This window comes from Janthinobacterium salmonicoloratum, assembly GCF_051380845.1.
Classification (GTDB): Bacteria; Pseudomonadota; Gammaproteobacteria; order Burkholderiales; family Burkholderiaceae_D; genus Janthinobacterium; species Janthinobacterium lividum_F.
In genome coordinates this window covers 1985789-2441114 of record NZ_JBNYXV010000001.1, presented here as the reverse complement: position 1 = coordinate 2441114, position 455326 = coordinate 1985789, and the positions used below count along the sequence as shown (strand labels likewise).

The window sequence follows — 455326 nt, the reverse complement described above, 5'->3', positions numbered from 1 at the left end:
GCATCGACTTGCAGGTACGCCAGGGCCAGCTGGTGGCGCTGGTGGGCGCGAATGGCGCCGGCAAGACCACCCTGTTGCGGGCGATTTCCGGCGTGCAGCCGATCAGCGCCGGCAGCATCGCCTTCGCTGGCCAGGATGTCAGCCGCATGAGCGCCGACAGGCGCGTGCGTGCCGGTATCTGCCAGGTGCCGGAAGGGCGGCAAGTGTTCGGCCCCATGACGGTGGAAGACAATCTGCGCCTGGGCGCCTTTACGCGCCCGGCACAGGACGTGGCGGGCGACATGGAACGCATGTACGGCCTGTTCCCAATTTTGAAGGAAAAGCGGCTGCTGCTGGCCGGGACCTTGTCGGGCGGGCAGCAGCAGATGCTGGCCATGGCGCGCGCGCTGATGGGCCGCCCGCAATTGCTGCTGCTCGACGAACCGAGCATGGGCCTGGCACCGCTCTTGATCGCGGAAATCTTCCGCATCGTGGCCGAACTGCGCGACCAGGGCATCACCATCTTCCTCGTCGAGCAGAACGCGCACGCCGCCCTGTCGATCGCGGACGTGGGCTACGTGATCGAGACGGGCGCCATCACGCTGTCCGGTCCCGGTCCTGAATTGCTGCGTAACGAGCAGGTACAAAGCGCCTATCTGGGCATGTAAGGAGTCTGTATGGTCAAAGTCTACGAAATCAACGGTGTCACCCCCGTCGTCCACCCCAGCGCCTATGTGCATCCATCGGCCGTGCTGATTGGCGACGTGATCGTCGGTCCGCGCTGCTACATCGGCCCGCTGGCCTCGATCCGCGGCGACTTCGGCCGATTGATCCTGGAAGAGGGCGCCAATCTGCAGGATACCTGCGTCATGCACGGCTTTCCCGGCTGCGACACGGTGGTCGAAGTCGACGGCCATATTGGCCATGGCGCCGTGCTGCATGGCTGCCGCATCGGTCGCAATGCGCTCGTCGGCATGAATGCGGTGGTGATGGACAACGCCATCGTCGGCGAGGAGTCCATCGTCGCGGCCATGAGTTTTGTGAAGGCGGGCATGATCGTCGCGCCGCGCAGCATGGTGGTGGGCACCCCCGCCAAGGTGATACGGACGCTCACCGACGATGAAATCAAATGGAAAAGTTCGGGCACGGGCCAGTACCACGAACTGGCCGTGCGCTCCATGCAGACGATGCGCGAAGTGGAAGCCCTGACGGAAGTCGAGGCCGGCCGCCAGCGCCTGAATTTCGAATCCGCCTTGCCGCTGCATTTGCACAAGAACGCCGCAGCGCAGTAAACCAACATAGGAGTAGTACACATGGCTCACATATCCACCCTGCAAAGCCTGATCGCCGGTCGCTGGCTGGGCGAAAGCGCCGCCGTGCCCCTGCACAGCGCCTTGAACAACCGCGTCATCTATCACACGCATGCGGAAAAGATCGATTTCGACGAAGCCGTTACGTATGCCCGCAAGACGGGCGTGCCGGGCCTGATGGCGCTGGACTTCCAGCAGCGCGCCGCGCGCCTGAAGGCGCTGGCCCTGTACCTGGTCGAGCGCAAGGAAGAGCTGTATGCGATCTCGCACCTGTCGGGCGCCACGCGCGCCGATAGCTGGGTCGACATCGAAGGCGGCACGGGCACCCTGTTCGCCTACGCCAGCATGGGCAGCAACGAGCTGCCGTCGTCGAACGTGCTGCATGAAGGCCCGGCCATCGCGCTGGGCAAGAAGGGCGGCTTCGCCGGCACGCACATCCTGGTGCCGCGCGGCGGCCTGGCCGTGCACATCAACGCCTTCAACTTCCCCATCTGGGGCTTGCTGGAAAAATTCGCGCCCAGCTTCCTGGCGGCCATGCCCTGCATCGCCAAGCCGGCCACGGCGACGAGCTACCTGACGCAGGCCGTCGTGCGCATGATGCATGAATCGGGCTTGCTGCCGGCCGGCAGCCTGCAGCTGGTGATCGGCTCCACGGGCGATTTGCTGGACCGCCTGAATGGCCAGGACTTCGTCACCTTTACGGGATCGGCCGCCACGGCAGCCAAGCTGCGTACGAATCCGAACCTGATCGCCCAGTCCGTACCCTTCAACGGTGAAGCCGATTCGCTCAACTGCGCCATCCTGGCGCCCGACGTCACGCCAGACGACGTGGAGTTCGACCTGTTCGTCAAGGAAGTCGTGCGCGAGATGACGGGCAAGTCGGGCCAGAAGTGCACGGCGATTCGCCGCATCATCGTGCCCGAGCACCTGATGGACGCCGTCGGCACGCGCCTGCGCGAACGCCTGGCCAAGGTGGTGGTGGGCGACCCGTCCATCGAAGGCGTGCGCATGGGCGCGCTGGCCTCGAAAGAACAGCAGAACGACGTGGCGGAGCGGGTCGCCACGCTCTCGCAAGGAAATGAAGTGGTGTTTGGCGCGGCCGACGGTTTTAGCCCCCTGGGAGATGGCGCCATTGATGGCAGCTTCTTCTCGCCGACCTTGCTGCTGTGCCGCGACGCCTTCGGCAACGACGCCGTGCATGACGTGGAAGCGTTCGGCCCCGTCAGCACCATGATGGGCTACAACGATATCGATGAAGCGCTGGCTCTGGCCGCGCGCGGCAAGGGCAGCCTGGTGAGCACCCTGGTGACGCGCGATCCGAAGATCGCCGCGCGCGTTGTGCCGCAAGTGGCGGCCACGCATGGCCGTGTACATGTGCTTGAACGCGTGGCCTCCGTCGATTCGACCGGTCATGGCTCGCCCTTGCCGCAACTGAAGCACGGCGGCCCTGGCCGCGCGGGCGGCGGCGAGGAATTGGGTGGCGTGCGCGCCGTGCGCCACTACCTGCAACGGGCGGCCGTGCAAGGCTCGCCAACCATGCTGGCGGCGATCACCGGCGAATACGTGCGCGGCGCGGACGTCAACGAAAGCCCGATCCACCCGTTCCGCAAGCACTTCGAAGACTTGAAGACGGGCGACTCGCTGCTTACGCATCGCCGCACCGTCAGCGAAGCGGACATTGTCGCCTTTGGCGGCATCTCGGGCGACTTCTTCTACATGCACTTCGACGAAATCGCGGCCAAGGAATCGCAGTTCGGCAAGCGCATCGCCCATGGCTACTTCGTGCTGTCGGCTGCTGCCGGCCTGTTCGTCTCGCCTGGCGTCGGTCCCGTGCTGGCCAACTATGGCCTGGACAACCTGCGCTTCGTCGCGCCGGTGGCGATTGGCGACACCATCCGCGCCCGTCTGACGTGCAAGCGCAAGGTCGACCGCAACCGCAAGGACGTCTTTGGCGTGGGCCAGGGCGTGGTCGCGTGGGACGTGCAGGTGACGAACCAGAACGAGGAACTGGTGGCCAGTTACGACATTCTGACCCTGGTGTCGAAGCGCGAGTAAGCGTCTCCGGCAGGACTGGTGTGAACGGCGCCACCCGCGATCTTTGCGTGGGTGGCGCTTTTTTTATCCAAGTTTCGTTCGTCTTGAATTATCCATAAGTGCATGAAAAATATCGTGAAAGTGTGGTTTTGCACGGCGTGCTATTTAGATAAATCCCTCTAGAACGCGTGCTTTTTTCGTGAAAAGCGGCGAATTTGCTCATTGCCTCAAGAAAACTTTCCAACGTAAAACTTTTTCTCTGTAGCATGGTTTTACTCACTGGTCACGCCGCCAAGCACGCTCCACGACGCGCTGGCGGCGCGAAAAAAACGGACCCGGCCTTTTACGGCCGGTGAGCCAACGACCTCGAGTCCACTCCATGTTCACCGCTACGGGTATTTAATTACTATGAATAAACACGTCCTGATTTTCCTGCTGGCCATGCCCCTGGCCATCAGCCAAGCTTATGCCGAAGAGGCCACCGGCCCTGCGGTCAAGATCAGCGGTTACGGCTCGGCCGCGCTGACCATGGCAGATACCGACAATGCGCAGTTTGCGCGCCCGAACCAGGCTGCCGGCGCTGGCCGCACTGCCCGCACCGGTGTCGATTCCAACCTGGGCCTGCAAGCCAATGTCACCGTCAATCCCTGGCTGTCGGCTACCGTGCAGGGCCTGGCGCGCAAGGATGGAGAGGATGATGTCGGCGCCGAACTGGCCTGGGCCTTTGCCAAGGCCAAGGTGTCGGACAGCTTCAGCGTGCGCGTCGGCCGCATGGGCCTGCCCGTCTTCATGATTTCCGATTACCGCAACGTGGGCTATGCCAACACCATGCTGCGTCCGCCCGGCGAAATGTATTCGCAGGTTCCCCTCAACAGCATCGACGGCATCGACGGCACCTACCAGTTCAGCGCTGGCGACACCAGCATCACCACGCAGCTGGCGCTGGGCCGCACCAAGGCCACCCTGGCCACGGGTCCCGCGTCGACCGTGCAGGTGGAAGGCAAGTCCATCGTCGCCCTCAATGTGGTGGCCGAACACGGCCCCGTCACCGTGCGCTTCGGCCGTGCCGAGACCAAGCTGACGATCAACGATTCGCCCAGCCTGAATACCTTGATGGGCAGCTTGCGCGCGGCCGGCAGCGGCTACAAGATCGCCCAGCTGGGCGCGCTGGCTGATGCGCTGGAAGTCAAGGACAAGAAGGCGTCATTCACGTCCGTGGGCCTGGGCCTGGACTGGAACAACGTGCTGGTGCAGTCTGAATATGCGAAGCGCAAGACGGACAGCTATGTCAGCGACAGTACCTCGTGGTACGTGATGGGCGGCTACCGCATCGGCGCCTTCCTGCCGTATTACAGCCACGCCAGCCTGAAGGCCGATGGCCGCGTGAACAACACCGTGCCGGCTGCCTGCCCTGCCGGCTATCCTGCCGCCTGCACGCCGACCCTGCGCGCCCTGTCGGCTGGTGTCGAGACCCTGGCCACCATGCGCAACCAGCTGGAGCAATCGACGGACAGCATCGGCGTGCGCTGGGACTTCCACCGTTCTGCCGCGCTGAAAGTGCAGATCGACCGTATCAAGCCGAAGAATGGCCCGGGCCTGTTCGTGCAAGCCAAGCCTGGCTTCCATGGTCCCGTCACGGTGGCCGCCGCCGCCATCGATTTCGTTTTCTAAGGAGCCCCGCATGAAACCATTGATCGTGAATGTGGCTGCCTTGCTGGCGCTGTCGACCGCTGTTCCCGCCATGGCCGAAGTGGTCGTGGTGGTCAATCCGAAGAGCGCCGCCGGCACCATGACGAACGAACAGGTAGCGCAATTTTTTCTCGGTAAATCGACGGCCATGACGCCGATCGACCAGCCGGAAAGCGCCCCCGTGCGCGCCGAGTTCTACAAGAAGGTGACGGACAAGGAGCCTTCGCAAGCCAAGGCCCTGTGGTCCAAGCTGGTCTTCACGGGCAAGGCGACCTTGCCGAAGGAGGTGGCCAATAGCGCCGACGTGAAGAAGGCTGTCGCGGCCGATCCGAAAGCCATCGGCTATATCGAAAAGAGTGCCGTCGACGGCACCGTCAAAGTGGTGCTGACGGCGCCATAAAGCCGGTTCGGGCCGCGCGCCATGCGGCGGCCCGATAATTCATCAACATCAGGAGACAGCAATGAGCATCAAACGCAAGATATGGGCGCTGCCTGTCGTCTCGGCCGTGATTTTCGGGTTGGGGCTGGCCGTCAGCGCCTATCTGTCCACGGCCACGCTCAATTCCATCCACGCTACCGAAAGCGCCGACTATCCCGTGCTCGACATGGCCAAGTCGCTGACCCTGGACGTGGCCGCCGTCGGCGACGCCCTGCGCGATGCCGTCAGCGAAGGCGACAAGGAGCGTATCGGGCAAGTCGGCGGCCAGGCAGTCAAGCTGCGCGCCAAGCTGGATGCCTTTGCGGCGATCCCCGGCCAGCGCGAGCAGGGCCAGCGTCTGGCCAAAGAATTCGATGCCTACTATGCGCCGGCGCTGAGCGCGGCGCGCATCATGCTGGAAATGGAAGAGGGCGACCCGCAAGCGACCGTGGCGCGCATGCAGGGCGCGCTGGCGGTGCTCAACACGGACCTGGAAAAGACCAACGAACAGGCGCAATTGCAATTCAAGCAGGGTATCGAACGCAGCGCGGCCAATGTGCGCAATGCGCTCAATACCAGCATCGCCGTGGCGCTGGCCGTCATCGTCTGCCTGGTGGCCGTGTCGCACTTCGTCGTGCGCGCCATCTGGCAGCAACTGGGCGGCGAACCCGAATATGCGCGCCAGATCGCGCGCGCCGTGGCCGATGGCGACCTCTCGATGGAGATATCCACCGAGGCCGGCGACCAGGCCAGCCTGCTGGCGGCGCTGAAGGACATGCGCGCCAAGCTCGGTGGCATGGTCTCCGACATCAAGGCGTCGGCTGAAACCATCCAGGTGGCCAGCGCTGAAATCGCGCAGGGCAATGCGGACCTGGCCGCGCGCACGGAATCGCAGGCGGGTAGCCTGGATCAGACGGCGCGCAGCATGGACAGCCTGACCTCCACCGTGCGCGACAACGCCGCCAATGCAGGGCAGGCGCATGAACTGGTGCTGTCGGCATCCTCGGTTGCCGTGAAGGGCGGGCAGGTGGTCAGCCAGGTGGTCACCACCATGGGCGAGATCAACGATTCATCCAGACGCATCGTCGACATCATCGGCGTCATCGACGGCATCGCCTTCCAGACGAACATCCTGGCCTTGAATGCGGCAGTAGAAGCAGCGCGCGCGGGGGAACAGGGACGCGGTTTTGCCGTGGTGGCATCCGAAGTGCGCAACCTGGCGCAGCGCAGCGCGGCAGCGGCGCGCGAAATCAAGCAATTGATCGGCGATTCGGTGGCCAAGGTCAACGTGGGTTCGAAGCTGGTCGACGAGGCGGGGCTGACCATGGGCCAGATCGTCGATTCCGTGAAAAAGGTGGCCGATATCATGGCCGAAATCAGCGCCGCCAGCCAGGCGCAGAGCGCCGGCATCGGCGATATCGGCGTGGCCATCGGCAGCATGGACCAGATGACGCAGCAAAACTCCGCGCTGGTGGAAGAGGCGTCGGCGGCGGCGGAATCGCTGCAGGAACAGGCCGTTCAGCTTGGCATGGCGCTGGCCGTGTTCAAGCTGGCGCAGGGCGGCGTGCCGGCGATTGCCACCGCACCGGCGGCACGGCGGCTGGCATTGGCGAGGGCGGCTTAGGCCTGCAGCCCGAACGGATCGTCGATGCTGTGCGCTGGCTCGGTGAACCAGCGCGGACCGTTTTCCGTCATGTAGAAATGGTCTTCGTGGCGGATACCGAATTCGCCGGGAATGCAGATCATCGGCTCGTTTGAGAAGCACATGCCCACGTCGAGCGGCGTCGTGTCATTGCCTACCAGGTAAGGCCACTCGTGGATATCGAGGCCGATGCCGTGGCCCGTGCGGTGCGGCAGGCCAGGCAGCTTGTAGCCGGGGCCAAAGCCGTCGGCTTCCAGTGAGACGCGCGCGGCGCGGTCCACGTCGCCGCAGGGCACGCCCAGCTGTGCGGCGGCGAATGCGGCGGCCTGCGCGGCCTTTTCGCTGTTCCACACGCTGCGCTGGCGCGCGCTGATGGTGCCAAACACATAGGTGCGCGTGATGTCGGAGATGTAGTTCATCACCTGGCAGCCCGTGTCGATCAGCACCGTGTCGCCCGCTTTCAAGGTCTGCACATAGTTCACGCCATGCGGGTAGGCCGTCGCTTCGCCGAACAGCACGATGCAGAAATACGAGCGCGGCGCCCCTACCTTGCGGTGTGCGCGCTGGATAAATTCTTCCACTTCCACCGTCGTGATGCCTTCGTACAGCATGCTGGCCGTGGCCACGTGCACGGCCAGGGTCATGTCCATCACGCGCTGCATCAGGGCGATTTCCGCCCGTGACTTGCGGCTGCGGCAATACGCCGTGACGGTGCGCGCATTTTCCAGCGCATAGCCGGGGGCCAGCGGCCGGATGCCGTCGTAGATGAAGAAGGCGGCGCTTTCGCAGATGCCCACGCGCGGCGGCTGGTGCGCGTCCTGTACCACGCCCATGCGTGCCAGTACGTCGACGAACAGCTGGTACGGGCTTTCATGCTCTTCCCAGCAATTGACCTTGCCCTCGATGAGCATGAAGCCCGTCAAGGTGCTTTCCTCGAAGGCGGGAGCGATGTATTCGATGTCGCCGCTGGCCGGCAGGATGGCGCCCACCATGCGTTCGCTGGCATACCATTTCGTGCCCGTGAAATAGGTGAGGTTGGCGCCCGCGTTCAGGTAGATCGCGGCGATGCCCTGCTCGCGCATGAAGGCTTGCGCCTTGGCGATGCGTTGCGCATGTTCGTCCTTGCCGATGGCGACCATGCCGCCCGTCATGTCCGACAACGATGCCAATGCCTGTTCGATGGAAGTGCCACCTATGCTCATGCCTGCTCCTTTGTTCGATGCTGAATATGGAATGCGGGCATGATATCAGTTTGCGCCTTTCGGCTTGAGTCCAGGCGCGCCGCCAGCGGCATCGGGCGGGGCCAATACCAGGTCGTGCGGATAGGTGAATTGCCAGTCCGCGTAGCGCTGCTTGCGGCGCAGGCTGACGTCTTCGTCGAGAAAATTGTCCTGTTTGATGGGGATCTGCGGCGACAGCGAATGGATGCCGACGATGCGTCCCTCTTGCCGCAGCAGGCCCCATTCTGCCTTGCCCGTGACGGGATCCGCATACAGGCGGCGCAAGTGCCGCCGGGCGTTGGCAAAGCGCGGGTCGCGCAGCAATTCCTGCAAGGTCAAGGGATAGCGGGGCCGTCCGTCGCCCGGCGTGCTGTCGTAGTAACGGCCCAGCGCATTGCGGAATTCATGGCCGATGAACAGCAGTTCTCGCTCCTTGTCGCGCCGTGCGGCTGTGGCAAACAACTCGCTGGCCAGCACCAGGCCCACGCCCATGAAGGCCACCAGCATCAGGGTCCAGATATACGCGAAGCCCCGTGCGCGGCGCCGGAAACTAGAGCTGCTCAAAGGGGATGCCCTCGCGCGTCTTGCCCTTGGCGCCGCTGCGCACGTCGGCCACGCCACCGATCTCGCCATTGGGCGAAGGGATCAGCTGCCAGGTGGTGGCGGACTCCGTGACAGGGTCCAGCGGCACGCTGCGGAAGTAATGGTGGGTCACCAGGTCGGCCAGCGCGGCCGGATACTCGCCCTTGTCGGCATAGTATTTATCCAGGCCGCTCCTGAGTACCTGCAGGTTTTCCTTCAGCGCGACTTCCTTGGATTTTTCCACCGAGCCGAAATAGCGGGGAATGGCGATCGTCAGCAGCAGCGAGATGATCGCCAGCACCACCAGCAGTTCGACCAAAGTAAAGCCGCGGCGTGAGATAGAAGAGGGCATCAAGTTCACCATTCCTTGTGCGGCACGCCGTTCAGGCCCACCTTGGTCGAGCGCGAGGCGACGTCGAATACGTCTTCGCCTTCGCTGGGATTGTCGGGCGGCGAGGCATAGGCGCGCTTGCTCCAGCTATCGGCCGCGCTGCCTTCTTCCCTGGGCTGGAACGGGTCGCGCGGCAGGCGGCGCAAAAAATAGAGGTTCTGCTTCGAGGGACTGCGCTGGTCGGGCACGCCCTCGACCAGCTCATCGAGTTTTTTCGGATAGCCGGATGCGCCCAGCGACAGCTTGATGCGGCCATTGTCCGAGGCGCGCTTGTAGGCATCGATGGCTTCCCGGATTTCGATCAGGGCGCTGCGCAATTGCTGTTCCTTCGCCCGTTGCAAGGCTACCTGCGCCATCGGCACGGCCACCGTGGCCAGGGTCGCCATGATGGCCAGAGTGATCATCAGCTCGATGAAAGTAAAGCCCTGCTGCTTCACTGGCCACCCTTGACGGTGGCCTTCTCGCCTGCCACCGGCGCCTCGTCGCCGCCCGTCATGGGCGAGCCGCTGCGCGGGGCGGCTTGCTCGGGCGTGGCGATAGCCTCAGGACTGCCGCCGACGCTGGCGCGGCCGCCCACGGATGCCTCGGTGCCGGAGTTGAATTCGGCCGTCATCAGGTCCGGGCGGCGGATGCTGCGCAGCAGGCGCGGCGTGATCGACAGCACGATCTCGCTGCGCATGGCGTCGTCCTTCTGGCTGCCGAACAGGCGGTTCAGCACGGGCAGTTCGCCCACGCCGGGCACCTTGTTGGCCGTGCCCCGGTCTTCGTCGCTGATCAAGCCTGCCAGCACCTGCGTCTCGCCATCCTTCAGTCGCAGCACGGTGGAAGCGCTACGCGTGCCGATCTGGTATGCTTGCGTGCCCGTCTTGCTGATCACTTCCTTGACGACGTTCGACACTTCCAGGTTGATCTTGATGGCCACCTCGTCGTCCAGGTAGACGTTCGGTTCGACGTCGAGCTTCAGGCCCACGTCGATGTAATTGACGCTGTCGGAACTGACGCCGTTATTCGTCGTGACGGTAATGACGGGTACGCGATCGCCGATGAGGATCTTGGCCTTTTCCTTGTTGCGCACGCGGATGCGCGGGTTGGCCAGGATATTGCTGTCGCTGTCCGTCTTGTTGGCGTTCAGGGTGACGCCGCCGATGCCCAGGTTGATATTGTCGCCATTGATGCGGTGCAGGTCCGCCACCTTCAGGCCGCCCAGGCCGCTGCCGATGCCGGCCAGTGTCAGGTTGGCCTGGTCGGGCCAGCGCACGCCCAGTTCCATCAGGCGCGTGCGCTTGACTTCCAGCACTTCCACTTCCAGCATCACTTCCGGGTCGGCCAGATCCTGCACGTTGATGATGCGCTCGGCCATGCGCACCATTTCCGGCGTATCGCGCAGCATGATGATGCCCAGGCGTTCATCGGTGACGACGTCCTTGGCCTTGAGCAGGGTCTTGATGGAAAACGCCACCGTCTTGACGTCCGCATTGGCGAGAAAGAAGGTGCGCACCACGAGCTGCTGGTAATCCTTCACTTTTTGCGGCGTGTTCGGGTAGATCGTGATCGACTTGTCGCTGGTGACGCTTTGCTCCAGCTGGTTGGCCCCCAGCAGCATGGCAATCGCCTCCTCGATGCTGGTGTCGCGCACCGAAATGGTGGCGCGCAGGGCGGGGTCGACTTCCTTGTCGAAGACGAAGTTCAGTCCAGATACCTTGCTGAGAAGATCGAACACGGAGCGCAGGGGCGCGTCGCGAAACTCGAGGGTGACTGGTTTCCTGTAGGCGGCGGCCAGCTTGCCGCCGGCCGGCAGGCTTTTCGACTGCGCCTCGCCGATGCGGCTTTTCAGGGCCAGCGCTTCGCGCTGCGCGGGGCGCTCCTGCAGCACCTGGCGCAAGGCTTCCTGCGCCTGCGCGATATTCGCTTCGCCGCCGCGCTGGTAGCTGGCCTGCGCTTCCTGCACCAGCTTGCGGTGCCGTTCATCCTGCGCCACGCCGGCCAGGCCCCGTTGCGCCACGTCGTTGCTGGCGTCCAGCGCCAGCGCCTGCTGGTACAGCGCTTGCGCTTCGGGCAGCTTGCCCTGCTGGCGCAACGCTTCGGCGCGGCCATTCAGGTTGTTCAGCGCGCGCATCCTGCCATTCGTGACGGCGATGCGGTACTTGGCGTTGGTCGGCTCGGCTTGCGCCGCTTGTTCCAGCAGGGCCAGGCCCTGTTCCGTGCGGCCCGCGCCCAGCATGGCCTGGCCATCGTTATAGGCCTGGTTGCCGGCGCAGGCGGCCAGCAGGGACAACATCGGGAGCAGGGTGAGGAGAGTACGAGACATACGTGCGGCGCGTCGTTTCAATTGAGGTCCCCTACGGCGAGTGTCTGTTTCAGGTTGAGCGGCAGATAGGTAAATTGCAGGGCGCCTTGCACCACGCCGTCGAAGCGGTAACGCTCTTCGAGCGTGTCGCCGGGGCGCGCCACCACGTTGCGATCACCCGCCTGCAGGAAGTAGGCTGCCTTGCCTTCATCGACAAAGCGGCCGAGGAATTGAAAGGGCAGCGGTGGCGGCGCGTTCGCATCCACGCGGGCTGCGGGGAGTGCCGCCTGGGCTGCCTGCTGGTCGAGCATGATCTTTTTCGGCGTCTCCGGCTGCCAGCTTTGCTTGGCGAACAGGGTGGCCGCTTCCTCGTCCTCCAGCGCCCGGCGCGGATGGATGGCCAGCGCGCGATCGGTTTGCGCAGCAACAGTGGCTGCAGCGAGAGGCGCGACCGCTACCCGCTCCACCTGGCGCGTGGTGGCCGTGGCCGGCCCCACGATGCTACCTTCATCCTCGGGGGCGAAGAGGGCGGCCAGCAAGGTCGCCACGGCGGCGCCTCCCAATACGGCTTTTTTCATGGGCGTACCTCCGCCTTTTTCACCAGCAAGATGAACTGGATGCGCGCGTCGATCTCGCCCGCCTCGATCTGCTCGCGCTTGAAGAGCACGGAGTCGAGGGTCAGGGTGGGCAGCTCCTGCAGGGCGCCGACAATAAAGGTTTGCAACTGCGCGTATTCGGCGCGTACGGGCAGGGTGATCTGGTAGCGCAAAAAGGTCGTGTTGCCATCCTCCTGCGGCTTGTAGTCCGCCTTGGCCAGGGTGACGCCGCTCTTCTGCGCCACTTCCAGCAAGGCCTTCAACTGTTCGGGAATGCTGTCATGCGCGGGCAGGTAGGCGTGAAAGGCGGCCAGGCTGTCCGCAGCGGCATCGAGCGTGACGGCCGCCGGCGGCAGCGCCGACTGTCTGGCCGCAGCGGCCAGTTGCGCCTCCAGTTGCCGCTGGCGTTCGGCCAGCGCATCGCCCTGCTGCATGGCGAAAGCGGCCAGTGCCAGGCATGCCGCCCCGATGGCGCAAGGCCAGCCCAGGCCACGCCACAGCCGTTGCACTTCCCACTGCAGGCGCGGCGGCATGCGCAGCTGCAGGCGTGGACGGGCCATGGGTGCGCTGGCTTTTAGTACGGGTTTTATTGCCGCCATTGCGCCTCCAGCTGAAAACGGTAAGGGTGTTCGGGGGTATTCGCATTCATCTCGTGCTTGAGCAAATACACGGAGCTGAACATGGGCTGCTGGTTCAGGAAGGCCAGGTAGTTGAGCATGTCCTGCGGCGTTTCCGCCTCGGCGGCGATTTTCAGGACGCTGGCACCATCCTGTCCCTGCTGCGCGTTCAGGTCCAGCCCCAGCAAGGCGATGCGCACGTCGCGTGGCGGCTGCACCGTCCTGACCAGGCGCGTGACGGGCAGGTTAAGCTGGCGCACGGCGGCGGCCACCTGTTTCAGTTCGAGGTCGCGTTCACGCTGCTGGCTTGCCGAGAGGGGCGCGCGCACGGGGCGCGCGGGCTGCAACTGCGTCAGTTGCGCCTCCAGGCGCCGCGTTTCCTGCGCCTGCACCAGCCAGTACACGGCCGCTGGCAACAGCATCAAGCCGCCCGCCAGGCACAGGGCCAGACGCCAGCCCTTGAAGGTCTGCTTTGCTCCGGGTGCCAGCAATTCCAGGCGGCTCAGGCCCATGCTGTCTCCCGCATCAGGTGGGCCGCGCCAGCCACGGGGAGGGGCTGGAAGCGCCCAGGCAGATCCTCCTGCGGCACGCCGCTCAGGTCGAGCAGCGCCACGTGTTCGATGGCGTCCAGCTGCGGCGCGCGCAAGTTCCAGCGCCGCCACGCCCGATCCAGTTCGTCGCCCCAAGCGGCGCCGCAAGACTGGCTGTGCAGCGCCGTGATGCGCCCGCCGCCCGTCGTTGCCAGCAGCAGCCGTCCCGCTTCCACCAGGGCGAAGGCGGCGGGTTTCTCGCCGGCGATGCTGCGCCAGGCCGGCCCGACGATGGGTTCGATGGACAGGCAGCGCCGGCCATGCGCGGCCGCCGCCTCCTGCACGCCCTGCAGCAAGGCCGCATCGATGCCGCAGGCCAGGCGCGGCTTGCCATAAGGTGCATCGTCGGCAGCCAGGCGCCAGGCGCGTGCACCATCGCCATACACAGCAGCGAACTGGCTATGCAGGAAGCGCTGTGCGCTGCTCCGGTCGAGCAGGGCGCCGCTCCACGGCACCATCAGCATGGCGCACCAGCGGCTGGCCAGGCTGACGGCCAGCGGCATTTTTCTGTCGCCATCCTGTTTCAGCCAGCCGCGCAAGCTGGCCAGCGCCACTTCCCAGCTGGCGTCGGGGTTCGGGATCGGCAGATGGAAGGCGCTGTCGGCCACGGGACGACCGGCGCGGCGCATCACGCCGTGCAGCCCGTGCGGTGCCAGGTGCAGGCACAGGGTGGCGCGGGTAATACGTTCAATAAGTGACACGATTGAGCTCCGCTAAAGTGGTTTCGCCGCGCCGCACCAGGTCCAGGCCCGCTTCGCGCGCCAAGCGAAAACCGTTGCGCGCCGCCTCTTCCTTCATCTGGCTCAGGGGCGCGCGCGTGCAGATCATTTCGCGCATGGCGTCGCTGAGCATCAAGACTTCGGCGACGGCCTTGCGGCCCTTGTAGCCGGTGCCGCGGCAGTGGCCGCAGCCCTTGCCGGCCATGAATTGCCAGTCCTGTACCTGGTGCAGGGCCAGGCCGCTGTCGCGCAGCTGCTGCGCATCGGCTAGCACCTCGGCGCTGGCATCGACGGCGCAATGGGCGCAATTGAGGCGCAGCAGGCGCTGCGCCACGATGCCGTTCAGGGCGGCTGCAAAGCTGTAGGCATCGACGCCCATGTGCAGGAAGCGGCCGACCACGTCAAAGACGTTGTTCGCGTGCACGGTGGTAAACACCAGGTGGCCCGTGAGCGCGGCCTGCACGGCGATCTGCGCCGTTTCGTCGTCGCGGATTTCGCCGATCATGATCTTGTCGGGATCGTGGCGCAGGATGGAACGCAGGCCGCGCGCGAACGTCAGTCCCTTCTTTTCGTTGACGGGGATCTGCAGCACGCGCGGCAAGCGGTATTCGACGGGGTCTTCGATGGTGACGATCTTGTCGCGTCCCGTATTGATTTCCGTAATGGCCGCGTACAGGGTGGTGGTCTTGCCGGAACCGGTGGGCCCTGTCACCAGCAGCATGCCGTGCGGCTTGGCGGCCAGGCGGCGTATCTGCTCGATGGCGTCCTCGTTCAAGCCCAGGCTTTCCAGCCGCAGCGCCTGCGCCGCCTCCGTCAGCGCGCGCCGGTCCAGCAGGCGCAGCACGGCGTCCTCGCCAAAGATATTGGGCATGATGGAGACGCGAAAATCGATCTCCGCGCCTTTGACTCGCACCTTGAAGCGGCCATCCTGCGGGATGCGGCGCTCGGCGATGTCCAGGTCGGCCATGACCTTGATGCGCGAGATGATTTGCTCGGCCATCGCCAATCCCTGCACCTGGCCCGCCTGCACCAGCACGCCGTCGACGCGGTACTTGATGACCAGGCTGGCCACGTCGCATTCGAGGTGGATGTCGCTGGCCTGGAATTTCAGGGCGTCGTAGATGGTGGAGTTCACCAGTTTCACCACCGGGCTGCTGTCTTCGCTGATGCGAATGAGCGAGATGTCTTCGATGCTCTGGTCGAGTCCCGGCACATCATCACCGTGTTGCATTTCCTGCATCGCCTGCTGCACGCTTTCCTGCTGCAGCAAATAGACGGCCAGGTCGTCCGGGTGCGCCAGCGCCACCGTGAAGGGCGTGGACAGGGCAAAGTCGGCCCATTGCAGCAGGTCTTCGGCAAACGGGTTGCCGATGATGAGCACGGGCGGCGCGCCGGGGGCGCCCGGTTGCAGCAGCACGCAGTCGCGCTGGGCGCAATCGGTGTAGGGCAGCAGGGCAAAGGCGGGCAAGGCGGCCTGCAGCTCGGCCATCGTCCATGCCGGGTAGCGGAACAGGGCGGCCAGCTGGCGCAAAAAGACTTCGGGCGGCAGGGCCGCCGTTTCCTGCAGCACGGCCATCTGCGGGCGGCCCTGTTCCAGCGCGCTGGCATGGGCCCGGCGCAGCATGGCCGCATCGAGGACGGTGCGTTCTTCGTCGCGCGCGTTCATGACATGAACTTCAAGATAAGCTCCCGGCCAGTTCAAAGATCGGCATGTACATCAGCACCACCACCCCGCCGATCACCACGCCGATGATGGTCATCAGGAGCGGCTCGAGCAGGCGCGAGGCCCAGTCCACCCAGCGGGCGAATTCCTCGTCATGGAACTTGGCCGAACGTTCCAGCATGTCGCCCAGGCGGCCCGTGTTTTCTCCCACTTTCAGCAGCGATTGCGCCACCGGCGTGGCCATGCTGGCGTGTTCCAGCGCGGTGGAAAACGGCATGCCTTCCTGCACCGCGCGGCGCGCCTGCGCCAACTGTTCCTGTTGCGCCGGCAGCAGCATGGGCGCCACCATGGCCAGTGCCTTGTGCAGGGGGATGCCCGCGTGCAGCAGCAGGCTCAGTGCGCGGTAGAAGCGGGCCAGGCGGAACTCCGCCGCCTTCCCGGCCAGCACGGGCAGGCGCAGCAGGCGCAAGACCATGGCCTGGCGCGCGCCGGCATTGGCGATGCCAAAGACCACGGCGGCCACCACGGCGGCCAGCGCGCCGGCGCACAGCAGCGGATGCGCGGCCAGGGTCTGGCCAAAGCCGAGCAGCATTTGCGACATCCAGGGAATCTCGCGGCCCGAGCTTTCGTAGACGACGCTGAACTTCGGCACCACGTAGCCGAGCAGGAACAGGGTCACCAGGCCGCCGACGACGAGCAGCATGCACGGGTAGATGGCGGCGGAAATGAGTTTTTTGCGGATGGCGTCGAATTGCAGCTGGTAGCCGACGAAGCGCGCCAGCGCCTCGGGCAGGTTGCCCGAGCGTTCGGCCGCATGCACGGTGGCGATGTAAATGTCGGGGAAGATGTCTGGGAAACCGGCCAGGGTGTCGGAAAAGCTCTGCCCCTGCTGCAGGGTGAGCACGATGGCGGCCAGGGTGGCCTTGGCGCCGGGGCGCGTTTCCTTGTTGTGCAGGGTGGCCATGGCCTCGCCCAGGTTCAGGCCCGCTTCGAGCAGGGCCAGCAGCTCCTGGCTGAATTGCAGCAGGGGCAGGCCTTGCTTGCCGGGACGCAGCGCGGCGCCCACCTCCTGCGCAGCGCCATCGTCGACGGCCAGCACGCGCCAGCCGCCGCGTACGGCCGCGCGGATCGCCTCGGCCTCGCTGGCGGCGTCGATGGCCAGCGCCTGGCTGCCCGCCGGGCCCTGCACCTGGAGGTGGAACTGCATCGTCGGCTCAGGCGAGCATGGTGGGGGCCAGGGGCGTGAAAATGGGGTGAGAGGAAGAGGGGAATGCGCGTGCGGACAAGGTCGAAGTAGGCATCGGTCAGGAACAATCCAAAAAAAAGTTCAATTCGTCGCGGGTACCGGCAGCAGGCAAGATGCAATCACTGCCTCAGGGTAGACTGGAATTGCCAGAAAATCAATCGTGTTGTGCGGGCAAGCCCTTAAATCGATGGCTTGCCCGCATATTCAGCCGCTTACTGGGTGACGAGGCTGACCTTGTCGATCACGAACGAGGTTTGCAGCGAGGCGTCCTCGGTCGCGGCAAACGAGATCTGCACGGTCTGACCCTTGTAGGCGATCAGGTCGAAGGTGCGGATCTGGTAGCCGGCCGCCTTGTTCACGTTCGAGTACGAGGCCAGGGTGCCCAGCACCGTACCGGCGCTGTTCTTCACGGTGACGACCAGCTTGTCGTACACGGTATTGCCCGTTTCAGCCGTGTCGATATGCAGCGCGAAGCTCAAGCTGGCCGAGGTGGCGGCGGCCGGAATGGCCACGCTTTGCGTCAGCGATTCGCTGGCCGTGGCGCCATTGCCGCCCAGCCAGGCGTACTGCGTGCCTTCGTACGCTGTTTGCCCCGTGAACGTGCCGATGGCACCCGTGGTGCCGCTCCAACCCGTGGCGCCTGACTCGAAGCCGCCGTTCGTCACGCGTTCGGTGGCGCTGCTCGTGCCCACCGTCAGCGTGGCGTTGTTCGACGTGGCCGTCACGGCGGGCGATGAGGCATCCGTCACCGTCGCCTTGAAGACGGCGCCGTTGTCGGCCGCCACAGTGGTGAAGCTGTAGGCTGGCGACGTGGCGCCGCTGATCACGGCGCCGTTACGGTACCACTTGTAGGTGTACGGCGCCGTGCCGCCGCCCGCGCCCACGGCGAACGAGGCGGTGGCGCCCGGTGCGACGGTGATGCTGGCCGGCTGGCTGGTGATGGTCACCGCGCCGCCCGTGGTCGATTCATCGACGTCGGCGCCCACGTTGATGGCCGCATACGCGCGCTTGACGGCGATAGCCTCGGCGCTGCCCACGCCATACAGTTCCTCGGCTGCCAGCAGCACTTTGTTGCGCGCGTCGGCGTAGTTGGTCGACGAGGTGAACTTGGTGGTGGCGGCCTTGAACCAGATGCGGTAAGCCTTGTCGCTGCCGATACCGGTCATGGCCAGCGGGCTCTTGTTCAGGTAGGAGCTGTAGTAGTCGCTGCTGGACGTGGAATTCGAGCCTTGCGACAGGAAGTAGAACATGCGGTTGTTCGGGCCGCTGCTGTAGTGGACGTCCAGGTTCTTGATGGTGCTGCTCCACGCGTTCGGGCTGCTGCCATCCTTGCTCGGCTTGTACAGCCAGCGCAGCGGCTGGCCATTCTTGGCGATCTCCTTGCCCGTCATCCAATCGTTGCCCGTGTTGGGAATCGTGGTACCCGTGCCGCCGGCGCGCGCATACGCTTCCACCATTTCGCCGGCGATGTCCGAGCTCGATTCGTTCAAGCCGCCCGACTCCTGCGAGTAGATCAGGCCCGAGGTGGCGTCCGTGATGCCGTGGCCCATTTCATGGCCGATCACGTCGATGGAACCGAGGTTGTTGAACGAGCTGCCGCCGTCGCCGATGTACATGCACTTGCAGCTGCTGTCGTAATAGGCGTTGTCGTAGGCCGTGTTGACGTGGGCGGCGATGTGGGTGGCCGTGTTGTTGCCGTCCAGGCTGGACCAGCCCAGCACATTCTTGTGCGTGTCGTAGGTGTTCATCAGGCCCCACATCGCGTTCACGGCCGCCGTCTGGCCGTTGGCGTTGGTGGTGCTGCCGCCGTTGATGTATTGCTGGCCGTCGCCCCAGGTATTGCTGGTGCTGCTGTACACGCTGCCCGAGGTGGTGCCGTGGTTGGCATTCGTGATGGCCATGCCGCCGAAGCTGCCGCCCGTGCCGCGGCTGGGGTCCTTCATGGTGTAGGTGCTGCCCGTGAGCGTGGTGTTGAGCGGTACCTGGCCGTTGTACTGGCTGTTGCCGATGCCGGCGACGGTTTTCAGGGCTTTCCATTGACGCAGGATGCGGCCATCTTTGGCGCTGACGACGGTGTCATAGTAAACGGGCTTGTTACCGCTGATCATGCGCGTCTGCACCAGGTAGGCCAGCTCGTAGTGGTCGACCACGTCCTGTACGTCGAGGGCGTTCAGCGCGGCTTCCGACTTGTTCTCCGCGCCGGCCACGCGCACCGTTTTCATCACGGGGTAGATCAGCAGTTGCGCATGCGGCGGCACGTGGTCGACGGCCGGCACGCCGATGCTTTTCACGGCGGCGGCGATGGCGGCGCCGGCGCTGATGGCCGGCGTGGTGTCGATATCGGTGGTGGCGCTGCGGGTGACGGAATTGACGCCGCCGCTACCGAGGCCGGAAGCGCGGTCCGACACGGATTCGCTGACGATGTCGCCGGCGCTGTTGCTGACCACTACTGTCTCCGAACCGAAGACGGGCAAGCCCTTGTAGGTGTGCTGTATGCGGCTCACGCGCGTGCCGCTGACGCCCGGATGCTGGGCGCCGACGGCAAAGCCATGTTCGGTATTCAGGCCACGGCTGCGCGCCTGCGCGGCCAGCTTGTTGACCAGGCTGGCGTTCTCTTGTGGAGATGCCAGGGTGACCGGGGCAGCCATCAAGGTCTGTGGCAGCGGCGTGGCGGCGTCTGCCGTGGTGGCCATCAGCGGCAGGGCGGCGATGGATGCGGCAACTATCGTCAAACGTAAATTCATTTCTGCTCCATGGTATCGGTTAAGGAAATGGTGAATGAGCTGGCCGCGATGCCTGATGGCCACCCCGGCGTGCCTGGCGGCGGGCGGATAGCCTGCCGTTTTGTGGTGGCATGACGCCGGGTAGGGGGACACTAAACTTGTCGAGATCGCCATGTCAAAAAATTCAAGAAATGGGTCACTACGCGAATTTTTGTTAAGAATTGAACATTTATCGGCGCTGCATCATTGGAAAGTTTGATCTATCACAAGCTGCAACTTTTGTTTTGGACTACTTCCCCTAATGGCGTGTTCTGTTGGAAAAACACTGTTGCCTTTTCTAAATGTTGCGATCTACACTAGCTCTTCGCGTTGTCCCCAGCGAATCACGCGAAGACAAAAAAGCGCACGCGGCAATGACCGCGTCCAGATACAGCGCATCGGGAAAAAAATCGGGAGTTTCACATGACGTCAGTTCTGTTTTCTGCTGTTGGTTTCAGCCATTTCCCCTCTGGAGCGGCCTTCATGCTGCATCCGCCTTCCTAGCCGCCGCTACCCGGCCCTTCCCCCGCGAGGGGATACTTTTCAGTGAGTCCGACCGCGCCGCCTGGCGTGGCCGATGGCGCAGCGCATCCTTTTTTCAGGAAGGGTTGCCGGCTCCTGGTGCGTGCACCGGAATCACCGGCCCGACGAACTATGCTTTCGATAGCGACCAAAGTGGAACAGATCGTGATGGAATCGGCCTTTCTCAGCGAGGGATTGGGCCGGGGCTTGCTTAACCTGTCGGAACTGGCGCGCCAGCTGCAGCCGCAATTACAGAGCGACTTATGGAAGCCAGTGGGACAGGCCGCCGTGGTGATGGCGCTGCGCCGACTGGCCGAACGGATGCCGCAGCAGAAAAGCGGCGAGATCGTGCTGGCGCACCGCGCGGGAGAATTGAGCACGCGCAGCGAGCTGATGATTTTTACCTATCGTTACTCCGACCAGACGTATACCTGCCAGCGTCAGTTGCTGGCGCTGGCCGCACCCCAGCGTGGTACCTTCATCACGGTCACGCGCGGCGTCAACGAGGTGATGGTGATCTGCAGCCGCAGCCTGCACGCGCTGGTGGAAGAGGTTTTTGGCAGCGAGCAGGAACTGGCGCGCCTGGAGCGGGTGACGGCCGTGACCTTGCACCTGTCGCCTGAAACCTGCTATACGCCGGGCGTGTATCACGCCATCCTCAAGCGTCTGGCCTGGGAGCGTATCAATTTGATCAACATCATCTGCACGTATACGGAGCTGACCCTGCTGCTGGAGGTGTCGCAGACGGGGGCCGCTTTTGCCGTGCTGTCGAAAATCGTCGCGCAATGAAAAGGCTCTGTCATCGGCAAGTAGGGGAAATGCCGGAATCTTCCCTTGGCAGTGCTGTCTGACTCTGCATACTCACCACCTAGGGAGCAGATCATGCAGCCAAATAAATGGCTCAGCTTTATTGCGCAGTTTGCTCAGTTGAACCGGCGCCAGCGGCAGGCAGGCATGGCCCTGCTGCGTGGCAACGCGCCACACGACGCGACCGTCGCGCTGCTGGAAAGTGTGGTGCAGCCGCGATTGGCCTGTCCCGCCTGCCACTCGCATCACCAGCACGGGCATGGTCATGCGCACGGCCTGCAGCGCTACCGTTGTGTACCTTGTGGGCGCACCTTCAATGCCTTGACGGGGACTCCCCTGGCGCACTTGCGCTATAAATCGTTGTGGATCGAGTATGCCGATTGCCTGCTCGGCTCCGCCTCGGTGCGCCAGGCGGCTAGCCAATTGGGCGTGCATCGCAACACCACGTTTCGCTGGCGGCACCGTTTTCTCAGCGTAGCCAAGACGGACCGGCCGCATGGCCTGCATGGCATCGCCGAGGCCGACGAGTTATACGTGCTGGAATCGGAAAAGGGAGCCAGGCAGATGACGCGTCCGGCCCGCCGCCGGGGCGGCCATGCGCACCAGCGCGGCATATCGAATGAACAGGTCTGCATCCTGGTGGTGCGCGATCGCACGGGCCAGACCCTCGATTTCGTCACGGGCAGAGGCGCGCTGACGAAGGCTCAGCTGCACCGCTGTTTGTTGCCCGTCATCGACCAGGATATCCTGCTCGTCACGGACGGCCATGCCGCCTATCGGGCTTTTGCGAGGGAAGCAGGCATCAGCCACCAGGCCGTCAACTTGCGCGCCGGCATCCGGGTATGGGGCGCCGCTCATGTGCAGAACGTCAACGCATATCACAGCCGCTTGCGCGAATGGCTACGGCCGTTTCACGGCGTGGCGACGCGCTACATGCCGAACTATCTGGGATGGCGCTGGATACTCGACGCCAGGCGCATTCGTTCACCAGAAACGTTATTGAAAGCCGCGCTGGGAGTATTCCCACACTTGACGGTGACATAGCCAATGAAAAACGCCCCGCTGCAGCGATGCGGCGGGGCGCTGGTGGGACAGAGCCCGTTTATTTTTCCAGCTGCGTACGCACGCGGGCGATCGCGGCGCGTACCTGGCGTGGCGCGGTGCCGCCCACGTGGTCACGCGCGGCAACGGAGCCTTCCAGGGTCAGCACCGCAAACACGTCTTCGCCCGTCAACGGGGAAAACGCGCGCAGCTGCTCGAGCGACAGGTCGGCCAGATCGCAACCGGCATCGACGCAGGCGCGCACGGCCAGGGCCACCGCTTCATGGGCGTCGCGGAACGGCAAGCCCTTCTTGACCAGGTAGTCGGCCAGGTCGGTCGCCGTGGCGTAGCCTTGCAGGGCTGCCGCGCGCATCGCTTCCGGTTTCACCGTGATGCCGCCGGCCATGTCGGCGAAGATGCGCAGGGTGTCGATGACGGTATCGACGGTGTCGAACAGCGGTTCCTTGTCTTCCTGGTTGTCCTTGTTGTAGGCCAGCGGCTGGCCTTTCATCAGGGTCAGCAAGCCGATCAGGTGGCCATACACGCGGCCCGTCTTGCCACGCGCCAGTTCCGGCACGTCCGGGTTCTTCTTTTGCGGCATGATCGACGAGCCGGTGCAGAAGCGGTCGGCGATGTCGATGAAGCCGATGCGTGGGCTCATCCAGATCACGAGTTCCTCGGCCATGCGCGACACGTGCATCATCAGCACGGCGGAGGCGGCGCAAAATTCGATGGCGAAGTCGCGGTCCGACACGGCGTCGAGCGAGTTGTGGCACACGTCGTCGAAGCCCAGGGTCTTGGCCACGCGCAGGCGGTCGATGGGGAAGGTGGTGCCGGCCAGGGCGGCGGCGCCCAGCGGCAGGCGGTTGACGCGCTTGCGGCAGTCGGCCATGCGCTCGGCGTCGCGGCCGAACATTTCAACATACGCCAGCATGTGGTGGCCGAAGGTGATCGGCTGGGCCACCTGCATGTGGGTAAAGCCCGGCATGATGGTGTCGGCATGCTGCTCGGCCAGGTCCGTCAGCGCGCTGCGGAACGTCGCCAGCAGGGCGGTGATGTCGTCGATGGCGGAGCGCACGTACAGGCGGATGTCGGTCGCCACCTGGTCGTTGCGCGAACGGCCCGTGTGCAAGCGCTTGCCCGCATCGCCTACCAGTTCGGTCAGGCGTTTTTCGATATTCAGGTGGACATCTTCCAGGTCCAGCAGCCATTCGAACTGACCAGCGGCGATTTCCTGCGAGATTTGCGCCATGCCGCGCTGGATTTCCGCGTGGTCGGCCGGGCTGATGATGGCTTGCGCATGCAGCATTTCCGCATGGGCCAGCGAACCTTCGATGTCGAACAGCGCCAGGCGCTTGTCAAAAAATACAGAAGCTGTGTAGCGCTTGACGAGGTCCGAGACCGGTTCGGAAAACCGGGCCGACCAGGCTTCGCCCTTTTTGGAGAATTGATCAGTCATGAAAGAAGTCCTTTAGTGTAGGGCGATTATAAACAAGGTTGGCCTGCGGTAGGACTTTTAGGGGCCTGCAGGGCGCTGAAATGGCCAGGAATGGGGCTGACAAGCCTCAAATGGCAGGCGCAGGCGGTATTGCGCGTTCCATCCGGGCTTTTTGTATTCTGTCCCGCGAATCGTGCGTTTGGTCGCAATCCGATGGCAGTTCGGGGGCGATAGGCCTACAGTTCAATCATCGCAGGACAAACAGCAACGCCCCTCAACCTCAAGGAAAATATCATGAACATCGCTAAAAACATGGAAGCCATCTTCGTTGCCATCATCGCCATCGCCGCAGCCACCAGCCTGGCCACCGCCGCCGTGCCGAAGTTCCGCGCCGCGCCGGCACCCATCCTTGCCAGTGCCGATCAAGCCACCATGCACACTGTGTATGTCAGCGCCAAGCGCCTGAGTGCCGAAGAAAAAGCCGCCCTGTAAGCGCGGCCAAGCAATGCAGGCAGTACGAAAGATATTCGCAGCAAACAGCAGTATCGCATCACGGACAGTCAGGACGGGTGGCGCCCCCGTTTCTTTCCAGCCCTGGTGACAGCCGCAGAAAAAAGACCGATGATCGTGTTTTCAACGATAGCAAGGCTTGCACAATGCCACCTTTGATGATCAGTACCGACAAGGCGGAACTCGACGTTCCCGCCATTCACCATTTTCTCAGCACGCAATCGGCATGGGCCATCGGCATCACGCAGGCCACCGTACAGCGCGCCATCGACCATTCGCTATGCTTCGGCGGCACGCTGGACGGCCGTCAAGTGGCGTTCGCCCGGGTGGTCAGCGACTACGCCACGTTTGCCTATCTGGTCGACGTGTATGTGCTGGAAGAGTGCCGCGGCCGCGGCTACAGCAAGCGCCTGATGGACGCCGTGATGGCACATCCCGACTTGCAGGGCTTGCGTCGTTTCATGCTGGCCACCAGCACGGCGCATGGCTTGTATGCGCGCCACGGTTTTACTGCGCCGCTCAGGCCGGAGGCGCTGATGGAGCGGTATTTCCCCGATATTTATCGGTGTTGAACAGCTGCCGCGGTTTGCGCGCGGCTTCGGTCTTGCCCTGATATCACCGTTTGCTTGATCAACAACGCGACAGCCACCTATCGGATCCTGACTCCATGACTTCTTCTTTTCTCTGGCCTCTCCTTGCCGTATCGTTCACGGCGACTGCCGTTCCCATGCCGGAGGCATTCAGCCCGGCGCCTTGTGAGACGGGCATTTTACGCCAGGACCAGACGGGTTTCGTCGCCGTTACCAAAGGGGGAAAAGGGTATGGCTATACCTTTAGCGACGGGACCGTTGGCAACATGCAGGATGCCGGGGCACTGGTCGCGTGCGGAAAGGACGCCGTGCTTGTCAGCGGCAAGGAGCGCTGGCCGAAAGTGGCAGTGGCCGAAGCCAATACGCGCTTTGAATCGCATGGCGTCATGCTCGCTGGCCGCTTGCTGGAAGCGCCGGGCGCAGGCAAGGACACGCCGCTGGTCGTGTATGCCCATGGTTCCGAAGGCAGCGGCTGGATCGACCGCGCGCGCGATCCTTATCAGATGGTTGGACGGGGCGTGTCCGTTTTCGTGTATGACAAGCGTGGCACGGGGCTGTCCGAAGGCGAATATACGCAGAATTTTCCGCGCCTGGCCGATGACCTGGTGGCCGCGTCGCGCGAAGCAAAACGGCTGGCGCAAGGCCGCTACGGCCGCTTCGGCCTGATGGGCGTGAGCCAGGGCGGCTGGATCGCCCCGCTGGCGCAGGCGCGCGCCAAGGCGGAATTTCTCGGCATCGGCTACGGCCTAGTGGCCGATATCACGGAGCAGGATGCGGCGCAGGTCGCCATGGAATTGCGGGACAAAGGCTATGGCGGCGACGTCATCGCCAAGGGCAGGATGGTGACGGATATCACGGCAAGAATCGTCAAATCCGGCTACAAGGATGGTCTTGACGACTTGTCGGCATTCCAGCAGCAGTTCGGCAAGGAAGCGTGGTTTGGCTTCATCAAGGGAGGCTACACGGGCGTGTTGCTGGGCATGCCGGTCGATGAGCTGCGCAAGCATGGCATACCGCGGTTCGACAAGCTCGATATCGACTGGTCGCTCGATCCCGTGCAGCTTGTGCGTCAAGTTAAGGTGCCGCAGTTATGGGCCTTGGCAGAGGACGACCGTCAGGCGCCGCCGGCTGTCACCGTGGAGCGCCTGACGGCATTGCGCGGCCAGGGCCAGGCCATCTCGGTCTACCTCTTCCCGCAGGCCGATCACGGCATGCGCAGCTACGCTCAGGCATCGGATGGAACGCGCAAGCCCACCGTCATCACGCCAGGGTTCTATGATCTGATGGCCGACTGGGCAAAGGGCAGCGTCGATGGCGCGTACGGACAGGCGTACCGAAAATAAGAACGCCACGGCGACTGTGCATCGCCGTGCTGTTGTTTTACTGCCAGTGCATCAGGCAGGGGGGAATCAGCAGCAGCAGCGCCAGCACCAGGTAAATCAGCTGCAGCGGGATCATCCACTTGGCCCACGTAATCCAGGGCACGCGCGCCAGCGCCAGCACGCCGACGGTAATGCCGGAAGTGGGGATCATCGGCGTGGTGAATTCACCGAACTGGAAGGCGAGGATGGCGGTCTGGCGCGTCACGCCCACCAGATCGGCCAGCGGCGCCATGATGGGCATGGTGAGAGCCGCCTGGCCGCTGCCGGAATGGATGAAGAAGTTGATCACCGACTGCATGAAGAACATCTTTTGCGCGGCGAAGACGGGACTCGACGAGGCCACCAGGGGCGTCAATGCATGCAGCATGGTGTCGATGATCTGCGCATCGCGCGCCAGGATCATGGTGCCGCGCGCCAGCGCGATGACCAGCGCCACGCTCACCATGTCACGCGCGCCCTGCACGAAAGACGCCACCAGGCTGTCCATGTCGAGCCGGCCGACCAGGCCGACGACGATGGCCATCACCAGGAACAGGGCGGCGATTTCATCGATGAACCAGTCATACTTGACGACGCCGACGACCATCGTCAGCAAGGTCGCCATGAAAATCCACAGCACGGCGCGGTGCGTGCGCGTCATGCCGGCAAAGCTGTCCAGGTCCATCGAGTGTTCACGGCGCTTTTCAATGTCGAGCAGATAGGTCGGGCTTTTTTCCGGATGGCGCTTGATGCGCGCCGCGTACCACATCAAAAACACGATGCTGACCGCCGTGGCGATGGCCCACACGATCAGGCGGTAGCCGATGCCGGAAAAGATCGGCACGCCGGCGATGCCCTGCGCGATGCCGACATTGAACGGGTTCAGGAACGCGGCGGAAAAGCCCACCTGCGAGCCGATGAAGGGGATCGACACGCCCGTGATGGTGTCGTAGCCCAGGGCCAGGGCCAGCGGCACGAAGATCAGGATGAAGGGAATCGCTTCCTCGTTCATGCCGAAAGTGGCGCCACCGAGCGAGAACATGGTGAAGAACACGGGGATGATGGCGGCGCGCACGAAGCGCGAACTGGTATGCGCCTTGGCGATGGCCTTGATCAGGGAATCGAAGGCTTCCGTTTTTTGCAGCACGGCGAAGGCGCCGCCGACGATCAGCACGAAGCCGATGATCAGGCTGGCGTCGACGAAGCCCTTGATGGGCGCCATCATCAGGGCGGCGAGTCCCTGCGGCTTGTTGTCGACATAGTGAAACGTGCCGGGGATGATCAGCTGCTTGCCGTTCACCAGTTGCGTGTCGAATTTCCCGCCGGGCACCAGCCAGGTGGCCAGGGCGATCATGGCCAGGATGCCGCACAGCAGGACGAAGGTATTGGGGAGCTTGAATTTTCTCATGGCGTCATTGGCTCAGCAGGCTGCCGCCGCGGAAGGCGACGGCGCCGGCGACCTTGCCGACGTTCATGCCGCGCAAGACGTGGCGGTGGGCGCTGCGTGCAAAAAAGACGCCGGCGACCGTGCAGCGCAAGGTCGTCGTCTCGCCGCTGACAGGATCGATCAGGTCGGCTATCGCGTCGCCGGCGGCCAGCACCTCGCCCATTTCACGCAGGTAGACCAGTACGCCGTGATGCGGCGCGAGGATCGGTTCCACGCCGGCCAGCGGCGTCGGCTCGCACTGCGGGGCGGGCAGGTCGTCGCCGGCGCCGTCGATCTCCAGCACGCCTTCGATGGCGAGAAAACGCAGCAGGGCGGTGGCATCGCGTTCGGCCAGGGCGTAGCTCACTTCCACTTCGCCGCGCAACTCGACGGTGGTCGACAGGCAGGCGGCAGGAATCGGATAGCGTCCCTTGAAGTGCGCGTCGAGATCCCACCACAATCGGCTGCAGGCTTCGTCGAACGGCTCTTCGCCGGCCGCCAGCTCCAGCAACACGGCGCGCGCGCCCAGCAGCGCGGACAGCGGTGCGATCTGCGCCGCCAGCGGCGTGCCTGTGTAAATGTGCAGGGCCGCCTCGTTATCGCAATGCAGGTCGAGCACGATGTCGGCATCGATGGCCATGCCCAGCAAGGTCTTTTTCAGCGTCTCCGCATCCGTGGACGGCCGCCAGGCGGCGACGGCGGCGCGCGCGTGCCGGCGTATCAGCGCCACGTTGGCTTGCGCATCCTGTCCCAGCTTGCCATCAAGCGTGGTTTTCAGTTCATCGGCCACATGGCGGTAGGCGCGGTTGAAGTTGATGCCGGTGGTCAGGTCGAAGCGGCCGAACGGCGCGCCATGAATGGCTTGCGCCAGGCCGATCGGGTTGGCGGCCGGCACCAGGATGATTTCGCCATGCACCTTGCCCGCCGCTTCCAGCGCCAGCAGTTCGCGGCGCAGAAATTGCGATACCAGCATGCCCGGCACTTCATCCGCATGCAGCGCCGCCTGGATGTAGACCTTCTTGCCGCTGCGGCTGTTGGCAGCCGCGGCGCCAAAGTGGAAGCTGCTCAACTGGCACGCTACGCTGGCGTGCGCGGTGGAAATGGGATGCTGTTGTACTTGCATGGTGAATTCGCCCCAAAACGGGGCACGGTTGATGGATTTCGGTCGATTATGTAGCATTATTTTCACGAAGTAAATCAATGAAAATCCTTTTACAAATATTTGTTGAGTTTTCTTTTTGATATGAGTACAGTAAGTTCCAGCGACCCGTTTTCGCCTTTTATTTTCGTCATCCGCCATGCACAAGAACACAGGCCGCCAGTGATATGAAATCATCCGCCAGTCCTGCACGCAGCAGTTCCCACACGCCACGGGTTAGCACGCTGTCGGCGCCCGATGCCGCGTTCGCGCAATCGCCGCTGGGGCAGGCGCTGATGCACGTGCTGGCCAGCGGCTCGGCGTCGCAGCGGCAAATCGCCGATTACCTGCTGCGCAACCAGATGCGGGTGACGGCGCTGGGCATCGAGGAACTGGCCGACAGCTGCCAGGTATCGACGGCCACCATCAGCCGCTTCGCGCGCGACATCGGCCAGAAGAATTACTCGGCCATGCGCGGCGCCATGGCCGAAACCCTGCAATCGCTGTTGCAGCCAGTCGACAAATTGCGCCGCACGATAGAGCGCCGCGCGCGCGCCACGTCGCCCGTCACGGAAAGCCTGGAATATGCGGCCGCGAACATCGCCGCCACATCCGATGCCCTGTCGCCGCACGCCATGCAGGCCGTGGTGCGCCGCCTGACGCGCGCCAAGGTGGTGTATGTGATGGGTTTCGGCCTGTCGGCCAACCTGGCCGGCATGCTGGTGCAGCATCTGCAGCCGTTTTGTCCGCATGTGGTGGAAGTGGTGGGCATCGGCGGCTCGGAAGTGGCGGCCGGCCATCTGGTTAACCTGACGGCGCAGGACGTGCTGGTGGTGATCTCGTTCCCCCGTTATACGCTCGACTGCATCGGCCTGGCCAGCTTCGCGCGCGACTGCGGCGCCTGCATCGTGGCGCTCACCGATTCGCCCGCGTCCCCCCTGGCCGAACTGGCCGATCACGCGCTGTATGCGCAAAGCACGCATCCCGTCCTGCCCAGCAGCGCCAGCACGGCGCTGGCCATGATCGAGGCGCTGGCCGTGGCGCTGATGGTATCGAACAAGAAGAACGTTGAAAAAGCGGCCCGCTTGAGCGAAGTCATCGCCGCCTATCTGTACGGCGGCGAACATGGTGTGCAGGGCACCCGGAAAACAGCAGCAAAGCAGCGCAAGGCAGTGCCGCAGTCATTATAAAAATCAGCAATAACACCATCGGGGAGATTTTGCATGCAAGCAGAAAAACAAGACGGCAGCTGCGTACGGCCACGTGAGTCGGCGCTGGCGCATGCTATGCGCCTGGCACTGGGGGCCTTGGGCGTGTCGGCGACGCTGGGCATGCTGGCCAGCGGCGCTCAGGCGCAAGCGCAGGAGCAGGATGGCGAGCCTGCGCCGAAAAAAATGCAGCGCGTGGAAATCACGGGGTCGGCCATCAAGCGGCTGGAGTCGGAGACGGCGCTGCCGGTGCAGATCATCACGCGCGCCGATATCGAAAAGGCGGGCGTGACGACGGCGGCCGAGCTGATGGCGCGCGTGTCGGCCAACGTGGGCGGCCTGACCGATGGCGCCAGCATCAATATCGGCGGCGACCAGCGCGGCTTCAACAGCGCCAACCTGCGCGGCGTGGGCACGTCATCGACCCTGGTGCTGCTCAATGGCCGGCGCATGGCCAACTTTGCCTCGCCCGGCGACGATGCGGGCGTGGACCTGAATAATATCCCTGCCGCCGCCCTGCAGCGCGTGGAAGTGCTGCTCGACGGCGCGTCGGCCCTGTACGGCACGGACGCCATCGGCGGCGTCATCAATTTTATTACGCGCAAGGATTATCAGGGCGTGGAGCTGAACGTTTACGGCAGCCGTACCGATGAAGGGGGCGCCGGCAAGCGCACGGCCAGCATCACGGCCGGTACGGGCGACCTGGCGACGGACGGCTACAATATCTTTTCCGTGGTCGACATGCAAAAGATGGACCGCCTCAGCTCCTCGCAGCGCAAGTTCATTCCGAACCTGCAGGTTCCGCAGCGCCTGGGGCATTTGCTGTCGAGTTTTACCAGCCCGGCGAATATCCGCCTGTCAGGGGAGCAGCGCGACTATTTGCAGGACAATGGCTTCCTGCTCAATGGCCGGCCGATTAGCAACCGCCAGATCAATCTGTCGATCCCGAACTGTTCGCCGCCGGCCAACCTGTACCTGCCGGCGGGAACGGGCGGCGTCGATGCCTGTACATACGATTACATGGGCGACACGGAGCTGTATCCGAAGACGGACAAGCAGAACTTGCTCACGCGCGGCGTACTGAAGCTGAACAACGACCACCAGCTGTACGCGGAAGTGGCGCTGAGCCGCTCGCGCAGCTATTACGTGGGTTCGTCGGCGCGTGTGATCGGCTATCTCGATTACAGCAAGGTGCCGCAGCTGGCCAATACCGGCCTCGATAGCATCGTCGACGAAGACGGCAATCCGACTGCGCGCGAATTGGAACTGCGCATGCGCCTGAACGAGGCAGGCATGCGCACCAGCCAGTTGACCAGCGAGAGCCAGCGCTTCGTGGTGGGCGCCAGCGGCACGCTCGCCGGCTGGGATTACGACGTGGGCTTCAACCACAGCGTCAACGTCGTGAAGGACCGCGATACGCATGGTTATGTCCTGTACGACAAGCTGTTGGAGGGCATTGCCTCTGGCGACATCAACCCGTTTGGCCCATCGGGCGCGAAGGGTAAGGCGCTGCTCGACAGCATCCAGGTCAATGACGAAGTACGCCATGCGCGCGGCACCATGGATGCGCTCGACTTCAAGGCATCGCGCGCGCTGATGGCGTTGGGTGGCGGCGACATGGCGCTGGCTGTGGGCGGGGAAGTGCGCCGCGAACGCACGGAGTTCCGTCCATCGGCGTTGCTGATGAGCGACAATATCAACAACGACGCAGCGCCCGAAGGCGGCGTGGCCACCAGCGACAGCCGCAAGGTGCAAGCCATCTACAGCGAATTGCTGCTGCCATTTACCAAGCAGTGGCAGGCGCAGTTGTCGGGCCGCTATGACCACTACCAGCAGGTAGGCGGCGCCCTCAGTCCCAAGATTGGCCTGACCTATATGCCCAGCAAACAGGTGCTGCTACGCGCTTCGGCCGGCAAGGGCTTCCGCGCGCCATCGATGTCTGACCTGCACCGTCCCACTGCCTACAGCAGCACGGCGACCTTGCCCGATCCCGTGTATTGCGCGAGCGAGAACAATGACTATTCCGTCTGCGCCGACAACTGGGATACGCGCCGCTACAGCAACGACAAGCTGAAACCCGAGCGCAGCCGCCAGTTCACGGCCGGCCTGGTGCTCGAACCGAGCCAGCACTGGACCTTCAGTTTTGATTACTGGAACATCAAGCGCACGGACCTGATCAGCGAAATCGGCGACGACATCATCCTCGGTAACCTGGCCAAGTATGGCGACCTGGTACACCGCAACAAGGACAATGAAATCGATTATATCGAGCTGCGCAAGGAAAACCGGGGTGCGCAAAAGGCTGCGGGCATCGACCTGACGGCCGACCTGCATGGCGTGCAAACGGCGTGGGGACGTTTCGGCGGCCATTTGAGCGGCACCTATGTGCTCGATTCGAAAATCCAGACCAGCCCTGGCGACGTCTTTATCAGCAACCTGAATACCTTCGTCACGGACGGCGTGGTGCAGCGCTGGCGCCATACAATCACGCTGGACTGGGACAATGGTCCGTATTCGGCCAGTCTGTCGAACACGTATTCGAGCGGCTACGATGACCAGAATTCGGCCATCAACACGGATGATGGCAGCGTGGTCAAGCCGAACCGGGTGAAGGCGTATACGCTGTGGGACATGTCCGGCGCGTACGCAGTCAGCAAGCAGTTCAAGCTGCGCGCGGGCATACAGAATCTGTTCAATACCAGTCCGCCGTACTCGAACCAGGCGTACTTTTTCCTCTCCGGCTATGACCCGACCTACACGGACCCGCGCGGCCGGCGCTTCTATGCCAGCGCCAATTACAGCTTCAAGTAAGCAGTTTTACATAGAAGCGTGGAGATACCGCAACAACGCTGTCATATGCAGCAAGTAGTATCGTAGTTCGAGGCAGTTGGGTTGCAAGCAGCAGTTTTGGCAGCAAGGGCGCGCGCCTGTAGCAACAAGTGTGCGCCACTTTCCTTGTATTCGAGAGGCACCATGAAATCATCCGCAAGCCTGTATCACACCTTCCGCGCCGCGCTGCTGTTCGCGCTGGCATTGTGCAGCTTCCATGCCGTGGCGGCGCCTGGCGGCAGTACCATCGGCAGTGCCCCGCAGGGCACCCTCGTCATCATTGGCGGCGGCCTGCGCGCCGACAATGCCGAAGTCTGGCAGCGCATCGTCAAGTTGTCGGGCGGGCCAGGTGCGCGCATCGCCGTGCTGGCTTCGGCCGCGATGAACCCGGAAAAATCGGGCGAAAGCATCATCAGGAAGCTGAACCAATATGGCGCCGACGCCTTTTTCGTGCCGCTGGCCGTCAAGCTGGCCAATCGCGACTACCGCAAGGCAGCCGAAGACCCGGCCATCGTCACGCAGATCAAGTCGGCCAGCGGTATCTATTTTGCCGGCGGCGACCAGGGACGCATCACGCAAGCCTTGCTGCGCCCGGACGGCAGTCGCACGGCCGCGCTGGAAGCCATCTGGTCGGTCTACCGCAATGGCGGCGTGATCGCCGGTTCCAGCGCCGGCGCGGCCATCATGAGTACCACCATGTTTTACGATGCCAAGCCCGTGCTCGACATGCTCAAGATGGGCGTCACGGACGGGCGCGAGATTGCGCCCGGCCTGGGCTTCATCGGCAGCGATGTCTTCGTGGACCAGCATCTGCTGGTGCGCGGGCGCTTTGCGCGCATGATTCCCGTGATGCTGAAAAAAGGCTATCACCTGGGACTGGGCATCGATGAAAACAGCGCCATGGTGGTCGACGCCATGCGCGACGTGGAAGTCATCGGCTATAGCGGCGCCTTGCTGATCGACCTGTCGGGCGCCATCAGCGACCGCGGTGTGAAAAATTTCAATATCAGTAACGCCGCCATCAGCTACCTGGACCGGGGTGACAAATTCAACCTCGTCACGCGCGTGTTTACGCCGTCGCCGGACAAGGCCGACAACAAGCTCGATCCGAACCAGCCCGACATGCGCGAGCCCGTGTTTACCAACGATATTCTCGGCAATAACGCGGTGCTCGACCTGATGGGCAACCTGATCGACAACGCGCAGCAGGAAGCCATCGGCATCGCCTTCGGCAATCCGCGCGATCCGTATCCGGACCTGGGCTTCGAGTTCCGCTTCAGTAAAACGGTCAACAGCGTCGGCTACAGCTCGACCGAGGCGGAAGCGTATTCGGTGCTGAAGCTGCGCCTCGACATCCGCCCCATCCAGCTGCGCCAGCCCCTGTACCGCTACAAGTAAGCGGCGTGCCGCCAGCGGGGCCACGCGGCGATCGTCAGTGCCCTGAGCAGCCATTCGACAGGGCCATACGCGTGGCCGCGCAGCCACCAGCGGCTCAGTGGCAGCTGCATGCAAAAGAGGATGATGGCCAGCGCCAGGGCGCCCAGCGGCGAGACGCTGCCCATCAGGCGCGCGCCATACGCGAGGAACAGCCAGGCGCAGATGGCCGACTGCAGCAGGTAGTTCGACAAGGCCATGCGGCCCGTGTCGGCCAGCAGGGAAAACAGCGTGCCGTCGCGCAGGTGCTCGAACAGGGCCAGCGCTAACGCCAGGTAAGCGCCCGCCAGCAGCGGCGCGCTTGCCAGGCCCACGGCCAGTCCCGCCACCTGCCATGCCTGGCTGTCCCCATACACGGAAGTCCACGCATAGATGGCAGCGCCGGGCAGCCCCACCAGCGCGCCGGCCCACAGCAGGCGGCGCCGCAGCGGCAGATAAGCGCTTGCGTGCAGCAGCATCTCGCGCTTGCCGGCGGCCAGGCCGCACAGGAACATGGCCAGCGCGCAGGGCGCTTGCACCAGCAGCAGGACGATCCAGATTTCACGCAGTTCGCGCAGATGCTGATTGACGACGGCGGCCGGCGTGGCGCGATAGGCGGCCAGCGCGCTTGCCGCCTTTTGCGCCATCGCCACGGCGTTGTCCGCGGTGTCGCCCGCCGGCTGCAGGCTTTGCAGCCAGGCCATGCCTGCCCAGAATGCCGCGCAGACGGCGACGAGCATCAGCGCCAGGAACAGTGCCTGGCGTTCGCCGCAGCGGTGCAGCGCCAGCAGCACGATGCCCAGCACGGCGTAGGTGGTGAGTATATCGCCATGAAACAGGAACACGGCATGCAGTGCGCCGATCAGCCACAGGCCCGCTTGCCGGCGCAGCATGCGCGGCACGAACGGCGCATTGGTGCGCGCAGCCGCCTGCATCTGCAAGGTGAAGCTGTAGCCGAACAGGAAGGAAAACAGCAGGTAGAACTTGGTCTCGAACAGCAGGGCGACGAGAAAATGCGTGGCGCGGTCCACGCCACCGTGAAAGGCGGGATCGGTCATGCCCAGGCCGAACCAGGGCGTGGCGAAGGCGCCGATATTGACGACCAAAATGCCGAACAGGGCGCAGCCGCGCAGGGCGTCGACGTCGGCGATGCGCGTCGATGGCGTGCTCAGTGAGCCGCTCATGGCGCCGCTCATGACAAGGCAGGGCGCAGGAAGCGCGCCAATAACAGATGCAGGCTGGCCCGCTGCGCCAGCGGCGCGTAATGGGGATCGACGGCGACCCGGTTGAAGATGCCGTCGATCAGTGCGGCGAGCCAGCTGGCCGTTTGCGCGGCGTCCAGCGCGGTGTCGATCTGGCTTCGCGCGCCCGCCTCTTCCAGCAAGATTTGCAGGCCGCCACGCAGGCTGGCGTCATTGCGCGCCACCCTGGCCGCGATATCCGTGTCGCGCATCGCCTCTGCGGAAATTTCCAGCGCCAGTGCCGCAAAGTCCGCGTCGGCCGCCAGCGCCAGCACCAGGTCCATGAAGTCGAGCAGGGCGCCGTACGCATCGGCGCTGCCTTGCGCGCTGGCGAAATAGGCGACCGTCTCGCCGCCTTCCTGGTCGACGATGGCAGCGATGATGGCTTGCTTGGTGGGGAAGTAATGAAACAGGTTACCGGGACTCATGCCCGCTTGCGCGCAGATGGCGGCGGTGCTGGTCTGGTGAAAGCCCTTGCGCGCAAAGCAGCTGCGCGCGGCGGCGAGGATGGCGTCGCGGCGCGCCGCGTGTTTGCCGGGATCGATGGTGCGCATGGCGGTTTGCTGTCCTTTTAATTAATCGATTAGTCAATCTAATATAAGCCGATTGAATGGCATGGTCAAGCGAATCGCGAGAAAAGGGTGCTTTGCACGCTCCTTTCCTGTCGCTACAATGTGCCGCAGCGGTTTTTCCCGCGCCTGCCGGCAGGCCCGCTGATTGTTTGGAAAACCGTTCCCTTCACCTGTTTTTCTACCGTTTTAGGAATGACATGCAGCAGACCCCGATTCGATCCTTCCTCTGCGCGCTGGCGCTGGCCGCCGGCATGCTCCCCGCCGCGCAGGCGGCCGATGCGCCGCTGCCGGCCACCATGCGCCTTGATTACCAGCACAGCGGCAATGCGCTGGGCGAGCATTATGCGGTCGAACGCGTGCTGATCGAGCCCCTGCCATGGCCGGGCAATCCGGCGCGCCCCATCGACGACAGCAACCGTGGCAACAACCTGCTGGAAGTAGTCGATATCAAGTCGGGCAAGGTGCTGTATTCGCGCGGTTTTTCCACCATCTTCGGCGAGTGGGCCAGCACCGATGAAGCGAAAACCACCACGCGCGCTTTCCAGGAATCCGTGCGCTTCCCGCAGCCCGAGCACCCCGTGCGCGTGCGCATCCTCAAGCGCGACGAGCGCGGCCTGTTTTCCATTGTGTGGAGCACCGATGTCGACCCGGCGGCGCAGGATGTGATCCGCAAGCAGCCACCGGCACCCGTCAAGCCGATCCCGATCCGCATCAGTGGCCCGTCGTCCGGCAAGGTCGACCTCCTGATCATGGGCGATGGCTATACGGCGGCCGAAATGGGCAAGTTCGAAGCGACGGCGCGAAAATTGGCCGAGCACCTGTTTACCGTCTCGCCATTTCGCGAGCGGGCCAATGACTTCAATGTGTGGGCCATGGCCGCGCCGACCCAGGAGTCGGGCGTGTCGCGTCCCTCGACGGGCGTGCATCACGCTTCGCCGTTGGGTACGCGTTACGATATCTTCGGCAGCGAGCGCTACGTGCTGACGACGGATAACCGCGCCCTGCGCGACCTGGCGCAGTATGCGCCGTATGAATTCATCGAAATCCTCGTCAACAACGATACCTACGGCGGCGGCGGCATCTTCGGCCAGTTCAGCACGGCGGCGGCGAACAACGACTGGGCCAATTACCTGTTCGTGCATGAATTCGGCCACCATTTTGCCGGCCTGGCCGACGAGTACTACACCTCGCCCGTGGCCTATCAATCCAACGGTGAACGCCAGGAGCCGTGGGAGCCGAACGCCACGGCGCTGCGCGATCCGGCCAAACTGAAATGGAAGAACCACGTCAAGGCGGGCACACCGCTGCCGACGCCATGGCCGAAGGAGGCGTACGACAGCCATGCGCGCGAGTACCAGAAGCAGCGCGCGGCCCTGCGTGCGCAAAACCGCCCGGAAAGCGAGATGAGCGACTTGTTCAAGGCCGACCTGGCGTACACGCAGCAACTGTTCTCGAAGGCGCCGCAGCGCCATGCGGTGGGCGCCTTTGAGGGCGCCAACTACGAGTCGTCCGGCTACTACCGGCCGGAGATGCAATGCATCATGTTCGACCGCAGCGAGACGTTCTGCTCCGTTTGCCAGGATGGCATCAGCACCATCATCGACCTGTATTCGCGTCCCGCCGCGGCGCCGGCAAAATAAGACCGTTCATCTCTGTCCTGTCATGCATGGTGGGCCATGCTGCAACGCAATAGCATGGCCCACTTTCTGCCTCTCCCCACCGTTTGCCTGTCTCCCCTGCCCAGCATCGCTTGCTTTTCAGGCAATACCAATTGTCGCTGGCGCACTCCCTTTTTTTCCCGCCAGCCCAGCGATGTTATTCAATAAACACGTCCGCACGCTTGCCTGAAAAATATTTCATTTAGATAATATTGCGGTAAAATTTGATTTACATCAATGTTGCATTGCCGCAATCGCACTTATAGTTGACCTAGCTCAAAAGCGTTATGCATGCGGACCGGACTCATCGCGAATCACGTATCTAAATGCTGTAGAGTAATTTTCGCCCCGTACCAGTTCCCCGAAAATGCACTGGTGCGTGCCTCGAATTTCAGTGACGGAAGCCGATTCATGAAGATGCAGACCCCCGCGCCTGACGCGTGCAGTACCTTACATCCCCACACTCCCATCGCCTTGCCGTATGCGCGTGCCGGCGGCGTCACCCTGGCCATGTGCGCCTCCGCCATGCGCGCCGGCGCGGTGCGATGCGTGCATGCGGCCACGCCGTGGCCCGCCCTGCGTCCGGTCCAGGCATGACGGCCGACTTGCGCCAGCACTTGCCTTTGCAGGGCAAGCGGGGCCTGGTGGTCGGCATCGCCAACACGCAAAGCATCGCCTGGGGCTGCGCCAGCGCACTGCGCGCGGCCGGCGCCGAACTGGCCGTGACCTGGCTCAATGACAAGGCCCGTCCACACGTGGAGCCGCTGGCGTTGCAACTGTCGGCGGCCATCATGGCGCCGCTCGACGTGGCCGTGCCGGGCCAGCTCGAAGCGCTGTTCGCGCAGATCGAACGGCAGTGGGGGCGGCTCGACTTCCTCGTCCATTCCATCGCTTACGCGCCGAAGCAGGACTTGCATGGCCGCGTGACGGACAGTTCCGCCGACGGTTTTGCGCAGGCGATGGATATTTCCTGCCACTCCTTCATGCGCATGGCGAAGCTGGCCGAACCGCTGATGCCGGACGGCGGCAGCTTGATGACCATGAGCTACCTGGGCGCGGAGGAAGTCATCGCCGACTATGGCCTGATGGGTCCCGTGAAGGCTGCGCTGGAAGCGTCGGTGCGCTACCTGGCCGCCGAACTGGGTCCGCAAGGCATCCGCGTCAACGCCATTTCGCCCGGTCCTTTGGAAACGCGTGCCGCTTCCGGCATCGCCCATTTCGACCGCCTGATGGCCGACGCCATCGAACGCTCGCCCATGCGGCGCCTGGCCACCATCGAGGATGTGGGCGCGCTGTGCGCCTTCCTCGCCGGTGACGGCGCGCGCGCCATCACGGGCGGCACCTTGTATGTCGATGGCGGCTACAACATTCTGAATTGACTGGAAGAAGATGATCATGGCTGTTTCCGTTTTGCCCTCCTGCACCCGAGTAGCGGCGCTGGCCGCCAGCCTGCTGCTGGCCGGCTGCGCCTCGATGGCGCCGCCGTATGCGCCACCGCCGCTGCCCGTGGCGGCGCAGTATCCGGAGACCGATCCGGCCGGCGCGCAGGCGCCCGACGTCGCCTGGCAAGCGTACTTTGCCGACGCGCGCCTGCAGGCGCTGATTGCACAGGCGCTGGCCAGCAACCGCGATATCCGCATCGCCGCCCTGCGCGTGGAAGAGGCGCGCGCCGCGTATGGCATCCAGCGCGCCGAACAATTTCCCACCATCGCGCTGGGCGCCTCCGGCAGCCGCGCGCGCGTGCCCGGTGACCTGAGCGTGACGGGCCGCCCCATGACGAGCGCGCAGTACCAGGCGGGCTTGAACGTGAGCGCCTGGGAACTCGATTTCTGGGGCCGCGTGCGCAGCTTGAAGGACAGCGCGCTGCAAACCCTGCTGGCCAGCGACGAGGCGCGCCGCGCCGTCGGCGTGGCCCTGGTGGCGCAGGTGGCCAATGGCTACCTGGGCTTGCGCGAACTCGATGAACGGGTGGCGCTGGCGCGCGCCACGGTCGACAGCCGCGCCGAATCGCTGCGCATCTTCACGCGCCGCTTCGAGGTGGGTTCGATTTCCAAGCTGGACCTGACGCAGGTGGAAACCTTGCTCAGCCAGGCCTTGTCGCTGTCGGCCCAGCTGGAACAGGCGCGCGCCGTGCAGGCGCACGCGCTGGCCCAACTGGTGGGCGGCCCCGTCGACCTGACTCCGGACACCCGTCGCTTCGACGACGCCAGCGTGCTGCAGCCGCTGCATGCGGGCCTGCCCTCGGCCTTGCTGGCGCAGCGTCCCGACCTGATCGCGGCCGAACATCAACTGCGTGCCGCGCAAGCCAATATCGGCGCCGCGCGCGCCGCCTTCTTCCCGACGATTTCGCTGACGGCGGCCTACGGCACGGCCAGCGCGGAATTGAACGGCCTGTTCGATTCTGGCAGCGGCGCCTGGAATCTCGCGCCGCGCCTGGTGCTGCCGATCTTTGACGCAGGCCGCCTGCGCGCCAATATGGACCTGGCCGAGGTACGCCGCGACGTGGCTGTGGCCAACTATGAAAAGAGCGTGCAGGGCGCCTTCCGCGAAGTGGACGACGCGCTGTCGAACCGGCGCTGGCTGGCGCTGCAGGTCGACATTGGCAAGACCACCCTGGCCGCGCAGAGCGAACGGGCGCGCCTGGCCAAGCTGCGCTACGACAATGGCGCCGCGCCCTACCTGGAAGTGCTCGATGCGCAGCGCGACCTGCTGACGGTGGAGCAGCAACTGGTGCAGACGCGCCGCGCGCTGCTATCGAGCCAGGTCAGCCTGTATGCGGCGCTGGGCGGCGGCGTACTTGCCAACACCTCCGCCACTTCCGCCGACGCTTCCACCCACTAATTTGATCGCCCCGATACCATGAATGCTCAACTGAAGAAAAAACTCATCCCCGCGGCGCTGGTCGTGGCCGTTCTCGTACTGGGCTATGTGGCCTGGCAAAAAATGCGTCCCACGGGACCTGGCGAAGGTTTTGTCAGCGGCAATGGTCGCATCGAAGCGACGGAAATCGATGTCGCCACCAAGCTGGCCGGCCGGGTCAAGGAGATCCTCGTGCGCGAGGGCGACTTCGTCAAGGCGGGCCAGCCGCTGGCCACCATGCAGGTTGATTCCCTGACGGCCCAGCGCGACGAGGCGCGCGCGCGCCAGCAGCAGGCGTCCGACGCCGTGGTCGGCGCGCAGGCGCAGGTGGCCGTGCGCGAGAGCGACAAGGCGGCCGCACTGGCCATGGTGGCGCAGCGCGAAAGCGAACTCGATGCGGCCAAGCGCCGCCTGGCCCGCTCCGAAACCCTGTCGAAAGAGGGCGCTTCCTCGGTGCAGGAACTCGATGACGACCGCGCCCGCGTGCGCAGCGTGGCCGCGGCCCTGAATGCGGCCAAGGCGCAGGTGACGGCGGCGCAGGCGGCCATCGACGCGGCCAAGGCGCAGGTGGTCGGCTCGCGTTCCGCCGTCGTCGCCGCTGAGGCGACCACGGCGCGCATCGATTCCGACCTGGCCGATGGCCAGCTGACGGCGCCGCGCGACGGCCGCGTGCAATACCTGGTGGCGCAGCAGGGCGAAGTGGTGGCGGGCGGCGGCAAGGTGCTCAACCTGGTCGATCTGTCGGACGTCTACATGACCTTTTTCCTGCCCGAGACGGCGGCCGGGAAGGTGGCGATGGGCGGCGAAGTGCGCATCATCCTCGACGCGGCGCCCAATTACGTGATTCCGGCAACGATCTCGTTTGTCGCCGCCAGCGCGCAGTTCACGCCGAAGACGGTGGAGACGGCCAGCGAGCGCCAGAAGCTGATGTTCCGCGTCAAGGCGCAGATCAGCCGCGAACTGCTGCAAAAGCACCTGGCCCTGGTGAAAGTGGGCTTGCCCGGCGTGGCGTGGGTGCGTCTCGATGCAAAGCAGGCATGGCCCGCTGAACTGACGACGAAGGTTCCGCAGTGACCATGGATGTGAACAATTTCGTCGTCAGCATCCGTGGCGTCAGCCAGCATTACGGCAAGACGGTGGCGCTAGCCGCCATCGACCTCGATGTGCCGGCCGGCCGCATGGTGGGCTTGATCGGGCCCGATGGCGTGGGCAAATCGAGCCTGCTGTCGCTGGTGGCCGGCGCGCGCGCAGTACAGGAAGGCAGCGTCATGGCGCTGGGCGGCGACATGCGCGATGCGCGCCACCGCGACGACGTCTGCCCCCGTATCGCCTACATGCCGCAAGGACTGGGCAAGAATCTGTATCCGACCCTGTCGGTCGAGGAAAACCTGCAGTTTTTCGCGCGCCTGTTCGGCCATGACGCGGCCGAACGCCGGCGCCGCATCGATCAGCTGACCCGCAGCACGGGTCTGCAGCCCTTCCTGGCGCGCCCGGCGGGCAAGCTGTCGGGCGGCATGAAGCAGAAACTGGGCCTGTGCTGCGCGCTGATCCACGATCCCGACCTGCTCATTCTCGATGAGCCCACCACCGGCGTCGATCCGCTGGCGCGCGCCCAGTTCTGGGACCTGATCGCCGGCATCCGCGTGCAACGTCCGCAAATGAGCGTGATGGTGGCCACCGCCTACATGGACGAGGCGCAGCGCTTCGACTGGCTGGTCGCCATGGATGATGGCAAGGTGCTCGATACGGGCACGCCGGCCGAACTGCTGGCGCGCACGGACAGCAGCAACCTGGAAGCGGCCTTCATCAAGCTGCTGCCCGAAGCCAAGCGCGCGGGGCACCAGCCCGTGGTGATTACGCCACTGGACGCAGCCAGCGCGCAGGACGTCGCCATCGAGGCGCAAGACCTGACCATGCGCTTCGGCGATTTCACGGCCGTCGACCATGTGAATTTCCGCATTGGCCGCGGCGAGATCTTCGGCTTTCTCGGCTCTAACGGTTGCGGCAAGTCGACCACCATGAAGATGCTCACGGGCCTGCTGCCGGCCACGGAAGGCAAGGCCTGGCTGTTCGGCAAGGAAGTCGATTCCAACGATATCGACACGCGCCGCAGGGTCGGCTACATGTCGCAGGCCTTCTCGCTGTACAGCGAGCTGACGGTGCGCCAGAATCTGGTGCTGCACGCGCGCCTGTTCCACGTGCCCGCCAGCGAAATCGACGCCCGCATCGACGAGATGGCGCAGCGCTTTGACTTGCGCGCAGTGATGGACGACTTGCCCGACAGCCTGCCGCTGGGCATACGCCAGCGCCTGTCGCTGGCCGTGGCCATGGTGCACAAGCCGGAAATGCTGATCCTCGACGAGCCGACGTCCGGCGTCGACCCCATCGCGCGCGACAATTTCTGGCGCCTGATGATCGAGCTGGCGCGGCGCGACCGCGTCACCATTTTCATTTCCACCCACTTCATGAACGAGGCCGAGCGCTGCGACCGCATCTCGCTGATGCATGCCGGTAAAGTGCTGGTCAGCGATGCGCCGGCCGAACTGGTGCGCAAGAAGGGCGCGCCATCGCTGGAAGCTGCCTTCATCGCCTATCTGGAAGAGGCGGGCGGCGGCACGGCGCCGGCGGCGCAGGAAAGCGAGGCGCCCCCACAGAAGGCGGATGCGACCGCGCCGCAGCAGGAACACCGGCAGCAGCGCAGCCGCTTCAGCCTGGGGCGCATGCTCAGCTACATGTGGCGCGAAACCCTGGAACTGCGGCGCGACCCCGTGCGCCTGACCCTGGCGCTGGGTGGCTCCGTGCTGCTGCTGTTCGTCATCGGCTTCGGCATCAGCCTGGACGTCGAAGACCTCAGTTATGCGGTGCTTGACCACGACCAGACGACCCTGAGCCAGAATTACACGAACAACCTGGCCGGTTCGCGCTACTTCGTCGAGCGCCCGCCGCTGCGTGACTATGCCGATATCGACCGGCGCATGCGCAGCGGCGAACTGTCGCTGGCCATCGAGATTCCGCCCGGCTTCGCGCGCGACGTGCAGCGCGGCGCGCCGGCCCAGGTGGGCGCGTGGATCGACGGCGCCATGCCGATGCGCGCCGAAACCGTGCAAGGCTACGTGCAGGGCATGCATCAGCTGTGGCTGGCCGACCAGGCCTTGCACCGCTATGGCATCACGATGAGCAACCCCGTCGCCATCCAGACGCGCTACCGCTACAACCCCGACGTGAAAAGCCTGCCCGCCATGGTGCCGGCCGTGATTCCCTTGCTGCTGCTGATGCTGCCGGCCATGCTGGCGGCGCTGTCCGTGGTGCGCGAAAAGGAACTGGGCTCCATCATCAACCTGTACGTGACGCCCGTCACGCGCCTGGAATTCTTGCTCGGCAAGCAGGTGCCGTACGTGCTGCTGGCCATGCTCAATTTCGTCCTCATGGCGCTGCTGGCGGTCACCGCCTTCGGCGTGCCGATCAAGGGCAGCTTGCCGACCCTGATCGGCGCCACCTTCATCTTCAATATCTGCGCCACCGGCATCGGCCTGTTCGCCTCGACGTTTACGCGCAGCCAGATCGCGGCCCTGTTCGTGACCATGATCGGCACCATGATCCCGGCCATCCAGTTTTCCGGCCTGCTCAATCCCGTCTCGTCGATGGAAGGCGTGGGCAAGGCCATCGGCCTGATGTACCCGGCCACGCACATGCTCAATATCAGCCGGGGCGTGTTCAACAAGGCGCTGGGCTTTGGCGACCTGCACGCCTCGTTCTGGCCCCTGCTCGTCGCCATTCCCGTGATCCTCGGCGTGACGGTGGCGCTGCTGAAGAAACAGGAGTCGTAAGCGTATGCGCCACCTTGAAAATATCTACCGCCTGGGCGTGAAGGAAATCTGGAGCCTGATCCGCGATCCCATGATGCTGATCCTGATTTTGTATACCTTTACGCTGGCCATCTACGTGGCCGCCACGGCCAAGCCGGAAACCCTGCACATGGCGTCGATCGCCATCGTCGACGAGGATGGTTCGCCCCTGTCCGGGCGCATCGCCTCGGCCTTCTTCCCGCCGCAGTTCACGCCGCCGGCCATGATCAACCAGAGCCAGGTCGATGCGGGCCTGGACGCGGGCCAGTACACCTTCGTGCTGACCATCCCGCCCAAGCTGCAGGCCGACGTGCTCGGTGGGCGCCAGGCGGAACTGCAGCTGAACGTCGACGCGACGCGCATGAGCCAAGCCTTCAGCGGCAGCGGCTACATCCAGCAGATCGTCGCCGGTGAGGTGTCCGAATTCGCCAGGCGCTACCGGGGTGCGAGCGTCTCGCCGGTGGAGCTGGTGATGCGCGCGCGCTTCAATCCATCGCTGAGCCAGGCGTGGTTTGGCTCGCTGATGGAAATCATCAACCAGGTGACGATGCTGTCGATCATCCTCACCGGCGCGGCCCTGATACGCGAGCGCGAACACGGCACCATCGAGCATTTGCTGGTGATGCCCGTGACGCCGGCCGAGATCATGCTGGGCAAGGTCTGGTCGATGGGCCTCGTGGTGCTGCTGGCCGCCGCCCTGTCGCTGAACCTGGTGGTGCGCGGCATGCTGCACGTGCCGATCGAAGGCTCGATCGCGCTATTCCTGTGCGGCGCCGCCCTGCACCTGTTTGCCACCACCTCGATGGGTATTTTCCTCGCCACCGTGGCGCGCAGCATGCCGCAGTTTGGCATGCTGCTGATCCTCGTGCTGCTGCCGCTGCAGATGCTTTCGGGCGGCAGCACGCCGCGCGAAAGCATGCCCGAACTGGTGCAGAACATCATGCTGATCGCGCCGACCACGCATTTTGTCGAATTGAGCCAGGCGATCCTGTACCGGGGCGCCGGCATCGACGTGGTGTGGAAACCGTTCCTGGCCCTGCTGGCTATCGGCACGGCCCTGTTTACCTTCGCTCTGGCGCGCTTTCGCAAGACCATCAGCCAGATGGCGTAGCCCCCGCGCCGGAATGGTCCGGCGTTTTTTTGCATGAAAAGGATAGCCATGAAGATCGAAGCTGCACCATTTTTTTCCACCGGCGGCTTGCCGTCGCTGGGCGTGCTGGGCGACTATGCGCGCGACTCGTGGCAGCGCATCGTGCTGTATGCGGACGTGATGCGCCGGCGCGGCAACCAGTACCAGGAGCATCTGGCCGAGGAAGTGCCGAACGTGCTGGACTTCCCCGCCGAGCTGGTGATGTCGGGCCTGGAGCTGGCGCGTCCCGTCAACTACGGCCTGGCGCGCATCTTGACGCCCGATGCGCCCGAACCTGATCCATCGAAGCGGCCATTCGTCGTCGTCGATCCGCGCGCGGGCCACGGTCCCGGCATCGGCGGCTTCAAGGCCGAGAGCGAGATCGGCGTGGCCCTGCGCGCTGGCCACCCGTGCTACTTCATCGGCTTCCTGCCCGATCCCGTGCCGGGACAGACGGTGGAAGACGTGATGCACGCCGAGGCGGCCTTCCTGGAAAAAGTCATCGCCCTGCATCCGCTCAGCGAGGGCAAGCCCGTCGTCATCGGCAATTGCCAGGCCGGCTGGCAAATCCTCATGACGGCCGCCATGCGCCCGGAGCTGTTCGGCCCCATCATCGTGGCCGGCGCGCCCGTCTCGTACTGGGCCGGCTGGCATGGCCGCAATCCGATGCGCTATGCGGGTGGCCTGATGGGCGGCAGCTGGGCCACGGCGCTGGCGGGCGACCTGGGCAACGGCCGTTTCGACGGCGCCAGCCTGGTGCAGAATTTCGAGAAGCTGAACCCGGCCAACACCCTATGGAGCAAGCAGTACAACCTGTACGCGAACATCGATACGGAAGCGCCCCGTTATCTGGAATTTGAAAAATACTGGGGTGGCCACGTGTTCCTCAACGACGTCGAGATGCAGTACATCGTCGACAATCTGTTCATCGGCAACCGCCTGGCCACGGCGGAGTTGATCACCTCCGACGGCGTGCGCCTGGATTTGCGCAATATCCGCTCGCCCATCGTCGTGTTCTGCTCGAACGGCGACAACATCACGCCGCCGCCGCAGGCCCTGGGCTGGATCACGGACCTGTACCGCGACGATAACGATGTGCTGATGCACGACCAGACCATCGTGTATGCCGTGCATGACAGCATCGGTCACCTGGGCATTTTCGTCTCGGCCAAGGTGGGACACAAGGAACACCAGAAATTCGCCAGCAATATCGACCTCATCAATCTGCTGCCGGCCGGCATCTACGAAGCGCGGATCGTCGACAAGACGCCCGATACGCCGAACGCCGACCTGGCCAGCGGCGACTACGTGCTGCAGGTCGAACACCGCGGCATCGAGGACGTGCGCGCCATCGTGCAGCCAAGCGTGGAAAACGACCGCAAATTCGCCGCTGCCGCGCGCGTATCCGAAGTGAACCTGGCCCTGTATCGCACGTTTGCGCAGCCGTGGGTGCGCGCCATGGTCACGCCGCAGGCGGCGCGCTTCCTGCAGCTCGCGCATCCGCTGCGCGTGTCGTACGAGCGCTGGACGGATCACAATCCGCTGGCCAGGCTGGTGGCCAAGGAGGCGGAAAAAGTGCGCGCCCAGCGCCAGCCGGTATCGCCCGACAACCCGCTGCTGGCCATGCAGGAAGCCATCTCCGGCGCCATCACGGCCGGCTTGAACAGCTGGCGCGACTGGCGCGATACGGTGCAGGAAACCACCTTCGACCTGGTGTACGGCTCGCCGCTGGTGCAGGCACTGACGGGACAAGCCATCGGCGACGCCACGCCGCCGCGCCCCCATCCCGGCATCTCGCCCGAGCATTGCGAATACGTGCGCTGCGAAACGCGCAAGATGGACGAGGACATGCAGCGCGGCGGCCTGGTGGAAGCGGCCGTGCGCGCGCTGTTCTACATCTACCGCTTCCGCATGATCGCCGACGAGCGCAGGGTCAATCTGGCCCTCAAATTGATCAAGCCGCAATACCGTCAGGATGTCAGCATGGAGGAATTCCGCGGCATCGTGCGCCAGCAGGCGCGTTTGATGCTGCATGATTTCGATGCGGCCATCGCCGCCTTGCCGTCCTTGCTGTCGCGCGCCGACCCGGACGATATCGGCGCGCTGGCCGAATGGCTGCAGCAAGTGTTGCAAGTGCCCGAAGCGCCGACGCCGGACGAGGAAGCGAGCCTGCAGCAGATGCTGGAGGTCTTCGACCGCGCAGTCAAGGAGCAGGCGAATGCGCTGCCGCCGGACACGCGCGCATCTCAGCCTGCTCCCCATAAGGGACCGAAAGACAAGCCGGCCAAACACATTACCCCTGCCTAGAAGACCACGATGATTACTACCCAAGACGATGATTTGAATATCGTGCGTAACCGCACCTTCGACCAGATCGCCATCGGCGACACCGCCAGCATTACGCGCACCCTGAGCATGGACGATATCGCCCTGTTCGCGGTGATGTCGGGCGATGACAACCCGCAGCACCTGGATACCGAATTTGCCGCCGCCACCCGCTACGAGGGCGTCATCGCCCACGGCATGTGGGGCGCGGCCCTTATTTCCGCAGTGCTGGGCACCCGTCTGCCCGGCGCCGGCACGGTTTACACGGGCCAGACCCTGCGCTTCCTGCAGCCCGTGCGCGTGGGCGATACGCTGGCCATCAGCGTTACCGTCACGGCCCTCGAGCCGCGCAGCCGCCACGTGACCCTGGCTTGCCGCTGCGTCAACCAGCATGGCGCCGTGGTGCTCGATGGCGAGGCGCAGGTGATCGCGCCCGCGGAGCAGATCGAACGCGAGCGCGCCACCCTGCCCGAAGTGCGCCTGCATAACGGCGACGGCACGCGGCGCCTGCTGGAACACGCGCGCACCCTGGGTCCGATCAGGGTGGCCGTGATCCACCCTTGCGATGAACTGAGCCTGTCGGGCGCGCTCGACGCGCATGCTGCCGGCCTGATCACGCCCGTGCTGGTGGCGCCGCGCGCGCGCCTGGAGGCGGTGGCCCTGGAAGCGGGCCTGAGCCTGGAAGGCATCGCCATCGAGGATGTCGAGCATAGCCATGCGGCCGCCGCGCGCGGCGCAGAACTGGCGGGCAAGGGCGAAGTCGAGGCGCTGATGAAGGGTAGCCTGCACACGGATGAACTGATGTCGGCCGTGCTGTCTGCTAGCGCCGGCCTGCGCACCAAGCGCCGCATCAGCCACTGCTTCCTGATGCAGACGCCTGCCTATCCGCGCCCCTTCATCATCACCGACGCGGCCATCAATATCGCGCCTAACCTGGCCATGAAGGCCGACATCGTGCGCAACGCCATCGATCTGGCGCACGTGATCGGCGTGGCCATGCCGCGCGTGGCCATCCTGGCCGCCGTGGAAACGGTGAACGCGGACATGCCCGCCACCCTGGACGCGGCCGCCCTGTGCAAGATGGCCGACCGTGGGCAAATCACCGGGGCGATCCTCGACGGCCCGCTGGCCTTCGACAACGCCGTCTCGATCGCCGCCGCCACCGTCAAGGGCATCGTCTCCGAGGTGGCGGGCCGCGCCGATATTTTGCTGGTGCCCGACCTGGAAAGCGGCAATATGCTGGCCAAGCAGCTTGAGTACATGGGCGACGCGGACAGCGCCGGCATCGTGCTGGGCGCGAAGGTCCCCGTCATTCTGACCAGCCGCGCCGATTCGCGCGCCAGCCGCATCGCCTCGTGCGCCATCGCCGTGATGCTGGCCAACCATTACCGGAGCACGCCGCCATGAACGCACCAGTCCAACATGCCGCCGATGGCGCCCTGATCCTGGTGCTCAATTGCGGCTCGTCGAGCATCAAGTTCGCCCTGTTCGAGCAAGCGGACGGCGTGCTGCCGCAGCAGGCGCAATGGAGCGGCAAGGTTGAAGGCATCGGCCGCGAAAACGCCACTTACCGCGCCGGCGGCCTGCCGGCAGTCGCCTTGCAGCTCGATGCAGAGCAGCCGCACCACGCGGCCCTCGAATACATCCGCGCGCAAGTCGTGGCGCAGCTGGACGGGCGTACGCTGCGCGCTGTGGCGCACCGCGTGGTGCATGGCGGCAGCAAGTATTTCGCCCCCATGCGCATCGATGCCAAGGTGCTGGCGGACCTGAAAAGTTTTGTGCCGCTGGCGCCCCTGCACCAGCCGTTCGCCCTGGAGGCGATCGAGGTGCTGCTGGAATCGCGCCCCGATATCGCCCAGGTGGCGTGTTTCGACACGGCCTTCCACCATACGGTGCCGCAGGTCGAGCAGATGCTGGCCCTGCCTTACGATGCGTGGGAGCGGGGTTTGCGCCGCTATGGCTTCCACGGCCTGTCGTATGAATACCAGTCGCTGGTGCTGGAGCAGCGTTTTGGTGCTGTCGCGCGCGGCAAGGTCATCGTGGCCCACCTGGGCAGCGGCGCCAGCCTGTGCGCCATGGAGAATTTGCACAGCGTGGCCACCACCATGGGCTTTTCCGCGCTCGATGGCCTGATGATGGGCACGCGCTGCGGTTCGCTCGATCCGGGCGCCGTCATCTATCTGATGGAGATCGAAAAACTGTCGCTGGAAAAGGTGGCGCATGTGCTGTACCACGAATCGGGCTTGCTGGGCGTGTCGGGCGTGTCGGCCGATCCGCCCGTTCTGCTGGCGCAGCAGGACCGGCAGGATGCCACGGGCGAGCGTATCCGCGCCGCGCTGGCTTTATATATCCGCCGCATCGTGCGCGAAATCGGCGCCCTGACGGCCGTGCTGGGTGGACTGGATATGCTGGTGTTTACGGCCGGTATCGGCGAGCACAGCGCCGAACTGCGTCAGCGCATCTGCGCCGAGCTGGGTTTTATTGGTCCCGTGCTTGATGCGGAGGCCAATGCGCGCAACGCCAGCCGCATTTCCAGCGATGCCAGCCGCATCGTGGTGGGCGTGGAGCCTGCCAATGAAGAGTGGGTGGCGGCCCGCCACGCGGCCCTGGCCGTGAGCGCATGAGGATTTGACAGCGCCATCGCACTCAATGGGAAATTTGCCGAATTGCACATATTTTCCGTTGAGTGCGCTAACGCACTGTGTGGTTTGCCAGTTATCTTTACTATGAAGTCATGCCATTGCGCTACATCAAGAAACAGCGTGATGCCTGGCAAATTTTGAACATTTTGCCCGCCTTTAGTAAAAATAACTCGAATCCATATTGAAAGGTCACATCATGAACAAATTACTCGCCGCACTGATCGCCACCCTGTTTGCTACTGCCGCCTTCGCTCAAACCGCACCGGCCACGGAAGCTGTCGTGAAAGCCCAGGCTTCCGCGCAAAAAGACGTCAACAAAGCTGCCGCTTCGGAAGCCAAGGTCGATGCCAAGGCTGACGCGAATGTCGCCAAGGCCGAAATGAAGGCCGACGAAAAGAAAGCCGACGCCCATCACAAGGCCAATAAAACCAAGGCCAAGGCCCACGACAAAGTCGTCAACGCCGATGCGGAAGACAAGCTGAAAGCGGAAGCCAAGGCGGATAAAACCGATGCAAAGGCCGATGCGAAAGCCACCAAGGCTGCAGTGAAAGCGAACGCCAAGGTCGCCAAGGAAAAAGTGGAAGCGAACGCCGACAAGGCTCTCGCCGCCACCAAGACGGAAGAAGCCAAGGCCAAGGCCGACGCTGAAGTCAAGGCCGCCGCCGCCAAGTAATTCCCCGTTTGCGGGCCACGGCCTGCAAGCACCAAAGACAGCTTCGGCTGTCTTTTTTTTCGTCTGCCACTTTCCTTTGGCACCGCTTGCCAGTCTTGATCTGGCACAAATGCTCCTCTTTTCGCCGTGCCATAGTGAACTGGCACACAGACGAAGGGAGACATCATGAGCACCGCTAAAACGAAAAAATCATCGGCGGCCGGTATGGCTGAGGGCACATCCGCCGTGCAGTCCATGCCGGTCGAAGGTGACATGCAGGCCGACGCTGATGCGGCCGGCGGCGATGCCATGCCTGGGCTGCGCCTGGGCGTGTCCTACGCGGACCAGGCTGCGCTCACCCAGGGCGCCGCCGCTGCGGATGCGGGCGCCATGCCGGGCGGCGGCATGCAGCAGGCATCGCAGGGCATGGCTGGCGCCAGTTGCATGCACGTGGGCGATGGCGGCGGCATGGGCGGCGACCGCGATAGTGGGGGCGGCGGAGGTGGCATGGGCGGCGACGGCGGTGGCCAGGGAGGGGGCACGCCGCAGACGCGCACCTGCGCCACGATGGATGTGCATCGCCGCCTGCTGACCGAAGATCCTTCCTATGCCAGTGTGCGCGCCGATATCGAAAACCTGGCCGGATTATACGAGGGCAACAGCGGCATTGCCGGACGTTCCGGCGTGACGCAGATACCGGTGGCCGTGCACGTGGTGTGGAATACGGCCGCGCAGAATATTTCGGATGCGCAGATCGCCAGCCAGCTCGATGTGCTCAATCGTGACTTCCGCCGCGTCAATCCGGATGTGAACGGCACGCCGGCGCCCTTCCTGCCGCTGACGGCCGATGCGCGCGTGGAGTTTGTGCTGGCCACGATCGATCCGCGTGGTGCGGCGACCAGCGGCATCGAGCGGCGCCAGACGACGGTGACCTCCTTTGGCGCGGACGATGCCGTCAAGTCGCAGGCGACGGGGGGCAGCGATGCCTGGCCGGCCGACAGTTACCTGAATATCTGGGTGTGCCAGCTGGGCGGCGGCTTGCTGGGCTACGCGCAGTTTCCCGGCGGCCCGGCCGCCACCGACGGCGTGGTGATCCTGCAATCGGCCTTTGGCACGACCGGCACGGCGGCGCCACCGTTCCACCTGGGGCGCACGGCCACGCATGAAATCGGTCACTGGCTGAACCTGAACCATATCTGGGGCGACGACGGCACAGGATGCTCGGGCACGGACAACGTGGCCGACACGCCGAACCAGGGCGGGCCGAACACGGGCCAGCCCTCGTTTCCCAAGGTGTCTTGCAGCAACGGGCCGAATGGCGACATGTTCATGAACTATATGGATTATGTCGACGATCCGGCCATGTTCATGTTCACGACAGGCCAGGTGGCGCGCATGCAGGCTTGCCTCGATGGCCCGCGTGCCAGCATCGGCACGGGGACGGGCGGCACGGGTGCCACGCCGCGCCAGAGCTCTTCTCCCGTCGTGGCCTGGGGCGCGAACCGCCTCGACGTCTTTGTGCTGGGCACGGACCGCGCGCTCAATCACAAGGCCTGGAATGGCACGGCCTGGGCGCCGTCCGTCACCGGCTATGAAGGCCAGGGCGGCATCTGTACCAGTGCGCCGCAGGTGGTGTCGTGGGGGCCGAACCGGCTCGACGTGTTCGTCACGGGCACCGACAGCGGCTTGTTCCACAAATGGTGGAACGGCACGGCCTGGGGACCGTCCCTGACCGGCTATGAAGCGATGGGCGGCTTGTGCGTGGGCGACCCGCGCGCCGTGGCCTGGGGCCCGAATCGCCTCGACGTGTTTGTCGTCGGCACGGACCGTGGCCTGTATCACAAGTGGTGGAATGGCGCGGCCTGGAGGCCGTCGCTGACGGGGTACGAAGCCATGGGCGGCATCTGCCTGGGCCAGCCGGAAGCCGTGGCGTGGGGACCGAACCGCCTCGATGTCTTCGTCATCGGCACGGACCGGGCCCTGTACCACAAGTGGTGGAACGGCACGGCCTGGGGCCCGTCGCTGACGGGCTATGAGCGCCTGGGCGGCATCTGCACCTCGTCGCCAAAAGCGGTGGCGTGGGGTCCGAACCGCCTCGACGTCTTTGTCACCGGCACCGATGGCGCGCTGTACCACAAGTGGTGGGATGGCGCGAAATGGGGCCCTTCCAACGACGGCTTCGAACGCCTGGGCGGCGTCTGCGTGGGCGAAGTGGAGGCTGTGTCGTGGGCGCCCAACCGGCTCGACCTGTTCGTCATCGGCACGGACAGCGCCCTGTACCACAAGGCGTGGAATGGCTCTGCCTGGTCGCCTTCCTTGACGGGGTTTGAAAACCTGGGAGGCGTGTGCACCTCGCGTCCGCGCGCTACGGCCTGGGCGCCGAACCGCCTCGACGTGTTTGTTACGGGCACGAACGGCGCCCTGTTCCACAAGGCGTGGAACGGCACGGCCTGGTCGCCCTCCGTGAGCGGCTATGAAAGCCTGGGCGGCGTGGTATCGTGTTTCTGACGTCAATGTATTAAACGGGAGGCGGCATGCACGGCATGACAACGGCACTGCCCAGCGGTAGCTGGACGCATTCCTTCGAGGAGGATGCAGACGGTATCGAGGTGTACCGGCCCACGGCCACGTTTGCCTTTCCTCCCAGCCGCAAGGGGCGCAAGGTGCTCGAGTTCGGCGCGCCCGCCGGCGCCATGGAGCAAGGGGAGGCGACATTGACGTCCATGGCGCCCGGCCCCGACGACCGCCCCCGCGCCGGCCACGTTACCCGGCTGCGTCCCCTGGGTATGGGGCGTTATGCGCTGGGCGATGCCGCCGGGGAGCAAGACGTGATCGACATCGTTGAAGCGACGCCTGACGTGCTGCGCCTGTCGCGGCCTTAAGGCGTGCCGCGCAGCTTGTGCGCGAGCGCCGTGCGGTTGCCCACGCCCAGCTTCTGGTAAATCGCATGCAGCTGGTTGCGCACGGTGGCCGGCGACTTGCCCAGTTCCCTGGCGATGCTTTTATACGGCAATCCTTCGGCCGCCATGGCCGCCACCAGCCGTTCAGCCGGGGTCAAGCGCTGCATGGCAGCCTGCCTGAAACGTTGTTTGTCATCCTTGCTCTCCTGTCCGTGGGCGGCGTGCCGGTGGCATGCCTGCAGGGATAACGGGAACGCGGGACATATCTGCAAAATTATTTGTAAAACTATCTTTGCTGCTGCCGCTGCGCGGCGACGGGCGAAAAAAAAGACAGGCGAACCTGTCTTTTCGTATGGCCGGGTGGCGATCAGCCGATGGCTGTCATGGACACCGGTTTCAGCTTGGCCGCCAGCGCCTTGCCCTTCTTCGCGCGCTTGCCGAAATGCTCGGCCAGTGCCGTGGCGCCCAGCGATGCATCCTGCGGTTTCGAGGCCCGGCCGATGCCCGAGACCACCACGCCGCGCTGGGTGATCGGCTGCACGGCCAGCAGCTTGTCCTTGGCATCGAGGTCGATCAGCTTGACGCCCGTGCCGCCCTTGGACAGGGTTTTCATTTCATCGAGGCCGAACACCAGCAGGCGCGCGCCTTCCGTCAGGCAGGCCAAGGCGCTGGCTGCCTCGGGGATGACTTTCGGCGCCAGAGGCACGTCGCCGTCGTCCAGGGTGATGAAGGCCTTGCCGCCTTTCAGGCGGCTCGTCATGTCGCCCGCCTTGGCGACGAAGCCGTAGCCGGCGCTCGTCGCCAGCAGCAAGCTGGTGGCGCCATTGCCCGCAAAGTAATGGAGGATGCGCACGGCGTTGCCCGGCGTGCCGCCACTCAGGTCGCACAAGGTCGTGATCGGCACGCCGTCGCCGCGCGCATTGGGCAGCGCCGAGACGGGAACCGAGTAAATCTTGCCGTTGTTGCCGAAGCCGAGCAGGGTGTCAACCGTGCGGCATTCGAAGGCGCCATGCAGGCTGTCGCCCGCCTTGAACGTGAACTGCGCCGCATCGTGGCCGATGCCGGTGCGTGCGCGCACCCAGCCTTTTTCCGAAATGATGACGGTGACCGGCTCATCGACGACCTTCTGTTCCGCCACGGCTTTTTGCGCTTCCTCGATCAGGGTGCGGCGCGCGTCGCCGAATTGCTTGGCGTCCGCTTCGATTTCGCGGATGATGGCGCGCTTCATCGACCCAGGGTTGTCGAGCAGGTCTTGCAGCGACTTTTCTTCCTTGCGCAGCTCGGCCAGCTCTTGCTGGATCTTGATCGTTTCCAGGCGCGCCAGCTGGCGCAAGCGGATTTCCAGGATGTCGTCGGCCTGGCGTTCGGACAGCTTGAACGCTTCGATCAGGGCAGCCTTCGGTTCATCCGAATTGCGGATGATCTGGATCACCTTGTCGATATTGAGCAGGATTGCTTCGCGTCCTTCCAGGATATGGATGCGGTCCTTGACCTTGCCCAGTTTGTGGCCGGTGCGGCGCGTGACGGTCTCGAAGCGGAAATCGATCCACTCGCGCAGGATGTCGCCCAGCCCTTTTTGGCGCGGACGACCATCGCCGCCGATCATCACCAGGTTGATCGAGGTCGACGATTCCAGCGAGGTGTGCGCCAGCAGCATCAGCATGAATTCCGTCTGGTCCTGGTTCTTCGACTTCGGTTCGAACACCAGGCGCACGGGTGCGGCGCGGCCCGATTCGTCGCGGATGGTGTCGAGCGAATTGAGGATCAGCGCCTTCAGGGCCACCTGGTCCGGCGACAGCGCCTTCTTGCCCAGCTTGATCTTCGGATTCGTCAGTTCCTCGATTTCTTCCAGCACCTTTTGCGACGAGGTGCCCGGCGGCAGTTCCGTCACAACGGCTTGCCACTGGCCGCGCGCCAGCTCTTCGATCTTCCAGCGCGCGCGCACCTTCATGCTGCCACGGCCGCTCGCATACATGTCCTGGATCTGCGAGGGCGGCGTGATGATCTGGCCGCCGCCGGGGAAGTCGGGGCCGGGAATGATGGCCATCAGCTCGGCGTGCGTCATCTTCGGATCGCGGATCATGGCGACAGCTGCTTTTGCCACTTCCGCCAGATTGTGCGACGGGATTTCCGTCGCCAGGCCCACGGCGATGCCGGAGGCGCCGTTCAGCAGCACCATCGGCAGGCGCGCCGGCAGCAGCTTCGGTTCTTCCGTCGAACCGTCGTAGTTGGGCTGGAAGTCCACCGTACCCATGCCGATTTCATCCATCAGCAGCTTGGCGATCGGTGTCAGACGCGCTTCCGTGTAACGCATGGCCGCCGCGCCATCGCCATCGCGCGAGCCGAAGTTGCCCTGGCCATCGATCAGCGGGTAGCGCAGCGAGAAATCCTGCGCCATGCGCACCAGCGCGTCGTACACGGACTGGTCGCCGTGCGGGTGCAATTTACCCAGCACGTCGCCGACCACGGCCGCCGATTTGCGGGGCTTCGCCGTGGAATTGAGTCCCAGCTCATTCATCGCATACAGGATGCGGCGCTGCACGGGCTTCTGGCCGTCGCAGACGTCGGGCAGGGCGCGGCCCTTGACGACGGAGATGGCGTAATCGAGATAGGCGCGCTCGGCGAAAGTGGAGAGGGTCAGCGCTTCGCCGTCGAATACCGGTTCATCCGGCTCGATCGGCTCAGGCTGGGCATCGTCAAATAAATTGGTTTGTGTGGACATGGCGCTTGTTTCGGTGTTAAGTGGTTGCGGTTGAATTCGTGGGGCTGATTATGACAGCCCGGGTTTGGCTGACGACAGCCGGTAAGTCAGATACATATAGCGCACGGTGAAATACAGCACGGCCAGGGCTACTTCGATGCTGTGATGCATGATGGGTTGCGCCCCCATTGCCGGGGCCAGGTTGGCCAGCACGACGCTGGCGATGGACGGCGCCAGCACCACCGGCCAGATCGTCTTCCATTTGAAATCGGTGGGGGAAAACAGCAAGCCCGCGCAGGACCAGGCATACAGCGCGGCACCGACGAGGGCGGCCGGCAGCTGCTGCACATACAGTAACGACAGCAAGCCCGCACAGCCGGTCAGCCATGCCACGCGCAGGCGCGGCAAGAGCGCCTCTGGCCAGTCGCAATCGCCATACAGGCCGGTGGCGCTGCGCAGGGCCAGCGCCGCCAGGCAAAATATCAAGGGCATGGCCTCGCCGACTGCCAGGGCCGATTGGCCTTTGCCGCTCATGAACATGGCGCCGAACAGCGACAGGCCGAGGACAAGGAGCAGCAGCGTGCCATGCAGCAGCTGGCGGTTCATCGCATAGGCGAGCAGGGCTGACGCGCACAAGCCGGCCGAGGTGACGAGGCGCATGGTCTCGCTGCGTTCGGGCAGGAACAGCAGCAAGGCCAGCACGAGGTAGGGCACGATCCAGCCAAGTTGCAGCAAACCGGGCCGCTTCCACAGCACGGGCAGGCGTTCCTGCAGCGACTCCTGCAGTGCTTCCAGGCGCATGAACAGCGGCTGCGGCCAGCGCAAGGCATGCATGGCCAGCAGCGCAAAGGCGAACGCCTGGAAGCCCAGCAGGCTGGCATAGGCAGCCGTGTCGCCGAGCTTGAAGCCGGCCGCATCGAGCACGCCCGCGAGCATGAAGTGCAGCACGAAACCCAGGCCGCCCGAAGCGAGCGCCGTCTGCTTGAAGTAGCGCTTCGCATGGACGGCCTGTTCCCATTGCTCGAACAGGTCCGTATCGAGCTTGCAGGCCAGCATCTCGGCGTGCTGCCAGCGTATCGCGTGCAGCAGTTCGCGCAGCTGAAGCGTGAATTTTTGGTCGAACAGCTGGCGCGCGTAGGCCGATGGCGGCTGCTGTGACATGATGCAGTCCAGGCCGGGATAGCTGTCGCGGTTGTCGCTGAAATGGGCAAACGAGCGGTCGGCCCGGTAGCGCTGCACGGCGCCGCGCACCAGGTCCGCATGGCTGCGCGCCAGGTAGGAAAAATCGCGGTCCCAGCCCAGTTGCTCGAATAGGGCCTGGCGCAGCGACAGGTCATAGCCGGCGCTGGCGCAATAGCGCAGCGCGCACAGGTCGAATTCCTCGCGCACGTCGAGGTTCAGCATGGCGTCGTCCTGCAGCATGTGGGCCAGCACATCGCCGGCATCGGCGTGCCGCGTCAGCGCCAGGCAGCCTTGCCACAGGTTGGACGCTTCCTGCGCCGGATCGATGACGACCAAGCCCCATTGTTCCTGCGGCGGTGCGGGCTCTTGGGCAATGACGCCCCACAATTCCGTGCTTGTGTCTTGCACGGCGTCGTCGATGACGCCCCACAGGTCGGCCGGTTCCATGGTGGGCGCTTCTGGCGCTTCTGCTTCGGCCGCCACCGCTTGTGGTTCCGGCAACTCCGCGGCAAACAGGTGCGCATGGCGCAGCGCGTACTCATACGCTTCGCGCAGTTCCTGGAAGGCGGCCGGATCGTCTTCGGGACGCGTCACCTTCAAGCGCTTCGCATACGCGCGCTTGAGGGCGCGCTCGTCGCCGGTCGGCTCCGTGCCCAGGATTGCCCACAGGCTGCGCTGTCCGCTGTGCATGCCGCCGTCCATTTACAGGAAGCTCTCGCTCTCGACCTGGCGCAACACGTCGTCGAGCGCCTGGCGCGCCTTGCGGATGGTGTTCGGGTCCTGCGTTTCCAGCGCGGCCTGGAAATTGGCCGTGTGCGCCGCCAGGTACTGGCGTACGTCGCCCAGCGACTGTTCGTACAGCCGGTCGGCGCGCGTGACCAGGGTGCGGTTTTCCATCTGCTCGCGCGGGTGGATCTTCAGGTCGGCCAATTCCGCAAAGCGCTGCTCGATCTGTTCCGGCGTCATCACGCCCGCGTTGTCGCTGATGATCATCTTGTGGCGTTCTTGCGTGGCCAGCACCGTTACTTCCGCTTCCAGCACGCCGCTGACGTCGTAGGTGAAGCGCACGTCGATGCCGATCTCGCCTGCTTTTTTCGCGGGTATCGGGAAGCTGATCTTGCCGAGGAAGACGTTGTCGGCCACCAGGCGCGATTCGCCCTGGAAGATCGCCACGTTGATTTCCTTCTGGTTGTCGTGGATGGTGGTGATGTTTTCCGTGCGCGAGACGGGCACCACGGAGTTGCGCTCGATGATGGGCAGGTAATGCCCGCCCTCATACTGGTTCGGGCCAATCTGGCGCGAAATCGAAATGCCCAGCGAATATGGCGCCACGTCCGTCATGACCACTTCGTCGAGGGCCGCATCGCGCATCTTGAGGCCCGCCTGCACGGCGGCGCCCAGCGCCACGGCTTCGTCCGGGTCCAGGTGGATGGCGGGGAAGCGGCCGAACATGCGCGACACGAGCTTGCGCACCAGCGGCATGCGCGTGGCGCCGCCGGCCAGCACCACTTCATCGAGTTCCGCGGCGCGGATGGTGGCGTCGCGCAGCGCCCGTTCCACGGGCAGGCGCAGGCGGGCCAGCAGGGGCTCGCACAGCTGCGCCAGTTTGTCTTCGCTGATCTCCCAGCTGTATTCCTTGTCCTGGTAGCGCGTGGCCATGCGTACGGATGGCTGGTCCGACAGCAGGCGTTTGACGCGCTCGGCCTCATCGCGCAGCAACTGCTGCTGGCGCGGATCGAACAGGCGGTTGCCGGCCGCGTCGCGCAAGCCGCTGCCTTCCAGGAAGGCGTCGACCAGCACCGTGACGAAGTCTTCGCCGCCGAGGAAATTGTCGCCGGCCGAGGCGCGCACTTCCATCACGCCTTCGAACAGTTCCAGGATCGACACGTCGAACGTGCCGCCGCCCAGGTCGAAGACGAGGAATTTGCTTTCCTGTTCCTTGTCGCGGATGCCGTAGGCCAGCGCGGCGGCCGTCGGTTCGTTCAGCAGCCGCTCCACGCGCAAGCCCGCCAGCTGGCCGGCGATGCGCGTGGCCTTGCGCTGGGCGTCGCTGAAATACGCGGGCACGGTGATGATGGCTTCCTCGACCTTCTGGCCCAGGAAGGCTTCGGCATCTTCCTTCAGCGCGCGCAGCACCATCGACGACAGTTCTTCCGGACGGAATTGCTGCGTGCCGAGGGTGATCTTCTTTTCGCTGCCCATGTAGCGCTTGAAGACGGCCGCCGTCAGTTGCGGGTGCGTCTGCAGGCGCTCGCGCGCGGCGCGGCCCACCAGTACGGTGCCGTCGTCATCGATGCTGACGCACGACGGCGTCAGGTGTTCACCGAGCGCATTCGGGATGATGGAAGCCTTGCCGTCGCGCCAGATGGCGACCAGGCTGTTGGTGGTGCCCAGGTCGATACCGATGATCATCAGATATCCGCCTCCGCCTCATTGCCGTGTTCCTCGATCCAGGCGCGGCGTCCTGCCGCTTCGCCTTTGCCCATCAACATATTGAAGCGGGAAGCCGAGGCCATGTGATCGACTTCACCGAGCGTGACGGGCAGCAGGCGGCGCGTGTCCGGGTTCATCGTCGTTTCCCACAGCTGCTCGGCGTTCATCTCGCCCAGGCCCTTGAAGCGCGAGATCGACCAGGCGCCCTGTTTCACGCCTTCCTTGCGCAGCTTGTCCTCGATGGCGACCAGTTCGCCGTCGTCGAGCGCGTAGATTTTCTGCATCGGCTTCTTGCCGCGTGCCGGCGCGTCCACGCGGTACAAAGGCGGGCGGGCGATGCAGATGTGGCCCTTGTTGATCAGGGCCGGGAAGTGCTTGAAGAAGAGCGTCAGCAGCAGTACCTGGATATGCGAGCCGTCCACGTCCGCGTCCGACAGGATGCAGATCTTGCCATAGCGCAGACCGGACAGGTCGGGCGAGTCGCCCACGCTGTGCGGGTCGACGCCGATGGCGACCGCAATGTCGTGGATCTCGTTATTGGCGAACAGGCGGTCGCGGTCCGTCTCCCACGAGTTCAAGACCTTGCCGCGCAGGGGCAAAATCGCCTGGAATTCCTTGTCGCGGCCCATCTTGGCCGAACCGCCCGCCGAGTCGCCCTCGACGAGGAACAGTTCATTGCGCGTGATGTCCGACGATTCGCAGTCGGTCAGCTTGCCCGGCAAGACGGCCACGCCCGAGGATTTTTTCTTTTCCACTTTTTGCAGCGAACGCTGGCGCGACTGCGCCTGCTTGATCACCAGCTCGGCCAGCTTCTTGCCGTAGTCGACGTGCTGGTTCAGCCACAGTTCCAGCGGCGGCTTGGTGAAGGTCGAAACGAGTCGCACGGCGTCGCGCGAGTTCAGGCGTTCCTTGATCTGGCCCTGGAATTGCGGGTCCAGCACTTTCGCCGACAGCACGAAGGAAGCGCGCGCGAACACGTCTTCCGGCAGCAGCTTCACGCCTTTCGGCAGCAGCGAGTGCATTTCGACGAAGTTTTTCACGGCGCCGAACAGGCCGTCGCGCAAGCCCGATTCGTGCGTGCCGCCATTCGAGGTGGGAATCAGGTTGACATACGATTCGCGCACGATGGCGCCTTCTTCCGTCCACGCCACCACCCAGGCCGCGCCTTCGCCTTCGGCAAAGCCTTCCGAGTCTGGGCCCGCGTACTGTGCGCCTTCGAACAGGGGAATCAGGGTTTCGCCATTCGATACCTGCGCCAGCGTTTCGGTCAGGTAACCGCGCAAGCCTTCCGCGTACTGCCAGGTCTGCGTGTCGCCGGTTTTCGCGTTGGTCAGGGTGACGGTCACGCCAGGCAGCAGCACGGCTTTCGAGCGCAGCAGGCGTTGCAGTTCGGTTTGCGAGATGTTGGGCGAATCAAAGTATTTTGCATCGGGCCAGGCCGTGACGCGCGTGCCCGACTTCTTGCCGTCGCGCGGAGCGGGGCGGGAATTCAGGGGCTCGATCACGTCGCCATTGGCAAACACCATGTGATGCAAGCCGTTGCCGTCGCTTTCCTTGCGCCAGACGGTGATTTCCAGGCGCGTCGACAGCGCATTGGTGACGGACACGCCGACGCCGTGCAAGCCGCCCGAGAACGCGTAGGCGCCGCCCGAGCCCTTGTCGAACTTGCCGCCCGCGTGCAGCCGTGTAAACACGATTTCCACCGTCGGCACGCCTTCTTCCGGGTGCAGGCCGACGGGAATGCCGCGGCCATTGTCTTCGACGGTGATGCTGCCATCCGTGTTTTGCGTCACGGCGATATGCGTGCAATGACCGCCCAGCGCCTCGTCGGAGGCATTGTCGATCACTTCCTGAATGATGTGCAGCGGATTTTCAGTGCGGGTGTACATCCCCGGGCGCTGCTTGACGGGTTCCAGTCCTTTCAGGACACGGATGGATGATTCGCTGTAGTCGGATGCTGGTTTTTTAGTGGCCATACGTGTTCAAGCTTAGTAAAGACAGTGGTTGGAACGCCAGGCCAGGGCACTGCGGGGCGCAATGACAGCGGCGGCGATAACTGTATGAATATACAGTATATCCCGTCCAGCGTCACTGGGGGAGGGCAGTGCGGCAGGCTTGGCGTCCTTGTGCGGACGCTCGCGCATTCTATCTTGTCCCGCGAGCAATAGCGCTACTCCAGGGCAATAACGGTGCGCTGTGCGTGGGGTTTTGCGCCCATTGTGAAGGATTTTATGCGGTAAAGCCCCCGTTTTTACATCTTGTTTACAGCTGCCTCCCCAGTCTTTACGAATTTTTTAGACCCTTTTGGCTAATCTGCTCACTATCAAAACAAACCTGTGTGAGGGTGGGAATGGATCTCGTGTATCTCGGCTTGATTGCCGTGTTTTTCGTCGTGGCGGCCGGCTTTGCCGTCGCCTGCGACAAATTAGGGAGCGTCAAATGAACGCGTTTTATGTGCTGGGCGCCGTGGTCTCGGCTGGCCTGCTCGTGTACCTGCTGGTGGCGCTGCTGAAGGCGGAGGAACTGTGATGACGACGCAATCGATACTGTTATTGGTGGCCTTCCTGGCCGTGCTGCTGGCCGCCGGCTATCCGCTGGGCCTGTACATGGCCAGGGTGGCTGGCGATGGCCCCGTGCGCGGCCTGGGCTGGCTGCAAAAGCTGGAAAACCTGCTGTACCGCTGGTCCGGCCTTCCCGCCGACAAGGCCATGGGCTGGAAAAGCTATGCCATCGCCCTGATCGTCTTCAATACCGTGGGCGCCGTCTTCGTGTACGGCCTGCAGCGCCTGCAAGGCTTCTTGCCCTTGAATCCCCAAGGTCTCGGCGCTGTCAGCCCCGATTCCTCGTTCAATACCACCGTCAGCTTCGTCGCCAATACCAACTGGCAGGGCTACGGCGGCGAACAGACCATGAGCTACCTGACCCAGATGCTGGGCCTGGCCTGCCAGAACTTCTTTTCGGCGGCCACCGGCATCGCCGTGATCTTTGCGCTGGTGCGCGGCTTCGCTTCGCGCTCGGGTAAATCGATCGGTAATTTCTGGGTCGACCTGGTGCGCTCGACCCTGTACATCCTGCTGCCGCTGTCCTTGGCCCTGTCCGTCGTCTTCATGGGCGAAGGCATGATCCAGAATTTTTCCGCCTACAAGGAAGTGTCCCTGCTCGATCACGTAGCGTATGAAACGCCGAAAGTGACGACTGACGGCCAGCCCGTGCTGGACGCCGCCGGTAAACCCGTGATGGAAGCGCAAGTGGCGACAACGCAGACGATCGCCATGGGCCCCGTCGCGTCGCAGGAATCGATCAAGCTGCTGGGTACGAATGGCGGCGGCTTCTTCAATGCCAATTCCTCGCACCCGTATGAAAATCCGACCGTGCTGTCGAACTTCCTGCAGATGCTGGCCATCTTCATCATTCCCGCCGGCCTGTGCTTCACGTTCGGCCGCATGGTGGGCGACATGCGCCAGGGTTGGGCCGTGCTGGCCGCCATGACCCTGATCTTTGTCGTCATGACGGCCGGCGTGATGAGCGCCGAGCAGCAAGCCAGCCCCGCCTTGCAAGCGCTGGGCGTGGACCAGCAAGCCAGCAGCCTGCAATCGGGCGGCAATATGGAAGGCAAGGAAACGCGCTTCGGCATCAGCTCCTCGACCCTGTTCGCGGCGGTGACGACGGCGGCATCGTGCGGCGCCGTCAATTCCATGCACGACTCTTACATGCCTTTGGGCGGCATGGTGCCGCTGCTGCTGATGCAGTTCGGCGAAGTGGTGTTCGGCGGCGTGGGCACGGGCTTGTACGGCATGCTGATGTTCGCCATCCTGGCCGTCTTCATCGCCGGCCTGATGATCGGCCGCACGCCTGAATACCTGGGCAAGAAAATCCAGGCCTACGAAATGAAAATGGTGTCGCTGGCCATCCTGGTCACGCCAGCCCTGGTCTTGACGGGCACGGCGATCGCCGTGATGGTCGAACCAGGTACGGTCGGCGTGGCCAATCCGGGCGCGCATGGTTTTTCTGAAATCCTGTACGCCTTCACGTCGGCCGCCAACAACAACGGCAGCGCGTTTGCCGGCCTGTCCGCCAATACGCCGTTCTATAACGTGATGCTGGCGATCGCCATGTGGTTCGGCCGCTTCGGCGTGATCGTGCCCGTGCTGGCGGTGGCCGGTTCGCTGGCGGCCAAGCAGCGCCTGTCGGCCAATGCCGGCACCATGCCCACGCACGGTCCCATGTTCATCGGCCTGCTGATCGGCGTCGTCGTGCTGGTCGGTGTATTGAATTACGTTCCCGCGCTGGCCCTGGGCCCGATCGTCGAACACCTGCAACTTTTTACAAAATAAGAGGCTACCATGTCACGCACAAGCCTGACCTTGTTCGATTCCGCACTGATCGGCCCCGCCATCGTCGATGCGTTCAAAAAACTCGACCCCCGCACGCAGTGGCGCAGCCCTGTGATGTTCGTCGTCTATGTCGGCAGCATCATCACGACCCTGCTGGCCATCCAGGCCCTGAACGGCCAGGGCGAAGCGCCATTCGGCTTCATCGTCGCCGTCGCCGTGTGGCTGTGGTTTACCGTGCTGTTCGCGAATTTCGCAGAAGCGCTGGCCGAGGGCCGCAGCAAGGCGCAGGCGGCCTCGCTGCGTGCTCTCAAGCAAACGGTGATGGCAAAGAAAATGCAAACGCCGAAGTACGGCACTTCCTGGTTGCCCACGCCGGCCACCGACCTGCGCAAGGGCATGACTGTGCTGGTCGAGGCGGGTGACGTGATTCCCGCCGACGGCGAAGTGACGGCCGGCGTGGCCTCCGTCGACGAAAGCGCCATCACGGGCGAATCGGCGCCCGTCATCCGCGAGTCGGGCGGCGACTTTTCCGCCGTCACGGGCGGCACCCGCGTGCTGTCGGACTGGCTGCTGGTGCGCGTCTCCGTCAACCCCGGCGAAGCCTTCATCGACCGCATGATCGCCATGGTCGAAGGCGCCAAGCGCCAGAAGACGCCGAACGAGATCGCCCTGACGATTTTGCTCGTCGCCCTGTCGATCGTGTTCCTGATCGTCACCGTGACCTTGCTGCCGTATTCCTTGTTCTCCGTGGCGGCGGCCGGCAGCGGCACGCCGGTGACGATTACCGTGCTGATCGCGCTACTTGTGTGTCTGATTCCGACCACCATCGGCGGTCTGTTGTCCGCTATCGGCGTGGCCGGCATGAGCCGCATGATGCAGGCCAATGTGATCGCCACCTCGGGCCGCGCGGTGGAAGCGGCCGGCGACGTGGACGTGCTGCTGCTCGATAAAACGGGCACCATCACCCTGGGAAACCGCCAGGCTTCCAGCTTTGTGCCGGCTCCCGGCGTGACGGAGCAGCAGCTGGCCGATGCGGCGCAACTGGCCTCCCTGGCCGATGAAACGCCGGAAGGGCGCAGCATCGTCGTGCTGGCCAAGCAGAAGTTCAATATCCGCGAACGCGAGATGGCCAGCCTGCACGCCACCTTCGTGCCCTTCACGGCGCAGACGCGCATGAGCGGCGTGGATATCCCGGGCGAGCAGCAGGTGCGCCAGCTGCGCAAGGGCGCGGCCGATTCCATGAAAAAGTACGTGGAAGCGCTGGGCCAGCCGTATCCGGCAGAAGTGGGACGCGCCGTCGACGACATCGCGCGCCGCGGCAGCACGCCGCTGGTGGTGGTCGATGACGGCCGCGTCATGGGCACCGTGGAGCTGAAAGATATCGTCAAGGGCGGCATCAAGGAGCGCTTCGCGGAATTGCGCCGCATGGGCATCAAGACCGTCATGATCACGGGTGACAACAAGCTGACGGCAGCGGCGATTGCCGCCGAAGCGGGCGTGGACGATTTCCTCGCCGAAGCGACGCCGGAAGACAAGCTGAAACTCATCCGCAGCTACCAGTCCGAAGGCCGCCTGGTGGCCATGACGGGCGACGGCACCAACGATGCGCCGGCGCTGGCCCAGGCCGACGTGGCCGTGGCCATGAATTCGGGCACGCAGGCGGCGAAAGAGGCGGGCAATATGGTCGACCTGGACTCGAACCCCACCAAGCTGCTGGAAATCGTTGAAATCGGCAAGCAGATGCTGATGACGCGCGGTTCGCTGACGACGTTCTCGATTTCGAACGACATCGCCAAGTACTTCGCCATCATCCCGGCCGCCTTCGTGGGTACCTATCCGCAATTGAAGGCGCTGGACATCATGCACCTGGCCAGTCCCGCCTCGGCCATCATGTCGGCCGTGATCTTCAATGCGCTGATCATCGTCGTGCTGATTCCGCTGGCGTTAAAAGGCGTGCAATACCGGGCCATCGGCGCGGCCAGCCTGTTGCGCCGCAACCTGCTGATCTACGGCCTGGGCGGCATCGTCCTGCCCTTCATCGGGATCAAGCTGATCGACATGCTGCTGTCCGTACTTAATTTAGTCTAAAGGAACCATCATGAGCACTATCGTACGTCCCGCCCTGGTCCTGTTTGCCGCGCTGACCGTGATCTGCGGCGTCGTCTATCCGTTTGCCACAGCCGGCATCGGGCAGCTGGCTTTCAACGATGAAGTCAACGGCAGCATCGTCGAGCGTGGCGGAAAGCCCGTCGGATCGACTTTGATCGGCCAGTCCTTCACCTCGCCCAAGTATTTCTGGGGCCGGCCATCGGCTACCGCGCCGATGGCGAATAACGGCGCCGGTTCGGGTGGCTCGAACCAGGGACCGACCAATCCGGCCCTGGTGGACGCCGTCAAGGCGCGCATCGCCGCCCTGAAGGAAGCTGACCCCGGCAACACGCGCGCCGTTCCCGTCGACCTGGTGACGGCGTCGAGCAGCGGCCTGGATCCGGAAATCAGCCTGGCGGGCGCCCTGTACCAGGCCCCGCGCGTGGCCCGTGTGCGCGCCGTACCGCTGGCGCAGGTGGAAAACGCCATCGCCAAGGTGCAGAAAACCGCGTATATCGGCTTTTTCGGCGAACCGCGTGTGAATGTGCTGGAACTGAATCTGGCGCTCGATGCGGCCGCGAAGTAAGATGATGCAGGGGCGGAGCCGCCGGTTTTGCCCCTGGTTTTGATATTAAAGATGCCTATGCTCCCCAACGACAGCCAACGCCCCGACCCTGATGCCCTGCTGGCGCAAGTGCAGGCGCAGGAAAAGAAAGCCGCGCGCGGCCGGCTGCGCATTTATTTCGGCGCTTCGGCCGGCGTCGGCAAGACCTACGCGATGCTGGCGGCCGCCCGCAAATTGCTGGCCGATGGCCAGGACTTGCTGGTGGGCGTGGTGGAGACGCATGGGCGCCAGGATACGGCGGCCCAGCTTGACGGCTTGCCCGTGCTTCCCCTGAAGGCCATCGAGTACCGGGGCAAGACGCTGTTCGAGTTCGACCTGGACGAAGCCTTGCGCCGCGCGCCGCCGCTGATACTGATGGATGAACTGGCCCATTCGAACGTGGCCGGCTCGCGCCATCCGAAGCGCTGGCAGGATGTCGAGGAATTGCTGGCGGCCGGCATTGACGTGCTCTCCACCGTCAATGTGCAGCACCTGGAAAGCCTGAATGATGTGGTGGGCGGGATCACGGGCGTGCGCGTGGCCGAGACCTTGCCTGACACGGTGTTCGACCGCGCCGATGAAGTGGTGCTGGTCGATATCCCCGCCGATGAACTGCTGCGCCGTCTGAAACAGGGCAAGGTGTATCAGCCGCTGCAGGCCGAGCGGGCGTCCCAGCATTTTTTCCGCAAGGGTAATCTGATCGCCTTGCGCGAACTGGCCTTGCGCCGCACGGCGGACCGGGTGCAGGACGACGTGCAAGCCTACCGCGTCGAAAAATCGATCAATCCCGTGTGGAAGACGGGCGCCGCGCTGCTGGCCTGCGTGGGACCATACGCGGGGGGCGAGCACGTGATCCGCAGCACGGCGCGCCTGGCCAGCCAGCTGAATGCGGAATGGCATGCGCTGTACGTGGAAACGCCCCGTTTGCAGCGCCTGCCGGCGCGCCAGCGCGAACGCATCCTGACAACCCTGAAACTGGCGCAGGACCTGGGCGCGCGCACGGCCATCGTGCCGTCCGCCGACATCGCCGGCGCCGTGGTCGAGTATGCGCGCAACGCGAATATCTCGAAAGTCATCGTGGGCCGTGGCCGCGCCAGTGCGCTGGCGCGCCTTTGGCACACGCCGCCAGCCGCGCGCATGGCCAGCCTGGCGCCCGATATCGATTTGATCGAGGTGGGCTTGCCGCCTGCCGATGCGGCGCCCCGGCGCGCGGCCGGCGAAGATGCGGAGGCGCCGCGCCGGCCCTCGCGCCATTGGCGCTACATCCTGGCCGCTGGCGCCAGTCTGGCCACGGCCCTCGCCTCGGTCCCCCTGCAACCCTACCTGGACCTGGCCAATATCGCCATGCTGTCCCTGCTGACGGTGGTGCTGGTGGCCGTGCGCCTGGGACGCGGGCCGGCGGCGCTGGCCAGCCTGGTGGGGGTGGCCTGCTTCGATTTCGTCTTCGTGCCGCCGCGTTTCTCGTTTGCCGTGGGCGATTTCCAGTATGTGATTACCTTTGGCGTGATGCTGGCCGTGGGCCTGATCACGGGCCACCTGACGGCCGGCCTGCGTTTCCAGGCGCGCGTGGCCTCGCACCGCGAAGCGCGCGCCCGCGCCCTGTACGAATTCTCGCGGGAGCTGTCCGGCGTGCTGCAGACGGAGCAGATTTTCGACATCACGAAAAGCGCCATCGAACGGGCTTTCCGCGCGCGCGCCACCTTGCTGTTGCCCGATGACGAGGGCAGCTTGCAGGCCCCGAATGGCGGCGAACCGCTCGATATCGGCATCGCGCAGTGGGCCTTCGACCATGCGCAGGCGGCGGGGACGGGCACGGATACCTTGCCCGCTTCGCCCATTTTCTACCTGCCGCTGATCGCACCGATGCGTACGCGTGGCGTGCTGGCGCTGCTGCCGCTCGAGGGCGCGCAGCGGGGGCGCTGGCTGCTGGTGCCGGAACAGCGCCAGCACCTCGATACCTTTGCCGCGCTGGCGGCCATCGCGCTTGAACGCGTGCATTACATCGATGTGGCGCAGGGCGCGCTGCTGCAGATGGAGTCCGAGCGGTTGCGCAATTCGCTGCTGGCGGCCCTGTCGCACGATTTGCGCACGCCATTGACGTCGCTGGTGGGACTGGCCGAGTCGCTGGCCCTGTCCCGGCCAGCCTTGTCGCCCGCGCAGCTGGACATGGCGCGCTCGCTGCAGTCCGAAACCGTGCGCATGAGCGCCCTGGTGGCGAACTTGCTGGACATGGCGCGCATCGAGAGCGGGCAGGTGCGCCTGAACCTGCAATGGCAGGCGCTGGAAGAAGTGGTGGGCAGCGCGCTGCGCGCCAGCGGCCCGCAATTGCAGCAGCATGCCCTGCAGACGCAGCTGGCGCCGGACTTGCCGCTGGTGCGCTACGACGCCGTGCTGATCGAGCGCGTGCTGTGCAACCTGCTGGAAAACGCGGCCAAATACACGCCGCCCGGCAGCACCATCACGGTCGCGGCCGGGGTGCACGGCCAGTTTCTGCAGGTGACGGTGTTTGACGATGGCCCGGGCTTGCCGCCCGGCCGCGAAGAAGCCATCTTTGAAAAATTTACGCGCGGCGAGCGCGAATCGAACAAGCCGGGCGTCGGGTTGGGGCTGGCCATTTGCCGCGCCATCGTCGAAGCGCACGGCGGCACCATCCACGCGCAGCCGCATACGCCGGGACAGGGCGCTGCCATTGTCTTCAGCCTGCCGCTGGGCACGCCCCCGGCGCCGCCGGAGATCGAGCTCGATGACGCCAACGACCATGAAACAGGAAAACCAACATGAACGAACCTTCCGCCACCGCCTTGCTGGTCGAGGATGAACCGCAGATCCGCCGCTTCGTGCGCGCCGCGCTGGAAGATGAGGGCTGGCAGATTTTTGAATCCGCCACCATGCAGCGGGGCCTGATCGATGCCGGCACGCGCCGGCCCGACCTGATCGTGCTGGACCTGGGGCTGCCCGACGGCGACGGCATCGATTTCATTGCCGACATCCGCAAATGGTCGGCCGTGCCCATCATCGTGCTGTCGGCGCGGGTCGACGAGCAGGACAAGATCCGCGCGCTCGACGCGGGCGCCGACGACTATCTCACCAAGCCGTTCGGCGTGGGCGAACTGCTGGCCCGCGTGCGCGCCACCCTGCGCCGCCAGCGCCAGCCCGCCGCCAGCGACGATGGCGTGGTGCAGTTTGGCGACGTACGCGTCGACCTGAAGGACCGCCTGGTGACGCGCAACAAGCAGCTGGTGCACATGACGCCGACGGAATTCCGCTTGTTGTCGGTGCTGGTGAAAAACGCGGGCAGGGTGGTCACCAATCCGCAACTGTTGCGTGAAGTGTGGGGGCCGTCGAACAGCGAAAATGGCCACTACCTGCGCATCTACATGGGCCATCTGCGCCAGAAGCTGGAAGCCGATCCGGCCCAGCCGCAGTACCTGCTGACGGAAACGGCCGTCGGCTACCGGCTGCTGCTGCCGCTCTAACTAACACCTGTTGTTTCCCCTGTTTGAAAACAGGCGCTGCGCGCGCCAGGGGGACGCTTTACCCCCAATTTTGCAGCGGCGGGCCAGCTGCGCCATGTTGGCAAAGGCCCATACCACCCATGAAGAAGAAAAAACCATGAATAAAATGTTACTTGCACTTGCCGTCGCGACCGCCTTTACGGGCAGCCTGGCCCACGCGGAAGAGGCCAAGCCCGATAATGACGTCAGCTTCAACGTGGCCGGCGTGTCCGACTACCGCTACCGCGGCATCTCGCAGACGCGCTTGAAACCCGCGCTGCAGGGTGGCGTCGATTATGTCAACAACCCGACGGGCCTGTATGCGGGCGTCTGGGCTTCCACCATCAAGTGGACCAAGGACGCGGGTGGCAGCGGCGACGTGGAAGTGGACCTGTATGCGGGCAAGCGCGGCCAGTTGACGGCCGATATCGGCTATGACGTGGGCGTGCTGGCGTATGTGTATGCGGACAACGGCTTGAAGCACATCGCCGGCCTGGCCGACGCGGACACGCAGGAAGTCTACGGCCAGCTGTCGTATGGCCCCGCCTACGTCAAATATTCGCACGCCGTCTCGAACCTGTTCGGCATCGTCAACAGCAAGAACAGCGGCTACCTGGACATCGGCGCGACTATCGACCTGACGAACGGCTGGACCGGCAACCTGCACGCGGGCCACCAGAAGGTGAAAAACAATGATGCTTCGAGCTATACGGACTGGAAAGTGGGCGTCACGCGCGATTTCGGTGTCGTGACAGGCGCGCTGGCCGTGATCGGCACGAACGCTGGCAAGTCGGCCTATGCCTCGCCGGTGAACGGTAAATTCATGGGCAAGACGGCGTTGCAGCTGACGGTCAGCAAAACGTTTTAATTGACGGAGATGAGAGGAGAGGCGGCGCATGCGCCGCCTTTTTTTTGCGTGCCCAGCCAGGCTAGGCAGGTAGGTTGAAAACGGCGCAATACAGCTGTCCCAGGTTGACCACGCGGGCGGCCGGAATCTGTGCGGCCAGGGCATGGGCCGGTGCCGCTTGTGTGTCTGTTGTCAGCAGGACGCGCAGGTCAGGATTGACGCTGCGCGCGTGCGCGATACGGCGCGCCAGGCATGCCTGCGCGGCGGCGTCGACGACACCGTCCAGCGGCACCACCAGCACGCGCGCGGCGATCAGGGCTGAACGGCTGCCCATGGAGTCGCGGCCTTCGCTGTCGATGACGATGTCGTGGTAGCAGTGCACCAGGTGCTCCAGTTCCGGTTGCAAGCCCTTGGCGCTGATGGCGCGCGCCATCAGGCGCGGCCGCGTCAGGCTGCCGTGCATGGCGCCGTCGTGCATATTCCTGGCCTGCGCCATGGCGCCCTGGCGTGGATCGGCATCGAGCAGCAATACCTTGCGTCCGGCCAGCGCGCGCGAGGCGGCCAGCCGTCCGGCCAGGATGGATTTCTCCATCCCCCCGCGTTCATCCGTGATGGCGATGATCATCTTGGCGCACGGCTGGCATGATGTTGGCAGGGGAGACCAGCTGCAGCAGACAGCCTTCGCGCGGCGCATCCCTGTCGCTGGCGGTCCACACGGGCAACTGCATCAATGGCTCCAGTGCTTCGGCCAGCATGTCCTGGCCGGCGCACGACATCGGCGTCATCGGCAGGCGCAATGCGTCGCGCACCTTGCCCTGCATGGCCAGCGCCGCTTTCACGGGAGCGGGATTCGGTTCGGCAAACAGCAGGCGGATGACGGGCAGCATGGTCTTGAACAGGGCGCCGGCGGCGCCGTGGCGGCCTTGCCTGACGAGGTGGTACAGCTGCGCGTACAGGTCGGGGCGTATCTGGGCGGCGGCCGACATGGCGCCGTGGCCGCCCATGGACAGGCTGGCCAGCAGCAGCGCATCGTCGCCGCACAGGACGTCCAGGCGCGTGTCGAGCAGCAGTTCGCCCAGTTGCTGCAGCTTGCCGCCCGCTTCCTTGATGGCGACGAAGTGCGAGTCGCGCGCCAGCAGGGCCGCCGTCTGCGGTTCGATGTTGACGCCCGTGCGCGCCGGCACGTTGTACAGCACGATGGACTGGTCGGTAGCGGCGGCGATGGCCTGGAAGTGGCGCACGATGCCGTCCTGCGACGGGCGTACATATGACGGCGCGGAAACCAGCAGGCCGGCCAGAGGATGATCGTTGTAGCGCTGCACCGTGGCGGTGACACTGCGCGTATCGCTGCCGCCGATCCCCATCACGACGGGGAAGCGGGGGCCGACGGCTTCCATTACGCTATCGAGCAGCATGGTCTGTTCCGCGGCGCTCAGCATGGCCGCTTCGCCCGTGGTGCCGCACACCACCAGGCCATCGATGCCGCTGGCGGCCAGTTCGCAAGCGAGTTGCTGGGCGGCGTCGAAGTCGATTTCGCCATCGCCATCGCGGAATGGCGTCACCATCGGTACCCAGATGCCCTGGAAGTGCGCGGTGATGCGCATTGAAGACATCGCGTGGTCGCGGGCATACTGGTTCATAGCGATTTCCCCTGGCTGATGCGGCCAAATTCCGCCGCCGGCAGCAGGCGCATGACGGCATCCATGGTCAGGCGCAGGGCCGGTTCCGTTACGCACAGCCAGACTTTCATGCGTTCGGCGTGGTCGACCGCCTCGACGCGCATGAATGACAGCATGCCGCCGCAGGTCCTGACGACCAACTGGCGCAGCTCGGCCAGGCAGGCTTTGTCGACCGTGATATGCATGAGGAAAGTGGGCAGGCGGGGATGGTGGTGGGGCAGCGCGTGATGTGTCGAAAGGCGTGAATGGGGTTCCATGGTGGCTTTGCAGCGGTGGTTGAGGTACGTTCAAGATTAGCAGCGGGGGCGTAAAGATTCTCTAAAAAGCGGGGCCGCCGGCGTAAACGGACTGTATGCGTAGGGCATGGGCGTGTTGCGCGAATGCGCCGCGCGTGGGCTTTTGTTACAAAATTGAATCGTGCTTTCCGGGGCAGGGGTTTATATTGAAAACGTCTCCGCTTTCAGTCAGCCTTGCCATGTCAGACGAAAAAGATCCCCAGCTTCCCCCTTCCGCCGATCCAGCGGCGCCTTCCAGGCCCGACCGGGTAGGCAGGGCGCCCGACGACGACCACCGTGCGCGCGATGCGGCGCCGCGCTACCTGAAGGATAACGACACGCCCCTGGCGCTGGCCTGGCGCGTGATCTCATCGCGCTACCGCTCCATGCGCGACAAGGCCAGCCGCGATTTCATGCGGCGCACCCTGCGCATCGGCATCTCGGCGCGCATTTTCCACCCCGAGCCGGGCGCCACTGGCCTGCGCAGCAAGAACCTGCAATACCTGGAAGAGTCGATCGCGCAGTGGGTCATGTCGCGCGACGTGCTGGTGTTCATGATCCCGACCGTCAATACCAGTGGCCAGCTACACCCGAGCAATATCACCTTGCGCCACTATGCGCGCCACCTGGACGGCCTGGTGCTGCAGGGCGGCGCCGACGTTTCGCCGCAGACGTATTCCGAGGCGGCCACGCGGCCCGAATGGAGCGGCGACCGCGCGCGCGACCTGTACGAACTGGAACTGCTGCATGAATTCGTCGACGCGGGCAAGCCCGTGCTGGGCATTTGCCGCGGTTGCCAGCTCATCAACGTGGGCTTTGGCGGCACCCTGTACCAGGACATCGCCTCGGACGTGGAAGGCGCCACCTCGCACGTCAACGACCTGTATGACCGCCACCGCCACAGCATCGTCTTCCCGAAAGGCTCGTCGCTGGCGGGCATGTTCCCGAAGGCGGGCGAGGCGCTCGTCAACTCCATTCACCACCAGTCGGTCAAGGACCTGGGGCGCGACGTCACCGTGGAAGCGTATTCGCAAGGGGACAATATCGTCGAAGCCATCCGCTACCAGCGGGCGCGCTTCGTCATGGGCCTGCAGTGGCACCCGGAATTTCATTCGGCGGGCGGCGTCGAGCTGCTCGATTGCACGCCCATTCTCGATAACTTTTTGCGCGCGGCGCGGGAGACGCGGTTTTGAGTACGCATCTGATCCGCCGGCGCACTGTGCTGGCCGGCCTGCTGGCGCTGCCCCTGGTCGGCTTGCGCGCGGCGCCGCACCCGCGTGATGGCGTGCTGCCGTTTGCGCTGACGTCCGCCGCGCGCGCCCGCACGCTCAAGACGCGGGTGGCGCCGGCCATTGCCGAACAGGTGGTCAAGGCGGCGCGCAAGGATGCGGCGCGGCCTGTGCACCTGATGGCCGAAGTGCGCACGGGCGGCTTGCTGAAGGGAGAAGGCGGACGCGAGACCAGCCAGCAGGCACAGGAAGACTGGCGCCAGGCGCGCTTGCAGGCGCTGGCCTGGAGATTATCGGGCGAGATGGCGCATTTCGAGGCGGCGCGCCAGTTGCTGCTGGCCTGGAGCGGTACTTATCAGCCATCGTTCAGTCCCGTCGACGAGACGGAGCTGGCCAGCCTGCTGATGGGTTTTGACCTGGTACAGGAGCGCCTGAACGGCGTGGAGCGCGAGCAGGTGCGGGTATTTTGCCGGACCCTGGCGCAGGGGTATCTGAGCGATCCCATCAAGGTGGGCGGTCCGTCCACGGCGCGCAACAACTGGCATAGCCACCGCATCAAGATCGGCACCGCCGCCGCGTATGTCACGGGCGACGCCTTGCTGATCGCGCGCGCGAAAGAGCGCTTCCTGGCGCACGTACCGCGCAATATCGGCGCCGGCGGCGTGCCCTTCGACTTCGAGCAGCGCGACGCCCTGCATTACACCACCTACAGCCTGGAGCCGCTGCTGACGACTGCCCTGATGGCGCAGGCGCATGGCGACGACTGGTATGGCGCGCCGGAAGCGCGGCGCCTGGCCGAGGCGCTGGCCTGGCTGGTGCCATACGCGCAGGGCAGAAAGACGCACGAGGAGTTCGCGAAAAGCGCCGTGCCCTTCGACCGCAAGCGCGTGGCGGCCGGTGAAAAGGGCTTTATGGGGAACTGGGAGCCGAAGGGCGCCGCCAATGTGTACCTGCTGGCGGCGCGCTTTGATCCTGCTTACCTGTCGCTGGCGCTGGAACTGCACCCGCCAGCCTGGGTGCTGGCGCTGTACGGTACTTAGTTAGAACTTCGCGTTAAAACTTCGTGCGCACGGTGAACATCACATTGCGCGGTTCGCCATAAAAGCCCGTCTGGAACAGGCCCAGTCCCGTGAAGTACTTCTTGTCCAGCAGGTTGTTCACGTTGACGCTGGCCGTGACGTTCTTGCTGATCTCGTAGCGGGCCATCAGGTTGACCAGCGCGTAGCCGCCCTGCTTGATGCGCGAATTGGCCTCGATGGTGGGATTCCAGATATTGCCGTAGTAGCTGCTTTGCCAATTGATGCCGCCACCGATGGTGACCTTGTCCAGGCTGGCCGGCAGGCGCCACGTGCCTTGCACGCGCACCAGGTGGGCAGGCTGCGTCGTTTGCAGCATGGTGGAAAATACATCCTTGCCATCCGCGTCGCGCACGTGGGTGTAGGTGTAGCCGGCGCTCAGCTTCACATCCTTGGCCACTTCGCCCGTCACTTCCATTTCCACGCCGCGGCTGGTGACGCCGTCGATGGCTTTATACGCTTCTTCGCCGTTGACTTCGCCCACGGAACTGGCCACGTTGCTTTGACGGATCTGGAACAGGGACGCGCTGGCATTGACCTTGCCATCGAGATACTCCGCCTTCACACCCGCTTCCACACCCTTGCCGCGCACGGGTGCGAGGAAGTTGCGCTTCACGTCGCGGTTGCTTTGCGGTGCAAAGATGCTGGTGAAGCTGCCGAACACGGAATAGGTCTTGTCGAGGTCATACACGACGCCCGCATACGGCGTGATGACGCCGCTTTCGTCCAAGCGCGTATGGCTGGGCGTGGCATTGTCGAATAAGCTGCGCTTCTGGTCCAGCGTGTAATTGCTGACGCGCGCGCCGACGATCACCGATAGCGCATCGCTCGGGCGCAGGCGCACGGCGCCATACAGGCCGCTCTGGCGCGTGCTGTCATTATCGTTGCCCTGGTGTTCGAACGCCGGCTCCGCATACTGGCCGCGCCAGTCGAAGTAGCTGCCGTCCAGGGTCGGATAGATCGATTTGTAGACGGGGCCGTCCTGCTTGGCGGTCGATGAAGAGTAGCCCAGCATGGCTTCATGCTGGCGGCCGAACAGGGTAAACGGGCCGCTGGCGTCCACGTTGACGGTGGTCTGGCGGCGGTCGCCCGCGTATTTCCCCATGTAGAAGCTGGCGCCTTCCCCTGTGACGGGGTTAGGATAGCCGCCGCTGACCGAGCTCAACACGCTGTCATGCTTGCTGCGCAGCTGGTTGGCGCTCAATGTCACTTTCCACGCGTTGGCGAAGCTGTGTTCCAACGACGTGAATAGGGTGGTGTTCTGCATGTCGCGGCGGCTCCAGTCCGTGGCCGGGTTCCACGAAGTGGGAAAGTTCGTGCGCGTACCGTCGGAAAACAGCAGGGGAAAGCCCGTCCAGGTGGAGCCGCGCGGCTTGTAATCCTGGTGCGTGAAGCCGGCCGTCAGCAGGGTGACGGGTGTCAGGTCCGCCTCGATGATGCCGTAGGCGACCGATTTTTGCTGCGTGTAGCGGTCCAGGTAGGAATGCTTGTCCTGGTAGGCGCCCACCAGGCGGCCGCGCACCGTGCGGCTGTCGTTCAGGGGGCCGGAAACATCGACTTCGCCGCGGTAGTTGTCCCACGATCCCGCGCCCAGGGTGGCCGAACCCTCGAATTCGGCGGTGGGGCGCTTGCGCACCATGTTGACGGTGGCCGACGGGTCGCCCGAACCGCTCATCAGGCCCGTCGCGCCTTTCAGCACTTCGATGCGGTCGTAGATGGCCATGTCACTGTTCGTCGTACCCCAGTCGTAGACGCCGTCATAGATGGCCGACACGCCGTCGTACTGGAAATTGGTGACGGCAAAGCCGCGCGCCTGGAAGCTCCAGCGGTCGCTGTCGTAGTTTTGCACGCTCACGCCATTGACGTTCTTCATGACGTCGGAGACGGCGTTGCTGTTCTGGTCATCCATCTGCTGGCGCGTGACGATGGTCAGCGACTGCGGCGTTTCGCGCTGCGTCAGGGCCAGGCCCGTGGCGCCGCTGGCGGGGCCGCCCGTATAGCTGCCCGTGCCGCTGGTGGCGGCGTTGCGCTCTGCCGCCGCTACCACCGTGACGCCGCTCATGACGGCCACGCCGCGGCTGTCCGCCGAGGGGGTGTTCGCGCTGGCGGGGATCTTTTGCAGCAGGTAGCCGCCATTCGATTGCGGCACCGCTTGCAGGCCGCTGCCCGCCAGCAGCACGCGGAAGCCTTCCTGCAAGCTGTAGCTGCCCTGCAGGCCGGCGCTGCGCAAGCCTTGCGTGGCATCGCTGGAGAACGACAGCAGGATGGCGCTGTCGCTGCCGAAGCGTGTCAGCACATCGCCCAAGGAACCTGCGGGGATGCTGTAGCTGCGTACTTGCCGGGTTTGTGCCTGGGCTAGCGCCGGCAGGGCCAGGGCCATGCCGATCTGCGACAGGGCGCAGGCCAGGACGGTGCGGGTAAGGAGGGAACGCGAAGCGTGGTGCATGGAATAAAACCTTTCGTGGATGCGCAAGATGGAGACTGCCTATCTACCAAGTCACGCGAGCACGGCGAAACAGCTCACTTTGCTGAAAATATTTTTCAGTGGGCCGCCAATTCGCTGCGCACCACCTGATGGCCCCAGAAGCGCGTGACGGTATTGCGCCGCAGCCGCAGGCTGGCGCTGACGGCGTCGAGGATGGCATTGACATCGGCCAGCGGGTAGGAGCCGGAGACGCGCAAGCCGGCGATTGCCGGCGCGCAGGCCAGCGGATGGTTGCTGTAGCGCGACAGCTCGGCGAGGAAATCGGCCAGGCGCATGTCGCGCGCCACCAGCATGCCATCGAGCCAGGCGCCGCCATAGGGCGTCAGCGCCTGGCGGTGCATACCCGCACCGTCGAAATGCGCGCCTTCGCCGGGACGCAGCACCAGGCGCTGTGCGCCATCGCCGGCCAGCACGGCGACGGCCCCTTCGAGCACGCCGGCGCTGGCGTATTGCTCGTGCAGGCGCACGGTGAACCGCGTGCCCAGCGCCTGCAGGCTGCCATGCGGCGTGTCGACGAAGAAGGGGCGTTGTAGCGCATCCTTGCCGGTAGCGATGAAGATTTCACCCGCCAGCAGTTCAATACGGCGCTGTGCGCCGTCGTAAGCGATATTGACGGCGCTGCTGGTGTTGAGCGTGAGTTGCGTGCCATCGTTCAAGGTCACCACGCGGCGTTGGTTGACGCCCGTGCGATAGTCGGCCGTCCAGCCGCGCCATGGGCTGCGGCGTTCAAACGCATATAGCGAGGTGCCGCAGGCCAGCAGCAGGGCCAGGGTTTTGACGGCATGGCGGCGCGGCGCGTTGGCTTGCACGCAGGCGCGCAGCAGGCTCGCGTGCGCCGTGGGCGGCAGATGCTCGTGCTGCGTTTGCAGCTGCTGCCACGCCTGCGTGGCGCTGCCGGCCCGCTGCAGATGGCGTTTCACCGTGGCCAGCGAGATGCCGAGCTGGCGCGCGATATCTTCCTGCGGCAGTTCGTCGAGCTGGCGTAGTAAAAAAGCCCTTTTGACGGGAGGCGGCAAGCCGTCGAGCATGCGGTCGAGTTCAAACACGGTGGCCAGCAGCATTGCCCGATCTTCCGGCGACGGTGTGTGCAGGGGCGGCAACTGCGCCAGCACGTCGAGGTAAGCCTGTTCCAGTTTCTGGCGGCGGTAATGGTTGAACAGCACGCGCTGCGCAACAGTGGCGAGCAAGGCGCGCGGCTCGCGCGCGGCGACGGCGTCTTCGCGGTCGAGCAGGCGCATAAAGGTGTCATGCGCCACATCGGCCGCGCAAGCTGTGCTGCCGAGTTTTTTACGCAGCCAGCCCTGCAGCCAGCCGTGGTGGTCGGCGTACAGTGTCGCGATGTCCTGGCGTTGTAGCGGCTCTGCCAGCGGCATCGCGTTCCCCTTGCATGGCCGGTCCGGCTGGACTGGTGTTTTTAAACAATAATAAGAATCATTCTCACTTATTGTAACAAGCGGGGGAGGATGCTGTAAATGACGGGGGAGATGGGGTGTGGTTTTTTGGGTTGCGTTGTCGGGGTAAAAATCACGATGACTGGCAAAACCGTCGCGAGCGGAAGGGAGAGGTGGCTAAGAAGCGCAACCGTACAAAGGTACGGTGAGCATCGCAGGCCGCCTATGCCGACGCGCAGCAGGTTTGGCCAGGCATCCTCAGTAATTCATCGGTTCACCACGGAAGCAGCGGATCGCCGAATCAACCATGCCCTCGGCACTGCCCTGCAGACTGTGCTGCTTGCGCAGGTATTGCGCATCGCTCCACTGCTTGGCCACGTCCGACAGGTGTTTCAGGGCCGGCGTGCTGCCCAGCGCCTCGGCGTGCGGTTCCATCTTGCGCAGGGTGGTCATGATGTCTTCGCGCAGCGACATCGTTTCGTAGGTTTTCGGATGCGTGATGGCGCCGTCGAGGCCGAAGCGGCAGGCCTGGAAGCGGTTGTAGTTATACACGAGGTAATCGTCTTCCACGGGCGGCGCTTCCTTGCGTTCAAGCAGGTAGCGGCATAGCGACTGCAGGTAGGCGGCCAGCGCGGCGGCCCGCTCCACCGTCAGAGGCGTGTCGCACACGCGCAGTTCGATGGTGCCGAACTCCGGCTTGGGACGGATATCCCAGTAAAAATCCTTCATGCTCTTGATGATGCCCGTGTTCTCCATTTTGGCGAAGTACTCGTTGGAGAACTGGTCCCAGCTCAGTGTAAACGGCGCGCGCCCGCTCATGGGGAAGGCGAACACGGAGTTCAGGCGCGCCGAGTCGAACAGGGTGTCGCGTCCCTGCACGTAGGGCGAGGAAGCCGACAGGGCGATGAAATGGGGGATGTAGCGGTTCAGCGAATGCAGCAGGAACATGGCGTCGTCGCCCGAGGCGCAGCCGATGTGCACGTGCTGGCCGAAGATGGTGAACTGCTTGGCCAGGTAGCCGTACAGTTCCGAAATTTCCTGGAAGCGGGGCTTGGAAAAAATCTTTTGCGACGACCATTGCTGGAACGGGTGCGTGCCGCCGCCCGCGATGCCGATATTGAGCTTGTCGCCGGCCGTGATCAAGGTGTCGCGGATTTCCTGCAACTGCTCCAGCAGGGGGCCGTGATGCGTGTGCACGCTCGAGTTAATCTCGATCATGCTCTCGGTGATTTCCGGCGTGACGTTGCCGGGGAACGGTTTCTTGTTCAGCAGATGCAGCAGGTCCGGGCTGGCGGCCGTCAAGTCATAGTCCGACAGGTTCACCAGTTGCAGTTCGAGTTCGACGCCGAAGGTCAGCGCGGCCGATTGGCCAAAGGGTTCCAGCGGCATTTAGCGCTCCTTGATTTCGTGGGTTTCTTTTGCCAGCATCAGCACGCGCTGCACCAGCACGGGCCCGACCAGTTCCAGGCCCAGGGTGACGGCGGCCAGGGCGTTCAATTCGTCGCCGAAGTTCACGCCGTGCTGGCGCGCGTGTTCCAGCAGCAGGATGATGAAGACGGAGACAGGCGTCAGCGCCACGCCCGTCAGCACGCCCTTGCGCCACGAAATGCCGCTGACATGCGAGAACGCGGCCACGCCGACGACTTTCGTCAGCAATCGTCCGCCGACGACGGCCAGGGCAAGGCCCGCGCCGGCTGTCACGCTGGCCCATTCCAGGGTCGAGGCGGCATACACGAACAGCAGCACCGTCAGCAGCTCGCCCAGCGCGCCGAAATTGCGCTGCGCCTGGCTGAAGGCGACACGGCGGTGGCGCGCCACCAGGCCGAAAGTGAGGGTGGCCAGCAGCGGGGACAGGCTGGTGGTGTAAGTGAGGGCGACGAGCAGCATCACCGACAGCGCGAACGCGACGGTGGCGTCCTGCGCCATGTTGCCCAGGCGGCGCAGCATGGCCGGCACGACGATGCCGAAGACGGTGCCGGCGGCTACGGAGGCGGCCAGCACGGCGGCGCTGCTGCTGCTCGCTTCGATCAGGTCGGTGGAGCTCTGGAACATCCAGAAGCCGACGATGATGTTGAACGTGAAGACGGCCAGTACGCAATTGAGGGCGGTGAGGTGGACGATGCGTTCCGTGACCTGACCCGAGCTGCGTTCCTCGTTGATGACGCGCATGATGGTGGCCGGCGAGGTGGACATGGCCAGGGACGCCAGCAGCAGCGCCGTCATCGAGGTGCTGCCGAATTCGATGCCGATGAAGTAGACGACGGCAAAGGTCAGCAGGGATTCGACCAGGCCCGTGACGGCGATCCACGGATTGTTCTTCAGCCAGCGCAGGTTGATGCGGTAGCCTACCTCGAACAGGATCAGGCCGAAGGCCACGTCGGCCAGCACCAGCATGGGGCCGGCGTCCGTCTGCGGCAGGATGCCCACCTGCGTCTGCGCGAGGACGAAACCGATCACGCCGTAAAAACTGATGCGCGGCAGGCCAGTCCAGCGGTGGCCGAATTCGCCCACCACCCAGGCCAGGGTAATGGCAAACGGCCAGGACAGGTCGGCGGCGATCGAGATCAGACTTTGCATGCTCATTCCTTTGAAAATGGCGCTGGCACCGGCCGGCAGCACGGGGGCTGGCGCGGTAATGTCGTGGTGCAGCGATGGTGCATAGTTTGCGCAGAGCGATGCGCCGATTCTACCGGAGCAGAAGGCGCGCACGATGTGCGCAATCGAACAGTGTCGCGGCCATGGCGGCCGCGCACAGGATGCAGCAGGTTGGGCAGGGCTGGTATCAGCGTATGGTACCCGCCCGCAGCGGAGATGCTCCGCACGGTAGTGCCGTGTCGCAGTGTACGGCATGGCGGCCCCCTGCCGCCATGGACTTTTTGTTGCGTGCTGTTATTTACTGAGCAGACGCATGCCCCGTTCCAGCCCGTCGATCGACAGGGGGAACATGCGGTTGTTCATCAGTTGCCGCATCACGCCGATCGACTGGCGGTACTGCCACAGGCCTTCTGCTTCCGGATTGAGCCAGATGAATTTCGGGAACGCCTGGGTAAAGCGCGCGAGCCACGTCGATCCCGCTTCTTCGTTGTTGTATTCGACGCTGCCGCCCGGCTGCAGGATTTCATAGGGGCTCATGGTGGCGTCGCCGACGAAAATCAGCTTGGTGTCGGGCGGGTACTTGCGCAGCACGTCCCAGGTGGGGAAACGCTCGGCGTTGCGGCGCCGGTTGTTCTTCCACAGGTAGTCGTAGACGCAGTTATGGAAGTAAAAGAACTCCATGTTCTTGAATTCCGTCTTCGCCGCCGAAAACAGTTCCTCGGTGCGCTCGATATGGTCGTCCATGCTGCCGCCCACGTCGAGCAGCATCAGCACCTTGATGCGGTTCTTGCGCTCGGGCCGCATCCTGATGTCCAGATAGCCCGCATTATTCGCCGTGGCGGCGATGGTGGCGTCGAGCGCCAGTTCATCTTCCGCGCCTTCGCGCGCGAACTTGCGCAGGCGGCGCAGCGCCACCTTGATGTTGCGCGTGCCCAGTTCGCGCTCGCCGTCGTAATCCTTGTAGCTGCGCGCTTCCCATACTTTCACGGCCGTGCGGTTGCCACCCTTGCCGCCGATGCGGATGCCTTCAGGGTTCGTGCCGCCATTGCCGAACGGCGACGTGCCGCCCGTGCCGATCCACTTGCTGCCGCCTTCGTGGCGCTCTTTCTGCTCCTTCAGCAGCTCGTTCAGGCGGTCCATCAGCTTGTCGTAGCCGAATTTTTCCAGCTGCGCCTTCTGTTCCTCGGACAGTTCGCGCTGCATGCGTTTCAGCAGCCAGTCGAGGGGAATCGCCGCGTTCGTCTCGAAGGCCGCGTTGACGCCCTTGAAGTACTGCGCAAAGGCGCGGTCGAACTTGTCGAAATGGGCTTCATCCTTGACCAGGGTCAGGCGCGCCAGATAGTAAAAATCGTCCATCGAAGCGTCGATGACGTTCTTTTGCAGCGCCTCAAGAAGCGTCAAAAACTCCTTGATCGAGACGGGAATTTTCGCATCCTTGAGCGTGAAGAAGAAATCGATCAGCATGGCGCCGGCTCTCCTGCGCGGGGCAGTGCGGCGATGGGATGCTGCGTCAGCTTGTAACGCAAATGGGCGGCGATTTCCGGCCACTCGCCGCGCGTGATGCTGTACATGACGGTGTCGCGCACGGTGCCGTCGCGGCGCAGCGCATGGTGGCGCAGCACGCCATCCTTTTTCGCGCCCAGGCGTTCGATGGCCGCCTGCGAGGCGTGGTTGAAGTTATCGGTGCGCAGGCCCACCAGCGCGCAGCCGAGGGTGTCGAAGGCGTGCGCCAGCAGCAGCAATTTGCAGGTGGTGTTGACGTGGCTGCGCTGGCAGCGCTTCGCGTACCAGGTATAGCCGATTTCCAGGCGGCCAATACTTGGTAGCACGTCGTGGTAGCTGGTGGTGCCGAGCACCTCGCCGCTGGCCGCGTCGACGACGGCAAAGGCGAAGCGCGAAGGGCGCATCTCGATGCCCTTGAAAATATACTGGTCCACCTGGTCCGGTTCGGGCACGGAGGTGACGCGCAGATTCCACAGCTCGCCATCCGCGGCTGCCGCGCGCAGGCCAGCCGCGTGGTGCGGCGCCAGCGCTTCGAGGCGGATGCCGTGCAGTTCCAGGGGGACGAAGACTTTGTCCGGGCTGATGTCGTTCACCGGCGCTCCTTAGCGGTTGGTGCGCGACATGAACATCAGGCGCTCGAACAGGTGCACGTCCTGCTCGTTTTTCAGCAGCGCACCGTGCAGCGGCGGCACGACAGTCTTGGTGTCCTTGCTGCGCAGCGCTTCGGCGGGGATGTCTTCGGCCAGCAGGAGTTTGAGCCAGTCGAGGAATTCCGACGTCGATGGTTTTTTCTTCAGGCCCGGCACGTCGCGCACTTCATAGAAGGTTTGCAGGGCCTGCGCCAGCAATTCCTGTTTCAGGTGCGGGTAGTGGACGGTGACGATCTGCTCCATCGTGTCCTTGTCCGGGAATTTGATGTAATGGAAGAAGCAGCGGCGCAAGAAGGCGTCCGGCAATTCCTTCTCGTTGTTCGAGGTGATGATGACGAGCGGACGGTGGCGCGCCGTGACCATTTCGCGCGTTTCATAGACATAGAATTCCATGCGGTCCAGCTCGCGCAGCAAGTCGTTCGGGAATTCGATGTCGGCCTTGTCGATCTCATCGATCAGCAGCACCACCGGCTCGGGCGCCGTGAACGCCTGCCACAGCACGCCCTTGACGATGTAGTTCTGGATGTCGCGCACGCGCTCGTCGCCCAGCTGCGAATCGCGCAGGCGCGACACGGCGTCATATTCGTACAGGCCCTGCTGCGCCTTGGTAGTCGATTTGATATGCCATTGCATCAGCGGCATGTTCAGCGCGGCGGCCACTTCCTCGGCCAGCATGGTCTTGCCCGTGCCCGGTTCGCCCTTGATCAGCAGCGGGCGCTGCAGGGTCAGCGCCGCATTCACGGCCAGTTTCAGGTCGGCGGTGGCGACGTAGCTGTCGGAACCTTCGAAGCGTTGGCCTTGCTGGGGGTGCTGTGCTTGCATGAGCGGTCTGCCAAAGTAGGGAAAGGGCAAGTATAAACAGAACTGTGGCGCACCGCCACGCGGGCGGCCTGTGTCCGCCTGCGACAGTGTATTTTTTGTGAGTGGACTTGCAAGAACATCTTGGTTAGAATCGGCAAGCAGCAGTTTAATTGTCTACATTTAAAGTCAACACATAAAATCAAAAAAAACCAGCTCTGGCGTTTCTCCGATTACCTTTGTTCACATTGCCACTATGAAAAAAATATTTGCACTTCTCGTGCTTGCCGGCATAGCAAATGCCGTCACAGCGGCTGACATTGTAGGAAACGCCAAGGCAGCGACTGCCAAGGTGGAAATGTGTATCGGTTGCCACGGCATTCCCGGCTACAAGGCAACCTTCCCCGAAGTGTTCCAGGTGCCGATGATCGGCGGCCAGCCGGCAAAATATATCGAGAATGCGCTGCAAGCCTACAAGAAGGGCGACCGCAAGCACCCCAGCATGAAGGGCATCGCCAGCAGTCTGTCGGACCAGGATATCGCCGACGTCGCCGCGTATTATGCGCAACAAGCCAAGCCGAACTGAGGACTAGCCAGATGAAAAAACTACTCGCCGCCCTCGTTTGCGCCACCGTCTCGTTCGGCGCCAGCGCCGCCGGCAATATCAACACGGGCAAAGCCCTGGCCGAAAAATACAGCTGCGCCACCTGCCACGGCAAGGACTACGGTTCGCCCATCGACCCGTCGTACCCGAAACTGGCGGGCCAGCACAAGGACTACCTGGAACACGCCTTGACGGCGTATAAGCGGGGCGACAAGGCCAACGGCCGCAACAACGCCATCATGACGGGCCAGGTGAAACCGCTGAGCAACCAGGACATCAAGGACCTGGCCGCCTACTTCCACAGCCTGCCTACCTCCCTGGTCATTCACCGCTGAGCGGTGTCGCCGGGTCAGGCTTTCAGCCCGACCCGGCGCGCCAGCTTGTGCAAGTTGCTGGCGTCGAGTCCTAATTGCCGCGCCGCGGCGGCCCAGTTATCCTGATGCAGGACCAGCGCTTGCCGGATGGCCTGGCGCTGGCTTGCTTCCACGATCTGATGCATGGACAGCAGCGGCGCCGGCGTGCCGCACGCGCCTGGCACTGGCGGCAGCGCATCCGTGCCGGCCGGCGCTTCCAGCGCATCGAGGTCGAGCATATCCGTTTCCAGGGTCACGATGTCCTTGCGGTTCGCGCCGCGGATCACGGCTTTCAGCGCGGCCCGGCTGATCACATGTTCCAGTTCGCGCACATTGCCGGGCCAGCGGTAATGGCATAAGGCGTTTTCCGCCGCGGCGGACAGGCGCAGGCTGCGCAAGCCAAGGCGCGCGCGGTTGAGCTCAAGAAAACCGCCGGCCAGCAGCAGTACATCATTGCCCCGCTCGCGCAGCGGCGGAATCGGCACGGGATACACGGATAAACGGTGATACAGGTCGGCGCGGAATGAGCCGTCGCGCACATGCTCGCGCAGGCTGCGGTTGGTGGCGGCGATCACGCGCACGTTGACCCGGCGCGGCCGGTCCGTGCCCAGGCGCTGGATTTCGCCATTTTGCAAGGTGCGCAGCAGCTTGGCCTGTATCGACAATGGCAATTCGCCCACTTCATCGAGAAACAGGGTGCCCCCTTCGGCCGCCTCGAAACGTCCGGGCCGGTCGCTGACGGCGCCGGAAAACGCGCCCCGTACATGACCAAACAATTCGCTTTCGGCCAGGGACTCGGGCAAGGCCGCGCAATTGACGTGGATCAGGGGCTTGCCCGCGCGGCGCGACAGCCGGTGCAGGCGGTGCGCGCACAGTTCCTTGCCCACGCCCGTCTCTCCCAGCAGCAGCACGGGCAGCTCGGAATCGGCGACCACCTGCAGCTCGTGCAGCAACTGCGTGATGGCGCTGCTCTGGCCGACGAATTCGTGTTCCTCGCGCGGCGCCTGCGCATCGGCCAGCATGGCGCCGCCCGACAGGCGCAGGGCGCGGATTTCCGTTTCAAGGCGGGTCACGCGCACGGCCGCCTCGATGGCACAGGCCAGTTCGCCCAGGTCGCGCTGCGCTTGCGCATCGAAGGTGCCCACCTGCAGCGCGTCGAGCGTGATCACGCCCCAACGTTCGCCTTCCAGGTCGAGCGCCATGCCCATGCAGTCGTGCACGGGCAGCGGTTCGCCTGCCCGCTCGGCGATCAGGCCATCATACGGATCGGGCAGGGAGCTGTCGTGATGGAAGCACAGCACGCCGCGCCGCTGCAGAATGGCGGCCAGGCGCGGATGGTCGGCGACGGCGAAGCGGCGTCCCAGCGCGTCGCTGGCCAGGCCGGCCATCGCCACGGGGCGCAAGTGTTCGCCGTCGAGCTTGAGCAAGGCCACGGCCTCGCAGCCGAAGTGCGCGCGCAGGCTGCCCACGAGGCGCTGCAGGCGCACGGCCACGGGCAGATCGGCGACCAGGTCGGTGAGTAACAGCAGGTGGATGGCAGTGGTGGTCATAAGTACCATGCAGGGTACAACGGACCATGCTTAAAAAGGGTCATACCGACCCTGCATTTTTCAAATCGTTGATTTAAAACAAGTTTTTCCTGGCACACGGTTTGCCTAGGTAAGAGTGCCGAACCGGCATACAAGACCAAGGAAAGCTTGATGAAAACGACTCCCTCCCTCCGCGCCATTGCCGCCGCCGTCTGCGTCCTGGCCATGCCCCTGTCCGTGCAAGCCCAGGCGAGCCTGCCGGCCAGCGCTGCCGCCACTGCGGCCGCTGCCAGCCACCCCTCCGCCGCCGCCACGCTCAAGCGCTATGAACTGCAAACCAATATCGTCGACGGCAAGATGGTGTTCATCGACGCCAAGGGCCAGGTCAACCCCGTGCTGGCGGCCAAGGTGGGCGACACGGTGGAACTCGTGCTGAAAAGCGGCGAAGGCGCCGAGCACGATTTGCTGATCCCGGAGCTTAACGTAGCGTCCGCCAAGTTCAGCGCCAATAGCGGCAGCACCAGCGTGCGTTTCAAGGTCACGCGCGCCGGCACGTTCACCTATTACTGCTCGATTCCCGGCCACCGCCAGATCGGCATGGAAGGCAAGCTGGAAGTGAGCGGCACGTCGCTGGCCGAAGCCGGAGCACCGAAGGCTGCTGGCGCCGGCAGCGCTGCCAACGAGTCCAGCCAGGCCGCCGCGCTGGCCCTGTACACACCCGCGCCGTCGCCGATGCGCGGCCCCGATCCCTCTGCCGTCAGCGTGGCGGCCAACCCGGCGCAGGTACCCGCCGCCATCGGTGCGCGCGCGCCGCAAACCCTGAAATACCGCATGGAGACGGTGGAACTGCCGGGCAAGCTCGATGACGGCACCAGCTTTACCTACTGGACCTTCAACCGGCAAGTACCGGGCCCCATGCTGCGCGCGAAGGTGGGCGACACGGTGGAACTGACCCTGTTCAACGCCAAGGACAGCAAGATGATCCACTCGATCGACCTGCACGCCGTGACGGGCGGCCATGGCGGCGGACAGCACACGCAGGTGGCGCCGGGGCAGGAAAAAACCGTCACCTTCAAGGCGCTCAATCCCGGCCTGTTTGTGTATCACTGCGCCACGCCCCTGGTGCCGCAGCATATCGCGGCCGGCATGTACGGCATGATCCTGGTCGAACCGGAAGGCGGCCTGTCGAAGGTGGACCGCGAGTATTACGTGATGCAGGGCGAGATGTACACGGGCCGTCCGCACGGCGCGCCCGTACACCAGGAACCGAACCTGGAAAAAATGGCCAACGAACTGCCCGACTACTACGTCTTTAACGGCGAAGTGGGCGCCCTGAGTAAGACGCACAAACTGCAGGCGAAAGTCGGCGAGACGGTGCGCATCTATTTCGGCGTCGGTGGCCCGAACAAGATTTCATCGTTCCACATCATCGGCGAGATCTTCGACAAGGTGTACAGCGAAGGCTCGATCAGCAGCCCGAAACACGACGTGCAAACCACCCTCGTGGCACCTGGCGGCGCGACCATCGTCGAACTCAAGGTACAGCACCCGGGTAGCTATCTGCTGGTCGACCATGCGCTGTCGCGCGCCGGCAAGGGCGCCGTGGGCGTGCTGGAAGTGACTGGCGAACCCGTGCCCGGCGTCTACCACGCGGGCGCGGTGCAATAAATCTACCTATTCATCCTCAAGGAACTGTTATGGAAATGATCGAGTTATCCCTGGGCCAGCTGGCCCGCCGCATCCCTGGCGCCACGCGCCTGTTCGATGCGCACCGCCTGGATTTCTGCTGCGGCGGCAACAAGACCCTGCGCGCGGCGGCCGAAGCGGCCGGCGTGGATACGGCGCCCATCGTCGCGGAACTGCGGCTGCTGGCAGAGCGCGCAGATACCAGCGGCGAGCGTGACTGGCAGGACGCCTCGGCCACCGAGCTGGTGGAACACCTGCTGGCGCGTTACCACGCCGTGCACCGCGAGCAGCTGCCCGAGCTGATACGCCTGGCACGCAAGGTCGAGCAGGTGCATGGCGACCGCGCCGACTGTCCGCACGGGCTGGCGGAACACCTGTCGGCCATGGCGCAGGAGCTGGAAAGCCATATGCGCAAGGAAGAAGACGTGCTGTTCCCGATGATCGTGCGCGGCCAGGGTCCCCGGGCCGGCGCGCCCATCAACGTGATGCGCATGGAGCACGACGACCATGGTGTGGCCTTGCGCGCCATGGAGGCAATGACGAACGATATCACCGCGCCGGCCGGCGCCTGCACCACCTGGCGCGCGCTGTACACGGGCTTGCGCACCTTCCGTGCAGACCTGATGGCGCACATCCATACTGAAAACAATATCCTGTTCGAGCGCTTTGCGCCGGCCGTGGTGCACTGACAAAGGAAAGACCCATGGGTCCCTACAAAAAACTCTGGTTCACCCTGATCGGTGTGCTGATCGTGACGTTTTCGCTACTCGGCTACTACGGCGTCGAAGTCTACCGGCAGGCGCCGCCCATTCCCGCACAAGTGCTGGCGCAGGATGGCCGGCAACTGTTCGACCGCGAGGGCATCCTCGATGGCCAGACGGCCTGGCAATCCGTCGGCGGCATGCAGCTGGGTTCCATCTGGGGCCACGGCGCCTACCAGGCGCCCGACTGGACGGCCGACTGGCTGCACCGCGAATTGACGGCCTGGCTGGAATTGGCCGCGCAAGAGCAGCATGGCAAGGCGTACGCGGCGCTTGACGGCCCCGCGCAGGCGGCGCTGCGCGAAGCGCTCAGGATGGAATACCGCGGCAACCGGGCCGATGAGGCGCAAGTGCTGCGCCTGTCGGCGCGCCGCGTGCAAGCCATCGCCAACACGGCGCACTATTACGACCAGCTGTTCTCCGACGCGCCTGCGCTGCACGCCAGCCGCGAGCATTTCGCCATGAAGGAAAACACCCTGCCCAGCGCCGAACGACGCGCGCAGATGACGCAGTTCTTCTTCTGGACGGCGTGGGCCGCCGCTACCGAGCGTCCAGGCCAGAAAGTGACCTATACGAACAACTGGCCGCATGAACCGCTGATCGGCAACCAGCCCAGCGGCGAGAACCTCGTCTGGTCGGTCGCCAGCGTAGTGGTGCTGCTGGCCGGCGTGGGCTTCCTCGTCTGGGGCTGGGCTTTTTTGCGCAACCACGACGAAGCGCTGCCGGCCGCCGGTCCGCGCGATCCGCTCACCACTTTCGCGCTGACGCCTTCGCAGCGGGGACTGGGAAAATATCTGTTCCTGGTGGTGGCGCTGTTTATCTTCCAGGTCTTCATCGGCGGCTTTACGGCGCACTACACGGTGGAAGGGCAGCAGTTCTACGGCGTTGACGTGTCGCGCTGGTTCCCGTATGCGCTCACGCGCACCTGGCATATCCAGGCCGCGCTGTTCTGGATCGCCACGGGCTTCCTGGCCGCCGGCCTGTTCCTCGCGCCCCTGATCAATGGCGGCAAGGACCCCAAGTGGCAGCGCCTGGGCGTCGATGTGCTGTTCTGGGCGCTCGTCGCCGTGGTGGTCGGCTCCTTCATCGGCAACTACCTGGCCATTGCGCAAGTGATGCCGCCCGAGTGGAATTTCTGGCTCGGCCACCAGGGTTATGAATATGTGGACCTGGGACGCTTGTGGCAAATCGGCAAATATATCGGCATCCTGCTGTGGCTGGTGTTGATGCTGCGCGGCGTGGTGCCGGCCTTGCGCCAGCCGGGCGGCGACAAGAACCTGCTGGCGCTGCTGACGGCATCCGTCGGCGCCATCGGCCTGTTCTATGGCGCCGGCCTGTTCTACGGCGAGCGCACGCACCTGTCGGTGATGGAATACTGGCGCTGGTGGGTGGTGCACCTGTGGGTGGAAGGCTTCTTTGAAGTGTTCGCCACCACGGCGCTGGCTTTCATCTTTTCGACCCTGGGCCTGGTGTCGGTGCGCATGGCCACGGCAGCCAGCCTGGCGTCGGCCTCGCTGTTCATGCTGGGCGGGATTCCCGGCACCTTCCACCACCTGTACTTTGCCGGCACCACCACACCCGTGATGGCCATCGGCGCGAGCTTCAGCGCGCTGGAAGTGGTGCCGCTGATCGTGCTGGGGCATGAAGCGTGGGAAAACTGGCGCCTGAAGGAGCGTGCGCCATGGATGGAGCAGTTGCGCTGGCCCATGATGTGCTTTGTCGCCGTCGCCTTCTGGAATATGCTGGGCGCAGGCGTGCTGGGCTTCATGATCAATCCGCCCGTGGCCTTGTACTACATCCAGGGCTTGAACACGACCCCCGTGCATGCACATGCGGCGCTATTCGGCGTGTACGGTTTCCTGGCGCTGGGCTTTACCTTGCTGGTGTTGCGCTATCTGTGGCCCGACTACCGTTTCAGCCCTGCCTTGATGAAGACGGCGTTTTGGGGCTTGAATGCGGGACTGGTGCTGATGATCTTTACCAGCTTGCTGCCGATAGGCATAATCCAGTTCCACGCCAGCGTGACGGAAGGCCTGTGGTATGCGCGTAGCGAGGAATTCATGCAGCAGCCGCTGCTGCAGAACCTGCGCTGGATACGCACCTTCGGCGACGTGGTCTTCATCGTCGGCGCCATCGCCATGGCGTTGCAGGTGGTGCTGGGGTTGTTGGACAAGGCGAAGGCACCCGCGCTGCCACAGGCGGTACGGCCAGCCTGATCGGTTGCTGCGCTGCCGAGTGTTGTTGATCGATCTCCCGAAGCCGTGCTAGCCACGGCTTTTTTCATATAGGGCCAGGAAGACGAGGCCGGCCACCAGCGGGATATTTTTCGTCAGCGGCCCGAAAGGGTGTATCAGGAATTCCGGCAGGAAGACGGCGATCACCAGTGTGTAGCAGGCCACCAGCGCGCACTGCGTCCACCATAGCAACGGCCTGGCATGGAGCAGCGAGGCGATGCCCATGGCCAGGTCGGCCAGGCAGGAGGCGGCAAACACGTGTTCCGTATGCAGCGTGATGCCGCTACGGCGCAGCCATGCGAGCGATTCGGCATGCGGATACAGATACCAGGACACAAACGCCGTCCATAGCCAGATAAAGGCCATGCCGAGGCGCATGGCCCAGTACAGCCCTTGCAGCTTGGCTGGCGTCATGGCGCGGGCTTGGCAACCATCAGCCAGTAGACCAGCATGAGCGCGGCAAATGCGGGCACGCCGAGCCAGAACCAGCAGCGCGCATAGAACCAGTACAGGCGCGGCAGCGGTGTGCCCGTGTCGTCAGCCAGGCGGGCCAGGCGGCGCATGCGGATCTGTAGCCATACCACGGGTAGCCAGCAGGCGCCGGCCAGCGCATACAGTAGCATCGAGGCGAGGACCCAGCCGGACAGGATCGGATAGCCGGCCAGGTGCGCCAGGGCCACTCCGGACAGCGGCTGGACAATGACGGCCGGGGTGGTGAACAGCCAGTCGGCCAGCACGGTCTTTTCGGCCGATAGGCGGATCGCACGCACCTCGCCGCCCCGGTCGTTGATCCACTTGAAGAAAGCGATGCCGATGCCGGTGCCAAACAGGATGGTGGCGCTGAGGATGTGCAGCCATTTGACGAACAGGTACCAGCTCATGCGGGTACCTCGGTCACGTCATGGTCTTGCAGCGCGGCCAGGTAATTTTCCACCGTGAGCAGGCCGACGCAGGGCATCGCGCCGCGCGGTAGCGGCGCGCCACCGCTGCTGGCGCTGGCCAACCGATTCGCCAGCGCGATCGACGCGCCGCACGGGATATGCGGGCCGTGGTTTTGCGCCGCCAGCAATTGCCAGGTCAGCGTCAGCGGCAGGCCATCGAGTCCCGTGCCTTGCAGCGTCACGAACATCGCGCCTTTGTCGCTGACCAGCGGTTCCACCCATTGGCTAATGGCGTGCAATGGCCTGACCAGCGGCAGCAGGCTGCGCAACAGGCCCAGGCGCACCAGTTGCGCGGCGGCCCAGACGAACAGATGGCCGGGCGCCCCGGCAAAACCGGCGTGAAAAGTGACGGTGTCGAGGCCCGGATAGCGTTGCGGGAACAGCGCCAGGTCGGGCACGTCGCAGCTGCCCAGCAAGCGCCGTCCCACGGGCGCGGCAAAGCGGTGGCGCTTCAGGTCGAGCCAGCCGTGCGTGGTCTGTTGGCTGCCGGCAACCAGGCGCTGGAACGGTTTGCCACAGTACGAGAAGATGCCGGCCATGGTGGCGATGCCTGGCGCGCGGGCGCCGGAGGCGATGCCGTGGCGGATCGATGTGAGCTGGCGAAAGCGCGGCAGGTAGCGGTCCACCACGGCCGAGGACAGCGCTGGCAGCGAGCTGGCGCCGCTGGTGATGAACACGCCGCGCTGGCGCGCCAGGTCGTCGAGGCTGGCGATGCCGGCGACAAAATCGCGGCCGTCGGCCAGGTCGATATAGTTGGCGCCAGCCTCGATCGCCGCACGGGCGACGCCGTAATCCTGGCCCTGGAACGGGCCGGCGGTATGGATCAGCGTATCGACGCCCAGTTCGGTCAGGCGCCGCGCCAGATCAGGTGCAACGGCATCGAGCGCCAGTGCCTGCTGCGGCGGCAAGCCCAATTGCGCCGCCAGTGCCCTGGCCCTGGCGGTGTCGCGCCCGGCCACCAGCAGATGGATATCCTGGTTGCCGGCTAGCGCCTGGCAAATGCGCGTGCCGAAAAAACCGTAACCGCCGAGTACGAGAATGGTGTGATGGGCCAAGATATCCTTCAGTGGCTGAGTTTCTTGGCAACATGATACTACCTGATCAGCGGCGCCGCACGCAGTCGATATACGCATCCGTATCGGGCGGCAAACCCGAGCGCTGCGAAGCCCAGATCATCTGGCCCAGGCATTCCATCACTTCGTGCTGGGCGGCATGGGCCGAATCGAGGCGCTGTGTCAGTTGCTGGACGGCCGGACGGATGCCGCGGGGCTGGTCCACCTGCACTTGCTCCGTGATCGACAGATGCATGGACAGGTGCAGGAAAGGATTGGCTTGTCCGCCTTCGACGGAGTAATCGCGCGCCAGCGCCGCTTCAACGTCGCTCAACTCGTTTTCATACTCGGGGTGTTCGAGGATCCAGTCGAGCGCGATGGCTTCCATCGGCGTGAGGATTTCATGGGCGCGATGCTTGCGCAATGTTTCACAAAAGAAACGGCGTACATCGTCGGAAGAAGGATTGAACATCGTTTTGGCACGGGGCTGAAAAGGGCAGGCGATATTGTAACGCGTAGCCGTAATAAGTTCTCAGGCCCGGTCGATCCTGCCCGCATAACAACCACGTTTGGCATTGTGCACGTGGATATAGCTGACAGCAGGGTTCTCAAACAGCCGCGCGATCACGCTTTCAATGGCCGTGCCTTCCACCACCTCGGCATCGACCATCATCCCACCGTTCGTATAGCCGCGCAGCGACAGCAGCCGGATGCGCATCGATTCCGGCACCTGGTCGACGGCGTCATAGGTTTGCGTGGCACCCTCGCGGATAAAGATGGCGTGCGAGGCGCGGTAGGGCGTGTCCGCATCCTGGCAGACATGGTTCAGCAGCAGCACCGTGTCGCCGATCGCCGCGTCGCGCAGTTCGATGCGGTCCGGGTAACCGGGTTGGCTGTCGACCACATGGCGGACAATGCCCAGCGCGGCCAGTTCGGCGTCGGGCAGGCCGAAACAGGCCAGGAAAGGGGCGGGCGACAGGCCGCGGATACGAAAAGACATGGTCAGGCTCCGGTGTGGTCAAAGCGTTATCAGACCATGATGGTTGCGGGCCCGCCATCCGTATCTTGCTCCGTGTTGCTCCGTGCATTCCTGCACCAACTGGATTTTTACCGCCTGGTTACTGCCAAATTAATACTCCACAGTAAGTGTTATCCACGATCCTGGCGGCCCGGCAAGGGCAAATAACGGTGATAAAATCGCTGTTCTTGATATTTGCTATAGACAATCACCGTGTTGTGCGTTTTGCCCCGCGCGAGGGCCAAAACAGCAGCGGCGCCGTGTTTTCCTTGTCCGCACCATCGCCACTCCATCGCTGCCGCAAGCTGCGGCGCGGCGGCGGCATGCATGCGTCATCACCATCGTTACCCCTTGATCCGGCCGTTCTTGCGCTGGAGGGATAGCCATTTTCCGATGATCTTGCGCTTGCCGCCCGGGTGGCCTGGAAGAACCAACCCTCAGTATTCATAACGGAGTTACCCATGCGTAAATCGCTATTACTTTTGATGTCGTGCCTGATCCTGGCGGCATGTGACAAGACCCCTCCGGCCTCGTCCGAAAAACCGGTCGACGTGCTGCTGATCGGCGCCGGCACCATGAGCGCCACCCTGGGCAGCATGCTCAAGGAACTCGATCCGTCGCTGACGATGGAAATGGTCGAGCGCCTCGATTCCGTGGCCGCCGAAAGCTCGGATGCGATGAACAATGCAGGCACGGGCCACTCGGCATTTGCCGAACTGAACTACACGCCGGAAGCGGCCGATGGCAGCATCGAGACCAAGAAAGCCGTTGCCATCAACGAGCAATTCGAAATTTCCAAGCAATTCTGGGCTTATCAGGTAGCCAACAAGCACCTGGGCGCACCGCAAACCTTCATCAACAACGTGCCGCACATGGCCTTTGTCTGGGGTGACGACAATATTGCCTTTTTGAAGAAGCGCTATGCCGCGCTGCAAAAGGAAAACCTGTTCAAGGGCATGCTGTACTCGGAAGACCTGGCGCAGATCGAACAGTGGGCACCGCTGGTCATGCAAGGGCGCGACAAAGGCCAGAAAGTGGCCGCGACACGCATGGAAATCGGTACCGACGTCAATTTCGGCAACCTCACGCGCGGCCTCGTGAAATACCTGACGGACAGCCACGGCATGGTACTGCACCTGCGCCACCAGGTGGAAGACATCCAGCGCGGCGCCGATGGCGTGTGGAACGTGACGGTGAAAGACTTGAACGCCGGCAAGGAAGAGACCATGCGCGCCAAGTTCGTCTTCATCGGCGCCGGTGGCGGTTCGCTGCCACTGCTGGAAAAATCGGGCATTCCTGAAGCCAAGGGCTACGGCGGCGTGCCGGTGGGCGGCCAATGGCTGGTCACCACCAATCCGGAACTGGTGGCGGCGCATGCGGCCAAGGTCTACGGCAAGGCATCCGTCGGTTCGCCGCCGATGTCCGTGCCGCATCTCGATACGCGCATCATCGATGGCAAGAAAGCCCTGCTGTTTGGCCCGTTTGCCACCTTCTCGACGAAGTTCCTGAAAAACGGTTCGTGGATCGACTTGCCTGCCTCGATCGGCACGGGCAATGTAAAACCGATGCTGCAAGCCGGCTACGACAATATTCCACTGACGAAATACCTGGTCGAGCAAGTCATGAACACGCCGGAAGATCGTTTGAAAACCCTGCGTGAATACTTGCCGAACGCCAAGATGGAAGACTGGACCCTGCAAAACGCTGGCCAGCGCGTGCAGATCGTCAAGGATGACCCTGTCAAAGGCGGCTTGCTGCAGTTCGGCACGGAAGTCGTCGGCGCCGCCGATGGCAGCATCGTTGCCCTGTTGGGTGCATCGCCAGGCGCCTCGACCGCGCCGCCGATCATGATCAAGGTGCTGCAAACGGCATTCAAGAGCCGCCTGGCCACGCCGGAATGGCAAGCGAAGATGGTGGAAATGGTGCCGTCGTACGGTCAAAAGCTGAACAACGACCCGGCCCTGGCCAACAAGATCCGCCACTACAGCAGCAATATCCTGGGCTTGAAAGCGATTACGCTGGACGTTCCCGCCGCTGCGCCAGCACCGGCAGCAAACTAAGTCAGTCTGACCGGCAGGGAAGTTTCCTGCCGACATGAAAAAAGGGGCAGCCTGTTCAGGCTGCCCCTTTTGCGTGGGAGAGTGCGTTTATTGCGGTGGACTACCCCTTGCCCGGCAAGATCAGCTCGGGCGTACACCCTTCGGCGGCAATGCCGTCGCAAGGCTTGGCCAGTGCCGCACCGTCCTGTGCCCGTGGCGCATGGGGCTGGCGCAGGTAGCGCGAGGTGTGGCGGTGCGCTTGCTGTGCGTTGCCATGCACGGGCCAGGTCAGGAAGCGGGACAGCTCCTGCAAGGCGCGCTGGTAGACATCGCGTTTAAATTCAATGACGACATCGAGCGGGACCCAGTACTCATGCCAGCGCCAGGCGTCGAACTCGGGATGGTCGGTCAGGCGCAGATTGACGTCGTTATCGCGCGCGCACATTCTCAGCAGAAACCAAATCTGCTTCTGGCCACGGTAATGGCCGCGAATCTCGCGCTTGATGAAGTGGTCTGGCACTTCATAGCGCAGCCAGTCGCGGGTGCGGCCGACAATTTTGACGTGTTCCTGTCTGAGTCCGATTTCCTCTTCAAGTTCGCGAAACATGGCTTGTTCCGGTGTTTCGCCATATTTGATACCGCCTTGCGGAAACTGCCATGAGTGCTCGCGCACCCGCTTGCCCCACCACACCTCGTTCTGGGCGTTTAGCAGGATGATGCCGACGTTGGGCCGAAACCCTTCACGGTCGAGCATAATGCACCTCAAACTTTCTGCGACAGTGCGTCCTTTTTTACATAATTACCCACAACTTCGCAAGCCGGCGACCTTTTCGGGGTGCGAAAAGCGCCGGAATCGCACCAATTGAGCGCATTTGTGTAAAGTATGGACGCATCAGCCAGCTAATCCTTTAAAATTAGGTTGATTATAACCCTCTCTTTTTAAAAAGAATTCACCGTTATGCGCGCCTCCCGTTTTTTTATTTCCACACTTAAAGATGCACCTTCTGACGCGGAAATCGTCAGCCACCAATTGATGATGCGTGCAGGCATGATCAAACGCCTCGGTTCCGGCATCTATACCTACATGCCGATGGGCTTGCGCGTGATCCGCAAGGTGGAAGCCATCATCCGTGACGAGATGAACAAAGCCGCTGGTATCGAACTGCTGATGCCGCTCGTGCAGCCGGCCGAACTGTGGCAGGAAACGGGCCGCTGGACCAAGATGGGCGACGAACTGATGCGCGTGAAAGACCGCCACGGCCGCGAATACGCGATCCAGCCGACATCGGAAGAAGTCATCACGGACGTCGTGCGCACGGAAATCAAGTCCTACCGCCAGTTGCCGTTGAACTTTTATCATATCCAGACCAAGTTCCGCGACGAGCGCCGCCCACGCTTCGGCCTGATGCGCGGCCGCGAATTCACCATGAAGGACGCTTACTCGTTCGACCGCGACCTAGCTGGCATGCAAGCGTCGTACAAGGTTATGTTTGACGCCTACACGCGCATCTTCACGCGTTTCGGCTTGCAATTCCGCGCCGTGGCTGCCGACAACGGCGCCATCGGCGGTTCCGGTTCGCATGAATTCCACGTCATCGCCCACACGGGTGAAGACGCGCTCGTGTACTGCCCGACGTCCGACTACGCCGCCAATATGGAAGCGGCCGAAGCGCTGCCGCCAGCGGGCGAGCGCCCAGCCGCAGCCCAGGCGCTGACGAAAACGGCCACGCCGGACACCGTCAAGTGCGAAACCGTGGCTGCCCTGCTGGGTATCGATCTGTCGCAAACCGTGAAAACCATCGCCCTGACGGTGGAAACGACGGGCAAGGACGAGAAAGTCACGAAACAGCATTTCATGCTGCTGCTGCGCGGCGACCATGAATTGAACGAGATCAAGGTTGGCAAGGTTGCCGGCCTGGCCGGTCATCGTTTCTCGACGGAAGCGGAAATCCTGGAAGTCTACGGCACGATTCCCGGCTACCTGGGCCCGATCGGCACGAAAGCACCGGTCACCGTGGTGGCGGACCGCACGGTCGCCCACATGAGCGACTTCGTCTGCGGCGCGAATGACGCCGGTTTCCACTACACGGGCGCCAACTGGGGCCGTGACGTGGCCGAGCCTGCCATCGTGGCCGACTTGCGCAATGTCGTTGCCGGCGACGCTTCGCCGGATGGCCAGGGCGCGTTGGCGATCGAACGCGGCATCGAAGTGGGCCACGTGTTCCAGCTGGGCACGGCGTACTCGGAAAGCATGAAAGCCACCTTCCTCGACGAAAACGGCAAGCCTGCGCCGCTGCAGATGGGTTGCTACGGCATTGGCGTGACGCGCATCCTGGGCGCCGCCATCGAACAGAACTTCGACGACAAGGGCATCATCTGGCCGGCGTCGATCGCGCCATTCGAGGTGGTGCTGTGCCCGATGGGCATGGACCGCAGCGAACTGGTCAAGGAAGAGACGGAGAAGCTGTATGCGGCCTTGCAAGGCGCTGGCGTCGATGTCATCGTCGACGACCGCGGCTTGCGTCCTGGCGCCATGTTTGCTGACTGGGAACTGATTGGCGTGCCGCACCGCATCGTCATCGGCGAACGGGGCTTGAAAGAAGGCAAGCTGGAATACCAGGGCCGCCGCGACACGGAAGCAACCGGCGTGGCGCCGGACGAGATCGTCCCCTTCATCCAGGGCAAAATGGCGCAGTGAAGCGCATCTCGGTAAGTAAAACGGCTGGCGCGCTCGCGCTGGCCGCCTGCCTGGCCTGCGCTCCCTTTGCGCAGGCCGGCAACCAGAAGGAGGAGGCGCTGGCCGACTCCGTCCGCCTGGCCCTGTCGCACGCGATCCGCGACGAACGCCCGCCGCAGCCCAAATTTGCCACGTCCGCCGACTTGCAGCGCTACCAGCAATGGCTGGCGCAAATGTCGCAACGCCTGCAGCGCAAGCTGCCGGACGCGCAGTTGCGCACGGAATTCCTGGAAACGGTCTGGTATGAAGCGCGCCGCGCGGGCCTGGAGCCGGCTCTGGTGCTGGGCCTGATCCAGGTGGAGTCGGCCTACCGCAAATATGCCGTCTCGCTGGCCGGCGCGCGCGGCTACATGCAGGTGATGCCGTTCTGGACGGGCGTCATCGGCGACAGCGACCGCAGCAAGCTGTTCCACATGCAGACAAACCTGCGCTACGGCTGCGCGATTTTGCGCATGTACCTGGATATGGAGCGAGGGGATTTATACCTGGCGCTGGGGCGGTATAACGGCAGCCGGGGACGGGCCGAGTATCCGAATGCGGTAAGGGCGGCGTGGAGTAATTGGGAATTCAAATGAGAGCCGGGGTCAGACCCCCTCGACCGTTAGCGCAAGCCCCTGAGTTGGCGGCATTGAGGGTCTGACCCCAAAAAAAATGCCCCGCTCGCAGTGATGCGGCGGGGCACTCGCTCGGTGTTAGCCGGCGCGTATCTGATTATTTCAAATGATCGGAGATCAGTTTCGTCATTTCAAACATGGAGACTTGGGCTTTGCCGCCGAAAACTGCTTTCAGCTTGTCGTCCGCATTGATCATGCGGCGGTTGGCCGGATCTTGCAGATCGAGTTTTTTGATGTAATCCCATACCTTTTTGGTCACTTCCGTGCGCGGCAGTGGTGCTGCGCCAACAACGGCGGCCAACTCTTTCGATGGCGTCATTGCTTTCATGAATGCTGCGTTTGGCTTGCGTGGTGTTGCCGGTGCTGCCGCTTTCTTCGCCGCTGCTGGTTTAGCTGCTGCTTTGGCTGCGGGTGCTGCTTTCTTGGCGGCTGCAGGCTTGGCTGCTGCTGCTTTGGCTGGCGCTGCTACTGGGGTTTTTTTGGCTGTTGCCATCTTCGAGCCTCCTTAACAAACACATGGGAAATTGCGCAATTAATCGCACGGCTAATATTGGTGTGGATTTACCTTGTATGCAAGTGTTTTTCACGTTTTCACGAGGAAAAAGCAGGGAAATGGCCATGCTGTCGCCCGGGCGCACCGCTTGAGAGCGCAGAACGGCGTTTTTGCCCGTAAATGGCATGGTTGCTGGCTATGCGGGGAGGGGTATTGCGGGGGAGGGAAGAAACGATGCCGGACGCATGAAAATGCAATCCGGCATGATTTTATAACAGTGTTTCTTGACTTGAACTACGTCTCACGCGGCGTAAAAAAGGCCTTCAAAATCACAGCGAGCGGGGATGATTTGTGGCCGAGAAGCGCAAGCGCACTCTAGTGCGCTGAGCATCGCCGGCCGCAAAGCGCCCCGCGCAGCGGATTTTGAAGCCTTCCACTACCTCATTCCAGGCATCATGCCCTTCATACTGCGCATCATCTTCATCATGCCGCCGCCCGACAATTTCTTCATCATCGTCTGCATTTGCTCGAATTGCGTCAGCATGCGGTTCACTTCCTGCACCTGCACGCCGGCGCCGGCGGCGATGCGGCGCTTGCGCGTGGCCTTGATCAGTTCAGGCTTGGCGCGTTCCTGCGGGGTCATCGAGTCGATGATGCCGCACATGCGGCGCACCTGTTTATCGGCTTGATCCATGTTCTTGCCGCCTGCCGCCTGCTGGAACTGGGCCGGCAGCTTGTCCATCAGGTTGGCCATGCCGCCCATTTTCTTCATCTGGCCAAGCTGCGCCTTGAAGTCGTTCATGTCGAACTTGCCGCCGACCTTGATTTTTTGCGCCAGGTCGGCCGCGGCCTTGCTGTCGACGCCCTTGCGCGCCTCTTCCACCAGCGCAAGGATGTCGCCCATGCCCAGGATACGGTTGGCCATGCGGGTCGGGTCGAATGCTTCCAGGCCGTCGAGTTTTTCCGAAACACCGGCAAACTTGATCGGCTTGCCCGTGATGTGGCGCACGGACAGGGCCGCACCGCCGCGCGCGTCACCGTCGAGCTTGGTCAGCACGATACCCGTCAGCGGCAGCGCATCGTTGAAGGCCTTGGCCGTGTTGATGGCGTCCTGGCCCAGCATGGCGTCGACGACAAACAGGGTTTCGATCGGTTTCACGGCGCCGTGGACGGCGGCGATTTCGCGCATCATCTCTTCGTCGATACCGAGGCGGCCCGCCGTATCGATGATCAGCACGTCGTGGTAATGCTTTTTCGCCCAGTCCAGCGCGGCCAGGGCGATATCGACCGGCTTGTCTGTGCTGGTGGACGGGAAGAAGTCGGCGCCCACCTGGGCGGTGACCGATTGCAGCTGGGCGATCGCGGCGGGACGGTATACGTCGGCCGAGACGGTCAGCACTTTCTTCTTCTTTTCTTCCTTCAGGTATTTCGCCAGCTTGCCGACGGTGGTGGTTTTACCCACACCCTGCAAACCGGCCATCAGGATGATGGCGGGCGGCTGCTGCGCAAAGCTGATCTGCGACGCTTCCGGTCCCAGGTCGGCGCCCATCAGGGCGGCCAGCTCGCGCTGCACCACGCCAACCAGGGCCTGGCCTGGCGTCAGCGAGGAAATGACATCCTCGCCCATGGCTTTTTCTTTGACTTTGGCGATGAATTCGCGCACGGCGGGCAGGGCGACGTCGGCTTCGAGCAGCGCCAGGCGCACTTCGCGCAGCATGTCGGCGGTGTTCGCTTCGGTCAGGCGCGCCTCGCCGCGCATGGTCTTGACGACTTTGGCAAGCCGTTGGGTGAGATTATCTAGCATGATGAACCTGCAATGAAAAGCTTGGGAGTGGGCGGCGCAAGCCGGACGATGGGCGTCATTTTACCTTATCGCGAGTCGCCGACGTTCTCCTGCTGTATCGCCTGGCGGTTGGCCTGCTTTTGAATTAGTTGGTATTTCTGCCAATGCCGCGATTGCATGAAAGGCATTGCACGGTTAAAATGAGAATAATTCTTATTTACATTCGCAGGCGCGTCGCGCTTGACCGGAAAGGGATGCCATGTCGGCCGCCGATTTTGCCCAGCAACAAGACCTGCACGCGCTCTACAGCAGCCATCACGGCTGGCTGAAGGGCTGGCTGCGGCATAAGCTGGGCAATGCGGGCGAAGCGGCGGACCTGGCGCAAGATACTTTCATCAGCGTGCTGACGGCCGATTCCGCGCCGCAGATTCGTGAAGCGCGACCTTTCCTCGCCACCATCGCGCGGCGGCTGGTGGCGCACCGCTACCGCCGGCAAGTGCTGGAAGACGCCTATCTGGAGGCGCTAGCTTGTCTGCCGCCCGAGGTGGCGCCCGCGCCCGAAGAACGGCTGCAGGCGCTGGAAGCCTTGCAGGAAATCGATGCGGCCCTCGACGGCTTGCCTGCGCCCGTGCGCACGGCGTTTTTGCTGGCGCAGCTCGAAGGTCTCAGCTATGCCGAGATCGCCGCACGCCTGAAGGTGTCGGCCAGCTCGGTCAAGCAATATCTGACGCGCGCCAACCGCCAGGTGTTTTTCTCCCTGCCAGCATGAGTACGGTGGCAGAACCCGCAGCCGCGGCAGCCATCCGCGAGGATGTGCAGCAGGACGCGGCCGAGTGGCTGACCGTGCTGATGTCGGATGAGGCAAGCGAAGCGGAACACGCCGCCTGGCAGCGCTGGCGCGCTCTGGACCCTGAGCATGAGCGGGCCTGGCAGCATATTGAAGCGGTGTCGCAGCGGTTCAACGGCATGCACCGCGGTGCGGCCGCGCAGGCGCTGGCCGGCACGCAGGAGCAAGCCGTCAATGGCAAGCGGCGCCAGTTGCTGGCGTGGCTGGGCGTGGCGGCCGGCGGCGGCATGCTGGCCGCGCAGACGGGCGCCTGGGATGGCGTGCGCGCCCTGCGCGCCGATTACCGCACGGCCACGGGCGAGCGGCGCGAGGTGGTGCTGGACGATGGCAGTGTGCTCAGCCTGAATACGGGATCGGCCGTGAACGTGCGTTTCGACGCCAGCCGCCGCCTGATCGAGCTGCTGGCCGGCGAGATCCTCGTCACCAGCGGTGACGGCATCGGCAGCGACGCGCCGCTGGAAGTGGCCACGCGCGAAGGCTGGGTGCGCGCGCTGGGCACGCGCTTTGCCGTGCGCCAGCAGGATGGCTACAGCACCGTGGACGTATTTGACAGCGCCGTTGAAATCCGCCCCCGCGACGGCATTGGTGCACCCTTGCTGCTGACGGCCGGGCGCGGCGCGGCATTTTCCCGCCATGCGCCGGACGCGCCGCACGCCATCGATGCGTATGCGGATGCCTGGTCACGCGGGCAGCTGATCGTCGACGACGTGACCCTGGGCGATTTCCTGGCCGACCTGGCCCGCTATCGCCCCGGCGTGATTCATTGCGTGCCGGAAGTGGCCCAGCTGCGCCTGTCGGGCGTGTTCCCGCTGGCCGATACCCAGCGTATTTTGAACATGCTGCCCAACTCGCTGCCGGTGCAGGTGCGCAGCCGCACGCGGTATTGGGTCAGCGTCGAACCGGCGCCATAGCACGCTGCGCAAAAATATTCAGCCATCCGGCTGCCCGTTTTTCGTTTTCGCGGCACCTACAGAGTAGGGCGCCTGTTTTTCACCGTCTCATGACGCCACCATCAGGAATTTTCATGTCGCACGCTTTGCATTTTGTCAGTTTGCCATCGTCTCACTCCGCACTGCGCCCGCTGGCGCAAGCGGCGGCCGCCTTGTGCCTGGCCGCCAGCCTGCCGGCACTGGCGCAGCAGGCCACGCCTGTCGCTCCCGCCACCGAGCAAACCATGCTCGGCGTGTCCGTCACGGCAGGGCGCGATGCGACAACGGAAGGCAGCGGCTCCTACACAACGGGCGTGAGCAATACGGCAACCAAGCTCAATCTGTCGCTGCGCGAGACGCCGCAGTCGGTCAGCGTGCTGACGCGCCAGCAGATTGACGACCTGGGCATCACGACCCTGGACGACGCCGTGCAATCGATCACGGGGTTGGTCATGCAAAAGGGCAACTTTACGGGCGATTCAGGCAGTTTCAGCGCACGCGGTTTTCCAGTCGAGAATATCCTGTTCGATGGCTTGCCTACCAGCCTGGGCGCGAACGGCACCTTCAATGGCGACAATGACGACCTGGCCATCTATGATCGCATCGAAGTGGTGCGCGGCGCCACGGGCTTGATGACGGGCAGCGGCACGCCCAGCGCGGCCATCAACATGGTGCGCAAGCGCCCGACGGCCACGCCGCAAGCGTCGTTCTCGGCCAGCATCGGCAGCTGGAGCAACTACCGCCTGGAAGCCGACGCGGCCAATGCGCTCAACGAAGCGAAGACCCTGCGCGGGCGCATCGTCGCGACGGTGCAGGACAAGAAGGATTTTGTCGACGTGCTGCATGGCCGCAATCACCAGCTGTACGGCATCATCGAAGCCGATTTGCGCCCCGACACGACATTGACCGTGGGCGCCCACTACCGCAAGACGGATAACGACGGTGTCACGACGGGCGTGGTGACGGCCGCCGACGGCACCTTTTTGAACTTGCCCCGCTCGACTTACCTGGGCACCGACTTCGATGGCTGGCGCCAGACGGATAAAACCATTTTCGCCGAACTGGAACACCGCTTCGGCAACGGCTGGAAGGCCAAGCTGGCCGCCACGCGCAAGACGCCCGAGATCGACACGACGTTTTCCGGCATCAGCCGCCGCGGCGACACCCTGCGCTTCAATTCGCAAAGCTACCGCGCCGAACTGGCCAACACCAGCTATGACGCCTATGCCAGCGGCAGCTACAGCCTGTTCGGCCGCGAGCACGAGCTGACCGTCGGCGCCAGCCACCGCCGTTCGTCGAAAAACAGCTATGGCGGCTGGGCGCCGTACAGCTGGAAAGAGAACGCGCCGGTGATAGACCCCTACCAGTGGGATGCGGGCAGCGTGGCGCGTCCCGTCATCAACTATGCGCAGTGGGGCACGGCCAGCATCACCGAACAAAGCGGCGTGTATGCGGGTACGCGCATGCGCCTGGCCGAGCCGCTGTCGCTGGTGCTGGGCGGGCGCGTGAGCTGGTACAAGGACGATGCCGGCTACTCGGTGGCGCGCGAATTCACGCCGTACGCCGGTGTCGTGTATGACCTCGACAAGCAGCATTCCGTGTACGCCAGCTGGACCGAGATATTCCAGCCGCAAGCGTCCACCGACGCCAACGGACAGCCCCTGAAGCCGATCAGCGGCACGAACTATGAAGCGGGCGTGAAGGGCGAATACTTCGGCGGCGCCCTCAATGCCAGCGCGGCCGTGTTCCAGATCCGCCAGCAAAACCGCGGCGTGGACGACCTGGCCGGCCCGAATCCCTGCCCGGGCAGCACCTGGGGCTTGTGCAAGCGCGCGTCGGGCGAAGTGCGCAGCGAAGGCGTGGAGCTGGACGTGGCGGGCGCCCTGACGCCCGACTGGCAGCTGTCGGCCGGTTTTACGTATGTGAAGGCGCAATTTACGCGCGACAGCGATCCGGCCAATATCGGCAAGGATTTCAATAGCCGCTATCCGCGCCAGCAGCTCAAGCTGGCCACCAGCTATCGCCTGTCCGGTGCGGCGCAAGGCTGGCGCGTCGGCGCCTCGGTGTACGGGCAGGGCGCGACCGAGTCGAAGGGCGACACCTACCATCTGCGCCAGGGCCGCTACGCGATCGTGGGCTTGAACGCGGCGTGGCAGATCGACAGCCGCGCCGAGCTGCGCCTGAACGTCAACAATGCGCTGGACAAGCGCTATTACCAGAGCATCTACTCCGATGTGTTAGGCAACTTGGTGGGCACGCCGCGCAACCTGATGCTGACATTGAACTACAAACTGTAAATAATCACTTTTGAATGATCTATCTTGATGAAGGATGCAAGGCTTATGGATGTGCAGTTGAATCTGGCCCACGCCAGCAATGGCGTGAGCCAGCGTGTGCCACAGGGAGCGCCGCGATGATGAAATCGGCCAACATGATGTTGTTCTCGCGCGTGCTCGCCGCCATCTTTGGCGGCTATGCGCTGACGTCCGGCGTGGCCGTGCTGCTGTCGGCCGTGCTGCCGCTGTCGCGCGCCGAAGCCGTGCTGACGGCCACCCTGAGCGCCTTCGTCGTCTACACCTGCGCCGTGATCTGGGTCTTTGCCGTGCAAGACCTGCGCCGCGTCTGGCTCGGCATGCTGCTGCCGGCCATCGTCTGCGGCGGCATCGGCATGCTGCTGTCGCGAGGTGCCGCATGAACGCCGTCAAGGTAGATAAAGTGGTCAAGACGCCACAGCAGGGCGGCTTGCGCCAGGCCATGGCTTGGCTGCATACGTGGAGCGGCCTGTGGATTTCCTGGCTGTTGTTCGCCATTTTCCTGACCGGCACCCTGGCCGTCTTCGACGACCCGATCGGCCACTGGATGACGCCTGAACACGCGCTGGAAGAGGCGGCGCACGCGAACGATCCGCCGCTGCCGAAGGTCACGGACCGCGCGCACCGCCTGGAACTGGCGCTCGACTTCATGGCGAAGGAGCACCCGAAGGCGGACATGTGGGAAATCTGGCCCGTGCAGCGTCCCGGCCACGGCCTGTCCGCTTACTGGTTCCAGCCCAGTGGCGGCTATGGCTCGGCGGATCTCGATCCGCTGACGGGCGCCGTCATCGAGCATGCGCGTGAGGCAACGGAACGCGAAACCATCGGCGGCCACCATTTCGTCGATTTCCACTACGAGCTGCACGCGGGACGCATCGGCGTGTGGATCGTCGCCATCACCACCATGATCATGCTGGTGGCGCTGGTGAGCGGCGTCATCACGCACAAGCGCATCTTCAAGGATTTCTTTACCTTCCGCCCGGCCAAGGGCCAGCGTTCGTGGCTCGACGCGCACAACGCGGTGGCCGTGCTGACGTTACCGTTCCAGTTCATGATCGCCTATACGGGCCTGGCATTTTTCAGCGATGACTATGTGCCGGCCCCCGTGGTGGCGCAGTACGGCATGGACAATGCCAAGAAGGCCTTCCTGGCCGACTGGAACGATGCGGGCAAGCCTGCGCGGTCGGGACAGCCGCTGGCCATTCCCGCACTGGAATCGTTCGCGCTGCGCGCCGAACAGGCCATCGGCCAGGAAATCCGCGCCGTGGTGCTGGACAATCCGAATGACGCCTCCATGCGCGTGTGCATGTATGGCTGGAACGAGGACGCGGATTTGCTGGAACGGATCAGCGCCAATTCGGGCAGGGCCTGCTATGCGCTGGCCACGGGCGAGCAGGTCGCCATGCGCCGGCCGGGCGAGTCGGACACGGGCGGCGCCGGCCTGACGCGCTCCGTCATGTCGAACCTGCACATGGTCGGCTTTGGCGGCACGCCGATGCGCTGGCTGTACTTCTTCTGCGGCCTGGCCGGTACGGCCATGATGGGCACGGGCGCCATCCTGTTCCTGGTCAAGCGGCGCCAGAAGTCCGGCGGCGAGTTCGGCGCCTACACGCAGCGCGTGTACCGCGTCATCGAATGCCTGAACGTGGCGGCGATTGCCGGCCTGGCCATCGCCTGCGTGGGCTTCCTGTGGGCCAACCGCCTGATCCCCGTCGGCCTTGAGCACCGCGCCGGCTGGGAAGTGCGCGCCTTCTTCGGCGTCTGGTTCCTGATGCTGGTGCACGCCTGTCTGCGCGCGGAAAAGCGCGCGTGGATCGAGCAACTGTGCCTTTTGGCCGCCCTGTGCCTGCTGCTGCCCCTCCTGAATGTGCTGAGCACGGGCGACAACCTGGTGGCGCAGGTCGCGCGCGGCGACTGGGAAAGCGCCGGCGTGGAACTGGGCAGCTTGGCCTTCGGCCTGCTGGCCGCCTGGGGTGCGTGGAAAGTCCACAAGCGCAAGGAAAAACCGCTGAAAAAAGCCGCCGCCAGGGAAACGTCCACGGCCAGCCTGCAAGTCAATACGGAAGGACAGTCATGATCAATACCATCCTGTGCGCGCTGGGCCTGTCGTATGCGGGCATGGCCAGCCTCTCGCTGGCGATGGACCGCCATCATGGCCAGGTCTGGGGCAGGGACGCGGCGCCGAACGTGCAGCGTGCGCTGCAACTGGCCGGCGCACTGTTGCTGGCGCTTGCCATCTGGCCCTGCGTGGCCGGCTGGAGCGCCACCGTCGGCGTCGTTGCCTGGCTGGGATTCATCGGGGCGGGAGCGCTGCTGGTGGCCTTGCTGTTGCCGTATGCCCCCCGATTGCTGTTGCGTAGTTCCCTGCTGGCAGCCGTCGCCGCGCTGGCAGGTCTTGTAACGTTCCTGCGGTGATGTTCACCGCCATTTTCAAGGATAGACCGATGTATTTTTTACGCCTGGCGACACCGTTTGACGTTTGTAATCTCGTTTTGACTTCATCCAAGGCGGCTTCCTGATGGCGGCCCGCCTGCCTTCCCGCCGCGCCCGCATCCTCGGCGGCGTGGTCTTGCTGGCGCTGTTTGGCGCCGGTGCCCTGTGGGCCACGCGCGGCCCGAGCACCGTGTTCGACACGGCGCCCGTCAAGCGCGGCAACATCGAGGCCAGCGTGACGGCCATCGGCACCCTGCAGCCGCAAACCTATGTCGACGTGGGCGCGCAGGTGTCGGGCCAGATCACGCGCCTGCACGTGCAGCCTGGCAGCGCCGTGGAAAAAGGCCAGTTGCTGGCCGAGATCGACCCCAGCGTGCAGCAAGCCACGGTCGACGCAGGCCGCGCCGCGCTGGCGGGCCTGCGCGCGCAACTGGCCGACCAGCAGGCGCAGCACCGCTTGGCGGGCCAGCAGCACGTGCGCCAGAAGCAGATGGCCAAGTTTGACTCGACGCCTTTGGCTGACCTGGAAACGGCCGAAGCCACCCTGGCCTCGGCCGGCGCCAAGATCGACCACCTGAAGGCGCAGATAGCCCAGACCCAGGCCAGCCTGAAGGCGGACGAGGCGCGCCTCGGCTATACGCGCATCTACGCGCCGATGGCCGGCAAGGTTGTGGGCCTGGACGCGAAAGAAGGGCAAACCCTGAACGCCACGTACCAGACGCCGAACATCCTGCGCATCGCCGATCTGTCGGCCATGACGGTGTGGACGGAAGTGTCGGAAGCGGACGTGCGCCGCGTGCGCCCGGACATGCCCGTGTACTTCACCACCCTGGGCGGCGACCAGCGGCGCTGGAGCGGCAAGGTGCGGCAAGTGCTGCCGGCCCCGCCGGTGCCCGGTGGTTCCGCCGCCGGCACGGCCCTGGCGCCGTCGACCAGCAAGGTGATCCTGTATACAGTACTGTTCGACGTGGATAACGCCGATGGCGAACTGATGCCGCAGATGACGGCGCAAGTGGTGTTTGTCACGGCCGCGGCAAACAATGTGCTGGCCGTGCCCTTGCCGGCGCTGAAGCCATCGACCGAGGAAGGCGCCAAGCCGGGGCAGTTCACAGCCCGCGTGATGGATGCGGACGGCAAGGTCGATACGCGCGCCGTCACCGTGGGCGTGCGCAACCGCCTCAGCGCGGAAGTGCTGCAAGGCTTGCGCGAAGGTGAATTGCTGGTCACGGGCGAGCAGCCGGCCAGCAGCGGCGCCAGCAGGTTCCAGTTATGAGTGCCATGAGCGAGGCCGCGTCGCTGGGGCAAGCCGGGCAGCCGGACCAGCCGCCTCTGATTGAACTGCAGGGCATTCGCAAGCGCTACGGCGGTCATGATGGCGCGCCGGCCGTGGAAGTGCTGCGCGGCCTGACCTTGTCGATTGGCGCCGGCGAATTCGTCGCCATCGTGGGGGCGTCCGGTTCCGGTAAATCGACCCTGATGCATCTGCTCGGGTGCCTTGACCGTCCCAGCGACGGCACCTATCGCTTCGCCGGCCAGGACGTGGCCAGCCTGAATCCCGATGAACTGGCGTGGCTGCGGCGCGAAGCGTTCGGCTTCGTCTTCCAGGGTTATCACCTGATCGCCACCGAATCGGCGCGCGAAAACGTGGAAGTGCCGGCCCTGTACGCGGGCATGCCGGCCGCCGCCCGCCACGCCCGCTCGGAAGCGCTGCTCAAGCGCCTGGGCCTGGGCGAGCGGCTCGACCACCGGCCGAATCAATTGTCGGGCGGGCAGCAGCAGCGCGTGTCGATCGCCCGCGCCCTGATGAATGGCGGGCGCATCATCCTCGCCGATGAACCGACGGGAGCCCTGGACAGCAGCAGCGGCGCCGAAGTCATGGCGCTCCTGGGCGAACTGGCCGACGCGGGCCACACCATCATCCTCATTACGCATGACCGCAAGGTGGCGGCCCAGGCGCGCCGCGTGATCGAGATCAGCGATGGCGAAATCATCGCAGACTCGGGCGCCATCGCCATCCCCGCCACGTCGACGGCCCTGCCACCGCTGGACATGTCGCGCGCCGCGCATGACACGGGGGCGTCGCTGGGCACGGAATTGCTCGACGCGGCGCGTGCCGCCTGGCGCGTGCTGTGGATCAACCGTTTCCGCACGGGCTTGACCTTGCTGGGCATCGTCATCGGCGTCGCCTCCGTGATCGTCATGCTGGCCATCGGCCTGGGCACGCGCCAGCAGGTGATGGCGCAGCTGGGCGCGTTCGGCTCGAACTTGCTGTACATGGCGTCGCGCGGCGAAAGCTCGCGCATCCCCGGGCGCAGCATCACCCTGGCCGACCTTGATGCCCTCAAGGACGTGCCGGGCATCACCCACGTGCTGCCGAATGTCACCGGCAACAAGGTGATACGCCACGGTAATCTCGATGTGCAGACCTATGTGCGGGGCACGGGGCCGGCCCTGCCTCAGATCCAGACCTGGCCTGTGGCCAAGGGCGGCTTCTTTACGGAGGAGGACGAGCGCGAGATGGCCACCGTGGCCGTGCTGGGCGCGCACCTGGCGGAAAAGCTGATGCCCGACGTGGCCAACCCTGTGGGGCAGAGCATCCTGATCGGCAATGTGCCGTTCCAGGTGATCGGCGTGATGAGCGCGAAGGGCGCGCTGACGGGCGAGAAGGATGAAGACGACGTGCTGCTGCTGCCGTTTTCCACGGCCGGCATCCGCGTCTTCGGCCAGCGCGAGCCGACGTACACGGTGATGGCGGTGGCCGACGTCAAGCGCGTGACCGAGGTGGAGGCGGCGGTCGACGCCACCATGTTCGAGCGCCACCGCATCCGTGACTATGGCATCAGCAACGCGGCCGCGTCGATCGCCGCCGAAGCCAAGACGCAGGACAACATGACCATGATGCTCAGCCTGATCGCCGCAGTCTCCCTGGTGGTGGGGGGCATCGGCGTCATGAACGTGATGCTGATGACGGTGCGCGAGCGCACGCGCGAAATCGGCATCCGCATGGCGACGGGCGCACGCCGGCGCGACATCCTGCGCCAGTTCCTCACCGAAGCCGTGCTGGTGTCGGTGGTGGGCGGCGTGGCCGGCATCGTGGTCGGTGTGACGGTGGCCGGCTTGCTGCTGGTATGGGACGTGCCGGTGATCTTTTCACTGAGCGCCATCGCCGGCGCGTTTGCCTGCGCCGTGGTGACGGGGCTGGTGTTTGGCTTCATGCCGGCGCGCAAGGCGTCGGGACTCGATCCTGTCGTGGCGCTGGCCGGGCAGTAAGCCGGCTGTTGTAACAATGCCGGCAGCGTGGCTGCCGGCAAAAAAATGTTGCCCTGGCTCTAACACGCGGTACTATCTCCCCATAATAAAAAAAGCTGTGTTTCGCGTAGTTTTGCCCTTGCGGGCACACACCAATCACCACAGGAGAACCCGATGCAGCAAAAATCAATCTTGAAGACCGGTATCGCCGCCGCCCTCATGCTGGCCTTCGGCATGGGCGCCGTCCAGGCACAGGCGCAGGAAGTCGTACGCTTGGGCAACTTGAAATTCGCCCATTACGGCGCCGTGTCGTACATCAAGGAAATCGCGCCCAAGTGCGGCATCAAGGTCGAAGAGCATATCTTCGCCAAGGGCCTCGACGTGATGCAGGCGATTATCGCGGGCGAGCTGGACGTGGGAGCAACGGCGTCCGAAGCGGCCATTTCCGGCCGCGCCGGCGGTGCGCCCATCTACGTGGTGGCCGGCTTTGCCAAGGGCGGTGCGCGCCTGGTGGCGGGCGCCGGGCAAAAGATTGCCAGCGTCAAGGAACTCAAGGGCAAGCGCGTGGGCGTGACGCGCGGCGGCATCCAGGAAGTGCTGCTGCTGGCTGAGCTGTCGCAGGCGGGCCTGACGTATTCCGAAACCAAGGGCAAGGATGTGCAGCTGGTGTTCCTGGCCTACGCCGACTTGAACCAGGCGCTGATGGGCAAGAATATCGACGCCATGATGCAGTCGGAACCGCAATCGTCGCAAGCCATCAACAAGGGCTTCGGCACCGAAGTCATCAAACCGTACGACACGCCGATCGGCGAACCCGTGCGGACCATGGTGATGACGGAAAAGTTCTACAAGGAACGCCGTCCCGTCGCGGAAAAATTCATGCGCTGCTTCGTCGAAGCCACCAAGGCCTTTATCGACAACAAGGCGACGGCGGAAAAGTATGTGCGCGAAGTCGTGTTCCGCGGCCAGATCACGAAGGATGACTTCGACGACGCGATCAGCAATTCGCCGTATTCGTATGACATCACGCCAGAGCATATCCAGGTGACCACGGACGTGATGGTGAAAACGGGCGTGGGCCGTATGACGAAACCGCCCGTGGCCAAGGACTGGGTCAAGACGGACTTGCTGGAGCAGGCGAAAAAGAGCCTGAATGTGAAGTAAATCAGGAAACCATGAAAAAAACCTCCGCGCCAGTGCTGGTGCGGAGTTTGTGGCGGGGCGGCCTTAGCGGGCGTTAAAACCCATCAAGCCCTTCTCCGTCTGCCGGAAACTCAGCGTGTAGATGCGGGTCAGCTCATCGCCTTTCTTGAGCTGGCGGTTGATGATGGCGCCGTAATTGTCTTGCACGATCTGGTCCGACCATTGCAGCAGGTTCTCGAAACGCTCGGCCGTCATCGCTGCCTGGCGGGCCAGCAGCGGCGCGGGAATCGCCTTCTTTTCCTGCTGTTGCGTCCAGAAGTCGCGGAAAACCTTGTTCTCGCCACCCATGCCGCGCGCCATCAGGCCCAGGCCCATGGTCATGCCCACGGAGCTGTCCGTCTTCGCCTCTGCTTCGAGCTTGTCGGCCACGTCGGCCAGCAATTCCAGGTAGCCCACCTTGGCGCGCAGGATGGCCGAGCCCTTGATTTCGTACTGTTCGTTCTCTTTCCAGCCATTGAGCTTTTCCAGCTTCGCGATGTCGAAGTACTGCTTGTACAGGTCATAGCTTTGGATCGACGTACGGAAGTACTCCTCGTACGTGGATTGGGAAGGCGTATCTTTCATGCAGCCGCTTAAGACCGTGCAGGCGGCCAGCAGGAGACAGGTCCAGGAAAATTTTCGAAAAGACATGGCGAGGGGGGCGGTGGCGTCAGGGTGGATAATATTGCTACGTGGACATAATTATAGGACTGGCTAATCAGGATGGCAACGTGCCTGCGGCGCGGCGACCGTGCGTCGCAAGAAAGATTGCCGAAATCTTGAGGGTGCGCCACCCCGTTGCGCCTCAGGCGCGATATCATGGCAGGCTTGCGGCATTGGATGGCGGCGTCGTGCCTGTCACCCGGGCTGTCGCCTGAATCGCGCTTGTCGGCTATGGTGTAAACTTAAACTATGCAGATCTATTTCTTTTTCATCGCCGCCCTGTTGTACGCGGTGTGCGCGGTGCTTCCCTCATCGCGTGCCCGGCTCATTGCCGGCCTGACCGGCGTCGCCTGGCTGGCCCACGCCGCCACCCTGTGGTTCGACCTGATGGCGCCGGGCACCTTGCGCTTTGGCTTTTCCGCCATGCTGTCGGCCGCGCTGTGGGTCTCGGTGGGGGCCTACTGGATAGAGAACCGCAATTTCAGCCTGGACGGACTGCGCCGCATGGTCATGCCCAGCGCCGTCATCGCCATCGGCCTGGCCTGGGCCTTTCCTGGCAGCCAGGTCAGCATGGAAGGCAAGTCGGCCGTCTTCGGCTGGCATATCGCGGTGGCCGTGCTCGCCTACAGCACCTTGACGATTGCCGCCTTTCACGCCGTGCTGATGGCGCTGCAGGAATCGCGCCTGCATACGCGCAGCGAAAGCCGCGGCTTCATCGGCACGGCGCTGGACCAGCTGCCAGCCCTGCTGACGATGGAAAAGCTGCTGTTCCGCATGATCGGCCTGGGCTTCATCCTGCTCAGCCTGACCGTGCTGTCGGGCATCGTGTTTTCCGAGCAATTATTTGGCAAGGCGCTCAACTGGGACCACAAATCCGTGTTTACCATGCTGTCGTGGCTATTGTTTGCCGCCCTGCTGGCAGGCCGCCGCTTTCGTGGCTGGCGCGGCAAGACGGCCCTGAGTTTTACCCTGGCCGGTTTCGCCACCTTGCTGCTGGCCTATGTCGGCAGCCGTTTTGTACTGGAAGTGGTTTTACACCGAGGATACGCATGACACGTGTTTTATTCTGGCTGGCACTGGTGTTCCTGGTGCTGTTTGCTATCCGCAGCAAAATCCGTGGCATGCAGCAACGGGCCCGCGCGCAACAGCAGCAGCGGCCGAACCCGTATGCGCCGCCGGTGCGGCCGCAGGAATTGCCGGATGCCGAGCTGATGCTGTGCTGCGCCCACTGCGGCGTGTACTACCCGGCCTCGGAAAACGTGCAGGCCAAGGGCCACGACTACTGCAGCCACGCGCACGCCACGCTGTAAGGGCAGGCCCGCGCACGTTGCTCATCCGTATCGTAACGTCCCCCGGCATCCGTCCGGCGTAGCATCTGCAGCAGGCGGTTCGCCACCGCCATTGCAGAAAGGCGCGTCCCATGTCCAGCCACAGCCTCAGCCCGCATACAGTGAACTCCGCCGGCATGCCGCCGGCGCCGCAACTGAGCGGCAACTCGCTGCCCATGCAGGCGCTGCGCGCGCAGATCGGCCGCATCGCCCGCTGTGGCGCGCCGGTGGCCATCCGCGGCGAATCGGGCACCGGCAAGGAACTGGCGGCGCGCGCCATCCATGCACAAGGCGCGCGCGCCAGCTTCCCGTTTATCGCCGTCAATTGCGGCGCCATTCCCGAAGCGCTGATGGAAGCGGAATTCTTCGGCTGCCGCCCGGGCGCCTATACGGGCGCGCTGCACGAGCGCCAGGGCTTGTTCCAGGCGGCACACGGCGGCAGTTTGCTGCTCGACGAAGTCGATGATCTGCCGCTGGCCATGCAGGTGAAGCTGTTGCGCGTGCTGCAGGAGCGCCGCGTGCGCAAGCTGGGCGGCAGTACTGACGAGGCCATCGACGTGCGCATCCTGTGCGCCAGCCAGCATGGCCTGGCGCGCGGCGTGGCGGCCGGCACGTTTCGCCAGGACCTGTTTTACCGCCTTAATGTGATCGAGCTGGCGCTGCCGCCGCTGCGCGAGCGGCGCGGCGATCTGCAGGTATTATGTGAGGTGATCCTCGCGCGCCTGTCGCCAGGCCGGGCCGTGAGCCTGGCGCCGCCGGTGCTGGCGGCCCTGGCCGCGTATGCGTTTCCCGGCAATGTGCGCGAACTGGAAAACGTGCTGGAGCGGGCGCTGGCCTTTGCCGACGGCGGCGTGATCGCGCCCGACGGGCTGGCCTTGCCGTCCGCTGCGGGCGCCATGCCGTTGCGGGCGGCGCCGCCACTGCCGGCCGTGCCGGAGCGGCAACTGTGCCTGCCCGGCATGGCGCCGCATGGCGTGGCCCACGTCCTGCCGCTGGACGTGTACTTGCGCCAGGCCGAGCGCGACATGATCATGCTGGCGCTGGTGCAGGCGCGCTACCACCGCGCGGGGGCGGCGCGCCAGCTGGGCCTCAGCGTGCGCCAGTTGCGTTACCGCATGCAGAAATTGACGATACAGGAAGCCTTACTTGATGAGCGCATGGACGATAGATGAAGACGGCTGGTGCGACGGCGCGCTGCGCTATGACTCGCCATACCAGGATGCGCGCCCTGACGGTGCGCAAGTCGATTTGCTGGTGATCCATAATATCAGCTTGCCGGGCGGCCACTTTGGCGGACCGCATGTGTCGGACTTGTTTACCGGCCGGGTAGATTATAATGCCGATCCTTCTTTCGCCGACCTGCGTGGCTTGCAGGTGTCGGCGCACTTTTTTGTGCGGCGCGATGGTGCGCTGTTGCAATATGTTTCTACTGATCAACGTGCCTGGCATGCGGGCGTGTCCACCTTCGAAGGACGCCCGCAGTGCAATGGCTATTCCATCGGTATCGAAATGGAAGGCGCGGACGATGTGCCCTTCCAGCGGCGGCAATACCATGTCCTAGCGGCGCTGACGGCGGCGCTGGTGACGCGCTACGGGCTGTCCCAGGTACGCGGCCACGAGCATATTGCGCCGGGGAGGAAGACGGATCCGGGGCCGTTTTTTGACTGGCATTTTTATCAAGTATGCTGGCAGGAAACCCTGCGCGGGCAAGCTGCGTTAGCGCTTACTTCGCGGGGATTGGGCTTTCCATCCATGCCCTGAAAAGTCAACCGAAATCGTATATGAAAATACAAAAAATTACGCTGACGGATGCCGGAAAACTATTGCATCGCCCTTCGATGGGCACTACAATTAGTGTGGAAGTTGGATGTAAAGACTATATGTAGTGCCATCACAGACGTTTTCAGAATTATTGTCAAAGCTACCCGGATTGCTGATAAAGCACTGGAACTGGCGGTTTATCACCCTTGATCGTGTTTCGCGCCAGCCGGGCAGTGCGGTGTGGCGATATGGATACTGACACTGTTTTATGCATTATAAATTCATTATTTAGCAACAAATACCTGAAGAAACCCTGACCATCGGGCGTTCTATTCAACAACACACGCGGCAGCAAAACTGCAGGCTGACTTTAGCTGACAACGGGAGCTTCAATGCAATCACCACAAGATATTTCCATCCATCCAACGCCAGTATCGCCAGCGCCAGGCGCGGCCAACAGCGTAGCGAGCACGGGCGCGGCATTGGGCGACTATCGCATCATCCGCCGCAACGGTGCGGTGGTGGCATTTGAGCCTTCGAAGATCGCCATCGCCATGACCAAGGCGTTTTTGGCCGTTAACGGCGGCCAGGGCGCAGCCTCGGCACGCATCCGCGAACTGGTGGAACAGCTGACCGACGGCGTTGTCGCCGCGCTGGTGCGTCGCCATCCGGGCGGCGGCACCTTCCATATCGAAGACGTGCAAGACCAGGTGGAACTGTCGCTGATGCGTTCGGGTGAGCACGACGTGGCGCGTGCCTACGTGCTGTACCGCGCCAAGCACATGGAAGAGCGCCGTCTGCAGAAGGAAGCGCAAGGCGCTTCCGCGCAAGTTTCCGCACCACAATTAAATGTCACCGACAACGGCGTGCGCCGCCTGCTGGACATGCAGGAAGTGCGCGACCTGATCAACGCCGCCTGCGCCGGCCTGGAAAAGCACGTCGATGCCGACGCCATCCTGGCTGAAACCGTGAAGAACCTGTATGACGGCGTGCCCGTCGAAGAGCTGCACAAGTCGGCCATCCTGGCGGCGCGCGCGCTGATGGAAAAAGACCCGGCCTACAGCCAGGTCACGGCCCGCATCCTGCTGCACACGGTGCGCAAGGAAGTGTTCGGCAAGGAAGTGCCGCAAGCGGCCGCTGCCGCCGAATACCTGACGTATTTCCCGCAATACATCGCCAAGGGCATCGCCAACGACCTGCTGAACCCGGTACTCGCCAGTTTCGACCTGGAGCGCCTGGCGAAAGCCATCGTGGCCGACCGCGACTTGCAATTTGGCTACATCGGCCTGCAAACCCTGTATGACCGCTACTTCCTGCACATCCATGACGTGCGCATCGAAATGCCGCAAGCGTTCTACATGCGCGTGGCCATGGGCCTGTCGCTGAACGAGGCGGACCGCGAAGCGCGCGCCATCGAGTTCTACAAGCTGCTGTCCTCGTTCGACTTCATGAGCTCGACGCCGACCCTGTTCAACTCGGGCACCCTGCGCTCGCAGCTGTCGTCGTGCTACCTGAGCACCGTCTCGGATGACCTGGAAGGCATCTACGACGCCATCAAGGACAACGCCTTGCTGGCCAAGTACGCCGGCGGCCTGGGCAACGACTGGACGCCAGTGCGCGCCCTGGGCGCCCACATCAAGGGCACCAACGGCAAGTCGCAAGGCGTGGTGCCGTTCCTGAAAGTGGTGAACGACACGGCCGTGGCAGTCAACCAGGGCGGCAAGCGCAAGGGCGCCGTCTGCGCCTACCTGGAAACCTGGCACATGGACATCGAGGAATTCCTCGACCTGCGCAAGAACACGGGCGACGACCGCCGCCGCACGCACGACATGAACACGGCGAACTGGATTCCCGACATGTTCATGAAGCGCGTCATGGAAAAAGGCGAGTGGACCCTGTTCTCGCCATCCGAAACGCCGGACTTGCACGACCTGGTCGGCAAGGCCTTTGAAAAGGCCTACCTGGGCTACGAAGCCAAGGCCGCCGCCGGCGAAATACGTTCGTTCAAGAAGATCGCCGCGCTGGACCTGTGGCGCAAGATGCTGTCGATGCTGTTTGAAACGGGCCACCCATGGATCACGTTCAAGGATCCTTGCAACATCCGCAGCCCGCAGTCGCACGTCGGCGTCGTCCACAGCTCGAACCTGTGCACGGAAATCACGCTGAACACGGGCCCTGATGAAATCGCCGTCTGCAACCTCGGTTCCGTGAACATGCCGGCGCACATGAAGGAAGGCAAGCTCGATCACGTCAAGCTGGCCAAGACCATCCGCACCGCCATGCGCATGCTCGACAACGTCATCGACATCAATTACTACGCCGTCGACAAGGCGCGCAATTCGAACATGCGCCACCGTCCGGTCGGCATGGGCGTGATGGGCTTCCAGGACTGCCTGCACATGATGCGCATCCCGTTCGCCTCGGACGCCGCCGTGTCGTTTGCCGACACCTCGATGGAAGCCGTGTGCTACTACGCCTACCTGGCGTCGACGGAACTGGCCGAAGAGCGCGGCCGCTATGAATCGTATGCCGGTTCGCTGTGGGACCGTGGCATCCTGCCACAGGACTCGGTCAAACTGCTGGCCGAAGAGCGTGGCGGCTACCTGGAAGTCGATTCCTCGTCGGCCATGGACTGGACTCCGGTGCGCGAACGCATCGCCAAGTTCGGCATGCGCAACTCGAACTGCGTGGCGATCGCCCCGACGGCGACGATTTCGAACATCATCGGCGTATCGGCCTGTATCGAGCCGACGTTCCAGAACCTGTACGTGAAATCGAACCTGTCGGGCGAATTCACCGAGATCAACGGCTACCTGGTGCGCGACCTGAAGGCACGCGACCTGTGGGATGAAGTCATGATCTCCGACCTGAAGTACTTCGACGGCTCGCTGGTGAAGATCGACCGTATCCCGCAAGACCTGCGCGAAATCTACGCGACCGCCTTTGAAGTGTCGCCAAGCTGGCTGGTGGAAGCGGCTTCGCGTCGCCAGAAGTGGATCGACCAGGCCCAGTCGCTGAACATCTACATGGCTGGCGCATCGGGCAAGAAACTGGACGAGACCTACAAGCTGGCATGGCTGCGCGGCCTGAAAACCACCTACTACCTGCGTACCATCGCCGCTACCCATATGGAGAAATCGACCTCCAAGACGGGCGCCCTGAACGCCGTGGCAGTCGATGGCGGCATGTCGGCCAGCGCGCAGAGCGCCCAGGCGGCGGTCGTGGCGGCAGCAGCAGTGGCCGTGGCGCCGGTAGTGGCAGCGGCAGCGGACGACGCCGATGGCGAAGCTTGCTACCTGCGTCCGGGTGATGATGGCTTTGAGGAATGCGAAGCCTGTCAGTAATATTTTAGTTGTCAGCCCAGCGCTGCTGGGCTGATTCAATGTTGTTAATGTCCGTATTGTCCGATTCAACGGGCCTGTTGCGGATCGCCGGCTCGCCGGCATGGAAAGGAAGAAGAATATGTCGTTGTCATGGGATGATGAAACCACGTCGGCAGCTGTGCCGCGTCCGGCGCAGCAAGCGCCACTGGGAAATACCGAATTGAACCTGCCGGCAGGTGCCGAGCCGTCCGAAGCGAACGCCGAGCAAGTGGCGCGCCGCGTGAATGCCGACGACAAGCGCATCATCAACGGCAAGACGGACGTCAACCAGCTGGTGCCGTTCAAGTATAAATGGGCGTGGGACAAATACCTGGCCGGCTGCGCCAACCACTGGATGCCGCAGGAAGTCAACATGCAGCGCGATATTGAGCTGTGGAAAAACCCGAATGGCCTGACGGACGACGAGCGCCGCCTGGTCAAACGCAACCTGGGCTTCTTCGTGACGGCCGACTCGCTGGCCGCCAACAACATCGTGCTGGGCACATATCGCCACATCACGGCGCCCGAGTGCCGCCAGTACCTGCTGCGCCAGGCGTTCGAGGAAGCGATCCATACGCACGCCTACCAGTACATCGTGGAATCGCTGGGCCTGGACGAAGGCGAAATCTTCAACGCCTACAACGAAGTCAAGTCGATCCGCGACAAGGATGAATTCCTGATTCCGTTCATCAACACGCTGACCGACCCTGCGTTTGTCACCGGCACGGTGGAAAACGACCAGAAGCTGTTGAAATCGCTGATCGTGTTTGCCTGCCTGATGGAAGGCCTGTTCTTCTACGTCGGCTTTACGCAGATCCTGGCGCTGGGCCGCCAGAACAAGATGATGGGCGCCGCCGAGCAGTACCAGTACATCCTGCGCGACGAATCGATGCACTGCAACTTCGGCATCGACTTGATCAACACGATCAAGATGGAAAACCCGCAGTTGTGGACGGCCGCCTTCCGCGAAGAGATCAAGGACCTGTTCATGAAGGCCGTGGAACTGGAATACGCCTACGCGGAAGACACCATGCCGCGCGGCGTGCTGGGTCTGAATGCGCCGATGTTCAAGGGCTACTTGCGCTTCATCGCCAACCGCCGCGCGCAGCAGATCGGCATCGAGCCGCTGTTCGCGCAGGAAGAAAACCCGTTCCCGTGGATGAGCGAGATGATCGACATGAAGAAGGAACGCAACTTCTTCGAGACGCGCGTGACCGAGTACCAGACCGGTGGTGCGCTGAACTGGGAATAAACCCCGAAGATGTACGTTGACTGCTTATCAAATGTTTTTGACGAGCAGTCAACGACTAAAGAATTTCACCGTGCAGAGAGGTGAGGTAGTGACTGTCCGCTCAGCAACTTTTGTGAGAGGAAAAGGAAAAACGCCCAGAGAGTTCCCGCTCAATGGACGTTTAGGCAAAAGAAAACTAACTTGGAGCCCTTGTTTTCTCTTGATGAACTACGTTGCTAATGGCTAGCCTCTGGGATTTTAATCTCCCAAAGGTGAGAACGCAAGGAATCAAGTATGTTTTTGGGCTCTATCACTTGATAGAGGCAACAAAAATGAAAAGTTTTTTTCGATGTAAATCGGTTCATGTGAACTCATATACACGTGTTCGTTTCGGTAGGTTTGAAACAGTATGTGCTCACTGGCGTTCTTCACCTAGCTAAAAAGGAAAAGCGGCCTACGGCCGCTTTTCCTTTTTTTGCCAGTTTAAATATGAAAAATTTGGTCTCGAATATTTTAACTGGTTACACCTCCGCCGGGTCAAGCGCAACCTGGGTTACTTCGTCACGGCCGACCCGTCGACCGCCAACAACATCGCGCCGGGCAGCACCCCTACGACGCCACATCACGGCGTCCGAGTGCCGCCAGTACCTGCTGCGCCAGGCGTTCGAGGAAGCGATCCATACGCACGCCTACCAGTACATCGTGGAATCGCTGGGCCTGGACGAAGGCGAAATCTTCAACGCCTACAACGAAGTCAAGTCGATCCGCGACAAGGATGAATTCCTGATTCCGTTCATCAACACGCTGACCGACCCTGCGTTTGTCACCGGCACGGTGGAAAACGACCAGAAGCTGTTGAAATCGCTGATCGTGTTTGCCTGCCTGATGGAAGGCCTGTTCTTCTATGTCGGCTTTACGCAGATCCTGGCGCTGGGCCGCCAGAACAAGATGATGGGCGCTGCCGAGCAGTACCAGTACATCCTGCGCGACGAATCGATGCACTGCAACTTTGGCATCGATTTGATCAACACGATCAAGATGGAAAACCCGCAGCTGTGGACGGCCGCCTTCCGCGAAGAGATCAAGGACCTGTTCATGAAGGCCGTGGAACTGGAATACGCCTACGCGGAAGACACCATGCCGCGCGGCGTGCTGGGTCTGAATGCGCCGATGTTCAAGGGCTACTTGCGCTTCATCGCCAACCGCCGCGCGCAACAGATCGGCATCGAGCCGCTGTTCGCGCAGGAAGAAAACCCATTCCCGTGGATGAGCGAGATGATCGACATGAAGAAGGAACGCAACTTCTTCGAGACGCGCGTGACCGAGTACCAAACCGGTGGTGCGCTGAACTGGGAATAAGCCTTTTTCAGTCAACGCCCAAAAGCGCCGTCATCGTGACGGCGCTTTTTTTTCGCGTGCATGGCGGCGGAAAAATGCGTGCATCATCCCGCCATGCGACGAGGCTTGCGCCAGGATTTTCGCATGCCGCGAATGGCCGTATCGCGCAGCCCAAAAATCATTTCCGGAGACGCTGGCGGCGGCATTTGCCGCGCGATTGTGCGATAGCACGCGTATCGTGCAAAAAAGCGGGCGAAAACGTGTCGTGCCGGTTGCGCATTGACAAGGTTTTCGTGTACTTTATGAGATTGCAAATGCGAGCGTTAGAATGCGGGGTTTTTTAACCAGCGCGGTAGCGAAAAAACCTCGCAAAACAGGGATACAGATTTACACGGATATGCACAAAACCACACCGTTTTCGTCTGCCGCCGTGCCCGAATTTTTTCAGGCATGGCGGTTTTTTATTTGACGCATGGGTGTTGTGGCGAGCGCGATGCGAGGAGCGAAAAAACGCACGGCATCGAAAACGAATGACCGAATTCAGACTTTGCCACCGGCTGCGAGATAAAGCAGGGTGGCACCGACGATGGCTGAAGTGCTGCAAACGTGAGGAGTTGCAGCAGTTCAGCTGGTGCCGAATTCATTAGCGCAAACGACCGTTTGTGCCGATGAATAATTCGCCTGGCCTATCCCTGTGGTGGGTCGGACGGGTTTAAATCTTGTAGCTTAAATTTCTCATCTCAGATGAAGGAGAGACAAATGGCAACAGCCGCTAAGAAATCAGAAGTAAAGAAACCAGCCGCCAAGGCTGCTCCTGCCGCGAAGAAGCCGGCAGCCGCAGCGAAGACGGTTGCCGCTAAACCAGCTGCCAAAGCCGCAGCAAAACCAGCCGCCAAACCAGTCGCCAAAGCCGCAGCCAAGCCTGCAGCAAAAGCGGCTGCCAAGCCAGTAGCGAAAGCCGCAGCAAAACCAGCGGCCAAGGCAGCAGCAAAACCGGCAGCCAAGCCGGCAGCGAAAGCCGCAGCGAAACCTGCAGCCAAGGCAGCAGCCAAGCCAGTAGCGAAAAAAGCCGTAGCCAAACCGGCCGCGAAGCCAGCAGCAAAAGCCGCAGCCAAACCTGTCGCCAAGGCAGCAGCCAAGCCTGCAGTGAAAAAAGCCGCAGCGAAACCTGCAGCCAAGGCAGCAGCGAAACCGGCCGCCAAGGCAGCAGCCAAGCCAGCAGCGAAAAAAGTCGTCGCCAAGGCAGCAGCGAAGCCAGCAGCAAAAGCTGCAGCCAAACCAGCGGCCAAGGCAGCAGCCAAGCCAGCAGTGAAAAAAGCCGCAGCGAAACCTGCAGCCAAGGCAGCAGCGAAACCGGCCGCCAAAGCGGCAGCCAAGCCAGCAGCGAAAAAAGTCGTCGCCAAGGCAGCAGCGAAGCCGGCCGCCAAAGCAGCAGCTAAGCCAGCAGCAAAAGCAGCAGCCAAGCCAGCGGCCAAGGTAGCAGCGAAGCCAGCAGCAAAAGCGGCAGCCAAGCCAGCGGCCAAGGTAGCAGCGAAGCCGGCAGCAAAAGCAGCAGCCAAGCCAGCGGCCAAGGTAGCAGCGAAGCCGGCAGCGAAAGTTGCCGCCAAGCCAGCAGCGAAAGTCGCAGCCAAGCCGGCAGCCAAAGCAGCAGCGAAACCTGCCGCCAAGGTTGCAGCGAAGCCAGCAGCCAAGCCAGCGGCCAAGGTAGCAGCGAAGCCAGCAGCAAAAGCTGCAGCCAAGCCAGCCGCCAAGGTAGCAGCGAAGCCGGCAGCGAAAGCAGCAGCGAAACCTGCCGCCAAGCCAGCCGTAGCGCCAGTCGTGGCAGCCGCACCAGCAGCAGCGCCGGCAGCAGCTCCAGCGGCACCAGCCGCCGTGGCCGCCAAGCCAGCCGCCAAGAAGGCCGCGCCTAAAAAGGCCGCACCGAAGAAGGCAGCTCCTGTCGCCAAACCATCGGCACCTATCGCACCTGTAGCAAAAACCGTGTTGGCACCGGCTGCAGCCTGGCCATTCCCAACCAGCACCCGCCCATCGTAATTCCAACGATACGGGTGCCTGGATGAGGCAACACGCCGCTGTGTGACTCAATCACACAGCGGTTTTTTTTTGGAGAATTAGTCGTGCTGATCGTTATCCTTACATTGATCGTTGATACCATCGCCACCTTGCTGGGCGGCGTGTTGCTGCTGCGCTTCTGGATGCAGGCGGTGCGCGTGCGGCCGCCCTCGTCGGTGGCGCAATTCACGTTTCAATTGTCCGACTGGCTGGTGCGCCCCCTGCGCCGCGTGGTGCCGGGCGTGGGCGGGTATGACTGGGCCAGCCTGATCGGCGCCTTCCTGATCGTGCTGCTGGCCAGTTCGGTGCTGTTTATTTCCGGCCATCCCGTCGAGGTCGTGCTGCTCAAGTCGCTGCAACGCTTCCTGCAATGGATACTCTACGGTTTCATGGCCTTGCTGATCATCGAAGCCATCTTCAGCTGGGTCAACCCGCATGCGCCGCTGGCGCCGTTTGTACGGGCCCTGAACGAGCCGCTGCTGCGTCCGATACGCAAGGTGGTGCCGCTGGTGGGCAGCCTGGACCTGTCGCTGCTGGTGGCGCTGATCTTGCTGCAGATCGCGCAAGTGCTGGTGGGGATGATTATTGTGGTGAGGTAAAGCGAGAAGGTCGGCCTGGCGCTTGGGCGCAAGCCGACCGGACTACATATTAATAGCGGTAGCCGAACGCCGCTTCGAACTGTTCGGCAATGCTTTCGGGCGTAAACACATGGTTTTGCGCGCCCTGGGTGGCGATCTTGATGGCGCCCAGCAGGCTGGCCAGGCGGCCGCTGGTTTCCCAGCCCAGGTCGTTGGTGATGCCGAACAGCAAGCCGGCACGGTAGGCGTCGCCGCAACCGGTCGGGTCCAGCACTTCCTTGGCGGCCACGACAGGAATGTCGATGCGCTTGCCGTCCGTATAGATTTCCGAACCTTTTTCGCCACGCGTGACGATCAGCGCTTCCAGGCGGCTGGCGATTTCCGGCAGGGTCAAGCCCGTACGCTCCATCAACATTTCCATTTCATAGTCGTTGGCCGACACATACGTGGCTTTGTTGATGAAATCGATCAACTGTTCGCCATTGAAACGTGGCAACTGTTGACCCGGGTCGAACATGAAGGGGATGCCCAGCTCGGCCAGGTCAGCGGCGTGCTTGAGCATGCCCTGGTCGCCGTCCGGCGAAATGATGGCGACCTTGGCCGGGCCAGCATTGGCGATCGGGTTTTCATGCGCAAACGACATGGCGCCCGGGTGGAAGGCATTGATCTGGTTATTGTCCGCATCGGCCGTGACGAAGCACTGCGCGTTATAGCTGCCGGCCTTGATCAGGATGTTGGCGGTGGAAATGCCCAGCTTTTGCAGGCGCTCCAGGTAGGCGGCGCTATCTTGCCCCATGACGCCGATGATGCGCGGGTCGCCGCCCAGCATTTTCAGGCTGTAGGCGATGTTGCCCGAGCAACCGCCGAACTCCGTGCGCATGGTGGGCACGAGGAAGGAGACGTTCACCTTGTGCAACTGGTCTGCCAGCAGGGATTCGCCGAAGCGGCCAGGGAATTGCATGATGGTGTCGGTGGCAAGCGAGCCGCAGATCAGCGATGTTTTGGTCATGATAGTGTCTCTTAAGGGTAAAAGATGGCGATATGGTAGCCAGACGCCGTGAGCTGGTCTAATGCAAAATACAGTTTGATGATTTGTTCCGAACGCGGCGCAAACCCTTTGCTCACGTCGACCGTGGCTGGCAGGTAGTCACGCGGAGCGATCACGCGGCGCAAGACCGGCTTGTCGTTGGCGTCGTTGAGTATCAGTTCGATGCTGGGCCAGGCTTGCACGCTGCGGCTCTGGTTGCGCAGCAGCGAGACGTAGGAGAAAGTTTGTTCCTTCAAGGTCTGCAACTCGCCTTGCTCGATGGCCAGCGCCTCGATCTGCGCCGGCAAGTCGACCTGGCAGTTACTGAGCTTGCACAGCGCGACCAGGGTCGGCTTCCACTGTGGAAACTGCGCCGCCAGCGGATTGCGGAAGGTGGTCATCACTTGCAGGAATAACAAAAGCAACAGCACTACCGAGCCGGCTGCCATGGCCACGCGCAAGGCCTTGCCGCTCTGTTCGCGGCGCCGGCCCTGGGTGACGAAGGCCGGCTCATCGTCGGCCGGCGGCAGGACTGGCTCGTCCTGATCGTCGGCTGGATCCGCTGCGATGGGGGCGGCCGGCTGCGGTGTGTCTGGCTGGTCGTCGAGCGTGGGTTCCCGGCGCGCGGGCGCAGGCTTGTCCAGGCTGACTTTTTCGGCTGGGGCTGCCGGGGCTGCCACCGTTTCCAGGTTCGGTTCGCGGCGGCTATCGCGCAAATACGTGGCGAAGGCGGGCGCGTCATCGACCTGGCGGCGCTTGAAGGGCGCCATCGGCTGGGGCAACGGTGATTCGGGCGCCTCTGGCGCAGTTGCTGCAGGCAGTTCGAGCGGTGCGTCGGCCGGTACATCGGCAGGCAGGCTGACGTCGAGGTCCAGCTCGATGTGTTCGCCATCGTCTGCATCGTCCTTGAGCTGCGCCGTTTCCGGCAAGATGCCGAACGGGTCGAACGAGGTGTCGAAATCGAGGGAGTAAATGGGTTCGTCGTCCGTGGTGGACGGCAGGCTGTTGTCGGCCGGGTAACTGGTCGGCAGGGGGGCGGCAGTGCCGGAAGGGGAGGTTAAAAACGGCGATGCCGCGGCCGGATCGACCAGCGCGGCATTGCCGTCAAACACTTCCCTGCACGTGCCACAGCGCACGATGCCCCCACGTAACTTCAATTGGTCAGCAGCGACCCGAAATATCGTGTTGCAATGGGGGCATTTGGTGGCGAGGGCCATTGCTGTGCTTATGCACCTTCCGCGCGGGGCGCAGGCGCTTGCGTGGTGCCCAGGCGGCCATGCAAGGCCACCCAGCCGTCTTGCTCGGCCCACACACCCAGCTGGATGAACGGAGCATAGGCAGCGGCCACTTCTTCCGCCTGGCGTGCCAGCACGCCGGACAGGATCAGCGCGCCGCCATCGGCGACACGGCCCGACAGCATTGGCGCCATCAGTTTCAATGGGCTCGACAGGATATTGGCGACGACGATGTCAAACTTGGCCGTGGCGTGTGCCGAGGTGGCAAACGTGTCTGGCAAGAAATATTCGATTTCGCACTGGTTGCGTTCGGCATTATCGCGCGCCGATTCGATCGCTTGCGGGTCGATATCGACGCCGGCGACCGTTTCCGCACCGAGTTTCTTGGCCACCATGGCCAGGATGCCGGAACCGCAACCGTAGTCGAGCACGGTCTTGCCAGGGGCGGGATTGGCTTCCAGCCATTCCATGCACAGGCGCGTGGTCGGATGGCTGCCCGTACCGAAGGCCAGGCCCGGATCCAGTTCCAGGATCAGGCCGTCAGGGTCCGGTGCCTCGTGCCAGCTGGGCACGACCCAGATATTCTTGCCGATGTGAATCGGTGCGAATTGCGACTGGGTCAGGCGCACCCAGTCCTGCTCTTCCACGGGGCGCATGGTAAAGGCGGGAACTTCCGCCATGCCGACAGCCTGGGCTGCGGCAGCCACGATGGCGGCCTGGTCGGCGTCGACGTCGGTCAGCGCCACCACGCGACTGCGTTCCCACGCCGCTTCCTTCGGCTCCATGCCAGGCTCGCCAAACAAGGGCTGCTCGGCATCCGTGCCTTCATCGGCGTCTTCCACCGAGACCGACAGGGCGCCCGCTTCCATCAACGCGTCGGACATGGCCTCGGCGTTGTCACGGGCTATTTCGATGACGATTTCCGTCCAGCTCATGCGCCCGCCTTGATTTCGGACTTCTTGGCGATGCTGGGACTGCCGCTATTCAGGTTCTTGCCCAGGTCCGGCATGTCGGCCAGTTTCTGTTCCAGATAGTGAATGTTGGTGCCGCCTTCGATGAAGCGCGCGTCGATCATCAGCTCGCGGTGCAGGGCGATGTTCGTGTTGATGCCTTCGACCACCATTTCGGACAGGGCGATCTGCATGCGGCGGATTGCTTGCTCGCGCGTGGCGCCGTAAGCGATCACTTTGCCGATCATCGAGTCGTAGTGCGGCGGCACGTAGTAGCCGGCGTAGGCGTGCGAGTCGACGCGGATGCCAGGGCCACCTGGCGCATGCCACGAGACGATCTTGCCTGGCGATGGCGTGAACTTGAACGGATCTTCGGCGTTGATGCGGCACTCGATGGCGTGGCCCGACAGCAAGACGTCGCGTTGGCGGAAACGCAGTTTTTCGCCGGCGGCGATGCGGATTTGCTCTTGCACGATGTCGATGCCGGTGATCATCTCGGTGACCGGATGTTCCACTTGCACGCGGGTATTCATTTCAATGAAATAGAATTCGCCGTTTTCGTACAGGAATTCAAACGTGCCGGCGCCGCGGTAGCCGATCTTGCGGCACGCTTCGGCGCAACGGTCGCCAATTTTCTCGATGAGTTTACGCGGGATGCCCGGCGCCGGTGCTTCTTCGATGACTTTCTGGTGGCGGCGCTGCATGGAGCAGTCGCGCTCGCCCAGCCAGACGGCGTTCTTGTGTTCGTCGGCGAGGATCTGGATTTCCACGTGCCGCGGATTTTCCAGGTACTTCTCCATATACACTTCAGGGTTGCCGAAAGCCGTGCCGGCTTCCGTCTTGGTCATCGCCACGGCGTTGATCAGGGCCGCTTCCGTGTGCACCACGCGCATGCCGCGTCCGCCACCGCCACCGGCAGCCTTGATGATGACCGGGTAGCCGATCTTGCGGGCAATTTGCACGATCGCTTTCGGATCGTCCGGCAACGCGCCTTCCGAGCCGGGTACGCACGGTACGCCAGCCTTGATCATGGTTTGCTTGGCCGACACTTTGTCGCCCATCAAACGGATCGATTCGGAGCGGGGGCCGATGAAGACGAAGCCCGATTTCTCGACGCGTTCGGCAAAGTCGGCATTTTCCGACAGGAAGCCGTAGCCTGGGTGAATCGCTTGCGCGTCCGTCACTTCAGCGGCGCTGATGATGGCGGGCATGTTCAGGTAGCTCAGGGACGACTGGGCCGGGCCGATACAAACGGATTCGTCGGCCAGCTTGACGTATTTCGCGTCCTTGTCGGCTTCGGAGTGGACTACAACCGTTTTAATGCCCATTTCGCGGCAGGCGCGCTGAATACGGAGGGCAATTTCACCACGGTTGGCAATCAGGATTTTTTCAAACATGGTAGGTTCGCGTATGTCTGTGAGAGCCGGCGAGCCGGCGAAACAACAAGTGTGAGGGGCTAAAACTGCAAACGGCCGTTGCCGGCCGTGTGGACTGGGTTTTAGCCGATCACAAACAAGGGTTGACCGAATTCGACCGGCTGGCCGTTTTCGACCAGGATCTGGGTCACGACACCGGCTTTATCGGAGTCGATTTCATTCAGGAGCTTCATCGCTTCGATGATGCACAGGGTATCACCTTCCTTAACGGTCGAGCCCACTTCAACATAGGCGGCGCTGCCAGGAGCGGAAGAGCGGTAGAAGGTACCGACCATCGGCGATTTGACCACATAGCCCGTTGGCTCGGCGGCGACCACGACGGCAGCTGCAGCGGGGGCGGCGGCTGGCGCGGCTGGCTGGTATTGGGCTTGCATGCCTTGCGGCTGCATCATGACCATCTGGTTTTGCGGCATGGCCGACGATTTGACGATGCGAACCTTGCTTTCGCCTTCGGTAACTTCCAGCTCTGCGATATCCGATTCGGCGACCAGGTCGATCAAGGTCTTGAGTTTTCGTAGATCCATGTAAAACCCCTAGGAATGTAGTTTGTTTTATGAGTGATGCGGTGATGTCCAGAACCTATCGCCGCGCTAAATGCGTGCAGATCGCGTAGATTAACGTTTTTTAAGCGCAAAGTCGATGGCAAACCGATATCCATCGATACCCAGGCCGCAGATCGTCCCCTGCGCGATCGCGCTGAGAAATGAGTGATGTCGAAACGTTTCGCGTTGATAAATATTCGAGATATGGACTTCCACGAACGGGATGGCGACCCCGGCCAGCGCATCGCGCAAGGCAACGCTGGTATGGGTCAGGCCGCCCGGATTGATGACGATGGCATCGATCCCTTCCGCTCGCGCGGCATGGATGCGGTCGATCAGCGCACCTTCATGGTTGCTTTGAAAGCAGACCAGGTCGGCACCGGCCGCCATGGCTTGCGCCATTGCTGCCTGCTCGATATCGGCCAAGGTGCTGGCGCCGTAGACCTCAGGCTCGCGCGTTCCCAGCAAATTCAGGTTGGGACCGTTGAGCAGAAGGAGGTTTTTTGCCATGTATGGAAGACCGTTTTAGCGAAAGTTCCGCATTTTGCCGCCAAAGATACGCATTGGCAAGAGAAAAAAGCACGCTCCGAATTTACAATTTATCCAGATCGGCGCGCAACTGATCAAATTTCAAGCGGCCCAGATAGGTCTTTTTGACTTCGCCATCGGCGCCGATCAGCACCGTAAAGGGCAAACCGCCCGTGGCATTGCCAAAATGACGCGACAGGTCAGTGCCGCTCATGCCGGACACATACACGGGATAGGCGATCTTAAACTTGCTGGCAAAGGTGGCAATATTGCTGGCCGAATCGATACCGATGCCGATGACCTGCAGGTTTTTCGCCGCATAGTGGCCTTGTACTTCGGATAACTCTGGCATTTCTTCCACGCAAGGTGGGCACCACGGCGCCCAGAAATTGACCAGCAAATTCTTGCCTTTCCATTGCGACAAGGCTTGCGTGGCGCCCGCCGCGTCTGGCAGGGACAGCGCGTACAGCTCGTTGACGGGACCCGTCGCGCCTGGCGCGATGGCGGTCGTCAGCGGTCCCGCTTCTTTCCCCGCTACTTTCGCTTTTTCCTTGCTCAAACCGACGTAAGCGCCCATGCCGCCAAACATCAGCGCCACGATGGCGCAGGCGATCCAATTCTTTTTTGTCATAACTTTATCTATATCAATGTTAGTCGGCAGCCGGCACGCCATCGGCGAGGCTGGCGGCCAGCAGGCTGCGCAGCCCGGCGATGTCGGTGCGCAGCACTTTTCCGTCCGCCTTGGCTTTCAGCGCGCCGCGCATATCATCGAGCTCATACATGGCCGCGTGCACGCCTTCGTTTTTCCACAAGAAACTGGCTGTCTCGACCGCATCATAACGCGCTCCCTTGAAATGTGGGCTTTCCGACATGTCGAGCACGACATTTTTATTCAGCAGGAAGATGTGGATTTCCTTGGCGCTCTCGGCAAACAGCTGCAAATAGATCTCGTCATGGGGACCGGCCGTGCCATTAAGCACGGGGCCGCTGAGCAGGGGATGAAATTGTTGCAACGCTTCCATCACCTGCAGCGCGATCGTGCGCAGCTGGAACAGCCGTGCCGGCTGGCTGTCGGCCAGGAACAGGGCATTGTATTGCCGTACCTGCTCTTCGATCATGTCGTTGTCAGGCAGTACATTGGGCAGGTTCGGCGCGTCGCCCAGGACTTGCCGCGCCGCCTTGCGCTTGGCGCTGCCATAGTCGGCGCCATCCTGCGCCACGAGGCGCGCGGCAGCGGCGGCGATTTCCAGGCGCAACTGCGCGCTATCGTCAAATGCATCGTTCGTCATGTGCGAGATGATACTCCGAAGCGGAAAAAGTCATGGCGTCAGGTAAAATCCTGCACTTGCACTTTTTTATCCCACCGTCTTACTTACTAACCGAGCACCTTTCGCACTGATCACATGCATATTCATATTCTCGGCATTTGCGGTACCTTCATGGGCGGCCTGGCTGTCCTGGCCAAGGAAGCCGGCCATAAAGTCACTGGTTGCGATGCCAACGTGTATCCGCCGATGAGCACCCAGCTGGAATCGCAGGGAATCGAACTGATCCAGGGCTTTGATCCGGAACAAACCAAGCTGAACCCGGATTTGTATGTGATTGGCAATGTTGTCTCGCGCGGCAACCCGCTGGTGGAAGAAATTCTCAACCGCAGCCTGCCGTATGTCTCCGGCCCGCAGTGGATCGGCGAACACATCTTGCGCAATCGGTGGGTGCTGGCCGTGGCTGGCACGCATGGCAAGACGACCACTTCGGCCATGCTGGCCTGGATACTCGAAGACGCGGGCTACGCGCCGGGCTTCCTGATCGGCGGCGTGCCGATGAACTTTGGCATTTCCGCCCGCCTCAGCGGCAAGATTGACGGCAAGAGCGCCGACTCGGACTTCTTCGTCATCGAAGCCGATGAATACGACACGGCCTTCTTCGACAAGCGCAGCAAGTTCGTGCATTACCACGCGAAGACGGCCGTCATGAATAACCTGGAATATGATCACGCCGACATCTTCCCCGATCTGCATGCGATCGAGACGCAATTCCACCATCTGGTGCGCACCGTGCCTGGCATCGGCCGCCTGGTGTTCAACGGCGACGAAGCGTCGCTGCAGCGCGTGCTGGCGCGCGGTTGCTGGAGTGAAAAGGAAAGTTTTGGCCAGGATGCCAACTGGCAACTGCAAGAGCAGGCCGATGGCAGCTTCGACGTGTATTTCAATGGCCAGCAGGAAGGTCATGTAGCGTGGGCGCTCACGGGCAAGCACAACCGCAGCAATGCGCTGGCGGCCGTCGCCGCCGCCCGCCACGTGGGCGTGCCCATTGCCCAGGCGTGCGCCGCTCTGGCCACGTTCGAGAGCGTCAAGCGCCGCATGGAAGTGCGCGGCGTGGTCAACAACATTACCGTGTATGACGATTTCGCGCATCACCCGACGGCCATTGCCACCACGGTGGGCGGGCTGCGCCAGAAAATGAGCCAAACCGTCGGCAGCAGCGCCCGCATCCTGGCCGTGCTGGAACCGCGTTCGAACACCATGAAGCTGGGCGCCATGAAAGATGCGCTGCCTGGCAGCCTCAAGGATGCCGACCTGGTCTTCGGTTTCGGCAGCCATGCCGCGCTGGGCTGGAGCCTGGGCGACGCGCTGGCGCCGCTGGGCAAGATTGCCAGCGCCTACGAAGACATCGATACCTTGGTGGCGGCCGTGGCCGCTGCCGCCCGTCCAAGCGACCAGATCGTGGTCATGAGCAACGGCGGCTTTGGCGGCGTGCACCAGAAATTGCTGGAGGCGCTAGGCCGATGATTTTGTACCTGCATGGATTTCGCTCGTCGCCCCTGTCGATGAAGTCGCGCCTGCTGGCCGCGCAAATGCAGGCGCTGGGCCGCGAGGCAGAGTGGCTGTGCCCGCAATTGCCAGCTTCGCCGAAACTGGCCATCGCACTGGCCTTGTCATTGGTCAAAGACGTGGCGCCAGCCGAATTGACGATTATCGGCTCCTCGCTGGGCGGCTATTACGCCACCTGGCTGGCCGAGCAGCTCGGTTGCCGCGCCGTGCTGCTGAACCCCGCCATCGTGCCCCTGATCGACCTGGAACAGCATGTGGGCGTGACGACCGAGTTCCATTCGGACAAGCCATTCGAGTTCAAGCGCGAATACATCGCCGAGCTGGGAACCTTTGCCGTAGAGAAAATTACTGAGCCGCAACGCTATTTCTTGATTGCCGCCACCGGCGATGAAGTACTCGACTACCGCGACATGGTGGCGCATTATCAAGGGGCGCAGCAGTGCGTCATCGAAGGCAGCGACCATGGCATCAGCGAATTTGCCGCATACCTGGCGCCCGTGCTGGCCTTTTGCGGCATCCCTGCGGACGCGGCCCAGTGAGGCCGGGGTCGCTGCGGCAGGCGCAATGGCATGCGCATGTGAATGCCGTCAATGCGCCGCCTGCCTTGCGCCACTGGCTTACGGGCGGCGGTTCGCTGACGGCCAAGCTGAAAGCGCATAGTCAGGCATTTCGCGTGCAATGTTTGCACCAGGAAACAGCGCGCTGTTTGAGCGACGAGGCCGCCATCATTGGTTTACACCGCGCAGGCCGGGTGTGGGAACGCGAAGTGTTGTTGCGTTGTGATAACAGACCGGCCGTGTTTGGCCATACCGTCGTGCCCATGCAGGCGACGGCCACGGACTGGCCCTTGTTTTCCGCGCTGGGCGAGCGTTCGCTGGGCACGACCCTGTTTGGCGACCGCATGGTACGCCGCGGTGAACTGGAATTTGCCCGCTTGCGCGCCGGACACCCGCTAGTGCAGCGGGCGCAGGCGGCGCTGGCACTGGAAGGGCGGCGCGCCGATGACAAGTCGCTGTTTTTTGCCCGCCGCTGCCTGTATCAGCGTCATCAGGGATTGCTGCTGGTAACAGAAGTATTTTTGCCGGCGGTGCTGGAGTTGACGTCCATCACTCGCACCGTTGCAACCGACACATTAATAAACAAAGCATAACAATGAATCTATTTTTTGAAGAATCCGGCGATTTCAAGGTCGGCACGGTCCTGTCGCAAGCGGGTGAAGCCTACCAGGTCGAAATGGCCAGCGGCAAGCGCACCAAGGTCAAGGTCAAGGACGTGCTGCTGCAGTATGAAAAGCCGGCCCCGGCCGAGCTGCTGGAGCAAGCCAAGGCTGTTGCTGCCGAGATCGATCTCGATTTCCTATGGGAAGTGGCGGGCGAAGACGAGTTCGGTTTTGCCGAGCTGGGCGCCGAGTATTTCGGCCACGCACCGTTGCCGCCGGAAGCGGCCGGCCTGATCCTTGCCTTGCATTCGGCGCCCGTATATTTCTACAAGAAAGGCCGTGGCCGTTACAAGGCGGCGCCGGAAGCGTCCCTGAAGGCGGCCCTGGCCGGCATCGAAAAGAAAAAACAGCAGGCGCTGGTGCAGGCCGCTTACGTGGAAGAGTTGAAACAGAACCGCTTGCCGGCATCGATGCAGCCCATGGTGCTGCAGCTGCTGTTCAAGCCGGACAAGAACACTATCGAATACAAGGCGCTGGAAGCGGCGTGCACGGAATTGCACACGACGCCGCCGCGCCTGATGCTGGCCGTCGGTGGTATTGCTTCGCCGAAAGACTTGCACCTGTCGAAGTTCCTCTTTGAAAATTTCCCCAAGGGTGCAGGCTTCCCGAGCGTGCCCGTACCCGTAGTGACGACCAAGCTGCCGCTGGCCGACGTGGCCGCCTTCTCCATCGACGACGTGACCACCACCGAGATCGACGATGCCTTCTCCGTGCAGCCCTTGCCGGACGGCACCGTGAAAGTAGGCATCCACATCGCCGCGCCGGGCCTGGGGATCCGCCCGGAAGACGTGATCGACAAGATGGCGCGCCAGCGCATGTCGACCGTCTACATGCCGGGCGACAAGATCACCATGCTGCCGGACGAAATCGTGAATGCTTTCACGCTCGCGGAAGGCACGACGTGCCCGGCTCTGTCGCTGTACGCGACCCTGGACCCGAAAGCGGACTGGGCCGTGGTCAGCACGCAGACGCGCGCCGAACTGGTGCCGATTGCCAGCAACTTGCGCCATAACCAGCTCGACGACGTGGTCAACGAGGAAACCCTCGCCAGCGGCGAAGGAGACTATCCGCACAAGGCCGATTTCGCCGTGCTGTGGCAATGGGCGCAGCAGCTGGAGCAGGGCCGCATGAAGAAGCGCGAAGCGTTCGGCCTGAAGCCGGAACAGAATAACCGTGTCGATTTCAATTTCTATGTGGAAAACGACATCGTCACCGTGGCGCGCCGCAAGCGTGGCGCGCCGCTGGACAAAATCGTCGCCGAATTAATGATTTTTGCCAACAGCACATGGGGCAAGATGCTGCACGACCATGGCGTGCCGGGCATCTACCGCAGCCAGGGCGGCGGCAGCGGTAATAGCTGGGCGGCAAAGATGCAGGTGCGCATGGTCACCCATGCGGCGCCGCACCAGGGCCTGGGCGTGGATCAATATGCGTGGAGCACTTCGCCCTTGCGCCGCTATACGGATCTGGTGAACCAGTGGCAAATCATCGCTTGCGCCGAGCATGGCGTGACGGCGCCGCTGGTAGCGCCCTTCAAGCCGCGTGACGCCAACCTGTTCGCCATCGTTTCGGCCTTCGACGCCGCCTATGCCGCGTATGGCGATTTCCAGTCGAACATGGAACGCTACTGGTGCTTGCGCTGGCTGCACCAGGAAAACGCGCGCCAGGTCGATGCCGTCGTGCTGAAAGATGAAATCCTGCGCCTGGTCGATATTCCTCTGGTCATCAAGCTGCCGGGCATGCCATCGGTGGCGCGCGGCGCCCAGGTGAAACTGGACTTGCTGCGCTGGGATGAAGTCGACCTGAGCATCGAAGCGCGCCTGCTGGAAATCGCCGCCGTGCCGGATGCGGCGGCCAATGCCGAGCTCGATTACGAGGAAGAATCGGGCGATGATTCCCCTGAAGATGGCGATGTGGCGCCTGAAGCATCGCCGGAAGCGGCGAACCAGGTCAGCGACGCCGATGCGGAAGTGGCGGAACTGGCCAGCGAAGATGTGGTCAGCGAACCCGAGGTCAAGTAAGGCGCCAGTGGGGCCACCAAGGCGGTGCTGAAAACTGTTGCCGGCACCGCCCTTTGACGTAGAATTCAGCCATCTTGTATCTTGTGCTTGTTGCGAACTGGGTTGCGCGTGAAGTCTTTCCGAGAGTATCGTTTCCTGATGATAGCCGTGGCGGTATCGCTGCTGGCGCACGGCGTCTTGCTGGCGATGCATTTTGTCGCCCCGGCTCCGCAGCGGGCCGTGGCCACCGATCCCGGCCTGGAAGTGATCTTGGTCAACGCCAAGCATGCGAACAAGCCGCTGAAGGCCGAGGCGCTGGCGCAAGCCAATCTCGACGGTGGTGGACAGGCCGACAAGGGCCGCGCCAAGTCACCCTTGCCCGACATGCGCAAGGTGGAAGAGGGTGATAGCGTCAAGGCCAGCGCCCGGCGCATCGCCGAGCTGGAGCAGAAGCAGCAGGAATTGCTGACCCAGGCGGCCAAGCCGACGCCTTACAGCGCCGCGCCCGTCACGGAAAAGGACAAGCCCAATCCGCTGGCGTCCGGTTCGGACTTGATGGAAAGCAGCAAGGCCATCGCGCGCATGGCGGCCGAAATCAGCCAGACCGTGGAAGACCAGAACAAGCGTCCCCGCAAGACCTTCATTACGCCCAGCACGCAGGAGGTCGGTTATGCCATGTATTACAAGACCTTGCAAAAGCGCATCGAAGAAATCGGCACCCTGAATTTCCCGCAAAAGAATGGCCGCAAGATGTATGGCGAACTGGTCGTCTACATCCCCATCTTCCAGGACGGCACGATTTACCAGAAGGAAGGCGGCGCCCGCGTGGAGAAAAGCTCGGGCAACCCGGCGCTGGATGCGGCGGCCCTGGCCATCGTGCGCCGCGCGGCGCCCTACGGTCGTTTCCCACCGAATATGTTGTCGAGTGACAAGGATGACCTGTGGGTTGTCATCACCCGCTTCAAATTTACGCGCGAAGAAAAAATGGAAGCTAACCTGACTGGCGGCAGCAATTGAGTACACACGAACTAAATACACGCGAAATACACCCTGATCAATATTGCGTCTTCGGCAATCCCATCGCCCACAGCAGGTCCCCCCTGATCCACGCCGCGTTTGCCCTGCAGACAGGACAAACCATGGCCTATGAGCGCCGGCTGGCGCCGCTGGACGGCTTTGCCCTGGCGGCCCGTACGTTTGCCGCCGAGGGCGGCAAGGGTGCAAATGTGACGGTGCCCTTCAAACTGGACGCGTGCGCGCTGGCCACCGAGCTGACGCCGCGCGCGCAAGCGGCCGGCGCCGTTAATACCCTGCGTTTCGATGGCGACACCATTCTTGGCGACAATACCGATGGCGCGGGCCTGGTGGCGGACATCGTGCGCAACGCGGGCGTGGCCATCGCCGGCAAGCGCATCCTGCTGCTGGGCGCGGGTGGTGCGGCGCGCGGCGTGGTGCTGCCCTTGCTGGAACAGGGACCGCAGGAAATTTTCATTGCCAACCGCACCGTGGCCACGGCCGAGGCGCTGGTGGCGCGGTTCGTCGATGCGCAGGCTCACCCCGAGCAACTGCGCGCCGGCGGCTACACGCAGCCCGAAGGGCAGTTCGATATCGTCATCAATGCCACCTCGGCCAGCCTGGCGGGCGACTTGCCGCCCGTGCCCGCGGGCATCTTCAGCAGCCACACCCTGGCGCTGGACATGATGTACGGCGCCCAGCCCACCGTCTTCATGGACTTTGCCGCGCAGCATGGCGCGCAGGTGCGCGACGGCCTGGGCATGCTGGTGGAGCAGGCGGCAGTAGCGTTTTACGTGTGGCGCGGCGTGCGGCCGCAGACGCAGGACTTGCTGGCGCAATTGCGCAGTGCCCTGTGAGCGCCGGCAAGAAGGGCCAGCGTAAGACCGGCGGCAGCAGCCGCTACGGCTGGATCAAGTGGCTGTTCATCGTCCCCGTACTGGCCTTCCTCGTCGTGCAACTGTATTTCTTCCTGCAAATCTGGTGGTGGATCGACCACAATCCGTCCAGCACGGCCTTTATGCGCGAACAGTTGTCTGTCTTGCAGGACAAGAATCCCAATGCCACGATCAAGCAGACGTGGGTGCCGTACAACCGTATCTCGAACAATCTGAAACGGGCCATCATCGCTTCGGAAGACGCGAATTTCTCCGAACATGAAGGCGTGGACTGGGAAGCCTTGCAAAAGGCATATGAAAAAAACAGCAAGAAGCAGAAGGTCGTGGCGGGCGGCTCGACCATCACGCAGCAGTTGGCGAAGAATCTGTTCCTGTCCGGTTCGCGCAGCTATGTGCGCAAGGGCCAGGAACTGATCATCACGTATATGCTGGAAAGCCTGATGGAAAAGCAGCGTATTTTTGAGATTTATTTGAACGTGGTGGAATTTGGGACGGGCATCTTTGGCGCCGAAGCGGCGGGGCGCCACTATTACAGGGTCAGCGCTGCCGGCCTGAGCGCCGGACAGGCGGCGAAACTGGCCGTGATGCTGCCGAATCCCCGCTTTTATGACAGTCACCGCGATACGGGCTACCTGAACCGGCGTACGGGCGTAATCCTGCGCCGCATGGGGGCGGCGGAATTACCTTGATGGCCGCCGGCTTTATTTGCATAAAGTCAAGGCTGCTTGATTGGCACTATTGCGGCGCAGCATCTTAATCAGCCCCGTTGGTGCAACGCCGCACTTTTTCCGTGAAAAAGCGCTGCCGGGGGTGGTCGTGAAAAGGCCTTTGCGGGTACACTTGCGCTGTTTTCATTTTTGGCGCCAGCGCCAGCACATCACGATAACCCAACATCCGGCTGAGAGCGCGCATGATCAATGTCTTTGTATTACAGAATGGCCGGCTCAACCAGGTGCCGATCGACAGCCGCGCAGACCTCGAAAATGCCGAACCGGTGTGGGTCGACCTGACCGACCCCACCGATGATGAACGGGCCTGGGTCAAGGCCATCTATAACGTCACCCTGCCGGGCGAAGACGAAGTCAAGGATATTGAAGCGTCGGCCCGCTATTACGAAGCGGAAAACGGCGACTTGCACCTGCGCACGGACTTCTTGCGCGAAGAAGACGACGGCCCGTCGCGCGTCATCACGGTAGCCTTCATTCTTGCCCGCAAGATCCTGTTTTCCATGCATACGGACGACTTGCCCGTGTTCCGCCTGGTGCGCATGCGCGCCCGCTCGCGGCCAGGCTCGATTGCCGACTACATGGACGTGCTGCTCGACCTGTACGCCACTGATGCCGAATATTCGGCCGACGTGCTCGAAGGCATCTACCAGAACCTGGAAGAAGTCAGCACGCGCGTGCTGCAAAAGGAATTTACCGATGCGCACGCGGCCGAAGCGCTGAACGCGATTGCCCACGAGGAAGATTTGAATGGCCGTATCCGCCGCAACATGATGGATACGCGCCGCGCCGTGAGCTTTTTGATGCGCGGCCGCTTATTGAATTCCGAGCAGTTCGAGGAAGCGCGGCAGATTTTGCGCGACATCGAATCGCTCGATGGCCATACGTCTTTCCTATTCGACAAGATCAACTTCCTGATGGATGCCACCGTCGGCTTCATCAACATCAACCAGAACAAGATCATCAAGATCTTCTCGGTGGCCAGCGTGGCCTTCCTGCCGCCTACCCTGATCGCCAGCGTGTACGGCATGAACTTCAAGCTGATGCCGGAACTGGAATGGTCGTTCGGTTATCCGTGGGCATGGGGTTTGATGGTCACCAGCGCCATCGCGCCCTTCCTGTACTTCCGCCACCGCGGCTGGCTGAAATAAGCCCTCTTTGCCGGGACGCGTCAGCGCCCCGGCGCCGCCACCGGATCTTCCCGGATTTCAAGGCGAGCGCAGCAATTTCAAAAATCAGCGATAATCACTGGTATTGCGTGGTATTGAATTGGTATTTGCGCGTCGACGCTTGCCTGGCGCCCCATTCTTTTCCCCGTTGGCTGCTTTTTGCAGAAAAGTATCGTCATTGAGACGTTTTCTGCGTGGTAGCGTCCGCCTGTTCCACCTATGATCGTTGCGATGCCAGCCTTGGCCGGCTGGCCGCCGCATTTCCCGTCACCGTTGCCTTCTGGAGAGTCCATGCCTGATACCGCCACTACCCTACCGCGCTTTACCCATTTGATCAGCGACTGCGATGGCGTGCTGGTCGACAGCGAAGCCGTGGCCCTGCAAGCGCTGCTGGAATTGCTGGGGCCGCGCCTGCCGAACCTGCCTGAGGGGGTTACCCTGCAAGGCTTGATCGAGCCGCGCCTGGGCCAGCGCCTGGTGCCGCTGATGCAGGATATCTACAAGGAGCTGGGCTTGCCGCAATTGCCGGCCGAGGAGATCATGGCTATCGGCAATGCCGTCGACGTAGCTTGCGATGCGCAATTGCGCGCCGTGCCCGGCGTGGCGCAGGCGCTGGCCGCCATTCCCCTGCCCAAGGCCGTGGCATCGAACAGCGTCAGTGCGCGCGTGCTGTCCTCGCTCGAGCGCACGGGCATGGCGCCGCTGTTCGACCAACGCGTGTTTACGCCAGACCTGGTCGGCCATGCCAAGCCGCATCCGGGCGTCTACCTGGCGGCAGCTGCCGCGTTTGGCGTGCCGCCGGGCCAGTGCCTGGTGCTGGAAGACAGCGTCACGGGCGTGACGGCCGCCGTGGCGGCGGGCATGACGGTATTGGGATTCATCGGCGGCGGGCATATCGCCGCCGGCCAGGAAGCGCGCCTGAAGGCGGCCGGCGCGCATGTCGTGTTCAGCGACATGGCCAGTTTGCCGGCGCTGGTGGCCGCGGTGTTGGACACCGCGGTGGTATAACTTTACGCGAGCTTGGCAAACACCTTGCGCGCGGCAGCGATGGTGGCGTCGATGACGGCATCATCGTGCTGCGCCGAGACGAAGCCCGCTTCGAAGGCGGCGGGCGCGAAGTACACGCCTTCGTCCAGCATGGCGTGGAAGAAGGCGTTGAACTTGCTGCGGTCGCCCGCCATCATTTCCGCATAGCTGGTCGGTGGGGTGGCGCTGAAATAGATGCCGAACATGCCGCCGATGTAGTCGGCGCAGAAGACCACGCCGGCCTCTTTTGCGGCGGCGGTCAGGCCTTCGGCCAGGCGGTTGGCCGTGGCGCCCAGCTGCTCGTAGAAGCCGGGCTGCTGGATCAGTTTCAAGGTGGCCATGCCGGCCGCCACGGCGACCGGGTTGCCCGACAGGGTGCCGGCCTGGTAGACAGCGCCCAGCGGCGCCATGTGGTGCATCAGCGCGGCGCTGCCGCCGAAGGCCGCCACCGGCATGCCGCCGCCGATTACCTTGCCCAGCGCCGTAAGATCGGGCTTGATGCCGTACAGCGCCTGCGCGCCGCCCAGGGCCACGCGCAAGCCGCACATGACTTCATCGAAAATGAGCAGGGCGCCGTGCTGCGTGCACAGTTCGCGCATGGCCTGCAGGAATGCCGGCGTGGCTTTCACCAGGTTCATGTTGCCGGCCACCGGTTCGACGATGACGCAGGCGATCTCCGCGCCGAAGCTGTCGAAGGCGTCCTTCAGCTGTTCCACGCTGTTATAGTCGAGCACCAGGGTGTGCTTGACGAAGTCTTCCGGCACGCCGGCCGACGTCGGGTTGCCAAAGGTGAGCAGGCCGCTGCCCGCTTTCACCAGCAGCGAATCGGCGTGGCCGTGGTAGCAGCCTTCGAACTTGACGATCTTGTCGCGTCCCGTGGCGCCGCGCGCCAGGCGCAGGGCGCTCATGGTCGCTTCCGTGCCCGACGAGACCAGGCGCACCTGCTCGATCGACGGCACCAGGCGCGTGATTTCCTCGGCCATCAGTACTTCGCCTTCGGTCGGCGCGCCGAACGACAGGCCCAGCGCGGCCGCATCCTGCACCGCTTTTACCACTTCCGGGTGGGCGTGGCCGACGATGGCCGGGCCCCACGAGCCGATATAGTCGATATAGCGCTTGCCGTCCGCGTCCCAGAAGTACGGGCCTTCGGCGCGCGTGATGAAGCGCGGCGTGCCGCCCACGGAGCGGAAGGCGCGCACGGGCGAATTGACGCCGCCTGGCGTGGTTTTTTGTGCGCGGGCAAACAGGATGTCGTTCTGTGAAGTCGTCGTCATGATAATCGTGCCTTGAAAGTGGATCGTTGTCTGTGTCGTCTGGTCGGTGTTTATTGGGCGCCGCGCTGGCGCTGCTGCCGGAACAGGCGGTTCGGCACCAGCTTGCCCATGCCGTGGCGCTGCGCGTGGGCCAGCGCGCCGGTGGTAAATTCCTGCGCTGCCACGACCACCTGCGGCACATCGTCTTCGTTTTCCGCCAGGGCCAGCAGGGCGGTGGCCGCCGCCGACAGGGTGCTGCCGGCGCCGTTGAAGATGCCGGGCAGGTGCTGCCATACGTCGTGGCGCACCACGCCGTCTTCGCCGAACAGGGTATTGGCGCGCAACTTGCCTTCGGCCGTGCCGGACTTGCTGGCGTCGGCCGGCATGCCCGTGACGAGTACGTATTCGCAGCCCAGGGCCACCAGGTAATCGACGTCGTTTTGCAGCGTGTCGTCCGGATCGGCGTCGCGCCAGGTCTCGGCCAGGCGCTCCAGTTCCACCGGCGAGAGCACCAGCAGGGTCGTTTGCGGGATCAGCAGCTGGCGCACGGCCGTGAGGATGTCTTCGTCGTCCATGCCCTGTTCCGGCAGCGCCGAAATGAAGGGATCGAGGATCAGCGGCACGTTCGGATAGTCGGAGACGATTTCGGCGATGGCAGTGACGTTTTCCACGCTGCCCAGCGCGCCGATCTTGATGGCGGCGACGGACATGTCTTCCAGCAGCACGCGCGCCTGGTCGGAAACCCAGTCGGGGTCGACCGCCTGCACGTCTTCCACGCGCGCCGTATCGCTGATCAGCAGGCCCGTGGTGACGGACAGGCCATGGCAGCCGAAGGCTGAAAACGTGGCCAGGTCGGCCTGGATACCGATCGCGCCGACCGGATCGGACACGCCGAAGCTTAATATGAGGGGAGAAGTTTGGTTTTGCACGGCGGGTAGATTAAGATACCTAATTCAGCATTTTACTTGATTGAAGGGTGGCAGAACGTGAGTAGCAACGAAACAACGCAGCAATTCCAAACGTGGATGTGTCTTATTTGCGGCTGGGTTTATGATGAAGCGGCCGGTCTGCCCGACGAAGACATCGCTCCCGGCACGCGTTGGGCCGATGTTCCGATGAACTGGACCTGTCCTGAATGCGGTGCGCGCAAGGATGATTTCGAGATGGTGGCGCTGTAATTAATCGAGGTACATGGAATGCCGCTGCCGCACGCAGGTATCGCGGCAGCCTGTGCTATGGTATGAAAAATTGTCGAATAATCACATGACGCGTCCCTTTTTACCCGAGGCACCGTCCGATGCCGTGTGCGCCAGCGCCACGATACTCGTCATCGACGACAGCGCGACGATACGCAGCGCGGCCGCGAAGATCCTGGGCGAGGCCGGTTATCGCGTGGTGGTGGCGGAAAACGGCTTCGAGGCCCTGGCCAAGATCGCCGACTGCCAGCCGGCGTTGATCGTGTGCGACATTGTGATGCCGCGCCTGGACGGCTACCGCACCTGTGCGCTGATCAAGGCCAGTGCGGCGTATCACGCCACGCCGGTGCTGATGCTGTCGTCGAAGGAAGGTTTGTTCGACCGCGCGCGCGGCGCCATGGCAGGCGCCAGCGCCTGCCTGGCCAAGCCGCTGGCGCGCGAGGCATTGCTGGAGGCCGTGCGCTTGCACCTGGCCGGGCATTTTGAGTAAGTGGTTTTATTGATTGACAACGCAGCAAGGAAGCAGATGGCCATACACACAATTCTGATCGTCGATGACTCGCCGACAGAACGCTACTACCTGAGCGAGATGCTGGTGCGTGCCGGTTATGCCGTCCTCACGGCGCAGGACGGCGCCGACGCGCTGGCGCAACTCAAGCAGGCCAGGCCCGACCTGATCCTGATGGACGTGGTGATGCCCGGTGCGAATGGCTTCCAGATCACGCGCGCCATCGCGCGCGATCCTGAACTGCAGGACGTGCCGGTGATTATCTGCTCCAGCAAGAGCCAGGAAACGGATCGCATCTGGGGCTTGCGCCAGGGCGCGCGCGATTACCTGGTCAAGCCGGTGGTCGAAGCCGAGCTGCTGGCCAAGATCGCCGCGATTTCCTGACAATGCAGACGATGCCAGGTCACGGCGTGCCCACCGCGGCTTTCCCGTCCGCCGCCATGCCATCCTTCGAGACGGGTGCGCGGCAGGGGCGCTTGCGCCAGTATCAGCTGCAATTGATCGAGCGGATACAGGCCGCGCGCAGCGGCGCGCTGGCAGCGCGCAAGGAACTGGGCGTGATGCTAGGTGGCCGGCCGTGCCTGCTCGACCTGACGCAGCTCGGTGAAATCGTCATTGCTGCCGGCGTGCAGATCCAGGGCGTGCCGCTGGCGCAGGACTGGTACTTGGGCCTGGCGGCCATGCGCGGACGCCTGACGGGGGTCGTCGACCTGGCCCGCTACATGGGCGAACCGGCTTGCGCGTCCGGCAATCACTGCCGCATCATCACGTTTTCTCCCCGCCTGGGCCTCAATTGCGCCCTGCTGGTCGAACGCGTACTGGGTTTGCGCCAGTTGCGCACGATGCAATCGGTGCCCTTGCCGGATGCGCCGCAGGGTGTGCTCCCATCGTGGGCGGCGCAGGCGCTGCGCGACGGCGAAGGCCAGCAGTGGCTGCGCCTGGATCTGGCGCAACTGGCGCAATCGGAGCGCTTCCTCGATGCCGGCTTTGGCGGCCTCCCCGACCACAAGGATATTTGCTGATGGGTGCCAATTCTCCTATCCTGGCGGCCGGCATGCCCGAAGCGCAGCACGCGCCCGGGGACCCGGCATCGGCGGCCGACCTGCCGCTGCGGCTGCGCGACGCGCTGGGACGGCGCAAGTCGCTGGCCAACGCGCCGGCCGGGGACTGGAAGCTGCCGCTGATCGGCCATCTGCCACTGCAAAAACAATTGAGCATCCTGTCGACGGTGATGGCCCTGAGCCTGGCCGCCAGCCTGCTGTTCGTGGGACTGAATACGCGCAGCGGCAATATCGCTTCTGCGCAGACGCAGCTGGCCAGCGATGCGCTGATGCATTCGCAGCGCATCGGCAAGGCCGCGCCGAACGCCGTGCAAGGCAATCCCGAAGCCTTCCGCCAGCTCGAGGAAAGCCGCAATGAACTGAATCAGGATTTCCGCCTGATGCTGCGCGGCGGGACATATCACGGGCGCGATATCGGCGAGTCGCGTTCCGGCCTGCTGGCGGCGGTGGCTGACGCGCGCAAAAAATGGGCCAGTAGCGACCGCGCGGCCAGCACCATCCTGCGCCTGAAACCGGAGCTGGGCGAATTCGACAAGACCTTGCAGCAATTGAATGCGCTGTCGCCGGCGCTGCTGGCGCAGACCGAGGAAATCGCGGCCCTGAAGGTGCAGCGCGGCGGCAATGCGCGCGACCTGGCCGTCATCGGCCGCCTGATGATGCTGAGCCAGCGCATGAGCCGCAGCGCCAGCGAGTTCCTGTCGTCGGGCAGCATCAGCTCGGAAACGGCGTTTTCGCTGGGGCGCGACACGACGTATTTCCGCACCGCCGTCGAAGGCTTGCTCAATGGCAGCGTGTCGCTGCAATTGGCGCCCACGCGCGATGCCGAACTGCGCGATCGGCTGGTGGCGCTGAAAGCCAGTTTCGACACGTACCAGAAGCTGGTCTCGTCGATACTCGACCGGCTCGACAAATTCAGTGCGGCGAAAAGCGCAGAGCAGCTGATCTTCAACGAGAATGAAGACCTGCGCCAGCGTTTGACCCTGCTGCAGCAGATGTACCACGTCAACCAGGAAACCCTGGGCGTCGCGTTCTGGATGATGGTCGGCGGCGTGTTGCTGACCCTGATCGCGGCGGCCGGTATCGGCAGGGTGCTGCTGCAGGACTCCGTCAACCGCACGCGCGACGCCGAGCGGCGGCGCCAGGAAGCGGAAATCCTGCGCCTGCAGTCGCAGGAAAAAGAGGAAGTGGCGAAGGCCAGGAATGAGCAGAACCAGGCGGCCATCCTGCGCCTGATGAACGAATTGCAGAAGGTCGCCGATGGCGACCTGACGGTGCAGGCCACCGTGTCGGAAGACATCACGGGCGCCATCGCCGATTCCGTCAACTACACGGTCGAGGAATTGCGTGGCTTGGTGGGGAGGGTGACGGCGACGGCCGAACAGGTCAACCGTGCCTCGACGCAGGCGCAAAGCATCTCCAGCAAGCTGCTGATCGCGTCGCAGCAGCAGTCGCGCGAAATCCAGGGCGTCAGCGCCACCGTGGTCAAGATGGCCAATGCGATTACCGACGTGTCGAAGTCGGCCAGCGTCTCGGCCGACGTGGCGCGCCAGTCGGTGGCAGCGGCGCAGCAGGGTTCGACGGCGGTGGAAAACGCCATCAAGGGCATGCATGAAATCCGCGAGCAGATCCAGGATACCTCCAAGCGTATCAAGCGCCTGGGCGAATCGTCGCAGGAAATCGGCGAGATCACCGAGCTCATTTCCGACATCACCGAGCAGACCAACGTGCTGGCGCTGAACGCCGCCATCCAGGCCGCCTCGGCTGGCGAGGCGGGGCGCGGTTTCTCGGTCGTCGCCGAGGAAGTGCAGCGCCTGGCCGAACGCTCTGCCGCCGCCGCCAAGCAGATCGGCGCGCTGGTGCGCACCATCCAGGCCGACACCCAGGATGCGACGCGGGCGATGGAAACCTCCACGCAGGGCGTGGTCGAGGGCGCACGCCTGTCCGATGCGGCCGGCGCCGCCTTGAACGACATCAGCCAGGTGTCGAAACACCTGGCCGAACTGATCCAGGGCATCTCGTTCGCCACCGGCACGCAGGCTGGTTCGGCCAGCGGCGTGGCCTTGAATATCCAGCATATCCTGAGCGTGACGGAGCAGACCCAGGATGGCACGCAGCAAACGGCGCAATCGATCCATAAACTGTCGATGCTGGCGCAGGAACTGAAAAATTCGGTGTCGCGCTTCCGCGTCGCCGCCTGAACGCCGCGCCAGTCCAGGCGATTTCTTTACCGAGGCATGCATGAGCACACCTGATAGTCCACAGCAGTCCAAGCCGTTCGACAGCGAACCTTTGTCGTGGGTGATGGTGGAAATCCGCGAAGCGCTGGGCCGCTCGAAAACGGCCCTGTTCGAGGCGGGTGGCCGCGAGCGCGAGGAACGCGCCACGGCCCTGCAGCATGCGCGCTCGCATCTGCACCAGGCGCATGGCGCACTGGTGATGGTGGACGTGGCCGGCGCAAGCCTGCTGACGGACGGCGCGGAACAGGCGCTGGCGCGCTTTCGCGACGGCAGCCTGGAATATACGCTGGACCATGCGCAAGTCGTCGCCGAACTGTATCAGGCCTTGACCGAATACCTGGAAGACGTGGTGGCCGGCACGCAGCCGCAGCCGACGCGTTTGTTCCCCTACTACCGCGACCTGCAAATCATGCTGGGCGCCGAGCGCATACACCCGGCCGACCTGTTTTTCCCGCCTTCGTCGATGCTGGAAGGGCATGCCATCGCGCTGGCGGAGTCGCCCCCGGCGGCCGATTATCCGGCCTGGCGCGGGCGTTTTGAAAAATCCCTGCTGCCCTTCCTGAAGGCGCAGGATGACGCGGCGCGGCGCCAGCACGCGGGCGACCTGCACGCCACCTTGACCCTGGTGGCCGACGCGCAGCAGGAGGCGCCGGCGCGCACCTTCTGGTTCGCCATGCAGGCGTTTGCAGGGCTGGCGGCCAGCGGCGAGGGCATGGGCACGCTCAACGTCAAACAGTTGTTCGGCCTGATCAACCTGCAGTTGCGCCGCCTGGCGCAGGGCACGGCCAGCCTGCCCGAATCGATGTTGCGCGACGCCCTGTTCTTCATCGCCGCGACACACGAGCCGACGCCGGAGGCACGCCAGCTGCGCGCCGCCTTCGCGCTGGAGGGACAGGTACCCGCCGACGTGGAAACGCGGCGCTACGGCCAGGTCGACCAGGATGCCTTGCAAGGCGCCCGCACGGCCCTGGCGCAGGCGCGCGCCGCCTGGAGCCGCCTGGTGCAAGCCGACCTTGATCCAGCCCTGGGCACGGATTTTGACGCATCGCTGCAAGACGTGGCGGCCCATGTGGAGTCCCTGAAGCAGCCGGCCCTGGCCAGCCTGCTGCGCGAATGCGCGGCGGTGGCGCGGCAAGCCGTGGCCAGCGGGCGCAGTGCGGCCCTGGAGAATGAAATCAGCATGGCGCTGCTGTTTGCCGATACGGGCCTGGAGCAGGTGCGCCGCCTGCCCGACGATTTCGCCGGCAATGCGGAAACCATCGCCGCGCGCCTGCAGGCACTGCTGGCCGGCGAAGCGCCGCCCCCCGTCACGGCGGGCGAGTTGTCGCGCCAGATCGAGCAGGGCCAGACTGTGGCCGCGCTGGCCGAGGACATGAAGACGGGCCTGCGCCAGGTGGAAAAGGTGCTCAATGCGTATTACGCGGATGCCTCGCGGGCGGCCGGGGGACTCGATGGCGTCGCGCCTGTGCTGGAGCAATTGCAGCAGCAGTTGGCCGGGCTGGGACAGGACGATGCGCGCGCTGCCGTGCTGCAGGTCGATGCGGCCGTGCGGCAGCTGGCCGGCGGTGACGCCAATGCGGATGCCAATGCGGAGGCGCATGCCGAGGCGCTCGACGAGATCGCGCAAAACGTCAGCGCGCTGGGCTTTTTTATCGATATGCTGGGCCGCAACGCGCAGGCGGCCAGCGGGCGTTTCCATTTCGATGCCACCGCCGGCACCTTCCGCGCTCTGCCCTTTGAAAAAGTCGCCGCCGCCGGCGCCGTGCCGGTGCCATTGCTCGACCAGGCCCTGGCGCCCGCCGCGTCTGCCGGCATGGATGCCGCGCCGGTAGTCACCGATGTCGATGCCGAGATGCTCGACATCTTCACCGCCGAAGCGCGCGAAGTGCTGGCCTTTATCGACACCACCTTGGCCCTGCCGCGCGAGCAGGCCGCCAGCGGCGACCACCTGGCGATGCTGCGCCGCTCGTTCCATACCCTGAAAGGCAGCAGCCGCATGATTGGCCTGGCGCAGTTTGCCGAAGCGGCCGGCGCCATCGAGCGCGTCATGAATACCTGGCTGGCCGAAGCGCGCCCCGTCAGCGATGATCTGTTTACCTTGCTCAATTACGGCTGGTACCAGCTCAGCGAATGGGTGGCCGAACTGGAAGGCGGCGCAGGGCGCGAGCGCGAGGCCGGCATGCTGCTGGCGGCGGCCGAGCGCGTGCGCGAAGGCGGGCCGTTCGAACTGCGCAAGCCGCGCCCGGCCGCGCTGGTGGCCAGCAATGGCAATGTGATCGGTTTTCCTTCCGCCACTGCGCCCACGCTCCACGAAGCGCCTGACGATAACCTCAAGCATGTGGGCGAACTGCGCATCAGCCTTCCCTTGTACAACATCTACCTGGCCGAGACGGATGAATTGCTGCGCGTGCTGACGCGCGATTTCGGCGAATGGCGCCATGAACAGCGCGCCGTCAGCGCGGAGGCGCTGCAAGCCGTGCATACGCTGGCGGGAACGTCGGGCACGGTCGGCTTCCAGTCCCTGCGCGACCTGGCGCACGCGCTCGAGACGGTGATCGAGACGGTGGTGCCGCCACTGGCCGGCCTGCGCGCCGCGCAGCACGACGTGCTGGAGCAGGCCACGCAGCGCATAGCGCAAATGCTGCAGGCGTTCGCGCTGGGCGACCTGGCGCCAACGCAGCCGGACATGATCGAAGCGCTCAATACCCTGTGGCGCGCCCTGACGGCGCCGCCTGGCGAGAGCCAGGAAGACCGGCTCGACGCCCTGTTTGCGGCCGCTTACGCCAGCATCGTCGGCGCACCGGCGCAGCCCGCCGAGCAGCTGGCCGACGCGCCGGCCGACGCATTGGCCGATATTCCTGCGCCGCAGCTCGAGACCTTGTTCGAGGCGACGTATGCGAGCATCGTCGCCGACGCGCTGCAGCCGGCTGCCGCTGATTCACCGGTACCGGCGCCGACGCAGGCGCAGGCACACGACCGCGGCGCCAGCGACGACCTGTTCGACGCCGGTTTTGAGCACGCACCGCCGTTGGAGCATGCGGCGCCGGAAGCGCCGGCGCCCACCATCATGCCGGCCGACGCGGCCGCGCTGCTGGCAGCGAGCGCCGGCATCAGCGATGAACTCGACCTCGATTTATTGTCCGTCTTCCTGGAGGAGGGCACCGACCTGTTGCCGCAGATCGGTGAAGCGCTGCGCAGCTGGCAGCAGCAGCCGCACGACAGCGGCCAGGCGCAGATGCTGCTGCGCACCCTGCATACGGTCAAGGGCAGCGCGCGCATGGCCGGCGCCATGCGCCTGGGCCAGCATGCGCATGAAATCGAGACGCATATCGAAAACATGCTGCACGCGGGTACCGCCACGCCGCAGGCCTTCGAGGAATTGCTGGCCCATTACGACCATGCGCTGCACCTGTTCGAGCAGTTGCAGCAGCCCTTGCTGCCCTTGCCGGGCATGGAAGACACGCCGGCCGCCGAACCGAAGGCGGCGCTGGTGCGCGTGCGCGCCGATATCCTCGACCGCCTGGTGAACCAGGCCGGCGAAGTGTCGATCACGCGCTCGAAGATGGAAAATGAGGTGGGCGTGCTGGGCGCTTCTCTAGCCGAGTTTTCCGACAACTTGGCGCGCCTGCGGCGCCAGTTGCGCGAAGTGGAAATGCAGGCCGAATCGCAGATCGCCTCGCGCATGGCCGTCGGCAGCGAGCGCGAATTCGATCCGCTCGAATTCGACCGCTTTACGCGCCTGCAGGAACTCACGCGCATGATGGCCGAAAGCGTCAACGACGTGGCCTCGTTCCACGAAAACCTCAGCCACAGCGTCGATGCGGTAACGGACGACCTGGTGCTGCAGGCGCGGCTGACGCGCGAGCTGCAGCGCGACCTGATGCAGATCCGCATGGTGCCGTTTGCCAGCATCGCCGAACGCCTGTTCCGCGTGGCGCGGCAAAGCGCCAAGGAAGTCGACAAGCGGGTCAATCTCGACATCCGCGGCGGTGGCGTGGAAATCGACCGCAGCGTGCTTGAACGCATGGCCGCGCCCTTCGAGCACCTGCTGCGCAACGCCATCGTGCACGGCGTCGAGCCGCGCGATGCGCGCCTGGCAGGGGGCAAGAGCGAGACGGGCGAGCTGCTGGTGCAGGTCAGCCAGCAGGGCAATGAAGTGGCGATTGCCTTTTCTGACGATGGCGCCGGGCTGGACCTGGAACGCATCCGCGTCAAGGCGCACGGCGCCGGCCTGGTGACGACGGATGCGCCTTTGACCGACGCGCAGGCGGCCGAGCTGATTTTCACGCCCGGTTTTTCTACAGCCGACAGCCTGACGGAACTGGCAGGGCGCGGTTTTGGCATGGACATCGTGCGCTCCGAAGCACTGGCCCTGGGCGGGCGCGTGGAAACGCTGACGCAGGCAGGCCTTGGCATGCGCTTCACCATCCACCTGCCGCTGACCCTGGCCGTCACGCAAGTGGTGCTGCTGGCGGCCAACGGCAAGACGTATGCCTTGCCATCGGTGCTGGTGGAGCAGGTGCTGCACCTGAAAGGCGAGCAGCTGGAGCAGGTGCGGGCGGCCGGGCGCATCGAGTCGCACGGGCAGTTGCTCGCGCTGCATCACCTGTCGGCCATGCTGGGCGAGACGCCGGCGGCGCAGGCTACGCAGCGCTATGCGCCCGTGCTGTTGCTGAGGAATGGCAATGACAGGCTGGCCTTGCAGGTCGATGACGTGGTGGGCAACCGCGAAGTCGTGGTCAAGCACGTGGGCCCGCAACTGGCGCGCATGCCCGGCATCGCCGGCGCTACGGTGCTGGGTACGGGCGACATCGTGCTGATCCTGAACCCGGTGGCGCTGGCGCAGCACCTGGAGCATCATCCTGAATTGTTGTCGCAGTATGCGCTGGCCAGCAGCGTGCAGCATGCCGCTTCCAGCGCACTGGCCGTGCCAGCCGTACGCGTGATGGTGGTCGATGATTCGCTGACGGTGCGCCGCGTGATGCAGCGTTTATTCGAGCGCGAAGGCTACCAGGTGCAGCTGGCCAAGGATGGCGTCGATGCGCTGGAACAGCTATATGCGCTGGAGCCGGCTGCCATGCCGGCCCTGCTGCTGGTCGATGTGGAAATGCCGCGCATGGATGGTTTTGATTTGACGCGCAATGTGCGCAGCGATGACAAGACGCGCGCCATCCCCGTCATCATGATCACCTCGCGCAGCGCGGACAAGCACCGCGCGCATGCGTTCGAGCTGGGCGTGAATGCGTATTTCGGCAAGCCGTTCCAGGAAGAGGAATTGCTGGCGGAGGTGCAGCGTTTGCTGACGGGGGCTGGCTCCGAAACATATCAGCAACCATAACAGGCGTGCATCACCGCCCAGGAAAATAATGAGCCTTCACGCCAAACTGAAAAAACTCGAAGACAAAGCCACAAGCAAAGGTGAGCATGCGGTCGCCGCGGCGGCCGCCCATCTGTTGCAGGATATCGACTCCATCGACAGGCAAATCAACCTCGTCGGCGCGCTGCACGAAGTGGGCTACCTCCAAAACTCGCTGAAGCCCTACTGGCATGCGTTCAGGGCCGATGAGTCAGCATGGATAGAGCGCTGCCTGGCCAGGCTGGTCACTGCCGATCATGACTATTGGGCACTCGCCGCGCTGCTGGGATGCGATGGCCCGGCCACCATCGGCATCGCCATGGCCAAGGGATTCACATCCGCCGCGACGAGGCAGTATGAGCGTTTTGACAAACCCGATGTCCATGTCGATACCATGTATTTGACAGGGGTGGGGAGGGTGCTGCATCCCATCCTGGAAGTCGGCTACGACACCAGGGAAATGATCAATGTCGACGTGGGAAGGGCGCGGGCGCTGAGCATTGACAATAAGCTGGACAGTGCTCCATGGCAGCCAGGTGAGCCGCTGGGAACGGGCGGACTTTCCCTTTCCATGCAGGCGAAACTTCCGCACGGCGCCTGGCGGTCGGTCTGGACGCAGTTCACCACACCTGATTCCACCTGACGGCAGTGGCGGCACCCGGCCTCGCCGCTGCCTGCCTTACTTCACCACCTTGACCACTTCATAGCGCTCCAGGGTTTCCTTGCGCGCCTCGTCGTGCTGCACCAGCGGTTCCGGATAGTCGCGTCCCAGCACGATGTTTTTTTGGTCGAGCAGCATGCGCGGCACCAGCCAGGGCGCGTGGATTTCCTTGTCGCCCAGCGCCTTCAGCTGCGGCAGGTAGCGGCGGATGAAGCGCCCGCCGGCATCGAATTTTTCCGACTGCGTGATGGGATTGAAAATGCGGAAGTAGGGCTGCGCGTCGCAGCCCGACGACGACGCCCATTGCCAGCCGCCGTTGTTCGACGCCAGGTCGAAGTCGTTCAGGTGCAGCGCGAAATACGCTTCGCCGCGGCGCCAGTCGATGCCCAGATCCTTGATCAAAAAGCAGGCCGTGACCATGCGCAGGCGGTTGTGCATATAGCCGGTCTGGTTCAGCTGTGCCATGGCCGCGTCCACCAGCGGATAGCCGGTGCGCCCCTCGCACCAGGCGGCAAAGGCGGCATCGGCCTCGGGCCCCGTTTCCCAGGCGATGGCGTCGTAGGCCGGTTTGAAGGCGCCGCCTTCTACATGCGGGTTCTGGTACAAAATCATGGCGTAGAAATCGCGCCAGATCAGTTCGGCCAGCCACACGGGCGCGCCATCGCCGCCGCCGCCCCGGTCCATCAGGTCGACGATGGTGCGCACCAGGTAGCGCAGCGACACGGTACCGAAGCGCAGATGCATGGACAGGTAGGACGGCCCCTTCAAGGCGGGGAAATCGCGCGCCACGTCATAGCGGGCCACGCGCGGCAGGAAATCTTCGAACAGTGTGCTGGCGCCCGACATGCCGGTGGGAATGGCCAGCTCGGCCAGGTTGCTGGCCTCGAAACCCAGCTCGCCCAGGGTGGGCAGGGGCTCCGGCGTGCTGGTGCGCGGCGGTGCCAGGCTGGCCGCGTGCGGCTCGATAGCGAACGGCGCCAGGCAGGCGGGTTCGGCACGCATTTTCTTCAGCCAGGCATTCTTGTACGGCGTGTAGACGGTGTACGGCTTGGCCGAGAGCGTCAGCACCTCGTCCTTTTCAAAGATCACCTGGTCCTTGAAGCTGAACCACAGGCGCGCATCGCGCGTGAGCGCGGCGGCCACGGTGGCGTCGCGCGCGATGGCTTGCGGCTCGTAGTCGTGGTTGGCAAAGACGGCGTCGGCGTTCAATTCGGCAGCCAGGCGCGGGATGGCCTCGGCGGCGTCCGCGTGCAGCACGATCAGGTCGCCACCGAGCTGGCGCAGCTCGCCGGCCAGCTCGGCCACGCTGGCATGGATGAAATCGACCCGCCGGTCGCGGCGCGGCAGGGCTGCCAGGATGGCGGTGTCGTATACGAAAACGCAATGCACGGCCTGGCTCTGGCGCAGGGCGTGATGCAGTGCAGCATGGTCAAATGCGCGCAGATCGCGCCGGAACCACACCAGGGAAGTCTTGATTGTCATTATTTCGCGTGTTCAGGGTCAAAGATAGGCTATTTTTTGCTGCCAACAGGGCTTTAGGGCCGCTCACGTCGTGCCATTGGCGTCGCTGCCGCGGCAATTCAGTGTAAACTACCGGGTAAGTTCATGCTGCTTTATGTGCGACAGCGATTTTGCAATCAATTTTACAATTGGCATTGAAATGTGCCTGCAGGCAAAGCGATGTTTGATATTGAACAAGTCATTGAACAAGTCGTCAAGCGTGCAGGATGTCGCCGCATGGCGCAGCGAATAAATAATTAATTTACAACATAACAAGAATAGCGTTTGGCAACACGATTCTCGCCGCCCAACATTCGCGGCAGGATGTGCCAGGCGTACGATAGCGGGGTAAGCGAGACTTGCCAGCAAGCCCACAGAGAGAGCATCGCGTATGAAAAAGAGTAAAATCGAGCAGACTCTACCAGGACATCGTTTGATGCAGGGTGTGGGAGAGCCGGCCGCGACCGGTTCCTCCACCCTGAATCTGGCCAACCATTTCCTGATTGCGATGCCGGCCATGCAAGATCCGATCTTTGGCGGCACGGTCGTCTACGTGTGTGAACATAATGAAAACGGCGTGCTGGGCGTTGTCATCAACAAACCCACCGACATGACCATGGAAGTGCTGTTCGACCGCATCGACCTGAAACTGGCGGCCGGCAGCGACACGCCCATCATCAATGAACCGATCATGTTCGGCGGCCCCGTGCAGGACGACCGCGGCTTCGTGCTGCATACGCCGGGCGCGCGCTATTCCTCGTCGCTGACGGTGACCGATGAAGTGGCGTTTACCACCTCGATCGACGTGCTTGAAGCCGTCGCCAAGGGCGATGGTCCCGAGCGCATGCTGGTCTCGATCGGCTACTCGGGCTGGAGCCCGGGCCAGCTGGAAGACGAGATCGGCCGCAACGGCTGGCTGACGGTGGGCGCCTCGGCCGACATCCTGTTCGATTTCCCCATCGAGCAGCGCTACGTGGCGGCCATCAAGTTGCTGGGCATCGATCCCCTCATGTTGGCGAGCGAGGCCGGACACGCATGAGCGGTGACGCCATCGACACCATCCTCGCCTTCGATTTCGGCTTGAAACGCATCGGCGTGGCCATCGGCAATACCATGATTTGCCAGGCCAAGCCGCTCAGCGTGATCACGGCCACGGCGAACGAGCCGAAGTTTGCCGCCATCGATAGCCTGATCAAGGAGTGGGGCGCGAGCCGCATCGTGGTGGGCTTGCCCAGTCATCCGGACGGCACGGAACACGAAATGAGCGCGCGCTGCCGCCGTTTCGCCAACCAGGTGCATGGCCGCTTCAACCTGCCCGTGGAACTGGTCGACGAGCGTTATTCCTCGGCCGTCATCGCCGCCAAGCGCGGTGAAGTCATCGACGACCGCGCCGCCGCCATCATCCTGCAACAGTATTTCGACGCGAATTATTAATCTGACTTTAGCCCCAATCCTGAATGATCAAGAACCCTATGCCGCATCCTACGAATCCTTCCCAACTCGACGCCGAGGCCCTGTACGCGGTCTTGCTGCAACAGGTGCAGAGCGGCCTGGCGGGCATCCCCAACGTGGCCATCGTCGGCATCCATTCGGGCGGCGCCTGGCTGGCTGCACGCCTGGCGCGCGACCTGAACCTGCTCGACCGCCTGGGCGTGCTCGACGTCTCGTTCTATCGCGACGACTTCGCCCAGAAGGGCTTGCATGCCGACGTCAAGCCGACGCAAATCAGTTTTGACGTGGCCGGCGCCACCATCCTGCTGGTTGACGACGTGCTGTACACGGGCCGCACCACGCGCGCGGCCATCAACGAATTGTTCGACTATGGCCGCCCGGCGAAGATCATGCTGGCCGCCCTGGTCGACCGCGGCGAACGCCAGTTGCCGGTAGCCGCCGATTTCGTGGCCGCCTTCACTGCCGTTCCGCCGGGCCAGGCCCTGGTCCTGAAGCAAGCCGACGATGGAAAATTCACGCTCACCATAGATACCCACCATGCTTAATCCGCAACTGAATAAACACGGCGAACTGCAACATCTGCTGACGATTGAAGGCTTGCCGAAGTCTATCGTCAACCACATCCTCGATACCGCTTCCTCGTTCGTCGGCATCTCCGATCGCGATGTGAAAAAGGTCCCGCTGATGCGCGGCAAGAGCGTTTTCAACCTGTTCTTTGAAAACTCCACGCGCACCCGCACCACCTTCGAGATCGCCTCGAAACGCCTGTCGGCCGACGTCATCAACCTGAACATCCAGGCATCGTCGGCCAGCAAGGGCGAGTCCCTGCTCGATACCATCGACAACCTGTCGGCCATGCATGCCGATATGTTCGTCGTGCGCCATGCGCAGTCGGGCGCGCCCTATCTGATCGCCAAGCACCTGATCGACACCAAGCAGCCACACGTCCACGTGGTCAACGCGGGCGACGGTCGCCATGCGCACCCGACCCAGGGCTTGCTCGACATGTACACGATCCGCCATTACAAGAAGGATTTCACCAACCTGACGGTGGCCATCGTGGGCGACATCCTGCACAGCCGCGTGGCCCGTTCCGACATCCACGCGCTGACCACCCTGGGCGTGCCGGAAGTGCGCGCCATCGGCCCGCACACCCTGCTGCCTGGCGGCCTGGAGCAAATGGGCGTGCGCACCTTCACCAACATGGATGAAGGTCTCAAAGGCGTCGACGTGATCATCATGCTGCGTCTGCAAAATGAACGCATGAGCGGCGCGCTGCTGCCATCTGCGCAGGAATATTTCAAGAGCTATGGCTTGACGCCCGAGCGCCTGGCGCTGGCGAAACCGGACGCCATCGTCATGCATCCGGGCCCGATGAACCGCGGCGTGGAAATCGATTCGGCCGTTGCCGATGGCCCGCAGGCGGTGATCCTGCCGCAGGTGACGTTCGGTATCGCCGTGCGCATGGCGGTGATGAGTATTTTGGCTGGTAATCAGGGCTGATAGCCCAAGGACGAGTAAGCGAGCATGACGACACTACATATCAAGAACGGCCACCTGATCGACCCTGCCAACGGCATCGATGGCTTGCAAGACCTGTTTATCGCCGACGGTAAAGTGCTGGCCGTGGGCAGCGCCCCGGCCGGTTTTACCGCTGACACCACCTTTGACGCGTCCGGCCTGGTGGTTTCCCCCGGCCTGGTCGACCTGTCGGCGCGCCTGCGCGAGCCTGGCTACGAATACAAGGCGACCTTGGAATCGGAATTGCAGGCAGCCCTGCAAGGCGGCGTCACGAGCCTGGTCTGCCCGCCCGACACCGATCCCGTGCTCGACGAGCCAGGCCTGGTGGAAATGCTGAAATACCGGGCCAAGACGCAGAACAAGGCGCACGTGCACCCGTTGGGCGCACTGACCATGGGCTTGAAAGGCAAGTCGCTGACGGAGATGGCCGAGCTGACGGAAGCAGGTTGCATCGGCTTCGCGCAGGCGGAAGAGCCGATCGAAGACACCACCGTGCTGCTGCGCGCCATGCAGTACGCGAACACCTTCGGCTACACCGTCTGGCTGCGCCCGCAGGATCCGCATATCGGCCGCGGCGGCATCGCCCACAGCGGTCCGCTGGCGTCGCGCCTGGGCTTGTCCGGCGTGCCCGTGATGTCCGAAACCATCGCCCTGCACACGATCTTTGAATTGATGCGCGCCAGCCGTGCGCGCGTGCACCTGTGCCGCATCTCGTCGGCGGCGGGCCTGGAACTGATACGCGCGGCGAAAGCCGAAGGCTTGCCCGTCACCTGCGACGTGGGCGTGCACCATGTGCACTTGACGGACGCCGACATCGGCTTTTTCGATCCGAACGCGCGCGTGACGCCACCGTTCCGCAGCCAGCGCGACCGCGACGCGATCCGCGCCGGCCTGCTCGACGGCACGGTCGACGCCATGTGCTCGGACCACACGCCTGTCGACGATGATGAAAAACTGCTGCCCTTCGGCGAAGCGTCGCCGGGCGCCACTGGTCTGGAACTGCTGCTGTCGCTGGCCCTGAAATGGGCCGACGACTATGCGCTGGCGCAGCCGCAAGCGGGCGCCCGTCCGCTGGCGCGCGCCGTGGCCAAGGTCACGTCCGACGCGGCCCGTGTCGCCGGCATCCCAGCCGGCAGCCTGGCCGTGGGCGAAGCGGCCGACATCTGCGTCTTCGATCCTGCTGCGCGCTGGACCGTGTCGTCGGCATCGCTGGCCAGCCAGGGCAAGCACACGCCTTTCCTCGGCTATGAACTGAGCGGCATCGTCAAGGCGACCATCGTGGCTGGACAGGTGGCGTTTCAGCGTTAAAAAATCAGATCCATGGACCGGGGCAGGCTGCCCCGGCATCCCTTGTCTGCTCCCGGATTTCGGTTCTGGTTTATTTGTTGGTGTGATTTGAAACTTCTGCTTACCTACCGCCTCGCGCGCATCGCCATTCACCTGAGCTGCGGCATGGCCAAGAGCGCCGTGCTCTTTCCCTGGCTGGACCTGGAAGGGCGCAACCGGCGCATCCGCCGCTGGTCGACGCAGCTGCTCGACATCTGCGGCGTGCACGTGGCGCAGCCGGCAGGCAGCGTGCCGGCCCTCGACCATGCGATGGTGGTGGCGAACCACGTCTCGTGGCTCGACATCTTCGTCATCAATGCCGTCCACCCCTGCCGTTTCGTCGCCAAGGCGGAAATCCGCGCCTGGCCGATCCTCGGCTGGCTGGCGGGACGCGCCGGCACCATCTTCATTTCGCGCGGCAGCAAGCGCGACCTGCGCCTGATTTTCCAGGGCCTGGTGGATAAATTGACGGCGGGCGAGCGCATCGCTTTCTTCCCCGAAGGTACGACCGCCGCGCAAGGACAGATCCTGCCGTTTCACGCGAATCTGTTCGAGGCGGCCATCGACGCGCAAGTGCCGGTGCAGCCGTTCGCGCTCGTGTATGTGGATGACAAGGGGGAGTTGCATCACGCCGTCGACTTCATCGGCGAGATGAGCTTTGCACAAAGCATGGTGGCAATCTTGAGCGGCCCGCCGATCACGGCGCGCCTGACCTGTTTGGCGCCAGTGGCGACGCTGGACGCGCACCGCCGCGAACTGGCAGCGGCAACGCAGGCGGCGGTGGCCGCCGCGCTGCCGCTGGAAAAGGCTGCCTAGCGCATTGGCTTAGTTCTTCACGTGCAGCCAGCGTGCATGCGCGGCGCGGGCCAGGTAGTCGAGGATGAAACCGAGTATGCCGATCAGCACGATGGCGGCCATCAGTTCCGAATACGCGAGGCGGTCGCGCGTGTCGAGGATGAAGTAGCCGAGACCTGCCGATACGCCCAGCATTTCCGCCGGCACCAGCACGATCCAGATGATGCCGATGGCCAGGCGCACGCCCGTCAGGATGTCGGCCGTGATGCCAGGCAAAATCACCTTGAAGACGATCTCGCTGCGCGTGGCCGACAGGCTGCGCGCCAGCAGTAGCCAGTTCGGATCGAGCCGCGCCACGCCGGCTGCCGTATTGAGTAAAATCGGCCAGACGGCCGCAAACGCCAGCAGGAAATACACGGGAGCGTCACCGACACCCAGCACCATCACGGCGATCGGCATCCACGACAGCGGTGAAATCATGCGCAGCAGCTGGAACAGCGGCATGGCCGCGCCGGAAAAGCTTTTCGACATGGCCACCAGCACGCCCAGCGGCACGCCGATGACGATTGCCAGCCCCAGGCCCACGGCCACCCTTTGCAGGCTCAATACCACGTGCAGCCAGATATCCGAACCGCCCAGTATTTCCTTGAACGCCAGCGCCGTGGGCAGCGGCGCAAAGGCAGTGGCGATGGGCGTGGATTTCTCCAGCGCCGTCACGCCCATGGACCACAGCAGCAAGGCACAGGCCAGCCCCACCAGGGGCAGGCCGAACTTCGTGAACAACTTGCTTGCCATCGTCAGACCGCCACGGTTTCGCTGCGCAGCAGGTTGGCCGGCAAGCCGAAGGCGGCCGGGCCGCCGACTGCCGTGATGGCCTTGCGCACGAAGCGGTCATCGACCAGGTCGCGCGCGGCGAACTTCGGATCGAGGTTCGCCAGGAAGCGCGTATCGCCTTCGACCTTGGTGCGGCCGATGGCGCGCACCAGTTCTTCCGTGTACGAGGCAAACGGATAGGGCTGGAAGTCGATGCGGCGCTGCTGCCAGTTCTTGTGCACGATCAGGCCCTGCTTTTCATAGCCGGCGTAATCGGTGGTGGCCAATACCTTGGTCAGCACCTGCAGCGGATGCGGCGTGTAGCGGTGCTCGCCCACGTTCGACAGCAGCTTGGCCGTGTCAACCTGGTTCGAGCGCGTCCACAGCTGCGCCTTGACGATGGCGTTGGTGACTTTCTGCGCCCATTCGGGACGCGTGTTGATGTCGCGCTCGGACAGGAACGTGACGCAGCACGCATGGTTTTTCCACACGTCGCCCGAGAAGCGCAGGATCTTGCCGATGCCGGCGTTTTCCGCCGCCGCATTGAACGGCTCGGCCACGATGTAACCGGCGATGGACTTGCTGGCCAGGGCGGAGACCATTTCGGCCGGCGCCAGCACGATCAGGTTGACTTCATTCGGCTTGATGGCCGCGTTGCGCGCGCGCGTGACCGGGGTCAGGCCATTCGAGGACAGGATTTGCTGCAGCAGGATGTTGTGGATCGAGTACCAGAACGGGATGGCGACCGTGCGCCCGCCCAGGTCGGAGACCTTGTTGATCTCGTTGGCCACCGTCAGCGCGGAGCCGTTGACGTGGTTCCAGGCGACGACTTTCGCAGGGAACTTGGCGCCATAGCGCACCCACAGGGTGGCCGGCGACAGCAGGTGGATGACGTTGACCTGGCCGGCGACGAAGGCTTCGATGATCTGCGCCCAGCTGCGGAACAGGCGCGGCGTTTCCGCCTGCAAGCCTTCCGCTTCGAACAGCTTGCGGGCGTGCGCGACGAGCAGCGGGGTGGCGTCGGTGATCGGCAGGTAGCCGATCTTTACGGGCTGGTCGTCGCCTTTCGGACCTTGCTGGGCCATGGCGTCGCCGGCGAACAGCAGGGGCGAGGCAACGCTGGCCGTGGCCAGGGCCGACATGCGCAGGAAGTCGCGCCGCGTCAGGCCGCAGCCGCAATCGGACGAGGCGCAGATATGCAGGGGTTTGTTATTTTCTGGGATGGACATGGAAGTGCTCCGGTCAATTAAAGGGGGGCGCAGGCGGGCGTTTGATCCTGCTTTTGCAGCGCCTGCAGGGCGTCGAGGATCTCCATCTTGAGGGTGATCACTTCGGCGCTATGGCCGATGCGCGGCTGGGCGATGGCGACGGGCCATTCGCGCACGATGTTGCCGGGCTTGCCGCCCATGAGCAAGATGCGGTCGGCCACCAGGATGGCTTCATCGATATCGTGCGTGACGAGCAGTACGGCCGTGTGCCAGCGGTGCACCACGTCGACCAGCAACGATTGCATCTCGGCGCGGGTGATGGCGTCGAGGGCGGAAAATGGTTCATCGGCGAACAGCAGTTCCGGTTCGCGCGCCAGCGCGCGGGCCAAGGCCACGCGCTGCGCCATGCCGCCTGACAGCGCGGACGGATACAGCTTTTCGCGGCCCTTCAAGCCCACCGCGTCGATGGCTTGCGCCACGCGCGCCTGGTGCGCTTCGCGCGTGAGCTGCGGCTGGTGCTTGAAGTCCAGGCCGAAACCGGCATTGCCCGTGACGTTCAGCCAGGGGAGCAAACTGGCTTGCTGGAAGACGAGGGCGCTGCGCGGATCCGGTTCGCGCATGGGCGCGTCGAGGAATTGAATCTCGCCCGTGGATGGGGGCTGCAAGCCGGCCAGCACGCGCAGCAGGCTCGATTTGCCGCAGCCGCTGCCACCCAGCAGGCAGACGATTTCACGCTTGCGCACGCCCAGCGAGACGTGCTGGAACACGGGCGCCGTGCCGGGATAGGCGTAGCTGAGGTCCTGCGCCTGCAGCGCCCAGTCTTGCGCCGCTGCCGTCATGCGGGCGCTCCCGCGGCCTTGGCCACCTGCTGGCTGTCGAACAGCTGCAAGGCCGATTGCAATTGCGTCAGGCTGGGGGTGACGATGGGGATGAACGACGATTCGCGCCAGCGGCGGGCAAAGCCCTGCTGCTCGGCGTTCAGGTAGGCGCGTCCGCCCATGGCTTGCAGTTCCAGCATCAGTGCCTGCTGCAGCACGTCGGCCAGCTGTATGCGCAGGCGGAACATAGCTGGCGCCTGCGTCTTGAAGCGGCCATCGTGCACGCCGGCCAGCAAGGTGCCGACGGCGCTTTCCAGGGTGGCTTGCAGCGCTTCGATGCGTGGCGTGAGCTGGTTGCGCGAACCGGCGGAAATTTGCGCCGCCTGCGCCAGACTGGCGCGCGCCAGGCCGATAGACAGGCCGCACTGCATGCCGAGGAACGATGGGCGCACCTGCGGCAGCCAGGCTGGCGCATTGTCGCTGATGATGTCCGCAGCGGGGATGTGCACCTGCGTCAGCTTGACGGAGGCCGTATTGCTGCCGCGCAGGGCGATCAGGTCCAGGTCGTCGCTGCGCTTGACGCCTGCCGTGCCGCTGTCGAAGGCGACGATAACGGGAGCCGCGCCGTCGTTCGGCGCCACGGCGGCTGCCGCGACAAAGCCCGCCTTGCGCAAGTTCGTCACCCACGCCAGGCCGCCATCGATCAGCAAGCCGTCTTCCTGACGCGCGCCCGTGATTTGCAACTGCTCGATGCCGGACAAGAATTTCATGGCGTTCGACAAGCCGCTGGCGCCCGCCTGCGTGCCTGCCAGCAGGCCTGGCAAGCGGCGCTCGGCCAGCGCGCGGTTCTCGCTTTGCAGCAGGAATTCGATGAAACAGCGCTGGCCCCAGAAGACAAAAGCGGCCGTCACCGATTGTTCGGCTACTTTGGCGATGGCGTCGATGGCGTCGCGCACGTCGCCGCCCGCGCCGCCGTGTACTTGCGGCACGCCGATGGCCAGCAGCTGGTCACCAGCGAGGGCCGGCACGATGGTTTCAGCCAGTTCCGACGATTGATCGAGCTGGTCGGCGTGCGTGTGCAGCCAGTGATGGAGGAGGCCCATGTCAGACGGCGCCAGGCAAGTAGGGTGTCAATTGCGGATTGACGGGCGTGCCGGCCAGGCTGTTGGAGAAATTGCACAGGGTGGCCAGGCTGATCCCCAGCACGACTTCCAGCGCCTGTTGCTCGTTGTAGCCGGCTGCCAGGAAGGTTTGATATTCGGCGTCGCTGACGGTGCCGCGCGTGGCGATGACGGCCGTAGCGAAGGCGGCGACAGCGTCCAGTTTGACGTCGCCCGTCGGCTGGCCATGCTGCAGGGCGCGCACGGTATCGGGCGTCTGGTCCGCTTTTTTCAGCGAGATGGCGCTATGACCGGCGATGCAGAAGTCGCAGCCATGGATGCGCGCGGCCGTGATCTGCACCACTTCGCGTTCCATCAACGTCAGGCTGGCGCGCGCATTGATGCTTGATACGGTCAGATAGGTTTCCAGTGCCAGCGGGGCATTGGCCAGCACGCCGATCAGGTTGGGCAGGTAGCCGTTGTTGGCGATGGCCTTTTCCACGAAGGGGCGGCTGTCGGCCGGGGCGGTATCGAGAGTGTGCAGCGTCAGACGGGACATGGGGTACCTTGCTAAGTTAGTAAGTCACCCGGCCATTATATCGGCCATGCCGTGCAGGTAACAGACGTCAGCGTCGTCCTTTTGTGCTCGTTCGTCTGCGATTGTGTGATTCTTGATTTAGCTGGCCAGTTGGCGCTGGCGCTGGTCGCGCCGGTAGGCGCCCGGCTGCTCGCCGGTGACCCGCTTGAAGGCGCGCGTAAAGGCGGCGTGCGAGCGGTAGCCCACCAGTTCGGCCGCGCGTTCGACGGAGACGCCGTCATGCAGGCGCCGTGCGGCGATCTTCATGCGCAGCAGGAGCAGGAATTGGGCCGGCGAGTGGCCGCTGGCACTGGCGAAATGCTTGCAAAAGCTGGCGCGCGACATGCAGGCGGCCTTGGCCATGTTCTCGATCGACCAGTCGTCGGCGGGGGCGTCAAGCATGCGTTCGAGCAGTGGCGAAAATGCGGGCTGGTGCAGCAGCGACAGCAGGCCGGCCGCCACTTGCTCGCCCTGCGCCACATGGCGAATCAGGTAAAAGAACAGCAGTTCGACCAGGCGCGCGATGAGCGGCGACGGCTGTTCCGGATCGCCGCCAGCCTCGGCCAGAATCAGGTCGAACAGCGCGGCGGCGGCGCTGAAGGCGGGCGCATCGCCGCGTATCAGCAGATACGGCGGGAAGGAGTCGACGATCAGTGTGGAGAGGGCGCCGCGAAATTGAAAGAAGCCGCAGGCCAGCGCCGTCGCCGGCTGCTCCGTCGGCGCTTGCAGCGGCAGCATGGCTTGCGCGCTCACCGCATGCAGCGGGTCGCTGTGGGGACTGAGGAAATGCGGCAAGTCGCGCAGCAGGAAGACGCCGTCGCGAGGGCCGAGCGCAATCGGCGCCGCCCCGTCGAGGTGCAAATAGCAGTGGCCATCGAGCACCAGGTGAAAGCTGCCCAGTTCCCGGTCCGCCGTGGAAGCGCGCCAGCGGCCGCAGTACTGGCCCACATGCAGGACGGCGGTGTCGAGTTCCAGGCTGCCGAGCAGCCAGCGCGCCAGTCTGTCGGTATCAGGGGGCATGGGATCGCACAGGCAAAAGCTGCATCATGAAAGTTGCATCATAAGGGCCACGCGCGGCAAGGCAAACGACCGATTTCGACTAAGCATATGCGCGCCATGGTTACCACTTGCCACGATCACTTACCGCTTGCCACTGTGCTGCTGGAAAGCGGGACAGTCGACTTGCAGCAGCGAGCGGTCTTCCAGGCACACGGCCGACAGTTTTCCGCCCCAGACGCAGCCGCTATCGAGGCCGATCAGGTGCTCCCGCAACTGCAATCCCAGCGCCGACCAGTGGCCGAAGACGATGGTGTCGCCCGCGCTGCGCCTGCCCGGTACGTCGAACCAGGGCAGCAGGCCGGAGCCTGGCGGAGGGCTGCCGCTCTCCTTCATCTTGAAGTCCATCACGCCATCCGGCGTGCAAAAGCGCAGCCGCGTCATGGCGTTGACGATGCAGCGCAGCCGGTCGGCGCCCTGCAGGTCGTCGCGCCAGGCGGCCGGCTCGTTGCCGTACATGGCGCGCAGGAACGCCACCCAGCCGTCGCTGCGCAGCATGGCGGATACTTCCCCGCTCAGGGACAGGGCCTGGGCTGCGCTCCATTGCGGCAGCAAGCCCGCATGCACGAGCACATGCTCCTGGTGCTGCAAGGCGAGCGGCCGGTGGCGCAGCCAGGTGATCAACTCGTCGCGATCGGGCGCGTCGAGGATCTCGGCCAGCGTATCGGACGCATGCTCGGGCCGGATGCCGTTGGCCACAGCCAGCAGGTGCAAGTCATGGTTGCCCAGGACACTGTCGGCCAGGCCCTGCTGCGCCAGCGCGTGCACGTGGCGCAGGGTGGCCAGCGAGGCCGGGCCGCGATTGATCAGGTCGCCCGCGAACAGCAGGCGGTACGGACCGCTTGCCGCCGCCTGGATCAGTTCGATCAGTTCGATGGTTTGTGCATGGCAGCCTTGCAGATCGCCGATAAAGTAAGTTTTCATATGTGCCGGGGTGAAGTGAACTACACGTCTGCATTATAAGCATGCCAGCCCTCTGGCGTTGGGTACATTGCCGGCCTGTGAGCAATTGTGCGCGCGACCGGCGGAGGAAAAAATCGGATGCCGATTATGCCGCATGCGGATTTAATGGTCTTCATTTCCCGCAGGAGGACATCAATATTAATCCGCCAGCGCATTTTTTGAATGAATAGCCGCGCCATGCCAGCCTTGCAAGCCGCATGCGCTGGCAAGCCGGCATGCGATTCATCCTTGCTTATTTATTTATCACGCGTGTTTTCGGCATATTCCTCATTTAATCTTAATGTTGAGCAGATAAATAAGTCGATGGCCGTGATTAAAATGACGATGGATTATGCAGCGGTGCGCAGATGTTTATACAATGTAGTATATTTCACGCTTATTTTATTATTTAACAATGTAAAGGATATACGGGATGGATCTGTCAACGATGACGATGCTGGAATTGCGCAAGCTGGAAGATAATGTCAAGCAGGAATTGAACAGCCGCGAACGTGAAGATTTGAACAAGGCGCGCGAACAGATCATGGCCATCGCGCAGCAGGCGGGTATTCCGTTGAAACAGCTGATACTCGACGGCTTGCACCCGCGCACGGGCAAAGTCGCGGTGCGTTACCGCCATCCTGACAATGCGAACGAGCAATGGACAGGCCGTGGCCGCCAGCCGCTGTGGGTCAAACAATGGGTGGAATCGGGCAAGTCTATCGATCTGCTGCGCGTATAATTCGGTATACTCTTGGCGCAGTAGCAAGCTGTCAGTTGCGCGCTGCACCTTGCCAGGTACCCTATTTGACCCTACTTATACCGCCCATACCATGCTTCCATTGTCCAGAACGATCTTCAAGGCCTACGATATTCGCGGCATCATCGCTAAAACCCTCGATGCCAGCGTGGCCCACAAGATCGGTCAGGCATTTGGCCAGGCCGCCTTGGCCAAGGGCGAGCAGCGGGTCGTGATCGGCCGCGATGGCCGCCTGTCGGGACCGGAATTGACGGCGGCGCTGGCGCAGGGCTTGCAAGCGGCAGGTGTCGACGTGATCGACCTGGGCGTGGTGGCCACGCCGATGGTCTACTTCGGCACGAATGTGCTCGACACGCATTCCGGCATCATGGTCACGGGCAGCCATAATCCACCCGACTACAACGGCTTCAAGATGGTGCTGGCCGGCGAAGCGATCCACGGCGAAGCGATCCAGGCGCTGTACCACAGCATCGTCGCGCACGACGGCAGCGCCAGCGTCAAGGACATTGCCAACCCGGGAACCTATGCCACGCACGATATCCGCGCCGCCTATCTGGAGCGCATCCTGGGCGACGTCAAGCTGGCGCGCCCGATCAAGATCGCCGTCGACTGCGGCAATGGCGTGGCCGGTGCGTTCGCGGGCGACCTGTTCCGCGGCATGGGCTGCGAAGTCATCGAATTGTTCTGCGAAGTCGATGGCAATTTCCCGAACCACCACCCGGACCCGGCGCATCCGGAAAACCTGCAAGACCTGATCCGCTGCCTGGCCGAGACGGACGCCGAAATCGGCATCGCTTTCGACGGCGACGGCGATCGCCTGGGCGTGGTCACCAAGGATGGCCAGATCATCTACCCTGACCGCCAGATGATGCTGTTTGCGGCCGACGTGCTGACCCGCCATCCGGGCGCGCAAATCCTGTACGACGTGAAATGCACGCGCCACCTGGCGCCGTGGATCAGCAAGCATGGCGGCGTGCCGCTGATGTACAAGACGGGCCACTCGCTGGTGAAAGCCAAGCTGCGCGAGACGGGTGCGCCGCTGGGCGGCGAAATGAGCGGCCATATCTTCTTCAAGGACCGCTGGTACGGTTTCGACGACGGCCTGTATTCGGCCGCGCGCCTGCTGGAGATCCTCACGCGCGAAGCCGATCCTTCCGCCCTGTTGAACTCCCTGCCGCAGTCCGACAGCACGCCTGAACTGCACCTGGAACTGAAGGAAGGCGAGAACGTAGCGCTGATGGACATACTGCGCCGCGACGCCGTCTTCCCCGGCAATGAACAGATCATCACTATCGACGGCTTGCGCGTGGAATACGCGGACGGCTTCGGCCTGGCCCGCTCTTCGAACACCACGCCGGTGATCGTCATGCGCTTCGAAGCGGAAACGCCACAAGCCCTGGCGCGCATCCAGGGGCAGTTCAAGAGCGTGATCCTGGCTGCCAAGCCAGACGCTGTGCTGCCGTTCTGACAGCATGGCCGGTCAACCTGGCGCACAGGCGCCCTTGAAAATCCTGCTGGTGCGGGTGTCCTCGCTGGGCGACGTGCTGCATAACCTGCCCATGGTGGCGGACATCGCCCGCCATTTCCCGGATGCGACCATCGACTGGGTGGTTGAAGAGGGTTACGTCAGCCTGGTGCGCCTGAACCCGCGCGTGGGTACCATCTTCCCGTTCGCGCTGCGGCGCTGGCGCAAGAGCCTGGGCAAGAAAGAGACGCGCGCGGAAATCGCCGCCTTCTTCCGCAGCCTGCGCCAGACGCATTACGATTACGTGTTCGATACCCAGGGCTTGCTCAAGACGGGCATCATCATGGGCGCCGCGCGCCTGGCGCCGGGCGGACAGAAGGTCGGCCTGGCCAATGGCAGCGAAGGCTCCGGCTACGAAGGCATCTCGCGCCTGTTCCATACCAAAAGCATCCCGCTCGACCCGCGCACGCATGCGGTAGCGCGCGGCCGCCTGGTGGCCGGCGCGGCACTCGGCTACACGGTCGACACGCCCGCCGATTTCGGCTTGCCGGAAGTATCGGGCAACGAACCGCGTCCGGACTGGATGGGCGAGGCGCCATACTGCGTGTATTTCCATGGCACGGCGCGCGACGCCAAGAAATGGGCGCCGGAAAACTGGATCGCCCTCGGCCACGCGCTCGCGCCCATGCCGATTTTGCTGCCCTGGGGTTCGCCCAAGGAAAAGGCGGAAGCCGAACAACTGGCGGCCAGCCTGCCCAACGCGCGCGTGCTGTCGAAGCTGTCGATGGGCGACGCCACCCTGCTGGCGCGCCACGCGGCGCTGGTGATCGGCGTCGATACGGGCCTCACGCATATCGCCGCCGCCTTTGTGCGTCCGACGGTGGAAATCTATGCCGATTCGCCGCTGTGGAAAACGGAAGGCAACTGGTCGCCGAAAATCATCAACCTGGGCGACAAGGGTGCGCCGCCCGGCGTACCGGAAGTGCTGGCCGCGGCACAGCGCCTGCTGGCCGATTACCCTCCCGCCTGACTTCAACCGCCTGACTTCAACATTAAACAATCATGCGACTTCTTTATACTCTCGCCTGGTGGCTGGTCTTGCCCCTGGTGCTGGCGCGGCTGTGGCTGCGCGGACGCCAGGAACCCGGCTACCGCCAGCACTGGGGCGAGCGCCTGGGTTTTTACGGGCGCCAGCCGACGCCTGCTACGGATACCATCTGGCTGCACGCCGTCTCCGTCGGCGAGACGCGCGCGGCCGAGCCGTTGATCGATGCGCTGCTGGCCGCATGGCCCGCATGCCGCATCGTCCTCACGCACATGACGCCCACGGGGCGCGCCACGGGCAAATCCCTGTTCGCGAAACACGGCGCGCGCCTGGTGCAAAGCTATCTGCCGTATGACACGGGCGCCATGCCGGCCAGTTTCATTCGCCATTTCGCGCCGCGCATCTGCATCCTGATGGAGACGGAAGTGTGGCCGAATCTGATCCACCAATGCAATCGCCACGGCGTGCCCGTGGTGCTGGCCAATGCGCGCCTGTCGCAGCGTTCGCTGGGCAAGGCGCAGCGCCTGGGCAAGCTCATTGCCGATGCGGCGCGCGGCATCACCCTGGTGGCGGCGCAGACGCAGGACGACGCCGATCGCGTGCGCCAGTTGGGCGTGCAGGACGTGGTCGTCACGGGCAGCATCAAGTTCGACGTCGTCGTGCCCGAGGCGGCGCTGGCGACGGGCGCCTGGCTGCGCGGCGCAATAGGAACAAGACCCGTGCTGCTGTGCGCCAGCACGCGCGAAGGGGAAGAGCAGTTGATCCTCGAGGCGCTGGCGCGCGCCAGCCTGCCACCTGACGCGCTGCTGCTGATCGTGCCGCGCCATCCGCAGCGCTTTGACGAGGTGGAAAAAATGATCGCCGCGCATGGCCTGGCCGTGCAGCGCAGGTCCGGCCTGATGCAGGACGACGCCGTTGCCGCAGGCACGCAGGTGCTGCTGGGCGATTCGATGGGCGAGATGTTTGCCTATTACGCGGCCTGCGATTGCGCTTTCGTCGGCGGCAGCCTGCTGCCGCTGGGCGGGCAAAACCTGATCGAGCCAGCGGCCCTGGGCAAGCCCGTGCTGATCGGTCCCCATACCTTCAACTTTGCGCTGGTGACCGATCAGGCGATTGCCGCCGGCGGCGCCGCGCGGGTGGCGAACGCCGATGCGCTGATGGCGCAAGCATCGGCATTGCTGCAAGATCCGGCGCGTTTATCTTCCATGGGAGATAAAGCGCTGGCGTTTGCCAATCAACACCGGGGCGCCACGCCGCGTACCATCGCGGCCATCAAGCCTTTACTGGCAGCTTAAGTAAACAGGACTGGAAGCTCCTGCGAGCGCTTTCTGAGCGCCTGCTTGGCCCCATCATAATCGGGATAAATCGATTCCACGGTGGCCCAGAAGCGGGGGCTGTGGTTCATTTCCAGCAGGTGTGACAGTTCGTGCGCCACCACGTAGTCGATGAGCGGCAGGGCGAAGTGGATCAAACGCCAGTTCAGGCGGATCTTGCGCTCGATGGTGCAGCTGCCCCAGCGCGTGCCGGCCGACGATAGCGACAATGAATCGTAGCGCACGCCCAGCTTGTCCGCATACACGTCCAGGCGCGCTTCGAACAGCTGGCGCGCCTCGTGCTGGAACCAGCCCTTCACTTTTTCCTTCAACTGCTGCTCGCTGCCCGCGGGCGTGACCCATACGTGCAGTTCATTCGTCTCGCGCTGGAAGCTGGCGCGGTGGCGCGGCGCCTGGTGCAGTCGCAAGGTGATTTCGCCACCAAGATACGGCAGCACGGCGCCATCGACCCATGCCACGGGCGGGCGCTGCTGGCGCTGCACCTTGCGCTCGCCCCGCTCCAGCAGTTTCGAGACGATCCAGCCTTGCTTGGCGCGGATGGCGTTGTCGATTTCGGCCAGGGTGACGCGCTTGGGTGCCGTGACGCGCAAGCCGTTATCGTCGATCATGAAGCCGATGGAGCGGCGCGTGGAGCGGCGCAGGGCGAATTCGACGAGGTGGCTGCCCAGCTGCAACTGGCGCAATGGCGGGCCATCGGCGGTGCGTGGCGGGGAAGGCAGGGGAGGCGGGGCAGGACGAACGATGGGGGGCGCTGGTGCCACTAGCGGTGGCGCCACGGGCGGCACTGGCGGTGCCGTGGGGCGCACCGCCGGGGGCGTGCTGGTCGAGACGTCATGCGCGAACAAATCCAGTTGCTGGTCGCCGACCTTGATGGTCTTCATCTGCTGGCGCAGTGTCGGCTCCTGGATGACCGCGCTGATGCCGTCTAGCCAGCGTTGTAGGCGTGAGGCGAAATGACGCGCATTTCTGATTCTATCCAATTTTCCACCTGTTGCATCATGCTGTCCGGGGTTTGCCCTTCCGGCGAAATCGGTTTGCCTATCGAGACGGTGATCAGTCCCGGGCGTTTGAGGAATGACTGCTTGGGCCAGCATTCGCCTGAATTATGCGCAATCGGCACCACCACGGCGCCCGTGGCGATGGCCAGACGCGTGCCGCCGCTCTTGTACTTGCCCGCCTGGCCCACAGGGATGCGGGTGCCTTCCGGGAACATGATAATCCATTGGCCATCGGCCAGGCGGCGCTTGCCATGGGCGACGACGCTCTTGAACGCATGCTTGCCCTGTTTGCGGTCGATGGGGATCATGCGCAGCAGCGCCATGGCCCAGCCGAAAAACGGGATGTACAAAATCTCCTTCTTGAACACATACACGAGCGGGCGTGGCAGGCTGGGAAGCAAAAAGATGGTTTCCCAGGCCGACTGGTGCTTCGACAGCACGATGGCCGGCGCATCCGGGAAATTCTCGGCGCCCTTGACTTCATAGCGGATGCCGCAAATGACCTTGGCGCACCACAGGATAAACACGTTCCAGCGCGAGGTGACCCAATAGCGCTTGTTGTAGCTCAATGGCGCGGCAAAAAAGCACACGCAGGCCCAGACGATGGTGGCCACGATCATGATGATCATGAACAGCAGGGATCGCAGGAACAGGGAAATATTACGCAATGCGGTTCTCCGAAGATTAAATACTGAACGCCACTGTGGGCGCCGGTGCCGATGGCGCCTTGAGCAAATGGCTGACGACGGCGGCCAGGTCGGGGAAGACCTTGGTGCCAGGCGGCAAGCCACCCGTCTCGTTGGTTTTTTCACCCTTGCCGGTCAATACCAGGTAGGGCACGCAGCCGCTGATGAAGCCGGCCTGCAGGTCGCGCAGCGAATCGCCGACGGTGGGCACGCCTTTCAGGCTGGTGTTGTAGCGCTGCGAGATTTCATGGAACATGCCGGGCTTGGGCTTGCGGCAGTCGCAATTGTCCGCGCCCGCATGCGGGCAAAAGAAGATGGCGTCGATATCGGCGCCCACCTGCTGCGCCAGGGTGTGCATCTTCTGGTGGATCGCGTTCAACACCGTCATGTCGAAATATTCGCGCGCGATACCCGACTGGTTCGAGGCGATGACGACGCGATAGCCAGCCTGGTTCAGGCGGGCGATCGCTTCGAGCGAGCCGGGAATCGGCAGCCATTCGGCTGGCGACTTGATGAAGTCCGGCGAGTCATGATTAATGACGCCGTCGCGGTCGAGAATAATCAGTTTCAGCGCCGGCGTACCCATTATGCCGCCAGCTTGGAAATGTCGGCCACGCGGTTCATCATGCCGTGCAAGGACGACAGCAAGGCCAGGCGGTTGTTGCGCAGGGCGACATCCTCGGCCATCACCATCACGTCATTGAAGAAGCCATCGACGTCGTCACGCAGCTGCGCCAGCGTTTGCAGGGTGCTGGTGAAATCGCCCTTGGCAAAGGCCGCGTCGACTTCCGGCTGCACGCGCGAGACGGCGGCGGCGAGTTTCTTCTCCGCTTCGTCCTGCAGCAGCGCCACCTTGACGCCAGTGTCAGCGACCAGTTTGAGCGCTTCCTCGTTCTTTTTCAGGATGTTCGTGATGCGCTTGTTGGCGGCTGCCAGCGAGGCGCTTTCCGGCAGGGCGGCAAACGCCTGCACGGCTTCCAGGCGCTGCACGATGTCGTCCAGGCGATCCGGGTTTTGCGCCACGACGGCTTCGATTTCATTCGGCGAGAAACCGCGCTCGCGCAGGATGCCGCGCAGGCGGTCCAGCATGAAGGTGGTGACGTCCGCGACCGGATCCTTGAAGCCGGGAATGGCTGCGAACTGCGCGGCCGCATCCGCCAGCAAGCCCTGGATCGACAAAGGCAAACGCTTTTCCAGCAGCATGCGCAGCACGCCCAGCGCGTGGCGGCGCAGCGCGAACGGATCCTTGTCGCCCGTCGGCGCCAGGCCGATGGACCAGATGCCGACCAGGGTTTCGAGCTTGTCGGCCAGGGCCACGGCGGTCCCGGTGGCGGTCGATGGCAGGCTGTCGCCGGCAAAGCGCGGCTGGTAGTGCTCGGAGGCGGCCAGCGCCACTTCTTCCGGCTCGCCGTCATGGCGCGCGTAATACGTGCCCATGATGCCTTGCAGCTCGGGGAATTCGCCCACCATGTCGGTCAGCAAATCGGCCTTGGCCAGCAGTGCGCCACGTTCGGCCAGGGTCACGTCGTCACCCAATTTTGCCGCGATGGCGCCGGCCAGCGACTTGACGCGCTCTGTGCGTGCCGCTTGCGTGCCCAGTTTGTTGTGGTAGACGACGTTGGCCAGCAGCGGCAAACGCGATGCCAGGGTCTTCTTCTTGTCCTGCTCGAAGAAGAACTTGGCGTCGGACAGGCGCGGGCGCACGACGCGCTCGTTGCCGCCGATGATGTGTTCAGGCGTATCCGTCTCGATGTTCGAGACGATCAGGAAGCGCGAGCGCAACTTGCCTTCGCTGTCGGTCAGCGCAAAATATTTCTGGTTCGTCTGCATGGTCAGGATCAGGCATTCCTGCGGCACGGCCAGGAATTCTTCCTCGAAGTGGCACTCATACACGACCGGCCATTCGACCAGCGCGGTGACTTCGTCGAGCAGCGCTTCAGGCATCAGCACCTGGTCGGCGCCGGCCTTGTCCAGCAACTGGGCACGGATGCGCTCCTTGCGTTCCTCGTTGCTGGCGATGACGCTGGCGTTGAGGATCAGGGACGGCGCATAGTTTTCCGCGTGCGCGATGGTGATCGGCGCGCCGTCGGTGAGGAAGCGGTGGCCCAGGGTGGTGCGGCCGGCGCTGAGTCCCAGCAGGGTCAGGGGCAGGATATTGATGCCGTGCAGGGCGATCAGGCTGTGGGCCGGGCGCACGAATTGCACGGTCGTGCCGTCCGGGCGCTGATAGCTCATCAGTTTTGGAATCGGCAGTTTGGCGGCCGACTCCATCAAGGCTGCCTGTGCGCCAGTTTCCAGTTTGCTGCCTGGCGCCGTGTAGGTGTAGAAGAAGCTTTCGGCCTTGCCGTCGGCGGCGCGTTCCAGCTCTGCCACCGTCAGCTCGGGGAAGCCCAGCGCGGCCAGTTTCTTGGCCAGCGGGGGCGTGCCGTTGCCATTCGCGTCCAGCGCCACGGAGACGGGCAAGACTTTTTCGCGGATGGACTTATCGGGCGAGACTTCGCGCACGTTGGTGATGGAGACGGCCAGGCGGCGCGGCGTGGCGTAGCTGGTGGCGACGCTGTCGGCTTCCAGGAAGTCGCGCGCTTTCAGGCCGTTGACGATGCCGGCGGTGAAGGCTGCGCCCAGTTTGGCCAGCGCTTTCGGCGGCAATTCTTCGGTCAGCAGTTCGATGAGCAGTGTTTGGTTCATGGTGTTCTTGTCTGGTACGGCGGTGTATGAGCTAGGCGATCAAGCGGCGGCGGGTTGGTCTGCGGCAGGCAGCATCGGGAAACCGAGGCGCTCGCGCGAGTCGTAATACGCTTGTGCCACCAGGCGCGACAGGGTGCGCACGCGGCCGATGTAGGCAGCGCGTTCCGTCACCGAGATGGCGCCACGCGCATCGAGCATATTGAAGCTGTGCGACGCTTTCATGATCTTTTCGTAGGCGGGCAGGGTCAGTTGCAGCTCGATCAGGCGCTTGGCTTCCGCTTCGTAGTTGCCGAACTGTTCGAACAGCAGGTCCGTATTCGCGTGCTCGAAGTTGTAGGTCGACTGTTCCACCTCGTTCTGGTGGAAGACGTCGCCGTAGGTCAGCTTCTTCGTGACGCCGTTCTCTTCCCACTCGGTCCACACCAGGTCGTACACGTTTTCCACGCCCTGCAGATACATGGCCAGGCGTTCGATGCCGTAGGTGATTTCACCCAGCACGGGCTTGCAATCGAGGCCGCCCACTTGCTGGAAGTAGGTAAATTGGGTCACTTCCATGCCGTTCAGCCAGACTTCCCAGCCCAGGCCCCAGGCGCCCAGGGTCGGGCTTTCCCAGTCGTCTTCGACGAAGCGCACGTCATTCTGCTTCAAGTCCAGGCCCAGTGCGGCCAGCGAACCCAGATACAGGTCGAGGATGTTTTCCGGCGCCGGCTTCAAGACCACCTGGTACTGGTAGTAGTGCTGCATGCGGTTCGGGTTTTCGCCATAGCGGCCATCTTTCGGGCGGCGCGACGGCTGCACATACGCGGCGCGCCACGGTTCCGGGCCGATCGCGCGCAGGAAGGTACCTGTGTGGAAGGTGCCGGCGCCGACTTCCATGTCGTAAGGCTGGAGCAGAGCGCAACCTTGCTTGTCCCAATAGGTTTGCAAGGTCAGGATAATTTGTTGAAATGTGAGCATCGTATGAGTTCGCCGCGCGGGAGCCTGCGCGCTGTAAGGGTTTGCTTGAAGCCCGGGCGCATGCTTGGAAGCGCGTCCGGGCCGGGGTTTTGCTAATTTTAGCGGTTTTTACGGACCCACTGTGACTCTTCGGACAATATCGGCCGCTTATTGCTGCCCGGCGCGGCCACGACGGGCGGCGCGCGACAGCAGGAAGGCCGCCAGCACGGCCAGTGCGGCCATGGCCAGCACCAGTTTGTTGCCATACAGAATGTATGGCGTCATGCCGCCCATGCCCTGCACCTTGGCCGCCAGGGTGGCTTGCTGTTCCGGCGGCAGCAGGCTTTGCACCACGCCCTTGCCGTCGATGACGGCGGTGGCGCCCGTATTCGTCGAGCGCAGCATGGGGCGGCCCGTTTCCAGGCTGCGCATCTGTGAAATCTGCAAATGCTGCGGGATGGCGATCGAGTCGCCAAACCAGGCCAGGTTCGAGATATTCAGCAGCACGGACGCCGACTGCTTGCCATGGCGGTGGGCGCTGGCCAGCTGGCCGGCGATTTCTTCGCCAAACAAGTCTTCGTAGCAGATATTCGGCAACACCAGCTGGTCGCGCACCTGGAGCGGCGCCTGCACCTCGGCGCCACGGCCCATGTCGCCCAGGGGGATGGCCATCATGGCGACAAACCAGTGCAGGCCGGGCGGCACGAATTCACCGAACGGCACCAGATGGTGCTTGCGGTACTGGTAGTACGGTCCCGGCGTGCCGTTGGGCGTGATCCCCAGCGCCGCATTGTAGAAGCGCTGCTGCTCGTCGAGCACGGGCATGCCGACCAGGATCGTGCTGCCCGTCTGCTGCGCGTACGTGCCCAGGCTATCGAGGTAGCCGGGCGGCAGCTGGTGCGGCAGCACGGTGACGGCCGTTTCCGGCGTGGCGATCAGGTCGGCCGGCGCGCTGGTGATGGCGCTCTGGTACATCTGCAAGGCGCCCAGCACGAAGCCGGGATCGAATTTTTGCTGCTGCGGAACATTGCCCTGCAACAGGCGCACCGTGATCGGGCGTCCGACCGGGTGGGTCCAGTTCACGTATTGCAGGCCAACGCCGGCCGCGTACAGCGCGATGACGCCGCCCAGCGCGCTCCAGCGCGTGCGGTGCAGGGGGTGGACTAACAGTAGCAGGGCGCCGGCGGACAGGGCCGCCAGCCAGCCCAGGCCATACGCGCCGACGATGGGGGCAAAGCCGGCCAGCGGGCTCGTATTGTGGGCGTAGCCGGTGGCCAGCCACGGGAAACCCGTAAACAGCCAGCCGCGCGTCCATTCGAACAGGGTCCACGTCGCAGGCAGCACCAGCAGGGTCATGGCGGGCAGGGACAGCACCCAGCGCTGGCGCAGCCAGGCGGCCGCCCCCATGGCCAGGGCCACGTAAATGGCCATCAGCAGGGCCAGCAGGGCCACGGCGATGACCGCCAGCGGCGCGGCCATGTCGCCATAGCGGTGCATGGAGATATACAGCCAGTGCGTGCCGGCCGCGCACCAGCCGAAGCCGTAGGCCCAGCCGATCAACGCGCCGGCCTTGACGTTCGCCGCGCGCAGCACCTGGTAGAACAGCACGCCCAGGCTGAGGATTTGCAAGGGCCAGTAGCCGAAAGGGGCGAACGCCAGCACGGCGACGGCGCCGGCAACGGCAGCAGTCAGCATGCGCGCCCACGTGCTGCGGGGCGGTTTGGCGGGGGCGTTGGGATCTGAGCGTCTGAAACGCATTTACAGCACGCGCATGTCAGAGTTCCAGTTCCGGCACATTGGGCAGGCGCTCGACGAGCAGCACGTGCACCTGGCGCGCATCGGCGCGCAGCACCTCGAAGCGCAGATTGCCCAGGTCGAAAATATCGCCCTTGTGCGCCATGCGGCCCAGGTACTTCGAGACCAGGCCGCCGATGGTGTCGACGTCGTCGTCCACCAGGTGGCTGCCCACTTCGTCGTTGAACTGTTCGATCTCGGTCAGCGCCTTGACACGCCAGCGGGGGCCGAACTGGCCTTCCTTGAGCGAGAGGATATTGTCCTCGGCTTCGTCGAAGTCGTATTCGTCCTCGATATCGCCGACGATCTGTTCCAGCACGTCTTCGATGGTGATCAGGCCGGCGACGCCGCTGTATTCATCGACGACGATGGCCATGTGATTGTGGTTGGCGCGGAAATCGCGCAGCAGCACATTCAGGCGTTTCGATTCGGGGATGAAGATGGCGGGGCGCAGCATGTCGCGCACGTCGAAAGTTTCTTCTGCGTAATAACGCAGCAAGTCTTTCGCCAGCAGGATGCCGATGACCTTGTCGCGCTCGCCTTCGATCGCGGGAAAGCGCGAGTGGGCGGTGGACAGGACTTCCGGCATCCATTCCTCGATCGGCTTGCTGATGTCGATGACATCCATCTGCGAACGGGGAATCATGATGTCGCGAGCACAGAGATCCGATACCTGGAACACGCCTTCGATCATCGACAGGGCGTCGGCGTCGATCAGCTTGCGTTCATGCGCATCGTGTAGAACTTCGAGCAATTCTGCACGGTTCTCTGGCTCGGGGGATATGAGTGCGGTCAGGCGTTCAAACAGTGACCGGTGGGGCTTGACGTCAGTTCTGACGCCACTAGGGTGCTCGGGCATAGGAGGCGTGAGCCGTTGTTGCGAAGGGATATAGGATACACCAAAAGTGGGGGAATACCGGATTTCCCCGCTTTTGATGTAAATTTAATACGTTGAAGTACGCCGTTGCGCGATCTTTTACGCCGCTTCTTGACCCAGCACGCGCGCGCGTAAGGCCGCTACGTCCGCCTGCCAGTCGGCGAAATGCTCGCTGTCCTGCCACAGCTGGCGCAGTTCCGACGCTTCCGCGCCGATCTTGTCGAATGCCAGGCGCGCCTTTTCCAGCAGCGGCGGCGTGACCTTCTTCTTGCAGGCGGCCACCCATTCGTCCACTTCCGCGGTGGCCGGGTCGTCCTCGCCCGGCTTGCCCAAGAGGCGCGCGATCACTTCCAGCGCGGCCAGCGCCTCGGCGGCGAACGGCGCTTCCAGCTCCGCTTCCGTGCTGTCGATGACATTGTCGAGCGTCGTCTCGACCAGTTCGAGGGTTTTATATTCGTGCAAATCCTGCGCCCAATCCATGGCGTAGTCGTTGCCGAAGGCGTCGGTGGCCCAGGTTCCCATGGTCTTACTCCTTGTACGGGTCGGTAATGCCGAGTTTCGCGAGGATTTCCGTTTCCAGGCCCTCCATCTCGGTGGCTTCCTCGTCATCCATGTGGTCGTAGCCCTGCGCATGCAGCACGCCGTGCACGATCAAATGGGCCGTGTGCTCTTCCACGCTCTTCTTTTGTTCTTGCGCTTCCTTTTCCAGCACGTCCGTGCACAGGATGATGTCGGCGCGCGTCGGCTCGTCGTCGCTTAACTCTTCGCCTTCGTTGTAGGCGAACGTCAGCACGTTGGTGGCGTAGTCCTTTTCGCGGTAGTCGCGGTTCAGGCTGCGGCCTTCTTCCGCATCGACGAAGCGGATGGTGAATTCGGCCGGGGCAAACAGGGCCGCCTTGACCCAGCGGCGCACTTTCGGCCGCGTGATCAGGGTTTCCAGACGGGCATCCGGGTATTGCACGGACAGGGACAGTTTATTTTTTTCGGACATTTTTGGCGGCAGCTGGTTTCAATAAGGGGAGTAACTGGGCGGCGTTGGCGCCGGCCGCTTGCGCCGTTTCATAGGCGTCGACGATGCGCGCGACGAGCGGGTGGCGCACCACGTCGGTGCTGTTAAATTGTGTGAAGCCGATGCCGCGTACGTCTTTCAATACGTGCACGGCGTCGATCAGGCCGCTCGTCTGGCTCTTGTGCAGGTCGACTTGCGTCACGTCGCCCGTCACCACGGCCTTGCTGCCAAAGCCGATGCGCGTCAAGAACATCTTCATCTGTTCGACGGTGGTGTTTTGCGCTTCATCGAGGATGACGAAGGCGTGGTTCAGGGTGCGCCCGCGCATGTAGGCCAGCGGGGCGATCTCGATCACCTGTTTTTCGAACAGTTTTTGCGTGCGGTCAAAGCCCAGCAAATCGTACAGCGCGTCGTACAGGGGACGCAGATACGGGTCGACCTTTTGCGCCAGGTCGCCCGGCAGGAAGCCCAGGCGTTCGCCCGCTTCGACGGCGGGGCGCGTCAAAATGATGCGTTTGACGGCGTCGCGTTCGAGCGCGTCGACGGCGCAGGCGACGGCCAGATAGGTTTTACCCGTGCCGGCAGGACCCACGCCGAAGCTGATGTCGTGTTCGAGGATGTCGCGCAGGTAGGCAATCTGGTGCGGGGTGCGTCCGCGCAGGTCGCTGCGGCGGGTTTTCAGCACGGGACTGGCGATGTCCGGTTCGACGAAAGTGCTGATGGGCGCATTGGCGTGGTGTTCCGAGGCGGCGGACAGGCCCGCGCGCTGTTCCACCAGGGCCAGCTGCACTTCTTCCAGCGGCACGACCTTGTTGGCGATGGCGTAGAACTGTTCGAGGATTTCCACGGCGCGTACGGCATTGCTGCCGCCGACGATGAATTTCTCGCCGCGGCGGAAGATCGTCACGTCGAGGGCGGCGGAAATCTGGCGCAGGTTTTCATCGAGTGGTCCGCACAGGTGCGCCAGGCGCGTGTTGTCCAGCGGCTCGGGGATGAAGTAATGCGGCTGTATCGGGGCTTTGGTTTTCAACTGGCTCTTTTCAATGCGGGTGCGCTGGCGACGAGTTCGCCGCGCAGGGTGTAGGAATGGCTTTCGGTGATGCGCACGTCGACCAACTGGCCGACCAGCTGCAGCGCGTCCGGGCCGGCGTCGAAATTGACCACGCGGTTGTTTTCGGTGCGGCCTTGCAGCTCGCGATCAATCGTATCCTTTTTGGAGCGGCCTTCGACGAGGATGGTTTGCACCGTGCCTACCATGGCCAGGCTGTATTTGCGCGTGTTGGCGTCGATGGCCGCCTGAAGCTGCTGCAAACGGGCCAGCTTGACGTCATGCGGCGTATCGTCTGCCAGGCTGGCGGCCGGCGTGCCGGGGCGCTTGCTGAAGATGAAACTGTAGCTGTTGTCGAAGCCGACGTCCGCGATCAGCTTCATCATGGCGTCGAAATCGGCCTGGGTCTCGCCAGGGAAACCGACGATGAAGTCAGACGAAATGGCCATGTTCGGGCGCACGGCGCGAATGCGGCGGATGATGGACTTGTATTCGAGGCCCGTGTAGCCGCGCTTCATGGCGCCGAGGATCTTGTCGGAGCCGTGCTGCGCCGGCAGGTACAGATGGTCGACCAGCTGCGGGATCTTCGCGTAGGCGTCGATCAGGCGCTGCGTGAATTCCTTCGGATGGCTGGTGACGAAGCGCATGCGTTCGATGCCGGGAATGTCGGCCACGTATTCAAGCAGCAGGGCGAAGTCGGCAATGTCTCCGCCTTCCATCGCGCCGCGGTAGGCGTTCACGTTTTGCCCCAGCAGGGTGATTTCCTTGACGCCCTGGGCGGCCAGGCCCGCCACTTCCGTCAGCACGTCCTCGAAGCGGCGCGACACTTCCTCGCCGCGCGTGTAGGGCACGACGCAGTAGCTGCAGTATTTGCTGCAGCCTTCCATGATGGAGACGAACGCCGAAGCGCCTTCCACCTTGGCCGGCGGCATGTGGTCGAACTTTTCGATTTCCGGGAAGCTGATGTCCACCTGCGAGGCGCCGCTCGCACGGCGCAGTTCGATCATTTGCGGCAGGCGGTGCAGGGTTTGCGGGCCGAAGACCATGTCGACATACGGCGCGCGCTTGACGATGGCGTCGCCTTCCTGCGACGCCACGCAGCCGCCCACGCCGATCAAGAGGTGCGGCTTGGCCAGTTTCAGCTCGCGCAAACGGCCCAGGTCGGAAAACACTTTTTCCTGTGCCTTTTCGCGCACGGAGCAAGTGTTGAGCAGGATCACATCGGCATCTTCCGGCGTGTCGGTGCGCACCAGGCCATCGGAAGCGCCCAGCACGTCGGCCATCTTGTCCGAGTCGTACTCGTTCATTTGGCAGCCGAAGGTTTTAATGAATACTTTTTTCTGCATGGAGTCGGGTGCTTATCGGTAAATGTGGCGGCAAATAAGTGTGGCAAATGAGTGTGGCGGAAAATAAGCTGGGCAGGGGGCTTGCGCTGTGCGCCGCTCGGGGGGCGGCGGTGGATGACCGACCGGGCGCCTCTGGCTTCCCGCTGGCAGGCGCGCTGCAAGTTCTGGCCATAGTTTAGCGTAAATCGCCGGGGCGGGCCATGTTGTGCTTACCTTGCCGACAAGGTTGTCGCCTGCTTATGCCGCTATCTGTCGTGATGCTCAAAAGTATTTATTGCCGTACGACACCATTGATTTGTAACAAGTTGCTGCAAAGCCTTGTGCGCGCGCGCTGGCATCCTAATGTGTTGAAATGGCATCGTTGCCAAGCCAACTAGCAGCTTGATTGATATTTAACAATCAGGAAGTTTGCGCGAGGCGCAGATGCGGCGTGTTTGGGCTAGTATATTGTCTTATATGCAATTCATGTCGGCGAATTGCACGTGCTTTTACTCACGCGGCAAGTTGCGTATGTTGGCTGGGCGTGGCTGTGCGAGTCCTGTGCAGGCAGTGCGATAAGAGGGGAGGGCTGAATAAGTTGGAAAGACGTTTATTTGAACACTCTAAGCCAGCCTTAAGTTCGTATCGGCATTATTTTCTACATTCACCAGACGAGGAAAAATCATGGCACATCATGCATTAGCATCGCAAGAGACTTACAACCCGAATCACCTGCTGGATATTCTGCTGAGCAAGATGCAGCTGAAAAACGATGCGGCCCTGTCGCGTCTGCTCGAAGTGGCGCCACCCGTCATCAGCAAGATTCGCCACCACCGCTTGCCGGTCGGCGCCTCGCTGCTGATCCGCATGCACGAAGTGACGGGCATGAGCATCCGTGACTTGCGTGACTTGATGGGCGACCGCCGCACCAAGTATCGTCTGTCTGACGCCCAGGGCCGTCCAAAAGCGGAAGACCGCGGCGATGCGCAAGAATCGAATTACGCGCACTGATGTGGTGGTTGTACGCTGACTGTGCCGCTTGCGTAGCTGCTGGCGGCAACAGGCTGGCGTGGACCGGGCAGCATGGACCGGGTAACATGGATACATTGCAGCACTCCTGACGGCTTTCGCTACGCAGCGAGAGCCGTTTGCGTTTGCGGCAGTGCTTAGCTCAGCAGTGCCGAGGTGATTTCGTCGTAGCGCAGTTCCGTTTCGCGGAACAGTTGCAGATACGTGTCTTCACCCAGGCCCAGCACATCCCAGGCCACCGGCGAGACGCGCGGCACCATGTCGTCGCCCGCCTGCGCCAGGTCGAGCGCGCAAACAAGCGCGTTGGCCACGTGGATCAGCGACGCGAGGAAGCCTGCCCCCGGCGTTTCCGGCTGCAGGTAATTGGCCAGCGCCAGGCGCATGGTGTCGGAAAAATTCCAGTGTTCGGCCAGTGCCACGCCTGCCTGCACGTGATCCACGCCCAGCACGGTTTGCTCCGCTTCGAGCAGGCTGCAATCGTGCGCGGCCTGGTGCGCGATGACTTGCGCATAGTGCGCGGGAAAGCTGCTGACCAGCACCAGGCGGCCGATGTTATGCAGCAAGCCGGCCGTGAAGGCGTAATCCTGGTTGAATCGGATCTGCCGCGCCAGCACCTTGGCGCAGGCGGCCGTCGCCACCGAATGGCGCCAGAAGGCCTTGTCGTCGAAGCCGGGGCAGCGTCCTTCCGGGAAGCAGCCCGTGATGGCGGCCGACGTGATCAGGCTGCGTGTGGTCTGGAATCCCAGGTAAGTGATCGCCTGCTGGATGGTGGTGGCCTTCACTTGCAAGCCATATTGCGACGAGTTGGCCAGGCGCAGGGTTTTTGCCGTCAACGCCTGGTCGTATGACACTTTTTTGGCCAGCACGGAAATATCGACATCTTCCTGGTCGATGCTATTCAACAGTTCCATGACGACGGCGGGCAGCGAAGGCAAGTCATCGAGGTGGGCGACGATATCGTCGAGTGTCAGCTGGGTGCTCATGCGGCCTCTCCCGTACCCAGGCGGTAAGCCGTGACATAGTTGCGCAGCAAGGTCGTGGCCGCGTCCAGAGGATCGTCCGGGTCGTGCTTGCGGAACAGATAGGCCAGCCGTTCGCTATCGGCCGCCTGTTGCGCGGCGATTTCTTCTGGTGACGGTGGCGGCGCCTGAATCGGCAGCATGTCGATGCCGTGGCGCGGCATCAGGGCCAGCATGTTTTCCGTCAATACCGCGCCTTGCGGCAACAGCACTTGTCCATGCGCATCGAGCAAGACATCCGACAAGACCATGCCGGGACGAACTTGTTCCAGGGGTAGATGTTGATGCATGACCGCCATGACGACTCCTTAGATGATTGCGGGATATTACCATTGCCATGACGCAATGTCTCAACCTGTATCAAGGCCCCTGTGGAAAATAGGGCTGCTGTAAATCTTGCCATTAAGCATGTCATACCGTACATTTGATTCAGGCTGTTGTCCGCTGACGTCTCTGCGCCCGCGCCGCGGGCCGGCGGCCGGCCTGGCCCGGGGAGTATTGATTGATGGTGAGTATCAAAGTCCGGCTGACCTTGCTTTTTGTCGTGATCGTCACCCTGGTGCTGGGCATTTCGGGTACCTACACCCAATATACACTGAGCCAGGAACTCGAATCGGGCAGTGCGCGCCTGCGCAGCGGCGTGCTCACGCGCTTGCAGACCAGTTTGCCTTCGGCCCTGTGGGACCTCGATAAATCCAAGGTCGACAGCATCGTCGCGGCCGAAATGCTGCCGCCGGAACTGGTCGGCATCCGCGTCTACGACGCCTCGGTCGGCCTGTTTGCGGGCGAAGTGCGCGACGCGTCCGGCACTCTCGCGCCGCTGACTGCCGACGTGGCCATGGGTGGCACGCCCGTCGAGGCGCCACTGGTATTTCGCGATGCCGTGGCCGCGGCCACGGGCGGCAAGCCGGTGATCGTCGGCAAGGTCATCGTCAATTTCAGCCGCGCGCAGATCGATGCGGCCCTGCGCGGCGAAGTGCGGCGCAAGGTGCTGGAAGTGTTGCTGCTTGACATCATTTTGGTGGGCGCCCTGGCGCTGAGCCTGCGTATCGTTTTCGACCCCTTGAAGCAGTTGCGCGACGGCTTGTTCGACCTGGCCACGCGCGGCAGCGATGACGTCGAAGAGCTGCCGGAAAACCGGCGCGACGAACTGGGCGACGTGATCCGCGGCTTCAATGCCGTGCAGCGCAAGCTCAAGTCCATCATCGAGGGCAGCCGCGAGGCGGAAGACATGGCGCGCCGCTCGCAGCAGGAGACGGCGCAGGCCATGGACGAGCTGCGCCGCGCGCAGGAATCGTTGCTGCAGTCGGAACGCCTGGCCTCGCTGGGCAGCCTGGTGGCGGGGGTGGCGCATGAAATCAACACCCCGGTCGGCATCGCGCTGACCAGCGCCTCGGTGCTGAAGGAAGCCACCGATCACATCAGCGCGGCGGTGGCTGGCGGCGGCGTAAAGAAGACCGATATCGTGCGCTACCTGGAAACGGCCGGCGAGAGCGCGCGGCTGATCATGAACAATGCCTATCGCGCCGCGCACCTGATCCATAGCTTCAAGCAGATCGCCGTCGACCAGGTCAGCGAGGCGCGCCGTTTGTTCGAATTGCGCGACTATATCGGTGAAGTGATCTCGAGCCTGCAACCGACCCTGAAAAAGACGCGCATCCGCATCGATATCGATTGTCCGCCTGACATCATGCTCGACAGCTATCCGGGCGCGCTGGCGCAGGTGTTGACCAACCTGGTGTTGAACTGTGTCGAGCACGCCTTCGATGCGGACACGGCCGGCAATATCCATATCGGCGTGCGCCGCGACGGCGACGCGATCGCCATGCAGGTGCGCGACAACGGCCGCGGCATCGCGCCCGACATGCTCGACCGCGTGTTCGATCCGTTTGTCACCACGCGGCGCGGGCAGGGCGGCACGGGACTGGGCTTGAATATCGTGTTCAACTTGATTGCCAAGCAGTTTGGCGGCACCATCACGGTCAGCAGCATCTTGGGCCAGGGCGCGACGTTCCTGTTGCGCCTGCCCACGGTGACGCCTTTGCCGGAAAGCACCAGCAGCCCGGCATAGGCAAGGAGAAGAGACATGGCACAGCTAAAAGATAGTCAGCAAGTGGCGCTTTTGCGCGGGATCAATGTGGGCCGCGCCAAGCGCGTGGCCATGGCCGACTTGCGCAAGCTGCTGGGCGACCTGGGTTTTGCGCAGGTGCGCACTGTACTCAACAGCGGCAACGTCGTGTATGACGGCGGCAAGGTGGCGCCGGCCGATGCCGCTGCCCGCATCGAGGAAGCACTGGTGCTGAAATTGGGCGTGGCGGCCAGGGTGACGGTGCTGTCGGCCAGCCAGTTTGCCGAACTGATCGAACAAAACCCCCTGGCGCCCGCGGCCGATGCGGCCCGTCTGCTGACCTTGGTACTGAACAATCCGGCCGATGTCCAGCGCCTGGCGCCGCTCTTGCAGCGGCCGTGGCAGCCGGAAGCGCTGGCCTTGGGGCGATGGGCTGCGTATGCCTGGTGTCCCGATGGCGTGCTGGCCAGCAAGGTGGTGGCGGCGCTGGGCGTGCTGCTGGGCGATGGCGTCACCTCGCGCAACTGGGCGACCATGCAAAAATTACATGCGCTGCTGAACGGGCCGGATGCGGCAGCCACATCCTCATTTTCCAAGGAGCACTGATGCCTTCCATTACCGGTACTTTCGACGTCACCATCACCCCGGAAACCTTGTCGGACACGGCCGCGCAATCGGGGCTGGGACGCCTGTCGCTAGCCAAGCGCTACCACGGCGCCCTCGACGCCAGCGCGCAGGGCGAGATGCTCAGCGTGCGCGCCGCCGTGGCCGGCTCGGCGGGCTATGTGGCGCTGGAGCGGGTGGAAGGCAGCCTGGACGGGCGTCACGGCAGTTTTTATTTGCAGCACAGCGGCAGCATGACGCGCGGCGCGCCCGCCTTGTCAGTGACGGTGGTGCCCGATACGGGGACGCAGCAGTTGCAAGGGTTGTCGGGTAGCCTGCTCATCCGCATCGAAGGCGGCAAGCATTATTATGATTTCACGTATGAGATTGCTGAAGCGCCATGAACTGGGATATCGTCAAGGGGGTGCTGATCCTGCTGGTCGCCGTCAGCGCCCTGGGCACGGCCTTCGTGCTCATTTCCGCCTCGGGCACGGACAAGGCGGCCTGCATCGCGCGCGCCCTGAAGTCAGGCATTCCTGTCGGTAATATCGAAAGAGTTTGCCGCCTGCTGGACAAGTGAGCATAGACAGGCAAGGCAGCCAAAAAAATTCCGCGCAAGGCGGAATTTTTTTTAACGCAGCGGCATCGGCCACCGAAATAAGCTCAGCTATCGAATTTTTCCTGTTTTTCACCGTGCATGCTAAAGGCCAGCAAGCCCAGTCCCACCAGCAGCATCGAGACCATGCTCGCTTCGGGCACGGGCGGCGGCACGTTCGCGTGCTGTACGGCAGGGGTGTTGGTGGCGGTGGGCGGCGGCAGTGCGCCCTGGCGCACACCGGCGCTGCGCCAGCGTGGGGGCGCATTGAGCGTCGTGCTCTGCGCCAGCAGGCGCGCATACGGCAAGTCCGGTGTTTCCCAGCCGGGATTGTCCGCAGTGTTATTGAAGCCGAAACTGTCGTCGCTCACGACTTGGGCGTGTATTGCATGCGGGTTGCCTGGCGTGTCAGCGCCGGTTGCCACCGCATTCCCTGTACTGGCCGACAGTGTCAGCATGGTCATGCATAGCGACTGAAGTATCTTCATCTTTGACTCCCTGGTTCACCGTGCAGCGCGGCCGAAACCGGCCTGCGCTTGGACGGACAATGCGCCTGTACGGGGGCGTATCACGATTTTTCTGAAGAGATATTATTACATCACAAATCGTGGCAATTTTGCTACGTATATTTGCTTTAAATTACGAATATTTATCATTTTGATAGCGCGAAGGCTATCGCTGCCTCACACTTGGCATGAGTACGCTATCGCTGAAAAACACTGTTGTTTTTTTGTGCGAATCGCCAGCAGGAAAACAATATATTGATTAGTATATTGTTTATCGCACGATGATCAATATGACCGCCTGTGGGAGGGCAAGATGGAGACAGTTGCACCACAACACGCCGAATACAAGCTCGATGCCATGCGTGGCTCGGCCTACAAGGCCAGCTCGCTGCTCAAGGCCATGGGCAATGCCGACCGTTTGATGCTGCTGTGCCAGCTATCACAGGGCGAGCATTGCGTCAGCGACCTCGAACAAAAAGTAGGCATCGGCCAGCCGACCCTGTCGCAGCAGCTGGGCGTGCTGCGCGAAGAGATGCTGGTGGCCACGCGGCGCGATGGCAAGCAGATCTATTACCGCGTCGCCAGCGCGCCCGTGCTGGCCGTGCTGCAAGTGCTGTACGCGCAATTTTGCGCGCCGCGCGCCCCGTTCAACGACGAAGCGGACTGACCCCTGCCATGAGCATAGCTTGGCAGCACTTCACGCCGTGGGCCTCGCTGGCCGGCGGCATGCTGATCGGCCTGGCGGCTGCCCTGCTGATTTTGTTCAATGGGCGCATCGCCGGCATCAGCGGCATCCTCGGCGGCCTGCTGCGCCCGCGCAGTGGCGATCTGGGCTGGCGCATTGCGTTTCTTGCCGGCCTGGTCGGCACGCCTTTGCTGTACCAGGTGTGGCAAACCTTGCCGCCCGTGCAGATCGACGCGGGCACGCCCGCTTTGATCGTGGCGGGCCTGCTGGTGGGCGTGGGCGTGCGCTATGGCGCCGGCTGCACCAGCGGCCACGGCGTATGCGGCCTGTCGCGCCTGTCTCCCCGTTCACTGGCGGCCACTTGTGCCTTCATGGCGGCCGGTTTCTTCACCGTCTATCTGTTGCGCCATCTGTGAGCAAGCTTATGAGCAAGCTGATCCTTTCCCTGTTGAGCGGCCTCGTCTTTGGCCTGGGCCTGATCGTCTCCGGCATGGGCAATCCGGCCAAGGTGCTCGGTTTCCTCGACCTGGCCGGCGCCTGGGATCCATCGCTGGCGCTGGTGATGGGCGGCGCCATCGGCGTGGCCCTGCCGGCCTTCTGGCTGGCGCGGCGGCGCAGCACGGCGCTGCTGGGCGAGCCCATGCAATTGCCGGCGGCGCGGCGCATCGACCGGCGCTTGCTGCTGGGTAGCCTGGCCTTTGGCGCGGGCTGGGGCATCGCCGGTTTCTGTCCCGGCCCCGCCCTCGTGTCCCTGCTGGCGGGCCAGCCGAAGGCCTGGATGTTTGTCGGCGCCATGCTGGCCGGCATGGCCCTGTTTGAAGTACTGGAGCACCGCAAGCTGCCGGCGCCAGCCTGAGACGGTACAATCTGGCGCATCGCCACTTTGGATACCCGCTTACATGAAGACCGTGATTTTCCGTGCCGGCGCGCGCGCCGCCCTACTGTGCAGCGTGCTCGCGCTGGCCGCCTGCGCCAGCTTGCTGAAGAAGGAAGCGCCGCCCGCTCCCGTGCCCGTGGCCGACGCCTTGCCCAATCCGCAAGTGTTGCTGCTGGGCGAAGTCCATGATAATGCGCAAGGCCAGCGCCTGCGCGTCGAGGAATTGCGCCGCCGCCTGGCGGCCGGCTGGCGTCCCGTGATTGTCATGGAACAGTTCGACCGCGAAAACCAGGCCTTGCTGACGCGCGCCGCGCGCGATTGCGCCGACCCCGATTGCATCATCCGCGTGATGGAGCAGCCGCGCTGGGACTGGAGCTTGTACCGGCCCGTGCTGGACCTCGTCATCAGCTACCAGCTGAGTCTGGTCGCTGGCAACCTGTCGCCGGCCGATGCCTCACGCATCGTGCGCGACGGCATCCAATGGGCGATGCCGCCCGCCATGGTGGCCACGTATCTGGCCGCGCCCGTGCCGGCCGATATCCTGGACGGGCAAGAGAAGGAAGTCCAGGCGGCCCGCTGCAATATGCTGTCCGACATGATGATCAAAGGTGTCGTCAACGCCCAGGTGGCGCGCGATATCTGGATGGCCAAGCTGATCCGCGACCAGGCGCCGCGCGATGTGGTGCTGATCGCCGGCAATGAGCATGTGCGCAAGGATATCGGCGTGCCCCGCTGGCTGAAGCTGGCCGACCCGCAACTGAACGTGCGCAGCATCGGCTACCTGGAGCAGGGCGGCAGCGGTTACAAGGGCACGTTTGACTTGACGCAAACGATGCCGGCGCAGCCGCGCCCGGACCCGTGCGCGAAGTTTAAGAAATAAGGTTCAAGAAATAATCACTGCTGCACCCGCACCAGGGCGCTGACCCGGCTTGCCGTATCGAGCAGTTTCGGCAGGCTGTGTTCCAGCAGGTGCGCCACGGACGGCCCCGCCGTCTGGCCGCTGACATTGATCGCCGCCACCACCTTGCCAGCCCGGTCGAACACTGGCGCGGCCAGGGCGATCAAGCCCTGTTCAAGCTCTTCCTGCACCAGGCACCAGCCCTGGCGCCGCACTTGCGCAATCTCTTCCATCAAGACTTCGATATCAACCTTGGTCGCCGGCGTGATTTTCAGCAGCGCCATCTTCGACAGCCGTTCGCGCAGCACGTCGGGCGCCAGGCCGGACAGCAATACCCTGCCCATCGAAGTGCAGTAGGCGGGCAGGCGGCTGCCGATGCCCAGGTTGATCGACATGGTGCGGTGCGCGGACAGGCGCACGACATACACGATGTCGTCGCCGTCGAGCACGGTGGCCGAGCACGACTGGCGCAAGGTCTGCATCAATTCTTCCAGCAGCGGCTGCGCCTGCGTCCACACGGGCAAGGACGACAGATAGGCGTAACCGAGGTCGAGCACCTTGGGCGTCAGGCGGAACAGGCGCCCGTCCGCTTCCACATAACCGAGATGCAGCAAGGTGAGCAAGATGCGCCGCGCGCCCGCGCGCGTCAGCTGCGCCCGATCCGCCACTTCGCTCAGGGTCTGTTGCGGCGCGTCGGCGCCAAAGCTGCGCAGCACGGCCAGGCCCCGCGCGAACGATTGCACATAGCTGTCGCCGGGACGGGGCGCGCCGTCGGCTTCCAGGGTTTCTTCGGCGGAAAGGGACGTGCTGCTGCGTGCGGTCATGGCAATTCCAATGGGTCAAGGTGGCAATTATAGCCATGGTGCCGGCGAAAACGGCAAATTGACAAGCGCCCCGATCAGGCATATTCTCACGAATAAGTTCTAAATACGAATATTTGTTCTTTATGCGAACAAATGGTTGATGAGTTTGATTTGGAGGAGACAGGCAATGATCGACAAATTGCGTTCCAGCGTCCTAGAGGCGCTGGCCGATATCCACGATGGCGCCACCGTCATGATTGGCGGCTTCGGCGGCGCGGGCCAGCCGGCCGAGCTGATCGACGGCTTGATCGCCCAGGGCGCGCGCGACCTCGTCATCGTCAATAACAACGCGGGCAATGGCGATACGGGCCTGGCCGCCCTGTTGAAAAACGGGCAAGTGCGCAAGATCATCTGCTCCTTCCCCCGCCAGGCCGATTCCCACGTTTTTGATGCGTTGTACCGCGCGGGCAAGCTGGAACTGGAACTGGTGCCGCAGGGGAATCTGGCCGAGCGCATCCGCGCCGCCGGCGCCGGCATCGGCGGCTTTTTTACGCCCACCGGCTATGGCACGGACTTGGCCAAGGGCAAGGAAACGCGCGAGATCGATGGCCGCATGTATGTGTTCGAGTCGCCGATCCACGCCGATTTCGCGCTGATCAAGGCGGAGCAGGGCGACCGCTGGGGCAACCTGACCTACCGCAAGACGGCGCGCAATTTCGGCCCCATCATGGCCATGGCCGCGAAAGTCAGCATTGCTTCCGTGCATGAAGTTGCCGAACTGGGCAGCATCGATCCCGAGCACGTCATCACGCCGGGCCTGTTCGTGCAGCGCCTCGTGCAAGTGCCGCGCACGGCCACCGGCCCCGCCGGCTTCAAAGCTGCCTGAGGAGTATCAAATGCATAAATGGAATCGAGATCAAATGGCAGCCCGCGTGGCGGCCGACATTCATGAGGGTGCCGTCGTCAACCTGGGTATCGGCTTGCCGACCCTGGTGGCGAATCACTTGCCGGCTGGCGCCGACATCATCCTGCACAGCGAAAATGGCGTGATCGGCATGGGCCCCGCGCCCGCGCCGGGCGAGGAAGATTACGACCTGATCAACGCGGGCAAGCAGCCCGTCACCCTGCTGGCGGGCGGCAGCTATTTTCATCATGCCGACAGCTTCGCCATGATGCGCGGCGGCCACCTGGACATCTGCGTGCTGGGTGCTTTTCAAGTGTCCGCCACGGGCGACCTGGCCAACTGGCACACGGGAGCGCCGGACGCCATCCCCGCCGTGGGCGGGGCCATGGACCTGGCCATCGGCGCGAAAAAAACCTGGGTCATGATGGAATTGCTGACCAAGACAGGTGAAAGCAAGCTGGTGCAGGCGTGCAGCTACCCGCTCACGGGCATTGCTTGTGTCAGCCGCATTTACAGCGACCTGGCCGTGCTCGATCTGGGGCCAAACGGCGCCACGGTGGTCGAACTGGCCGATGGCTTAAGTTTTGAACAGCTGCAAGCCTTGACGGCCGTGCCGCTGACGGACGGACGTTAATTCACGATCAATACGCAAACCACTTTCTTGGAGGAAAGAACATGACTCACGCTTATATCTGCGACGCCCAGCGCACGCCATTCGGCCGCTATGGCGGCGGCCTGTCCGGCGTGCGCGCCGACGACCTGGGCGCTGTGCCCATCCGTGCCTTGATGGCGCGCAACCCGAACGTGGACTGGACCGCCGTCACGGACGTGCTGTACGGCTGCGCCAACCAGGCGGGCGAAGACAACCGCAACGTGGCGCGCATGGCCGCGCTGCTGGCCGGCTTGCCCGACAGCGTGCCGGGCGCCACCCTGAACCGGCTGTGCGGCTCGGGCCTGGACGCCATCGGCAGCGCCGCGCGCTTCATCAAGAGCGGCGAAGCGGGCTTGCTGATCGCCGGCGGCGTGGAAAGCATGAGCCGCGCACCGTTTGTCATGGGCAAGGCGGACAGCGCCTTTTCGCGCGGCATGAAAATGGAAGACACGACCATCGGCTGGCGTTTCATCAATCCCTTGATGAAGGCGCAGTACGGCGTCGACTCGATGCCGGAAACGGCGGAAAACGTGGCCGTCGAGTTTGGTATCAGCCGCGCTGACCAGGATGCGTTCGCGTTAACCAGCCAGGTAAAAGCGCTGGCGGCGCAGCAGGCGGGCGTGTTCGACAGTGAAATCTGTCCCGTCAGCATCGCGCAAAAGAAGGGCGAACCCCTCATCGTTGCCCGCGACGAGCATCCGCGCGCCACCACGCTGGACACCCTGGGCAAATTGAAACCCGTCGTGCGCGCGGACGGCACGATTACTGCCGGCAACGCGTCCGGCGTCAACGATGGCGCGGCTGCGCTGCTGCTGGCCGATGAAGCGAACGCGGCCCGTTTTGGCCTGACGCCGCGCGCCCGCGTCGTGGCCATGGCGACGGCCGGCGTGGCGCCGCGCATCATGGGCATCGGCCCCGCGCCCGCCACCCTGAAAGTGCTGGCCATGACGGGTTTGACTCTTGCCGACTTCGACGTCATCGAACTGAACGAAGCATTTGCCGCGCAGGGCCTGGCCGTGCTGCGCCAGCTGGGCTTGCGCGATGACGACCCGCGCGTCAACCCGAACGGCGGCGCCATTGCCCTGGGCCATCCGCTGGGCGCCTCTGGCGCGCGCCTGGCCATGACGGCCGTCAACCAGCTGCACCGCACGGGCGGACGCTATGCGCTGTGTACCATGTGCATCGGCGTGGGGCAGGGTATTGCGCTGGTGCTGGAACGGGTCTGATTCCACGCGCCCGCAGGCGAAAAAAAGTTGCCGGCAGTACGTATTAACGCGTATGCCGGGCACCTTTTTGCCCCTGGTCAAGGGCGTATGATGCAAAACCGGCCCGGGCAACGGGGCTGGCGTTGGCTTTTTCACACGAACAAGAAGATTGATATGACATCCCACGATACTCCGCATGACGTTGCGCAGCTGACTTCCCAGCAGCGCATCAAGGCCATCATTGGCGCTTCCTCCGGTAACCTGGTCGAATGGTTCGACTTCTACATTTACTCGTTCTGCGCGCTGTACTTTTCGCACGCTTTTTTCCCTTCCGGTAACCCCACCACCCAGTTGTTGCAGACGGCCGGCATCTTTGCCGCCGGTTTCCTCATGCGCCCGGTGGGCGGCTGGCTGTTCGGCCGCATCGCCGACAAATACGGCCGGCGCCAGTCGATGATGATTTCCGTGCTGATGATGTGCGGCGGTTCTTTGATGATCGCCGTGCTGCCCACGTACGAAACCATCGGCGCCTTCGCCCCGTTCCTGTTGCTGGTGGCGCGGCTGTTCCAGGGCCTGTCTGTCGGTGGCGAATACGGTACCAGCGCCACTTACATGAGTGAAGTGTCGGAATCGGGCAAGCGCGGTTTCTTTGCCTCGTTCCAGTACGTGACCCTGATCGGCGGCCAGCTGCTGGCCTTGCTGGTGCTGGTGGTCTTGCAACAATTGCTGACGCTGGAAGAATTGCGTGCCTGGGGCTGGCGCATCCCGTTCGTCTTCGGCGCCCTGGCGGCCCTGGTGTCGCTGAACCTGCGTAAATCCCTGACGGAAACGACCACCGCCAGCGAGCGCAAGGACAAGGACGCGGGCAGCCTGCGCGGCTTGCTCAAGCACAAGCGCGCCTTCGTCACCGTGCTGGGCTTTACGGCCGGCGGCTCGCTCGTGTTCTACACGTTTACCACCTACATGCAGAAATACCTGGTCAACACGGCCGGCATGGATACCAAGACGGCCAGCGCCGTCATGACCTGCGCCTTGCTGGTGTACATGATTCTGCAACCGGTGTTCGGCGCCCTGTCCGACCGCATCGGCCGCCGCACGTCGATGCTGTTCTTCGGCGGCCTGGCCACCCTGTGCGTGCTGCCGATCATGCATGCCTTGAAGGACATCACCAGCCCGTACGCGGCGTTTGGCCTGATCATCATCGCGCTGGCCATCATCAGTTTCTACACCTCGATCAGCGGCTTGATCAAGGCGGAAATGTTCCCCGTCGAAGTGCGCGCGCTGGGCGTGGGCCTGTCGTATGCGGTTGCCAACGCCATGTTCGGCGGTTCGGCCGAATACGTGGCGCTGCAGTTCAAGGCCTGGCACGTGGAAGAGTACTTCTATTGGTACGTGACCATCATGTGCCTGATTTCCTTCATCGTCGCCATCCGCATGCCGGACCCGAGCCGCTCGGGCCTGCTGAAGTAACGTTGTCGTAAAATAGGGGGCATCGAGGTGCCCCTTTTTTATACCCGCCTTTTTATCGTGCCGATCAGGAGTCTTCATGTCGTATGTCATTCCCGCACCGATCCAGCCCAGCGTTCCCGTCACCGGCAGCGTTGATACTTTCCCGGTCCACCGCATTTATTGCGTGGGCCGCAACTATGTCGACCATGCCAAGGAAATGGGCCACACGGGCCGCGAGGCACCGTTTTTCTTCATGAAACCAGCCGACGCCGTGCTGCCCGTGGCTGCCGGCACGACGGGCGAACTGCCATATCCGGCGCAAACGCAGGATTTCCAGCACGAGATGGAACTGGTGGTAGCCATCGGCAAGGGCGGCAGCGACATCGGCGTGGCCGATGCGCTGAGCCACGTCTGGGGTTATGCGATAGGCCTGGACATGACGCGCCGCGACGTGCAGGGCGCAGCGAAAAAGCAGGGGCGTCCGTGGGAGACGGGCAAGGCATTCGAGCACTCGGCGCCCATCGGCCCCATCACCCCGGCCGCGCAGGCGGGCGACGTCAGCCATGCCACCATTACCTTGCACGTGAATGGTGAGCTGCGCCAGGGCAGCACCATCGACATGCTGATCTGGAACGTGGCCGAAACCATCGCCGACCTGTCGACCTACTTTAGCTTGCAGCCAGGCGACCTGATTTACACGGGCACGCCGGCCGGCGTGGCGGCCGTGCAGCGCGGCGACGAGCTGGTGGGGGCCATCGATGGCCTGGGCACCTTGCGCATGAAAGTGGTCTAAGCTGTCAAGGAGGCTGGCATGATGAACGACACCTATTCCGTAGCCCAACCGGCGCGCGCCGAGATCGATGCCTTGACGGGGCCGGCCCTGCTGGAATTTGGCACGGGCTGGTGCGGCCACTGCCGCGCCACCCAAGCGCCGCTGGCCGCCGCCTTTGCGCAGCACCCCGGGGTGCCTCACTTGCGCGTGGAAGACGGCCCCGGCCGCGCGCTCGGGCGTTCATTCCGGGTGAAACTGTGGCCGACCCTGATTTTTTTGAAAGATGGCCAGGAAGTGGCGCGCCTCGTGCGCCCGCTCGACAGCGCGGAGATCGCCAGGGCGTTTGCCCTGATTGAGACGTAACTGGCCTGCATTATCTTGCCGCAGTGCACCACTGCGCGTATGATAAGCCGCTTACAGCAAGATCAACCGCATCCTTCGGGATGCAGGCGCGATCATCGCCGGCCCGCTCCACCCGGAGGGGCCGCAGGCAAGGATTCACCACAAATGACCGATGCCGTGATGCCGACGCGCGGGTCTGGTACGGAATGCCTGGCGATACGCCGGGCCTGATACACGTCGCCCATCCCCTGACGCCTTTCCTGCCGTGCCCCGGGTAACCGGATGGCGCACGACCGTTGTTTCTCTAAATCAGCACTGATCACAGCGCGTTAGCGCACGTTGCCGGCAGTTCGCTACGGCAACAAAAACCGTTGTTTTTGTTTGCAAATTTAATAGCAAATGCGCAGCAAACGCTGGCGCGCACGGCTATGATATGCCAACAACGCGCCTAGACAACGTGCTGTGCTGCTGCCTGAAAAAACATCCAGAGAATGGCCTTTAGACACCCTCCCCAAGGAGCGCAGTAAATGAGTAAGCCCCGGAGCACCTCCCCCAAGAAAAATTCCCCCGGCACGGTGCTGTTCGCCAGCCTGATCGGCACCACCATCGAGTTCTTTGACTTCTATATCTACGCCACCGCCGCCGTGCTGGTGTTCCCGAAACTGTTCTTCCCCGCCGGCGATCCGTCGGCCGCCGTGCTGCAGTCGCTGGCCACCTTCGCCATCGCCTTCTTCGCCCGCCCCATCGGCTCGGCCGTGTTCGGCCACTTCGGCGACCGCATCGGCCGCAAGGCCACCCTGGTGGCAGCCTTGCTGACCATGGGTATCTCTACCGTCATCATCGGCTTGCTGCCCACGTATGCCGCCATCGGCACCCTGGCGCCGCTGCTGCTGGCGCTGTGCCGTTTCGGCCAGGGCCTGGGCCTCGGTGGCGAGTGGGGCGGCGCGGTGCTGCTGGCAACGGAAAACGCGCCGCCGGGCAAGCGCGCCTGGTACGGCATGTTCCCGCAGCTGGGTGCGCCGATCGGCTTCTTCCTGTCGGGCGGCATCTTCCTGCTGCTCAGCGAAACCATGACCGATGAACAGTTCTTCAGCTACGGCTGGCGCATCCCCTTCCTCGCCAGCGCGCTGCTGGTCATCGTCGGCCTGTATGTGCGTCTGAAGATCACGGAAACGCCGGACTTCCAGAAAGTCATCGACAAGAACGAGGTCGTCAAACTGCCCGTCGCCACCGTGTTCCGCCAGCATGGCCGCATGCTGTTCCTGGGCACCATCATCGCCCTGGCCACCTTCGTGCTGTTCTACCTGATGACGGTGTTCGCACTGAGCTGGGGTACGACCAAGCTGGGCTTCACGCGCAAGGAATTCCTCGTCGTGCAGCTGTTCGCCGTGCTGTTCTTTGCCCTGACGATTCCGTTTTCGGCTGTGCTGGCCGACCGCCGCGGCCGCCGCGCCACCCTGATCTGGGTTTCCGTCGCCATCGCTATCTTCGGCCTGGTGCTGGCGCCCATGTTCGGTTCCGGCGTGACGTGGGAAGTGACCGTCTTCATGGCTGTCGGCCTGGGCCTGATGGGCATGACCTACGGACCGCTGGGCACGATGCTGTCCGAGCTGTTCCCGCCCGAAGTACGCTACACGGGCGCCTCGCTGACGTTCAACCTGGCCGGTATCCTGGGCGCTTCGCTGGCGCCGTACATCGCCACCTGGCTGGCCACCAACTACGGCTTGCAATACGTGGGCTACTACCTGTCGCTGGCGGCCGTGCTGACCCTGGGCGCGCTGCTGATGGTGGGCAAGCCGAGGGCAGGCAAGGAAGCCTGGCAGTAAGCGCAGTAAGCGCACACGCCGTGTGAGCACCCCACAAACCGCCAGCCTTCAAGCTGGCGGTTTTTTATTGCGCCGCCGCGTGGCCGTAACAGGCTTTCAGGCCCGTGTAGTCATAGAAGACGCTGCCCGGCGCGATGCGGGCGCCATCGCAGGCGGCCTGGAAGTCGGTTTCCTTTTCGTTGTACAGCAGGCGCACGATGAGCTGTCCTTCGCCGTTGCGGTACACATCCCACTGCATGTTGGCCGCCAGCGGCGAGACGTCCTGGCCGCGCCACGGATTAGTCTCATAACTGTAGCTGGCCGATGCCGGCAGCGGCGCCAGCACCTGCTTCAAGCCCATGGCCGAAGCGAGCGGAATGATCATCTCGGCGTGCGTGAAGCGCAGCTTGGCCGCGTGGCGCAAATCTCCCTTGGCCAGCGCGTCGACTTCCTTGAAAAAATCCTCGCGCAAGGCCAGCGCGAAACGCCAGGTCACGCCTGCGCTGGCCGTGGTGGCCGGCCCTTTCTGGTAAAAATCCTCGTGGTCGGCGACATATGCGTAGTAGCGCGCATCCTCGGCAGGCATGTAGCGGCTGAAATCGGCCGGCACTTCATGTCGCATGCCGGCGGCGATCGCATACAGCTCATACAGTTTCGTGGCGGCCGCATTCAGGCTGCGGATGACGGTCTTGCCGCTGCCCGTCATGGTGCGCGTGAGCTTGCCGTCCGCGCTGGTGAAGGTGTAGCTGCCCGTGTCCGCATAGCTGGCGCGGCCGCCTTCAAACTGGTCGAGGAAGGCGGGCGCAAACAGCCGTTCGAGCACGTGGCGCGCATGCGCGGCCGCTTCCGGCCGCCGGGCTGGCGTATCCATCAGCGCGTGCAGCTGCTTGGTTCTTTCATAGTACTGGTAGGCCTGGCTGGCGGCGTAGGTAGCGTAATGCGGGTTGGCGCGATCGGCGACAACATCCGTCTGCGGCGCCAGTTTGTGCGCGTAGAGCAGGAAGCGGTTGACGCCATCGGGCTGCAGCACGGGTGCGCGTCCCTGCGGGTACGGCGCGGGCGCGGGCGGCAGGTACAACAAGGGTGCCAGCGCGGGCGCGTGTTCGAGCAGCGATTGCGTGAAGAAGCGCGCACTGTCGCGTGCGCGGTCCACGCCGGAATGGATGGTGACGAGCTGGCGCGGCGCCGTCGCGGCATCTTTCCCGACTTGCGCAAACAGGGTGGGCAGGCGCGCCAGCAGGCGCACGGCCAGTTGCCGGTGTTCTTCGATGCCCGTCTGCGACAGATTGCCGTAGCCGGGCCGTTCGATGCCGGCCACGCCATACCCAAGCAAGGCATTCGCCCGCATCAGGGCCAGGATGTCGGGGCCCAGTTCGCGTCCCAAAGGCGTGAGCGCATCCTGCGCGGCGGCCTGCTGCCACATCGCATACAGGGCCGCGTCGCTCTTCATGCCGGTCAATCCGCGCGAACCGTGGCGCGCCACCAGTTGCGTGTAGATGGGCTGGAAGCCTGTCGGGGGCGCGGCATAGGTGGCCGGGTCCTGCTGCGGCGCGTAGGGCGTCTTGGTTTGATAGTAGCCGTCGAAGGCGAGGGCCGGACTGGCGCAGGTGGCAAGGGCCAGCAGCATGCTGGACAGGGGACGCGAAGGGGGCATGGTTTTTTCTTGGTGGATAATTTCTCGACTACAAGCCTAGCACTGAACGAAAAAAGGGCGGGCACGGCATAATGCCGGCCCGCCTGTTCCGTCACCGCAGCGTGTCAGCCTACCACTTCGGCGTGTACTTCAAGGTGAACTGCACGTTGCGCGGGTCGCCATAGTAGTTGTTCGACCCGGTGGTGTTGTAGGCCGGGATGATATAGCGCTTGTCGAAGGCGTTGTTGACGTTCAGCGACAGGGCCATTTGCGGCGTGGCTTGCCAGGCCAGGCGTGCATTCCAGATCGAGAAGCCGGCAACCTTGAACTTGTACCCGGTATCGACCGTATGGCTTTGCAGGTTGGCGCCAGCGCCCACGCTGAACTTGTCCCAGGCGCCGGGCAGAGTATAGCTGGACCAAACACGCAGCATGTGTTTCGGCGTCCAGGTGGAAAAGATCTTGCCTTGATTGTCCGGGTCGTTCAGATAGGTCGTCGTCGTATAGGCGTAGCCGGCCGACAGCTGCAAGCCGCGCGCCACTTCGCCCGACACTTCCGCTTCCAGGCCCTGGCTGCGCACCTTGCCCGAGGCACGCGAGCAGTACCCGTCGGGGCACACCATGCCCCCATCATAGTCGGTGACGGCACGGTTCTTGTGGTCGTAGCGGAACACGGCCAGCGAGGTGTTGACCTTGCCGTCCATCAGTTCCCCCTTGATGCCCGCCTCGTAGTTGCTGCCCGTGATGGGCTTGAGGACCTTGTCTTGCGCATCGCGGATACTTTGCGGCGTGAAGATGTCGGCATAGCTGGCGTAGGCCGACCATTGCGGATCGAGCGCGTAGATCAGTGCCGCCGATGGCGTGAACTTGGCGGTGGCGTTGAGCTGTTCTTCGGGACCTTCGGGCGTCGCATACACGAAGTCATACCAGCTGAAGCGTCCGCCCAGCACGGCTTTCAGCTTGCTGGTTAGCTGGCCGTTCCAGCTGCCATACAGGCCTTTCTGGCGTATTTCGTAAGTACTGACGGGACGCACGCCGCGCGCGGCGATGCTGTCGATATCCTGCCATGGGCGGTGGTGGTTGATGTTGAAGATGTTCGCACCGGATTCCCAGGCACGGGCATAGACGTCGTCCGACGCCATCGTGACATAGCTGGCGCCCACGAGGACTTCCTGCGCCATGCCCAGGCCGTCGAATTTGCCGCGTACGTAGGTATCGATGCCGCGCTTGCGGTTGTCGAAATCCATGCCAAAGTCGCCATAGCTCGCGCCGCTGCCGTCGGGCTTGATGGGCAAGGCCACGCGCTGGTGCACGGAGCTGGTGTTTTCCTTCATGTTCACGGCCGATGCCTTCAGGCTCCACTGGCTGTTGAAATGGTGTTCCAGGTCGAGGTACACGTTGGTTTGCCTGGCTTCGCTGCGGTTCCAGTCGGCGCCCGTGAAGGTGGAGCGGGGCAGGTTCAGCGCGCTGCCGTCAGCGTAGCGGGGCAGGCCGATGAAGGTGGGGCGGCCGTGGTCATTGACGTTGCTGATGGCCAGGCCCAGGGTGGTGGCCGGTCCCAGGTCATAGTCGAGCGCCGCATACAGGGTGCGGTTCTTGCTCCACACCTGGTCGACGAAGGAGTGGGTATCGTCTTCATCGACAATAACGCGCCCGCGCAGGCTGGCGTCCGCGTTCAAGGGGCTGCTGACGTCGAGCTGGGCGCCATAATGGTCCCACGAGCCGGCGCGCGCCGTCATGCTGACACTGCGCGCGGCGGTCGGGCGCTTGCGTACCAGGCTGACGGAACCACCGGGGCTGCCCGTGCCGACCAGCATGCCGGAGGCGCCGCGCAGCACTTCCAGGCGGTCGTAGATGACCATGTTTTCCTGGCCCCAGTTACCCAGCGCATAGGTGTTGCGGTCGATTGGCACGCCGTCGTACTGCCATTGATCGATCTGGAAGCCGCGCGCCGTGATCACCACGCCCGGGCCCACGCCATGCACGCCCACCACGCCGGTGACGTTATTGACGGCTACACGCAAGTCCGTGATGCCCTGGTCGTCCAGGCGCTGGCGCGTCAGCACGCTTACCGATTGCGGGATGTCCTTCATCGATTGCTCACCCTTGCCGATGGTGATCTTGCGCGCCGTGTAGGAGCCGCTGCCTTCCGTGGTGGCGCCTTGTTCGGCCTGGCCGACGATGGTAATCGAGGGCATGGTGCGCTCGGCCGCCGAGGCGGCACTGGTCGCCGCCGTGGGGGCGGACGCCGGCGCGGCCACCAGCACATAGCCGGTGGGCGTCTTGCCGATGGCGTAGCCGCTGCCGCGCAGCAGCACGGCGAAGCCGTCCTCGAGGGCGTAGCTGCCTTTCAGGCCTGCGCTGGTCAAACCCTGCACCTTGGAGGCGTCGATGACGATGGACACGCCCGCCTGCTGGGCATAGCGGTTCAGGGCGCCGGCCAGCGGACCGGCGGGGATGGCGTAGCTGGCGACAGCCGGCACGGCCTGGGCGACTGCCTGGACATGCAGGCCGGCGCCAGCCAGCAGCATGGCCGCCAGGGCCAGCGGGCGCAGACGCGTGCGCAGGGTGTTCGGGGAAGAAACGGCAACGACTTGAGCGTACATGGTGACAGCCTTTTTTGAATGATCTCAGCTGCCTTGACGCACGAGACGCGTAAAGTGGAACCGCGAACGCACAATTTTCTGATTTATTTTTTGGCGGGACCGCTGGCGGGGGCGTCGACCATCACCAGGTAGCGCGTCAGCATGCGGATGCGCAGCTGCGGGAAATTGTCGATCAACAGCTGCAGCGCCTTGTCCGTGTCGTCCAGCGGCAGCACGGCGGCCACGCGGATGCCGGCGATCTGTGCGCGGTCGTAATGCAGCTGGCCGGGGCGGTGGCGCGCCAGTTCGTCGAGCACCTCGGCCAGCGGCAAGTCGTCGACCACCAGCTGGCGCGCGCGCCACGCGTCCTGCACGCTGGCGGCATCGATGGCCGTCAACGGCCCCACGCCATTGTCCGTGATGCGCGTGCGCTGGCCCGCCTGCACCACGACGGCCGGATGTTGCGGCACCTGCGCCAGCACTTTGGATTCCAGCATGCTCAGGATGGTGGCGCCATCGTCCCTGCGCACGCTGAAACGCGTACCCAGCGCGCGGATCGCCGCCTGCTTGCTGTCAACGATGAAGGGGCGCTGCGCATCCTTGGCCACGTCGACGAGGATGTCGCCACGCACCAGCTCCACATGCCGCTCGCCCGCATTGAAATGCACGTTGACGGCGCTGTCGCTGCCCAGGGTAATCTGGCTGCCATCGGCGAGAGTGTGCGTGTGCCATTGTCCCGTGGGGCTGCGCAGGTCGGCCAGCAGGTAGGCGGGGCGCTCGCTGATGACCAGCGCACCTGTCAGCACCAGCACGGCTACGGCGCTGGCCGCAGCCAGCTGGCGCAGACGCTGGCGGGGATGCTTTTGGGCGATGGCGGCCAGGGCGGCGCGCGCGGGCCTATGGTCGCCGCCGGCCGGCTCGCGCACGGCGTTCAACTGACGCAGCAGGTTTTCCATGCCGGCGGCCACTGTCGCGTGCAGCGGGTCGGCCGCCTTCCAGGCGGCGAAGCCGGCCTGCGCGGTGTCGCGCTCGGCCGGGTCGTCGGCGCTCAGGCGCACGATCCAGTGCGCGGCCTGCTCGGCTGCCACATCGGTGCGGGGGCTATTCATGCCGCCATCGCTGGGCAGGCGTGGCGGCACGCCAGCAAGGCTTGCACCAGGTATTTTTGCACCATGCGCGCGGAGACGTTCAGTTGCGCCGCGACGGCGGCCTGCGGCTGTTCTTCCAGGTAGTGCAGCAAAAAGGCCTCGCGTGCCTTGGCCGATAAGCCGCCCAGCGCTGCGGCGATCTGCTCGAGTGCCTGCACGGCCATCAGTATCTCGTCCGGCGAGGGGGCGCCGGGCAGGCTGTCAGCCAGCAGGGCCAGTTCCGCGAGGTAGCTGCGTTCGAGTATCTGGCGGCGCGCGCGGTCGAGCAGCAATCGCTTTGCCGTGGTGGACAGATAGGCGCGCGGCTCGCGCATGCCGAACAGCGCGTCGCGCGAGGCGATGATGCGCACGAACGTGTCTTGCGCCACATCGGCCGCACCATGCGGGCAGCTGAGTTTTTTGCGCAACCAGCCGACCAGCCAGCCGTGATGCTCGCTGTAGAGCGACTGCACTTGCTGTTGCAGGCTGGGCTGGGCGATGGACATGAGTGATGATTAATATAAATGAGAATTATTCTCATTGTAAGCGCCAGTGGCGGCTTGCCACAATCCCCGATTGCATGCGGATGGGGCAGGTGTTGTGTGCAGGCCGCATGCGCGGCGGTGCCGGAAATGAAAAAACCCGCCGCTGCACGGGGCAGTTGCGGGTTTTTCGGTGCGGCTAATTCTTGGTGGTGATAGGTGGACTTGAACCACCGACCCCAGCATTATGAATGCTGTGCTCTAACCAACTGAGCTATATCACCAAACAGACCGGTCAGACCGGATGCTGGTTGCGATCATGGCAGAACCATGATCCTTGTTCTTTGGTGGTGATAGGTGGACTTGAACCACCGACCCCAGCATTATGAATGCTGTGCTCTAACCAACTGAGCTATATCACCCAACAGCCGAGCATTATCCAGTCTTCCCATTTCCTTGTCAATGCCGGCGCAAAAAAATGTGCGGATTTTTCACGCGCTGGCGCCGGCATAATTATTTTTGTAACGGCGTCAGCAATGGCTGGATCTGCGCCAGCATGGCCGTGGCCGGGTCAGCGCTCAGGCAATCGATGACGATGCGTTCCGGCATGGCGCGTAACCAGGTCAGCTGGCGCTTGGCCAGCTGGCGCGTGGCGATGATGCCCGTCTCGCGCAAGGCGGCGCGGTCGATGCGGCCATCGAGATATTCCCAGGCCTGACGGTAGCCCACGCAGCGCATCGAGGGCAAGCCCGGGTGCAGGTCACCGCGCCGGCGCAGCTGCTCCACTTCATCGAGCAGGGCGTCGTTCTTCAGCATGAGGTCGAAACGCGTGGCGATGCGCGCATGCAGCACGGCGCGGTCCGACGGTTCCAGCGCGAACGATTGCAATTGAAATGGCAGCACGGTCTTTTCGCGCCGGGCCAGCAGGGCCGACATGGGCTGGCCGGACAGGGCGATGATTTCCAGCGCGCGGCCGATGCGCTGCGCATCGGCTGGCGCCAGGCGCGCGGCCGTGACGGGGTCCTGCTGCGCCAGGCGCGCATGCATGGCGGGCCAGCCGATGGCGGCCGCGTCCTCTTCCAGTTGGGCGCGCAAGGCAGGATCGGCGCCGGGCAAGTCGTCTAGGCCATCGGCCAGGCCCTTGAAGTACAGCATGGTGCCGCCGACGAGCAGCGGCAGCTTGCCGCGCGCGGAGATCTCGCTCACCAGGCGCAGGGTATCGTTGCGGAACTGCGCCACGGAATACGCATCGAGCGGGTCGATGATGTCGATCAAATGATGCGGTACCTGGGCCAGTTCCTCTTTCGACGGCTTGGCCGTGCCGATGTCCATGCCCCGGTAGACGAGGGCGGAATCGACGGAGATGATCTCGGACGGAATGGCTTGCGCGATGGCCAGCGCACTGGCCGTCTTGCCGCTGGCCGTGGGGCCCATGATGGCGACGGCCAGGGGGAGGTGTTGAGTGTTTTGCATGTTGACTCTTGTAAGGTGGTGCAGTAGGTCGGATTACGCTGTGCTAATCCGGCCTACTGCCCGCGCAGGAACAGTTTATCGAGCGCGTTAATCTCGACCTGCACCCACGTTGGCCGGCCATGGTTGCACTGGTCGGCGCGTTCCGTGCTCTCCATCTGGCGCAAGAGGGCATTCATTTCCTGTACCGACAAGATCCGGTTGGCGCGCACGGCCGTGTGGCAGGCCAGGGTGCCGAGCAATTCGTTCTGGCGTTCGATCAGCACGCGCGAGCCGCCGTATTCGCGTACGTCGCGCAGCACGTCGCGGGCCAGGGTTTGCGCGTCGGCGTTTTTCAGCAGGGTCGGCACGGAACGCACGGCCAGGGTGGTGGGCGACAGGGCGGCGATGTCGAAGCCCAGTGCTTTTAATGTGTCCTGGTTTTCATTCGCCGTCGACACTTCGATGGCGTCAGCGTAGAACGTCACGGGTATCAGGAGCGATTGCACCTGCATGTCCTGGCCCGAGACTTGCGCCTGCAGCGCGTTTTTCAGCTGCTCGTACAGGATGCGCTCGTGCGCCGCGTGCATGTCGACCAGCACCAGGCCCTTGGTGTTTTGCGCCAGGATGTAAATGCCGTGCAGCTGGGCCAGGGCAAAGCCCAGCGGATATTCTTCGCGCGCCATCGCTTCGGGCGAGGCGATGTACGGTTCCACCTGCGTGATGGGAGAGTTGGCAGCGGCGCCGCCGAACAGGGCGCCGTAGGCCGCCGTGTCCTGGGCGATGCCTGGCGCGTCGGCAAAGAAGGGGCGGTTAGCTCCGGGCGAGGCGGGCGCAAAGGTATTCGTGAATTGCGCGCCGAACGACGTCTGCGTCTGCTCGCGGCGCCAGATGCCGGGGCCCCCCAAACCTGCGCCGGCAGTATCGCCGCCCAGGGTGGAGGCGGCCGGCAGCGGCGCCGGTACGCTGCCAAACGCCGTGGCCGAGGTTTGCGCCAGCGCGCGCTGCACGGCGTGGAAGACGAACTGGTGCACGGAACGGCTGTCGCGGAAGCGTACTTCGATCTTCGACGGGTGCACGTTGACGTCGACCAGGGCCGGGTCGAGGTCGAGCGCCAGCACATACGAGGGGAAGCGGTCGCCGTGCAGCACGTCCTGGTACGCCATGCGCACGGCGTGCACCAGCAGCTTGTCGCGCACGAAGCGCCCGTTGACATAAAAGAACTGGCCGTCGGCGCGCGCCTTGGACGCCGTCGGCAAGCCGGCAAAGCCGTGAATGCGCAGGGTGCCGGCCGATTCGTCCAGCGCCAGGCGCGCTTCGGCGAAGTCATTGCCGAGGATGTGGGCGCTGCGCTTGGCCAGTTCGCTGATATTCCACTGGTCGATGGTGCGGCCATTGTGCGACAGCGAGAACGCCACGTCCGGCCGCGCCAGGGCGATGCGGCGCACGACTTCGGCGCAGTGGCCGTATTCCGTCTGCTCCGATTTGAGGAACTTGCGGCGCGCGGGCGTGTTGAAATACAGGTCTTGCACGTCGACCGTGGTGCCATGCGCGCCCGATGATGGCGAGACGCTGCCATTGTGCGAGCCGACGATTTCCCACGCATGGGCCGCGTCCGCCGTGCGTGAAGTCAGGGTGACGGCGGCCACCGACGCGATCGAGGCCAGCGCCTCGCCGCGGAAACCCAGCGTGCCCACGTTTTCCAGGTCGTGCAGGGAGGCGATCTTCGAGGTGGCGTGGCGCGCAAGGGCCAGCGGCAACTGATCCTTGTCGATGCCGCGGCCATTATCGGTGATGGCGATGCGTTTCACGCCCCCTTCTTCCAGCCGCACCGTGATCTGCGTGGCGCCCGAGTCAAGCGCGTTTTCCAGCAGCTCCTTGACGACTGCCGATGGCCGCTCGACCACCTCGCCGGCGGCGATTTGCGAAATCAACTGGTCAGGCAAGGCCTGGATCGGGCGGTGGGGCGTGATGGGAGCGTTCATGCTGCGATTATACCGGGGTCAGACCCTCAACGCCGCCAACGCAAAGCGTGGCGCCAATGCATCCGGAGGGCTGACCCCAGCCCTTGCCTTGCGGCTGGTCTTACTTGCCCACCTCCCGCACCGGTATCGGCGCATTGCACAGGTCGACGTGGCCAGCCGTGACCTTGCTCCACGGGCCGCCGCGGTGGCGCTGGGCTTCCAGCACGGCCTGGTAGGCGGCGCTGTCGGTGCGCATCACTTCCAGGTTCGCGCGCTGCTCGGGCTGTACGCTGGCGGCCAGGCGGATGGCCTTGATCGGCACGTTTTTCTCGGGGCTGTCATAAAAGCCCATGGGGCCCGTGCCGCGCGGCAGGGTCGACAGCAATGGCATGCCGGAGACGACTCTGCCGACGACAGTGATGTCGCGATCCAGGTGGCGCGGCGACTGGCCGATGACGGCGTACAGCTCCGTACCGCCGCCGCTGTCGCTGGCGCTGTCGCGGCCCACGCCCACGGTCGCATAGCAATGCGTGAGCCAGGCCGTGCCGGACTTCGGATCGCGCGCGGACGGGAAACCGTTCGAATGGCCCACTTGCGGCGCATAGCCATCGAGGTCCGGCAGGCGGGTGAAGCTCTTGACGTTTTTCAAGGGCACGGTGAATTCGCCGGGCAGGGTGCGCTGGGTGTGCTGGATCGGCTTGGGATTTTTCTCGTTCGGATCGCCCCACTGCGCCACCCAGTTGTCCTGCGCGCGCGTGATGGCCAGGCCGTCGTAATACTGTTCGGCCACCAGGGCCTTGATGTTGGCCACGTGCTTGGGCGCGAAATCGGGCGCCAGTTCGATCACGACGCGGCCGGCGGGAATGTCCAGGTACAGGGTGTTGTCCGGGTCCAGCGGACGCCAGTCGGACGGTTTCGAGGCCTTGATCACGTCGGCCAAGGTCGCCTTGGCAGGCAGTTCGGCGGGCGCCTGGATCTGGACGGGCGCCGCGTGGGCAGTCAGATGAGCAAGGCCCAGTACGGTGGCCATGGTCAGGCCGCTCAGTGGGGATCGATGCATGTTTTCTCCTGGTCGGCGCGGGTTGCGCTGGTCAGAAAGTGTATACCGGAATGGCAATATTTCGTTGGAAAAACATTGCATATCGCAATTGTGATAGTTGTCTGCCGATACGCCAATTCCTTAACCTTTACTTAAAATGCCACGCAGCCAAGGGCGCTGCCGAATTAATCATAAAATATCGGCCCGGGGACTGCCGTTGCGCTGTCCGGGTGGTGTATGATTCCGCCGCTACCTTTAGGGAAAAATATATGGATTTTGTGCAATTCCTCGACATGATCGTGCATGTCGACAAGACGCTGGGTCTCTTGATCGAGCAGTACGGTACCCTCGTGTATGCAGTGCTGTTTGCCATTATTTTTTGCGAAACAGGCCTCGTGGTACTGTTTTTCTTCCCTGGAGATACCTTATTGTTTATCGCCGGCGCGTTTTGCGCGACGGGACAGATGCACCTGGGCTTGCTGATCGCCTTGCTGGTGACGGCCGCCGTCACGGGCAACACGCTCAATTACTGGATAGGCGAGGCCATCGGGCAAAGGGTGTTTACCCACGATTACCGCTGGATCAACAAGGATGCCATGCGCCGTACGCATGAATTCTTTGAAAAGCACGGTGGCAAGACCATCATCCTGGCCCGTTTCGTGCCGGTGGTGCGCACCTTCGCCCCGTTCGTGGCCGGCATTTCCGACATGACGCATGCGCGCTTCCAGATGTACAACGTGACGGGCGCCCTGTTGTGGGTGGTCGGTCTGGTGACGGCGGGCTACTTCTTCGGCAATATCCCGTGGATCCGCGACCACCTGACCTTGATCGTGCTGATCGGTGTCGGCGCCGCCGTCGTGCCGGTGGTACTGGGCGGCATGTGGAAACTCTACAAGCGCATGGTCGGCAAGTCGGCGTAAGCCCGCATGGATCCGGGGCAAGCGCGCTGCGGCACAGCCCGCAGCCGGCCCCGGATCCCGTTTTTCTCTTCGTCGTTTCTGTTTTACTCCCACGCTGATTCAAGTTTTGTTGCTTTCCAGCCGTAAACCAGAGGGTATTCTCACTTTCTGGATTTCCATGCGACATTTGAGCGCCCTGTTAGCTTGCAGCCTTGCCGCGATGGCGGTCATGGCAAGCGCCAAAGATGCCCCCGCTTCGGCGAGCGCCGCCGCATCCGCGCCTGCGAGCGCACCGATGTCGGCGTCAGCGCGCGCGGCCGCCATGAAAACCCTGACCGAATCGGTGAAGGGCAAGGAGGTCAAGGCGCCTGTTGTCGTCGCGCCCACGGCGCGCGAGAAGGAAGAAGCGGCCGAAGTCGACCTGTCCGAACGCATCGCGGCGCGCCTGGCGGAAATGCGCGCCACCCAGGCGGCCCGCGCCGCCGCCCGCGCCAAGCGCGCTGCCGTGGTGAAGGCCGCGCCGCCGCCACCGCCGCCCGTGGCACGCGGCACGCACTGGTCGTACGAGGGCGACAGCGGCCCGGCCAACTGGAGCAAGATCAATGTCGACTGGGCCAAGTGCGGCAATGGCAACCGCCAGTCGCCGATCGATATCCGCGATGGCATGAAGGTAGAGGTCGAGCAGATCAGTTTTGACTACCATCCATCGTCGTTCAATGTGGTCGATAACGGCCACACGGTGCAGGTGGGCGTGAGTGGCGGCAATTACATCACGGTGCAGAACCGCATGTTCGAGCTGCAGCAATTCCATTTCCACCGCCCGTCCGAAGAGCGCATCAATGGCAAGGCCTTTGAAATGGTAGTGCACCTGGTGCACCGCGACGCGGAAGGGCGTCAAGCCGTGCTGGCGCTGCTGCTGGAGCGGGGCGCGCCGCAAGCGACCATCCAGACCGTGTGGAACAATCTGCCGCTGGAAAAATTCGAGACCATGCATCCCACGATCCTGCTCGACCCGGCCGAAATGCTGCCGGCGCGGCGCGATTACTACACCTACATGGGATCGATGACGGAGCCGCCTTGCAGCGAAGGCGTGCTGTGGATGGTGATGAAGCAGCCGGTCCAGGCCTCGCCGGCGCAGATGGCGCTGTTCAGCCGCTTGTATCCGTTAAATGCACGTCCCATCCAACCGGGGAATGGACGCATCATCAAAGAGTCGAATTAAACGAATTCGAGGTGCTGGCGGCCGACCCACTCGGCGCCGGCGGCCAGTGTATCGGGCTGGATCAGGGCCGGTTCGATGCAGATGAAGCGCTGGTATTCGTCGTCGGCCAGGTCGGGCAGGGAGGCGGCGTCTTGCGCGCCGGGGTTCCACACGACGGCATCCGTGAAGCCCTGCTGCTCCAGGCGCAGCGTGTGGCTGCCAGACTGCAGGTGCAAGGCGCCCGGCAACTGGTAATAAATGCGGTCCAGCTTGTCCGCGAATTGCAGCACCTCTTCCGCCTGCAAGGCATCTTGCGGCGTCTCGTCCGAATAGCGCACGCGCTGCAAGCCGCCAACGCGCGCTTCGCTCAATTGATCAATCGCAAAATAGCTGTGCAGGGCGGCCGAGAACGGGAACGCCTGCTCGCCCGAGTTGTGCACGGACAGGTTCAGCTCCAGCGATTGGCCTTGCACCGCCACGCGCAGGCGCAGGGTGAAGGCCCAAGGCCAGCTGGCGGCGATCGCTTCCGGCAAGTCAGCCTGGGTCAGGGCAAATTGCGCCCATGCAGCGCCATCGGCGTCGCCGGTCGATTCCAGCTGCCACGTCGCCACGCGCGCAAAGCCGTGGCGCATGCCCGTGCCGCGCGCGCCGAACTGGGGAAAGATCACGGGCACGCCGCCACGGATGGCGCGGCTGCCATCGAGGCTCGATGCGCGGCTGCAGAACAGGCGCTCCTGGCCATCGCTGGTCTGCCACGAGACCAGGTGGCCGCCGTACAGGGTGACGGTCGCTTGCGCGCCATCGGCGGCGCGGATGGTCACGGCCGGCAGCTCGCCAAAGATACTCTCGCTCATGCTAGGCTTTCATGTCAGGTCAAACGGCTTTTCGCCAGCGGCGGATTCTTGGCAAAGTAATTCTTGATGCCCGTGACGATGGCGTCCGCCATCTGATCCTGGTAACCGTTGTCGGTCAGCTTGGCTTCTTCTTCCGGATTCGAGATGAAAGCCGTCTCGATCAGGATGGAGGGGATGTCCGGCGCTTTCAGCACGACGAAGCCGGCTTGTTCGACGGAACCCTTGTGCAGGCGGTTGATGCCGCCGATTTCGCGCAGCACGGCCTTGCCCAGCTTCATGCTGTCATTGATCTGCGCCGTCGTCGACAGGTCGAGCAATACGCTGGCCAGCTGCTTGTCGTGGTTCTTGATGTTCACGCCGCCGATCAGGTCGGCCTGATTTTCCTTGTTGGCCAGCCAGCGCGCGGCCGTCGAGGTGGCGCCTTTCTCGGACAGCACGAAGACGGACGAGCCGCGCGCCGTCGGCTGGATGAACGCATCGGCATGGATCGAGACGAACAGGTCGGCCTGCACCTTGCGCGCCTTTTCCACGCGCATGCCCAGAGGGACGAAGAAATCGGCGTCGCGCGTGAGCATGACGCGCATGTTCGGTTGCAGTTCCAGCTTGGTCTTGAGGCGCTTGGCGATGGCCAGAACCACGTCTTTTTCACGGCTGCCCCGGCTGCCCATGGCGCCAGGGTCTTCGCCGCCGTGGCCTGGGTCAAGCGCGATGGTAATCATGCGCACCACTTTTTGGCCAGGCAACGGGCGTGCTTCGGGGCGCTGTTCCGGGCGGATATCGGGTACGGGCGGCACGATGGGCGCTATCGGCGGCGCCACTGCGGCCACGGGCGGCTTGCTGCTCTCGGGCAGGGGCAGCGCGGGCGGCGGCGTATGCGTGCCTGCCATCGGTGGCTTGGCCGGGTCGCTCGACCAGTCGCCCTTTTCGATCATTTGCGCGATCAGGTCCGGCTCGCGCACGGGATACAGGTCGAAGATCAAACGGTGGTTGTAGGAGCCGGCCGGCGGCAGCGTAAACAGCTGCGGCGTGACTTCCTCTTTCAGGTCGAACACCAGGCGCACCACGTTGGGCCGGTTCTGGCCTACGCGCACCTGCTTGATATATGGGTCGTTCGACTGGATCTTCGCCACCAGGCCCTTCAAGGTGGGATTGAGTTCCAGCCCTTCGATGTCGACCACCAGCCGTTCCGGGTCCTTGACGATGAAGTGGGTCGCCTTGAGGATGCTGTCGTTTTCTAGGGTGACGCGGGTGTAGTCCTCTGCCGGCCAGACGCGCACGGCGAGAATTTGCGCCGCCATCGCCGACATGGGCGCGAACACGGACAACAGCAGGGTGCCGCCGGCCTTGAGTACCGTGCGCCGGGTGATGGGCGAGGAGATCAAAGGTTCGGGGCGAATTTGAGACGGTGAAGGCATGACAGACCCAATTCAGAAGACGCTTGCAATTCTACATCACGTCCTGTACCCGCAACGTTCAAATAAATATTCAGGTCGGCCGGCGGCAGCACCGGTTCGGCTTTCTCCGGCCATTCGACGATGCAGATATTGCGGCCGTCGAAGTCTTCGCGAAAACCGGCGTCGAGGAATTCCTCTGCACTGCCCATGCGGTACAGGTCGAAGTGGATGACGTTGACGCTCTGGCCATCGAGCTGCACCGTGTACGGTTCGGACAAGGTGTAGGTGGGGCTTTTCACGTGGCCCGCATGACCGGCCGCGTGCAGCAGGGCGCGCGTGAGGGCTGTCTTGCCGGCCCCCAGGTCGCCGTGCAGGTAGATTGCCAGGCCCGGCGCCAGCGCGCGCGCCAGCGCGGCGCCCAGCGCGGCGGTACCGGCTTCGTCGTGGAGGTGGGCTTTGAAGTGTTCGGTCATTGTCGCTTGGTGTGAGTAATATCGCATAAAATAGAGGCTGCCGTCATTGTAACCGCCCGCGCGCCTGCCGTTTTCCGTAAAGTCCCCTATGTCCGCCTCCGTCACCGATCTCGCTGTCCTGGCGCGCACCATTAAAGAATGGGGGCGCGAGCTGGGTTTTGCCGAGGTGCGTATCGCCGACGTGGACCTGTCGCACATGGAAGCGCCCTTGCAAGCTTGGCTCGATGCAGGGTATCACGGCGAAATGGATTACATGGCCAGCCACGGCATGAAGCGCGCGCGCCCGGCTGAACTGGTGCCGGGCACGGTGCGCGCCATCAGCGCGCGCATGAATTACCTGCCGCCGGCGCTGGGGCCCGACTGGCGTGAGCACGAGGCGACGCGCGACGCCGATCCTGCGGCGGCCGTGATCTCCGTGTATGCGCGGGGCCGCGACTACCACAAGGTAATGCGTTCGCGCCTGCAGCAGCTGGCCGAGCGCATCAAGGGCGAGATCGGCGACTTCGGCTACCGCGTCTTCAGCGATTCGGCACCCGTGATGGAAGTCGAGCTGGCGCAAAAGGGCGGCTTGGGCTGGCGCGGCAAGCACACCTTGCTGATCAACCGCCAGGGCGGCTCCTTCTTTTTCCTTGGCGAGATCCTCATCGACGTGCCGCTGCCGGTGGACCCGCCGGAAACGCCGCGCTGCGGCCAGTGCTCGGCGTGCATCACGGTGTGCCCGACGCAAGCCATCCTGGGGCCGTACCAGCTCGACGCGCGCCGCTGCATCTCTTACCTGACGATCGAATTGAAGGGCGCCATTCCCGTCGAGATGCGCCCCTTGATCGGCAACAAGGTGTACGGCTGCGACGATTGCCAGACCGTCTGCCCGTGGAACAAGTTCGCCCAGCGCGCCGTCGTACCGGACTTCGACGAGCGCCACAGCCTGGGCAGCGCGGGCATGGTGGAACTGTTCGCCTGGACGGAAGAGGAATTCAATCGCCGCATGGAAGGCAGCGCCATCCGCCGCATCGGCCACGAACGCTGGCTGCGCAACCTGGCCGTCGGCATGGGCAACGCGGCCGCCAAGGCCCGAGGCCAGGCCGACATCGTCGCGGCCCTGCTGTCGCGCCGTGAACACCCGTCGGCCATCGTGCGCGAACACGTCGAATGGGCGCTGGCCCTGCACGGTATCGTTTGATTTTCGTTTAAACCTGCTTCAGGCGCAGCGCCGACCACGCACTATCGATGGCGATCATCGCCACGCTGTCGAGTCCTATTGTTTGCGCAAAACTGCGCAGATCGTCGCGGTGGATGTCGCTGCCCGCCTTCACGCCGCCCTTGCGGTACGCCACCCACAGCGCGCCGCCCGGCGCCAGGCGCGCCTGCGCCGCCGGCAGGTACTGCTCCAGTTCCGCGCGGCTGCGCGCAAACAGCAGGATCCAGTCGGCGCGTTCTCCTTCACTCACCCGCCGCTCGGCCGGCAACTGCGCCAGCAAGGCCGCGTGCTCGCCGCCGTCATTGAGCACGGCCAGCGCCTGCGCATTTTTTACAACCATTTTTTCAACGACGGTTTTGTCGGACATGGCGGGCTTCCTGATGATGAAAAGACGAGCATAACAAATTTCTCCTTGACTTATCGATATATCGTTATAAAATGACGATACCTACTAACGATATATCTTTAAAGAGAAAACATGAGAAACTCACACCACGTAGAACACGGCCACGGCGGTCATCACCATCATCACGGCCAGTGCGGCCAGCAGCATCACCACCATGGAGAACATTGCCACGAACACTTCATGCATGGCCGCGGCCCGCGCGGCTTCGATGAGCGCGGCGACGGCATGGGCGGTGGTCCTGGCGGGCGCGGTGGGCGCGGCGAGCGGGCCGAGCGCGTCTTCGGCCGCGGCGACTTGCCGCTGATCGTGCTGGCGCTGATCGAAATCAGCCCCCGTCATGGCTATGAAATCATCAAGGCCATCGAAGAGCGTTGCGGCGGCGCGTACGCCCCCAGCCCGGGCGCCGTGTATCCGACCTTGACCCTGCTGGAAGAGCAGGACCATGTGACGTCCTCCGAAAGCGCCAGCGGCAAGAAGCTCTACACCATCACGGACCTGGGGCGCGCATATCTCGACGAGAACCGCGCCCAGGTGGACGGCATCCTGGCCCGCCTCGACATGTTCGCCCGCGTCCAGGCGCGCAACGCCTTGCCCGAGCGCGTGCGCCAGGCCATGCACACCCTCAAGCATGCGCTGTTGCTGAACAAGACCAACTGGAGCGATACGGAAGCCGAGCGCGTCTCCGCCGTGCTGGAACAGGCGGCGAACGCCATCGTCGACGGCCACTGAGCCTACTTTACAAGGATAAGCAATGACTACTGCATCACCTACAGCGCCACGCCAGCACGCTATCGAGCGCGTGCGGCATGACTTGAAACTGCGAGTACTGACCGTCGTGCGCACCGAGCAGCTGACGCCGCACATGCGCCGCATCACCCTGTCGGGTGACGACCTGGAAGGCTTTGTCTCGCCCGCGCACGACGACCACGTGAAACTGTTCTTCCCCGCCCCGGGCGAGGCAACGCCCGTGTTCCCCGTGCTGGGCAATGGCCCGAATCCCATCCAGTACGCGCAAGGCGCGCGTCCCATCGCCCGCAACTACACGCCTCGCCGCTACGACGCCGCGCGGCGCGAGCTGGAAATCGACTTCGTGCTGCATGGCGACGGCCCCGCGGCCAGCTGGGCGGCGCAAGCTGCGCCCGGCCAGACCCTGGGCGTTGGCGGCCCGCGCGGCTCGATGCTGGTGCCGTTGGACTTCGACTGGTATGTGCTGGTGGGCGACCAGACGGCCTTGCCGGCGATTGCCCGCCGCCTGGAGCAACTGCCAGCCACGGCGCGAGCGATGGCCTTGATCGAGATCGTCGAAGACGGCGAACAGATCGCGCTCGATTGCGCGGCGCAGCTGGACGTGCGCTGGGTGGCGCGCAATGGCCGCAAGGGGCCGCTGCTACTGGAAGCGTTGGCGCAGGTCGCCTTGCCGCAGGATGGTGATGGCTACGTGTGGGTCGCGTGCGAGCATGCACAGGTGCAGGGTTTGCGCGGGCACTTTATCGACGCCGGGGTGCCGAAGCAGCATCTGCATGTGGCGAGCTATTGGAAGCATGGGGCGGCGGAGCATCACGAACACCATGATGAATAATTACTGAACAGCCCCACCAGCCGGCCCGTACTGCGCATGAAATGATTGTCTGGTTTTTAACTTTTCAATTGCATATAATTGTTTTTTTTGGGAAATAATATTCAGGAGGAAATGTTGAAATTACTATTTTTGAGTGTGCTGGCTGTTGTGCTGATGGGGTGTTCCACTCCGCGTCCGCCTGTTGTCATGCCAGAATTCCAGCAGGCGGAATATGATGCCTTGAGTAAAACCGGCAGTGGCGGCGTCAAGGGACAGGCCTTCATGAAGACCAAAGGCGGTGAATTCAAGAAGGCTGGTGGCGAGAAGGTCACCTTGCGTCCGAAGACGGAATATGCGCGCAAGCTGGCGATGTTGCCGGCGTCGCTGTATAAACGCCAGGTAGTCGGCACCGTCAGTCCGAAGATCCGTGACTATGACCGTACGACCATGGCCGACAGCGAAGGAAGGTTCGAATTCACGGATGTGCCCGATGGCACGTATTACGTCACCACCAACGTGAGCTGGTCTGTGTTCTATCCCGGCGCATTCACCCCCGTCGAAAGCAAGCAAGGCGGTACGATCACGACGGAAGTCACCGTGGCCGACAGCAAGGTCTCGACTGTCATGCTGACGCGTTAAGCGTACAGGACACTCCTTACTTCAACAACCCCGCCAGCTCCACCGCCGTCTTGACCTGCATCTTGTCGAAGATATGCGCGCGGTGGACTTCCACGGTGCGCATGCTGATACCCAGCTTGTCGGCCACCACCTTGTTCATCTTGCCCGCCAAAATCAGGTCCAGCACTTCGCGTTCGCGCGTCGACAGGGTGGCCAGGCGCGCGTGCACGGCGGCCAGCTCGCCCGCCTGGCGCGAGTTGGCCAGGCCCTGCTGCACGCGGTCCATCAGGTCGTTGTCGTTGAACGGCTTTTCAAAGAAATCGAAGGCGCCCCGTTTCAGGCTGTCGACGGCCATCGGAACGTCGCCGTGGCCGGTGAGGAAAATCACGGGCAGGCGCGCCGTCAGGTCGCGCTTGACCAGCTGGTCGAACAGGGCGATGCCGTTCATGTCGGGCATGCGCACGTCGAGCAGCACACAGTCGCCGGCGGCGTCGAAGCTGCCGTCGAGGCTATCGAGGAATTGCTGGGCGCTGGCGTAGTTGCGCGCCTCGATGCCGCGCGAGGCGGCCAGCCAGGACAGGGAATCGCGTACGACCTCTTCGTCGTCGATGATGTGTAGCATGGGGTCTCCGGCTCGTCGTTATTCGTTATTGGTTAGTGCGGCGCGCGCGGCGCGGCCGGCACACTGAATGTAAAGATAGTACCGCCAGCGGGGTTGGCGTTAAAGGTCAGCGCGCCGCCGTGAAATTCGATGGCGGTGCGGCAGATGTTCAGGCCCATGCCCATGCCTTCGGACTTGGTCGAGAAAAATGGCGAAAACAGCCGCTCGGCCACGTCCTGCGGGATGCCATGGCCATGATCGATCACGTCCACCGTCACCATGCCTTGCTGCGCGTCGTGACTGGCCCGCAGGCGCATGATACGCCGTCCCGGCGCCGCATCCTGCATCGCCTCGATGGCGTTGCGCGTCAGGTTCAGCAGCACCTGTTCGATCATCACGGGGTCGGCGCGCAGCAGCGGCAGGTCCGGCGGCAGCTCTTCCTGGATGGTGACATAGTATTTGCGCGCCTGCAGGTCGATCAGCGCGCGGATGCCGTCGATCAGGGTGCGGATGGCGATATCCTGGCGCTGCGGCTCGCTCTTGCGCACGAAATCGTGCACGCTGCGGATAATCTGGCCGGCCCGCTGGGCCTGCGCGCTGGCCTGTTCCAGCGCCGGTTTCAGGGTGCCCGGATCGACGGGGGCGTCATGCTCGATGGCGCGGCGGATCAGGTTCAGCGCCCCCGTGGTGTAGCTGGAAATGGCCGCCAGCGGCTGGTTCAGCTCATGTGCCAGCATCGACGCCAGCTCGCCCATGGTGGCCAGGCGCGAACTCGTTTGCAGTTTTTCCTGCTGCTGGCGATTCAGTTCCTCGACCCGCTTGCGGTCCGAGATATCGAGCACGGAACCCATCCAGCCTGTCTGCTGGCCGTTCTTGTCCACCAGCGGCGCTTCGAAGATCAGCACCGCCACGCGCGTGCCGTCGGGGCGCTGGAAATAGGTTTCGAACTGCGGCGTGGGATTGCCGGCCAGGGCCTTGACGAAGCGCTGCTGGTATTCCTCCAGCGCCTCGGGCACCCAGTAGGGCATGGGCGGCAAACGCCCCAGGATTTCCTCGGGCGGATAGCCGACGATCTGGCAAAACGCGGGATTGACATAGGTGACGCGCCCTTCCAGGTCGCGCGCGCGCATGCCCGTCACCAGCGAGTTTTCCATCGCCGTGCGAAACAGCATCTGCTGGCGCAGCGCGCCTTCGGCCACCAGGCGGCGCGAAATATGCCGCCACAGGGCCAGCAAGCTCCACAGCAAACCCAGCGACAGGGCGATGACGGAGCCGACCAGCAAATTGGGCAGCAGCTTGGGCTGGCTTTTCACGCTGTCGGTAAACAGGGTGATGTTCGCGCCTGGCACGTCGAGCGCGCGCTTGTGCGTGTACACGCCGTGGCCGGGACCGGCGGCGGCGCGCTGTACCAGTACCTTGTCGTCACGGTCGATCAGCGAAATCTGGTTATCCTGGGCGAACCACCACGGCACCATTTCATCGAGCAGGCTGCTGATCTGATAGGTGGCCACCAGACTGCCTACATAGCGCTGGCCATCGAACAGGGGCTGGTGGTAATCCATCAGCATGGCGCCCGGCGGCGCGTCGGGAAAGCCGCTGTGCCGCGCAGGCTGGGCATACTGGCCACGGTGCAGCCGGCGGGCATTGTCGCCCGTTGTCAGCGAAGCAGGCGAGAGTATCGTGCTGGCTTCTTGTGGCAAGGTGCTGTCGCTCGACGCCAGTACCTTGCCAGCGGCATTGAGCCAGACCACGCGCTGCAGCTCGCGGCCATTCCTGAGCATTTGCTGCAGCCGCTCGCGCACCCGCGCAGGCGGCACGACGCCGCTGGCGGTGTCTGCGCCCAGGTTGTACAGGCTTTCTTCATTGCGCGCCAGTTGGAAGCGGATCGTCTGCTCGACCCACAGCGTATCGGCGATCAGCTGCTCCTGGCGCTCATTGCTTTCCATCTGGCGTGCCTGCCATGGCAGCCAGAACAGGATGGCGAGGAACAGCAGCAGCAGGATCACCGGCAGCAGCCAACGCACGGGACTGGTAAACTGCAGGCGGCGCGCGAAGGTGGGTGGTATTTTCATGGCTCGCAGGGTAGCGCGTTCTTAGGCCGAAACTATTGTGGTTAACCACAATAGTTTCGTTGATTTCTTTCGCACATTATCGGCGCAGATCAATAATAAGGCATCTGATATCGCCACGGAGACCGCAATGCAAATGAAATCTATGCTGGCCATGCTCTGCGTGGCGATCGGCGCTGGCTTTGGCGTTCCCGTCCAGGCACAGGCGCCCATCGTCATCAAATTCAGCCACGTGGTCGCGCCCGAGACGCCGAAAGGCCAGGCGGCAGAGCGTTTCAAACTGCTGGCCGAGAAGGCCACGCACGGCAAGGTCCGGGTGGAACTTTACCCGAACAGCCAGTTGTACAAGGACAAGGAAGAACTTGAAGCCCTGCAACTGGGCGCCGTGCAAATGCTGGCGCCCTCGCTGGCTAAGTTCGGCCCGCTGGGCGTGAAAGAGTTCGAGGTTTTCGACCTGCCCTATATCTTCCCCACCAAGACGGCACTGTATAACGTCACCGAAGGCGAAGTCGGCAAGGGCTTGCTGAAAAAGCTTGAGCCGAAGGGCATCACGGGCCTGGCCTACTGGGATAACGGTTTCAAGGTGATGTCCGCCAACCGGCCGCTGCACCATCCAGCCGACTTCAAGGGCCTGAAGATGCGCATCCAGTCGTCGAACGTGCTTGATGCGCAGATGCGCGCACTGGGCGCCAACCCCCAGGCGCTGGCGTTTTCGGAAGCCTACCGCGCCTTGCAAACGGGCGTGGTCGACGGTACGGAAAACCCGCCGTCGAACATGTACACGCAAAAGATGCATGAAGTACAAAAGCACCTGACCGTTTCCAACCATGGCTACCTGGGTTACGCCGTCATCGTCAACAAGAAGTTCTGGGATGGCTTGCCATCCGATATACGCAGTCAGCTGGAAAAGGCCATGAAGGAAGCGACCACCTTTGAAAAGGCGATTGCGCAGAGCGACAACGACAAGGCCCTGGAGGCGATCCGCAAGAGCGGCAAGACGCAGATATACACCTTGACGTTGCAGGAGCAGGCGGAGTGGCGTCGCGCCCTGGCTCCGGTGCAGAAAACCATGGAAAGCCGCATTGGCCGAGAGTGGATTTCCGCCATCAACCGGGAAAGTGCAAAGTAGTTGCTGGCAGTTCCGCCGCAGATGGCATATCACAAGTGCTGGCGTGTCTGGGTATTTAATTTAAAGCTAAAGCATCTGTCCCCGTCATGGTGCAAAAAAAGTCGATCCGGCCGAATAAATGCGCTATGATGGGCAGCCTTAAGGGGAAACACGTATATGTTTATACGCCCAGGTAGCAAGGCTGAAATACAGAATTGGTAACACGGTTAGTGGGGGAGTGGTCTATAAAAACGGTATTGATACCGGGGATATATTGAGGAGACACACGTTTCACAGAAGTTGTTGAGTCATAGCTGTCTGCGGCCACAAGCCGGCACCGGCGGACCCAAACGACCGGGAACGTGAAGCAATATTTGAAGCGCACCGACTGGTGCGCTTTTTTTTCGTGCGGGGGAAACGTCCGCCGACACGCCCAAAGTCGGTGCATAATTCCCGTGGCGCTGTTTGCGGCGCCAGCAGGTTGCATATATGCCACACTTGAATAATGATCAGCAGATGAAAAAACAACAGGGCAGTGAACTGTTCAGCGCCATCGTGGCCGCGCCTTTCGGCGCCATGGGCGTGCGCGTGCAGGATGGCCAGTTATGCGAACTGGTCTACCTGCCGCCGCACTTCGACGAGAAGGCGCCGCAGGATGCCGTCTCCGAGCGGGCCTGCCAGCAACTGGCGCGCTATTTCCTCGATCCCGATTATGTCTTTGACCTGCCGCTGGCCGCCTCGGGCAGCGCCTACCAGCAAAGCGTATGGACAGCGATTGCCGGCATTCCGCGCGGCCAGGTGCGCACGTATGGTGACGTGGCGCGCCTGATCGGCTCGGCACCGCGTGCCGTGGGCCAGGCCTGCGGCGCCAACTGGTTTCCCGTGGTCATACCCTGCCACCGGGTCACGGCCGCTGGTGGCCTGGGTGGCTTTGCCCATCACGACGACGCCACGGGATTCCACTTGGGCGTGAAGCGCTGGCTGCTGGCGCATGAAGGCGTGGCGGGTATAGGGTGGTCAAAACGATGATGAACAGCCTGCTGGCGCCGGACAACGCCACCTTGATCGATGAATTCTGCGACAGCCTGTGGCTGGAAGACGGCCTGTCGAAAAACTCGCTGGACGCCTACCGGCGCGACATGCGCTTGTTTGCGCGCTGGCTGGAAGTGGCGCGGCCCGGACGCGAGGGCCTGTACGAGGTCTCCACGGCCGACATCGAAGCATATTTCGCCGCCCGTCACGACGAGAGCAAGGCCACGTCGTCGAACCGGCGCTTGTCCGTGCTCAAGCGTTTTTACCAGTTGGCCCTGCGGCAAAAACATATCGCAGCGGACCCGTGCCTGAAGATGGTCTCGGCCAAGCAGCCCGCGCGCTTCGTGCATACCCTGAGCGAAGCGCAGGTGGAAGCGCTGCTGGCGGCGCCCGACGTGAGCACGCCGCTGGGCCTGCGCGAGCGCACGATGCTGGAACTTATGTACGCGAGTGGCTTGCGCGTGTCGGAACTGGTGGACTTGAAATCCGTGGAACTTAGCCTGAACGATGGCGTGCTGCGCATCACGGGCAAGGGCAGCAAGACGCGGCTGGTGCCGTTCGGCGAACAGGCGCGGCTGTGGATCGAGCGCTACCTGAAGGAAGCGCGCGGCGTCATCCTCGATGGCCAGATGGACGATGCGCTGTTCGTCACGCGGCGCGGCGGCGCCATGACGCGGCAAATGTTCTGGGTCATCATCAAGAAACACGCGCTGAGTGCCGGCATCACGGCGCCGCTATCGCCACATACCCTGCGCCACGCGTTCGCCACCCATTTGCTGAACCATGGCGCGGACTTGCGTGTTGTGCAATTGTTACTGGGGCACTCCGATATTTCCACCACGCAGATTTACACGCATGTGGCCCGCGAACGGCTGAAACTGCTGCATGCGCAGCATCATCCGCGAGGCTAAACATTTGGTGTTTGGTTCAATTACGTCATAATGTGCCTTATGTGCTTATCTGTAACATCTAAAAACTAAAGAGGTAGTAAATGGCCAAGACAAATTTCCAATACGAAAAACGGCAAAAAGAGCTGGAAAAGAAGAAGAAAGCCGAGGAAAAAGCCAGGCGCAAGCTGGAAGCGAAGAACAATCCCAAGCTGGCCGATGGCAGCGAAGGCGATGAGCCGGAAGCGGACGACGCCGACGTCGATGCAGATCCGGCCGCCGAAGGCGACGCGCCCGCCCAGCCGCAGTAATTCCCCGTTCCTGACGCCCGGTGCGGCATCGCCGCGCCGGTCACTCCTCGTTCTACCTTCCCCCGCTACAAGCGCGGCCGCTGGCCGATCGCCAGTTGCAGCTGCGTGCTGGCGATGGCGGCATCGGCGCGCGCCTGCACATAGCCCTGGTAAGCATCATCGGCCGAACGCTGCGCCGCCAGCCATTCCAGCAGAGACGCATTGCCTTTGACGTAAGACAAACGCATGCCATCGACCACCTTTTGCGCATCGACCAGCACGCCGTCGCGGTAGCGCGCCAGCCTGTCCTGTGCCGCACGCAGCTGCCGCTGCGCCGTGCGCACTTGCGTTTCCGCTGTCAGTTCCGCCTGGCGCAGGGCCAGCATGGCCTGTGTCACGCCGGATTCCGCCTGCACGATGTCGCCCTTGTCGCGCCGCGACAGGGGAATGGGGATGGCCAGCGACAGGCTCAATGCGCGTGAGCGGGGCGACCCGTCGACGGGATTGCCGTTGCCATCAATGCCGTCATGGTAGCCGCGCGCGGCGGCCAGGCCCAGCGTGACGGTGGGATCGACGGCGCGGTTGGCGCGCACCAGGGCCGCGCCGTCGCGCAGATTGTCCAAGGTGGCGCGGGCGATGCGCACGTCGCTGCGCGCGTCGAGCGCCTGCGGTACCAGCACGCTGGCATCCTTGTTGTCGTACGCGGCGAAGTCGCACGCCAGCTGCGCGTCCGCAAACAAGATATCGAACTGGCGCCCCAGCGGCGGCGACAGGGCCAGCATGGCGCTGTCCGCCTCACTGCGCGCCTGCGCCAGTTCGGCCTGGAACTGGTCGCGTTCCACGCGCGACTGCAGCAGCTCGATGCCGCCCACGTCGCCCGCCTTGCGCCGCACGGCGTTCGCCTCGACCACCTTCGACAGGGCCGCCATGGTCTGCTGCTTGCGCGCGGCGACTTCGCGTGTGCGGCACGCTTCCGTGAACGCGGCTGCGGCCGTGCCATACAGTTCGCTCCTGAAGCCGGCCACCGTCTCTTCGGCCAGCGCGACATTGCTGTGCGCCGCCTTTAAGCGCGCGGCGCGCTTGCCGCCCGTCTCGATGGCCATGCTGATGGCCGGGTTCCACGTGACGGGACGGTGTCCTCCTGTGGCTACTGTTTCGCGTGTGGCGCCCAGGCTGAATTCGGGATCGGGACGCAGGCCGGCGATGCCGATGCCGGCCTTGGCCGACGTGATGCCTTCCTGCTGCGCCTGCAGTTCCAGGCTGTGGCTTTCCACGGCGGACAGGTAGGTCTCGAAGCTCAACGGGGCGGCGCTGACGCAGGGGGCGATCAGCCAAGCCGCCAGCAGCAGATTAAAACGTGTCATGGTTCACTCCTTCGGTATCGGTCTGGCGTTTGTGTACGTGCGCCTCGATCAGGTAATACAGGGCTGGCAACAGCAGCAGGGTCAGCGCCGTCGCCGTCACCAGGCCGCCCACCACGACGGTGGCCAGCGGGCGCTGCACGTCGCTGCCCAGGCCTGTCGCCAGCATGGCGGGTGTCAAACCCAGGGCCGCCACGGTGGCAGTCATCAGCACGGGGCGCATGCGGTCGCGCGCACCCTCCAGCACGGCGTCGCGCAAACTGCGGCCTTCGTCGGCGCGCAAGCGGTTGATCTGCGCCAGCATCAGCACGGCGTTCAAGACGGCCACGCCGAACAGGGCGATGAAGCCGACGGCGCTCGATACATTCAAGGTCATGCCGCGCAGGTGTAGCGCGGCCAAGCCGCCCAGCATGGCCAGCGGCACGGCCAGCAAGACCAGCGCGGGCTGGCGCAGATTGCGAAACTGGCCAAACAGCAGCAAGAACATGGCGCCCAGGGTCATCGGCAGGATCAGGGCCAAGCGGCTTTGCGCACGCTGCAGGTTTTCGAACTGGCCGCCCCATTCGACGCTGATGCGCTGGTGTTCGTTGGCCACGGCCTGCGCCACCAGGGGGCGCGCTTCGGCCAGGAAGCCGGCCAGGTCGCGCCCGCGGGCATTCAGGCGCACGATGATGTGGCGCCGTCCCATTTCGCGCACGATCACGCTTTCGCCCGAGGTGGTGCTGATGTTTGCTACCTGCGCCAGCGGAATCCTCGCGCCGTTGGCGGCGTTGAGCATCAGCTTGGCGATGGCGTCCGGGCTGGAACGCGTGGCGGGCGGGAATCGCACGGCGATGTCGTAGCTTTTCTCGCCCACGTAGACCTGGCCGATGGGCGCGCCGCCGATGCCGGTGGCAATCAGGTCGGCCACGTCGGCCGCGTTGATGCCGTAGCGGGCCGCTTTCGCGCGGTCCAGCTCCACCTTCAGGTTGGGCAGCGGCGGCTCCACGTCCACGGCCACGTCGGAGGCGCCATGAACAGTCTTCAGGGCATTTGCCACCTTGCCGGCGATGGCGCGCACTTCATCGAGGTCGTTGCCGAAGATTTTCACCGTCAGGTCGCTGTGCGCGCCCGACAATTTATCCTGCACGCCATCGATCATCGGTTGCATGAAGGCCACCGTGACGCCGGGCATGCGGGCGAAGCGCTCGTTCATTTTCGCGATCAGCTGCTGCTTGCTCATGCCTGACTTCCAGCTTTTGTACGGATGCAGTCCCACGCTGGCCTCGATGTGCGATGGTGTCCAGTAATCGGTGCCGTCGTCATTGCGCCCCGTCTGCGTGACGATGGTCGACACTTCCGGGAATTCCAGCGCGGCGCGGCGCAGCTCACTGGCCATCTCGGACGCCTTGTCCAGGGTGATGCCGGGCGGCATCTGCACCTGCAGCCACAACGAGCCTTCATCGAGATAGGGCAGGAAGTCGCGTCCGATGCTGCCGCCCAGCAGGGCCAGACCCGCCAGCGAGGCGGCGCATACGGTGGCCACCCAGCGCTTCTTGCCCACCATGCGCTCGAGGAAGCGCCCGTACGCGGCCGCCAGCTTTTCCAGCGCGCGGTTATGGAAGGCGCGACGCGGCTTGCGCAAGGCGAGCCAGGCCAGGCCCGGGATCAGCACCAGCGCCACCACCAGTGCACCCACCAGCGCCGCGCCCACCGCATACGCCATCGGCGAAAACAGCTTGTATTCGATGCGCTGGAAGGCGAACAGGGGCAGGTAGGCGGCGATGATGACGGCCATGCCGAACATGATGGGGCGCGTTACCTGCAGGGTCGCCTCGATGGCGTCCTGCAGTGTGAGGGGCCGCTCCTGCTCGCGCTCGCGGCGGCGCAGCATGTTTTCCAGCACCACCACGGAACCGTCGACGAGGATGCCGAAGTCGATCGCCCCCAGCGACAGCAGGTTGGCGGGAATTTTAAAGTGGTGCATGAAGATGAAGGCGATCAGCAGGGCCAGCGGAATCGTCAGCGCGACGATGGCGGCCGCGCGCGGGCTGCCCAGGAACAGCAGCAGCACGAGGGCGACCAGCAACATGCCTTCGCCCAAGGTATAACTGACCGTGTGCAGGGTGGCGTCGATCAGCGAGCTGCGGTCCAGGTAGGGCACCACTTTCACATCCTTTGGCAGCACATTGGCGTTCAAGTCATCGACGGCCGCATGGATGCCGGCCAGCGCCTCGGACGGATTGAAATCCTTCAGCAGCAGGGTGATGCCTTCGATGGTGTCGGGGTTGTCATCCTTGCCCAGGATGCCGCGCCGCTCCACATTGCCGTAGGCGAGCTTGCCCAGGTCCTTCACCAGCACGGGCACGCCGTCCTTGCTGCTGACGACGACATTGCCCATGTCGTCAAGCGAGTGCAGCAAGCCCACGCCGCGCACCACGTACGATTGCTGGCCGCGGTCGATGACGCTGCCGCCACCGCTGATGTTGTTGGCGTTGATGGCGTCCTTGACCTGTGCCAGCGAGAAACCGTAGCTGTCGAGTTTTGCGGGATCGAGTTCCAGCATGAACTGCGTCGTCAGGCCGCCGAAATTGCTGACGTCGGCTACGCCGCGCACTTGCTGCAGGCGCGGTATCACGGTCCAGAACTGCAGCTCGGACAGTTCGCGCAAGGAGCGCGTTTTCGATTCCAGCGTGTAGCGGTAGATTTCGCCCGTCGGCGAGGTATAGGGATCGAGCCCCGGCTTGGCGTCGTACGGCAAGTTCACGCTGGCCAGGCGCTCCTGCAAGCGCTCGCGCGTGAAGTAGCCGTCGCTGCCATCCTCGAACACGACCGTGATCAGCGACAGCGCGAACAGGCTGCGCGTGCGCAGCACATGCATGCCGGGCGTGCCGAGCAGGGCGCGTTCCAGCGGAATCGTGATCTGTTGCTCGATTTCCTCGGCGCCCAGGCCCGGCACCTGCGTGACGATTTGCGAGGTGACGTCGGCGATGTCGGGATAGGCTTCGATGGGCAGCTGCTTCCAGCAGTAGACGCCGTAGGCGGCGACGAACAGCAGTACCAGCCAGACGATGCCGCGCCGCTGGCAGCAGGTGGCGATGAAACGGTCAATCATTGAGCAGCACTCCTTCCTTGACGACGATGCGTTCGCCCACGCGCAAGCCCGAGACGATTTCCACTTGGTCGCCATGGCTGGCGCCCACTTCCACCGTGCGCGGCGTGAATACCAGCGGGCTGCGCTCCACCATCACGCGCGTCGAGGGTCCGCTTTGCAGCACGGCCGCCGCAGGCACGAGGAGGGCGCGGCGGCTGGCGCCGGCGAATCCCGCGTGGGCAAACATGCCGGGCTTGAAGGTGCCGGTGCGGTTGTCGATGGCCACGCGCACCTTCACCGTGCGCGTCTCGGGATCGAGCACGGCGCCCACATACGCGACCTTGCCCACGAAAGCCTTGCCGGGCCAGGCGTCGACCTTGATGCTGGCCTTTTGTCCCACGGCCACCTGCGCCAGGTCCCTCTCGGCCACGTTGGCCGACAGCCACACGGTGGACAGGTCGGCCACCGTCATGACGGGCGCGTTGATATCGTTCCAGTAGCCGCCCTGGGCACCTTCCATGGCGATCACGGTGCCGGCGATGGGCGAGCGCAGGACATAGTCGCGGCGGGTGCCGCGTGTGCCGCGCGCACCGGCGCCGTACTGGGCCAGCTTGTCGGCGCTGGCCTGGGCGTCGCTGCCGGCCTGCGCAAAAGCTGCCTGCGCCGATTCGTACTCTTTGCGCGCGGCGATCTCCGCCTCGAACAGGGTTTTCTGGCGCTCGAGTTCCTGGCGCGCCTGCAGCAGGGCGGACTTCGCCTTGCTGTCGTCCGCGTAGGCGGCGCTCAATTCCGCCGAGTCCAGGGTGAACAACGGATCGCCCGCTTTGACGCTGTCGCCCAAGGCGCGCTGCAAGCGCGTGATGCGCCCGGCCAGGGGCGGCGTGATTTTCACCAGTTTTTCCGGCATGGCGACGATGCTGCCCGGCGCCTCCGTTTGCGTGGCGATCTCCTGTTCCTGCACGGCGGCGATCTGCAGGCGCTGGCGCAGCGGCGACATCTTGTCGACGGCGATGCTGCCGTCGTCCAGGTGCATGGTTTGAGCGGCGGGCATGGCTGCCGCCGTCGGCTTGGCGCAGCCGGCCAGGGCCGAACAAGCGAGAGCGAGGGCGCAGCTGGCGCCCAGGGCGTTGCGGGTGGTCGTGTTCATCCCGGGTTTCCTTGTTATTGATGGTGAGGGGGCATGCGTGGATGCCGTGCCCAGGCGGGCGGTCAGAGGGGGCGCGGGCAGAGATATGACAGCGCCGGGAAAGCATAGCAATGTGGTCCTGAAGAAGCGCCCAAGAATGCCTGAATCATTCTTCAGGTTCGGTGCGCGCGCGGTGGAGCGCGGTAAAATGCCAGCATGGAAAACAGGGCGCGACGCGAAAGGCTGGCATGAGAATCCTCCTGGTGGAAGACGACCGCAAGGCGGCGCGCCTGCTGGCCCGTGGCTTGCAGGAAGAAGGCTTTGTCATTGACGTGGCGCACAGCGCGGAAGAGGGCGAGGATGAAAGCTACGCCGTCGACTACGACGTGATCGTGCTGGACTGGATGTTGCCGGGCAAGCAGGGCATCGATTTTTGCCGCGACTTGCGCGCGCGTGGCATCCAGACGCCCGTGCTGATGCTCACGGCGCGCGACGCCACGGCTGACAGGGTGGCCGGCCTGAACACGGGCGCCGACGATTACCTGACCAAACCGTTCGAATTCGAGGAGCTGCTGGCGCGCATCCGCGCCATGCTGCGCCGCTCCGACATCAGCCGTCCGCTGGTGCTGGCGCTGGCCGATTTGACGCTCGATCCCGTCAGCCACCAGGCGACGCGGGCCGGTACGCCGCTGGTGCTGACACCCAAGGAATATGCGATTTTATTGATCCTGCTGCGCCAGGCGGGCGAAGTGGTCAGCCGCGCGCGTCTGGCCGAGCAGATATGGCAGGCGGACCTGATCGGCATCGACAATCTGATCGATGTCCACGTGCGCAACCTGCGGGGAAAAGTGGATGCGCCGGGCCTGCCGCCATTGATCCATACGGTGCGCGGACGCGGTTTCCGCCTGGCGGAAAACAATGGTGGCTAGCTTTCGCAAGCGATTGCTGCTGGTGCACCTGGCCGTCATCCTCGCCATCGTCGCCTGCACGGCGCTGGCCGGCTACTGGGGCCTGTCGCGCGCCGTGCATGGCCAGCTCGATGCGGCCCTGCTGGCGCTGGCCGAGACGGAAATGGCCATGCTGCCGGCCGCGCCGCGCCATCCCGTGCAGGTGCACGAGGTGGCGCCGGGCCTGGCGCCGCCCTCATTGACGCGCCTCGACCGCCTGGTGCAGATCATCGACAGCGAAGGCCGCGTGCTGGCGCGCAGCCGCAACCTGGAGGCGGCGCAGCTGCCGGCGCCTCCCGCCCTGCTGGCGCGCCTGGCGGCCGGCGACACCGTCTTCGAAACCCTGCCCAAGTTTGGCGAAGAGCCGCTGCGCATGGTCTCGATTCCCGTGCCTTCATCCGGCGCAGGCCTGGCGGTGCAGGTGGCCGGTTCGCTCGACGACACCAATCACGTGCTGGCCGCGGCCACCGTGCTGTTTGGCGCCATGGCGCTGGCCTTGCTGGCGGCCGTGGGACTGGCCGGCGAAATGCTCACGCGCCGCGTGCTGGGCGCCATCGACGACGTGGTGCGCCAGGCGCATTCGATCGGCGAAGCCAGCCTGCACCAGCGCCTGCCGCATCCTGGCACGCAGGACGAAATCGGCCGCCTGGTCGATACCCTGAACGCCATGCTGGACCGCCTGGAGCACGGCTACGATGCGCAGCGCCGCTTCACGGCCGACGCCTCGCACGAATTGCGGTCGCCCCTGTCGCGCCTGCGCACGGAAATCGAAATCACCCTGCGCCGCCCGCGCGAGTCGCCCGAGTATGTCGACGCGCTGGCGTCCTGCCTCGATGAAGTGCAGCGCCTGACGACCCTGGTGGAAGAACTCTTGATGCTCACGCGCCTGGACGTGGGCCAGGAACGCAATGCCGTGGAAACCATCGCACTCAATCCGCTCGTGCAGGCGGCCGCGCAGCGCCTGGAAAAGGCGGCAGCGCAGCGCGGCATCCGCATCGTTTTCGATGCAGGCGCACCCGTGCAGGCGCGGGTGGCGGCCGGCCCGGTGGACCTGGTGCTGGCCAATCTGCTGGATAACGCCGTGAAGTTTTCACCGTCCGGCAGCAGCATCACCGTGCACGTGGCGCGCGAGGGCGAGCACGCGCTGGTGGGCGTTGCCGACGCGGGACCGGGCATCGGCGTGGAAGACTTGCCGCATCTGTTTGAACGTTTTTACCGGGGCGCCCAGGCGCGCGCGGGCGAGGCGCCCGGCTTCGGCCTGGGCCTGGCCCTGTCACAAGCCATCGTGCATGCGTACGGCGGCAGTATCGAGGCGCAGAATCGCCCGGAAGGCGGCGCACTGTTCCTCCTGCGCCTGCCCGCGTCAGATTGAGGGCGCCACGCCTTCCCAGCGCACTTGCCGCACTTGCGGCCAGGCGCCCGCACGGTTGACGAAGCGCACCAGCACGGCGCGCTGCACGGCCTGGCACAGCACCGTGGCGATCAGGCGCACCACTTGCCGGGCCTCGTCCCAGCTGCGCAGCATCTGCGACGGCGCCAGGCCGGCGCCCTTGAGTTCGGCCAGCAGCAGGCGCACCACGTGGTCCGCTTGCGCCGCAGGGCAGGTGACGGTCAGGCGGTAGGTGGCCACGACAGGACCGCGTCTGGCAAACCAATGGAAGAATTTTTTCATCATCACACTCCCCGCTCTGCGACAAATTCCGCGTTGTTGACCAGCGCCCAGCGCACGGCCGAGACGCTGCCATCCAGGCTGACCTGGCTGACGATCTGCTCCAGCAATCCCAGGCTGGACAAGGGCGTGAGCAGGTCGGCCCGCACTTCGATGCGCCCGGCGTGCGCGGCATCCTCGCTGTGCAGGGATTGCAGCATCAGGGCTGGCATGCCGCTGATCAAGTGCAGCATCAGCTTGCGCACCTGGATTTCCTGCTCCGCCTCGCAGACGGCCGTGACGCGGTAGATGCTTTCCGTCTCGATGCCTGCGTCGCTGCCGTGGGCGTTGATGCGCTGCGCCAGGTGGCGCAGCACCAGGTTGGCGACCAGCACGAACCCCGTGCCGATGGCCGCTTCCAGGGCAAACCCCAGGCCGCACAGGATACCGATGGCGGCCGAGCACCACAGGGTGGCGGCCGTGTTCAAGCCGCGCACCGTCATGCCTTCGCGCATGATGACGCCCGCGCCCAGAAAGCCGATGCCCGACACCACTTGCGCGGCGATACGCATATGGCCGGCGCTGTCGCCTTCGAGCACGGAAACCATCACGAACAGCGAGGCGCCGACGGACACCAGCGCGTTCGTGCGCAGGCCCGCCATGCGCTGGCGCAGCTGGCGTTCGGCGCCTATCATGGCGCCCAGGGTCAATGCCGCGGCAACGCGCAGCGCAAAGTCAAATACCACCATCAGTTTCTCCCGGCTGGGGAGGAACAGGCGAGTGCAAGGGCGAAGACAATTCGCCCCGAAAGGGGGCAGCAGACGATAACGGTGGAACGATGAGGAGGGAGTGGCGGCGAATGGACATCGCCGCTAGTAAAACCGCACCTTGCCATGGGCAGGGCGGGCGGAATGCGCGCGTCTTGCCTAAGGCCGATCGCCGATGGTCAATCGACTACTGTCACTGGAACAAGCACCCACGAGTCACTCCATATCATTGATAACGGGGACAGTCTAGCCAGTGGGGCTGCTTTGGTCAACTGAAGCTCTCTTCAGGAAGCCGCCGCGTCGTCCCCGCCAATGCGGGGACGGTGAAGGCGACCGGTAAATCAGTGGGCGTGCGCTTTGCCATCGTCGCCGGATTCGGCGTGGGCATGCTCGCCGCCGCCGCTGCCGCCGAAAAAGCGCGCGGCGCGCTTGCCCAGGCTGTCGAGGTAGGTGTAGGCGACGGGCACCACCACCAGAGTCAACAGGGTCGAGGTGATGACGCCGCCGATGACGGCGCGGCCCATCGGCGCCTGCGATTCACCGCCGTCGCCCATGCCGATGGCCATCGGCAGCATGCCGAACACCATCGCCAGGGTCGTCATCAGGATGGGGCGCAAACGTACTTGCCCCGCTTCCATCAGCGCCTCGAATTGCCCCAGTCCTTCGCGCTGGCGCTGGTTGGTGAAGTCGACCAGCAGAATCGCATTTTTGGTGACTAAGCCCATCAGCATGATGAAGCCGATCACGGAGAAGATGTTCAGGGTACTGCCCGTGATCAAGAGGGCCAGCAGCACGCCGATCAGCGACAGCGGCAAGGACACCATGATGGCGATTGGCTGCAAAAAGCTGCCGAACTGGGACGCCAGCACCAGGTAGATGAAGATCACGGCGATCCCCAGCGCCATCATCGCGCCGCCCATGGTTTCAGCCATCTGCTGCGCATTGCCGGCCACGTCGAAGCGCACGCCCGGCGGCAGGTCGATGGACTTGATGGCCTTCTGCACGTCGGCGTCGACGTCGCCGGCAGGACGGCCCTGCACGCCCGCATAGATGGCGACGCGGCGCTGCAAGGCCTGGCGTTTCAGCACCTGCGGGCTGGACGACGGCACGAATTCGACCACCTGGCGCAGCGGAATCATGATCGGCTTGCCATTCGCATCGAGCTTGCTGGACGCCAGCGACAGGTCGGCCAGGTCGGCCACTTTCTGACGGCCCGACTTCGGCAGTTGCACGTTGACGTCGTAGTTTTGCCCGTCGGACGCCAGCCAGTGACTGACCGTGTCGCCCGCGACAAACGGACGCAGGGCATTGCCGATCTGCTGCACCGACAAGCCCAGGTCGCTGGCCAGCTCGTTGTTGATCTTCACGGTGGTCGACGGATTGGCGCCTTCCTGGCTGTATTCCATGTCGGCCAGGCCCTTGATGGTGCGCATCTTGTCCATCAGGCGGTGCGCCACTTCATCGAGCTTGCCTTCATCCGTGCCCAGGATGGCGATGAAGATGGGGCGGTTGCCGACCGACAGGGTGATGCCGGCAATCGGCGCCAGGCGTTCGCGGATCAGCTTTTCCAGTTCCTGCTGCGAGCGGCGCTTGTGCGTCTTGAGGTCCGTCAGTTTCAGGTTCACCTCGGCCGCATTGCGTCCATCCGGCGTGCCGATATTGGCCACGAGACTGTCGATTTCGGGAAATTCCTTCAGGGCCGTTTCGATCTGGCGCACCTTGGAATCCGTGTAGGCGAGGCTGGAACCGACGGGCGTCTTGAAGCGCAGGTTGACCCAGCCCTGGTCCGTTTCCGGGAACATCTCGCCGCCTATCATGGGCACGAGCATCAGGCTGCCCGCGAACAGTGCGACGGCCGTGGCCAGCGTCGTCTTGCGCCAGCGCAGGGCCACTTCCAGTACCTTGCCGTACCAGACGTGCAGGCGGTCGATGCCTGTCTCGATCCAGGCCATGAAGCGGCCCAGCCACGGCGCGTACTTGAAGCGGCCCTTGACGGGGTCGCGCCAGACGGACGACAACATGGGGTCGAGCGTGAAGCTGACGAACAGGGAGACGAGAACGGCGACCGCCACGGTGATGCCGAACTGCAGGAAGAAGCGGCCGATGATGCCGTCCATGAAGGCCACCGGCACGAACACGGCGACGATGGCGAACGTGGTGGCCATCACGGCCAGGCCGATTTCATTGGTGCCGTCGTTGGCCGCCTTGTAGTGGTTCTTGCCCATGCCCAGGTGGCGCACGATGTTTTCGCGCACGACGATGGCGTCATCGATCAACAGGCCGATGCACAGGGACAGCGCCATCAGGGTCAGGAAGTTCAGGGTAAAGCCAAACGCCTTCATGGCGATGAAGCTGGCCAGCACGGAGATCGGCAGGGTCAAGCCCGTGATGATGGTCGAGCGCCACGAGTGCAGGAACAGGAAGACGATCACCATGGTCAGCACGGCGCCTTCGATGATGGTGCGCTTGACGTTATTGAGCTGGCTTTGCACGCGTTCCGATTCGTCGTCCAGCACGCGCAGCTTGATATCGGGCGGCAGGGTCTTTTGCAGGTCGGCCGCCACTTTCAGGATGCCGGTGCCCACTTCCACCACGTTGGCATCCTGTACCTTGGTGATTTCCATGGTCACGGCTTGCTGGCCGTTCATGCGCGAGATCGACAGTTCTTCCTGTTCGCCGTCGACGACGGTGGCTACCTGGTCCAGGTAGACGGGGCCGATGGCGCGGCGCGCGACGATGATCTTGCCGAATTCGCGCGCATCCTTGATCTTGCCTTCCACGCGCACCAATTGTTCGGCAGCGCCATGGCTGATGGAGCCGGCCGGCAAATTGGTGTTCGTGGCCTGGATGGCGCGGATGACTTCATCGACGCCGATGCCCTGGGCATTGAGTTCGATCGGCTTCATGCTGATGAGGATCTGGCGCGCGCGCAGGCCGCGCAGCTTGACTTGCCCCACGCCGGCCACGCCCTGAAAGCGCTTGCTGATGATTTGCTCTGTCATGGTCGACAGCGAACGTAGGTCATGCCCGGTCGACGTCAGTACGATGGTGGCGATGGGGCGTTCGTTGTCGCCTTCGGCGCGGGCGATGAACGGGTCCTTGGCTTCTTTCGGGAAGCGCGGGCGCACCAGGGCCACCTTGTCGCGCAAGTCCTGCATGGCTTTGTCCATGTTGGTCGACAGCTCGAATTCCAGGTAGACGCCGGCGCGTCCTTCCCACGAGTTGGCGCGGATGGTCTTGATGCCGCTGACGGTGTTGACGGCGTCCTCGATAGGGCGCGTGATGTCGTTTTCCACGGCTTCGGGCGAGGCACCCGGGTAGTTCACTTCAATGGCGGCGAACGGAAACTGCACGCTGGGCATGCTTTCCACGCCTAGGCCACGATAGGAGAAGATGCCCAGCACCACCAGCGCCACCATGACCATGGTGGCGAAGACGGGGTTTTGAATACTGACTTTGGTCATCCACATGATTTAATCCTTCCGTGCCAGCACGGCTGCCGGCGCGGCGGGCGCACTGGCTGGCGCGGCGAAGGTCACGCTGTGGCCCGGTTTGACGCCATCGAGTCTGGCGATGATGACTTTCGTGCCCGGCACCAGGCCGGACTTGACCTCGGCGTAACCTTCATCCTCGTTGCGCAGTCCCAGCGTGACGGGTTGCGCGACCACCTTGTTGTTGACCAGCGCATACACGACGGGACCCTGCTTTTCATTGCGCACGGCCGTCAACGGCACCAGCGGCGCCACGATTGATCGCTCGGTAACGATGCTGCCCTTGGCGAACATGCCGCCGCGCAGCGCGCCATCGCCATTGTCGACGGCGATGTAGACCAGCATGGCGCGCGAGCCGCTCTCGGTGGTGGGGTTGATGCGCGCGACCTTGCCGGCGAAGTCGCGCGCGCCGAAGCCGTCGACCTTGAAGTGCACGTCCTGGCCCAGCTTGATGCGTGGGATGTCCGCGCTGGGCACGGGCGCTTCCAGGGTCAGCTGCGCCAGGTTGACGATGGTGTAGACGGGCATGTCGGGCGAGACTTTTTCGCCGGCCTGCAGGTGGCGCTTGCTGACGATGCCGGCCATCGGTGCGCGGATCACCGTGTCGGCCAGCGCGATGCGGGCGATGTCGAGCATGGCGGCGGCGGACTTGACGTTGGCGCGCGCCAGGTCGACCGAGTTTTGCGTCGTGTCGTAAGCCGTCTGCGAAATGTATTTTTGCTTGAGCAGTGCCTGGCTGTTCGCTTCATTCTTGCTGGCCATCGACAGGCGCGCCTGCGCTTCGTCGAGCATGGCTTGCTGCTGCGTCAGGCGGGCGCGCTGGTCGGCTGCGTCCAGGCGCACGAGAACTTGCCCATTGACCACTGGCTGGCCTTCCTGCAAGGTCGTTTCCTGGATCACGCCGGAGACCTTGGCCTTGATGGTGGCCTGGGTCAAGGGCGCCAGCGAGCCGGACAGGGGCAGGCTGATGCTGAGCGCGCGCGCATCGATGGCGGCCACGTCGCCCTGCGCCAGCTCATGCACGGGCGTCTTTGCCTGCTCCTTCTTCTTATTCGCTTGCAGTTCGGCAGCCTTGGCGGCTTGCTGCTTCGATTGCATCACCGTCCAGCCGCCGCCCGCCAGGCCCAGCACGACCAGGATCAGGACGGGGGTGCGCCAGCGCCGGCGGCGCGTGGCGGCAAGGGGAGAAGCGGGGGGCAGGGTCTCGTTTTTCATAGGTTTTTTAGTCAGGAGCGGCGCAGGGGCTCGGCGCCAGGTCTCGGTGCGGACCCGGCCTGTCGCTGGCCGGGGGGAATTCGGGTAGCGCATCACCGTGGCGGCCGCAGACAACACGCCTGCCGCTGCGGCCGTTCACGGCGATGCGCATGTTGCCACTTTAGGAAGATTCAAGTCCGGCCGCCATCGCCGTGCGACAGATTGCACAAAATCGGGGCTGGAATGCAAAAAACGGCGACCAAAGACAACTGCCAGCATGGACGCCGCGCACGTCACGATGCTTGCGCATCCTCAAGAAGCCGATTCGCCGGCGCGCAAGAATGGTCGGGATGGTTGCGCCACCGGACAGGCCATTCGCCTGCCGGTTGCCGTGCGGCCGCGTCACGGGGGGCTGATGTCTGATCGGATTACCGGAGCCGCGCCGTCGCCGGGCCGTTTGCTGGCCGCTGCTGAACCGCCGGCCGGGCCGGCCGGCAAGGCGCTGGACTTGCTGACCATCATTGTTGCCGCCGTCGAACAGGCACCGGGCCTGGCCGTGCGCGGCATCGACCGCGATGGCATCGTGCGCTATTGGAGCTTTGGTGCGGCGCGCCTGTATGGCGTGACGGCCGAGCTGGCGCTGGGCCAGCCATGGGCCAGGGTAGCCGCCGCGCTGCCAGGCGCCGCCAACGTGGCCGAGCAGCTTGCTGGCGAACTGGCGGCCGTGTGGGCGAGCGGCAAGGCGTGCAGCGCACGGTTGTGGAAGCTGGACGCCGATGGCGCCGCGCCGCGCTGCATCTGTTCCACCGTGTTCCCTGTTATGCAGTCCGGGCGCGTGCGGCAAGTGGTGTGCATCGATGTCGACATCACGGCCAGCGGTCAGGATGGCGCAGCGCACGGCGCCTTGTTGCGGATGGGCGACAATTTTCGTCAGTTGTACGAAAAGTCTGCCGACGCCATCGTGCTGCTGCGCGACGAATACATCGCCGAGGCCAACCCGGCCGCCATTGCCCTGTTTCAATGCGAAGACCGGCCACAGCTGCTGGGGCGCCGCCTCAGCGACTTTTCGCCCTTACGCCAGCACGATGGCGAATTGTCATCGTTGCGCGGCACGCAGTTTGCGGCGCAGGCCCACGCCGACGGTAATTGCCGCTACGACTGGCGCTATCAGACGTGTGCGGGGCGGCTGTTCTGGGGCGAAGTGCTGCTCACCTCCGTCACGCTCGACCATACCTGTCTGTGTTACGCCGTGATACGCGATATTTCCTCGCGTAAACTGGCCGAGCGAGCCTTGTACCTGTCGGTACAGGTCATCGAGCATGCAAGTGTCGCCATCGTGGTGATGGACCCCCAGCAGCGCGTCGTCAGCGTGAATCCCGCGTACAGCGAGATCAGCGGCTATAGCCCGGACGACATGCTGGGCAAACCCTTCGTCCCGCACGGCATGGAGCCGGACGCGCCGGCGTTTTTCGAGCAGGTGTGGAACGAGGTCGATGCCAACGGCTATTGGCAAGGCGATATCGTGGGCCAGCGCAAAGGGGGCGGGCGCTACCCGGCCTGGCTGTCGCTGACGGCCATCCGCGACAGCCAGGGACAATTGAGCAATTACCTGGCCATCCTCAGCGATATCAGCGAGCGCAAGAAGAACGAGGAGCACACGCGCCACCTGGCAGAGCACGATTTTCTTACCGACTTGCCGAACCGGGTGCTGCTGCTGGACCGGCTTTCGCTGGCCCTGGCGGCCGCGCGGCGAAAGTTGAGCATGCTGGCTATTTTGTACCTGGACCTCGACGATTTCAAGTATATCAATGACAGCATGGGCCACCACGTGGGCGACTTGCTGCTCAAGGAGGTGGCGCGGCGCCTGGCGCGCTGCGTGCGCGGCGTCGACACGGTGAGCCGCCATGGCGGCGACGAGTTCATCATCATCCTGGCCGAGGTGGGCGGCATCGACCAGGTGGCCCATGTGGCGTCCAGCCTGCTGCATGCCGTCACGCAGGTGTACCAGTTGGGCGAATACGAATTGCACGTGTCGACCTCGATCGGCGTGGCCATCTTTCCCAGCGATGGCGACAGCGTCGACACCCTCGTGCACAACGCCGACATCGCCATGTACCACGCCAAGGAAAGCGGGCGCAACAATTTCCAGTTTTTCAATGCCGAGATGAATGCGCAAATCGTCGAGCGGGCCAGCCTGGAGCAAGGCTTGCGCGCCGCGCTGGGCCGCGATGAATTCGTGCTGGAATTCCAGCCCGCGCTCGATGTTGCTAGCGGGCAAATTCTCGGTGCCGAAGCCCTGCTGCGCTGGCACCACCCGCAACTGGGCCTGCTGTCGCCCGAGCGCTTCATCGCCGTGGCCGAGGAATGCGGCTTGATGGTGTCGATTGGCAACTGGGTGCTGCGCCACGCCTGCCTGCGCGCGCGCGCCTGGCATGATGCGGGCCATGCCTGGCGCGTGTCCGTGAATCTGTCGCCGGCGCAATGCCTGCACAACAATTTATTGCATAGTGTGCAAGAAGCCTTGAGCGTATCGGGTTTGCCTGCCGCGTGCCTGGAACTGGAAGTGACGGAGTCCTTGCTGATGAAGGGCGGCGCGCGCCTGGCGGGCGCGCTGGCGCAGCTGCGGGCGCTGGGCGCCAGGCTGGCCATCGACGACTTCGGCACCGGCTATTCGCGGCTGGCCAATCTGCGCCATTATCCGGTAGACAAGTTGAAAATCGATCCCTCGTTCCTGCCCGCTGCGGCGGAAGGCGAGTCCGACACGGCTGTGGCCGCCGCCATCATCGCCATGGCGCGTGAGCTGCAACTGGGAGTGATTGCCGAAGGGGTGGAAACGGCGCAGCAACTGGCGTATCTGCGGGCGCAGGGCTGCCAGCAATATCAGGGGCGCTATGCCAGCGCGCAAGTCGAAGGCAGTGCGCTGGCGACCTTGTTACATTAGTTGTTGCATTAATCAATATTTCCCAGCAGCTTGATGCGTGCCAGCACCTGGCCATGGTCGGAAGAGTGCGGTAGACCCAGCAGCAAATGGTCGTTGAGATAAGTTACTTCCTGCATCACGCCGATGGCGTGCGGGGAGGCGGCGTGGAAATGCTCGGACACGAGAATGTGGTCGATCGTCATGTAGGCGCTGTCATGGATATTCGTGTAGCCCACGTGGCGCATGGCGTCCTGGCGCAGTTGGATGGCGTTGGCGTCGTACAGGCGCGCGCGCATTTCCATGCCTGGTTCGCACGGCGCGCCCGCCCCCATGACGATGGACGTGGTGACGGCATTGGCGATATCGTTGAAGTCGCCCAGCACGATGCGGGGACGGCCGCTGTGGCCCAGTTCGCTTGCCAGCATGCGCAGGGCCACGGCCTCCGCGCCGCGCCGCTGCAGCGAGCGCAGGTTGGCTAGCGCATAGGCAGCGGCATCGTTGCCGTCGCCGTGGCGGTAGTCGGGCCGGCGCGATTTCAAATGCACGACGACGACGTCGGTGAGTTGTCCGCCAGGCAAGATGACCTGCACATGCAGGGGCGCGCGGGCGAAGCGGCAGGCATTGTCATCGGCGGATACGGTCACGCCGGCCGGGAAATTTGCCCAGGTGGCACCAGCGCCGGCCAGCGGCAGGCGCGACACGAGCGCCACCGTGGGCAGCATGCGTCCGCCAGTATCCGTCGCATCGTAGCCGGCCAGGGTGGCTTCGCGGTAATGGCGCGTGCGCGACAGCACGTCGCGCAAGGCCGCTTGCGAGAAAATTTCCTGGAAACCTATCACGTCGGCGTCGAGCAGGTCGATTTGCCGCGCCGTCCACTCGGCCTTGGCTTCGTATTGCGCCAGGCTCAACGGTTCCAGGTTGTCATACAATTTCGCTCCGGCGGGAGCCAGGTTGCAGACATTGAATGTGGCAAAGCGAATTTCTTCCTGCATAATTAGCACTCCTCACTGAACGATCAGCGTATCACGCATGGCTAAAAAAGAGCATATTTCCGAAACCCAGGCGACGCAGCTGCTGCGCAAGCATCAAGTTTCCTTCGAAGAGCACCCGTATCCGTACGAGGAACACGGCGGCACCAGCGTCTCGGCGCGCGAACTGAGCGTGCCCGAACACGCGGTGATCAAGACCCTGGTGATGCAGGACGAAGCGGCCAAGCCGATGATCGTGCTCATGCATGGCGATTGCAAGGTGTCGACCAAAAATCTGGCGCGCGCCATCGGCTGCAAGGCCGTCGAGCCGTGCAAGCCCGAAGTGGCGCAGCGTCATTCCGGCTACATGATCGGCGGCACCTCGCCCTTCGGCACGAAGAAGGCCATGCCCGTGTATGTGGAGCAATCGATCCTGGCGCTCGACCGCATCTATATCAATGGCGGGCGGCGCGGTTTTCTCGTCTCGCTGGCGCCGCAGGTGCTGGTTGATTTGTTGCAAGCCAAGCCGGTGCAGTGCGCCTTGCAGGATTAAGTTTCAGATTAAGAAAACCAGGCCCCGCCCTGTCCGTAGGCGGGGCGCTGGTGTATATTCTGCTGCGCCAGCCTCGATGCTGGTGTAATAAACACAATAAAGGGAAGAAATGAATCCAGTAATCACAACCGTGGCAATGACAGTGGCCGCTTACTTGCTCGGCTCGATATCGTTTGCCGTGGTGATGAGCAAGGCCTACGGCATTGCCGATCCGCGCACCTATGGCTCGAAAAATCCGGGCGCCACCAACGTGCTGCGCAGCGGCAACAAGGGCGCGGCCATCATGACCCTGCTGGGCGATGGCGCCAAGGGCTGGCTGGCCGTATTCCTGGCCGACCATTTTTCCACCACGCTGGGCGTGGGCGACACGGCCGTGGCCCTGGTGGCCATCGCCGTCTTCCTCGGTCATTTGTGGCCCGTGTTCTTCCGCTTCGTCGGCGGCAAGGGCGTGGCCACGGCCCTTGGTGTGTTGCTGGGCATTAATCCATGGCTGGGCCTGGCAACCCTGGCTACCTGGCTGATCATCGCCTATGCCTTCCGCTATTCCTCGCTGGCCGCCCTGGTGGCCGCCCTGTTCGCGCCGTTTTACTATGGCTTGCTGTTCGGCGTCGATCCGATCTTGCTGGCCGTCATCGTGATGAGCGTGCTGCTGGCTTACCGCCACAGCCAGAACATCGCTAACTTGCTCTCTGGCAAGGAAAGCAGGATCGGCGGCAAGAAGGACGCGGCCAAGGCCGCTGGCAAGAAGAAGTAAGCGCTTGATTTCCCGCGGCCCGCACGCATATGCTGTGCTTGCGGCGCCGCGCGGTGCGGCCGCCACCGACTCGCGCAAAGGTTGCCCACCATGACTGTTTCCACCACTCCCACTCCCGTCCGTATCGATTTCGTTTCCGACGTTTCCTGTCCCTGGTGCGTGGTCGGCCTGAAATCGCTGGAGCAGGCGCTGGACAAGCTGCAAGACACCGTCCAGGCCGACATCCACTTCCAGCCTTTCGAACTGAACGCCAATATGCCGCCCGAAGGCGAGGATATCGGTGAACACATCGCCCGCAAATACGGTTCCACCCCGGAACAGATGGCGCAGTCGCGCGAAGCGATCCGCGCGCGCGGCGAGCAGCTGGGCTTTACCTTTGCCATGGACAAGCGTGGCCGCATCTACAACACCTTCGATGCGCACCGTTTGCTGCACTGGGCCGCGCTGGAAGGGCGCCAGAAGGCATTGAAAATGGCGCTGTTCGATGCCTATTTTACGCAGGGCCAGGATCCGTCCTCGCACGAGGTCTTGCTGGCCGTGGCTGGCAAGGTAGGGCTGGACACCGTCAAAGCGGCCGAGGTGCTGGCATCGCATGCCTATGCGGACGAGGTGCGCGCGCAAGAGCAGTTCTACCAGCAGAACGGCATCAACTCGGTGCCCGCAGTCATCATCAACGAGCGTCACCTGATTTCCGGCGGCCAGCCGCCCGAAGTGTTCGAGCAAGCCTTGCGCCAGATCATCGCCGGCGCTTAAGCGGGGCGCCAACGGCGCGCGCCATGGCAGACTTTTTGCGCTACACTCGGCGCAGAAGGAGGATAATCAAATGCCAACAGCCAGCTGGAATGGCGCCGTCATCGCGCAAGCCACCGATGCGCAGGTGCAAGTCGTTGAAAACAATGTATATTTTCCTTTGTCAAAGGTGACGCAGGAGTATCTGCGTCCCAGCAGCCACACGAGCATCTGCCCGTGGAAGGGCACGGCCAGCTATTACGACCTCGTCGTCGATGGCCGGACGAATGCCAACGCGGCCTGGTATTACCCCCAGCCCAAGGATGCCGCCAAGCAAATTGCCGGCCACGTCGCCTTCTGGCGCGGCGTGAGCATTGAACGCTGACCTTACTTCCCCGATTTCCTGACAATTCAAACAGAAAGCAGACGATGGATTTACGCCTCGCCGTGTACCAACTCGCCTCGGACTATGCGCTCGATGCCCAACAAACCCGGCAGTTGCAGGAAGTGGCCGGCTTCCAGCGCGAACCGGCGCGCCTTGCCTACTGGCTGCCGCGCGGCGTGGCCGTGCTGGGCGCCGCGCTGCTGGGCATGGGCTTGATCTGCTGGGTCGCCGCCAACTGGGAAGACCTGGGCCGCATGGGCCGCTTTGCCCTGCTGCAAGGGGTGTTTGCCGCTACCTGCGTGGGCGCCTTCGCCGTACCCAAGGCGCGCGTGCCCTTGCTGTTGCTGGCCTTGCTGGCCATCGGCGGCCTGTTCGCGTATTTCGGCCAGACCTACCAGACAGGCGCCGATCCGTGGCAGCTGTTCGCCCTGTGGGCCGCGCTGGCGCTGCCCCTGTGTCTGGTGGCGCGCAGCGATGTGCTGTGGACGCCGTGGATGTTGGTGCTGGCCACGGCCGCCACCTTGTGGATGCAGGCGCATGCGCAGCACAGCTGGCGCATCGATTCGGCCGATCTGAGCATTTTTGTCAGCGGCTGGCTGGCCGTGCTGATCGCCTGTGCGTTCGTCTCGCCCCTGCTGGCGCGCTGGACGGGCGCAGGCAGCTGGGCCTTGCGCCTGGGGCTGGTGCTGGCCACCATCCTCATCACGGGCACGGCCGTCAGTGCCTTGTTCGGCGGCGAGATCGAATCGCCGTACTGGGCAGGATTGGGCTTGCTGGCCGTCGCCGGCGTTTTGCTGGCCACGCGCCGCTACTTTGACGTGTTCGGACTGAGCGCCGTCGCGCTGGGCCTGAATATCTTGCTCGTGGGTGGCCTGGCGCGCGTGCTGCTTCGTGGAGGAGGCGATGGCGTCGGCAAGCTGGTTATGCTGGGCTTGCTGGCTGCCGTGCTGCTGGCGCTGACCGTGCAAGGCATCCTGTGGCGCACGCGCCGGGAGGCAGCATGAATAATATGAATAGTCAGCGAGCCGATGCGCTCGCCACCCTGATCGACGACGCCACGCGCACCGGCCTGTTGCCGCCCGATGCCACCCGGCCGGTGCAGGATGTACGGCCGTGGCCGCTGGTGCTGATGACGGCCTTCGGCGCCTGGCTGGCCGCCATTCCCCTGATGATTGCGCTAGGCGTGGGCCTGGAAAGCGTCGTGCGCCACGGTCCTGGCGCGTATGTCGTGGCCGCCATCGTGCTGGTGGCGGCCGTGCTGCTGATCCGCGCGCGCGGCGTGCCGCTGTTTGTCGAGCAACTGGCCGTGCCCTGCCTGCTGGTGGGCGGCGGCTTGCTCGGCTATGCCCTGTTCCGCGACTATTCCACGCAGACGGCTTCCCTGCTGCTGTGCCTGACGTGTCTGCTGGCGGCCGCCGCCTTGCCGCGCGACTGGCTGCGTGTGCTGCTGGGACTGGTCGCCTGCGGCTTGCTGGGGCTGGGCATCGTCGACAGCACGCGCGACTGGATTTTCGAGAACGACCCCACGGAACTGTATCTGGCCTGGATGCTGGCCCTGGCCCTCTGGCTGGGCGCCCACTGGCTGCAGAAGCAGGCCTTCGACGATGGCCGTGGCGCGCCCATCGCCGCCTTCCTGGAATCGCTGTCGACGGGGTGGGTCTTGGCAATTTTGCTGGGTCTGGTCTTCTGGTCCGGCATGACCTTCATGCTGGGCGGCGCGCTGGGCAATGGTTTTGCCGGCGACGTGGCGCGCGAAGTGACCCGGCACCAGGCCGGGGCCTGGTATGCGCAGGCGTTGAATGGGGTGTCGCTCGTGCTGGCCACGGCAGCCGCCGCCTGGACGGGATGGCGCTGGCCGGCGTTGCGCCAGTTGCCCGCCATCGGCGTGGGGCTGGTGCTGATCGTGCTGGCGTGGTTCATGCCGGCGCTCGGTCCCGTGCTGCTGATCCTCGCGTATTGTTTGACGAGCGGGCGCTCGCGCGTGGCCGTGGCGGCCGCGCTGGCGGCAGCGTGGATACTCGGCAGCTTTTATTACCAGCTGGCCTGGCCGCTGGCCAGCAAGGCGGCGCTGCTGGCCGTGGCCGGCGCCGTGCTGTGCGCCCTGTCGTGGCTGGCCATGCGTGGCGCCGTGCTGCACCTGGTGGAAAGCAAACCGGCGGGCGTGGCCACCGAACGCCGCGCCGCGCGCCTGGGTGTGCTGGGGGGCTTGCTGCTGGTGTTGCTGGTCGCCAACGGCGGCATCTGGCAAAAAGAGCAGCTGATCGCCAAAGGAGAAGTGATCTACGTGGCGCTGGAACCCGTCGATCCCCGCTCGCTGATGCAGGGTGATTACATGCGCCTCAATTTCGTCAACCTGGGCGTCCTCTCCACTTTGGCCAGCGTGGACAGGGCGCCTGGCCGGCCCCTCGTGGTGGCCACGCGCGATGCGCGCGGGGTAGCCGAGCTGCAGCGCCCGTACACCAAAGAAGCTTTGGTGCCCGGGGAATTCCTGCTCGAACTGACGCCGAAGGATGGGCGCTGGGTACTGGTCAGCGATGCCTGGTTCTTCAAGGAAGGCGAGGCGGCGCGCTGGGAAAAGGCCCGTTATGGCGAGTTCCGCGTGCTGCCCGATGGCCGTGCCTTGCTGGTGGGCATGCGCGGCGAGCAGCTGGAGAAGCTGTAGCACAAGAGCACGCCGGGGCGGCCATCCTGTAAAATTGCCCGATGGATAATATTACGCATTCGGTCATCGGCCTCGGGGTCGGCGAACTGGTACACCGCAGCCTGCCGCCCGAGCCGCAAGCCCCTGCCCAGCGCACCCGGCGCGCGCTGTTTCTGTTTACCGCCTGGTTTGCCAGCAACGCGCCCGATCTGGACCTGGTACTCACCCGCTTGCTGCCGCGCCCGTTCGGCTACATGTTGCACCACCGTGGCCATACGCACACCTTGCTGCTGGCCTTGCCGCAAGCGCTGCTGTTGCTGGCTTTGCTGTGGCTGCTGTGGCCTGGCGCGCGCCGGCTGCTGAAAAGCAGCGTGCCCGCCCGGCTGGGCCTGGCGGCTTGTTTGCTGCTGGGATTCTGCTTGCACATGGGCATGGATTTCCTCAATTCCTATGGCTTGCACCCGTTCTATCCCTTCAACAGCCGCTGGCTGTATGGCGACATGGTCTTCATTGTCGAGCCCATGTTCTGGGTCTTGCTGGGCGTGCCCGTGATTATGTCCTTGCACTACGGCATCGTCAAAAGCGTGCTGCTGGCGGCCTTGGCGGCGGCCCTGTGCTTCTTCACCCATAAAACCTATCTGGCGCCCGCCTCGCTGGCGATTCTGCTGGGGCTGGGCGTGATCCTGGCCGTGCTGCAGGGGCGTGCCGGCGAGCGGGGGCGCGGACCGCTGCTGCTGGCCTTCGCGCTGGCTGCCACTTTTATTGGCACGCAGGGCATGGCCTCGGCCATCGGCCGTAGCCGCATCGAGGCGGCCGTGCAGCGCCTAGACCCCGGCACGCGTGTGTGGGATGTGGCGATGACGGCGTTTCCCAGCAATCCCCTGTGCTGGATCTATGTATCGCTCGACAGCAAGACGGACGTGTACACCTTGCGGCGCGGCACCCTGAGCCTGCTGCCCGGGTCGCTGGCGCCCGCCGCCTGCCCGGCCGGGCTGGCCGAAACGGGCAAGCAAGGGCAGCAGCTGGCGCCCGGCATTGCTGTGTCCGCCCAGGTGGCGGGCAGCCTGGCGACCTTGCGCGCCTTGCAGTCGGACAATTGCTATGTCGACGCCTGGTTCCGCTTTGCCCGCATGCCCAGCTTGAATGCGGGCAAGCTGACGGATGTGCGTTTCAATCCCGGCATGTTGCCCAACTTTACGACGGTGGAACTGCAACAGTTCCGTAGCCGGCCGTGTCCCGCCTACGTGCCGGGTTGGGGCCGCCCCCGTGCGGACATGCTGGCGCCGCCGCCAGCGGATACCCAGTAGTGTAAGTATTGCTTTGTGGAAAAATATTGTGTGTGCACTGACTTCGCCATGGCCGCGCATGCGACACTAGCAATTCAGCATTGATGTTATTAAGTTAGGATTATCTTGGAAGAGCAACACGCCTTACCTTATTTGCGAGAAACCCTGCTGTTTCTCGCCCTGGCCGGGATTTTTATTCCGCTATTGCAACGCCTGAAGGTCAATCAGGTCCTCGGCTTCCTTGCTGTCGGCGCCCTGTTCGGCCCCTTCGGCTTCGGCCTGTGGGCCGGTGACTTCACGTGGCTGACGTATTTTTCGTTCGTGCGTGCCGAGCAAGTCAGCGGCCTGGCCGAACTGGGCGTGATGTTTTTGATGTTCATGATCGGACTGGAACTGTCGACGGAACGGCTGTGGGCGCTGCGGCGCTGGGTGTTTGGTGCGGGCGTGGGGCAGGTGGCAGTCAGCGCCTGTCTGATCGGCAGTGTCGTGTATTACTTTGGCCTGTCGCTGGAAGCGTCCATCGTGCTGGGTCTGGTGCTGTCGCTATCGTCCACGGCCGTGGTGATGCAGCTGCTTACCGATCAGCGCTCCCTGCAAACGCCAGCTGGCCAGGCGGGCTTTTCCATCTTGATGTTCCAGGATTTGATGGTGGTGCCGCTGTTCATCCTGATCGATGTCTTCGCCAGCGGGCGCAGCGACGACCTGGCGTATCTGCTCAGTTTTGCGGCCGTGAAATCGGCGGGCGCCATCCTGCTGATCTATCTGTTGGGACGCAGGGTCATCCGCCCGCTGTTCCAGTTTTTCGTCAAGAAACGCCAGCCGGACGTGTTCATGGCCCTGACCCTGCTCAGCACCCTGGGCATCGCGGGCCTGACGTACCTGGCGGGCCTGTCGATGGCGCTGGGCGCCTTGCTGGCCGGCCTGCTGCTGGCGGAGACGGAATTTCGCCACGAAGTGGAAGTAACGATCGAGCCCTTCAAGGGTTTGCTGATGGGGCTGTTCTTCATGTCCGTGGGCATGCAGATCGACGTGCGCGAAATCCTCAAGTCGCCGGTTTTGATTCCCTTGGCCGTGCTGAGCCTGTTTGCGCTGAAGACCCTGGTCATCAGCGTGATTTTCCGCATCGGCGGCTTTCACTGGGGGCGCGCCGTGGAAACGGGCGTGCTGCTGGGGCAGGGCGGCGAGTTCGCCTTCATCGTCGTCGCGTATGCACTCGGTACCAAGCTGATCGGCCCGCCGGTGGCGCAGTTCGTCATGCTGGTGGTGGGCCTGAGCCTGTTCGCCACGCCGGCGCTGGCGAAGGCGGCGCGCGCTTTCGGCAACTGGTGGGAAAAGCGCCACCACCATCAACTGGCCGACCTGGCGCATGGCGCGCTGCCGCCGCAGGGCAGCACCGTCATCATCGCCGGTTTCGGCCGGGTGGGGCAGTTGCTGGCCAAGGTGCTGACGGAGCAGGATATCGCGTATGTGGCGATTGAAAATGATGCGCGGCTGGTGACGACCCTGCATCCGCGCGGTTTCCCCGTGTATTTTGGCGATGCGTCGCGCGCGGAATTATTGCAAAAGGTGAATGCGGACCGGGCTGCCGCCGTGGTGCTGACCATGGACCATGCGGCGTCCGTGCTGCATGCCGTGAAATCGATCCGCCGCGAATATCCGCAGCTGCCCGTGTATGCGCGGGCTCGCGACGAGGCGCATGCCGTGGCCCTGATACAGGCGGGCGCCACTCTGGTCGTGCCCGAGGCGCTGGAATCGGCGCTGCAACTGACGGCCACCGTGCTGCATACGGTGGGCCTCTCGGAAGCGCGCACGACGGACATCGTGCAAGCGGAGCGCGACCGGCGCAATGCCGTGTTGCTGGCGAAAAAGCTGTCGTAGTGCAAGCGTGCGTGTCGTCGTGCTTTGTAAATTATCTATACAATAATAGTATATGAGCACACTAATCACATGAAAGCCGCGACGAAGAGCGGAGCGGCGCCCTTGACGCCGCAGCAGCTGGCGGCCCAGGAAACGCAGCAAAAATATGGCAAGCCCGAGCGGGGCTGGCGCGAGCAGGTGTACACCGTCATTTTCGAGGCGGAAACGCGCACGGGCCGCGCCTTCGATTTGCTGCTGATCGCCGCCATCCTGATCAGCGTGACGGTGGTCGTGCTCAGCAGTGTCGCCTCCGTGGCCGAGCGCTATGGCACCTGGCTGACGGCGCTGGAATGGTTTTTTACTATTTTATTTACCATCGAATATTTTGCCCGCCTGGCGTGCCTGAAGCATCCGGTGCGCTACGCCAAGAGTTTTTTCGGCATTATCGACTTGCTGGCCATCGTGCCGACCTACATCGGCTTGCTGCTGCCAGGCGCGCACGTGCTGATCGACGTGCGCATTTTGCGCCTGCTGCGCATGTTCCGTATCCTCAAGCTCACGTCCTATGTGCATGAATACACGGTGCTGGGGCGGGCCTTGCTGGCCAGCCGGCGCAAGATCCTCATTTTCTTGTCTTTCGTCATGATGGTGGTCTTTCTGCTGGGTACTGTGATGTATGTCGTGGAAGGGCCGGATAACGGTTACAGCAGTATCCCCACGTCGATATACTGGGCCATCAGCACCATGACCACGGTCGGTTTCGGCGATATCACGCCGCGCACCGACATCGGGCGCACCATCGCTTCGCTGATGATGCTGCTCGGCTGGGGCATCCTGGCAGTGCCTACCGGCATTATCAGCGCCGAAATGACGGTACAGCGCAGTTCCAAGCTGGTCACCACGCGTACCTGCCCCACGTGCCTGAAAGAAGGGCTCGATGACGATGCCAATTTCTGCAAGAACTGCGGTGTTGCATTGCCGCCGCTGGCACGCGATTAATTCATAAACCGTATTTACTTTACTTTTTTAAGGCCAACATGATTCCAGTTCGCCTGATCGCGACGGGCAAAGCCGTGCCGTCGCATAGCGTGACTTCCGCAAGCCTGGACCTGAAACTGGGCCATCCGGCCGGCTACACCCTGCGCAAGAGCGGCGTGCTGTCGCGCTTTGTCGCTGCGCCCGATGAATCGCAAAGCCAGCTGGGCGCCGCCGCCTTGCTCGACGCGCTGAAGAACGCCAGCCTGCGTCCGGCCGACATCGATCTTTTGATCTGCGCCTGCGGCGTGCCCGAGCAAGCCTTGCCGAACACGGCCTGCTTCGTTGCCGAACATGCAGGCTTGCCGCCAGGCACGCAAAGCTTCGACGTCAACGCCAGCTGCCTCAGTTTCATGGCGGCCTTCCGCGTGGCCGCGTCCATGCTGGCCGGCGGCGCCTACCGGCGCATCGCCATCGTTTCGTCCGACCTCGCCTCGCGCGGCGTCGACTGGAGCGAGCCAGAAGCGTCGATGATCTTTGGCGACGGCGCCGCCGCCGTCATCGTCGAGCGGGGCGATGGCAGCGCCGGCATCCGCGCTTACAAGATGGGTACGTATCCGGAAGGGCGGCGCTACTGCGAAATTCGCGGCGGCGGTACCGAGCGCAACCCGCGCAATGGCTGCGAACCGGGCGACTATCTGTTCCGCATGGATGGCAAGGCCGTGTTCCGCCTGGCCGTCAAGGTGATGCCGGATTTCCTCACGGAACTAATGCAGGAATCGGGCGCGGGACTGGAAAAAGTCGACGTGGTCGTGCCGCACCAGGCCAGCCCATTGGGGCTCGCGCATGCGGCGCGCATCCTTGACGTTCCCGATGCTAAAATCATCAAGATCTTTGAAACGCATGGCAACCAGGTGGCCGCGTCCTTGCCTACCGCCCTGCACGAGGCGGTGATGACGGGGCGGGCCGTGGCAGGCCAGCGTTTGCTGATGATGGGCACGGCCGCAGGCCTGACCATCGGCGGCATGATTCTTGACCTGTGAAGGTGGTGTGATGAGGCGGATACTGGTCACGGGAGCGACGGGCGGGCTGGGGCGCAATGCCGTGCGCACCCTGCTGGCGCAGGGCGTGGAAGTGCGCGCCACGGGCCGCAACGCTGCTGTCGGCCGCGAACTTGAACGCATGGGTGCGCAATTCGTCGCGCTTGATCTGGCGCAAGCATCGCCGCGCCAGGTCGACGAGCTGGTGCGCGGCATGGACACCGTCTGGCACTGCGCCGCGCTGTCGTCGCCCTGGGGCCCCGAGCGCGACTTCATCGCCGCCAACGTCACGGCCACTGCCCAGCTGCTGCGCGCGGCCGCCAGCCTGCACGTGGCGCGCTTCGTGCACATCTCCACTCCGGCCATCTATTTCGATTACCACAACCGCTACGACGTGCCGGAAACCTTCCGCCCCGATGCCTTCGTCAACGCGTATGCGCGCAGCAAGGCCATGGCGGAAAAGCTGGTGCAGGAGTCCGTCGACCGCCACCGCGGCATGACCTGCGTGATCCTGCGCCCGCGCGCCATCTTCGGCCCGCACGACCAGGTGCTGATCCCGCGCCTGGCGCGCGTGCTGGAACAGCGCGGCGGCAAGCTGCCACTGCCCAACGGCGGGGCGGCCACCATCGACATCACTTATGTCGACAATGTCGTGCATGCGATGTGGCTGGCCACCGTACACAAGACCATCGTTTCCGGCGCTGCCTTCAACATCACGAATGGCGAACCGGCGCGCCTGTGCGACATCTTGCGCACGCTGTTCTGCGAGCATCTGCAGCAGCCGTTCGAGATCGTCAGCGTGCCGTATCGCGTGCTGGCGCTGCTTGCCCGCCTGATGCAGTTCGCCTCGCGCTTCACGCGCCGTGAGCCTTCCCTCACGCCCTACAGCATCGGCGCGCTCAGTTTCGACATGACGCTCGATAACGCCAAGGCGCGCAAGGTGCTCGGCTACCGTCCCATCGTCAGCCTGCAGGAAGGCATCGCCCTGACGGCGCAGTGGATGCGCCAGGAAGCGGCGGCGCACAAGGTGGGCAAGGAGCGCAATGGCTAGCATCACCGCGTTTCGCGTCGGCCACTGCACGCATCCCTCCTGCATGGTCTTGAAAGGCAGCGGGCTGGCCAGCCGCTGCTTTCCCTCGCGCGCCTACCTGATCGAGACGCGCGCGGGCCTGTACCTGTGGGACACCGGTTACGCCGAGCACTTTCGCGCCGCCACGTCGAAAGGCGTGTACCGCATGTATGCGTGGGTGACGCCGATTTCGTTTGACGAGAAAGAATCCCTGCAGGGCCAGTTGCGCGCGCATGGCGTATCGCCGGGCGATATCCACACCTTGCTGCTGTCGCACTTCCACGCCGACCATATCGCCGGCCTGCGCGACTTTCCCGGCGCGCGGCTGATGGCGTCGCAAACGGGCTGGGATGCCGTGCGCAGCCTGTCCGGCGTGGCCGCCGTGCGCCAGGCCTTCGTGCCCGAGCTGCTGCCGAACGATATGTCGGATCGATTGAGTTTTGTCGAAAGCGTGCCCGAGACGGCCTTGCCGGCCGCCCTGCTGCCGTTTACGCACGGGCGCGACGTCAGCGGCACGGGCGAGATCTATATCGTCGACTTGCCCGGCCACGCCATCGGCCATCTCGGCGCCTTCGTGTTGCAGGAGGGCGGCTGGACCTTGCTGGCGTCGGACGCGGCCTGGGTGCCGGAAAGTTTTCAGCAGCTGCGCGGGCCATCGGAACTGTCGTTCATCATCCAGCACAAGCGCGCGCCGTACTACGCCACCTTGAACCGGCTGCACCAGTTGCACCAGTCGGGCAATGCGCAGATCCGTATCACGCATGAAGACACGGTCGACTATATTACCGTAGCGGGCCGCCCGTGAAGCGTATTTTCTGGCTGTTATTGGCGTACTGGCGCACGCGCCGCCTGCGTTTTGCGGACCGCGCGCAGCTGGACGCCTACCAGCAGCGGCAACTGGCCCGTTTCATCGATACCTTGTGTGCGCGCAGCAGTTACTTTGCGCCGTACCGCAGCTTGCCCCTGGCGCAGTGGCCAACCATGAACAAGGCGCTGATGCTCGAACATTTCGATACCATGAATACCGAGGGGGTGACTTTGGCGCAGGCGATGGATGCGGCCATGGCGGCCGAGCATAGCCGCGACTTCACGCCCGCCGTCGGTGACATCACGGTGGGCCTGTCGTCGGGCACCTCGTCGCAGCGCGCCGTGTTTACCGTCAGCCCCCGCGAAAAGGCGCAATGGGCGGGCGTGATGCTGGCCAAGGCGCTGCCCGACGGCCTGTTTTCCGGCGAACGGGTCGCGCTGTTCCTGCGCGCGAACAGCAATCTGTACACGGCCGTGCGCTCGCCGTGGCTGACCTTTGCCTTCTACGACCTGTTCGAACCGTTCGACAGCCTGTGCGCGCAGCTGGCGCAATATCGGCCCTCCGTCATCGTCGCGCCGGCGCAGGTGCTGCGCCAGCTGGCCTTGCGCGTCATCGATGGCAGCCTGGCGCTGGCGCCGAAAAAAGTCATCTCGGTGGCCGAAGTGCTGGAAGCCCAGGACCGCGCGCTGATCGTGCAGGCGTTTGGTGCCGTGCATGAAATCTACCAGGCCACCGAGGGTTTCCTCGCCAGCAGCTGCGAACACGGTGTGCTGCACCTGAACGAGGAATATGTGCACATCGAGCCGCAGTGGCTCGATGGGGAACAGCGTCGCTTCGTGCCCGTGATTACCGACTTTACGCGCATCACGCAGCCCATCGTGCGCTACCGCCTGGACGACATCCTGATCGCGCGCGCCACGCCATGCCCGTGCGGCCGCGCCACGCGCGCCATCGATGGCATCGAAGGGCGCTGCGACGACATGCTGTTCTTGCCATCCCTACCATCCATGTTGTCGGCGAACGGCGGCGCCCCCGTCGCCGTGTTTGCCGACGTGCTGACGCGCGCGTTCGCGCAAGCCTTGCCGCCGGACGCCGACTACCGCCTGCTGCAATCGGGCGACGCGTCCTTGCAGCTGCACGCGGCCCTGGACGACGCCGGCCTGGCCGCCCTGCGCGATCACCTGGCAACGGTGCTGCGCGGCCTGGGCGTGGCCGCCGATGGCCTGGCCTGGACGACGAGCGGCGAACTGCCTCCCTTTGACCCCACCATGAAACGGCGCCGCATCCGGCGCCTTGCGACCGCATGAACCCTTCTTCCATGACTGTACGCCGCCGCCTGCTGCATTTGCTGGCCGGCTGGGGCAGCGTCGGCCTCGTGTATTTTTCCAGCGACCTGCTGCAAGGGCAGGGAGTGCTGCTGCCCGAGACGGGCATCGACCGCGCTATTGCCTACAGCGACTCCGCCATCTGGCTGTACCTGTCCTTCTTTATCCTGATCCCGTACGCCTACCTGGCGGCCGAAGCGGCGAGGGTGCGCTGGCTGGCGCGCGCCATGGCGCTCTCCGCCCTGGCCTGCGGCGTGGTCTTCCTGCTGTATCCGACCACCCTCGCGTATCCGCCTGTGGGTGAGGGCAGCGCCTGGAGCACGCAGGCGCTGCGCATGCTGCAGGCGGCGGACTCCACGCAAAACTGCCTGCCTTCGCTGCACGGCGCCCTGACCTTGCTGTGCGTGTGGGCCTTGTGCGACAGGCGCCACATGGTGCGCTCCGCGCTGGCCGTGGTGCTGGGCCTGGCCATCTGCTACGCCATCATCGCGCTGCGCCGGCACGTGAGCATCGACCTGGCCGCCGGCCTGTTTGTTGGCATCGCTGGCGGCATGCTGGCCAAAATACAGGTATCCTTGGCTGCCCGCCGCGCCGTTTCCATAAAAACCGCACCATGATGAATCCTTTTGCCCTGTCGTTTTTGATCATGCTGGCCTTTGTGCTGGCCGAACTGCTGATCCTGAAATGGGTGCGCAAGACACCCGTGCCGTGGAAGGACGTGATCTTCAACCTCAATTCCGGGCATATATTGATGTGGGTGTTCCGCGGTGTGGAAGTGGCGGCCTTCGCCCTGTTGCTGCGCCATGTGAACCTGCACATCGTCGACCAGTGGCCGGTGGTGGCGCAATGGGTGTTCGCTTTTTTTGCCTGGGACCTGTGTTTTTACTGGATGCACCGGCTGCACCATAAAATCCCCTTGCTGTGGGCCGTGCACGTGGTGCACCACCAGGGCGAGCATTTCAACCTGTCGCTGGGTGTGCGCAATTCCTGGTATTCGTCGCTGACGAATTTTCCCTTCATCGCCATCCTGGCTGTGCTGGGCGTGCCGCTGGAAATCTTCCTCGTCGTCTCGTCCCTGCATTACACGGTGCAGTTCTATAACCACAATGCGCTGGTGAACAAGTCCGGCATCCTTGATAAATTCATGGTCACGCCTTCGCACCATCGCGTACACCACGGCACCGACAAGCGCTACATCAACCGCAATTTCGGCGGCACCCTGCTGCTGTGGGACAGGCTGTTCGGCAGCTTCCAGCCCGAACTCGAGGGCGTGGAAATGCGCTATGGCGTGAAGGGCATGACGCCCACGCACAACCCCCTGTTGGCCAGCAACGGAAAGCTGTTCAAATGGCTGCGCGCACGCTTCCCCCACTGGCGGTCGCGCGGCACTTTCGAGGTGCCCGAAGTGTTCATCGGCAGCGGCGGCGTGATCTTGTTTGGCCTGGTGATCTATTACGTCAACCATGAAGCGGCGCTGGCGGGCGCGCAGCAAGCCATCCTGTTCGCGCTGATTTTTGGCGGCACCCTGGCGCTGGGCGGCCTGTCGGATGCGCGCCGTTGGGGCGCCGTCGCCTGGGTCGCCATCGCCCTGGCCATGCCGGCCCTGTATCTGGGCTGGTATGGCGCGCGCGATGTGTGGGGCATGGTCTTCCTGGCCGCGCTGCTGGCGCATGGCCTGGACGGCGCGCGCCGCCTGTGGTGGCCTGCGGCGGCCAGGACGCGCGCGTGACGCCTGTCCCTCCTTTGCCGCCGCTGCGCTTCCGGCCCGCGCGCGATTCCGCCTTCCGCCGCGAACTGCGCACGCGCGCCGACGCCTATCTGGCGGATGAAGGAAAGCACCGCTTTGGCGACGCGCGGCTGCATGCGAAAACCATCTTCCTGGCCACGCTGACGGTGGGGCTGTATGCGCTGGCCTTGAACGCCGACAGCACCTGGCCGTTTGTCGTCAGCTATGTGGCTTGCCTGGTCGTGGCCATGGCGCTGGCCATGAACACCTTGCACGATGCGGCCCACAGCGCCGTTTTCCGCCAGGGAGCCTGGAACCGCATCCTGATCCGCCTGGTGGGCTTGCCCGTGGGCGTGGATACGGATTTCTGGACCATCCGCCACGTGCATTTTCATCACACGTATGCCAACGTGGAGGGCTATGACCTCGACACGGAACCGAATCCCTTCCTGCGCCAGACGCCGTACCAAAGCTGGTCGCCCCAGTACCGCTATCAATACCTGTACTGGCCCGTGGTGGCGGCCCTGTCGCTGCCGTATTTGAACTGGTATGGCGACTGGCTCGATCGCTTCGGCAAGACGCCCGTGGCCGCGCACAGCCGCCTGCAGGGCTGGCGCGGCTGGCTGTCGTTCCTGGGCTGGAAACTGGGCCACGTGGCGCTGGTGCTGGCGCTGCCCATGTGGGTGCTGCAGCAGCACGGCATGGGCTGGGGCGTGGTGCTGGGTGCGTATTTCGTGGGCCAGATGATCGCCTCGTGCGCACTGGTGGCGCTGATCCTCGGCACGCACTGGGCTGAAGTAGAGTTTTTCCAGCCGGGGCAAGACGGTACCCTGCCGCACGACTGGTACCAGCACACGTTTTATACGGCGTGCGACTGGACGCCGAAACCGCGCCGCCTGCGCTGGCTAGGCTACTGGCTCGGCGGCTTGAATCTGCACCTGACGCACCATTTGTTCCCCACCTGGAACCACCGCCACTACCCGGCGCTGGCGCGCATCCTGGCTGAACTGGCGCCGCGCCACGGCCTCGTGTACCGCGAACTCGGTTACGGCCAGCTGCACGCCTCGCAGCAAGCGTTCCTGCGCGCCATGGGCCAGCCACCCGCTCACACCTGACGAATCGTGCTTGACTCGGTTTCCGTTCCATCTTACATTTCTGTAACGACAGAAATAAGAGAAAATCATGGAGCTGAGTCCCACCACGCAAAAGTACATACTCCATTGGGGGGAAATGGGTACCCGCTGGGGCGTCAACCGCACGGTGGCGCAAATTCACGCGCTGCTGTTCCTTGCCAACGAACCGCTGACGGCGGAAGATATCGCGGCCAGCCTGAACGTGGCCCGCTCGAACGTCAGCAACAGCCTGAAGGAATTGCAAAGCTGGGGCCTGGCGCGCATCACGCACGTGATGGGAGACCGGCGCGACCACTTCGTCGCTCTGCAGGATGTGTGGGAAATCTTCCGGGTCATCATGGAAGAGCGCAAGCGGCGCGAGATCGATCCCACCCTGACGGTGCTGCGCGAATGCGCGATCGAGGGCGAGCACGATGCGGCCATTCCACCGGCCACCCTGGAGCGCATGGGCGAAGTGCTGGCTTTCCTGGAAATGCTCAGCAGCACCTACAGCGATTACAAGAACCTGCCGCCGGCGACCCTGCAGCGCATGCTGTCGATGGGCGGCAAAGTGGCCAAGTTCCTCAGCCCGGAAGAAAAACCTGGCAAGCGCGGAAAATCATGAACGGCCCCTCTGAAGGAGAACTGTTCAAGAAGGTGATGGGCGAACAGTGGCTCACCCTGCATCCGGATATCCGCCGCCGCTTCGAGAAAAATCCCGCGCCGGGCCAGCCCCTGTACTACCGGGGTGCGCTCAGTGAACTGACCAGTTCGCGCCTGGGCAAGGTGCTGGGATGGCTGACGCGCCCCTTCATCGATGGCGCCCTGATTCCGTACGACGACCACGACTTCCCCGTCGATATCGAAGTCTATTCGCGTCCTGGCTGCCCCTTCATCTTCAAGCAGCGCACCTATCGCCTGCATGGTCGCGCGCCGATCCGCTTCACCTCCTACATGGCTGAAAGCGCGAAGGGGGAAGTGCTCGAATACGTCGGCATGGGCCTGGGCATGAAGCTGGTACTGCATGTCGAGGATGGCAACCTGCACTTCACCAGCGACGGTTATTTTTGGGATATTTTCGGCTGGCGGATGCCGCTGCCCGGCGTGCTCACGCCCGGCAAGACCTATCTGTGCCACCGCAACGAGACGCCGCAGCAGTTCAATATCCGCATAGAGATCTGCCACGCCCTGTTCGGCACCACGTTTACGCAAGTGGGCGTGTTCCGCGAATCCGCCGCACCGGAGCATCACAAGGAGACACCATGAATACGCATTTGCTGGCCCTGCAACTGATGGCGGCGCAAGGCTGCCTGGGCGCCTTCGACACCATCTATCACCATGAAATCACGGAGGCGCTGCCGCAAAAGGCGTCGGCACGCCTCGAATTGACCATCCACGCGACCCGCGCCCTGATCTACAGCCTGCTGTTCGTGGGCCTGGCGGCGTGGGAGTGGCATGGCGCCTGGGCCTGGGTCCTGGTGATCGTGTTTGGCGTGGAAATCGTGCTGACCCTATGGGACTTCGTTGTGGAAGACCAGACCCGCCTCTTGCCCGCCACCGAGCGGGTCACGCATACGGTGCTGGCGATCAACGCGGGCGCCTTCATCGCGCTGCTGGCATTGAACAGCAGCGAGTGGGCGAGCTTGCCGACGGCCCTCGTGTGGCAGCCGTATGGCTGGCTCAGCGTCTTCCTCGCCCTGTGCGGCGTGGGCGTGGGCTTGTCCGGCCTGCGCGACGCGTATGCCGTGTGGCAGCTGGGCCGGCGCAAGGTGCAGGAGAAGCAAGAGCAAGAGGAGCGCCTGCGCTTTGCTGCCGCGCCGCAGTCCGTGCTGGTGACGGGCGCCACGGGTTTCATCGGCCAGCAGTTGGTCAGCGCCTTGCTGGCCGACGGCCATGCGGTGACGGTGCTGACGCGCCAGCCGAAACAGGCCGCGTGGACGTTCGACGGCCAGGTGCGCTGCATCCGGTCGCTGGACGACTTGGCGGATGCGCAAGGCATCGACATGGTGGTCAACCTGGCCGGTGCACGCATTGTCGGGAAGCGCTGGACGGACGCGCGCAAAGCGACCTTGCGCCGCAGCCGCGTGGCGCTGACGCAGGACCTGGTAGCGTGGATCGCCCGCGCGCAACACAAGCCACGGGTGCTGCTGTCGGCATCGGCCATCGGCTATTACGGCGTGCAGCCGCAGGGCGACGCGACGGAATTGGCTGAAGACAGCGCGCCGCAAGCCATCTTCATGTCGCAGCTATGCCAGGAATGGGAAGCGGCCGCGCACCAGGCGGAGCGCTACGGCGTGCAGGTGGGCTGCATGCGCTTCGGCCTCGTCTTCGGTCACCAGGGTTCGCTGCCGCAGATGCTCTTGCCGATCCGCTTCGGCGTTGGCGGCCCGCTGGGCAGCGGCAAGCAGTGGGTCACGTGGGTGCATGTGCGCGACGTCATCCGCGGCATCGCCCACCTGGCGCGCCGCAGCGAAGCACAGGCAGTGGGCGGCGCCTACAACTTCTGCGCGCCGGAAGCCATCGAGCAGCGCCGCTTCGCCCAGGTGGCGGGTGCGGTGCTGCACCGCCCAAGCTTCATGCCCACGCCGGCCTTCGTCATGCGCGCCTTGCTGGGCGAGCAGGCGGACTTGCTGGTGGAAGGCCAGCGGGTCGCACCGCGCCGGATGCTGGCTGACGGCTTTGTCTTCCGCCATCCGCAGCTGGAAGGGGCGCTGCGCAGCCTGTAGCCTGGCGTAGAATGGGGCATTGGAGATGCCTTGGAGCACAAGCTATGCCCCGCTTCAGCCATACGATAGACAGCCATACCTATGCGTTCGCCAGCCTGAAGGAGCTGCTGGCGAAGGCCACGCCGCCCCGTTCGGGTGACGTGCTGGCCGGTGTGGCGGCGGCCAGCGCGCGGGAGCGGGTGGCGGCGCAGCTGGCGCTGGCGGACGTTCCGCTATCGCTGTTCCTCAACGAGGCGCTGGTGCCGTATGAAGACGATGAAGTCACGCGCCTGATCATCGACTCGCATGCGCGCGCCGCCTTTGCGCCTATCTCTCACCTGTGCGTGGGCGATTTCCGCGACTGGCTGCTCGATGATGCGACGGATACGCAAACGCTGGCCCGCGTCGCCGCCGGCATCACGCCGGAAATGGCGGCGGCCGTCTCGAAGCTGATGCGCCTGCAGGACCTGGTGCTGGTGGCCCGCAAGTGCAAGGTCGTCACGGCCTTGCGCAATACCCTGGGCCTGGCGAGCCGTTTGTCCACGCGGCTGCAGCCGAACCACCCGACGGACGACGCCACGGGGATTGCCGCCTCCATCCTCGATGGCCTGCTGCTGGGCAGCGGCGACGCCGTGATCGGCATCAATCCCGCCACCGACAATGTGGCGCAGGTGGTCTCGCTGCTGCACCTGCTCGACGCCGTCATTGGCCAGTACCAGATTCCCACCCAGTCGTGCGTGCTCACGCACATCACCAATACCCTCGAGGCGATACGCCGCGGCGCGCCCGTCGACCTGGTGTTCCAGTCGGTGGCGGGCACGCAGGCGGCCAACCGCAGCTTCGGCATCGACCTGGCGCTGCTGGCCGAGGGACAGGCGGCGGCCCTGTCGCTGGGGCGCGGCACGGTGGGCAACAACGTCATGTATTTCGAGACGGGGCAGGGCAGCGCCCTGTCGGCCGGCGCGCACCACGGCATGGACCAGCAGACGTGCGAAGCGCGCGCGTATGCGGTGGCGCGCGCGTATCAACCGCTGCTGGTCAATTCGGTGGTGGGTTTCATCGGCCCTGAATACCTGTACGACGGCAAGCAGATCATGCGCGCTGGGCTGGAAGACCATTTCTGCGCCAAGCTGCTGGGGCTGCCCATGGGCTGCGACGTGTGCTACACCAACCATGCGGAAGCGGACCAGGACGACATGGACGCTTTGCTGACCATGCTGGGCGTGGCTGGCTGCAATTTCATCATGGGCGTGCCGGGCGCGGACGACATCATGCTTGGCTACCAGAGCACCTCGTTCCACGACGCCCTGTATGCGCGCCGCGTGCTGGGCTTGCGTCCTGCGCCCGAATTCGAGGCCTGGTTGGCGCGCATGCAGATCACCGATGCGCAGGGCCGCCTGAGTGCGGTACCGGCGCCGGCCTTCCAGGCGGCCCTGCTGCGCCTGGACACCTAGGAGGTAGGCATGGACGGGAACAATCCGTGGCAAGCGCTGCGCGCGCATACGGCGGCGCGCATCGCGTTGGGATGCCGCGGCGTGAGCGTGCCGACCAGCGCGCAGCTGGCGTTCCAGCTGGCCCACGCGCGGGCGCGTGACGCTGTGCACCTGGCGCTTGACGGCGAGGCCCTGGCACGCGCCTTGGCCGCGCAGGGGCAAGACTGCGTGCAGCTGCATAGCGCCGCCGCCACGCGCGCCGAATATCTGCAGCGGCCAGACCTGGGGCGCCGGCTCGATGACGTTTCATGCGCGCGGCTGGCCGCCGCTGCTACGGGCATCGACCTGGCGCTGGTGGCAGCTGATGGCCTGTCTGCGCTGGCCGTGCAGCGCCACGCGGCGCCGTTCCTGGCCGCCTTGCGCGAACGGCTGGTGCTGGAAGCGTGGACGCTGTCGCCGGTACATATCGTGGCGCAGGGAAGGGTGGCCATCGGCGACGAGGTGGGGCAATTGCTGCAGGCGAAGGCTGTGCTGGTGTTGATCGGCGAGCGGCCGGGCCTGAGTTCCCCGGACAGCCTGGGCCTGTACCTGACGTGGGCGCCGACAGTGGGTTTGCGGGACGAGCGCCGCAACTGCATCTCGAACGTGCGCCCCGAGGGGCTGGCGTATGCGCAGGCGGCGTACCGGCTGCACTATCTGCTGTCGCAGGCGTTCAGTCGGCAGTTGTCGGGCGTGGAATTGAAGGATGAGACGGTGGCGGAGGGCGCGGCCCTGGCGGGCGCGCGCAACTTCCTGCTGGAGTGATCAGACTTCGCGGATCTCGTCCAGCGGCCAGCGCGGGCGCACGTTGAACGAGTAATCGCGCTTGGCGGCGTCGGGATTGATTTGCAGGCGCATGGCGCCCGCGAAGGCGATCATGGCGCCGTTATCGGTACAGAATTCCAGCTCCGGGTAATACACCTTGAAGCGTTTCTTGGCGGCGGCCGCATTGAGCGAAGCGCGCAGTTGTGCGTTGGCGCCCACGCCGCCGGCGATCACCAGGCGTTTCAAACCCGTGTGCTTGAGGGCCGACACGCATTTGGCCGTCAGCACGTCGACGATGGCGTCGACGAAGCCGCGCGCGATATTCGCCTTGTCCTGCTCGCAGATATTGGCGATGACTTTTTCTTCATGGTTCTTCACCACCGTCAGCACGGCCGTTTTCAGGCCGGAGAAACTGAAATTGAAATCCTTCGAGTGCAGCATGGGGCGTGGCAGTTTATACGCCAGCGGGTCGCCGAATTCGGCCAGGCGCGAAATGGCGGGGCCGCCCGGATAACCGAGGCCCAGCAGCTTGGCCGACTTGTCGAACGCCTCGCCAGCCGCATCATCGAGCGTTTCGCCCAGCATCGTGTACTGGCCCACGCCATCGACGCGCATCAACTGCGTATGGCCGCCCGACACCAGCAGGGCGATGAAGGGGAATTCCGGCGGCTCGGATGCCAGCAGCGGCGACAGCAGATGGCCTTCCAGGTGGTGGATGCCGAGCACCGGCTTGTTGATGGCCAGGCCCAGGCTGCAGGCAACGGAGGACCCCACCAGCAGCGCGCCGGCCAATCCCGGGCCTTGCGTGTAGGCGATGGCATCGATCTCGGGCAGGGTGATGCCGGCCTTGGCCAGGGTTTCTTCCAGCAGCGGGATGGCGCGGCGGATATGGTCGCGCGACGCCAGTTCCGGCACCACGCCGCCATATTGCTCGTGCATGGCTACTTGCGAGTAGAGGGCGTGCGACAGCAGGCCGCGTTGCGTGTCGTACAAGGCCAGGCCGGTTTCGTCACAGGAGGATTCGACGCCAAGAACAATCATGAAGGTGCTAAATAGGGAGGAGTAATCCGCCATTGTAAAGGAAAGCCGGGCACTCCACCGTGCGGCCGGCGCACCATTTCGGCGGCAGTGTGCACTTGCGCAGTGCGCCGCGGGCCGGTTTTGCCCGGGATGTTGGCTGCTTTGCGCCTGTGTCGGCACTGGCACCGCTCTTGCTTAGACAGGCGTGTGCCTTTCTCAAGGGAGCTAGCAATGTCGGAACAATGGAAAATGATTTGCCGCCTGAAGGACATGCCGCTGGCGGGCGTGCGCATGGTGCAGCGGGGCCTGGCCTGGCAGGACTTGCCCGGCGTGGCGCTGTTTCGCGCCCTGGATGACACGATGTACGCGCTGCTCGACACGGTGCCCGGCCTGGGCGGTCCGCTGGCGCACGGTGTACTGATGGAGAAAAACCTGATGGGGCCGAAGAACAGCTGGATCATCGAGCTCGATTCGGGCCGCCTGGTGGCGCCGGTGCAGGGCATGGCGCGTATGTACGCCGTGCGCATCATGGACGGGCGTATCTACCTGGACGTCAATGAACTCAATATCCCGGCCAGCAAGGCCGAACAGGCGCTGGCGGGATCGTTCGCCGTGCTGCCGCATGTGCAGATGGCATAATGAAGGGAAAAGCAAAAACGGCGCACAGGGCGCCGTTTTTCGTATCCGCGAGAGCCTTACGCCGGGCGGCTTAACAAGTGCGCATGCGCATCGCGCAGCATGGTGGCCGTCGTATCCCAGTCGATGCAGCCGTCGGTGACGGAGCAGCCGTAGGTCAGTTGCGACAGGTCTTGCGGGATCTTCTGGTTGCCGCCGATGATGTTCGATTCGATCATCACGCCCACCAGCGAGCGGTTGCCCTGGCGGATCTGGTTGACCACGTCGGCCATCACCAGCGGCTGCAGTTCCGGCTTCTTGTAGCTGTTCGCGTGCGAGCAGTCGACCACAAGGTTGGCCGGCAGCTTGGCCTTGGCCAGCGCCTGTTCGGCGATGGCGATCGAGACCGAATCGTAGTTCGGACGGCCATCGCCGCCGCGCAGCACGACATGGCCATACGCGTTGCCGCGCGTGCGCACGATGGCCACATTGCCTTCGGCGTTAATGCCCAGGAAGGAGTGCGGGTGCGCCGACGACAGGATGGCGTTGACGGCGATGCTGATGTCGCCATCGGTGCCGTTCTTGAAGCCGACGGGCGTCGACAGGCCCGACGACATCTCGCGGTGGGTCTGTGATTCCGTGGTGCGCGCGCCGATGGCCGTCCAGGCGATCAGGTCGCCCAGGTATTGCGGCGAGATCGGGTCCAGCGCTTCGGTGGCGGTGGGCAGGCCCAGTTCGCACACGTCGAGCAGGAACTGGCGTGCCTTTTCCATGCCTTCGTTAACCTTGAACGAGTCGTCCATGTACGGGTCGTTGATATAACCCTTCCAGCCCGTGGTGGTACGCGGTTTTTCGAAATACACGCGCATCACCAGCAGCATCGTGTCCTTGACTTCCTCTTGCAGCGCTTTCAAGCGGCGCGCGTAATCGAGGCCGGCGACGGGGTCGTGAATGGAGCACGGACCGACGACGATGAACAGGCGCTGGTCCTTGCGGTCGATGATGTTGCGCAGCGCTTCGCGGCCGCGGCTGACGGTGTCGAAGGCGCTTTCCGACAGGGGCAGCTTGGCGTGCAGTGCGGCCGGTGTCGGCATGGGCGCGAAGGAGGTGACGTTGATATTTTCGATGTCTGGCGTATTCATGATTCTGGCTCGGCTTTCGCTATTGCGTTCTTTAAGAGGCAATAGTGTAGCGGAAATGCGGCCTGGCGGCGGGGATGGGGCCAAAATGGGAATGCATCAGTTGTTTTTATGGCAGGGCCGGTACGCCGCCGCCTGTGCGCTCAATGGCCGCCGGCCAGGCTGGCGCCAAAGGTGTAGCGGGCGATGCGTTGGTAGTTGCCGGCCAGTTCAGGCGGTCGTGGCAGGCCGGGGTGGCGCCGCACATGTTCGAGGATGGCGCTTTCGTGCTGGCGTATCTGTGCGTCCAGGCAGGCGATTTGCTGGCGCACGAGGGCGTGCAGCGCATGCTGGCCCGCCCGCAGAGATGCATCGAGGCGCGCCGATTCCTGCTTGCGCACGCCTTCCATGGCGTGCAGGCGGCGCAGCCATAGCCGCAGTTCCACGTAGGCGGGCGAGGGCGGCGTCCAGCGCGCGGGGCGCCTGTCCTGGCAGTAGTTCGCCAGCACCGCGGCGCTGTGCGCCGCATCCTCGGGCAAGCCCTGGCCGCGTATGTATTCTTCCAGCTGCGCGGGCTGCGCATCGCAGACCAGCATGCCCATCTCGGCCAGCACGCGGGCCGGCGCTTCGCTGTACGGCATATCGAGGCGCATGCAGACGCGCAAGCCCATGACGGGCACGTCGTTCCTTTGCAGCCAGCTGCGCAGCCAGCGGTAGCCGGCCACGTCGTTTTCCAGTGCCTTGCACAGCACTTCGCCGCCCGAGAGCAGCACGGCTTTCAGCATCAGCTTGCTCGTTTCGATGCCGGCGAAGGCGCTTTCCCCTTTGTTTGCGTGTTCCATGATGAGTCCTCCCATGCAGCCTTATACGTAGCGGTGGCGCATTTGGATGCAGTCGCGATGCACATTTATCCAGGAAATAGCTTGAAAGACTGTTGCATCGGCGCCTATGGCCTCTTCCAGCCCGTCTGCAAGGGAAAAAATCCGTGTAAGCTGGCGCCATGACGACTGTTTCCATCCCCCATACCGATGTGGCCGGTGAGCCATTCCCCGCAGCACGTTTCATCAAAGAAATAGGACGCGGCAAGAACGGCGCGCGCAGCATGACGCGCGACGACGCCCGCGCCCTGTACCGCGCCATGCTCGAGGACCGCGTGTCGGACCTGGAACTGGGCGGCATTTTGTTATCGATGCGCATCAAGGGCGAATCGGTAGATGAGATTGCCGGCTTCCTCGACTCTGCCGAAGCGTCGTTTGCCCCGCTAGCCGCGCCGGCTGGTGAATTTGCCCCGATCATCATTCCCAGCTACAACGGCGCACGCAAGATGGCCAATCTGACGGCTTTGCTGGCGCTGCTGCTGGCGCGCGCGGGCGCACCCGTGCTCGTGCATGGCGTGACGAGCGACCCGGGCCGCATCACCACGGCCGAAGTGCTGGCCGCGCTGGGCGTGCCGGCCTCGCCGGACCATGCCCAAGCCGAGGCCGCCATGGCGCGCGGGGAAGTCGCCTTCCTGCCCGTCGAAGCACTGGCGCCGCGCCTGGCACACATGCTGTCGCTGCGGCGCGTGCTGGGCGTGCGCAATTCCACACATACCCTGGTGAAAATCATGCAGCCCTTCGCCGGGCCTGCCTTGCGCCTGGTGTCGTACACGCATCCGGAATACCTGGAAATGCTCGGTGAATATTTCCTGACCGCCTCTGATCCTGCGCGCGGCGACGCCTTCCTGATGCGCGGTACGGAAGGCGAGACGGTGGCCAACGCCAACAAGGCGCAGCAGATCGACTGGTTTCACGGGAGCGAACGCACGGTGCTGGTGGAAAAACAGTTGCTGGTGGAAGAGTTGCCGCATTTGCCGGCCGAGCGCGATGCGGCCACCACGGCCGAATGGATCACGGCCGTGCTGCGCGGCGAGGTGCCCGTGCCGCCATCGATCGCCGGGCAGGTGGAGCAATGCCTGATGGCATCGCGGCAGATTGCAGCACGGCCGCGCTAGCCGCGTCGCCGCAGTTTACAATGGCGTCTTTGTAATCAGCGGTGAGCGGAATTTTTATGGCAAAACAATTTGATGTGGCAGTGATCGGCGCGGGCGCGGCCGGCATGATGTGTGCGGCAGTTGCCGCCCAGCAAGGCAAGCGCGTGGTGTTGATCGATCACGCGGCCAAGCTGGCCGAAAAGATCCGCATCTCGGGTGGTGGACGGTGTAATTTCACAAATATTAACGCCACTCCACAAAATTTCCTCTCGGAAAATCCCCATTTCTGCAAGAGCGCGCTGTCGCGCTATACGCCGCAGGATTTCCTCGCGCTGGTGAAAAAATACCGCATCGGCTATCACGAAAAGCACAAGGGCCAGCAATTCTGCAATGAGTCGGCCGAGCAGATCATCGATATGCTCAAGGACGAGTGCGCCGCTGGCGGCGTGCACTGGCGTATGCCGTGCAAGATCGACAATGTTGTCCAGCAAGACGATGGCGGCTTCGTGCTGCAGACGGATAGCGGCGACATCGAAACGGCCGGCATCGTCATCGCCACGGGCGGCCTGTCGATCCCGAAGATCGGCGCCACGGATTTCGCCTACCGCATCGCCAAGCAATTCGATTTGACGATGGTCGAACCGCGTCCGGCCCTGGTGCCGCTGACGTTCGATGCGGCCAGCTGGGCGCCGTTCGCGGAATTGTCCGGTATCGCGCTGGAAGTCGATGTGGAAACGGGCAGCCTGAAAGGCCGCAAGGCAACGGGTGCGCGTTTCCGTGAAGATTTGCTGTTCACGCACCGCGGCCTGTCGGGTCCGGCGATCCTGCAGATTTCCAGCTACTGGCTGCCGGGCGAGCCCATCGTTATCAATCTGCTGCCGGAAGTGGACGTGGCGCAGACCTTGATTGAAGGCAAGGGCACCTTGAAGAAGCAGCTGGGCAATATCGTCGCGCAATGGCTGCCGCAGCGCCTGGCTGACTGCCTGCTGGCCGTCAACGGCCTGGCGCCGGACGCGCGCATCGCCGACATGCCGGACGCCCAGCTGCGCAAGCTGGGGCTCGCCATCAATGCCTGGTCCATCGTGCCGAACGGTTCCGAAGGCTACCGCAAGGCGGAAGTGACGCGTGGCGGCATCGATACGCGCGAACTGTCGCAGCAGACCATGATGGCCAATAAAGTGCCGGGCCTGTATTTCATCGGCGAAGCGGTCGACGTGACGGGCTGGCTGGGCGGCTACAACTTCCAGTGGGCCTGGGCTTCCGGCGTGGCGGCAGGTATTGCCTTGCAGTAAGCTACTCTGTAATATGGGGTTCTGGCGCCAGGTGCGCCGTCCCCGGTGCGTGGTTTACGCCACATTCCGGCAGCGACCGCAGGCTGCATGCCGCACGCAAGTGGGGGAGGGGCTTCCCTTTCCGAATAAAAGCTGCTACTATCTATCTCTTCCTATACACCACCTCAACGGTTTGAATTTTACATGACCACTATTCGCCTTAAAGAAAACGAGCCGTTCGAAGTCGCAATGCGTCGCTTCAAACGCACCATCGAAAAAACGGGTCTGCTGACCGAATTGCGCGCACGCGAATTCTACGAAAAGCCAACAGCTGAGCGCAAGCGCAAGCTGGCAGCTGCTGTAAAGCGTCATTACAAACGCATCCGCAGCCAACAACTGCCGAAAAAATTATTCTAAGACTGTTCAGTCAGAACCAACCCGGGTAGTTCGGCGCATTGTTCGCCACGGGTTTTGTTTTGATTCGCCTGGAGTGATACTTCAGATGAGTCGCATACCCGCTCCGGTTCGCCGCAGCGGGTTTTCGCTTTTGTGGCCGCCTGCGCGCACGAGCATCGAGCCCCACTTACCAACACGAGGATTGCCATGAGCTTGAAAGAACAAATTACCGAAGACATGAAAAACGCCATGCGCGCCAAGGACGCGGGCAAGCTGGGCACGATTCGCCTGTTGCTGGCGGAAATCAAGCGCAAGGAAGTCGATGAGCGCATCGAATTGACGGATGCCCACGTGATGGCCATCGTGGAAAAGATGATCAAGCAGCGCAAGGATTCGATCACCCAGTTCGAAGCCGGTGGCCGTGCCGACCTGGCCGACATCGAAAAAGCCGAGCTGGTGCATCTGACAGGCTACATGCCTGCCGGTCTGTCGGAAGAAGAAGTGGCAGCCGAAGTGGCTGCCGCCGTGGCCGCCTCGGGCGCCGCCGGTCCGCAAGACATGGGCAAGGTCATGGCCATCGTCAAGCCGAAGCTGGCTGGCCGCGCCGACATGACCGTGGTTTCCGCCCTGGTCAAGAAAGCCTTGACGCCAGCAGCGTAAGCATACAATAGTAGCAAGGGCTGCCAGCCGTCGCGCTGGCAGCCTGTTAACAGCCCACACGTTGACCTGGCTCAACCTCAGGCCACGTGCGGTAGTATAGTCTGACCTATAACAAGACCCGCCCTAGCCAGTGATACCTCAATCCTTCATTTCCGATTTGCTCAACCGCGTCGATATCGTCGATGTCGTGGGGCGCTATGTGCAACTGAAAAAAGGCGGCGCCAATTTCATGGGCTTGTGCCCGTTCCACAGTGAAAAATCGCCCAGCTTTACCGTCAGCCCCACCAAGCAGTTCTATCACTGCTTCGGCTGTGGCGCGCATGGCACTTCGATCGGCTTCCTGATCGAGTACTCGGGCATGGGCTTTGTCGACGCCGTCAAGGATCTGGCGCAGAACGTGGGCATGGTCGTACCGGAAGCGGACGACAAGATCCCGCCGGCCCAGCGCGCGCAGATCCAGGCGCAAAGCATGGCCCTGTCCGACGCCATGACGCAGGCGTGCGATTATTACCGAGGGCAATTGCGCCACGCGCCGGAAGCCATCGCCTACCTGAAGAATCGGGGCTTGACGGGCGAAGTGGCCGCTCGCTTCGGCATGGGTTTCGCGCCCGGCGGCTGGGACAATTTGCGCTCCGTCTTCCCCGACTACGACGTGGTGGCCCTGGCCGAGGCCGGTCTCGTGATCGACAAGGTCGATGAAGAGGGCAACAACCGCAAGCGCTACGACCGTTTCCGCGAGCGCATCATGTTTCCGATCCGCAATACCAAGGGGCAAGTCATCGCCTTTGGCGGCCGCGTGCTCGACCATGGCGAACCGAAATACCTGAACTCGCCGGAAACCCCCTTGTTTTCCAAGGGTTTCGAACTATATGGACTGTTCGAGGCGCGCCAGGCCATCCGCGACGCCGGCTATGTGCTGGTGACGGAAGGCTACATGGACGTGGTGGCACTGGCGCAGATGGGTTTCCCGCAAGCGGTGGCGACCCTGGGCACGGCGTGCACGCCCACCCACGTGCAAAAACTGCTGCGCCAGACGGATAACGTGATTTTCAGCTTCGACGGCGACAAGGCCGGCCGCCGCGCCGCGCGCCGCGCGCTGGAAGCAAGCCTGGCCCACGTATCGGACAATAAAACCATCAAATTCCTGTTCCTGCCGTCGGAACACGATCCGGACAGCTATATCCGCGAATTCGGCGCCGAAGGCTTCGAGCAGCAAGTGCATGAAGCCATGCCGCTGTCGCAATTCTTGCTGAAAGAAGTATCTGGCGAGCATGATCTGTCGGAACCGGAAGGGCGCGCCCGCGTGCAGTTCGACGCCAAGCCCCTGCTGCAGCTGATGGCGCCGTCGTCGTTGCGCCTGCAGATCGTACGCGGCCTGGCGCAACTGACGCAGTCCACGCCAGCCGAGATCGAAGCCCTGTTCGAGCTGGCGAAACCCGTTGCCGTGGCGCGCCGCGCGCCGCCGAAATCGGGCCGCCCCGTTCCTGTTGGGCTGGAATTGAAGATCATGCGCATGCTGGTGGCGCATCCGCCCCTGACCATGCGCATCGACGAGGCTGCCCTGACCGCTTTCCAGCACCTGGGACCGGACGCGGCCCACAGCCTGGGGCAACTGGTGGCTGTAGGTCAGGCGCTGGGCGAGCACGGCAGTTTTGCCGCGCTGGCGCAGCAATTGAAGGAGCTGGGCAGCGAATACGACGAGATCATCGGCGAGATCGCGGCCGGTACGGAATCCGATTACGACAGCGAATTGTCGTGGCTGGTGAGCACCATCCGCGAGATCAAATTGAATGCCTTGAAGGCGGAATTGCAGCAATTGTTTGCGTCGGGTTTGCCATCCGAGAAAATTGGTGTACGCTACCGCGAAATCATGCAGGAGCAAGGCGAGCTGGAGCGTGAGCGCGATGCCGAGTTGGTGAATCGATAACCTTGCTCTGGGGGTATGTCGCGCACTGGAAAAACATTTTTCGCGTGCTATAATTAAATGCTAAGTATTGTGTGCTTTGGCAAGCTAGTTCTGTTTCGTAAATAGTATTTGTTTTCAGTAAGTTAGGCTCTTGATCGGCGCGGTGGATCGTGTCGGCAGCCAGAGCCAACTGGCGTTTTCGGCGTTGCGGGCTTGGCTTGCAGACGCTGGCAAGCCGCGCCAGGCTCTCGCTCCCAACGCGGTCGATGCAGGAATTTTTGCCGAGGCGGCTGGCAACAGCCGGTGGACAGGAATTGCTGCGCTTCCCGCGGATCGTGGCCGATGAGGTGTAAGTAACGTAACAGTGTCGAATTTGCGTTGTCGGCAGGTTCGAAGATGGTGGTTCCCGCAGGTAGACAGGGAACTGGCAGCAAACTTTATCCTAATCCACCGTAAAGCAAGTCGTTGTGTAATCGAAAGCGCCTGTGCCAATCAAGAAACCCGAATCCAAAGCGGCTGTAAAGCCCACTAAAGTTACCACGAAAGCCGAAAAGGCGCTCGACCGGCCAGAAGCGCGCATCACCAGCGCGCCTGTGGTCAGCCAGACCACCGACGCTGCCACCCTGGCAGCCATCGATACGTCCGGCTATGTCTTGCCGTCGGTAAAAGTGCCAGGCCGCCGCGGCCGCAAGCCAAAAGAATTCCAGCCAGAAAATGATGAAGTCGCCGCCCTGAACGCCGTCGAGCGGGCCGAACTGAAGGCCGTCGACAAGGCGAAGGCCAAGGATCGCAAGGCGAAAGAGCGCGCGCTGCTGAAGGACGCTTTCTCGTCCGACACGGAAGCGAGCGAGGAAGAACTCGAGCGCCGGCGCCAGAAACTCAAGACCCTGATCAAGTTCGGCAAGGAGCGCGGTTTCCTGACTTACGCGGAAATCAACGATCATTTGCCCGAAAACATCGTCGACCCGGAAGCCATCGAAGGCATCATCGGTACTTTCAATGACATGGGCATCGCCGTCTACGAGCACGCGCCCGATGCGGAAACGTTGTTGCTGTCCGATAACGTTGCCGTCGTCACCAGCGATGACGAGGCGGAAGCGGCGGCCGAGGCCGCATTGTCGACCGTCGACTCCGACTTTGGCCGCACCACCGATCCTGTGCGCATGTACATGCGCGAAATGGGCTCGGTCGAGCTGCTGACGCGCGAAGGCGAGATCGAGATTGCCAAGCGCATCGAAGATGGCTTGAAAGACATGATCCAGGCCATTTCCGCCTGCCCCGTGACGATCGCCGAGATCATCGCCGCCGCCGACCGCATCGCCAACGAAGAGATCAAGATCGACGAAATCGTCGACGGCCTCGTCGATGAAAACGAGCCGGTCGCCGCCGCCCCTGTCGTGGCCGCTCCCGTCGAAGAAGATGAGGAAGAGGGCGAGGCGGAAGAAGAGGAAGTCGAAGAAGAGGAAGAGGCGAGCGCTTCCGGCGCGGCCGGTTTCTCCGCCGAACAGCTGGAAACCCTGAAACGCACGGCGCTGGAAAAGTTCGCCGTCATTTCGCAGCAGTTCGACAAGATGCGCCGTGCCTTCGAAAAAGAAGGCTACAACTCCAAGCCCTACGCCAAGGCGCAGGAAGCCATTTCGCAAGAGTTGCTGGGCATCCGTTTCACGGCCAAGGTCGTGGAAAAGCTGTGCGATACCCTGCGTGGCCAGGTCGACGAAGTGCGCCATATCGAGAAGCAGATTCTCGACGTGGCCGTGAACCGCTGCGGCATGCCGCGCGCCCACTTCATCAAGGTCTTCCCTGGCAATGAAACCAACCTCGACTGGGTCGATGGCGAAGTCAACGCAGGACACGCGTACAGCGCCATCTTGGGCCGCAACATTCCGACCGTCAAGGAACTGCAGCAGCGCCTGATCGACCTGCAGGCGCGCGTCGTCTTGCCGCTGCCGGACTTGCGCAACATCAACCGCCAGATGGCGGCCGGTGAAATGAAGGCGCGCAAGGCCAAGCGCGAAATGACGGAGGCCAACTTGCGCCTGGTCATTTCGATCGCCAAGAAATACACGAACCGTGGCCTGCAATTCCTCGATTTGATCCAGGAAGGCAATATCGGCCTGATGAAAGCCGTCGACAAGTTCGAGTACCGCCGCGGCTACAAGTTCTCGACCTATGCAACCTGGTGGATCCGCCAGGCCATCACGCGCTCGATCGCCGACCAGGCGCGCACGATCCGCATTCCCGTGCACATGATCGAGACGATCAACAAGATGAACCGGATTTCCCGCCAGATCCTGCAGGAAACCGGCGCGGAACCCGATCCGGCCACCCTGGCGATCAAGATGGAGATGCCCGAGGACAAGATCCGCAAGATCATGAAAATCGCCAAGGAACCGATCTCGATGGAAACGCCGATCGGCGACGACGACGATTCCCACCTGGGCGACTTCATCGAGGACAACAACACCCTGGCGCCGGCCGACGCAGCCCTGCACGCGTCCATGCGCGGCGTGGTCAAGGACGTGCTCGATTCCCTGACGCCACGCGAAGCGAAAGTGCTGCGCATGCGTTTCGGTATCGAGATGTCCACCGACCATACCCTGGAAGAAGTGGGCAAGCAATTTGACGTGACGCGCGAGCGCATCCGCCAGATCGAAGCCAAGGCGCTGCGCAAGCTGCGCCACCCATCGCGCTCCGACAAGCTGAAAAGCTTCTTGGAAGGCAACTAGAAGCCAATAGGGCTTGACGTGCGCCCCTGATACCCCTATCCTCGCGTGTCCGTTTCCAAAACGGTCGCGCGAGGCGGGCATCAACAGCGCCGCCACGCCGCAGTCCCTTGGGCCTCTAGCTCATGCTTGGTTAGAGCAGCGGACTCATAATCCGTTGGTGCCGTGTTCGACTCACGGGAGGCCCACCAGAATTTAGTAGGAGAATCAAGGGGTTACGTTAATTCGTAACCCTTTTTTTTTTGCGAAAATCATCAATGGTTCAACAGAAGTTCAACCGAGATTGATGCGTGCTAGAGGATTCAGGTGGCGCGTCTCTTGGAGGTGTTCTGGCGATAGGTGTGCGTATCGCATTGTCATAGTCAAGCTGTGATGGCCTAAGACCTTTTGTAACGCAAGAATATTGCCGCCATTCATCATGAAGTGGCTTGCAAAGGTGTGACGGATGTGCGTTTGCTAGCTGAATTGACCCTGTCAGTTTGACCCGCCCGCCATACCCTGGCGAACGCTGCAACCCGGTCGTACGACCCTCCAAAGCCCAACTCCTTTAGTTCTTCATGAAGCTGTTTCAAAGTGCGCCGCTGCTTGCGTGATTTGGCCGCCTCAGTCTTTAGTAGTCCCGAAAGCTGGAAAGCGTACTTGTCGATTGCGCTGGGCAAGCGCCTGTCTGCGTAGGAGGGCTCTGTCGTTTCCGAGCGCAGATAGCGTCGGACTGTGTTTCTTGAGATGCCAAGGCGTCTCGCGATTTCTCTTAGCGGGACCTGGTCACGAATGTGCCAGCGTCGAATAATGCCTAGTAATGCCACGTCGATCACTCCAATTCCCCACTCAATGTCATGAGTAGGATTGTGAATTAAACGTGGGTCAGTTTCGTGTGCAAATTATGCGGCAAAGTGGGTCAGTTTTCGGTGCAAATCAACACATATGGGGCAGGTGAACGTCCGTAATCCGAATGACTTCGGGTTCTCGATCAAGGGCGCACATCGTTTGGCTTCATATATTGCAAAGTACTGTGGTAAGGATATGCAGTGCAGGGAACTTAACAAGAAGCGTTATTTCGCATCAAAGGGCATTGTTGTGCCGGAGGTTCAATATTGGCGTCTGCCTCATTGTGTTTGCATGCTTGATGCGGTGCATGCTGCGTTTCGGATGATCGAGGGCCATGTGATGGAAGATTTGGTTACTTGGTGTAATAACGGTCTTGGGGTCGTGTACTTGGCCACTGCGCCGGGTATCCCTAAACCGAATGATGTTCCGTTTTAATTAATACGTGCATGGTAAAATTAAATTTTCTAATCCGTATTTCGTGTGAGGAGTTGAAATGGAAGATGAGCCGGATAAACTTAGGCGAAATACTGTGGTGCTGTCATCAATCGTGATGGTTGTTGGTTATCTCAATCTTAAGTTTCCTGAAAATCTGTTAGGGTTTGGAATTCCTGCGGGTAGTGATCATAAAGTATGGGTGTTGCTGCTCATTGTAAGTATTTATTGCATGTTACGTTTTCATTTTAGTGGTGATTCGATAACAATGCGAATTTCTTTCAGGCATAAAATGCGATCCTTGCCTACGGAAAAGCGCTATAAGTTAGTGATTTTTGCTGCCCATTTCCGCCGTTTATTTTTTAGAATCCCATGTTCGTATAACGCTGCAACATCATTCTTAGCGAATGAGGTTGATCGAAACCTTGAAGTTTTTGAATTGAAAAAAATCCACAACATTCACGTTGGGCCTTCATACGAAATATCTACTAACCCACGTGAGCAGAGAATGGATATTGCATTTTCGTATGTGGATAGGATACATGGGCTGCATCATTATAGTTTTAAAAATAATTTACAGCTTAGCCGTTTTGTTTTATTTTCCGCCAGACTGTTCGCAGGCTTGGACTTGTTAATGTCGCCTAAAAATGTTGTTGATTTATTTGTCCCATACGTAATGTTCATAAGCGCATTTATTGTATTAATAATGCGGATAAAGGGGTGGTGGTAACTATGGGTGGAAACTCAAGGCGCATTCAGAACTGGGCAGCGTTCTCTGGCAAGAAAGGCCCTGGATTTTGTGTAATCTGTGGCCAACATGGCGATCTTACCCGGGATCACGTGCCGCCGCAGGGTTGTATTCGGATTTCGAACAAGATATTAAGTCGCCTCGTAATGGAGGCAGGTACCGGGGAGGGGCAGCGGAATACTAAGTTGATCCAGGGCGGACTTAAATTTAAGACGTTGTGTGGCCGCTGTAACGGTGAGCTCCTGGGTTTGCGGTTTGATCCGGAACTTAAACATTTTGTTGATAGCATGAATACAGGAATACAGGAAGTTGCCTCAATTGTTGTGTTGCCTCGTATCGTGCGCGTGGAAGCAAATCTACATTTGGTGGCGAGGTCTGTAATCGGTCATGTTCTTGCTTCGCATTCGGTGTCTGACACGACGGCTTGGCGGGATGATATCGGTGCCTCTGAGGCGTTGCGCCATTACTTTCTCCATCCAGAATGCTCCTTTCCTGATGATTGGAGCCTCTACTGTTGGCCATATTTTTCCGGTAAACAGGTGATCTTGAAGCATGCGGGCTGGATGGATATTTCCTTAGTCAATGCGGGCGAAAAAGTTGTATATGGGCACTTGTTGAAGTTTTCACCGTTCGGTTTCTGGCTCGTGCATAAACGCCATACGGAATTTGTCATCAATGCGCATGACATTACGCCAGAGGGTGAGCTAGATGCAAGCAGGACCCCGATTTCCTTTGACCTGCGCCATGCGCCTCACTTTTTATATCCGGAAAATCCGTCGGGTCATCAAATGATGATTTTTTCTAACGATCAGTCGTCGGTTGCAGCGCCGATGGTCGGTGGAACAAAAGCGCGGAAATAGCATGTGATTCGGCTGGGTCTGGTCGTGCGCCGGACACGGATTGGTATTCGTTCTGATATAGTTTATTTATGGCAACATTATATGGGGCGCATAGATGGTAGTTGCTGGCTTGGTACTGGAAACTTTGACCGGTAAAACGTGGTGTGATGCGGTTGACCGCTGGATGGTCGAGAAGGCAGATAAGGCATCTTTGCATTCCGATAAGTGCATTTTTCGATGGCTTGAACCGCTCTTGTCTGGCTATGATATAAACGATATAAATCGTTCTGTTGTCGACGCCATCACGAAGAAAAAGCGTGCTACTGGTGTCAAGAATGGAACTGTCAATAGGACGTTAGCATTGTTGCGTTCTGTGCTAATCCGGGCCTGTGTCGATTGGGAGTGGGTTGATGCAATTCCGAAGGTTCGATTGTTGAAGGAGCCTGATCGTCGGGTGCGCTATTTGACTCATAGTGAGGCGTCTGCGTTATTGAATGAGTTGCCTGAGCACTTGTCGCATATGGTGCCTTTAGTCTGGCTACGGGGCTGCGCAAAGGGAACGTGATTGGCTTGTGTTGGTCTCAGGTCGATCTTGCGCGCCGGGTAGCCTGGATTCATCCTGATCAAAGTAAGACGCGCAAGGCTATTGTGGTGCCTCTCAATGACGATGCTATGCGTGTGCTTACATTGCAGCATGGCCGTCATGCGGTGCGCGTTTTTACGTACAATGGTGAGCCTGTAATTGCCGCTACAACGGCAGCTTGGTATAAGGCGCTTAAGCGCTGTGGTATTGATGATTTTCGTTGGCATGACTTGCGGCATACTTGGGCCAGTTGGCATGTGCAGCAAGGTACACCGTTGCATGTATTGCAGGAGCTAGGTGGTTGGCAGTCGGCTCAGATGGTGAGGCGGTATGCGCATTTTTCGGCGGGGCATTTGGCTGTTCATGCTGCCAATTTGCCGGTGTTGATGGTGACAAATCCTAGAATGCAAGTTGTGGGGGCGGAGGCTTCGGCATGATGATGTCGATGATGTGTCTCATAATCCGTAAGTGAAATGGTCGACTCACGGGAGGCCCACCAGAATTGAGCAGTAATAGAATGAGCCCCAGCGGGTGACTGCTGGGGCTTTTTCGTGCTGCCGTACAATCGCGGCATGGCGATTGATGAAGGATGAAACGAGATGACGGCTGAAGTGAAGATTGACGATATCGTGGTGGGCGATGGCAAGGCAGCGGCGCGTGGCGCGCTGATCACTGCCCACTACCGGGGCTGGCTGGAAGATGGCACGGAGTTTGACTCGTCGCATCAACGTGGGGAGCCTTTTCGCTGCGTATTGAGCAATAACAAGGTCATCCAGGGCTGGATTTTGGGTTTGCATGGCATGCAGGTCGGCGGCACGCGCAAGCTGTGGGTGCCGGCGGCGCTGGCGTATGGCGAGCGGCAGCTGGGCTTGATTCCGCCACATTCCAATTTGATCTTCGAGATTACGTTGCTGGAAGTGCTGACGCGCGACTGATGTTTGGATGGTGTCATCAGACAGATACGACGCCGGCTTTTTTCAGTAGCAGTTTTTCGACATCGGCCCGCAGTGCCTGCTGCGTGGGAAAGTTTGCATAACGCAAGGTCACATAGCCGGCCAGCCTGAGCATGGCGTCGCGCTCCTTGTCGTGGCGTTCGCGGCCGGCGTGGCTGCAGTCGTCGAGCTCGATAACGGCGAGGACATTCAGTTGCTTGCTGCACAGGAAAAAATCGGCCACCTTGCGGTCGAAACGGTTTCTGTCTGCCCATCCCTTCGCCGTCACCAGCGCGGAAAACGCCACTTGCGCCAGCACGGTGCATTCCGGCAAGGCCGTTTGGAGCAGGTGGTACATCTGCTTTTCGCGCGCCGTCATGACGGATTTTCTTTGCAGCCTCAGCGGCTTGTGGGACTTGGCCGCCTGGCGCTTGGCCAGCATGACAAAGAACAGGATCAAGGCCGCGAAGGCGAGCAGGACGATGAAGGGAGGCATGGGCTGGCACCAGGATGGACGAGTCCTGATGGTACGCGAGTAGTGGCGTGTTTTCGTGCCGCTACCGGCGTATTTCAGGCAGTGTGCTTGTGGTAGATCAAGCCTGTTTTAGCTTGACTTGCATCATGTCCAGCGCCGGCACGATGTCATGCAGGCTGGCTACTTCATAGGTGGGGATGGCGGCCGAGGTATTGGCCATGCTGTCCGGGTTGAACCAGCAGCTGTCGATGCCATAGCGGTTGGCGCCGAGGATGTCGGCGTCCAGGCGGTCGCCGATGATGACGGAGGTGTCCTTGCTGAACGTGCGCGCCATGTTGGCCGCGTATTCGAAGAAGCGCACGTCCGGCTTGGCGTGGCCGCATGCTTCGGAGGTGGCGACGAAGGAGATGTAGTCGCTCAAGCCGGATGCGGCGATACGGCGGTTCTGGATGGACTCGACGCCGTTGGTGATGATGCCCACTTCACCGATACGCGACAGCGTTTCGCACACTTGCTTGGCGCCATCGATGAGCACGACCGTGTCCGGCAGGGAGTCCAGATACAAACGGCTGGCCAGCTCCGGGGCGATGTCGATGCCGTTCAGTGCAAACGTCTTGCGGAAGCGCTCCACCTTCAGGAAATCCTTGCTCACGTCACCTGTCTCGAAACGTTTCCACAGGTCGACGTTGATCGCCTGATACTGGGAAAACAGCTCATCAATGACGTCGCGCAAGCCCAGTTCGTGCATGGTGTGCAGGAACGAACGTTTTTCAGACGCCCTGAAATCGAGCAGGGTATCGTCGAGGTCAAACAGGAATAGCTGGTAGCTCATGGTATGTATTGAAAGCGTGGAAATCTATCTTGCATCGTAGCACGTAGCGCTGAGTTCGGTTGGCCCTTGCCTGTGCGGGCGGTCCGCTACAATTGCTGCCAGAACTGTTACCCTCACTTCACTCCGGCTCATGACCCAGCTCTCCGTCAACGTCAATAAAATCGCCCTGCTGTGCAATTCGCGCGGTAGCAACTCAATCGTAGGGGGCTTGGGCGGCTACGCTGACCGGCCACTGCAGCCGGAGCTGGACTGGCCGTTCTTCGATGCTGATTTTTCCATGTCGGCAGAGATACTGGCGCAGGTGCACGCGCTGACGCCCCACGCCGCGGCGCAGCTGTGGACGCGCCATGTGTCGGCCCAGCCCGACGAGACGCACCCCATGCAGCTGCACAAAGGGCATCGCTTGCAGCCGACGGTATCGGGGCCGGACTGGCTGGCCGAGTTTGATGCCGTTTCCGGGGAGCACCCCGCCCAGCAGGGCCGCGTGGCCGCGTTTCTCTCTTCCCACTTTCATGCTGCCGGGACGGCACCCGTGTTTTTCATGGCCAGCCGGGCGCTCGCCTATGCGTTGACACCGGCCGCGCTTGCCGCATGCTGGCCTTGCTTGCTGGCCATTTCCGATGAGAGTCCCTTGCTGTACCAGCCAGTGACAGGCAAGTTCGTCTGGTGTCGGCCACATGGGGCGCTGGCGGCTGGCGAGGAGAGCTTAGAGTCAGATTCTTGAGTGGCAATTACATATCCACCCACCAGTTGAGCAAGGTTTCATCATCGTCGTCGTCGAGGTTGACGTAGATATTGGCGAAGTACCATTCCACGCCCGTCGCTGTGCGGAAGGCGTCGAAGGGGCCGTTGACGTTGTAGATGCCGTGGTGTCCCGGCACGCTGAAGGTGAGGTTGCCCTTGTACTGGCCATCCATGGTGCCGCCCAGCTGGTTTTGCACATCGCGTTCGAGCTGGTCCACTGCTTCTTGCGGCACGTTGTCGGCATAGATCTGAATGCAGAAGTTGCCGCCACGTTTTAATACTTCGGCGGGGGCGAGCGGGTCGGCGATGTTGACGATGTCGCCGCGCGCCAGGTTCAGGGTCAGGCCGGGCGAGGCCAGCAGTTCGTAGACGTGCTCGTCAATCTGGCGCGCGGGCAGGGTTTCATATACGGGTCCCTTGCTGTTTTCGCCTGCCAGTACGCGGATGTGCGGCAAGCCTTCGCAATTAATGTCTTCCATTCATTCTTTCATAGTGCCGGCGCGATGCGCTGCGGGTCGCGTCGGGTTGAGGTTTATGGCAATATTGTACCGGGTACGTGTCAGCTGGCGGGGTACGCAACGTTACGAACGAGGAGAGGCAATGGAGAAGGTGATGCGGGCAGGTGGCTGCCTATGTGGCGCCGTGCGCTTCGAAGTGACGGGCGATGGCAGCAATCCGCACAGCTGTTCTTGCCGAAATTGCCAGCAGCATACGGGCGCGCCGTCGGTGGCGTGGATGGAATTTGCGCGCGATCAAGTGTGCTGGACGGGCGCGGCCGGTGCGCCGGCCACCTACCGTTCTTCCGAGTATTCCAGCCGGGCCTTTTGCGCCGCCTGTGGCAGTTCCATCGGCGCCATCGACGATGCGCCCACGGTGGCCTTGCTGGTGGGCAGTTTTGATGACCCCACCCAGGCGGCCTTTGCGCCCGAATATCACTCGTTTGAAGATGTCAGGCCGGGCTGGTGGCCGGCCGCCACCATGGCGGCTGATTAGCCGCGCCAGGCTCGCTGCACTGGCCTGCGGTACTTGTCAGGTACCCAGGATATGAAAAAGGCACGCCGTGGCGTGCCTTTTATCTTGCCTGGCGGTTTGGCGTCAGGCGGCGTGCTTAGAAGCGGTAGCTGGCGCTGATTCGCAGCACCGGATACGCCTTGAAATCCTTGACCTTGTCAGCCAGTTTTTCGTTTTCAGCGGCAACGTCCGTTTTCAGGACGGCGCATACCAGCGGGTCGCAGCCGGTGTTGCGCAGCGAGGTTTTCGGCGAACCCTGGAACAATACGCCGATGTCGCTGGAAATGCCCCAGCCGGCCTCTTTCACCGGGTTGCCCCAGCCAATGCCGATGTAGGGTGCGACCTTGCGGAAATCGATGGTGCCGTCCAGTTGGCCCGCGCTGGCTGCCGTATAGGTGTTGCCGTTCAGTGTGTAGCTGCCGTTTTTGTTCGGCTTGCCTTTGGCATCGATTTTATTGCCGTTGTACACGACGCCGGCGCTCACGCGGAAGGCGCCGTCCATGGGGAAGTAGTCGAGCAGGGCGTCGAAGGTGCGCAGCTTGAGTTTCAGCTTGTAGTCGACATCGTCGGTGCTGGAGTCGTAGGAGTAATTCAGGAAGCCGACGCCAAAACGGGCATTCAGATTCGATTGCAGCGGCACGCTCAGGTGCGCGCCGACGCCAGTCGTACCCACGTCGGCGGCGATGGCCATTTCTGCCTGGGCTTGGCTTGCGCAGAACATGCCAGCCAGCAAGGCGGCGATCAGGTGATGCTGTTTCATGCTTACGGACTCCAGTCGTTAGTCTAATCACGCGATAAATATACCAATGGAAACTAAAGTTTCCATTGGGTAATTTCAGCGGGAATGATAGAGGCTGGATTGTTGCAAGGCAAGACGAAGTGGAAAATGGTGATGCAAGGTGTTGCTTTTCTGTCGCCCCACCTTGCAACGTGGCTTAATTGTGTGCGCTGATGCCGCTGCGGAACTGTTCGAAACCGGCGCGCGCTGCTTTGTAGCAATTGCCGGCGGCCGCTTCCAGGCCTTCGCGGTCGAGCACTTCGACCGTGCCCCGGCGATACTGGATCAAGCCTTCGTCCTGCAGCTTGCGAGCCGTGACGGTGACGCTTTCGCGGCGCACGCCCAGCATGTTGGCCATGGTGTCTTGCGTCACCTTCAACTCGTTCGACAGCGAACGGTCAAGGCGGTCCAGCAGCCAGCGGCACAGTTTTTGTTCGATGCTGCAATGACGTCCGCCCACCACGTTCTGCGCCATTTGCGCAAACATGGCGCTGGTATAGCGCATCAGCAATTGCGCCAGCGCGCCGCCTTCATTGAACACTTCGCGCAAGAAGGCTGTTTTCAGGCGGTAGCCGTAGCCGGCCGTTTGCACGATGGCCGTGCAGGTGGCGCGCTCGGCTTCGTACAGCACCACGCCGGCCACGCCTTCGCGGCCGATGACGGCGATCTCGGTGGTGGCGCCGTCTTCCATCACATACAGCAGGGAAACGATGGCATTGGTGGGGAAGTACGTGTATTCAATCTTGCCGCCGCAATCGAACAGGTGCTTGCCGGCAGGCAAAGCGACCAGTTCCAGTTGGCAAAACAAGCGCTCCAGATCGGCGCGCGACAAGGCGCGCAGCAATTCATTCTGTTGCGCGCCCGTGATGCTGATCATGGGCGTGGCGGGAGTGGCCTGCCAGTTGTGCTGGGTGGCGGTATGGCTATGCGTTGCTGGGGTCAGGTTGCTATAAGCTTTGTACATGGTAGGGCCTCGTCTTCTGATTTTGTTGGATGGCGCTGCTTTTCTGGCTTGCTAGCGTTGTTCTGAATCTTGTATCCACTATAGAACCAGGGGCCGCAGACGGGCATCGGATGAGCCGACGTGCTTATGTAGGCTAGGAACATTGCCTCGTGTCATCCGACTCCTACGCCTGTTCCTTCATTTTTCCCAGTGAACATAACGGTGTCCGGGCAAAAAATACGCCACGCTGCTCGCTACCCGCGAACTTTGGCCGCATGCAGCGATCAAACCACTCTACGCCGCAGGACGACGGTGATAAAATGTTGCATTGCGGAAATTTGAAGATGCTTGCCTTGGTCGCCTCACCGCCCGCGCCGTGCCTTTGCGAGTGCGCGACTGTCTTGTCCCGTTTACCCGTTTAATGAAGGAAAGCAAAGCATGAAATGGTTCTTTGATCTGAAAATTGCCACCAAGCTGATCTTGTCGTTTGGCGCCGTGCTGCTATTGACAGCCGCGCTGGGCGTGTCGGCGATCTTTTCCATGGCGCGCATCAATACCGCGTCGACGGACCTGTCCGCCAACTGGATGCCAAGCGTGCTGGCGGCGATGTCCATGCGCAGCGATGTCAGCGATTTCCGCCGCTGGGAACTGGCGCACATGCTGGCCGCGCAGGATGCCGACATGGCGCAGAACGAAACGCGCATGACGGAAACACAGGCCAAGCTGAAGACCGATGCCGACAAGTACCGCAGCCTGATTTCCGAACCGGGCGAGAAGGAAGTGTTCGAGCGCTTCCTGGTGCTCAACGATGAATTCATGCGCCTGCATGCAACCATGCTGAGCTTGTCGCGCGAGATGAAGAAGGAAGAGGCGCGCGCGCTGGCCGTGGGGCCGTCCGCCAAGGTCATGGCGGACATGATGGTGACCCTCGATAAACTGGTGTCGATTAACACGGATGGCGGCGTGCGCTCGAGCGCAAGCGCCGATGCAACCTATGCGGCCTCGCGTGCCAGCCTGATCGGCTTGCTGGTGGGCATCGTCGTCATTGGCATGCTGCTGGCGCTGTGGGTGGCGCGCAGCGTGGCGCGTCCGCTGATCGAGGCCGTCGGCGTAGCGCGCCAGGTGGCGGCCGGCGATTTGACGGCGCATATCGTTGTGCAATCGCAAGACGAAACGGGGCAATTGATGCAAGCCCTGAAAGACATGAATGCCAGCCTGCAGAAACTGGTGGGTCAGGTACGCAGCGGCACCGATACCATTGCCACGGCGTCGAGCCAGATTGCCGCCGGCAACCAGGATTTGTCGTCGCGCACGGAAGAGCAGGCCAGTTCACTGGAAGAAACGGCCTCGTCGATGGAAGAGCTGACCTCGACCGTGAAGCAGAATGCGGACAATGCGCGCCAGGCCAACACCATGGCGCTGACCTCGTCGAGCATCGCCATCGAGGGTGGCAAGGTCGTCGGCGAAGTGGTGGGTACGATGGCGTCGATCAATGCCTCGTCGCGCAAGATCGTCGACATCATCGCCGTTATCGACGGCATTGCTTTCCAGACCAATATCCTGGCCCTGAATGCGGCCGTCGAAGCGGCGCGCGCGGGCGAGCAGGGGCGCGGCTTTGCCGTTGTGGCTACAGAAGTGCGCAACCTGGCGCAACGCTCGGCCGCAGCGGCCAAGGATATCAAGGTCTTGATCGGCGATTCGGTCGAGAAAGTCGAGGCGGGATCGAAACTGGTGGACCAGGCGGGTCGCACGATGGATGACATCGTGGCCAGTATCACCCGCGTGACGGACATCATGAGCGAGATCACTGCCGCCAGCAGCGAGCAGAGCGCCGGTATCGAACAGGTTAACCAGGCTATTGCCCAGATGGACCAGGTGACGCAGCAAAATGCGGCCCTGGTCGAAGAGGCGGCGGCAGCGGCCGAATCGATGCAGGAGCAGGCCGCCAGCCTGAGCGCTGTGGTCAGCATCTTCAAGCTCGACGTGGCCAGCGCCTCTGCAACCCGGCCGCGCGCGCCCGTCACCGTCAAGACGCCGGCAACCGTGGCGCCGGCAGCGGCGCCGCGTCAACTGGCCGGCACGGCGCGTCGCGCGGCGCCAGTCGATGAGTGGGAAAGCTTCTAATTAAGCGCGCTTGCGCGGCTTCTTGATGCCTGCGGTGGCGGGTGGGGCAGCGGCTTGCTGGCGCTGTTGCCACGCCCTCAGGGCCTCTTCGTAGGCGGCCAGGTCTTCCTGGTACATTTCCAGTACGCAAAAGGTACAACCGCTGTGGCAACACTCGTCATTGCCCGGTTTGCAGGGCGCTTGCGGCTGTGGATCGTGGGGTAAAGGCGGCGTGGGCATGTGAGGGCAGGGACGGTGGAGCTGGCATCGGAGCTGGCATCGAAGTTGGCATCATACGGCATCCCGGCGTGCCGTTGCTGGAACGCTTTTTGCTCAAAAATCACGTTTTCCGTGTACAGTTGCGGTGAATTAGGGTATCGTTTACAGCACTGATATTGTATCTTCTGCGCGCGATGTTCCGCCGGCGCGATCTCCGCCGCCATCGCAGCACATCTCTTCGACGCTCCCGCATACGCCATACAGCATGTCCCGGAGCACAGAGGTGCCGCAAGAACAATGATCCATGGCTTGCAAGACGGAGCTGCCTGTGCCCCGAAATGTTGTTTATTGAGAAAGCATGGCTTCCGCAGTGCGGAGGCACACCAGAAAATTTATGTCTGAAACCGAATCGACTCCTACGCCCAGCCCGGCGATTGCCCCTGAAGCGGCGCCCGCCGCCGCCACACTTGTACCTGCCGCATCCGCTGCTCCCAGCCTGACTTTTGCCGACTTTGGCCTCGCGCCTGAAATCCAGCGCGCACTGACCGACCAGGGCTACACCCATCCGACACCGATCCAGGAACAAGCGATCCCCGTGGTGCTGCAAGGCCGCGATGTGATGGGTGCCGCGCAAACGGGCACCGGCAAGACGGCCGGTTTTTCTTTGCCGATCATCCAGTTGCTGATGGCGCATGCCAGCAGCAGCATGTCGCCGGCACGCCACCCGGTACGCGCGCTGATCCTGACGCCGACGCGTGAGCTGGCGGTGCAGGTGGCCGAAAACGTCAAGGCCTACGCCAAGCACACGCCGCTGCGCTCGACCGTCGTCTTCGGCGGCATGGACATGAAGCCGCAAACCGTCATCCTGCGCGGTGGCGTGGAAATCGTCATCGCCACGCCGGGCCGCTTGCTCGATCATATCGAGCAAAAGAACATCAGCCTGAGCCAGGTGCAGATGCTGGTCATGGATGAAGCCGACCGCATGCTGGACATGGGCTTCCTGCCTGACTTGCAGCGCATCATCAACTTGCTGCCGAAGCAGCGCCAGAACCTGATGTTCTCGGCCACGTTCTCGCCAGAAATCAAGAAGCTGGCTGCCACGTTCCTCAACGATCCGCTGACGATCGAAGTGGCGCGCAGTAACCAGACGGCCGATAAGGTCACGCAAGTGGTCTACAAGGTGACGGAAGACCAGAAGCATGCCCTGGTTGCCCATCTGCTGCGCCAGCGCGACCTGAAGCAGGTCATCGTGTTCTCGAACACCAAGATCGGCGCCTCGCGCCTGGCCCGCGTGCTGGAACAGGAAGGCATGAGCGCCACGGCGATTCACGGCGACAAGAGCCAGCAGGAACGCATGGCGGCGCTGGAATCGTTCAAGAAGGGCGAGATCGACGTCCTGGTCGCCACCGACGTGGCGGCGCGCGGCCTGGATATTTCCGATCTGCCTTGCGTCATCAACTTCGACTTGCCGTACAACGCGGAAGACTATGTGCACCGCATCGGCCGCACGGGCCGCGCCGGCGCCTCGGGCGACGCCATTTCGATCTACTCGGATAAAGACGAGCGCTTGCTGGCCGACATCGAGAAACTCATCAAGCAAAGCATCAAGCGCGGCGAATTGACGGGCTTCAACCCGGCCCCCGCCCGCAGCAGCGACAGCGAGCGCCGCCCACCGCGCCGTACCGAAGGTGGCGAGGCGCGTCCCGCGCGCGCACCCGAGAGCCGCCATGCGGGCGAGAGCCGCGACAGCCGCTCCGCCGAGCGCGGTGCGCGTCCCGCCTTTGGTCCCGGCGCCCGCCGCGAAAAGGCCGATCCCTGGTTCCTGAAGCCATATGAGCCGGCCAAGGCAGCAGCCCCGGCAGCCGCCAGCATGGCACCTGCCGCGGCCAAGCCGAAGCAGAAGGTGGCCGCGTTGCTGGGTGGATTGTTGAAGCAATAAAGAGCACCGCCAGCAAACAGCGTTTGCTGGCGTGCCATGCAGTTGCCAAAAAACGTTCCGACGCCACGAAATGTTCAAGGCTTGGCGGCGTCATGATTTTCCTGGCAACGGTATCGATCAGCGCGCCATCGCATCAGGCATTTTCATGCCGATGCGATGGCGCGTTTTCCATTTTGGCACGCACCGAATGGTGCTGAATGGCGGGAAAAATGGGTGGGGGCAGCACCGGCCTTTAATCAAGCAGCGCTTGAGGGGGCCTGTTTGCCAGTCCGGCAGGCCGGACTGGGTAATCTTGCGGCAGATGAGTATCATGCCGCCGACATCACATTCTTAGTTAGCCAACTGTTCGCGGTTTGCTAACCACCATTGCCGTCCCAGTGCGACCAGGCAGCCGAGGAAGAGTCCGAGCAAGGCACTTACCACTATGGATGTTGACAATCGGCTAGTGCGGTTTTCGGGCAAACTCGGGCCGGCGATGAAGCGGCTTTTTTCCAGATACAGATTGAGCGAGTTCTGATTGTCGACTGTGATTTTGTTGTACACCTCCTTGACCAGTTCATCATTCAAGTCTTTGGATTTGAATGCGCGCTCCTTGCTGCCCTCCAGTGCGCGTAGCACTGCTTCGCCTGACTTGTTGGCGTCGAGTGTCGCTTTGGCGCTATCGTAGTAATCACGCAACAACAGATATTGTTGCTGTTCCCGTTTAGCCTGATAAATGGCTTCTTCTGCCGCACTGGCCTCGACCTCGGCACTCATCAGTTGCGTCACTGGCGACAAGTAGCGTGAGTTTTCATCCGTCACGGTGACGACTTGCGATGTGTTTTGCACTTCGGCCTTCGGGTAGCGTGCGACGATTTGTTTGAGGTCGTTGATGCGTCTGCCGTATTCCGCCAGTTTCTGCTTGCTGCCAATGATGTCATTGTCAAGTTTGGTGATTTTTGCGGTAATCTCCAGATGCTTGAAGCGCAGCGAATCCGTATAGATCAGGTAAACAATCGTGTCCATGGTGTAACGTCCCAGCAGGGCGACGATACGTTGCGCTTCTTCCGGGGTGCTGGCGTCGTAGCTGATGCGTAAACCGATCACATTATTGCTGTTTTCCTTCGGTTGCTCCATCAAGTCCTTGGCATCGAGTTTGGTGAAAGGGAAAATGGGTTCGATGATGGCATTCAAGTTTTTTTCGCTGGTGATGTTCTTGCGCAGACCTGCGATGCCGGGAGCATTGTCGAGTTTGACTGCATGTACAAAGTCATCGAAGCGGCCGCTACTGCCAAATGCTGCCGAATAGCGCTTGTAGTCGCTGAGCTGAATGCCGAAGGCGGCTTCCTTGACGTCTTTTGTCTTTGCCGTTTTTTCTGCCTGCAAGGGGATGGGGCCGCCAAATTGCAGAAAGCCTTCACTCTTATACTTGGCCCAATACACTGTGCTGCTCACACCCAGTGCGACGCAGGCCACGGTCATGCCGATGATCATGCGACGCGCGTGCCACAGCGTGCTCAGGAGCTCAGTTGGAGAAATCAGCGCGCCATCTTGCTTGGTAGTGCGTTGAGTGAATTTTTCCTGCGTTTCCATATAGTTTCTCAAATTGTGTGTGGATGAATAATATGCCCGAGGGAGTCAATCCTGCCACTCACCAGGCAGTGGGCTTGGTGTTTCTCCCGGGCTTGCGTTGCAATCAGTGCGGCGCCTGCGGTTTGTTTTTTTCGGACCAGATCAAATCCTCAATACCACATTGTGGCGCATATTCCTTCACCGCCTTCAGTAGTACCATACGCACATCTTCATAGGCGAAACGTGCGCAGGCATCATCGAGTTCGCGCAGCAGTAGCTGCAATTCGGCGTGCGGTATTTCAGATTCCTGCGCGCGCATGATCAGCGGGTGCTCGGTGCCTTCGACATTGTCGCCGATGAGTAGTTCTTCGTATAGCTTCTCGCCGGGCCGCAGGCCGACATGGACGATTTCGATGCCGTCCGGGGCCGACTTGCTCTTTACTTCCAGCCCGCTCAGATGCACCATGCGTTCGGCCAGATCCATGATCTTGACGGGCTCACCCATGTCAAGCACGAAGACGTCACCGCCTTCTCCCATTGCGCCAGCCTGCAGCACCAGTTGCGCCGCTTCAGGAATGGTCATGAAATAGCGTGTGATCTCGGGATGCGTCAGGGTAATGGGGCCGCCCGCCATAATCTGTTTGCGGAAGAGCGGCACGACCGAGCCGGACGACCCTAGTACGTTACCAAAGCGCACCATGCAAAAACGCGTCTTGCCGCGTTCCTGTGCAAATGCCTGCAAAATCAGTTCAGCCAGGCGTTTTGTCGAGCCCATCACATTCGTCGGACGTACGGCCTTGTCTGTTGAAATCAGGACGAAGCATTTGACGCCAGCGTCCATCGCTGCGCGTGCGATACTCAAGGTGCCGAAGACATTGTTGCGCACGCCTTCAATCGGATTGTGCTCCACTAATGGCACATGCTTGTAGGCTGCCGCGTGATATACGGTTTCAACTTGGAAGGTGCGCAGGATCATCGCGCACTTTTCCGTATCCAGTACGGAGCCAAGAAAGGGCATCAACTCGAGTTCGAGCCCCTGCGCGTGCTTGAGTCCCTTCAGTTCCTGCTTGATCGAGTACAGTGCGAACTCGGACATTTCCAGAAGTATGAGCCTGGAGGGGCGCAGGCGGATGATCTGACGGCACAGTTCGGAACCGATCGACCCGCCCGCACCGGTCACCAATACCGATTTTCCGGTGATGCAAGTGGCGACCAGGCCTGTGTCCGGAGCCACCTGATCACGTCCCAGCAAGTCCTCTATCTCAATGTCGCGTACGTCCTGCAGGCGAAGTTCACCGTTGACGAGGCTGGCAACAGGTGGTGTTACCTTGATCTTGACTTTGAGGGACTCGATTTTGTCGAGGATGTGTTTCTGCTGGCTCTTCGGTATCGATGGCATGGCCAGCAAGACCTCGCTGATGTTCAGTTTGCCGATCAATTTGGGTAGGCTCGATGGCGGATAAACCCGGATGCCGGCAATCGAGGCGCCTTGCAGTTCGGTTTTGTCGTCGATGATGGCAACCGGAAGGTATTCACGGCCGCCACGCAGAACACTTGCCAGTTGGGATCCTGCCTTGCCAGCGCCATATATGGCTACGCGTACGGTTTGCTTCGGACCTTTTACGTGCAATAAAAAGCCACGTGTCAGAAAGCGACTGGCCACAACGTAAGTAATTGCGCTAATCCAGTAAATGCCAAAGACGCCGCGCGAAAGTCCCGCCATGTGGGTGGCGAACGCGGCCAGCGCCACCAGGCTGGCAACCGACAGGGTGACGCCAAGAATGACGACATAGACGATCTTTTGGTCAATGAAGCGTATCACGGCCCGATACAAGCCGAGACGGATGAAAATAGGGATTGAAACCAGGGGAGCTGCAATTATGAGCCATAAATAGCTGCGGTAGACATCAGCATTGATGACGTCATACCGGAGGATAATTGCCAAACAAAAAGTTAAAGGTAATAAGAAAAAATCTGCCGTTATGGCGATAATTTGTTTTTGGAATCTGGATAAATCAAGAAATATTTTCATTTTGCTCACTGATGAGTCGCCGGGTAGTCAATTTGCAGGTAATCGACCCGAACAATTTCATGTGCTTTCATATATATAATGAATGGAGACTCATTTGCCGACTGGCAGATTGGGGTATCGAGTCCGTGCGCGCATGGTGATGGTGTAACTGCTCTGTGGCCTCGATCTTGGTGGTGCCGTGAATCTGTAGGCCTGACACATCTGTACGGGGAGCTGCGCGCGGCAGATATTTTCGAGCTGTGATGATAGCGTGCCGGGGGCGGTTCTGCAATGATCATCAGGCGTGCGCGGATGTAGAATTGCTTGTGTTATCATAAAAAAGTGTAACTTTATGTGACCAAATAGGGCCTGTTTTTTCTTGCCTACAGTAGTAAAAGCGTCACATTAGTCCTTGGTGCGCCCCTGTGTCGCCGCCCTTTTCCGCTTCGAGGCCTATCCAGATAGGCTCGGAGTCGTTATACTGGACCACCCTTTTACAATCTGGCTCTCCTCTTTCTTTATATCATCTTTCTTTCTTGATGTCCTAACGTGCGGCACGTGTCCGTTTCGTTTTTCGGGGTGGTGTAATTGTTGTAATTATCTAAGAATTTAAACCTAAAAATGAACGATAGCAAAAACAAGAAGTTTCTAAATCAACTTATTTCGAAATTCGAAAATGGCAATGCGGTTATCGGCATTGTGGGTTTGGGCTATGTTGGTCTGCCTTTGATGCTGCGTTATGCCGATGTCGGTTTCAAGGTGCTGGGTATCGATATCGATATGGTCAAGGTCGATAAGCTGAATCAAGGGATAAGTTACATCGAGCATATCTCCGCCGAATCCATCAATGCGGCGCGTGCCAAGGGTTTCGAGGCTACCACTGATTTTTCGCGCGCCACAGAGGCCGATGCGTTGATTATCTGCGTGCCCACTCCGCTGAACGATTACCGTGAGCCAGATCTGAGCTATGTCCTGAGTACAACAGAAGCGCTGGTGCCGCATATGCGTGCAGGTCAAATCGTTTCGCTGGAAAGCACCACCTACCCTGGAACCACCGATGAGGAGCTCAAGCCGCGTATCGAGGCTGGCGGTTTCAAGGTCGGCGAAGAGGTATTTCTGGTGTTCTCGCCCGAGCGCGAAGATCCGGGTAACCAGCATTTCGAAACCCGTACCATTCCGAAGATTTGCGGCGGCACCACAGAAGCCTGCCAGCAGGCTGGCATTGCACTTTACAGCCCCGCCATCGATACCGTTGTGCCGGTCAGCTCGACGCGCGCGGCCGAGTTGACCAAGTTGCTGGAAAACATACACCGTGCCGTCAATATCGGTTTGGTCAATGAAATGAAAATCATTGCCGACAAGATGGATATCGATATTCATGAAGTCATTCGTGCCGCGGCCACCAAGCCTTTCGGCTTTACCGCCTATTATCCCGGCCCTGGCCTTGGCGGCCACTGCATCCCGATCGACCCGTTCTACCTGACGTGGAAAGCACGTCAGTATGGTCTGCACACCCGCTTCATTGAACTGGCGGGCGAGATTAACAGCGACATGCCCCATTGGGTCATTAGCAAGCTGGCCGATGCCCTCAATGAGCGCTCGCGTTCGATCAAGGGCAGCAAAGTGCTGGTGCTGGGTATTGCTTACAAGAAGAATGTGGACGATATGCGTGAGTCGCCATCGGTGGAATTGATGGAAATCCTGCGCGACAAGGGCGCCGATATCGCTTACTCGGATCCGCACGTGCCGGTCTTCCCGAAGATGCGCGAACACCATTTTGAATTGTCCAGTGTTGAACTGACCGCCGCCACAATCGCGTCCTATGATGTGGTGCTGCTGGCGACCGATCACCGTGCCTTTGATTACGCCTTGATTCAGGAGCACGCGAAATTGATCGTCGATACGCGCGGTGTCTACCTGACGCCGGCATCCAACGTTGTCAAAGCCTAATTCCGAAAGATTATTGAATGCGCCATTTTCCACCTCCGGTCACTGACCGCAAGATCCGCTTTGCCTTGGTCGGCTGCGGACGCATTGCCAAGAATCATTTCGGCGCGATCCAGCAGCATGCAGACCGTTGCGAACTCGTTGGCGTGTGCGACATTAATCCGCAAGCGCTGGCTGAAGCTGCCGCTAGCACGGGCGCCACGCCTTATACCAGCCTGACCGAGATGCTCGCGCATTGCCAGGCCGACGCGTTTATTCTGACGACGCCGTCCGGCATGCATCCGGAGCAGGCGATCCAGATTGCCGAGGCTGGCTACAGCGTCATCACCGAAAAGCCAATGGCAACCCGCTGGGACGATGCCAAGCGCATGGTCGAAGCCTGTGATGCTGCCAACGTGCGGTTGTTTGTTGTGAAACAAAATCGCCGCAATGCGACCTTGCAGCTGCTTAAGAAGGCCGTCGAGGAAAAACGTTTCGGCCGCATTTACATGGTGAACCTGAACGTTTTCTGGACCCGCCCGCAGGAATACTATGACAGCGCGAAATGGCGCGGTACCTGGGAATACGACGGTGGCGCCTTCATGAACCAGGCCAGCCATTATGTCGACCTGATCGACTGGGTTATCGGCCCCGTCGAGAGTCTGCACGCCTACACCGCCACGCTGGAGCGCGATATCGAGGTCGAGGACACCGGTGTCATCAGTCTGCGCTGGCGCAATGGCGCGCTCGGTTCGATGAACGTGACGATGCTGACCTACCCGCGCAATCTGGAAGGCAGCATTACCATTCTGGGCGAAAAAGGCACAGTACGTATCGGCGGTGTTGCCGTCAACGAAGTGCAGCATTGGGAGTTTTCCGAGCCGCACGCTGATGACGAGAAGGTCAAGGAAGCCAGTTACCAAACCACGTCGGTGTATGGCTTTGGCCATCCGCTGTATTACGACAATGTCATTAAGGTCTTGCGTGGCGAAGCCGAACCTGAGACGGACGGCCGTGAAGGCTTGAAATCGATGGAAGTGCTGATCGCTACCTACCTTTCAGCGCGTGATGGCAAGCGTGTCGCACTGCCCCTGGAGTATTAAGATGGCGGCCACAGTACATTCCAGTGCAATCGTCGACGCTGGTGCGACGCTTGGGGATGCTACCCGCGTCTGGCATTTCGTTCACGTTTGCGGTGGCGCACGCATCGGTGCAGGCTGTTCCTTGGGGCAAAACGTTTTTGTCGGCAATGATGTCGTCATTGGTAATAACGTCAAGATCCAGAACAATGTCTCCGTGTACGATGCCGTGACCATCGAGGACGACGTGTTTTGTGGTCCCAGCATGGTATTTACGAATGTCTACAATCCGCGCTCGGCGGTAACCCGCAAGGATGAGTACCGCAAGACGCTGGTCAAACGCGGCGCCACGCTGGGCGCCAATTGCACCATTGTTTGCGGCAGTACAGTGGGGGCCTACGCTTTTGTCGGCGCGGGCGCCGTGATCAATCGTGACGTACCGGACTTCGCTCTGATGGTGGGCGTGCCGGCGCGTCAGGTTGGCTGGATGAGCCGTTTCGGCGAACGGCTGGCGCTGCCTCTCACCGGTGACGGCGAAACCGTTTGCGAGCACACTGGCGAGCGTTATACATTGCAAGATGGCATCTGCGCCTTAATCAACAACTAACATCAAAGTCCAACATGGAATTCATCGATCTCAAGGCGCAATACGTAGCCCTGCGTGACAAGGTTAACGCACGCATCCAGGCAGTTCTCGATCATGGCCAATATATTATGGGTCCGGAAGTCAAAGAGTTGGAAGGCAAATTGCAGGAATATACAGGGGCGAAACACTGCATCACTGTTGCTTCTGGTACCGAAGCGCTGCTGATTGCCTTGATGGCCATAGGCGTCAAACCCGGTGACGAAATCATCACCACGCCATTTTCCTTCATCGCCACGGCCGAAGTGATCGTGCTGTTGGGCGCCAAGCCTGTATTTGTCGATATCGAACCTGACACTTGCAATATCAACGCCGCTCTGATCGAAGCTGCAATTACGCCACGCACGCGCGCCATCATGCCAGTTTCCTTGTATGGCCAACCGGCTGACATGGATGAGATCAATGCCATCGCGGCGCGTCATGAGCTGGTGGTCATCGAAGACGCTGCGCAAAGCTTCGGCGCGACCTACAAGGGACGCAAGAGCTGCAATCTGTCGACGATAGGCTGTACGAGCTTTTTCCCGAGCAAGCCTTTGGGCTGTTATGGCGACGGCGGCGCTATTTTTACCAGTGACGATGAGCTCGCCCAAGCCATGCGTGAAATTCGGGTGCATGGCCAGTCGAAACGCTATGTGCACACGCGCATTGGCGTTGGCGGCCGTATGGACACGCTGCAATGTGCGGTGGTGCTTGCCAAGCTCGAGCGTTTTGAATGGGAAGTGGCGCAGCGGCTGGAAATTGGTCAGCGCTACAATGAATTGCTGAAAAACAAAGTCGAGACGGTCAGCCAGCGTGCCGACCGCAGCAGCGTGTACGGTCAGTTTACCGTGTTGGTCGAGTCGCGCGACGCTGTTCAGGAACGCCTGAAGGCAGCTGGAATTCCGACCGCGGTACATTATCCAGTGCCCATGCATTTGCAGCCAGCCTATGCCGGCTTCGGCGACAAGGGTGCCTATCCGCATGCCGAGCGTGCTGCACAGCGCGTGATGAGTCTGCCGATGGGCCCAGACTTGACTGCACAGGAGCAGGAACAGATCATCTTTGCGTTGGCATAAAGAGGACGCATGAAGTTACAGCGGCAACTGGGGCTCGCGCTCTTGATTCAAGGTTTCGGTGTGGTTGCGACTTTCCTTGTCTCAGTTGTGGTTTCACGTCGCTTTGGACCCGAGGGGCAAGGTTATTTCAGTACTTACCGTTCGTGGATCGACTTGATCTCCGTGCTAGGCCTGTTTGGTTTTTCCCAGGCGCTGACGTTTCACATCAATGCCGGGCGGATCAGTGCGCGCCGCGCCGCCGGATTGATCGTGCGCTATGGCCTGGCTCTGGCAGCGCTATTGCTGCTGCTGGGAGCGTTGGGGGGGGATTATTTAGCTCAGGCGACAGCATTAAGCCGGCGCGATGTCTGGCTGATGTGTGCCTGCGCGCTGGCGATGGTGCTGCACGGTTTGTTCCGCGCCGTTGCTCTGAGCAACTCTAGCCCTCTGCTGTTTAATCTGATTACAGCAAGCCCCGGCTTGATTTGTCTGCCGCTGATATTTTTCCTTGGCATAGGTAACGACTTCACAATATTGCCCCAATTGCTCATGTGGAGTTTCGTTTGCGCTGCCTTGTTCGCCAGCGCCGAAGTGGGGCGAACGGCAGGTTTCGGCTTGCGTGAGGGGGGGGCGTTGGGGGCTGACTGCCGTATCCTGATGAAAGAGGGCGCTTGGTCTTTCGTTCCAGCCATTACCACTACCATCGTGCCTGCACTGACCTTCTGGATGTTGGCCCGGGCTGCAGGCAGTCATACTGAGGCTGGCTATTTCGGTATGTCGCTACTGTTTTTGAATGCCATGGTGACTGCCTTGAATATGGTCGCGCCGGTGCTATACAACCATTGGTCAAAAAAGGGTAATGATGCCGCTGCGCAGGCCGAATATGAAAAGCTGGCGCTCGGTTGCAGCCTGTTGGGCATGCTGGCTCTTCCTCTCGGATGGTTAGCGCTGCCACCGATGATTTCCCTGATTTTTGGCGCCAGTTTCGCCCCTGCGGGCGCTTCGGCACTTTGCTTCATCGGCGCTAGTTTTTTCTGGCTGCACAATCGTATCTTGCCGCCGATGCTGATGGCGCAAGGACATCACCAGAGTGTCGCCTATGCCAATATCGTGCGCTCGGTTTTCATCGTGCTGGCCATTCTTGTTTTGCGGCCGACCAGTGCCCGCGACATCGCGCTGTGTTGGGTGGCTGGAGAGGTGTGCTGCTTCGCTTATATGGCGTATTGCCTGAAGAATATTTTTAGCTGCAGCTATGGCCGCCTGATTGGCTTGCCATCGGCCTTGCATACCTGACCAGGATTCGCTTCTACCATGATCTCTTTCCTGTCGGCATTGGTTCTTTTGCCTAGTATTCTGTATTCGATATCGAAATCCCGCTACTATTCAATTTTATTGATGGCATTGTTTTATTACACGCTATCAATCAACGAGGCGTCCATCGAGGCGGCCTACGGTACTCGGGTGTTGTACGCCGGTATGCTGTTTCTGTTTGCCTGCAATGTCCTGTTCTGCGTGTTTCTATACCTGCTGGGCGGTTGGCTTCTGCCGCGCAGCGGCTCTTATCGTAAACTGGTTTTTGATGAGCAGGCGTGGAAACGGCTGTTTTTTCTGGTTACGGGGATATTTGTCATCATTGCCTTGATCAAGGCCCGTAATGGCCTCGATTTCCTGATGCTCAATTGGTCAGAGCAGCGAAGCGAAGGCCTTACTTTGCTCGATGGCGTATCCAATTTGCTGGGGCTAGTGGCTTTTTCTCTTGCTCCCGTGTTCTATAAAAGCCGCATCAGATTTGTTTTTCTGGTGCTGTGCTGCTTGGGTGTCTTCATGGTAACCGGCTCGCGGGCCATGCTGTTCTGTCTTGGTGGCTATTTCTACTATGAATTGTTTTTATCTGATCGCATCAGTTTTTCTCGCCGTCTGTACGTTTTGGTCGGTGGCGCAGTAGCGGCGCTGTCGATGCATGTACTGTCGCGCGCTGCGCGTGGCATCGGCTTGAGCGCTATGCTGAGCATGGATTTTTCGAGCCTGCTCGATGCGATTGGCAGCTCCGTTGACGGCGGGGGGCTTTTCGGCGGCGAAGACAATATCATGAAGTATTACTTTTACATCGTGCACAAGTACCTGGAAGGTTGGAGTGCGGGTCCAATGCCTACCCTGCATCGAGCCTTGCTTATTCTGTTGCCGCGCGAGCTGGCCGATATTTCCCTCAAGCCGATGGACGTAACCTATCAGGTCTGGACGGCAGCCTTGAACGATGGATTATTCAATGATAATCCTTGGCTAAAAGAAATGATCGATAGTTCGCATCAAGGTATTCCCGGATCTCTTCACTTTTTGATTTGGGGTGATGCGCTGCTCAACGCTGGCTGGTTCGGCGCCCTTCTTTATCCCTTGCTATTTGCATTTTTACTGACGGTGTTTGAGTCGGTGCTGCAGCGGGCGCCGCCGGCCATGACGGCAATCCTTCTCGGACTTGGGTTGCCAGCATTACTGATGATTGCTCGTGGAAATATCGTGATTGGTCTCGGTTATATTATTTATCCGCTGCCTCTCATTTACCTGATTTGCCGGTTGATGGAATGGACCGCTAAGGCTGCGCCGCATTGGCAAAAAACCGACAACAACAAAAACGAAATATGAAAATAGCCATTCTTGGTCCGGCCAACTCGATTCATATTAGCCGCTGGTGCAATGCGCTGGCACAGCAGGATATCGAAGTACACTTGGTCACTCAGCACGATTTTGATGCATATCAGTATTCTGATCGCGTACGCGTTCATATGCTGCCTTACCGTGGCGGAAAGGGCTATTTTTTGAATCGGCGCGCCTTGGGCAAGGTGCTTGCAGATATGACGCCAGATTTGCTTAATTGCCATTACGCCAGCGGTTATGGCACCCTGATGGCAGGTGTCTGGCGCGGCCCTTCGCTGTTGTCGGTGTGGGGCGCGGACGTCTACGAATTCCCTTACGAGTCGCGGTTCAAAATGTGGCTGATCAAGCGTAATTTGAGGGCTGCCAGCCGCATCGCTTCCACGAGCCATGTCATGGCGGAGCAGACGCGTTCTTTATGTCCCGAGTTGGCCCCGATTTTTGTCACGCCGTTCGGTATTGACATCGCGCGATTCGTGCCAGCACCGAGAGCAGCTGACGGGCGCCTGGTGATTGGCACCGTCAAGACGATGGCTAAGAAGTACGGTATCGATATTCTGATCAAGGGTTATGCGTTGCTGAGGCAACGCTTACAGGAAGAAAAGGCAGATGATCTGTTGGGGCGTCTTGAGCTGATGCTGGTCGGTGGGGGGGGCGAGACCGCAGCGTTGCAGGCGCTGGTGGCGCAGCTGGGCCTTGACGCCAGTGTTACCTTCGCGGGGCAGGTAGATCACACGGCCGTACCGGACTGGTTGAATCGCCTCGATATCTATGTGGCGGCGAGCCGCAATGACAGTGAGAGCTTCGGCGTGGCGATTCTGGAAGCGTCGAGCTGTGCATTGCCGGTGGTGGTATCGCGTATGGGAGGGTTGCCGGAGGTGGTGGCCGAAAATGAAACGGGTTTGATCATTCCAAACGAAAACCCACAAGCGCTGGCCGATGCCTTATACCTGTTGGTACAAGATAGCGCCTTGCGCAACCGTCTTGGCGTGGCGGGACGCGCCAGGGTGTGTCAGCAATTTTCCTGGGACCATTGCGTGACATTGATGCGCGATGCCTACAGACAGACAGTGGCGGCCTAAGCAGATCAACGGCGCTGGCGTGGCGGAAGGCTTCGGGTTTATTATCGATGCTGTAACGTTCCCAGGTATGAATCATGGCCAGTGCCTAGCGCGGCGTTTCTAATAATTTATTGAAGGTGCAGATTACATGGCTGATATCCATAGAGTAAAAACTTTGCTGGTGCTTGCACCGCATACCGACGACGGCGAATTCGGCTGTGGTGGAACGATTGCGAAATATGTCAGCGAAGGCTGGCGTGCCGTATACGTGGCATTTTCTGCCGCGGAGCAGTCGGTGTTGCCCCATTTGCCGCGCGACATCTTGCGCAAGGAAGTCAAGGAAGCCACCTTGGTGTTGGGCATTGCTCCCGAAGATTGTATCGTGCTCGATTTCGAAGTGCGTAAATTCCCCGAGCAGCGTCAGGCCATTCTTGACGAAATGGTCAAGCTGAATCGCGAGCTTCAACCCGACCTGGTATTTTTACCTAGTCCCAACGATACCCATCAGGATCACCATGTGATCGCCCACGAAGGTTTCCGCGCATTCAAGCGTACCACCATGCTTGGCTATGAAGTGCCATGGAACAACCTCGATTTCCGCACAAGTTGCTTCGTGCACCTTAGTGAGCAGGATGTGGGTAAAAAGGTGGAGTCGCTGGCGCGCTACCAATCGCAGGCACATCGCGTGTACGCTTCGGCCGAGGTGGTGAAGAGCCAGGCCGTATTCCGTGGTACCCAGATCGGTACGCAATATGCAGAATCATTTGAGGTGATCCGATGGATAATCGCTTAAACCGCCCCGCCACAGCAGCCTGGCTGGCCTCGGCGCTGGGCCGTACTTTGCACGGTAGCGATTTGCCTATCATGGAAATTCGGTCGGTCGACCAGGCCACTGCCGACGCGCTGGTATTTTCCAAGACGGAGCGTGAACTCGGTACTGTCGCCTGCACGGTAATCGGTCCGCTTTCAATGGCGCGGGATGGCCTGGCCTTGATCGAGTCCGATAATCCACGCCTCGATTTTGCGCTGGCACTGCGCCTGCTGCAAGCCGAGATCGGTTTTTGCGAGCACACGGAACCTCCGCGTATCCATCCTAGCGTACGTATCGGTCGTAATACGGTGATCGGTAATGGTGTGGAAATTGGTGAAGGTACAGAGATCTATCATAATGTCGTGATCGCCGACGGTGTACGTATCGGTCGTAACTGCCTGATCAAATCTTGTGCGGTTATCGGTGAAGAAGGCTATGGTTTCGAATCTGACCCATCCGGACGGCCGATTCGTATTCCTCATCTGGGAAGTGTAATCATCGGTGACGACGTCGAAGTCGGTAGCCTGACTACAGTATGTCGCGGCACTATCGGCAATACCGTACTGATGGATGGCTGCAAGATCGACGATCATGTGCACATTGCCCACAATGTTGAAGTTGGTACCGATGCGATGGTCATTGCCTGCGCCGAAGTGAGCGGCAGCGTAGTGATCGGCGCCGGCGCCTGGATTGCGCCGAATGCCTCCATTCTTGAAAAGCGCAAAATTGGAGCTGGCGCGGTGGTTGGGTTAGGCGCGGTGGTTGTGAAAGACGTCGAGGCCGGAATCACCGTGGCTGGCAATCCAGCTCGTCCCTTGATCAAAAAAAGTCCTTAGACTGTTTTCATGAATATATTGTTGATCAATCACTATGCCGGCAATCCCCATTACGGCATGGAGTACCGTCCCTATTATCTGGCCCGTGAATGGGTCAGACAGGGGCACAATGTGACTATCGTCGGCGCGGATTTCTCGCACCTGCGCCGCACCAACCCTGTGGCTGATCGGGCTCTTGCGCGTGAAGAGGTGGACGGTATCGAGTACCGTTGGCTGCGTAGCCCGAAATACGATGGGAATGGCGGCGGCCGCGTACTCAATATGTTTTCCTTCGTGGCGCAGATGCTGTTCTACGGACGGCGCATCGGCAAACTGGTCAAGCCAGACCTGGTGATCGCGTCTTCGACCTACCCACTCGATATCTTTCCGGCCAAACGTATCGCCGCTCAATGCGGTGCCAAGCTTTGTTTTGAGGTGCACGACCTGTGGCCGCTCAGTCCGATTGAATTAGGTGGCATGTCGCCGCGCCATCCGTTCATCATGCTATTGCAGTACGCCGAGAACTGGGCATACCGCACTGCTGACAAGGTGGTTTCCATGCTGCCCAAGGCGCTCGAACACATGATGGCGCATGGCATGGCGCGCGAGAAATTCGCCTATGTCCCGAACGGTATTGACGTCGATGAGTGGCGCGCGCCCGAGCAGCCGCCAGACCTGCCCGTGCTTGAGCAGATCGATGCACTCAAACGGGGCGGGGCGCGTGTGGTCGGCTATACCGGCTCGCATGGTCCGGCGAATGCGATGGACAATGTACTTCTTGCGGCGCGCTTGTTAGGTGACCGGCCGGTGGTCTTTGTATTGGTCGGCGATGGTTCGGAAAAACGCAAACTGCTGGCCATGAAGACCGAGTTCAAGCTCGATAATGTGCACTTTTTTGATCCTGTCCCGAAACAGTCGATCCCGGCCCTGCTGGAAAAGATGGATGTGGTATTCATCGGCTCGCAACGGGTGCCTATTTACCGCTTTGGGGTCAGTCCGAATAAAATGATGGACTATATGATGGCCGCCAAACCGATCATCCAGGCCATCGAGTCGGGCAACGACCCGGTCGGCGAAGCCGGCTGCGGGCTGACCATTTCTCCTGGTGATCCAGCTGCGCTGGTGCAGGCCATTGAAAGCCTGCTGGCGTTAAGCGACGAGGAGCGGGCGAAAATGGGGCAGAATGGCCGGCGGTTTGTGCTGGAAAACCATACTTATCCCGTGCTGGCCCAGCGTTTCATCGACGCCTGCCGATAGAATCGTTTCATAGACCGCATAACCGAGGCGCCGTAAGGGGCGTCCGTTGTGCCAACCTGAGGTATTTATTTTGACGACAGAACAAAAATTCCTGCCCTTCGCACTACCTGAAATCGGTGACGAGGAAATTGCCGCCGTGGTCGAATGCCTGCGTTCAGGCTGGGTCACGACAGGCCCGAAGACCAAGCAGTTCGAACAGGATTTCGCCGCCTATATCGGCGATGGCGTCGAGGCGATCGCCGTCAATTCGGCCACCGCCGGTTTGCACCTGGCACTTGAGGCGCTCGGCGTCGGTCCTGGCGATGAAGTGATTGTGCCAACCATGACGTTTACGGCCACGGCCGAAGTGGTGCGCTACATGGGAGCCGATCCGGTTTTTGTCGACACCGATCCGGTCACGCTGAACCTGTCGCTGGAGGCGATTCGTGCGGCCATTACGCCACGCACGAAAGTCATCATGCCGGTTCACTACGCGGGCCTGGCTTGCGACATGGACGCCATCCTGGCGTTGGCGCGTGAGCACAAATTGCGTGTCGTTGAAGATGCTGCGCATGCGTTCCCAACGCGCTATAAAGGACGCTTGATCGGTACCCTGGACAGTGACGTCACCGTGTTCAGCTTCTATGCCAACAAGACGATGACCACAGGTGAGGGCGGCATGGTCGTCACGCGCGACGCCGACATCGCCACCCGCATCAAGATGATGCGCATTCACGGCATCAGCCGAGATGCCTTCGATCGTTTCGTCTCGAAGACGCCAGCCTGGGCCTATGAAGTGGTTGCACCTGGCTACAAATACAATCTGACCGATATCGCTTCAGCGATGGGCATCCATCAGTTGCGCAAGATTGATGCATTTTCGGCCCGCCGCCAGCAACTCGCGCGGCGCTATTTTGAGGGGTTGGCGGATCTGCCGTTGCTGCTGCCGGCCGAGGCTGCCGATGGTGGCGAACATGCCTGGCACCTGTACGTCGTGCGCTTGACCTCTGCGGCGCCGATTGGCCGCAATGAGCTGATCCAGAAGCTGTCCGACCACGGTATTGGCACCAGCGTCCATTACATTCCGCTGCACCGTCATCCTTACTGGCGCGATACCTATCATCTTGCGCCGGAACAGTTCCCCGAGGCGGAGGCGGCCTATCATGCGATGGTCAGTTTGCCTTTGTATACGGCCATGACGGACGAGGATCAGGAACGGGTGATCCGCACGCTGCGCGAGTTGCTGTGCTGATCAAGCGCATTTTCGATGTCATCGCGGCGCTGTGCGGCTTGCTGCTGCTGGCGCCGTTGCTGGTGCTGATTGCTGTGTGGGTGAAGCTGGACTCCGCGGGACCGGTGTTTTTCCGCCAAGAACGGGTGGGGCAGCATGGTGTCCTGTTTCGCATTTTTAAGTTTCGTACCATGACGGTTGGAACGGAAAAGCAGGGGCAGATCACCGTCGGGCGCGATGCGCGTATCACTGGTGTCGGACACCGGCTGCGTCATTACAAACTTGACGAGTTGCCGCAATTGCTCAATGTGCTTATCGGCGATATGAGCCTGGTCGGGCCGCGGCCGGAAGTGCCGAAGTACGTGGCGCTATATACGAACGCGCAGCGCGAACTGGTGCTTTCCGTCAAGCCGGGGATTACGGATTTGGCCTCGATCACCTATCGTGATGAAAACCGTCTGCTGGGTGAGTCGGCCGATCCGGAGCGTACCTACATTGAGGAGGTCATGCCGGTCAAGCTGCGTTTTTATGAGGAGTATGTACGCCAGCGTTCGCTTGCCTTGGATATACGAATTATTTTTATGACTATAGGTAAACTGATCCGCTGAAAAAGGGGGGGGCAGGCGGACGCAACCGCCGCCTTGTCCTGAAATACCGGGCGGCCAGCATGCCACGGTCGAGTGCCTCGCCTTCGAATGCAGCATGGGCCTGAAATTTGAATCGACGGCACGGTGCAGTTTTTGTGTACGGCACCGTTGTCCGTCGTATCAGCAACTGGCGGTGGAATATGTCTAGGCAGTGTTTTACCCGCATTATTAGAATATGTGTAGTTATATCTAGTGTTTTTCACTGCAGCCCTCCCCCCTGAGGCTGAAATGCCCAACCTTTTCTCTCCCTTGTCACGATGAAATCTACTGGCCAGACCCAGATACCATTTATCCAAGCACTACGCGGCCTGGCTGCTATTGTTGTTGCAATTTATCATACGACATCGCATGTGCCTGTTGGACCTAGTAATGCCACGTTGCAATGGTTTTTTGCGTCCGGGCCTGCCGCCGTCGATTTATTTTTTATGCTGAGCGGTTTTGTCATGGTTCTTTCCACGCAAAATATTACTCCCTCCCTGGATAATACTGTCAGATTTTGGAGCAATCGGTTTTTCAGGATATGGCCAACATATTTCCTTATCACGCTCTTGTTTTGTCTGACAGAAGTAATTGTACGAAAATACATGCAGGCCAGTCTTATTGCTGATTGGGAATTGCATGCATGGACGGTAGCAGGAATCTTGCGTTCGATGCTATTTTTGCCACTGGATTACGCAGCCGGCGCCCCCTATTTCGGTGGTGCGGTGCTGCATGTCGGCTGGACTATGAACTACGAGATGTATTTCTATTTCGTCCTGGGATGCTCGCTCTTCTTTGGCCGGTATCGATGGTTGGCATTTTTTTCCTGGATAGGCATAACCCTTATCGCGCCGCTTTTCCTGATAACACCGTGGTATCATTTTTTTGATGTCACTGCATACCATGATTTCCGCCCCGGATATTTGAACCTCATTACCTCGCCGATCATTTGGGATTTCGTTGCTGGAGTCTTGATCGGTTTGCTATATATTTCACGCCTGCGCATACGCCATATACAGGCACTCTACATGGCACTCATGCTTGCTGTGTGTATCGCTGCATGGAATATTTTGGGCGGGATGCCGAGACATTTTGGCTTTCAGTTCTGGAGTGGTCCGCTTGCATTAACGTTTCTATTCCTGGCCTTGCTGAACAAAGAGAAAGAAATACCCGTGCCGGCACCATTGTTATGGCTGGGGAAAATATCGTTTTCCTTGTATCTGGTACATCCCTTAGTGATTGCTCCCGCATATTTTCTTACCCGTGGAACAGAGATCGAGAAATATACCTATGATTTCCCTTTCACGATGCTAGTTACAGCCACCTCAATTGCGCTTGCGTGGATAAGCTATGAACTTCTTGAAGTCCGCTTCAGCTTTGTATTAAAAAGAAAAATACTCGGCAATCGGTTCACGCTACGCTTGAAGCAGGTCTGACTTCAGACCGTTCTGTCTTCGGGGAAAAAATTACCCGGTGAGCAGTGATTTTTCACGTCATCGCCGGGAAATAGTTGTAGTGCAATCGTAGCGTTCATGACAGGAGTCATGCTTTTCCTGGGCTGCCGCCATAGGCGAGGCAGGAGAGACTGTATTACCTTCGTCTGTGATTGCATTGGATACACATTCGGACGCGGTACAAAATTCCTCGCAAGCGGATTGAAAATTGACGTATTTAGTAAGTCTCAATGTGTGCACTACTGCGCCAGGTTTTTATTTCGGTATCCATCCGCGAGTGCCTTGCGATCGACTTTGTGATTAATCGAAAGCGGGAGCGACGTTGTGACGATCAGTTCAGATGGAACCATATAGTTGGGTAGCATCTGACCGAGCTTGCTCTTGTAGACGTCGAGCGTGTCCTTGTTGGTCAGCCCGTTTTCGCTCACAAGAAAACCCAGCAAACGTCCCACCGTTCCATCTGGCCGGCGCAGCGCCACGGTAGCTGCGCTGGCGATGCCATCCAAGCGCTGTAGGGCGTTATCGATATCAGATAATTCAATGCGAAAGCCGTTAAACTTTATCTGGTCATCAATACGACCACGGCAAAATATCAGGCCATTGGCATCAATCTCGCCCAGATCGCCAGTACGGAACGCACGATGTCCGCGGCATTCGAAAAGTTTTTCGGCGTTCAATTCGGGGTTGTTCAAATATCCCCTCATGACATGGTCACCCGCGATGCATATTTCTCCACTGTGAGCATCAAGGAAAATGTGACCGTCCGGTTTGCTGTATCCGACAGGCAAGGGATTATATTTGGCCAGCAAGGCGTCATCAACGATGATCCAGGTACTCGCGACGGTTGCTTCAGTCGGGCCATAGGTATTGATGATAATACTGTTTGGAAAACGCTCCCGGAGACGTTTGGCGATGGCGTGCGCCAATGGCTCGCCGCAAAACAGAAAGGTCTTCAGGGTTGGCAGAAAATCTGCACAAAATTGCTTGTTGAGTAATTGCTGGTGAGCGAACGAGGGAGTAGAAACCCAGCAACTGATACCCGCATCGCGTTGTCGCTCCAGGAACACGAGTGGCTTGCCAATGAGCTTACGGTCATTGAGCACGCAGCAGCCCCCCATCGACAAGGTCGCCATCACCTCGTACATCGACAAGTCGAAACTAAATGGCGCCTGATTCATGAATATCGGAGCGTCGCCAAGTCCGAAGTGCCCGGACATCCAAGTTACCATCGAGGCAACGCTGTCGCGGCCAATTTGTACACCTTTGGGTTCTCCTGTGCTACCCGAAGTAAACAGGATATAGGCTAAATCGGCCTCACTCGTTTGTTGTCCTATCGCATGACCCGTTGCGGTAAATTCGTTTTTCTCGCTGGTGTAGCATAATGTGGCGCCGGATGCTGCCTTGATACGTTCCAGGCGTTCTTCTGGATAGATAGTGTCGGCGGGGACGAAGGGTGCGCCTATGACCAGGCAACCTGTCATAGCGATGAAAAAATTGGCCTCCTTATGTCCGTATATTACGAGAGGCACATTCTTGACGGCGCCGAGGTGTCGGGCGCGCTCTACCCACGCTGCGACGGCTGAGGCAAACTCGCGCCAGGTGAGCGTGCGCTCCCCGTCGTTAAGCGCAGGCAGTTCTGCTCCTTGATTCTGCTCGATGAACAGGCCCTGCTCGATATCAAAACGCATGGTTCTCTCTCTTTAAATCGGGCTGCGCCCGCTAAACACGTACAGTGCCAGCATCGCCAGGATAATCGTCATGATTCGTCCTATGGCACGGCAGACAGGATTGCCCATCATCCATCCAAGTATCGCAAAGCTGTGGGAGCGATTAACCATGATATTGAAGCAGACTGAATACAGGCCAAACATCACGCCGCTGACAATGTAATGCAGTGAGAGGCCGTTCCAGATCCCCATGACCACTAGTGTCAAGAACACGCCGACATTCTGTGCCAGCAGGCGCCGCGTGGAGAAGTACGGTGTTTTGCACAGCGTCATATACACGGGCATAAACACCACGTCGCGCAACCATTCCGACAAGCTGATATGCCAGCGGCGCCAAAAATCCTGGGGATTGCTGGCGAGGATGGGATTGTTGAAATTAATCGGTAATTCGAGGCCGAGCATCTTGCCGATGCCTACTGCCATATTGGAATAGCCAGCGAAATCGAAATACAAGAAGGTACTATAGCTAAAGGCGTTCAGTGCGATACCGGTAGGAGAATAATCATGCGCATTGATATTTGACAGTAAAAAACGCTCTATGGCTTCGGCAACAAGGAATTTTTGTGCAATGCCAAGCAGTACGAATTCCAGCCCCAGCAAGATGTTGTCGCTGCTGATCCGGCCAAAGCCCGCCGCTAGATCCTTCTGAAATGCTTGCCAGCGATACATCGGACCCGCCAGCAGGGTCAGCGGGAAAAATAGATAGGCTGCATAGTCGAGCCAATTGATCTTTTGTTTTGCATTTGCATACAGCAAAACATCAAGGGTACGGAAAGTAGCAAAGGATAGCCCGAGCATCGCGAGCAGCGGTAGTGTTGTGATCTTTCCCAGCAGAAGAGGCAACAAAGTGAGGAGCACTGCGACTTTTTTGGGAATTCGTCCGCTGCGGTGCAATTGCAGCGTGGACGCGGTGACCACGAGCAAGAATAGCGGCTTTTCATAGTTGGCACCATAGATCGCGGCCGCCAGTCCTATGCTCAGCAAGGTGATGGTTACGGCATATGCATTCACCATGGACTGGGCTTTTTTTACCGTCAGGAATAGCCCTGCGATGGCGATGGCTGCGATAAAAAAATTAACACCGGAATATAGTGCGATCATTAGAATTGTTGGTATTCGAAGTGAACTTTACTTGTGGCGGCAACGTCATCCTCGGCGGACGAATACATTACAATCATAATCAGCAAGGCGCCGTACAGCGCTATTAGCTTGAGTAATTTCATTAATGCACCATATATTCCATAATGCGGCGATTGATCGTCACCCAGCCCAATTCGCCGATGTGCATACCGTCGCGCAGCAGTCCTGGCCTGTATTCTCGGGCATCATTCATGTCGAAATAATGCATGCCGCTATCTTTTGCCATCGATGACACTTGCTGGCCAATCTGTTTGGCCCGGTTCGCATCCTTGTACACGTGGGGATTGATGGTTTGCATGATCAGTAATGCCTGGACATTTCGTTTTTTTAATAGATCAAGGACTTGCTTAAGCATTGCCAGTTCGATTTTGGCATCCTGGTATTGTGAAAAATAAGCGGCGCCCTCTGTTGGAAGTGACTTCAGGTATTTTTCGTGGTAGTCATCGCGCACCCAGCGAGTGTTCTTGCGCATTTGATCGGTCTCCATCGACTGGGCAATGCGTTCCTGCTCTTGCCACTCTGCGGCGGACGGAAATAGCAACTTGGGCGCCTCATTGTTGGGCGTCAACGAGACGTACTCCGAAGCGATCATCCGCAACCGGGACTTGAATGCATAAGTTCCTTCCTTTAGGGCTGCTGTATACATAAAAAGTTCGGAGTCAGTAGAAAAAGCTTGCTGAACAAGTGAGAGTTGATCAAATTCAGTTTTATGTAATTGAATATATTGGCTTACCAGTTTGCGTGCATCCGGAACTTGATATAAAGCACTTAAAATTTGTGGCTGAAAGTGCTCTATGAAAGCTGCGCTGGGGGTAGTGGAGGTATTAAACCAGCCGGGTGAAAGGAGTAGAATCACTTTACTCTGCGGCGAGAGTGCATTGGTATTTGCAGCCAGCAAGCCATAAATACCGAATGATTGAAAATGGGCATGACCGTAAGCAAGCACAGGGACATGCAATTTTTTAGGCAAATAGTTGTATGGAATGTATGTGCTCTCCGGTGTCGAGAGTTCCGAAGAACCCAAGATCACTGCTGTTTTCCCGCTTGCCAGTGCGCTGGAAAATTGCACGATATTTTCTGTAACTTCTTTACCATGGCCAATATTTGGCAAGTATAGGCCGGCACTGGGTGGTTTGACGGGGTGGTCGGAAAGGAGGAAATAAACTCCGGCGCCGATGAGCGAAGCTGCGGCAATGGCGCCTACATGGAGAAAAAGGCGGGACTTACATATGCGAGCCAACATCTTAATGCTGTTGTTGTACGTAGCTCGACAAGGTACGTGCTGACTTCATATGTTCGGTAATTTCTTGCGGCGGTATTGCGCAGTGAAATTCATCTTCAATCCGCAACGCCAAATCCACCGCCGAAATTGAGTCGATCAAGTTGGCATCGAGAAGTAAATCGTCCAAGGAAACGGAGGTCATGGCGATTTCTTCAATGATTTGCAAAATGCGAATTTCAATTTGATTGTTCATATTGCAGGCCTAGTAGTGGTGAATTATGGGCAAGTAGCGCGACATAATGTCTAGACGTGCAATTTTATCACTTTTGCAATTTCAAGCAAGAGAAAAAGTAGCCTCTACCGCTCTTAGGTTTTATGCCCTATTTTTACCATAGCAATGCGGGCAGGACACCTCGTACACATATTCCGGCGCCAGCTGCTGACGCGGCGTGACGACGGCGCGGCAGACGAAACACTGCACGGTTTCCGTCGGCTCCAGTTTCGGGTTCAGGGCCGTGCGGTAGTCGAAGACGAAGCAGTCGCCCGTGTAGTGCTCGCCGCCCACTTCCTCGAAATATTTCAGGATGCCGCCGTCGAGCTGGTACACGCTGTCGTAGCCGATTTCCTTCATGTGGATGGCGGCCTTTTCGCAGCGGATGCCGCCCGTGCAGAAGGTGACGACAGTCTTGCCTTCCAGTTCATCCTTGTGGGCGGCAGCCACGGCCGGGAATTCCGTAAACTTGTCGATGCGATAATCAAGCGTGTTGTTAAACGTACCCACGTCCACTTCAAAGGCATTGCGCGTTTCCATCATGACGACCGGTTTGCCCGCATCGTCGACCCCGGCGTCGAGCCAGCGCTTGAGCGTGTGCGCGTCGACTGACGGTGCACGGCCCAGTTCCGGCTTGATCAGCGGCATGCGCATGGTGATGATTTCTTTTTTCAGCTTGACCAGCATGCGCTTGTGCGATTGCTCGTTCGACAAGCTTTCCTTCCATTCCAGATCGGCCAGACGCTCGTCGCTGCGGACCCAGGCGAGGAAGTTGTCGATATGCTCGCGCGTACCGGACAGGAACATGTTGATGCCTTCCGGCGTCAGCAGGATCGTGCCCTTCAGTTCCAGCGCCAGGCATTGCTCCTGATACAAGGGACGCATGGCTTCCGTATCGGCTAGCGTAATGAATTTATACGCGGCGATATTGACAAACGTGGCGGCGAGGGTGGCGGCCAGCGGGCTGGCGGCGGCGGAAACGGCGGGTGTTGCTGGGGTGATGGCTTGCATGATGGCGATCGGCTTAGACTGAACAGCCGATATTATAAGCCCGACAGGCCAGGCAGGATACCCGATCCGTACCCGCGACGCGGTAGAATAGACCCCATTGAATTTTGCACGAAACGGTACACAGGATGGAAATGGTAATGCAAGAGGCCGGCGCTCCGGCAGGTTCACAGCAAGCGATGCAGCCCGGTCCTGCCTTCGTCCATTTGCGCGTGCACTCGGAGTACTCGATCGTCGATGGCCTGGTGCGCATCGACGACGTGGTCAAGGCGGCGGCGAAGGACAAGCAGGTGGCGCTGGCCGTCACAGACCTGTCGAACCTGTTTGGCATGGTCAAGTTCTACAAGGAAGCGCGCGGCAAGGGGATCAAGCCGATCGTCGGCGTCGACGTGTGGATCACGAATGACGACAACCGCGAAAAGCCGTCGCGCTTGCTGCTGCTGGCGAAGAACCGCATGGGCTATCTGCAACTGTGCGAACTGTTGTCGACGGCCTGGCTGACGAACCAGTACAAGGGCCGCGCCGAACTGCGTATCGAGTGGCTGCAGGCGCTGGCGACGAATACCTATGAGCTGTATCCGGGCGAAAGCGCGGCCGATGGCTTGATCGTGCTGTCCGGCGCGCACTTCGGCGATGTCGGTATTGCTATCGAGAATGGCAACCTGGCCCTGGCCGAGCGCAACGCCCAACGCTGGGCCGAGATTTTCCCTGGCCATTTCTATGTCGAGATCCAGCGCGGCGGCCAGGCCAACCAGGAAGCGCAGGTGCGCCATGCGGTGGCCCTGGCAGCCAAGCTCGGTTTACCCGTGGTGGCCACGCATCCCGTGCAATTTATTTCTCCAGAAGAATTTATTGCCCACGAAGCCAGAACCTGTATCGCCGAAGGCGAAATGCTGGCCAACGCCAAGCGCGTAAAACGCTTCAATGACAGTCAGCGCTTCCTGTCGCAGGCCGACATGGCGGAACTGTTCGCCGACTTGCCGGCCGCGCTGGCCAATTCCGTGGAAATCGCCAAGCGCTGCAACTTGACCTTGACCCTGGGCAAGCCGCAACTGCCGAACTTCCCCACGCCGCCCGGCATGACGATCGACCAGTTCCTCGTCGCCGAATCGCAGGCGGGCCTGGAAAAGCGTTTGATCCAGCTGTATCCCGATCCTGAGCGCCGCGAGAAAGAGCGCCCGCGCTACGAGTCGCGCTTGAAATTCGAGACGGACACGATTTGCAACATGAAATTCCCCGGCTACTTCCTGATCGTGGCCGAGTTTATCCAGTGGGCCAAGGAAAACGGCGTGCCCGTCGGCCCTGGCCGCGGTTCGGGTGCGGGTTCGCTGGTGGCGTATTCGCTGCTCATTACCGACCTGGACCCATTGCAGTACAACCTGCTGTTCGAGCGCTTCTTGAATCCCGAACGGGTCTCGATGCCCGACTTCGATATTGACTTTTGCCAGGAAGGGCGCGACAGAGTCATCCAGCACGTCAAGGATTTGTATGGCAAGGAGGCCGTTTCGCAGATCGCCACCTTCGGTACCATGGCGGCCAAGGGCGCGATCCGCGACGTCGGCCGCGTGATGGACTTCGGCTACAACTTCTGCGACGGCATCTCCAAGCTGATCCCGTTCAAGCCGGGCAAACCCGTGTCGATCGCCGACGCCATCGAGGAGGAACCGCTGCTCAAGGAGCGCCTGGAAAACGAGGAAGAGGTCAAGCAACTGCTGGACCTGGCGCAGCAAGTCGAAGGCATCACGCGCAATATCGGCATGCACGCGGGGGGCGTCCTGATTGCACCCGGCAAGCTGACGGATTTCTGCCCGCTGTACACGCAGGGCGGGGATTCCGGCGTCGTATCGCAGTACGACAAGGATGACGTGGAAGCCGTCGGCCTCGTGAAGTTCGACTTCTTGGGTCTGACGACCCTGACGATTCTCGACCGCGCCGTGCGCTACATCAAGCAGCTCGATCCCGCGCAGGCGAACTTTGACCTGGCGACCTTGCCGCTGAACGACAAGCCATCGTATGACTTGCTGACCAAGGCCAAGACCGTGGCCGTGTTCCAGCTCGAGTCGCGCGGCATGCAGGGCATGCTGAAAGACGCGCGTCCCGACCGTTTCGAAGACATTATCGCGCTCGTGGCCTTGTACCGTCCCGGTCCGATGGACCTGATTCCCGACTTCTGCAAACGCAAGCACGGCGAACGTTTCGATTATCCCGATCCGCGCACGGAATCGATTCTGTCCGAAACCTACGGCATCATGGTGTATCAGGAGCAGGTGATGCAGATGGCGCAGATCGTCGGCGGCTACTCGCTGGGCGGCGCCGACATGTTGCGCCGCGCCATGGGTAAAAAGAAGGCCGAAGAGATGGCCGAGCACCGCGAGATCTTCCGCGCCGGTGCGGCCAAGGATGGCTTGACGGCGGAAAAGGCCGACGAGATATTCGACTTGATGGAAAAGTTCGCCGGCTACGGTTTCAACAAATCGCACGCCGCCGCCTACGCTCTGCTGTCATACCACACGGCGTATTTGAAAGCGCACCACACGGCTGCCTTCATGGCTGCCAACTTGTCGCTGGCCATGGATGACACGGACAAGATCAAGATCCTGGTGGAAGACTCGCTGGAAATCTGCAAGCTGACCTTGTTGCCGCCGGATATCAACGAATCCGATTACCGCTTCATGCCGAGCGGTGCAGCGCCGTCCGTGAGCGGCAAGAAAGTCACGCAGATCCGCTATGGCCTGGGCGCCGTGAAGGGTTCGGGTCAGAACGCCATCGAAGCCATCATCGCCGCGCGCGAGGCGGGCGGGCCATTCACGAGCCTGTTCGATTTCTGCAAGCGCGTGGACAAGAAGCAGATCAACCGCCGCACCATCGAGTCCCTGATACGCAGTGGCGCTTTCGACTGCCTGAAGGTCGACCGCGCCATTCTGCTCGCGTCCGTGGCGTTCGCCATGGAATGCGCCGACCAGGCCGCCAAGGCGGCCAATCAGGTGAGCTTGTTCGGTGGCGACGACAGCGACATGGTGGCGCCGCCCGAGTACGTCAAAGTGCCCGTGTGGACCGACAAGCAGCGCCTGACGGAAGAAAAGATCGCGCTGGGCTTTTACCTGTCCGGCCATTTGTTCGACTCGTATGCGCCCGAGGCGCGCCGTTTTGCGCGCACGAAATTGTCGGAACTGTCGCCGTCGCGCGAGCCGCGCATGATGGCCGGCGTCATCACGGGCTTGCGCACGCAGATGACGCAGCGCGGCAAGATTCTCATCGTCACGCTCGATGACAAAAGCGGTACGGTGGAAGTGACGGTGTACGGCGAATTGTTCGACGCCAACCGGAAAATCTTCAAGGAAGATGAATTCCTGGCCGTCGTGGGCAAGGTGTCGGAAGACCGTTTTTCGGGCGGTTTGCGCATCACGGCCGAGAGCGCCTTCGACATCATCGCCGCGCGCGTGCAGTATGGCCGCCAGCTGGGCCTGACCTTGCCGGCCACCCTGGACGCCAAGCGCATTCGTGACGTGATCCTGCCGCACCGCGCCGAGACGGGTTTGCCGATTGCCGCGCGGGTCAGCCCGCAAGGCGTCAGTTGCGTGCTGCAGTTTGGTGACGAGTGGAAAGTGGCGCCATCGGATGAATTGCAGATGGCGCTGGAGCAAATGCTGGGCGCGCAAGAAGTGGCGGTCGAATACTGACCGGCACCGCCCGGCGCATACAACAAAGCCAAACCGCAGACATGCTGGTTTGGCTTTTTTCGTTTACATGTCTTTCAGGCCCGTGATCGCATAGCCCTTGGCGGCGATCTGCTGGTGCGGCTGTTCGATATGGTAGTTGGGCAAGGCTTTGGCATCGTCGGCCACTTCGCTGGCGCGTACTTCCAGCTGCCAGTCGGTATTGGTAACTTCTTCTGGAATGAGCTTGCCTTCCGGCACGGCGAGATAGGAAAAAATGCCGTCGTGCTCGGCCCGGCGGTAGATGTCTACACGCATGAATGCCTCCTAGTAAGCGTTGGGGGAACCGGCGCACCGCAGTGCATGCCGATAGTGCTAGCGTAACAGGATTGGGCGGCGCATGGGTTGAAGCGTGTGCTGCAAGAGGGGCGGTGGTGCGGCAATGATGGCGAACAACGACGCGGGGGCGGGGCGTCGTGCGGGTGCCGGGGGCCTCAGGCGACAGCGGAAGCGTAGTCGTCGTCTTCCAGATCGGCCGATTGCCGTACACTGTTTGCGGTTGCCGCAGTGCCTGCCGTGGCGACCTGCACCGGGCTGCGATGGGCGTCGAGGCCGCTACGCAAGCTGCTGATCATAGCCAGCGTCAGTTCGTGGCGTTTGCGTGCTTCCGAGCGCTTCTTCGAGGGAATGTCTTCCAGGGCAGGCAGGGGCAAGTTTTCGCATGGCAGCTCAAAATCGCCATCCTTGCGTGCCTGGGCGCCGAGTTCTTGCCATAAGGCATTGTAGTCGGCGAACAAACGGCCCTTTTTTGCGGAATGATGGACGGCGCGGTTGGCGTTGCCTACCAGTACCATGTTGCGGCAGCCATGTTCATGTCCCAGCTGGCGCACCAGGCGAACCATCAGGGCCTTGGGGCGCATGCCATGCAAGTCACGCGTTGCCTCCCGTACACGGCGCAAGCCTTCCGCGCCACGCGGACCCTGGAGGCAACCGATGCCTACGCCCATGCTGGCGCGCGTGCGGGAACCGAAAAAGGTAAACGCGACTGAATAGATCACGTCATCGCCGCGCGCCAGTTGCAAGACCATCTCGCCTTCGCGGTCCATCGGTTGTAGCGAACACAGCTGCAGGTGGTAGGGTACGCCCGATTTTCCCGGCACGGAACCCAGCCGTACCGGCGCGCGCGCCGCCTGCGTCATCAACTTGCCCCAACCTTCTTGCAGGATGAAATGATAGTGCTCGACCAGCAAGGTGACGCGCTGGCGGCACGACAGGTTCGTGCTCAGGTAATGACGGTACACCTTGTGCATCATGCGCGGATAGGCTTGCAGCAAGTCCTGGAACACGGGATGGGAATTAAGCAGCTGCAGCCAGATACGTGTCTGCTGGCGCTGCAGCTGTGCCCGCAATTGCAGCTTGAGCAGCTCGCGCACGCGTGACATGCCTGGCGGCATATTGCTCAGGCCCGCGTGCAGGGTAATAGCTTGTGTCATCAAAGAGTTTCCATGTGTATGTGGATGGCCGGGCGCCGGCTGCGCCTCAGGCAGGCGGCGGCCCGCTCATGCCGTCGGTATCGGCCAGCAATACCGTGGCGCTGCGCGTGGCGCGCGCCAGCTTGCGCGCCAGCGCGCCGGAAAAGCGGCGCTGCCAAGGGCTGTGACGCAGGGCCGGCAGGACGATTTCGTGGCAACCAAGCAGTTCAGCCGTATCGAGGATCGTAAACAGCAGCTCGCCGGCAAAAATATGGGCGCTGAAGGCGAGCTGCGAACGGCTCAGATACAGTCCCGCCTCGTACATCATCTGCTGCGTGGCCGGATCCAGCGCATGGCATTCACCGGCATCGTGCCGGGGCAAGCCATCGGTCCGGCGCGGTGGCGCCGGGGTCACGTGCAGCAGGCTGACGCTGACCTGGATACCCCATTCCTGCAGGCGCCTGGCGTAGCGCGCGCCGTAGATGATGTCGCTGGCGCGCTTGACGGGCAAGAGCAGCAGCAAGGTATCCTGGCCCGGCTTGCCGCCCGCGCCCGCGGCGCTGTCCGGGGTGCGGTGACGTTGCGGGGCAAGGCGCGATGCATGCATGGAAGGGATGGCCATAGTCGGAAAACCATGTCATCTTATCCATGCCATTCCCCCGTGTAAATTGGCGAAACAGCGTACGGGTTCCCCTTATGCCCCCTCTGTTTTAATAGCGGTAAGTGACATACACGGCACCGATCGGGGATGTCTTGCGCTGCACGATGGGGCTCTTGGCCGCGTCGCCCAGGCGGCGCTCGACGCCGACCAGGGTATTGATACCCCAGCGCGCATCGAAGCGGTGCTCCCAGTTGACCGTGGCCTGTGCTTCGTAGAAACCGCCTTTGGGCGTGTATTGCTTGAACGAGGTATTCGCGGCCTGGGTGGCCGTCACGCCATACATGGTCTGCACGTACTTGCGCTCGCCCCAGCCCAGCTGGCCGCCGATGCTCACGCTGTCCTTCTGCATGCCCTTGGCATCGGACCTGCCGTAGATCTGGCCTGTCGCGCCGAAATGTACGTTTGCGCCATTTTCGCGATTCGACAGGGGAATATCGCTCGACACGCTCAGCGACAGGCCCGGCAATGGCGAATAGCCCGCGCTGAGCAGGGCGCTGGCGTTGCCCTTGACTTCACCCATGCCTTTCAGGTAGTCGTCGCCGCCGAAGCCGTTGACCCCCGTGCGCTTGTGGTCTTCGCGATTGCCGCGGTAGCCCAGGGCCGCGCTGTAGCTGAAGGGCCCGGCCTGGCCGCCATAGCCGATGCCGCGCGAGGTGCTGATGAACAGGCCATTGGCCATGGCGTAATCGAGGATGATCAGGGGCGCGGCCGACAGCTTGTTGGAGCCGGAATAGCTGGATACGGCGGCGACACCGCCGCCGATGGTGAAGACATTTTCCGCAGGCGGTTCGGCCGCCGCAGCGGCCAGGGGGTTCAAGCTCAGGCCAAAGGCCAGTGCCAGCGAGGTCAACAAGGTTGTAGATGCGTGCATGGAGTTTTCCGTCAGGTGGAGAACCGAGTCCGGAGTGGCTCGATTGACTGCTGGCAGTATCCATCCTTGCCATGAAGGAAAAATGAGCCTTTTATTAAGATTGAATGAAGAGCGCTTCTTTACCCATTCTTCAGCTTGCGGTGGTTTAATACTCACCATGAAGATACTGCTGATTGAAGATGATATGGACTTGGGCAATGGCGTGCGGATTGCCTTGCGCGACCAGGGCATGCAAGTGGTCTGGGTGCGCAGCCTGGAGGATGCGGCGCGCAGCATCGAGCACGACAGTTGCGAACTGGTGTTGCTGGACCTGGGCTTGCCCGATGGCGATGGCCTCGATTTGCTGGCCCGGCTGCGCGCGGCGCGCCTGCCGGTGCTGATCCTCAGCGCCCGCGATACGCTGGAACAGCGTTTGCGTGGCCTGGACGGCGGCGCCGACGATTACCTGGTGAAGCCGTTTGTGCTGGCCGAGCTGCTGTCGCGCGTGCGGGCCCTGGCACGCCGCAGCTATGGCTTCGATGGCGACACCATCGAGTTGCGCGGCCTGCTGCTGCAAGTGCCCACGCGCCGAGTCAGCGTGCATGGGCGGCCCGTGGAGCTCACCGCCAGTGAATATGCCTTGCTGAAGACCTTGCTGATGCGCGCCAACCGGGTCATCACGCGGCGTGTGCTGGAAGAACACATCTTGCCCGGTGGGCTGGCCAATGCCAGCAATACCCTGGATGTGCATATGGGTAACTTGCGCCGCAAGATAGGCGAAGGTTATATCCGTACCGTACGCGGCGTTGGCTATGTCATCGACCAGCAGGGCGAGACATCCACCCCGCCGGGTGCCGGCGCATGATGGGGCGTTTCTGGGCCATGCTGCGCCGGCCTACCCTGGTGCGCCGCCTGATGATGGCGCAAATGCTGATGCTGACCGTGCTGTGGAGCCTGGCCGTGGCGTATGTGCTGCTCGAGGGGACGAGCGAAGCGAACACGGTGAGCCGCGGCGTCTTGCACGCCATTATCAGCGTGGCCGATAACCTGGCCGAGCAGCCGCAGCGCCAGGAGCAAAGCTTGCGTGCGATCGACGAAGCCTTGCGCGAGGAATTTGAAATGGGCCAGGTACCTGAGCTGGCGCCGCGCATCCTGGTCTGGCGCGAAGGCCAGTTGGTCTACAAGTCCCCCGCAGCACCCAGCGGCATCCGCAGCGCCGGCCCTGAGCAGATGGAAGTGGTGTATATCAAGGGCCAGGCCTGGCGCAGCCGCAGCTTGGTCGAAGGGGCCACCCGCGTGACCGTGCTGGAAGTGGGGGGCGCCTGGCAATTTTTCGTCACGATCAATTCACGCGGCTACTACTTGCTGCCGTTGCTGATCAGCCTGCCGTTCCTGCTGGTGCCAGCCTGGCTGTCGATCCGCCTTGCCATGCGCCCGTGGCGCAAGGTGGCGCAGGAGGTGGCGGCGCGCGGGCCGCAGGATTTGCGTCCGCTGGCGTTCAAGCCGCCGCATGGCGAACTGGCGGCGCTGGTCGATAATATCAATGCCCTGTTGCAGCGGGTCGATGCCAGCGCCGCGCGCGAACGCAGCTTCATCGCCGATGCCACGCATGAGCTGCGCACGCCGCTGGCAGCCATGCGCGTGAATGTCGAGGCCTTGCAGGGGCAGGCGCATGATGCGCGTCAGCAAGAGCTGCTGGACGGTATCTTGAACAGCGGCAACCGGGCCGCGCGCCTCGTGGGCCAGCTGCTGCAACTGACGCGCAGCGAAGTGCAGGCGGGCGGGGGCGAGTTGCCGCGGCGGCAGGCGCTCGATACCTTGTTGCAAGACCGCCTGGCGGCCCTGTCCGGCCTGGCACAGGCAGGCGATATCGAACTTGAATTGCAAGCCAGCGTCTCGCTCAGCGTACCCGGACAGCGCGAAAGCCTGGTCTCGCTGATCGACAACCTGGTGGAAAACGCCATCAAGTACAGCCCGCGCGGCAGCAGCGTGACGGTGTCGCTGCATGCGGAGCGGGGCCAGGCCGTGTTGCATGTGGCCGATCAGGGGCCGGGCATTGCGCCGGCGCTGTATGAACGCGTATTCGACCGCTTTTTCCGTGCGCCGCAGCAGGCCCAGCCGGGCAGCGGCCTAGGCTTGTCCATCGTCGCTTCCGTCGTGCGCCAGCACGGCGGCACGATTCAGTTGCACAGCGGTAATGGTGGGCTGGGCTTGCTGGTGGAGGTGCGCTTGCCGCTGGCCGAGGCCTGACTGCGCTGGCGCGCCTTGCGACATTGCATGAAGATTATTGCATGTGCCTATAACGCAAGATGAGATGGCGTGGCGCACGCTTGCGATGCATAATGCGGGACAGTTAAAAAACACCGTTATGCACCCATTCCTGTCCCGCTACCTGCCGTATCCTGCCTTTGTCGGCCTGTATCTGCTGTTTGATTGGGCGACCTATATCGATCCGATGTACGGGCTGAACATCACCCCCTGGAATCCCGATCCCGCGCTGGGTCTGGTATTTTGGCTGATCCACGGCCGCAAGGCGGCGCTGCCGTGGTTTATCGCCCTGGTGGCTGGTGAGGTGCTGGTGCGCGGCCTGCCGGCAGGCCTGCCCCTGACCTTGCTCTGTTCGGCGTGGCTGGTGCTCGGCTATGGCGGTATGGGCGCAGTCTTGCGCCGCAGTTTCAGCAGCAGCGACATTTTCGACAACCGGCGCCGCCTGAGCGCCTGGGTTGCCATCGTGCTGTTGGGCACCGTGCTCAATGCGCTTGGCTATATTTCTTTGCTGTCGCTGACGGGACGCATCCCGGCCGGCGAATGGGCAACGGCAGTCTGGCGTTTCGGCATCGGCGACACGGTCGGCATGCTGGTGTCGATGCCACTGATCTGGGTGCTGTTCAGCGAGCGCGGGCGCGAACGCCTGCATGCCGCCGTCTGGCGCTGGGAAACCCTGGCGTATCTGGCCCTGGCCAGCTTCGTGTTGTGGAGCCTCTTCGGTTCCATCGTGCGTTCCGAATACAAGCATTTCTATTTCCTGTTTCTCCCCGTGATCTGGGCTGCCTCGCGCCAGGGTTTGCATGGCGCCATGCTGGCCGTGTTTGTATTGCAACTGTGCATCATCACCCTGGTGAAATGGACGCATGCAGTCGATATCCAGTTCTATGAATTGCAATTGCTCGACGCCGTGCTGGCGCTGGTGGGATTTTTTATCGGCATCGTCGTCGATGAAATGCGCCAGGTGGCCGACGAACTGAAACACACGATGCGCCTGGCGGCAGCTGGCGAGATGGCGGCGGCTCTCGCGCATGAGCTGAACCAGCCGCTGACGGCCTTGTCGACCTATGGCAAGGCGTGCGAATACTTGCTGGAACGCGGTGAGACCGGCGCCTTGCTGCAGGGCGCCGTGGGGCATATGATCGTCGAATCGGGACGCGCCGCAGAGGTGGTGCGCCGCCTGCGCGACTTTTTCCGCACTGGCGCGATGCAACTCGAAGCGGTGGAGGCGAGCGCCTTGATCGAGGGCATGGCGCGCCAGTTTACGCCGCTGTTCCATGAGCATGGCATCGAGCTGGTGCTGGCGCCGCCGTCACCGCTGGCCGTCAACGCCGACCGTCTGCAAATCGAGCTGGTGTTGCGTAATTTATTGGCCAATGCGCAGGATGCGGTGATGGGCCAGCCGCGCGGTCAGCGCCGCATCACGGTCTCGGCCGAGCGGCTCGAAGGAGGGCGGCTGCGCCTGTCCGTGGAAGATAGCGGCCCCGGCATTTCCAATAGCCTGGCGGCACGCCTGTTCGAACCGTTCGTCTCGACCAAGGCCAGCGGCCTGGGTCTGGGGCTGGTGCTCAGCCGCAGCATCGTCGAAGCGCATGGCGGCCAGCTATGGGCCGAAGTGGGCAAGCATGGCATATTTCGTTTTGTCCTGCCCCTGGCGCGCGCCAGTGCGGCCGCTACAGGAGAGTATGGTGACAAATAATTTGACGGTGTTTATCGTGGATGACGATCCCGCCGTGCGTGATGCGCTGGGTTTGCTGTTGGGCATACGCGGCTACCGTACGGCCCTGTTTTCCTGCGGCGAGGATTTCCTGCACAGCTGGCGGCCCGAGTGGGCCGGCTGCCTGCTGATCGATATCCGCATGTCGGGCATGGATGGCCTGAGCCTGCAGCGGCGCTTGCTGGAGCTCAAATGCATGCTGCCCATCATCATTATCACGGGACATGGCGACGTCGCCCTGGCACGCCAGGCTTTCAAGGCGCAGGCCAGCGATTTCCTGGAAAAACCGTTTGACCACGACAAGCTGCTGGCAGCCATCGATGAAGCGTTTTCGCGCGAGGCGCATGCGCGCGGCCAGCTGCTGCGCCAGGTGGAGGGGCTAGCCTTGCTGCGCGCCTTGACGCCGCGCGAACGGGAAGTGATGCATCTGGTGGTGACGGGCCAGCACAACCGCGATATTGCCCCGGCACTGGGCATTTCCGTGCGCACGGTGGAAGTGCACAAGGCGCGCCTGATGGACAAGCTGGGTGTCGATAATGTGGCCGACCTGGTGCGCATCAGCATGCTGGGCACCGGCTAGCCGCTGTAGCGTTGTCTAGGCGATGGTCTGCAATACCTGATCGACCGAGATCGCCTTGACCCAGTCGCTGCGCCGCGCCACCGTGATGACGGTGCTGTTGGCGCTGTCGAACGGTGCCCATTCCGGATTTTTCTTGCGCATCAACGCCACGACAGGCACATGCACGGCGTTCGCCAGATGCATGATCGACGTTTCCACCGAAATAATCAGGTCGCATTGCGCCAGCATGGCCGGCAGCTGGAAAAAGTTGTCGACGGCGCTGAAGGCTTGCGTGCGCGACAAGCCATGCGCCTGCACGACGGCATTCACCTTGGCCAGCTCCTGCGGCATGGCATTGATCAGGAAGCAGGCGTGTTGCCATTTGGGCATCACCTGCATGCGCGCGATCAGCCCGACGATACGTTCCAGCGGCCAGCTGCGCTTGTGCGACTTGGCAAACGGGTTCAGGAGTACGAGCGGCCCCTGGCGCGGGGCAAAGCCCCAGGCGGCCAACTGCTGCTGCGCCTGCTGCAGCGCGTGCTCGGGAATGTGCACGAAGGGATAGCGTTCGGCCACGGGAATGTCGAGTCCCGTCAATTGACGGAACCAGTCTGCATAGACGCTGCTGATATGGTGCTCGCCGGCATCCTGTCCCGCATACGAGGCCAGCACGGCATCGATCTTGCGGTAGGCCAGGTAATGCCAGGGGCGCAGCGGGCTGAACGGTTTGCGCGTGCCGATCACCAGTCCATTCGGGCTGATCGCGCGGGCAAGATCCGCGTACTGCTGTGGCCGTACATGGGCCAATGACACGACGACAGGATAGTGTTCCGCTTTGGCCTCGCGCAGTGACTCTTCGTACAGCGCCGGGCTGTAGGTCTTGCGGTACACCTTGGCGAACAGGCCCGATTGCTCTACCCAGTCGTACAGCGAATAGGTACGCAAGCCTTCCCATTGCCTGGTGTCGGAGGTGCGGCGGACTTCGTCGACCCACAGGTGGATCTGGATATGGGGATAGGCCGCGGCAAAGGCGCGGAAACCGTTTTGCAGGTACGTAAAGTCTCCCAGCGCCAGATGGGCGATGAAAAGAATTTTGTCCGACTTTTGTAGAAGTTCGGCGGGAATCAAAGGCGTCATGTATCAGTACGATTTCAGGTATTCATTCGATGGTGTCAAGCCACTTGCTGGGAAAATTGCAGGCGATGCAGATTCGCATAGGCGCCGTTGGCATCCAATAATTGCTGGTGATTGCCGGTTTCCATTATTTTCCCATGTGACAATACCACGATACGGTCCGCACGTTCAATTGTTGATAGCCGATGAGCAATAACGAGGGTGGTTTTACCTTGCATCAGGTGTTCCAGTGCCGCTTGCACGGCCCTTTCCGCTTCCGTATCCAGCGCCGAGGTGGCTTCGTCGAGGATCAGGATGGGCGCATCCTTGTAAATCGCGCGGGCGATGGCCACGCGCTGGCGCTGGCCGCCGGACAGGCGCGAGCCATTATCGCCCAAACGCGTTTCCAGGCCGTCGGGCAAGCCGTCGATGACGTCCGACAGGAAGGCGGCCGCGGCGGCCGCTTCGATGCGTTGCCGGTCCGGCGCCGCATCGCCATACGCGATATTGGCGGCCAGGGTATCGTCGAACAGCACCACCTGCTGGCTGACCATGGCGATCTGGCTGCGCAGGCTGGTCAGGGAGATGGCATCGATATTCTGTCCATCGAGCAAGATCTCACCATTGCTGGCCGAGTAAAAGCCGGGCAGCAGGCTGACCAGGGTCGATTTGCCGCCGCCGGACATGCCGACAAAGGCGACCGTTTGTCCAGGCGCAATGCTCAGGTTGATGTGTCGCAGGGCCGGTTCCTGATGTCCGGGGTAGGCAAAGCTCACGTCCTTGAACTCGATGCGGCCGCTGCAGCGTCCAGCGAGCGGCTTGCCGCCCGTGCGCTCCGGTGTCTTGTCGATCAGCTGGAAGACTTCCTCGGCGGCGGCCATGCCGCGCTGCAGGGGACCGTTGACTTCGGCCAGTTGCTTCAAGGGCGTCAGCAGCATCAGCATGGCCGTGATGAAGGAGACAAAGCCGCCGACCGTGATCTGCCCCTGCTCCGATTGGAACAGGGCCATCACGATGACCAGGGCTACGGCGGCGGCCGTGATCACCTGCGTGATGGGGACGGTGGCGGAAAAGGTGGTGGTCATGCGCATGCTGTAGCGGCGCAATTGTTCGGCACGCTCTTCGAAGCGCGACTTTTCGTAGTCCTGGCCGCCGAAGATCTTGATCACTTGCTGGGCGCGCGTGGTTTCCTCGATGACCTGGGTCAGCTCGGCATTGACGGCTAGCGAGTCGCGGTTGAGTTTTTTCAGGCGCTTGCCCGTGGTGCGCACGACGATGGTCAGCAGGGGCAGCAGCACCAGGGTCACCAGGGTCAGCACCCAGTTCAGGTACAGCAGCCAGGCGAGCAGGCCCAGCACGGTCAGCGAGGAGCGTACGATCGAGGTAAATACCTTGGTCACCATCTCGATGATCTGCTGCACTTCGAACATGATGGAGTTGATGACTTTGCCCACCGTGTGCGTGTTGTAGAAGTCGATGGGCAGGTTCAGCATGCTGGCAAACATCCTGCGCCGCAACTCGTTGAGGATGCGTGTGGAGACATAGCTCATCAGGTAGCTGCTGGCAAATGTCGAGGTGCCGCGCATGGCAAAGATGCCGATGACGATCAGCGGCACCAGCCAGAAGGAAAAATTCACCTTGCCGCCAAAACCATTGTCGAGCAGCAACTTGAGCGCATAGGGCAGCAGCGGTTCCGTGGCCGCCGTAACGACCATCGCCAGCAGGGCCAGAGCCAGATGTTTCTTATAGGGCGCGTGCAGTGCTGTGAGGCGCTTCAGGTCGGGCGTGAGCATCGGTATGGTTCCTTGCAGGGACAGCAAAAACGGTCAGGCGAAAAACGAACTCAGGCAATGCGTTCTTGCTGGCGCAGCATGGCCCACAGTATCACCATCGGGAAGACCAGCATGATGATGCCAATGTTCAAGGTTAGCGAGCTTGTGGTAAGGCCAAAAATCATATAGCAGGTGCACAGTACCACGCCTGCCAGCGCATAGGGCTGGGCTGCAGGGGCACTGTGGCGTAGGGCGCGGGCAAACAGGGACAATGGAACGAGGAAGAGTGCCAACAAGGCCATTACGCCGACGATGCCGCGCTTGACCAGCGTATCGAGGTAGTCGTTGTGGGCATTGGTGTGCCTGCGTATGGAAATGCTCGCCTTGCCTTCAGTCACCAGCATCGATTTTTGTTCCATGTACCCGTTGCGACCCAGACCTGTCCAGGGGCGTTGCTGGGACATGTCAATTGCGGTGCGCCACATTTCGAGCCGTTGCCCGATGGAGGTATCGACTTCGCCGCGGTCCTCAAATGTGTGCAGGTTGGAGATGCCGAGGGTAATGCGTTCCTTGACCGTCGAGTGTGGGAGAACGTAGGCCAGGATGGAAAGGCCGCCCAGGGCCAGTAATCCCATGACCAGATAGCGTTTTCCATGCTTCTTGCCGTGGTGTATGACCAAGAAAACCAAACAGACGGGCAAGGTGATCCAACCACCGCGACTGCCGCTGATGATGGAGCCGACGATGCCTGCCAGACAGCCCAACAGCAAGGCGGCTCTCCATAACCAGCGGCGAGATTGCATGCTGGCCCAGTCGAGTCCACACATGGCCAACATACCAAACAAGATGCTGATATTGCCATAGTGAATCGCGTTACTGGTTGCGGCAAGCGGACGTGGCATATCCTGTACGAGAAATTGCCAAATTGCCAGCATTGCACCAGCAATGGCGCCGATGGCTACGCCTGCCCACCAGGCCTCTGGCCGGGGCGGATATGCCAGCAGCAGTAGCAGGACGGGTACCGCCAGCAGTGCCCGCAAAGGCATGTCGAGTTCTCGCGCCGGATCTGCGTGGTACAGCATATTTGCAGTGAAAACACAGAAATATAGCAGCAGGGTGCCCAGCAGCAGATAATCCTGGCGTTGCAGGTTCAGGCGGGGACGTTTCCATAGCAGACAGGTGCTGGCGAGCAGAAGGGTCAGAGCTCCGAATGAATATCCGCTGGTGACAGCCAGCGCCAATGCTGAAAAAAGAAAAACACAAACAGAAGTCAGGCCGAGCATGAATATCCTTGGTAATGCACGTCGTCGCCGCTATGGCAACTGAAGCAACATAAAGTAGGCGTCATTGTAATCGAAGGTGGCAACAAAAACGCCCCCGGAAATTTACTCTTCGGCAACTACATTGGCGGCCTCAAGGGGGAAATGAAAAAAACCATGGTTTTTAGTCATGGTTTTTTTGTAAGCAATGGTAACTTGCTGTTATTTTGCTAAGACTGCAAGGCCTGTCATGCGTCTCAGGCGATGGCTGGCACGCGGGTGGCCACGCCGGTGGCGATGGCCGCTTGCGACACGGCAGGCGCGACCCAGCTGCGCAGACGTTCATCGAACGGCGATGGAATCAGTTGCAGCGGCGTGAGGGCGCTGGTGGTGTGGCCCGGCAATGGTTCCTTGGCCAGGGCGGCGATGGCGCGCACGCAGGCCAGCTTCATCTCTTCGTTGATGGTGGTGGCGCCCACGTCGAGCGCGCCGCGGAAGATGTACGGGAAGCACAGCACGTTGTTGATCTGGTTAGGGTAGTCCGAGCGGCCCGTGGCGACGATGGCGTCGTCGCGTACGGCATGCACCTTCTCCGGGGCGATTTCCGGATGCGGATTGGCCAGGGCGAAGATCAGCGGCTTGGCGGCCATCGATTCGACCATCTGCGCGCTGACCACGCCGCCCTTCGAGACGCCGATGAAGATGTCGGCGCCGACCATGGCGTCGGCCAGGTCGCGGTCGCTCGTGTCGTTCGCGTAGCGCGCCTTGTTCTCTTCCATGCTGGCATCGCGGCCCGGGTAGATCACGCCCTGGCTGTCGCATACTTTCAGCAGCGACTTGTTCAGGCCCAGCGAGACGAGCAGGTCCAGGCAGGCGATCGACGCCGCGCCGGCGCCCGAGACGGCCACTTTCACATTGCCGATATCCTTGCCCACCAGTTCCAGGCCGTTAAGGATGCCGGCCGCGACGATGATGGCCGTGCCATGCTGGTCGTCGTGGAAGACGGGAATGTTCATGCGCTTGCGCAACTGCTGTTCGATGTAGAAGCAGTCCGGCGCCTTGATGTCTTCCAGGTTGATGCCGCCGAAGGTCGGCTCCATGCGCACCACGGTGTCGATGAACAGGTCGGGATCGTTCTCGGCCAGTTCGATGTCGAACACATCGACGTCGGCAAACTGCTTGAACAGGCAGGCCTTGCCTTCCATCACCGGTTTGCTGGCCAGCGGACCGATATCGCCCAGGCCCAGCACGGCCGTGCCATTGGTGATCACGGCCACCAGGTTGCTGCGCGACGTGTAGATGCCGGCCGTGCGCGGATCTTCCACGATCGCTTCGCAAGCAAAGGCCACGCCCGGCGAGTACGCCAGGGTCAGCGCGCGGGCGTCGCCCAGCGGTTTGGTCGGCGTCACGGAAATCTTGCCTGCGCGAGGTTCGGCGTGATAGGCGAGGGCGGCTTCTTTCAGGTTGAAGGTTTCGCCGTTCTGTTCGGCGTGCTTGCTGTGGGAAGTAGACATAAGAATTCTGGGAAGGGCATACATGGCCCGAGTGGTAAGTCCGAACCATGTTATGCAAGCGTTTGCACGATGTCAAGGCTGGATTGTACTTAAGCGTATCAAAACCGCTTTGGTTAACGGCATTATTTCAATGCAAGCGTTTGCTCGGTTTTTGACGGCAGGGGCATTTTTTGCGATAAAATCACCGTATTGCGATCCGGGAAGCCCATGACAAACAAGAACCCCACCTTAAGCGACGTTGCGCGGGCCAGCGGCGTGCACTTTTCCACCGTGTCGCGCGTGATGAACCCGACAACACGGCAAATGGTCAGCGCCGAGGTGGCCGCGCGCGTGCTGGCCGAAGCGGGCCGCCTCGGCTACCGGCCGAACCGCGCCGCCTCCACCCTCGTCACGCGCAAGTCGCGCATCATCGGCGTGGTCTTGCCCGACATTACCAACGCGGTTTTCCCGCCTATCCTGCTGGGCATCGAGGAAGGCTTGCGCAAGCACGGCTACCTGGCCATCGTCGCCAATGTGGGGGCCGACGAGGAAGAGCAATTGTTCGTCATTAACCGTCTGCTGGGGCAGCAGGTCGATGGCCTGATCCTGGCCACGGCGCGCCGCGACGATCCCGTCATCAAGATGTGCATCGATCAGAATGTGCCTGTCGTTACCGTCAACCGCAGCGACGAGACGGGTGTCGCGTCCTGCGTCGTCAGCGACGATGTGGTCGGCATGCGCCTGGCCGTGGAACACTTGCTGGCGCTGGGCCACCGCCATATCGCGCACATTGCCGGCCCGGAAAACCTGTCCACGGGCCACGTGCGCCGCCTCGGTTTCCTGGCCGCCATCCAGGCCAGCGAACTCGATCCCTCGCAAGCCTTTGTGTTTGAAAGCAGCGGCTATTCGCGCGAATGCGGCAAGGCGGCCCTGCTGGAACTGCTGCGCCAGTCGCCGCAGACGACGGCCGTGGTGACGGGCAGCGACCTGGTGGCCCTCGGCTGCTACGACGCCATCCGCGAACTGGGCTTGAGCTGCCCCGAAGATATTTCCGTGGTGGGCCACAACGACATGCCGTACATGGACATGATCCGTCCGCCCCTGACCACCATCCGCATCCGCCACCATGGCATCGGCACGGAAGCGGCCCGGCTGATCCTGCAAACCATAGCCTCGCCCGATTCCCCCGTGCTCGACGTGCGCCTGAAACCCGAACTGGTGGTGCGCGAGTCGACGGCGCCGCCGCGCGCCTGAGTCTGCCGCTTGTTGCCCTTCTTTTACTGGAGTATGTTTAAATCTTGATATTGATAATGATCAAGACAACGCCATGCAGACGACATATAGGCAACAACGGCGGCATGCACAGCACGGAGGCCGCTGATGCCGAAGAATTTCGGCATGCCCGGCAACGCCTGGCGCTATGCGCTGCGCAGCGACTATGGCTATTGCTCGCCCTTGCTTGACGGCATAGAGTTTGAAAACGAGTGGGTGACGATACGCGAATCGGCGATCCGCATCCGCGCCGGCTATGCCTGGGATGGCTGTTCGCCCTGTATCAGCGTGCTCGGCCTGTTTTACCTTGGCACGCCCGATGGCGCGCAGCACCTGGGCTTGCCAGCGACCTATCATGCCAGTCTCGTGCATGACGTGCTGTGCCAGTGGCGCGCCGACATTCCTGTCACGCGCGCGCAGTCGATCGCCATTTTCCGTCAGTTGCTCAAGGAGGTGCGCTTCCCCTTGGCGGGACTGTATGCGGGCGCCGTCTTCCTGTTCGGGCCACGGCGTGACTTCATGCGGCCTGGTGCGCGCGCCGCAGTGGCCGCCCCGCACTCGCCAGGCGTAACATTAAAGCGGCGCTAACGCCGCCGCCGACGCGCCATGATGTTAAACTGGCGGCCCTCAACGTATTTTGCCCTCCATCGCCATGACCAAAACCAACACGCCTTCCCCGAAACGCCGCGAAGAGGGCGTCGCCAAGCTGACCGTCAATCCCTTCCTCGACGCCGAGTTTTATGCGCGCATGCGCGACTACACGGAGCGCGATGCGGCCATCATCAAGGAATTGAAAGCGATCGCCGAGATCCGCGCCGGCAACAAGCAGCCCGATCCCCGTCTGGCGCCGTCGCTGGAAGCCCTGCGCAGCACCGTCAAGAAAGGCCTGAGCTTCGGCGACATGCTGGACCGCATGGCGGCTGGCAAGGAAAAAGGTTTGTGGGAGCCGTGGATGACGACCTTCGGCATCGAGATCCGCGCCGTCAACTACGGCGCCGGTCCGCGCAACGCCTGCCTGGTGCTGGACCTGGCCGCGAATGCCCCCGCGCACGCCATGTTCGCCAAGGCGGGCATCCAGAACTGGCGCAGCCTGGCCGCTGACGACTGCTCCGTCGTGCGTTCGGAAAAGGCGACGGAAACCACGCCGCTGAAAGTGTATGCCGTGTTTTACCTGGACCCGCTGCCAGCCTGAAAACTTCCAGTCCCCGTGCTGCCAATTCGGCCTTGTTCCTGGTCTGATTTGCCGCGCAGGGGCGCAGCACCGTCGTCAGCCCATGCGCGCGCCGTCCTCGGTGCTGGCGCCCGACAGAAATAGTTGGTCTACCATGGCCGGGATGCCGACCGTGGCAATCTCGCCTTTTTGCGCCGACTCGGCCGCCGCATACAGCAGGAAGTCATACGCTTTCGCCAGCCATTTGGCCGACATGTCGACGCGAAACACCCCCGCTTTCTGGCCATTCAGGAAGTACGCTTCCAGCGCCGCACTGTAGAACGACGGCGTGTAGCCCGTCACTTCATCGTTTTTCGCATCGTGCAAATCGCTCCATAGCGACGCGCTCCAGAACAGATACAACTCCTTGCCTTGCATGACGCCTTCGGTCAGCCTTTGCAGCGCCGCCGCAAAGGGGGCTTCGTCCAGCCTGGCTTTTTCCAGCGCGCTGCGCATATGGTCGCTGGCACGCGTCGCCAGCAGTGCGACGACCGCTTCGCGCGTGGGAGCGATGCGGTACAAGGTGGCCTTGCTGATGCCCGCCAGCGCGGCCAGTTGTTGCAGATTGGCTCGGGGATGCCGTGCCACCGCCAGCGCTAGGGCGTTGGCCAGTTTGTCGTCGATCACGCCCTGCATGGGCAGGCTTTCCATAGACAAGCTCGATTCATCCTACCGTCCTCCGCTCAAATAGTCATTGTCGCCCAAGACAGACCAAGTCGCAATGCGCCGGAGAATCCAATGCAATCAAAATGAATCAATATTGACTCATTTTGATTTTTATAGGATCATTCATTTCCTGTGCACGCGCAAAACCGCGCGATGCGGGCTTGAATCTTTTAGGAGAAAACAATGATCTGTGTGACGGGAGCGACAGGGCAACTGGGCCGGCTGGTAATAGGGGAGTTGCTCAAAAGTGTGCCTGCAGGCCAGATCGTGGCCGCCGTACGGCGTCCCGCGGCGGCCCGCGACCTGCGGGAACTGGGCATCGTCGTGCGCCAAGCCGATTATGCCCAGCCGAACCATTGGCCGCTGGCGCGCCATGGATTTCCGCTTGCAGTCTCGGCCACGCTGGCCAGTGCCGATACGGGCGTGGCGCACGGCGATGTCCTTGGCGACAGCCGCGATTTGAGCGAATTGATCGGCAGGCCTTCCACCTCGCTGCAGTCCCTGGTGGCGGCAGCGTTGGTGGGCGGAAAGGGGGATGCATGAACAGCTATGTGTATCTGATCCTGGCCATCCTGGGCGAGGTGGGCGCCACCAGCGCCCTGAAGGCATCGCATGGCTTCAGCAAACCGTGGCCATCGCTGGCCTGTGTGCTCGGTTATGGCATCTCATTCTATTTTCTATCACTGACCTTGAAGACCCTGCCGATAGGCATCGCCTATGCCATCTGGGCCGGCGTGGGCATCATACTGACTGCCGCCATCGGTTATTTTGTTTTTGGCCAGAAACTCGATGTGGCGGCCATGCTGGGTATCGCGCTGATCGTTGCGGGCGTGTTGACGATTCAGCTGTTTTCCGGCGCCGGATCGCACTAGCGGTCTGCGGGGGCGCGGCGCTCAGGCTGCGCTTCTGCCCAGATCGACGAGCAGCGCTGCCGCCAGCAGTAGCAGCATGCACCCGGACAGCCGTTCCAGCGTCGGCAGCGTGCGCGCAAAGCGCTGCCGCAGGGCGGCGCTGCCGATGGCCAGTGCCACCGCCATATCCCACGCCAGCACGGCAAAGACCATCCACGCGCCATACGCCACCATCGCGGCGGGACTCGTCTGCCTGGCGGCCAGCACGGTGGCCAGGCTGACATAGAACAGCGCATTCTTCGGGTTCAGGATGGCGGAGGCAAACCCCATTGCGACACCGCCGCGCCAGCGCACCTTGCCGGTGGCGGGCTTTGCATCCAGGCTGCTCTTGCCCGCATGGCGCAGGAACAGCCAGCCCAGATACAGCAGATAGGCGCATCCTGCCAGCCGCACCACCATGAATGCCGTACTGCCCGCCCGCAGCACCGATAGTCCTGCAAACGCCGCCACGATAAACACCGCATTGGCTGCGGTAATGCCCACGCACGTGCCGGCGGCGCCGCGCCAGCCGTGGGCCAGCGAGGTGCGCGCGATCAGGAAAAAATCGGGACCGGGCGATAGCAGGGAAAGAAAGTGGGCAGCGGCGATGAAGAGGAAATCCTGCATGTAAGTCGGCTCCGTCAATGGCGATGCGCGAGTATGCTGGGGCCGGCGACAAGCTGTATTGAAGAAAATTGCAGGCGCCTTAGCCGCCTTGGCCGCGATAGCGCCCTGGCGTAATGCCCGCATGCGCCTTGAAGACGCGCTGCAGATGGCTCTGGTCGGCAAAGCCCAGCTCATGCGCCAGTTGCGCCAACGCCGTCCCTGCCTGCAAGCGGCTGCGCGCGCGGTTGACGTGCGCGTTCAACTGGTATGCGTGCGGCGTCATGCCGGTGGCGGAGCGGAAGGCGCGGATCAATTGATAAGGGCTCAGGCCTGCCGCTTGCGCCAGTTGCCGCAGGCTGGCCGAAGGCCGCTCCTGCAGCGTTGCGAGCACGGGCGCCAGTTGCCGCGGCACCGGCTTGCGTTCCGAGGGCAGCGGCTCTGCACAGGTGCTGGCGCAGGCGCCCAGAAACGCCAGCAGCGCCGCATCCTTCTCTGCCGCGCCGGCCGTTGAAAACAGCAGCGCATTCATGGCGCAAAACTGCGCGTACAGCAGCGGGCAGTGCAGCACCGCCGCCGTATCGCCATCGAGCGCCGGCGCGTGTGCTTGCAGCCACTGCGCATCGAGATGCAGCATCTGGTAGCTCCAGAGGGTGTCGGGCAGGGGATTGCAAGCATGCACGCAGCCGGCCGGCACCAGCACCAGGCTGCCATTGCCGAGTACGACCGTGCCGTCTTTGCTGCCCGTAAAGATGCTGCCGCCAGAGTCGACGGCGCCGATGGAAAACGTGGGATGGCTGTGCGGCTTGTAGCACGCCCGGCTGCGGCAGGCGCGCCGGCTTTCCACGTGGGGTAGAAACGGATCGCGCCAGAAGGCGGTGGTGCCGGGCATGGCTACATCAAAATCACGTCGTACTGCTCCTGGTGGTAGGCATTCTCCACCTGCAGCGAGATTTTCTTGCCGATGAAATCACCGAGCATGGCCAGGTGCTGCGACTCTTCTTCCAAAAACAGGTCGACCACTTCCTGCGAGGCGAGGATGCGGAATTCGCGCGGGTTGAACTGTTTTGCCTCGCGCAGCAGCTCGCGCAGGATTTCATAGCAGATCGTGCGCGACGTCTTGACTTGTCCCTTGCCGGCGCAGGCGGGGCAGGGTTCGCACAGGATGTGGGCCAGCGACTCGCGCGTGCGCTTGCGCGTCATTTCCACCAGGCCCAGCGGCGAGAAATTGCTCACCGAGACCTTGGTGCGGTCGCGCGACAGGGTGCGTTTCAGTTCGGCCAGCACGGCGTTGCGGTGCTCGGCATTGTCCATGTCGATGAAGTCGAGGATGATGATGCCACCCAAGTTGCGCAGGCGCAGCTGGCGCGCGATGGCGTGCGCCGCTTCCAGGTTGGTCTTGAAAATCGTGTCGGCGAAATTGCGCCCGCCCACGAAGCCGCCCGTGTTGACGTCGATGGTGGTCATCGCTTCCGTCTGGTCGACGATCAGGTAGCCGCCCGATTTCAGGTCGACCCTGCGGCCCAGCGCGCGCAGGATTTCTTCTTCCACGCCATACAGGTCGAACAGGGGGCGCTCGCCCGTGTAGTGCTGCAAACGCGTCAGTTCGCTGGGCGTGTAGATTTCCGCGAATTCGCGCAATTTCACATAGTTTTCGCGCGAGTCGACCTGGATGGTGGCCGTTTCATCGCCGACGAAGTCGCGCAGCACGCGCTGCGCCAGGCTCAAGTCCTGGTGCAGCAGGCTGGTGGCGGGACGCGTGCGCGCACCGTGCGTGATGGTGCTCCAGGTCTTGCGCAAATAATCGACGTCCGCCTTCAGGTCCGCGTCGGAGGCATCCTCGGCCATGGTGCGCACGATATAGCCACCCTTTTCATCGGGCGGCAGCAGGCTTTGCAGGCGCACGCGCAGCTGTTCGCGTTCCGCTTCCTTCTCGATTTTCTGCGAGATGCCGATATGCTTGTCTTGTGGCAGGTATACCAGCATGCGTCCGGCGATGGAAATCTGCGTCGACAGGCGCGCACCCTTGGTGCCGATCGGATCCTTGATCACCTGCACCGTCAGCACCTGGCCGTCAAAGAGGATTTTTTCTATCGGCGCCGGCGTCGCGTTCTGGCCGTCGTGGCCGCGCGCTTCCCAGATGTCGGCCACGTGCAGGAACGCGGCGCGTTCCAGGCCGATGTCGATGAAGGCCGACTGCATGCCTGGCAACACCCGCACCACCTTGCCGGAATACACATTGCCGGCCAGGCCGCGCGTGAGCGTGCGCTCGATGTGCAATTCCTGCACGGCGCCCTGCAGGATGAGGGCGACCCGCGTTTCTTGCGGCGTGATATTGATCAGGATGTCTTCGTTCATGGAGGCGCGGGAGTGGAGGCAACGAATGACATCATACCCGGGATCAGGGCAGGGGCAAACCTGCTTCACGCAGCAATTGCGCCGTCTCGTACAGGGGCAGGCCCATGATGCCGGAATGGCTGCCTTCGATATGCTCGACGAACAGCGCGGCGCTGCCCTGGATGCCGTAGCCGCCGGCCTTGTCGTAGGGCTCGGGCGTGGCGCAGTAGGCGGCGATGGAGGCGGGCGAGAGCACGCCGAAACGTACTTGCGACACCTGCGTGCGCTGTTCCGCGAAATCCTTGTAATGCACGGCGATCGAGGTGAGTACTTCGTGCGTGCGGCCGGACAGTTGCTGCAGCATCGCCACGGCTTCAGCCCGATCGGCCGGTTTTCCGAGGATGACGCCATCGATGGTGACGGTGGTGTCAGCTGCCAGCACCGGGCGCGGGGTCAGGTGGCGGCGGCGCACCAGGTCCCAGGCGAAGGCAGCTTTTTCATTCGACACGCGGGCGACATAGTCGAGCGCCGACTCGCCGGGGAGGACTTCCTCGGTGACGTCGGCGCCGCGCGGGCCGTCGCTGCGCAGCAGCAGCAATTCGAAATCGATGCCGATCTGGCGCAGCAGTTCGCGCCGGCGCGGGCTTTTGGAAGCAAGGTAGATCTTGTGATCAGCCGTTTTCATGGGGGAGTTCAGACGCGGTGATAGGGATGGTTTTGCGTGATGGACCAGGCACGATACAGCTGCTCGGCGAGGATCACGCGCACCACGCCGTGCGGCAAGGTCATGCTGGAAATGCGCAGCATGCCTTCGGCACGTGCCTTGAGTTGCGGATCGAGGCCGTCGGCGCCGCCGATCAGAAAGGCGGTGTCGCGGCCATCCTGCTGCCACGCCATCAACTGCTGCGACAGGCCGACACTGGTCAGGTCCTTGCCGCGTTCGTCGAGGGCGATGATACGCACGCCCTTGGGCAGGACGGCTTCGATGCGTTCGCGTTCCAGCGCCATCGCCGTGGCGGCGGTCTTGCTGCCGGAACGCTCCACCGGCTTGATTTCTTTCAGCACGATGCGCAATTCCGGCGGCATGCGCTTCGCGTATTCCGCGAAGCCCGTCTCTATCCAGGCCGGCATTTTATGGCCGACCGCAGCGATGATGAGCTGCATCGAGGCTTACGCTTCGACTTTTTTGATACGCTTGATCACGGTTTTTGCCGGTGCAGCATCGGCTGCCGGCTTGGCCGCGCGTGGGGCGCGCACTTTTTTCTCTGGCAGTGCTTTCAAGGCTTTCACGGCAGCCGCTTCGGTCTTGGTTGGCGCGACTTTCACGATCTTGCCGACGGCTTTGGAGGCGGTGGTTTTCTTCGCCGGGGCTTTCTTGGCGGCGGTGGTTGCCGTGGCTTTCTTGGCCGGTGTCTTTTTCTCGATCACGGGCGAAGCTTCCACATTGGCCTTGCTCGCTGCCAGATGGCCGCTGACCTTTTTCGGCTCGTCGCCGGCCGCTTTTTTCGGCGCGCGCTTGGCGGCACCCAGCTTGACCGGGGTGTCGCCCCAGATTTCTTCCAGGCGGTAGTAGGCGCGGATAGGCGCTTGCATGATGTGGACGATCATGTCGCCCAGATCGACCAGCACCCATTCACCCGTTTCCTCGCCTTCCATGCCGATGATGTCGCCGCCGGCGTCCTTGACCTTGTTGCGCACCGAGGCGGCCAGCGCCTTGGTTTGACGGTTCGAGGTACCGGAAACGATCGCGATGCGGTCGAACAGGCTGGTCAGGTGACTCGTTTCGAAGACAGCGATGTCTTGGCCTTTGACGTCTTCAAGGGCGTCAACGACGAGGGTTTGCAGTTTTTTGATGTCCATTTAGCTTTTGTATAAATTATGTTGTTCAATATAGTCTAGCACTAGCGGGGAAACAAGCGAGTTTGCCCGATTCCCCCGTTGTAATGCCGCACGTATTTCGGTGGCGGAGATATCCACCGCGAAGTCCTGTGCCAGATAAGTCAGACCGTGCGGCGTGTTGCGGATGCTTTCCAGTGACCCCAGGCGGCGCGAAAATTCTTCGGCGACCACTTGCGGCACTGCGGTGTCATTCAGCGCGAAGCCGGGGCGGGCCGCGACGCAGATATGCGCGTATTCAAATAATTGCTGCCATTCGCGCCAGGTCGCGAGGCGCTGCAGCTGGTCGGCGCCCATCAGGAAAACGATGGAAGCGCGCGGCCCCAGCTCGGCGCGTACCTGGCGCAAGGTATCGATGGTGTAGCTGGCCTGGCCATGTTCGCTGCGCTCGATTTCCTGGCGGTCGATCACGACCGGCAGCGGCAGGCCGGCAAACGCCAGGCTGGCCATCTCGGCGCGCTGCTGGCCGGTGGCGCCCAGATTACCCTTTTGCCAGGGCGCGCCGGCCGGAATCACGCGCAGTTCATCGGCGTGCAGCAGGCTGGAAAAATGCGTGCCCAGCGCGACATGCCCTATGTGAACCGGATCGTAGCTGCCGCCCAGCAGCGTGATGCATGCCGTAGTACCTTCGGTCACGCCTGCAGCCAGTCGCGATGCACGAGGAAGTCAGTATACAACGCCGCTTCGGGGCTGCCCGCTTCCGGGTGCCAGTCGTAGCGCCACTTGACCACGGGCGGCATCGACATCAGGATCGCCTCGGTGCGGCCGCCCGACTGCAGGCCGAAAAGGGTGCCGCGGTCAAACACCAGGTTGAACTCGACATAACGTCCGCGCCGGTAGCACTGGAAATCGCGTTCGCGTTCGCCGTAGGGCGTATCCTTGCGGCGCGCCAGGATCGGCACGTAGGCGTCGATGAAAGCGTCGCCGGCGCTGCGCATCATCGCAAAGCTGTCGTCAAAGCCCAGGGCATTGAAATCGTCGAAGAAGATGCCACCGGCGCCGCGCGCTTCGTGCCGGTGCTTCAGGTAGAAATAATCGTCGCACCACTGCTTGAACTTCGGATGCAGTTCGTCGCCAAATGGCGCCAGCGCATCATGGCACACCTGGTGAAAGTGCTTCACGTCGTCCGCGTCGCCATAATACGGCGTCAGGTCCATGCCGCCGCCGAACCACCATACGGGTTCACCACTGGCATTGACGGTGCTGAAAAAACGCACGTTCATGTGCACCGTGGGCGCATACGGATTACGCGGATGCAGCACCAGCGACACGCCCATCGCTTCCCACGCCTTGCCGCCGAGCTCTGGGCGTGCGGCCGCTGCCGATGGCGGCAATGCGGCGCCGGTGACGTGCGAAAAATTCACGCCGCCCCGCTCGAACACATTGCCTTCTTCGATCAGCCGCGAAATGCCGCCACCACCCTCGGGGCGCTGCCAGGTATCGGTCAGGAAGGGCTTGCCGTCCTGCGCTTCGAGCGCCTGCACGACACGGCTTTGCAAATCGAGCAGATAGGCCTTGACGGCCGAAGGAGAGGGAGTTGACGACATCGCGTGGGCCGACGAGGCCGAAATAAAAAAGTAAGGACGGATTGTACCCTGTTACGCGTTTTTGTGATAGGGCGGCGCTGGCGCTGTGCGTTTTTGCTGTGATTCAGCGCGCCGCTGGCGTGGCGTCGTCCTGCACCACCGTGATGGACAGGTCCGCGCCGGTGCCGGGCACGCGCGCACTCTCCACGGCGTGCGCGGCGCGCTGCTGCAGGTCAGGCCGTTCGACGCCCTGCCCGGCGACGGGGAGCGCGGCGGGAGAGGGCGCCTGCCTGGAGACGATGGCGCGGCCGGCAAAGGCCAGTACCAGCAGTAGCAGCGCGGCCACCACCCACGTTCCAGGGCGCGCATAGGCGGGGCGCTCCCGGCGGGCCTGGCGCGCGGCGCCATCGACGATGATGCGGCCCAGCTCCGAGCCGTGCTGGCGCGTGCGCAGTAGCTCGAATTGCTGCGCCGTCAAGGTGCCTTGCCGGAGCATCTCGCGCAGGGAGGCAATCGGCGAGGCGAGCAGGCGGTTCTCTGGCAAGCTGGCGTGGGCGGCGTCGCGCTGCCACTGGTTGATCAGGTCTTCGTCGTACAGGGTGTCGATGGCCTGGCGATTGACCAGCTTTAGCGCGTCGGCGGCCAGTTGCTGGCGCTCGAGCAGGGCCGGGCCGCCATGCAGGCGCGGCAGATCCTGTACGCGCCGCAGGAAGTCGTCCTGCGGCAGCAGATCCGTGAGCAGCAGCCATGCCAGGGCATCGGCGGCACTCGCGTCGGCCGCCAGTCGTGGCATGTCGACGTCGTCTTCCTCGCCCAGGGCGAGGATCTCCAGTTCGCCGATGGCGTCGTCGAGTTCATTTTCCGTGATCAGGCGGAGTTGGCGTACCTGGGCGAGGGCGGGATGGAGGTGACTGGTCATGGGCGGTAACTTTGCCTGAAAGGCAAAATCTTAGCGCAAGCCCCGTTTTTCCGGCGCGCCTATGCAAACGGGGCCGGGGCGGATGCATTCCGCGCCGGCCCCGCCGTTTGCCGCCAGGGGCGTGCTTAGTGCTTCAGGCCGCGCCAGCCGATGTCGCGGCGGTACTGCGCGCCGTCGAAATGGATTTTTTCCACGGTTTCATACGCCTGCTTCTGCGCCATCTTGATGCTGTCGCCCAGACCCACCACGCACAGCACGCGGCCGCCGTTGGTGACCAGGCGCTCGCCCTCGATGCGGGTGCCCGCATGGAAGGTGACGGAGTCTGGCGTTTCGGCCGGGATGTCGCCGATCGGCGTGCCCTTGACGGGATCGTCAGGGTAGCCGGCGGCGGCCATGACGACGCCAACGGCCGTGCGGCGGTCCCATTCCAGCTCCACGGCGTCGAGCGTGCCGTTGACGGCGTGCTCCATGACGGTCACCAGGTCGGTTTTCAGGCGCGCCATGATGGGCTGCGTTTCCGGGTCGCCCATGCGGCAGTTGAATTCCAGGGTCTTCGGCGTGCCCTTGTCGTCGATCATCAGGCCGGCGTACAGGAAGCCCGTAAACGTGATGCCGTCCTTGGCCATGCCCTGGATGGTCGGCACGATGATTTCACGCATGACGCGCGCATGCATGGCCGGCGTGACGATGGGGGCCGGCGAGTACGCGCCCATGCCGCCCGTGTTCGGGCCCTGGTCGTGGTCCTTCAGGCGTTTGTGATCCTGGCTGGTCGCCAGTGGCAGGATGTTCTTGCCGTCGCACATGACGATGAAGCTGGCTTCTTCGCCGGCGAGAAATTCCTCGATGACGATGCGTGCGCCGGCGTCGCCGAACTGGTTGTCAGACAGCATCATGTCGACTGCCTGGTGCGCTTCTTCCAGGGTCATGGCAACGACGACGCCCTTGCCGGCGGCCAGGCCGTCAGCCTTGATGACGATAGGCGCGCCCATGGCGTCGATGTAGGCGTGCGCAGGAGCGACGTCGGAAAACGTCTGGTAGGCGGCCGTCGGGATGCCGTGGCGCTGCATGAAGGACTTGGCGAAGTCTTTCGACGATTCCAGCTGCGCCGCTTCTTTCGTCGGCCCGAAGATTTTCAGGCCGCGCGAGCGGAACAGGTTGACGATACCCGCCGCCAGTGGCACTTCCGGACCGACGACCGTCAGGCCGATGTGTTCCTGCTGAACGAAATCGGCCAGCAATTGCGGGTCGCTGATGTCGAGATTGACCAGGCGCGCATCGCGCGCGGTGCCGCCGTTGCCCGGCGCGACATACACCATCTGTATGCGTTCGGACTGGGCCAGTTTCCAGGCCAGGGCGTGTTCGCGGCCGCCAGAGCCGACTACCAGAATTTTCATAGGGACCGTTCGTTCAATGTGGGTTGCAGGGCGGCGGTGCCGCCCTTGATGTTGTTGCTTAGTTCTCGATCAGGGCGTTCGTAAACACTTCCTGGACATCGTCCAGCAGTTCCAGCGCATCGATCAGCTTTTGCATCTTGATGGCGTCGTCGCCCGTGTAGACGGTTTCCGTCGCCGGTTTCATGATGACTTCGGCCACTTCGGCCTTGAAGCCGGCCGCTTCCAGCGCTTCCTTGACGGTGGCGAAATCGTGCACGGGGGTCAGCACTTCGAAGCCGCCTTCCTCGTCGGCGATGACGTCGTCGGCGCCCGCTTCCAGGGCCGCTTCCATCAGCTTGTCTTCGTCGGTGCCCGGCGCGAACAGCAGCTGGCCGCAATGCTGGAACATGAAGGCGACCGAGCCTTCGTTGCCCATGTTGCCGCCGTTCTTGTTGAAGGCGTTGCGCACTTCGGCCACCGTGCGCACCTTGTTGTCGGTCATGCATTCGACGATGACGGCCGCGCCGCCCACGCCGTAGCCTTCGTAGCGCACTTCTTCGTAGTTGGCGCCATCGACGCCGCCGCTGCCGCGGTTGATCGCGCGCTGGACGTTGTCTTTTGGCATGTTCGCATCGGCGGCCTTGTCGACGGCCAGGCGCAGGCGCGGATTGGCCGCGATATCGGCGCCGCCCATGCGGGCCGCGACCGTGATTTCCTTGATCAGGCGCGTCCAGATTTTGCCACGCTTGGCATCGGTGGCAGCCTTTTTATGCTTGATATTGGCCCATTTGCTATGTCCTGCCATGTCGAATCTTCCTTAGACGGGTGTTCAATTGTGGCCGACATTTTAGCATATCGGCCCCCCGCGAAGCGGCATGGCCCCGTCATCAGGATGACACAATCTGTTGCTAAAGTGACGCGCTTTCACCATATCGAGGGCGCGACATCATGGCAAGTCAAATGGACAGACGGCAATTTCTGAAATTGGGCGGCTTTATCACCGTGTCAGTGGCCACTGCCGGCCTTGCCGCCTGCGGCAGCACCGATTACAGCGATCCTGGCGTGCCGCTCGCTTCGGGCAGCGACTGGAAATTCCCGCAAAGCGTGGCCTCTGGTGATCCGCGCGCCGACAGCGCCATGCTGTGGACGCGCGTCGTGCCCGCCAGTTTCGATGCCGTCGCGCCCGCCGTTGCCGGCAAGTCCGACGTGGCCGTGCGCCTGATCGTCAGCGCCAGCGACAATACGGCCGCCCTGGGCGGCAACACGGCCCTGTCGGGTACGCCTATCGTCGATGCGAAATTGCCGTTGAAGGCCGATTTCGACAATACCCTGCGCCACAAGGTCACGGGTTTGCAACCAGGCCAGGTGTATTTTTACCAGTTCATCGCCGGCGACGTGCGCTCGAACGTGGGCCGCTTCAAGACGGCGCCCGCCGCCACGGCCGACGTGTCGCAGCTGCAGTTCGCCTACCTGACGTGCCAGGACTGGAGCATCAACCATTGGGGCGCGCTGTCGCATATCGCCGCCAACGAATCGCTCGATTTCATCGTGCACCTGGGCGATTACATCTATGAAACGGTGGGCGAGGCCTTCCAGAGCGGCGCCGTGGAAAGCCGCCACGACCAGCTGAAACTGCCGGACGGCACGTATAAAAGCGGCGCGTCCGGCGCCAAGTACGCCACCACGGTGGCCGATTACCGCTACCTGTACAAGAAATACCGTACCGATGCGCGCCTGCAAGCCGTGCACGAACGCTTTGCCTTCATCGCCATCTGGGATGACCACGAATTTACGGATGACGCCTGGCAGGACGCGTCCACCTACGAGGGCCTCGTGGCCGCCGACGGCAGCGATTTGCACCAGCCGGCCCGCCGCCGCAGCGCCAACCAGGCATGGTTCGAATACATGCCGGCCGACGTCACCTTCGATGCCGCCGCGACAACGTTCCAGAACATCCAGATCTACCGCGATTTCCAGTTCGGCAAACTGATGCAACTGGTGATGACGGACGAGCGCCTGTACCGCGCCGACCATGCGATCGCCGAGTCGACCATCAACCCGGCCACGGGCAAGCCGCTGGGCAGCATCGGCAGCCGCTATCTGGTGCCGCAAGCGCTGTTCGACAGCGTGGAGGGGCAGAAAATGGCGGCCGCCACCAAGGCTGGCACCGACCCGCTGGCTGCCGTTGGCATGCTGGGCAGCACGCAGCGCGACTGGTGGAAAAGCAAGATGAAGGCCGCCACGTCCACCTGGAAATTGTGGGGTAATGAAGTGTCATTGCTGCGCATGGGCTTGAATGGCACGGATGCGATTGCTACCTTGCTGGCGCTGAGCGCCATGTCGAACGTGGGCAAGGCCATCGCCAGCACGCTGCCTTTGGTGGGCGGCAGCGTGCCGCTGGCATCAAGCATCGTGGCCGCCTCGACGGCGGGCGCATCGGCGACCCTGGCGCAAACGGCGGCCATGGCGATTGCCGGAGCGGCAGCCAACGCCGGCGCGCAGGGCGCCGCTGCCGTGGGCGCCGGCTTGAGCGCGGCCCAGGCCGGCATCACGGTGGCCGCCTACAACAGCGGCTCGCCGGCCGCCGCCGCGCAAGTGATCGCCTTCGGCTGGATCAAGCCCGATGTGCAGGCCAAGGGCGCCGCATCGAGTTTTGTCGCCGCTTCCGGCCAGCAGGCGGCGCTGGCGCCATTTTTCACGCGTTTCCTGCTCAATTGCGACCAGTGGGATGGCTATAACAGCGAGCGCAAGAATTTGATGGCGCACCTGAAGACGAATGCCATCGGCAACGTGGTGGCGATTACCGGCGATATCCACTCCTTCTTTGCGGGCACCGTCAGCGATGATTTTGATGCGGCTGGCGGCGGCACGCCCGTCATGGTGGACCTGGTGTCGGCCGGCGTGAGCTCCGATTCCTTCTTCAGCTACCTGAAGTCGGCCGCCGGCAGCATGGGCGATATCGGCACCCTCGTCAGCTACCCGCTGGCCATTCCCGTCACGGGCCTGGGCACGGTCAACCTGGACGTCAACCTGCTCGATTACACTATGGGCAAGGCTGCCCCGACGGTGGACAGCCTGCTGGAGCAGTTGCGCGTGCAACTGCGCGGCGCCCTGGCCGCCAAGGGCGTGCCGGAAGCGCAGCTCGATGCGACGGTGGCTGCCGTGCAGGCTGGCTTGAAAGCGAGCGCTGACTTCAGCACAACTCTGCTGGGCCTGGCGCAGCAATTGTCCGGCCTGGGCAACAACCCGTGGCTCAAGCATCTGAATACGGATGCGCAGGGCTACACGGTGGTCACCTTGACGCCGGGCAAGCTGGTGGCGCAGTTCAAGCAGGTAAATAAACTGATCGGCACCGCGGCACCAAGCAACGTGATTGCGCGCGTGACGACCGCGACAGTGACGGCGGGCGCGGCGGCGGTGGTGGTCTCTTAATCCGCCGTCAGTTTTATTTGGGGTCAGACGGGGACGCCGAGTCCCGCCGGGTCTGACCCCGGCTTTTGCCTTACAATCTGGGCATGAGCTCCAGTTCCCCGCAAGCCACCCCATCTTCGCTTCCCCGTTCCGTCTACCTCGGTGGCCTGGCCATCGCCGTGGGCGGGGCGGTGCTGTTTTCCACCAAGGCCATCGTCGCCAAGCTGCTGTACCGCTACCAGATCGATGCCGTCACCCTGATCGCCTTCAGGATGATCTTTTCGCTGCCCGTGTTCGCCGTCATCGCCTGGTGGAAGATGCGCACGGAGCCGCCGCTGTCGACCAGCGACCGCTGGCGCCTCGTCGGGCTGGGTCTCGTCGGCTACTACCTGTCCAGCTATCTGGACTTCCTGGGCTTGCAATACATTTCCGTAGGGCTGGAGCGCTTGATCCTGTTTCTCACGCCCACCTTCGTGCTCCTGATTACCACCGTGTACTTCAAGCAGAGCATCAGCCGCTTGCAATGGCTGGCCTTGCTGACCTCGTATTGCGGCATCGTGCTGGTGTTCGTGCATGATTTACAGGGCGGCGCCAGCAATGTGGCGCTGGGGTCGACTCTCGTGCTGGGCTCGGCCTGTTCGTATGCCGTGTATCTGCTGGGCTCGGGTGAACTGGTCAAGCGCATCGGCTCGATGCGGCTCGTTTCCTACGCGATGTGCGTGGCCAGCTTTGCCTGCATCGCCCAGTTTTTTATTTTGCGCCCCGTCGAGCTGCTGATCCAGCCCATGCCCGTGTATGGCCTGTCCTTGCTCAATGGCATCTTTTGCACGGTGATGCCCGTCTTCATGACGATGATCGCCGTCGAGCGCATCGGCGCGCCCGTCGCCTCGCAGGCGGGCATGATAGGCCCCGTGTCGACCCTGTTCCTGGGCGCCATGATCCTCGATGAACCGATCACCAACTGGCAACTGGCTGGCACCAGCCTCGTATTGGCCGGTATTTACGTGCTGTCGAAAAAGAAATAATTCCTCCACCCACTGAAATGGTCCTCACCATGAAAACACGCATCGCCCTGATTGCCCACGACAAGAAAAAAGATGACATGATTACCCTGGCGGGCGAATACCTGGACTTTTTGAAGGGTTGCGAACTGTCGGCCACGGGCACCACGGGCGGCCGCCTGATCAACGAGCTGGGCCTGGCGGTCGAACGCAAGCATTCGGGGCCGTTCGGCGGCGACTTGCAGATCGGCTCGCTGCTGGTGGAAGGCTTGATCGATTGCGTGATCTTCCTGCGTGACCCGATGACGCCGCAGCCGCATGAGCCGGACATCAACGCCCTGGTGCGCGCCTGCGACGTGCACAACGTGGCGTGCGCAACGAATCTGTCATCGGCGCACCTGGTGCTGTCGCAGCTGCAGGCGCAGGCCAACGCGGCCGCCTGACGTTTTCCCCGATTCTTCTTCAAGGAGCATATTGTGAGCGCAACGATTACCACCAAGGCCATCCGCGTACAGCGCGTGGGCGGCCCGGAAGTGATGGAGTATGTGGACGTGGAACTGCCGCCGCCCGGCCCAGGCGAAGCGCGCGTGAAGCATGAGGCCATCGGCCTCAATTTCATCGATGTGTATTTCCGCACGGGCTTGTATCCGCAGCCGCTGCCCAATGGCCTCGGTGTCGAGGGAGCGGGCATCGTCGAGGCGGTGGGCGAGGGCGTCACTGAAGTCAAGGTTGGCGACCGGGTGGCGTATGCGGCGCGCATCAATGGCGCGTATGCGCAGCAGCGTAACTTGCCGGCGGCCCTGCTGCTGGTGCTGCCCGAGCGCATTGCTTTCGATACGGCCGCCGCCATGATGCTGCAAGGCTTGACGGTGCAATACCTGTTCCATCGCACGGTGGCACTGAAGGCGGGCGATACCATCCTGTTTCACGCGGCCGCGGGCGGTGTGGGCCTGATCGCCTGCCAATGGGCGAAGGTGCTGGGCGTGAACCTGATCGGCACGGCCGGTTCCGATGAAAAGGCGGCGCTGGCCAAGGCGCACGGCGCGGCCCACGTCATCAACTACAACACGGAAAACTTCGTCGAGCGCGTGCGCGAGATCACGGGCGGCAAGGGCGTCTCGGTGGTCTACGATTCCATCGGCAAGGACACGTTCACAGGCTCGCTCGACTGCCTGGCGCCGCTGGGCATGATGGTCAGCTTCGGCAACGCGTCCGGTCCCGTGCCGGCCTTCACCCTCAGTGAACTGGCCTCGCGTGGCTCGCTCTTCCTCACGCGCCCGGCCCTGTTCAGCTATGCCTCGAACCGCGCGAATCTGGAAGAGATGGCGACCTCGCTGTTCGGCGTCGTCAGCAGTGGCGAAGTGCAGATCGAGATCAACCAGCGCTACAGCCTGGCCCATATTGCCCAGGCGCACATTGACCTGGAAGGGCGCAAGACGACCGGTTCGACCATCATCGTGCCATGAGCGGCGGCAGCGAAAAAGACGGCACGCCGAAATTCGGCCGCCTGCTGATCGTGCTGTTACTGGCCGTGGCCCTGATCGGCGTGCTCACCTTTGCCGCCGAGGCGTATTATTCGTAGGCATAAAAAAACCGGCTTGCGCATCACTGCACAAGCCGGTTTTTTTGTCTTGCCACGTCATTACTCTATTTTGACTTCGACTTTACGGGGCACGCCGCTCTGGCCGGGGAAGTCGGCGAAGGCGCTGGCCACCATGGCCGGCATCACCTGCGGCGTGGCGCGCTTGTTACTGGTCGATTGCACGGTCACGTCATACAGTTTCTTGCCGTTGCGGTCATTGATCGTCACGCGCAATTCGCGTTCGTATTTATGGCGCACGCTTTCTTCCACGTCCATCGGACCATACCAGTAGGGGTTGTAGCCAAAGCGGCCATAGCCTGGCCACGCGCCGTAGCGGTAGCCGTAGCGGCCAGGCCAGTAGCCAGGGCCATACCAGAATGGATCGGACGCCTGCAGCACGCGCTCAGGATAGTCGACGGTGGAAAACTGCATCGCCACGCGCAAATTGGCTGCCGCCGGGCCGGAAGCTTCGCCGAAGCCGTGCTTGGCCAGTTCCGCGCGCACCAGGTTCTGGTAGCTGCGGTATTCCAGCGTGTCGTTTTCCGCCACTGGCGCTTCAAACGCATACGATTTGTCCTGCAATTGCGCAGGCCACTCATGGAAGACGGTCACATCGCTGCGTATGGTGGTGGCGCATCCGGTCAGCAACACGGTCAATGCGGCCATCATGATGGTGAGATATCGTTTCATTGCATGACCTCCTGATAATAGACGCAATTCATCGCTTAGTATTATAAGAATAGTTCTATTTGTTTCTATTCATTATTACAGAATGTTACCTGACATGTCTGCGTGTAAGGGAATCCAACATTCCTGAGCTGAATCGCGACTATCGGGGGGCTGGTGTTGGTAAAATAGGCTTTTGCCTCCGCTCCCACCCAAATCCCTATGCGCACAGACAGCCCTCAGACGATTTACCGCAAAGATTACACGCCGCCCAGCTTCCTGGTCGACAGCGTCGAACTTGGTTTCGATCTTGATCCCGCCCGCACAGTGGTGGCGAGCCGGATCCGCATGCGCCACAACCCGGCCAGCACCAGCCGCAGCATCGAATTGCACGGCGAACATATTGAACTGGTGCAAGTCCGCCTGAATGACAAGCTGCTCAAACCGTCGCAGTACAAGTTGACGGCCGGCATGCTGACCATTCCCAAGGCACCGGACGATGTTACGCTCGATATCGAAACCGTGCTGGCGCCGCAAGACAATACCTCGCTGTCCGGCCTGTACGTGTCGAACCATAATTTCTTCACGCAGTGCGAAGCTGAAGGCTTCCGCCGCATCACCTTCTTCCCGGACCGCCCGGACGTGATGGCCAAGTACACGGTCATGCTACGCGCCGACAAGGACAAATATCCGGTGCTGCTATCGAACGGCAACCTGATCGAAGAGGGCGACCTCGGTGATGGCCGCCACTACGCCAAGTGGGAGGACCCGTTCAAGAAACCATCCTACCTGTTCGCCCTGGTGGCAGCGCGCCTGGTGTGCCAGGAAGAGCGCTACACCTTGAAGTCCGGCCGCGAAGTGCTGCTGCAGGTGTGGGTGGAAGACGGTAACCTGGATAAAACCGACTACGCCATGCAGTCGCTGAAAAACTCGATTCGCTGGGACGAGGAGCGCTTCGGCCTGGAACTGGACCTGGACCGCTTCATGATCGTCGCCGTGGGCGATTTTAATATGGGCGCCATGGAAAACAAGGGTTTGAACATCTTCAATACCAAGTATGTGCTGGCCAATTCGCGCGTGGCGACCGACGTCGATTACGCAGGCATCGAAGCGGTGGTGGGCCACGAATACTTCCATAACTGGACCGGCAACCGCGTGACCTGCCGCGACTGGTTCCAGCTGTCGCTGAAAGAAGGCTTGACGGTGTTCCGCGACCAGGAATTTTCGGCCGACATGATCGGCACGGACACGGGCCGCGCCGTCACGCGCATCGACCAGGTGCGCACACTGCGCCAGGCGCAGTTCCCTGAAGACGCCGGTCCGATGGCGCATCCCGTGCGTCCGGATTCTTTCGTCGAAATCAATAACTTTTACACGGTCACGATCTACGAAAAAGGCGCCGAAGTGGTGCGCATGGTCCAGACCCTGGTGGGCCGCGACGGTTTCCGCAAGGGCATGGACCTGTACTTCGAGCGCCATGATGGCCAGGCCGTGCAGTGCGACGACTTCCGTGCCGCCATGGCGGACGCGAATGGCCGCGACTTTACCCAGTTCGAGCGCTGGTACAGCCAGGCCGGCACGCCGGTGGTGACGGCTTCCACGCGCTACGACGCTGCCAGCCAGACGTTCGAGCTGACCCTGTCGCAAAGCTGCCCCGCCACGCCGGGCCAGCCGAAGAAACTGCCGTTCCACATTCCCGTCACCGTCGGCTTGCTGGCAGCGGACGGCCGCGACCTGCCGCTGTACGTGGACGGCGTAGCATCGAACGGCGCTACCAGCGTTGTGCTGGAATTGACGCAAGCCTCGCAGACCTTCCTCTTCACGCAGGTCGCGGAATCGCCCGTGCCGTCGCTGCTGCGCGACTTTTCCGCGCCGGTGGTGCTGGAATACGATTACACCGACGCCGAACTGCTGCACCTTTTCCGTCACGACAGCGACCCGGTCAACCGCTGGGAAGCGGGTCAGCGCCTGGCCATGGAACGCCTGCTGAAACTGAGCGGCGCCGTGGCCACTGGCGGAGCGCTGGCGCTGGACGACACCTTCATCGAAGCGCAGCGCGCCCTGCTGGCCGACGAAACGCTCGATCCTGCCTTCCGCGAGCTGGCCCTGATCCTGCCGTCGGAAACCATCATCGCCGAGCGCCTGGCGCAAGTCGACCCGCAGGCGATCCATGTGGCGCGCCAGTTCATGCGCCGCACCATCGCGGCCGCGCTCAAACCTGAATTGCTGGCGCAATACCACGCCAACCAGACGCCGGGCGAATACAGTCCGGACGCCCTGTCGGCCGGCAAGCGCGCGCTGAAAAACCTGGCCCTGTCCTATTTGCTGATCGCACCGGGCGCGCAAGAGCTGGCCCTGGCGCAGCAGCAGTTCGACGGTGCCGGCAACATGACGGACCGCGCGGCCGCCCTGGGCGCCCTGATACATTCGGGTTCCGCATCGCACGCGCAGGCGGCCCAGGCCAGTTTCTATGCCGACTTCGAGAGCGAAGCGCTGGTGGTCGACAAATGGTTCGCCATGCAGGCGGCGGCGCCATCGACCGATGTGCAAGCCGTACGCCAGTTGATGACGCATCCGGCCTTCACCCTTAGAAATCCGAACCGCGCGCGCAGCCTGATCTTCAATTTCACCAACGGCAATCCGTCGCAATTCCATGCGGCTGATGGCAGCGGCTACGCCTTCTGGGCCGAGCAAGTCATCGCGCTCGACGCCCTGAACCCGCAAGTGGCCGCCCGCCTGGCGCGCTCCATGGACCGCTGGCGCCGTTACGTGCCCGCGCTGCAAAGCCATATGCGCGACGCGCTGGAAAAAGTCGCCGGCCAGGCCAGTTTGTCGAATGACGTGATGGAAGTCGTCAGCAAGGCATTGGCCAATTAACTCCGCAATAAATCATCAAAACAGAGGGATTTCATGAAACGCATCAGTCTTACGCAATACCTGGTTGAAGAGCAGCGCTCGAACAACAGCATTCCGGCCGAACTGCGCCTGCTGATCGAAGTCGTCGCGCGCGCGTGCAAAACCATCAGCCACGCTGTCGGCAAGGGCGCCCTCGGTGAAGTGCTGGGCACGGCCGACACGGAAAACGTGCAGGGCGAAGTGCAGAAAAAACTCGACATCATCTCCAACGAGATCCTGCTCGAAGCGAACGAATGGGGCGGACACCTGGCGGCCATGGCGTCGGAAGAGATGGAATCGATCCACCCGATCCCGAACCGCTATCCGAAGGGCGAATACATGCTGCTGTTCGACCCACTCGATGGCTCGTCGAACATCGATGTCAATGTGTCCATCGGCACCATCTTCTCGGTGCTCAAAGCCCCGGAAGGCATGGGACAGCCGACCGAGCAGGACTTCATGCAGGCGGGCGCCAGGCAAGTGGCTGCCGGCTACGCCGTGTATGGTCCGCAAACCATGCTGGTGCTGACCTTTGGCAATGGCGTGAACTGCTTCACCCTGGACCGCGAAATGGGTTCGTGGGTCCTCACGCAAAGCAATATGCAGATTCCGCCGACGACGAAGGAATTCGCCATCAATATGTCGAACGCGCGCCACTGGCATCCGCCCGTGAAACGCTATGTCGATGAACTGCTGGCCGGTGATACGGGTCCGCGCGGCACCAACTTCAACATGCGCTGGATCGCCTCGATGGTGGCTGACGTGCACCGCATCCTGAACCGCGGCGGCATCTTCATGTACCCGGCCGACCTGCGCGACACCTCGATGCCCGGCAAGCTGCGCCTGATGTACGAAGCGAACCCGATGGCCTTCATCGTCGAGCAAGCCGGCGGCGCGGCCACCGACGGACAGCAGCGCATCATGGATATCGCCCCGCACAAGCTGCACCAGCGCGTGCCCGTCTTCCTCGGCTCGAAAGACGAAGTGGCCCGCGTCACGGCCTACCACGCTGAGTAAAAAGCCGCACTTATCCACGATTTTTAGCGGCCCGCAGCCGGGCCGCTAAAAAAATGCAAAAAAGTTCGCGTTGACACTAGCAAATTTTGTGCATTGTTTGTAGAATGTGGGTCTTCGCCGTTGTAGCTCAGTTGGTAGAGCAGCACATTCGTAATGTGAAGGTCGCCAGTTCGATTCCGGCCAACGGCACCAAGTTTCATCAGAAAACCCGCTTACTTGCAAAAGTCAGCGGGTTTTTTGTTGTTCTCTATTTCAGCGCCATGGCTGATGGGAGCAATTTTTACTGGAGCCAGGCTGCGCGCTCGAACTCAGGCGCGGTGCTCCGCCGGGATACACGGTCTGCAGACTACAATATTGTATTGTCTTTCACATCAACGGAACTTTTCCCATGCCCGACAAAATCTACCAGTACCTGACCTCGCCCGGTGTGGACGATGGCGATACGCCCCCCGTGGTCGATCTCGATCTCTACTTCGCAGGCAATACCGATGAAGAGTCGATCGCGCCGAACCAGTGGGGCTATGGCCGCCCGCCGATTGCGCAGCTATATGACATGTTCCGCGAGATCGCCGCCAGGCCGGACGTGGAAAAGGTGCTGGTCGGCTTGCACCAGGACTGGTGCGATTATGGCCAGGCGGACGTGGACGCGAAATGTTTCCCGCCTGCGGAAAACGTGCATATCTTCACGTCCGCACGCCAGGACGAGGTGGAGCGCTGGATCGCCGGCATGGAAGCCGACGGCGTCATTCCTGGCTGGCCTTATGGCAAGCCAGCCAATGCTCCTGAGCCTTCGGAGGGCTATGCCGTGCTGTCGGTCTGCTGGGACTGAGCGCCGCTCAGAAATTGTGCCTTATCCCCAGCGCCACGCCCGACATGGTGGCGCCCTTTGTTTCTGTTTCGTGTCCCAGGCTGTTGATGGCAAAGTCGGCGATGCCGTGGCGGCCGTTGGCCAGGCGCGTGTAATAGGCATACAGGCTGCTGCGTTTTGACAGCTGGTAATCGTAGCCGGCGGTGGCGTGGGTGGCACCCGTATCTGCTCCGGCACGCACCGTGCCGATGGTTTCCAGCGCGCTGCCGCTGGCGCTTTGCGCGTGGGCTACGCCGATGCGCAGGCCGTGGCGGCCGAACTGACGCGTGGCGGAAAAGTAGGCCGTGCGCCGGCGCAGCTCACCCGTGGGCGTGGCGTAGCGCAGGCTTTCCAGCACCGCCGCCAGCTGCGTGGCGCTGTCGATCCTCCAGGCCAGGGCCAGCTTGCTGCCATGGTCAGTCAGGCCCCGTCCCTGGTAGTCGTGATGGTCTTCCTGCGCCAGGGTCGCATACAGGACGCCGCCGTCGTAGATCAAGGCGGCCGAGTTCAGTGCCGGATGCGCGCCGCTGGCGGGTCGCTCTTCCCCCATGCCGTGCGCCACGCGCAGCGACCAGCCCTGCCACTGCGGCGTCCAGTAATGCACGCTGTTCTGCTGGCGCCGGTCGAAGGAATAGGTGTTGCTGGTATTGCTTTCGCTGGCGCCGGCGCCGTTGCCCATCAGGCTCATGTAGCCGGCCGTGGTGGGGTAGAACGGGTCGAGCGCGGAGGTGGCGCTGTTGTAGGGCAGGGTCCAGTTGCCGGCAAAGAGCGTGCCCCACGGGCCGGCAATGCCGACACGCGTGTCGCGCGCGGCGATTGACCCCGCGCCCGTGTCGGGCGACAGCGTGCCCTCGACCTGGAACAGCGCCTGCCAGCCGCCGCCCAGGTCTTCGCTGCCGCGAAAGCCGAGTACCGAGCGGTTGTTGGAGACACGCTGCACGCTGTCACCGCTGCCGGAATCGTGCAGCGCTTCGACCGTCACGTTCAGGCGGCCGTACAGCTGCACATTTTCTTGTGCCACGGCGGGCAGGGTTGCTGCCAGTGCCAGGGCACCGGCAGCGCATGAAAACACGCGTCTCACCCGCGCCTCAAAACGCAAAGCAGCTGCACCCCAGCGCGCCCCAGAAGCCGGAGTGGCTGGAGACGGGCACGGAACTCTTGCGCGCCACGTCGTGGGCGTGGGCGTGCACGCCGCAGGCGCCCTGGCACTGGTGCTGCATGACGCTGGTCTTTTGCGGCGGCGCGGCGCGGTAGTGGCCGGCCACGTTTTTCACGGGCGACCAGTCGGGCAGCACGGGAATCGGGGGCGGCGCCAGCTTGGTAAATTCCGCCTGGCCGTAGACGATCTTGCCGCCGACGATGGTGAGCACCGATTCGATCGACTTGATCGCCTCTTCATCGATGCTGAAAAAATCCGCGCTCAGCACGGCCAGGTCGGCCAGCATGCCTTCCTGGATGCGGCCCTTCTTGCCTTGCTCGCTGGAGAACCAGGCGCTGCCCGCCGTCCACAGTTCCAGCGCCGTGTCGCGCGACAAACGGCTGCCCGCGTCGTACAGGCGCAAGCCGCCCACGGTGCGGCCCGATACCAGCCAGTACAGCGCCGTCCACGGGTTGTAGCTGGCGACCCTGGTGGCGTCGGTGCCGCCGCCCACCGGCACGCCCGTTTGCAGCATGCGCGCGATCGGCGGCGTGGCCTTGGCTGCCTCGGCGCCGTAGCGGTCGACAAAGTATTCGCCCTGGAAGGCCATGCGGTGCTGGATGGCGATGCCGCCGCCCAGCGCCTTGACCCGGTCGATGTTTTTCGGCGTGATCGTTTCGCAGTGGTCGAACATCCAGTGCAGGCCGTCGAACGGGATATCGCGGTTGACCTTTTCAAAGACCGTCAGCATGCGGTCGATCGATTCGTCATAGGTGGCGTGCAGGCGGAAGGGCCAGCGTTTGGAGACCAGGTGGCGCACCACCTTTTCCAGTTCGTCGTCCATGCCGGGCGCCAGGTCCGGGCGCGGCTCGAGGAAATCCTCGAAGTCGGCGGCGGAAAACACCAGCATTTCGCCGGCGCCGTTGTGGCGATAGTAATCATCGCCCTGGCCCGGCGTGACCATCTCCGTCCATTTTTCAAAGTCTTCCAGTTCGCGGCCCTTGTTTTGCGTGAACAGGTTGTAGGCGATGCGGATGGTCAGCTGCCCTTCGCTTGCCAGCTGATCGACCACCGCGTAGTCTTCCGGATAATTCTGGAAGCCGCCGCCCGCGTCGATGGCGCTGGTCAGGCCGAGGCGATTGAGTTCGCGCATGAACTGGCGCGTGGAATTGACCTGCAATTCGCGCGGCAGGGTCGGACCCTTGGCCAGGGTTGCATATAAAATCATGGCGTTCGGGCGCGCGATCAGCATGCCGGTCGGGTTGCCGGAAGCGTCGCGCACGATTTCGCCGCCGGGCGGATTCGGCGTATTTTTATCGTAGCCGACCACGCGCAAGGCGGCGCGGTTGAGCAGGGCGCGGTCGTACAGGTGCAGGATGAAGACGGGCGTGTCCGGCGCGGCCGCGTTGATTTCGTCGAGGGTCGGCATGCGTTTTTCCGCGAACTGGAATTCGTTCCAGCCGCCGACCACGCGCACCCATTGCGGATTCGGCGTGCGCAAGGCCTGTTCCTTTAGCATGCGCAGGGCGTCGGCCAGCGAAGGCACGCCTTCCCAGCGCAATTCCAGGTTGTAGTTCAAGCCGCCACGGATCAGGTGCAGGTGCGAGTCGTTCAGGCCGGGAATCACGGTGCGGCCACCCAGGTCGATCACGCGGCTGTCGGGCGCGCGGTGGCGCATGACGTCATCGGCATCGCCGACGGCGAGGAATTTGCCGTCGGCGATGGCCACCGCGCTCGCTTGCGGGCAGCTTTTATCGACGGTATGAAAGCAGCCATTGAGCAAGATCAAGGGGGCGGTGGCGGGGAGGGTATGTTCTGGCATGGTGCAGCTCCATGGTTGCGGTGCAGGGGGGGAGGGGGCCGGCGTGCGCGGCGCGAAAGTCACGTCGTCCAGTGTAGCGGAGGTCCCACGGTTGAACACGGGCCAAAAGATCAGGTGGGCCGTGGCGTACTGGCCGAATGACGGGGGCGGCGGCCGGCCGCATGGCTTACCATGCAGGCAGTGGCGCCGGGGCGCTTCCCTGGCGCGTTGTTTTCTTTTTTAGTGCATTGCACAGTATCAGGAGTCATTCGATGGATCAGCCACCACACAGCCGCTTGTTCGGCACCAGCCTGGGATTTTTAGCGGGCTATGTCGATACCCTGGGTTTTATTGCCCTGTTTGGCCTGTTTACGGCCCATGTCACGGGTAACTTCGTGCTGATCGGCGCCGCCCTGGCGGACGCATCGCGCGCTTCCATCCTGCTGAAGTTTCTCGCTTTCCCCGCCTTTATCGCCGGCGTCGCCATTACGCGCCTGATGGTGCTGGCCGTGGAGCGCCGCGCCGGCCCGTCACTGACCCTGGCGATGCTGCTGCAGTGGGCCTTGCTGGCCGGCTTCATGGTGTTTGGCTGCCTGGCCGAGCCGATCGGCAAGGATGTCAGTTCCATGGCCATGGTGGCCGGCTTGCTGGGCACGGCCGCCATGGGCGTGCACAGCGCCACCAGCCGGCTGCTGCTGGCGCACCTGGCGCCCACTTCCATGATGACGGGGAACGTGACGCAGATCGTCATCGACACCGTCGACGTGCTGCGCGGCGCGGCCGATGGCGCCACCCATGCGCGCTGCGGGAAGTTCTTCTGGCCGCTGCTGGCCTTTGCCCTGGGCGCTATCGCCGCCGCCTTTGCCTACCTGGCCGTCGGCTTCGTGGCGCTGGCCGTGCCCTTGCTGCTGCTCGCTGGCCTGATCATCGTGCAGCACCGCAGCGGTCGCGTGGCCGTGCCTGCAGCCTGACCCACCATGCGCCTGCCCGTCCTGGCCGCGCTGTGCTGCCTGCCCTTGCTGCTGTTGTTCAGCCCTCCCGGGCTGGCCATCGGCGCGGCGCGCGGCATCCACCAGCTGCAGCACACCAGCTGGACGTCCAGGGATGGCGCGCCGGGCGATATCAGCGTCATCGCCCAGGGCGGCGACGGCTTCCTGTGGCTGGGCACCCATTCTGGCCTGGTGCGTTTTGACGGTCTGCGTTTCGCGCCCTTGCGCGCGCGCCAGGGCGCGTTTCCCGATACGGTGACCTTGGCCCTCAAGCGCGCGGCCGATGGCGGCATGTGGGTGGGCTGGCAAGTGGGCGGCATCAGCCATGTCAAGGATGGCGTGGTGCGCAATTACGGCGAGGCGCAGGGCGTGCGGCCCGGTTCCGTCTGGGGTTTCGCCATCGACGCCACGGGCGCCGTGTGGGCCGCCGGCGTGGCCGGGGTCTCGCGCTTCGATGGCCGGCGCTGGCAGGCGATGGGGCCGGCGCAAGGCTACACGGCGCAAAAGGCCTCGGCCGTATTCGCGGACCGCGACGGCAGGCTGGGCGTGTTCAGCGAACAGGGCCTGTTCCTCTGGCAGCCGGGCCAGGCGCGCTTCGCGCCGCCTGTGGGCCGCCTGGACTTGCGCGCGCCACCGCAGCAGGGACCGGACGGCCGCCTGTACCTGCTGGAGCAGCGCGGCATCCGCATCATCGATACGCTCGAGCGCTACGACCAGCTCGACCATCGCTGGATCTACCGCGATACGAGCGGCACCAGCGGCAGCATGCTGGTCGACCGCCAGGGCACCCTGTGGTTCGACAGCCAGTTCGGCCTGCACCGCACGCGCAGCGCTGGCGCGCTGGGGCCGCAACAGCTGGGCATCAGCGGCGACACGGAATCGTTCCTGCCCCGCGACGGCTTGAGCAATGTGCTGATCGGCTCCCTGTGCGATGACAACGAAGGCAATGTCTGGGTCTCCACGTATGCAGGCCTGGACCGCTTTCGCCAGGCCGCGCCCGTGATCCTCAGCGCGCGCGGGGGCCCGGAGGTGCCCGAGGTCTTCCGCGCCCAGCAGCTGTCGCCCGGCACCGGGGGCCGCATGTGGCTGTCGCGGGAAGGCGATGCGCCGCTGATGCTGGTGTCGCCCGACGGCAAGGTGCTGCGCGCACCCGCGCTGGGACCGATCACGGCCATCATGGCCGCGCCGCGCGGCATCCGCGTCGGCACCCGCGCCGGCTTGCTGCAGTTCGATGGCGAGGATGGCCGCGTGCTCGAGACGATTGCCTATCCGCCGGAAGCGGCCGCCCTGAAACGAGTGCGCATGGCCGTGAGCGCGCCCGACGGCAGCCTGTGGGTGATTTTCAGCGGCGCTGGCGTGTTCCAGTACACGGGCGGCGCATGGCGGCGCGAAACGGCCTTGCCCGAGGGCGGGCGCAAAGTGCCGCTGGCGCTGCTGGCCGATGCGGCCGGCCGCCTGTGGCTGTCCTATCCGGACGGCAGCGTGGCGGTGCTCGAGGGCGGGCGCCTGGCCAGTTATGGTCCCGCACAGGGCCTGAACCTGGGCAAGGCGCCAGCGCTGTTTGAGACCGGCGGCCAGCTGCTGGCGGGCGGTCAGCAGGGCCTGGCGCTGTGGCGCGGCGGGCGCTTCGTGCCGCTGCGCGCCGCAGCGGCCGGCGTCTTCGACGGCGTGGTCGGCATGCTGCGCGCGCGCGACGGCAGCCTGTGGCTCAATGCGGGCAATGGCGCCGTGCGCGTGGCCGCCGCCGAGGTGGCGCAGGCCCTGCGCGATCCATCGCACCCCATGCAGGCGCAGCTGTACGATGGCGCCGATGGCTTGAGCGGCAAAATGAGTTTGCTGCATAACGGCTCGATAGCCGAAGCGGATGATGGCAGGGTCTGGTTTTCGCGTCAGAGCGCGACCTTCTGGATCGACCCGCGCCAGCCGGCGCCGACGCTGCCGGCGCCGCAGGCCGAGATAGGCGCCTTGATGGTCGATGGCCGGAGCGTCGCCGTCGCCGACTACGAGCGCCTGCCTGCCGGCACGCGCGACGTGCAGTTCGATTACAACGCCAGCAGCCTGGGCACGCCGGCGCGCCTGCGTTTCCGCTATCGGCTGGAAGGGTATGACAAGGACTGGCAGAACGCGGATGATCGGCGCCAGGCGCAATACACGGGCCTGGGACCGGGCGCCTACCGTTTCCAGGTGATGGCTCTCAATGGCGACGGCGTGGCCAGCACGGTGGCGCAATTGCCATTCCGCGTGCTGCCCGCCTTTTACCAGACCTGGTGGTTCCGCAGCCTGTGCGCGGCGGCGCTGCTGGCCGCCGCGTATGGGGCTTACCGCTGGCGGCTGCGCCAGCACGCCGCGCGCCTGCAGACACGGATGGAGGCGCAGCAGGCCGAGCGCGAACGCATCGCGCGCGAGCTGCACGATACCCTGCTGCAGGGCACGCAGGCGATGATCCTGCACTTTCACAATGCCAGCATGGCCATTGCCGAGGATGATCCCGCGCGCGCCGCCATGCTGCGTGCGCTCGACGACGCCGACCGCATGCTGGGCGAGGGGCGCGACCACGTGCACGACTTGCGCGCCGGCGATGCCGCCGGTGCGCGCTGGAGCGCCATCCTGCGGCGCGAAGGCGAGCGGCTGGCGGTGCAACACGGCATCGTGTTCCGCTACGCGGAAGAAGGCGAGGCGCGTCTGCTGCATGCGCGCGCCGCGCATGAAATCTACCGCATCGCCAGCGAAGCGCTGCGCAACGCCTTTCAGCATGCGCGCGCGCAGGTGGTTGAAGTGGTGGTGCGCTATGCGTGCGGCGGCATCGAGCTGCTCGTGCGCGACGATGGCCAGGGCTTGCCGCCGGTGGTCGCGGCGAACGGGCAGATTCCCGGACACTGGGGCATGCCCGGCATGCGCGAGCGCGCCGCCAGGCTCGGAGCGCGCCTGTCTGTGGGTGGGCGTGACGGAGGCGGTACGCAGTGGCGCCTGCGAGTGCCGGCGCGCCGCGCCTGGCCGGCAGAGCACGGCCCGCTGCGCCGCTGGTGGCAGCGCCGGCGCCGCTCAGGCGTCGAGGATGCCGCGCCGTAGCGCGATGGTGACGGCGTGGGTGCGGTCCCTGGCGCCCAGCTTGGCCAGGATGGCGCTCATGTGCGCCTTGACGGTTTCTTCCTTGATCTGCAGCAGGGCGCCTGTTTCGCGGTTGGAATTGCCTTGCGCAACCTGCTTGAGCACGTCCAGTTCGCGGTTCGACAGCATGTCGCTGCAGGCGTACAGCGCCAGCTCCGCCTCGATCTCGGGCGTGATGTGGCGCCGCCCCGTGTGCACGTTCTGTATCGCTGCCAGCAATTCATGGCGCAGGGCGCTTTTCAGTACATAGCCGCACGCGCCTGCGCGGATGGCGCGCAGCACCTGGGTGTCGCCCTTGTAGGTGGTCAGCACGATGATGCGCGCCTGCGGATGGCGCGCGCGGATGGCGCCGATGGCGTCAAGACCGCTCATGAGCGGCATCTGCAAATCCATCAGCGTGACATCGGGCTGCAGCGCGTCAAATTGCTGCACCGCTTGCCGGCCATCGGTGGCCTGGCCTGCCAGCACCACGCCGGGAAAGGCGCGCAGCAAGGCCGCGATGCCGTCCAGCAGCAACTGGTGGTCGTCGGCGATGAGGACGCGTATCGGTGCCGTATCGCTGCACATGATGTTGCCTGGCAAAGAGGAGTTATCGATCAAGAGTCGTCGGAACAGGGTGAGCAAAAGGCATTTTACCGCAGCGCTCGCCGATCTGCAGGAGGGGATTGCCTGGCGGCAGCCTAGCTGTCAGCCTACATTTAGATAGTGGTGCGGGCACGCCGCCAGGCGTACGATGCACGGCAGTACCCACTCAACCCTTTCTTCATGGATGACATCATGACCAATCCGAAACTGGAAGTCCTTACCCCCGACAATTGCCAGATCATCTTCATCGACCAGCAGCCGCAAATGGCGTTCGGCGTGCAGTCGATGGACCGCCAGGCGCTGAAAAACAATACCGTGGGCCTGGCCAAGGCTGCCAAGGTGTTCAACATCCCCACCATCATCACCACCGTCGAAACGGAAAGCTTCTCCGGCCACACCTATCCGGAACTGCTCGACGTTTTCCCCGGCAAGGATATCCTCGAGCGCAGCTCGATGAATTCGTGGGATGACCAGAAGGTGCGCGATGCGCTGGCCGCCAACGGCAAGAAGAAGGTCGTCGTGTCGGGCCTGTGGACGGAAGTGTGCAACAACAGCTTCGCCCTGTGCGCGATGCTCGAAGGCGATTACGAGATCTACATGGTGGCCGATGCCTCGGGTGGCACTTCGAAGGAAGCGCACGACTACGCCATGCAGCGCATGATCCAGGCTGGCGTGGTGCCCGTGACGTGGCAGCAGGTGCTGCTGGAATGGCAGCGCGACTGGGCGCACAAGGAAACCTATGACGCCGTCATGGCCATCGTGCGCGAACATTCGGGCGCCTACGGCATGGGCGTCGACTACGCCTACACGATGGTGCACAAGGCGCCGCAACGCACCCATGGCGACCACGTGACCCTGGCGCCAGTGCCGGCCAAGTAAGCGCCGCGCGGCAGTGCCATGCGCCGCGCGCCTGACCGCGCGCGGCGTTTTTTTTTGATCGAAAGGAATGCGCCATGAAGTTATATGTGATTTCGCTGGCCGTGGGTTTGCTGGTTGGCATCATCTACGCCGTCTTGCAGGTGCGCTCGCCGGCGCCGCCCGCGATAGCCCTGATCGGCCTGCTGGGCATGCTGATCGGCGAACAGATCGTCCCCAGCGTCAAGCGCCTGATGGCGGGTGAAGCCATCACGGTGTCGTGGCTGCGCAGCGAATGCGTGCCGAAGATCAGCGGCGTAGAAGCGAAGCCAACACTGGCCAAGGCCGAGCCGCAGCAGAAGGACGACAGCGCCGCCTGAATTCCGTCTGCCGAGTCGCTAAGCTAGAACGCGCCCAGCAAGCCGCGCCGGGCGGCCACCGTGGCCGCCTCGGTGCGGCTTGATACGTTGAGCTTGGTCAAAATATTATTCACATGAAATTTGACGGTGCCCACCTCGATGCCGGCGCTGCGCGCGATCATCTTGTTGCTCTTGCCCGCAGACAGGTGCAGCAGGATGTCGTGCTCGCGTTTCGACAGGCGGTTCGCCTCGATGCGGCCGGCCTGCTGCGCCGCCAGTTCTGGCGGCAGGTAGTGCCTGCCGCTGGCCACCTGGCGGATGCACTGCGTCAGTTGCAGGAAACCGGAATCTTTCAGCAGGTAGCCGCGCGCGCCGGCGCGCAGGGCCCGGTGCACATTGTCCTCGCCCTGGTAGGTGGTAAGGATGATGATCTTCGCTTGCGCGTCGTCTGCGCAGATGCGCTCGATCGCCTCGACGCCATGCATTTCCGGCATGTTCAAATCCATCAGCACCACGTCGGGCCGCAGTTGCCGGTACAGCTCCACGGCGGCGCGGCCCGTGTCGGCCTGGCCCAGCAGGCGTAAGCCAGGCAGTGACGCGATCAGTGAGGCCAGGCCGGCCAGGATCAGCGGGTGGTCGTCGGCGATCAGCAGCGAGATAGGGGGAGCGTCGTCGTCGTCGCGGAGCATGGTCGTGTGCATGGCTGTGCTCATGGCGCTGGCAGGGTGAAGTGGAAGACGCTGCCGTGGGGCGCGCCGGGCGCATGCCACAGGCGGCCGCCATGCGTGTCGAGGATGCGGCGGCAGATGGCCAGGCCCATGCCCATGCCGTCCGGCTTGCTGGAATACAGGGCGTGGTATAGACGGCCGGCCGCCTGCGGCGCGATGCCGGCGCCATTGTCGGCGATGCTGAAATGCTGCACGACTCCATCCAGGTGCGAGGACAGTAGCACCGTGCGCGGCCGGTCGCTGGTGTCGCGCAGCGCCTCGATAGCGTTCATCAGCAGGTTCAGGACGACTTGCCGGAATTGCACCGGGTCGGCGCGCAGCAGCGGGCGGCCCGGCGCCAGCTGCGTTTCCAGGTGGATGGCGTGCTGCTGCAGTGGTGCACGCAGCAGCGGCAGCAGGTCTTGCACGGCGTCGTCGGCCACAAAATGAGCGTGGCTGCCCGGCGCGTTGCAGGCCAGGCCATGCACGCTGCGCAGCACGGCGCTGGCGTGGCTGCCGGCGCTGGCGACCAGGGCCAGCGCTGCGCGCGCCTCGTCGAGGCGGGGTGGATCGTGATCGAGCCAGCGCAAGGCGGCATCGGCATTGAGCGCGATGGCGGCCAGGGGCTGGCGCACTTCGTGCGCGACCGATGCGGCAAATTCGTCCATGCCGCCCATGCGCCGCACCTGTGCGATGCCGGGGTCTTGTTTCTGAGGGAAATAATGCATGCTGGCCATCGCGGAACTCCTATCGTTCGCTGCGGCTCATGCCGCGCTGCAACAAGTATGCACGGCCCGGCAGGCAAGGCAGTTATACGAATGGGGGAGGCGGGCGGTTATTTTGTGCGGCGGGGAGGCCGGCGGGGGCGAGAAGCACCGCCAGGCGCGCTGGCGGTGCCGGGAGCGAGTGACGATCAGGACTTGATAAAGGCCAGCAAGTCTTCGTTCAGGCGGTCTTTGTGGGTGGCCGGCAAGCCGTGCGGCGCGCCTTCATAAATGACCAGCTTGGCGTTCTTGATGAGTTTGGCCGCGGCCTTGCCGGAAGCGTCGATGGGCACGATCTGGTCGTCGCCGCCGTGCACCACCAGGGTCGGCACGGAGATTTTCTTCAGGTCGGCCGTGAAGTCCGTTTCGGAAAACTGCTTGATGCAATCGTAGGCATTCTTGATGCCGCACTGCATGCCTTGCAGCCAGAAGGTGTCGCGCATGCCTTGCGATACCTTGTTGCCGGGACGGTTGGCGCCGAAGAAAGGCACTGTCAGGTCCTTGAAAAATTGCGAACGGTCGGCCAGCACGCCGGCGCGGATGCCGTCGAAGACGGACATCGGCAAGCCGCCCGGATTGGTATCCGACTTGACCATCTGCGGTGGCACGGCGCCCACCAGCACGGCTTTGGCCACGCGTTTTTCGCCATGGCGGCCGATATAGCGCGCCACTTCGCCGCCGCCCGTCGAATGGCCGACCAGGGTCGCGCCCTTGATGTCGAGCGCGTCGAGCAGGGTGGCCAGGTCATCGGCGTAGGTATCCATGTCATTGCCCTGCCATGGCTGGCTGGACAGGCCGTGGCCGCGGCGGTCGTGCGCGATCACGCGGTAGCCGTGGCTGGCCAGGAACATCATCTGGTCTTCCCAGGCATCGCCCTGCAAAGGCCAGCCGTGGCTGAAGACGACGGGCGTACCCGTGCCCCAGTCCTTGAAATGGATGACGGTGCCGTCCTTGACGGTGATGCTATTGACGCTGAGCTTGCCCGGCGCTGCGGCAGCGGCAGGCTTGGCGGCGGCGCTGGCGCCACCGGCGGCCAGCAGGCCCGCGCCGGCGGCGACACCGGCGACGCTGACGAGCAGCTTGCGGCGGGAGTTGACTTCTTCGGCTTCGATTTTCTTCGACATGATACGTTTCCTTCGGGGATGGGGGAGGGGCCAGTTGGGGCCTGGACCAGTGATGGCATCAGCCAGTCTAGGCCTTTGCGCGCGCGGGCGCCTCTCCCAAAAGACCAGTCGCGCCCAGGCGCCCGCCTGCCTATGATGGCTGGCAGCGGCGCGCCGCGTCGCCTGGCTTTCCAACTGGAGTAATCATGAAGAAAAACTGGATGGCGGCGCTGGCCGGCCCCTTTTTACCCGATGCCGGCTTGCTGTTTGCGCGCGTGGCGGGCGCGCTGCTGGTGCTGCACGTGCACGGCTTGCCCAAGCTGATGCATTTTTCCGAGGAACTGGCGCACATCGACGACCCGTTGCACCTGGGCCGCGCCGTCACCCTGTACTGCGCCCTGTTCGCGGAAATCCTCTGCCCGCTGCTGGTTGCCGCTGGCTTGCTGACGCGCCTGGCCTGTCTGCCCCTGCTGTTCCTGCTGGGCGTGTCGATGCTGCTCGTGCACCCTGACTGGAGCATCGCCGATGGCCAGTTCGGCTGGCTGCTGATCATCGTCTTCGGCACCATCGCCATCAGCGGCGCGGGACGCTATTCGGTCGATGCGAGGCTGCGCGGCTAAATCACGAATTCCCGGTGCACGGCCGGCTTGTGCGCCAGCAGCAGGGATAATTTCTTTAATGCGTTGGCCAGGCGCGCGCGGTCGCGGATGCTGCCCAGCGAGATGCGGATGGCGTTCGGCGGGCGGCTGTCGTAGAAGGCATCGGAAGCCGTGACGGCCACACCCTGGGCGCGGGCGCTGGCGGCCAGTTCGCGCGAGGTCCAGTAACTGGGCAGCGAAAACCACACATGGATGCCGTCGCTGTGCGGGTGGCTGGTGCCCGTCAGGATGGTGCGGATGACGTCCTGGCGCGCATCGGCCTCGCTGCGTATGCCGGCCAGCAGCGCGTGCGCGGAGCCGTCGTGTATCCACTGCGTCGTCAGCGCCATCGTCACGGGCGTGGCCATCAGGGAAAACGAGCGCAGGGCATGCAGGAAGCGCTCGCGCAGCTGCGCATCGGCGATCAAGGTGTAGGCCATGCGCAGGCCGGGCGCGAGGCATTTCGACAGGGTGGCGATATGCGACACGTGGCCCGGCGCGTAGTGCGCCAGCGGGGGCGGCGCATCGGAGGCCAGCAGCCAGTACGGGTCATCCTCGATGATGTGCATGCCGCAGCGCTGCGCCACTTGCGTGATGGCCAGGCGGCGCGCGGCCGGCATGGTGTGCGCCGTGGGGTTTTGCAGGGTAGGGTTCAAATACACCAGGCGCGCGTGGTGCTTGCGGCAGGCCTTTTCCAGCGCTTCGGGCAGCATGCCGTCGGCGTCCGCTTCCACGACGATGGCCTTGCGGTTTAGCTGGCCCGCCGCCGCGCGCAAGCCCGGGTACACGGCCGCTTCCGTCAGGATGCTGTCGCCGGGACGGCTGAGGGTCAATATCAGCGCCGCCAGCGCCGCTTGCGCGCCGGGACAGGCCACGACGTGCTCCGCGTCGACATGGCCGAACATGGGCGCCAGCCAGGCGGCGCCGGCCGCGCGGTCGGCCTTGCCACCTCCGCCCAGGTGATAGCTCATCAATAAATCGCTGTCCGTGCGCAGCAACACCTGCGCCAGTCCCTGTTTCAGCAGATCGTCGAAATCCACGCCCACGGGCGGCGGCGGGATGTTCATGCTCAGGTCCAGCATCTGCGTCAATTCCACTTTCGGCGCCGCCACATAGGTGCCGCGCGCGCCCTGTCCCTCCAGCAGGTTGCGGCGCTTGGCTTCGTCGTAAGCGCGCGTTACCGTCGTCAGGTCGACCTGGAACAGGGCGGCCAGGCTGCGCTGTGGCGGCAAGCGGTCGCCGGGACGCAGGCTGCCGTCGGATAGTGCGCGTTCGATCATGTCGGCGATCTGCAGATAGCGCGGGCCGCCGTGCTGCACGAACGGCGTGATCCAGGCGCTGGCCTGGTTTTCATATTGTATGGATTTGGATTGGGGCATTTCGTCTTGATGTATGCATTTTATTGCAGGAATTATGCATAAAAACCCTATAAAAATCCATACATTTGTATGGGGCTGGCTTCATCTTCAGGTAAGGACGATGCATGGCTCCTCGTTACTTCCCCCGCGCCACGTATTGGCCGAAATGGCAGCATTCGACCAAGATCGAGATCGTCGCATGGACGATCCCCGCCCGCCCCACCAGGCCGCGGGGATTGTTATTTCCAACAGGAATTTAAGACTGCGCTTCAAGGTGTGGCAGCGCACGGTGGCGCGTAGCAGGCGGGGTTAAGGTAGTGCTAACAGCTTGCTGCTGATCCGCTGTTTGATTTGGCTCAGCCTGGCAGCGTTTAGCCGCTTCTTTTTCACGGGAAGCGGGGGAGAATCATGATTCGGTCACGGCATCGAGCATGGTTGAAATTATTCACTTTTAAAGGAAACCATCATGAACGCGATTGAAAAAACCAGCTCCGATTTGAATGGCAACGTCCAGGATACCCGCCAGGATTTGCACCGCACCATCGACAAGGTGGCGGGCCAGGCTCAGCCCCTCGCCGACAAGGTGGCCACGCGCGTCCATGACGGCGTGGACCAGGTGGGTGAACGCATCGACCAGGTCAGCGACACCGTCAGCAAAGCTTCCGAAACTCTGATGGCGCGCGGCAAGCAATTGGGCGCCGCCTGCCAGCGCGCCGGCGAGACGGGGCGTGGCTACGTGCGCGAGCGCCCGGCCGTGTCCCTGCTGATTGCGGCGGCGGCCGGTTACGGCCTGTCGAAATTGCTGGGTTCGCGTAAATAGGTTTTACGCCTTCCTGGAAGGTACTGTCGTGGGTGCTGGTCCCTACGCCGTCATGGCGCGGCGGTCCAGCGCTCACGCGCACAAGGTAAGTAATCCTCGGGAAATTAGTGTGAATTTATGACGAACAGAATCGGATGCCATGCAAGGCGCCAGCTGCGACGCAGTGCTAGCACTGCTAGCAGCTGGCAACGCCGCAGAGCGCCGATTATGGAAGTCAGAAATCACAATAATTTATTGGGGGTTACTTCGTAGCAAGCAGTAAAGGAGAGTGATGATGCGCTCCATTTTGTTGTGGTTGATCGGCATACCTATTCCCATCATTATTTTGATTGCCCTGTTTGTGCGCTGAATGAGGGAGTTGTAGCGTTCTCCCGGGGCAGACTACTCACAGGAGATGTAATGGCTAGCAACAAGAAAACGCCGTCTACGGACGGTGCGGGTTCCGTCTTGAGCAGCATGTCCGGCCCATCCGACAGCAATGCGCCGCACAGCCTGGGGGCGGACAATGACGTGAGCCGCGCGCTGCTGCAAAAGACGGCAGCCAGCCAGCAGTTGGCCGCCGCCATGGCCGTCAATCCGAAAGAGGACGGCCAGTATGGCGAGGCGGCGCGTGCGCCAGTCGAGGGCGTGCATGTGGCAGCCGGCGAACCGCTGGCCACGGCCAGCACCACGGGCGAAACGATACCTTCTCCGAAGACGGGAGATGGCCAGCCAGCGCTGGGCGAAAATGCGCGTAATGCCTCGCTCGATGGCGCCCGTAGCGACGATAGCGGCTGCGTGCTGACGACCAATCAGGGCGTGCCCGTGGGTGACAACCAGAACTCGCTGAAGGCGGGCTTGCGCGGCCCCACCCTGATGGAAGATTTTATCCTGCGTGAAAAGCTCACGCATTTCGACCATGAACGCATCCCCGAGCGCGTCGTGCATGCGCGCGGTTCGGCCGCCCACGGCTATTTCGAATGCTACAAGGAGCAAAGCAAGCTGACGCGCGCCGCGCCGTTCGCCAAGGCGGGCAAACGCACGCCCGTCTTCGTGCGCTTTTCCACGGTGGCCGGCGAACGCGGTTCGACTGATACGGCGCGCGACGTGCGCGGCTTCGCCGTGAAGTTTTATACGGACGAGGGCAACTGGGATCTGGTGGGTAACAACATCCCCGTCTTCTTTATCCAGGACTCGATGAAGTTCCCCGATCTGGTGCACGCCGTCAAGCCCGAGCCGCACAATGGCATGCCGCAGGCGGCCAGTGCGCATGACACCTTCTGGGATTTCGCCTCACTGTCGCCGGAAATCACGCACATGCTGATGTGGGCCATGTCCGACCGCGCCATCCCGCGCAGCTATCGGATGATGCAGGGCTTTGGCGTGCATACCTTCCGCCTCGTGAATGCCAAGGGCCAGTCCGTGTTCTGCAAATTCCACTGGTCACCGATGGCCGGCACGCACTCGCTCGTGTGGGACGAAGCCGTCAAGATCAGCGGCGCCGATTCCGATTTCCACCGGCGCGACTTGTGGGAAGCCATCGAGTGCGGCGCGTATCCCGAATACGAGCTGTCCTTCCAGGTCTTCACGGAAGCGCAGGCGGAAGCCTTTCCCTTCGACGTGCTCGATCCCACCAAACTGATCCCCGAAGAACTGGTCCCGCTTGTCCCCGTCGGGAAAATGGTCTTGAACCGCAATCCCGACAATTTTTTCGCCGAGACGGAGCAGGTGGCGTTTTGCACGGCGCACATCGTGCCAGGCATCGATTTTTCCAACGACCCGCTGCTGCAGGGCCGCATCCACTCATATATGGACACGCAGATCACGCGGCTGGGCGGCGCCAATTTTCATGAAATCCCCATTAATTCTCCGCTGGCGCCCGTGCACAACAACCAGCGCGACGGCATCCATCGCCAGGCCATCAACCGGGGCCGGGTCGCGTACGAGCCCAATTCGCTGGCGGGCGGCTGTCCGTTCCAGGCGGGCGCGAAGGGTTTCAACAGCTTTCCCGCCTCCGCCGAAGGCGACAAGGTGCGCGGTAAGCCCGAGAAATTCGCCGAGCATTATGCCCAGGCGCGCCTCTTCTGGATCAGCCAGACGGCGGTCGAACAAGACCATATCGTGCATGCGTTCCGCTTTGAACTGAGCAAGGTGCAGACGGTGGCGATCCGCCAGCGCATCGTCGCCATGCTGCGCAATGTCGATGACAGCCTGGCGCAGCGCCTGGCCGATGGCCTTGGCCTGGCGCTGCCGCCCGTCATGCCGCGCGCCTCGCTGCAGCCGCTGCCGGCATACCCGCCATCGCCGGCCTTGTCGCTCTTTTTCCGCCCCGGCAAAACGGGCATCCATACCCTGCGCGTGGCCATCCTGGTGGGACCGGGCAGCGATGGCGCGCAGGTGCGCAATATTTATGCCTCGCTGCTGGCCGATGGCGCCGTGCCGCGCCTGGTGGGCAGCCAGCTGGGGAAAGTCGACACCAGCGGCGGCGTGCCGCTCGACGTGGAAATCTCGCTCGAAGCGGGACCGTCCGTGCTGTTCGACGCCGTCGTGCTGCCGGACGGCCAGGGCGCCGTACAGCAGCTGGGCAGCGACGCCAATGCGCTCGACTTCCTGCGCCTGCAATACCGTCACTGCAAGCCGATGCTGGCCATTGGCGCCGGCAAGGACTTGCTGGATAAGGCAGGGGTGCCGGTGACCCTGCCCGATGGCAAGCCGGATCCAGCCATCATCGTCGCGCCTGCCGGGGACGTGGTGAAAGCCGTAGCGGCGTTCAAGAAGGCGCTGGCCGCGCACCGGACGTTTGCGCGCGAAACGGACCCGCCGAGGGTGTGAGCGGCTGCATCAGCGCAGGGGCCGGATCGGCCGGCCCCTGCCGATCCCGTTACCTACCCTGTTTGAGCTGCATGCGCAACGCCATGCAACAATGTAAACAATAAAAACGTCCTGCGGTGATATGCTGCTGACTAGAACTGTTCATTTGCAACTATTTCTATAACAGCAGCAAAGAACGGCTTCAGCAAACCGGATCGCGATTACTGCATGGACAAGTACACACCTCGCACCTGGGGGCCGGGCGAACGCCCGACCTTGCCCGGGTCGCCATCGATGCCCGAACATTCGACGCCCAAGCGTGTCGCGTATTTCATCGTCGGCCTGATCGTCGCGCTGACGGGAGGACTGGGCAATGGCCTGGTGACGGCCAATTTGCTGAACCTGCAAGGTTCGCTGGCCGCTTATGCCTACCAGATGCAGTGGCTGCCGGCCGCCTACGTGATGACCATCGTTTCCATGAATCTGCTGCTGGTGAAATTCCGCCAGCAGTTCGGGCTGCGCCTGTTTACGGAAGCGTTCCTGGTGCTGTATGCGCTGGTGACGTTCGCCCACTTGTATGCCAATACCTTGCCGTCAGCGATCGCCGTGCGCGCCGCGCATGGCATGGTGGGCGGCGCGCTGGCCGTGCTGGGCCTGTACTACACCCTGCAGGCGTTTCCCGCGCGGCATCGCCTGAAAGGCGTGGTGCTGGGCCTGGGCTTTGCCCAGCTGGCGTTGCCCCTGGCGCGCATCTTCACCTCCGAACTGCTGCAGATCGGCGAATGGCATGGTCTGTACCTGTTCGAACTGGGACTGGCCCTGCTGGCGCTGGGTTGCGTGCTGGCCCTGAAACTGCCGCCCGGCGACCGCGTGCAGACGTTCGAGCCGCTCGACTTCCTCACCTTCATCCTGTTCGCGCCCGGCGTGGCCCTGCTGTGCGCCGTGCTGGCGCAGGGGCGCACGGCGTGGTGGATGGAGTCCGAGTGGGTGGGCGTGTGCCTGGCGTGCTCCATCGTGCTGATCGCCGCCTCGCTGGCCATCGAGCATAACCGCGCGCGCCCGCTGCTCAATACGCGCTGGCTCACCACGGGCAAGATCGCCAAGCTGTTTTTATCCGTGCTGCTGTTTCGCATCGTGCTGTCCGAATCGACGGGGGCGGTCGGCTTCCTGCAGGCGCTGGGCTTGAACACGGACCAGATGCAGAACCTGTTCATCGTGGTGCTCCTGGGCAGCGTGGCGGGCCTGGTGGTCAGCGCGCTGACGATCAATCCGGCCACGCTCAACCGCTCGTTGATGTTCGCGCTGTTGCTGATCGCTGCCGGCGCCCTGATCGACGCGCACGCCACCAGTCAGACGCGCCCCGTCAACATGTATGTCAGCCAGTTCCTGCTGGCCTTTGGCGGCACGTATTTCATCGGTCCCACCATGGTGGCCGGCATGGGCGCCGTGATCGCCGAACCGCGCAACCTGGTGAGTTTTTCCGTGATGTTTACCATGACGCAGAACCTGGGCGGCTTGCTCGGGGCGGCCATCGTCGGCACCATCCAGACGGCGCGCGAAAAATACCATTCCAGCTACCTGGTCGAGCACCTGACCATGCTCGACCCGCAGGTGGCCGCGCGCGTGCAGTCGGGCGCCTCCAGCTACGGCGGCGTGCTGACGGACCCTGCCTTGCGCAGCGCCCAGGGCGTGGCGCGCCTGGGCGCCATCGCCACGCGCGAAGCCAATGTGCTGGCCTATAACGACGTTTTTTTGATGATCGCCGGCGTCGCCATCGCTACCTTGATCTGGATGCTGGTCAGCCAGTCCTGGACCCGCATCACCACCGGCGCGCGTCGCCTGGTCGGCCCCGTGCGCGATGCGCAGACGGCCATGGCCATCGTCCCCATTACCAATTCGGAACCGAGCAATGACAGAAAATAACACCACACCTCCAGTACCGGTACCTGCATTGACATCCGCACCTGCCGCGCCACCTGCGCCAGCGCCCGCGGCAAGCAGCACGCCGCCGCAGCCGGACCGGCGCCACCAGTGGCTGTCCGCGTTGGCCTTTGCCGCCGTGGCCCTGGTGGGCGTGCTGATCGTCCTGTATGCGTGGCGTTTGCCGCCGTTCACCAGTCCCATCGTGACGACGGAAAACGCCACCGTGCGCGGGCAGGTGACCATCATCGGCTCGCAGCTGTCGGGCTATGTGGTGGAAGTGACGGTGCAGGATTTCATGGACGTCAAGGAGGGGCAGCTGCTGGTGCGCATCGATGACCGCATCTACCAGCAGCGCTACGAGCAGGCGCAGGCCCAGCTGGCCGCGCAGCAGGCGGCGCTGTCGAACTGGGCGCAGCAGAAAGCCAGCGCGCAGGCGGGTATTTCCGTCAGCGAAGCGGCACTGGCCAACGCGGAAGCGCAGGCACGCAAGGCCAGCGCCGATCTGAATCGCGTGGAGCAATTGGTGGCCGATGGTTCCCTGTCGCAGCGCGAACACGACCAGTCGCGCGCCACGCAGGCGCAGATGGCGGCCGCGCTGGCGCAAGCCAAGGCCAATCTCGACATCGCCCAGCAAAGTGTGCATAGCGTGGTGGTCAACAAGCAGGCCCTGGAAGCGGCCGTGGCGAATGCGCAGGCGGCCGTCAAGGCGGCGAAGATCGACCTCGATAACACGCGCATCGTGGCGCCATCCGATGGGCAATTGGGCCAGGTAACGGTGCGCCAGGGAGCGTACGTGAATTCGGGTGCGCAGCTGATGGCGCTGGTGCCGCGCCAGATGTGGGTGATTGCCAATTTCAAGGAAACGCAAATGAATGGCGTGCAGGAAGGGCAGAGCGCCACCTTCCACGTCGACGCCCTGGATGGCGCCGTGCTGACTGGCCAGGTGGAGCGCATCTCGCCGGCCACGGGTTCCGAATTTTCCGTGCTGCCGGCCGATAATGCGACGGGCAATTACCTCAAAATTGCCCAGCGCATTCCCGTGCGCATCCGCATCGATGCGGGGCAGGCGAATGCGCGCCGCCTCGTGCCTGGCATGTCGGTGGTGGTCAGCGTCGACACGTCGGCCGTGCTGAATGACTCGGCGGAGAATCCGGCACCGCCGCCGCTGCCGCCGAAAAAGGCGCCCGCGAAGGCCAAGCCATGATACGCCGCGCATTGCTGATGGCCGCCGCGCTGGCGCTGGCCGGCTGCGCCGCCAAGGCGCCGCCACAACCTTTGTCTGCCCTGCAACTGCCGTCCGGCTGGCGCGCGCAGGCGGCCGCTGCGTCATTAGCCGATGCTAGCCCGAATGGCGCGCATGTGGAGCAGCTGTGGTGGCAAGCCTTTGGCGACCCGGTCCTGAGCAACCTGGTGGGCGAGGCGCTGGCGCGCAATGGCGACTTGCGCGTGGCCCGCGCCCGCGTGCAGGAATACCGTGCGCGCCTGGCGCAGGCCGATGCGAACCGCGCGCCGAACCTGGCGTTCGATGGCTCACCGACGCGCACGCGCACCCTGGCCGCCAGTGGCAAGCCGTATGTGACGAATGTCTTCCAGGCGGAACTGCAGGCCAGCTATGAAATCGATGTGTGGGGCCGGCTGGCCAGTCTGAGCGATGCGGCCGGCGAGAGCTACCGCGCCGAGCAGGCCAGCCTCGATGCGGCGGCCCTGTCGATCGCCGCCAGCGTGGCCACGGCCTACCTGAACCTGCGCGGACTCGATGCGCAGCTGGCGCTGACGCAATCGACCCTGCAACTGCGCGAACAGTCGCGCGAACTGGCGCGCAAGCAGTTCGAGGTGGGCTACAGTTCGCGCCTGGAATGGCTGCAGGCGCAATCGGAATACCACGCGGCGGCCGAGCAGGTGCCGCAGTTGCAGCGGCAGATATTTGAACAGGAAAACGCGCTGGCCATCCTCGTCGGCGGCAATCCCGGGCCCATCGCGCGTGGCTTGCCCCTGGCCGAGCTGGCGGCGCCTGACGTGCCGGCCGGCCTGCCGTCCGAATTGCTGCGCCGGCGGCCCGACATCGCGCGCGCGGAACATAACCTGGCTGCCGCCAACGCCAGCCTGGCCGCCACGCGCGACCAGCTGCTGCCCTCGTTCAAGCTGACGGCCGTCGGCGGCGGGCAAGCCACGACCCTGACCGATTTCCTGCATGCACCGACGGCCCTGTGGCGCCTGACGGCCTTGGCGGCCGGTCCCCTGTTTGATGGCGGCAGGGTGCTGGCGCAGACGGATGCGGCCGGCGCGCAGCGCGACCAGCTGGCGTACACGTATGAAAACGTGGTGCGCAACGCCTTCGCCGAAACGGAGAACAGCCTGGGCGCCATCTACCGTCTGCAGCAGCAAGCCGTGGAAAACGACGCGCGCCGCGCCACCGCGGCTGACACCCTGCGCATCGCACATAACCGCTACCGCAATGGCTATGCCTCGTACCTGGAAGAACTCGACGCCCAGCGCACCCTGTACAGCGCCGACGTGGGGCTGCTGCAACTGAAGACGCGCATCCTCGTTGCCTCGGTCGACCTGTACCGGGCCATGGGCGGCGGCTGGTCGGCCAAGACGCCATAGGCGCGCGTGCACGGCGTGGCTGTTTGCCGCAGCCGGTGTAATATTCTGGCCTGGGAAAGCAGCGGCGTGGTGCCAGCTGCTCCCGTCACGAACGAACGAGGTCGCAGCATGACGATTTTTGGCATAGGCATCCACATCCTGATCGCGGTATTTTTTGCGATTCACGTGGTGCGCAACGGGCAGCAGCTGTACTGGCTGCTCATTTTATTCATGTTCCCTCTGCTGGGCAGCGTGGTGTATTTTTTCGCCATTTACCTGCCCAATTCGCGCCTGCCGCAAGGTGCGCGCAAGGTCGCGTCGGTGGCCGTGCAAGTGCTCGATCCGAACCGCGAATTGCGCGAGGCGAAGGCTGCTTTTGAGTATACGCCGACGGCGCAGAACCAGATGCGCCTGGCCAGCGCGCTGCTCGAAGCGGGCAATGCGCAGGAAGCGGCATCGACGTATGAAGCCTGCCTGCAGGGAGCGTTTTCATCGGACCTGGAAATTCGCCTGGGCGCGGCGCGCGCCTACCTGGAATGCGCGCGCGGCGCCGAAGCGCTGACGCACCTGGAATTCATCCGCCGCAGCGACATCCATTTCCGTCCCGAGATGGTGTCCCTGCTGACTGCGCGTGCGCTGGCGCAAAGCGGGCGCCAGGCGGAAGCGAAGGCGGAATTCGACGATGCGCTGACGCGCTACAACAGCTTCGAGTGCCGCGCCGAGTGTGCGATCTGGGCGCTGCAGCGGGGCGACAAGGTGTTGTCGGAACGCCTGCTGCTCGATATCGACAGCGCCATGGCCCGCTGGAGCAGCCATACGCGTGCCATGTATGCGCCGCTGCTGGTGCGCCTGGAGGCGGCGCGCAGGTAGCGGCATGGCGGTGCCTGGTGGGTATTTTCTTACACGCCAGGCACCGTGTTTTTCCCTTCAATTAATTTATATCCCTTGCCATCGAAAGCATAGCGCGCGTGGCCGTTCAACGGCGTGGCGATGCGCGGCGGGTCCTCGTCCGGCTTGACCGTGACGCCGGGCTTGATCTTCTCGGAGGCGCCTGTGAAGTCGATTAGCAAGTCGTCGTAGGCGCCGCCATTGCGCGCGGGGGCGAAGCGCCACTGGCCCTTGACCATCCAGCACTCCTCCATGTCCGGCGTGCAGGCGCCCATATTGTCTGAATACAGGTCGATGCCGCCATCGAGCGCGGTCACTTTGCCGTCGCCGATTTCAAACAGGGCCAGTTGCGTGATGGTGTAACCCTGGCCCGTATAGCCATGGCGGATCGCCAGCCCCGGCTTGTTTGCGCCCAGCATGACCCAGTGCACTTCGCCGAGCTGCCCCGATGAACCCAGGGCGGCGATGTTTTCCAGTCGTTTCACGACTTGCCACTGGCCGTCTTCCGGCTGACCCTTGGGCGTCAGGAAAAACACATTCAGCAGTCCCGACGAGGCATGCGCCGATTCGGCCGTGCCTTCCGTGTTGGCCGTTTCCGCATTCGCCACCAGGATGGCGCGGCCATCGGGCAGCAGCTTGTGGCTGACGGCGCTGACCACGTAACTGAGTTTGTCGACGTGCTTATCAGGATCGGACAGGTCGGCCAGCGCATCGTCGCTGTCGCTGCGGTAGTCCTTGCCGAAGACGGCGCGCATCATGCCTACTTCGCGTTCGCGCGCCTGCGGCGTGTTCATCGCTTCCGTCCTGGGTGCGGTGGCGGCCGGCGGCGGCACGTGTTCGGCCGATGCCGTGTCGGCAGCGGCAGCGGGAACATCGCTTACCACGTCAGCTGCCAGGTCGGCGCTGGCGGGGGCGGTCTTGTCCGAGCAGGCGCCGAGCAGTGCGGATACCATTAACAGGACGAGCGGGGTGCGGTATTTCATAGGCAGGGCAGATTGCGTTCATTGAGAATGGGCGCAGTATGCCAGATAGATGGAGGCGAGGGAGCGCGGCCTGGCGGCCGGTCCTTCGCTTCCTTGCCCGCAAGGGGCGATTTTGCAAACAATGGCGGCCCTTATTTTTCCAGCGCCACCTTGTCATCGCGCCGCGCCGGCGCCTTCTGGCGGCGCAGTCTGGCCATGCCGCGCTTGAGCAGGTGCTCCAGGTCGTCGATGTAGGTGAACACGGCCGGCACCACCAGCAGGCTCAGTAAGGTCGACGTGATCAGGCCGCCGATGACGGTAATGGCCATCGGCGAACGGAAGCTGGGATCGGCGCCCCAGCCCAGCGCCAGCGGCATCATGCCGGCGCCCATGGCGATCGTCGTCATCAGGATGGGGCGGCTACGCTTGTGGCAGGCGTCGACCAGTGCATCGAAGCGGTTCATGCCGGCCTGGCGCGCCAGGATCGCATAGTCGACCAGCAGGATGGAGTTCTTGGTGACAATCCCCATCAGCATGATCAGGCCGATCATCGACGGCATCGACAGGGCGCTGCCCGTAATCAGGAGGGCCACGAAGGCGCCGCCGATCGACAGCGGCAGCGCCGCCAGGATGGTCACCGGTTGCATGAAGTCCTTGAACAGCAGCACCAGCACGCAGTAGATGCACAGCACGCCGATCAGCATGGCCAGGCCGAAGCTGGCGAACAGCAATGCCATCTCCTGCGCGTCGCCCAGTTCGGCGATCTTCACGGACGGCGGCAAATTCTTCATCGACGGCAGCGCGCGTGCTTCTTCATTCAGTTCGCCGAGGGTGCGCGAACCGAGTTCCACGTCGAGGGTCACGTTGCGGCTGCGGTTCAAACGGTCGATCTGCGCCGGGCCGCTTTCCATCGTCACCGTGGCTACGTTCGCCAGGCGCACGGGGCCATTCTTGCCGGGCACCGTCAGGCGCTCGATGGCGGCCAGGTCGGCGCGCACGCTGTTGGGCAGCTTGACGCGGATCGGCACTTGCCGCTCCGGCAGGTTCATTTTGGTGAGGTCCGTGTCGTAGTCGCCGGCCGTGGCCACGCGCACTGTTTCGCCGATGGCTGCCGCCGTCACGCCCAGGTCGGCCGCCTTGGCGAAATCAGGACGCACGATGATTTCCGGGCGCACCAGCGAGGCGCTGGAATTGACGTTGCCGATGCCTTTCAGGCCGCGCAGTTCGCGCTCGACCTTTTGCGCCGCCGCCATCAGCGCCACCGGGTCTTCCGAACGCAGCACCAGTTGCATCTTGACGCCCGAGTCGGGCGGCCCCACCGTGAAGCGGGCGCCGGGGATCGTATCGAGCTTGTGGCGCAGCTGGGTTTCCAGGCCTGCCATCGATTCCTTGCGCTCGGTGCGGTGCATGGTGGTCAGGGTCAGCACGGCGCGGCGCGCCTCGGCCGCCGCGCCGGGGGCGAAGGCGTCGCCGCTGGAGCCACCGCCAATCGAACTGAAGACGCCCTTGATGCCGGGCGTTTGCATGGCTGCATTGCGCGCCAGTGCCGCCACGGCTTGCGTTTCGCCCAGGGTGGAGCCGGGCGGCAGTTCCAGGTTGATCAGCGTCTGCGCGCGGTCGGCGGCCGGCACGAAACCCGTCGGCAGCAGCGGCACGAGCGCGATGGCGCCGACAAAGAACAGGGCTGCGGCGATGACCGTGATGCCACGGTGGTTCAGGCACCAGCGCATGACCTTCAGGTAGCGCGTCATCAGCCAGCCATCCTGTTCTTCCTTGTGCGGCAGCGGTTTCAATAGGTAGGCGGCCATCATCGGCGTGAGCAGGCGTGCCACCACCAGCGAGGCCAGCACGGCCAGCACGGCCGTCCAGCCGAACTGCTTGAAGAACAGGCCGGGAATGCCGCTCATGAAGGCCGTCGGCAGGAACACGGCCACCAGCGCGAAGGTGGTGGCGATCACCGCCATGCCGATTTCGTCGGCCGCTTCCATGGCCGCCTCCATGGGCGACTTGCCCATGCGCAGATGGCGCTCGATGTTTTCGATTTCCACGATGGCGTCGTCGACCAGCACGCCGACGACCAGGGCCAGCGACAGCAGGGTGACGGTATTGAGCGTGTAGCCGAACCAGTAGATGCCGAGGAAAGCCGGCATCACGGACAGGGGCAGGGCGGCGGCGGCCACCAGGGTGGCGCGCCAGTCGCGCAGGAACCACCACACCACCAGCACGGCCAGCAGCGCGCCTTCGTACAGCAGCTCCATCGAGCCGACGAAGTTTTCCTCGACGGGGAAGGCATTGTCGATCGACTGCTGCAGCACCACGTTGGGGTTTTCCTTCTGCAGATCGGCGATGGCCGCACGCGCGCCCTTGGCGACGGCCACTTCGCTGGCGCCCTTGGTGCGGAACACTTCAAAGGCGACGACGGTCCTGCCATCCTGCTCGGCCAGTGCGCGCGGTTCGGCGACCGTATCGCGCACGGTGGCCACCTGGTCCAGGCGCACATGGCGGCCGTCCGGCAGCGGCACTTCCACGCGCGACAGTTCATCGGCCGTTTTGACGGTGGCGATGGTGCGCACCGACTGCTCGGCGCCGCTGATATCGCCCCTGCCACCAGGCGCTTCGCGCTGCACCAGGCGCAGCTGGCGCGAGACGTCGAGGGCCGACACTTTCAATGCCGCCATGCGCGCCTCGTCGAGTTCCACCTGGATCTCGCGGTAGACGCCGCCCACGCGGTTGACGGCGCCCACGCCGGGCACTGTCAGCAGGCGCTTGGCCACCGTATTGTCGACGAACCACGACAGGTCGGGCGCGTCGAGCGGGTTGTCCACGCCTGGTTTCGCCGTGGCGATGAAGGTCAGCACCACGCGGCCTGCCGTGGACGCCTTGGTGACGGTGGGATCGCGCAGCTCGGCCGGCATGTCCGCCTTGACCCGCGCGACGGCGTCGCGCACGTCGTTGACGGCTTCGGCGATCTGCTTTTCCAGGATGAATTCAACGGTCACTGTGACGACGCCATCGAGCACTTTGGTGTAGATGTTTTTCACGCCTTGCAGGGTGGCGACGGAGTCTTCGATCTTGCGCGCCACTTCCGTTTCCAGCTGGGCCGGCGCGGCGCCGGGCAGCACCGCGCTGACGGTGACGATGGGCAGTTCGATGTCGGGGAAATCCTGCACCGGATTGGCCTTGTAGGCCAGCAGACCGGCCAGGGTCAGCAGCGCGAACAGCATGATGGCCGGGATCGGATTCTTGATCGAGAGGGAGGAAAAATTCATGGTCTCTCCTTACTTTTTCGTCGCGGCCGGCTTGGCCGCTGCTGTCACCGGGTTTTGCACATTACGTACCAGGTCGCCGTCGTTGAGGAAGCCGGCGCCGCTGACGACAATCGTCGTGTCGGCCGTGATGCCGCCTAAAATCTCGATGCGGTCGCTCAGGCGTCGTCCGGCCTGCACCTTGATCTGGCTGACCCGCTGGTCGGCATTCAGGCGGAAGACGTAGCTGAAGCCGTCGCGCACGGCGATCGCCTGCTGCGGCACCGTCAGCGCGCCCGAGGTACCCAGTTCAAATTCGCCGCTGGCGTACATGCCAGCCTTGAACGGCGCATTGTTGCCGGTGCTGGCCGGCAGGTCCACATACACGAGGGCGGAGCGGGTCTGCGGGTCGACGGTAGGGGCGATCATGCGCACCTTGCCCGTCAGGACGCTACCGTTGGCTGCCTTCACCTGCGCCAGGGTGCCCGGTTTCAAATTCAGCAGCTCGGTGGCCGTCACTTCGGCGCGCCACTCGAGGCGGCCCTGGCGGATCATGCGGAACAGCTCCGTGCCGGCGCCCACGACGGAACCGACGGTGGCCGAGCGCGAGGAGATGATGCCGCTGTCGGGCGCCACCACCTGCGTGTATTTCAGGCGCAGTTGCTGCGACGCCAGTTGCGCCTTGGCGGACGCGATGCGCGCGTTGGCCGTCTGTTCGGCCGTCAGGTATTGGCTGATCTGCTGCGCGCTGATGGCGCCCGTGCTTTGCAGCGAGCGGGCGCGCTGCGCGTTCGCGGCAGCCTCGGCTGCATTCGCTTCCGCTTCCAGCACGGCGGCCTTCGTTTGCGCCACGTCGGCGTTCACCGTGTCGTTTGAGAACACGGCCAGCACCTGGCCGGCGCGCACGACATCGCCCACGTTGACGCGCACGTCCGTCAGGCGCAAGCCGTTCGATTCGCTGCCGATGACGGCTTCCTGCCAGGCGGCCACGTTGCCGTTGGCCTTCAGCTTGATGGGCAGGCTGGCCGTTTGCGGCTTGGCCGTGGTGACGGTGAGGGCAGGTTTTTGCGCCGCATTTTTGTCCTTGGCGTCGTCTGCCGCGGTGGAGGACGGGGAGTACAGGGTAACGCCAGCGCCCAGCGCCACACAGAGGGCGGCCAGTGCCAGTGCCATCGGTTTCAAGGTCATTTTTTTCATGTTGTCGTATCCGTCAAGGTGCGTTGTTGGCGATGGCGCTGCTGCTGTTCCAGCCGCCGCCGGCGGCGCGGTACAGCGCCACCCAGGCGGCGCTGCGTTCGCGCTCGAGGTTGACCACCGTGTTTTCGGCGGCCAGGCGCGTGCGGCGCGCGTCTTCCAGTTCGATCAGGCTGGCTAGGCCATTCTTGTAGCGGTCTTCTGTAGCGACGAACGACACGCGGTATCCTTCCAGTGCCGTCTTGGCGTAGTTGCTGCGCTCGTCCGTGCTGGCCAGGTTGACCAGCGCCTCTTCCACTTCGCGCACGGCCTGGCGCACGCCGGCACGATATTTCACCACCGCTTCGTCGTAGCGCGCCGACGCCGCATCGACCTGGGCGCGGCGGGTGCCGCCATCGAAGATGGGCAGGCTGACGGCCAGCGGGCCGATGCTCCAGGTGCTGGCCGTGATGCTGGTGCCGCCAGCGCGGATATTGCCCTTGCCGATGGAGCCGGCCAGGCTCAGACGGGGATAGCGCTGCGCCTGCGCGCCGCGCACTTCGAAGCTGGCCGCCGCCACTTCGCGTTCGGCGCTGTAGATGTCGGGACGCTGGCCCAGGGTTTGTGCCGGCAGTTCCGCAATCGCCACGGGCGAGGGCAGGACGGCAGGGCTGGCCGCAAGCTTCTGGCGCAGCGACGCTTCCGGCATGGCCGACAGGGCCACCAGCGCCTTGACATTCACATCGCAGGCGGCGCGTTGTTCGATGGCGCGGCTGGCGCCTTCGGCGGCGCTGGCACGGGCCAGGGCGGCGTTGGCGGGCGGCTGGAAGCCGGCGCCGGCGCTCAGTTCCGTCAGGCGTGCCGAGTCGCGGCGCGAGACGGCGTCCTGTTCGGACACTGCCTGCAATTGCTGGCAGGTGCGCAAGGCGTAGTACTGGTTTGCCACTTCGGCGGCGACCGAGACGCGGGCCTCATGCCAGCCCGCGCGCGCGCTGTCGTAGCGCTCCTGCGCCGCATCGCGCGTGGCGCGGTTGGCGCCGAACACGTCGATTTCCCACGACGCCTGCAGCGCGGCCTGCGAGGTGGTGCCGCTGGGTTGCTGCGACTGCTGGCTGGTGCGCACCACGCTGCCTGTCGCGTCGAGCGTGGGCGCCAGCGCGGCGCCGCTGGCGATGCTGTCCGCGCGCGCCTGCGCGATGCGCGTGCCGGCGGCGGCGATGGTCGGGCTGACCTGCTGCGCATCGGTGATCAACTCCACCAGCAGACTGTCGCCCTGGCCCTGCCACCAACTGGACAGGTCCGTCAGCTTGCCGTTATGCGGCAACGGTGCCTGCCACTGCGCGGGTGCGCTGGCGGCCACCGCTGCGGGCGGCCCCTGCAGGGCGCAACCGCCCAGCGCCAGCACGATGCTGGCGGCCAGGACGCGTTGAACGGTGCATTGAATAGTCGTCATGCTTGTCCTTCTCTTGTCATTGAGCGGTGGGGGTAGAGGGAGGAATGGCCAGGCGCCGGCGCTCCACGTCGGCCATGGCCAGCGCGTAGTCGGTCATGCGCGCCAGCCAGGTGTCCATGGCGCGCGGCGATTCCAGCAGTTGCGGACGCAAGGTTTGCAGCACCTCGGTGCCGACCATGTGCTGCAGGGCCAGCGAGGCGATGGAAAACGCCAGGCGGTGCATGTCGTCGCTGTTGTCGGGTGCACCCAGGTGGCGCGCCAGCACGCGCGTGAGCGCTTCATGCTCGGGGCGGATGTTCTGGTCGATCTCGTGCGCCCACAGACCCGTCGGTTCGAGCATTTCGCGGCACCACAGGCGCATGCAGTCGCGCGCGATCTCGCTTTGCTGCATGGGGGCGAGCAATTGCGCATAAAAGCCTTCCAGGCTTTGGCGCAAGGTGAAATGGGGTTGCTCGTACAGGGCGATATTGTCTTGCGGATCCGAGGACTGCTGCGCAAAGGCGGCGCGGTACAAGCCCGCCTTGTCGCCAAAATAGTAGCTGATGGCGGCCGCGTTGGTGCCGGCCGCCTGCGCCAGTTCGCGCGTGGACGTCTTGGCATAACCCTGCTCGGCAAACAGGCGGATGGCGCTATGCAGCAGCCGCTCGCGCGACTGCTCGCCGTCGGAACGGGGCTTGCGCCCGTCGTCGGCATGGGAAGTGGGGGTGGCGTTTTTTTCAATCATGCCGGAGATTTAATCATATATCTCAAACGATTGATATAACTAAGTCGGTTGATTTAGTTAAGGAATGATGAAGATAATGTAAAACGCAGGCAAAAAAAAGCCCGCGGTTGTATTCGCGGGCGTAATCCAATGTTCGGAGAACGAATTGGAGGAGACAGTTCCACTATAGCGCTGGAAATGGTGCAGTGCAATACCGTAGAACTACGGTATCGGTCTGTTTTAGATGGCAAAAAATCCAGAGTTTATGTTGCGGCGCACCGGAATCAGGGCTTGCTGCGCAGGGCCAGCGTAAATGTGCTGCCGGAACCGTAGTCGCTGTTGAAGAACAGGGCGCCGCCGATGGCGTTGGCCAGGTTCTGGCACAGGTATAGGCCCAGTCCCGCGCCTTCCACGTGGCGCGTGGAGGTGGAATCGAGCTGCGAGAAGGCCTGGAACAGCTTGGCCTGGTCTTCTTCCTTGATGCCGGCGCCACTGTCGGCGATGCTCATTTCCGTCACCAGCACGCCGTCTTCCTCGCGCTGGGCCAGGCTGATGCGCACCGTGCCTTGTTCCGTGAACTTGATCGCGTTGTTGAGCAGGTTGATGAGGATTTGCGTCAGCGCGCGGCGGTCCGTGTCGATGATGGCGGGCGGCTGGCCCGCTTCTCCCAGTGCCATTTCCAGCGCCAGGCCTTTTTGCTGGGCCAGCGGGCGCAAGGTATCGGCCACTTCGGCCATCAGCTCCTGGCAGTGCACGGGTTCGATCGACAGGGTCAGCTTGCCCGCCTCGATCTTGGCCACGTCGAGGATGTCGTTGATCAGCGAGAGCAGATGGCGCGCGCTGGCGCGGATGGTGTTCAGTTGCTTGTCCTGGTCGGACGTCAGGGGACCGGGCAGTTTCATCAGCAGCGCGCCCGTGAAGCCGATGATGGCGTTCAACGGCGTGCGCAGTTCATGCGACATGTTCGCGATGAAGGCGGACTTCATGCGGCTCGCTTCGGCCAGTTCCAGGTTTTTCAGGGCGATTTCGCGGTTGGTGGTTTCCAGTTCGGCCGCGTGGTGCGCCAGGCGCATGTTCAGCTCGATCACCTGGCGTTCGCGCGCCTGCAGTTCGCCGTTGACCTGCACCGCCTGTTCATAGGTGGAAATGAGCAAATCGAGGATTTGCTGGCGTTCCGCATTGATGAAATGCTTTTGGTCGCCCAGGTACAGGGCGATGCCGATTTCCACGTTCTGGTTCTTGCGCAGCTTCTGGTTCATCAGCATGTGGCTGATGCGGTTGAGCAGGTAGTCTTCCGCGTAGGGCTTGCGGATGAAATTGTCGGCGCCGCACTCGATGCCGCGGATGATGTCCTTCGGATCGTTGAGCGAGGTGACGAGGATCACGGGGATGTCGCGCAGGGTCGGATCGGACTTGATAGCGCGGCACAGGTCGTAGCCATTCATTTCAGGCATGACGATATCGGACAGCACCAGGTGCGGCTTGCGCTCGCGGATGGCGGCCAGGGCCAGCTGGCCATTCGCCGCCACGCGCGCGTTATAGTGCAGCGACTGGATCAGGCGGCGCAGGCGCTCCGCCTGGGTCGGGCTGTCCTCGACGATCAGGATCTCGATTTCGTCAGGCTTGATTTGGTTGTTGGAGTCCACAGACCTCTCCTAGAATTTCAGTGTGGTGGTGCTGGGCGCCGTGAGCGCGCAATATCGACATCGTATGACTATATCGGATTTAGGTCTGCAAAAGTAACTTCCAAGTAACTATTTTGGCCACAGGGAATGCTGTGGCCGCCTGTCAGTTTTCGCCTTGGAACTGGCCTGCGCGATAGGTCAGCACGAGCGTATCGCGGTGTCCATGTTCGCCGATGGGCTGGATCGGCGTCGATTCGTGGATCACGGCTGCATCGTCGAGCAGCAGCAGCGACCATGGCTCGGTCAGGGTAAAGCGCTTGCCGTTGGGGCCGTCTGCCTCGAAGATGCGCGTCTCGCCGCCCTTGACCTGTTCGCGCCCGATCAGCAGCACGGCGACGAAATCGACGCCGTCGCGATGCGCGCCTTCCGGCGTGGGGCGGCCGATGCCATCGGTCGTATCGATGCGGAACTGGTGCGCCTCGATGAACCAGGGCTGGCTGCCCTTGACCTGCGAGCAGACGTCGCCCAGCGCGCGGATCAGCTGCTGCCAGGCCGGCTGCGCCACGATAGCCGCTTCGACCGGTTCGAACAGGCGGTGCATGCCGCCGTGCAGGGCGTTGTATTCCACCGGTTGCCAGTGCGGACGGTGCGCCGTCTGCGTCAGGCGCTCGCCATCCTGCACGAAGCACGAGTGGCGCCGGCGGCGATAGCGGCCGCCATCCTTCAGGTAATTATCCAGCGCCAGGGTATTCCAGCTCGGTTCCAGCGCGCGCAGCGCGGCCAGCGGGCAGCCAGCCAGCGCGGCCACGTCCTGCGGGCGCAAGACGGCATAGCCGTCATCGCGCAAGGCGTCCTTGACGTGGGACGGGTCGGTAAAGATCGGTGCGGAAGTGCTCATGGCGGTGCCGGCCGCAACGCGGCCTGTCTCAGTTTATCCAGCCTGGCATTCTACGACTTCGCAGCGTTTCCTGTGCAGTGCGATAAGAATTATTCTTGTTTACTTAAAAATTCTTTACCAGGGTCAGGCGCAGCGAGCGCGATTCCACCGGATGGAAGTGGATATCGTCGACGGGCTGCGTCTCGCCGGGCAGGCGCGAGGCATAGTAGTAATCGATGGCCGAGTCGCGCCGGTTGGCCAGGTTGTAGCCCTCCAGCTCCACGCGCAAGGTCTTCTTGATCTGGTAGGCGATGCGCCCGTTCAAGCCCACGCTGGCCGACGAACGCACGCTGTTGTCTTCAATCAGAGGGCGCGGACCGAAGTAGCGCAGGCGCAAAGAACCCGACCACGGCCCTGGCGGCGTCACCGTCATGGCCAGCTGGGCCACGCCTTCGATGGCGCCGGGGATGAAGTCGCCCGCCGGGTCGCTGCCGCGCGAGCGTGCCCGCGCATATGCCAGGTCCAGGTCCAGCGACAGCCAGCTGGCCGCCTTGTAGTAGCTGGAAAACTCGATGCCATAGCGGCGGCTGGGGCGGCCCGCTTCGGTGGCGCCGGCGTCGCCGATGAACAGCAGCTCGGAATCGAAGTCCAGGCGGTACAGCGACAGCGACGTTTGCAGGCCGGCGATGGCGGCGCTGCGCAGGCCTAGTTCCAGTCCGCGCGAGCGTACCAGGGGCGTGACCTTGTCGGCCGTTTCGCCCGTCTTCGGGTCGACCGTGATCGTCGTGCCGCGCGCGTCGTTGCTGTGAAAGCCATTGCCGATGTTGATGTACGCTTCCGTATCGCGCCATGGCCCCGCGATCACGCTCAGGCTGGGGCTGAACAAATGGTCGCTGGCCGTGCCCGAATTTTCCGGCCGGTCGCTGCGCACGTCGAAGCGGTAGGCGTCCGCGCGCAGGCCGGCCACGGTGCGCAGCCAACGCGACCAGCGCGTGCTGTTTTCGCCGTACACGCCAATGCTCGATTCGACGATATGGTCTTGCCGCGTGGTCGATACGATCTGTCGCTGCCGCGTGTTGTACAGGCCATTGTGGATATTGTCGTTCTGTAGCTGCAGGCCGATGGTGGTGTCGCTGCTGCCCCTGTCCGTGTGGCGGTGCCAGGTATGGCTGGCATCGAGGCCGGACGTCACGCGCCGGTCGGGCTGGGCGAACTGGTCGCCGTTATCGGGGTCGTCCAGCGCATACGTAAAATTCGAGAACAGGGCCAGGCGGTTGGCGATCACATACGCGCTGACCTTGGACGACACGTCGTCCCTGGTCTGGCGCCACGCGCCCGACAGGCTGTAGCGCTGCGCCTTGCCGCCGTCGCTGGCATCGATGGCGTCGAAGCGGCCCAGCGTGCCGTCCTGCACGGCGCGCAGCGGAATCTGGTCGGTGGCATTCCAGCTGGCGTCGTACGCCATGGCCGTGACGTTGAAGCCATTGTTGGCATAGCCCTCGCTGTAGCGCAGCACGCCATTGAGCTTGCGGTAGCGGTCCGGCTGCGTGAACGGGCCATCGTTATGCTGCGCTTCGAGCGCGTACAGCAGGCTGCCGTCGCCCGCATCGAGCGTATCGGCCAGCAGGGCGCGGCGAAAGCCGTTTTGTCCGATGCCCACGCTGGCGATGCCCTGCGTCAGGCGATTCGCATAGACGACGGACGCCGCGCCGGCCGAGGAAAAATCGCCTTGTGCCGCCGAATACGGCCCCTTTTTGTAATCGAGGCGCATGGCCAGTTCGGGGATCAGGAAGTTCAGGTCCGTCCAGCCTTGTCCGTGGCCATGGCTGCGCTGGTTGACGGGCATCTCGTCGACGGTGGTACGCAAGTCCGTGCCGTGATCGAGGTTGAAGCCGCGCAGGTAGAACTGGTTGGCCTTGCCTTCGCCGCTATGCTGGCTGACGATCAGCCCCGGCACGGCTTCGAGCAATTCGCCGGGCCGGTAGCTGGTGCGCGCGTCGAGCTGCTTTTGCGTGACGCTGCCCGCGTTGGCCGAATCGGCCACGCCCAGCTGGTTCAGGCGCGAACCGTCGACCAGCACGCGCTGGAAGATGTCATCGGCGTGGGCTGCGGGTGAAAACAGGGCGGCGAGGAGGAGGGCAAGAGAGCGTGGCGTCATGGTTGTATGGGTGTGGCGGGGCTTACCGGATCGGCAGTTCCGTGTTCTGGCGGTCGAAAAACAGCGTCTGGATGGTGCCGCTGTCCTGCACGTTGAGGGTGTTGCGCTGGCTGGGCAGGAAATCGATCAGCAGCTGGTTATGGATGCGCGTGGCGGGGGCCAGGCGCGTGTGTTCGATTTCCTGGAAGATCACCACGTTGTCGGCATTGACCTTCATGCCGACCCAGTTCAGGCGCAGGCGCTTGCCGTCCGGCCCCACGAGATAAAACTGTTTTTCGACATAGCGGCGCAGCGCCGCTTCGCTGTCTTCCTGGCCCAGGTCGAACTGGCGCTGGTACAGGTTCGTCAGCAGCGCCTCGACGTCGTGGCCCGTGTAGGTGTGCACTACTTCCGTGCTGCCGCTGGCCGCGTTATAGCTGATGTCGGCGATGCCCATGTGGAAATTGTGGGCGCCGGCTGTCATGCTGGCGCAGGCCAGCAGGGTGGCGGCCAGCGCGCGCCAGTGCTTCACGCCTCGTCGCCCTTGGCCGAGCCGCCGTTCTTGCCTTTCAACGGCGTATGAAAATCGCGCATCAGGTTATCCTTGGGCGACTTCTCGCTCTTGAACAGTTCCAGGCGCGATGGCGTGACTTTTCTCGGCCAGCTATTGTTGCTGGTGTCGATGTCGGCCGTTTCCCAATACGGGTCCTGCACCAGGCCCACCATCGGTTCATCCGTGATGACGACCTTGGTGATTCTCTTCGGCGAGTAGCGCCATACTTCGGCCGGCACGCGCTCGACGTACTTCTTGCCGCTTTTCAGTTCGATTTCGAGGATCAGGGGCATGACCATGCCGCCCACGTTCGACAGGTCGATCAGGTACAGGTGTTTGCCCTGTTTCAGCAGGTCTTTTTCCCACGGTTCCAGCGTGGCCAGCGCCTCGGCATAGGCGTTGCGGTCCTTGTTGGTCACCGTGAAATCGTCGTGCTGGTTGTAGAAATCCTTCAGTTCCGGATGCGCATCGACCCGGCGCGGCATGCCCTTGTTGGCGCGGCTCGTGACGGATTCCGGCTGGGCGTCCTTCTGCGCCTTTTTCCAGGCTTTTTCCGTTGCCGGATCTTTTGAGCTCACGCCGTATTCGCTGATGCCGTCGATGCTGATGTCGACCGGGTCGGTCGTGTAGAACCAGCCGCGCCAGAACCAGTCCAGGTCCGTGCCGGAAGCGTCTTCCATGGTGCGGAAAAAGTCGGCGGGCGTGGGGCGCTTGAACTTCCAGCGCTGCGCATATTCCTTGAACGCGTAGTCGAACAGTTCGCGCCCGAGGATGGTTTCGCGCAGGATGTTCAGGCCCGCCGCCGGCTTGGCGTAGGCGTTGTTACCGAACTGCAGCAGCGATTCGGAGTTCGTCATGATGGGCACCTGGTCGCGGCTACGCATGTAGTCGACGATTTCGCGCGGCTCGCCGCGCGAGGCCGGGTAGTTTTCTTCCCACGCCTGCTGCGCCAGGTATTGCACGAAGGTGTTGAGGCCTTCGTCCATCCACGTCCATTGGCGCTCGTCCGAGTTGATGATCATCGGGTAGTAGTTGTGTCCCACCTCGTGGATGATCACGCCAATCAAGCCATACTTGGTGCGCTTGGAGTAGGTCAGCTCGCCCGTCTTCTTATCCTTGACGGGGCGCGGGCCGTTAAACGAGATCATCGGATACTCCATGCCGCCCACGGGGCCGTTGACGGAGATGGCCGTCGGGTACGGGTAGTCGATGCTGTACTTGTTGTACTGTTCAATCGTGTGCACGATGGCTTGCGTGCTGTACTTTTCCCACAGCGGATTGCCCTCTTTCGGATAGTAGGACATGGCCATCACATCGCTGCCGCCTTTCTTGTAGCCCTGCGCATCCCAGATGAACTTGCGGCTCGAGGCCCAGGCGAAGTCGCGCACGTTGGCCGCCTTGAAGTGCCACGTCTTTTGCGCGCGGCTGACGGATTTTTCGGCCGCTTCCGCCTCTTTTTGCGTGACGATGACGACGGGCTTGTCGCTGCTGCGGGCCTTTTCCAGGCGTTCACGCTGCGCGGCTGAGAGCACGTCCTGCGGGTTTTGCAGCGCGCCCGTGGAGGCGACGATATGGTCGGCAGGAACCGTCAGCTGCACATCGTAGTCGCCGAACTCCAGCGTGAATTCGCCCGAGCCGAGGAACTGCTTGTGCTGCCAGCCGGCCGCGTCGTAATAGGCAGCCATGCGCGGGAACCATTGCGCCACTTCGAACAAAGCGTTCTTGTCGTCGAAGACTTCATAGCCGGCGCGCCCGCCCAGCACCTTTTGTTCGTTGATGCGGTAATCCCAGTCGATCTGGAAGACGAAATCCTGGCCCGGTTTCAAAGGCTGCGGCAGGTCGATGCGCATCATCGTGCGGTTCATTACATATTTCAAAGGCTGGCCATCGGTGCCCTTCAAGGCGCGGATATTGAAGCCGCCCTGGAAGTCGCCGCGCGCCAGGATGCCGCGCAAGCCTTCGAATTTCATGGTCTCTTCGCCAGCCGTTTTGGCCCATGCCTGGCGCGAGGGCGCCGTGGTCATGCGGCGCGCGTCGGAATCGGGCTTGTAGATATTCTGGTCCAATTGCACCCACAGGTAGCCGAGGGTGTCGGGCGACTGGTTATGGTAGGTGATGGTGCCGCTGCCGGCGATCTCGCGTTTGGCTTCGTCCAGGGTGGCGCGGATGGTGTAGTCGGCGCGCTGCTGCCAGTAGGCGTGGCCCGGTGCGCCGGAGGCGGTGCGGTAGGTGTTCGGGGTGGGCAGCACCTCTTCGAGCTGGCGGAACTTGTCGTCGAATGGTTCGGCAGCGAAGGCCGATACGGTAAAGCAGAGAGCCAACGAGGCTACGGAGCCGAAAGGTAAGCGCATATTCACCCTGGTGTTGTTGTAAGGAAATAGTGGCAACTATTCTATACGCAGGGTGAGGCCATCCATGTATCGATTTGTAATAAAGAAAGGCGGATTTTGCGCCAGCTTTTGCCTGGCGCTGTCAGGGGGATGCTTTGCCTGATTTTGCTCGGAAAAGCGGTGCTTTTACTCACTTTTCATCAAGCTGTCGCGCAACTGGTTCAGCTGTTGTTTCATGTCCACAACCTGTTCCACACTGCAGTGGCTGGCCGTCAGTATGGCTTCGGGCAACAGGGCTGCTTCGTGGCGCAGCTGGTCGCCCTGTTCCGTGAGGGAAATGATGACCTGGCGCTCGTCGCTGGCGGCGCGTGTGCGCGTCAACAGCCCCGACTGCTCCATGCGCTTGAGTAAGGGCGTCAGGGTGGCCGAGTCGAGGAACAGGCGCTCGCCCACTTCCGACACCGTCAAGCCGTCGCGCTCCCACAGCACCATCATCACCAGGTATTGCGAATACGTCAGGCCCAGCTTGCGCAGCAGCTTGCGGTACAGCTTGTTCATGGCAAGCGAGGTCGAGTACAGCGCAAAGCACAGCTGGCTGTCCAGGCGCGGCACCTGGTGCAAGGGGTTGGGGGCGGTGGTGGTATCCATGGGCACAGTATATATAGTGCGCTACTTAATGACAAGCGTGGCTTGCCTGCGCCAGGGCCCCGGACGGGCTGGCCCGGGGCATGGGGAGCGGTCGTGGCGTACTACTGCGCGTACCGTGCGCGCAGCAGATCGAGCATGGCGACGTTCTGTTCCCAGGCATCCGTCACGGGTTGCTGCGTCCAGGGCAGGGTTTGCGTGTATGGCGCAGGGCCGAATTCCGGTGTGAACGTCATGCGCTCGGCGCCGGCCGCGCGGCGCAGCGCGACGATGGCGTCCCACCACGCCAGGTGGGCGTCGAGCGCGGCCTTCGCTTCCGGCGCGCGGAAGTCGGCTACCTGCGGGCCTTGTGCATGGCCCACGCGCGCATGCACGTGGCGCACCAGCGGCAGCACTTGCGCCAGGGTCTGCGGCTGGTCTTCCAGCAGGGATTCGCAGGCGCAGCACCAGTGCGATAGGTCGGCCGTCAATGGCAAATCCGGGTACTGCATCAAATAGGGCAGCAGCAGCATCGGGTGGCCGCTGAAGCGGCTGCGGTGGATTTCATGCACGATGGGCACGCCGTGCTTTGCCGAGATGGCGGCGGCCAGGTCGAGCAGCTCTGCGTTTTGCGCCTGGCTGTAGTAATCCTTGCCCGTGTGCGTGTTGACCAGCACGGGGCGTGCCAGGCAGGCGTTTTCCAGCAGTTCGGCCAAGGCGGCGCGGTGCAGTTCGAAGTCGCTGTGGAAGACGGTTTCCCACTGCGCGGCGATCAGTTGCAGTCCCGCCTTGGCGATGCGGTCCGTCCACTCCTCGCGCAGGGCGGCGTCCAGCGGCAGCGACATCTCGATGCCGTCGAAGCCGGCCGCCGCTACCCTATCGATGAAGACGTCGGGCGGCAGCTCGTTATTGCCCCAGTGGGCGGCAAAGACGTCGATGCGCATCAGACGAAGCCCCGCACGGGGAACGTTGCGTCGCGCTGTATCCAGTTGTGGGCCGCGTATTCCGTCTGGCCATCGGTGGCGTGCAAGGTATAGGCGTGGCGCGAGACGGGCGAGCGGTTCGGCGCGCTGTAATGGGGCAGCAAGCCGTGGAAGCAGACGAGGGCGCCCGCCTTGACTTCCAGTGGCACGGCCGTGCTGTCGTCGGGCCAGGGCATGGCGTCGAGTTTTTCCACGCGCACCTGGTCGCCGTTGCGGATGAAGCGTTCGCGCAGCGGGCCGCGGTGGCCGCCCGGTTCCGCCCACAGGCAGCCGTTTTCCAGGGTCGCGTCTTCCAGCGCGAACCAGAAGGTGGTCACGCTGATCGGCGTGGTTTCGAAATATGTGGCGTCCTGGTGCCAGCGCACTTCGCCGCCGATGCCGGGCTGTTTAAAAATGTACATCGATTGCCATACTTGCGCATCCGCCAGGCCCAAGTCGCGCGCCACTTCGGCCAGCTTCGGGTCGGCCGAAAAAGCGCGGAAGACGGGGTCCAGGTCATGCATGGCGTGGCCGATCTTGTTGATCGACAGCGATTTTGCCTGCTTCAACTGGCCGTCCGCGCCGAACGCCTCTTCCTCGAAGAAGCAGCGGATGGTGTTGTCGGAGGCGAGAAAATAGTCGTTGGTGTTTTTTGCCTGGTCGCGCGTGGTGAAGATGGACTGGCTGACGCTGGGATCGAATTCGTTGACAATCTGTTCGGCGCGCGCGCGCAAGGCGGCGATCTCGTCCGCACCCTTGAAATCGGGCAGGATGATGTAGCCGTCGCGTTGGTATTGTTCTTGTTGCAGGATTGTCAGCATGGCGGCGGCTCCGGAGGTCAATGGAAAGTGCCATTGTAGGATGGGCGAGGGCAGCAAACAATCGCCCAACGGTTGACAGATTGTCGCCAAAGCGATGACAATCTTTGACATGGATCAATTAAAAGCGATGGAAATCTTTGTCGAAGTGGCGCGCCAGCGCAGCTTCACTGTGGCCGGCCAGCGCCTGGGCCTGACGCGGGCCATGGTCAGCAAGACCATCATGCAACTGGAAGAACGCCTGCATGCGCGCCTGCTGCACCGCTCCACGCGCGAAGTGAGCCTGACGGATGCGGGCCGCGCCTACCTGGCGCCATGCATGGCCACCGTCAGCCAGGCGCAGGAAGCGGCGCGCATGGTGGCGCACGTGGCGCAGGCCGGTGCGGGGGCGGAGCTCGCCGGGCCGCTGCGCATCCAGGCGCCATCGAGTTTCGGCAGCGTGTGGCTGGCCGATGCCGTCGCCCGATTCAGCCTGCTGCACCCGCAGGTGCAGGCCGAGTTGTTTGTCGACGATGCGCTGCTCGACCCGATACGCCACGGTTTTGATTTGACGATACGGGTCGGCGGCATCCCGGACAGTAGCGCGCTGGCCATGCGCCCGCTGGCGCCGTGCCGCGCCGTGCTGTGCGCCAGTCCCGCCTACCTGGCGCAATGGGGCGTGCCGCAGACGCCGCAAGAGCTGCTGAAGCATCAGTGCCTGCATTTCAGCCACCTGACCGATGGCACGAACTGGCATTTCCAGCGGGGAGAAGGGGAACAGCGCGAGGAGGTGAGCGTGCGCGTGCAGGCGGGTTTTACTGCGAATAATGGGCTGGTGCTGCACCAGGCGGCGCAGCGGGGACTCGGCATCGTCTACAGCACCACGTTCCTCGCCTGGCGCAATCTGCTCAATGGCAGCCTGCTGCCCGTGCTGTCCGGCTGGGACCTGCCGCTGAATCACTTGAGCGCGCTGTATCCGGCTAGCCGCCAGCCGTCGCCCAAGGTGCGCGCGCTGATCGATTTCCTGGTGGCCGAATACCAGCCCGTGCCACCGTGGGACCGCGAGCTGGAGGCTGCCGGGTTTTTCAGCTGAGGTTCAGTTGAAAGCGACGGGTTCCAGCGTCCACGCGCCATCCGCATACACGCGCTCGTCGTCCAGATAAACGGCTTCCGTGACGGCGAAGATATCGACGTGGTAGCGCGCATCCTTGCGCTTGAATTGCGGCTTGGCGTACACGCCGTGCTTGGCGCCCAGCGACAGATGGATGCCGCACATGCGTTCATACGTGCCGATGTCGTTGACCAGCTGTTCGCGCGAAAAGGCACGGTTCATGCCGAAGCCCAGTTCGCGTACCCATACTTCGCCCTCATGCGCGCGGATGATCTCCAGCATGGCCAAAAATTCGGGCGTGGCGTGCTCTGTGCCCGTCACGCGGCCCTTTTCGATGATCAGGGTGATTGGCGTGTCGGGGCGGTTGACCATGAAGTGCGTGTCGCCAAAGACGAAGATGCGCACGCGCCCGTTCACCGCTTCCAGGTCCTGCGCTTCCGTAAACACTTCGCCCAGCGGGAACTGGCCGCCGATATTGTTCATGCTGCTGTAGTCGCCGATATTCAGTTTGGCCGATTCGAACGGAGAAGCAAAGACCAGCTGCTCGCCGCCGCTGTCGACCATGCCGTGGCGGGCGCGGTCGATGCGCGCCTTCAGCGCATGGCCGACGCCGCGATAGTAGGCGGGGTCGTAGGCCAGCGAGGCGATGTAGTGCAGTCCCTGCACGCCGGGCATGCGCGACAAATGCACGTGCTCGATCACTTTCAAGCCCCGCTTGAACAGCTCGATGCGGATGCGGAACGCTTCCAGGCGGAAGCTGGTTGACTGGATCAGCACGACGAGGCTGCCGGCCGGCAGCTCGGCAAACGCGGCCAGCACGGCGTCGGGCGTGACCTCGTCGAAATCGATGAAGGTGGCGTCGGGCAAGGCCTGGCGATACGCTTCCGTCAGCACGACATTGAGCCAGCTGCGCTTGTCGCAGACGATCAGGGCCGGTTCGTCCGGGCGGTGGCAGATGGCCATGGCCAGCAGGTCGGCCACGTTTTGCGCGGCCACTTCGGTGGCGGCGGCGCTGATGGCGTCGAGCCGGCTGGTGTCATTCTCGGGAAGCGTCATGGTGCGGATTTCGTCTGGCGTATGGTAAACCAGGCATTATAAGGCGGTTGCCGGGCGTGTCGTCGATACCGCGCCGTTTCAGGCTTGCTTCTGTGGCAAGGATGCTCAAGCCCCGCCGGGGAAGGCCGATTATCTTGTGTAGTGCCGTATGGCAATGTATTATTTGTAAAACAGGCCAGATACACGAGTGGCATGCGGCGTGTACGCATGGCGGCTCGTGCAATGTGATGCGGGACGACACCTTCCTGATGAGGATGGTGAAATGAATAGACTTCGACGAGTGTGATGCGATGAGTGTGATTGGACAAGATATTCCGATGGAACGGCCCGATGCGGATGGCCGCGCGGCCCTGCTTGTGCCCATCGCAAGCGTCAAGGAAGATGTGCTGTTGACGATACGCAGGGGCGCGGCCATCGTCGGCTTTGCCAACCACGACCGTACCGTCACCGTGTATTTTGAAAGCAACCGTTTCGACGATCCCGCGCTGGCGAAGTGGGAGCACAAGGCGCGCAAGGCCTATGATCGCCTGATCGATAATGCCCCCACCGTATCGAAGCTGACCACCAGCCCCGCCAATTTCGAGCAGATCGGCTATATCAATGGCAAGGGTATCACCATCCGCCATATGGATAGCCTGAAACGCTGGCTGACGTATTCGGAGGCGATGGAGACTTGCCCCGAGAATGAGATTATTCCCCGCACTGTTATCGCCAAAGCCGAAAGCGTCAAAGTCTGATTTCTGCTGAAAAATGTCCAGGGCGTTGTTGCCTGTGCCTCGCCGTACTAACGTACTGTCTTCGGCTTGGCGCCTAGCCCTGGGCATTTTTCAGGTGGTCATGGCATGCGGACCGTTGTTGCTTTGCCTTGCCGTACTAACGTACTGTCTTCGGCGTGGCGCCTGGCCCTGGGCATTTTTCAGACGTTCGCGGCGTGCGGACGATTGGCCAGGGTGTTGTTCCTTTGCCTCGCCGTGCTGGCTGACTGTACCCTCCCTACACCACGATAATATTTGCCTGCGCCTGGAGCGGGCAGGGCTGCTTGTCTTCGACGATCGGCCGGCCTGGCGTCGTCTTCCCTCCAAGCGCCAGGTCGTCGTGCCGTTTTTGCTGTCGCGTAAGGTAATATTGCAACAGCGCAGCCGGGATCTGGCGACAGCATTGGCCGCTGCGCTCGCCAAGAGGAATGACGATATGAACCAGCAAGACGTGCGCAGGGCAACGGGCGCACCCGGGAAAAGGTTGGAATGTGCTTGAAACAGTGAATGACGTTTGCATCAACGCCGCTTGCGGCCGGATCTTGCCGCTGCGCGTGGTGCATTGCCCGTTTTGCGGCGCGCGCCAGGTGGCGCAAGCGCCTGTTCTGGAGAAAGTGTCAGCGCCGCCTGCGGTGCCGCGCATGCCGCCGCCGGTGCCCGTCGCTGCGCCTGTTCCTGCCCCCATTCCTGCGCCCATTCCCGCACCGCAACCCGCGCCCAAGCCAGCTCCTGATCCTGATCCTGCTTCCAAGCCCGTCGCGCCAGCGGCCCCTGCGCCAGCCAAGCCGCCGCCCGCGAAACCGGCCGCCCGAGGCTCGGTGCCGCCACCGCGTCCGCCCGTGCGCTTGCGCACGTGGATCGCGGCGGCCGTGGTGCTGACCGGTATCTGGTTCTTCAACAAGCCCGCGGACAAGCCGGCCAGCGTGGCGGAACAGGTCGAGGCCGCCACTGCGCTGGCGGCGCAGTGCGACCTGGACGGAGCGCGCAGCGCGCTGGCCGTGCTGAAAAGTGCCAAGGCGCCCGCCGCGCAAATCAAACGCTTGCAGGCGAGCATCACCAAGTCCGCCGCCGCCTGCGACCGGCAACAGCAGCGGGCACAGGCGTGGACGACGCTGCAAGGCAGCGTCAAGCAAGCCCTCGATGCGGGCGAACCGGAGTTGGCCGCCACGCGCCTGGCCATCTACGTGAAACGCTGGGGCGACGATCCCGACAGCCTGGAGCTCGACGCCAAGGTGAAAGTGGCGCAAGCCAGCGCCCAGCTCGACACTGCCGACGCCTGCCTGGCCAGGGGCGACCGGGTTTGCCTGGAAAGCAGCCTGATCGCCGCCGAGCGCTACAAGCGGCCGGAACTGGCGGCGCGCACGCAGGCGCTGCGCGCATCGCTGTCGCAACTGCTCGAACGCTCCCTGCTGGACGCGGCGCCGGGACAATAGCCTGGCGCCAACAGGTAAAACGCCCGCCGCGGCCAAGCCGGGCGGGCGTCGCGTTGCCGTTTGAATCGACGCTTACTCTTGCGGCACCAGCGCCAGCGCCGCGCTGAAGTCGCCCATCGGCTTGCCGCCATTGGCCACCAGCGCCTTGTCGCGCGTGTTCAAGCCGTCGAGCACGGGTAGCGCAAAGCGGTGCGTGATGGCGCGCAAGATGGACGCCGAATCGTATTGCGTATGGTCAACCAAGCCTTTTTTCACGTATGGCGAGACGAGGATGGCCGGCACGCGCGTGCCCGGGCCCCAGCGGTCGCCCTTCGGCGGCGCGGCGTGATCATAAAAGCCGCCGTTTTCATCGTAGGTGACGATGACCAGCATGTTCTTCCATTGCGGACTCTTTTTCAGTTGGGCGATGACGCTGGCGATGTGTGCATCGCCATCGGCCACGCTGGCGTAGCCCGCATGCTGGTTCAGGTTGCCCTGCGGCTTGTAGAAGGCCACGGGCGGCAGCTTGCCGGCGCCCGCGTCGGCCAGGAACTGGCTGTCGAAGTCGCGCAGGTGGGCAGCACGGTAGGCGGGCGCCTTCACCGGGTCCATGTTGGCAAAGTAATTGAACGGCTGATGATGGAACTGGAAGTTCGGCGGATTCGGGAAGCTGCCGGCGCGCGCGCTGGCCGTGGCCAGGGCCGTCGTATCCTTCCAGGCGCCCGCATACCAGGCCCAGTCGATGTTTTTGCCAGAGAGCAGGTCGCCGATATTCGTCTGCGTCTGCTGCGGCAGGGTGTTGGCCTTGCCCGTGTCCGCATACAACTTGCTGCTGTCGCCGGACGCGGGCGCGTTGCTGCTGGGCTGGAATGGCGGCTGCATGGTATTGACGGCGTAGAACATGCCCGTGCTGTCGGCCGGCGTCAGCGCGCCGTCATTGGCATAGGCGGGCGCGCCGTTCAGGACCGTGCCTGGCGCCGTGGCGGACGGCGTCAGACGCAGGAAGTTGCCGTTGGCGTCGACGTCGATCTTCGCGATCGAGCCCTTGGCCACCGACGTGTCGGCATTCGGATAGGTGGGTGCGCAGGCGCAGATCAGGTACTGGTGCGTGAGGAAAGAGCCGCCGAAGGCGCCGATGAACAGATTGTCGGCCAGCGCATATTGTTTGGCGATGTCCCACAGCTGCATCTTGCTGCCGTCGTAATAGCCCATGGACAGGCCACCCGCATCGGAATACGCGGCGAACTTGTCGTTGGCGCCGCCGTTGATCTGCATCTGGTTGTTGTAGAAGCGGTGCACGAGATCGCGCGTGATCACCGATTGCGGCAGGTACAGGGGGCTGCTGGCGTCATCGATCTGGAACGGTTTGTTCGGCAGGTTGGCCGACTGCGCCTGGGTGATGACGGTGCTTTGGCCGGCTGCTGTCATGCCGCCCCAGGTGGGCGGCAGCACGGGCAGGGTGCTGCCGTCGAAATCTTTCTGCGGCACGTAAGCGGACGTCGACGTGGGGTTCACGCCGGGCACGCCGTTCGCACCCGGGAACAGGCCGTACAGATTATCGAAGCCGCGGTTTTCCGCGTAGATGACGACGATGGTCTGGATATTGTTCAGCGCCAGTGCGCCGTTCAGGGCGGCCAGCGCATCGGCGGGCGCCGCCTGCGCGCTGGCGCTGGCGATCATGGCCGTCACGCTGGCGTTTTCCGCCTTCAGTTTCGCCTGCTCGTCGCCGCTGGCCTTGTTGAAGTCGGACGCCAGGCCCCCTTCGGACACGCCGAGGCGCGCGGCCAGCTTGCTGCTGGCGGCCGTAAAGTCGCCGCCGTTGCCGTCCATGACTTGCGCCAGCTCCGTCGACAGGGCGCTGACGAAGGCGCTGTGCCCGGCGGGCGCGCGCAGCAGCAGTTTTTGCGTGACCTTGGTGCCCGCGTCGCCGATGGTTTCATGGCGGATGGCGTCCGTGCCGATGGTCACCAGCACGGCGCCCTGGCCGTCGAGCGTGTAGCTGCCGTCGGCGGCCGTGCGCACGGCGGCGGAGGCGCTGTCGCACGTCAGTTTGGCGCTGGCGCTTTCCAGGCACACCTGGGCGTTTTCATAGTAGCTGCCGATCACCTGGCCCGTGGTGCTGGGCGTGATCGCGTAGTTGCTGCCGCAGGCGGCCAGGCCCAGCGACAGCAAGATTGGCAGGGGACGTAAGACGGGACGGGCGTGCGGTTTCATGTTCAAGCCTTCTGGGTGGAAAACGTCGCATGCTAGGCAGGCAATATGTCAGCTCTGTGACATGTCAGCGCCTGTTACATGACGTAATGTACGGACTTGATACATTAGGTTTTGCAGGGTTTTGTCACGCAGCTGTCATATGCCATTGCTACGCTGCCAGCCCATGATGAAAACGAACCTCTCCCTGCTGCTGGCCATCTGCGTGCTGTCCGCCTGCCAGCCCGCGCCGCCGAAAGACGCCCAGGCCGCGCCCGCGCCCGCCTACTTGGCCGGGGCCTACGCGCCCACGCTGAAACGCCAGCCTTCGGTGGCGGCAATGACGGCCATGGGCCGCGCCATGTTTTTCGAGCCCAGCCTGTCCGTGTCGGGGAAGATGTCGTGCGCCAGCTGCCACAGTCCCGAACACGCGTATGGGCCGCCGAATGGGCTGGCGGTGCAGCTGGGCGGCCCGGAATTGAAGGATGCGGGCACGCGCGCGGCGCCCTCGCTGCGCTATCTCCAGACCGCGCCCGCATTCACCGAGCATTATCACGACGACGATGGCGACGACAGCGTCGACGCCGGTCCCACGGGCGGGCGCAACTGGGATGGCCGCGCCCAGTCGGGCCATGAGCAGGCCCTGGCGCCGTTGCTATCCAAACGCGAGATGGGCAACCGCGATGCGGCCGCCGTCGTCGCCAAATTGCAGGCCGGCCCGCTGGCGGCGCAGTTTCGCCAGACGTATGGCGCGGATATCTTCGAGCAGCCGGGCCAGGCCTTGCGCTGGGCGCTGATGTCGCTGGAAGTGTTCCAGGAAAGCCCTGCCGATTTCTATCCGTACACGAGCAAGTACGACGCCGTGCTGCGCAAGCAGGCCAGCCTGACGCCGCAGGAAGCGCGCGGCCTGGCCCTGTTCAACGATGAACGCAAGGGCAATTGCGCGTCCTGCCATATCAGCCAGGTGACTTCCGGCGGCGCCTTCCCGCAATTTACGGACTACGGCTTGATCAATATCGGCGTGCCGCGCAACGGCAAGCTGCCGGCGAATGCGGACCCGGCATTCTTCGACATGGGCTTGTGTGGCCCGGACCGCAGCGACTTGAGAGAGCACAAGGAGTACTGCGGCAGCTTCAAGACGCCGTCCCTGCGCAATGTCGCCCTGCGCAAGGTATTTTTCCACAATGGCAGCTTTGACAGCCTGGAGCAGGTGCTGCGTTTTTACGTGCAGCGCGATACGGCGCCGCAAAAATGGTATCCGACAGATAAAAACGGCAAGGTGCGCAAATACGACGACCTGCCGCCCGGCCTGGTGGCGAACGTCAACGTGGAAGCGCCGTTCGACCGCCAGCCGGGCCAGGCTCCCGCCCTGAACGATGGGCAGATCGCCGATGTGATTGCCTTCCTGCGCACGCTGACGGATGGCTATCAGGCCCCCGCTACGGCGCAGGGAAAACATGGTTGAAAAATATCAAGATACCATTGCTTACAACTACGCCACAAAAGCCTGTTCTTATGTGCGTTAGCGCACGCTAGAAAATTTTAGGCAGGTGTATATTGCAAACTGATCTGTGTCTTTTGATAACAATGAAAGGGAATATCATGAAAGTAAGCAAAAATTGGATGACCGTGTGCGCCGCCGGGATGATGGTCGTGGCATTGGCTGCCTGCCAGAAGAAGAGTGATGTCGCCGCAGGTCCTGCGGAACAAGCGGGCCAGAAGATCGATGCGGCCGCTGCCAAGGCTGAAGCCGACATCAAGGCCGCCGCGACCAAAGCCGACGCCGCCGTGAGCCAGGCCGCTGCCGATACGAGCGCCAAGATGGATCAGGTCGCCTCTGACGCTGACAAGAAAATGAGCGAAGCGGCCGATGCCGTCGGCAAGAAAGTGGAAAAAGCCGGCGAAAAGATGCAGGACGCCGCGCACAAGTAATAGCGCCAGGGCCGGCCTCTGCCGGCCCGGTCCCCGCAGCTGTCGTCAGGTGATGGCGGCTGCGGCCACGCCATCGCTGGCGCCAGCCGGCCTGCCATGCGCCGTTGTCCCTGTACTTGCACTATCCTTCCCGTCCGTTCCCCCCAGCACCACGCTCAAATCGACAAAGCCATCGCGCCACGCGCGTTCCAGGTCTTGCTCCACCGCTTCCAGGGTGGTTTTTTCCACTTGCTGAAAACCGCGCAAGCCATACGCCCGGTTGCGCCCGTGCGCCTTGGCCAGATACAGCGCCATGTCGATCAGGTTGACGCTGCGTTCCCACGTGAGCGGCCGTCCCAGCGGCGCCAGCGGATAGGGCGCAAAGCCCACGGACACGTGCACCTTGATGGCCTGCCCCTGGTAATGGATGACCTGTGCCGCCATGCCGTTGAGGATGCGCCGCGCGATATCGTCGAGTCCATCGCGCGCGACGGCAGGCAGGAAGGCGAGGAATTCCTCGCCGCCCCAGCGCACGATCATGTCCGTTTCGCGCAACACCTCATGCAAGGTTTCGGCGATCGTCGTCAGCACCAGGTCGCCTGCCGCATGGCCGTAAGCGTCGTTGATGTGCTTGAAATGGTCGACATCGAGCAGGAACAGTGCGCCCACGACATCGGCGCCGCCGTAGGCCGGTTGCGGCTTGCCCGCATGGCTGCGCATGAATTCTTGGAAATGGCGGCGGTTGTACAGGGCCGTCAGCGGGTCGCGCGAGCTCTGGCGCTTGAGTTCCTGGTTTTTCACCTTCAGTTGCACATTCGCATGGCGCACCTTGCGGTACAGCAAGCCGACGATGGCGGACGCCATGGCCAGTACCAGCGCCAGCAACCACCACACGCGCTGCTGCAGGCGGCGGTTGTCGATTTCCGTGCTCTTGAGCTGATTTTCGCGGCTCAGCAGCTCGATCTGGCGCTGTTTCTTTTCCGCTTCATACTTTTCCTGCAATTCGTACACGGCCTTTTGCCGCTGCTTTTCGAACAGCTGGTTGGAAATGCCGCGCTCGCGGTGATATGCCGTGACGGCGCCGCGCAGGTCGCCCGCCTTTTCCAGCGCCATGCCGTATTCCAGCAGCACGGCCTGCATTTCCGGCTGGTTGGCCGTGCGTTCGTAGTAGGCCAGTCCCGTGGCCACGCTTTGCTTGCCTTCCTGCAAGCGTCCCTGGCCGATCAGCGCCTGGCCGATGTTCAGGCGCGCCGTCGCCTCCACCTGTTCATTGTTGACCAGGCGCGCCGCCGTGATGGCTTCATTCGCAAAGCGCAGGGCGCGCGCATAATCGCCTTCCTTCAGGTAGCTGTCCGACAGATTAACGAGGGTGACGGCCACCATGCCGCGCGCGCCCAGCTGGCGTTCCAGTGCCAGGGCCGCCAGCAGGGCGCGCTGGCCCCGTTGCGGCTGTTGCGCGTCGAGCGCCAGCCCGTATTCCGTATTCTTTGCCTGCGCCATGCGGCCCGGCGATGCCAGGCTGGCTGATACGGCCAGCAATTCGTCGAGCACCTCGAAGCCCTTGTCGTATTCGCGCATCTGCGTGTACAGCAGGGTGAGGGCATTCAGGGCGGCGGCCAGGCTGGAGGGGGATTTGCTCTGGCGCGCCAGGTCGACGGCCGCCTGCAGCTTGGCCAGCGCAAACGGGAAATTGCCTTCCTCGGCCCACGACTGGCCCGCGCTGATGGTGGCCTGCACGCGCACGGGCAAGTCGTCCGTGCGGTTGGCGATGCGTTCCGCTTCAAAGGCCAGCAGGTGCGAGGCGCGGCGCTCGTTCCTGGCGAACGTGATGTAGGCCTTGTTGAGCATGCCTTTCGCCAGCGCCACGTCGCTCTTGTTCAGGCGGGCGTAGGCGATCAGTTCCTCGGCCAGCTGCATGGCGATATCGTTCTGCCCCAGGCGCATGCGGGCGTTGCTCAGTTGGGTAAGAAATTCCGCGTGTACCGGTAAGGGAGCGCTGCGTGCCTGCGTTTCCACCTCTTGCAGGCGCTGCAGGGCGCGCGCGGGCACGAAGCGGCCATCGTCGCGCACGGCGGCAAGATACTGCTCGAGGTTGCTGACCTGGGCGTGCGCGGCAGGCGGCAGCATGCAGGCCAATACCAGCAGCCAATGCGCCTTTCGCCATGATGCCCGATTCTGTCTGCCTGCCAACGTCCCGCTCCCGCAATGACCACCTGTCTGTAACAGATTATATTCTGTTGCAATCAAGAAATATCATGCGGGGCGCAGAAATTTGCGAAAGTGCACACGTCCGGCGTTGACAGGGCCTCTTTACTGCGCCAGCTGCTGCAGCAGGTACAGGCGCTGGTACAGGCCGCCTTCGATCTGCATCAAGGCGTCGTGCGGGCCCGCTTCCGTGATGCGGCCATGGTTGAGCACGATGATCCGGTCGGCCTCGCGGATGGTCGACAGGCGGTGGGCGATGGCGATGATGGTGACCTTGCCGCGCAACTCGTTGAGGGCCAGCTGCACGATCTGCTCCGTCTGGCTATCGATGCGCGACGTCGCTTCGTCCAGCAGCAAAATGCGCGGCTGGCCGGCCAGCGCGCGGGCAATCGCGATCAGTTGCTTCTGCCCCGACGACAGGCGCGAGCCGCCTTCGCCCAGCGGCGTGTCGTAGCCGTGTTCCAGTGCGGCGATGAAGTCGTGCGCATGCGCGGCGCGTGCGGCCGTCTCGATCTGCTGCTGCGTGTAGCCGCGGCCCATGTCGATGTTTTCGCGCGCCGAGGCGGCCAGCAGGAAGGGGTCTTGCGGCACCAGGCCCACGTCGGCGCGGAAGTGCTCGTTGTCGATGCTGTCGAGGGCGACGCCATTGATGGCGATGCTGCCCTGCGTGACGGGGTAAAAGCGCAGCAGCAGCGACAGCAAGGTCGATTTGCCGCTGCCCGTGTGGCCGACGATGCCAAAGAAGGCGCCTTGCGGGATGCTCAGCGACAGCTCGTGCAGCACGGGCTGGTTTTCCACGTAGGCGAAGGTCAGGTTCTTGATGTCGACGGCGGGCAGATCGATGTCCGTTTTCGCATGCCGCAGGGCCGGTGCGTCCCTTCCCTGAGCGTGTTCGAGCGCCTGCGCTTCGTCCAGCAGGGCCGAGACGCGCGCCGTCGCCACCACCGACTGCTGCAACTGGCTGAATTGCATGGTGATCTGGATCAGCGGCTCGATCACGCGCGCGATGTAGCTGATGAACGCATACAGCACGCCCACTTCCACGGCGCCCATCTCGCGCCGGCCGAAACTGAAGATGACGACGGCCAGCAGCACGATATTGAGCATGTCGAGCGCGGGGCGCAGCAGCCAGGCGTTGGCGCGCAATTCCTGCATGCGCGCCGTGTAGTGGTCCTGATTGATGCCCGTGAAGCGCGCGCCGAAGCGCTTTTCCGCATTATTCGCCTGCAGCACGCTCATGCCGCCTATCGATTCGGCGATCTGACCATTGATTTCGCTGCGCAGGGCGCGCGCGCGCGTGACGGCCGGCGCGCTCCAGCGCTGGTACAGGAAGACGATGACCAGCACGGCCGGCAGCAGGGCCAGCACGATCAGCATCAAACGCCAGTCGAGAAAGGCCATGGCGGCCATGGTGCCGACCAGCACGATGGAGCTATCGAGGATGACGAACAGCACTTGCACGTACAGCGATTTCACCGCTTCCGTGTCGTTGGTGACGCGGCTGACCAGTTGCCCCGTGATGGCGCGGTCAAAGAATGCCATGGGCAGGCGCAGCACGTGCTGGTACACGGTTTCGCGCAGGCGCTGCACCGAGCGCATGGCCAGGCCGGACAGGCGCACCAGCTGCAAATAGCGCAGGCCGGAAGCGACCCAGCCCGTCAGCAGGCATCCGCCCAGCAGCAAGGACATGCGCGTCCAGTCCAGGTTGCGCGGCAGCAGATGCTGGTCGATCAGGGCCTTGCCCAATATCGGCCCTGTCACTTCGAGGGCGGCGGCGAGGATCAGCCAGAACGTGGCCCAATATAAATGGCGCAGGTCGGGCGCGGCGGCGCGGCGCAGCAGGCCGATGGCTTGCGCGGCCTGGCGGCGTACGGATTGGCGAGCTGTATCTGCTTGTACTGTCTTAGATGGCATCGAGGCTGGCCTCCAGTTGTTGATAGCGCCACTGGCTGGCATACCAGCCGTCGCGCTGCATCAGCGCGTCGTGGTTGCCCGTTTCCGTGACGTGGCCGTCGCGCAGCACCAGGATCAGGTCCGCGTTGACGACGGCGCTCAGGCGGTGGCTGGCGATGATGGCGCTGCGCTCGGGGCGGCGCGCGCGCAATTCTTCCAGGTGCTGCAGGATGCGCGTTTCCGTGCCCGTGTCGACGGCGGACAGGGCATCGTCGAGCAGCAGCAAGCCGTTGTCGGCCAGCAGCGCGCGGGCGATCGCCACGCGCTGGCGCTGGCCGCCGGACAGGGTGATGCCTTTCTCGCCCACGTGGGTGGCATAGCCGTCGGGGAATTGCAGGATGTCGGCATGGATGTCGGCCAGCTGCGCCGCCCGCTCCACTTCCTCGCGCGTGGCGCCGGGACGGGCCAGGGCGATATTGTCGGCGATGGTGGCGGAGAATAAAAAGGACTCCTGCGGCACCCAGCTGATGGCGGCGCGCAGCGCATGCAGGGTATAGGCGTCGAGCGCCTGGCCATTCCACGTGGCCGTGCCCGACTGCGGCGTGACCTGGCGCAGCAGCACGCGCAGCAGGGTCGACTTGCCGCTGCCCGTGGGACCGACGAGACCCAGGGTCTGGCCCGGCAGCAAGCGCAGCGAAATGCCGGACAGCGCGGGCGCCGTCTGGCCCGCGTAGGCAAAGCCGATATCCTGCAATTGCAGGGGGCCGGGCGTGAGCGTGGCGATGCTGCCATGGTCGTCAATGGCCAGCGGCGCGTCGAGCATCGGTTGCAATCGCTGCCAGGCGGCGCGGCCCCGTTCGATCAGGGAGAGCACCCAGCCGGCGGCGAACATGGGCCAGATCAGCTGGCCCAGGTACATGGAAAAGCTCGTCAAGGCGCCGATGGTCAGCTGGTCTTGCCACACGAGGTAGCCGCCCAGGCCCAGGGTCAGCGCCGTGGCGGCCGTCAGGGTCAGGCCGACGGCCGGTTCGTATGCCGCTTCCCAGCGCTGTGCCGTCAGGCTGGCGTTGGCCGCGTGGCCGGCCAGGGTGGAAAACTGGGCGCTGCTGCGCTCTTCCAGGCCCAGGGCGCGCAAGGTGCGCACGCCCGACAGCGATTCCTGCACATGGTCGTTCAGCGCGGAAAAGCGCTTCAGCGAATCCGTCGACGCCGTATGGATATGGCTGGAAATGCGCCAGAAGGCCAGTCCCATCAGCGGAAAGGGCAAGAGGGCGATGCAGGCCAGGCGCCAGTCCACGCCCAGCAGCATGATGCCCAGCACCATCAGCAGCGTCAAGGTGCCGTCGAAGCCTGCCAGCATGGCTTCGCCGGCGGCCATTTCGATGGCGTCGATGTCATTGGTCGCCAGCGCCATCAGGTCGCCCGTGCGCTGGTTCTGGTAGAACGACGCGCCCTGCTGCGACATGCGCGTGTAGAAGCGCGTGCGCAGCATCACGCCAAGCTGGTAGGCGGCCTTGAACAGGGTGATGCGCCAGCCCACGCGCAGGAAGTAGATGACGACGCCGACGGCGAGCAGGGTCAGCAGCTCAAGCCACAGTTCGGCAGCCGTCATGCGGTGCGCGGCCAGTGCATCGATGATGGCGCCCACGCGGCGCGGGATCCAGACGGTCAGTGTTGCCACGCCTGTCAGCATGACGGCAGCGGCGGCATACGCCGGCCAATGCTGACGCACGAAGCCGGCGATGAGCCTCGATAAACTCATGGTTACCTTTTGTTTTGAATAATGGGGTGTCGCGGGGCGGAAGGACGGGCACGCGGACGGAAAGTACGCGTAGGATACAACAAGGTAGAAAAGTGCGCTGTGGACGGACACGCAAAAAACGGGCCGTAGCCCGTTGTTTTTCTGCGTCAGTGCCGTGTGCGAGGCTTACTTGCGGCCGCTGCCTTTGCCGCCGCCCAGCATGTCGAGCTGTTTCGATGGCGTGCCTTTTGGGGCTGCCTTGGCTGCCGGCTTGGCGGCTGGCGCAGGGGTGTGCTTCACTGCAACCTTGGCCACGGTCTTGCCGGCGGTGCTGGCCGGCTTGGCGACTGGTTTGCTCGAAGGAAATGGTTTTGCGGCCGGCTTGGCCGGTGCTGGCGCGGCCACTTTCGCTGGCGCGGCGGCGGGTGCCGGTGCTGGCTTGGCCGCTTCCGGCTTGGCTGCCGGCTTGGCTTCGACCGCTTTCACGGCGGGCTTGTCGGCGATCTTCTCGGCAACCTTGGCCGGTGCTGCCACTGGCTTGGCTACGGGTGCGGCAACGGGGGCGGGCGCGGGCGCTGCCTTGGCGGCTGGCTTGAGCACTTCGGCCGGCTTGGCGGCCACGGGCGCTGGGGCGGCTGCAGGTGCAGGTGCAACGGTGGGCGCAGCAGCAGGTGCGACCACGGCCAGTGCTGGCTTCACCGTTGCCGGGGCGGTTGCGATGGCCGGCGCGGCCGCATCGAGGCGGGCCTTGGCCGAGGCCAGCAATTCCGCCTGGGTGCTCGAGGCGATGCCGAACAGCTGGCGGCTGTAGGCCAGCACGCTTTCGATGTTCGGCTGTGCCTGGCTGGTGCTGTAGCTGAAGAAGTCGCGCGGGTCCTGCGTTACCAACAGGTGTTGCGCCGTTTCTGCCGTGTGTGACAGGGCGGCCTTGCCTGCGTTCAGGTTCAGGGCGATGATTTTCTCGGCGCTTTCGAAGACTTTACTGGTCAGGGTGCTGAAGATTTGCAGCTGGTTTTCCAGTTGCGACTTGGCGGCGCTGGAAAATTGTTCTGGAAGCGGAAACATATTTACTCCTTTGTACGGATTAAAATGCTGGCAAAACGCTCTGCAAAATCCCGAAAACCAGAGTTGGCCGCGTTTTGTAAAGTGGGTAGCGTGCTGAACAGCTGATCATGGACAGATTTTGATGCAACGCAATATGAATATTCTAGCGGTGATTCGAGTTAGTTGAAAGCTATTTTCTCAAGGGCGTGCGCCGTGTGCTTGCCGCGGACTTCCAGCATTCATGCGCCTGGCAGCATTTGAGGGAAGTTTGCGCGCGCGCAAGGTGTTGTCAGCGAATTTATGGCTACGCTTTTGCCAGTGAGTCTATTCGTGCACTGCAACATCCTTGAGCGAGAAGATGGCAATGCGCTGGAAGCACCAGATACTGTAGTCAACCGAAGGAGTGTCCGCATGGACCTTGTCATCCGCAATGCCAGCCTGCCCGACGGGCGCCGCGCCATCGATATCGCCATCGAGGGCAGCCGCATCGCCGCCGTCGGCCCCGCCTTGCCCGTGATGGGCGCGCAAGAGATCGACGCCGCTGGCGACCTGGTCACGCCGCCGTTCGTCGACGCCCACTTCCACATGGACGCCACGCTCAGCTATGGCTTGCCGCGCGTGAACGCCTCCGGCACCTTGCTCGAAGGCATCGCCTTGTGGGGCGAACTGAAGCCGCAATTGACGCAAGACGCCCTGGTGACTCGCGCCCTGCAGTATTGCGACTGGGCCGTGGCGCGCGGCTTGCTGGCCATCCGCTCGCACGTGGATATCTGCGACCCGCGCCTGCTGGCCGTCGAAGCGCTGCTCGACGTCAAGCGGCAGGTGGCGCCGTATCTCGATTTGCAGCTGGTGGCGTTCCCGCAGGACGGCATCCTGCGCAGTCCCGGCGCCTTCGACAATCTGAAGCGCGCGATTGCCATGGGCGTCGACGTCGTCGGCGGCATCCCCCATTTCGAGCGCACCATGGCGGATGGCGCGGAATCCGTGCGGCTGCTGTGCGAATTTGCCTGCGAACGTGGCCTGATGGTCGACATGCATTGCGACGAGTCGGACGACCCGCTGTCGCGCCATATCGAAACTCTGGCCTTCCACAGCCAGCGCCTTGGCATGCAGGGCAGGGTGACGGGCTCGCACCTGACGTCCATGCATTCGATGGACAATTATTATGTGAGCAAACTGCTGCCCCTGATCCGCGAGGCGGGCGTGGCGGCCATTGCCAACCCCCTCATCAACATCACCCTGCAGGCGCGTCACGATACGTATCCGAAGCGGCGCGGCATGACGCGCGTGCCCGAAATGCTGGCCGCCGGCATCCCCGTCGCCTTTGGCCACGACTGCGTGATGGACCCGTGGTACAGCCTCGGTTCGGGCGACATGCTGGAAGTGGCGCACATGGGCTTGCACGTGGCGCAGATGACGGGCCAGCAAGCCATGCACGACTGCTTCCTGGCGGTGACGGAAACGCCGGCGCGCATCCTGGGCCTCGATGCCTACGGCATCGCGCCTGGCTGCCATGCGGACTTGCTGATCCTCGATTGCGGCTCCACGGTGGAAGCGCTGCGCCTGCGCGCGGCGCGGCGCCTGGTGCTGCGGCGCGGGAAAGTCGTCAGCGAGTCGCCGCGCGCCGGGGCCCGCTTGCAACTGCCGGGCCGGCCCGAGACGGTCAATTTCCGCCTGGGGCGCTGATACAATCTGCCATCACTTGTTATCGGGAGCATCGCCTTGAAAGAAATTGATATCCGTCCGGCCAACGAAGCCGATTTCGACGCCATGTGGGCCATCTTCCAGGTCCTGGTGGCCGCTGGCGACACCTATACCTTCCCCGCCGATACCACGCGCGAAGAATGCCACGCCTACTGGTTCGGTCCCGGCGTGCAAAGCTTTGTCGCCGTGATGGGCAGCGAGCGCCTGCTGGGCATGTACAAGCTGGTGGCGAACCAGCCGGGCCATGGATCGCACGTGGCCAATGCCTCGTTCATGGTCGATCCGGCCGCGCAGGGCGTGGGCGTGGGCCGCCTGCTGGGCGTGCACTGCATGGAGGAGGCGCGCCGCGCGGGCTTCGTGGCGATGCAGTTCAACTTCGTCGTCAGCACCAACCTGGCCGCCGTCACCTTGTGGAAAAAGCTGGGCTTTACGGTCGTCGCCACCCTGCCGCTGGCCTACCGCCACGCGCAGCTCGGCTATGTCGACGCCTACGTGATGTACCAGTTGCTGACCGACCCGATGCAGTGGCCGGCATGAGCGGCGCCATGACAGAGCCGATCACCGTCATCGAGACGCCCCGCTTGCGCCTGCGCACCGTCACGCCCGACGATGCGGCGTTCTACCTGGCGCTGGTCAACGAACCCTCATGGATCGCCCATATCGGCCAGCGCAACCTGCATACCGTGGAAGCGGCCCGCGCGGCCCTGGAGACGGGAGCGATGGCGCAGTTTCGCCAGCATGGCTATGCCTTCTGCATCGTTGAACGTCGCAGTGACGGCGTCGCCATGGGGATCTGCGGCCTGATACTGCGCGCCAGCCTGCCCGGTCCCGACATCGGCTACGCCCTGCTGCCCGCTTACTGGGGCCAGGGCTATGCCTACGAGGCGGCCGCCGCCGTCATGCGCCATGCGCAGCACGTGCTGCGCCTGCCCACCGTGTACGGCATTACTTCGCAGCAGAACCAGACGTCGATCAATTTGCTCAACAAGCTGGGGTTGCGCTTCGAGCGTTTCTCGCGCCTGCCGCCGGAGGGCAAGGAGACGAATATCTATCGCAAGGATTTTCGCCAGGATTGAGGCGGCAAACCCATATCGGCGAAGTGAAACATCAGTGAAAAAAAGTATTTAGAAACCCGCGTCTTTTGTAGTGGTGGTGCGCAGTCTTTGTTTTTATAGTTGGCATACCGGTGGAAAACCATCGGACTATAAAAATGGAGACGTGTTATGAAAATCATGACTGCTGTTGCATGGGGCGCCCTCATGTCCGCCGGGTTTGCCGACGCCTCGGCGCAAAGCTGCTCGGTGCCCGTCCTCAAGGTGCTGGCGCAAAAAAGCCTGGGCCTGACCGTGATGGAAAAGACCCTGGCCGAGTATGAAAAGAAAAACGGCACAAAGGTACAAATCAGCTATTTCGGCGAAAACGACCGCCGCTCGAAGGCCAGGCTCGACGCTTCCACCAAGGCCGGCTCCTACCAGATCTATTACATCGACGAAGCCAACGTGGCCGAATTTGCCACGGCCGGCTGGGTCGTTCCCCTGCTCAAATACCTGCCCAAGGACGCCGACTATGACGACTTCCTGCCGGGCCGCCGCGCCGTCGCCTCGTACAAGGGCGTGGCGTACTTCGCGCCCCTGATTGGCGGCAGCGACTTCCTATTCTACCGCCGCGACCTGCTGGAAAAGGCCGGCATCGCCGTGCCGAAGACGCTCGACGAACTGGTCGCCGCCGTCAAGAAGCTGAATAATCCGCCGAACGTGTATGGCTGGGCGGCGCGGGGCCAGCGCGGCTCGGGCATGAATGTCTGGCGCTGGGCGCCGTTCATGCTGGCAGCCGGCGGCAAGTGGGAAAAGGATGGCGTACCGACCTTCAATTCGCCGCAGGCCGTCAAGGCGACGACCCTGTACCGCGAACTGTTCAAGTATTCGCCGCCCGGGGGCGCCACCTACGACTGGAGCAATGCGCTTGAAGCATTCAGGTCGGGCAAGGTGGCCTTCATGATCGAGTCGACGCCATTTGCCGACTGGATGGAAGACCCGAAAAAATCCTCGGTGGTCGACAAGGTCGGTTATGTGCGTCCGCCTGCGCCGCTGGCATCGGCCGCCTACGGCCATGGCCTGGCCATCTCGGCCACGGGCGCGAAGGATGAATGCACGCGCCAGGCAGCCGGCAAGTTCATCGCCTGGGCCACGGGCAAGGAACAGGAGCAGGCACGCCTGAAGGACAACGTCTTCAGCGACTACAACCGCAGCAGCACCATCGCCAGCGACTACTTCCGCAAGCATGTCAAGCCGCAGATCCAGGCGGGCCTGACGGACACCACGCCGGTCTCGCGCGTCACCATCTGGCCTAGCCCCGAATGGCCGGACATAGGCGATAACCTGGGCGTGGTTTTGGAGGAGGTGTTTACGGGCACGCGCGGCGACGTGCAGAGCGCGCTCGATGAGGCCAACGAGTACGCGACGGAAGTGATGCAACGGGCTAGCAAGAGAAAGTAAGCCGCATGCCGTTCAGCCGCCGCCCGCGAAGGCGGTGGCCAGCTTCCCTGTGCCTGACAGTCCGTTGCGAGAGTCTCTCCTATGCCACACACTATCCGTAAAAAACGCCACACCTGGCTGCCGGCCGTCTTCCTGACGCTGCCGCTGCTGGTCCTGCTGGTACTGGGCCTGGTGCCCAGCATCGCCGCCATCAACCTGGCCCTGCAAAACCGCGTGCTGCGCTACAGTGACAGCGACTACGTCGGCTTTGCCAATTTTCTCCGCCTGTTCGGCGACCGCCGCTTCGTCAATGCCGTGCAGGTGTCGGCCATCTGGGAGGTGGTGACCGTGGCCGGCTCGCTGATCGTCGGCGTGCTGCTGGCCGTGTTCCTGTTCGAGAGAATCAAGGGACGTACCCGCGATGTCATCGCGCTGCTGCTGATCGTACCCGTGCTGCTGCCGCGCGTGTCGGCCGCCTTCATCTGGAAGTTCATGTATTCGCCGCTGATGGGCATCCTCAACTGGCTGCTCGAATGCGTGGGCCTGGGTGGCACGGCCTTGCTGTCCGATCCCGCCACGGCCCTGTACGCGGTGGCGCTGGTCGACATCTGGCAGTGGGGCCTGTTCTTTGGCGCCGTCATCCTGAAGCTGCTGGAAACCCTGCCTGCCGAGCCACTGGAAGCGGCGCGCCTCGACTACGCCAGCACGATCCAGGTGTATGCATATATTGCGCTGCCGATGCTGAAGGTGCCCATCATGAGCCTCGTGTTCATCAAGATGGTCGAGTCGCTGCGCTCGTTCGACCTGATCTACGTGATGACCAAGGGCGGTCCCGGCATCTCCACCGAAACGCTGGACATGTACGCGTATGCGCAAGGCATCGGCCTGATGGGCAAGGTGTCGTATGCGTCCAGCATGGCCGTGCTGATGATGCTCGCCACGACTGTCATCTTCACCTTACTCTGGAAGCGGGTCGCCAAATGCGAAAACTGACTGTCACGCGCGGCGTTGGCGCCGTCACCACTACCGCCATTACGACTCTCATCGTGCTGGTGGCGCTGTTCCCCATCCTGTGGGCCGTGCTCAATTCCTTCAAGGAGTTGATGGATATCGTCACGCCCGTGCCGCGCTTTTTCTTCAGCCCGACCCTGGCCAATTACCAGCAGGTGCTGGCCAGCCCGGAAGTGCTGACGGGCCTGGGCAACAGCGTGGCCATCGTCGGCGTGGCCGTGCTTGCCGGCGCCGTTCTGGGCGTGCCGGCCGCGTATGCGATCGCCCGCTATCCGATCCCGGCCAAGAAGGATATCCAGTTCTTCTTGCTGTCCTTGCGCTTCCTGCCGCCGGTGGCCGTGGCCATTCCCCTGATCTCGATCTGGATCGACCTGGGCCTGTACGACTCGCGCCTGTCGATGGTGGTGACGTATCTGCTGGTGACCCTGTCGACCATCATCTGGCTGTCGATACCCGCTTTTGCCCGCATCCCGAAAGAGATCGAGGAAGCGGCCGCGCTGGACGGCTACGGCCCCTACCAGGTGTTCTGGCACGTGGCACTGCCGGTGGCCTCGAAGACCCTGATGGGCGGCATCGTCTTCAGCTTCGTGCTGGTCTGGAATGAACTGATGATCGCGCTGGCGCTCACCTCGTCGAAAAGCATGACCCTGCCCGTAGTGGCGTCGGCCTTTACCTCGATGGGCCAGGAAGTGCCGTGGGGCGTGGTGAACGCCTCCACCGTGCTGCTGGCGCTGCCGCCGCTGCTGTTCGTCGGCATCCTGGGACGGCTGCTCAACTCCATGCTCAAACACAAATAAAAGGAATTCATCATGCAAGCACTCGTACTGGAACAGGCGGAAAAAATCACCTTGCGCGACATCGACGTGCCGCTTGTCGTCGGCCCGCGCGACGTGAAAATCAAGATCCACACGGTGGGCATCTGCGGCAGCGATGTGCACTATTTTAAACATGGCAAGATCGGCCCCTTCGCCGTTGAAGCGCCGATGGTGCTCGGTCACGAAGCTTCCGGCGTGGTGGCCGAAGTGGGCGCAGAAGTGACGCACCTGAAAGTGGGCGACAGGGTCTGCATGGAGCCGGGCGTGCCGCAGTTCGATTCGCCCGCCACCATGCGCGGCCTGTACAACCTCGATCCGGGCGTGCGCTTTTGGGCCACGCCGCCCATCCACGGCTGCCTCACGCCGTACGTCGTGCATCCGGCCGCATTTACCTTCAAGCTGCCCGATAAGGTCAGCTTTGGCGAAGGCGCCATCGTCGAACCGCTGGCCATCGGCTTGCAGGCGGCCAAGAAGGCGGCCATCAAGCCGGGCGACGTGGCCGTGGTTATCGGCGCCGGCACCATCGGCGCCATGAATGCGCTGGCCGCGCTGGCGGGCGGCTGCTCGCGTGTGATCCTGGCCGACCTGGTGCCGGAAAAACTGGCCCTGTTCGCCGATAACCCCGCTGTGACCACGGTCGACGTGCGCCAGGCCAGCCTGGCCGACACGGTGCGCGAGGCCACCGATGGCTGGGGCGCCGACATCGTTTTCGAGGCCAGCGGCAGCATGCGCGCCTATGACAACATCATCGACTTGCTGTGTCCGAACGGCTGCCTGGTGCTGGTCGGCATGCCGCCCGAGAACGTCCCTTTCGATATCGTTGCCATCCAGGCCAAGGAAGTGCGCATCGAGTCGGTGTTCCGCTACGCGAACATCTTCCCGCGCGCCATCGCTTTGCTAGCCTCCGGCAAGATCGACGTCAAGCCCTTCATTTCGCGCACCTTCGGCTTTGCCGACGGCGTACAGGCGTTCGAGGAAGCGGCTCAGGGCCATCCGCGCGACGTCAAGATACAAATTGAACTGGCAGGAGACTAATCATGGCAAATATCGCCTGCAGGCAGCTGCACAAGACGTATGACGAGAAGACGGCCGTGCTGCAGCCGTTCGATCTGGAAATCGATGACGGCGAATTCATCGTCCTGCTGGGGCCATCGGGCTGCGGCAAGTCGACCCTGCTGCGCATGATCGCGGGACTGGAAGACATCAGCGGCGGTGAGCTGTACATCGGCGGCGCCATCGTCAACGATTTGCCGCCGCGCGCGCGCAACGTGGCGATGGTGTTCCAGAACTACGCGCTGTACCCGCACATGACGGTATACGACAATATCGCCTTCGGCCTGCGCCGCCTGAAGGTGCCGAACGACGAAATCGAGCGGCGCGTGCGTGAGGTGGCGGCCATCCTCAGCCTGGACAGCCTGCTCGAGCGCAAGCCGCGCGCCATGTCGGGCGGCCAGCAGCAGCGCACGGCGATTGCACGCGCCATGATCAAGACGCCGCAAGTATTCCTGTTCGACGAACCGCTGTCGAACCTGGACGCCAAGCTGCGCGCGCAGCTGCGCGCCGACATCAAGCGCCTGCACCGCCGCCTGCGCACCACCACCCTGTACGTCACGCACGACCAGCTCGAGGCGATGACCTTGGCCGACCGGGTGGTGCTGATGAAGGGCGGGCATATCGAGCAGATCGGCACGCCGGCGGAACTGTACAACCATCCGCGCACCCTGTTCGCAGCCGGCTTCATCGGCACCCCTGCCATGAACTTCATCGACGGCGTCGTCGAGAAGGAGGGGGGGCAAACGGTGCTCGTATGCGCCGGCTACCGCTGGCCATTGATATCGCCCCGCTTTGCCCCGCTGCAGGCGGGTACGCGCGCGGTCTTCGGCCTGCGGCCTAACCACTTGCGCGCGGCGCTGTCGCAGGAGCAGACAGGCACGCATGGCCTGGCGTGCGTGGTCGACCTGGTCGAGCTGCTGGGCGCCGAAGCGCTGATCAGCTTTCAGTGCGGTGCCTTGAGCCTGTCGGCCCTGCTGCCGGCGAATGCGGCCAACAGCACGGCGCAGGTGGGCCAGCCCCTGGCGCTGGCCTTCGACGAGGAACACATGCATTTGTTCGACGCCGATAGCGGGCTGGCCATGGCGCTCAGTGGTCAAGTAAGTGGTTAGAATAGGGTGACCGAGACCGTGCAAGGGAACTGCCGTGACGCCTGACCTGGAACTGATCCACAAACCGATCCACGAATCGTTTCGTGCCTGGGCGCACGGCTTTCCGCACACCGTGGCGAAATGGCATTTTCATCCCGAGTACGAACTGCATTTCATCATTACATCGAGCGGCAAATTTTTTATCGGCGACCATATCGGCAGTTACGGGGCGGGCAATCTGATCTTGACAGGGCCAAACCTGCCGCATAACTGGGTCAGCGAACTGCCGGAAGGTGTGGTCTTGCCCGAGCGCGACCTGGTGCTGCAGTTTTCCAGCGATTTCATCGAACGTTGCGCGCTGCTGTTCCCGGAAATGGCTCCCCTGAAAGCCCTGCTGGGCGAGGCTGGCAGGGGCTTGCAATTTCCCGATGCGCTGGGCCTGCGCCTGGTGCCGCTGATGAAGGAATTGACGACGGCGCAGGGCTTGCGCCGGGTCGAACTGTTTACGCGCCTGTTCGGCGAGCTGTGCGACTGCCGCGAGCGGCGCCCGCTGGCCAGCGTCACTTACCTGGCGCAGGCGGGCCGCTACATGTCGTCGACCATCAATCTGGTGCTGGCCTATATCAAGCAGAACATCACGCTCGATTTTTGCGAGCAGGACGTGGCCGACGTGGCGGAGATGAATACGCTCAAGTTCACGCGTTTCTTCCGCAAGCATACGGGCACGTCCTTCATTCAATACGTGAACCAGGAGCGCATCGCGCTGGCCTGCGAGCTGCTGATGAACACGGACATGAAGGTCACCGATATCTGCTACCGCACGGGATTCAATAATCTTTCCAATTTCAATCGCCAGTTTTTGGCGCACAAGCAGATGTCGCCGTCGAAATTCCGCTCCTGCCTGCTGATGAACATGCCCGAGCCATCCGGCGATGGCCATTCTTAACTTTCTTTTGGAATCAAATGACTTATCTCGGTATCGATATCGGCACTTCCGAAGTCAAGGCCATCCTCACCGATGACGCCCAAACCATTCTTGCCAGCGCCGGCGTGACCCTGTGCGTCTCCAGTCCCCATCCCGGCTGGTCGGAACAGAATCCCGAAGACTGGTGGCACGCCACCCTGGACGTCATCGCCGCCATCCGCAGCGCGCAGCCGGTGGCGTTTTCCGGCTTGCGCGGTATCGCGCTGTCGGGCCAGATGCATGGCGCCACCCTGCTCGACAAGCAGCAGCACGTGCTGCGCGCGGCCATCCTGTGGAACGATACGCGCGCGTTTTCCGAATGCGTCGAGCTCGAGGCGCTGGTGCCCGAGTCGCGCGCCATTACGGGCAACCAGGCCATGCCCGGTTTCACGGCGCCCAAGTTGCTGTGGCTGCAAAAGTACGAACCCTCGCTGTTTCGCGCCACGGCCAAGGTCTTGCTGCCCAAGGATTACGTGGCGCTGCGCCTGACGGGTGAATATGTCTCCGACATGTCCGACGCTTCCGGCACCCTGTGGCTGGACGTGGCCAAACGCGACTGGTCCGAGCGCATGCTTGCCGCCACGGGTTTGACGCGCGAGCACATGCCGCGCCTGGTCGAAGGCAGCGCCGCCGCCGCGCAGGTGCGATCCTCCCTGTGCCAGGAATGGGGCATCGCGCACACGGTGCTGCTGGCCGGCGGCGCGGGAGACAATGCGGCGGCCGCCGTGGGCCTGGGCGTGGTGGAGCCGGGCGCCGGCCTGCTGTCGCTGGGGACGTCCGGCGTGCTGTGCGCCGGCAGCGATGGCTTCGCGCCCAATCCAGGCCAGGGCGTGCACGCCTTCTGCCATTGCCTGCCCGAGCGCTGGCACCAGATGAGCGTGATCCTCAGCGCCGCGTCCAGCCTCAGTTGGGTGGTGCGGCTGACGCAGTCGAGCGACATCGGCGAGTTGGCAAGCCTGGCCGAAAGCGTGGAGGCGCGCACGGCGCCCATCTTCCTGCCGTATTTAAGCGGCGAACGCACGCCGCATAACGACGCTTCCGCGCGCGGCGTGTTTTTCGGCTTGTCGACGGAACACGGGCGTGCCGAGCTGGCCTACAGCGTGATGGAAGGCGTGGCCTTTGCCATGGCCGACGGCAATGCGGCCCTGCGCAGTGCCGGCACGCGGCTGGAAGAAGCTTCGTTCGTGGGCGGCGGTTCGCGCAGCCGCTTCTGGGCCCAGTTGTGCGCGAATGCGTCGGGTTTGCACGTGCTGCGCCACGACCATGGCGTGGCCGGCGGCACCATGGGCGCGGCGCGCCTGGCGCAGATGGCGGTGACGGGCTTGCCGCCCGCGCAGGTGTGCATGCGCCCGCCGGTGCAGGAAACGGTCGCGCCGCAAGCATCCGCCGTGCTGGACGAGAGGCTGGCGCGCTACCGGCGTTTGTATCCGTTGCTGCGCGAAGAGTTCGCGGGAGCGGCCGCGGCGGCGCGCTGACACCGCCGGCAAGATTGCCTGCCTGACCATGCTGCTGGCGCGGCAATATGGCCAGACAGTCAATCTTCCCGTGTAATTTGTTGTTTCTATGTTGAAAGTGTTTCTTTAGCGAAAGCGCAGCTTGGTTTTTCACGGGGCGCGCCGCATGATTTCTTTATTTGGTGAGAATTGGATAGATTTGGCGGCGCCTTTGTTGCCATCTTGTTCTTGCCGCAGGGAGAAATACATGCAACTCGCGAATCTGAAAATCTCCGTCCGCCTGGGTCTGTTGGGCGCCTTCTTCTTTCTTGCGCTGGTGTTCGTCGGCGTGCGCGGCTGGAGCGCGCTCGACGCGGCCAGCGCGCGCAGCGCGGACGCCATGCAGCGCGCCGTGGCCTTGACGGAAGCGGTGGACGCTGCACGCAGCGCGCAGGTGGAATTCAAGATCCAGGTGCAGGAGTGGAAAAACATCCTGCTGCGCGGCGGCGATGCGGCCGCCTTCCAGCGCTACCGCGAGGCCTTCGTCACCAGTGGCGCACAGACGCGCAAGGAATTGAAAAGCCTGCAAGCGATGATGGGGGCGCTGAAGCTCGACACGGCGCCCGTGGAGCAGGCGCTGCAGGCGCACGACGCGCTGGGCGTGAGTTACCTGGCGGCGCTGCAAAAGTATGATGGCGCGCGCGCCGACAGCGCCCAGACCGTCGATGCGCTGGTCAAGGGCATGGACCGCGAACCGACGCGCCAGATCGACGCCATCGTCGCGGGCATCGGCAAGCAGTCGCACAGCTTGATGGCGCAGATGAAGGAGCAGGACGGCGCCGCGCACCGCAGCGCCAGCATCGCCATGCTGGCCACCGTGCTGGTAACCCTGGTCGTGGGGTCAATCACCGTGTGGTGGCTGATCCGCAGCATCACCGTGCCGCTGGGCGCGGCCGTCGGCATCGCCCAGCAGGTGGCGGCCGGCGATTTGCGCGCCGTGGTGGCCGACAGCAGCCGCGATGAAATCGGCGACCTGCTGCGCGCTTTAAAAGCGATGAGCGGCAACCTGGCCGCCATCGTGGGACGGGTGCGCGCCGGCACGGACGCCATCGCCACGGCGTCCGGTGAAATTGCCAGCGGCAACATGGACCTGTCTTCGCGCACGGAAGAGCAGGCCAGCTCGCTGGAAGAAACGGCCGCCTCGATGATCGAGCTGACGTCCACCGTGCGGCAGAATAACGACAACGCGGACCAGGCGCGCCGGCTGGCCGGCGGCGCGTCCGACGTGGCGCAGCGCGGTGGCGCTGCCGTGGCGCAGGTGGTGCAGACCATGAGCCATATCAATGCCTCGTCGAAGCGCATCGTCGACATCATTGCCGTCATCGACGGCATCGCCTTCCAGACGAATATCCTGGCCCTGAATGCGGCCGTGGAAGCGGCGCGCGCGGGCGAGCAGGGACGCGGTTTTGCCGTCGTGGCCACCGAAGTGCGCAGCCTGGCGCACCGCTCGGCTGCGGCAGCCATGGAAATCAAGCAATTGATCGGCGAATCCGTGCGTACGGTGGAAGAGGGCAGCGTGCTGGCCGGCCAGGCGGGGCGCACGATGGATGACGTGGTGAGCAGCGTGCAGCGCGTCAACGCCATCATCGGCGAGATCGCCGTGGCCAGCGTGGAGCAGCGTGACGGCATCGAGCAGATCAGCATCGCCATCAGCCAGATGGATGGCGTGACGCAGCAGAACGCGGCCCTGGTGGAGCAGGCCGCCGCCGCCGCGGATGCGCTGCAGCAGCAGGCGGCCAGCCTGGCCGACGCCGTCAGCATCTTCAAGCTGCATGCGGCGCAGGCGTCGGCGCCGGAACTGAAGCCGGGCCGGCTGGCGCTGGCTTAAAACGTGTACTTCGCCGTCAGCACGGCGCTGCGCGGATCGCCGAATGCATTGCCGCTGTCGATGCTGCTGATGGCCTGGTAGTAGTTGCGGTCGAAGACGTTGGTCACGCTCAGGCGCACGTCGAGCTGGCGGTTCACTTGCCAGCCCGCGTTCAGGTCGGCCACCGCGTAGCCGCCCTGGCGGATGGCGCTGTTGGTCTTGTAGATCTGGTTCTGCGCCCGCAGCGCGCCGCCGACGCGCCACGCATCGGACAGGCGATAGCTGGTGGACAGGCGCAGCAGGCGGCTGGGGCGCTCGGCCGCATAGCGCGCGCCGACGGCATTGCTGCCTTGCGCCTTGGCGTATTCGGCCGTGTTGTAGGTAAAGCCCGCGCTCACCTGCCAGCGCGGCGTCAACGCGCCGGACACGCTCAGTTCAAACCCATCGCTGCGTACTTCACCGGCCGCCTCGGAGCATGACAGCAAGCCGGGACCGCACTGCGTCAGTGGCAGCGCTGTCGCCAGGTTCTTTTGCACGATGCGGAACACGGCCGCCGAGGCGTTCAGCGCGCCGCCGAAGTATTCGCCCTTCACGCCCGCCTCCATGTTGATGCCCGTGACGGGATCGAGCAGCACGCCATTCCTGTCGACGGCGCTTTGCGGATTGAAGATGCTGGTCCAGCTGCCGTACAGCGAATGGTGGGCGTCGATGTCGTACACCAGGCCCGCATATGGCGTGACTTCCCGGCTCACCTTGTAGCCGGAGCGGGCGCCCGTAAACGTGTTGACGGCGTGGTAGTCGTACCAGTCGATGCGGCCGCCCACCAGCAGGGCCAGCGGATCGGCCAGGCTGAAGCGGGCCGTCGTGTAGACGCCCGTCTGTTTCGTCTTGCTGTCCTGGCCATAATAGAACGTGCCGATCGCGGGTTTCACGGGCGCGCCCGTATCCCAGCGCACGGGGTTGAAGGTGTAGCTGTAGTCGGGTACCGACTTGTAGCCCTTGTCCTCGGTATCGCGCGTGCGGTAGTTGGCGCCGAAGACGATTTCATGGCGGCGGCCCAGCAGGCTGAAAGGGCCGGCTGCCTGCGCATCGACAATGCGCTGCTGGCGGTCGTAGACAAAGGCGTTGGCCGCGCTGAGGCGGAACAGATTCGTCTTCGGCACGCGGGCGATGCCCGTGACGACGGAGTCGAGTTCGTCCTGCAGCGCCTGCGCCGCCAGTTTTACCTTCCAGCCGTTGCCCAGCCGGTGTTCGAGTTCGGCGAACAGGCGCGTGTTTTTCTTGTTCCAGAAGGTCCAGTCGGGCGCGTTGCTGGCCGAGCGGTCGAGCGGCAGGAAACTGCCATCGAGCGCCGTTGGCAAGCCGTACCACGTGGAGCCGGGATTGCGCTCGTCGTTGACGTGGAAGCCCACGCTCAGGGTCGTGTCGCGCGACAGATCGGCATCGGCGGTGGCGTAGAGCAGGGCGCGCTTGTGGCGGTAGTTCGAGATGAACGTGTCGCTATCCTGGTAGGCGGCCACGGCGCGCCCGCGCAAGCTGCCCGCCTGGTTCAGCGCGCCGCGCGCATCGACTTCGCCGCGGTAGTCGTTGTAGCGGCCGATGCTGCCCGTGAGCGACACCTCGTTCTCCGCCGTAGGGCGTTTGCGTACAAAATTCATCGTGCCCGACGGGTTGCCCACGCCATTGAGCATGCCGGCCGCGCCGCGCAGGATTTCGACCCGGTCGTACATGGCCAGGGTGGCGAAACCCAGGGTGTCGCCGTCGGCCGACATGGTCAGGCCGTCTTCCGTGAAATTGCTGATCGAGAAACCGCGCGAATAAAAGCTGGCGCGCTCGGTGGCGCCTTTGTTCAGGCTCAGACCCGGCGTGATATTGGCGATGTCCTCGACCGAGCGGATATTCATGTCGTCCATTTGCTGGCGTGTGACGACGCTGACCGATTGTGGCGTCTCGCGCACGGACAGGTTCAGGCGTGTGGCCGCGTTCATGCTGCCGCTGGTGTAGGAGCCGCTGCCTTCGGTGGTGGCGGAGGTGGCCTGCGCGTTGACGCGCACCTCGGGCAGATTCTGTTCCTGTTGCTGCGCCTGGCCATGGGCTGGTGCACCCAGGGTGCCGAGAATGGCCGCGGCCATGAGGGTCGGCGCCAACGCGGCGGCCTTGCGCTGCGCGCTGTGTATTGTCATTGACTACTCCCGGTGTCGCGATGCTGTGGTGGATGAAGCAGGCGGATGCCTGTTTCAAAATATGCGTCGCTGGGGGAGTGTTGCGCCTGGCTTGCCTGGCCATGCCGCTGCTGTCCTGGCCTGGGCGCAGGAACTCAGATGAATGGAGTTGACTCTCAGGAATGAGAATCATTCTCATTTTAGTGCGACGCAGCAATTGTTGCAATAATTGGTGAGATTATCTGTGGGAGGATTGCAACAGTGAGCACGCCTCGCCGTGATTGACACCAGTCAAGCGGCGCCCGATCAGGCAAATATCGTGCCGAAATTCTTATACTATTTCCTTTCCGCATGTATCTGCGCCCGGCCGCATGGCGCGCGTTGCAAAGGAAAACCATGTTTCTCACTTTCCGCCTGCCGGGTGACGCATGACGGTGCTGCTGCTGGCGCTGTGCCTGACCCTGGCCGTGATGCTGAGCTTGCTGCTGGCCTGCCAGTGGCAGGCGGCGCGCACGTGGCGCCTTCGCCATGCGACGGGCGTGGTGCTGCAGGCGGCGCAGGCGCAGCGTATGGCCGATGCGCTGGCGCTGCTGCATGCGTTGCCGGCGGCCGTCATCGGCACCGACCGCGATGGCGTGGTGCGCTACCTGAATCCCCGTGCCAGCGCCATGGGCGAGCGGCTGGGCGACGATGGCCTGGGCCAGCCCGTGACGCAGCTGCTGCCGCTGTTCCATGACGGTACGCCCATCGATGCGGCGCGCCAGGTGCGCGACTGCGTGGCGCGCCAGGAAGTGCTGGAGGTGGTGCGCGGCGCCGTGCTGCTGCGCCATCTCGATGGCAAGCGCATCGACGTGCAGTACAGCTGCGCGCCGCTGGCGCAGGACGGCGCGGTGCTGCTGCTGCACGATGTGTCGGCGCGCCGGCGCGCCGAGCAGCAGCTGGAATTCATCGCCCACCACGACGGCTTGACGGGGCTGCCGAACCGCCTGCATTTCCAGATCCGCTTCGAGCACGGCATCGCCTACGCGCGCCGCCACCAGGCTTTGCTGGCCGTACTGTTCGTCGACATCGACCGCTTCAAATCCATCAACGACAGCCTGGGGCACGACGTGGGCGACCAGGTGCTGACGGAGTTCGCGCGCCGGGTGCAGCAGTGCGTGCGCAAGGTCGACACGGTGGCGCGCCAGGGCGGCGACGAATTCATCATCCTGCTGACGGAATTGCGCACGGCGCACGATGCGGAGCGGGTGGCCGAGAAAATCGTCGGCGCCATCGCCGCCCCCTTCGTCATCGGCGAATACAGCCTGTCGGTGGCGGCCAGCGTGGGCGTGGCCCTGTACCCGGACGACGACGACGTCAATGCGCTGATCGAAAAGGCCGACCTGGCCATGTACTCGGCCAAGCGCCACGCGCCTGGCACCTGCCTGCGCTACGCGCCGCGCATGCAGACACAGTCGTATTCGCGCACCATCCTCGAGACGGCCCTGCGCCATGCGCTCGAACGCAACGAGTTCGCCCTGTTCTACCAGCCGCGCATGGACTTGAAGACGCGCACGATCACGGGCGTCAAGGCGCTGCTGCGCTGGAAGCACCCGGAACTGGGCCTGATGATGCCGCTCGATTTCTTGCCGGTGCTGGAAGAAAGCGCCATGATCCTGCCGGTGGGGGCCTGGGTGATGGCCACGGCGGTGGAACAGGCGCGCAGCTGGATCGCGCAGGGGCAGATGCTGACGGTGTCCGTCAGCCTGTCGGCGCGTCAGTTCTACCAGCGCGATATCGCGCGCAATTTCGCCGCCGCGCTGGAGGCGGCCGGCGTGCCGGGCCACTGCATCGAGCTGGAAATCGCCGCCGGCATCCTGATCGACCGCAACCAGAACTGCGAGCTGATATTGCGCCAGTTCCGCCAGCTGGGCATGGCGATTGCCGTCAGCGATTTCGGCACGGGCGACGCTTCGCTGCACTACCTGAAACGCTTCCCCACGGATGCCGTGAAGATCGAAAAGTGTTTCGTCGACGACGTGGGCAAGCCGGGCGGCGACGGCGCCATGGTGCGCGCCATCGTGGCGATGGCGCGCACGCTCGGACTGCGCACCATCGCCGGCGGCGTGGAAAGCGGCGAGCAGCTGGAACTGCTGGCCGAGATGGGGTGCGACGAGGCATTTGGCTATTTTCTCGGCCGCGCCATGGCGCCCGAGGGCATCGAGGCGCTGCTCAATAACAGTGAAGCGATTCAGAACTGATAGCGCAGCGACAGCATGGCGTTGCGCGGATCGCCATAGTAGCCACCCATGCCCGTCGAGTAGTACTGCTTGTCGAAGACATTGTTGACGTTCAGGGTCGCCAGCAGTTGTGGACTGAGCTGATACTGCGCCATCAGGCCCGCCACGGCATAGGCCTTCTGCGTGAAGCGTTCGCCATGCGGTCCGCGGTCATCCATGTAGATATCGCTCTGCCAGTTCACGCCACCGCCCAGCACCAGACCCGGCAGGCCTTGCGCCAGGCGCCAGGTGGTCCACAGCTTGGCCATGTTTTGCGGCTGGTTGGTCTGGATGCGTGCGCCGGCGGCATTGCGGATGCGGCTGTAAGCATAGCTGGCCGTCAGTTGCCAGTCGGGACGCAGCTGGCCCGATACTTCCGCCTCGAAGCCGCGCGTGGTGGCGCCCTTGACGGTGTGGTAGGCGTAGGAGCCGCCGCCCGTGCCGATGATCCAGACATTGCCCGGATCGGCTTCGGCCAGGTTTTCCTGCTTCAGCTGGAAGAGGGCGGCGCTGGTGGTGAGCTTGCCGCCGAAGAATTCGCCCTTCGCGCCCACTTCGTAGTTCTTGCCTTCCAGCGGCGCCAGGAAGCGGCTGTTGACGTCGCGCTGGCTTTGCGGCGTGAAGATGCTGGTGTAGCTGGCGTAGGCCGACCAGTGCTGGCCCAGGTCATAGACGAGGCCCGCATACGGCGTGATCTTGCCGTTTTCGCGCATGGCGTCGTACAGGTTCGTGCCGTTGACATAATCGCTGCGGATGTCGCGCTTCCAATACGACAGGCGCGCGCCGAGGATCACCGACAGCGCGTCCGTCGGACGCAGGCGCAGGGTCGAATACAGGCCGCTTTCCTGTTCCTTGTCGTACGAACTGCCCTGGCGCGTGCCGCTGTAGTCGGGTACCGGCATGGCGCCATTCCAGGCATGGATATCGGGCACCGTATAGTCATAGCCATCGAGGCGCCAGCCCGGATAAATGGGGCTGTTCGTCTTGAGTTCCGAGGCGCTCACGCCCAGCACCAGTTCGTGCTTGCGGCCGAAGGCCTGGAACGGGCCGCTGACATAGGCGTCGAGCGAGGTCTGTTGCGGCTTGCTGTGCCAGTTGGCCAGCCACAGTTTCATGCCGCCACCCGTCACGCGGTCCGGGTAGCCATTGCCGGAAAAGCCCTGCAAGGCGTCGTACTGGTTGCTGCTGCGGCTGACGGCCACCTTGGCGATCCAGTCGTTGTCGAAATAGTGGTCGAGCGTGGCGAACAGCATGCTCTGTTCGCGGTCATACGTGCTCCACGCCGTGGTGCCGTTCATCGAGCGGGGAAAACTGGTCTGCGAGCCGTCGGCATAGAACATGGGAAAGTCGCGTCCTGCGCCCTTGAGCTTTTCCTTCTGGTAGTTGACGCCGGCGCTGAGCACCGTGGAGGGCGACAGGTCCGCTTCGACGATCGCATACAGCACATCCTTTTTCTGCTGGTAGCGGTCGATGAACGAGCGCTGGTCTTCATGCGCTGCGACGAGGCGCGCACGTACCTTGCCGTCCGCCGTCAAGGGCGTCGAGACATCGCCTTCGATGCGGTAGCGGTCCCATGATCCCAGCTGCGCGCCGGCCGTGGCGGCAAAGCTGCGGCCCGGACGCTTGCGCACCAGGTTGATGGCGGCCGACGGGCTGCCCGTGCCGCTGATCAGGCCCGTCGCGCCGCGGATGATCTCGACGCGGTCGTAGATGGCCATGTCGTAGGTGCGCGCTTCCAGGTTCTTGCTGGTCGGGATGCCGTCGAACATATACGAGGTCACTTCGAAGCCGCGTGAAAACACCTGGTCGTATTCGCGCGTGCTCGAGGAATGGTCGACCGTGATGCCGGGCGCCTGCAGCAGCACATCCTGCAACGTGCGCAAGCCCTGGTCTTCGATCTGCTGGCGCGTGATGACGCTTACGGCTTGCGGCGTTTCGCGCAGCGACAGGTTCAGGCGCGTGGCGCTGGTCAGGCCCGCGTAGCTCCGCTTGCCTTCCGTGGTGCCGTCGCGCAGGGCGCTGGAGCTGACGGCCACTTCGTCCAGGGTGGCGGCGATCGGCGCGGCGGGCGATGCAGTGCCGGCCTTGCGCAGCACGTAGCTGCGTTCCCCGCTGGGCAGCGCTTCCAGGCCCGTGCCCGCCAGCAGGCGCGCTAGTGCCTGCGGCACCGTGTAGCTGCCGCTCACGCCTGGCGTTCGCACGCCTTGCAGCAGTTCGGCCGCCGCGCCCACGCTTACCTTGGCCTCGATGGCAAAGCTGGTGATGGCGGCGGACAGCTCGCCCGCCGGAACGGTGAAGGCCGTTTGCGCGGCGGCCGGTGCGGTGGCATCGGCCGCCATGGCCGGCGCCTGCGCCAGCGACAGCAGGATCACAGCGCTGCCGATGGCGCGCGCGAGGGGAGTCAAACGGGGTGGGTGCATGGTCAGGCCTTTCTGGTGGAGTGTCGTTGCAAAATGTCGTTGCAATACTCACAGGACAGGCCATGGTGAAAAAAAGGGCCAACTTTTATAAACTATTTTTTGCGGGCCGTGAGGGTGACCCAGTACGGGGTGCGGTACAGCAGGTCGACGGGCAGCATGCGCGTCAGGCTTTCCAGCACGGCGTCCGTGTCATCGAGCTGGAAGGCGCCTGACAGGCGCAAGCCCGCCACTTGCGGCTCCACGCGTAGCAGGCCGGGGCGATAGCGTGACAATTCTGCGGCGAAGGCGTCGAGGCGCATGTCCTGCGCCGCCAGCATGCCGTGCGCCCACGCATGGGCTTGCGGCGGCGCCGGCGTGGGCAGGCCGGCGTGGCTGGCGTCGAAGCGGCTTTGCTGGCCCTTTGTTACCGTGCGCACGGTGGCCGAGGGCGCGCGCGGCGTGATTTCCACGGCGTGTTCAAGCACCGTCACGCGGCTGCTGTTGTCGTCGACGCGCACGGTGAAGCGCGTGCCCAGCGCGCGGATGCGGCCATGGCAAGTGGCGACGATGAAAGGTCGGCTGCCCGCGTGGTCGGGGCGCGTCTGCACCAGCACTTCGCCGCGGCGCAAGGTCAGCCGGCGTTCGGCGGCGCCATACGCCACATCGACGGCGCTGTCCGTGTTGAGCACCAGGGTGCCGCCATCGGGCAAGGATACTTCGCGCCGTTCGCCCACGCCGCTGCGGTAATCGGCCAGCATCTCGTGGCGCACCAGCAGCCAGGCGGCGGGCGCCGCCATCAGCGCCAGCAGCACCTGCACGGCCACGCGGCGCTGCGGCCGGCGCAGCACGGGCACGGCCAGATCCGGCGGCAGCAGATTCGCCGTCTGGCTTACCTGCTGCACCCTGTGCCAGGCGCGCGCGTGTTCCGGGTCGAGTGCGCGCCATTGGGCCGACGCCGCCAGGTCATCCGGCGTAGCCTGGCCCGACTGTTCCAGCAAATACCATTCGACGGCCTGGCGCGCCACCTTGCGCGACAGCGGAGATGGTGGAGCGGCCGCGCTCATGGCAGCAGGTCCGGCGCCAGCAGCACGCATTCGGTCAGGGCCTCGGCCATGTAGCGCTTCACGGAGCGCTCGCCGATGCCCAGCTGCGCGGCGATGTCCGCGTACGCATGGCCTTCGATCTGCGCCATGATGAAGACGGCGCGCACCTTCGGTTTCAAGCCATCGAGCATGGCATCGACCGCTTGCAGTGCCTGCAGGATTTCCGCGTGCTGCTCGGTCGATGGCATATGGCGTTCGGGCAGGGCAGCGAGCGCGGCCAGCCACGCGCGTTCCAGCGACTGGCGGCGCAAGTGGTTGATCAGCAAGTGTTTGGCGATTGTCGCCAGATAGGCTTTCGGCGCGCGCAGGGCCGGCGTTTGCGGCTGCGCCGACGGGCCGGCCAGCAGGCGCGCGAAGGTGTCCTGCATCAGGTCGGCTGCCTCGGCAGCATTGCCCAGGCGCCGCTGCAGCCAGTGCGCCAGCCAGCCGTGGTGTGCGCGGTAATGGCTTTCCAGCTGCGTGGGCAGCAGGGGGGAGGGCACGAACGGACTGCCTGGCATGGCCACGATATCTATAGCATGGCCAGCGCGATGGCGGCCAGCACGGCCGCCACGCCGATCATGCGCGCCAGGCGCATGGCCTGGTGGGGCGCATAGGGCAGCAGCCAGATCAGCAGCAAGCCGCAGCCCGTCAGGCTGCCGACCCAGTAGACGAGGCCGTAGCCGCCGCCGGCGATGTGCATGGCCCAGGCCAGACCGGCCACCAGCGCCAGCCAGCCGGCCCACTGCAGGCGGCGGCGCAGCGGCGCAGGCGGTTCGGCGCCGCGCCCGTGCAGGTCGGCATAGTGGCGGTCCATCGCCAGGCACAGGGAAGACAGGCCTGCATAGCACAGGGCAAAGACAAGGAAATTGGCTAACAGCTCCATCATGCGGCCTCCATCGTCGTTGCCGGCTTGGCCGTGTCCGTTGCTTTTTGCGCCTTCGATGCCTTCACGGGCAGCGGTTTCAATTTGAACGCCGCATACGCGAGGCCCAGGCCCAGCACCAGCACCACCAGGTCGAAGGCGGCCACCGCCACGGGGCCGCGACCCAGGAACAGGGTCACGCCCAGGTGCGAGCCGGTGGTAAAGACGTTCAGCACGGGCAGCGATGCCAGCAGGAAGGCGCCGACGGCCAGCTGCATGCGCCACATCGCGCGCGACGGGCGCAGCTGGGCGATGATGGCGGCCAGGGCCCAGGCGCCGAAGAAGCAGGCGATTTCCTCTTTCGGCCGGTCTTCCATCGTCACCGACAGCAGGCGGTTGGCCCAGAAGTAGGCGCCGAAGGCGATCGGAATGCCGGCGATGGCGCCGATGTTGAGCGCCTCGACCAGGCGCAGGCCGAAGCTGGCGCGCTTGCCGGCGGCCAGCGCCTTGGCCTGCTTCTGGCGCGTCTTGACGGCCCACAGCAGGGCGCCCGTGGCGACCATGGCGCAGCCGGCCAGGCCGGAGAGGAAGAACAGGGCGCGCAGCAGCGGTCCGCCGAAATGCGCGACGTGCAGGCCGACCATCACGCCTTGCGTGGCGGCCGCGCCGGGCTGCGCGTCGCCATCGGCCGACAGCAGTTTGCCGGAAACGCCATCGAATTCCATCGACGGCTGCTTCGACGACATGTCGCGTCCGCCAGCGCGCGTCAGCGAAATGGTGGCGTTGGCGTCGCCCGGGTGGTTGACCGAGATGCGTTCGACCTTGCCGCCGCCCCAGTGCTGTTCCGCCTGGCGCACGAGGGGCGCCAGCGACGTCAGTGGCGCGGCCACGCCGGCCGGCTTGCTGTCGCCCGAGCGACCGGGAAACGCTTCGGCAAAGAAGGCGTCCTGGTCGCCCTTGTAGGCGGCCGTGGCGCCGGACGGCATATACAGGAACATCAAGGTGACCAGTCCCGTGTAGGTAATCATGATGTGGTAGGGCAGGGCCAGCACGGCCGTCACATTGTGTGCGTCGAGCCACGAGCGCTGGCCCTTTTTTGGCCGGAAGGTAAACAGGTCCTTGAAGATGCGCTTGTGCGTGACGATGCCGCTGATGATGGAGACGAACATGAACATGGCGCAGAAACCCACGATCCAGCGGCCCCAGATGGCGGACATGTAGTGCAGGTCGAAGTGCAGGCGGTAGAGGAATTCGCCGCCCCGCGTCTCGCGCGGCTTCGACAGCACCTCGCCCGTGGCCGGGTCGGCTTTTTCGCTATGAAAATTGCCGCGCCGTCCGCGTTTCTTTTCTCCGGGTTGCGACGGCTTGCTCCAGCCCAGCTGCGTGGCGGGATTGCGCTCGCCGGGCAGGCTAATGAACCAGCGCGTGGCGCCCGTGGCCCGCTCTTCCATCGCTTTTTGCGCGACGCTGGCCGCTTCCTCGGTGCTCACCTGGCTGGCGGCGGCGCCGTGCAGCTCGGGCTGCATCCACAGGGTGATTTCATTGCGGTAGTAACTGGCCGTGCCGGCGCAAAACACCAGCAGCAAGATCCAGCAGACGAGCAGGCCGGACCAGGTGTGCAGCCATGCCATCGACTGGCGGAAACCTTCTTTCATGCGAGACTCCAGGATAGTGCGTCCATCGACTGCAGGATGGCGGCGATGACGGCGGCGGGGATCGCCAGGCCCAGCCAGGCGCGCAGGGCGCTGCGCGTGGCGAAGACCCACATCACGGCGCAGGTATAGATGGCAAACGACAGCAGGGTGGCTGTCATGACGGCTTCGGAGCGGGCCATGGGCAGGCTCACCGACAGCAGCATGGTGACCAGCGCGGCCAGCACGTAGCCTCCAACGATGGCCGCCACGCTGCGCGAAGCCACGCCTAGGCGGTAGACCGCGCCGGCGGAGAGCCGCAGACGCGGCATTTTTTCAGTGGTGGCTGGCGCTTGCATGGTCAGTCGTGATCCTTGCTGGGCGGCAGGGCCGGGCCGGCCGGCAGCGGTGTCACGCCTTGCGGCTGCACCAGGCTCAGGGTGGTCACGAACATGGCCTTGTCATAGGCTTGCGCACCGCGCTGGCCGGGCGTCTTGTCCGTGTGCTGCACTTCCAGTACATAGCTTCCCTTCCATGGCAGCGGGAAGCTGACCAGACCTTGCGCATCGCTCCACGCTTCCTTGCCCCAGCCCGATTGCACCACGGCGTTGACCTTGGCTTGCGCCAGCGGCTTGCCCTGGTAGCTGACCTGGAACTGGCCTGGTTTGCCGGTCGGTACCAGGTCCAGGGTCAGCGCGGGCGCTTGCGCCTTGCCGTCGGCGACCAGGCGCGCGGCCGGAATCCACACCGTGCGCGTGGCCTTGCCATCCTTCTTCTCTTCCCATGACGGGTAATTGTCTTCCTCGACGATGATGCTTTCGCCGGCGCCCGCCTTGCCATTCAGGATGAACGCGCCGGCCGTCTTGCTCGCCTGCAGCGACTGCGCGCCCTTGGCCGACACCCATGTCACGTTCTTGATGCTGAACTTGTCCAGCAGGCCGGGCGACGCTTCGCGCAGGTTGTCGCCGAACTCGCCGAAGTACACGCTGGCCGCCTTGCCGTCCTGCTGCAGCCAGATCTGGTGCGCGCTGGCGTTGCCGCAGGCGATGGCCGTACCCAGCAGGGCGGTGGCGAGGGCGCCGAGGCGCGCGATGGAAGTGATGTGCATGGTGTATGCCTTAGTTTGTGGTGAGAAACGTGGTTATCGCAGCGCTGCAAAGTACTGGAAAGTGGCGGCGGCAGCGCCGGCCAGCGAAGGTGCTCGCGCCATGAAACTACCTTTTTTCGTGATTGATATGGGAAGGCTTGCTTGGCGGGGATGCCTGGCTGGCGCAGCGTGTCATCCAGCTGCGCACCAGCCATGCCGTCCTGGCCGGTCGATGGCAGGCGGGACATGCGGGATGCGGACTCCAAACGGAATCCAAATGTGAATGAGAACTATTCTTATTATAGTGCGGGGTTGCGAGACATGCAAGAGTGCGATGTTGTAAACGGGCACGGCCACCGTACTGACGCGGCGGCCGTGCAAGCGCGGGCGTTTACAGCTGGCCGCGCAGGGTTAGCATGGCGTTGCGTGGTTCGCCATAGAAGTTGGAACCATAGGCGGCCCACACGCGCGTGTAGTATTTCTTGTCGAACAGGTTGTTCACCGTCAGCGACAGCTCCAGCTTGGGAGTGAGGCGGTAGCCAGCCTGCAAGCCTACCGTGGTGACGGGGCCCTGCTCGAATTTCACGGGCCCGTTCAGGCGGTACATGCTGCTGACGCTGCGCAAGCCGCCGCCCACGCTGATCTTGTCGAGCGCGCCGGCCAGCCGGTAATTGGTCCACACATTGACATTGTGGCGTGGCGCGATGAAGGTGAACAGCTGGGCCTTCTGGTCGTCGCTGCCTTCGAGGGTGCGCGTGCTGGTGTAGGAATAGCCGCTCGTGATGTTCCAGCCAGGCAGGGGGCTGCCGCTCAGTTCGGCTTCCATGCCCTGGCTGCGCATCTTGCCGGCGCCGATGGAAAACAGCGGGTTGGCCGGATCGGGCATGACGCGGTTCTCGTCCTCCATGCGGAACAGGGCCGCATGCGCGTTGACGTTCTTGTCGAATAGCTCCGCCTTCAGGCCCAGCTCGAATTGCTGGCCCGTGCGCGGTTTCAGGGTTTGGCCGGCAGCGTCCGTGCTGGTCTGGGGCGAGAAGATGCGCGTGTAGCTGCCGTAGGCCGATACCTGTTTGTTGAGCTCGTAGACCAGGCCTGCGTACGGCGTGAACTTGGCCTTGATGGTGTTGCTGACGTCGGTTAACTGGTTGAAATACGTATTGCGGCTGACGGTATGGTTGTTCCGGTGCGTCAGGCGTCCGCCGAGGTTGACGGCCAGCCGGTCCGTCGCCTGCAGGCGGGTGCGCGCGTACAGGCCGAACTGTTTGGTGCGGTTGTCGTTGCCGTCAGTAAAAGTGTAGATGGGTTGGGGGATATTGTTATCCGGATGGAATATGTTGATCGGGGTGTCCTTGCCGCCGCCGAAGCGGAAATTCTTGTGCACCTGGCGGTAGTCGGCGCCCACGATCAGGTCGTGGCTGCGGCCGAAGGCCTGGAATGGCGTGGCCAGGTAAGCATCGACTCCCTGCGTCTTCCAGTGGCTGCGGTAGCTCCAGGTGACCAGGCAACTGTCGCCAGTGACAGGGTCTGCCGAACAATCGGACCAGCCGAAATGGCGCGATGGCTCATCCTGTTCGCGGGACAGGGCGGTCACCTTGAATTGGCCGCCATTGTCCAGTTTGTGATCGAGTTCGGCAAAATATTCCGTGACCTTTTCCGTGATGTGGTTCCAGGCCGGGTCGAGGTAGGTGGAGCGGGGCACGTCGAGCAGGCGCCCGTCTTCATACGCGGGCAGGCCGAAGGCGGGACGGCCCTTGTATTCCTGGTAGGTGACGCCGCCCGTCAGCACGGTGCCCTGCGCGACATCGACGGCAACGGTGCCGTACAGCAGCGGTTTTTCTGCATATACGTGGTCGACGAAGGAGCGCCGGTGTTCATAGGCGGCCACCAGGCGGCCGCGCACCTTGCCATCCGCGCTCAGTGGGCCCGTCACGTCCGCTTCCGCATAGTAGCGGTCCCATGAACCCGCGCTGAGCACGCCGCTGGCGGCGAAGGTGTCGCGCGCCCGCTTGCGCACCAGGTTGATGGTGCCGCCAGGGTCGCCCGCGCCCTGAAACAGGCCGGCCGGTCCGCGCAGCACTTCCACCCGGTCATAGATGGCCAGGCCGAAGCCGGCCGACAGGTCGTTGCCGCCGCTGGCCGGCGTCATCACGCCATCGACCTGCACGGTATCGAGCGCATAGCCGCGCGAGTAAAAATTGCCGTGGTTGCCGCCCGTACTGCTCGCTTCGACGGTGATGCCCGTCATGCCGCGCATGGCGTCGTCCAGGTTGAGCAAATTCTGGTCGTTCAGCTGCTGACGCGTCAGCACGGAGACGGACTGGGGAATCTCGCGCAGGCTTTGCCGGCCCTTGCCGATGCTCACCGCCTGCGCCGCATACGACTTGGTCAGCTCGGTATCGGTCGCCGCCTCCTGACGCGCGCTGACGGTGATTTCCGCCAGGGTCGCCACCTTGCCCGTGGCGGCTGGTGCGGGGCGGATGATGATGCTGCTGCCGTCGATGCTGGCGGCCAGGCCGCTGCCGGCCAGCAGGCGCTCCAGGCTGTCGGCCACGCTGAGGGTGCCGCTGACGGCGGGCGCCGTTTTGCCGGCCACCAGTTCCGGCGCAAACAGCAGTTGCAAATTGGCTTGCCGCGCCAGTTCATTCAGGGCTTGCCCCAGCGGCTGGGCGGCGATGGACAGTTTGACGGGTGACAAGGTTTGCGCCTGTGCCAGGGAGATGCTGCCCAGGGCCAGCATGGCGGCTAGGGCGAAGGGGGCGGGTGTCAGATTGAGGCGGGGGGACCACATGTTGCATTTCTCCAGGTTAATTTGTTGTCGATTAACTTGGTAGACGCGGCAGTGGATAAAACCCTCACCTGCGAATGCGAATTATTTGCATTTATTTTTCAGGCAGCCGCATCGCAGGGGCTTGCGCAGGTATTTTTGCCGCCATGCGGATCTCGCTGACGGCGCCATCGCGTACGACGTGTACGGGCAGCAGCTGCGGCAGGGCGGCGGCAAAGCGGCCGAGCTGGGTGAGGCTGAAACTGCCGCCGATGCGCAAGCTGGCCACGGCTGGATCGCGCACGACCAGGCCCGTGTCGCCATAGCGTTCGAATTCGGCCAGCGCCGCGCCCAGCGGCACATTGTCGAAGGTGATTCTGCCTGCGCGCCAGGGCGCCACGCTGTCCGGCGCCAGGCTGACAACTTCGGACAGGCGGCCGCCGGCGTCGGCGCTGACGCCCTGGCCGGCCCGCAGGTCGAGCTGGTCTTGCCCTGCGCCCGCCACGCGCACATGGCCATGTTGTACGGCCACGCGCAGCTTGCCGTCGTGCTTGAGGGTATTGCGCACGGAAAACTGCGTGCCCACCACCGTCACTTTCAACGGACCACTTAACACATCGAAAGGCTGGCCCTGCTTCGATTGCACCTGGAACAGCGCTTCGCCCTGCGCCAGACGCACTTCGCGGCGCTGGCGATACAGGGTGACGTGCAGCTGCGTGGCCGTATCGAGCTGCACCTTGCTGCCGTCGGGCAGCGAAACGGCCAGGCGCTGGCCGCGCATGGTGGCATACGACTGGCTGAACACGGCTTGCTGCTGCCACCACTGGTAGCCGCCCGCGCCCACGCTCAGCAGCAGCATAGCGGCGGCCGCATACGGCAGCGCGCGCAAGGAGCGCAGAAGCGGGCGGCGGGGAGAGGAGGCTGACGCAGCCTGAGGTATCGTCCAGCGCGCAGCGACCTGCGCGGGAATCGTGCGCGCTGCGCGGTGCGTGTCCCGCAGTTGCGCATACGCTTGCGCGTGCAACGCATCGGCCGTCAGCCAGGCGGCAAACTCGGCCTGTTGCTGCGCATCAAGGTTGCCGCGCCGACTGAACCAGGTGGCGGCCGCCAGCGCCACGCCATTTTGCGTGGCGGCAAAGTCGGCGTACTCGCGCAAGTCCGCCTGCTCCTGGGCAGAAGGGCCGAAATCGTGGCGAGGCGGGTGGGCGTTCATGGACGGCATTATGCGCATTCCCGCAGAGAACGCAACTGCGCCTGGCAACTGAGCATGCCCCGCGCGATATGTTTTTCCACCATGCTCACGGAAATGCCCATGCGCGCGGCGATTTGCGCGTGCGGCAATTCCTCGAAGACGTGCAGCACAAACGCGTCGCGGCAGCGGGGCGGCAAGGCGTCGATGGCGGCCACGCAGGCTTGCCAGCCCTGGCTGCTTTCCAGCGCCTGTTCCGGCTGCAAATGGCGCGGTGCGGCCGGATGCGCGGCCTCCGGCAGGGCGTCGAGTTCCTCGTGCTGGCGCAAGGCGGCGCGGCGGTGCTGGTCGATCAGCAGATTGCGCGCCGTGTGGTACAGCAGCGCGCGCGGTTCGCGCACGGCCGCTTCGCCCAGCACGCGCGCATAGCTTTCCTGCACCAGGTCGGCAGCAGCCTCGCGGTTGCGCAAGCTGCGCCAGCAAAAGTTCAACAGTTCTTGATAATAGCGTGCAACCACGGCGTCCGATGTATGTGTCCGCAGCCAGGAATGCCGCATATGAGAATGATTCTCATTATATTGGATGCAGGGATGTAACGTTAAGCGGCTTGGCGCACCGTGGCAGACGTACAACGCTTTGCCGCTTGCCTGGCATGCGTTACCATCGTAAGTTGATAGGGAGGCAAGATGACTATTCAAATTATCAATACGGCGCCGATTGCCGGCCAGCGGCCCGGCACGTCAGGCTTGCGCAAGAAGGTGGCTGTCTTCAGCGCACCGCAATACCTGGAAAACTTCGTGCAGAGTGTTTTTGACACGCTCGGCGACCGCCGTGGCCAGACCCTGGTGCTGGGCGGCGACGGCCGCTTTTACAACCGCGCGGCCATCCAGACGGTGCTGCGCATGGCGGCCGCGCATGGCTATGCGCGCGTGCTGCTGGGGCAGGGCGGCATCCTGTCGACGCCGGCCGTCAGCTGCGTCATCCGCAAGCATGGCGCCAGCGGCGGCCTCATCTTGTCGGCCAGCCATAACCCGGGCGGCCCTGATGGTGATTTCGGCATCAAATACAACATCGCCAATGGTGGCCCGGCGCCCGAGAAGGTCACCGAAGCCATCTACGCCCGCACGCAAGCCATCACCGAATACCGCATCAGCGACGCTGCCGACATCGACCTCGACAAACCGGGTTCGGTGCGCATCGAGCAAATGACGGTCGAAGTGATCGACTCCGTTGCCGACTACGCGGAACTGATGCAGCAGCTGTTTGATTTCGACGCCATCCGCGCCCTGTTCGCGGGCGGCTTGCGCCTCTGCTTTGACGGCATGCACGCCGTTTCTGGTCCGTATGCGACGGCCATCCTGGAAGGCATGCTGGGTGCGCCGAAAGGCAGCGTCATCAACGGCGTGCCGCTGGAAGACTTCGGCGGCGGCCACCCGGACCCGAATCCCGTCAACGCGCAGGAATTGATCGCCATCATGGCGGCGGAGGATGCTCCGGACTTCGGCGCCGCGTCGGATGGCGACGGCGACCGCAACATGATCGTCGGCCGCCGCTTCGACGTGACGCCGTCGGACAGTCTGGCCATCCTGGCCGCCAACGCCACCGTGGCGCCCGGCTACCGCGCCGGCTTGACAGGCATCGCCCGCTCCATGCCCACCTCCGGCGCGGCCGACCGGGTCGCTAGCGCGCTGGGCATCCCGTGCTACGAGACGCCGACGGGCTGGAAGTTCTTCGGCACCCTGCTCGACGCCGGCATGGCCACCTTGTGCGGCGAAGAAAGCTACGGCACGGGCTCGAACCACGTGCGCGAAAAGGATGGCCTGTGGGCCGTGCTGTTCTGGCTCAACCTGCTGGCAGAGAAAAAACAATCGGTGGAAGACATCGTGCGCGCGCACTGGGCCGCCTATGGCCGCAATTATTATTCGCGCCATGATTACGAAGACATCGATAGCGCCAGCGCGCAGCAACTGATGGAAGCCGTGCGCGGCCAGCTGGCCGCCTTGCCGGGCCAGACGCTGGGCGGCTGCACGGTGGCGCTGGCCGACGATTTCAGCTACACGGATCCGGTCGACGGCTCCGTGGCGACGCAGCAGGGCATCCGCATCATCATGACGGATGGCGCGCGCATCGTGCTGCGCCTGTCCGGCACGGGCACCGAGGGCGCCACCCTGCGCCTGTACCTGGAGCGCTATGAAGCCGATCCCGCGCAGCATGACATCCCGACCCAGCAAGCGCTGGCGGGACTGATCGCCGTGGCGGAAAAAGTGGCGCAGATCCGCGCGCGTACGGGGCGCGACGCGCCGACGGTGACGACGTAAAAAAAGGGCGCCCGAGGGCGCCCTTCTTCATTGCGGCAGATCAAACTGGCATCACGCTTTTGCCGGAATGGCCGCCTGGCGGTAGTTGTCGACCATCTTGTAGCGCCTTGCATACAGGCCGAAGGCCAGCATGGCGACGGCGGCAAAGGCGGCGAAGAAGAACATCTGGAAGGCCGTCACGCTGATGCCGCTTTCGGCGATCTTGCCGATCACGCCTTCGTTCATGACGCTGCGATTGACGATCAGCACCCACAGATTGCCCACCGTGGTCGACAGATTCCAGAAGCTCATGATGGCGCCCTTCATCGAGACGGGCGCCTGGCTGTACGCAAACTCCAGTCCTGTCGCCGAGACCAGCACTTCGCCGAACGTCAGCAGGGCGTATGGCAGGATCTGCCACATGATGGAGACGGCGTTACCGCTGTCGAGAGCCAGCTGCAAGAGGCCAATGACGATCCACGCCAGCGAGGAAAAGCCGATACCGGCCGTCATGCGGCGCAGGGCTGTCGCTTCCAGGCCGAAGCGGTTCAGCATCGGGTACAGCACCAGGTTGTTGAACGGGATCAGGAGCATCACCAGCATCGGGTTCAGCGCCTGCATCTGCGCCGGCAGGAACCAGCTTGGTTTTTCCATGGTGTTCGCTTGCACGATCCAGGTCGAAGCCTTCTGGTCGAACAGCGAGAAGAAGGGCGTGACGAGGGCGAAGATGACGAGGATGCGCAACACGGCGCGCACGCCTTCGACGGCTTCGTCAGGGTGGATGCCGCGTGCGCGTTCCAGCTGCATGGCCGTGCCGATGCTGCCGAAGGCCAGCAGCAATACCAGGGCCGTACATGCTGAAATCACGAAGCCCCATTCGGGAATGCTGTAGAACGCATACAGGGCGCCGATCACGCCGACGTAGGCCACATACAGGCCGGGACGCGAACCGCCATCGACGCGCGCCAGCAGGGCCGTGCGGGCGACGCGGGTGAACGAATCGGGATTCGGCGGCGCCGGCGGCACGTGCACGTATTTCTTGGCGCCCATCCAGAAGACGAGGGTGGCGGCCAGCATCATCAGGCCGGGGATGCCGAAGGCGATCGACGGACCATACTTCTTCAGGAACAGCGGCATCAGCAGCGAGGCGAAGAAGGAGCCGAAGTTGATGATCCAGTAGAACAGGTCGAAGACCAGCTTGGCCTTGTGCTTGTTGGTCTGGTCGAACTGGTCGCCGACAAACGAGGCCACCAGCGGCTTGATGCCGCCGGAGCCGAAGGCGATCAGGAACAGGCCGAAATAGAAGCCGTTGACGCTGTTTTCAAACAGCGCCAGGCAGGCATGGCCGGCGCAATACACGAGGCTGAGCCAGAAGATGGTGTTGTACTTGCCAAAGAAGCGGTCGGCCAGCCAGCCGCCCAGCAGCGGGAAGAAATACACGCCGATGACGAAGGTATGGAAGACGTGCTTGGCTTCGCCCGTGCGCTGGTCGATCGGGATCATCAGCAGCAAGGTGCTGATGAGGAATGGTGTCAGGATATTGCGCATGCCATAAAAGCTGAAGCGTTCGCAGCCTTCGTTGGCGATGATGTACGGTATTTGCCGGGGCATTTTGCCCGTGGCGGTTTGTGTCTCGGCCGATGACATTGGCTCTCCCCAAGTTTTTTTTGTAAGCCGCGATGCTAAGGCCTGCCGCGTTTGCTTGCAACAGAAAAAACGGCCTGTCCGCTATTTCGCAGGGATTTGTAAGGTATTGATTTTCATAAAGACATTACTTTCGGCACTTGCACGGGCGGGTCGGGGCAGCAACAGCTGCATTTGCAGCATGCCGTTCGATGCGGGACAGTCCTGCAGGGTAAAACCGTAAGCCAGGTACAGGGTCAACGCCGCATGGTTGTCCTGCGCCACGGCCAGGCGCACGCGGCCCAGCTCGGGAATGGCGCAGGCATGCGCGATGGCGGCCTGCACCAGTTGCCGTCCCGCGCCGCGCCCGCGCGCCTGCGGTGCCACGTACACGCCCCACAGGCTGGCCTTGTCATGTACGACGGCGATCGGTTCGCGGCGCAAGCCGGCAATGGCGATCAATTGTTCCTTGTCGAAAGCGCCAAATATTATTTGGTGCGGAGTGGTGCGCAAGCGCTGGGCTATCTGTGCCAGCGGCAAGCTGCTTTCCGCCGCGTGCGTGGTGCAGAAGGTAGCGGGCAGTTCGGCGATGCCTGCCAGGCGCAGCGCGCGGTAGGCGCTGGCGTCGTCTGGCGCGAGGGGGCGGACTATGGTGGCAGGCATGTGGGCGAGTATCGGGCTTCGATGCCAGAAAGTAAACCTTGCGTTACGCTGGCTTCAAACATAAGATATATCTTATTGCGATATATCTTAAGGAATGCCATGTCTCTTTTTCTTTGCGGCACGCACCCGCTGCGCGCGGCAGCCCATAGCCAGGGCGATGCGCCGGGCGTCGCTGCCAGCGTTGCCAACCCTGTCCCCGCCGCGCGCGGGCCGAAAATGTTTGATGCGGGCACCTTGCGCTACCTGGTGCTGCAATTGATCGCCGACAAGCCGCGCCACGGCTACGACATCATCAAAGCCATAGCCCAGCGCGCCGGCGGCGCCTATGCGCCCAGCCCCGGCGCCATCTATCCGCTGATGCATGGCCTGGTGGGCCACGGTTACGTGGCCGTCAGCCTCGATGGCAACAAGAAACTGCACAGCATTACGCCGGAAGGGCTGGCCTTCCTGGCAGCGAACCGCGCGTATGTCGACGCGATTGCCGCCAGGGTCGATGCGCCGGCCGGCGCGGACGACGATCTGCGCCACCTGATGCACGAACTGAAGGCGGCCGTGCTGGCGCGCGCACGCGCGGGCGATGTGGACGCCCGCCGCCTCGACGCCATCCGCGCCATCCTGCGCCAGGCCCGTAGCGATATCGAGGCGCTGGCATGACGGCCGCACCTGTTCCCATGCTGACGCCCGCCCGCGAGCGCGCGATGCTGTGGCTGCTCGCACTGACGCAATTTACCGTCATCATGGATTTCATGGTGATGATGCCGCTGGCGCCCCAGCTGATGCAGGCCTTCGGCATCGGTCCTGCCGCTGTCTCCGGCGCCGTCTCGGCCTACGCCTGGTGCGCGGGCCTGTCCGGCTTGCTGGCGGCCACGTATATCGACCGTTTCGACCGCAAGAAGCTGTTGTTGACGATGTTTTGCCTGTTCACCGTGTCGAACCTGGCTTGTGCGCTGGCGCCGAACTTTCATGTGCTGCTGTGGTCGCGCGCCTTTGCAGGATTGACGGGCGGAGTGCTGGGCGCCATGGTCATGGCCATCATCGGCGACGTGATTCCCTCCGGGCGGCGTGGCGCGGCCACGGGCATCGTCATGACCTCGTTTGCCATGGCGGCCGTGGGCGGCGTGCCCATCGGCGTGGTGCTGGCCGCGCACTTTGGCTGGCCTTCGCCGTTTTTCCTGCTGGTCGTGCTGTCGCTGCTGATCTGGCTGGGCGCGGCGCGCGTGCTGCCCTCGCTGACGGCGCACATGGGCGCGGCCCCCACGCCGCTGCGCCAGGTGCTGCCGAAGCTGCTGGCGCTGTTCCGGGAGCGGCGCCACCTGGAAGCGTTTGCCTTGTCGATTGTCAACATGACGGCGGGCATGCTGGTCATCCCCTTCATTTCGCCCGTGCTGGTGGGCAATATGGGACTGGCGCCGGCCGACGTCACCTGGGTGTATCTGGCGGGTGGCTGCGCCACGATCTTCACGGCGCGCCTGATCGGCCGCTGGGCGGACCGGGCTGGCAAGCAGCAGGTGTACCGCTGGGTAGCCCTGCTGTCGATCGCGCCGCTGCTGTTCATGACGCACTTGCCCCAGCTGCCTCTGCTGGGGCTGATGCTGGCGTTCCCGTTCTTTATGGCCCTCGTATCGGGCCGCACGATACCGCTGCAGGCGCTCTTGACGACGATACCGGAACCGCACAAGCGGGGTGCCTTCCTCAGCGCCAATTCATCCCTGCAAAGCCTGGGCAGCGGCCTGGGCGCCTGGCTGGGCGGCTTGAGCCTGCAGACAGACGCGGCCGGCTACATCAGCGGCTATGGCGTCAATGGCTGGCTGGCGGCGGGTTTGTCGTTGTGGACGGTGTGGTGGGTGGCGCGCGTGCGCGGCGCGGCGCCGCAGGGGGCGCCGGCGTAGGGCGGTTACTGCGTGGCGATGCGGTGCATGGGCGCGTTGTCCTTGCGCCATTGTTCCAGGCTGATCAGCTCACCTGTGACGATGTCGTCGACGAGGATGCGCTTGCCGTCGGGCGTGACGACAAAGCTTTCCCAGCGATGGGCCGCGTCCGGCGTGTTTTCGAAAAAGCTCAGCTGATAACAGGCGACACCATCGACGAGGCGCGTTTCCGGCGACGTCTCCATCACGGCGCCGTGCGCACGGCCGCCCGAAGCCTTTTCGATATGCGCCGACCAGGCCTTGATTTCCGGCAACGCCATCAGTGCATCGACGGCGCGCGCGTTCTGTTCTTGCGCCGCCGTGTTGCTGCTCGCTGCCGGGGCATGATCACCGTGCGGCGCGGACTGCTGGTGCAGGTAGAAAGCGCCGAGCCCGGCGGCCAGCAAGCCGGCCAGGATGCCGGCGATGATGGTGGTTTTGGAAGAAGAGGCGCGTGGCGGCATGATGGTGGCGTGAGAAAGAAGGACGATGGCGGCCATGCTAAAGCAAAACGTGCAGGCCGGCAATCGCCGGGGCAGCTAAGTGGCCGTTCACGGTCGTTCCCATCTTTCCTTTGTGTTGCCTTCTGGGTGTTGTTAAAAAGATATAATCTCATTGAATTTCCAAAATGAATTAATAAATACTTGTATGAAATTGTTTATGTGCTAACTTTGTTGGAGGCGCCATGTTGCAGGCTGTCTGTTGCGCTGGCAAGGCACGGAATGTCCGGGTTTGGGCTCAGCGCATTAACGACCACGGAGAAACGATGAACATGATCAAACGTACGGCGCTGCTCGTCGCGTCATTCTTCCTGGCTGCGTGCGCGAGCACGGGCAAACAGTTCCCAACGCTCCATGAGTCGGCGCACACTTCTGCCGGCGCTGTGGAAAAGACCCTGCCGACCGGTGAGGCGCTTGCCATGCTGCGCCAGATATCCAAGCACGCCGACATGGCCGAAGCAGTTTACCGGCGTGATCTTGACGTGTCGGAGCGCCAGGAGCACGCCTGCGATTATGTTACTGCCACGGACGCGCCCCCCTTGCGCACTGGCTTGCCCGATGGATGGTTTCGGCTGAACCAGCAATTGATCAAGCAACTGGGCATGCAGCCAGCGGCGGGACAAGGCCGCCCGCTACAACCTTGCCGTGGTGCCAAGGGCTTGCAATATGAGACCTATATCAGGCTGGATGCGGCGGGCCGCCCGCTGGAGGCGGTACTGGCCTTTCGTGGTACGGAAAATACCAGGTATGAGTGGCGCAGTGACTGGATCGCCAACTTCAGCAACGTCGATTTTGGTGCAGGCGCCAACCCTCAGTTTGGCGAGGCTCGGATTGAAGGAGGCCGCCTGATCGAAGCGCTGGTGCGCGTGTTGCCGAAGACGACCTCCTCGCCTGTCTGCAAGGCAGCCAAGGACAGGGACGAAGGTGTGCAAGCGCCCATCGACCTGGTCGGCCATTCGCTGGGAGGGGGCTTGGCGCAACATCTGGCGTATAGCAGCAATGCGTGCGATGTGCGCGCAACGGTTGCCTTTGATCCCAGCCCGGCAACCGGCTGGTTTTTCTTGCATTGGCGTAAGTGTGTGGTGACGAAGGACCCGAATATCTACCGTGTGTATCTTGATGGCGAGGCGCTGTCGTTTGTCCGCAAGATATCGACCAGATTCAATCAACCGCGTGATCACCGGCGCGACATCCGCATGACTTTTCCCGACGTCGATGTCGGGGCATTCGGGCGGCATAGCATGACTTTGTTGGCTGCCGGTATCAAGTATGCCGCGAACGGCCTGCCGCCCGATGACACGGAGAAGCGCATTGATTATGCGTCGGCCATCGTGTATCCGGAAAGCCTAGGCCAGAACTGAGGGCGCGCCAGGCGAAAAAAAAGCCACCTTCCGTAGAAGATGGCTATCGGGGTTACCGGGCAGGGGGCTGGCAGCTTTTGGTCTGCCTGTCCTGTACCGGCGTGTGCGGCCGCGCATGCCGTCGCCTGCGCGCGCGGCCGCCGGACATTACATCATACCGTCCATGCCGCCCATGCCGCCCATACCACCCATGCCGCCGCCCATGCCGCCGCCTGCTTTGTCGTCAGCGATTTCGCAGACCATGCAGTCGGTTGTCAGCATCAGCGAAGCGATCGAAGCGGCGTTTTGCAGCGCCGAACGGGTCACTTTGGCTGGGTCCAGGACGCCCATTTCAACCATGTCGCCATACGTGCCGTTGGCAGCGTTGTAGCCATAGTTGCCCGTGCCAGCCAGTACGGCTGCCACGACGACCGAAGCTTCTTCGCCAGCGTTTTGCACGATCATGCGCAGTGGCTCTTCCATTGCGCGCAGGACGATCTTGATACCGGCATCTTGATCAGGATTGTCGCCCTTGACCGTGATGTTGGCGCGTGCGCGCAGCAGGGCTACGCCGCCGCCTGGCACGATGCCTTCTTCCACGGCAGCGCGGGTTGCGTGCAGTGCATCTTCAACGCGGGCTTTTTTCTCTTTCATTTCGACTTCGGTGGCTGCGCCAACCTTGATCACGGCAACGCCGCCAGCCAGTTTGGCTACGCGCTCTTGCAGTTTTTCACGGTCGTAGTCCGAGGTCGCTTCTTCGATCTGTACACGCACTTGTTTCACGCGTGCTTCGATCGAGGCAGCTTCGCCGGCGCCATCGATGACGATGGTGTTTTCCTTGCCCACTTCGATGCGTTTCGCTTGGCCCAGTTCGGCCAGGGTCACTTTTTCCAGGGTCAGGCCGACTTCTTCAGCGATCACTTGGCCGCCGGTCAGGACAGCGATGTCTTCCAGCATGGCTTTGCGGCGGTCGCCGAAGCCAGGTGCTTTCACTGCGCAAGTTTTCAGGATGCCGCGGATGTTGTTCACAACCAGGGTCGCCAGCGCTTCGCCTTCGATGTCTTCCGCGATGATCAGCAGTGGACGGCCAGCTTTTGCGACTTGTTCCAGTACCGGCAGCAGGTCACGGATGTTCGAGATTTTCTTGTCGCACAGCAGGACGAATGGGCTGTCCAGTACGGCAACTTGTTTTTCTGGGTTGTTGATGAAGTATGGCGACAGGTAGCCGCGGTCGAACTGCATACCTTCAACGATGTCCAGCTCGTCGTTCAGCGACTTGCCGTCTTCCACCGTGATGACGCCTTCTTTGCCGACTTTTTCCATCGCTTCAGCGATACGCTCGCCGATCGAGTAGTCCGAGTTCGCCGAGATCGCGCCAACCTGGGCGATTTCCTTGGTCGTGGTGCAAGGACGGGCGATTTTCGCCAGTTCTTCGACGGTCGCAGCAACTGCCTTGTCGATACCGCGCTTCAGGTCCATCGGGTTCATGCCGGCGGCTACGAACTTCATGCCTTCGCGCACGATGGCTTGTGCCAGCACGGTCGCGGTGGTGGTGCCGTCGCCGGCGTTGTCGCTGGTGCGGGAAGCAACTTCCTTGACCATTTGCGCGCCCATGTTCATGAGCTTGTCTTTGAGTTCAACTTCTTTCGCTACCGATACACCATCCTTGGTGACGGTAGGGGCGCCGAACGAGCGCTCCAGGACCACGTTGCGGCCTTTCGGGCCAAGCGTTACTTTGACTGCGTTGGCGAGGATATTGACGCCTTCGACCATCTTGGCGCGCGCTGCGTCGCCGAATACTACTTCTTTAGCTGCCATGTTCAATTCTCCTGAGTTTCGGGATGTATCTGTCTACAACGTGGAAACAATTACTTGACGACGATCGCCATGATGTCTTCTTCGCGCATGACCAGCAGCTCATCGCCGTCAACTTTGACGGTTTGGCCGGCGTACTTGCCGAACAGGACGCGGTCGCCCACTTTGACATCCAGAGGACGCACTTTGCCGTCGTCGAGAATCTTGCCATTGCCTACGGCAAGGACTTCGCCTTGATCCGGTTTTTCAGCAGCTGCATCAGGAATGATGAGGCCGGACGCAGTTTTGGTTTCCTGGTCGAGGCGTTTGACGATGACGCGATCGTTCAATGGGCGCAGATTCATACAAAACTCCTTAAAGTTCAATGGATAAGTGTTGCTAAATGAATACATGCCTGGCACAGCGCCAGACGTGCTTTCAGTGACCGCCGTTGAAAGCAGCCCGCAACGGTCAAGCAAACCCCATGTCATCCTGTCCTTGCTTGTATCCGGCAGTGGTGCATCGCGGCGTCGCCCGCCGCGTAGCGTTCCCTGCAGTGGTCTGGCAAGCACCATCATTTCCTGAGGATTGCTACGAAAGAGTTTGTTAGCACTCTCTACTAACGAGTGCTAATTATAGGGACGGTAGGGGGCTTATTCAAGGGCTTATTCTCCGGAAAGATAAGCATAGACGTTCTGCGCAGCCTGCATTTACACAGGGTTTGCGCTGGCGCAAGCCAACTTCCCGGGCGTCAGCAACAGGCGCGACTCTAGCATGCCGTCCGGATGGGGGGCGTTCCTGTACGCACAGGAAACAGAGTTTCACTATGGAATTTGATAAGATGATTGTAATTGCATATCAATATCGCCACATATCACCACTTGCACGAGAAAGAACACCATGCCATTCCCGATTTCCCATCCCGCGCTGCGCCTGCTGGGCGCCACCGTCCTTGGCCTCGCCTGCCTGGGCAATGCCGCCGCGCAAACGCCCACCATCGTCGACGAGATCACCGTGGCGACCCTGACGCCGCTGGAAAAGAAAATGCTGCTTAACGACCTGTTCAACGATTTGAACAAGGATGACGACGACCAGGAAGCGCATGTATGGGACAACGGCGGCGACAGTGGCGTGCTGGTGAAAGTCACGTATAACTTCAGCAACTCCGGCATGACGGAACACAGCCTGAAGGCGCACGTCTGCCGCGACCTGAAATTCGTCGTCACGGCGGGCGGCAAGGCGCAGGACCTGAGCCGCCGCACCTGTTCGCAAAACAGCGGCAACTGGGATGTGCAGGGCAAGGACCCGGCGCCTGTCGTGTATCCGCCTTTCCTGTCCGACGTCACCATCGCCAAGCTCAATGCCAAGGAACAACAAGCCTTGCTGACGGCTGCCGTGCGCACTTTGAAAGATGAAGAGGATGGCAAGACGCGCCAGTGGAGCAACAAGGGCTTGGGCAATGCGGCACCGCTGGCAGTACACCTGACGCCTTCAGGGACGGACGCCAAACCTGGCAGCTACCGCCGTACTTGCCGCGACTTGACGATGGTGCTTGACGGCAAGGGCGGACAACAGACGCTGATACGCCGTTCTTGCGAAAACCGCTATGGCGGACTCGATATCGAACCCGATTACGTCGACGAGTAAAACGCTGCCATCGCGGCGGTGGCAGATGCGCGCACTTGGCGAAAAGCGTCGGAAAAATCGTGTATTGTCCGCCAACTGCCCTGCATTGATGTAAATATGTGTGACAGCGGCGTGATTCGATTGACGCCCATGGAGCGTCCGCCCTATAGTGGCGGGATGATTTCCGAATTCAACGAATTATCCGACAAAATAGGCCTGCTGGCCGAAATGACCCATGCGCTGCGTCGTGAAAACGCGCAACTGCGCAAGGACAATGCTGCGCTGGCCGCCGACAACGCGCAGTATGTGCAACGCATGCGCGAGGCGCAGGAGCGGGTGGAAGCGTTGCTGGAAAAAATTCCCGAACTGGTGCAAGCTGGCTTGGAGCAAGCCGCTTCGGAAGCGGGCGCCTATATTGCCGAGAACGAGAAGGAAGCGTAATGTCGCGTGTCGATGTCAATATCATGGGCCAGTCCTACAGCATGGTGTGTCGCGACGGCGAAGAGCGCGCACTGCGCGAAGCGGCGATCTATCTCGATAGCAAAATGAAAGCCATCCGCGACGCGGGCAAGGTCAAGGGTAACGACCGCATCGCCGTGCTGGCAGCGCTGGGCGTGGCCGCAGAATTCCTTTCCGTGAAGTCGCCGCAAGGCCCGCTGTCGGAATTGACGATACTGGAAGTGAAGCAGAAAATCTCGGCCATGCACACAGTATTGGATAGCGCGCTGACGCCCCAGGAAAACCTTTTTTAAGCGGACACGGTACGATTTTTCTTTGCGATGCGTGATCAAAGGAGTAAACTCTGGTCTACCCTGCGGTGTTCGCGATTGCCATATATTCCTTGAACCATTTATGCGCATCGGTTGCGAATTTTGTTTGATGGGAGTGAGCGTCGCTCGTTCGACGAACCCGAAATTGAACTAACGTGACCACCTTGAACCGTTTGGTTCGGGATGCCGGCATAGCGGCACAGGCGGGGCCCAATTTGCATTACCACTGAAAACGGTTGCCGCATCATGCGCAACCGTTTTTTTACGTCTGTCGCTGTGATACGGAGTCTGCATGAAACAATACTGGCTGATGAAATCCGAACCCGATGAAGTGAGCATCGACGACCTGATGGCGGCACCCAAGCACACCATGCCCTGGTTTGGCGTGCGCAACTACCAGGCGCGCAACTTCATGCGCGATGGCATGCAGCCGGGCGATGGCGTACTGTTTTATCACTCGAGCTGCCCGCAGCCGGGCGTGGCGGGCGTGGCCGAAGTGGCCAGCGGCGCGTATCCCGATCACAGCCAGTTTGAGGTGGGCGGTAAATACTACGATCCTAAGGCCACGCCTGAACAGCCGCGCTGGATCAGCGTCGACGTGCGCGGCGTGAAGAAGACGGCGCTGCTGCCCCTGTCCGAGATGCGCCAGATGCCGGAACTGGAAGACATGCTGCTGTTAAAGAAGGGCAGCCGCTTGTCCATCACGCCGGTGACGCCGGCGCAATGGAAAGTGATTACAAACAGATTGAAGGCATAGGGAGGCCGATCAGGCGTCCGCCACGCGGGCCTTGGTGGGCGGCGTGCCCATTACCTGGCTTTTATACGCCCACACCAGCAGGGCGATGGCGCCGACGATCATCGGCAAGGACAGCATCTGGCCCGAGGTGATCGGCACGCCCAGCCACACGACTTCCCAGTCCGGCGTGCGGAAGTATTCCGTGAAGAAGCGCGCGCAGCCGTACAACAGGGTGAACATGGCGCCGACGGCCATGCGCGGGCGCTGCTTGCGCGCATACAGCCACAGGATGATGAAGACCAAAATGCCGTCGACCAGCATCTGGTAGAGGGGCGAAGGGTGCACGGGATACGGAATGCCTGGCCACTGCATGGCCCACGGCAGGGTTTCCGGCGCGATGCGGCCCGGCAGTTCGGCATTGATGAAGTTGCCCAGGCGGCCAGCCGCATAACCGAGCGGCACCAGCGGCGCGATGAAATCGAGCACGTCGAACAGGTTGCGGCCCGCCTTGCGGCTCCACAGGTACATTGCCAGGATGACGCCGAGGAAACCGCCATGGAAGGACATGCCGCCATGCCAGACCATGAAGATCTCGAGCGGATTGTGCATGAAGTATTCGGGGCGGTAGAACAGCACTTCGCCCAGGCGCCCGCCGATCACCACGCCCAGCATGCCGTAGAACAGCATGTCATCGAGGTCTTCCTTCTTCCAGCCCAGCACGGCGATATGCGGCTGCTTGATGCGCACGCGGCCCAGGATAATGAACAGGGCAAAGGCCAGCACATACATCAGGCCGTACCAGTGCACGGCGAGCGGGCCGATTTGTATGGCGATCGGGTCGGGCATCGGGTGTATCAGCATGGGGTTTCTTTCTTTGTTTAAAGCTAAGGTTGCGTAGTATGGCGGCGCTTGCGGTTTTTTGCCTTAGCGGCCACTTAATTTAATGGGCGGTCGCGCTGATCTGCTTGCGCAGCAGGGCCAGGAAACCTTGCAGCACGGCGGATGGATTGTCGCGGCGCCAGGCCAGGCCCGTTTCCACCAGCGGCGTGGTGTCCTGCAGCGGCCTGTATTCTACGCCGGGGCGCATCAGATTCGATACCGATTGTGGCACAAGCGCGATGCCCATGCCAGCCGAGACGAGGCTGACGATGGTTTGCATCTGGATCGCTTCCTGGCCGATCTGCGGTGTGATGCCGGCCGCGCGGAACACGCCGAGGATGGCGTCGTGCAGGGCGGGAGAGATCGCGCGCGGGAAGATGATCAGGGGCAGGGGCGGCAGATCGCGCAGGCGCACGGGCCCCGGCGCCGTCAAGATGTCGAGTCCGGACGGCGCGGCCAGTACCAGCGGCTCGGCCAGCACGGGCAGGTAATCGAGCTCTCCCTTCGCCTTCTCGGGCAGGGGCGGGATCAACAGGCCCGCGTCCGTGCGCCCGGCCAGCAATTCATCGAGCTGCAGGTCGGAAGTGGCTTCCTGCAGTGCAATCTGCACTTGCGGGTAAGCCGTCTGGTAAGCGCGCAGCAAGGGCGGCAATACGCTGTAGTCGGCCGAGGAAACAAACGCCAGGCTCAAACGCCCCGCCTCGCCCTGCGCGGCCCGCCGCACCAGCGCGGGCAAGTCGAACGCCTGCGCCAGCAGCCGGCGCGCCTCGGGCAGCAGGGCCATGCCGGCCGGCGTCAGTTGCACCTCGCGGCGCGTGCGCACGAACAGGGGCGCGCCCAGCAATTCTTCCAGGGCCATGATGGTTTGCGACAGGGGCGGCTGCGTCATGTGCAGGCGCGCGGCGGCGCGGCCGAAGTGCAATTCCTCGGCGACGGTGACAAAGTAGCGCAGCTGGCGCAGCTCAAGGTTCATGCTGGACGTTTCATATGTATTTCCATGTGGAATAAGTGCTGTGATATGTAAATCGACTCACAGGAACGTGCATCATATATTTGACAGTGGGGCGCGCGCAAGGCAATCTGACGTACCCCCACTGCATGCAGGGTTTTGTTGAAAATCCGCGCAGTCAGGCATTATTCATTTCTCGGAAGGTCCCCATCATGCCGCAATACCGCTCCCGCACCACCACCCACGGCCGCAACATGGCTGGCGCCCGCGCCCTGTGGCGCGCCACCGGCATGAAGGACGGCGACTTCGACAAGCCGATCATCGCCGTCGTCAACTCGTTTACCCAGTTCGTGCCCGGCCACGTGCATCTGAAGGACCTGGGCCAGATGGTGGCGCGCGAAATCGAGGCGGCGGGCGGCGTGGCCAAGGAATTCAACACCATCGCCGTCGATGATGGCATCGCCATGGGCCACGGCGGCATGCTGTATTCGCTGCCCTCGCGCGACCTGATCGCCGATTCCGTCGAATACATGGTCAATGCCCACTGCGCCGACGCCATGGTCTGCATTTCGAACTGCGACAAGATCACGCCGGGCATGCTGATGGCCGCCATGCGCATCAATATCCCCGTCGTCTTCATCTCGGGCGGCCCGATGGAAGCGGGCAAGGTCGTCAAGGTCGTCAACGGCACGCAGAAGATCATCAAGCTGGACCTGGTCGACGCCATGATCAAGGCGGGCGACAGCACTGTCTCCGATGCCGACGTGGCGGAAATCGAACGCTCGGCCTGTCCGACCTGCGGTTCGTGCTCCGGCATGTTTACGGCCAACTCGATGAACTGCCTGACCGAGGCGCTGGGCCTGGCCCTGCCCGGCAACGGCACCATCCTGGCCACGCACTCGGACCGCCAGCAGCTGTTCCTGCGCGCGGGCCGCCTGATCGTCGAACTGGCCAAGCGCCACTACGAGCAGGACGATTACTCGGTGCTGCCCCGTTCCATCGCCTCCAAGGCGGCCTTCGAGAACGCCATGGCGCTTGACGTCTCCATGGGCGGCTCGACCAACACCGTGCTGCACTTGCTGGCCGCCGCCCACGAGGCGGAAGTGGAATTCACGATGGCCGACATCGACCGCATTTCGCGCAAGGTACCGTGCCTGTGCAAGGTGGCGCCGATGACGGACAAATACCATATCGAAGACGTGCACCGCGCGGGCGGCATCGTGGGCATCCTGGGCGAACTGGCGCGCGCCGGCCTGCTCAACACGACCCTGCCGACCATCCACGCGCCGACCCTGGCCGACGCCATCGCGCAAAACGACATCATGTGCACGGACAATCCGGCCGTGCATGAACTGTTCCGCGCCGCCCCGGGCGGTGTGCCGACGCAGACGGCATTCTCGCAATCGGAGCGCTTCGCGGCCGTCGACACGGACCGCAGCACGGGCTGCATCCGCGACAAGGCCCACGCGTATTCGCAGGATGGCGGCCTGGCCGTCTTGTACGGCAACCTGGCCGAAAAGGGCTGCATCGTCAAGACGGCCGGCGTCGATGAAAGCATTTTGAAATTCTCGGGCAAGGCGCGCGTGTTCGAAAGCCAGGATGCCGCTGTTGAAGCGATTTTGGCCGATACGGTGCATGAAGGCGATGTCGTCATCATCCGCTACGAAGGCCCGAAAGGCGGCCCCGGCATGCAGGAAATGCTGTACCCGACCTCGTACATCAAATCGAAGGGCCTGGGCAAGGCGTGCGCGCTGTTCACGGACGGGCGCTTCTCGGGCGGTTCCTCGGGCCTGGTGATCGGCCACGCCTCGCCGGAAGCGGCCGAAGGCGGCGCCATCGGCCTGGTGGAAGAGGGCGACTTCATCGACATCGACATCCCCGAGCGCAGCATCAATCTGCGCGTCACGGATGCCGAGCTGGCCGCGCGCCGCGCCGCCATGGAAGCGAAAGGCGACGATGCCTGGCTGCCCGTCAACCGCGAGCGCTACGTGTCGCAGGCGCTGCAGGCGTATGCGGCGTTGACGACGTCGGCCGACCGCGGCGCCGTGCGCGATCTGTCGCAGCTGAAGAAACGCTGATTTGTTGTGTAAGTGCGACGGCCGGCCCCGTTTGACTATGCGGGGCCAGCTGTCGTTACATCGCCTTACAAACAACATGGTCATGGGGACGCAGATGGGGCAGAATATGAATGCCTTCTGACTACATTGCGTTACTACATTGAAACGCTTGATCTGGGCTCGTGGTGCATCTGCGGAAACACAGTAAAATGCCGCAGGAAGTAACTTTGGAGAAAAGACAATGAAACGTTTTATGTTGGTGAGTGTATTGGCCGTATCGGCTCTGGCATCGCAAGCAGCGTTGGCCAATCCGGACCTGGCGAAAGCAAAGAACTGCATGGCTTGCCACGCGGTGAGCACGAAACTGGTGGGCCCTGCGTTCAAGGACGTGGCTGCCAAGTACGCTGGTCAGAAAGACGCGGAAGCCAAGCTCGTGGCGAAAGTCATGAAGGGCGGTTCCGGCACCTGGGGCGCGATCCCGATGCCAGCGAACCCGCAAGTGAGCGATGCGGAAGCCCACACCCTGGTCAAATGGGTATTGGCACAGAAATAATCTGTGCCGCAGCACCTGCAATCAGCGCGCCGGCAATCCCGGCGCGTTTTTTTTGTCTGCTGCCTTCAGATTCCCCATGCCCTCCAATGTCGCCAGCACGGCCTCGTCGAGCGGCGTATGCGGCTCCTGGCCCAGCACGGCCAGCAGCCGCGCATTATCCATGGACAAGGGCGTTTGCCACAGATAGCGCATCTCGCGCATTTCGCGCAGGGTGGCCACGAACGGCGACGCCAGCGCCACCAGCCACCACGGAAAACGCCGGATGGCGGGCGTGGTCCCTGTCGTTTGTTCCACCACGCGGGCAATCGCGCCCGTCATTTGCTGGCCGTCGTGGTCCCAGTGGCCGGCCATGTGAAAGCGCGCAAACGCGGGCAAGGTGGTGCGCATGGCCAGCAATTGCAGCATCGTGCGCGCCACGTCGGGCAGGTAGGACCACTGGTGGCCCACGCCGGGCGCGCCCGGATACAGGATGCTGCGCACGCTCTGGCCCGGTTTCACCAGGCCCTGCGAAAACCAGTTGTTGCCGGCGCGGGGGCCGAAGAAGTCGCCCGCACGCACGATCAAGACCCTGGCGCCCTGCGTGCTTGCCCGTTCCAGCCGGGCTTCCAGTTCCACGCGGATGGCGCCCTTGCGCGTGAGCGGACGTTGCGGCGCGTCTTCCGCCAATACTGGAAAGGCGTCGGGGCCGAAGTTGTACACGGTGCCAGGCAATACGATGGTGGCGCTTTCGGCAATCGCTGCCGCGATCGTGTTGTCGAGCATGGGCAGCACCAGCCGGCCCCAGTGGCGGTAGCCGGGCGGGTTGACGGCGTGCACGATGACGGCGCAGCCTTTCGCGGCAGCCAGCACGTCCGCGCGCGACAGCGCATCGCCGCGCAGCCACTCGATGTTATTTCCCCGTGGCGGCAGCGTTGTTCCCCGCTGCAGGGCGCGCACCTGCCAGCCCGCCGCCAGGAGCTGGCGCACCATCTCGCCGCCGATGCCGCCCGTGGCGCCCAGTACCAATGCCGTTTTTTCCATATTGCCCTCCGTGTGGTTGATGGCGCCAGTATCTGCCGCG

404 protein-coding genes, 4 tRNA genes, 1 other RNA gene and 5 pseudogenes (1 of these 414 only partly in view) are annotated in these 455326 nt (G+C 63.0%); 224 read left to right on the top strand and 190 right to left on the bottom strand.

Features of this window, described 5'->3' with window-relative positions:
• The 6 genes from ACQ4WY_RS11275 to ACQ4WY_RS11250 form a co-directional block, all read left to right on the top strand.
• On the top strand, positions 1–647 hold the 3' portion of the coding sequence (locus ACQ4WY_RS11275) for an ABC transporter ATP-binding protein (RefSeq protein WP_436504056.1). It extends 97 nt beyond the left edge of the window; the window shows 647 of its 744 coding nt (coding positions 98–744); its start codon lies off the left edge, out of view; its stop codon occupies positions 645–647.
• A gap of 9 nt (positions 648–656) precedes the next feature.
• Positions 657–1271: a phenylacetic acid degradation protein PaaY gene (paaY, locus tag ACQ4WY_RS11270; RefSeq protein ID WP_436504055.1), complete on the top strand. Its 615-nt coding sequence runs from the start codon at positions 657–659 to the stop codon at positions 1269–1271.
• Between the two features lie 21 nt (positions 1272–1292).
• Entirely contained in the window at positions 1293–3344 is a 2052-nt protein-coding gene (gene paaZ / locus ACQ4WY_RS11265; RefSeq protein WP_436504054.1) for a phenylacetic acid degradation bifunctional protein PaaZ, read from the top strand.
• A gap of 387 nt (positions 3345–3731) precedes the next feature.
• The gene (locus ACQ4WY_RS11260; protein WP_436504053.1) at positions 3732–4994 is read left to right on the top strand and encodes a hypothetical protein; all 1263 of its coding nucleotides are present in this window, start codon (positions 3732–3734) and stop codon (positions 4992–4994) included.
• A gap of 10 nt (positions 4995–5004) precedes the next feature.
• Positions 5005–5412, top strand: a complete 408-nt coding sequence (locus ACQ4WY_RS11255) for a type 2 periplasmic-binding domain-containing protein (protein WP_436504052.1) — start codon at positions 5005–5007, stop codon at positions 5410–5412.
• A 61-nt stretch (positions 5413–5473) separates the two neighbouring features.
• Entirely contained in the window at positions 5474–7054 is a 1581-nt protein-coding gene (locus ACQ4WY_RS11250; RefSeq protein ID WP_436504051.1) for a methyl-accepting chemotaxis protein, read from the top strand.
• On the opposite strand, the gene ACQ4WY_RS11245 is transcribed toward ACQ4WY_RS11250, so the two are convergent.
• The 12 genes from ACQ4WY_RS11245 to ACQ4WY_RS11190 all read right to left on the bottom strand — a co-directional run bounded on the left by ACQ4WY_RS11245 (position 7051) and on the right by ACQ4WY_RS11190 (position 19727).
• Positions 7051–8274 carry a M24 family metallopeptidase gene (locus ACQ4WY_RS11245; protein WP_436504050.1) on the bottom strand — a complete coding sequence of 408 codons (1224 nt, stop codon included), beginning with the start codon at positions 8272–8274 and terminating at the stop codon, positions 7051–7053. The genes ACQ4WY_RS11250 and ACQ4WY_RS11245 overlap by 4 nt on opposite strands.
• Positions 8275–8319: 45 nt before the next feature.
• A complete protein-coding gene (locus ACQ4WY_RS11240; protein WP_436504048.1) occupies positions 8320–8856 on the bottom strand; it encodes a type II secretion system protein in 537 nt (178 codons plus the stop codon).
• Positions 8843–9226, bottom strand: a complete 384-nt coding sequence (locus tag ACQ4WY_RS11235; protein WP_115057651.1) for a type IV pilin protein — start codon at positions 9224–9226, stop codon at positions 8843–8845. The genes ACQ4WY_RS11240 and ACQ4WY_RS11235 overlap by 14 nt, the downstream gene beginning before the upstream one ends.
• Positions 9227–9231: 5 nt before the next feature.
• A complete protein-coding gene (locus ACQ4WY_RS11230) occupies positions 9232–9702 on the bottom strand; it encodes a type II secretion system protein (protein ID WP_436504047.1) in 471 nt (156 codons plus the stop codon).
• A complete protein-coding gene (locus ACQ4WY_RS11225) occupies positions 9699–11573 on the bottom strand; it encodes a secretin GspD/PilQ domain-containing protein (RefSeq protein ID WP_436504046.1) in 1875 nt (624 codons plus the stop codon). The genes ACQ4WY_RS11230 and ACQ4WY_RS11225 overlap by 4 nt, the downstream gene beginning before the upstream one ends.
• Before the next feature lie 17 nt (positions 11574–11590).
• A complete protein-coding gene (locus tag ACQ4WY_RS11220; protein ID WP_436504045.1) occupies positions 11591–12130 on the bottom strand; it encodes a hypothetical protein in 540 nt (179 codons plus the stop codon).
• Positions 12127–12747, bottom strand: coding sequence for a type 4a pilus biogenesis protein PilO (locus tag ACQ4WY_RS11215; protein ID WP_436504044.1), 621 nt, complete (start codon positions 12745–12747; stop codon positions 12127–12129). Before ACQ4WY_RS11215 ends, ACQ4WY_RS11220 begins: the two co-directional genes overlap by 4 nt.
• Positions 12735–13277, bottom strand: a complete 543-nt coding sequence (locus ACQ4WY_RS11210; protein ID WP_436504043.1) for a hypothetical protein — start codon at positions 13275–13277, stop codon at positions 12735–12737. The genes ACQ4WY_RS11215 and ACQ4WY_RS11210 overlap by 13 nt, the downstream gene beginning before the upstream one ends.
• Positions 13268–14056 (bottom strand): hypothetical protein, encoded by a 789-nt coding sequence (locus ACQ4WY_RS11205; protein WP_436504042.1) that lies wholly within the window; start codon positions 14054–14056, stop codon positions 13268–13270. Before ACQ4WY_RS11205 ends, ACQ4WY_RS11210 begins: the two co-directional genes overlap by 10 nt.
• Positions 14043–15740, bottom strand: coding sequence for a GspE/PulE family protein (locus tag ACQ4WY_RS11200; RefSeq protein WP_436504041.1), 1698 nt, complete (start codon positions 15738–15740; stop codon positions 14043–14045). Before ACQ4WY_RS11200 ends, ACQ4WY_RS11205 begins: the two co-directional genes overlap by 14 nt.
• 10 nt (positions 15741–15750) lie before the next feature.
• Positions 15751–16944, bottom strand: a complete 1194-nt coding sequence (locus ACQ4WY_RS11195; RefSeq protein WP_436504040.1) for a type II secretion system F family protein — start codon at positions 16942–16944, stop codon at positions 15751–15753.
• Positions 16945–17195: 251 nt separating this feature from the next.
• Positions 17196–19727, bottom strand: coding sequence for a M4 family metallopeptidase (locus tag ACQ4WY_RS11190; RefSeq protein ID WP_436504039.1), 2532 nt, complete (start codon positions 19725–19727; stop codon positions 17196–17198).
• Positions 19728–20399: 672 nt separating this feature from the next.
• On the opposite strand from ACQ4WY_RS11190, the gene ACQ4WY_RS11185 reads away from it, so the two are divergent.
• Both ACQ4WY_RS11185 and ACQ4WY_RS11180 read left to right on the top strand, forming a co-directional pair.
• The gene (locus ACQ4WY_RS11185) at positions 20400–21056 is read left to right on the top strand and encodes a hypothetical protein (RefSeq protein ID WP_353659948.1); all 657 of its coding nucleotides are present in this window, start codon (positions 20400–20402) and stop codon (positions 21054–21056) included.
• A 93-nt stretch (positions 21057–21149) separates the two neighbouring features.
• Positions 21150–22118, top strand: coding sequence for an IS1595 family transposase (locus ACQ4WY_RS11180; RefSeq protein ID WP_436504038.1), 969 nt, complete (start codon positions 21150–21152; stop codon positions 22116–22118).
• 58 nt (positions 22119–22176) lie between these two features.
• Here the strand turns inward: ACQ4WY_RS11180 and argH are convergent, their stop codons facing one another.
• Positions 22177–23574 (bottom strand): argininosuccinate lyase, encoded by a 1398-nt coding sequence (argH, locus tag ACQ4WY_RS11175; RefSeq protein ID WP_436504037.1) that lies wholly within the window; start codon positions 23572–23574, stop codon positions 22177–22179.
• Positions 23575–23847: 273 nt separating this feature from the next.
• Here argH and ACQ4WY_RS11170 point away from each other — a divergent pair, with 273 nt between their 5' ends.
• The 3 genes from ACQ4WY_RS11170 to ACQ4WY_RS11160 all read left to right on the top strand — a co-directional run bounded on the left by ACQ4WY_RS11170 (position 23848) and on the right by ACQ4WY_RS11160 (position 25996).
• Entirely contained in the window at positions 23848–24045 is a 198-nt protein-coding gene (locus ACQ4WY_RS11170) for a hypothetical protein (RefSeq protein ID WP_131685576.1), read from the top strand.
• A 164-nt stretch (positions 24046–24209) separates the two neighbouring features.
• The gene (locus ACQ4WY_RS11165) at positions 24210–24635 is read left to right on the top strand and encodes a GNAT family N-acetyltransferase (protein ID WP_436504036.1); all 426 of its coding nucleotides are present in this window, start codon (positions 24210–24212) and stop codon (positions 24633–24635) included.
• Between the two features lie 155 nt (positions 24636–24790).
• Positions 24791–25996: an alpha/beta hydrolase family protein gene (locus ACQ4WY_RS11160; protein WP_436504035.1), complete on the top strand. Its 1206-nt coding sequence runs from the start codon at positions 24791–24793 to the stop codon at positions 25994–25996.
• Between the two features lie 37 nt (positions 25997–26033).
• Here ACQ4WY_RS11160 and ACQ4WY_RS11155 read toward each other — a convergent pair whose 3' ends face one another.
• Together ACQ4WY_RS11155 and ACQ4WY_RS11150 are read right to left on the bottom strand one after the other, a co-directional pair.
• Positions 26034–27422 carry a YfcC family protein gene (locus ACQ4WY_RS11155; protein WP_353659953.1) on the bottom strand — a complete coding sequence of 463 codons (1389 nt, stop codon included), beginning with the start codon at positions 27420–27422 and terminating at the stop codon, positions 26034–26036.
• Between the two features lie 4 nt (positions 27423–27426).
• Positions 27427–28563 carry a succinylglutamate desuccinylase/aspartoacylase family protein gene (locus tag ACQ4WY_RS11150; RefSeq protein ID WP_436504034.1) on the bottom strand — a complete coding sequence of 379 codons (1137 nt, stop codon included), beginning with the start codon at positions 28561–28563 and terminating at the stop codon, positions 27427–27429.
• Between the two features lie 203 nt (positions 28564–28766).
• Here ACQ4WY_RS11150 and ACQ4WY_RS11145 point away from each other — a divergent pair, with 203 nt between their 5' ends.
• The 3 genes from ACQ4WY_RS11145 to ACQ4WY_RS11135 all read left to right on the top strand — a co-directional run bounded on the left by ACQ4WY_RS11145 (position 28767) and on the right by ACQ4WY_RS11135 (position 34013).
• Complete coding sequence (locus tag ACQ4WY_RS11145) at positions 28767–29768, top strand: MurR/RpiR family transcriptional regulator (protein WP_436504033.1); 1002 nt, start codon at positions 28767–28769, stop codon at positions 29766–29768.
• Between the two features lie 33 nt (positions 29769–29801).
• Positions 29802–32597, top strand: coding sequence for a TonB-dependent receptor (locus ACQ4WY_RS11140; protein WP_436504032.1), 2796 nt, complete (start codon positions 29802–29804; stop codon positions 32595–32597).
• Positions 32598–32759: 162 nt separating this feature from the next.
• Entirely contained in the window at positions 32760–34013 is a 1254-nt protein-coding gene (locus ACQ4WY_RS11135) for a cyanophycinase (RefSeq protein ID WP_436504031.1), read from the top strand.
• On the opposite strand, the gene ACQ4WY_RS11130 is transcribed toward ACQ4WY_RS11135, so the two are convergent.
• Together ACQ4WY_RS11130 and ACQ4WY_RS11125 are read right to left on the bottom strand one after the other, a co-directional pair.
• Positions 34004–35212, bottom strand: a complete 1209-nt coding sequence (locus ACQ4WY_RS11130) for a DUF418 domain-containing protein (protein WP_436504030.1) — start codon at positions 35210–35212, stop codon at positions 34004–34006. The two genes, ACQ4WY_RS11135 and ACQ4WY_RS11130, sit on opposite strands and share 10 nt — an antisense overlap.
• Positions 35213–35220: 8 nt before the next feature.
• Positions 35221–35823: a TetR/AcrR family transcriptional regulator gene (locus ACQ4WY_RS11125; RefSeq protein ID WP_436504029.1), complete on the bottom strand. Its 603-nt coding sequence runs from the start codon at positions 35821–35823 to the stop codon at positions 35221–35223.
• A gap of 215 nt (positions 35824–36038) precedes the next feature.
• On the opposite strand from ACQ4WY_RS11125, the gene ACQ4WY_RS11120 reads away from it, so the two are divergent.
• The 13 genes from ACQ4WY_RS11120 (at position 36039) to ACQ4WY_RS11060 (ending at position 53833) form a co-directional block, all read left to right on the top strand.
• Positions 36039–37481, top strand: a complete 1443-nt coding sequence (locus tag ACQ4WY_RS11120) for an IgA Peptidase M64 (RefSeq protein WP_436504028.1) — start codon at positions 36039–36041, stop codon at positions 37479–37481.
• A 429-nt stretch (positions 37482–37910) separates the two neighbouring features.
• Positions 37911–38096, top strand: coding sequence for a hypothetical protein (locus tag ACQ4WY_RS11115; RefSeq protein ID WP_436504027.1), 186 nt, complete (start codon positions 37911–37913; stop codon positions 38094–38096).
• Positions 38093–38878 (top strand): enoyl-ACP reductase FabI, encoded by a 786-nt coding sequence (gene fabI / locus ACQ4WY_RS11110; protein ID WP_436504026.1) that lies wholly within the window; start codon positions 38093–38095, stop codon positions 38876–38878. The genes ACQ4WY_RS11115 and fabI overlap by 4 nt, the downstream gene beginning before the upstream one ends.
• A gap of 10 nt (positions 38879–38888) precedes the next feature.
• Positions 38889–40340, top strand: coding sequence for an efflux transporter outer membrane subunit (locus ACQ4WY_RS11105; protein ID WP_436504025.1), 1452 nt, complete (start codon positions 38889–38891; stop codon positions 40338–40340).
• An 18-nt stretch (positions 40341–40358) separates the two neighbouring features.
• Positions 40359–41432: an HlyD family secretion protein gene (locus ACQ4WY_RS11100; protein ID WP_436504024.1), complete on the top strand. Its 1074-nt coding sequence runs from the start codon at positions 40359–40361 to the stop codon at positions 41430–41432.
• A gap of 2 nt (positions 41433–41434) precedes the next feature.
• Positions 41435–44185, top strand: coding sequence for a ribosome-associated ATPase/putative transporter RbbA (gene rbbA, locus ACQ4WY_RS11095; RefSeq protein WP_436504022.1), 2751 nt, complete (start codon positions 41435–41437; stop codon positions 44183–44185).
• A gap of 4 nt (positions 44186–44189) precedes the next feature.
• On the top strand, positions 44190–45314 hold the full coding sequence (locus ACQ4WY_RS11090; RefSeq protein WP_436504021.1) for an ABC transporter permease: 1125 nt from the start codon (positions 44190–44192) through the stop codon (positions 45312–45314).
• A gap of 48 nt (positions 45315–45362) precedes the next feature.
• The gene (locus ACQ4WY_RS11085) at positions 45363–47639 is read left to right on the top strand and encodes a DUF3141 domain-containing protein (RefSeq protein WP_436504020.1); all 2277 of its coding nucleotides are present in this window, start codon (positions 45363–45365) and stop codon (positions 47637–47639) included.
• A gap of 9 nt (positions 47640–47648) precedes the next feature.
• Positions 47649–49064 (top strand): bifunctional enoyl-CoA hydratase/phosphate acetyltransferase, encoded by a 1416-nt coding sequence (locus ACQ4WY_RS11080; RefSeq protein ID WP_436504019.1) that lies wholly within the window; start codon positions 47649–47651, stop codon positions 49062–49064.
• Positions 49061–50281 (top strand): acetate/propionate family kinase, encoded by a 1221-nt coding sequence (locus ACQ4WY_RS11075; protein WP_436504018.1) that lies wholly within the window; start codon positions 49061–49063, stop codon positions 50279–50281. The genes ACQ4WY_RS11080 and ACQ4WY_RS11075 overlap by 4 nt, the downstream gene beginning before the upstream one ends.
• Before the next feature lie 214 nt (positions 50282–50495).
• The gene (locus ACQ4WY_RS11070) at positions 50496–50972 is read left to right on the top strand and encodes a hypothetical protein (protein ID WP_070224288.1); all 477 of its coding nucleotides are present in this window, start codon (positions 50496–50498) and stop codon (positions 50970–50972) included.
• 165 nt (positions 50973–51137) lie between these two features.
• The gene (locus ACQ4WY_RS11065) at positions 51138–53459 is read left to right on the top strand and encodes a DUF8189 domain-containing protein (RefSeq protein ID WP_436504017.1); all 2322 of its coding nucleotides are present in this window, start codon (positions 51138–51140) and stop codon (positions 53457–53459) included.
• 26 nt (positions 53460–53485) lie between these two features.
• A complete protein-coding gene (locus ACQ4WY_RS11060; protein ID WP_436504016.1) occupies positions 53486–53833 on the top strand; it encodes a hypothetical protein in 348 nt (115 codons plus the stop codon).
• Here ACQ4WY_RS11060 and ACQ4WY_RS11055 read toward each other — a convergent pair.
• The 5 genes from ACQ4WY_RS11055 to ACQ4WY_RS11035 form a co-directional block, all read right to left on the bottom strand.
• Positions 53830–54018 (bottom strand): helix-turn-helix domain-containing protein, encoded by a 189-nt coding sequence (locus ACQ4WY_RS11055; RefSeq protein ID WP_436504015.1) that lies wholly within the window; start codon positions 54016–54018, stop codon positions 53830–53832. The two genes, ACQ4WY_RS11060 and ACQ4WY_RS11055, sit on opposite strands and share 4 nt — an antisense overlap.
• A gap of 200 nt (positions 54019–54218) precedes the next feature.
• Positions 54219–56573, bottom strand: a complete 2355-nt coding sequence (gene parC / locus ACQ4WY_RS11050; RefSeq protein WP_436504014.1) for a DNA topoisomerase IV subunit A — start codon at positions 56571–56573, stop codon at positions 54219–54221.
• A 48-nt stretch (positions 56574–56621) separates the two neighbouring features.
• Positions 56622–58424 (bottom strand): hypothetical protein, encoded by a 1803-nt coding sequence (locus ACQ4WY_RS11045; protein WP_436504013.1) that lies wholly within the window; start codon positions 58422–58424, stop codon positions 56622–56624.
• A gap of 12 nt (positions 58425–58436) precedes the next feature.
• A complete protein-coding gene (locus ACQ4WY_RS11040; protein WP_436504012.1) occupies positions 58437–60146 on the bottom strand; it encodes a molecular chaperone HscC in 1710 nt (569 codons plus the stop codon).
• Positions 60146–62143, bottom strand: coding sequence for a DNA topoisomerase IV subunit B (locus ACQ4WY_RS11035; protein WP_436504010.1), 1998 nt, complete (start codon positions 62141–62143; stop codon positions 60146–60148). The genes ACQ4WY_RS11040 and ACQ4WY_RS11035 overlap by 1 nt, the downstream gene beginning before the upstream one ends.
• Before the next feature lie 463 nt (positions 62144–62606).
• Here ACQ4WY_RS11035 and kdpF point away from each other — a divergent pair, with 463 nt between their 5' ends.
• From kdpF to ACQ4WY_RS11000, 7 genes are all read left to right on the top strand, one after another.
• The gene (gene kdpF, locus ACQ4WY_RS11030) at positions 62607–62696 is read left to right on the top strand and encodes a K(+)-transporting ATPase subunit F (protein ID WP_034746483.1); all 90 of its coding nucleotides are present in this window, start codon (positions 62607–62609) and stop codon (positions 62694–62696) included.
• The gene (kdpA, locus tag ACQ4WY_RS11025; RefSeq protein ID WP_436504009.1) at positions 62696–64501 is read left to right on the top strand and encodes a potassium-transporting ATPase subunit KdpA; all 1806 of its coding nucleotides are present in this window, start codon (positions 62696–62698) and stop codon (positions 64499–64501) included. The genes kdpF and kdpA overlap by 1 nt, the downstream gene beginning before the upstream one ends.
• Positions 64502–64510: 9 nt before the next feature.
• A complete protein-coding gene (kdpB, locus tag ACQ4WY_RS11020) occupies positions 64511–66589 on the top strand; it encodes a potassium-transporting ATPase subunit KdpB (protein WP_436504008.1) in 2079 nt (692 codons plus the stop codon).
• 10 nt (positions 66590–66599) lie between these two features.
• Positions 66600–67175: a potassium-transporting ATPase subunit KdpC gene (gene kdpC / locus ACQ4WY_RS11015; protein ID WP_353659974.1), complete on the top strand. Its 576-nt coding sequence runs from the start codon at positions 66600–66602 to the stop codon at positions 67173–67175.
• A 57-nt stretch (positions 67176–67232) separates the two neighbouring features.
• Positions 67233–69974, top strand: coding sequence for a DUF4118 domain-containing protein (locus tag ACQ4WY_RS11010; RefSeq protein ID WP_436504437.1), 2742 nt, complete (start codon positions 67233–67235; stop codon positions 69972–69974).
• Positions 69971–70669, top strand: coding sequence for a two-component system response regulator KdpE (gene kdpE / locus ACQ4WY_RS11005; protein ID WP_034746496.1), 699 nt, complete (start codon positions 69971–69973; stop codon positions 70667–70669). The genes ACQ4WY_RS11010 and kdpE overlap by 4 nt, the downstream gene beginning before the upstream one ends.
• Before the next feature lie 136 nt (positions 70670–70805).
• A complete protein-coding gene (locus ACQ4WY_RS11000; protein ID WP_436504007.1) occupies positions 70806–71555 on the top strand; it encodes a TorF family putative porin in 750 nt (249 codons plus the stop codon).
• A 61-nt stretch (positions 71556–71616) separates the two neighbouring features.
• On the opposite strand, the gene ACQ4WY_RS10995 is transcribed toward ACQ4WY_RS11000, so the two are convergent.
• The 3 genes from ACQ4WY_RS10995 to ACQ4WY_RS10985 are packed head-to-tail and all read right to left on the bottom strand — an operon-like array spanning position 71617 to position 73470.
• Positions 71617–72126 carry a P-loop NTPase family protein gene (locus ACQ4WY_RS10995; RefSeq protein ID WP_436504006.1) on the bottom strand — a complete coding sequence of 170 codons (510 nt, stop codon included), beginning with the start codon at positions 72124–72126 and terminating at the stop codon, positions 71617–71619.
• Positions 72127–72136: 10 nt separating this feature from the next.
• Positions 72137–73174, bottom strand: coding sequence for a 4-hydroxy-tetrahydrodipicolinate synthase (gene dapA, locus ACQ4WY_RS10990; protein ID WP_436504004.1), 1038 nt, complete (start codon positions 73172–73174; stop codon positions 72137–72139).
• Entirely contained in the window at positions 73171–73470 is a 300-nt protein-coding gene (locus ACQ4WY_RS10985) for a hypothetical protein (protein WP_436504003.1), read from the bottom strand. Before ACQ4WY_RS10985 ends, dapA begins: the two co-directional genes overlap by 4 nt.
• A gap of 218 nt (positions 73471–73688) precedes the next feature.
• On the opposite strand from ACQ4WY_RS10985, the gene ACQ4WY_RS10980 reads away from it, so the two are divergent.
• The gene (locus ACQ4WY_RS10980) at positions 73689–74681 is read left to right on the top strand and encodes a gamma-glutamyl-gamma-aminobutyrate hydrolase family protein (RefSeq protein ID WP_436504002.1); all 993 of its coding nucleotides are present in this window, start codon (positions 73689–73691) and stop codon (positions 74679–74681) included.
• Complete coding sequence (locus ACQ4WY_RS10975) at positions 74678–75757, top strand: alginate lyase family protein (protein WP_436504001.1); 1080 nt, start codon at positions 74678–74680, stop codon at positions 75755–75757. Before ACQ4WY_RS10980 ends, ACQ4WY_RS10975 begins: the two co-directional genes overlap by 4 nt.
• 13 nt (positions 75758–75770) lie before the next feature.
• On the opposite strand, the gene ACQ4WY_RS10970 is transcribed toward ACQ4WY_RS10975, so the two are convergent.
• From ACQ4WY_RS10970 to ACQ4WY_RS10935, 8 genes and pseudogenes are all read right to left on the bottom strand, one after another.
• On the bottom strand, positions 75771–78239 hold the full coding sequence (locus ACQ4WY_RS10970; protein ID WP_436504000.1) for a TonB-dependent siderophore receptor: 2469 nt from the start codon (positions 78237–78239) through the stop codon (positions 75771–75773).
• Between the two features lie 95 nt (positions 78240–78334).
• The gene (locus tag ACQ4WY_RS10965) at positions 78335–79087 is read right to left on the bottom strand and encodes a FecR family protein (protein WP_436504435.1); all 753 of its coding nucleotides are present in this window, start codon (positions 79085–79087) and stop codon (positions 78335–78337) included.
• Between the two features lie 81 nt (positions 79088–79168).
• Positions 79169–79651: pseudogene (locus ACQ4WY_RS10960) on the bottom strand (sigma-70 family RNA polymerase sigma factor); the annotation flags it as partial.
• 276 nt (positions 79652–79927) lie between these two features.
• Positions 79928–81058 carry a YbdK family carboxylate-amine ligase gene (locus ACQ4WY_RS10955; RefSeq protein ID WP_436503999.1) on the bottom strand — a complete coding sequence of 377 codons (1131 nt, stop codon included), beginning with the start codon at positions 81056–81058 and terminating at the stop codon, positions 79928–79930.
• A complete protein-coding gene (locus ACQ4WY_RS10950) occupies positions 81059–82246 on the bottom strand; it encodes a cation:proton antiporter (RefSeq protein WP_426072010.1) in 1188 nt (395 codons plus the stop codon).
• A gap of 312 nt (positions 82247–82558) precedes the next feature.
• Positions 82559–83728, bottom strand: a complete 1170-nt coding sequence (locus ACQ4WY_RS10945) for a vWA domain-containing protein (protein ID WP_436503998.1) — start codon at positions 83726–83728, stop codon at positions 82559–82561.
• Positions 83722–84360, bottom strand: a complete 639-nt coding sequence (locus tag ACQ4WY_RS10940) for a GNAT family N-acetyltransferase (RefSeq protein ID WP_436503997.1) — start codon at positions 84358–84360, stop codon at positions 83722–83724. The genes ACQ4WY_RS10945 and ACQ4WY_RS10940 overlap by 7 nt, the downstream gene beginning before the upstream one ends.
• A gap of 9 nt (positions 84361–84369) precedes the next feature.
• On the bottom strand, positions 84370–85239 hold the full coding sequence (locus ACQ4WY_RS10935) for an AAA family ATPase (protein WP_436503996.1): 870 nt from the start codon (positions 85237–85239) through the stop codon (positions 84370–84372).
• A gap of 232 nt (positions 85240–85471) precedes the next feature.
• On the opposite strand from ACQ4WY_RS10935, the gene ACQ4WY_RS10930 reads away from it, so the two are divergent.
• Both ACQ4WY_RS10930 and ACQ4WY_RS10925 read left to right on the top strand, forming a co-directional pair.
• Entirely contained in the window at positions 85472–85801 is a 330-nt protein-coding gene (locus ACQ4WY_RS10930) for a c-type cytochrome (RefSeq protein WP_092796428.1), read from the top strand.
• Between the two features lie 11 nt (positions 85802–85812).
• A complete protein-coding gene (locus ACQ4WY_RS10925) occupies positions 85813–86154 on the top strand; it encodes a c-type cytochrome (RefSeq protein WP_436503995.1) in 342 nt (113 codons plus the stop codon).
• A gap of 14 nt (positions 86155–86168) precedes the next feature.
• Here the strand turns inward: ACQ4WY_RS10925 and norR are convergent, their stop codons facing one another.
• Positions 86169–87722, bottom strand: coding sequence for a nitric oxide reductase transcriptional regulator NorR (gene norR / locus ACQ4WY_RS10920; protein ID WP_436503994.1), 1554 nt, complete (start codon positions 87720–87722; stop codon positions 86169–86171).
• A 150-nt stretch (positions 87723–87872) separates the two neighbouring features.
• Between norR and nirK the strand changes: the two genes are divergently transcribed.
• The 3 genes from nirK to ACQ4WY_RS10905 are packed head-to-tail and all read left to right on the top strand — an operon-like array spanning position 87873 to position 92364.
• The gene (gene nirK / locus ACQ4WY_RS10915) at positions 87873–89369 is read left to right on the top strand and encodes a copper-containing nitrite reductase (protein WP_436503993.1); all 1497 of its coding nucleotides are present in this window, start codon (positions 87873–87875) and stop codon (positions 89367–89369) included.
• A gap of 29 nt (positions 89370–89398) precedes the next feature.
• Positions 89399–90076 carry an iron-sulfur cluster repair protein YtfE gene (gene ytfE / locus ACQ4WY_RS10910; RefSeq protein ID WP_353659987.1) on the top strand — a complete coding sequence of 226 codons (678 nt, stop codon included), beginning with the start codon at positions 89399–89401 and terminating at the stop codon, positions 90074–90076.
• 14 nt (positions 90077–90090) lie between these two features.
• On the top strand, positions 90091–92364 hold the full coding sequence (locus ACQ4WY_RS10905) for a nitric-oxide reductase large subunit (RefSeq protein WP_436503992.1): 2274 nt from the start codon (positions 90091–90093) through the stop codon (positions 92362–92364).
• 48 nt (positions 92365–92412) lie between these two features.
• On the opposite strand, the gene ACQ4WY_RS10900 is transcribed toward ACQ4WY_RS10905, so the two are convergent.
• The 6 genes from ACQ4WY_RS10900 to ACQ4WY_RS10875 form a co-directional block, all read right to left on the bottom strand.
• Entirely contained in the window at positions 92413–92796 is a 384-nt protein-coding gene (locus ACQ4WY_RS10900; RefSeq protein ID WP_436503991.1) for a DoxX-like family protein, read from the bottom strand.
• A complete protein-coding gene (locus ACQ4WY_RS10895) occupies positions 92793–93263 on the bottom strand; it encodes a DUF2269 family protein (protein ID WP_436503990.1) in 471 nt (156 codons plus the stop codon). Before ACQ4WY_RS10895 ends, ACQ4WY_RS10900 begins: the two co-directional genes overlap by 4 nt.
• Positions 93260–94378, bottom strand: a complete 1119-nt coding sequence (locus ACQ4WY_RS10890; protein WP_436503989.1) for a saccharopine dehydrogenase family protein — start codon at positions 94376–94378, stop codon at positions 93260–93262. The genes ACQ4WY_RS10895 and ACQ4WY_RS10890 overlap by 4 nt, the downstream gene beginning before the upstream one ends.
• A 46-nt stretch (positions 94379–94424) precedes the next feature.
• On the bottom strand, positions 94425–94847 hold the full coding sequence (locus ACQ4WY_RS10885) for a DUF1841 family protein (RefSeq protein WP_034780276.1): 423 nt from the start codon (positions 94845–94847) through the stop codon (positions 94425–94427).
• A gap of 60 nt (positions 94848–94907) precedes the next feature.
• Positions 94908–95375, bottom strand: coding sequence for a DUF1203 domain-containing protein (locus ACQ4WY_RS10880; RefSeq protein WP_436503988.1), 468 nt, complete (start codon positions 95373–95375; stop codon positions 94908–94910).
• Positions 95376–95524: 149 nt separating this feature from the next.
• A complete protein-coding gene (locus ACQ4WY_RS10875) occupies positions 95525–95722 on the bottom strand; it encodes a hypothetical protein (protein ID WP_436503987.1) in 198 nt (65 codons plus the stop codon).
• 132 nt (positions 95723–95854) lie between these two features.
• Between ACQ4WY_RS10875 and mqo the strand changes: the two genes are divergently transcribed.
• On the top strand, positions 95855–97453 hold the full coding sequence (gene mqo / locus ACQ4WY_RS10870; protein ID WP_436503986.1) for a malate dehydrogenase (quinone): 1599 nt from the start codon (positions 95855–95857) through the stop codon (positions 97451–97453).
• A gap of 100 nt (positions 97454–97553) precedes the next feature.
• Here the strand turns inward: mqo and ACQ4WY_RS10865 are convergent, their stop codons facing one another.
• Positions 97554–98186 (bottom strand): RNA pyrophosphohydrolase, encoded by a 633-nt coding sequence (locus tag ACQ4WY_RS10865; RefSeq protein WP_076566319.1) that lies wholly within the window; start codon positions 98184–98186, stop codon positions 97554–97556.
• A gap of 204 nt (positions 98187–98390) precedes the next feature.
• Here ACQ4WY_RS10865 and ACQ4WY_RS10860 point away from each other — a divergent pair, with 204 nt between their 5' ends.
• Together ACQ4WY_RS10860 and ACQ4WY_RS10855 are read left to right on the top strand one after the other, a co-directional pair.
• Positions 98391–100130 (top strand): proline--tRNA ligase, encoded by a 1740-nt coding sequence (locus ACQ4WY_RS10860; RefSeq protein ID WP_436503985.1) that lies wholly within the window; start codon positions 98391–98393, stop codon positions 100128–100130.
• On the top strand, positions 100127–100744 hold the full coding sequence (locus tag ACQ4WY_RS10855; RefSeq protein ID WP_436503984.1) for a lytic transglycosylase domain-containing protein: 618 nt from the start codon (positions 100127–100129) through the stop codon (positions 100742–100744). Before ACQ4WY_RS10860 ends, ACQ4WY_RS10855 begins: the two co-directional genes overlap by 4 nt.
• Positions 100745–100880: 136 nt before the next feature.
• Here ACQ4WY_RS10855 and ACQ4WY_RS10850 read toward each other — a convergent pair whose 3' ends face one another.
• Entirely contained in the window at positions 100881–101276 is a 396-nt protein-coding gene (locus tag ACQ4WY_RS10850) for an SWIB/MDM2 domain-containing protein (protein WP_071653383.1), read from the bottom strand.
• A 436-nt stretch (positions 101277–101712) separates the two neighbouring features.
• A complete protein-coding gene (ffh, locus tag ACQ4WY_RS10845) occupies positions 101713–103080 on the bottom strand; it encodes a signal recognition particle protein (RefSeq protein ID WP_034746567.1) in 1368 nt (455 codons plus the stop codon).
• Between the two features lie 238 nt (positions 103081–103318).
• Between ffh and ACQ4WY_RS10840 the strand changes: the two genes are divergently transcribed.
• The 9 genes from ACQ4WY_RS10840 (at position 103319) to ACQ4WY_RS10800 (ending at position 113993) form a co-directional block, all read left to right on the top strand.
• On the top strand, positions 103319–103828 hold the full coding sequence (locus ACQ4WY_RS10840) for a sigma-70 family RNA polymerase sigma factor (RefSeq protein ID WP_436503983.1): 510 nt from the start codon (positions 103319–103321) through the stop codon (positions 103826–103828).
• Entirely contained in the window at positions 103825–104817 is a 993-nt protein-coding gene (locus ACQ4WY_RS10835) for a FecR domain-containing protein (RefSeq protein WP_436503982.1), read from the top strand. The genes ACQ4WY_RS10840 and ACQ4WY_RS10835 overlap by 4 nt, the downstream gene beginning before the upstream one ends.
• Positions 104818–104930: 113 nt before the next feature.
• Complete coding sequence (locus ACQ4WY_RS10830) at positions 104931–107132, top strand: TonB-dependent siderophore receptor (protein WP_436503981.1); 2202 nt, start codon at positions 104931–104933, stop codon at positions 107130–107132.
• A 116-nt stretch (positions 107133–107248) separates the two neighbouring features.
• Complete coding sequence (locus ACQ4WY_RS10825) at positions 107249–107530, top strand: hypothetical protein (RefSeq protein ID WP_353659995.1); 282 nt, start codon at positions 107249–107251, stop codon at positions 107528–107530.
• Positions 107527–109224 (top strand): PepSY-associated TM helix domain-containing protein, encoded by a 1698-nt coding sequence (locus ACQ4WY_RS10820; protein WP_436503980.1) that lies wholly within the window; start codon positions 107527–107529, stop codon positions 109222–109224. Before ACQ4WY_RS10825 ends, ACQ4WY_RS10820 begins: the two co-directional genes overlap by 4 nt.
• Positions 109221–109562: a DUF3325 domain-containing protein gene (locus tag ACQ4WY_RS10815; protein ID WP_436503979.1), complete on the top strand. Its 342-nt coding sequence runs from the start codon at positions 109221–109223 to the stop codon at positions 109560–109562. The genes ACQ4WY_RS10820 and ACQ4WY_RS10815 overlap by 4 nt, the downstream gene beginning before the upstream one ends.
• Positions 109563–109665: 103 nt before the next feature.
• Positions 109666–110853: an efflux RND transporter periplasmic adaptor subunit gene (locus ACQ4WY_RS10810; protein ID WP_436503978.1), complete on the top strand. Its 1188-nt coding sequence runs from the start codon at positions 109666–109668 to the stop codon at positions 110851–110853.
• 5 nt (positions 110854–110858) lie between these two features.
• Complete coding sequence (locus ACQ4WY_RS10805) at positions 110859–112850, top strand: MacB family efflux pump subunit (RefSeq protein WP_436503977.1); 1992 nt, start codon at positions 110859–110861, stop codon at positions 112848–112850.
• 198 nt (positions 112851–113048) lie between these two features.
• Complete coding sequence (locus tag ACQ4WY_RS10800; RefSeq protein WP_436504434.1) at positions 113049–113993, top strand: ABC transporter substrate-binding protein; 945 nt, start codon at positions 113049–113051, stop codon at positions 113991–113993.
• Between the two features lie 63 nt (positions 113994–114056).
• Here the strand turns inward: ACQ4WY_RS10800 and ACQ4WY_RS10795 are convergent, their stop codons facing one another.
• Complete coding sequence (locus ACQ4WY_RS10795) at positions 114057–114596, bottom strand: hypothetical protein (RefSeq protein ID WP_436503975.1); 540 nt, start codon at positions 114594–114596, stop codon at positions 114057–114059.
• 327 nt (positions 114597–114923) lie between these two features.
• On the opposite strand from ACQ4WY_RS10795, the gene ACQ4WY_RS10790 reads away from it, so the two are divergent.
• The 7 genes and pseudogenes from ACQ4WY_RS10790 to ACQ4WY_RS10760 all read left to right on the top strand — a co-directional run.
• On the top strand, positions 114924–115727 hold the full coding sequence (locus ACQ4WY_RS10790) for a cytochrome C assembly family protein (RefSeq protein WP_436503974.1): 804 nt from the start codon (positions 114924–114926) through the stop codon (positions 115725–115727).
• Positions 115724–115984: a PP0621 family protein gene (locus ACQ4WY_RS10785; RefSeq protein WP_353660001.1), complete on the top strand. Its 261-nt coding sequence runs from the start codon at positions 115724–115726 to the stop codon at positions 115982–115984. The genes ACQ4WY_RS10790 and ACQ4WY_RS10785 overlap by 4 nt, the downstream gene beginning before the upstream one ends.
• A 110-nt stretch (positions 115985–116094) precedes the next feature.
• Complete coding sequence (locus tag ACQ4WY_RS10780; protein WP_436503972.1) at positions 116095–117174, top strand: sigma 54-interacting transcriptional regulator; 1080 nt, start codon at positions 116095–116097, stop codon at positions 117172–117174.
• Positions 117152–117763 (top strand): 1,6-anhydro-N-acetylmuramyl-L-alanine amidase AmpD, encoded by a 612-nt coding sequence (gene ampD, locus ACQ4WY_RS10775; RefSeq protein WP_436503971.1) that lies wholly within the window; start codon positions 117152–117154, stop codon positions 117761–117763. Before ACQ4WY_RS10780 ends, ampD begins: the two co-directional genes overlap by 23 nt.
• 392 nt (positions 117764–118155) lie before the next feature.
• A complete protein-coding gene (locus ACQ4WY_RS10770) occupies positions 118156–121107 on the top strand; it encodes a ribonucleoside-diphosphate reductase subunit alpha (RefSeq protein WP_436503970.1) in 2952 nt (983 codons plus the stop codon).
• 118 nt (positions 121108–121225) lie between these two features.
• The gene (locus ACQ4WY_RS10765) at positions 121226–122377 is read left to right on the top strand and encodes a ribonucleotide-diphosphate reductase subunit beta (RefSeq protein WP_034780261.1); all 1152 of its coding nucleotides are present in this window, start codon (positions 121226–121228) and stop codon (positions 122375–122377) included.
• A 509-nt stretch (positions 122378–122886) separates the two neighbouring features.
• Positions 122887–123715: pseudogene (locus ACQ4WY_RS10760) on the top strand (ribonucleotide-diphosphate reductase subunit beta); the annotation flags it as partial.
• A 719-nt stretch (positions 123716–124434) separates the two neighbouring features.
• Here the strand turns inward: ACQ4WY_RS10760 and ACQ4WY_RS10755 are convergent.
• Positions 124435–125157 carry a hypothetical protein gene (locus ACQ4WY_RS10755; protein ID WP_436503969.1) on the bottom strand — a complete coding sequence of 241 codons (723 nt, stop codon included), beginning with the start codon at positions 125155–125157 and terminating at the stop codon, positions 124435–124437.
• Complete coding sequence (locus ACQ4WY_RS10750; RefSeq protein WP_436503967.1) at positions 125130–125558, bottom strand: hypothetical protein; 429 nt, start codon at positions 125556–125558, stop codon at positions 125130–125132. Before ACQ4WY_RS10750 ends, ACQ4WY_RS10755 begins: the two co-directional genes overlap by 28 nt.
• A 253-nt stretch (positions 125559–125811) precedes the next feature.
• On the opposite strand from ACQ4WY_RS10750, the gene ACQ4WY_RS10745 reads away from it, so the two are divergent.
• Entirely contained in the window at positions 125812–126345 is a 534-nt protein-coding gene (locus ACQ4WY_RS10745; protein ID WP_353660007.1) for a YggT family protein, read from the top strand.
• 49 nt (positions 126346–126394) lie between these two features.
• Here the strand turns inward: ACQ4WY_RS10745 and ACQ4WY_RS10740 are convergent, their stop codons facing one another.
• The 8 genes from ACQ4WY_RS10740 to ACQ4WY_RS10705 all read right to left on the bottom strand — a co-directional run bounded on the left by ACQ4WY_RS10740 (position 126395) and on the right by ACQ4WY_RS10705 (position 133331).
• Entirely contained in the window at positions 126395–127333 is a 939-nt protein-coding gene (locus ACQ4WY_RS10740) for a carbohydrate kinase family protein (RefSeq protein WP_436503966.1), read from the bottom strand.
• A gap of 11 nt (positions 127334–127344) precedes the next feature.
• Positions 127345–128568: a DUF3426 domain-containing protein gene (locus ACQ4WY_RS10735; RefSeq protein WP_436503965.1), complete on the bottom strand. Its 1224-nt coding sequence runs from the start codon at positions 128566–128568 to the stop codon at positions 127345–127347.
• An 8-nt stretch (positions 128569–128576) separates the two neighbouring features.
• Entirely contained in the window at positions 128577–129521 is a 945-nt protein-coding gene (prmA, locus tag ACQ4WY_RS10730; RefSeq protein ID WP_353660010.1) for a 50S ribosomal protein L11 methyltransferase, read from the bottom strand.
• Positions 129518–130933 (bottom strand): acetyl-CoA carboxylase biotin carboxylase subunit, encoded by a 1416-nt coding sequence (gene accC / locus ACQ4WY_RS10725; protein WP_099666524.1) that lies wholly within the window; start codon positions 130931–130933, stop codon positions 129518–129520. The genes prmA and accC overlap by 4 nt, the downstream gene beginning before the upstream one ends.
• A 101-nt stretch (positions 130934–131034) precedes the next feature.
• The gene (gene accB, locus ACQ4WY_RS10720) at positions 131035–131496 is read right to left on the bottom strand and encodes an acetyl-CoA carboxylase biotin carboxyl carrier protein (protein WP_034780252.1); all 462 of its coding nucleotides are present in this window, start codon (positions 131494–131496) and stop codon (positions 131035–131037) included.
• Positions 131497–131586: 90 nt separating this feature from the next.
• Positions 131587–132024 (bottom strand): type II 3-dehydroquinate dehydratase, encoded by a 438-nt coding sequence (gene aroQ, locus ACQ4WY_RS10715; RefSeq protein ID WP_034746628.1) that lies wholly within the window; start codon positions 132022–132024, stop codon positions 131587–131589.
• Positions 132025–132106: 82 nt separating this feature from the next.
• Entirely contained in the window at positions 132107–132673 is a 567-nt protein-coding gene (locus ACQ4WY_RS10710; RefSeq protein WP_436503964.1) for a TlpA family protein disulfide reductase, read from the bottom strand.
• A gap of 19 nt (positions 132674–132692) precedes the next feature.
• Positions 132693–133331: a hypothetical protein gene (locus tag ACQ4WY_RS10705; protein WP_436503963.1), complete on the bottom strand. Its 639-nt coding sequence runs from the start codon at positions 133329–133331 to the stop codon at positions 132693–132695.
• Between the two features lie 114 nt (positions 133332–133445).
• On the opposite strand from ACQ4WY_RS10705, the gene mpl reads away from it, so the two are divergent.
• The 7 genes from mpl to mtgA all read left to right on the top strand — a co-directional run bounded on the left by mpl (position 133446) and on the right by mtgA (position 140694).
• On the top strand, positions 133446–134834 hold the full coding sequence (mpl, locus tag ACQ4WY_RS10700; RefSeq protein ID WP_436503962.1) for a UDP-N-acetylmuramate:L-alanyl-gamma-D-glutamyl-meso-diaminopimelate ligase: 1389 nt from the start codon (positions 133446–133448) through the stop codon (positions 134832–134834).
• The gene (locus tag ACQ4WY_RS10695; protein WP_436503961.1) at positions 134831–135415 is read left to right on the top strand and encodes a YqiA/YcfP family alpha/beta fold hydrolase; all 585 of its coding nucleotides are present in this window, start codon (positions 134831–134833) and stop codon (positions 135413–135415) included. Before mpl ends, ACQ4WY_RS10695 begins: the two co-directional genes overlap by 4 nt.
• Positions 135412–136026 (top strand): chorismate--pyruvate lyase family protein, encoded by a 615-nt coding sequence (locus ACQ4WY_RS10690; protein ID WP_436503960.1) that lies wholly within the window; start codon positions 135412–135414, stop codon positions 136024–136026. Before ACQ4WY_RS10695 ends, ACQ4WY_RS10690 begins: the two co-directional genes overlap by 4 nt.
• 2 nt (positions 136027–136028) lie before the next feature.
• On the top strand, positions 136029–138116 hold the full coding sequence (locus ACQ4WY_RS10685; RefSeq protein ID WP_436503959.1) for a ribonuclease catalytic domain-containing protein: 2088 nt from the start codon (positions 136029–136031) through the stop codon (positions 138114–138116).
• 138 nt (positions 138117–138254) lie between these two features.
• The gene (locus ACQ4WY_RS10680; protein WP_353660945.1) at positions 138255–139112 is read left to right on the top strand and encodes an energy transducer TonB family protein; all 858 of its coding nucleotides are present in this window, start codon (positions 138255–138257) and stop codon (positions 139110–139112) included.
• Positions 139113–139138: 26 nt separating this feature from the next.
• On the top strand, positions 139139–139966 hold the full coding sequence (aroE, locus tag ACQ4WY_RS10675) for a shikimate dehydrogenase (RefSeq protein ID WP_436504432.1): 828 nt from the start codon (positions 139139–139141) through the stop codon (positions 139964–139966).
• Positions 139948–140694 carry a monofunctional biosynthetic peptidoglycan transglycosylase gene (gene mtgA, locus ACQ4WY_RS10670; RefSeq protein ID WP_436504431.1) on the top strand — a complete coding sequence of 249 codons (747 nt, stop codon included), beginning with the start codon at positions 139948–139950 and terminating at the stop codon, positions 140692–140694. The genes aroE and mtgA overlap by 19 nt, the downstream gene beginning before the upstream one ends.
• 64 nt (positions 140695–140758) lie before the next feature.
• Here mtgA and ACQ4WY_RS10665 read toward each other — a convergent pair whose 3' ends face one another.
• Complete coding sequence (locus tag ACQ4WY_RS10665; protein ID WP_436503958.1) at positions 140759–140917, bottom strand: hypothetical protein; 159 nt, start codon at positions 140915–140917, stop codon at positions 140759–140761.
• Here ACQ4WY_RS10665 and corA point away from each other — a divergent pair.
• Entirely contained in the window at positions 140916–141881 is a 966-nt protein-coding gene (gene corA, locus ACQ4WY_RS10660) for a magnesium/cobalt transporter CorA (RefSeq protein ID WP_077408488.1), read from the top strand. The two genes, ACQ4WY_RS10665 and corA, sit on opposite strands and share 2 nt — an antisense overlap.
• A 77-nt stretch (positions 141882–141958) precedes the next feature.
• On the opposite strand, the gene ACQ4WY_RS10655 is transcribed toward corA, so the two are convergent.
• Positions 141959–142192, bottom strand: a complete 234-nt coding sequence (locus tag ACQ4WY_RS10655) for a hypothetical protein (RefSeq protein ID WP_436503956.1) — start codon at positions 142190–142192, stop codon at positions 141959–141961.
• Between ACQ4WY_RS10655 and ACQ4WY_RS10650 the strand changes: the two genes are divergently transcribed.
• Entirely contained in the window at positions 142191–142907 is a 717-nt protein-coding gene (locus ACQ4WY_RS10650) for an HAD family hydrolase (protein ID WP_436503955.1), read from the top strand. The two genes, ACQ4WY_RS10655 and ACQ4WY_RS10650, sit on opposite strands and share 2 nt — an antisense overlap.
• A 2-nt stretch (positions 142908–142909) precedes the next feature.
• Here ACQ4WY_RS10650 and hemL read toward each other — a convergent pair whose 3' ends face one another.
• Together hemL and thiD are read right to left on the bottom strand one after the other, a co-directional pair.
• Positions 142910–144199, bottom strand: a complete 1290-nt coding sequence (hemL, locus tag ACQ4WY_RS10645) for a glutamate-1-semialdehyde 2,1-aminomutase (RefSeq protein WP_436503954.1) — start codon at positions 144197–144199, stop codon at positions 142910–142912.
• A 50-nt stretch (positions 144200–144249) separates the two neighbouring features.
• Positions 144250–145107, bottom strand: coding sequence for a bifunctional hydroxymethylpyrimidine kinase/phosphomethylpyrimidine kinase (gene thiD / locus ACQ4WY_RS10640; protein ID WP_436503953.1), 858 nt, complete (start codon positions 145105–145107; stop codon positions 144250–144252).
• A 96-nt stretch (positions 145108–145203) separates the two neighbouring features.
• Between thiD and ACQ4WY_RS10635 the strand changes: the two genes are divergently transcribed.
• The 7 genes from ACQ4WY_RS10635 (at position 145204) to ACQ4WY_RS10605 (ending at position 155179) form a co-directional block, all read left to right on the top strand.
• On the top strand, positions 145204–145356 hold the full coding sequence (locus tag ACQ4WY_RS10635; protein WP_010401308.1) for a rubredoxin: 153 nt from the start codon (positions 145204–145206) through the stop codon (positions 145354–145356).
• 85 nt (positions 145357–145441) lie between these two features.
• Positions 145442–145864: a response regulator gene (locus ACQ4WY_RS10630; protein WP_353660020.1), complete on the top strand. Its 423-nt coding sequence runs from the start codon at positions 145442–145444 to the stop codon at positions 145862–145864.
• Positions 145865–145900: 36 nt separating this feature from the next.
• Positions 145901–146266, top strand: coding sequence for a response regulator (locus tag ACQ4WY_RS10625; RefSeq protein ID WP_034780235.1), 366 nt, complete (start codon positions 145901–145903; stop codon positions 146264–146266).
• Between the two features lie 26 nt (positions 146267–146292).
• Positions 146293–146904, top strand: coding sequence for a chemotaxis protein CheW (locus ACQ4WY_RS10620; protein WP_436503952.1), 612 nt, complete (start codon positions 146293–146295; stop codon positions 146902–146904).
• The gene (locus tag ACQ4WY_RS10615; RefSeq protein ID WP_436503951.1) at positions 146904–149141 is read left to right on the top strand and encodes a methyl-accepting chemotaxis protein; all 2238 of its coding nucleotides are present in this window, start codon (positions 146904–146906) and stop codon (positions 149139–149141) included. Before ACQ4WY_RS10620 ends, ACQ4WY_RS10615 begins: the two co-directional genes overlap by 1 nt.
• Positions 149142–149181: 40 nt before the next feature.
• Positions 149182–154518, top strand: a complete 5337-nt coding sequence (locus tag ACQ4WY_RS10610; protein ID WP_436503950.1) for an Hpt domain-containing protein — start codon at positions 149182–149184, stop codon at positions 154516–154518.
• A gap of 28 nt (positions 154519–154546) precedes the next feature.
• Positions 154547–155179, top strand: coding sequence for a hypothetical protein (locus ACQ4WY_RS10605; RefSeq protein WP_436503949.1), 633 nt, complete (start codon positions 154547–154549; stop codon positions 155177–155179).
• A gap of 36 nt (positions 155180–155215) precedes the next feature.
• On the opposite strand, the gene ACQ4WY_RS10600 is transcribed toward ACQ4WY_RS10605, so the two are convergent.
• A complete protein-coding gene (locus ACQ4WY_RS10600) occupies positions 155216–156679 on the bottom strand; it encodes a cryptochrome/photolyase family protein (RefSeq protein WP_436503948.1) in 1464 nt (487 codons plus the stop codon).
• 454 nt (positions 156680–157133) lie between these two features.
• Here ACQ4WY_RS10600 and ACQ4WY_RS10595 point away from each other — a divergent pair, with 454 nt between their 5' ends.
• From ACQ4WY_RS10595 to ACQ4WY_RS10570, 6 genes are all read left to right on the top strand, one after another.
• Complete coding sequence (locus tag ACQ4WY_RS10595; RefSeq protein WP_034746689.1) at positions 157134–157736, top strand: YqgE/AlgH family protein; 603 nt, start codon at positions 157134–157136, stop codon at positions 157734–157736.
• Positions 157733–158131: a Holliday junction resolvase RuvX gene (gene ruvX, locus ACQ4WY_RS10590; protein WP_223278885.1), complete on the top strand. Its 399-nt coding sequence runs from the start codon at positions 157733–157735 to the stop codon at positions 158129–158131. Before ACQ4WY_RS10595 ends, ruvX begins: the two co-directional genes overlap by 4 nt.
• A 38-nt stretch (positions 158132–158169) precedes the next feature.
• Positions 158170–158694, top strand: a complete 525-nt coding sequence (pyrR, locus tag ACQ4WY_RS10585; protein WP_436503947.1) for a bifunctional pyr operon transcriptional regulator/uracil phosphoribosyltransferase PyrR — start codon at positions 158170–158172, stop codon at positions 158692–158694.
• Positions 158687–159652, top strand: coding sequence for an aspartate carbamoyltransferase catalytic subunit (locus ACQ4WY_RS10580; RefSeq protein WP_034746695.1), 966 nt, complete (start codon positions 158687–158689; stop codon positions 159650–159652). The genes pyrR and ACQ4WY_RS10580 overlap by 8 nt, the downstream gene beginning before the upstream one ends.
• Positions 159653–159676: 24 nt before the next feature.
• Positions 159677–160978, top strand: a complete 1302-nt coding sequence (locus ACQ4WY_RS10575; protein ID WP_436503945.1) for a dihydroorotase — start codon at positions 159677–159679, stop codon at positions 160976–160978.
• 87 nt (positions 160979–161065) lie between these two features.
• Positions 161066–161812 carry a lysophospholipid acyltransferase family protein gene (locus ACQ4WY_RS10570; RefSeq protein WP_436503944.1) on the top strand — a complete coding sequence of 249 codons (747 nt, stop codon included), beginning with the start codon at positions 161066–161068 and terminating at the stop codon, positions 161810–161812.
• A gap of 9 nt (positions 161813–161821) precedes the next feature.
• Here the strand turns inward: ACQ4WY_RS10570 and ACQ4WY_RS10565 are convergent, their stop codons facing one another.
• The 7 genes from ACQ4WY_RS10565 to ACQ4WY_RS10535 form a co-directional block, all read right to left on the bottom strand.
• A complete protein-coding gene (locus ACQ4WY_RS10565) occupies positions 161822–162586 on the bottom strand; it encodes an ABC transporter permease (RefSeq protein WP_436503943.1) in 765 nt (254 codons plus the stop codon).
• Positions 162587–162588: 2 nt separating this feature from the next.
• The gene (locus ACQ4WY_RS10560) at positions 162589–163833 is read right to left on the bottom strand and encodes an ABC transporter substrate-binding protein (RefSeq protein WP_436503942.1); all 1245 of its coding nucleotides are present in this window, start codon (positions 163831–163833) and stop codon (positions 162589–162591) included.
• A 17-nt stretch (positions 163834–163850) separates the two neighbouring features.
• A complete protein-coding gene (locus tag ACQ4WY_RS10555) occupies positions 163851–164651 on the bottom strand; it encodes an ABC transporter ATP-binding protein (protein ID WP_436503941.1) in 801 nt (266 codons plus the stop codon).
• On the bottom strand, positions 164648–165733 hold the full coding sequence (locus ACQ4WY_RS10550) for an acyl-CoA dehydrogenase family protein (RefSeq protein WP_436503940.1): 1086 nt from the start codon (positions 165731–165733) through the stop codon (positions 164648–164650). Before ACQ4WY_RS10550 ends, ACQ4WY_RS10555 begins: the two co-directional genes overlap by 4 nt.
• 1 nt (position 165734) lies before the next feature.
• The gene (locus ACQ4WY_RS10545; protein ID WP_436503939.1) at positions 165735–166289 is read right to left on the bottom strand and encodes a carboxymuconolactone decarboxylase family protein; all 555 of its coding nucleotides are present in this window, start codon (positions 166287–166289) and stop codon (positions 165735–165737) included.
• A gap of 117 nt (positions 166290–166406) precedes the next feature.
• Complete coding sequence (locus ACQ4WY_RS10540; protein WP_436503938.1) at positions 166407–167327, bottom strand: AraC family transcriptional regulator; 921 nt, start codon at positions 167325–167327, stop codon at positions 166407–166409.
• Between the two features lie 120 nt (positions 167328–167447).
• Positions 167448–168287 carry a symmetrical bis(5'-nucleosyl)-tetraphosphatase gene (locus tag ACQ4WY_RS10535; protein WP_436503937.1) on the bottom strand — a complete coding sequence of 280 codons (840 nt, stop codon included), beginning with the start codon at positions 168285–168287 and terminating at the stop codon, positions 167448–167450.
• Positions 168288–168738: 451 nt separating this feature from the next.
• Between ACQ4WY_RS10535 and ACQ4WY_RS10530 the strand changes: the two genes are divergently transcribed.
• The 4 genes from ACQ4WY_RS10530 to waaA all read left to right on the top strand — a co-directional run bounded on the left by ACQ4WY_RS10530 (position 168739) and on the right by waaA (position 172870).
• The gene (locus ACQ4WY_RS10530) at positions 168739–169047 is read left to right on the top strand and encodes an H-NS histone family protein (RefSeq protein WP_436503936.1); all 309 of its coding nucleotides are present in this window, start codon (positions 168739–168741) and stop codon (positions 169045–169047) included.
• Positions 169048–169138: 91 nt separating this feature from the next.
• A complete protein-coding gene (locus ACQ4WY_RS10525) occupies positions 169139–170533 on the top strand; it encodes a phosphomannomutase/phosphoglucomutase (protein WP_436503935.1) in 1395 nt (464 codons plus the stop codon).
• Positions 170534–170537: 4 nt separating this feature from the next.
• Positions 170538–171560, top strand: a complete 1023-nt coding sequence (gene waaC, locus ACQ4WY_RS10520; protein WP_436503934.1) for a lipopolysaccharide heptosyltransferase I — start codon at positions 170538–170540, stop codon at positions 171558–171560.
• A gap of 32 nt (positions 171561–171592) precedes the next feature.
• Positions 171593–172870 carry a lipid IV(A) 3-deoxy-D-manno-octulosonic acid transferase gene (waaA, locus tag ACQ4WY_RS10515; protein ID WP_436503933.1) on the top strand — a complete coding sequence of 426 codons (1278 nt, stop codon included), beginning with the start codon at positions 171593–171595 and terminating at the stop codon, positions 172868–172870.
• On the opposite strand, the gene ACQ4WY_RS10510 is transcribed toward waaA, so the two are convergent.
• From ACQ4WY_RS10510 to miaB, 11 genes are all read right to left on the bottom strand, one after another.
• Positions 172867–173790, bottom strand: a complete 924-nt coding sequence (locus tag ACQ4WY_RS10510; RefSeq protein WP_436504430.1) for a M48 family metallopeptidase — start codon at positions 173788–173790, stop codon at positions 172867–172869. The genes waaA and ACQ4WY_RS10510 overlap by 4 nt on opposite strands.
• A gap of 44 nt (positions 173791–173834) precedes the next feature.
• Positions 173835–174575 carry a lysophospholipid acyltransferase family protein gene (locus tag ACQ4WY_RS10505; protein ID WP_034746739.1) on the bottom strand — a complete coding sequence of 247 codons (741 nt, stop codon included), beginning with the start codon at positions 174573–174575 and terminating at the stop codon, positions 173835–173837.
• 16 nt (positions 174576–174591) lie between these two features.
• Positions 174592–175179 (bottom strand): D-glycero-beta-D-manno-heptose 1,7-bisphosphate 7-phosphatase, encoded by a 588-nt coding sequence (gmhB, locus tag ACQ4WY_RS10500; protein WP_436503932.1) that lies wholly within the window; start codon positions 175177–175179, stop codon positions 174592–174594.
• Entirely contained in the window at positions 175179–177281 is a 2103-nt protein-coding gene (gene glyS, locus ACQ4WY_RS10495; protein ID WP_436503931.1) for a glycine--tRNA ligase subunit beta, read from the bottom strand. The genes gmhB and glyS overlap by 1 nt, the downstream gene beginning before the upstream one ends.
• A gap of 39 nt (positions 177282–177320) precedes the next feature.
• Complete coding sequence (glyQ, locus tag ACQ4WY_RS10490) at positions 177321–178238, bottom strand: glycine--tRNA ligase subunit alpha (protein WP_034780177.1); 918 nt, start codon at positions 178236–178238, stop codon at positions 177321–177323.
• A 147-nt stretch (positions 178239–178385) separates the two neighbouring features.
• Positions 178386–179912, bottom strand: coding sequence for an apolipoprotein N-acyltransferase (lnt, locus tag ACQ4WY_RS10485; protein ID WP_436503930.1), 1527 nt, complete (start codon positions 179910–179912; stop codon positions 178386–178388).
• Between the two features lie 79 nt (positions 179913–179991).
• The gene (locus tag ACQ4WY_RS10480) at positions 179992–180870 is read right to left on the bottom strand and encodes a CorC family transporter (RefSeq protein WP_436503929.1); all 879 of its coding nucleotides are present in this window, start codon (positions 180868–180870) and stop codon (positions 179992–179994) included.
• Positions 180871–180987: 117 nt separating this feature from the next.
• On the bottom strand, positions 180988–181410 hold the full coding sequence (locus tag ACQ4WY_RS10475; RefSeq protein ID WP_353660043.1) for a DUF4259 domain-containing protein: 423 nt from the start codon (positions 181408–181410) through the stop codon (positions 180988–180990).
• A gap of 4 nt (positions 181411–181414) precedes the next feature.
• Entirely contained in the window at positions 181415–181879 is a 465-nt protein-coding gene (ybeY, locus tag ACQ4WY_RS10470) for an rRNA maturation RNase YbeY (protein ID WP_353660044.1), read from the bottom strand.
• Positions 181863–182927, bottom strand: a complete 1065-nt coding sequence (locus ACQ4WY_RS10465; protein ID WP_436503928.1) for a PhoH family protein — start codon at positions 182925–182927, stop codon at positions 181863–181865. The genes ybeY and ACQ4WY_RS10465 overlap by 17 nt, the downstream gene beginning before the upstream one ends.
• Positions 182924–184291, bottom strand: coding sequence for a tRNA (N6-isopentenyl adenosine(37)-C2)-methylthiotransferase MiaB (gene miaB, locus ACQ4WY_RS10460; protein ID WP_436503927.1), 1368 nt, complete (start codon positions 184289–184291; stop codon positions 182924–182926). Before miaB ends, ACQ4WY_RS10465 begins: the two co-directional genes overlap by 4 nt.
• Before the next feature lie 663 nt (positions 184292–184954).
• Between miaB and ACQ4WY_RS10455 the strand changes: the two genes are divergently transcribed.
• Positions 184955–185281, top strand: a complete 327-nt coding sequence (locus tag ACQ4WY_RS10455) for a hypothetical protein (protein ID WP_071322071.1) — start codon at positions 184955–184957, stop codon at positions 185279–185281.
• A gap of 155 nt (positions 185282–185436) precedes the next feature.
• Here ACQ4WY_RS10455 and ACQ4WY_RS10450 read toward each other — a convergent pair whose 3' ends face one another.
• Together ACQ4WY_RS10450 and ACQ4WY_RS10445 are read right to left on the bottom strand one after the other, a co-directional pair.
• Complete coding sequence (locus ACQ4WY_RS10450; protein WP_436503925.1) at positions 185437–186282, bottom strand: HDOD domain-containing protein; 846 nt, start codon at positions 186280–186282, stop codon at positions 185437–185439.
• Positions 186279–186617, bottom strand: a complete 339-nt coding sequence (locus tag ACQ4WY_RS10445) for a hypothetical protein (protein WP_436503924.1) — start codon at positions 186615–186617, stop codon at positions 186279–186281. The genes ACQ4WY_RS10450 and ACQ4WY_RS10445 overlap by 4 nt, the downstream gene beginning before the upstream one ends.
• 206 nt (positions 186618–186823) lie before the next feature.
• Here ACQ4WY_RS10445 and ACQ4WY_RS10440 point away from each other — a divergent pair, with 206 nt between their 5' ends.
• From ACQ4WY_RS10440 to ACQ4WY_RS10425, 4 genes are read left to right on the top strand one after another with little or no spacing between them, the layout of a single operon-like run.
• Positions 186824–188389, top strand: a complete 1566-nt coding sequence (locus ACQ4WY_RS10440) for a sensor histidine kinase (protein WP_436504428.1) — start codon at positions 186824–186826, stop codon at positions 188387–188389.
• A gap of 15 nt (positions 188390–188404) precedes the next feature.
• Entirely contained in the window at positions 188405–188992 is a 588-nt protein-coding gene (locus tag ACQ4WY_RS10435) for a DUF1697 domain-containing protein (protein ID WP_436503923.1), read from the top strand.
• Positions 188992–189393: a DUF3224 domain-containing protein gene (locus tag ACQ4WY_RS10430; RefSeq protein WP_436503922.1), complete on the top strand. Its 402-nt coding sequence runs from the start codon at positions 188992–188994 to the stop codon at positions 189391–189393. The genes ACQ4WY_RS10435 and ACQ4WY_RS10430 overlap by 1 nt, the downstream gene beginning before the upstream one ends.
• Positions 189390–189569 (top strand): hypothetical protein, encoded by a 180-nt coding sequence (locus ACQ4WY_RS10425; protein ID WP_099376588.1) that lies wholly within the window; start codon positions 189390–189392, stop codon positions 189567–189569. The genes ACQ4WY_RS10430 and ACQ4WY_RS10425 overlap by 4 nt, the downstream gene beginning before the upstream one ends.
• A gap of 83 nt (positions 189570–189652) precedes the next feature.
• On the opposite strand, the gene ACQ4WY_RS10420 is transcribed toward ACQ4WY_RS10425, so the two are convergent.
• Complete coding sequence (locus ACQ4WY_RS10420) at positions 189653–190072, bottom strand: PEP-CTERM sorting domain-containing protein (RefSeq protein WP_436503921.1); 420 nt, start codon at positions 190070–190072, stop codon at positions 189653–189655.
• 331 nt (positions 190073–190403) lie between these two features.
• Between ACQ4WY_RS10420 and ACQ4WY_RS10415 the strand changes: the two genes are divergently transcribed.
• From ACQ4WY_RS10415 to ACQ4WY_RS10400, 4 genes are read left to right on the top strand one after another with little or no spacing between them, the layout of a single operon-like run.
• Positions 190404–190757: an ArsR/SmtB family transcription factor gene (locus tag ACQ4WY_RS10415; RefSeq protein ID WP_353660050.1), complete on the top strand. Its 354-nt coding sequence runs from the start codon at positions 190404–190406 to the stop codon at positions 190755–190757.
• An 8-nt stretch (positions 190758–190765) separates the two neighbouring features.
• Positions 190766–191191, top strand: coding sequence for a YeeE/YedE family protein (locus tag ACQ4WY_RS10410; protein WP_436503920.1), 426 nt, complete (start codon positions 190766–190768; stop codon positions 191189–191191).
• Positions 191192–191199: 8 nt separating this feature from the next.
• On the top strand, positions 191200–191631 hold the full coding sequence (locus ACQ4WY_RS10405) for a DUF6691 family protein (RefSeq protein WP_436503919.1): 432 nt from the start codon (positions 191200–191202) through the stop codon (positions 191629–191631).
• A gap of 43 nt (positions 191632–191674) precedes the next feature.
• A complete protein-coding gene (locus ACQ4WY_RS10400) occupies positions 191675–192532 on the top strand; it encodes a ChaN family lipoprotein (RefSeq protein ID WP_436503917.1) in 858 nt (285 codons plus the stop codon).
• A gap of 14 nt (positions 192533–192546) precedes the next feature.
• Here ACQ4WY_RS10400 and ACQ4WY_RS10395 read toward each other — a convergent pair whose 3' ends face one another.
• The gene (locus ACQ4WY_RS10395) at positions 192547–193374 is read right to left on the bottom strand and encodes an IclR family transcriptional regulator domain-containing protein (protein WP_436503916.1); all 828 of its coding nucleotides are present in this window, start codon (positions 193372–193374) and stop codon (positions 192547–192549) included.
• 166 nt (positions 193375–193540) lie between these two features.
• On the opposite strand from ACQ4WY_RS10395, the gene ACQ4WY_RS10390 reads away from it, so the two are divergent.
• From ACQ4WY_RS10390 to ACQ4WY_RS10360, 7 genes are all read left to right on the top strand, one after another.
• Positions 193541–194239 (top strand): 3-oxoacid CoA-transferase subunit A, encoded by a 699-nt coding sequence (locus tag ACQ4WY_RS10390; RefSeq protein ID WP_353660054.1) that lies wholly within the window; start codon positions 193541–193543, stop codon positions 194237–194239.
• A gap of 10 nt (positions 194240–194249) precedes the next feature.
• On the top strand, positions 194250–194891 hold the full coding sequence (locus tag ACQ4WY_RS10385; RefSeq protein WP_353660055.1) for a 3-oxoacid CoA-transferase subunit B: 642 nt from the start codon (positions 194250–194252) through the stop codon (positions 194889–194891).
• Positions 194892–194932: 41 nt separating this feature from the next.
• The gene (pcaF, locus tag ACQ4WY_RS10380) at positions 194933–196135 is read left to right on the top strand and encodes a 3-oxoadipyl-CoA thiolase (RefSeq protein ID WP_436503913.1); all 1203 of its coding nucleotides are present in this window, start codon (positions 194933–194935) and stop codon (positions 196133–196135) included.
• 153 nt (positions 196136–196288) lie between these two features.
• The gene (locus tag ACQ4WY_RS10375; RefSeq protein WP_353660057.1) at positions 196289–197584 is read left to right on the top strand and encodes an MFS family transporter; all 1296 of its coding nucleotides are present in this window, start codon (positions 196289–196291) and stop codon (positions 197582–197584) included.
• Between the two features lie 76 nt (positions 197585–197660).
• Positions 197661–198356, top strand: coding sequence for a fumarylacetoacetate hydrolase family protein (locus tag ACQ4WY_RS10370; protein WP_436503912.1), 696 nt, complete (start codon positions 197661–197663; stop codon positions 198354–198356).
• A gap of 18 nt (positions 198357–198374) precedes the next feature.
• Positions 198375–198698 (top strand): thioredoxin family protein, encoded by a 324-nt coding sequence (locus tag ACQ4WY_RS10365; protein WP_436503910.1) that lies wholly within the window; start codon positions 198375–198377, stop codon positions 198696–198698.
• A gap of 506 nt (positions 198699–199204) precedes the next feature.
• Entirely contained in the window at positions 199205–200503 is a 1299-nt protein-coding gene (locus ACQ4WY_RS10360; protein ID WP_436503909.1) for an MFS transporter, read from the top strand.
• 64 nt (positions 200504–200567) lie between these two features.
• On the opposite strand, the gene ACQ4WY_RS10355 is transcribed toward ACQ4WY_RS10360, so the two are convergent.
• The 9 genes from ACQ4WY_RS10355 to ACQ4WY_RS10315 all read right to left on the bottom strand — a co-directional run bounded on the left by ACQ4WY_RS10355 (position 200568) and on the right by ACQ4WY_RS10315 (position 210781).
• On the bottom strand, positions 200568–202136 hold the full coding sequence (locus ACQ4WY_RS10355; protein WP_436503908.1) for a histidine-type phosphatase: 1569 nt from the start codon (positions 202134–202136) through the stop codon (positions 200568–200570).
• Between the two features lie 109 nt (positions 202137–202245).
• Entirely contained in the window at positions 202246–204720 is a 2475-nt protein-coding gene (locus tag ACQ4WY_RS10350; RefSeq protein WP_436503907.1) for a TonB-dependent siderophore receptor, read from the bottom strand.
• An 83-nt stretch (positions 204721–204803) separates the two neighbouring features.
• Entirely contained in the window at positions 204804–205808 is a 1005-nt protein-coding gene (locus ACQ4WY_RS10345; RefSeq protein WP_436503906.1) for a FecR family protein, read from the bottom strand.
• Positions 205805–206332 carry a sigma-70 family RNA polymerase sigma factor gene (locus tag ACQ4WY_RS10340; RefSeq protein ID WP_436503905.1) on the bottom strand — a complete coding sequence of 176 codons (528 nt, stop codon included), beginning with the start codon at positions 206330–206332 and terminating at the stop codon, positions 205805–205807. The genes ACQ4WY_RS10345 and ACQ4WY_RS10340 overlap by 4 nt, the downstream gene beginning before the upstream one ends.
• A 183-nt stretch (positions 206333–206515) precedes the next feature.
• Positions 206516–206592: transfer RNA gene (locus tag ACQ4WY_RS10335), tRNA-Met, on the bottom strand.
• A gap of 61 nt (positions 206593–206653) precedes the next feature.
• Positions 206654–206730: transfer RNA gene (locus ACQ4WY_RS10330), tRNA-Met, on the bottom strand.
• A gap of 91 nt (positions 206731–206821) precedes the next feature.
• Positions 206822–207781 carry a tRNA (adenosine(37)-N6)-dimethylallyltransferase MiaA gene (gene miaA, locus ACQ4WY_RS10325; protein WP_436503904.1) on the bottom strand — a complete coding sequence of 320 codons (960 nt, stop codon included), beginning with the start codon at positions 207779–207781 and terminating at the stop codon, positions 206822–206824.
• Positions 207782–207834: 53 nt separating this feature from the next.
• Positions 207835–209742: a DNA mismatch repair endonuclease MutL gene (mutL, locus tag ACQ4WY_RS10320; protein ID WP_353660066.1), complete on the bottom strand. Its 1908-nt coding sequence runs from the start codon at positions 209740–209742 to the stop codon at positions 207835–207837.
• 100 nt (positions 209743–209842) lie between these two features.
• Positions 209843–210781 carry a peptidylprolyl isomerase gene (locus ACQ4WY_RS10315; RefSeq protein ID WP_436503903.1) on the bottom strand — a complete coding sequence of 313 codons (939 nt, stop codon included), beginning with the start codon at positions 210779–210781 and terminating at the stop codon, positions 209843–209845.
• 248 nt (positions 210782–211029) lie between these two features.
• On the opposite strand from ACQ4WY_RS10315, the gene ACQ4WY_RS10310 reads away from it, so the two are divergent.
• Positions 211030–211680 carry a VTT domain-containing protein gene (locus ACQ4WY_RS10310; RefSeq protein ID WP_071075583.1) on the top strand — a complete coding sequence of 217 codons (651 nt, stop codon included), beginning with the start codon at positions 211030–211032 and terminating at the stop codon, positions 211678–211680.
• 99 nt (positions 211681–211779) lie between these two features.
• Here ACQ4WY_RS10310 and ACQ4WY_RS10305 read toward each other — a convergent pair whose 3' ends face one another.
• The gene (locus ACQ4WY_RS10305) at positions 211780–211983 is read right to left on the bottom strand and encodes a hypothetical protein (RefSeq protein WP_436503902.1); all 204 of its coding nucleotides are present in this window, start codon (positions 211981–211983) and stop codon (positions 211780–211782) included.
• Here ACQ4WY_RS10305 and ACQ4WY_RS10300 point away from each other — a divergent pair.
• Positions 211982–212881 (top strand): carbonic anhydrase, encoded by a 900-nt coding sequence (locus tag ACQ4WY_RS10300; protein ID WP_436503901.1) that lies wholly within the window; start codon positions 211982–211984, stop codon positions 212879–212881. The two genes, ACQ4WY_RS10305 and ACQ4WY_RS10300, sit on opposite strands and share 2 nt — an antisense overlap.
• Here the strand turns inward: ACQ4WY_RS10300 and ACQ4WY_RS10295 are convergent.
• From ACQ4WY_RS10295 to tsaE, 3 genes are read right to left on the bottom strand one after another with little or no spacing between them, the layout of a single operon-like run.
• Positions 212878–213714 carry a D-hexose-6-phosphate mutarotase gene (locus ACQ4WY_RS10295; RefSeq protein WP_436503900.1) on the bottom strand — a complete coding sequence of 279 codons (837 nt, stop codon included), beginning with the start codon at positions 213712–213714 and terminating at the stop codon, positions 212878–212880. The genes ACQ4WY_RS10300 and ACQ4WY_RS10295 overlap by 4 nt on opposite strands.
• A 14-nt stretch (positions 213715–213728) precedes the next feature.
• Complete coding sequence (locus tag ACQ4WY_RS10290) at positions 213729–215129, bottom strand: N-acetylmuramoyl-L-alanine amidase (protein WP_436503899.1); 1401 nt, start codon at positions 215127–215129, stop codon at positions 213729–213731.
• The gene (gene tsaE / locus ACQ4WY_RS10285) at positions 215093–215581 is read right to left on the bottom strand and encodes a tRNA (adenosine(37)-N6)-threonylcarbamoyltransferase complex ATPase subunit type 1 TsaE (protein ID WP_034780043.1); all 489 of its coding nucleotides are present in this window, start codon (positions 215579–215581) and stop codon (positions 215093–215095) included. Before tsaE ends, ACQ4WY_RS10290 begins: the two co-directional genes overlap by 37 nt.
• 88 nt (positions 215582–215669) lie before the next feature.
• On the opposite strand from tsaE, the gene queG reads away from it, so the two are divergent.
• Positions 215670–216761: a tRNA epoxyqueuosine(34) reductase QueG gene (gene queG, locus ACQ4WY_RS10280; protein ID WP_436503898.1), complete on the top strand. Its 1092-nt coding sequence runs from the start codon at positions 215670–215672 to the stop codon at positions 216759–216761.
• A 7-nt stretch (positions 216762–216768) separates the two neighbouring features.
• Here queG and ACQ4WY_RS10275 read toward each other — a convergent pair whose 3' ends face one another.
• A complete protein-coding gene (locus tag ACQ4WY_RS10275) occupies positions 216769–217146 on the bottom strand; it encodes a DUF3052 family protein (protein ID WP_436503897.1) in 378 nt (125 codons plus the stop codon).
• Positions 217147–217365: 219 nt separating this feature from the next.
• Between ACQ4WY_RS10275 and ACQ4WY_RS10270 the strand changes: the two genes are divergently transcribed.
• The 3 genes from ACQ4WY_RS10270 to ACQ4WY_RS10260 all read left to right on the top strand — a co-directional run bounded on the left by ACQ4WY_RS10270 (position 217366) and on the right by ACQ4WY_RS10260 (position 219382).
• A complete protein-coding gene (locus ACQ4WY_RS10270; protein WP_436503896.1) occupies positions 217366–217914 on the top strand; it encodes a PadR family transcriptional regulator in 549 nt (182 codons plus the stop codon).
• Positions 217915–217936: 22 nt separating this feature from the next.
• Entirely contained in the window at positions 217937–218764 is an 828-nt protein-coding gene (locus tag ACQ4WY_RS10265) for a siderophore-interacting protein (RefSeq protein ID WP_436503895.1), read from the top strand.
• A gap of 111 nt (positions 218765–218875) precedes the next feature.
• Positions 218876–219382 (top strand): hypothetical protein, encoded by a 507-nt coding sequence (locus tag ACQ4WY_RS10260; protein WP_436503894.1) that lies wholly within the window; start codon positions 218876–218878, stop codon positions 219380–219382.
• A 16-nt stretch (positions 219383–219398) separates the two neighbouring features.
• Here ACQ4WY_RS10260 and ACQ4WY_RS10255 read toward each other — a convergent pair whose 3' ends face one another.
• A complete protein-coding gene (locus ACQ4WY_RS10255; RefSeq protein ID WP_436503893.1) occupies positions 219399–219983 on the bottom strand; it encodes a response regulator transcription factor in 585 nt (194 codons plus the stop codon).
• 32 nt (positions 219984–220015) lie between these two features.
• Positions 220016–222034, bottom strand: a complete 2019-nt coding sequence (locus tag ACQ4WY_RS10250) for a sensor histidine kinase (protein ID WP_436503892.1) — start codon at positions 222032–222034, stop codon at positions 220016–220018.
• A 142-nt stretch (positions 222035–222176) separates the two neighbouring features.
• Between ACQ4WY_RS10250 and ACQ4WY_RS10245 the strand changes: the two genes are divergently transcribed.
• The 4 genes from ACQ4WY_RS10245 (at position 222177) to ACQ4WY_RS10230 (ending at position 225369) form a co-directional block, all read left to right on the top strand.
• Positions 222177–223160 carry a TRAP transporter substrate-binding protein gene (locus ACQ4WY_RS10245; RefSeq protein ID WP_436504427.1) on the top strand — a complete coding sequence of 328 codons (984 nt, stop codon included), beginning with the start codon at positions 222177–222179 and terminating at the stop codon, positions 223158–223160.
• A 495-nt stretch (positions 223161–223655) separates the two neighbouring features.
• A complete protein-coding gene (locus tag ACQ4WY_RS10240) occupies positions 223656–224168 on the top strand; it encodes a methylated-DNA--[protein]-cysteine S-methyltransferase (protein WP_436503891.1) in 513 nt (170 codons plus the stop codon).
• On the top strand, positions 224165–225082 hold the full coding sequence (gene xerD, locus ACQ4WY_RS10235) for a site-specific tyrosine recombinase XerD (protein ID WP_436503890.1): 918 nt from the start codon (positions 224165–224167) through the stop codon (positions 225080–225082). The genes ACQ4WY_RS10240 and xerD overlap by 4 nt, the downstream gene beginning before the upstream one ends.
• An 80-nt stretch (positions 225083–225162) precedes the next feature.
• Positions 225163–225369, top strand: coding sequence for a hypothetical protein (locus ACQ4WY_RS10230; RefSeq protein ID WP_436503889.1), 207 nt, complete (start codon positions 225163–225165; stop codon positions 225367–225369).
• A gap of 65 nt (positions 225370–225434) precedes the next feature.
• Here the strand turns inward: ACQ4WY_RS10230 and ACQ4WY_RS10225 are convergent, their stop codons facing one another.
• The 3 genes from ACQ4WY_RS10225 to ACQ4WY_RS10215 are packed head-to-tail and all read right to left on the bottom strand — an operon-like array spanning position 225435 to position 230929.
• Positions 225435–226712 (bottom strand): TolC family protein, encoded by a 1278-nt coding sequence (locus ACQ4WY_RS10225; protein ID WP_436503888.1) that lies wholly within the window; start codon positions 226710–226712, stop codon positions 225435–225437.
• Positions 226699–229803, bottom strand: a complete 3105-nt coding sequence (locus ACQ4WY_RS10220) for an efflux RND transporter permease subunit (protein WP_436503887.1) — start codon at positions 229801–229803, stop codon at positions 226699–226701. The genes ACQ4WY_RS10225 and ACQ4WY_RS10220 overlap by 14 nt, the downstream gene beginning before the upstream one ends.
• The gene (locus ACQ4WY_RS10215; RefSeq protein WP_436503886.1) at positions 229796–230929 is read right to left on the bottom strand and encodes an efflux RND transporter periplasmic adaptor subunit; all 1134 of its coding nucleotides are present in this window, start codon (positions 230927–230929) and stop codon (positions 229796–229798) included. Before ACQ4WY_RS10215 ends, ACQ4WY_RS10220 begins: the two co-directional genes overlap by 8 nt.
• Positions 230930–231156: 227 nt before the next feature.
• Between ACQ4WY_RS10215 and ACQ4WY_RS10210 the strand changes: the two genes are divergently transcribed.
• Together ACQ4WY_RS10210 and ACQ4WY_RS10205 are read left to right on the top strand one after the other, a co-directional pair.
• Entirely contained in the window at positions 231157–231837 is a 681-nt protein-coding gene (locus ACQ4WY_RS10210; protein WP_436503885.1) for a response regulator transcription factor, read from the top strand.
• On the top strand, positions 231830–233227 hold the full coding sequence (locus tag ACQ4WY_RS10205) for a sensor histidine kinase (protein WP_436504426.1): 1398 nt from the start codon (positions 231830–231832) through the stop codon (positions 233225–233227). Before ACQ4WY_RS10210 ends, ACQ4WY_RS10205 begins: the two co-directional genes overlap by 8 nt.
• Here ACQ4WY_RS10205 and ACQ4WY_RS10200 read toward each other — a convergent pair.
• The 4 genes from ACQ4WY_RS10200 to ACQ4WY_RS10185 all read right to left on the bottom strand — a co-directional run bounded on the left by ACQ4WY_RS10200 (position 233219) and on the right by ACQ4WY_RS10185 (position 238976).
• Positions 233219–233527: a hypothetical protein gene (locus ACQ4WY_RS10200; protein WP_353660084.1), complete on the bottom strand. Its 309-nt coding sequence runs from the start codon at positions 233525–233527 to the stop codon at positions 233219–233221. The two genes, ACQ4WY_RS10205 and ACQ4WY_RS10200, sit on opposite strands and share 9 nt — an antisense overlap.
• Positions 233528–233529: 2 nt before the next feature.
• A complete protein-coding gene (locus ACQ4WY_RS10195) occupies positions 233530–234252 on the bottom strand; it encodes an MgtC/SapB family protein (RefSeq protein ID WP_436503884.1) in 723 nt (240 codons plus the stop codon).
• A 359-nt stretch (positions 234253–234611) separates the two neighbouring features.
• Positions 234612–237740: an efflux RND transporter permease subunit gene (locus tag ACQ4WY_RS10190; RefSeq protein WP_436503883.1), complete on the bottom strand. Its 3129-nt coding sequence runs from the start codon at positions 237738–237740 to the stop codon at positions 234612–234614.
• Between the two features lie 3 nt (positions 237741–237743).
• Complete coding sequence (locus ACQ4WY_RS10185) at positions 237744–238976, bottom strand: efflux RND transporter periplasmic adaptor subunit (RefSeq protein ID WP_436503882.1); 1233 nt, start codon at positions 238974–238976, stop codon at positions 237744–237746.
• 394 nt (positions 238977–239370) lie between these two features.
• Here ACQ4WY_RS10185 and ACQ4WY_RS10180 point away from each other — a divergent pair, with 394 nt between their 5' ends.
• Positions 239371–241896, top strand: coding sequence for a sensor domain-containing protein (locus ACQ4WY_RS10180; protein WP_436503881.1), 2526 nt, complete (start codon positions 239371–239373; stop codon positions 241894–241896).
• A gap of 8 nt (positions 241897–241904) precedes the next feature.
• Here the strand turns inward: ACQ4WY_RS10180 and ACQ4WY_RS10175 are convergent, their stop codons facing one another.
• On the bottom strand, positions 241905–242867 hold the full coding sequence (locus ACQ4WY_RS10175) for an endonuclease/exonuclease/phosphatase family protein (RefSeq protein ID WP_436503880.1): 963 nt from the start codon (positions 242865–242867) through the stop codon (positions 241905–241907).
• A gap of 37 nt (positions 242868–242904) precedes the next feature.
• Here ACQ4WY_RS10175 and ybaK point away from each other — a divergent pair, with 37 nt between their 5' ends.
• The 21 genes from ybaK to eutC all read left to right on the top strand — a co-directional run bounded on the left by ybaK (position 242905) and on the right by eutC (position 264045).
• Complete coding sequence (gene ybaK / locus ACQ4WY_RS10170; RefSeq protein WP_436503879.1) at positions 242905–243396, top strand: Cys-tRNA(Pro) deacylase; 492 nt, start codon at positions 242905–242907, stop codon at positions 243394–243396.
• A gap of 109 nt (positions 243397–243505) precedes the next feature.
• Complete coding sequence (gene plsY, locus ACQ4WY_RS10165; RefSeq protein WP_436503878.1) at positions 243506–244150, top strand: glycerol-3-phosphate 1-O-acyltransferase PlsY; 645 nt, start codon at positions 243506–243508, stop codon at positions 244148–244150.
• A 90-nt stretch (positions 244151–244240) separates the two neighbouring features.
• Positions 244241–244903: a DsbA family oxidoreductase gene (locus tag ACQ4WY_RS10160; protein WP_436503877.1), complete on the top strand. Its 663-nt coding sequence runs from the start codon at positions 244241–244243 to the stop codon at positions 244901–244903.
• A 70-nt stretch (positions 244904–244973) separates the two neighbouring features.
• On the top strand, positions 244974–245264 hold the full coding sequence (locus ACQ4WY_RS10155) for a DUF427 domain-containing protein (protein WP_436503876.1): 291 nt from the start codon (positions 244974–244976) through the stop codon (positions 245262–245264).
• Between the two features lie 44 nt (positions 245265–245308).
• Positions 245309–246268 (top strand): DUF2157 domain-containing protein, encoded by a 960-nt coding sequence (locus ACQ4WY_RS10150; protein ID WP_436503875.1) that lies wholly within the window; start codon positions 245309–245311, stop codon positions 246266–246268.
• A gap of 5 nt (positions 246269–246273) precedes the next feature.
• Positions 246274–247926 (top strand): GDYXXLXY domain-containing protein, encoded by a 1653-nt coding sequence (locus ACQ4WY_RS10145; protein ID WP_436503874.1) that lies wholly within the window; start codon positions 246274–246276, stop codon positions 247924–247926.
• Between the two features lie 41 nt (positions 247927–247967).
• The gene (locus ACQ4WY_RS10140; RefSeq protein ID WP_436503873.1) at positions 247968–249212 is read left to right on the top strand and encodes a metal-dependent hydrolase; all 1245 of its coding nucleotides are present in this window, start codon (positions 247968–247970) and stop codon (positions 249210–249212) included.
• Between the two features lie 105 nt (positions 249213–249317).
• Positions 249318–251069, top strand: coding sequence for a cation:proton antiporter domain-containing protein (locus tag ACQ4WY_RS10135; RefSeq protein WP_436503872.1), 1752 nt, complete (start codon positions 249318–249320; stop codon positions 251067–251069).
• Positions 251070–251138: 69 nt separating this feature from the next.
• Entirely contained in the window at positions 251139–252047 is a 909-nt protein-coding gene (locus ACQ4WY_RS10130; RefSeq protein ID WP_353660099.1) for an ion transporter, read from the top strand.
• 38 nt (positions 252048–252085) lie between these two features.
• Positions 252086–253066: a 3-oxoacyl-[acyl-carrier-protein] synthase III C-terminal domain-containing protein gene (locus tag ACQ4WY_RS10125; RefSeq protein WP_353660100.1), complete on the top strand. Its 981-nt coding sequence runs from the start codon at positions 252086–252088 to the stop codon at positions 253064–253066.
• 10 nt (positions 253067–253076) lie between these two features.
• Positions 253077–254114 carry an NAD-dependent epimerase/dehydratase family protein gene (locus ACQ4WY_RS10120; protein WP_353660101.1) on the top strand — a complete coding sequence of 346 codons (1038 nt, stop codon included), beginning with the start codon at positions 253077–253079 and terminating at the stop codon, positions 254112–254114.
• A complete protein-coding gene (locus tag ACQ4WY_RS10115; protein WP_436503871.1) occupies positions 254107–254937 on the top strand; it encodes an MBL fold metallo-hydrolase in 831 nt (276 codons plus the stop codon). The genes ACQ4WY_RS10120 and ACQ4WY_RS10115 overlap by 8 nt, the downstream gene beginning before the upstream one ends.
• Positions 254934–256247, top strand: a complete 1314-nt coding sequence (locus ACQ4WY_RS10110; protein WP_436503870.1) for a F390 synthetase-related protein — start codon at positions 254934–254936, stop codon at positions 256245–256247. The genes ACQ4WY_RS10115 and ACQ4WY_RS10110 overlap by 4 nt, the downstream gene beginning before the upstream one ends.
• A complete protein-coding gene (locus ACQ4WY_RS10105; RefSeq protein ID WP_436503869.1) occupies positions 256244–256882 on the top strand; it encodes a phosphatase PAP2 family protein in 639 nt (212 codons plus the stop codon). Before ACQ4WY_RS10110 ends, ACQ4WY_RS10105 begins: the two co-directional genes overlap by 4 nt.
• Positions 256879–257994, top strand: a complete 1116-nt coding sequence (locus ACQ4WY_RS10100; RefSeq protein ID WP_436503868.1) for a sterol desaturase family protein — start codon at positions 256879–256881, stop codon at positions 257992–257994. The genes ACQ4WY_RS10105 and ACQ4WY_RS10100 overlap by 4 nt, the downstream gene beginning before the upstream one ends.
• Complete coding sequence (locus tag ACQ4WY_RS10095) at positions 257991–259106, top strand: fatty acid desaturase family protein (protein ID WP_436503867.1); 1116 nt, start codon at positions 257991–257993, stop codon at positions 259104–259106. The genes ACQ4WY_RS10100 and ACQ4WY_RS10095 overlap by 4 nt, the downstream gene beginning before the upstream one ends.
• Positions 259107–259173: 67 nt before the next feature.
• Complete coding sequence (locus ACQ4WY_RS10090; protein WP_219132852.1) at positions 259174–259728, top strand: GbsR/MarR family transcriptional regulator; 555 nt, start codon at positions 259174–259176, stop codon at positions 259726–259728.
• On the top strand, positions 259725–260369 hold the full coding sequence (locus tag ACQ4WY_RS10085; protein ID WP_436503866.1) for a DUF4166 domain-containing protein: 645 nt from the start codon (positions 259725–259727) through the stop codon (positions 260367–260369). Before ACQ4WY_RS10090 ends, ACQ4WY_RS10085 begins: the two co-directional genes overlap by 4 nt.
• A complete protein-coding gene (locus tag ACQ4WY_RS10080) occupies positions 260366–261829 on the top strand; it encodes a TIGR01777 family oxidoreductase (protein ID WP_436503865.1) in 1464 nt (487 codons plus the stop codon). Before ACQ4WY_RS10085 ends, ACQ4WY_RS10080 begins: the two co-directional genes overlap by 4 nt.
• A gap of 44 nt (positions 261830–261873) precedes the next feature.
• Positions 261874–263262: an ethanolamine ammonia-lyase subunit EutB gene (locus tag ACQ4WY_RS10075; protein WP_436503864.1), complete on the top strand. Its 1389-nt coding sequence runs from the start codon at positions 261874–261876 to the stop codon at positions 263260–263262.
• A 9-nt stretch (positions 263263–263271) separates the two neighbouring features.
• On the top strand, positions 263272–264045 hold the full coding sequence (eutC, locus tag ACQ4WY_RS10070) for an ethanolamine ammonia-lyase subunit EutC (protein WP_436503863.1): 774 nt from the start codon (positions 263272–263274) through the stop codon (positions 264043–264045).
• Here eutC and tsaD read toward each other — a convergent pair whose 3' ends face one another.
• Positions 264046–265086 carry a tRNA (adenosine(37)-N6)-threonylcarbamoyltransferase complex transferase subunit TsaD gene (gene tsaD / locus ACQ4WY_RS10065; RefSeq protein WP_436503862.1) on the bottom strand — a complete coding sequence of 347 codons (1041 nt, stop codon included), beginning with the start codon at positions 265084–265086 and terminating at the stop codon, positions 264046–264048.
• A 210-nt stretch (positions 265087–265296) separates the two neighbouring features.
• On the opposite strand from tsaD, the gene ACQ4WY_RS10060 reads away from it, so the two are divergent.
• On the top strand, positions 265297–265704 hold the full coding sequence (locus tag ACQ4WY_RS10060; protein WP_436503861.1) for a Rieske (2Fe-2S) protein: 408 nt from the start codon (positions 265297–265299) through the stop codon (positions 265702–265704).
• A gap of 56 nt (positions 265705–265760) precedes the next feature.
• Here ACQ4WY_RS10060 and ACQ4WY_RS10055 read toward each other — a convergent pair whose 3' ends face one another.
• Positions 265761–266822, bottom strand: a complete 1062-nt coding sequence (locus ACQ4WY_RS10055) for a 3-deoxy-7-phosphoheptulonate synthase (protein WP_436503860.1) — start codon at positions 266820–266822, stop codon at positions 265761–265763.
• Between the two features lie 140 nt (positions 266823–266962).
• Positions 266963–267640 carry a hypothetical protein gene (locus ACQ4WY_RS10050; protein ID WP_436503858.1) on the bottom strand — a complete coding sequence of 226 codons (678 nt, stop codon included), beginning with the start codon at positions 267638–267640 and terminating at the stop codon, positions 266963–266965.
• Positions 267641–267798: 158 nt separating this feature from the next.
• Here ACQ4WY_RS10050 and ybiB point away from each other — a divergent pair, with 158 nt between their 5' ends.
• The 7 genes from ybiB (at position 267799) to ACQ4WY_RS10015 (ending at position 275917) form a co-directional block, all read left to right on the top strand.
• Positions 267799–268791, top strand: a complete 993-nt coding sequence (gene ybiB, locus ACQ4WY_RS10045; RefSeq protein ID WP_436503857.1) for a DNA-binding protein YbiB — start codon at positions 267799–267801, stop codon at positions 268789–268791.
• A 56-nt stretch (positions 268792–268847) separates the two neighbouring features.
• A complete protein-coding gene (locus tag ACQ4WY_RS10040; protein WP_436503856.1) occupies positions 268848–270062 on the top strand; it encodes a BaiN/RdsA family NAD(P)/FAD-dependent oxidoreductase in 1215 nt (404 codons plus the stop codon).
• 183 nt (positions 270063–270245) lie between these two features.
• Positions 270246–270458: a 30S ribosomal protein S21 gene (rpsU, locus tag ACQ4WY_RS10035; protein ID WP_008451879.1), complete on the top strand. Its 213-nt coding sequence runs from the start codon at positions 270246–270248 to the stop codon at positions 270456–270458.
• A gap of 186 nt (positions 270459–270644) precedes the next feature.
• Positions 270645–271097: a GatB/YqeY domain-containing protein gene (locus tag ACQ4WY_RS10030; protein ID WP_436503855.1), complete on the top strand. Its 453-nt coding sequence runs from the start codon at positions 270645–270647 to the stop codon at positions 271095–271097.
• Between the two features lie 130 nt (positions 271098–271227).
• Entirely contained in the window at positions 271228–273024 is a 1797-nt protein-coding gene (dnaG, locus tag ACQ4WY_RS10025; protein WP_131685402.1) for a DNA primase, read from the top strand.
• Positions 273025–273488: 464 nt separating this feature from the next.
• Positions 273489–275729, top strand: coding sequence for an RNA polymerase sigma factor RpoD (rpoD, locus tag ACQ4WY_RS10020; protein ID WP_436503854.1), 2241 nt, complete (start codon positions 273489–273491; stop codon positions 275727–275729).
• A gap of 109 nt (positions 275730–275838) precedes the next feature.
• Positions 275839–275917 (top strand) — tRNA-Ile (locus ACQ4WY_RS10015).
• Between the two features lie 82 nt (positions 275918–275999).
• On the opposite strand, the gene ACQ4WY_RS10010 is transcribed toward ACQ4WY_RS10015, so the two are convergent.
• Positions 276000–276143 (bottom strand): hypothetical protein, encoded by a 144-nt coding sequence (locus ACQ4WY_RS10010; protein ID WP_436504425.1) that lies wholly within the window; start codon positions 276141–276143, stop codon positions 276000–276002.
• Positions 276144–276214: 71 nt separating this feature from the next.
• A pseudogene (locus ACQ4WY_RS10005) lies at positions 276215–276541 on the bottom strand (helix-turn-helix domain-containing protein); the annotation flags it as partial.
• A gap of 109 nt (positions 276542–276650) precedes the next feature.
• Between ACQ4WY_RS10005 and ACQ4WY_RS10000 the strand changes: the two are divergent.
• From ACQ4WY_RS10000 to ACQ4WY_RS09980, 5 genes are all read left to right on the top strand, one after another.
• Complete coding sequence (locus tag ACQ4WY_RS10000) at positions 276651–276989, top strand: hypothetical protein (protein ID WP_436503853.1); 339 nt, start codon at positions 276651–276653, stop codon at positions 276987–276989.
• A 58-nt stretch (positions 276990–277047) separates the two neighbouring features.
• The gene (locus tag ACQ4WY_RS09995) at positions 277048–277716 is read left to right on the top strand and encodes a hypothetical protein (protein ID WP_436503852.1); all 669 of its coding nucleotides are present in this window, start codon (positions 277048–277050) and stop codon (positions 277714–277716) included.
• Between the two features lie 164 nt (positions 277717–277880).
• On the top strand, positions 277881–278594 hold the full coding sequence (locus tag ACQ4WY_RS09990; protein WP_436503851.1) for a hypothetical protein: 714 nt from the start codon (positions 277881–277883) through the stop codon (positions 278592–278594).
• A 540-nt stretch (positions 278595–279134) separates the two neighbouring features.
• Positions 279135–279593: a site-specific integrase gene (locus tag ACQ4WY_RS09985; RefSeq protein ID WP_436503850.1), complete on the top strand. Its 459-nt coding sequence runs from the start codon at positions 279135–279137 to the stop codon at positions 279591–279593.
• 162 nt (positions 279594–279755) lie between these two features.
• Positions 279756–280091 carry an FKBP-type peptidyl-prolyl cis-trans isomerase gene (locus ACQ4WY_RS09980; RefSeq protein WP_436503849.1) on the top strand — a complete coding sequence of 112 codons (336 nt, stop codon included), beginning with the start codon at positions 279756–279758 and terminating at the stop codon, positions 280089–280091.
• A gap of 16 nt (positions 280092–280107) precedes the next feature.
• Here ACQ4WY_RS09980 and ACQ4WY_RS09975 read toward each other — a convergent pair whose 3' ends face one another.
• Together ACQ4WY_RS09975 and ACQ4WY_RS09970 are read right to left on the bottom strand one after the other, a co-directional pair.
• Positions 280108–280584, bottom strand: a complete 477-nt coding sequence (locus tag ACQ4WY_RS09975) for a DUF2726 domain-containing protein (RefSeq protein ID WP_436503848.1) — start codon at positions 280582–280584, stop codon at positions 280108–280110.
• 97 nt (positions 280585–280681) lie between these two features.
• Complete coding sequence (locus tag ACQ4WY_RS09970; RefSeq protein WP_436503847.1) at positions 280682–281395, bottom strand: YjjG family noncanonical pyrimidine nucleotidase; 714 nt, start codon at positions 281393–281395, stop codon at positions 280682–280684.
• A 130-nt stretch (positions 281396–281525) separates the two neighbouring features.
• Between ACQ4WY_RS09970 and ACQ4WY_RS09965 the strand changes: the two genes are divergently transcribed.
• On the top strand, positions 281526–282119 hold the full coding sequence (locus tag ACQ4WY_RS09965) for a DUF2947 family protein (RefSeq protein ID WP_436503846.1): 594 nt from the start codon (positions 281526–281528) through the stop codon (positions 282117–282119).
• A 7-nt stretch (positions 282120–282126) separates the two neighbouring features.
• Here ACQ4WY_RS09965 and ACQ4WY_RS09960 read toward each other — a convergent pair whose 3' ends face one another.
• Positions 282127–282618 carry a DUF4265 domain-containing protein gene (locus ACQ4WY_RS09960; RefSeq protein ID WP_436503845.1) on the bottom strand — a complete coding sequence of 164 codons (492 nt, stop codon included), beginning with the start codon at positions 282616–282618 and terminating at the stop codon, positions 282127–282129.
• 121 nt (positions 282619–282739) lie between these two features.
• On the opposite strand from ACQ4WY_RS09960, the gene ACQ4WY_RS09955 reads away from it, so the two are divergent.
• Positions 282740–283132 carry a GFA family protein gene (locus ACQ4WY_RS09955; RefSeq protein WP_436503844.1) on the top strand — a complete coding sequence of 131 codons (393 nt, stop codon included), beginning with the start codon at positions 282740–282742 and terminating at the stop codon, positions 283130–283132.
• 115 nt (positions 283133–283247) lie between these two features.
• Here the strand turns inward: ACQ4WY_RS09955 and ACQ4WY_RS09950 are convergent, their stop codons facing one another.
• Both ACQ4WY_RS09950 and ACQ4WY_RS09945 read right to left on the bottom strand, forming a co-directional pair.
• Positions 283248–283910 (bottom strand): hypothetical protein, encoded by a 663-nt coding sequence (locus tag ACQ4WY_RS09950; RefSeq protein ID WP_436503843.1) that lies wholly within the window; start codon positions 283908–283910, stop codon positions 283248–283250.
• A gap of 175 nt (positions 283911–284085) precedes the next feature.
• Positions 284086–284805: a Crp/Fnr family transcriptional regulator gene (locus ACQ4WY_RS09945; protein WP_035828139.1), complete on the bottom strand. Its 720-nt coding sequence runs from the start codon at positions 284803–284805 to the stop codon at positions 284086–284088.
• A gap of 504 nt (positions 284806–285309) precedes the next feature.
• Between ACQ4WY_RS09945 and ACQ4WY_RS09940 the strand changes: the two genes are divergently transcribed.
• Complete coding sequence (locus ACQ4WY_RS09940; protein WP_436503842.1) at positions 285310–286995, top strand: methyl-accepting chemotaxis protein; 1686 nt, start codon at positions 285310–285312, stop codon at positions 286993–286995.
• Here ACQ4WY_RS09940 and ACQ4WY_RS09935 read toward each other — a convergent pair whose 3' ends face one another.
• The gene (locus ACQ4WY_RS09935; protein ID WP_436503841.1) at positions 286996–287214 is read right to left on the bottom strand and encodes an oxidoreductase-like domain-containing protein; all 219 of its coding nucleotides are present in this window, start codon (positions 287212–287214) and stop codon (positions 286996–286998) included.
• Between the two features lie 373 nt (positions 287215–287587).
• On the opposite strand from ACQ4WY_RS09935, the gene ACQ4WY_RS09930 reads away from it, so the two are divergent.
• Positions 287588–289132 (top strand): DEAD/DEAH box helicase, encoded by a 1545-nt coding sequence (locus tag ACQ4WY_RS09930; protein ID WP_436503840.1) that lies wholly within the window; start codon positions 287588–287590, stop codon positions 289130–289132.
• A gap of 330 nt (positions 289133–289462) precedes the next feature.
• Here the strand turns inward: ACQ4WY_RS09930 and ACQ4WY_RS09925 are convergent, their stop codons facing one another.
• The gene (locus ACQ4WY_RS09925) at positions 289463–290704 is read right to left on the bottom strand and encodes a GumC domain-containing protein (protein WP_436503839.1); all 1242 of its coding nucleotides are present in this window, start codon (positions 290702–290704) and stop codon (positions 289463–289465) included.
• 103 nt (positions 290705–290807) lie between these two features.
• Positions 290808–292715: a polysaccharide biosynthesis protein gene (locus tag ACQ4WY_RS09920; protein WP_436504424.1), complete on the bottom strand. Its 1908-nt coding sequence runs from the start codon at positions 292713–292715 to the stop codon at positions 290808–290810.
• Positions 292716–293315: 600 nt separating this feature from the next.
• Here ACQ4WY_RS09920 and ACQ4WY_RS09915 point away from each other — a divergent pair.
• The 13 genes from ACQ4WY_RS09915 to ACQ4WY_RS09855 all read left to right on the top strand — a co-directional run bounded on the left by ACQ4WY_RS09915 (position 293316) and on the right by ACQ4WY_RS09855 (position 307241).
• On the top strand, positions 293316–294644 hold the full coding sequence (locus ACQ4WY_RS09915; RefSeq protein WP_436503838.1) for a nucleotide sugar dehydrogenase: 1329 nt from the start codon (positions 293316–293318) through the stop codon (positions 294642–294644).
• 17 nt (positions 294645–294661) lie between these two features.
• Complete coding sequence (locus ACQ4WY_RS09910; protein WP_436503837.1) at positions 294662–295723, top strand: Gfo/Idh/MocA family protein; 1062 nt, start codon at positions 294662–294664, stop codon at positions 295721–295723.
• Position 295724: 1 nt separating this feature from the next.
• A complete protein-coding gene (locus ACQ4WY_RS09905) occupies positions 295725–296306 on the top strand; it encodes an acyltransferase (RefSeq protein ID WP_436503836.1) in 582 nt (193 codons plus the stop codon).
• Positions 296307–296320: 14 nt separating this feature from the next.
• Entirely contained in the window at positions 296321–297397 is a 1077-nt protein-coding gene (locus tag ACQ4WY_RS09900; protein ID WP_436503835.1) for a DegT/DnrJ/EryC1/StrS family aminotransferase, read from the top strand.
• A 9-nt stretch (positions 297398–297406) separates the two neighbouring features.
• Positions 297407–298669 (top strand): lipopolysaccharide biosynthesis protein, encoded by a 1263-nt coding sequence (locus ACQ4WY_RS09895; protein ID WP_436503834.1) that lies wholly within the window; start codon positions 297407–297409, stop codon positions 298667–298669.
• An 18-nt stretch (positions 298670–298687) separates the two neighbouring features.
• Entirely contained in the window at positions 298688–300016 is a 1329-nt protein-coding gene (locus ACQ4WY_RS09890; RefSeq protein WP_436503833.1) for a hypothetical protein, read from the top strand.
• The gene (locus ACQ4WY_RS09885; RefSeq protein WP_436503832.1) at positions 300013–301107 is read left to right on the top strand and encodes a glycosyltransferase; all 1095 of its coding nucleotides are present in this window, start codon (positions 300013–300015) and stop codon (positions 301105–301107) included. Before ACQ4WY_RS09890 ends, ACQ4WY_RS09885 begins: the two co-directional genes overlap by 4 nt.
• A 127-nt stretch (positions 301108–301234) precedes the next feature.
• Positions 301235–301879, top strand: a complete 645-nt coding sequence (locus ACQ4WY_RS09880) for a PIG-L deacetylase family protein (RefSeq protein ID WP_070224367.1) — start codon at positions 301235–301237, stop codon at positions 301877–301879.
• On the top strand, positions 301864–302733 hold the full coding sequence (locus tag ACQ4WY_RS09875; protein WP_436503830.1) for a hypothetical protein: 870 nt from the start codon (positions 301864–301866) through the stop codon (positions 302731–302733). Before ACQ4WY_RS09880 ends, ACQ4WY_RS09875 begins: the two co-directional genes overlap by 16 nt.
• 9 nt (positions 302734–302742) lie before the next feature.
• Positions 302743–303969, top strand: a complete 1227-nt coding sequence (locus ACQ4WY_RS09870) for a glycosyltransferase family 4 protein (RefSeq protein ID WP_436503828.1) — start codon at positions 302743–302745, stop codon at positions 303967–303969.
• 70 nt (positions 303970–304039) lie between these two features.
• Positions 304040–305200, top strand: coding sequence for a DegT/DnrJ/EryC1/StrS family aminotransferase (locus ACQ4WY_RS09865; protein WP_436503826.1), 1161 nt, complete (start codon positions 304040–304042; stop codon positions 305198–305200).
• Positions 305197–305787 carry a sugar transferase gene (locus tag ACQ4WY_RS09860; RefSeq protein ID WP_436504423.1) on the top strand — a complete coding sequence of 197 codons (591 nt, stop codon included), beginning with the start codon at positions 305197–305199 and terminating at the stop codon, positions 305785–305787. Before ACQ4WY_RS09865 ends, ACQ4WY_RS09860 begins: the two co-directional genes overlap by 4 nt.
• 296 nt (positions 305788–306083) lie before the next feature.
• Complete coding sequence (locus ACQ4WY_RS09855; RefSeq protein ID WP_436503824.1) at positions 306084–307241, top strand: acyltransferase family protein; 1158 nt, start codon at positions 306084–306086, stop codon at positions 307239–307241.
• 257 nt (positions 307242–307498) lie between these two features.
• Here ACQ4WY_RS09855 and ACQ4WY_RS09850 read toward each other — a convergent pair whose 3' ends face one another.
• The 5 genes from ACQ4WY_RS09850 to ACQ4WY_RS09830 all read right to left on the bottom strand — a co-directional run bounded on the left by ACQ4WY_RS09850 (position 307499) and on the right by ACQ4WY_RS09830 (position 312630).
• A complete protein-coding gene (locus ACQ4WY_RS09850; RefSeq protein WP_436503823.1) occupies positions 307499–308947 on the bottom strand; it encodes a D-alanine--poly(phosphoribitol) ligase in 1449 nt (482 codons plus the stop codon).
• 12 nt (positions 308948–308959) lie between these two features.
• Positions 308960–310087, bottom strand: coding sequence for an MBOAT family O-acyltransferase (locus ACQ4WY_RS09845; protein WP_436503822.1), 1128 nt, complete (start codon positions 310085–310087; stop codon positions 308960–308962).
• A gap of 121 nt (positions 310088–310208) precedes the next feature.
• A complete protein-coding gene (locus tag ACQ4WY_RS09840) occupies positions 310209–311369 on the bottom strand; it encodes a D-alanyl-lipoteichoic acid biosynthesis protein DltD (RefSeq protein ID WP_436503821.1) in 1161 nt (386 codons plus the stop codon).
• A gap of 1 nt (position 311370) precedes the next feature.
• On the bottom strand, positions 311371–311601 hold the full coding sequence (locus ACQ4WY_RS09835; protein ID WP_436503820.1) for an acyl carrier protein: 231 nt from the start codon (positions 311599–311601) through the stop codon (positions 311371–311373).
• A 120-nt stretch (positions 311602–311721) separates the two neighbouring features.
• The gene (locus tag ACQ4WY_RS09830; protein WP_436503819.1) at positions 311722–312630 is read right to left on the bottom strand and encodes a sulfurtransferase; all 909 of its coding nucleotides are present in this window, start codon (positions 312628–312630) and stop codon (positions 311722–311724) included.
• A 137-nt stretch (positions 312631–312767) separates the two neighbouring features.
• Between ACQ4WY_RS09830 and dnaE the strand changes: the two genes are divergently transcribed.
• Positions 312768–316307 carry a DNA polymerase III subunit alpha gene (gene dnaE / locus ACQ4WY_RS09825; protein WP_436503818.1) on the top strand — a complete coding sequence of 1180 codons (3540 nt, stop codon included), beginning with the start codon at positions 312768–312770 and terminating at the stop codon, positions 316305–316307.
• A gap of 63 nt (positions 316308–316370) precedes the next feature.
• On the opposite strand, the gene ACQ4WY_RS09820 is transcribed toward dnaE, so the two are convergent.
• From ACQ4WY_RS09820 to ACQ4WY_RS09805, 4 genes are all read right to left on the bottom strand, one after another.
• The gene (locus ACQ4WY_RS09820; protein ID WP_353660166.1) at positions 316371–316601 is read right to left on the bottom strand and encodes a DUF6139 family protein; all 231 of its coding nucleotides are present in this window, start codon (positions 316599–316601) and stop codon (positions 316371–316373) included.
• Between the two features lie 176 nt (positions 316602–316777).
• Positions 316778–317776, bottom strand: a complete 999-nt coding sequence (locus tag ACQ4WY_RS09815) for a DUF535 family protein (RefSeq protein WP_436503817.1) — start codon at positions 317774–317776, stop codon at positions 316778–316780.
• A 46-nt stretch (positions 317777–317822) separates the two neighbouring features.
• Positions 317823–318377 (bottom strand): adenine nucleotide alpha hydrolase family protein, encoded by a 555-nt coding sequence (locus ACQ4WY_RS09810; protein ID WP_436503816.1) that lies wholly within the window; start codon positions 318375–318377, stop codon positions 317823–317825.
• A gap of 88 nt (positions 318378–318465) precedes the next feature.
• Positions 318466–319287, bottom strand: coding sequence for a MipA/OmpV family protein (locus ACQ4WY_RS09805; RefSeq protein WP_436503815.1), 822 nt, complete (start codon positions 319285–319287; stop codon positions 318466–318468).
• Positions 319288–319444: 157 nt separating this feature from the next.
• Here ACQ4WY_RS09805 and ACQ4WY_RS09800 point away from each other — a divergent pair, with 157 nt between their 5' ends.
• The 4 genes from ACQ4WY_RS09800 (at position 319445) to ACQ4WY_RS09785 (ending at position 323828) form a co-directional block, all read left to right on the top strand.
• Positions 319445–320131, top strand: coding sequence for a response regulator (locus tag ACQ4WY_RS09800; RefSeq protein ID WP_034786469.1), 687 nt, complete (start codon positions 319445–319447; stop codon positions 320129–320131).
• Positions 320128–321516 (top strand): sensor histidine kinase, encoded by a 1389-nt coding sequence (locus ACQ4WY_RS09795; protein ID WP_436503814.1) that lies wholly within the window; start codon positions 320128–320130, stop codon positions 321514–321516. Before ACQ4WY_RS09800 ends, ACQ4WY_RS09795 begins: the two co-directional genes overlap by 4 nt.
• A 118-nt stretch (positions 321517–321634) precedes the next feature.
• Complete coding sequence (locus tag ACQ4WY_RS09790) at positions 321635–323230, top strand: ATP-binding protein (protein ID WP_436503813.1); 1596 nt, start codon at positions 321635–321637, stop codon at positions 323228–323230.
• Entirely contained in the window at positions 323220–323828 is a 609-nt protein-coding gene (locus ACQ4WY_RS09785) for a response regulator transcription factor (protein ID WP_436503812.1), read from the top strand. The genes ACQ4WY_RS09790 and ACQ4WY_RS09785 overlap by 11 nt, the downstream gene beginning before the upstream one ends.
• A gap of 15 nt (positions 323829–323843) precedes the next feature.
• Here the strand turns inward: ACQ4WY_RS09785 and ACQ4WY_RS09780 are convergent, their stop codons facing one another.
• The 4 genes and pseudogenes from ACQ4WY_RS09780 to ACQ4WY_RS09765 all read right to left on the bottom strand — a co-directional run.
• Positions 323844–324944, bottom strand: coding sequence for a glycosyltransferase family 9 protein (locus ACQ4WY_RS09780; RefSeq protein ID WP_436503811.1), 1101 nt, complete (start codon positions 324942–324944; stop codon positions 323844–323846).
• Positions 324945–324979: 35 nt separating this feature from the next.
• Entirely contained in the window at positions 324980–326713 is a 1734-nt protein-coding gene (gene msbA / locus ACQ4WY_RS09775; RefSeq protein ID WP_436503810.1) for a lipid A export permease/ATP-binding protein MsbA, read from the bottom strand.
• Positions 326714–326763: 50 nt separating this feature from the next.
• The gene (locus ACQ4WY_RS09770) at positions 326764–327975 is read right to left on the bottom strand and encodes an O-antigen ligase family protein (protein WP_436503809.1); all 1212 of its coding nucleotides are present in this window, start codon (positions 327973–327975) and stop codon (positions 326764–326766) included.
• A 251-nt stretch (positions 327976–328226) separates the two neighbouring features.
• A pseudogene (locus ACQ4WY_RS09765) lies at positions 328227–329465 on the bottom strand (malic enzyme-like NAD(P)-binding protein); the annotation flags it as partial.
• A gap of 207 nt (positions 329466–329672) precedes the next feature.
• Between ACQ4WY_RS09765 and ACQ4WY_RS09760 the strand changes: the two are divergent.
• The 3 genes from ACQ4WY_RS09760 to ACQ4WY_RS09750 all read left to right on the top strand — a co-directional run bounded on the left by ACQ4WY_RS09760 (position 329673) and on the right by ACQ4WY_RS09750 (position 331908).
• Positions 329673–330698 carry a LacI family DNA-binding transcriptional regulator gene (locus tag ACQ4WY_RS09760; RefSeq protein WP_436503808.1) on the top strand — a complete coding sequence of 342 codons (1026 nt, stop codon included), beginning with the start codon at positions 329673–329675 and terminating at the stop codon, positions 330696–330698.
• A gap of 126 nt (positions 330699–330824) precedes the next feature.
• Entirely contained in the window at positions 330825–331304 is a 480-nt protein-coding gene (locus tag ACQ4WY_RS09755) for a hypothetical protein (protein WP_436503807.1), read from the top strand.
• A gap of 64 nt (positions 331305–331368) precedes the next feature.
• The gene (locus tag ACQ4WY_RS09750; RefSeq protein WP_353660177.1) at positions 331369–331908 is read left to right on the top strand and encodes a hypothetical protein; all 540 of its coding nucleotides are present in this window, start codon (positions 331369–331371) and stop codon (positions 331906–331908) included.
• A gap of 75 nt (positions 331909–331983) precedes the next feature.
• Here the strand turns inward: ACQ4WY_RS09750 and ACQ4WY_RS09745 are convergent, their stop codons facing one another.
• Positions 331984–332577 (bottom strand): TetR/AcrR family transcriptional regulator, encoded by a 594-nt coding sequence (locus ACQ4WY_RS09745; protein ID WP_436504422.1) that lies wholly within the window; start codon positions 332575–332577, stop codon positions 331984–331986.
• A gap of 198 nt (positions 332578–332775) precedes the next feature.
• On the opposite strand from ACQ4WY_RS09745, the pseudogene ACQ4WY_RS09740 reads away from it, so the two are divergent.
• Together ACQ4WY_RS09740 and ACQ4WY_RS09735 are read left to right on the top strand one after the other, a co-directional pair.
• Positions 332776–333018: pseudogene (locus ACQ4WY_RS09740) on the top strand (NAD(P)H-binding protein); the annotation flags it as partial.
• A 113-nt stretch (positions 333019–333131) separates the two neighbouring features.
• Positions 333132–333464, top strand: a complete 333-nt coding sequence (locus ACQ4WY_RS09735; RefSeq protein ID WP_436503806.1) for a DMT family transporter — start codon at positions 333132–333134, stop codon at positions 333462–333464.
• 21 nt (positions 333465–333485) lie between these two features.
• Here ACQ4WY_RS09735 and ACQ4WY_RS09730 read toward each other — a convergent pair whose 3' ends face one another.
• The 11 genes from ACQ4WY_RS09730 to ACQ4WY_RS09680 all read right to left on the bottom strand — a co-directional run bounded on the left by ACQ4WY_RS09730 (position 333486) and on the right by ACQ4WY_RS09680 (position 342941).
• Positions 333486–334109 carry a LysE family translocator gene (locus tag ACQ4WY_RS09730; protein WP_436503805.1) on the bottom strand — a complete coding sequence of 208 codons (624 nt, stop codon included), beginning with the start codon at positions 334107–334109 and terminating at the stop codon, positions 333486–333488.
• Between the two features lie 79 nt (positions 334110–334188).
• Positions 334189–334977, bottom strand: a complete 789-nt coding sequence (locus tag ACQ4WY_RS09725) for an AraC family transcriptional regulator (protein ID WP_436503804.1) — start codon at positions 334975–334977, stop codon at positions 334189–334191.
• A gap of 2 nt (positions 334978–334979) precedes the next feature.
• Entirely contained in the window at positions 334980–336443 is a 1464-nt protein-coding gene (gene rng / locus ACQ4WY_RS09720; protein ID WP_034747098.1) for a ribonuclease G, read from the bottom strand.
• A gap of 43 nt (positions 336444–336486) precedes the next feature.
• On the bottom strand, positions 336487–337107 hold the full coding sequence (locus tag ACQ4WY_RS09715; protein WP_353660182.1) for a Maf family protein: 621 nt from the start codon (positions 337105–337107) through the stop codon (positions 336487–336489).
• 8 nt (positions 337108–337115) lie between these two features.
• The gene (gene rlmH, locus ACQ4WY_RS09710; RefSeq protein WP_034747108.1) at positions 337116–337586 is read right to left on the bottom strand and encodes a 23S rRNA (pseudouridine(1915)-N(3))-methyltransferase RlmH; all 471 of its coding nucleotides are present in this window, start codon (positions 337584–337586) and stop codon (positions 337116–337118) included.
• 6 nt (positions 337587–337592) lie between these two features.
• On the bottom strand, positions 337593–338282 hold the full coding sequence (rsfS, locus tag ACQ4WY_RS09705) for a ribosome silencing factor (RefSeq protein WP_436503803.1): 690 nt from the start codon (positions 338280–338282) through the stop codon (positions 337593–337595).
• A complete protein-coding gene (locus tag ACQ4WY_RS09700) occupies positions 338283–338954 on the bottom strand; it encodes a nicotinate-nucleotide adenylyltransferase (protein ID WP_436503802.1) in 672 nt (223 codons plus the stop codon).
• Positions 338951–339865, bottom strand: coding sequence for an oxygen-dependent coproporphyrinogen oxidase (gene hemF / locus ACQ4WY_RS09695; RefSeq protein ID WP_436503801.1), 915 nt, complete (start codon positions 339863–339865; stop codon positions 338951–338953). Before hemF ends, ACQ4WY_RS09700 begins: the two co-directional genes overlap by 4 nt.
• Positions 339866–339968: 103 nt before the next feature.
• Entirely contained in the window at positions 339969–340763 is a 795-nt protein-coding gene (locus ACQ4WY_RS09690; RefSeq protein WP_436503800.1) for a hypothetical protein, read from the bottom strand.
• Positions 340764–340888: 125 nt separating this feature from the next.
• Complete coding sequence (gene purD / locus ACQ4WY_RS09685) at positions 340889–342157, bottom strand: phosphoribosylamine--glycine ligase (RefSeq protein ID WP_436503799.1); 1269 nt, start codon at positions 342155–342157, stop codon at positions 340889–340891.
• Positions 342158–342215: 58 nt separating this feature from the next.
• Positions 342216–342941: a YebC/PmpR family DNA-binding transcriptional regulator gene (locus ACQ4WY_RS09680; RefSeq protein WP_436503797.1), complete on the bottom strand. Its 726-nt coding sequence runs from the start codon at positions 342939–342941 to the stop codon at positions 342216–342218.
• Between the two features lie 155 nt (positions 342942–343096).
• Between ACQ4WY_RS09680 and ACQ4WY_RS09675 the strand changes: the two genes are divergently transcribed.
• The 4 genes from ACQ4WY_RS09675 to ACQ4WY_RS09660 all read left to right on the top strand — a co-directional run bounded on the left by ACQ4WY_RS09675 (position 343097) and on the right by ACQ4WY_RS09660 (position 348014).
• Positions 343097–345568 (top strand): alkaline phosphatase D family protein, encoded by a 2472-nt coding sequence (locus ACQ4WY_RS09675; protein ID WP_436503796.1) that lies wholly within the window; start codon positions 343097–343099, stop codon positions 345566–345568.
• A gap of 83 nt (positions 345569–345651) precedes the next feature.
• Positions 345652–346572: a DMT family transporter gene (locus ACQ4WY_RS09670; RefSeq protein WP_436503795.1), complete on the top strand. Its 921-nt coding sequence runs from the start codon at positions 345652–345654 to the stop codon at positions 346570–346572.
• Between the two features lie 29 nt (positions 346573–346601).
• A complete protein-coding gene (locus ACQ4WY_RS09665) occupies positions 346602–346991 on the top strand; it encodes a methylglyoxal synthase (protein WP_436503794.1) in 390 nt (129 codons plus the stop codon).
• A 93-nt stretch (positions 346992–347084) separates the two neighbouring features.
• A complete protein-coding gene (locus ACQ4WY_RS09660; RefSeq protein ID WP_436504421.1) occupies positions 347085–348014 on the top strand; it encodes a quinone oxidoreductase family protein in 930 nt (309 codons plus the stop codon).
• A gap of 176 nt (positions 348015–348190) precedes the next feature.
• Here ACQ4WY_RS09660 and ACQ4WY_RS09655 read toward each other — a convergent pair whose 3' ends face one another.
• A complete protein-coding gene (locus ACQ4WY_RS09655) occupies positions 348191–348820 on the bottom strand; it encodes a DUF4136 domain-containing protein (RefSeq protein ID WP_436503793.1) in 630 nt (209 codons plus the stop codon).
• A gap of 198 nt (positions 348821–349018) precedes the next feature.
• Between ACQ4WY_RS09655 and pepN the strand changes: the two genes are divergently transcribed.
• From pepN to ACQ4WY_RS09635, 4 genes are all read left to right on the top strand, one after another.
• Entirely contained in the window at positions 349019–351673 is a 2655-nt protein-coding gene (pepN, locus tag ACQ4WY_RS09650) for an aminopeptidase N (RefSeq protein WP_436503792.1), read from the top strand.
• 33 nt (positions 351674–351706) lie between these two features.
• The gene (locus ACQ4WY_RS09645) at positions 351707–352708 is read left to right on the top strand and encodes a class 1 fructose-bisphosphatase (RefSeq protein ID WP_436503791.1); all 1002 of its coding nucleotides are present in this window, start codon (positions 351707–351709) and stop codon (positions 352706–352708) included.
• Between the two features lie 116 nt (positions 352709–352824).
• Positions 352825–352900 (top strand) — tRNA-Thr (locus tag ACQ4WY_RS09640).
• A gap of 196 nt (positions 352901–353096) precedes the next feature.
• Positions 353097–353537: a YfbO family protein gene (locus ACQ4WY_RS09635; protein WP_436503790.1), complete on the top strand. Its 441-nt coding sequence runs from the start codon at positions 353097–353099 to the stop codon at positions 353535–353537.
• Positions 353538–353544: 7 nt separating this feature from the next.
• On the opposite strand, the gene ACQ4WY_RS09630 is transcribed toward ACQ4WY_RS09635, so the two are convergent.
• On the bottom strand, positions 353545–354627 hold the full coding sequence (locus ACQ4WY_RS09630) for a porin (protein WP_436503789.1): 1083 nt from the start codon (positions 354625–354627) through the stop codon (positions 353545–353547).
• Between the two features lie 16 nt (positions 354628–354643).
• Positions 354644–356515, bottom strand: coding sequence for an amidohydrolase (locus ACQ4WY_RS09625; protein WP_436503788.1), 1872 nt, complete (start codon positions 356513–356515; stop codon positions 354644–354646).
• A gap of 251 nt (positions 356516–356766) precedes the next feature.
• Here ACQ4WY_RS09625 and ACQ4WY_RS09620 point away from each other — a divergent pair, with 251 nt between their 5' ends.
• Both ACQ4WY_RS09620 and ACQ4WY_RS09615 read left to right on the top strand, forming a co-directional pair.
• Positions 356767–357465: a YoaK family protein gene (locus ACQ4WY_RS09620; protein ID WP_353660198.1), complete on the top strand. Its 699-nt coding sequence runs from the start codon at positions 356767–356769 to the stop codon at positions 357463–357465.
• Positions 357466–357471: 6 nt separating this feature from the next.
• Complete coding sequence (locus tag ACQ4WY_RS09615) at positions 357472–360552, top strand: sensor histidine kinase (protein ID WP_436503787.1); 3081 nt, start codon at positions 357472–357474, stop codon at positions 360550–360552.
• On the opposite strand, the gene ACQ4WY_RS09610 is transcribed toward ACQ4WY_RS09615, so the two are convergent.
• The gene (locus tag ACQ4WY_RS09610; protein WP_436503786.1) at positions 360526–361158 is read right to left on the bottom strand and encodes a response regulator; all 633 of its coding nucleotides are present in this window, start codon (positions 361156–361158) and stop codon (positions 360526–360528) included. The two genes, ACQ4WY_RS09615 and ACQ4WY_RS09610, sit on opposite strands and share 27 nt — an antisense overlap.
• A gap of 210 nt (positions 361159–361368) precedes the next feature.
• Here ACQ4WY_RS09610 and ACQ4WY_RS09605 point away from each other — a divergent pair, with 210 nt between their 5' ends.
• Together ACQ4WY_RS09605 and ACQ4WY_RS09600 are read left to right on the top strand one after the other, a co-directional pair.
• Positions 361369–362055, top strand: coding sequence for a hydrolase (locus tag ACQ4WY_RS09605; protein ID WP_353660201.1), 687 nt, complete (start codon positions 361369–361371; stop codon positions 362053–362055).
• A gap of 74 nt (positions 362056–362129) precedes the next feature.
• A complete protein-coding gene (locus ACQ4WY_RS09600; RefSeq protein WP_436503785.1) occupies positions 362130–362411 on the top strand; it encodes a XapX domain-containing protein in 282 nt (93 codons plus the stop codon).
• 23 nt (positions 362412–362434) lie between these two features.
• Here the strand turns inward: ACQ4WY_RS09600 and ACQ4WY_RS09595 are convergent, their stop codons facing one another.
• From ACQ4WY_RS09595 to ACQ4WY_RS09585, 3 genes are all read right to left on the bottom strand, one after another.
• Complete coding sequence (locus ACQ4WY_RS09595; protein WP_436503784.1) at positions 362435–363091, bottom strand: response regulator; 657 nt, start codon at positions 363089–363091, stop codon at positions 362435–362437.
• Between the two features lie 8 nt (positions 363092–363099).
• Complete coding sequence (locus tag ACQ4WY_RS09590) at positions 363100–363834, bottom strand: sensor histidine kinase (protein WP_436503783.1); 735 nt, start codon at positions 363832–363834, stop codon at positions 363100–363102.
• A gap of 176 nt (positions 363835–364010) precedes the next feature.
• Positions 364011–364985, bottom strand: coding sequence for an alpha/beta fold hydrolase (locus tag ACQ4WY_RS09585; RefSeq protein ID WP_353660204.1), 975 nt, complete (start codon positions 364983–364985; stop codon positions 364011–364013).
• Positions 364986–365170: 185 nt separating this feature from the next.
• Between ACQ4WY_RS09585 and ACQ4WY_RS09580 the strand changes: the two genes are divergently transcribed.
• Complete coding sequence (locus ACQ4WY_RS09580) at positions 365171–365584, top strand: DoxX family protein (protein WP_353660205.1); 414 nt, start codon at positions 365171–365173, stop codon at positions 365582–365584.
• Here the strand turns inward: ACQ4WY_RS09580 and ACQ4WY_RS09575 are convergent.
• Complete coding sequence (locus tag ACQ4WY_RS09575) at positions 365581–366981, bottom strand: aminotransferase-like domain-containing protein (protein ID WP_436503782.1); 1401 nt, start codon at positions 366979–366981, stop codon at positions 365581–365583. The two genes, ACQ4WY_RS09580 and ACQ4WY_RS09575, sit on opposite strands and share 4 nt — an antisense overlap.
• A 445-nt stretch (positions 366982–367426) precedes the next feature.
• Here ACQ4WY_RS09575 and ACQ4WY_RS09570 point away from each other — a divergent pair, with 445 nt between their 5' ends.
• From ACQ4WY_RS09570 to ACQ4WY_RS09545, 6 genes are all read left to right on the top strand, one after another.
• Positions 367427–367780 carry an ElaB/YgaM/YqjD family protein gene (locus ACQ4WY_RS09570; RefSeq protein ID WP_353660208.1) on the top strand — a complete coding sequence of 118 codons (354 nt, stop codon included), beginning with the start codon at positions 367427–367429 and terminating at the stop codon, positions 367778–367780.
• 399 nt (positions 367781–368179) lie between these two features.
• Positions 368180–370591 carry a catalase gene (locus ACQ4WY_RS09565; RefSeq protein WP_436503781.1) on the top strand — a complete coding sequence of 804 codons (2412 nt, stop codon included), beginning with the start codon at positions 368180–368182 and terminating at the stop codon, positions 370589–370591.
• A 207-nt stretch (positions 370592–370798) separates the two neighbouring features.
• Positions 370799–372493: an MFS transporter gene (locus ACQ4WY_RS09560; protein WP_436503780.1), complete on the top strand. Its 1695-nt coding sequence runs from the start codon at positions 370799–370801 to the stop codon at positions 372491–372493.
• Complete coding sequence (locus tag ACQ4WY_RS09555; RefSeq protein ID WP_436503779.1) at positions 372480–373697, top strand: HlyD family secretion protein; 1218 nt, start codon at positions 372480–372482, stop codon at positions 373695–373697. The genes ACQ4WY_RS09560 and ACQ4WY_RS09555 overlap by 14 nt, the downstream gene beginning before the upstream one ends.
• Entirely contained in the window at positions 373694–375100 is a 1407-nt protein-coding gene (locus tag ACQ4WY_RS09550; RefSeq protein WP_436503778.1) for an efflux transporter outer membrane subunit, read from the top strand. Before ACQ4WY_RS09555 ends, ACQ4WY_RS09550 begins: the two co-directional genes overlap by 4 nt.
• A 108-nt stretch (positions 375101–375208) precedes the next feature.
• Positions 375209–375949, top strand: a complete 741-nt coding sequence (locus ACQ4WY_RS09545; RefSeq protein ID WP_436503777.1) for a hypothetical protein — start codon at positions 375209–375211, stop codon at positions 375947–375949.
• Between the two features lie 29 nt (positions 375950–375978).
• Here ACQ4WY_RS09545 and ACQ4WY_RS09540 read toward each other — a convergent pair whose 3' ends face one another.
• The 13 genes from ACQ4WY_RS09540 to ACQ4WY_RS09480 all read right to left on the bottom strand — a co-directional run bounded on the left by ACQ4WY_RS09540 (position 375979) and on the right by ACQ4WY_RS09480 (position 393432).
• Positions 375979–376950 (bottom strand): hypothetical protein, encoded by a 972-nt coding sequence (locus ACQ4WY_RS09540; RefSeq protein WP_436503776.1) that lies wholly within the window; start codon positions 376948–376950, stop codon positions 375979–375981.
• A 131-nt stretch (positions 376951–377081) separates the two neighbouring features.
• On the bottom strand, positions 377082–380198 hold the full coding sequence (locus ACQ4WY_RS09535) for an efflux RND transporter permease subunit (RefSeq protein WP_436503775.1): 3117 nt from the start codon (positions 380196–380198) through the stop codon (positions 377082–377084).
• A gap of 9 nt (positions 380199–380207) precedes the next feature.
• Positions 380208–381371: an efflux RND transporter periplasmic adaptor subunit gene (locus tag ACQ4WY_RS09530; RefSeq protein WP_436503774.1), complete on the bottom strand. Its 1164-nt coding sequence runs from the start codon at positions 381369–381371 to the stop codon at positions 380208–380210.
• A gap of 13 nt (positions 381372–381384) precedes the next feature.
• On the bottom strand, positions 381385–382800 hold the full coding sequence (locus ACQ4WY_RS09525) for an efflux transporter outer membrane subunit (protein ID WP_436503773.1): 1416 nt from the start codon (positions 382798–382800) through the stop codon (positions 381385–381387).
• 16 nt (positions 382801–382816) lie between these two features.
• Complete coding sequence (locus ACQ4WY_RS09520) at positions 382817–383524, bottom strand: CerR family C-terminal domain-containing protein (RefSeq protein ID WP_353660218.1); 708 nt, start codon at positions 383522–383524, stop codon at positions 382817–382819.
• Between the two features lie 263 nt (positions 383525–383787).
• Positions 383788–385149, bottom strand: coding sequence for a hybrid sensor histidine kinase/response regulator (locus ACQ4WY_RS09515; protein ID WP_353660219.1), 1362 nt, complete (start codon positions 385147–385149; stop codon positions 383788–383790).
• A 142-nt stretch (positions 385150–385291) separates the two neighbouring features.
• Positions 385292–386026: a 2OG-Fe dioxygenase family protein gene (locus ACQ4WY_RS09510; protein ID WP_353660220.1), complete on the bottom strand. Its 735-nt coding sequence runs from the start codon at positions 386024–386026 to the stop codon at positions 385292–385294.
• 103 nt (positions 386027–386129) lie between these two features.
• Positions 386130–388163: a TonB-dependent receptor gene (locus ACQ4WY_RS09505; protein WP_436503772.1), complete on the bottom strand. Its 2034-nt coding sequence runs from the start codon at positions 388161–388163 to the stop codon at positions 386130–386132.
• 22 nt (positions 388164–388185) lie between these two features.
• A complete protein-coding gene (locus ACQ4WY_RS09500) occupies positions 388186–388674 on the bottom strand; it encodes a DUF6702 family protein (protein WP_436503771.1) in 489 nt (162 codons plus the stop codon).
• Positions 388671–391046, bottom strand: coding sequence for a M1 family metallopeptidase (locus ACQ4WY_RS09495; protein ID WP_436503770.1), 2376 nt, complete (start codon positions 391044–391046; stop codon positions 388671–388673). The genes ACQ4WY_RS09500 and ACQ4WY_RS09495 overlap by 4 nt, the downstream gene beginning before the upstream one ends.
• 165 nt (positions 391047–391211) lie before the next feature.
• A complete protein-coding gene (locus tag ACQ4WY_RS09490) occupies positions 391212–391673 on the bottom strand; it encodes a MarR family winged helix-turn-helix transcriptional regulator (RefSeq protein WP_289903768.1) in 462 nt (153 codons plus the stop codon).
• A gap of 101 nt (positions 391674–391774) precedes the next feature.
• On the bottom strand, positions 391775–392593 hold the full coding sequence (locus ACQ4WY_RS09485; protein WP_436503769.1) for a sugar phosphate isomerase/epimerase family protein: 819 nt from the start codon (positions 392591–392593) through the stop codon (positions 391775–391777).
• A complete protein-coding gene (locus ACQ4WY_RS09480) occupies positions 392593–393432 on the bottom strand; it encodes a phytanoyl-CoA dioxygenase family protein (RefSeq protein WP_436503768.1) in 840 nt (279 codons plus the stop codon). The genes ACQ4WY_RS09485 and ACQ4WY_RS09480 overlap by 1 nt, the downstream gene beginning before the upstream one ends.
• A 109-nt stretch (positions 393433–393541) precedes the next feature.
• On the opposite strand from ACQ4WY_RS09480, the gene ACQ4WY_RS09475 reads away from it, so the two are divergent.
• Positions 393542–394501 (top strand): LysR family transcriptional regulator, encoded by a 960-nt coding sequence (locus ACQ4WY_RS09475; RefSeq protein ID WP_436503767.1) that lies wholly within the window; start codon positions 393542–393544, stop codon positions 394499–394501.
• Positions 394502–394504: 3 nt separating this feature from the next.
• On the opposite strand, the gene ACQ4WY_RS09470 is transcribed toward ACQ4WY_RS09475, so the two are convergent.
• Positions 394505–395575: a M29 family metallopeptidase gene (locus ACQ4WY_RS09470; protein ID WP_436503766.1), complete on the bottom strand. Its 1071-nt coding sequence runs from the start codon at positions 395573–395575 to the stop codon at positions 394505–394507.
• 290 nt (positions 395576–395865) lie between these two features.
• Between ACQ4WY_RS09470 and ACQ4WY_RS09465 the strand changes: the two genes are divergently transcribed.
• The gene (locus tag ACQ4WY_RS09465; protein ID WP_353660228.1) at positions 395866–396312 is read left to right on the top strand and encodes a hypothetical protein; all 447 of its coding nucleotides are present in this window, start codon (positions 395866–395868) and stop codon (positions 396310–396312) included.
• Positions 396313–396568: 256 nt separating this feature from the next.
• Here the strand turns inward: ACQ4WY_RS09465 and ACQ4WY_RS09460 are convergent, their stop codons facing one another.
• Positions 396569–396973: a hypothetical protein gene (locus tag ACQ4WY_RS09460; RefSeq protein WP_436503765.1), complete on the bottom strand. Its 405-nt coding sequence runs from the start codon at positions 396971–396973 to the stop codon at positions 396569–396571.
• Here ACQ4WY_RS09460 and ACQ4WY_RS09455 point away from each other — a divergent pair.
• Positions 396972–397763 (top strand): hypothetical protein, encoded by a 792-nt coding sequence (locus ACQ4WY_RS09455; RefSeq protein WP_436503764.1) that lies wholly within the window; start codon positions 396972–396974, stop codon positions 397761–397763. The genes ACQ4WY_RS09460 and ACQ4WY_RS09455 overlap by 2 nt on opposite strands.
• Before the next feature lie 72 nt (positions 397764–397835).
• On the opposite strand, the gene acpA is transcribed toward ACQ4WY_RS09455, so the two are convergent.
• Positions 397836–399956 carry an acid phosphatase gene (gene acpA / locus ACQ4WY_RS09450; RefSeq protein ID WP_436503763.1) on the bottom strand — a complete coding sequence of 707 codons (2121 nt, stop codon included), beginning with the start codon at positions 399954–399956 and terminating at the stop codon, positions 397836–397838.
• Between the two features lie 163 nt (positions 399957–400119).
• Between acpA and ACQ4WY_RS09445 the strand changes: the two genes are divergently transcribed.
• Together ACQ4WY_RS09445 and ACQ4WY_RS09440 are read left to right on the top strand one after the other, a co-directional pair.
• Positions 400120–401397, top strand: a complete 1278-nt coding sequence (locus ACQ4WY_RS09445) for a cytochrome-c peroxidase (RefSeq protein ID WP_436503762.1) — start codon at positions 400120–400122, stop codon at positions 401395–401397.
• Between the two features lie 92 nt (positions 401398–401489).
• A complete protein-coding gene (locus ACQ4WY_RS09440; protein ID WP_436503761.1) occupies positions 401490–401864 on the top strand; it encodes an apolipophorin in 375 nt (124 codons plus the stop codon).
• A gap of 45 nt (positions 401865–401909) precedes the next feature.
• On the opposite strand, the gene ACQ4WY_RS09435 is transcribed toward ACQ4WY_RS09440, so the two are convergent.
• From ACQ4WY_RS09435 to ACQ4WY_RS09420, 4 genes are all read right to left on the bottom strand, one after another.
• The gene (locus tag ACQ4WY_RS09435) at positions 401910–403970 is read right to left on the bottom strand and encodes a sensor domain-containing diguanylate cyclase (protein ID WP_436503760.1); all 2061 of its coding nucleotides are present in this window, start codon (positions 403968–403970) and stop codon (positions 401910–401912) included.
• Between the two features lie 183 nt (positions 403971–404153).
• Positions 404154–405962: an ABC transporter ATP-binding protein gene (locus ACQ4WY_RS09430; RefSeq protein ID WP_436503759.1), complete on the bottom strand. Its 1809-nt coding sequence runs from the start codon at positions 405960–405962 to the stop codon at positions 404154–404156.
• Positions 405952–407703 carry an ABC transporter ATP-binding protein gene (locus ACQ4WY_RS09425; RefSeq protein WP_436503758.1) on the bottom strand — a complete coding sequence of 584 codons (1752 nt, stop codon included), beginning with the start codon at positions 407701–407703 and terminating at the stop codon, positions 405952–405954. Before ACQ4WY_RS09425 ends, ACQ4WY_RS09430 begins: the two co-directional genes overlap by 11 nt.
• Before the next feature lie 165 nt (positions 407704–407868).
• On the bottom strand, positions 407869–408747 hold the full coding sequence (locus tag ACQ4WY_RS09420; RefSeq protein ID WP_436503757.1) for a phasin family protein: 879 nt from the start codon (positions 408745–408747) through the stop codon (positions 407869–407871).
• A 390-nt stretch (positions 408748–409137) separates the two neighbouring features.
• Between ACQ4WY_RS09420 and ACQ4WY_RS09415 the strand changes: the two genes are divergently transcribed.
• The 11 genes from ACQ4WY_RS09415 (at position 409138) to ACQ4WY_RS09365 (ending at position 421156) form a co-directional block, all read left to right on the top strand.
• The gene (locus tag ACQ4WY_RS09415) at positions 409138–410412 is read left to right on the top strand and encodes an amidohydrolase family protein (protein WP_436503756.1); all 1275 of its coding nucleotides are present in this window, start codon (positions 409138–409140) and stop codon (positions 410410–410412) included.
• A gap of 36 nt (positions 410413–410448) precedes the next feature.
• Positions 410449–410967, top strand: coding sequence for a GNAT family N-acetyltransferase (locus tag ACQ4WY_RS09410; protein ID WP_436503755.1), 519 nt, complete (start codon positions 410449–410451; stop codon positions 410965–410967).
• Positions 410968–410975: 8 nt separating this feature from the next.
• On the top strand, positions 410976–411506 hold the full coding sequence (locus ACQ4WY_RS09405) for a GNAT family N-acetyltransferase (RefSeq protein WP_436503754.1): 531 nt from the start codon (positions 410976–410978) through the stop codon (positions 411504–411506).
• 147 nt (positions 411507–411653) lie between these two features.
• Positions 411654–412925, top strand: coding sequence for an ABC transporter substrate-binding protein (locus tag ACQ4WY_RS09400; protein ID WP_436503753.1), 1272 nt, complete (start codon positions 411654–411656; stop codon positions 412923–412925).
• Positions 412926–413006: 81 nt separating this feature from the next.
• Positions 413007–413897, top strand: coding sequence for a carbohydrate ABC transporter permease (locus tag ACQ4WY_RS09395; RefSeq protein ID WP_436503752.1), 891 nt, complete (start codon positions 413007–413009; stop codon positions 413895–413897).
• Positions 413885–414712, top strand: coding sequence for a carbohydrate ABC transporter permease (locus ACQ4WY_RS09390; protein ID WP_436503751.1), 828 nt, complete (start codon positions 413885–413887; stop codon positions 414710–414712). The genes ACQ4WY_RS09395 and ACQ4WY_RS09390 overlap by 13 nt, the downstream gene beginning before the upstream one ends.
• A gap of 12 nt (positions 414713–414724) precedes the next feature.
• Positions 414725–415765 carry an NAD(P)-dependent alcohol dehydrogenase gene (locus tag ACQ4WY_RS09385; protein WP_436503750.1) on the top strand — a complete coding sequence of 347 codons (1041 nt, stop codon included), beginning with the start codon at positions 414725–414727 and terminating at the stop codon, positions 415763–415765.
• Positions 415766–415767: 2 nt separating this feature from the next.
• A complete protein-coding gene (locus tag ACQ4WY_RS09380; RefSeq protein ID WP_436503749.1) occupies positions 415768–416892 on the top strand; it encodes an ABC transporter ATP-binding protein in 1125 nt (374 codons plus the stop codon).
• Between the two features lie 34 nt (positions 416893–416926).
• Positions 416927–417817 carry an AraC family transcriptional regulator gene (locus tag ACQ4WY_RS09375; protein ID WP_077408099.1) on the top strand — a complete coding sequence of 297 codons (891 nt, stop codon included), beginning with the start codon at positions 416927–416929 and terminating at the stop codon, positions 417815–417817.
• 17 nt (positions 417818–417834) lie between these two features.
• On the top strand, positions 417835–419310 hold the full coding sequence (gene xylB / locus ACQ4WY_RS09370; RefSeq protein WP_436503748.1) for a xylulokinase: 1476 nt from the start codon (positions 417835–417837) through the stop codon (positions 419308–419310).
• Between the two features lie 226 nt (positions 419311–419536).
• Positions 419537–421156, top strand: coding sequence for a methyl-accepting chemotaxis protein (locus tag ACQ4WY_RS09365; RefSeq protein ID WP_436503747.1), 1620 nt, complete (start codon positions 419537–419539; stop codon positions 421154–421156).
• Here ACQ4WY_RS09365 and ACQ4WY_RS09360 read toward each other — a convergent pair.
• The gene (locus ACQ4WY_RS09360) at positions 421153–423318 is read right to left on the bottom strand and encodes a TonB-dependent siderophore receptor (RefSeq protein WP_436503746.1); all 2166 of its coding nucleotides are present in this window, start codon (positions 423316–423318) and stop codon (positions 421153–421155) included. The genes ACQ4WY_RS09365 and ACQ4WY_RS09360 overlap by 4 nt on opposite strands.
• 407 nt (positions 423319–423725) lie before the next feature.
• On the opposite strand from ACQ4WY_RS09360, the gene ACQ4WY_RS09355 reads away from it, so the two are divergent.
• On the top strand, positions 423726–425537 hold the full coding sequence (locus tag ACQ4WY_RS09355) for a putative bifunctional diguanylate cyclase/phosphodiesterase (protein ID WP_436503745.1): 1812 nt from the start codon (positions 423726–423728) through the stop codon (positions 425535–425537).
• Here ACQ4WY_RS09355 and ACQ4WY_RS09350 read toward each other — a convergent pair.
• The 10 genes from ACQ4WY_RS09350 to ACQ4WY_RS09305 form a co-directional block, all read right to left on the bottom strand.
• Complete coding sequence (locus ACQ4WY_RS09350) at positions 425528–427975, bottom strand: TonB-dependent siderophore receptor (RefSeq protein WP_436503744.1); 2448 nt, start codon at positions 427973–427975, stop codon at positions 425528–425530. The two genes, ACQ4WY_RS09355 and ACQ4WY_RS09350, sit on opposite strands and share 10 nt — an antisense overlap.
• Positions 427976–428067: 92 nt before the next feature.
• On the bottom strand, positions 428068–429018 hold the full coding sequence (locus ACQ4WY_RS09345; protein ID WP_436503743.1) for a FecR domain-containing protein: 951 nt from the start codon (positions 429016–429018) through the stop codon (positions 428068–428070).
• Positions 429015–429557 carry a sigma-70 family RNA polymerase sigma factor gene (locus tag ACQ4WY_RS09340; RefSeq protein WP_436503742.1) on the bottom strand — a complete coding sequence of 181 codons (543 nt, stop codon included), beginning with the start codon at positions 429555–429557 and terminating at the stop codon, positions 429015–429017. The genes ACQ4WY_RS09345 and ACQ4WY_RS09340 overlap by 4 nt, the downstream gene beginning before the upstream one ends.
• Positions 429558–429568: 11 nt before the next feature.
• Positions 429569–429925 (bottom strand): DUF3325 domain-containing protein, encoded by a 357-nt coding sequence (locus tag ACQ4WY_RS09335; RefSeq protein WP_436503741.1) that lies wholly within the window; start codon positions 429923–429925, stop codon positions 429569–429571.
• Positions 429922–431556, bottom strand: a complete 1635-nt coding sequence (locus tag ACQ4WY_RS09330) for a PepSY-associated TM helix domain-containing protein (RefSeq protein ID WP_436503740.1) — start codon at positions 431554–431556, stop codon at positions 429922–429924. Before ACQ4WY_RS09330 ends, ACQ4WY_RS09335 begins: the two co-directional genes overlap by 4 nt.
• Positions 431553–431891: a DUF3649 domain-containing protein gene (locus tag ACQ4WY_RS09325; RefSeq protein ID WP_436503739.1), complete on the bottom strand. Its 339-nt coding sequence runs from the start codon at positions 431889–431891 to the stop codon at positions 431553–431555. The genes ACQ4WY_RS09330 and ACQ4WY_RS09325 overlap by 4 nt, the downstream gene beginning before the upstream one ends.
• A gap of 2 nt (positions 431892–431893) precedes the next feature.
• Positions 431894–432640: a DUF4198 domain-containing protein gene (locus ACQ4WY_RS09320; RefSeq protein WP_436503738.1), complete on the bottom strand. Its 747-nt coding sequence runs from the start codon at positions 432638–432640 to the stop codon at positions 431894–431896.
• Positions 432641–433010: 370 nt separating this feature from the next.
• Positions 433011–435407, bottom strand: a complete 2397-nt coding sequence (locus ACQ4WY_RS09315) for a TonB-dependent siderophore receptor (RefSeq protein ID WP_436503737.1) — start codon at positions 435405–435407, stop codon at positions 433011–433013.
• A 91-nt stretch (positions 435408–435498) separates the two neighbouring features.
• Positions 435499–436605, bottom strand: coding sequence for a FecR family protein (locus ACQ4WY_RS09310; RefSeq protein WP_436503735.1), 1107 nt, complete (start codon positions 436603–436605; stop codon positions 435499–435501).
• Positions 436605–437090: a sigma-70 family RNA polymerase sigma factor gene (locus ACQ4WY_RS09305; RefSeq protein ID WP_436503734.1), complete on the bottom strand. Its 486-nt coding sequence runs from the start codon at positions 437088–437090 to the stop codon at positions 436605–436607. The genes ACQ4WY_RS09310 and ACQ4WY_RS09305 overlap by 1 nt, the downstream gene beginning before the upstream one ends.
• Positions 437091–437258: 168 nt before the next feature.
• Here ACQ4WY_RS09305 and ACQ4WY_RS09300 point away from each other — a divergent pair, with 168 nt between their 5' ends.
• On the top strand, positions 437259–438890 hold the full coding sequence (locus ACQ4WY_RS09300; RefSeq protein WP_436503733.1) for an alpha-D-glucose phosphate-specific phosphoglucomutase: 1632 nt from the start codon (positions 437259–437261) through the stop codon (positions 438888–438890).
• A 51-nt stretch (positions 438891–438941) separates the two neighbouring features.
• Here the strand turns inward: ACQ4WY_RS09300 and ACQ4WY_RS09295 are convergent, their stop codons facing one another.
• Together ACQ4WY_RS09295 and ACQ4WY_RS09290 are read right to left on the bottom strand one after the other, a co-directional pair.
• Positions 438942–440516: a POT-type proton-dependent oligopeptide transporter gene (locus ACQ4WY_RS09295; protein WP_436503732.1), complete on the bottom strand. Its 1575-nt coding sequence runs from the start codon at positions 440514–440516 to the stop codon at positions 438942–438944.
• A gap of 81 nt (positions 440517–440597) precedes the next feature.
• The gene (locus tag ACQ4WY_RS09290; RefSeq protein WP_436503730.1) at positions 440598–441155 is read right to left on the bottom strand and encodes a GNAT family N-acetyltransferase; all 558 of its coding nucleotides are present in this window, start codon (positions 441153–441155) and stop codon (positions 440598–440600) included.
• Positions 441156–441254: 99 nt separating this feature from the next.
• Between ACQ4WY_RS09290 and ACQ4WY_RS09285 the strand changes: the two genes are divergently transcribed.
• Both ACQ4WY_RS09285 and ACQ4WY_RS09280 read left to right on the top strand, forming a co-directional pair.
• Positions 441255–441809, top strand: coding sequence for a PadR family transcriptional regulator (locus ACQ4WY_RS09285; protein WP_436503728.1), 555 nt, complete (start codon positions 441255–441257; stop codon positions 441807–441809).
• A complete protein-coding gene (locus ACQ4WY_RS09280; RefSeq protein WP_436503727.1) occupies positions 441806–443044 on the top strand; it encodes an MFS transporter in 1239 nt (412 codons plus the stop codon). Before ACQ4WY_RS09285 ends, ACQ4WY_RS09280 begins: the two co-directional genes overlap by 4 nt.
• A gap of 5 nt (positions 443045–443049) precedes the next feature.
• On the opposite strand, the gene ACQ4WY_RS09275 is transcribed toward ACQ4WY_RS09280, so the two are convergent.
• A complete protein-coding gene (locus tag ACQ4WY_RS09275) occupies positions 443050–443562 on the bottom strand; it encodes a hypothetical protein (RefSeq protein ID WP_436503726.1) in 513 nt (170 codons plus the stop codon).
• 266 nt (positions 443563–443828) lie between these two features.
• Here ACQ4WY_RS09275 and ACQ4WY_RS09270 point away from each other — a divergent pair, with 266 nt between their 5' ends.
• The gene (locus ACQ4WY_RS09270; RefSeq protein ID WP_436503725.1) at positions 443829–444923 is read left to right on the top strand and encodes an alpha/beta hydrolase family protein; all 1095 of its coding nucleotides are present in this window, start codon (positions 443829–443831) and stop codon (positions 444921–444923) included.
• A gap of 147 nt (positions 444924–445070) precedes the next feature.
• Here ACQ4WY_RS09270 and groL read toward each other — a convergent pair whose 3' ends face one another.
• Positions 445071–446720 carry a chaperonin GroEL gene (gene groL / locus ACQ4WY_RS09265; RefSeq protein ID WP_010400981.1) on the bottom strand — a complete coding sequence of 550 codons (1650 nt, stop codon included), beginning with the start codon at positions 446718–446720 and terminating at the stop codon, positions 445071–445073.
• Positions 446721–446770: 50 nt separating this feature from the next.
• Positions 446771–447061: a co-chaperone GroES gene (groES, locus tag ACQ4WY_RS09260; RefSeq protein WP_010400979.1), complete on the bottom strand. Its 291-nt coding sequence runs from the start codon at positions 447059–447061 to the stop codon at positions 446771–446773.
• A 535-nt stretch (positions 447062–447596) separates the two neighbouring features.
• Between groES and ACQ4WY_RS09255 the strand changes: the two genes are divergently transcribed.
• The 5 genes from ACQ4WY_RS09255 (at position 447597) to ACQ4WY_RS09235 (ending at position 449849) form a co-directional block, all read left to right on the top strand.
• Positions 447597–448343 carry a hypothetical protein gene (locus ACQ4WY_RS09255; protein WP_436503723.1) on the top strand — a complete coding sequence of 249 codons (747 nt, stop codon included), beginning with the start codon at positions 447597–447599 and terminating at the stop codon, positions 448341–448343.
• 156 nt (positions 448344–448499) lie between these two features.
• A complete protein-coding gene (locus ACQ4WY_RS09250; protein WP_099378049.1) occupies positions 448500–448763 on the top strand; it encodes a DUF904 domain-containing protein in 264 nt (87 codons plus the stop codon).
• Positions 448763–449074 (top strand): cell division protein ZapA, encoded by a 312-nt coding sequence (locus ACQ4WY_RS09245; protein ID WP_152250380.1) that lies wholly within the window; start codon positions 448763–448765, stop codon positions 449072–449074. The genes ACQ4WY_RS09250 and ACQ4WY_RS09245 overlap by 1 nt, the downstream gene beginning before the upstream one ends.
• 54 nt (positions 449075–449128) lie before the next feature.
• Positions 449129–449306, top strand: a non-coding RNA gene (ssrS, locus tag ACQ4WY_RS09240) — 6S RNA.
• A 78-nt stretch (positions 449307–449384) separates the two neighbouring features.
• Positions 449385–449849, top strand: a complete 465-nt coding sequence (locus tag ACQ4WY_RS09235; RefSeq protein ID WP_436503721.1) for an EVE domain-containing protein — start codon at positions 449385–449387, stop codon at positions 449847–449849.
• 9 nt (positions 449850–449858) lie between these two features.
• Here the strand turns inward: ACQ4WY_RS09235 and lgt are convergent, their stop codons facing one another.
• A complete protein-coding gene (gene lgt, locus ACQ4WY_RS09230) occupies positions 449859–450689 on the bottom strand; it encodes a prolipoprotein diacylglyceryl transferase (RefSeq protein ID WP_426089323.1) in 831 nt (276 codons plus the stop codon).
• A gap of 79 nt (positions 450690–450768) precedes the next feature.
• Positions 450769–451680, bottom strand: coding sequence for a LysR family transcriptional regulator (locus ACQ4WY_RS09225; RefSeq protein ID WP_436503719.1), 912 nt, complete (start codon positions 451678–451680; stop codon positions 450769–450771).
• Positions 451681–451868: 188 nt separating this feature from the next.
• On the opposite strand from ACQ4WY_RS09225, the gene ilvD reads away from it, so the two are divergent.
• Together ilvD and ACQ4WY_RS09215 are read left to right on the top strand one after the other, a co-directional pair.
• A complete protein-coding gene (gene ilvD, locus ACQ4WY_RS09220; protein WP_436503718.1) occupies positions 451869–453734 on the top strand; it encodes a dihydroxy-acid dehydratase in 1866 nt (621 codons plus the stop codon).
• 220 nt (positions 453735–453954) lie between these two features.
• Entirely contained in the window at positions 453955–454266 is a 312-nt protein-coding gene (locus ACQ4WY_RS09215) for a c-type cytochrome (RefSeq protein WP_034786554.1), read from the top strand.
• A 21-nt stretch (positions 454267–454287) separates the two neighbouring features.
• Here ACQ4WY_RS09215 and ACQ4WY_RS09210 read toward each other — a convergent pair whose 3' ends face one another.
• Positions 454288–455286, bottom strand: a complete 999-nt coding sequence (locus ACQ4WY_RS09210) for an NAD-dependent epimerase/dehydratase family protein (RefSeq protein ID WP_353660268.1) — start codon at positions 455284–455286, stop codon at positions 454288–454290.
• Positions 455287–455326 lie beyond the last annotated feature (40 nt).

What these genes read in the sequence shown, in the direction of transcription:
- paaY (WP_436504055.1), top strand. Translation starts at nt 657, where the DNA reads ATGGTCAAAGTCTACGAAATCAACGGTGTCACCCCCGTCGTCCACCCC.
- paaZ (WP_436504054.1), top strand. Translation starts at nt 1,293, where the DNA reads ATGGCTCACATATCCACCCTGCAAAGCCTGATCGCCGGTCGCTGGCTG.
- ACQ4WY_RS11260 (WP_436504053.1), top strand. Translation starts at nt 3,732, where the DNA reads ATGAATAAACACGTCCTGATTTTCCTGCTGGCCATGCCCCTGGCCATC.
- ACQ4WY_RS11255 (WP_436504052.1), top strand. Translation starts at nt 5,005, where the DNA reads ATGAAACCATTGATCGTGAATGTGGCTGCCTTGCTGGCGCTGTCGACC.
- ACQ4WY_RS11250 (WP_436504051.1), top strand. Translation starts at nt 5,474, where the DNA reads ATGAGCATCAAACGCAAGATATGGGCGCTGCCTGTCGTCTCGGCCGTG.
- ACQ4WY_RS11245 (WP_436504050.1), bottom strand. Translation starts at nt 8,274, where the DNA reads ATGAGCATAGGTGGCACTTCCATCGAACAGGCATTGGCATCGTTGTCG.
- ACQ4WY_RS11235 (WP_115057651.1), bottom strand. Translation starts at nt 9,226, where the DNA reads ATGCCCTCTTCTATCTCACGCCGCGGCTTTACTTTGGTCGAACTGCTG.
- ACQ4WY_RS11225 (WP_436504046.1), bottom strand. Translation starts at nt 11,573, where the DNA reads ATGTCTCGTACTCTCCTCACCCTGCTCCCGATGTTGTCCCTGCTGGCC.
- ACQ4WY_RS11220 (WP_436504045.1), bottom strand. Translation starts at nt 12,130, where the DNA reads ATGAAAAAAGCCGTATTGGGAGGCGCCGCCGTGGCGACCTTGCTGGCC.
- ACQ4WY_RS11215 (WP_436504044.1), bottom strand. Translation starts at nt 12,747, where the DNA reads ATGGCGGCAATAAAACCCGTACTAAAAGCCAGCGCACCCATGGCCCGT.
- ACQ4WY_RS11210 (WP_436504043.1), bottom strand. Translation starts at nt 13,277, where the DNA reads ATGGGCCTGAGCCGCCTGGAATTGCTGGCACCCGGAGCAAAGCAGACC.
- ACQ4WY_RS11200 (WP_436504041.1), bottom strand. Translation starts at nt 15,740, where the DNA reads ATGAACGCGCGCGACGAAGAACGCACCGTCCTCGATGCGGCCATGCTG.
- ACQ4WY_RS11195 (WP_436504040.1), bottom strand. Translation starts at nt 16,944, where the DNA reads ATGCAGTTCCACCTCCAGGTGCAGGGCCCGGCGGGCAGCCAGGCGCTG.
- ACQ4WY_RS11190 (WP_436504039.1), bottom strand. Translation starts at nt 19,727, where the DNA reads ATGAATTTACGTTTGACGATAGTTGCCGCATCCATCGCCGCCCTGCCG.
- ACQ4WY_RS11185 (WP_353659948.1), top strand. Translation starts at nt 20,400, where the DNA reads ATGCTTTCGATAGCGACCAAAGTGGAACAGATCGTGATGGAATCGGCC.
- ACQ4WY_RS11180 (WP_436504038.1), top strand. Translation starts at nt 21,150, where the DNA reads ATGCAGCCAAATAAATGGCTCAGCTTTATTGCGCAGTTTGCTCAGTTG.
- argH (WP_436504037.1), bottom strand. Translation starts at nt 23,574, where the DNA reads ATGACTGATCAATTCTCCAAAAAGGGCGAAGCCTGGTCGGCCCGGTTT.
- ACQ4WY_RS11170 (WP_131685576.1), top strand. Translation starts at nt 23,848, where the DNA reads ATGAACATCGCTAAAAACATGGAAGCCATCTTCGTTGCCATCATCGCC.
- ACQ4WY_RS11165 (WP_436504036.1), top strand. Translation starts at nt 24,210, where the DNA reads ATGCCACCTTTGATGATCAGTACCGACAAGGCGGAACTCGACGTTCCC.
- ACQ4WY_RS11160 (WP_436504035.1), top strand. Translation starts at nt 24,791, where the DNA reads ATGCCGGAGGCATTCAGCCCGGCGCCTTGTGAGACGGGCATTTTACGC.
- ACQ4WY_RS11155 (WP_353659953.1), bottom strand. Translation starts at nt 27,422, where the DNA reads ATGAGAAAATTCAAGCTCCCCAATACCTTCGTCCTGCTGTGCGGCATC.
- ACQ4WY_RS11150 (WP_436504034.1), bottom strand. Translation starts at nt 28,563, where the DNA reads ATGCAAGTACAACAGCATCCCATTTCCACCGCGCACGCCAGCGTAGCG.
- ACQ4WY_RS11145 (WP_436504033.1), top strand. Translation starts at nt 28,767, where the DNA reads ATGAAATCATCCGCCAGTCCTGCACGCAGCAGTTCCCACACGCCACGG.
- ACQ4WY_RS11140 (WP_436504032.1), top strand. Translation starts at nt 29,802, where the DNA reads ATGCAAGCAGAAAAACAAGACGGCAGCTGCGTACGGCCACGTGAGTCG.
- ACQ4WY_RS11135 (WP_436504031.1), top strand. Translation starts at nt 32,760, where the DNA reads ATGAAATCATCCGCAAGCCTGTATCACACCTTCCGCGCCGCGCTGCTG.
- ACQ4WY_RS11130 (WP_436504030.1), bottom strand. Translation starts at nt 35,212, where the DNA reads ATGAGCGGCTCACTGAGCACGCCATCGACGCGCATCGCCGACGTCGAC.
- ACQ4WY_RS11125 (WP_436504029.1), bottom strand. Translation starts at nt 35,823, where the DNA reads ATGCGCACCATCGATCCCGGCAAACACGCGGCGCGCCGCGACGCCATC.
- ACQ4WY_RS11120 (WP_436504028.1), top strand. Translation starts at nt 36,039, where the DNA reads ATGCAGCAGACCCCGATTCGATCCTTCCTCTGCGCGCTGGCGCTGGCC.
- ACQ4WY_RS11115 (WP_436504027.1), top strand. Translation starts at nt 37,911, where the DNA reads ATGAAGATGCAGACCCCCGCGCCTGACGCGTGCAGTACCTTACATCCC.
- fabI (WP_436504026.1), top strand. Translation starts at nt 38,093, where the DNA reads ATGACGGCCGACTTGCGCCAGCACTTGCCTTTGCAGGGCAAGCGGGGC.
- ACQ4WY_RS11105 (WP_436504025.1), top strand. Translation starts at nt 38,889, where the DNA reads ATGATCATGGCTGTTTCCGTTTTGCCCTCCTGCACCCGAGTAGCGGCG.
- ACQ4WY_RS11100 (WP_436504024.1), top strand. Translation starts at nt 40,359, where the DNA reads ATGAATGCTCAACTGAAGAAAAAACTCATCCCCGCGGCGCTGGTCGTG.
- rbbA (WP_436504022.1), top strand. Translation starts at nt 41,435, where the DNA reads ATGGATGTGAACAATTTCGTCGTCAGCATCCGTGGCGTCAGCCAGCAT.
- ACQ4WY_RS11090 (WP_436504021.1), top strand. Translation starts at nt 44,190, where the DNA reads ATGCGCCACCTTGAAAATATCTACCGCCTGGGCGTGAAGGAAATCTGG.
- ACQ4WY_RS11085 (WP_436504020.1), top strand. Translation starts at nt 45,363, where the DNA reads ATGAAGATCGAAGCTGCACCATTTTTTTCCACCGGCGGCTTGCCGTCG.
- ACQ4WY_RS11080 (WP_436504019.1), top strand. Translation starts at nt 47,649, where the DNA reads ATGATTACTACCCAAGACGATGATTTGAATATCGTGCGTAACCGCACC.
- ACQ4WY_RS11075 (WP_436504018.1), top strand. Translation starts at nt 49,061, where the DNA reads ATGAACGCACCAGTCCAACATGCCGCCGATGGCGCCCTGATCCTGGTG.
- ACQ4WY_RS11070 (WP_070224288.1), top strand. Translation starts at nt 50,496, where the DNA reads ATGAACAAATTACTCGCCGCACTGATCGCCACCCTGTTTGCTACTGCC.
- ACQ4WY_RS11065 (WP_436504017.1), top strand. Translation starts at nt 51,138, where the DNA reads ATGAGCACCGCTAAAACGAAAAAATCATCGGCGGCCGGTATGGCTGAG.
- ACQ4WY_RS11060 (WP_436504016.1), top strand. Translation starts at nt 53,486, where the DNA reads ATGCACGGCATGACAACGGCACTGCCCAGCGGTAGCTGGACGCATTCC.
- ACQ4WY_RS11055 (WP_436504015.1), bottom strand. Translation starts at nt 54,018, where the DNA reads ATGCAGCGCTTGACCCCGGCTGAACGGCTGGTGGCGGCCATGGCGGCC.
- parC (WP_436504014.1), bottom strand. Translation starts at nt 56,573, where the DNA reads ATGTCCACACAAACCAATTTATTTGACGATGCCCAGCCTGAGCCGATC.
- ACQ4WY_RS11045 (WP_436504013.1), bottom strand. Translation starts at nt 58,424, where the DNA reads ATGCACAGCGGACAGCGCAGCCTGTGGGCAATCCTGGGCACGGAGCCG.
- ACQ4WY_RS11040 (WP_436504012.1), bottom strand. Translation starts at nt 60,146, where the DNA reads ATGATCATCGGTATCGACCTGGGCACCACCAACAGCCTGGTCGCCATC.
- ACQ4WY_RS11035 (WP_436504010.1), bottom strand. Translation starts at nt 62,143, where the DNA reads ATGGCCACTAAAAAACCAGCATCCGACTACAGCGAATCATCCATCCGT.
- kdpF (WP_034746483.1), top strand. Translation starts at nt 62,607, where the DNA reads ATGAACGCGTTTTATGTGCTGGGCGCCGTGGTCTCGGCTGGCCTGCTC.
- kdpA (WP_436504009.1), top strand. Translation starts at nt 62,696, where the DNA reads ATGACGACGCAATCGATACTGTTATTGGTGGCCTTCCTGGCCGTGCTG.
- kdpB (WP_436504008.1), top strand. Translation starts at nt 64,511, where the DNA reads ATGTCACGCACAAGCCTGACCTTGTTCGATTCCGCACTGATCGGCCCC.
- kdpC (WP_353659974.1), top strand. Translation starts at nt 66,600, where the DNA reads ATGAGCACTATCGTACGTCCCGCCCTGGTCCTGTTTGCCGCGCTGACC.
- ACQ4WY_RS11010 (WP_436504437.1), top strand. Translation starts at nt 67,233, where the DNA reads ATGCTCCCCAACGACAGCCAACGCCCCGACCCTGATGCCCTGCTGGCG.
- kdpE (WP_034746496.1), top strand. Translation starts at nt 69,971, where the DNA reads ATGAACGAACCTTCCGCCACCGCCTTGCTGGTCGAGGATGAACCGCAG.
- ACQ4WY_RS11000 (WP_436504007.1), top strand. Translation starts at nt 70,806, where the DNA reads ATGAATAAAATGTTACTTGCACTTGCCGTCGCGACCGCCTTTACGGGC.
- ACQ4WY_RS10995 (WP_436504006.1), bottom strand. Translation starts at nt 72,126, where the DNA reads ATGGAGAAATCCATCCTGGCCGGACGGCTGGCCGCCTCGCGCGCGCTG.
- dapA (WP_436504004.1), bottom strand. Translation starts at nt 73,174, where the DNA reads ATGAACCAGTATGCCCGCGACCACGCGATGTCTTCAATGCGCATCACC.
- ACQ4WY_RS10985 (WP_436504003.1), bottom strand. Translation starts at nt 73,470, where the DNA reads ATGGAACCCCATTCACGCCTTTCGACACATCACGCGCTGCCCCACCAC.
- ACQ4WY_RS10980 (WP_436504002.1), top strand. Translation starts at nt 73,689, where the DNA reads ATGTCAGACGAAAAAGATCCCCAGCTTCCCCCTTCCGCCGATCCAGCG.
- ACQ4WY_RS10970 (WP_436504000.1), bottom strand. Translation starts at nt 78,239, where the DNA reads ATGCACCACGCTTCGCGTTCCCTCCTTACCCGCACCGTCCTGGCCTGC.
- ACQ4WY_RS10955 (WP_436503999.1), bottom strand. Translation starts at nt 81,058, where the DNA reads ATGCCGCTGGAACCCTTTGGCCAATCGGCCGCGCTGACCTTCGGCGTC.
- ACQ4WY_RS10950 (WP_426072010.1), bottom strand. Translation starts at nt 82,246, where the DNA reads ATGCAAAGTCTGATCTCGATCGCCGCCGACCTGTCCTGGCCGTTTGCC.
- ACQ4WY_RS10945 (WP_436503998.1), bottom strand. Translation starts at nt 83,728, where the DNA reads ATGCTGATCGATTTCTTCTTCACGCTCAAGGATGCGAAAATTCCCGTC.
- ACQ4WY_RS10935 (WP_436503996.1), bottom strand. Translation starts at nt 85,239, where the DNA reads ATGCAAGCACAGCACCCCCAGCAAGGCCAACGCTTCGAAGGTTCCGAC.
- ACQ4WY_RS10930 (WP_092796428.1), top strand. Translation starts at nt 85,472, where the DNA reads ATGAAAAAAATATTTGCACTTCTCGTGCTTGCCGGCATAGCAAATGCC.
- ACQ4WY_RS10925 (WP_436503995.1), top strand. Translation starts at nt 85,813, where the DNA reads ATGAAAAAACTACTCGCCGCCCTCGTTTGCGCCACCGTCTCGTTCGGC.
- norR (WP_436503994.1), bottom strand. Translation starts at nt 87,722, where the DNA reads ATGACCACCACTGCCATCCACCTGCTGTTACTCACCGACCTGGTCGCC.
- nirK (WP_436503993.1), top strand. Translation starts at nt 87,873, where the DNA reads ATGAAAACGACTCCCTCCCTCCGCGCCATTGCCGCCGCCGTCTGCGTC.
- ytfE (WP_353659987.1), top strand. Translation starts at nt 89,399, where the DNA reads ATGGAAATGATCGAGTTATCCCTGGGCCAGCTGGCCCGCCGCATCCCT.
- ACQ4WY_RS10905 (WP_436503992.1), top strand. Translation starts at nt 90,091, where the DNA reads ATGGGTCCCTACAAAAAACTCTGGTTCACCCTGATCGGTGTGCTGATC.
- ACQ4WY_RS10900 (WP_436503991.1), bottom strand. Translation starts at nt 92,796, where the DNA reads ATGACGCCAGCCAAGCTGCAAGGGCTGTACTGGGCCATGCGCCTCGGC.
- ACQ4WY_RS10895 (WP_436503990.1), bottom strand. Translation starts at nt 93,263, where the DNA reads ATGAGCTGGTACCTGTTCGTCAAATGGCTGCACATCCTCAGCGCCACC.
- ACQ4WY_RS10885 (WP_034780276.1), bottom strand. Translation starts at nt 94,847, where the DNA reads ATGTTCAATCCTTCTTCCGACGATGTACGCCGTTTCTTTTGTGAAACA.
- ACQ4WY_RS10880 (WP_436503988.1), bottom strand. Translation starts at nt 95,375, where the DNA reads ATGTCTTTTCGTATCCGCGGCCTGTCGCCCGCCCCTTTCCTGGCCTGT.
- ACQ4WY_RS10875 (WP_436503987.1), bottom strand. Translation starts at nt 95,722, where the DNA reads ATGCATGCCGCCGCCGCGCCGCAGCTTGCGGCAGCGATGGAGTGGCGA.
- mqo (WP_436503986.1), top strand. Translation starts at nt 95,855, where the DNA reads ATGCGTAAATCGCTATTACTTTTGATGTCGTGCCTGATCCTGGCGGCA.
- ACQ4WY_RS10865 (WP_076566319.1), bottom strand. Translation starts at nt 98,186, where the DNA reads ATGCTCGACCGTGAAGGGTTTCGGCCCAACGTCGGCATCATCCTGCTA.
- ACQ4WY_RS10860 (WP_436503985.1), top strand. Translation starts at nt 98,391, where the DNA reads ATGCGCGCCTCCCGTTTTTTTATTTCCACACTTAAAGATGCACCTTCT.
- ACQ4WY_RS10850 (WP_071653383.1), bottom strand. Translation starts at nt 101,276, where the DNA reads ATGGCAACAGCCAAAAAAACCCCAGTAGCAGCGCCAGCCAAAGCAGCA.
- ffh (WP_034746567.1), bottom strand. Translation starts at nt 103,080, where the DNA reads ATGCTAGATAATCTCACCCAACGGCTTGCCAAAGTCGTCAAGACCATG.
- ACQ4WY_RS10840 (WP_436503983.1), top strand. Translation starts at nt 103,319, where the DNA reads ATGTCGGCCGCCGATTTTGCCCAGCAACAAGACCTGCACGCGCTCTAC.
- ACQ4WY_RS10835 (WP_436503982.1), top strand. Translation starts at nt 103,825, where the DNA reads ATGAGTACGGTGGCAGAACCCGCAGCCGCGGCAGCCATCCGCGAGGAT.
- ACQ4WY_RS10830 (WP_436503981.1), top strand. Translation starts at nt 104,931, where the DNA reads ATGTCGCACGCTTTGCATTTTGTCAGTTTGCCATCGTCTCACTCCGCA.
- ACQ4WY_RS10825 (WP_353659995.1), top strand. Translation starts at nt 107,249, where the DNA reads ATGATGAAATCGGCCAACATGATGTTGTTCTCGCGCGTGCTCGCCGCC.
- ACQ4WY_RS10820 (WP_436503980.1), top strand. Translation starts at nt 107,527, where the DNA reads ATGAACGCCGTCAAGGTAGATAAAGTGGTCAAGACGCCACAGCAGGGC.
- ACQ4WY_RS10815 (WP_436503979.1), top strand. Translation starts at nt 109,221, where the DNA reads ATGATCAATACCATCCTGTGCGCGCTGGGCCTGTCGTATGCGGGCATG.
- ACQ4WY_RS10810 (WP_436503978.1), top strand. Translation starts at nt 109,666, where the DNA reads ATGGCGGCCCGCCTGCCTTCCCGCCGCGCCCGCATCCTCGGCGGCGTG.
- ACQ4WY_RS10805 (WP_436503977.1), top strand. Translation starts at nt 110,859, where the DNA reads ATGAGCGAGGCCGCGTCGCTGGGGCAAGCCGGGCAGCCGGACCAGCCG.
- ACQ4WY_RS10800 (WP_436504434.1), top strand. Translation starts at nt 113,049, where the DNA reads ATGCTGGCCTTCGGCATGGGCGCCGTCCAGGCACAGGCGCAGGAAGTC.
- ACQ4WY_RS10795 (WP_436503975.1), bottom strand. Translation starts at nt 114,596, where the DNA reads ATGAAAGATACGCCTTCCCAATCCACGTACGAGGAGTACTTCCGTACG.
- ACQ4WY_RS10790 (WP_436503974.1), top strand. Translation starts at nt 114,924, where the DNA reads ATGCAGATCTATTTCTTTTTCATCGCCGCCCTGTTGTACGCGGTGTGC.
- ACQ4WY_RS10785 (WP_353660001.1), top strand. Translation starts at nt 115,724, where the DNA reads ATGACACGTGTTTTATTCTGGCTGGCACTGGTGTTCCTGGTGCTGTTT.
- ACQ4WY_RS10780 (WP_436503972.1), top strand. Translation starts at nt 116,095, where the DNA reads ATGTCCAGCCACAGCCTCAGCCCGCATACAGTGAACTCCGCCGGCATG.
- ampD (WP_436503971.1), top strand. Translation starts at nt 117,152, where the DNA reads ATGAGCGCATGGACGATAGATGAAGACGGCTGGTGCGACGGCGCGCTG.
- ACQ4WY_RS10770 (WP_436503970.1), top strand. Translation starts at nt 118,156, where the DNA reads ATGCAATCACCACAAGATATTTCCATCCATCCAACGCCAGTATCGCCA.
- ACQ4WY_RS10765 (WP_034780261.1), top strand. Translation starts at nt 121,226, where the DNA reads ATGTCGTTGTCATGGGATGATGAAACCACGTCGGCAGCTGTGCCGCGT.
- ACQ4WY_RS10740 (WP_436503966.1), bottom strand. Translation starts at nt 127,333, where the DNA reads ATGACCAAAACATCGCTGATCTGCGGCTCGCTTGCCACCGACACCATC.
- ACQ4WY_RS10735 (WP_436503965.1), bottom strand. Translation starts at nt 128,568, where the DNA reads ATGGCCCTCGCCACCAAATGCCCCCATTGCAACACGATATTTCGGGTC.
- prmA (WP_353660010.1), bottom strand. Translation starts at nt 129,521, where the DNA reads ATGAGCTGGACGGAAATCGTCATCGAAATAGCCCGTGACAACGCCGAG.
- accC (WP_099666524.1), bottom strand. Translation starts at nt 130,933, where the DNA reads ATGTTTGAAAAAATCCTGATTGCCAACCGTGGTGAAATTGCCCTCCGT.
- accB (WP_034780252.1), bottom strand. Translation starts at nt 131,496, where the DNA reads ATGGATCTACGAAAACTCAAGACCTTGATCGACCTGGTCGCCGAATCG.
- aroQ (WP_034746628.1), bottom strand. Translation starts at nt 132,024, where the DNA reads ATGGCAAAAAACCTCCTTCTGCTCAACGGTCCCAACCTGAATTTGCTG.
- ACQ4WY_RS10710 (WP_436503964.1), bottom strand. Translation starts at nt 132,673, where the DNA reads ATGACAAAAAAGAATTGGATCGCCTGCGCCATCGTGGCGCTGATGTTT.
- ACQ4WY_RS10705 (WP_436503963.1), bottom strand. Translation starts at nt 133,331, where the DNA reads ATGACGAACGATGCATTTGACGATAGCGCGCAGTTGCGCCTGGAAATC.
- mpl (WP_436503962.1), top strand. Translation starts at nt 133,446, where the DNA reads ATGCATATTCATATTCTCGGCATTTGCGGTACCTTCATGGGCGGCCTG.
- ACQ4WY_RS10695 (WP_436503961.1), top strand. Translation starts at nt 134,831, where the DNA reads ATGATTTTGTACCTGCATGGATTTCGCTCGTCGCCCCTGTCGATGAAG.
- ACQ4WY_RS10685 (WP_436503959.1), top strand. Translation starts at nt 136,029, where the DNA reads ATGAATCTATTTTTTGAAGAATCCGGCGATTTCAAGGTCGGCACGGTC.
- ACQ4WY_RS10680 (WP_353660945.1), top strand. Translation starts at nt 138,255, where the DNA reads ATGATAGCCGTGGCGGTATCGCTGCTGGCGCACGGCGTCTTGCTGGCG.
- corA (WP_077408488.1), top strand. Translation starts at nt 140,916, where the DNA reads ATGATCAATGTCTTTGTATTACAGAATGGCCGGCTCAACCAGGTGCCG.
- ACQ4WY_RS10665 (WP_436503958.1), bottom strand. Translation starts at nt 140,917, where the DNA reads ATGCGCGCTCTCAGCCGGATGTTGGGTTATCGTGATGTGCTGGCGCTG.
- ACQ4WY_RS10650 (WP_436503955.1), top strand. Translation starts at nt 142,191, where the DNA reads ATGCCTGATACCGCCACTACCCTACCGCGCTTTACCCATTTGATCAGC.
- ACQ4WY_RS10655 (WP_436503956.1), bottom strand. Translation starts at nt 142,192, where the DNA reads ATGGACTCTCCAGAAGGCAACGGTGACGGGAAATGCGGCGGCCAGCCG.
- hemL (WP_436503954.1), bottom strand. Translation starts at nt 144,199, where the DNA reads ATGACGACGACTTCACAGAACGACATCCTGTTTGCCCGCGCACAAAAA.
- ACQ4WY_RS10635 (WP_010401308.1), top strand. Translation starts at nt 145,204, where the DNA reads ATGTGTCTTATTTGCGGCTGGGTTTATGATGAAGCGGCCGGTCTGCCC.
- ACQ4WY_RS10630 (WP_353660020.1), top strand. Translation starts at nt 145,442, where the DNA reads ATGACGCGTCCCTTTTTACCCGAGGCACCGTCCGATGCCGTGTGCGCC.
- ACQ4WY_RS10625 (WP_034780235.1), top strand. Translation starts at nt 145,901, where the DNA reads ATGGCCATACACACAATTCTGATCGTCGATGACTCGCCGACAGAACGC.
- ACQ4WY_RS10615 (WP_436503951.1), top strand. Translation starts at nt 146,904, where the DNA reads ATGGGTGCCAATTCTCCTATCCTGGCGGCCGGCATGCCCGAAGCGCAG.
- ACQ4WY_RS10610 (WP_436503950.1), top strand. Translation starts at nt 149,182, where the DNA reads ATGAGCACACCTGATAGTCCACAGCAGTCCAAGCCGTTCGACAGCGAA.
- ACQ4WY_RS10605 (WP_436503949.1), top strand. Translation starts at nt 154,547, where the DNA reads ATGAGCCTTCACGCCAAACTGAAAAAACTCGAAGACAAAGCCACAAGC.
- ACQ4WY_RS10600 (WP_436503948.1), bottom strand. Translation starts at nt 156,679, where the DNA reads ATGACAATCAAGACTTCCCTGGTGTGGTTCCGGCGCGATCTGCGCGCA.
- ACQ4WY_RS10595 (WP_034746689.1), top strand. Translation starts at nt 157,134, where the DNA reads ATGCAGGGTGTGGGAGAGCCGGCCGCGACCGGTTCCTCCACCCTGAAT.
- ruvX (WP_223278885.1), top strand. Translation starts at nt 157,733, where the DNA reads ATGAGCGGTGACGCCATCGACACCATCCTCGCCTTCGATTTCGGCTTG.
- pyrR (WP_436503947.1), top strand. Translation starts at nt 158,170, where the DNA reads ATGCCGCATCCTACGAATCCTTCCCAACTCGACGCCGAGGCCCTGTAC.
- ACQ4WY_RS10580 (WP_034746695.1), top strand. Translation starts at nt 158,687, where the DNA reads ATGCTTAATCCGCAACTGAATAAACACGGCGAACTGCAACATCTGCTG.
- ACQ4WY_RS10575 (WP_436503945.1), top strand. Translation starts at nt 159,677, where the DNA reads ATGACGACACTACATATCAAGAACGGCCACCTGATCGACCCTGCCAAC.
- ACQ4WY_RS10565 (WP_436503943.1), bottom strand. Translation starts at nt 162,586, where the DNA reads ATGGCAAGCAAGTTGTTCACGAAGTTCGGCCTGCCCCTGGTGGGGCTG.
- ACQ4WY_RS10560 (WP_436503942.1), bottom strand. Translation starts at nt 163,833, where the DNA reads ATGTCCATCCCAGAAAATAACAAACCCCTGCATATCTGCGCCTCGTCC.
- ACQ4WY_RS10555 (WP_436503941.1), bottom strand. Translation starts at nt 164,651, where the DNA reads ATGACGGCAGCGGCGCAAGACTGGGCGCTGCAGGCGCAGGACCTCAGC.
- ACQ4WY_RS10550 (WP_436503940.1), bottom strand. Translation starts at nt 165,733, where the DNA reads ATGGGCCTCCTCCATCACTGGCTGCACACGCACGCCGACCAGCTCGAT.
- ACQ4WY_RS10545 (WP_436503939.1), bottom strand. Translation starts at nt 166,289, where the DNA reads ATGTCCCGTCTGACGCTGCACACTCTCGATACCGCCCCGGCCGACAGC.
- ACQ4WY_RS10540 (WP_436503938.1), bottom strand. Translation starts at nt 167,327, where the DNA reads ATGCCCCCTGATACCGACAGACTGGCGCGCTGGCTGCTCGGCAGCCTG.
- ACQ4WY_RS10535 (WP_436503937.1), bottom strand. Translation starts at nt 168,287, where the DNA reads ATGAAAACTTACTTTATCGGCGATCTGCAAGGCTGCCATGCACAAACC.
- ACQ4WY_RS10530 (WP_436503936.1), top strand. Translation starts at nt 168,739, where the DNA reads ATGGATCTGTCAACGATGACGATGCTGGAATTGCGCAAGCTGGAAGAT.
- ACQ4WY_RS10525 (WP_436503935.1), top strand. Translation starts at nt 169,139, where the DNA reads ATGCTTCCATTGTCCAGAACGATCTTCAAGGCCTACGATATTCGCGGC.
- waaC (WP_436503934.1), top strand. Translation starts at nt 170,538, where the DNA reads ATGGCCGGTCAACCTGGCGCACAGGCGCCCTTGAAAATCCTGCTGGTG.
- waaA (WP_436503933.1), top strand. Translation starts at nt 171,593, where the DNA reads ATGCGACTTCTTTATACTCTCGCCTGGTGGCTGGTCTTGCCCCTGGTG.
- ACQ4WY_RS10510 (WP_436504430.1), bottom strand. Translation starts at nt 173,790, where the DNA reads ATGAAGACCATCAAGGTCGGCGACCAGCAACTGGATTTGTTCGCGCAT.
- gmhB (WP_436503932.1), bottom strand. Translation starts at nt 175,179, where the DNA reads ATGGGTACGCCGGCGCTGAAACTGATTATTCTCGACCGCGACGGCGTC.
- glyS (WP_436503931.1), bottom strand. Translation starts at nt 177,281, where the DNA reads ATGAACCAAACACTGCTCATCGAACTGCTGACCGAAGAATTGCCGCCG.
- glyQ (WP_034780177.1), bottom strand. Translation starts at nt 178,238, where the DNA reads ATGCTCACATTTCAACAAATTATCCTGACCTTGCAAACCTATTGGGAC.
- lnt (WP_436503930.1), bottom strand. Translation starts at nt 179,912, where the DNA reads ATGCTGACTGCTGCCGTTGCCGGCGCCGTCGCCGTGCTGGCGTTCGCC.
- ACQ4WY_RS10480 (WP_436503929.1), bottom strand. Translation starts at nt 180,870, where the DNA reads ATGCCCGAGCACCCTAGTGGCGTCAGAACTGACGTCAAGCCCCACCGG.
- ACQ4WY_RS10475 (WP_353660043.1), bottom strand. Translation starts at nt 181,410, where the DNA reads ATGGGAACCTGGGCCACCGACGCCTTCGGCAACGACTACGCCATGGAT.
- ybeY (WP_353660044.1), bottom strand. Translation starts at nt 181,879, where the DNA reads ATGTCCGAAAAAAATAAACTGTCCCTGTCCGTGCAATACCCGGATGCC.
- miaB (WP_436503927.1), bottom strand. Translation starts at nt 184,291, where the DNA reads ATGCAGAAAAAAGTATTCATTAAAACCTTCGGCTGCCAAATGAACGAG.
- ACQ4WY_RS10455 (WP_071322071.1), top strand. Translation starts at nt 184,955, where the DNA reads ATGGCACATCATGCATTAGCATCGCAAGAGACTTACAACCCGAATCAC.
- ACQ4WY_RS10450 (WP_436503925.1), bottom strand. Translation starts at nt 186,282, where the DNA reads ATGAGCACCCAGCTGACACTCGACGATATCGTCGCCCACCTCGATGAC.
- ACQ4WY_RS10445 (WP_436503924.1), bottom strand. Translation starts at nt 186,617, where the DNA reads ATGGCGGTCATGCATCAACATCTACCCCTGGAACAAGTTCGTCCCGGC.
- ACQ4WY_RS10440 (WP_436504428.1), top strand. Translation starts at nt 186,824, where the DNA reads ATGGTGAGTATCAAAGTCCGGCTGACCTTGCTTTTTGTCGTGATCGTC.
- ACQ4WY_RS10435 (WP_436503923.1), top strand. Translation starts at nt 188,405, where the DNA reads ATGGCACAGCTAAAAGATAGTCAGCAAGTGGCGCTTTTGCGCGGGATC.
- ACQ4WY_RS10430 (WP_436503922.1), top strand. Translation starts at nt 188,992, where the DNA reads ATGCCTTCCATTACCGGTACTTTCGACGTCACCATCACCCCGGAAACC.
- ACQ4WY_RS10425 (WP_099376588.1), top strand. Translation starts at nt 189,390, where the DNA reads ATGAACTGGGATATCGTCAAGGGGGTGCTGATCCTGCTGGTCGCCGTC.
- ACQ4WY_RS10420 (WP_436503921.1), bottom strand. Translation starts at nt 190,072, where the DNA reads ATGAAGATACTTCAGTCGCTATGCATGACCATGCTGACACTGTCGGCC.
- ACQ4WY_RS10415 (WP_353660050.1), top strand. Translation starts at nt 190,404, where the DNA reads ATGGAGACAGTTGCACCACAACACGCCGAATACAAGCTCGATGCCATG.
- ACQ4WY_RS10410 (WP_436503920.1), top strand. Translation starts at nt 190,766, where the DNA reads ATGAGCATAGCTTGGCAGCACTTCACGCCGTGGGCCTCGCTGGCCGGC.
- ACQ4WY_RS10405 (WP_436503919.1), top strand. Translation starts at nt 191,200, where the DNA reads ATGAGCAAGCTGATCCTTTCCCTGTTGAGCGGCCTCGTCTTTGGCCTG.
- ACQ4WY_RS10400 (WP_436503917.1), top strand. Translation starts at nt 191,675, where the DNA reads ATGAAGACCGTGATTTTCCGTGCCGGCGCGCGCGCCGCCCTACTGTGC.
- ACQ4WY_RS10395 (WP_436503916.1), bottom strand. Translation starts at nt 193,374, where the DNA reads ATGACCGCACGCAGCAGCACGTCCCTTTCCGCCGAAGAAACCCTGGAA.
- ACQ4WY_RS10390 (WP_353660054.1), top strand. Translation starts at nt 193,541, where the DNA reads ATGATCGACAAATTGCGTTCCAGCGTCCTAGAGGCGCTGGCCGATATC.
- ACQ4WY_RS10385 (WP_353660055.1), top strand. Translation starts at nt 194,250, where the DNA reads ATGCATAAATGGAATCGAGATCAAATGGCAGCCCGCGTGGCGGCCGAC.
- pcaF (WP_436503913.1), top strand. Translation starts at nt 194,933, where the DNA reads ATGACTCACGCTTATATCTGCGACGCCCAGCGCACGCCATTCGGCCGC.
- ACQ4WY_RS10375 (WP_353660057.1), top strand. Translation starts at nt 196,289, where the DNA reads ATGACATCCCACGATACTCCGCATGACGTTGCGCAGCTGACTTCCCAG.
- ACQ4WY_RS10370 (WP_436503912.1), top strand. Translation starts at nt 197,661, where the DNA reads ATGTCGTATGTCATTCCCGCACCGATCCAGCCCAGCGTTCCCGTCACC.
- ACQ4WY_RS10365 (WP_436503910.1), top strand. Translation starts at nt 198,375, where the DNA reads ATGATGAACGACACCTATTCCGTAGCCCAACCGGCGCGCGCCGAGATC.
- ACQ4WY_RS10360 (WP_436503909.1), top strand. Translation starts at nt 199,205, where the DNA reads ATGAGTAAGCCCCGGAGCACCTCCCCCAAGAAAAATTCCCCCGGCACG.
- ACQ4WY_RS10355 (WP_436503908.1), bottom strand. Translation starts at nt 202,136, where the DNA reads ATGCCCCCTTCGCGTCCCCTGTCCAGCATGCTGCTGGCCCTTGCCACC.
- ACQ4WY_RS10350 (WP_436503907.1), bottom strand. Translation starts at nt 204,720, where the DNA reads ATGTACGCTCAAGTCGTTGCCGTTTCTTCCCCGAACACCCTGCGCACG.
- ACQ4WY_RS10345 (WP_436503906.1), bottom strand. Translation starts at nt 205,808, where the DNA reads ATGAATAGCCCCCGCACCGATGTGGCAGCCGAGCAGGCCGCGCACTGG.
- ACQ4WY_RS10340 (WP_436503905.1), bottom strand. Translation starts at nt 206,332, where the DNA reads ATGTCCATCGCCCAGCCCAGCCTGCAACAGCAAGTGCAGTCGCTCTAC.
- miaA (WP_436503904.1), bottom strand. Translation starts at nt 207,781, where the DNA reads ATGCAAAACACTCAACACCTCCCCCTGGCCGTCGCCATCATGGGCCCC.
- mutL (WP_353660066.1), bottom strand. Translation starts at nt 209,742, where the DNA reads ATGAACGCTCCCATCACGCCCCACCGCCCGATCCAGGCCTTGCCTGAC.
- ACQ4WY_RS10315 (WP_436503903.1), bottom strand. Translation starts at nt 210,781, where the DNA reads ATGCATCGATCCCCACTGAGCGGCCTGACCATGGCCACCGTACTGGGC.
- ACQ4WY_RS10310 (WP_071075583.1), top strand. Translation starts at nt 211,030, where the DNA reads ATGGATTTTGTGCAATTCCTCGACATGATCGTGCATGTCGACAAGACG.
- ACQ4WY_RS10300 (WP_436503901.1), top strand. Translation starts at nt 211,982, where the DNA reads ATGAAAACCCTGACCGAATCGGTGAAGGGCAAGGAGGTCAAGGCGCCT.
- ACQ4WY_RS10305 (WP_436503902.1), bottom strand. Translation starts at nt 211,983, where the DNA reads ATGGCGGCCGCGCGCGCTGACGCCGACATCGGTGCGCTCGCAGGCGCG.
- ACQ4WY_RS10295 (WP_436503900.1), bottom strand. Translation starts at nt 213,714, where the DNA reads ATGAGCGAGAGTATCTTTGGCGAGCTGCCGGCCGTGACCATCCGCGCC.
- ACQ4WY_RS10290 (WP_436503899.1), bottom strand. Translation starts at nt 215,129, where the DNA reads ATGCCTTCACCGTCTCAAATTCGCCCCGAACCTTTGATCTCCTCGCCC.
- tsaE (WP_034780043.1), bottom strand. Translation starts at nt 215,581, where the DNA reads ATGACCGAACACTTCAAAGCCCACCTCCACGACGAAGCCGGTACCGCC.
- queG (WP_436503898.1), top strand. Translation starts at nt 215,670, where the DNA reads ATGTCCGCCTCCGTCACCGATCTCGCTGTCCTGGCGCGCACCATTAAA.
- ACQ4WY_RS10275 (WP_436503897.1), bottom strand. Translation starts at nt 217,146, where the DNA reads ATGTCCGACAAAACCGTCGTTGAAAAAATGGTTGTAAAAAATGCGCAG.
- ACQ4WY_RS10270 (WP_436503896.1), top strand. Translation starts at nt 217,366, where the DNA reads ATGCATGGCCGCGGCCCGCGCGGCTTCGATGAGCGCGGCGACGGCATG.
- ACQ4WY_RS10265 (WP_436503895.1), top strand. Translation starts at nt 217,937, where the DNA reads ATGACTACTGCATCACCTACAGCGCCACGCCAGCACGCTATCGAGCGC.
- ACQ4WY_RS10260 (WP_436503894.1), top strand. Translation starts at nt 218,876, where the DNA reads ATGTTGAAATTACTATTTTTGAGTGTGCTGGCTGTTGTGCTGATGGGG.
- ACQ4WY_RS10255 (WP_436503893.1), bottom strand. Translation starts at nt 219,983, where the DNA reads ATGCTACACATCATCGACGACGAAGAGGTCGTACGCGATTCCCTGTCC.
- ACQ4WY_RS10250 (WP_436503892.1), bottom strand. Translation starts at nt 222,034, where the DNA reads ATGAAAATACCACCCACCTTCGCGCGCCGCCTGCAGTTTACCAGTCCC.
- ACQ4WY_RS10245 (WP_436504427.1), top strand. Translation starts at nt 222,177, where the DNA reads ATGCTGGCCATGCTCTGCGTGGCGATCGGCGCTGGCTTTGGCGTTCCC.
- ACQ4WY_RS10240 (WP_436503891.1), top strand. Translation starts at nt 223,656, where the DNA reads ATGAAAAAACAACAGGGCAGTGAACTGTTCAGCGCCATCGTGGCCGCG.
- xerD (WP_436503890.1), top strand. Translation starts at nt 224,165, where the DNA reads ATGATGAACAGCCTGCTGGCGCCGGACAACGCCACCTTGATCGATGAA.
- ACQ4WY_RS10230 (WP_436503889.1), top strand. Translation starts at nt 225,163, where the DNA reads ATGGCCAAGACAAATTTCCAATACGAAAAACGGCAAAAAGAGCTGGAA.
- ACQ4WY_RS10225 (WP_436503888.1), bottom strand. Translation starts at nt 226,712, where the DNA reads ATGACACGTTTTAATCTGCTGCTGGCGGCTTGGCTGATCGCCCCCTGC.
- ACQ4WY_RS10220 (WP_436503887.1), bottom strand. Translation starts at nt 229,803, where the DNA reads ATGATTGACCGTTTCATCGCCACCTGCTGCCAGCGGCGCGGCATCGTC.
- ACQ4WY_RS10215 (WP_436503886.1), bottom strand. Translation starts at nt 230,929, where the DNA reads ATGAACACGACCACCCGCAACGCCCTGGGCGCCAGCTGCGCCCTCGCT.
- ACQ4WY_RS10210 (WP_436503885.1), top strand. Translation starts at nt 231,157, where the DNA reads ATGAGAATCCTCCTGGTGGAAGACGACCGCAAGGCGGCGCGCCTGCTG.
- ACQ4WY_RS10200 (WP_353660084.1), bottom strand. Translation starts at nt 233,527, where the DNA reads ATGAAAAAATTCTTCCATTGGTTTGCCAGACGCGGTCCTGTCGTGGCC.
- ACQ4WY_RS10195 (WP_436503884.1), bottom strand. Translation starts at nt 234,252, where the DNA reads ATGGTGGTATTTGACTTTGCGCTGCGCGTTGCCGCGGCATTGACCCTG.
- ACQ4WY_RS10190 (WP_436503883.1), bottom strand. Translation starts at nt 237,740, where the DNA reads ATGTGGATGACCAAAGTCAGTATTCAAAACCCCGTCTTCGCCACCATG.
- ACQ4WY_RS10185 (WP_436503882.1), bottom strand. Translation starts at nt 238,976, where the DNA reads ATGAAAAACGAGACCCTGCCCCCCGCTTCTCCCCTTGCCGCCACGCGC.
- ACQ4WY_RS10180 (WP_436503881.1), top strand. Translation starts at nt 239,371, where the DNA reads ATGTCTGATCGGATTACCGGAGCCGCGCCGTCGCCGGGCCGTTTGCTG.
- ACQ4WY_RS10175 (WP_436503880.1), bottom strand. Translation starts at nt 242,867, where the DNA reads ATGCAGGAAGAAATTCGCTTTGCCACATTCAATGTCTGCAACCTGGCT.
- ybaK (WP_436503879.1), top strand. Translation starts at nt 242,905, where the DNA reads ATGGCTAAAAAAGAGCATATTTCCGAAACCCAGGCGACGCAGCTGCTG.
- plsY (WP_436503878.1), top strand. Translation starts at nt 243,506, where the DNA reads ATGAATCCAGTAATCACAACCGTGGCAATGACAGTGGCCGCTTACTTG.
- ACQ4WY_RS10160 (WP_436503877.1), top strand. Translation starts at nt 244,241, where the DNA reads ATGACTGTTTCCACCACTCCCACTCCCGTCCGTATCGATTTCGTTTCC.
- ACQ4WY_RS10155 (WP_436503876.1), top strand. Translation starts at nt 244,974, where the DNA reads ATGCCAACAGCCAGCTGGAATGGCGCCGTCATCGCGCAAGCCACCGAT.
- ACQ4WY_RS10150 (WP_436503875.1), top strand. Translation starts at nt 245,309, where the DNA reads ATGGATTTACGCCTCGCCGTGTACCAACTCGCCTCGGACTATGCGCTC.
- ACQ4WY_RS10145 (WP_436503874.1), top strand. Translation starts at nt 246,274, where the DNA reads ATGAATAGTCAGCGAGCCGATGCGCTCGCCACCCTGATCGACGACGCC.
- ACQ4WY_RS10140 (WP_436503873.1), top strand. Translation starts at nt 247,968, where the DNA reads ATGGATAATATTACGCATTCGGTCATCGGCCTCGGGGTCGGCGAACTG.
- ACQ4WY_RS10130 (WP_353660099.1), top strand. Translation starts at nt 251,139, where the DNA reads ATGAAAGCCGCGACGAAGAGCGGAGCGGCGCCCTTGACGCCGCAGCAG.
- ACQ4WY_RS10125 (WP_353660100.1), top strand. Translation starts at nt 252,086, where the DNA reads ATGATTCCAGTTCGCCTGATCGCGACGGGCAAAGCCGTGCCGTCGCAT.
- ACQ4WY_RS10120 (WP_353660101.1), top strand. Translation starts at nt 253,077, where the DNA reads ATGAGGCGGATACTGGTCACGGGAGCGACGGGCGGGCTGGGGCGCAAT.
- ACQ4WY_RS10115 (WP_436503871.1), top strand. Translation starts at nt 254,107, where the DNA reads ATGGCTAGCATCACCGCGTTTCGCGTCGGCCACTGCACGCATCCCTCC.
- ACQ4WY_RS10105 (WP_436503869.1), top strand. Translation starts at nt 256,244, where the DNA reads ATGAACCCTTCTTCCATGACTGTACGCCGCCGCCTGCTGCATTTGCTG.
- ACQ4WY_RS10100 (WP_436503868.1), top strand. Translation starts at nt 256,879, where the DNA reads ATGATGAATCCTTTTGCCCTGTCGTTTTTGATCATGCTGGCCTTTGTG.
- ACQ4WY_RS10090 (WP_219132852.1), top strand. Translation starts at nt 259,174, where the DNA reads ATGGAGCTGAGTCCCACCACGCAAAAGTACATACTCCATTGGGGGGAA.
- ACQ4WY_RS10085 (WP_436503866.1), top strand. Translation starts at nt 259,725, where the DNA reads ATGAACGGCCCCTCTGAAGGAGAACTGTTCAAGAAGGTGATGGGCGAA.
- ACQ4WY_RS10080 (WP_436503865.1), top strand. Translation starts at nt 260,366, where the DNA reads ATGAATACGCATTTGCTGGCCCTGCAACTGATGGCGGCGCAAGGCTGC.
- ACQ4WY_RS10075 (WP_436503864.1), top strand. Translation starts at nt 261,874, where the DNA reads ATGCCCCGCTTCAGCCATACGATAGACAGCCATACCTATGCGTTCGCC.
- eutC (WP_436503863.1), top strand. Translation starts at nt 263,272, where the DNA reads ATGGACGGGAACAATCCGTGGCAAGCGCTGCGCGCGCATACGGCGGCG.
- tsaD (WP_436503862.1), bottom strand. Translation starts at nt 265,086, where the DNA reads ATGATTGTTCTTGGCGTCGAATCCTCCTGTGACGAAACCGGCCTGGCC.
- ACQ4WY_RS10060 (WP_436503861.1), top strand. Translation starts at nt 265,297, where the DNA reads ATGTCGGAACAATGGAAAATGATTTGCCGCCTGAAGGACATGCCGCTG.
- ACQ4WY_RS10055 (WP_436503860.1), bottom strand. Translation starts at nt 266,822, where the DNA reads ATGAATACGCCAGACATCGAAAATATCAACGTCACCTCCTTCGCGCCC.
- ACQ4WY_RS10050 (WP_436503858.1), bottom strand. Translation starts at nt 267,640, where the DNA reads ATGGAACACGCAAACAAAGGGGAAAGCGCCTTCGCCGGCATCGAAACG.
- ybiB (WP_436503857.1), top strand. Translation starts at nt 267,799, where the DNA reads ATGACGACTGTTTCCATCCCCCATACCGATGTGGCCGGTGAGCCATTC.
- ACQ4WY_RS10040 (WP_436503856.1), top strand. Translation starts at nt 268,848, where the DNA reads ATGGCAAAACAATTTGATGTGGCAGTGATCGGCGCGGGCGCGGCCGGC.
- rpsU (WP_008451879.1), top strand. Translation starts at nt 270,246, where the DNA reads ATGACCACTATTCGCCTTAAAGAAAACGAGCCGTTCGAAGTCGCAATG.
- ACQ4WY_RS10030 (WP_436503855.1), top strand. Translation starts at nt 270,645, where the DNA reads ATGAGCTTGAAAGAACAAATTACCGAAGACATGAAAAACGCCATGCGC.
- ACQ4WY_RS10010 (WP_436504425.1), bottom strand. Translation starts at nt 276,143, where the DNA reads ATGAATGGCGGCAATATTCTTGCGTTACAAAAGGTCTTAGGCCATCAC.
- ACQ4WY_RS10000 (WP_436503853.1), top strand. Translation starts at nt 276,651, where the DNA reads ATGGGGCAGGTGAACGTCCGTAATCCGAATGACTTCGGGTTCTCGATC.
- ACQ4WY_RS09995 (WP_436503852.1), top strand. Translation starts at nt 277,048, where the DNA reads ATGGAAGATGAGCCGGATAAACTTAGGCGAAATACTGTGGTGCTGTCA.
- ACQ4WY_RS09990 (WP_436503851.1), top strand. Translation starts at nt 277,881, where the DNA reads ATGGAGGCAGGTACCGGGGAGGGGCAGCGGAATACTAAGTTGATCCAG.
- ACQ4WY_RS09980 (WP_436503849.1), top strand. Translation starts at nt 279,756, where the DNA reads ATGACGGCTGAAGTGAAGATTGACGATATCGTGGTGGGCGATGGCAAG.
- ACQ4WY_RS09975 (WP_436503848.1), bottom strand. Translation starts at nt 280,584, where the DNA reads ATGCCTCCCTTCATCGTCCTGCTCGCCTTCGCGGCCTTGATCCTGTTC.
- ACQ4WY_RS09970 (WP_436503847.1), bottom strand. Translation starts at nt 281,395, where the DNA reads ATGAGCTACCAGCTATTCCTGTTTGACCTCGACGATACCCTGCTCGAT.
- ACQ4WY_RS09965 (WP_436503846.1), top strand. Translation starts at nt 281,526, where the DNA reads ATGACCCAGCTCTCCGTCAACGTCAATAAAATCGCCCTGCTGTGCAAT.
- ACQ4WY_RS09960 (WP_436503845.1), bottom strand. Translation starts at nt 282,618, where the DNA reads ATGGAAGACATTAATTGCGAAGGCTTGCCGCACATCCGCGTACTGGCA.
- ACQ4WY_RS09955 (WP_436503844.1), top strand. Translation starts at nt 282,740, where the DNA reads ATGGAGAAGGTGATGCGGGCAGGTGGCTGCCTATGTGGCGCCGTGCGC.
- ACQ4WY_RS09950 (WP_436503843.1), bottom strand. Translation starts at nt 283,910, where the DNA reads ATGAAACAGCATCACCTGATCGCCGCCTTGCTGGCTGGCATGTTCTGC.
- ACQ4WY_RS09945 (WP_035828139.1), bottom strand. Translation starts at nt 284,805, where the DNA reads ATGATCAGCATCACGGGCGCGCAACAGAATGAATTGCTGCGCGCCTTG.
- ACQ4WY_RS09940 (WP_436503842.1), top strand. Translation starts at nt 285,310, where the DNA reads ATGAAATGGTTCTTTGATCTGAAAATTGCCACCAAGCTGATCTTGTCG.
- ACQ4WY_RS09935 (WP_436503841.1), bottom strand. Translation starts at nt 287,214, where the DNA reads ATGCCCACGCCGCCTTTACCCCACGATCCACAGCCGCAAGCGCCCTGC.
- ACQ4WY_RS09930 (WP_436503840.1), top strand. Translation starts at nt 287,588, where the DNA reads ATGTCTGAAACCGAATCGACTCCTACGCCCAGCCCGGCGATTGCCCCT.
- ACQ4WY_RS09925 (WP_436503839.1), bottom strand. Translation starts at nt 290,704, where the DNA reads ATGGAAACGCAGGAAAAATTCACTCAACGCACTACCAAGCAAGATGGC.
- ACQ4WY_RS09920 (WP_436504424.1), bottom strand. Translation starts at nt 292,715, where the DNA reads ATGAAAATATTTCTTGATTTATCCAGATTCCAAAAACAAATTATCGCC.
- ACQ4WY_RS09915 (WP_436503838.1), top strand. Translation starts at nt 293,316, where the DNA reads ATGAACGATAGCAAAAACAAGAAGTTTCTAAATCAACTTATTTCGAAA.
- ACQ4WY_RS09910 (WP_436503837.1), top strand. Translation starts at nt 294,662, where the DNA reads ATGCGCCATTTTCCACCTCCGGTCACTGACCGCAAGATCCGCTTTGCC.
- ACQ4WY_RS09905 (WP_436503836.1), top strand. Translation starts at nt 295,725, where the DNA reads ATGGCGGCCACAGTACATTCCAGTGCAATCGTCGACGCTGGTGCGACG.
- ACQ4WY_RS09900 (WP_436503835.1), top strand. Translation starts at nt 296,321, where the DNA reads ATGGAATTCATCGATCTCAAGGCGCAATACGTAGCCCTGCGTGACAAG.
- ACQ4WY_RS09895 (WP_436503834.1), top strand. Translation starts at nt 297,407, where the DNA reads ATGAAGTTACAGCGGCAACTGGGGCTCGCGCTCTTGATTCAAGGTTTC.
- ACQ4WY_RS09890 (WP_436503833.1), top strand. Translation starts at nt 298,688, where the DNA reads ATGATCTCTTTCCTGTCGGCATTGGTTCTTTTGCCTAGTATTCTGTAT.
- ACQ4WY_RS09885 (WP_436503832.1), top strand. Translation starts at nt 300,013, where the DNA reads ATGAAAATAGCCATTCTTGGTCCGGCCAACTCGATTCATATTAGCCGC.
- ACQ4WY_RS09880 (WP_070224367.1), top strand. Translation starts at nt 301,235, where the DNA reads ATGGCTGATATCCATAGAGTAAAAACTTTGCTGGTGCTTGCACCGCAT.
- ACQ4WY_RS09875 (WP_436503830.1), top strand. Translation starts at nt 301,864, where the DNA reads ATGGATAATCGCTTAAACCGCCCCGCCACAGCAGCCTGGCTGGCCTCG.
- ACQ4WY_RS09870 (WP_436503828.1), top strand. Translation starts at nt 302,743, where the DNA reads ATGAATATATTGTTGATCAATCACTATGCCGGCAATCCCCATTACGGC.
- ACQ4WY_RS09855 (WP_436503824.1), top strand. Translation starts at nt 306,084, where the DNA reads ATGAAATCTACTGGCCAGACCCAGATACCATTTATCCAAGCACTACGC.
- ACQ4WY_RS09850 (WP_436503823.1), bottom strand. Translation starts at nt 308,947, where the DNA reads ATGCGTTTTGATATCGAGCAGGGCCTGTTCATCGAGCAGAATCAAGGA.
- ACQ4WY_RS09845 (WP_436503822.1), bottom strand. Translation starts at nt 310,087, where the DNA reads ATGATCGCACTATATTCCGGTGTTAATTTTTTTATCGCAGCCATCGCC.
- ACQ4WY_RS09840 (WP_436503821.1), bottom strand. Translation starts at nt 311,369, where the DNA reads ATGTTGGCTCGCATATGTAAGTCCCGCCTTTTTCTCCATGTAGGCGCC.
- ACQ4WY_RS09835 (WP_436503820.1), bottom strand. Translation starts at nt 311,601, where the DNA reads ATGAACAATCAAATTGAAATTCGCATTTTGCAAATCATTGAAGAAATC.
- ACQ4WY_RS09830 (WP_436503819.1), bottom strand. Translation starts at nt 312,630, where the DNA reads ATGCAAGCCATCACCCCAGCAACACCCGCCGTTTCCGCCGCCGCCAGC.
- dnaE (WP_436503818.1), top strand. Translation starts at nt 312,768, where the DNA reads ATGCAAGAGGCCGGCGCTCCGGCAGGTTCACAGCAAGCGATGCAGCCC.
- ACQ4WY_RS09820 (WP_353660166.1), bottom strand. Translation starts at nt 316,601, where the DNA reads ATGCGTGTAGACATCTACCGCCGGGCCGAGCACGACGGCATTTTTTCC.
- ACQ4WY_RS09815 (WP_436503817.1), bottom strand. Translation starts at nt 317,776, where the DNA reads ATGACACAAGCTATTACCCTGCACGCGGGCCTGAGCAATATGCCGCCA.
- ACQ4WY_RS09810 (WP_436503816.1), bottom strand. Translation starts at nt 318,377, where the DNA reads ATGGCCATCCCTTCCATGCATGCATCGCGCCTTGCCCCGCAACGTCAC.
- ACQ4WY_RS09805 (WP_436503815.1), bottom strand. Translation starts at nt 319,287, where the DNA reads ATGCACGCATCTACAACCTTGTTGACCTCGCTGGCACTGGCCTTTGGC.
- ACQ4WY_RS09800 (WP_034786469.1), top strand. Translation starts at nt 319,445, where the DNA reads ATGAAGATACTGCTGATTGAAGATGATATGGACTTGGGCAATGGCGTG.
- ACQ4WY_RS09795 (WP_436503814.1), top strand. Translation starts at nt 320,128, where the DNA reads ATGATGGGGCGTTTCTGGGCCATGCTGCGCCGGCCTACCCTGGTGCGC.
- ACQ4WY_RS09790 (WP_436503813.1), top strand. Translation starts at nt 321,635, where the DNA reads ATGCACCCATTCCTGTCCCGCTACCTGCCGTATCCTGCCTTTGTCGGC.
- ACQ4WY_RS09780 (WP_436503811.1), bottom strand. Translation starts at nt 324,944, where the DNA reads ATGACGCCTTTGATTCCCGCCGAACTTCTACAAAAGTCGGACAAAATT.
- msbA (WP_436503810.1), bottom strand. Translation starts at nt 326,713, where the DNA reads ATGCTCACGCCCGACCTGAAGCGCCTCACAGCACTGCACGCGCCCTAT.
- ACQ4WY_RS09770 (WP_436503809.1), bottom strand. Translation starts at nt 327,975, where the DNA reads ATGCTCGGCCTGACTTCTGTTTGTGTTTTTCTTTTTTCAGCATTGGCG.
- ACQ4WY_RS09760 (WP_436503808.1), top strand. Translation starts at nt 329,673, where the DNA reads ATGACAAACAAGAACCCCACCTTAAGCGACGTTGCGCGGGCCAGCGGC.
- ACQ4WY_RS09755 (WP_436503807.1), top strand. Translation starts at nt 330,825, where the DNA reads ATGCCGAAGAATTTCGGCATGCCCGGCAACGCCTGGCGCTATGCGCTG.
- ACQ4WY_RS09750 (WP_353660177.1), top strand. Translation starts at nt 331,369, where the DNA reads ATGACCAAAACCAACACGCCTTCCCCGAAACGCCGCGAAGAGGGCGTC.
- ACQ4WY_RS09745 (WP_436504422.1), bottom strand. Translation starts at nt 332,577, where the DNA reads ATGGAAAGCCTGCCCATGCAGGGCGTGATCGACGACAAACTGGCCAAC.
- ACQ4WY_RS09735 (WP_436503806.1), top strand. Translation starts at nt 333,132, where the DNA reads ATGAACAGCTATGTGTATCTGATCCTGGCCATCCTGGGCGAGGTGGGC.
- ACQ4WY_RS09730 (WP_436503805.1), bottom strand. Translation starts at nt 334,109, where the DNA reads ATGCAGGATTTCCTCTTCATCGCCGCTGCCCACTTTCTTTCCCTGCTA.
- ACQ4WY_RS09725 (WP_436503804.1), bottom strand. Translation starts at nt 334,977, where the DNA reads ATGCCCGGCACCACCGCCTTCTGGCGCGATCCGTTTCTACCCCACGTG.
- rng (WP_034747098.1), bottom strand. Translation starts at nt 336,443, where the DNA reads ATGAACGAAGACATCCTGATCAATATCACGCCGCAAGAAACGCGGGTC.
- ACQ4WY_RS09715 (WP_353660182.1), bottom strand. Translation starts at nt 337,107, where the DNA reads ATGAAAACGGCTGATCACAAGATCTACCTTGCTTCCAAAAGCCCGCGC.
- rlmH (WP_034747108.1), bottom strand. Translation starts at nt 337,586, where the DNA reads ATGCAGCTCATCATCGCTGCGGTCGGCCATAAAATGCCGGCCTGGATA.
- rsfS (WP_436503803.1), bottom strand. Translation starts at nt 338,282, where the DNA reads ATGGACATCAAAAAACTGCAAACCCTCGTCGTTGACGCCCTTGAAGAC.
- hemF (WP_436503801.1), bottom strand. Translation starts at nt 339,865, where the DNA reads ATGTCGTCAACTCCCTCTCCTTCGGCCGTCAAGGCCTATCTGCTCGAT.
- ACQ4WY_RS09690 (WP_436503800.1), bottom strand. Translation starts at nt 340,763, where the DNA reads ATGACCAGTCACCTCCATCCCGCCCTCGCCCAGGTACGCCAACTCCGC.
- purD (WP_436503799.1), bottom strand. Translation starts at nt 342,157, where the DNA reads ATGAAAATTCTGGTAGTCGGCTCTGGCGGCCGCGAACACGCCCTGGCC.
- ACQ4WY_RS09680 (WP_436503797.1), bottom strand. Translation starts at nt 342,941, where the DNA reads ATGGCAGGACATAGCAAATGGGCCAATATCAAGCATAAAAAGGCTGCC.
- ACQ4WY_RS09675 (WP_436503796.1), top strand. Translation starts at nt 343,097, where the DNA reads ATGGACAGACGGCAATTTCTGAAATTGGGCGGCTTTATCACCGTGTCA.
- ACQ4WY_RS09670 (WP_436503795.1), top strand. Translation starts at nt 345,652, where the DNA reads ATGAGCTCCAGTTCCCCGCAAGCCACCCCATCTTCGCTTCCCCGTTCC.
- ACQ4WY_RS09665 (WP_436503794.1), top strand. Translation starts at nt 346,602, where the DNA reads ATGAAAACACGCATCGCCCTGATTGCCCACGACAAGAAAAAAGATGAC.
- ACQ4WY_RS09660 (WP_436504421.1), top strand. Translation starts at nt 347,085, where the DNA reads ATGGAGTATGTGGACGTGGAACTGCCGCCGCCCGGCCCAGGCGAAGCG.
- ACQ4WY_RS09655 (WP_436503793.1), bottom strand. Translation starts at nt 348,820, where the DNA reads ATGAAACGATATCTCACCATCATGATGGCCGCATTGACCGTGTTGCTG.
- pepN (WP_436503792.1), top strand. Translation starts at nt 349,019, where the DNA reads ATGCGCACAGACAGCCCTCAGACGATTTACCGCAAAGATTACACGCCG.
- ACQ4WY_RS09645 (WP_436503791.1), top strand. Translation starts at nt 351,707, where the DNA reads ATGAAACGCATCAGTCTTACGCAATACCTGGTTGAAGAGCAGCGCTCG.
- ACQ4WY_RS09635 (WP_436503790.1), top strand. Translation starts at nt 353,097, where the DNA reads ATGCCCGACAAAATCTACCAGTACCTGACCTCGCCCGGTGTGGACGAT.
- ACQ4WY_RS09625 (WP_436503788.1), bottom strand. Translation starts at nt 356,515, where the DNA reads ATGCCAGAACATACCCTCCCCGCCACCGCCCCCTTGATCTTGCTCAAT.
- ACQ4WY_RS09620 (WP_353660198.1), top strand. Translation starts at nt 356,767, where the DNA reads ATGGATCAGCCACCACACAGCCGCTTGTTCGGCACCAGCCTGGGATTT.
- ACQ4WY_RS09615 (WP_436503787.1), top strand. Translation starts at nt 357,472, where the DNA reads ATGCGCCTGCCCGTCCTGGCCGCGCTGTGCTGCCTGCCCTTGCTGCTG.
- ACQ4WY_RS09610 (WP_436503786.1), bottom strand. Translation starts at nt 361,158, where the DNA reads ATGTGCAGCGATACGGCACCGATACGCGTCCTCATCGCCGACGACCAC.
- ACQ4WY_RS09605 (WP_353660201.1), top strand. Translation starts at nt 361,369, where the DNA reads ATGACCAATCCGAAACTGGAAGTCCTTACCCCCGACAATTGCCAGATC.
- ACQ4WY_RS09600 (WP_436503785.1), top strand. Translation starts at nt 362,130, where the DNA reads ATGAAGTTATATGTGATTTCGCTGGCCGTGGGTTTGCTGGTTGGCATC.
- ACQ4WY_RS09595 (WP_436503784.1), bottom strand. Translation starts at nt 363,091, where the DNA reads ATGCACACGACCATGCTCCGCGACGACGACGACGCTCCCCCTATCTCG.
- ACQ4WY_RS09590 (WP_436503783.1), bottom strand. Translation starts at nt 363,834, where the DNA reads ATGGCCAGCATGCATTATTTCCCTCAGAAACAAGACCCCGGCATCGCA.
- ACQ4WY_RS09585 (WP_353660204.1), bottom strand. Translation starts at nt 364,985, where the DNA reads ATGTCGAAGAAAATCGAAGCCGAAGAAGTCAACTCCCGCCGCAAGCTG.
- ACQ4WY_RS09580 (WP_353660205.1), top strand. Translation starts at nt 365,171, where the DNA reads ATGAAGAAAAACTGGATGGCGGCGCTGGCCGGCCCCTTTTTACCCGAT.
- ACQ4WY_RS09575 (WP_436503782.1), bottom strand. Translation starts at nt 366,981, where the DNA reads ATGCCCCAATCCAAATCCATACAATATGAAAACCAGGCCAGCGCCTGG.
- ACQ4WY_RS09570 (WP_353660208.1), top strand. Translation starts at nt 367,427, where the DNA reads ATGAACGCGATTGAAAAAACCAGCTCCGATTTGAATGGCAACGTCCAG.
- ACQ4WY_RS09565 (WP_436503781.1), top strand. Translation starts at nt 368,180, where the DNA reads ATGGCTAGCAACAAGAAAACGCCGTCTACGGACGGTGCGGGTTCCGTC.
- ACQ4WY_RS09560 (WP_436503780.1), top strand. Translation starts at nt 370,799, where the DNA reads ATGGACAAGTACACACCTCGCACCTGGGGGCCGGGCGAACGCCCGACC.
- ACQ4WY_RS09555 (WP_436503779.1), top strand. Translation starts at nt 372,480, where the DNA reads ATGACAGAAAATAACACCACACCTCCAGTACCGGTACCTGCATTGACA.
- ACQ4WY_RS09550 (WP_436503778.1), top strand. Translation starts at nt 373,694, where the DNA reads ATGATACGCCGCGCATTGCTGATGGCCGCCGCGCTGGCGCTGGCCGGC.
- ACQ4WY_RS09545 (WP_436503777.1), top strand. Translation starts at nt 375,209, where the DNA reads ATGACGATTTTTGGCATAGGCATCCACATCCTGATCGCGGTATTTTTT.
- ACQ4WY_RS09540 (WP_436503776.1), bottom strand. Translation starts at nt 376,950, where the DNA reads ATGAAATACCGCACCCCGCTCGTCCTGTTAATGGTATCCGCACTGCTC.
- ACQ4WY_RS09535 (WP_436503775.1), bottom strand. Translation starts at nt 380,198, where the DNA reads ATGAATTTTTCCTCCCTCTCGATCAAGAATCCGATCCCGGCCATCATG.
- ACQ4WY_RS09530 (WP_436503774.1), bottom strand. Translation starts at nt 381,371, where the DNA reads ATGAAAAAAATGACCTTGAAACCGATGGCACTGGCACTGGCCGCCCTC.
- ACQ4WY_RS09525 (WP_436503773.1), bottom strand. Translation starts at nt 382,800, where the DNA reads ATGACGACTATTCAATGCACCGTTCAACGCGTCCTGGCCGCCAGCATC.
- ACQ4WY_RS09520 (WP_353660218.1), bottom strand. Translation starts at nt 383,524, where the DNA reads ATGATTGAAAAAAACGCCACCCCCACTTCCCATGCCGACGACGGGCGC.
- ACQ4WY_RS09510 (WP_353660220.1), bottom strand. Translation starts at nt 386,026, where the DNA reads ATGAGCACTTCCGCACCGATCTTTACCGACCCGTCCCACGTCAAGGAC.
- ACQ4WY_RS09505 (WP_436503772.1), bottom strand. Translation starts at nt 388,163, where the DNA reads ATGACGCCACGCTCTCTTGCCCTCCTCCTCGCCGCCCTGTTTTCACCC.
- ACQ4WY_RS09495 (WP_436503770.1), bottom strand. Translation starts at nt 391,046, where the DNA reads ATGCGCTTACCTTTCGGCTCCGTAGCCTCGTTGGCTCTCTGCTTTACC.
- ACQ4WY_RS09490 (WP_289903768.1), bottom strand. Translation starts at nt 391,673, where the DNA reads ATGGATACCACCACCGCCCCCAACCCCTTGCACCAGGTGCCGCGCCTG.
- ACQ4WY_RS09485 (WP_436503769.1), bottom strand. Translation starts at nt 392,593, where the DNA reads ATGCGCATCGACGTCTTTGCCGCCCACTGGGGCAATAACGAGCTGCCG.
- ACQ4WY_RS09480 (WP_436503768.1), bottom strand. Translation starts at nt 393,432, where the DNA reads ATGCTGACAATCCTGCAACAAGAACAATACCAACGCGACGGCTACATC.
- ACQ4WY_RS09475 (WP_436503767.1), top strand. Translation starts at nt 393,542, where the DNA reads ATGGATCAATTAAAAGCGATGGAAATCTTTGTCGAAGTGGCGCGCCAG.
- ACQ4WY_RS09470 (WP_436503766.1), bottom strand. Translation starts at nt 395,575, where the DNA reads ATGACGCTTCCCGAGAATGACACCAGCCGGCTCGACGCCATCAGCGCC.
- ACQ4WY_RS09465 (WP_353660228.1), top strand. Translation starts at nt 395,866, where the DNA reads ATGAGTGTGATTGGACAAGATATTCCGATGGAACGGCCCGATGCGGAT.
- ACQ4WY_RS09455 (WP_436503764.1), top strand. Translation starts at nt 396,972, where the DNA reads ATGCCGCCGCCGGTGCCCGTCGCTGCGCCTGTTCCTGCCCCCATTCCT.
- ACQ4WY_RS09460 (WP_436503765.1), bottom strand. Translation starts at nt 396,973, where the DNA reads ATGCGCGGCACCGCAGGCGGCGCTGACACTTTCTCCAGAACAGGCGCT.
- acpA (WP_436503763.1), bottom strand. Translation starts at nt 399,956, where the DNA reads ATGAAACCGCACGCCCGTCCCGTCTTACGTCCCCTGCCAATCTTGCTG.
- ACQ4WY_RS09445 (WP_436503762.1), top strand. Translation starts at nt 400,120, where the DNA reads ATGATGAAAACGAACCTCTCCCTGCTGCTGGCCATCTGCGTGCTGTCC.
- ACQ4WY_RS09435 (WP_436503760.1), bottom strand. Translation starts at nt 403,970, where the DNA reads ATGCTGCCGCCTGCCGCGCACGCCCAGGTCAGCAACCTCGAGCAGTAT.
- ACQ4WY_RS09430 (WP_436503759.1), bottom strand. Translation starts at nt 405,962, where the DNA reads ATGCCATCTAAGACAGTACAAGCAGATACAGCTCGCCAATCCGTACGC.
- ACQ4WY_RS09425 (WP_436503758.1), bottom strand. Translation starts at nt 407,703, where the DNA reads ATGAGTTTATCGAGGCTCATCGCCGGCTTCGTGCGTCAGCATTGGCCG.
- ACQ4WY_RS09420 (WP_436503757.1), bottom strand. Translation starts at nt 408,747, where the DNA reads ATGTTTCCGCTTCCAGAACAATTTTCCAGCGCCGCCAAGTCGCAACTG.
- ACQ4WY_RS09415 (WP_436503756.1), top strand. Translation starts at nt 409,138, where the DNA reads ATGGACCTTGTCATCCGCAATGCCAGCCTGCCCGACGGGCGCCGCGCC.
- ACQ4WY_RS09405 (WP_436503754.1), top strand. Translation starts at nt 410,976, where the DNA reads ATGACAGAGCCGATCACCGTCATCGAGACGCCCCGCTTGCGCCTGCGC.
- ACQ4WY_RS09400 (WP_436503753.1), top strand. Translation starts at nt 411,654, where the DNA reads ATGAAAATCATGACTGCTGTTGCATGGGGCGCCCTCATGTCCGCCGGG.
- ACQ4WY_RS09395 (WP_436503752.1), top strand. Translation starts at nt 413,007, where the DNA reads ATGCCACACACTATCCGTAAAAAACGCCACACCTGGCTGCCGGCCGTC.
- ACQ4WY_RS09390 (WP_436503751.1), top strand. Translation starts at nt 413,885, where the DNA reads ATGCGAAAACTGACTGTCACGCGCGGCGTTGGCGCCGTCACCACTACC.
- ACQ4WY_RS09385 (WP_436503750.1), top strand. Translation starts at nt 414,725, where the DNA reads ATGCAAGCACTCGTACTGGAACAGGCGGAAAAAATCACCTTGCGCGAC.
- ACQ4WY_RS09380 (WP_436503749.1), top strand. Translation starts at nt 415,768, where the DNA reads ATGGCAAATATCGCCTGCAGGCAGCTGCACAAGACGTATGACGAGAAG.
- xylB (WP_436503748.1), top strand. Translation starts at nt 417,835, where the DNA reads ATGACTTATCTCGGTATCGATATCGGCACTTCCGAAGTCAAGGCCATC.
- ACQ4WY_RS09365 (WP_436503747.1), top strand. Translation starts at nt 419,537, where the DNA reads ATGCAACTCGCGAATCTGAAAATCTCCGTCCGCCTGGGTCTGTTGGGC.
- ACQ4WY_RS09360 (WP_436503746.1), bottom strand. Translation starts at nt 423,318, where the DNA reads ATGACAATACACAGCGCGCAGCGCAAGGCCGCCGCGTTGGCGCCGACC.
- ACQ4WY_RS09355 (WP_436503745.1), top strand. Translation starts at nt 423,726, where the DNA reads ATGACGGTGCTGCTGCTGGCGCTGTGCCTGACCCTGGCCGTGATGCTG.
- ACQ4WY_RS09350 (WP_436503744.1), bottom strand. Translation starts at nt 427,975, where the DNA reads ATGCACCCACCCCGTTTGACTCCCCTCGCGCGCGCCATCGGCAGCGCT.
- ACQ4WY_RS09345 (WP_436503743.1), bottom strand. Translation starts at nt 429,018, where the DNA reads ATGAGCGCGGCCGCTCCACCATCTCCGCTGTCGCGCAAGGTGGCGCGC.
- ACQ4WY_RS09340 (WP_436503742.1), bottom strand. Translation starts at nt 429,557, where the DNA reads ATGCCAGGCAGTCCGTTCGTGCCCTCCCCCCTGCTGCCCACGCAGCTG.
- ACQ4WY_RS09335 (WP_436503741.1), bottom strand. Translation starts at nt 429,925, where the DNA reads ATGATGGAGCTGTTAGCCAATTTCCTTGTCTTTGCCCTGTGCTATGCA.
- ACQ4WY_RS09330 (WP_436503740.1), bottom strand. Translation starts at nt 431,556, where the DNA reads ATGAAAGAAGGTTTCCGCCAGTCGATGGCATGGCTGCACACCTGGTCC.
- ACQ4WY_RS09325 (WP_436503739.1), bottom strand. Translation starts at nt 431,891, where the DNA reads ATGCAAGCGCCAGCCACCACTGAAAAAATGCCGCGTCTGCGGCTCTCC.
- ACQ4WY_RS09320 (WP_436503738.1), bottom strand. Translation starts at nt 432,640, where the DNA reads ATGCACATCACTTCCATCGCGCGCCTCGGCGCCCTCGCCACCGCCCTG.
- ACQ4WY_RS09315 (WP_436503737.1), bottom strand. Translation starts at nt 435,407, where the DNA reads ATGTGGTCCCCCCGCCTCAATCTGACACCCGCCCCCTTCGCCCTAGCC.
- ACQ4WY_RS09310 (WP_436503735.1), bottom strand. Translation starts at nt 436,605, where the DNA reads ATGCCGTCCATGAACGCCCACCCGCCTCGCCACGATTTCGGCCCTTCT.
- ACQ4WY_RS09300 (WP_436503733.1), top strand. Translation starts at nt 437,259, where the DNA reads ATGACTATTCAAATTATCAATACGGCGCCGATTGCCGGCCAGCGGCCC.
- ACQ4WY_RS09295 (WP_436503732.1), bottom strand. Translation starts at nt 440,516, where the DNA reads ATGTCATCGGCCGAGACACAAACCGCCACGGGCAAAATGCCCCGGCAA.
- ACQ4WY_RS09290 (WP_436503730.1), bottom strand. Translation starts at nt 441,155, where the DNA reads ATGCCTGCCACCATAGTCCGCCCCCTCGCGCCAGACGACGCCAGCGCC.
- ACQ4WY_RS09285 (WP_436503728.1), top strand. Translation starts at nt 441,255, where the DNA reads ATGTCTCTTTTTCTTTGCGGCACGCACCCGCTGCGCGCGGCAGCCCAT.
- ACQ4WY_RS09280 (WP_436503727.1), top strand. Translation starts at nt 441,806, where the DNA reads ATGACGGCCGCACCTGTTCCCATGCTGACGCCCGCCCGCGAGCGCGCG.
- ACQ4WY_RS09275 (WP_436503726.1), bottom strand. Translation starts at nt 443,562, where the DNA reads ATGGCCGCCATCGTCCTTCTTTCTCACGCCACCATCATGCCGCCACGC.
- ACQ4WY_RS09270 (WP_436503725.1), top strand. Translation starts at nt 443,829, where the DNA reads ATGAACATGATCAAACGTACGGCGCTGCTCGTCGCGTCATTCTTCCTG.
- groL (WP_010400981.1), bottom strand. Translation starts at nt 446,720, where the DNA reads ATGGCAGCTAAAGAAGTAGTATTCGGCGACGCAGCGCGCGCCAAGATG.
- groES (WP_010400979.1), bottom strand. Translation starts at nt 447,061, where the DNA reads ATGAATCTGCGCCCATTGAACGATCGCGTCATCGTCAAACGCCTCGAC.
- ACQ4WY_RS09255 (WP_436503723.1), top strand. Translation starts at nt 447,597, where the DNA reads ATGCCATTCCCGATTTCCCATCCCGCGCTGCGCCTGCTGGGCGCCACC.
- ACQ4WY_RS09250 (WP_099378049.1), top strand. Translation starts at nt 448,500, where the DNA reads ATGATTTCCGAATTCAACGAATTATCCGACAAAATAGGCCTGCTGGCC.
- ACQ4WY_RS09245 (WP_152250380.1), top strand. Translation starts at nt 448,763, where the DNA reads ATGTCGCGTGTCGATGTCAATATCATGGGCCAGTCCTACAGCATGGTG.
- ACQ4WY_RS09235 (WP_436503721.1), top strand. Translation starts at nt 449,385, where the DNA reads ATGAAACAATACTGGCTGATGAAATCCGAACCCGATGAAGTGAGCATC.
- lgt (WP_426089323.1), bottom strand. Translation starts at nt 450,689, where the DNA reads ATGCTGATACACCCGATGCCCGACCCGATCGCCATACAAATCGGCCCG.
- ACQ4WY_RS09225 (WP_436503719.1), bottom strand. Translation starts at nt 451,680, where the DNA reads ATGAACCTTGAGCTGCGCCAGCTGCGCTACTTTGTCACCGTCGCCGAG.
- ilvD (WP_436503718.1), top strand. Translation starts at nt 451,869, where the DNA reads ATGCCGCAATACCGCTCCCGCACCACCACCCACGGCCGCAACATGGCT.
- ACQ4WY_RS09215 (WP_034786554.1), top strand. Translation starts at nt 453,955, where the DNA reads ATGAAACGTTTTATGTTGGTGAGTGTATTGGCCGTATCGGCTCTGGCA.
- ACQ4WY_RS09210 (WP_353660268.1), bottom strand. Translation starts at nt 455,286, where the DNA reads ATGGAAAAAACGGCATTGGTACTGGGCGCCACGGGCGGCATCGGCGGC.